At 65.4% G+C, this 454,875-nt stretch carries 396 protein-coding genes, 5 tRNA genes, 1 other RNA gene and 6 pseudogenes (2 of these 408 running past the window's edge); 224 read left to right on the forward strand and 184 right to left on the reverse strand.

What is annotated here, in order from left to right:
* From SK1NUM_RS01965 to SK1NUM_RS01995, 7 genes are all read left to right on the forward strand, one after another.
* Positions 1-2,064 carry the 3' portion of a TOMM precursor leader peptide-binding protein gene (locus SK1NUM_RS01965; RefSeq protein WP_212324664.1) on the forward strand. The gene continues 222 nt to the left of window position 1, outside the view, so the window shows 2,064 of its 2,286 coding nt (coding positions 223-2,286); the start codon falls outside the window, past its left edge; the stop codon is at positions 2,062-2,064.
* 11 nt (positions 2,065-2,075) lie between these two features.
* Positions 2,076-3,431, forward strand: coding sequence for a SagB family peptide dehydrogenase (locus SK1NUM_RS01970; RefSeq protein WP_212324672.1), 1,356 nt, complete (start codon positions 2,076-2,078; stop codon positions 3,429-3,431).
* A gap of 2 nt (positions 3,432-3,433) precedes the next feature.
* On the forward strand, positions 3,434-4,195 hold the full coding sequence (locus SK1NUM_RS01975; protein ID WP_212324674.1) for an HlyD family efflux transporter periplasmic adaptor subunit: 762 nt from the start codon (positions 3,434-3,436) through the stop codon (positions 4,193-4,195).
* Positions 4,196-4,249: 54 nt separating this feature from the next.
* A complete protein-coding gene (locus SK1NUM_RS01980) occupies positions 4,250-6,373 on the forward strand; it encodes an ATP-binding cassette domain-containing protein (RefSeq protein WP_223927915.1) in 2,124 nt (707 codons plus the stop codon).
* Entirely contained in the window at positions 6,370-9,327 is a 2,958-nt protein-coding gene (locus SK1NUM_RS01985; RefSeq protein WP_212324678.1) for an ATP-binding cassette domain-containing protein, read from the forward strand. Before SK1NUM_RS01980 ends, SK1NUM_RS01985 begins: the two co-directional genes overlap by 4 nt.
* Positions 9,328-9,910: 583 nt before the next feature.
* Positions 9,911-10,282 carry a hypothetical protein gene (locus tag SK1NUM_RS01990; RefSeq protein WP_212324680.1) on the forward strand — a complete coding sequence of 124 codons (372 nt, stop codon included), beginning with the start codon at positions 9,911-9,913 and terminating at the stop codon, positions 10,280-10,282.
* A 210-nt stretch (positions 10,283-10,492) separates the two neighbouring features.
* On the forward strand, positions 10,493-10,864 hold the full coding sequence (locus SK1NUM_RS01995) for a hypothetical protein (RefSeq protein WP_212324680.1): 372 nt from the start codon (positions 10,493-10,495) through the stop codon (positions 10,862-10,864).
* Between the two features lie 592 nt (positions 10,865-11,456).
* On the opposite strand, the gene SK1NUM_RS02000 is transcribed toward SK1NUM_RS01995, so the two are convergent.
* The 5 genes from SK1NUM_RS02000 to pta (SK1NUM_RS02020) form a co-directional block, all read right to left on the reverse strand.
* Complete coding sequence (locus SK1NUM_RS02000; RefSeq protein WP_212324682.1) at positions 11,457-13,922, reverse strand: helix-turn-helix domain-containing protein; 2,466 nt, start codon at positions 13,920-13,922, stop codon at positions 11,457-11,459.
* A gap of 662 nt (positions 13,923-14,584) precedes the next feature.
* Positions 14,585-15,340: a transposase family protein gene (locus tag SK1NUM_RS02005; protein ID WP_212321357.1), complete on the reverse strand. Its 756-nt coding sequence runs from the start codon at positions 15,338-15,340 to the stop codon at positions 14,585-14,587.
* Positions 15,341-16,764: 1,424 nt separating this feature from the next.
* The gene (locus tag SK1NUM_RS02010; RefSeq protein ID WP_212324684.1) at positions 16,765-17,745 is read right to left on the reverse strand and encodes a 5'-nucleotidase; all 981 of its coding nucleotides are present in this window, start codon (positions 17,743-17,745) and stop codon (positions 16,765-16,767) included.
* 188 nt (positions 17,746-17,933) lie between these two features.
* A complete protein-coding gene (locus SK1NUM_RS02015; RefSeq protein WP_212324686.1) occupies positions 17,934-19,118 on the reverse strand; it encodes an acetate/propionate family kinase in 1,185 nt (394 codons plus the stop codon).
* 41 nt (positions 19,119-19,159) lie between these two features.
* Positions 19,160-21,220 (reverse strand): phosphate acetyltransferase, encoded by a 2,061-nt coding sequence (gene pta / locus SK1NUM_RS02020; RefSeq protein ID WP_212324688.1) that lies wholly within the window; start codon positions 21,218-21,220, stop codon positions 19,160-19,162.
* Positions 21,221-21,376: 156 nt separating this feature from the next.
* On the opposite strand from pta (SK1NUM_RS02020), the gene aspA reads away from it, so the two are divergent.
* Positions 21,377-22,789 (forward strand): aspartate ammonia-lyase, encoded by a 1,413-nt coding sequence (aspA, locus tag SK1NUM_RS02025; protein ID WP_212324690.1) that lies wholly within the window; start codon positions 21,377-21,379, stop codon positions 22,787-22,789.
* Between the two features lie 28 nt (positions 22,790-22,817).
* On the opposite strand, the gene SK1NUM_RS02030 is transcribed toward aspA, so the two are convergent.
* From SK1NUM_RS02030 to SK1NUM_RS02045, 4 genes are all read right to left on the reverse strand, one after another.
* Complete coding sequence (locus tag SK1NUM_RS02030) at positions 22,818-23,480, reverse strand: ComEA family DNA-binding protein (protein WP_212324692.1); 663 nt, start codon at positions 23,478-23,480, stop codon at positions 22,818-22,820.
* A 145-nt stretch (positions 23,481-23,625) separates the two neighbouring features.
* Positions 23,626-24,003, reverse strand: a complete 378-nt coding sequence (locus SK1NUM_RS02035; protein WP_212324695.1) for a hypothetical protein — start codon at positions 24,001-24,003, stop codon at positions 23,626-23,628.
* A 361-nt stretch (positions 24,004-24,364) separates the two neighbouring features.
* Positions 24,365-25,153 (reverse strand): deoxyribonuclease IV, encoded by a 789-nt coding sequence (locus SK1NUM_RS02040; protein ID WP_212324697.1) that lies wholly within the window; start codon positions 25,151-25,153, stop codon positions 24,365-24,367.
* 78 nt (positions 25,154-25,231) lie between these two features.
* Positions 25,232-26,350 (reverse strand): ROK family transcriptional regulator, encoded by a 1,119-nt coding sequence (locus SK1NUM_RS02045; RefSeq protein WP_212324699.1) that lies wholly within the window; start codon positions 26,348-26,350, stop codon positions 25,232-25,234.
* 340 nt (positions 26,351-26,690) lie between these two features.
* On the opposite strand from SK1NUM_RS02045, the pseudogene SK1NUM_RS15140 reads away from it, so the two are divergent.
* The 7 genes and pseudogenes from SK1NUM_RS15140 to SK1NUM_RS02075 all read left to right on the forward strand — a co-directional run.
* Positions 26,691-26,993: pseudogene (locus tag SK1NUM_RS15140) on the forward strand (sugar ABC transporter substrate-binding protein); the annotation flags it as partial.
* Between the two features lie 145 nt (positions 26,994-27,138).
* Positions 27,139-27,834 (forward strand): annotated as a pseudogene (locus SK1NUM_RS15145) (extracellular solute-binding protein); the annotation flags it as partial.
* A 16-nt stretch (positions 27,835-27,850) separates the two neighbouring features.
* A complete protein-coding gene (locus SK1NUM_RS02055) occupies positions 27,851-28,747 on the forward strand; it encodes a carbohydrate ABC transporter permease (RefSeq protein WP_223927740.1) in 897 nt (298 codons plus the stop codon).
* Positions 28,737-29,582 carry a carbohydrate ABC transporter permease gene (locus SK1NUM_RS02060; RefSeq protein ID WP_212324703.1) on the forward strand — a complete coding sequence of 282 codons (846 nt, stop codon included), beginning with the start codon at positions 28,737-28,739 and terminating at the stop codon, positions 29,580-29,582. The genes SK1NUM_RS02055 and SK1NUM_RS02060 overlap by 11 nt, the downstream gene beginning before the upstream one ends.
* Positions 29,582-30,523, forward strand: coding sequence for an ROK family protein (locus tag SK1NUM_RS02065; RefSeq protein ID WP_212324705.1), 942 nt, complete (start codon positions 29,582-29,584; stop codon positions 30,521-30,523). Before SK1NUM_RS02060 ends, SK1NUM_RS02065 begins: the two co-directional genes overlap by 1 nt.
* Complete coding sequence (locus SK1NUM_RS02070; RefSeq protein ID WP_212324707.1) at positions 30,520-32,070, forward strand: M81 family metallopeptidase; 1,551 nt, start codon at positions 30,520-30,522, stop codon at positions 32,068-32,070. The genes SK1NUM_RS02065 and SK1NUM_RS02070 overlap by 4 nt, the downstream gene beginning before the upstream one ends.
* Positions 32,070-33,383: an alpha-L-fucosidase gene (locus SK1NUM_RS02075; protein ID WP_212324709.1), complete on the forward strand. Its 1,314-nt coding sequence runs from the start codon at positions 32,070-32,072 to the stop codon at positions 33,381-33,383. Before SK1NUM_RS02070 ends, SK1NUM_RS02075 begins: the two co-directional genes overlap by 1 nt.
* 102 nt (positions 33,384-33,485) lie before the next feature.
* Here SK1NUM_RS02075 and SK1NUM_RS02080 read toward each other — a convergent pair whose 3' ends face one another.
* The 3 genes from SK1NUM_RS02080 to SK1NUM_RS02090 form a co-directional block, all read right to left on the reverse strand.
* The gene (locus SK1NUM_RS02080) at positions 33,486-34,781 is read right to left on the reverse strand and encodes a thioester domain-containing protein (RefSeq protein WP_212324717.1); all 1,296 of its coding nucleotides are present in this window, start codon (positions 34,779-34,781) and stop codon (positions 33,486-33,488) included.
* A gap of 197 nt (positions 34,782-34,978) precedes the next feature.
* Positions 34,979-36,148 (reverse strand): thioester domain-containing protein, encoded by a 1,170-nt coding sequence (locus SK1NUM_RS02085; protein ID WP_212324719.1) that lies wholly within the window; start codon positions 36,146-36,148, stop codon positions 34,979-34,981.
* A 259-nt stretch (positions 36,149-36,407) separates the two neighbouring features.
* Entirely contained in the window at positions 36,408-38,303 is a 1,896-nt protein-coding gene (locus SK1NUM_RS02090; protein ID WP_212324721.1) for an alpha-glucosidase, read from the reverse strand.
* Between the two features lie 173 nt (positions 38,304-38,476).
* Here SK1NUM_RS02090 and SK1NUM_RS02095 point away from each other — a divergent pair, with 173 nt between their 5' ends.
* Positions 38,477-39,469: an LppM family (lipo)protein gene (locus SK1NUM_RS02095; protein ID WP_212324723.1), complete on the forward strand. Its 993-nt coding sequence runs from the start codon at positions 38,477-38,479 to the stop codon at positions 39,467-39,469.
* Positions 39,470-39,524: 55 nt separating this feature from the next.
* Here the strand turns inward: SK1NUM_RS02095 and SK1NUM_RS02100 are convergent, their stop codons facing one another.
* On the reverse strand, positions 39,525-40,118 hold the full coding sequence (locus tag SK1NUM_RS02100; RefSeq protein WP_212324725.1) for a hypothetical protein: 594 nt from the start codon (positions 40,116-40,118) through the stop codon (positions 39,525-39,527).
* Between the two features lie 92 nt (positions 40,119-40,210).
* On the opposite strand from SK1NUM_RS02100, the gene SK1NUM_RS02105 reads away from it, so the two are divergent.
* Positions 40,211-41,638, forward strand: coding sequence for a DUF1707 SHOCT-like domain-containing protein (locus SK1NUM_RS02105; protein WP_212324727.1), 1,428 nt, complete (start codon positions 40,211-40,213; stop codon positions 41,636-41,638).
* 558 nt (positions 41,639-42,196) lie between these two features.
* Here the strand turns inward: SK1NUM_RS02105 and SK1NUM_RS02110 are convergent.
* Both SK1NUM_RS02110 and SK1NUM_RS02115 read right to left on the reverse strand, forming a co-directional pair.
* Positions 42,197-43,639, reverse strand: a complete 1,443-nt coding sequence (locus SK1NUM_RS02110) for a sensor histidine kinase (protein ID WP_223927742.1) — start codon at positions 43,637-43,639, stop codon at positions 42,197-42,199.
* Positions 43,636-44,322 (reverse strand): response regulator transcription factor, encoded by a 687-nt coding sequence (locus SK1NUM_RS02115; RefSeq protein ID WP_212324729.1) that lies wholly within the window; start codon positions 44,320-44,322, stop codon positions 43,636-43,638. Before SK1NUM_RS02115 ends, SK1NUM_RS02110 begins: the two co-directional genes overlap by 4 nt.
* Before the next feature lie 349 nt (positions 44,323-44,671).
* On the opposite strand from SK1NUM_RS02115, the gene SK1NUM_RS02120 reads away from it, so the two are divergent.
* The 5 genes from SK1NUM_RS02120 (at position 44,672) to SK1NUM_RS02140 (ending at position 50,143) form a co-directional block, all read left to right on the forward strand.
* On the forward strand, positions 44,672-45,124 hold the full coding sequence (locus SK1NUM_RS02120; RefSeq protein WP_212324737.1) for a low molecular weight protein-tyrosine-phosphatase: 453 nt from the start codon (positions 44,672-44,674) through the stop codon (positions 45,122-45,124).
* A gap of 309 nt (positions 45,125-45,433) precedes the next feature.
* Entirely contained in the window at positions 45,434-46,426 is a 993-nt protein-coding gene (argF, locus tag SK1NUM_RS02125) for an ornithine carbamoyltransferase (protein ID WP_212324739.1), read from the forward strand.
* Positions 46,427-46,751: 325 nt separating this feature from the next.
* Positions 46,752-47,831, forward strand: coding sequence for a pyruvate dehydrogenase (acetyl-transferring) E1 component subunit alpha (pdhA, locus tag SK1NUM_RS02130; RefSeq protein WP_212324742.1), 1,080 nt, complete (start codon positions 46,752-46,754; stop codon positions 47,829-47,831).
* Entirely contained in the window at positions 47,807-48,805 is a 999-nt protein-coding gene (locus tag SK1NUM_RS02135; protein ID WP_212324744.1) for an alpha-ketoacid dehydrogenase subunit beta, read from the forward strand. The genes pdhA and SK1NUM_RS02135 overlap by 25 nt, the downstream gene beginning before the upstream one ends.
* A gap of 30 nt (positions 48,806-48,835) precedes the next feature.
* On the forward strand, positions 48,836-50,143 hold the full coding sequence (locus tag SK1NUM_RS02140) for a dihydrolipoamide acetyltransferase family protein (RefSeq protein WP_212327402.1): 1,308 nt from the start codon (positions 48,836-48,838) through the stop codon (positions 50,141-50,143).
* A gap of 84 nt (positions 50,144-50,227) precedes the next feature.
* Here the strand turns inward: SK1NUM_RS02140 and SK1NUM_RS02145 are convergent, their stop codons facing one another.
* Entirely contained in the window at positions 50,228-50,980 is a 753-nt protein-coding gene (locus SK1NUM_RS02145; protein ID WP_223927744.1) for a hypothetical protein, read from the reverse strand.
* Between SK1NUM_RS02145 and alr the strand changes: the two genes are divergently transcribed.
* Positions 50,979-52,163: an alanine racemase gene (gene alr / locus SK1NUM_RS02150; RefSeq protein WP_212324748.1), complete on the forward strand. Its 1,185-nt coding sequence runs from the start codon at positions 50,979-50,981 to the stop codon at positions 52,161-52,163. The two genes, SK1NUM_RS02145 and alr, sit on opposite strands and share 2 nt — an antisense overlap.
* A gap of 15 nt (positions 52,164-52,178) precedes the next feature.
* On the opposite strand, the gene SK1NUM_RS02155 is transcribed toward alr, so the two are convergent.
* Complete coding sequence (locus tag SK1NUM_RS02155; RefSeq protein ID WP_212324750.1) at positions 52,179-52,880, reverse strand: EcsC family protein; 702 nt, start codon at positions 52,878-52,880, stop codon at positions 52,179-52,181.
* Positions 52,881-53,006: 126 nt separating this feature from the next.
* Here SK1NUM_RS02155 and aat point away from each other — a divergent pair, with 126 nt between their 5' ends.
* Positions 53,007-53,708, forward strand: a complete 702-nt coding sequence (gene aat, locus SK1NUM_RS02160; protein ID WP_223927746.1) for a leucyl/phenylalanyl-tRNA--protein transferase — start codon at positions 53,007-53,009, stop codon at positions 53,706-53,708.
* A gap of 111 nt (positions 53,709-53,819) precedes the next feature.
* Here the strand turns inward: aat and SK1NUM_RS02165 are convergent, their stop codons facing one another.
* Positions 53,820-54,404 carry a WXG100 family type VII secretion target gene (locus tag SK1NUM_RS02165; protein ID WP_212324754.1) on the reverse strand — a complete coding sequence of 195 codons (585 nt, stop codon included), beginning with the start codon at positions 54,402-54,404 and terminating at the stop codon, positions 53,820-53,822.
* 108 nt (positions 54,405-54,512) lie between these two features.
* Between SK1NUM_RS02165 and pheA the strand changes: the two genes are divergently transcribed.
* Genes pheA through SK1NUM_RS02180 form a run of 3 tightly spaced genes read left to right on the forward strand, consistent with a single transcriptional unit; the run spans position 54,513 to position 57,470 of the window.
* The gene (pheA, locus tag SK1NUM_RS02170) at positions 54,513-55,412 is read left to right on the forward strand and encodes a prephenate dehydratase (protein ID WP_212324756.1); all 900 of its coding nucleotides are present in this window, start codon (positions 54,513-54,515) and stop codon (positions 55,410-55,412) included.
* A gap of 10 nt (positions 55,413-55,422) precedes the next feature.
* A complete protein-coding gene (gene serS, locus SK1NUM_RS02175; protein ID WP_212324758.1) occupies positions 55,423-56,691 on the forward strand; it encodes a serine--tRNA ligase in 1,269 nt (422 codons plus the stop codon).
* The gene (locus SK1NUM_RS02180) at positions 56,688-57,470 is read left to right on the forward strand and encodes an HAD family hydrolase (RefSeq protein ID WP_212324760.1); all 783 of its coding nucleotides are present in this window, start codon (positions 56,688-56,690) and stop codon (positions 57,468-57,470) included. Before serS ends, SK1NUM_RS02180 begins: the two co-directional genes overlap by 4 nt.
* Positions 57,471-57,585: 115 nt before the next feature.
* On the opposite strand, the gene SK1NUM_RS02185 is transcribed toward SK1NUM_RS02180, so the two are convergent.
* On the reverse strand, positions 57,586-58,137 hold the full coding sequence (locus SK1NUM_RS02185; RefSeq protein WP_212324762.1) for a WhiB family transcriptional regulator: 552 nt from the start codon (positions 58,135-58,137) through the stop codon (positions 57,586-57,588).
* An 859-nt stretch (positions 58,138-58,996) separates the two neighbouring features.
* Here SK1NUM_RS02185 and SK1NUM_RS02190 point away from each other — a divergent pair.
* From SK1NUM_RS02190 to SK1NUM_RS02205, 4 genes are all read left to right on the forward strand, one after another.
* On the forward strand, positions 58,997-59,281 hold the full coding sequence (locus SK1NUM_RS02190; RefSeq protein WP_212324764.1) for a WhiB family transcriptional regulator: 285 nt from the start codon (positions 58,997-58,999) through the stop codon (positions 59,279-59,281).
* Positions 59,282-59,386: 105 nt separating this feature from the next.
* Entirely contained in the window at positions 59,387-59,545 is a 159-nt protein-coding gene (locus SK1NUM_RS02195) for a DUF4177 domain-containing protein (protein WP_212324766.1), read from the forward strand.
* Complete coding sequence (locus tag SK1NUM_RS02200; RefSeq protein ID WP_212324768.1) at positions 59,545-60,006, forward strand: RidA family protein; 462 nt, start codon at positions 59,545-59,547, stop codon at positions 60,004-60,006. Before SK1NUM_RS02195 ends, SK1NUM_RS02200 begins: the two co-directional genes overlap by 1 nt.
* On the forward strand, positions 60,003-60,644 hold the full coding sequence (locus tag SK1NUM_RS02205; protein ID WP_212324777.1) for an NUDIX hydrolase: 642 nt from the start codon (positions 60,003-60,005) through the stop codon (positions 60,642-60,644). The genes SK1NUM_RS02200 and SK1NUM_RS02205 overlap by 4 nt, the downstream gene beginning before the upstream one ends.
* Before the next feature lie 39 nt (positions 60,645-60,683).
* Here the strand turns inward: SK1NUM_RS02205 and SK1NUM_RS02210 are convergent, their stop codons facing one another.
* Together SK1NUM_RS02210 and SK1NUM_RS02215 are read right to left on the reverse strand one after the other, a co-directional pair.
* Positions 60,684-61,139 carry a phage holin family protein gene (locus SK1NUM_RS02210; protein ID WP_212324778.1) on the reverse strand — a complete coding sequence of 152 codons (456 nt, stop codon included), beginning with the start codon at positions 61,137-61,139 and terminating at the stop codon, positions 60,684-60,686.
* A 57-nt stretch (positions 61,140-61,196) separates the two neighbouring features.
* Positions 61,197-61,961, reverse strand: a complete 765-nt coding sequence (locus tag SK1NUM_RS02215; protein ID WP_212324780.1) for a class I SAM-dependent methyltransferase — start codon at positions 61,959-61,961, stop codon at positions 61,197-61,199.
* Between the two features lie 95 nt (positions 61,962-62,056).
* On the opposite strand from SK1NUM_RS02215, the gene ssd reads away from it, so the two are divergent.
* From ssd to SK1NUM_RS02270, 11 genes are all read left to right on the forward strand, one after another.
* Positions 62,057-63,079 (forward strand): septum site-determining protein Ssd, encoded by a 1,023-nt coding sequence (gene ssd / locus SK1NUM_RS02220; RefSeq protein WP_212324782.1) that lies wholly within the window; start codon positions 62,057-62,059, stop codon positions 63,077-63,079.
* Complete coding sequence (locus tag SK1NUM_RS02225) at positions 63,079-64,215, forward strand: TadA family conjugal transfer-associated ATPase (RefSeq protein WP_212324788.1); 1,137 nt, start codon at positions 63,079-63,081, stop codon at positions 64,213-64,215. Before ssd ends, SK1NUM_RS02225 begins: the two co-directional genes overlap by 1 nt.
* Positions 64,212-65,237: a type II secretion system F family protein gene (locus SK1NUM_RS02230; RefSeq protein ID WP_212324790.1), complete on the forward strand. Its 1,026-nt coding sequence runs from the start codon at positions 64,212-64,214 to the stop codon at positions 65,235-65,237. Before SK1NUM_RS02225 ends, SK1NUM_RS02230 begins: the two co-directional genes overlap by 4 nt.
* Positions 65,234-65,845: a type II secretion system F family protein gene (locus SK1NUM_RS02235; RefSeq protein ID WP_212324792.1), complete on the forward strand. Its 612-nt coding sequence runs from the start codon at positions 65,234-65,236 to the stop codon at positions 65,843-65,845. Before SK1NUM_RS02230 ends, SK1NUM_RS02235 begins: the two co-directional genes overlap by 4 nt.
* A gap of 318 nt (positions 65,846-66,163) precedes the next feature.
* Positions 66,164-68,401 carry a DEAD/DEAH box helicase gene (locus tag SK1NUM_RS02240; protein WP_223927748.1) on the forward strand — a complete coding sequence of 746 codons (2,238 nt, stop codon included), beginning with the start codon at positions 66,164-66,166 and terminating at the stop codon, positions 68,399-68,401.
* A gap of 201 nt (positions 68,402-68,602) precedes the next feature.
* The gene (locus SK1NUM_RS02245; RefSeq protein WP_212324796.1) at positions 68,603-68,827 is read left to right on the forward strand and encodes a DUF4244 domain-containing protein; all 225 of its coding nucleotides are present in this window, start codon (positions 68,603-68,605) and stop codon (positions 68,825-68,827) included.
* 5 nt (positions 68,828-68,832) lie between these two features.
* Positions 68,833-69,327 (forward strand): TadE family type IV pilus minor pilin, encoded by a 495-nt coding sequence (locus SK1NUM_RS02250; protein ID WP_212324798.1) that lies wholly within the window; start codon positions 68,833-68,835, stop codon positions 69,325-69,327.
* Positions 69,324-69,704, forward strand: coding sequence for an Rv3654c family TadE-like protein (locus tag SK1NUM_RS02255; RefSeq protein ID WP_212324800.1), 381 nt, complete (start codon positions 69,324-69,326; stop codon positions 69,702-69,704). The genes SK1NUM_RS02250 and SK1NUM_RS02255 overlap by 4 nt, the downstream gene beginning before the upstream one ends.
* 83 nt (positions 69,705-69,787) lie before the next feature.
* Positions 69,788-71,254, forward strand: coding sequence for a DUF7059 domain-containing protein (locus SK1NUM_RS02260; RefSeq protein WP_212324802.1), 1,467 nt, complete (start codon positions 69,788-69,790; stop codon positions 71,252-71,254).
* A 127-nt stretch (positions 71,255-71,381) separates the two neighbouring features.
* Positions 71,382-72,881, forward strand: a complete 1,500-nt coding sequence (locus tag SK1NUM_RS02265; RefSeq protein ID WP_212324803.1) for a leucine-rich repeat protein — start codon at positions 71,382-71,384, stop codon at positions 72,879-72,881.
* Between the two features lie 183 nt (positions 72,882-73,064).
* Positions 73,065-74,021 carry a hypothetical protein gene (locus SK1NUM_RS02270; protein WP_212324805.1) on the forward strand — a complete coding sequence of 319 codons (957 nt, stop codon included), beginning with the start codon at positions 73,065-73,067 and terminating at the stop codon, positions 74,019-74,021.
* Positions 74,022-74,084: 63 nt separating this feature from the next.
* On the opposite strand, the gene SK1NUM_RS02275 is transcribed toward SK1NUM_RS02270, so the two are convergent.
* From SK1NUM_RS02275 to SK1NUM_RS02315, 9 genes are all read right to left on the reverse strand, one after another.
* Positions 74,085-74,477: a DUF1304 domain-containing protein gene (locus tag SK1NUM_RS02275; protein ID WP_212324807.1), complete on the reverse strand. Its 393-nt coding sequence runs from the start codon at positions 74,475-74,477 to the stop codon at positions 74,085-74,087.
* Positions 74,478-74,785: 308 nt separating this feature from the next.
* Complete coding sequence (locus SK1NUM_RS02280; RefSeq protein WP_212324815.1) at positions 74,786-75,826, reverse strand: serine hydrolase domain-containing protein; 1,041 nt, start codon at positions 75,824-75,826, stop codon at positions 74,786-74,788.
* Between the two features lie 439 nt (positions 75,827-76,265).
* A complete protein-coding gene (locus SK1NUM_RS02285) occupies positions 76,266-77,528 on the reverse strand; it encodes an ATP-binding protein (RefSeq protein WP_212324817.1) in 1,263 nt (420 codons plus the stop codon).
* A 243-nt stretch (positions 77,529-77,771) separates the two neighbouring features.
* Positions 77,772-79,964: a methylmalonyl-CoA mutase gene (scpA, locus tag SK1NUM_RS02290; RefSeq protein ID WP_212324819.1), complete on the reverse strand. Its 2,193-nt coding sequence runs from the start codon at positions 79,962-79,964 to the stop codon at positions 77,772-77,774.
* 3 nt (positions 79,965-79,967) lie between these two features.
* Positions 79,968-81,836, reverse strand: coding sequence for a methylmalonyl-CoA mutase small subunit (mutA, locus tag SK1NUM_RS02295; RefSeq protein ID WP_212324827.1), 1,869 nt, complete (start codon positions 81,834-81,836; stop codon positions 79,968-79,970).
* Positions 81,837-81,993: 157 nt separating this feature from the next.
* The gene (locus SK1NUM_RS02300) at positions 81,994-82,431 is read right to left on the reverse strand and encodes an SRPBCC family protein (RefSeq protein ID WP_212324829.1); all 438 of its coding nucleotides are present in this window, start codon (positions 82,429-82,431) and stop codon (positions 81,994-81,996) included.
* A complete protein-coding gene (locus SK1NUM_RS02305; RefSeq protein ID WP_212324831.1) occupies positions 82,428-83,261 on the reverse strand; it encodes a phosphoenolpyruvate hydrolase family protein in 834 nt (277 codons plus the stop codon). The genes SK1NUM_RS02300 and SK1NUM_RS02305 overlap by 4 nt, the downstream gene beginning before the upstream one ends.
* Before the next feature lie 10 nt (positions 83,262-83,271).
* Positions 83,272-84,537 (reverse strand): Tm-1-like ATP-binding domain-containing protein, encoded by a 1,266-nt coding sequence (locus tag SK1NUM_RS02310; RefSeq protein ID WP_212324840.1) that lies wholly within the window; start codon positions 84,535-84,537, stop codon positions 83,272-83,274.
* A gap of 156 nt (positions 84,538-84,693) precedes the next feature.
* Entirely contained in the window at positions 84,694-85,278 is a 585-nt protein-coding gene (locus SK1NUM_RS02315) for a histidine phosphatase family protein (protein WP_212324841.1), read from the reverse strand.
* A 159-nt stretch (positions 85,279-85,437) separates the two neighbouring features.
* Here SK1NUM_RS02315 and hpt point away from each other — a divergent pair, with 159 nt between their 5' ends.
* On the forward strand, positions 85,438-85,971 hold the full coding sequence (gene hpt, locus SK1NUM_RS02320; RefSeq protein WP_396020925.1) for a hypoxanthine phosphoribosyltransferase: 534 nt from the start codon (positions 85,438-85,440) through the stop codon (positions 85,969-85,971).
* On the opposite strand, the gene sigJ is transcribed toward hpt, so the two are convergent.
* Together sigJ and SK1NUM_RS02330 are read right to left on the reverse strand one after the other, a co-directional pair.
* Positions 85,962-86,813 (reverse strand): RNA polymerase sigma factor SigJ, encoded by an 852-nt coding sequence (gene sigJ, locus SK1NUM_RS02325; protein WP_212324843.1) that lies wholly within the window; start codon positions 86,811-86,813, stop codon positions 85,962-85,964. The genes hpt and sigJ overlap by 10 nt on opposite strands.
* Positions 86,810-87,829, reverse strand: coding sequence for an FAD-dependent oxidoreductase (locus SK1NUM_RS02330; RefSeq protein ID WP_212324850.1), 1,020 nt, complete (start codon positions 87,827-87,829; stop codon positions 86,810-86,812). Before SK1NUM_RS02330 ends, sigJ begins: the two co-directional genes overlap by 4 nt.
* 269 nt (positions 87,830-88,098) lie before the next feature.
* On the opposite strand from SK1NUM_RS02330, the gene ftsH reads away from it, so the two are divergent.
* The 10 genes from ftsH to SK1NUM_RS02375 all read left to right on the forward strand — a co-directional run bounded on the left by ftsH (position 88,099) and on the right by SK1NUM_RS02375 (position 98,402).
* A complete protein-coding gene (gene ftsH, locus SK1NUM_RS02335) occupies positions 88,099-90,129 on the forward strand; it encodes an ATP-dependent zinc metalloprotease FtsH (RefSeq protein ID WP_396020926.1) in 2,031 nt (676 codons plus the stop codon).
* Complete coding sequence (gene folE, locus SK1NUM_RS02340) at positions 90,126-90,692, forward strand: GTP cyclohydrolase I FolE (protein WP_212324859.1); 567 nt, start codon at positions 90,126-90,128, stop codon at positions 90,690-90,692. The genes ftsH and folE overlap by 4 nt, the downstream gene beginning before the upstream one ends.
* Positions 90,693-90,709: 17 nt before the next feature.
* On the forward strand, positions 90,710-91,501 hold the full coding sequence (folP, locus tag SK1NUM_RS02345; protein ID WP_212327406.1) for a dihydropteroate synthase: 792 nt from the start codon (positions 90,710-90,712) through the stop codon (positions 91,499-91,501).
* A 77-nt stretch (positions 91,502-91,578) separates the two neighbouring features.
* Positions 91,579-91,947 (forward strand): dihydroneopterin aldolase, encoded by a 369-nt coding sequence (gene folB, locus SK1NUM_RS02350; RefSeq protein WP_212324860.1) that lies wholly within the window; start codon positions 91,579-91,581, stop codon positions 91,945-91,947.
* The gene (gene folK / locus SK1NUM_RS02355) at positions 91,928-92,491 is read left to right on the forward strand and encodes a 2-amino-4-hydroxy-6-hydroxymethyldihydropteridine diphosphokinase (RefSeq protein ID WP_212324862.1); all 564 of its coding nucleotides are present in this window, start codon (positions 91,928-91,930) and stop codon (positions 92,489-92,491) included. The genes folB and folK overlap by 20 nt, the downstream gene beginning before the upstream one ends.
* Positions 92,488-92,985, forward strand: a complete 498-nt coding sequence (locus tag SK1NUM_RS02360; protein ID WP_212324864.1) for a DUF3180 domain-containing protein — start codon at positions 92,488-92,490, stop codon at positions 92,983-92,985. The genes folK and SK1NUM_RS02360 overlap by 4 nt, the downstream gene beginning before the upstream one ends.
* Before the next feature lie 152 nt (positions 92,986-93,137).
* Positions 93,138-93,800: a hypothetical protein gene (locus SK1NUM_RS02365; protein WP_212324865.1), complete on the forward strand. Its 663-nt coding sequence runs from the start codon at positions 93,138-93,140 to the stop codon at positions 93,798-93,800.
* 1,072 nt (positions 93,801-94,872) lie between these two features.
* Positions 94,873-95,208 (forward strand): histone-like nucleoid-structuring protein Lsr2, encoded by a 336-nt coding sequence (locus SK1NUM_RS02370; protein WP_212324867.1) that lies wholly within the window; start codon positions 94,873-94,875, stop codon positions 95,206-95,208.
* A 473-nt stretch (positions 95,209-95,681) separates the two neighbouring features.
* On the forward strand, positions 95,682-95,804 hold the full coding sequence (locus SK1NUM_RS15150) for a hypothetical protein (RefSeq protein WP_263407060.1): 123 nt from the start codon (positions 95,682-95,684) through the stop codon (positions 95,802-95,804).
* Positions 95,805-95,909: 105 nt separating this feature from the next.
* The gene (locus SK1NUM_RS02375; RefSeq protein WP_212324875.1) at positions 95,910-98,402 is read left to right on the forward strand and encodes an ATP-dependent Clp protease ATP-binding subunit; all 2,493 of its coding nucleotides are present in this window, start codon (positions 95,910-95,912) and stop codon (positions 98,400-98,402) included.
* An 89-nt stretch (positions 98,403-98,491) separates the two neighbouring features.
* Here the strand turns inward: SK1NUM_RS02375 and disA are convergent, their stop codons facing one another.
* Entirely contained in the window at positions 98,492-99,553 is a 1,062-nt protein-coding gene (disA, locus tag SK1NUM_RS02380; protein WP_212324877.1) for a DNA integrity scanning diadenylate cyclase DisA, read from the reverse strand.
* Positions 99,554-99,716: 163 nt separating this feature from the next.
* On the opposite strand from disA, the gene SK1NUM_RS02385 reads away from it, so the two are divergent.
* Positions 99,717-99,956 carry an addiction module protein gene (locus tag SK1NUM_RS02385; protein WP_212324879.1) on the forward strand — a complete coding sequence of 80 codons (240 nt, stop codon included), beginning with the start codon at positions 99,717-99,719 and terminating at the stop codon, positions 99,954-99,956.
* A 126-nt stretch (positions 99,957-100,082) separates the two neighbouring features.
* Here the strand turns inward: SK1NUM_RS02385 and radA are convergent, their stop codons facing one another.
* Complete coding sequence (radA, locus tag SK1NUM_RS02390) at positions 100,083-101,462, reverse strand: DNA repair protein RadA (protein ID WP_212324881.1); 1,380 nt, start codon at positions 101,460-101,462, stop codon at positions 100,083-100,085.
* A 52-nt stretch (positions 101,463-101,514) separates the two neighbouring features.
* The gene (locus SK1NUM_RS02395) at positions 101,515-102,153 is read right to left on the reverse strand and encodes a VOC family protein (protein ID WP_212324883.1); all 639 of its coding nucleotides are present in this window, start codon (positions 102,151-102,153) and stop codon (positions 101,515-101,517) included.
* A 184-nt stretch (positions 102,154-102,337) separates the two neighbouring features.
* Here SK1NUM_RS02395 and SK1NUM_RS02400 point away from each other — a divergent pair, with 184 nt between their 5' ends.
* The 10 genes from SK1NUM_RS02400 to SK1NUM_RS02445 all read left to right on the forward strand — a co-directional run bounded on the left by SK1NUM_RS02400 (position 102,338) and on the right by SK1NUM_RS02445 (position 111,766).
* Positions 102,338-103,144: a sugar phosphate isomerase/epimerase family protein gene (locus SK1NUM_RS02400; protein WP_212324885.1), complete on the forward strand. Its 807-nt coding sequence runs from the start codon at positions 102,338-102,340 to the stop codon at positions 103,142-103,144.
* A 1-nt stretch (position 103,145) separates the two neighbouring features.
* A complete protein-coding gene (locus SK1NUM_RS02405) occupies positions 103,146-104,054 on the forward strand; it encodes a proline dehydrogenase family protein (RefSeq protein ID WP_212324887.1) in 909 nt (302 codons plus the stop codon).
* A 57-nt stretch (positions 104,055-104,111) separates the two neighbouring features.
* Entirely contained in the window at positions 104,112-104,900 is a 789-nt protein-coding gene (locus SK1NUM_RS02410; RefSeq protein ID WP_317988071.1) for a CPBP family intramembrane glutamic endopeptidase, read from the forward strand.
* Between the two features lie 22 nt (positions 104,901-104,922).
* Positions 104,923-105,951, forward strand: coding sequence for an aspartate-semialdehyde dehydrogenase (locus SK1NUM_RS02415; RefSeq protein ID WP_212327416.1), 1,029 nt, complete (start codon positions 104,923-104,925; stop codon positions 105,949-105,951).
* Positions 105,948-106,730, forward strand: coding sequence for a pyrroline-5-carboxylate reductase (proC, locus tag SK1NUM_RS02420; protein WP_212324889.1), 783 nt, complete (start codon positions 105,948-105,950; stop codon positions 106,728-106,730). Before SK1NUM_RS02415 ends, proC begins: the two co-directional genes overlap by 4 nt.
* Positions 106,731-106,940: 210 nt before the next feature.
* Complete coding sequence (locus SK1NUM_RS02425; RefSeq protein WP_212324891.1) at positions 106,941-107,615, forward strand: DUF1707 SHOCT-like domain-containing protein; 675 nt, start codon at positions 106,941-106,943, stop codon at positions 107,613-107,615.
* Positions 107,616-107,767: 152 nt separating this feature from the next.
* Positions 107,768-107,869, forward strand: a complete 102-nt coding sequence (locus SK1NUM_RS02430) for a 30S ribosomal protein bS22 (RefSeq protein WP_042842924.1) — start codon at positions 107,768-107,770, stop codon at positions 107,867-107,869.
* Positions 107,870-107,922: 53 nt separating this feature from the next.
* Positions 107,923-109,503, forward strand: coding sequence for a bifunctional uroporphyrinogen-III C-methyltransferase/uroporphyrinogen-III synthase (locus tag SK1NUM_RS02435; RefSeq protein ID WP_212324893.1), 1,581 nt, complete (start codon positions 107,923-107,925; stop codon positions 109,501-109,503).
* Positions 109,503-110,159, forward strand: a complete 657-nt coding sequence (locus SK1NUM_RS02440; protein WP_212324895.1) for a histidine phosphatase family protein — start codon at positions 109,503-109,505, stop codon at positions 110,157-110,159. The genes SK1NUM_RS02435 and SK1NUM_RS02440 overlap by 1 nt, the downstream gene beginning before the upstream one ends.
* A gap of 152 nt (positions 110,160-110,311) precedes the next feature.
* Entirely contained in the window at positions 110,312-111,766 is a 1,455-nt protein-coding gene (locus SK1NUM_RS02445; protein ID WP_212324903.1) for a GerMN domain-containing protein, read from the forward strand.
* 61 nt (positions 111,767-111,827) lie between these two features.
* Here SK1NUM_RS02445 and SK1NUM_RS02450 read toward each other — a convergent pair whose 3' ends face one another.
* Entirely contained in the window at positions 111,828-112,586 is a 759-nt protein-coding gene (locus SK1NUM_RS02450; RefSeq protein ID WP_212324905.1) for an SDR family NAD(P)-dependent oxidoreductase, read from the reverse strand.
* 242 nt (positions 112,587-112,828) lie between these two features.
* Between SK1NUM_RS02450 and SK1NUM_RS02455 the strand changes: the two genes are divergently transcribed.
* Positions 112,829-114,238, forward strand: a complete 1,410-nt coding sequence (locus tag SK1NUM_RS02455; RefSeq protein WP_212324907.1) for a mycothione reductase — start codon at positions 112,829-112,831, stop codon at positions 114,236-114,238.
* A 103-nt stretch (positions 114,239-114,341) separates the two neighbouring features.
* Here the strand turns inward: SK1NUM_RS02455 and SK1NUM_RS02460 are convergent, their stop codons facing one another.
* Entirely contained in the window at positions 114,342-115,142 is an 801-nt protein-coding gene (locus tag SK1NUM_RS02460; RefSeq protein WP_212324909.1) for a hypothetical protein, read from the reverse strand.
* Between the two features lie 276 nt (positions 115,143-115,418).
* On the opposite strand from SK1NUM_RS02460, the gene SK1NUM_RS02465 reads away from it, so the two are divergent.
* Both SK1NUM_RS02465 and SK1NUM_RS02470 read left to right on the forward strand, forming a co-directional pair.
* Positions 115,419-117,086 (forward strand): DUF262 domain-containing protein, encoded by a 1,668-nt coding sequence (locus SK1NUM_RS02465; protein ID WP_212324928.1) that lies wholly within the window; start codon positions 115,419-115,421, stop codon positions 117,084-117,086.
* A complete protein-coding gene (locus SK1NUM_RS02470) occupies positions 117,080-118,291 on the forward strand; it encodes a type II toxin-antitoxin system HipA family toxin (RefSeq protein ID WP_212324930.1) in 1,212 nt (403 codons plus the stop codon). Before SK1NUM_RS02465 ends, SK1NUM_RS02470 begins: the two co-directional genes overlap by 7 nt.
* Positions 118,292-118,392: 101 nt before the next feature.
* Here SK1NUM_RS02470 and SK1NUM_RS02475 read toward each other — a convergent pair whose 3' ends face one another.
* Entirely contained in the window at positions 118,393-119,208 is an 816-nt protein-coding gene (locus tag SK1NUM_RS02475) for a hypothetical protein (RefSeq protein ID WP_212324932.1), read from the reverse strand.
* Complete coding sequence (locus SK1NUM_RS02480; RefSeq protein ID WP_212324940.1) at positions 119,205-119,927, reverse strand: ABC transporter ATP-binding protein; 723 nt, start codon at positions 119,925-119,927, stop codon at positions 119,205-119,207. The genes SK1NUM_RS02475 and SK1NUM_RS02480 overlap by 4 nt, the downstream gene beginning before the upstream one ends.
* Positions 119,928-120,057: 130 nt before the next feature.
* On the opposite strand from SK1NUM_RS02480, the gene SK1NUM_RS02485 reads away from it, so the two are divergent.
* Both SK1NUM_RS02485 and SK1NUM_RS02490 read left to right on the forward strand, forming a co-directional pair.
* A complete protein-coding gene (locus tag SK1NUM_RS02485; RefSeq protein WP_212324942.1) occupies positions 120,058-121,242 on the forward strand; it encodes a sensor histidine kinase in 1,185 nt (394 codons plus the stop codon).
* On the forward strand, positions 121,236-121,901 hold the full coding sequence (locus SK1NUM_RS02490; protein WP_317988072.1) for a response regulator transcription factor: 666 nt from the start codon (positions 121,236-121,238) through the stop codon (positions 121,899-121,901). Before SK1NUM_RS02485 ends, SK1NUM_RS02490 begins: the two co-directional genes overlap by 7 nt.
* 112 nt (positions 121,902-122,013) lie before the next feature.
* On the opposite strand, the gene SK1NUM_RS02495 is transcribed toward SK1NUM_RS02490, so the two are convergent.
* Both SK1NUM_RS02495 and SK1NUM_RS02500 read right to left on the reverse strand, forming a co-directional pair.
* Positions 122,014-122,805: a hypothetical protein gene (locus SK1NUM_RS02495; protein ID WP_212324943.1), complete on the reverse strand. Its 792-nt coding sequence runs from the start codon at positions 122,803-122,805 to the stop codon at positions 122,014-122,016.
* Positions 122,802-123,779: an ABC transporter ATP-binding protein gene (locus tag SK1NUM_RS02500; protein WP_212324950.1), complete on the reverse strand. Its 978-nt coding sequence runs from the start codon at positions 123,777-123,779 to the stop codon at positions 122,802-122,804. Before SK1NUM_RS02500 ends, SK1NUM_RS02495 begins: the two co-directional genes overlap by 4 nt.
* A gap of 542 nt (positions 123,780-124,321) precedes the next feature.
* On the opposite strand from SK1NUM_RS02500, the gene SK1NUM_RS02505 reads away from it, so the two are divergent.
* From SK1NUM_RS02505 to SK1NUM_RS02535, 7 genes are all read left to right on the forward strand, one after another.
* The gene (locus tag SK1NUM_RS02505; RefSeq protein ID WP_212324952.1) at positions 124,322-125,875 is read left to right on the forward strand and encodes an alpha/beta hydrolase; all 1,554 of its coding nucleotides are present in this window, start codon (positions 124,322-124,324) and stop codon (positions 125,873-125,875) included.
* A gap of 321 nt (positions 125,876-126,196) precedes the next feature.
* The gene (locus SK1NUM_RS02510) at positions 126,197-127,771 is read left to right on the forward strand and encodes an alpha/beta hydrolase (RefSeq protein WP_212324954.1); all 1,575 of its coding nucleotides are present in this window, start codon (positions 126,197-126,199) and stop codon (positions 127,769-127,771) included.
* 213 nt (positions 127,772-127,984) lie between these two features.
* On the forward strand, positions 127,985-128,500 hold the full coding sequence (locus SK1NUM_RS02515; protein WP_212324956.1) for an ATP-binding cassette domain-containing protein: 516 nt from the start codon (positions 127,985-127,987) through the stop codon (positions 128,498-128,500).
* Between the two features lie 50 nt (positions 128,501-128,550).
* Positions 128,551-129,954 (forward strand): ABC transporter permease, encoded by a 1,404-nt coding sequence (locus tag SK1NUM_RS02520; protein ID WP_212324958.1) that lies wholly within the window; start codon positions 128,551-128,553, stop codon positions 129,952-129,954.
* 489 nt (positions 129,955-130,443) lie between these two features.
* A complete protein-coding gene (locus tag SK1NUM_RS02525) occupies positions 130,444-132,051 on the forward strand; it encodes an alpha/beta hydrolase (protein WP_212324960.1) in 1,608 nt (535 codons plus the stop codon).
* A gap of 485 nt (positions 132,052-132,536) precedes the next feature.
* Positions 132,537-134,051 carry a serine hydrolase domain-containing protein gene (locus SK1NUM_RS02530; RefSeq protein ID WP_212324962.1) on the forward strand — a complete coding sequence of 505 codons (1,515 nt, stop codon included), beginning with the start codon at positions 132,537-132,539 and terminating at the stop codon, positions 134,049-134,051.
* A gap of 130 nt (positions 134,052-134,181) precedes the next feature.
* Complete coding sequence (locus SK1NUM_RS02535; protein ID WP_212324964.1) at positions 134,182-135,801, forward strand: alpha/beta hydrolase; 1,620 nt, start codon at positions 134,182-134,184, stop codon at positions 135,799-135,801.
* Between the two features lie 205 nt (positions 135,802-136,006).
* Here SK1NUM_RS02535 and pstB read toward each other — a convergent pair whose 3' ends face one another.
* The 4 genes from pstB to pstS are packed head-to-tail and all read right to left on the reverse strand — an operon-like array spanning position 136,007 to position 140,107.
* Entirely contained in the window at positions 136,007-136,783 is a 777-nt protein-coding gene (gene pstB, locus SK1NUM_RS02540) for a phosphate ABC transporter ATP-binding protein PstB (RefSeq protein WP_212324966.1), read from the reverse strand.
* 36 nt (positions 136,784-136,819) lie between these two features.
* Positions 136,820-137,983 (reverse strand): phosphate ABC transporter permease PstA, encoded by a 1,164-nt coding sequence (gene pstA / locus SK1NUM_RS15290; protein WP_317988073.1) that lies wholly within the window; start codon positions 137,981-137,983, stop codon positions 136,820-136,822.
* A complete protein-coding gene (gene pstC, locus SK1NUM_RS02550) occupies positions 137,983-138,966 on the reverse strand; it encodes a phosphate ABC transporter permease subunit PstC (protein WP_223927751.1) in 984 nt (327 codons plus the stop codon). The genes pstA and pstC overlap by 1 nt, the downstream gene beginning before the upstream one ends.
* A 46-nt stretch (positions 138,967-139,012) precedes the next feature.
* Positions 139,013-140,107: a phosphate ABC transporter substrate-binding protein PstS gene (gene pstS / locus SK1NUM_RS02555; protein WP_212324968.1), complete on the reverse strand. Its 1,095-nt coding sequence runs from the start codon at positions 140,105-140,107 to the stop codon at positions 139,013-139,015.
* A gap of 299 nt (positions 140,108-140,406) precedes the next feature.
* On the opposite strand from pstS, the gene SK1NUM_RS02560 reads away from it, so the two are divergent.
* Entirely contained in the window at positions 140,407-142,521 is a 2,115-nt protein-coding gene (locus SK1NUM_RS02560) for a ligand-binding sensor domain-containing protein (RefSeq protein ID WP_212324970.1), read from the forward strand.
* Positions 142,522-142,785: 264 nt separating this feature from the next.
* Here SK1NUM_RS02560 and SK1NUM_RS02565 read toward each other — a convergent pair whose 3' ends face one another.
* Genes SK1NUM_RS02565 through SK1NUM_RS02595 form a run of 7 tightly spaced genes read right to left on the reverse strand, consistent with a single transcriptional unit; the run spans position 142,786 to position 149,667 of the window.
* Positions 142,786-143,481 carry a hypothetical protein gene (locus SK1NUM_RS02565; protein ID WP_212324972.1) on the reverse strand — a complete coding sequence of 232 codons (696 nt, stop codon included), beginning with the start codon at positions 143,479-143,481 and terminating at the stop codon, positions 142,786-142,788.
* Between the two features lie 53 nt (positions 143,482-143,534).
* Positions 143,535-144,560, reverse strand: a complete 1,026-nt coding sequence (locus SK1NUM_RS02570) for a hydroxyacid dehydrogenase (protein WP_223927753.1) — start codon at positions 144,558-144,560, stop codon at positions 143,535-143,537.
* Positions 144,557-145,630, reverse strand: a complete 1,074-nt coding sequence (locus SK1NUM_RS02575; RefSeq protein ID WP_223927755.1) for a dihydrodipicolinate synthase family protein — start codon at positions 145,628-145,630, stop codon at positions 144,557-144,559. Before SK1NUM_RS02575 ends, SK1NUM_RS02570 begins: the two co-directional genes overlap by 4 nt.
* A gap of 1 nt (position 145,631) precedes the next feature.
* The gene (locus SK1NUM_RS02580; RefSeq protein WP_212324981.1) at positions 145,632-146,678 is read right to left on the reverse strand and encodes an NAD-dependent epimerase/dehydratase family protein; all 1,047 of its coding nucleotides are present in this window, start codon (positions 146,676-146,678) and stop codon (positions 145,632-145,634) included.
* Positions 146,679-146,686: 8 nt separating this feature from the next.
* Positions 146,687-147,541, reverse strand: coding sequence for a carbohydrate ABC transporter permease (locus SK1NUM_RS02585; RefSeq protein ID WP_212324983.1), 855 nt, complete (start codon positions 147,539-147,541; stop codon positions 146,687-146,689).
* Positions 147,538-148,425 (reverse strand): carbohydrate ABC transporter permease, encoded by an 888-nt coding sequence (locus SK1NUM_RS02590; protein WP_212324985.1) that lies wholly within the window; start codon positions 148,423-148,425, stop codon positions 147,538-147,540. Before SK1NUM_RS02590 ends, SK1NUM_RS02585 begins: the two co-directional genes overlap by 4 nt.
* Positions 148,426-148,437: 12 nt before the next feature.
* Positions 148,438-149,667, reverse strand: coding sequence for an ABC transporter substrate-binding protein (locus SK1NUM_RS02595; RefSeq protein WP_212324989.1), 1,230 nt, complete (start codon positions 149,665-149,667; stop codon positions 148,438-148,440).
* 224 nt (positions 149,668-149,891) lie between these two features.
* On the opposite strand from SK1NUM_RS02595, the gene SK1NUM_RS02600 reads away from it, so the two are divergent.
* Positions 149,892-151,019, forward strand: a complete 1,128-nt coding sequence (locus SK1NUM_RS02600) for an ROK family transcriptional regulator (protein ID WP_212324997.1) — start codon at positions 149,892-149,894, stop codon at positions 151,017-151,019.
* A 53-nt stretch (positions 151,020-151,072) separates the two neighbouring features.
* Positions 151,073-152,641 (forward strand): beta-N-acetylhexosaminidase, encoded by a 1,569-nt coding sequence (locus SK1NUM_RS02605; protein ID WP_212324999.1) that lies wholly within the window; start codon positions 151,073-151,075, stop codon positions 152,639-152,641.
* A 113-nt stretch (positions 152,642-152,754) separates the two neighbouring features.
* On the opposite strand, the gene SK1NUM_RS02610 is transcribed toward SK1NUM_RS02605, so the two are convergent.
* From SK1NUM_RS02610 to SK1NUM_RS15155, 5 genes are all read right to left on the reverse strand, one after another.
* On the reverse strand, positions 152,755-154,125 hold the full coding sequence (locus tag SK1NUM_RS02610; RefSeq protein WP_212325001.1) for a hypothetical protein: 1,371 nt from the start codon (positions 154,123-154,125) through the stop codon (positions 152,755-152,757).
* Between the two features lie 100 nt (positions 154,126-154,225).
* Positions 154,226-155,095 (reverse strand): NUDIX hydrolase, encoded by an 870-nt coding sequence (locus SK1NUM_RS02615; RefSeq protein WP_212325003.1) that lies wholly within the window; start codon positions 155,093-155,095, stop codon positions 154,226-154,228.
* Positions 155,092-157,164: an RNA degradosome polyphosphate kinase gene (locus SK1NUM_RS02620; RefSeq protein ID WP_212325005.1), complete on the reverse strand. Its 2,073-nt coding sequence runs from the start codon at positions 157,162-157,164 to the stop codon at positions 155,092-155,094. The genes SK1NUM_RS02615 and SK1NUM_RS02620 overlap by 4 nt, the downstream gene beginning before the upstream one ends.
* Before the next feature lie 3 nt (positions 157,165-157,167).
* Positions 157,168-157,977, reverse strand: coding sequence for a mycothiol synthase (gene mshD / locus SK1NUM_RS02625; RefSeq protein ID WP_212325006.1), 810 nt, complete (start codon positions 157,975-157,977; stop codon positions 157,168-157,170).
* Positions 157,970-158,626, reverse strand: coding sequence for a winged helix-turn-helix transcriptional regulator (locus SK1NUM_RS15155; protein ID WP_280526535.1), 657 nt, complete (start codon positions 158,624-158,626; stop codon positions 157,970-157,972). The genes mshD and SK1NUM_RS15155 overlap by 8 nt, the downstream gene beginning before the upstream one ends.
* A 95-nt stretch (positions 158,627-158,721) precedes the next feature.
* Between SK1NUM_RS15155 and SK1NUM_RS02635 the strand changes: the two genes are divergently transcribed.
* From SK1NUM_RS02635 to SK1NUM_RS02650, 4 genes are all read left to right on the forward strand, one after another.
* On the forward strand, positions 158,722-159,441 hold the full coding sequence (locus tag SK1NUM_RS02635) for an NADase-type glycan-binding domain-containing protein (protein WP_212325008.1): 720 nt from the start codon (positions 158,722-158,724) through the stop codon (positions 159,439-159,441).
* A gap of 13 nt (positions 159,442-159,454) precedes the next feature.
* Positions 159,455-159,835, forward strand: coding sequence for a cation:proton antiporter domain-containing protein (locus SK1NUM_RS02640; protein ID WP_212325010.1), 381 nt, complete (start codon positions 159,455-159,457; stop codon positions 159,833-159,835).
* Complete coding sequence (locus SK1NUM_RS02645; RefSeq protein WP_212325023.1) at positions 159,763-160,515, forward strand: cation:proton antiporter; 753 nt, start codon at positions 159,763-159,765, stop codon at positions 160,513-160,515. Before SK1NUM_RS02640 ends, SK1NUM_RS02645 begins: the two co-directional genes overlap by 73 nt.
* Before the next feature lie 212 nt (positions 160,516-160,727).
* Positions 160,728-162,296: a peptide MFS transporter gene (locus tag SK1NUM_RS02650; protein ID WP_212325025.1), complete on the forward strand. Its 1,569-nt coding sequence runs from the start codon at positions 160,728-160,730 to the stop codon at positions 162,294-162,296.
* An 82-nt stretch (positions 162,297-162,378) separates the two neighbouring features.
* On the opposite strand, the gene SK1NUM_RS02655 is transcribed toward SK1NUM_RS02650, so the two are convergent.
* The 5 genes from SK1NUM_RS02655 to dtd form a co-directional block, all read right to left on the reverse strand.
* The gene (locus tag SK1NUM_RS02655; protein WP_212325027.1) at positions 162,379-162,843 is read right to left on the reverse strand and encodes a DUF6301 family protein; all 465 of its coding nucleotides are present in this window, start codon (positions 162,841-162,843) and stop codon (positions 162,379-162,381) included.
* Positions 162,840-163,469 carry a hypothetical protein gene (locus SK1NUM_RS02660; RefSeq protein WP_212325029.1) on the reverse strand — a complete coding sequence of 210 codons (630 nt, stop codon included), beginning with the start codon at positions 163,467-163,469 and terminating at the stop codon, positions 162,840-162,842. Before SK1NUM_RS02660 ends, SK1NUM_RS02655 begins: the two co-directional genes overlap by 4 nt.
* Before the next feature lie 77 nt (positions 163,470-163,546).
* A complete protein-coding gene (locus SK1NUM_RS02665) occupies positions 163,547-163,747 on the reverse strand; it encodes a YbdD/YjiX family protein (protein WP_212325031.1) in 201 nt (66 codons plus the stop codon).
* Positions 163,747-165,858: a carbon starvation CstA family protein gene (locus tag SK1NUM_RS02670; RefSeq protein ID WP_223927917.1), complete on the reverse strand. Its 2,112-nt coding sequence runs from the start codon at positions 165,856-165,858 to the stop codon at positions 163,747-163,749. Before SK1NUM_RS02670 ends, SK1NUM_RS02665 begins: the two co-directional genes overlap by 1 nt.
* A gap of 300 nt (positions 165,859-166,158) precedes the next feature.
* Positions 166,159-166,596, reverse strand: a complete 438-nt coding sequence (gene dtd, locus SK1NUM_RS02675; RefSeq protein ID WP_212325042.1) for a D-aminoacyl-tRNA deacylase — start codon at positions 166,594-166,596, stop codon at positions 166,159-166,161.
* Between the two features lie 190 nt (positions 166,597-166,786).
* On the opposite strand from dtd, the gene SK1NUM_RS02680 reads away from it, so the two are divergent.
* Both SK1NUM_RS02680 and ygfZ read left to right on the forward strand, forming a co-directional pair.
* Positions 166,787-167,302: an FABP family protein gene (locus SK1NUM_RS02680; RefSeq protein ID WP_212325044.1), complete on the forward strand. Its 516-nt coding sequence runs from the start codon at positions 166,787-166,789 to the stop codon at positions 167,300-167,302.
* A complete protein-coding gene (gene ygfZ / locus SK1NUM_RS02685; RefSeq protein ID WP_212325046.1) occupies positions 167,299-168,234 on the forward strand; it encodes a CAF17-like 4Fe-4S cluster assembly/insertion protein YgfZ in 936 nt (311 codons plus the stop codon). Before SK1NUM_RS02680 ends, ygfZ begins: the two co-directional genes overlap by 4 nt.
* Before the next feature lie 79 nt (positions 168,235-168,313).
* Here the strand turns inward: ygfZ and tpx are convergent, their stop codons facing one another.
* The gene (gene tpx / locus SK1NUM_RS02690) at positions 168,314-168,808 is read right to left on the reverse strand and encodes a thiol peroxidase (RefSeq protein ID WP_212325048.1); all 495 of its coding nucleotides are present in this window, start codon (positions 168,806-168,808) and stop codon (positions 168,314-168,316) included.
* 95 nt (positions 168,809-168,903) lie between these two features.
* Here tpx and ppk2 point away from each other — a divergent pair, with 95 nt between their 5' ends.
* Entirely contained in the window at positions 168,904-169,839 is a 936-nt protein-coding gene (ppk2, locus tag SK1NUM_RS02695; RefSeq protein ID WP_212325050.1) for a polyphosphate kinase 2, read from the forward strand.
* A 194-nt stretch (positions 169,840-170,033) separates the two neighbouring features.
* On the opposite strand, the gene SK1NUM_RS02700 is transcribed toward ppk2, so the two are convergent.
* Entirely contained in the window at positions 170,034-170,666 is a 633-nt protein-coding gene (locus SK1NUM_RS02700) for a SatD family protein (RefSeq protein WP_212325052.1), read from the reverse strand.
* Between the two features lie 23 nt (positions 170,667-170,689).
* On the reverse strand, positions 170,690-171,595 hold the full coding sequence (locus SK1NUM_RS02705; protein WP_212325054.1) for a LysR substrate-binding domain-containing protein: 906 nt from the start codon (positions 171,593-171,595) through the stop codon (positions 170,690-170,692).
* A gap of 76 nt (positions 171,596-171,671) precedes the next feature.
* On the opposite strand from SK1NUM_RS02705, the gene SK1NUM_RS02710 reads away from it, so the two are divergent.
* Complete coding sequence (locus SK1NUM_RS02710) at positions 171,672-171,854, forward strand: hypothetical protein (RefSeq protein ID WP_212325056.1); 183 nt, start codon at positions 171,672-171,674, stop codon at positions 171,852-171,854.
* 103 nt (positions 171,855-171,957) lie between these two features.
* Here the strand turns inward: SK1NUM_RS02710 and SK1NUM_RS02715 are convergent, their stop codons facing one another.
* Positions 171,958-172,953, reverse strand: coding sequence for a substrate-binding domain-containing protein (locus SK1NUM_RS02715; RefSeq protein ID WP_212325058.1), 996 nt, complete (start codon positions 172,951-172,953; stop codon positions 171,958-171,960).
* A complete protein-coding gene (fucP, locus tag SK1NUM_RS02720) occupies positions 172,950-174,230 on the reverse strand; it encodes an L-fucose:H+ symporter permease (RefSeq protein ID WP_212325066.1) in 1,281 nt (426 codons plus the stop codon). The genes SK1NUM_RS02715 and fucP overlap by 4 nt, the downstream gene beginning before the upstream one ends.
* Before the next feature lie 99 nt (positions 174,231-174,329).
* Between fucP and SK1NUM_RS02725 the strand changes: the two genes are divergently transcribed.
* Both SK1NUM_RS02725 and SK1NUM_RS02730 read left to right on the forward strand, forming a co-directional pair.
* Complete coding sequence (locus SK1NUM_RS02725) at positions 174,330-174,752, forward strand: hypothetical protein (RefSeq protein WP_212325068.1); 423 nt, start codon at positions 174,330-174,332, stop codon at positions 174,750-174,752.
* A 188-nt stretch (positions 174,753-174,940) separates the two neighbouring features.
* A complete protein-coding gene (locus SK1NUM_RS02730) occupies positions 174,941-175,828 on the forward strand; it encodes a DUF4862 family protein (protein ID WP_212325070.1) in 888 nt (295 codons plus the stop codon).
* A 46-nt stretch (positions 175,829-175,874) separates the two neighbouring features.
* On the opposite strand, the gene SK1NUM_RS02735 is transcribed toward SK1NUM_RS02730, so the two are convergent.
* From SK1NUM_RS02735 to dhaK, 8 genes are all read right to left on the reverse strand, one after another.
* Entirely contained in the window at positions 175,875-177,164 is a 1,290-nt protein-coding gene (locus SK1NUM_RS02735) for an LssY C-terminal domain-containing protein (RefSeq protein WP_212325072.1), read from the reverse strand.
* A gap of 65 nt (positions 177,165-177,229) precedes the next feature.
* Complete coding sequence (gene typA, locus SK1NUM_RS02740; protein ID WP_212325082.1) at positions 177,230-179,080, reverse strand: translational GTPase TypA; 1,851 nt, start codon at positions 179,078-179,080, stop codon at positions 177,230-177,232.
* A gap of 146 nt (positions 179,081-179,226) precedes the next feature.
* Entirely contained in the window at positions 179,227-179,364 is a 138-nt protein-coding gene (locus tag SK1NUM_RS02745; protein ID WP_212325084.1) for a hypothetical protein, read from the reverse strand.
* A complete protein-coding gene (locus tag SK1NUM_RS02750; protein WP_212325086.1) occupies positions 179,361-179,960 on the reverse strand; it encodes a hypothetical protein in 600 nt (199 codons plus the stop codon). Before SK1NUM_RS02750 ends, SK1NUM_RS02745 begins: the two co-directional genes overlap by 4 nt.
* A gap of 180 nt (positions 179,961-180,140) precedes the next feature.
* Entirely contained in the window at positions 180,141-180,869 is a 729-nt protein-coding gene (locus tag SK1NUM_RS02755) for a hypothetical protein (protein ID WP_212325087.1), read from the reverse strand.
* Between the two features lie 30 nt (positions 180,870-180,899).
* Positions 180,900-183,311, reverse strand: coding sequence for a phosphoenolpyruvate--protein phosphotransferase (gene ptsP, locus SK1NUM_RS02760; protein WP_212325089.1), 2,412 nt, complete (start codon positions 183,309-183,311; stop codon positions 180,900-180,902).
* Between the two features lie 3 nt (positions 183,312-183,314).
* Positions 183,315-183,953: a dihydroxyacetone kinase subunit DhaL gene (dhaL, locus tag SK1NUM_RS02765; protein WP_396020927.1), complete on the reverse strand. Its 639-nt coding sequence runs from the start codon at positions 183,951-183,953 to the stop codon at positions 183,315-183,317.
* Positions 183,941-184,936 carry a dihydroxyacetone kinase subunit DhaK gene (gene dhaK, locus SK1NUM_RS02770; protein WP_212325091.1) on the reverse strand — a complete coding sequence of 332 codons (996 nt, stop codon included), beginning with the start codon at positions 184,934-184,936 and terminating at the stop codon, positions 183,941-183,943. The genes dhaL (SK1NUM_RS02765) and dhaK overlap by 13 nt, the downstream gene beginning before the upstream one ends.
* 212 nt (positions 184,937-185,148) lie before the next feature.
* On the opposite strand from dhaK, the gene SK1NUM_RS02775 reads away from it, so the two are divergent.
* The 3 genes from SK1NUM_RS02775 to SK1NUM_RS02785 all read left to right on the forward strand — a co-directional run bounded on the left by SK1NUM_RS02775 (position 185,149) and on the right by SK1NUM_RS02785 (position 188,256).
* Positions 185,149-186,444 (forward strand): adenylosuccinate synthase, encoded by a 1,296-nt coding sequence (locus SK1NUM_RS02775; RefSeq protein ID WP_212327434.1) that lies wholly within the window; start codon positions 185,149-185,151, stop codon positions 186,442-186,444.
* 155 nt (positions 186,445-186,599) lie between these two features.
* The gene (locus SK1NUM_RS02780; protein WP_212325093.1) at positions 186,600-187,871 is read left to right on the forward strand and encodes an ATP-binding protein; all 1,272 of its coding nucleotides are present in this window, start codon (positions 186,600-186,602) and stop codon (positions 187,869-187,871) included.
* A 10-nt stretch (positions 187,872-187,881) separates the two neighbouring features.
* Positions 187,882-188,256, forward strand: a complete 375-nt coding sequence (locus SK1NUM_RS02785) for a DUF488 domain-containing protein (protein WP_212325095.1) — start codon at positions 187,882-187,884, stop codon at positions 188,254-188,256.
* 91 nt (positions 188,257-188,347) lie between these two features.
* Here SK1NUM_RS02785 and SK1NUM_RS02790 read toward each other — a convergent pair whose 3' ends face one another.
* Entirely contained in the window at positions 188,348-188,854 is a 507-nt protein-coding gene (locus SK1NUM_RS02790) for an EXLDI protein (protein WP_212325097.1), read from the reverse strand.
* Positions 188,855-188,940: 86 nt separating this feature from the next.
* On the reverse strand, positions 188,941-190,683 hold the full coding sequence (locus SK1NUM_RS02795) for a WD40 repeat domain-containing protein (protein WP_212325099.1): 1,743 nt from the start codon (positions 190,681-190,683) through the stop codon (positions 188,941-188,943).
* Between the two features lie 438 nt (positions 190,684-191,121).
* Between SK1NUM_RS02795 and SK1NUM_RS02800 the strand changes: the two genes are divergently transcribed.
* Positions 191,122-191,949: a hypothetical protein gene (locus SK1NUM_RS02800; protein ID WP_212325101.1), complete on the forward strand. Its 828-nt coding sequence runs from the start codon at positions 191,122-191,124 to the stop codon at positions 191,947-191,949.
* On the opposite strand, the gene SK1NUM_RS02805 is transcribed toward SK1NUM_RS02800, so the two are convergent.
* Positions 191,906-192,667 (reverse strand): transposase family protein, encoded by a 762-nt coding sequence (locus tag SK1NUM_RS02805; RefSeq protein ID WP_212324267.1) that lies wholly within the window; start codon positions 192,665-192,667, stop codon positions 191,906-191,908. The genes SK1NUM_RS02800 and SK1NUM_RS02805 overlap by 44 nt on opposite strands.
* Before the next feature lie 176 nt (positions 192,668-192,843).
* Here SK1NUM_RS02805 and SK1NUM_RS15400 point away from each other — a divergent pair, with 176 nt between their 5' ends.
* Positions 192,844-193,074, forward strand: a complete 231-nt coding sequence (locus SK1NUM_RS15400) for a DUF3039 domain-containing protein (RefSeq protein WP_212325103.1) — start codon at positions 192,844-192,846, stop codon at positions 193,072-193,074.
* On the opposite strand, the gene SK1NUM_RS02815 is transcribed toward SK1NUM_RS15400, so the two are convergent.
* Positions 193,057-193,494 (reverse strand): helix-turn-helix domain-containing protein, encoded by a 438-nt coding sequence (locus SK1NUM_RS02815; protein ID WP_223927757.1) that lies wholly within the window; start codon positions 193,492-193,494, stop codon positions 193,057-193,059. The genes SK1NUM_RS15400 and SK1NUM_RS02815 overlap by 18 nt on opposite strands.
* Before the next feature lie 367 nt (positions 193,495-193,861).
* On the opposite strand from SK1NUM_RS02815, the gene SK1NUM_RS02820 reads away from it, so the two are divergent.
* The 3 genes from SK1NUM_RS02820 to purD all read left to right on the forward strand — a co-directional run bounded on the left by SK1NUM_RS02820 (position 193,862) and on the right by purD (position 196,187).
* Positions 193,862-194,641: a restriction endonuclease gene (locus tag SK1NUM_RS02820; RefSeq protein WP_212325105.1), complete on the forward strand. Its 780-nt coding sequence runs from the start codon at positions 193,862-193,864 to the stop codon at positions 194,639-194,641.
* A gap of 12 nt (positions 194,642-194,653) precedes the next feature.
* On the forward strand, positions 194,654-194,896 hold the full coding sequence (locus SK1NUM_RS02825) for a hypothetical protein (RefSeq protein WP_212325112.1): 243 nt from the start codon (positions 194,654-194,656) through the stop codon (positions 194,894-194,896).
* A 67-nt stretch (positions 194,897-194,963) separates the two neighbouring features.
* Positions 194,964-196,187 carry a phosphoribosylamine--glycine ligase gene (gene purD / locus SK1NUM_RS02830; RefSeq protein WP_212325114.1) on the forward strand — a complete coding sequence of 408 codons (1,224 nt, stop codon included), beginning with the start codon at positions 194,964-194,966 and terminating at the stop codon, positions 196,185-196,187.
* A gap of 106 nt (positions 196,188-196,293) precedes the next feature.
* On the opposite strand, the gene SK1NUM_RS02835 is transcribed toward purD, so the two are convergent.
* The 4 genes from SK1NUM_RS02835 to SK1NUM_RS02850 are packed head-to-tail and all read right to left on the reverse strand — an operon-like array spanning position 196,294 to position 199,584.
* The gene (locus tag SK1NUM_RS02835; RefSeq protein WP_212325116.1) at positions 196,294-197,514 is read right to left on the reverse strand and encodes an FtsX-like permease family protein; all 1,221 of its coding nucleotides are present in this window, start codon (positions 197,512-197,514) and stop codon (positions 196,294-196,296) included.
* Positions 197,511-198,176, reverse strand: coding sequence for an ATP-binding cassette domain-containing protein (locus SK1NUM_RS02840; RefSeq protein WP_212325124.1), 666 nt, complete (start codon positions 198,174-198,176; stop codon positions 197,511-197,513). Before SK1NUM_RS02840 ends, SK1NUM_RS02835 begins: the two co-directional genes overlap by 4 nt.
* Entirely contained in the window at positions 198,173-199,066 is an 894-nt protein-coding gene (locus tag SK1NUM_RS02845; RefSeq protein ID WP_212325127.1) for a hypothetical protein, read from the reverse strand. Before SK1NUM_RS02845 ends, SK1NUM_RS02840 begins: the two co-directional genes overlap by 4 nt.
* A gap of 5 nt (positions 199,067-199,071) precedes the next feature.
* Positions 199,072-199,584, reverse strand: a complete 513-nt coding sequence (locus tag SK1NUM_RS02850) for a hypothetical protein (RefSeq protein WP_212325129.1) — start codon at positions 199,582-199,584, stop codon at positions 199,072-199,074.
* A 626-nt stretch (positions 199,585-200,210) separates the two neighbouring features.
* On the opposite strand from SK1NUM_RS02850, the gene SK1NUM_RS02855 reads away from it, so the two are divergent.
* The 4 genes from SK1NUM_RS02855 to SK1NUM_RS02870 all read left to right on the forward strand — a co-directional run bounded on the left by SK1NUM_RS02855 (position 200,211) and on the right by SK1NUM_RS02870 (position 203,205).
* Positions 200,211-200,552 (forward strand): type II toxin-antitoxin system PemK/MazF family toxin, encoded by a 342-nt coding sequence (locus tag SK1NUM_RS02855; RefSeq protein ID WP_223927919.1) that lies wholly within the window; start codon positions 200,211-200,213, stop codon positions 200,550-200,552.
* Between the two features lie 26 nt (positions 200,553-200,578).
* Positions 200,579-202,009, forward strand: coding sequence for an adenylosuccinate lyase (purB, locus tag SK1NUM_RS02860; RefSeq protein ID WP_212325133.1), 1,431 nt, complete (start codon positions 200,579-200,581; stop codon positions 202,007-202,009).
* A 158-nt stretch (positions 202,010-202,167) separates the two neighbouring features.
* Positions 202,168-202,509 carry a hypothetical protein gene (locus SK1NUM_RS02865; RefSeq protein WP_212325135.1) on the forward strand — a complete coding sequence of 114 codons (342 nt, stop codon included), beginning with the start codon at positions 202,168-202,170 and terminating at the stop codon, positions 202,507-202,509.
* Positions 202,510-202,512: 3 nt separating this feature from the next.
* Positions 202,513-203,205 carry a nucleotidyl transferase AbiEii/AbiGii toxin family protein gene (locus tag SK1NUM_RS02870; RefSeq protein ID WP_212325137.1) on the forward strand — a complete coding sequence of 231 codons (693 nt, stop codon included), beginning with the start codon at positions 202,513-202,515 and terminating at the stop codon, positions 203,203-203,205.
* A gap of 201 nt (positions 203,206-203,406) precedes the next feature.
* Here SK1NUM_RS02870 and SK1NUM_RS02875 read toward each other — a convergent pair whose 3' ends face one another.
* The 6 genes from SK1NUM_RS02875 to SK1NUM_RS02900 all read right to left on the reverse strand — a co-directional run bounded on the left by SK1NUM_RS02875 (position 203,407) and on the right by SK1NUM_RS02900 (position 210,984).
* A complete protein-coding gene (locus SK1NUM_RS02875) occupies positions 203,407-204,513 on the reverse strand; it encodes an ABC transporter permease (protein WP_212325139.1) in 1,107 nt (368 codons plus the stop codon).
* The gene (locus tag SK1NUM_RS02880; RefSeq protein WP_212325141.1) at positions 204,510-205,391 is read right to left on the reverse strand and encodes an ABC transporter ATP-binding protein; all 882 of its coding nucleotides are present in this window, start codon (positions 205,389-205,391) and stop codon (positions 204,510-204,512) included. Before SK1NUM_RS02880 ends, SK1NUM_RS02875 begins: the two co-directional genes overlap by 4 nt.
* Before the next feature lie 242 nt (positions 205,392-205,633).
* Complete coding sequence (locus tag SK1NUM_RS02885) at positions 205,634-206,290, reverse strand: response regulator (RefSeq protein ID WP_212325143.1); 657 nt, start codon at positions 206,288-206,290, stop codon at positions 205,634-205,636.
* The gene (locus tag SK1NUM_RS02890; protein ID WP_212325146.1) at positions 206,287-207,513 is read right to left on the reverse strand and encodes a sensor histidine kinase; all 1,227 of its coding nucleotides are present in this window, start codon (positions 207,511-207,513) and stop codon (positions 206,287-206,289) included. The genes SK1NUM_RS02885 and SK1NUM_RS02890 overlap by 4 nt, the downstream gene beginning before the upstream one ends.
* An 88-nt stretch (positions 207,514-207,601) precedes the next feature.
* Complete coding sequence (locus tag SK1NUM_RS02895) at positions 207,602-209,080, reverse strand: DUF4832 domain-containing protein (protein ID WP_212325147.1); 1,479 nt, start codon at positions 209,078-209,080, stop codon at positions 207,602-207,604.
* Between the two features lie 386 nt (positions 209,081-209,466).
* Positions 209,467-210,984, reverse strand: a complete 1,518-nt coding sequence (locus tag SK1NUM_RS02900) for a DUF4832 domain-containing protein (protein ID WP_212325149.1) — start codon at positions 210,982-210,984, stop codon at positions 209,467-209,469.
* Between the two features lie 190 nt (positions 210,985-211,174).
* On the opposite strand from SK1NUM_RS02900, the gene SK1NUM_RS02905 reads away from it, so the two are divergent.
* From SK1NUM_RS02905 to SK1NUM_RS02920, 4 genes are read left to right on the forward strand one after another with little or no spacing between them, the layout of a single operon-like run.
* Positions 211,175-212,119, forward strand: coding sequence for a carbohydrate ABC transporter permease (locus SK1NUM_RS02905; protein ID WP_212325151.1), 945 nt, complete (start codon positions 211,175-211,177; stop codon positions 212,117-212,119).
* Positions 212,116-213,009, forward strand: a complete 894-nt coding sequence (locus SK1NUM_RS02910; protein WP_212325153.1) for a carbohydrate ABC transporter permease — start codon at positions 212,116-212,118, stop codon at positions 213,007-213,009. Before SK1NUM_RS02905 ends, SK1NUM_RS02910 begins: the two co-directional genes overlap by 4 nt.
* Positions 213,010-213,046: 37 nt before the next feature.
* On the forward strand, positions 213,047-214,393 hold the full coding sequence (locus SK1NUM_RS02915) for an ABC transporter substrate-binding protein (RefSeq protein WP_223927759.1): 1,347 nt from the start codon (positions 213,047-213,049) through the stop codon (positions 214,391-214,393).
* Between the two features lie 33 nt (positions 214,394-214,426).
* The gene (locus tag SK1NUM_RS02920; protein ID WP_212325160.1) at positions 214,427-215,890 is read left to right on the forward strand and encodes a glycoside hydrolase family 36 protein; all 1,464 of its coding nucleotides are present in this window, start codon (positions 214,427-214,429) and stop codon (positions 215,888-215,890) included.
* A gap of 2 nt (positions 215,891-215,892) precedes the next feature.
* Here the strand turns inward: SK1NUM_RS02920 and SK1NUM_RS02925 are convergent, their stop codons facing one another.
* Positions 215,893-218,217, reverse strand: coding sequence for an ROK family protein (locus SK1NUM_RS02925; protein WP_212325162.1), 2,325 nt, complete (start codon positions 218,215-218,217; stop codon positions 215,893-215,895).
* A gap of 117 nt (positions 218,218-218,334) precedes the next feature.
* On the reverse strand, positions 218,335-219,204 hold the full coding sequence (locus tag SK1NUM_RS02930) for an acyltransferase domain-containing protein (protein ID WP_212325164.1): 870 nt from the start codon (positions 219,202-219,204) through the stop codon (positions 218,335-218,337).
* A 63-nt stretch (positions 219,205-219,267) separates the two neighbouring features.
* Here SK1NUM_RS02930 and SK1NUM_RS02935 point away from each other — a divergent pair.
* Positions 219,268-220,113, forward strand: a pseudogene (locus tag SK1NUM_RS02935) (phosphoribosylaminoimidazolesuccinocarboxamide synthase); the annotation flags it as partial.
* A 4-nt stretch (positions 220,114-220,117) separates the two neighbouring features.
* Here the strand turns inward: SK1NUM_RS02935 and SK1NUM_RS02940 are convergent.
* Positions 220,118-220,984: a DUF2510 domain-containing protein gene (locus SK1NUM_RS02940; RefSeq protein ID WP_212325168.1), complete on the reverse strand. Its 867-nt coding sequence runs from the start codon at positions 220,982-220,984 to the stop codon at positions 220,118-220,120.
* 119 nt (positions 220,985-221,103) lie between these two features.
* On the opposite strand from SK1NUM_RS02940, the gene purS reads away from it, so the two are divergent.
* The 3 genes from purS (at position 221,104) to SK1NUM_RS02955 (ending at position 222,935) form a co-directional block, all read left to right on the forward strand.
* Positions 221,104-221,343 carry a phosphoribosylformylglycinamidine synthase subunit PurS gene (gene purS, locus SK1NUM_RS02945; RefSeq protein ID WP_212325170.1) on the forward strand — a complete coding sequence of 80 codons (240 nt, stop codon included), beginning with the start codon at positions 221,104-221,106 and terminating at the stop codon, positions 221,341-221,343.
* Positions 221,343-222,017, forward strand: a complete 675-nt coding sequence (gene purQ, locus SK1NUM_RS02950; protein WP_212325172.1) for a phosphoribosylformylglycinamidine synthase subunit PurQ — start codon at positions 221,343-221,345, stop codon at positions 222,015-222,017. Before purS ends, purQ begins: the two co-directional genes overlap by 1 nt.
* 99 nt (positions 222,018-222,116) lie before the next feature.
* The gene (locus tag SK1NUM_RS02955; RefSeq protein ID WP_212325180.1) at positions 222,117-222,935 is read left to right on the forward strand and encodes a Bax inhibitor-1/YccA family protein; all 819 of its coding nucleotides are present in this window, start codon (positions 222,117-222,119) and stop codon (positions 222,933-222,935) included.
* Here the strand turns inward: SK1NUM_RS02955 and SK1NUM_RS02960 are convergent.
* From SK1NUM_RS02960 to SK1NUM_RS03015, 12 genes are all read right to left on the reverse strand, one after another.
* On the reverse strand, positions 222,920-223,636 hold the full coding sequence (locus SK1NUM_RS02960) for an NUDIX hydrolase (protein WP_223927761.1): 717 nt from the start codon (positions 223,634-223,636) through the stop codon (positions 222,920-222,922). The two genes, SK1NUM_RS02955 and SK1NUM_RS02960, sit on opposite strands and share 16 nt — an antisense overlap.
* Before the next feature lie 29 nt (positions 223,637-223,665).
* Positions 223,666-225,429, reverse strand: a complete 1,764-nt coding sequence (gene pta, locus SK1NUM_RS02965) for a phosphate acetyltransferase (protein ID WP_212325182.1) — start codon at positions 225,427-225,429, stop codon at positions 223,666-223,668.
* A gap of 89 nt (positions 225,430-225,518) precedes the next feature.
* Complete coding sequence (locus SK1NUM_RS02970; RefSeq protein ID WP_212325184.1) at positions 225,519-226,337, reverse strand: hypothetical protein; 819 nt, start codon at positions 226,335-226,337, stop codon at positions 225,519-225,521.
* On the reverse strand, positions 226,334-226,981 hold the full coding sequence (locus SK1NUM_RS02975) for a cupin domain-containing protein (protein ID WP_212325186.1): 648 nt from the start codon (positions 226,979-226,981) through the stop codon (positions 226,334-226,336). The genes SK1NUM_RS02970 and SK1NUM_RS02975 overlap by 4 nt, the downstream gene beginning before the upstream one ends.
* Positions 226,982-227,071: 90 nt before the next feature.
* Positions 227,072-227,362 (reverse strand): propanediol utilization microcompartment protein PduA, encoded by a 291-nt coding sequence (pduA, locus tag SK1NUM_RS02980; RefSeq protein ID WP_212325188.1) that lies wholly within the window; start codon positions 227,360-227,362, stop codon positions 227,072-227,074.
* Positions 227,363-227,561: 199 nt separating this feature from the next.
* Positions 227,562-229,058: an aldehyde dehydrogenase family protein gene (locus tag SK1NUM_RS02985; protein ID WP_212325190.1), complete on the reverse strand. Its 1,497-nt coding sequence runs from the start codon at positions 229,056-229,058 to the stop codon at positions 227,562-227,564.
* A gap of 11 nt (positions 229,059-229,069) precedes the next feature.
* Positions 229,070-229,726 (reverse strand): ethanolamine utilization microcompartment protein EutL, encoded by a 657-nt coding sequence (gene eutL, locus SK1NUM_RS02990; RefSeq protein WP_212325192.1) that lies wholly within the window; start codon positions 229,724-229,726, stop codon positions 229,070-229,072.
* Positions 229,727-229,742: 16 nt separating this feature from the next.
* On the reverse strand, positions 229,743-230,669 hold the full coding sequence (gene eutC, locus SK1NUM_RS02995) for an ethanolamine ammonia-lyase subunit EutC (RefSeq protein WP_212325194.1): 927 nt from the start codon (positions 230,667-230,669) through the stop codon (positions 229,743-229,745).
* A gap of 5 nt (positions 230,670-230,674) precedes the next feature.
* Positions 230,675-232,042, reverse strand: a complete 1,368-nt coding sequence (locus SK1NUM_RS03000) for an ethanolamine ammonia-lyase subunit EutB (RefSeq protein ID WP_212327442.1) — start codon at positions 232,040-232,042, stop codon at positions 230,675-230,677.
* Between the two features lie 54 nt (positions 232,043-232,096).
* The gene (locus SK1NUM_RS03005) at positions 232,097-233,560 is read right to left on the reverse strand and encodes an ethanolamine ammonia-lyase reactivating factor EutA (protein ID WP_212325196.1); all 1,464 of its coding nucleotides are present in this window, start codon (positions 233,558-233,560) and stop codon (positions 232,097-232,099) included.
* A 5-nt stretch (positions 233,561-233,565) separates the two neighbouring features.
* On the reverse strand, positions 233,566-233,856 hold the full coding sequence (locus SK1NUM_RS03010; RefSeq protein WP_212325198.1) for a EutN/CcmL family microcompartment protein: 291 nt from the start codon (positions 233,854-233,856) through the stop codon (positions 233,566-233,568).
* Positions 233,857-233,859: 3 nt separating this feature from the next.
* The gene (locus tag SK1NUM_RS03015; RefSeq protein WP_212325205.1) at positions 233,860-235,044 is read right to left on the reverse strand and encodes an ethanolamine utilization protein EutH; all 1,185 of its coding nucleotides are present in this window, start codon (positions 235,042-235,044) and stop codon (positions 233,860-233,862) included.
* Positions 235,045-235,348: 304 nt separating this feature from the next.
* On the opposite strand from SK1NUM_RS03015, the gene SK1NUM_RS03020 reads away from it, so the two are divergent.
* The 3 genes from SK1NUM_RS03020 (at position 235,349) to SK1NUM_RS03030 (ending at position 238,963) form a co-directional block, all read left to right on the forward strand.
* Entirely contained in the window at positions 235,349-236,725 is a 1,377-nt protein-coding gene (locus tag SK1NUM_RS03020) for an aminotransferase-like domain-containing protein (protein WP_212325207.1), read from the forward strand.
* A 119-nt stretch (positions 236,726-236,844) separates the two neighbouring features.
* Positions 236,845-237,729: a KPN_02809 family neutral zinc metallopeptidase gene (gene ypfJ / locus SK1NUM_RS03025; RefSeq protein WP_212325209.1), complete on the forward strand. Its 885-nt coding sequence runs from the start codon at positions 236,845-236,847 to the stop codon at positions 237,727-237,729.
* A 7-nt stretch (positions 237,730-237,736) separates the two neighbouring features.
* Entirely contained in the window at positions 237,737-238,963 is a 1,227-nt protein-coding gene (locus SK1NUM_RS03030; RefSeq protein ID WP_212325211.1) for an acetyl-CoA hydrolase/transferase family protein, read from the forward strand.
* A gap of 47 nt (positions 238,964-239,010) precedes the next feature.
* Here the strand turns inward: SK1NUM_RS03030 and SK1NUM_RS03035 are convergent, their stop codons facing one another.
* The 3 genes from SK1NUM_RS03035 to SK1NUM_RS03045 all read right to left on the reverse strand — a co-directional run bounded on the left by SK1NUM_RS03035 (position 239,011) and on the right by SK1NUM_RS03045 (position 241,639).
* On the reverse strand, positions 239,011-239,991 hold the full coding sequence (locus SK1NUM_RS03035; protein WP_212325213.1) for a hypothetical protein: 981 nt from the start codon (positions 239,989-239,991) through the stop codon (positions 239,011-239,013).
* A gap of 205 nt (positions 239,992-240,196) precedes the next feature.
* The gene (msrA, locus tag SK1NUM_RS03040; protein ID WP_212325221.1) at positions 240,197-240,856 is read right to left on the reverse strand and encodes a peptide-methionine (S)-S-oxide reductase MsrA; all 660 of its coding nucleotides are present in this window, start codon (positions 240,854-240,856) and stop codon (positions 240,197-240,199) included.
* 96 nt (positions 240,857-240,952) lie between these two features.
* Positions 240,953-241,639, reverse strand: a complete 687-nt coding sequence (locus SK1NUM_RS03045) for a uracil-DNA glycosylase (RefSeq protein WP_212325224.1) — start codon at positions 241,637-241,639, stop codon at positions 240,953-240,955.
* Positions 241,640-241,860: 221 nt separating this feature from the next.
* Here SK1NUM_RS03045 and trhA point away from each other — a divergent pair, with 221 nt between their 5' ends.
* Positions 241,861-242,472 carry a PAQR family membrane homeostasis protein TrhA gene (gene trhA, locus SK1NUM_RS03050; RefSeq protein ID WP_223927921.1) on the forward strand — a complete coding sequence of 204 codons (612 nt, stop codon included), beginning with the start codon at positions 241,861-241,863 and terminating at the stop codon, positions 242,470-242,472.
* 64 nt (positions 242,473-242,536) lie between these two features.
* Here trhA and SK1NUM_RS03055 read toward each other — a convergent pair whose 3' ends face one another.
* On the reverse strand, positions 242,537-244,549 hold the full coding sequence (locus tag SK1NUM_RS03055; protein ID WP_212325226.1) for a thioredoxin domain-containing protein: 2,013 nt from the start codon (positions 244,547-244,549) through the stop codon (positions 242,537-242,539).
* Between the two features lie 206 nt (positions 244,550-244,755).
* On the opposite strand from SK1NUM_RS03055, the gene SK1NUM_RS03060 reads away from it, so the two are divergent.
* Positions 244,756-245,358, forward strand: a complete 603-nt coding sequence (locus SK1NUM_RS03060) for a rhomboid family intramembrane serine protease (RefSeq protein ID WP_212325228.1) — start codon at positions 244,756-244,758, stop codon at positions 245,356-245,358.
* Positions 245,359-245,370: 12 nt separating this feature from the next.
* Here SK1NUM_RS03060 and mca read toward each other — a convergent pair whose 3' ends face one another.
* Positions 245,371-246,282 carry a mycothiol conjugate amidase Mca gene (mca, locus tag SK1NUM_RS03065; protein ID WP_212325237.1) on the reverse strand — a complete coding sequence of 304 codons (912 nt, stop codon included), beginning with the start codon at positions 246,280-246,282 and terminating at the stop codon, positions 245,371-245,373.
* A gap of 74 nt (positions 246,283-246,356) precedes the next feature.
* On the opposite strand from mca, the gene greA reads away from it, so the two are divergent.
* Complete coding sequence (gene greA / locus SK1NUM_RS03070) at positions 246,357-246,854, forward strand: transcription elongation factor GreA (protein ID WP_212325239.1); 498 nt, start codon at positions 246,357-246,359, stop codon at positions 246,852-246,854.
* Between the two features lie 7 nt (positions 246,855-246,861).
* Here greA and SK1NUM_RS03075 read toward each other — a convergent pair whose 3' ends face one another.
* On the reverse strand, positions 246,862-247,335 hold the full coding sequence (locus SK1NUM_RS03075; protein ID WP_212325241.1) for a DUF2089 domain-containing protein: 474 nt from the start codon (positions 247,333-247,335) through the stop codon (positions 246,862-246,864).
* Positions 247,332-248,123: a hypothetical protein gene (locus SK1NUM_RS03080; RefSeq protein ID WP_212325243.1), complete on the reverse strand. Its 792-nt coding sequence runs from the start codon at positions 248,121-248,123 to the stop codon at positions 247,332-247,334. The genes SK1NUM_RS03075 and SK1NUM_RS03080 overlap by 4 nt, the downstream gene beginning before the upstream one ends.
* Before the next feature lie 177 nt (positions 248,124-248,300).
* Here SK1NUM_RS03080 and SK1NUM_RS03085 point away from each other — a divergent pair.
* The 4 genes from SK1NUM_RS03085 to SK1NUM_RS03100 all read left to right on the forward strand — a co-directional run bounded on the left by SK1NUM_RS03085 (position 248,301) and on the right by SK1NUM_RS03100 (position 249,806).
* Positions 248,301-248,376 (forward strand) — tRNA-Thr (locus SK1NUM_RS03085).
* A 304-nt stretch (positions 248,377-248,680) separates the two neighbouring features.
* Complete coding sequence (locus SK1NUM_RS03090; protein WP_212325251.1) at positions 248,681-248,989, forward strand: hypothetical protein; 309 nt, start codon at positions 248,681-248,683, stop codon at positions 248,987-248,989.
* A 196-nt stretch (positions 248,990-249,185) separates the two neighbouring features.
* Positions 249,186-249,434 (forward strand): hypothetical protein, encoded by a 249-nt coding sequence (locus SK1NUM_RS03095; protein WP_212325253.1) that lies wholly within the window; start codon positions 249,186-249,188, stop codon positions 249,432-249,434.
* Positions 249,435-249,467: 33 nt separating this feature from the next.
* Positions 249,468-249,806, forward strand: a complete 339-nt coding sequence (locus tag SK1NUM_RS03100) for a hypothetical protein (RefSeq protein WP_212325255.1) — start codon at positions 249,468-249,470, stop codon at positions 249,804-249,806.
* Positions 249,807-250,106: 300 nt separating this feature from the next.
* Here SK1NUM_RS03100 and SK1NUM_RS03105 read toward each other — a convergent pair whose 3' ends face one another.
* Positions 250,107-250,829: a glycoside hydrolase family 16 protein gene (locus SK1NUM_RS03105; protein WP_212325257.1), complete on the reverse strand. Its 723-nt coding sequence runs from the start codon at positions 250,827-250,829 to the stop codon at positions 250,107-250,109.
* A 461-nt stretch (positions 250,830-251,290) separates the two neighbouring features.
* Between SK1NUM_RS03105 and SK1NUM_RS03110 the strand changes: the two genes are divergently transcribed.
* Entirely contained in the window at positions 251,291-251,911 is a 621-nt protein-coding gene (locus tag SK1NUM_RS03110) for a DUF1707 SHOCT-like domain-containing protein (protein ID WP_212325259.1), read from the forward strand.
* Between the two features lie 150 nt (positions 251,912-252,061).
* Here the strand turns inward: SK1NUM_RS03110 and SK1NUM_RS03115 are convergent, their stop codons facing one another.
* Both SK1NUM_RS03115 and SK1NUM_RS03120 read right to left on the reverse strand, forming a co-directional pair.
* Positions 252,062-253,438, reverse strand: coding sequence for a hypothetical protein (locus SK1NUM_RS03115; protein WP_212325261.1), 1,377 nt, complete (start codon positions 253,436-253,438; stop codon positions 252,062-252,064).
* Between the two features lie 289 nt (positions 253,439-253,727).
* Entirely contained in the window at positions 253,728-254,744 is a 1,017-nt protein-coding gene (locus SK1NUM_RS03120) for a hypothetical protein (protein WP_212325264.1), read from the reverse strand.
* A 257-nt stretch (positions 254,745-255,001) separates the two neighbouring features.
* On the opposite strand from SK1NUM_RS03120, the gene dnaK reads away from it, so the two are divergent.
* From dnaK to SK1NUM_RS03140, 4 genes are read left to right on the forward strand one after another with little or no spacing between them, the layout of a single operon-like run.
* Complete coding sequence (gene dnaK / locus SK1NUM_RS03125; protein ID WP_212325266.1) at positions 255,002-256,852, forward strand: molecular chaperone DnaK; 1,851 nt, start codon at positions 255,002-255,004, stop codon at positions 256,850-256,852.
* Complete coding sequence (grpE, locus tag SK1NUM_RS03130) at positions 256,849-257,415, forward strand: nucleotide exchange factor GrpE (protein WP_212325267.1); 567 nt, start codon at positions 256,849-256,851, stop codon at positions 257,413-257,415. The genes dnaK and grpE overlap by 4 nt, the downstream gene beginning before the upstream one ends.
* Before the next feature lie 57 nt (positions 257,416-257,472).
* Positions 257,473-258,630, forward strand: coding sequence for a molecular chaperone DnaJ (gene dnaJ, locus SK1NUM_RS03135; protein ID WP_212325269.1), 1,158 nt, complete (start codon positions 257,473-257,475; stop codon positions 258,628-258,630).
* Between the two features lies 1 nt (position 258,631).
* The gene (locus SK1NUM_RS03140) at positions 258,632-259,051 is read left to right on the forward strand and encodes a heat shock protein transcriptional repressor HspR (RefSeq protein ID WP_212325277.1); all 420 of its coding nucleotides are present in this window, start codon (positions 258,632-258,634) and stop codon (positions 259,049-259,051) included.
* A gap of 56 nt (positions 259,052-259,107) precedes the next feature.
* Here the strand turns inward: SK1NUM_RS03140 and SK1NUM_RS03145 are convergent, their stop codons facing one another.
* Complete coding sequence (locus tag SK1NUM_RS03145) at positions 259,108-260,721, reverse strand: glycoside hydrolase family 13 protein (protein WP_212325279.1); 1,614 nt, start codon at positions 260,719-260,721, stop codon at positions 259,108-259,110.
* Positions 260,718-261,701 (reverse strand): LacI family DNA-binding transcriptional regulator, encoded by a 984-nt coding sequence (locus SK1NUM_RS03150; RefSeq protein WP_212325280.1) that lies wholly within the window; start codon positions 261,699-261,701, stop codon positions 260,718-260,720. The genes SK1NUM_RS03145 and SK1NUM_RS03150 overlap by 4 nt, the downstream gene beginning before the upstream one ends.
* Before the next feature lie 297 nt (positions 261,702-261,998).
* On the opposite strand from SK1NUM_RS03150, the gene SK1NUM_RS03155 reads away from it, so the two are divergent.
* From SK1NUM_RS03155 to purM, 6 genes and pseudogenes are all read left to right on the forward strand, one after another.
* Complete coding sequence (locus tag SK1NUM_RS03155; RefSeq protein WP_212325282.1) at positions 261,999-263,210, forward strand: sugar ABC transporter substrate-binding protein; 1,212 nt, start codon at positions 261,999-262,001, stop codon at positions 263,208-263,210.
* A 61-nt stretch (positions 263,211-263,271) separates the two neighbouring features.
* Entirely contained in the window at positions 263,272-264,843 is a 1,572-nt protein-coding gene (locus SK1NUM_RS03160) for an ABC transporter permease subunit (protein WP_212325284.1), read from the forward strand.
* Positions 264,843-265,709: a sugar ABC transporter permease gene (locus SK1NUM_RS03165; protein ID WP_212325285.1), complete on the forward strand. Its 867-nt coding sequence runs from the start codon at positions 264,843-264,845 to the stop codon at positions 265,707-265,709. The genes SK1NUM_RS03160 and SK1NUM_RS03165 overlap by 1 nt, the downstream gene beginning before the upstream one ends.
* A 21-nt stretch (positions 265,710-265,730) precedes the next feature.
* Complete coding sequence (locus SK1NUM_RS03170) at positions 265,731-267,053, forward strand: dipeptidase (RefSeq protein ID WP_212325287.1); 1,323 nt, start codon at positions 265,731-265,733, stop codon at positions 267,051-267,053.
* Between the two features lie 397 nt (positions 267,054-267,450).
* A pseudogene (purF, locus tag SK1NUM_RS03175) lies at positions 267,451-268,935 on the forward strand (amidophosphoribosyltransferase); the annotation flags it as partial.
* Between the two features lie 140 nt (positions 268,936-269,075).
* The gene (gene purM / locus SK1NUM_RS03180; RefSeq protein ID WP_212325289.1) at positions 269,076-270,116 is read left to right on the forward strand and encodes a phosphoribosylformylglycinamidine cyclo-ligase; all 1,041 of its coding nucleotides are present in this window, start codon (positions 269,076-269,078) and stop codon (positions 270,114-270,116) included.
* A gap of 9 nt (positions 270,117-270,125) precedes the next feature.
* Here the strand turns inward: purM and SK1NUM_RS03185 are convergent, their stop codons facing one another.
* A complete protein-coding gene (locus SK1NUM_RS03185; protein WP_212325291.1) occupies positions 270,126-271,706 on the reverse strand; it encodes an MFS transporter in 1,581 nt (526 codons plus the stop codon).
* A gap of 74 nt (positions 271,707-271,780) precedes the next feature.
* Here SK1NUM_RS03185 and SK1NUM_RS03190 point away from each other — a divergent pair, with 74 nt between their 5' ends.
* Positions 271,781-272,413, forward strand: a complete 633-nt coding sequence (locus tag SK1NUM_RS03190) for a TetR/AcrR family transcriptional regulator C-terminal domain-containing protein (protein WP_212325293.1) — start codon at positions 271,781-271,783, stop codon at positions 272,411-272,413.
* Positions 272,414-272,572: 159 nt separating this feature from the next.
* Here the strand turns inward: SK1NUM_RS03190 and SK1NUM_RS03195 are convergent, their stop codons facing one another.
* On the reverse strand, positions 272,573-274,780 hold the full coding sequence (locus SK1NUM_RS03195; protein WP_212325295.1) for an NADP-dependent isocitrate dehydrogenase: 2,208 nt from the start codon (positions 274,778-274,780) through the stop codon (positions 272,573-272,575).
* Positions 274,781-274,932: 152 nt separating this feature from the next.
* Between SK1NUM_RS03195 and SK1NUM_RS03200 the strand changes: the two genes are divergently transcribed.
* Complete coding sequence (locus tag SK1NUM_RS03200; protein WP_212325297.1) at positions 274,933-275,151, forward strand: DUF3073 domain-containing protein; 219 nt, start codon at positions 274,933-274,935, stop codon at positions 275,149-275,151.
* 12 nt (positions 275,152-275,163) lie between these two features.
* On the forward strand, positions 275,164-276,117 hold the full coding sequence (locus tag SK1NUM_RS03205) for an alpha/beta hydrolase (protein WP_223927765.1): 954 nt from the start codon (positions 275,164-275,166) through the stop codon (positions 276,115-276,117).
* Between the two features lie 80 nt (positions 276,118-276,197).
* Here the strand turns inward: SK1NUM_RS03205 and SK1NUM_RS03210 are convergent, their stop codons facing one another.
* Positions 276,198-277,211 (reverse strand): LLM class flavin-dependent oxidoreductase, encoded by a 1,014-nt coding sequence (locus SK1NUM_RS03210; protein WP_212325299.1) that lies wholly within the window; start codon positions 277,209-277,211, stop codon positions 276,198-276,200.
* A 604-nt stretch (positions 277,212-277,815) separates the two neighbouring features.
* Here SK1NUM_RS03210 and SK1NUM_RS03215 point away from each other — a divergent pair.
* The 3 genes from SK1NUM_RS03215 (at position 277,816) to SK1NUM_RS03225 (ending at position 282,263) form a co-directional block, all read left to right on the forward strand.
* Entirely contained in the window at positions 277,816-280,221 is a 2,406-nt protein-coding gene (locus tag SK1NUM_RS03215) for a DUF5979 domain-containing protein (RefSeq protein ID WP_212325300.1), read from the forward strand.
* 457 nt (positions 280,222-280,678) lie between these two features.
* The gene (locus SK1NUM_RS03220) at positions 280,679-281,134 is read left to right on the forward strand and encodes a hypothetical protein (RefSeq protein ID WP_212325303.1); all 456 of its coding nucleotides are present in this window, start codon (positions 280,679-280,681) and stop codon (positions 281,132-281,134) included.
* Between the two features lie 157 nt (positions 281,135-281,291).
* Positions 281,292-282,263, forward strand: a complete 972-nt coding sequence (locus SK1NUM_RS03225) for an Ig-like domain-containing protein (protein WP_212325305.1) — start codon at positions 281,292-281,294, stop codon at positions 282,261-282,263.
* On the opposite strand, the pseudogene SK1NUM_RS03230 reads toward SK1NUM_RS03225, so the two are convergent.
* Positions 282,162-283,716 (reverse strand): annotated as a pseudogene (locus SK1NUM_RS03230) (IS1634 family transposase). The gene SK1NUM_RS03225 and the pseudogene SK1NUM_RS03230 overlap by 102 nt on opposite strands.
* 24 nt (positions 283,717-283,740) lie before the next feature.
* Between SK1NUM_RS03230 and SK1NUM_RS03235 the strand changes: the two are divergent.
* The 4 genes from SK1NUM_RS03235 (at position 283,741) to SK1NUM_RS03250 (ending at position 285,080) form a co-directional block, all read left to right on the forward strand.
* On the forward strand, positions 283,741-284,541 hold the full coding sequence (locus SK1NUM_RS03235) for a DUF5979 domain-containing protein (RefSeq protein WP_212325314.1): 801 nt from the start codon (positions 283,741-283,743) through the stop codon (positions 284,539-284,541).
* A gap of 165 nt (positions 284,542-284,706) precedes the next feature.
* A tRNA-Glu gene (locus SK1NUM_RS03240) sits at positions 284,707-284,782 on the forward strand.
* A 122-nt stretch (positions 284,783-284,904) separates the two neighbouring features.
* A tRNA-Asp gene (locus SK1NUM_RS03245) sits at positions 284,905-284,978 on the forward strand.
* A 25-nt stretch (positions 284,979-285,003) separates the two neighbouring features.
* Positions 285,004-285,080 (forward strand) — tRNA-Phe (locus tag SK1NUM_RS03250).
* A gap of 86 nt (positions 285,081-285,166) precedes the next feature.
* Here the strand turns inward: SK1NUM_RS03250 and SK1NUM_RS03255 are convergent.
* Positions 285,167-285,856 carry a SanA/YdcF family protein gene (locus SK1NUM_RS03255; protein WP_212325316.1) on the reverse strand — a complete coding sequence of 230 codons (690 nt, stop codon included), beginning with the start codon at positions 285,854-285,856 and terminating at the stop codon, positions 285,167-285,169.
* Entirely contained in the window at positions 285,853-287,526 is a 1,674-nt protein-coding gene (pgi, locus tag SK1NUM_RS03260) for a glucose-6-phosphate isomerase (RefSeq protein WP_212325318.1), read from the reverse strand. The genes SK1NUM_RS03255 and pgi overlap by 4 nt, the downstream gene beginning before the upstream one ends.
* 444 nt (positions 287,527-287,970) lie before the next feature.
* Between pgi and SK1NUM_RS03265 the strand changes: the two genes are divergently transcribed.
* From SK1NUM_RS03265 to SK1NUM_RS03275, 3 genes are read left to right on the forward strand one after another with little or no spacing between them, the layout of a single operon-like run.
* Positions 287,971-288,393, forward strand: coding sequence for a hypothetical protein (locus tag SK1NUM_RS03265; protein WP_212325320.1), 423 nt, complete (start codon positions 287,971-287,973; stop codon positions 288,391-288,393).
* Positions 288,390-289,955 carry a glycosyltransferase family 2 protein gene (locus SK1NUM_RS03270; RefSeq protein WP_212325322.1) on the forward strand — a complete coding sequence of 522 codons (1,566 nt, stop codon included), beginning with the start codon at positions 288,390-288,392 and terminating at the stop codon, positions 289,953-289,955. Before SK1NUM_RS03265 ends, SK1NUM_RS03270 begins: the two co-directional genes overlap by 4 nt.
* On the forward strand, positions 289,946-291,532 hold the full coding sequence (locus SK1NUM_RS03275) for a glycosyltransferase family 39 protein (RefSeq protein WP_212325324.1): 1,587 nt from the start codon (positions 289,946-289,948) through the stop codon (positions 291,530-291,532). Before SK1NUM_RS03270 ends, SK1NUM_RS03275 begins: the two co-directional genes overlap by 10 nt.
* A gap of 93 nt (positions 291,533-291,625) precedes the next feature.
* On the opposite strand, the gene SK1NUM_RS03280 is transcribed toward SK1NUM_RS03275, so the two are convergent.
* Positions 291,626-292,678, reverse strand: a complete 1,053-nt coding sequence (locus SK1NUM_RS03280) for an SH3 domain-containing protein (RefSeq protein ID WP_212325326.1) — start codon at positions 292,676-292,678, stop codon at positions 291,626-291,628.
* 295 nt (positions 292,679-292,973) lie between these two features.
* Between SK1NUM_RS03280 and SK1NUM_RS03285 the strand changes: the two genes are divergently transcribed.
* Positions 292,974-294,254, forward strand: a complete 1,281-nt coding sequence (locus SK1NUM_RS03285) for a hypothetical protein (RefSeq protein ID WP_212325328.1) — start codon at positions 292,974-292,976, stop codon at positions 294,252-294,254.
* Positions 294,255-294,287: 33 nt separating this feature from the next.
* Here the strand turns inward: SK1NUM_RS03285 and SK1NUM_RS03290 are convergent, their stop codons facing one another.
* Positions 294,288-294,872, reverse strand: a complete 585-nt coding sequence (locus SK1NUM_RS03290) for a beta/alpha barrel domain-containing protein (RefSeq protein ID WP_212325330.1) — start codon at positions 294,870-294,872, stop codon at positions 294,288-294,290.
* A 692-nt stretch (positions 294,873-295,564) separates the two neighbouring features.
* Between SK1NUM_RS03290 and SK1NUM_RS03295 the strand changes: the two genes are divergently transcribed.
* The 4 genes from SK1NUM_RS03295 (at position 295,565) to SK1NUM_RS03310 (ending at position 298,800) form a co-directional block, all read left to right on the forward strand.
* Positions 295,565-296,143 carry a type II toxin-antitoxin system PemK/MazF family toxin gene (locus SK1NUM_RS03295; protein WP_212325332.1) on the forward strand — a complete coding sequence of 193 codons (579 nt, stop codon included), beginning with the start codon at positions 295,565-295,567 and terminating at the stop codon, positions 296,141-296,143.
* 93 nt (positions 296,144-296,236) lie between these two features.
* Positions 296,237-297,247 (forward strand): methionine ABC transporter ATP-binding protein, encoded by a 1,011-nt coding sequence (locus tag SK1NUM_RS03300; protein ID WP_212325334.1) that lies wholly within the window; start codon positions 296,237-296,239, stop codon positions 297,245-297,247.
* Positions 297,247-297,918 carry a methionine ABC transporter permease gene (locus SK1NUM_RS03305; protein ID WP_212325336.1) on the forward strand — a complete coding sequence of 224 codons (672 nt, stop codon included), beginning with the start codon at positions 297,247-297,249 and terminating at the stop codon, positions 297,916-297,918. The genes SK1NUM_RS03300 and SK1NUM_RS03305 overlap by 1 nt, the downstream gene beginning before the upstream one ends.
* A gap of 66 nt (positions 297,919-297,984) precedes the next feature.
* Positions 297,985-298,800 carry a MetQ/NlpA family ABC transporter substrate-binding protein gene (locus SK1NUM_RS03310; RefSeq protein ID WP_212325338.1) on the forward strand — a complete coding sequence of 272 codons (816 nt, stop codon included), beginning with the start codon at positions 297,985-297,987 and terminating at the stop codon, positions 298,798-298,800.
* Positions 298,801-298,834: 34 nt separating this feature from the next.
* Here the strand turns inward: SK1NUM_RS03310 and SK1NUM_RS03315 are convergent, their stop codons facing one another.
* Together SK1NUM_RS03315 and SK1NUM_RS03320 are read right to left on the reverse strand one after the other, a co-directional pair.
* Entirely contained in the window at positions 298,835-299,515 is a 681-nt protein-coding gene (locus SK1NUM_RS03315; RefSeq protein ID WP_212325340.1) for a hypothetical protein, read from the reverse strand.
* A 12-nt stretch (positions 299,516-299,527) separates the two neighbouring features.
* Entirely contained in the window at positions 299,528-300,736 is a 1,209-nt protein-coding gene (locus tag SK1NUM_RS03320) for a M20 metallopeptidase family protein (protein WP_212325342.1), read from the reverse strand.
* A gap of 184 nt (positions 300,737-300,920) precedes the next feature.
* On the opposite strand from SK1NUM_RS03320, the gene SK1NUM_RS03325 reads away from it, so the two are divergent.
* Positions 300,921-301,388, forward strand: coding sequence for a 2'-5' RNA ligase family protein (locus SK1NUM_RS03325; RefSeq protein ID WP_212325344.1), 468 nt, complete (start codon positions 300,921-300,923; stop codon positions 301,386-301,388).
* Positions 301,389-301,446: 58 nt separating this feature from the next.
* On the opposite strand, the gene SK1NUM_RS03330 is transcribed toward SK1NUM_RS03325, so the two are convergent.
* The 4 genes from SK1NUM_RS03330 to SK1NUM_RS03345 all read right to left on the reverse strand — a co-directional run bounded on the left by SK1NUM_RS03330 (position 301,447) and on the right by SK1NUM_RS03345 (position 306,541).
* The gene (locus SK1NUM_RS03330; RefSeq protein ID WP_212325346.1) at positions 301,447-302,958 is read right to left on the reverse strand and encodes an acetyl-CoA hydrolase/transferase family protein; all 1,512 of its coding nucleotides are present in this window, start codon (positions 302,956-302,958) and stop codon (positions 301,447-301,449) included.
* 106 nt (positions 302,959-303,064) lie between these two features.
* A complete protein-coding gene (gene serB, locus SK1NUM_RS03335; protein WP_212325348.1) occupies positions 303,065-303,898 on the reverse strand; it encodes a phosphoserine phosphatase SerB in 834 nt (277 codons plus the stop codon).
* Positions 303,899-304,025: 127 nt separating this feature from the next.
* A complete protein-coding gene (locus tag SK1NUM_RS03340; RefSeq protein WP_223927767.1) occupies positions 304,026-305,468 on the reverse strand; it encodes a S1C family serine protease in 1,443 nt (480 codons plus the stop codon).
* Positions 305,469-305,566: 98 nt separating this feature from the next.
* Positions 305,567-306,541 carry a class I SAM-dependent methyltransferase gene (locus tag SK1NUM_RS03345; RefSeq protein ID WP_212325350.1) on the reverse strand — a complete coding sequence of 325 codons (975 nt, stop codon included), beginning with the start codon at positions 306,539-306,541 and terminating at the stop codon, positions 305,567-305,569.
* Positions 306,542-306,733: 192 nt separating this feature from the next.
* Between SK1NUM_RS03345 and SK1NUM_RS03350 the strand changes: the two genes are divergently transcribed.
* Positions 306,734-307,066, forward strand: coding sequence for a hypothetical protein (locus SK1NUM_RS03350; protein WP_212325353.1), 333 nt, complete (start codon positions 306,734-306,736; stop codon positions 307,064-307,066).
* Positions 307,067-307,198: 132 nt separating this feature from the next.
* Here the strand turns inward: SK1NUM_RS03350 and SK1NUM_RS03355 are convergent, their stop codons facing one another.
* From SK1NUM_RS03355 to SK1NUM_RS03365, 3 genes are read right to left on the reverse strand one after another with little or no spacing between them, the layout of a single operon-like run.
* Complete coding sequence (locus SK1NUM_RS03355; RefSeq protein ID WP_223927769.1) at positions 307,199-307,972, reverse strand: PhnD/SsuA/transferrin family substrate-binding protein; 774 nt, start codon at positions 307,970-307,972, stop codon at positions 307,199-307,201.
* A 1-nt stretch (position 307,973) separates the two neighbouring features.
* Positions 307,974-308,456 (reverse strand): PAS domain-containing protein, encoded by a 483-nt coding sequence (locus SK1NUM_RS03360; protein ID WP_223927771.1) that lies wholly within the window; start codon positions 308,454-308,456, stop codon positions 307,974-307,976.
* Positions 308,453-308,821: a roadblock/LC7 domain-containing protein gene (locus SK1NUM_RS03365; RefSeq protein ID WP_212325355.1), complete on the reverse strand. Its 369-nt coding sequence runs from the start codon at positions 308,819-308,821 to the stop codon at positions 308,453-308,455. The genes SK1NUM_RS03360 and SK1NUM_RS03365 overlap by 4 nt, the downstream gene beginning before the upstream one ends.
* 718 nt (positions 308,822-309,539) lie before the next feature.
* Between SK1NUM_RS03365 and SK1NUM_RS03370 the strand changes: the two genes are divergently transcribed.
* Entirely contained in the window at positions 309,540-311,495 is a 1,956-nt protein-coding gene (locus tag SK1NUM_RS03370) for a VWA domain-containing protein (protein WP_212325357.1), read from the forward strand.
* An 80-nt stretch (positions 311,496-311,575) separates the two neighbouring features.
* Here the strand turns inward: SK1NUM_RS03370 and SK1NUM_RS03375 are convergent, their stop codons facing one another.
* The 3 genes from SK1NUM_RS03375 to SK1NUM_RS03385 all read right to left on the reverse strand — a co-directional run bounded on the left by SK1NUM_RS03375 (position 311,576) and on the right by SK1NUM_RS03385 (position 313,603).
* Positions 311,576-312,697 (reverse strand): serine/threonine-protein kinase, encoded by a 1,122-nt coding sequence (locus SK1NUM_RS03375; RefSeq protein WP_212325359.1) that lies wholly within the window; start codon positions 312,695-312,697, stop codon positions 311,576-311,578.
* Positions 312,690-313,118, reverse strand: coding sequence for a DNA-binding protein (locus SK1NUM_RS03380; protein WP_212325361.1), 429 nt, complete (start codon positions 313,116-313,118; stop codon positions 312,690-312,692). Before SK1NUM_RS03380 ends, SK1NUM_RS03375 begins: the two co-directional genes overlap by 8 nt.
* Positions 313,119-313,258: 140 nt before the next feature.
* Positions 313,259-313,603, reverse strand: coding sequence for a DUF6463 family protein (locus SK1NUM_RS03385; RefSeq protein WP_244980186.1), 345 nt, complete (start codon positions 313,601-313,603; stop codon positions 313,259-313,261).
* Between the two features lie 215 nt (positions 313,604-313,818).
* Here SK1NUM_RS03385 and SK1NUM_RS03390 point away from each other — a divergent pair, with 215 nt between their 5' ends.
* From SK1NUM_RS03390 to SK1NUM_RS03405, 4 genes are all read left to right on the forward strand, one after another.
* Complete coding sequence (locus tag SK1NUM_RS03390) at positions 313,819-314,487, forward strand: TetR/AcrR family transcriptional regulator (protein ID WP_212325365.1); 669 nt, start codon at positions 313,819-313,821, stop codon at positions 314,485-314,487.
* 303 nt (positions 314,488-314,790) lie between these two features.
* The gene (locus SK1NUM_RS03395) at positions 314,791-316,440 is read left to right on the forward strand and encodes an NAD-dependent malic enzyme (protein ID WP_212325367.1); all 1,650 of its coding nucleotides are present in this window, start codon (positions 314,791-314,793) and stop codon (positions 316,438-316,440) included.
* A gap of 114 nt (positions 316,441-316,554) precedes the next feature.
* A complete protein-coding gene (locus tag SK1NUM_RS03400; protein WP_212325369.1) occupies positions 316,555-317,874 on the forward strand; it encodes a chloride channel protein in 1,320 nt (439 codons plus the stop codon).
* Positions 317,875-317,990: 116 nt separating this feature from the next.
* On the forward strand, positions 317,991-319,310 hold the full coding sequence (locus SK1NUM_RS03405; protein WP_212325371.1) for a threonine/serine exporter family protein: 1,320 nt from the start codon (positions 317,991-317,993) through the stop codon (positions 319,308-319,310).
* Between the two features lie 28 nt (positions 319,311-319,338).
* Here the strand turns inward: SK1NUM_RS03405 and SK1NUM_RS03410 are convergent, their stop codons facing one another.
* The gene (locus SK1NUM_RS03410; RefSeq protein WP_212325373.1) at positions 319,339-319,962 is read right to left on the reverse strand and encodes an isochorismatase family protein; all 624 of its coding nucleotides are present in this window, start codon (positions 319,960-319,962) and stop codon (positions 319,339-319,341) included.
* 92 nt (positions 319,963-320,054) lie between these two features.
* Between SK1NUM_RS03410 and SK1NUM_RS03415 the strand changes: the two genes are divergently transcribed.
* Entirely contained in the window at positions 320,055-321,026 is a 972-nt protein-coding gene (locus SK1NUM_RS03415; protein ID WP_212325375.1) for a GlxA family transcriptional regulator, read from the forward strand.
* On the opposite strand, the gene SK1NUM_RS03420 is transcribed toward SK1NUM_RS03415, so the two are convergent.
* Together SK1NUM_RS03420 and SK1NUM_RS03425 are read right to left on the reverse strand one after the other, a co-directional pair.
* Positions 321,013-321,723, reverse strand: coding sequence for an HIRAN domain-containing protein (locus SK1NUM_RS03420; protein WP_212325377.1), 711 nt, complete (start codon positions 321,721-321,723; stop codon positions 321,013-321,015). The two genes, SK1NUM_RS03415 and SK1NUM_RS03420, sit on opposite strands and share 14 nt — an antisense overlap.
* On the reverse strand, positions 321,704-322,573 hold the full coding sequence (locus tag SK1NUM_RS03425) for a HipA domain-containing protein (protein WP_212325379.1): 870 nt from the start codon (positions 322,571-322,573) through the stop codon (positions 321,704-321,706). The genes SK1NUM_RS03420 and SK1NUM_RS03425 overlap by 20 nt, the downstream gene beginning before the upstream one ends.
* A 201-nt stretch (positions 322,574-322,774) precedes the next feature.
* Between SK1NUM_RS03425 and SK1NUM_RS03430 the strand changes: the two genes are divergently transcribed.
* On the forward strand, positions 322,775-323,413 hold the full coding sequence (locus SK1NUM_RS03430; protein WP_223927773.1) for a transposase family protein: 639 nt from the start codon (positions 322,775-322,777) through the stop codon (positions 323,411-323,413).
* Here SK1NUM_RS03430 and SK1NUM_RS03435 read toward each other — a convergent pair.
* From SK1NUM_RS03435 to SK1NUM_RS03470, 8 genes are all read right to left on the reverse strand, one after another.
* Positions 323,359-324,366, reverse strand: a complete 1,008-nt coding sequence (locus SK1NUM_RS03435; RefSeq protein ID WP_455550326.1) for an IS30 family transposase — start codon at positions 324,364-324,366, stop codon at positions 323,359-323,361. The two genes, SK1NUM_RS03430 and SK1NUM_RS03435, sit on opposite strands and share 55 nt — an antisense overlap.
* A 191-nt stretch (positions 324,367-324,557) precedes the next feature.
* A complete protein-coding gene (locus tag SK1NUM_RS03440; protein WP_317988074.1) occupies positions 324,558-325,598 on the reverse strand; it encodes an IS30 family transposase in 1,041 nt (346 codons plus the stop codon).
* 108 nt (positions 325,599-325,706) lie between these two features.
* A complete protein-coding gene (locus SK1NUM_RS03445) occupies positions 325,707-326,948 on the reverse strand; it encodes a multidrug effflux MFS transporter (RefSeq protein WP_212325383.1) in 1,242 nt (413 codons plus the stop codon).
* Positions 326,949-326,999: 51 nt separating this feature from the next.
* Entirely contained in the window at positions 327,000-327,392 is a 393-nt protein-coding gene (locus SK1NUM_RS03450) for a type II toxin-antitoxin system death-on-curing family toxin (RefSeq protein WP_212325385.1), read from the reverse strand.
* Positions 327,389-327,592, reverse strand: coding sequence for a CopG family transcriptional regulator (locus SK1NUM_RS03455; RefSeq protein ID WP_212325386.1), 204 nt, complete (start codon positions 327,590-327,592; stop codon positions 327,389-327,391). The genes SK1NUM_RS03450 and SK1NUM_RS03455 overlap by 4 nt, the downstream gene beginning before the upstream one ends.
* Before the next feature lie 243 nt (positions 327,593-327,835).
* Positions 327,836-328,555, reverse strand: a complete 720-nt coding sequence (locus SK1NUM_RS03460; protein ID WP_212325388.1) for a DUF4097 family beta strand repeat-containing protein — start codon at positions 328,553-328,555, stop codon at positions 327,836-327,838.
* 95 nt (positions 328,556-328,650) lie between these two features.
* Entirely contained in the window at positions 328,651-329,310 is a 660-nt protein-coding gene (locus SK1NUM_RS03465; protein WP_212325395.1) for a response regulator, read from the reverse strand.
* Positions 329,298-330,551: a sensor histidine kinase gene (locus SK1NUM_RS03470; RefSeq protein ID WP_212325397.1), complete on the reverse strand. Its 1,254-nt coding sequence runs from the start codon at positions 330,549-330,551 to the stop codon at positions 329,298-329,300. Before SK1NUM_RS03470 ends, SK1NUM_RS03465 begins: the two co-directional genes overlap by 13 nt.
* 277 nt (positions 330,552-330,828) lie before the next feature.
* On the opposite strand from SK1NUM_RS03470, the gene SK1NUM_RS03475 reads away from it, so the two are divergent.
* A complete protein-coding gene (locus SK1NUM_RS03475) occupies positions 330,829-331,350 on the forward strand; it encodes a mycothiol transferase (protein ID WP_212325399.1) in 522 nt (173 codons plus the stop codon).
* A 21-nt stretch (positions 331,351-331,371) separates the two neighbouring features.
* Here the strand turns inward: SK1NUM_RS03475 and SK1NUM_RS03480 are convergent, their stop codons facing one another.
* Positions 331,372-332,001, reverse strand: a complete 630-nt coding sequence (locus SK1NUM_RS03480) for a DUF417 family protein (RefSeq protein WP_212325401.1) — start codon at positions 331,999-332,001, stop codon at positions 331,372-331,374.
* 184 nt (positions 332,002-332,185) lie between these two features.
* Between SK1NUM_RS03480 and SK1NUM_RS03485 the strand changes: the two genes are divergently transcribed.
* Together SK1NUM_RS03485 and SK1NUM_RS03490 are read left to right on the forward strand one after the other, a co-directional pair.
* Entirely contained in the window at positions 332,186-333,562 is a 1,377-nt protein-coding gene (locus tag SK1NUM_RS03485) for a 3' terminal RNA ribose 2'-O-methyltransferase Hen1 (RefSeq protein ID WP_212325409.1), read from the forward strand.
* The gene (locus tag SK1NUM_RS03490; protein ID WP_212325412.1) at positions 333,555-336,056 is read left to right on the forward strand and encodes a polynucleotide kinase-phosphatase; all 2,502 of its coding nucleotides are present in this window, start codon (positions 333,555-333,557) and stop codon (positions 336,054-336,056) included. Before SK1NUM_RS03485 ends, SK1NUM_RS03490 begins: the two co-directional genes overlap by 8 nt.
* Before the next feature lie 105 nt (positions 336,057-336,161).
* Here SK1NUM_RS03490 and SK1NUM_RS03495 read toward each other — a convergent pair whose 3' ends face one another.
* Entirely contained in the window at positions 336,162-336,320 is a 159-nt protein-coding gene (locus SK1NUM_RS03495; protein ID WP_223928036.1) for a hypothetical protein, read from the reverse strand.
* On the opposite strand from SK1NUM_RS03495, the gene SK1NUM_RS15405 reads away from it, so the two are divergent.
* The 3 genes from SK1NUM_RS15405 to SK1NUM_RS03510 all read left to right on the forward strand — a co-directional run bounded on the left by SK1NUM_RS15405 (position 336,249) and on the right by SK1NUM_RS03510 (position 340,332).
* A complete protein-coding gene (locus SK1NUM_RS15405; protein WP_223927930.1) occupies positions 336,249-336,398 on the forward strand; it encodes a helix-turn-helix domain-containing protein in 150 nt (49 codons plus the stop codon). The genes SK1NUM_RS03495 and SK1NUM_RS15405 overlap by 72 nt on opposite strands.
* A 297-nt stretch (positions 336,399-336,695) precedes the next feature.
* Positions 336,696-337,859 (forward strand): L-rhamnose isomerase, encoded by a 1,164-nt coding sequence (gene rhaI / locus SK1NUM_RS03505; RefSeq protein ID WP_212325417.1) that lies wholly within the window; start codon positions 336,696-336,698, stop codon positions 337,857-337,859.
* Positions 337,852-340,332, forward strand: coding sequence for an FGGY-family carbohydrate kinase (locus SK1NUM_RS03510; RefSeq protein WP_212325421.1), 2,481 nt, complete (start codon positions 337,852-337,854; stop codon positions 340,330-340,332). The genes rhaI and SK1NUM_RS03510 overlap by 8 nt, the downstream gene beginning before the upstream one ends.
* Positions 340,333-340,370: 38 nt before the next feature.
* Here SK1NUM_RS03510 and SK1NUM_RS03515 read toward each other — a convergent pair whose 3' ends face one another.
* From SK1NUM_RS03515 to SK1NUM_RS03525, 3 genes are read right to left on the reverse strand one after another with little or no spacing between them, the layout of a single operon-like run.
* On the reverse strand, positions 340,371-341,213 hold the full coding sequence (locus tag SK1NUM_RS03515; RefSeq protein WP_280526536.1) for a uracil-DNA glycosylase: 843 nt from the start codon (positions 341,211-341,213) through the stop codon (positions 340,371-340,373).
* A gap of 40 nt (positions 341,214-341,253) precedes the next feature.
* Positions 341,254-341,664 (reverse strand): type II toxin-antitoxin system VapC family toxin, encoded by a 411-nt coding sequence (locus SK1NUM_RS03520; RefSeq protein ID WP_223927778.1) that lies wholly within the window; start codon positions 341,662-341,664, stop codon positions 341,254-341,256.
* Positions 341,657-341,911: a type II toxin-antitoxin system Phd/YefM family antitoxin gene (locus tag SK1NUM_RS03525; protein WP_212325427.1), complete on the reverse strand. Its 255-nt coding sequence runs from the start codon at positions 341,909-341,911 to the stop codon at positions 341,657-341,659. Before SK1NUM_RS03525 ends, SK1NUM_RS03520 begins: the two co-directional genes overlap by 8 nt.
* A gap of 160 nt (positions 341,912-342,071) precedes the next feature.
* On the opposite strand from SK1NUM_RS03525, the gene SK1NUM_RS03530 reads away from it, so the two are divergent.
* The 3 genes from SK1NUM_RS03530 to SK1NUM_RS03540 are packed head-to-tail and all read left to right on the forward strand — an operon-like array spanning position 342,072 to position 343,446.
* Positions 342,072-342,437, forward strand: coding sequence for a TMEM175 family protein (locus tag SK1NUM_RS03530; RefSeq protein ID WP_212325429.1), 366 nt, complete (start codon positions 342,072-342,074; stop codon positions 342,435-342,437).
* Positions 342,438-342,445: 8 nt separating this feature from the next.
* A complete protein-coding gene (locus SK1NUM_RS03535; protein WP_212325431.1) occupies positions 342,446-342,730 on the forward strand; it encodes a hypothetical protein in 285 nt (94 codons plus the stop codon).
* 59 nt (positions 342,731-342,789) lie between these two features.
* Complete coding sequence (locus tag SK1NUM_RS03540) at positions 342,790-343,446, forward strand: MBL fold metallo-hydrolase (protein WP_212325433.1); 657 nt, start codon at positions 342,790-342,792, stop codon at positions 343,444-343,446.
* A 12-nt stretch (positions 343,447-343,458) separates the two neighbouring features.
* Here the strand turns inward: SK1NUM_RS03540 and SK1NUM_RS03545 are convergent, their stop codons facing one another.
* On the reverse strand, positions 343,459-343,875 hold the full coding sequence (locus SK1NUM_RS03545; RefSeq protein ID WP_212327460.1) for a LuxR C-terminal-related transcriptional regulator: 417 nt from the start codon (positions 343,873-343,875) through the stop codon (positions 343,459-343,461).
* Entirely contained in the window at positions 343,830-345,011 is a 1,182-nt protein-coding gene (locus SK1NUM_RS03550; protein WP_212325435.1) for a sensor histidine kinase, read from the reverse strand. The genes SK1NUM_RS03545 and SK1NUM_RS03550 overlap by 46 nt, the downstream gene beginning before the upstream one ends.
* A gap of 147 nt (positions 345,012-345,158) precedes the next feature.
* Between SK1NUM_RS03550 and SK1NUM_RS15295 the strand changes: the two genes are divergently transcribed.
* Entirely contained in the window at positions 345,159-346,331 is a 1,173-nt protein-coding gene (locus SK1NUM_RS15295) for an ABC transporter ATP-binding protein (RefSeq protein ID WP_212325437.1), read from the forward strand.
* 165 nt (positions 346,332-346,496) lie between these two features.
* A complete protein-coding gene (locus SK1NUM_RS03560; RefSeq protein ID WP_212325439.1) occupies positions 346,497-347,390 on the forward strand; it encodes a hypothetical protein in 894 nt (297 codons plus the stop codon).
* Positions 347,391-347,471: 81 nt separating this feature from the next.
* Here the strand turns inward: SK1NUM_RS03560 and SK1NUM_RS03565 are convergent, their stop codons facing one another.
* The gene (locus tag SK1NUM_RS03565; protein ID WP_212325441.1) at positions 347,472-349,529 is read right to left on the reverse strand and encodes an MDR family MFS transporter; all 2,058 of its coding nucleotides are present in this window, start codon (positions 349,527-349,529) and stop codon (positions 347,472-347,474) included.
* Between the two features lie 105 nt (positions 349,530-349,634).
* On the opposite strand from SK1NUM_RS03565, the gene SK1NUM_RS03570 reads away from it, so the two are divergent.
* The gene (locus tag SK1NUM_RS03570; protein WP_212325443.1) at positions 349,635-350,318 is read left to right on the forward strand and encodes an NAD(P)H-binding protein; all 684 of its coding nucleotides are present in this window, start codon (positions 349,635-349,637) and stop codon (positions 350,316-350,318) included.
* Positions 350,319-350,389: 71 nt separating this feature from the next.
* On the opposite strand, the gene SK1NUM_RS03575 is transcribed toward SK1NUM_RS03570, so the two are convergent.
* From SK1NUM_RS03575 to SK1NUM_RS03585, 3 genes are all read right to left on the reverse strand, one after another.
* A tRNA-Ser gene (locus tag SK1NUM_RS03575) sits at positions 350,390-350,474 on the reverse strand.
* A 58-nt stretch (positions 350,475-350,532) separates the two neighbouring features.
* Positions 350,533-351,936 (reverse strand): glutamate decarboxylase, encoded by a 1,404-nt coding sequence (locus tag SK1NUM_RS03580; protein WP_212325445.1) that lies wholly within the window; start codon positions 351,934-351,936, stop codon positions 350,533-350,535.
* Positions 351,937-352,016: 80 nt separating this feature from the next.
* Positions 352,017-353,360, reverse strand: a complete 1,344-nt coding sequence (locus tag SK1NUM_RS03585; RefSeq protein ID WP_212325447.1) for a Na+/H+ antiporter family protein — start codon at positions 353,358-353,360, stop codon at positions 352,017-352,019.
* Positions 353,361-353,588: 228 nt separating this feature from the next.
* Between SK1NUM_RS03585 and ffs the strand changes: the two genes are divergently transcribed.
* Both ffs and SK1NUM_RS03595 read left to right on the forward strand, forming a co-directional pair.
* An RNA gene (ffs, locus tag SK1NUM_RS03590) (signal recognition particle sRNA small type) lies at positions 353,589-353,685 on the forward strand.
* A gap of 128 nt (positions 353,686-353,813) precedes the next feature.
* Entirely contained in the window at positions 353,814-355,472 is a 1,659-nt protein-coding gene (locus SK1NUM_RS03595; protein ID WP_212325449.1) for a M20/M25/M40 family metallo-hydrolase, read from the forward strand.
* A gap of 178 nt (positions 355,473-355,650) precedes the next feature.
* On the opposite strand, the gene SK1NUM_RS03600 is transcribed toward SK1NUM_RS03595, so the two are convergent.
* Genes SK1NUM_RS03600 through SK1NUM_RS03610 form a run of 3 tightly spaced genes read right to left on the reverse strand, consistent with a single transcriptional unit; the run spans position 355,651 to position 357,694 of the window.
* Entirely contained in the window at positions 355,651-356,412 is a 762-nt protein-coding gene (locus SK1NUM_RS03600) for an ABC transporter permease (RefSeq protein ID WP_212325451.1), read from the reverse strand.
* On the reverse strand, positions 356,409-357,131 hold the full coding sequence (locus SK1NUM_RS03605) for an ABC transporter ATP-binding protein (protein WP_212325453.1): 723 nt from the start codon (positions 357,129-357,131) through the stop codon (positions 356,409-356,411). The genes SK1NUM_RS03600 and SK1NUM_RS03605 overlap by 4 nt, the downstream gene beginning before the upstream one ends.
* Positions 357,128-357,694, reverse strand: coding sequence for a TetR/AcrR family transcriptional regulator (locus SK1NUM_RS03610; protein WP_212325455.1), 567 nt, complete (start codon positions 357,692-357,694; stop codon positions 357,128-357,130). The genes SK1NUM_RS03605 and SK1NUM_RS03610 overlap by 4 nt, the downstream gene beginning before the upstream one ends.
* A 109-nt stretch (positions 357,695-357,803) precedes the next feature.
* On the opposite strand from SK1NUM_RS03610, the gene SK1NUM_RS03615 reads away from it, so the two are divergent.
* From SK1NUM_RS03615 to SK1NUM_RS03630, 4 genes and pseudogenes are all read left to right on the forward strand, one after another.
* Positions 357,804-359,969, forward strand: a complete 2,166-nt coding sequence (locus SK1NUM_RS03615) for a DNA polymerase III subunit gamma and tau (RefSeq protein WP_396020918.1) — start codon at positions 357,804-357,806, stop codon at positions 359,967-359,969.
* A gap of 50 nt (positions 359,970-360,019) precedes the next feature.
* Entirely contained in the window at positions 360,020-360,325 is a 306-nt protein-coding gene (locus SK1NUM_RS03620; RefSeq protein WP_212325457.1) for a YbaB/EbfC family nucleoid-associated protein, read from the forward strand.
* A 1-nt stretch (position 360,326) separates the two neighbouring features.
* Positions 360,327-360,979: pseudogene (gene recR / locus SK1NUM_RS03625) on the forward strand (recombination mediator RecR).
* Between the two features lie 288 nt (positions 360,980-361,267).
* The gene (locus tag SK1NUM_RS03630; RefSeq protein WP_212325459.1) at positions 361,268-362,980 is read left to right on the forward strand and encodes a glycerol-3-phosphate dehydrogenase/oxidase; all 1,713 of its coding nucleotides are present in this window, start codon (positions 361,268-361,270) and stop codon (positions 362,978-362,980) included.
* Between the two features lie 63 nt (positions 362,981-363,043).
* On the opposite strand, the gene SK1NUM_RS03635 is transcribed toward SK1NUM_RS03630, so the two are convergent.
* Together SK1NUM_RS03635 and SK1NUM_RS03640 are read right to left on the reverse strand one after the other, a co-directional pair.
* Positions 363,044-363,694, reverse strand: a complete 651-nt coding sequence (locus SK1NUM_RS03635; protein WP_212325461.1) for a response regulator — start codon at positions 363,692-363,694, stop codon at positions 363,044-363,046.
* 10 nt (positions 363,695-363,704) lie between these two features.
* Positions 363,705-364,895 carry a sensor histidine kinase gene (locus SK1NUM_RS03640; protein WP_212325463.1) on the reverse strand — a complete coding sequence of 397 codons (1,191 nt, stop codon included), beginning with the start codon at positions 364,893-364,895 and terminating at the stop codon, positions 363,705-363,707.
* A 127-nt stretch (positions 364,896-365,022) separates the two neighbouring features.
* On the opposite strand from SK1NUM_RS03640, the gene SK1NUM_RS15165 reads away from it, so the two are divergent.
* Complete coding sequence (locus tag SK1NUM_RS15165; protein WP_263407062.1) at positions 365,023-365,148, forward strand: hypothetical protein; 126 nt, start codon at positions 365,023-365,025, stop codon at positions 365,146-365,148.
* Positions 365,149-365,162: 14 nt separating this feature from the next.
* Here the strand turns inward: SK1NUM_RS15165 and galE are convergent, their stop codons facing one another.
* The gene (galE, locus tag SK1NUM_RS03645; protein ID WP_212325465.1) at positions 365,163-366,152 is read right to left on the reverse strand and encodes a UDP-glucose 4-epimerase GalE; all 990 of its coding nucleotides are present in this window, start codon (positions 366,150-366,152) and stop codon (positions 365,163-365,165) included.
* A gap of 458 nt (positions 366,153-366,610) precedes the next feature.
* On the opposite strand from galE, the gene SK1NUM_RS03650 reads away from it, so the two are divergent.
* The 4 genes from SK1NUM_RS03650 to SK1NUM_RS03665 all read left to right on the forward strand — a co-directional run bounded on the left by SK1NUM_RS03650 (position 366,611) and on the right by SK1NUM_RS03665 (position 369,833).
* A complete protein-coding gene (locus SK1NUM_RS03650; RefSeq protein ID WP_212325467.1) occupies positions 366,611-366,835 on the forward strand; it encodes a circular bacteriocin, circularin A/uberolysin family in 225 nt (74 codons plus the stop codon).
* Positions 366,836-367,046: 211 nt separating this feature from the next.
* Positions 367,047-368,702 (forward strand): hypothetical protein, encoded by a 1,656-nt coding sequence (locus SK1NUM_RS03655; protein ID WP_212325469.1) that lies wholly within the window; start codon positions 367,047-367,049, stop codon positions 368,700-368,702.
* Positions 368,680-369,198, forward strand: coding sequence for a stage II sporulation protein M (locus SK1NUM_RS03660; RefSeq protein WP_212325471.1), 519 nt, complete (start codon positions 368,680-368,682; stop codon positions 369,196-369,198). The genes SK1NUM_RS03655 and SK1NUM_RS03660 overlap by 23 nt, the downstream gene beginning before the upstream one ends.
* Before the next feature lie 11 nt (positions 369,199-369,209).
* Positions 369,210-369,833 (forward strand): ABC transporter ATP-binding protein, encoded by a 624-nt coding sequence (locus SK1NUM_RS03665; protein ID WP_212325480.1) that lies wholly within the window; start codon positions 369,210-369,212, stop codon positions 369,831-369,833.
* 35 nt (positions 369,834-369,868) lie between these two features.
* On the opposite strand, the gene SK1NUM_RS03670 is transcribed toward SK1NUM_RS03665, so the two are convergent.
* Positions 369,869-370,471, reverse strand: a complete 603-nt coding sequence (locus tag SK1NUM_RS03670; RefSeq protein WP_212325482.1) for an MBL fold metallo-hydrolase — start codon at positions 370,469-370,471, stop codon at positions 369,869-369,871.
* Positions 370,472-370,803: 332 nt separating this feature from the next.
* Between SK1NUM_RS03670 and SK1NUM_RS03675 the strand changes: the two genes are divergently transcribed.
* Entirely contained in the window at positions 370,804-371,964 is a 1,161-nt protein-coding gene (locus SK1NUM_RS03675) for a hypothetical protein (protein WP_212325484.1), read from the forward strand.
* Positions 371,965-372,047: 83 nt separating this feature from the next.
* Here SK1NUM_RS03675 and SK1NUM_RS03680 read toward each other — a convergent pair whose 3' ends face one another.
* Entirely contained in the window at positions 372,048-372,650 is a 603-nt protein-coding gene (locus SK1NUM_RS03680) for a TetR/AcrR family transcriptional regulator (RefSeq protein ID WP_212325486.1), read from the reverse strand.
* Between the two features lie 108 nt (positions 372,651-372,758).
* Here SK1NUM_RS03680 and SK1NUM_RS03685 point away from each other — a divergent pair, with 108 nt between their 5' ends.
* The 10 genes from SK1NUM_RS03685 to SK1NUM_RS03730 all read left to right on the forward strand — a co-directional run bounded on the left by SK1NUM_RS03685 (position 372,759) and on the right by SK1NUM_RS03730 (position 397,234).
* Positions 372,759-375,407 (forward strand): MMPL family transporter, encoded by a 2,649-nt coding sequence (locus SK1NUM_RS03685; RefSeq protein ID WP_212325495.1) that lies wholly within the window; start codon positions 372,759-372,761, stop codon positions 375,405-375,407.
* A complete protein-coding gene (locus SK1NUM_RS03690) occupies positions 375,404-378,046 on the forward strand; it encodes a YhgE/Pip domain-containing protein (RefSeq protein WP_212325497.1) in 2,643 nt (880 codons plus the stop codon). Before SK1NUM_RS03685 ends, SK1NUM_RS03690 begins: the two co-directional genes overlap by 4 nt.
* A 260-nt stretch (positions 378,047-378,306) precedes the next feature.
* Entirely contained in the window at positions 378,307-379,071 is a 765-nt protein-coding gene (locus SK1NUM_RS03695) for an MIP/aquaporin family protein (RefSeq protein WP_212325499.1), read from the forward strand.
* Between the two features lie 48 nt (positions 379,072-379,119).
* Entirely contained in the window at positions 379,120-380,643 is a 1,524-nt protein-coding gene (gene glpK, locus SK1NUM_RS03700) for a glycerol kinase GlpK (RefSeq protein ID WP_212325501.1), read from the forward strand.
* Between the two features lie 761 nt (positions 380,644-381,404).
* Positions 381,405-381,608: an MbtH family protein gene (locus SK1NUM_RS03705; RefSeq protein ID WP_212325503.1), complete on the forward strand. Its 204-nt coding sequence runs from the start codon at positions 381,405-381,407 to the stop codon at positions 381,606-381,608.
* 273 nt (positions 381,609-381,881) lie between these two features.
* On the forward strand, positions 381,882-387,653 hold the full coding sequence (locus SK1NUM_RS03710; RefSeq protein WP_223927783.1) for a non-ribosomal peptide synthetase: 5,772 nt from the start codon (positions 381,882-381,884) through the stop codon (positions 387,651-387,653).
* Between the two features lie 33 nt (positions 387,654-387,686).
* The gene (locus tag SK1NUM_RS03715) at positions 387,687-393,254 is read left to right on the forward strand and encodes a non-ribosomal peptide synthetase/MFS transporter (protein WP_212325507.1); all 5,568 of its coding nucleotides are present in this window, start codon (positions 387,687-387,689) and stop codon (positions 393,252-393,254) included.
* Between the two features lie 80 nt (positions 393,255-393,334).
* Positions 393,335-394,282 (forward strand): CPBP family intramembrane glutamic endopeptidase, encoded by a 948-nt coding sequence (locus tag SK1NUM_RS03720; protein ID WP_212325509.1) that lies wholly within the window; start codon positions 393,335-393,337, stop codon positions 394,280-394,282.
* 19 nt (positions 394,283-394,301) lie between these two features.
* Entirely contained in the window at positions 394,302-395,636 is a 1,335-nt protein-coding gene (gene coaBC, locus SK1NUM_RS03725; protein ID WP_212325511.1) for a bifunctional phosphopantothenoylcysteine decarboxylase/phosphopantothenate--cysteine ligase CoaBC, read from the forward strand.
* A gap of 161 nt (positions 395,637-395,797) precedes the next feature.
* Positions 395,798-397,234 (forward strand): ATP-binding protein, encoded by a 1,437-nt coding sequence (locus SK1NUM_RS03730; RefSeq protein ID WP_212325513.1) that lies wholly within the window; start codon positions 395,798-395,800, stop codon positions 397,232-397,234.
* A gap of 156 nt (positions 397,235-397,390) precedes the next feature.
* On the opposite strand, the gene SK1NUM_RS03735 is transcribed toward SK1NUM_RS03730, so the two are convergent.
* From SK1NUM_RS03735 to SK1NUM_RS03750, 4 genes are read right to left on the reverse strand one after another with little or no spacing between them, the layout of a single operon-like run.
* A complete protein-coding gene (locus tag SK1NUM_RS03735; protein ID WP_212325515.1) occupies positions 397,391-398,584 on the reverse strand; it encodes a galactokinase family protein in 1,194 nt (397 codons plus the stop codon).
* The gene (locus SK1NUM_RS03740) at positions 398,581-399,405 is read right to left on the reverse strand and encodes a nucleotidyltransferase family protein (protein WP_212325517.1); all 825 of its coding nucleotides are present in this window, start codon (positions 399,403-399,405) and stop codon (positions 398,581-398,583) included. The genes SK1NUM_RS03735 and SK1NUM_RS03740 overlap by 4 nt, the downstream gene beginning before the upstream one ends.
* Positions 399,406-399,458: 53 nt before the next feature.
* Positions 399,459-400,178, reverse strand: coding sequence for a dihydroxyacetone kinase subunit DhaL (gene dhaL / locus SK1NUM_RS03745; RefSeq protein WP_223927785.1), 720 nt, complete (start codon positions 400,176-400,178; stop codon positions 399,459-399,461).
* Entirely contained in the window at positions 400,144-400,386 is a 243-nt protein-coding gene (locus tag SK1NUM_RS03750; RefSeq protein ID WP_212325519.1) for a PLD nuclease N-terminal domain-containing protein, read from the reverse strand. Before SK1NUM_RS03750 ends, dhaL (SK1NUM_RS03745) begins: the two co-directional genes overlap by 35 nt.
* Positions 400,387-400,454: 68 nt before the next feature.
* On the opposite strand from SK1NUM_RS03750, the gene SK1NUM_RS03755 reads away from it, so the two are divergent.
* The 8 genes from SK1NUM_RS03755 (at position 400,455) to SK1NUM_RS03790 (ending at position 410,402) form a co-directional block, all read left to right on the forward strand.
* Entirely contained in the window at positions 400,455-401,465 is a 1,011-nt protein-coding gene (locus SK1NUM_RS03755; RefSeq protein ID WP_223927787.1) for an AMP-binding protein, read from the forward strand.
* Positions 401,466-401,539: 74 nt separating this feature from the next.
* The gene (locus SK1NUM_RS03760) at positions 401,540-402,529 is read left to right on the forward strand and encodes a 1,4-dihydroxy-2-naphthoate polyprenyltransferase (RefSeq protein WP_212325521.1); all 990 of its coding nucleotides are present in this window, start codon (positions 401,540-401,542) and stop codon (positions 402,527-402,529) included.
* Entirely contained in the window at positions 402,526-403,473 is a 948-nt protein-coding gene (locus tag SK1NUM_RS03765) for an o-succinylbenzoate synthase (protein WP_212325523.1), read from the forward strand. The genes SK1NUM_RS03760 and SK1NUM_RS03765 overlap by 4 nt, the downstream gene beginning before the upstream one ends.
* Positions 403,470-405,014: a 2-succinyl-5-enolpyruvyl-6-hydroxy-3-cyclohexene-1-carboxylic-acid synthase gene (gene menD, locus SK1NUM_RS03770; protein WP_212325524.1), complete on the forward strand. Its 1,545-nt coding sequence runs from the start codon at positions 403,470-403,472 to the stop codon at positions 405,012-405,014. Before SK1NUM_RS03765 ends, menD begins: the two co-directional genes overlap by 4 nt.
* Before the next feature lie 46 nt (positions 405,015-405,060).
* Positions 405,061-405,516 (forward strand): hypothetical protein, encoded by a 456-nt coding sequence (locus SK1NUM_RS03775; RefSeq protein ID WP_223927789.1) that lies wholly within the window; start codon positions 405,061-405,063, stop codon positions 405,514-405,516.
* A gap of 257 nt (positions 405,517-405,773) precedes the next feature.
* Positions 405,774-407,255 (forward strand): Re/Si-specific NAD(P)(+) transhydrogenase subunit alpha, encoded by a 1,482-nt coding sequence (locus tag SK1NUM_RS03780; RefSeq protein WP_212325540.1) that lies wholly within the window; start codon positions 405,774-405,776, stop codon positions 407,253-407,255.
* Positions 407,256-407,258: 3 nt separating this feature from the next.
* Positions 407,259-408,644 carry an NAD(P)(+) transhydrogenase (Re/Si-specific) subunit beta gene (locus tag SK1NUM_RS03785; protein ID WP_212325542.1) on the forward strand — a complete coding sequence of 462 codons (1,386 nt, stop codon included), beginning with the start codon at positions 407,259-407,261 and terminating at the stop codon, positions 408,642-408,644.
* A 177-nt stretch (positions 408,645-408,821) separates the two neighbouring features.
* Positions 408,822-410,402: an ATP-binding cassette domain-containing protein gene (locus SK1NUM_RS03790; RefSeq protein ID WP_212325544.1), complete on the forward strand. Its 1,581-nt coding sequence runs from the start codon at positions 408,822-408,824 to the stop codon at positions 410,400-410,402.
* 75 nt (positions 410,403-410,477) lie between these two features.
* Here SK1NUM_RS03790 and SK1NUM_RS03795 read toward each other — a convergent pair whose 3' ends face one another.
* The 4 genes from SK1NUM_RS03795 to SK1NUM_RS03810 all read right to left on the reverse strand — a co-directional run bounded on the left by SK1NUM_RS03795 (position 410,478) and on the right by SK1NUM_RS03810 (position 414,759).
* Positions 410,478-411,692, reverse strand: a complete 1,215-nt coding sequence (locus tag SK1NUM_RS03795) for an alpha/beta hydrolase family protein (protein WP_212325546.1) — start codon at positions 411,690-411,692, stop codon at positions 410,478-410,480.
* Between the two features lie 76 nt (positions 411,693-411,768).
* Positions 411,769-413,439, reverse strand: a complete 1,671-nt coding sequence (locus SK1NUM_RS03800) for a TM0106 family RecB-like putative nuclease (RefSeq protein WP_212325548.1) — start codon at positions 413,437-413,439, stop codon at positions 411,769-411,771.
* Entirely contained in the window at positions 413,436-414,128 is a 693-nt protein-coding gene (locus SK1NUM_RS03805; RefSeq protein WP_212325550.1) for a demethylmenaquinone methyltransferase, read from the reverse strand. The genes SK1NUM_RS03800 and SK1NUM_RS03805 overlap by 4 nt, the downstream gene beginning before the upstream one ends.
* A 61-nt stretch (positions 414,129-414,189) precedes the next feature.
* The gene (locus SK1NUM_RS03810; protein ID WP_212325552.1) at positions 414,190-414,759 is read right to left on the reverse strand and encodes a maltokinase N-terminal cap-like domain-containing protein; all 570 of its coding nucleotides are present in this window, start codon (positions 414,757-414,759) and stop codon (positions 414,190-414,192) included.
* A gap of 234 nt (positions 414,760-414,993) precedes the next feature.
* On the opposite strand from SK1NUM_RS03810, the gene SK1NUM_RS03815 reads away from it, so the two are divergent.
* The 3 genes from SK1NUM_RS03815 (at position 414,994) to SK1NUM_RS03825 (ending at position 418,159) form a co-directional block, all read left to right on the forward strand.
* Entirely contained in the window at positions 414,994-415,644 is a 651-nt protein-coding gene (locus tag SK1NUM_RS03815) for an ABC transporter ATP-binding protein (RefSeq protein ID WP_212325561.1), read from the forward strand.
* Positions 415,641-417,245 (forward strand): DUF6297 family protein, encoded by a 1,605-nt coding sequence (locus tag SK1NUM_RS03820; protein ID WP_212325563.1) that lies wholly within the window; start codon positions 415,641-415,643, stop codon positions 417,243-417,245. The genes SK1NUM_RS03815 and SK1NUM_RS03820 overlap by 4 nt, the downstream gene beginning before the upstream one ends.
* 92 nt (positions 417,246-417,337) lie before the next feature.
* Positions 417,338-418,159 carry a hypothetical protein gene (locus SK1NUM_RS03825; protein ID WP_212325565.1) on the forward strand — a complete coding sequence of 274 codons (822 nt, stop codon included), beginning with the start codon at positions 417,338-417,340 and terminating at the stop codon, positions 418,157-418,159.
* Between the two features lie 145 nt (positions 418,160-418,304).
* Here SK1NUM_RS03825 and SK1NUM_RS03830 read toward each other — a convergent pair whose 3' ends face one another.
* A complete protein-coding gene (locus SK1NUM_RS03830; protein ID WP_212325566.1) occupies positions 418,305-418,571 on the reverse strand; it encodes a DUF1540 domain-containing protein in 267 nt (88 codons plus the stop codon).
* 393 nt (positions 418,572-418,964) lie between these two features.
* A complete protein-coding gene (locus SK1NUM_RS03835; protein ID WP_212325568.1) occupies positions 418,965-420,215 on the reverse strand; it encodes an isochorismate synthase in 1,251 nt (416 codons plus the stop codon).
* A 255-nt stretch (positions 420,216-420,470) separates the two neighbouring features.
* Here SK1NUM_RS03835 and SK1NUM_RS03840 point away from each other — a divergent pair, with 255 nt between their 5' ends.
* Genes SK1NUM_RS03840 through SK1NUM_RS03915 form a run of 16 tightly spaced genes read left to right on the forward strand, consistent with a single transcriptional unit; the run spans position 420,471 to position 438,096 of the window.
* Complete coding sequence (locus SK1NUM_RS03840) at positions 420,471-421,733, forward strand: geranylgeranyl reductase family protein (RefSeq protein WP_212325570.1); 1,263 nt, start codon at positions 420,471-420,473, stop codon at positions 421,731-421,733.
* A 33-nt stretch (positions 421,734-421,766) separates the two neighbouring features.
* Positions 421,767-422,126, forward strand: a complete 360-nt coding sequence (locus SK1NUM_RS03845; protein WP_212325572.1) for an NADH-quinone oxidoreductase subunit A — start codon at positions 421,767-421,769, stop codon at positions 422,124-422,126.
* A 28-nt stretch (positions 422,127-422,154) separates the two neighbouring features.
* Positions 422,155-422,709 (forward strand): NuoB/complex I 20 kDa subunit family protein, encoded by a 555-nt coding sequence (locus SK1NUM_RS03850; RefSeq protein ID WP_212325574.1) that lies wholly within the window; start codon positions 422,155-422,157, stop codon positions 422,707-422,709.
* A complete protein-coding gene (locus SK1NUM_RS03855) occupies positions 422,706-423,395 on the forward strand; it encodes an NADH-quinone oxidoreductase subunit C (protein WP_212325576.1) in 690 nt (229 codons plus the stop codon). The genes SK1NUM_RS03850 and SK1NUM_RS03855 overlap by 4 nt, the downstream gene beginning before the upstream one ends.
* Entirely contained in the window at positions 423,395-424,726 is a 1,332-nt protein-coding gene (locus tag SK1NUM_RS03860; protein WP_212325590.1) for an NADH-quinone oxidoreductase subunit D, read from the forward strand. Before SK1NUM_RS03855 ends, SK1NUM_RS03860 begins: the two co-directional genes overlap by 1 nt.
* Entirely contained in the window at positions 424,723-425,463 is a 741-nt protein-coding gene (gene nuoE, locus SK1NUM_RS03865; protein ID WP_212325599.1) for an NADH-quinone oxidoreductase subunit NuoE, read from the forward strand. The genes SK1NUM_RS03860 and nuoE overlap by 4 nt, the downstream gene beginning before the upstream one ends.
* On the forward strand, positions 425,460-426,773 hold the full coding sequence (gene nuoF, locus SK1NUM_RS03870; RefSeq protein ID WP_212325601.1) for an NADH-quinone oxidoreductase subunit NuoF: 1,314 nt from the start codon (positions 425,460-425,462) through the stop codon (positions 426,771-426,773). The genes nuoE and nuoF overlap by 4 nt, the downstream gene beginning before the upstream one ends.
* The gene (locus SK1NUM_RS03875; RefSeq protein ID WP_212325603.1) at positions 426,770-429,163 is read left to right on the forward strand and encodes an NADH-quinone oxidoreductase subunit G; all 2,394 of its coding nucleotides are present in this window, start codon (positions 426,770-426,772) and stop codon (positions 429,161-429,163) included. The genes nuoF and SK1NUM_RS03875 overlap by 4 nt, the downstream gene beginning before the upstream one ends.
* Positions 429,160-430,452 carry an NADH-quinone oxidoreductase subunit NuoH gene (gene nuoH / locus SK1NUM_RS03880; RefSeq protein WP_212325604.1) on the forward strand — a complete coding sequence of 431 codons (1,293 nt, stop codon included), beginning with the start codon at positions 429,160-429,162 and terminating at the stop codon, positions 430,450-430,452. The genes SK1NUM_RS03875 and nuoH overlap by 4 nt, the downstream gene beginning before the upstream one ends.
* On the forward strand, positions 430,452-431,006 hold the full coding sequence (gene nuoI / locus SK1NUM_RS03885) for an NADH-quinone oxidoreductase subunit NuoI (protein ID WP_212325606.1): 555 nt from the start codon (positions 430,452-430,454) through the stop codon (positions 431,004-431,006). Before nuoH ends, nuoI begins: the two co-directional genes overlap by 1 nt.
* On the forward strand, positions 431,003-431,821 hold the full coding sequence (locus tag SK1NUM_RS03890; RefSeq protein WP_212325607.1) for an NADH-quinone oxidoreductase subunit J: 819 nt from the start codon (positions 431,003-431,005) through the stop codon (positions 431,819-431,821). Before nuoI ends, SK1NUM_RS03890 begins: the two co-directional genes overlap by 4 nt.
* On the forward strand, positions 431,818-432,117 hold the full coding sequence (gene nuoK / locus SK1NUM_RS03895; protein WP_212325609.1) for an NADH-quinone oxidoreductase subunit NuoK: 300 nt from the start codon (positions 431,818-431,820) through the stop codon (positions 432,115-432,117). Before SK1NUM_RS03890 ends, nuoK begins: the two co-directional genes overlap by 4 nt.
* Positions 432,118-432,133: 16 nt before the next feature.
* Positions 432,134-434,032, forward strand: coding sequence for an NADH-quinone oxidoreductase subunit L (gene nuoL / locus SK1NUM_RS03900; protein ID WP_212327474.1), 1,899 nt, complete (start codon positions 432,134-432,136; stop codon positions 434,030-434,032).
* Between the two features lie 16 nt (positions 434,033-434,048).
* Positions 434,049-435,560, forward strand: coding sequence for an NADH-quinone oxidoreductase subunit M (locus SK1NUM_RS03905; RefSeq protein WP_212325616.1), 1,512 nt, complete (start codon positions 434,049-434,051; stop codon positions 435,558-435,560).
* Positions 435,560-437,131, forward strand: a complete 1,572-nt coding sequence (gene nuoN / locus SK1NUM_RS03910; RefSeq protein ID WP_212325618.1) for an NADH-quinone oxidoreductase subunit NuoN — start codon at positions 435,560-435,562, stop codon at positions 437,129-437,131. The genes SK1NUM_RS03905 and nuoN overlap by 1 nt, the downstream gene beginning before the upstream one ends.
* Positions 437,132-437,145: 14 nt before the next feature.
* The gene (locus SK1NUM_RS03915; protein ID WP_212325620.1) at positions 437,146-438,096 is read left to right on the forward strand and encodes a polyprenyl synthetase family protein; all 951 of its coding nucleotides are present in this window, start codon (positions 437,146-437,148) and stop codon (positions 438,094-438,096) included.
* Between the two features lie 73 nt (positions 438,097-438,169).
* On the opposite strand, the gene SK1NUM_RS03920 is transcribed toward SK1NUM_RS03915, so the two are convergent.
* On the reverse strand, positions 438,170-438,709 hold the full coding sequence (locus tag SK1NUM_RS03920) for a GTP-binding protein (protein ID WP_212325622.1): 540 nt from the start codon (positions 438,707-438,709) through the stop codon (positions 438,170-438,172).
* Positions 438,706-438,951 carry a type B 50S ribosomal protein L31 gene (locus SK1NUM_RS03925; protein ID WP_212327476.1) on the reverse strand — a complete coding sequence of 82 codons (246 nt, stop codon included), beginning with the start codon at positions 438,949-438,951 and terminating at the stop codon, positions 438,706-438,708. Before SK1NUM_RS03925 ends, SK1NUM_RS03920 begins: the two co-directional genes overlap by 4 nt.
* A gap of 78 nt (positions 438,952-439,029) precedes the next feature.
* Between SK1NUM_RS03925 and rpmB the strand changes: the two genes are divergently transcribed.
* The 5 genes from rpmB (at position 439,030) to SK1NUM_RS03950 (ending at position 445,059) form a co-directional block, all read left to right on the forward strand.
* Positions 439,030-439,266, forward strand: coding sequence for a 50S ribosomal protein L28 (gene rpmB, locus SK1NUM_RS03930; RefSeq protein ID WP_212325624.1), 237 nt, complete (start codon positions 439,030-439,032; stop codon positions 439,264-439,266).
* Positions 439,267-439,268: 2 nt separating this feature from the next.
* Positions 439,269-439,436, forward strand: coding sequence for a 50S ribosomal protein L33 (rpmG, locus tag SK1NUM_RS03935; protein WP_212325626.1), 168 nt, complete (start codon positions 439,269-439,271; stop codon positions 439,434-439,436).
* Positions 439,436-439,741 carry a 30S ribosomal protein S14 gene (rpsN, locus tag SK1NUM_RS03940; protein ID WP_212325628.1) on the forward strand — a complete coding sequence of 102 codons (306 nt, stop codon included), beginning with the start codon at positions 439,436-439,438 and terminating at the stop codon, positions 439,739-439,741. The genes rpmG and rpsN overlap by 1 nt, the downstream gene beginning before the upstream one ends.
* Before the next feature lie 198 nt (positions 439,742-439,939).
* Positions 439,940-442,453 (forward strand): Ig-like domain-containing protein, encoded by a 2,514-nt coding sequence (locus tag SK1NUM_RS03945; RefSeq protein WP_212325630.1) that lies wholly within the window; start codon positions 439,940-439,942, stop codon positions 442,451-442,453.
* Between the two features lie 275 nt (positions 442,454-442,728).
* On the forward strand, positions 442,729-445,059 hold the full coding sequence (locus tag SK1NUM_RS03950; protein WP_212325632.1) for a DUF5979 domain-containing protein: 2,331 nt from the start codon (positions 442,729-442,731) through the stop codon (positions 445,057-445,059).
* Positions 445,060-445,479: 420 nt separating this feature from the next.
* Here the strand turns inward: SK1NUM_RS03950 and SK1NUM_RS03955 are convergent, their stop codons facing one another.
* A complete protein-coding gene (locus SK1NUM_RS03955) occupies positions 445,480-445,827 on the reverse strand; it encodes a hypothetical protein (RefSeq protein ID WP_212325634.1) in 348 nt (115 codons plus the stop codon).
* A 570-nt stretch (positions 445,828-446,397) separates the two neighbouring features.
* Here SK1NUM_RS03955 and SK1NUM_RS03960 point away from each other — a divergent pair.
* Positions 446,398-446,592 carry a hypothetical protein gene (locus SK1NUM_RS03960; protein ID WP_212325636.1) on the forward strand — a complete coding sequence of 65 codons (195 nt, stop codon included), beginning with the start codon at positions 446,398-446,400 and terminating at the stop codon, positions 446,590-446,592.
* A 1,534-nt stretch (positions 446,593-448,126) separates the two neighbouring features.
* On the opposite strand, the gene SK1NUM_RS03965 is transcribed toward SK1NUM_RS03960, so the two are convergent.
* The 5 genes from SK1NUM_RS03965 to SK1NUM_RS03985 form a co-directional block, all read right to left on the reverse strand.
* Positions 448,127-448,546, reverse strand: a complete 420-nt coding sequence (locus SK1NUM_RS03965; RefSeq protein WP_212325638.1) for a hypothetical protein — start codon at positions 448,544-448,546, stop codon at positions 448,127-448,129.
* Positions 448,547-448,610: 64 nt separating this feature from the next.
* Positions 448,611-449,528 (reverse strand): DUF5682 family protein, encoded by a 918-nt coding sequence (locus tag SK1NUM_RS03970; RefSeq protein ID WP_212325640.1) that lies wholly within the window; start codon positions 449,526-449,528, stop codon positions 448,611-448,613.
* On the reverse strand, positions 449,465-449,800 hold the full coding sequence (locus SK1NUM_RS03975; RefSeq protein WP_212325642.1) for a hypothetical protein: 336 nt from the start codon (positions 449,798-449,800) through the stop codon (positions 449,465-449,467). The genes SK1NUM_RS03970 and SK1NUM_RS03975 overlap by 64 nt, the downstream gene beginning before the upstream one ends.
* Before the next feature lie 15 nt (positions 449,801-449,815).
* Positions 449,816-454,417: a hypothetical protein gene (locus tag SK1NUM_RS03980; RefSeq protein ID WP_212325644.1), complete on the reverse strand. Its 4,602-nt coding sequence runs from the start codon at positions 454,415-454,417 to the stop codon at positions 449,816-449,818.
* A 3-nt stretch (positions 454,418-454,420) separates the two neighbouring features.
* A protein-coding gene (locus SK1NUM_RS03985) for a DUF4132 domain-containing protein (RefSeq protein ID WP_212325646.1) crosses the window boundary here: on the reverse strand, positions 454,421-454,875 show its 3' portion. The gene runs 391 nt beyond the window's last position; only the last 455 of its 846 coding nucleotides appear in the window; its start codon lies beyond the right edge, outside the window — the gene reads right to left on this strand; its stop codon occupies positions 454,421-454,423.

The raw sequence follows: 454,875 nt of genomic DNA on the forward strand, positions 1-454,875 counted from the left end.
AAAGGTTATCTCAAAAAAGATGTGCTTGTCGGAGGGGCTTTCGGTTCTTATCTGGAGGGCCGAGGATTGGATCCATCTCGCACGATCGATGGGCTGGCATCTTGTCAAGTGCGGTTGCTGCCGTTGATTCTTCAGCGTCCTCGCGATGAGGTCCAACAGGCTTTGAATGCGATTACTTCGTACCTGCGGGATCAAGACATTGCTGTCGAGTGTCTGGATGAGGAAGCTGACATTGCAACTGTGGATCCAGCATGTTCGTTGGTCGTCGTAGCGGAGGACTATATTCATCCTCGGCTTGAAGAACTCAATAGGCAACTTCAGCACCGAGGTTCACCATGGTTGCTCGTCAAGCCTTGGGGGCAATCAATATGGCTTGGCCCGGCTATTTTTCCGGGAAGATCTGCGTGCTGGGCATGTCTCCAGGACAGACTCGTGGCGAATCGCCATGCTGAGCGGTTTCTTGCTGAAAGACTTCATCGGTTGCCTTCCATCAAGGCGTCAGGGCTCATGCTCGGCGCATGGCAGATAATTGATCAAGCAATTTTAACTCATCTTATTGCCTTAGTCAATGGTGATGATTCTCCCTTCATGAATGTGTTGCGATGCATGGACCTGAGTACTATGGCAGTCACAGACCATACGGTGATCCCACAGCCGCAGTGTGCAGTGTGTGGAACGCTGAAGTATCGGATGACCGCTGATATTAGAATCTCTCCCACGAACGCTTTGGAGGGTAAGGATGGTGGTTATCGGATATGTACCCCGGAGCAGACCGTTGAACGCCTGACCAAGCACATCAGTCCGATTGTGGGCGCTGTTTCGAAACTTGAGAGTCTCGGAGCAGATGCTGACGGTATTACTTTCTCTTTTGCTGCTGGCCACAACTATGCAACCAGCACTGACAGTCTTCGTTGGTTGGCGGAGAATATGCGGGGTCAGTCGGGAGGCAAGGGACGGACTCGTCAGCAGGCCCGAGCGAGTGCAGTGTGTGAGGCTATAGAACGCTTTTCCGGCGTATGGGATCCGACGGTTCCGTCGGTTCATTCTGCTTGGCGTGATCTAGATGCGCGTGCAGTCCACCCTCGTGACACATTGTTGTTCAGTGACAAACAGTATGATAATCGATCCGCGACCAAGGGAACGGATAATAAATTTCACCGGGTTCCCATGAGATTGGATGAGACTATTCCGATCGATTTCACCCCAGCTTGGTCTCTTACCAAGGGTGAGCAAATATTTGTCCCTGCGGGACTGGCCTGGTATGGATCTCCTGACCTCAAGACTCACCCCTACGCATATACTGACTCCAATGGTGCGGCAGCTGGTAATACGCTGGAGGAGGCGATTCTTCAAGGGTTATGCGAATTGTGTGAACGAGACGCAGTAGGGATATGGTGGTTTAATCGTGTGCAACGTCCAGGTGTTGATCTTGACTCCTTTGGCGATCCATATGTGGATAGCCTCAGAGAATTCTATGCGAAGAAGGGCAGGAACCTGTGGGTTGTGAGTTTGCAGAACGATCTTGAGATGCCTGTTTTTGCAGCCATGTCGAGGCGCGACCATGAAGCCCAGGATATCATGATTGGATTTGGTGCCCATCCTGATCCCAGTGTCGCGCTCTTCCGGGCGCTTACTGAGCTGAACCAGTTCCTCCCCTTCGTGTCAGAAAGGGATGCAAATGGTGAGACCATTTACCGGGCGAATGACGAGGCGACGATAGAATGGTGTAAGAACGCCACTATTGATTCTGAGCCCTGGCTTCTGCCAAACCCCAGTCATTCACTGATTAGGCTGAGTGATCTTCCTGCTCCGGATACTTATCGTATTGACAAACTGGTGATGAAACAGGTCGATATCCTTAAACGGGTTGGAATTGAAACAATCGTTATGAACCAATCGCGGCCTGAGATTGAGCTGTTTGTAACTAAGGTGTTTGCCCCAGGGCTTCGGCATTTCTGGCGTCGTTCGGCTCCGGGGCGCTTGTATGAAGTGCCGGTGAAATTGGGGTGGATAGATCGCCCACTCGCGGAAGAAGATATCAACCCGCGAAGTGTTTTCTTCTAAAGGAGACATCCATGCAAAAATTGCTAGTTGCTGAAGGTGTTGTATTTAGCTGCGATGGCGACACCTTGGTGGTTATCAATGAGGGTAACGAGGGTAGTAATGAGCATCGGATTCCATTGGGAAAAGAAGCTGCCCGTCGTGTCACACGATTGGTCGAACGGCCGTGCACAGTCGATGAACTTGTTGATGGGTTGTTGACTTCTCCTGACGGCATGCGACAGCTTGCCTTCCTCGCGGCAGGCGTTCGTGATCTGACTTCATCTGGTCTCATCAATCAGGTTGTGGAGATTGACGGGGCAGTGGCGGCCCGGTTGGTGAAGAAAGGGCGTCTTCCCTGGCGTCAGGATGATGTTCCTTCCGATGCGGTTGTGGCTCGTCACGTTGTTGCGACCTCTACGCAGGGGTGGGTGACGCTTGACAGCGGGTTGGCCTGTGGTCTTGTGAAAGTGGTCCCCTCTATTGCAGGTCTGGTATTGGCTGGGGAACAAATGGAGATTGGTGAAAAGCTGCGGCCACTGCGCGAGTTGCTGTGGCGTGCTGGCCTACTGACATCGCCGCTCATAGAGAAGAGCCTGGACCATTCGATGTGGAACCCAGTGGATCTTCTCATGATGGAGCGAGCCAGTGACTCTGCCGCGGATTTCCGGTATGGCGGTACTTACCGATATCTCGATGTGTACTCACCCCCGCCTCTGGTCGATCCAATCAGAGCAGATGAAATCATCAAGCTTCCGGAACCTGATCCAAATCGGTGGTTTCGCCATGATGAGCCATTCGGATTGATCACAGAACGGCGGCGTTCAACATTCATCTTCCAACGGGATTCAGTCCCAACACTGAACCAGTTGACAAATGTCCTACACCGGTCGGCGCGTATTCAGCAGCGGCTCACAGACGATAAAGGCATGGAGCTTTCGCGCAGACCGGTTGCGGGCGGAGGGGCTCTCCATGAGCTCGATCTCTATATCTTGGTAGATCATGTGAAGGGGCTTGCCCAAGGGCTTTGGCGATATAATCCAGCAGACAATGTCTTGGAAAAAGTCCATTGTCTCAAAGACTCCTCTGAGCTTACGGATGAAGTCATGCGTGCTACATGGAGTCGCGTCAGACCGCCAGCGACCATCGTTATGGTGGCGCGATTCGGACGGGTCATGTGGAAATACGAAGGTGTCGGCGCAGCCCTCGTCCTCAAAGATACTGGGGTTCTCATGCACGCTCTGCAACTTGCTGCAGTCGCAGAGGGCCTGGGGGCCTGCCCGCTGGGTAGTAATTTTGCATACACATTCGAGCAGATCACAGGGCTCGGTTTCCCCTCACATGGCCCTGTCGGGCAGCTGATATTAGGACTCGCAAAGGAGGAAGAATAGTTATGCTGTACCGATTCAAAGCCCTCGGTAAGCGGCGAGATCCTGACCAACTTGATACTCCCCTCACTCTGGCAAGCCCAAACGGTTGGATTGTGACACTAGTGATTGGGTTCTGCATGCTCGCTTTGATTGGGTGGGGGATTCTTGGGCGTATTCCTCAACAGGTCACCGCTTCAGGTCGGTTGCAGTATCCAGGCGGCTTAGTAACGGTGCAGTCAGATTCCAATGGGATTGTGAGCGGATTGGCGGACCTCGGTACGGTAATAACGCAGGGCGGTGTAATTGCTTCTCTTCATCAAGAATCAGGCGCCAGCGATACACAGATCGTCGGGGTGACTGGTGGGCGAATCGTGCAGCATCTAGTAGAACTGGGGACCGCGGTGACCACTGGAACCCCCATTGCAGTTGTCGAACCTGGAGCTACTGAGAATGCAATCCTGGAAGCGATAGTAGAGGTTCCAGCCGCGCAGGTCGAGGCGATTCAGCCTGGTCAAGATGTGAAGCTGACGGTGTCGGGGGTGGCAGCTACGAAATACGGACTGCTCCGCGGGCAAGTGCAGTCTCTTGCTCCCTTCCCCATGAACGCTGATGGTGCGCAGGTGGGCCCTACTCTGGTAGTAATCAGTTTGGAGCGTGCGGACACGGTGACTGGATATGCTTGGACGTCGCTTGAAGGACCAGATCGCCAGATCGAGTCGCAAACGCCGGTCGTCGCAGAGATCGATACTGACGATATCTCCCCAGTGAGTCTGTTGGGAAAGTGAATATAGATGAAAGCTTCCAGACGTCGTCCGGTACGCACCCCCTCGCTCATTCAGATGGAGACGGTAGAATGTGGTGCGGCTAGCCTCGGCATTCTTCTTCGTTCCCGTGGGCGTGTGGAGCCGCTCGAACGGCTTAGGATTGCCTGCAATGTTACGCGTGATGGTGCGAACGCTGCTGCCATCGTAACCGCAGCTGAATCCTACGGCCTCGTTGGCGGAGGAAAGGTCATGGATATCGAGGACCTGAGTGCAATTGATCATCCTGTGATCATTCACTGGGCTTTTCAGCATTTCATGGTTCTTGAGGGATTCCGGAGAACTCGCCGGGGGATTGTCGTTCATGTCAATGACCCAGCGAATGGTCACCGTGTGATGCCGCTAGATGAATTCGATGGCGGATTTACTGGTGTGGTCTTGGATCTCACGCCAGGTCCTAATTTTTCCAAAGGAGGAAAAGAGGTATCAATATTTACCGCTGTTGTGCGGCGTCTGCATGGCGCAGGAAGCGCGCTGACATTGACACTTATTGCCACTATGCTGGTGGCAGTTCCCGGAGTACTTGAACCCATAATTCAGCGCTGGTTCGTGAACGAATTTGGTGTCGAGCTGATTCCAGTCTTTTTCCCTGTTGTCTTGTTGATTCTATGCGCGGCAACTATAGGGGTGCTGACGGCGATTCAGCGTGAGCACCTCAAGCGTGTTGAGATTCATTTGGGAACGAGCAGCGCGACTCACTTCATGAAAGAGTTGTTGCGGCGCCCAGTGGTTTTCTTCCAACAGCGGCATTCAGCCGATCTCTCTGGGCGAGTCAATACCAATTTTCGGGTCAGCTCATCTATCACAAATAATGTCGTCATGACATTGGCCAGTACGACGCTCATTGTCGTCTATGGAGTCGCTCTCATCATACTCGATCCCTTACTCGCCGCCCTCGTTATGCTCGTATCGGCTTTCAATGTGATCGCTTTACGTAAGGTTCTCCGCGAACAGCGCGATGCTGCCAGTTCACTTCAGGCCAAGGATGCTGGTCTAGCAACTTCTACCATGCAAACTTTATCGACCATCGCATCGATCAAGGGGAACGGGATCGAGCAGATGGCTTTCGCCAAGTGGAGTGGTTATTGTGCTAAGGCGATCTCAGAAGGGCAGCGTCTTGGCCGAGGCCAGTCGCTGATCACCGTTTTGCCTGCTGCGCTGGCGGGCATGAATACTGCTCTGGTACTGGTCGTCGGCGGGCTCCGGGTAGCGAGTGGCATGTCCGGTGCAGGCCTGCTCGTTGCTTTCCAAGCTTTGCTCGCCTCCTTCACTCAACCCCTCGTTCAGCTGGTCACCCAGGCGAGCCAACTGCAGACCACTCAGGCGGACTTGGCCCGGTTGGAGGATGTTCTCAACTATGAGGGCATCCCTGCGGAGAACCAGACCCATACTTTCGCAGAGGTTCTCACAGGCAGGATGGATTTTGACCATGTGTCGTTCTCATTCGATGGTGAGACGAAATTCCTCTCTGACCTCAGTTTCTCTGTGAGACCGGGAATGTGCGTTGCGCTCGTCGGGGCATCAGGCTCTGGGAAGTCGACGGTGGGGCAGCTTGCGGCAGGGCTGCTGCAGCCGACATCCGGCCGGATTCTGCTGGATGGGCGTCCTCGTGACGATCACTCTCGGCAATCCATCTGCGCGGCTGTTTCCTATGTCGATCAGAATGTGAGTTTGTTTGAGGGCACCGTGAAAGACAATGTTACCTTGTGGGATGAAACCATCCCTGAACGGTCCGTAATCCAAGCCCTCGAAGACTCCGAAATTCTTACTGAGGTGATCCAAAGGGCCGGAGGTCTCAACGCATTCGTCGCGCAGGACGGCCGAAATTTCTCCGGTGGGCAGTGTCAACGTATCGAGCTAGCACGTGCGTTGGCGAACGAGCCTGCACTGTTGATCCTAGACGAGGCTACGAGTGCTACCGATACAGTGACCGAGCGAAGAATTATTGCCAATCTCCGTCGCCGGGGATGCGCAATGCTGGTGATCGCTCATCGTCTGTCTACAGTTCGTGATGCCGATCTCATCCTTGTATTTGACGATGGCAGACTTGTTGAGCAGGGAACCCATGAAGCCCTAGTCGCCCGTAATGGTACCTATGCCGGTCTCCGGTCCGGTAAATCCGACAAAACAAAGGTCGCATGATGACCGTAGATGACAGAAATATTCTACCCACAACGGTTTTTGTTAAAAATGCTCCCCGGAGGGCATTCATACCAGAGCAGGTGGATTGGGGTTCGGCGGGATCGTTTTATCCACTGGATGATCCATCGTGGGGAATTGAGGTTGCCGAGGGAGATGCAGACATTTTCGCGGTTACCGAGAATGGGTGGTATCCGCTTGGGTCGCTGTCGCCAGGCGCTGTTATTATCGGGTGTATTCCGATTCCAGGGTGGAAGCTCGGTGTGAAAAAATCAGCCGATGTTTCTTTACGGCCCTTTGAGATTAATGAGGAACAGAGAGCGCTGAAGCAGAGTGCTCTGCGGCGTGCTTCATTCTTGAAGGGGCTTGATATTACTTTGGCTGCGCTCAGCGTGGATGCCGTCGTCGCGCGAGCCTTGCCGCCTCGTGACTTTGATGTTTTGTCACCGGGTGAAGTTGATGTGCATCGGGAAGACATAATGCGGCCCATCAATTCCTGGGTCTGGATCGAGCATTCACCGGTTCTAGATGTGCACTGCCCAGTCACGGAAATAACGAATGGGGAAGGGGGCGGACCGCCTTTGTCTTGGTTTGGCATTGGTAAGCATGATTGGGTCCGCGCCACTGGATCGGCCACCGTTCGTGTTGCCACAACGGGAGAACTCTTTGATCGCGGATTGCTTGGCAGAGCCTGGGCGGAGCATTGTATTGCCCTTCTGCAGGCTTGTGCGCGGGGAGTGGCGCTTAGGCGGGAGGAGCAACGCGATCGTATTGATGCCGCTGCGCATCGGGAGAAAGAACAGCTGGAAGAGACGGGCCGTGCCAATCGCAGACTTTCCAGTGGAGGCGGGCATGAGCGTGAGCTGAGTGATTTGCTGGGACCATGGGGTACCGCCATCGCACGAGCCCTCTGGTCTGGCGGTAGACAGCAGCGGCTAGTGCCTCCAGCAGGCATCGTGCCGTCGCTGCGCACTGCTAAGTCCTTTGATGACCTCAGCGCGATCGGATGGGTACGATTGCGCCCACTTAAACTCGCAGATGGTTGGTGGCATACGCCTCACGCCACGCCTTTTGTCACGCGTTACGGACCCGAGAAAGTACCGTGCACGATTACTTTCAAGGGTAAGAGACCCTGGATTCAGCTATGGGAAGACGTCGAAGAACGTCCACTAGAGCGGGAGGACTTGGCAGCTCTTGATGCTGAAGCCAGAATCGCGGAGGCGCCTCTTCCGGCGCGAGTCACCACCTTGCGGGGACTCTTCAGATTTGCCTTGGCTGGTTCGGGGAAAGATGCGGCTAGCCTTGCGTTTTATGCAGCCCTTGTGATGGTACTCAGCGTAATAACCCCTGTTCTCTCAGGACTCGTGGTAGGGCGGCTGGTGCAGTTCGGTGAGAATTCTGTGATCCTGCAGATCGGGGCTGTCATGCTTCTGATTGTGCTTCTCACGGCTGGTTTGCAGACCATTCAGAATCATCTTGCTTTACGGATCAAAGGGCGGATGGCTCAGCGTTTGGGTTCGGGCATATGGGCGAAGCTCCTTGCACTTCCTTTGTCTTTTTTTGAGAGTCGATCGCCGTGGAGGCTCGGAACGGTGATCTTCAATATCCGGCAGGCTCAGGAAACAATCTCGGGCGCGGTGGTAACCGCGGTCATGGGGCTGATGATTGCGGTTGCTGATTTTTTTGTCTTGGCCGCTATGTCTCCTGCGATGGCTGCATTCGTGGGGGTAGCTCTACTCGCGGTTACAGTTATGCTTGCTCGTTTGATGTTTCAAGATATTGCTGCCCAACGTTCCTATCTGTTAGCACAGCAGGAGGTCAGCGGGTTGACCCTCAGTGTTCTGTCGAACATGTCCAAGCTTCGTGCCGCGGGCGGCGAACATCGTGTCCTGTCACGATGGGGGAGGCTTCAGCGCGAGGCATTGCGTCATCAGATGATGAGCCGCCGGGTAGAGACTTGGATTATGGTAATGGCGTCGGTTCTCATGCCTGTGGTCATTGCCATGGTCATCGCTGCTGGTAGTGCCACGGTTGAGGATAGGACGCGCGTTGTTACAGCGATCCTAGCAAGTCAGCTGCTTATTACCAACTTCATCCAGTTCATTTATGTTCTTCAAATGTTGGCGCCGGTTGTTCCTACGTTCGAGTTCCTCCGTCCGATTCTCAATGCTGACCCCGAGTCCGGTGAAGGCAGGGCACAGCCAGGGGAGCTGTCTGGTGAGATCCGTCTGCATGAGGTCAGTTTCCGTTATGGAGGAAATGGACCGTTGATTTTGGATCGAGTGAGCATTGCCATCCGTCGCGGGGAGTTCGTTGCCATCGTTGGTCCATCAGGTTCCGGGAAATCTACTTTGCTCAGAATGCTGATCGGATTCGACAGGCCGGATAGTGGTTCGGTCACCTATGATGGGCAAGACCTTGCGGAGCTCGACGTAGCGGCCGTAAGACGTCAGTGCGGAATCGTCTTGCAAAGCAATGGAACTGTTTCCGGATCGATCCGGGACAACATCGCTGGTTCTGGCTCATATGGCGAATCTGAGGTTTGGGAAGCCGCGGAGATGGCTGGCATGGCTGACGACATTCAGGCTATGCCTATGAAACTTAGCACCAACGTCGCTGATGGCTCAGCAGGTCTGTCAGGCGGCCAACGACAGCGTCTGATGATCGCGCGTGCGCTGATTTCGAGACCTCGGATCGTAATTTTTGACGAGGCAACCAGTGCATTGGACAACCTGACTCAGGCCAGAGTGACGGAGAGCATGCACAGGCTCAACGCCACACGAATCGTTGTGGCCCATCGGTTGTCAACGGTCCGGGACGCAGATCGAATCATAGTGATCGACCATGGCCATGTCGTTGAGTCTGGAACGTATGAAGAACTCCTGGAACTCAATGGGACTTTTGCTAACTTGGCTAAGACTCAGCAGGCGGAAAGAGATGTGGAGCCGCATGCGTAGCGGAATCCTACGCATGCGTGGCATCATCGGATAGCCTTGTGGTTCCGTGCAGGATGGTCCATCATTGATAAATGAGAGTTCTGGTTTCCAAGAACTAGTGGATTCAGGAGGATGCTCATGGGGAGATTTGAGACAGAACGTCAGAATTTCATCCGAGCATATACGCGCTTGCTCGTTTCGAGTTGGTCTGATGATCTCTACTTGCAAAGGCTTCTTGCCTCTCCGCGTGATGTCTTAGCTGAGGCAGGTCTTGAAATTCCGGCTTCAGTTGTCATTCGAGTCGAGAGACAGGCTGCCCCAGTTCCAGTCTCAAGCTCCTCGGAAGAAGCACTTAATGTTCAAGTGAATCTGTGGTTTATGGCTGAAGAGAGGGGCGAGCTGGTGCTCTATGTGCCTGATGCCCCAACAGTTACTACAGAGGACTTAGATCAGAGTGATCTTGCCGGCGTTTCGGGTGGCGAGGCTGCATGGTGCTGTTGTTGTCCATGTAGTACTTGTGCGTGAGTCCATAGTTCTTGGGGTGGATTCTTGATGTGAAGTGCGTCTCAGTGGAGAAGTAGTTTCGTTCAATTAAGGAGGAAGAATGTCAAAGAAGCAGGGACTTGAAGAGTTCACGGATGCCTACACTAAGTTGTTGGTTGCGGTGTGGACTGATGAGAAGGTTGCTGATCGTCTGAAGTCTGATCCTCATTCTGTGGCTGCTGATGCAGGTCTGGTTATTCCGCAGGATGTTGAAATCACTGTTACTCAGCCTACTGGTGAGCCGGCTGAGGATCCGAAGGCTGCGCTGAAGGCGTACTACGATGAGTTCCAGCAGGGACTGGCGGACAAGGCTGTTGTGCTTGCTGTTCAGGCTGCCCCCAAGCTCGACACGCAGAACCTGAATTCTGATGAGCTCGCTAGCGTTGCCGGCGGCCGTGTTTACTGCTCCAGCATCGTTTGCTGCTGCTGCTGAAAACACTGAATGGGTGGGCGGAGAAACCACCCGCTCCGCTCATCCATCTGATCGTGATCGGAAAAATCGAAAGAAAGATGTGCGATTTGGGTTTCATTTTTTGTCAATAAGTCGTGAAAGAAATGCAGAGCGACGACACTTATTGATGTTCTAGCTGGAATTCAGGCGCGTCTTAGTGGGGAAGTAGTTTCGTTCAATTAAGGAGGAAGAATGTCAAAGAAGCAGGGACTTGAAGAGTTCACGGATGCCTACACTAAGTTGTTGGTTGCGGTGTGGACTGATGAGAAGGTTGCTGATCGTCTGAAGTCTGATCCTCATTCTGTGGCTGCTGATGCAGGTCTGGTTATTCCGCAGGATGTTGAAATCACTGTTACTCAGCCTACTGGTGAGCCGGCTGAGGATCCGAAGGCTGCGCTGAAGGCGTACTACGATGAGTTCCAGCAGGGACTGGCAGACAAGGCTGTTGTGCTTGCTGTTCAGGCTGCCCCCAAGCTCGACACGCAGAACCTGAATTCTGATGAGCTCGCTAGCGTTGCCGGCGGCCGTGTTTACTGCTCCAGCATCGTTTGCTGCTGCTGCTGAAAACACTGAATGGGTGGGCGGAGAAACTCTCGCCCACCCATTCCAGTGTTTATTGATAGCGGGGTAACTAGAGCATTTCTGCTGCATGGAGCGCTAGTGATGTATGAAAGTTTTTGCTGTATGGTGTGAGGAACCCTCTGTATAATTTTGGCTGAGTATGTATATTTTCCTGAGTGAGTTTGTGCTGCGCCACTCAAATAATTAGTATGTTTTTGCTGCTGGGGTGGAATCAAGCCATGAAGCTTATTCAGAACTTTTGGCCATCCTTGCTGGTTGGGAGTTTTGGTTGACTGGGTGGTGGCTTTGAATAGGTTTCCATGAAATAGAGTTTTTATGAAAGTGTATTTTTGGGGTGGATTCTTGTGGGCGAGGCCCCTTCAAGAACCTCCGCGATGAATGCGTTCTCTAAACTCTCTACCGAAATTTAGAAGTCGGTATAATACAGACTTTTTGCCTCACATGTTAGAATAGATTCAGGTTTTTTACCACTGTCCACGAAACACCGGGCACTCCATGGCCTTCAGTTTTTCTTGATTGGATCTGGTTTGATGATTGTCCTAGACGTAGGGCATTGAATTAGCTTTGTTCGCCTTCAATCCTTGTCAGTCCGCTCCAAGGTAGTAGAACCCTGGTCCGATTCCGGATGGTTAGTTTTGACAATCCTGATCAAATCAGCACGATTGGAGATGCCAAGGCGGCGATAGATATTCCGCAAATGAGTATCCACTGTGCGTTTGCTCAAATACAGCGCACTGGCAGCTTGCGCGTTGGTGCATCCTGAGGCTATTTGTTCGGCGACTCGCTGTTCGCTGATGCTAAGTTTCTGTAGTCTATCGTCATCGTTTAGGCCGGTATCGCTGTGGCCGATGCATGAATCTGACGTATTATTTATAGAACTCCAGGTCTCCTCTGCTGCATAGATGTCATTTTGCAGACACTTTGCTATAGCTTCCTCGTGGCAAGCAACGAATATGGTTTGTAGTCGTTGCCTCCAATCTAAAATAAACGGATTGGTGAGTTTGGCTGAGGCTAAGATTCGACCAGTGGTGAAGTGTTTGTCGATGGCTTTTTGGACATTCCCTTTTCGATGATTCATGTTTGCAGAACAGTAAGTGGCGAATGCGCGGAGAATGGGGTGGATATCCTTAGTGAAGACCGGAATCAATCCCGAGGTGTCGTAACCTTTGTTGAGGTATTGCATGGCTAATTTGCAGAATTGATAAAGAGTGGGAGCATGCGTTAGTGCAGAATTTTTAGCCACGCGTGAAAGTAGTTCATTGGTTAGTGTAATGTTCCGGCGATGGAAAGCGACTAGCGATTGAACAATTAATACCCAAGTGTAGTCCATATCGCGGGGGTTGGCGAGCGCTCGTGCCCTCCAGCACCATATGGCAGCCTCATCTGTCATATTATTCATACATGTGGCCAGTCCAGCGAGACAACATGCTATGAGTGGCAGTCCTTCTGAGGATAACCCTTGCTGGGTGGCTAAATCGTGTAGATAGACGCTTGCAGAGCGTCGGGTGAAAGCGCGCAGACTGGCTATGCCTGCGCGGATAATTGAGGCTGATGGAAGATCACTGTGAGATATAGCTACAATACGTCGAAGTATATGCCAGCGGCGTGCAGGTGCACTACATGCGGTCGCTGGCGAAGATATGATCCATGAGAGCACTGCTTTAACTATTCGCGGATCATCTGGATCAAGTGTTTCGATAACCCTCTCGGCCAGGTGTGCCGATAGAGCCGGATATTCCAGTACTGCTAGAGGAGAAAAAACCTCGTAAGCTGTATCGGGCATAGTATTGGCGGTATCGAGTGCCTTTAGCGCCACTCCAAATGCATTCAAATCAGTGTCAGAGCATATGACGGCGATCCGGGCGGCCGCTTTTTCCACTGACCCGTCTTTGATAAATTGTGGCAGTGCTCGCATGATGCGTTTCTTTCCTTTGGTGTCAGCGGCATCGACTGCCTGTCGCAATAGGTCCGAAATTTCCAGCGTCAAGCAAGAGCTGGTATCTCCAGTAAATAGCTCGAGTAGCCCGAGATGGTTTACATCATCTGTCAGGCCACTGCCGAGTAGGGGTATGAGAACCTGTCTAGCGGCTTCAAATGCTTCGGTATCAATATGTGCTCGTAGCCGCTGCCACAAGGTAACCCTCAGTTCTGGGGGTACTGACTCCGATGAGATAGCCAAGACCATGCGTTGAGCGAAGTGAGTGTTCTGACTTGTGCTTCCCAGGCTTTGACGAACTTTGATGGTGGTCGTCGGGTCTCCTTGCAACGCGAGATATGAGAGGAAAATTGCCTGGTCATGGCTCTGAACGAACTCGGTACACACAACGTGTGTGATTGTGTCAACCAAAGAGTCAATAACCGTTGTTGTGGTAACTGTTTCGCCTTCCCTGGCATGGCATAGTGCTGTCAGGAACAGATGAACCAATGCGGGATGGCAGTCACATATGATTTCGATCATCGACCGGTAGGCATCTAACGTGTGTCCGGTCTGCGCCTGCAATGCGCGCCAGATCTCTTCGGAAGGCACCACGTGATGCATCAGTAGATGCGGCTTCAAATGGCTAAGGCACGCTACAAGATTGAACTCATCCTCGGGATTTTCTGTGATGACTACCACCTGCATACCTAGCTGTACTAGGTCATCGACATTAGACGCCAGGCTAGGCTTTGTGCGGAACATCCCATGATCGTAGATGCAAACAGCTGTGACTCCCAGCTTGACAATGTGGGAGGCCCACGAGTCGGCAGCGGAAGCTGTTATTTTCTCAAACCGGCCGTCGTGGTCGCAGATGACGGTAATCTCGCGCCTTTCGGAGTTGCCTATCAGGCAGGCTCGCTGTCCTGGATCAGGGGCGATCTCCATAGCAATTTCAGGCCAGTCCGGCATCTTCTGCGTGGCCGAAGCTGGAGCGATGCTTACCGCACCATCTTGATGGGTGTGTTTTTGAGGCGCGTCGCTTCCAACGATGGGTTGGTTCTCGGCATCATCAGATGTCGCCGAGTTAATACTGGTCTCCGATTTAGTTGAATTTTTAGCCATGCTGCACTCACTTCCTAAGTCACCGAGACGCGCCGGATGTGCGGCCATCCGAGTAATGATATTAGACCCAACTTGGGTCATTTGACTTCGATGCGACCTTGCTGGTTTAGAGCTGATCTGCTACTTCGTGTAGTCCATGATGCCTTGTCAAAGCATATTACAAGCAGCCGTGAGCATTTCTTGCAGCTTTGAAGTTGTCGAACATTTGACTAACTGGTCTTAAATCGCGCAGTGGTTTTTCCTAGATGTTAACTTAAGGGAACTAACTTATGGGTAACGGGAGTCTGGCCCTGTTGCTTCGATGCTTGGGTTGCCGTGCTGATAATTGAATTCCAGTATAAGTTCATGGATTCCGTGGTCGAGCATTGAATGCCTAGAGGGTTATTCAGGGGTGGCCTGCGGCGAGATGAAATTTCTTTTCAAGCTAAATTCTTCAAGGCGATGAATGGAGTGCTATGGGTTTTGTGGACACTGTTGAAAAATGGGATTTTTAGGCTGCTTGCTGGTTTTGACACCTATTCTTGGTGGACGTGGTTGGGGGTGCGGTATCCTAACGCCGAGTGGAGTCGCTTTGTGATTGCAGCAGTTACTCGATCCAGGCTGTCACATCCTTTATAGCATGTTTCCGTGTTGGGTAGATCTTCCGGTTCACTGAGGCTTATTCATAGACTGTAGGCGAAGATGAGTCCTGTGACGGCTTGTATTGTGGTTTCGAAGGTGTTGTAGGGGCGGCGGTAATCGGTGTGTAGAACACGCCAGGTTTTGACGTTCGCGATGACACGTTCGATGAGGTAGCGGACGCGGTTGATGGTCGTGTTGTTTCTTTTGTCGCTGTCGGTGAGTTCACCATGGGCGGGTTTCTTCGCGGGGGTGATCATCCCCAATCCGATGTAGCCTTTGTCTCCAATATGACTTTGACTGTCGAGGGCTGCGAGGAAGCCGGATTCCTTGATGGCCTTTGCATCATGCACACTACCCGGCAGGGGCGGGGAGATCCAGGCGAGCTGTCCGGCCAGGGTGCAGGCCACTTGCAGGTTCACCCCCGTCGTGTGGTGCTTGCCTGAGTACAGCTCGGGACGGTCGTGCCACGACCAGCAGGACACCAGAGTACCGTCGATGATGTACTGACGGTCCGGGTCGAGGTCCCCCACACTGGGCACCCAGTTCTGGAGGGCTTCGGCGATCAGGGGAGTGTAGACCGCCACCACTCGTGAGATGGTGGCTTGGGAGACTGTGTGGATGTCGGCCAGCAACTCCTGGGTGAGATTGTGCCGCAATATCAACACAGTGACCTGGATACAGCGGAACAAGCCCAGGACACGGGACCCTGCCGGGGGAAGGTTTCCGGAACGGGATGTGTGGATCAGTTCGCACAGGTTGAGGATCTGGTCACGGTCAAGGCTTGTGGTAGTATTCACGGCGGCGGCTTGTCTTTCATCTGAGGGTTTTCTTTCTGCATTTTGAATTATCTCAGATCGGGCAAGCCGCCCTCACATCCCCCTCGGGTAAAGTGTTAGCTGGGGAAAGCCAAAACACCCCTATGAATAAGCCTCACTACCTCCTTCTTGCAGGAGGGTGTTGAATGATTCTGCTGCGGCATTGTCGTAACACGATCCGGTTCCACCCAATCGAGGCCCGGATACCATATGCATCCATGACGTCCGCGCAATTCAGCCGAGACGTAAGCGTGAACCACGCACCGGAGTCAAAGACAGCCTCACCCACGATAGGGGGTTGATCTCTGACTGTCATGTTGTAAAGGCCTCGACCAACACATCGGGTGCGCATGCACCTCTGCGATCACCGTAGCCAATGAGGCTTATTCATGGGGGTGCTGAAAACAGCGAAACCCCTTGTCAGAAACCAGTTGCTAGCAGCTGTGAATAAGCTTCAATGATCTTCAGATGACGGGTCTATTACAGTCACCAGGCAGACGAACCCTTTCCACATCTAAGGATGAAGATTGATGTCGCCCACCCCGTTTCTGCTCTGGTTTGTTGGCGGTGACAGTCCTGCTTTGGCCAGATCCGGGCGGTGGTGAAGACCCCTGGGCTGGGATGGTGGTACGGGCCCGCTTCGTGGGGCCGGGTAGGCCAACTAGGCCAGACGTGGTGCATGGAGTTGGCGCACCAGATCTGGGCTTGCGTGGACCCCCTCGTTCGGCCAGGGCTGCGTGGATACGTCGACACACCTGTAGGTTTGCTCAGACTCGGTGGAAGAAGATCTGTGATCACACTAGTGAGTTCCCCCTGGCGTTTCTGTGTCTCGGATAAGCCCTGGCTCCGCCACCTCGTGGTAGCCAGAACGAGACACTCTGGCCCAACGGCACATCACATACACCAGATAGCCGCCTCCATCCGTGGAGGGATATAAACACATTCTTCGCTGCTACCCAGGGTTTCCTGCACGCATGAAGGCCACCACCTTCACCCCCGACCCCCCTGTCGTCGCTTCACCCAGCCTCGGCCTGTAAGCGCTTGATGTTCCGCCACCTGATCCGACGACACTTCTACCATACCTGGGTCGGGATGCTGCCTCCGCCACATTCTCACCCAGCTGACCCACAGTTCACCGGGACCAGATTATAAGATATTCGCCACCATTCGTGATCGGGCGAGACCCCTTCAAAAACCTCCGCAACGATGTGTTCTCTAAACTCTTTACTAAACTTTCGAAGCCGGCATAATACAGACTTTTTACCTCACATATTCAAACAAACCCAGGTTCTTCACCACAGCCCACGAAACATCGGGCACTCCAATGGTCTGTTTGTTGGTTTATCTGGTTCCAGATCTTTAACTCTATGGATTTTCCAGGGAACTTGATCCTCCTCAGCGGTCGTTCAGGCCGTGCAGTCGAGGATCTCCTCCGGGGCGGCCCGGCGGGCTCTGCGGGGTGCCTCGGAGAGCCGTTCCGGTTCCTCCGCGGACTCGTTGGCGACGCCGAAGGGAACGTGGACCGATGGGGTGCGCATGGCCAGATCGAGGTGGCGCAGCTGGTCGTCGAAGAAGATGTGGGGGCTCAGCGCCTCCAGGACGGGGGCCTTTGGCAGCCCGCCGAGGAAGAAGGCATCGTCCACCTTCAGGCCCCAGGCGCGGAGACTGTTGACGGCACGCTCATGGGCGGGCGCCGACCGGGCGGTCACCAGCGAGATACGCAGCCTCGGTTCGTAGCTGGGCCGTCTCGCCGCTAGCTCCGCCTCCGCCTCCTGGATCCGGTTCAGGCCGCCCAGGAACCTGGCGAGGGGACCCGGGGCCAGGGGAACGTCGGCCAGTTCCGCCTCCCGCAGCGCGTAGCGTCCCAGGCCCTCCTCCCGGAACACACGCTCCGACGAGTCGTCAGCCAGGACGCCGTCGAAGTCGAACGCGATCCGGATCTCCTGGCCCGGGTCGGGCCTGGAGCCGTCACGCAGCACCGTGCCTGCCGGATGCCCCTTCTCCAGGGCTTCGGCGACGTCGTCCTTGTTGGCCGACAGGAACAGCGACATTCCCAGCGCCGGCATGAACTCGAAGGCAGCCCGCCCCTCCCGGAAGGCCGCGCGGGTGATCGGAAGCCCTGCGGAGTCGATGGAGCGCATCACCCGCAGCCCCGACTCGGCGCTGTTGCGGGACAGCACGATCACATCCACCGCGTCCATCAGCACGTCGTTGAGGCTCAGGAGCCGGCGGATGAACGGCTGCGCCGGTCCGGGCTGCAGCGGCTGGTCGAGACGCTCCTCCTGGTAGGCGCGATACGCCGCGACCCCCTGCTCTCGGAAGACTCGGTCGGACTCAGCGAGGTCGAACAGCGCACTGCTCGCCACTCCGATGGTCAGCAGCGCCATGCCTGGACCTCCATTGCGAAAAGTTGGGGAAGCAACCGCAACGATACAGGCCTCCAGGACTCAAAGTTAGGAAACCGTCTCCAAAGGTAAAGCTTGGGTTGAGGGGTCGCAGACCATCGTGTTGGAACGACGAGAGCCGGGCCAGCCCGTGGGCCGGCCCGGCTCAGCCGGGCTCTTGGAGCGCTCGCTCAGGCGCCGATGATCCGCAGGGTGTCCTGGGCCATCGCCAGCTCCTCGTTGGTGGGGACCACGAGGATTGTGACGGGGGAGTCAGGGGTGGAGATCACCCGCGGCTCCTTGGAGCGCACAGCGTTCTTCTCCTCGTCGATGACCAGGCCGAGGTGACGCAGCCGCTTGGACGCCTCGGAACGCACCAGGGACGCGTTCTCGCCGATGCCGGCGGTGAACACCACCGCGTCGATCCCGCCCAGCACCGCGATGTAGGCGCCGATGTAGCTGATCAGGCGGTGGATGTAGACGTCCATCGCCAGCCGGGCGTCAGCGTTGCCGGCTTCGATCTGCGTCTCGACGTCACGCATGTCCGTGTATCCGCACATGCCGCCCATGCCCGACTGCTTGTTCAGTAGGGAGTCGATCTCGTCGATGGAGTAGCCCTTGTCGGAGAGGAACTTGAAGACGCCCGGATCGATGTCGCCGGAGCGGGTTCCCATCACGAGCCCCTGCAGCGGGGTCAGGCCCATCGACGTCTCCACCGCCTGGCCGCCGTCGACAGCCGAGATGGACGCGCCGTTGCCGAGGTGGCAGACGATGGTCTTCAGGTCCTCTACGGGGCGCCCCAGGACCTCCGCGGCCTTCTTCGACACATAGGAGTGGGAGGTGCCGTGGAAGCCGTAGCGGCGCAGCTCGTACTTCTGCGCGACCTCTTTGTCGATGGCGTAGGTGTAGGCCTCGGCGGGCAGTTTCGCGAAGAACGCGGTGTCGAAGATCGCGACGTGTGGGACGTCGGGCAGCAGCGCCATCGCGGCCTCGATGCCCGCGATCCCCGGCGGGTTGTGCAGCGGCGCCAGGGCCTGCAGCTCCACCAGCTTCGCGATCACCTCGTCGTTGATGAGGGTGGACTCCTGGAAGGCGGAGCCGCCGTGGACGGTGCGATGGCCGACAGCCCTCACGCCGTCCAGCGAGGGCCCGTACTTCCCGAAGGCGGCGACGACGGCGGCGAACGCGGCCGTGTGGTCGGGGAAGGGCTGCTCTTCGACGAACTCCTGGTCGCCGACCTCGTGCTTCAGCTTGCCCTGGTCCTGCCCGATCCGCTCAACGATGCCGACTGCGAGCGCGCTCTGCGTTCCCGGGTCGAACAGCTGATACTTCATGGACGAGGAGCCGCAGTTGAGCAGCAGGATGTGATTGGACACAGGACTTTCCTTGGGTTGGGGTCGATGGACAGTTCCAGGGTTCAGTCGCTCTGGGCCTGGATGGCGGTGATGGTGATCGTCGAGACGATGTCATCCACCAGCGCACCACGGGACAGGTCGTTGACGGGCTTGCGGAGCCCCTGGAGCACAGGGCCGATGGCGACGGCACCGGAAGTGCGCTGCACGGCCTTGTAGGTGTTGTTTCCGGTGTTCAGGTCCGGGAAGATGAAGACCGTGGCGCGGCCCGCCACCTCAGAGCCCGGCATCTTCTTCGCGGCCACCACCTCGTCGACGGCCGCGTCGAACTGGATGGGGCCCTCCACCTTGAGGCCGGGTGCCTTCTCGCGGGCGATCCGGGTGGCCTCGCGGACCTTGTCGACGTCGGCGCCGAAACCGGAGTCGCCCGTCGAGTAGGACAGCATCGCGACGCGCGGCTCGATGCCGAAGCTGGTGGCGGTCTGGGCCGACGAGATGGCGATGTCGGCGAGCTGCTCGGGTGTCGGATCCGGGTTGACGGCGCAGTCGGCGTAGACCACCACGCGGTTGCTCATTGCCATCAGGAAGGAACCGGAAACCACCGATACGCCCGGCTTGGTCTTCACGAACTCCAGCGATGGCCGGATCGTGTTGGCAGTGGTGTTAACCGCCCCCGAGACCATGCCGTCGGCCATGCCGAGATGCACCATCATCGTGCCGAAGTACGACAGGTCGGCGAGCTTCTGGCGGGCGTCTTCGATGGTGACGCCCTTGTGGGCGCGCAGTTTTGCGTACTCGGTGGCGAATCGCTCCAGCAGCTCCGGGTCCTTCGGGTCGACGACGGTGGCCTTGGTCAGGTTGAGGCCCAGCTCCGCGGCGCGGCGGGAGACCGCCCCCGCCTCGCCGAGGAGGATGATGTCGGCGACGTGACGCTGCAACACCACGTCGGCGGCGGCCAGTACCCGGTCGTCCGTGGACTCGGGCAGCACGATCCGCTTCGACTCCCGCCGGGCCATCTGCATCAGCTGGTGGTCGAACATGTTCGGGGTGCGGATCTCGGCGCGCGGCAGCTCTATGGCCGCCAGCAGCGCGTCCTCGTCGACGTGACGGTCGAACAGGGTGCGTGCCAGCTCCACCTTCCGCGGCGAGCTGGTGGCCACCCCGCTCACCTCGCGCAGCGCGATGGCCGTGGAGAAGGTGTCGTTGACGGTCGATCCGATGGGAAGGTCGACCTCGGAGTCGCTGAGCAGCTTCGCCACCGCATCCGGGATCTCGAATCCGCCGGTCAGCAGCAACGAAGCCAGCGGGCCGTAGGTGGCTGAGCGGTGCGCCATGATCAGCGCCGGCAGCAGGTCCAGGCGGTCGGCCGGGACGATGACAGTCGCCTCCTTCTGGAGGTAGGGCAGCAGGTTCGGCAGGGTCATGCCCGCCACGAGCGTCGTCAGCGACTCCCGGCTCAGGCCCTCCTGGCTGCCCCGCCACAGCGTCGCGTCAACGGCCTCGAAATGCTGGCCGACCGACGGGGCATCCAGCAGATCGTTCTGCTCAAGCACCGCGACGAAGACATCCCGTACCTTGCCCAGCGCGTCGGCGAGCTCGTCGGCGAGGAGCGGCTCGGCGCGGGTGGCGATGATGCCCACGACTGTGTTGTGACGGGCCTCGAAGGCCTCGATGGCCTCCTCCGCCATGCGCTGGACCTCCACGGTCGAGCGGTCCGCCGCGCGGCACACGTACAGCACCGGCGCGTTCAGGTTGGCGGCGATGACGGCGTTGTGGTCCAACTCGGTGCCGATGGTCAGATCGTCGAAGTCGGAGCCGAGGATCACGACCGCATCGAAACGCTCCGCCAGAGCCGAGTATTTCGTGACGATGGTGTCGATGGCCGCCTCGGGGTCGCTGGCCCAGTCGGCGTAGGTGACCCCGACGGTGTCCGCGACCTCCTGATGCCGCAGGGTCTTAGTTGCCAGCAGCGCCTCCGTGATGCCGTCGGCCTCCAGGGACTCCACCAGCGGCCGGAAGAAACCCACCGACCGGACTTGACGCGCGAGCAACTCCAGCACGCCTAGAGCGATGGCGCTCTTGCTGACCTGCCACTCCGATGAAGCAATGTAAACGCATCTGGTCACGAACCCCAGCCTAGCGGACTGCCGGCGTGCCGGCTGTCTCGTGAAGCAGGGAAGGACCGGGTTAATGCCCCACGGGAGGTCCGGGTCCGGTAGCGTTACCCCCGGCCTCCATGGCTGGGGGCGAACTGGCTTGGGAAGAGCTCCGAAAGGAAGGCAATGTCGCGCACCGAGACCGACCTGCTGGGCGACCGCGAGGTCCCTGATGATGCCTGGTATGGCATCCACACGCTGAGGGCAATGGAGAATTTCCCCATCTCCGGGGTGACCGTGAACTCAGTTCCTGAGCTGATCCGCGGCATGGTCCTGGTGAAGAAGGCGGCTGCACTCGCGAACCGGGAGCTCGGGGTGCTGCCGGGCTGGGTGGCGCGGGCCATTCTCCAGGCTTGCGACGAGGTGCTCAAGAAGGGACGGTGCATGGACCAGTTCCCGATCGACGTCTTCCAGGGCGGCGCCGGCACGTCGGTCAACATGAACACCAACGAGGTCCTGGCGAACCTGGCGCTGGAGCATCTCGGGTTCTCGAAGGGCCGCTACGACATCGTCGACCCCAATGACCACGTCAACCACAGCCAGTCCACCAACGACACCTTCCCGACGGGATTCCGGGTGGCTCTCGACCACGTGTTCGGGAAGCTGTCGGACGCGGTCGAGGAGCTGTCGGATGCCTTCTACGACAAGGGCGAGGAGTTCGAGCACATCCTCAAGCTCGGACGCACCCAGCTCCAGGACGCGGTGCCCATGACGCTCGGCCAGGAGTTCACAGCCTTCGCGGTGAACCTGGAGGAGGAACTGCGGCACCTTGAATACGCGCGCTCGCTGCTGCTGGAGGTGAACCTGGGGGCGACCGCCATCGGCACCGGGCTGAACGCGCCGCCCGGATACCGGGAACTAGCCGTCAAATACCTGGCGGAGGTCACGGAGAGGCCGTTCGTCACCGCCGCCGACCTGATCGAGGCGACCTCCGACACCGGCGCCTACGTGATGGCGCACGCGGCCTGCAAGCGCCTGGCCTCGAAGCTGTCGAAGATCTGCAACGACTTGCGCCTGCTCAGCTCCGGGCCGCGCGCCGGGCTGAACGAGATCAACCTGCCCGCGATGCAGGCTGGTAGCTCGATCATGCCCGCCAAGGTCAACCCCGTCATCCCGGAGGTCGTCAACCAGATCACCTTCAAGGTGCGCGGGAACGACTTCACCGTCGGGCTGGGAGCCGAGGCAGGGCAGCTGCAGCTGAATGCGATGGAGCCGGTGATCGCGCAGGCGCTGTTCGAGTCGATCCGCCTGCTGACCTCAGGCTGCGATGTGCTGCGGACCCGCTGCGTCAGCGGCATCACCGCCAACAAAGAGATCTGCGAGCGCTACGTCCGTGACTCGATCTCCGTGGTGACCCTCCTCAACGACTACATCGGGCACCGCGCCGGCGACGAGGTGGGGCAGGAAGCGGCCAAGTCGGGCAAGTCGGTGCGCGACATCGTCCTGGAACGCGGTCTCCTGGACGAGACCACCGTGGACCGGCTGCTGTCCTTCGAGAACCTGACCGGAAACGAGAAGATCAGCGAGGTCGCAGGATGACAGCGGGGAATCCTGGTGGATGCCCAGGTCAGAGGGCGATGAGACGGTCGCTGATCCTGTCGTAGGTGTCCACGTCAATGCCGACGCAGTTCGTCAGATCATCAGGATGCAGGAATTTTCCGAGTTCCTGGCGGGTGCTGATGATCTGGTCTGCTTGGGCTTGGGTGAGGTCCAGCATTTTCACGAAAGTTGTGGCTGGGACGCTATTGATGTCCACCAGACCGCCATCGTCGTATTGACGTGGGAGGTCAGGCCTGCCGATCCGGAGCTCGCGCGCCATCCGCGGGTCCTCTTGCGCCAGCTTCAGAGCATCGCTTCGCCTCTGCAGGGCAGCGCGTGCTTGGGCCAGGGCGGCCTCGTTCCGGTTGGCGGTCATGAGGGTAGGTCTTGGCTGCGCCTGCAGTTGTGTAGCACCATTTCCCCAGTCGAGCTGTTGTGCTGTCATCATCGTGTAAACCGTGGAGGCGATGAGGTTGGTGATCGCCAGCAGGGTGCCAGCGGTAGAGCCGCTGTCAGTGTCAGTTGAAACAAGCATGAATGTCGCAACCGTGGCTATGCCTGAGCCGGCGCACCAGGCCCAAGCGCGCTTGGTGCCCTGCTTGAGTGCGATGGCGAAGGGGCCAACCACAGCAAACAGCCCCGCGGACAGAACAGGAACCAGCCATAACCAAGCCGGTGGTTTGCTTCGCATCGTTGCACCTCTCCCGGAAACATACAGACCGCACCCAGCGGACAGTGCAGATCTTATCGTGCGCCCTCGTCGGATCCTTGGCCGGGGTCAGCTAAATAGGATGTTCTGAGGGGCAAGGGCTTACTGACCTGCGAGGACTTCTGTCCTATCTTGTGGAGCTCTTTACCTCGTCGGTGAATAGCAGATAGATGAGCCAGATCGTCAAGCCCACTTCAATGGTGAAGATTAATGTGTTGATTAGGGCGTACAACATAGTGATTCCCTCAATGTTGCTGGGATTTCCTAGCGGCACCACATTCAGGATCTCGAATGCCAGTATGATGATCAGGTTGGCGAAGCTGAATCCGAGCAGCTGGCCATATCCCCGCTTTTTGAAGAAGAAACGCAGGCCACAGGTAAACAGACCGAGTCCGAAGGCGAAGGGGAAGAAGCTGAGGTTGACGAACGGTGAGGACGAGGTGGCTCCGATGATCGTGAAGTAGATCACCTCGAAAAGCCGTCTCAAGCCTTCGGGGAGAGCCATCGCTCCAACGATGATTGCCAGGAGCGCTGCCGTGGTGGTCTTGGGCGAGTTTGAGGCCGAGGATGGTCCGTCATATGGATATGCGGTGTTGTGATATCCGTTCGGCTGGCCAGGTCCGGGTGCGAAGCCGGATTGCTGAGGGAATGACGGCGGGCCTTGGAGGCCATTTCCTGGTGCTGGCTGCCCAGGATTTCCCGGTGTGTAGTGAGTGCTCACTCACATTGCCTTTCTGGAGGTTTCCCTATCACGCCAGAGTGACAAGATAGCAATTAGTTTAACAGCTGAGGAGGTCATGCATGAGTAGTCGGTGGACAGCGGAATTCCTCGTCGGCATCAGGTTGCCTGCGGCTGTGAATAAGCCTTACGGGTTTTCACTGCCCAGCTGCTCTCTCAGCCAGGCGATCTCGGCCGCGTGGTTCTCCGGCGGAGTCTCCAGCATGACCGGAGCCTTCGCCTCGCGCAGCAGCGCCAACAGGACCTCCGGGTCGAGCTGGCCCTGGCCCAGCGGGGCGTGACGGTCACGCCCCGACCCCGCCATGTCGCGGGAGTCATTGCAGTGGACCAGGTCGATGCGCCCGGTGATGCCCAGGACCTCGGGGGCCACCGTTTCCAGGTCCAGCCCGGCGGCGTGCGCGTGGCAGGTGTCCAGGCACAGCCCAACGCCATCGAGGTTCCCGGAGCCGTCGAGGGTGTCCCAGAGCGCCCGGATGGACTCCAGGTATCGCATCATCGCCTTCTTGCCGCCCGCGGTGTTCTCGATCAGGATCGGCACCTTCAGATCCAGGCCGTCGACGCACTTGCGCCAGTTGTCGTAGCCCCGCTGCTGGTCCTCATCGGCGGTGACGTGCCCACCGTGGACGATCACGCCCCGCGCCCCGATCGCAGCCGCCTCATCGATGGTCTGTTGCAGCAGCTTGCGCGACGGGATCCGGATCCGGTTGTTCGTGGATGCGACATTGATGACGTAGGCGGCATGCACGTAGAGTCCGACCCCCGCGTCCTCGGCCTGCGCCTTCAGTGTGGCGGCGTCAGGAGCGGCGGGGCGTTTCCACGACTGCGGGTCGCCGAACATCACCTGGGCGATGTCCGCCCCGACGGCGCTCGCCTGCGAGATCGCAGCCGCCACGTCAACATGCGCACCAATCAGCATGGAACCAGCCTAGGAGATCCCACTGGCAGGGACCGGCTGACCCGCGACGCATCGCGGGGCGGTTTTGCCTGCGCCAGCTCAGGCCGCCGCATCTCGCGCGGCCGCGGCCGTCAGCTGGGCCATGCCACTCAGACCCGCGTCGGCTCCCAGCGATGCCGCCTCGATCCGCAGCGACTCGGTCATCAGCGGATGGCAGCCGTCGTAGATCCGGGCCCGCACGGCTGTGATGAAGTGCTGCGACGACGCCAGGCCGCCGGTCAGGAACAGCGCCTGCGGGTTGAAGAAGCTCACCACCGAACTCAGAACCTCACCCAGCAGCGACCCGGCGGTGCGGATCATCGTGGTGGCCTCCGGGTCGCCGTTGTGGGTCAGCGCCAGGACATCCGCGGTGGTCTCGACCCCGGCTCCCTGCTCCTGCAGCCCCGCGACGATGCCCGCCCCTGACGCCACCGTCTCCAGGCAGCCGATCTTCCCGCAGGTGCAGGGCCGCTCCCCGGCGGCATGGATCACCGTGTGGGTGACGTCCCCGGCGGCGAAGGTGGCCCCCCGGTACAGCTGCCCTGCGACGATGATGCCGGATCCGATGGCCGTGCCCGCCTTGATGGTGATGGAGTCGCCATCGGTCCCGAACTGGGCCCGGTGCTCCCCGAGCGCCATCGCGTTCGCGTCGTTCTCCACGATGGCTGGCACCCCGAAGAGCTCCGTGAGCGCCTCCCGCACCGGGAACCCGGCCCAGCCCGGCATCCGTGACGGCAGCCTCACCGTCCCCGGGTCCGGCTGCACTGGTCCCGGCAGCGCCAGGCCCACTCCCAGCAGTGGCCCCTTGGCGTCCTGCTCGCGCAGGAGGCCCGCTAGGGACTCCATCACCTTCTCTGGGCCGTCGGCCACCGCGACCGGTGCGGTCGCGGAGTGCAGCAGCCCTCCCGCCTGGTCGGCCACGCCGAGCCGGGCGTGGTGCCCGCCCAGGTCGGCGACGAGCAGGTGCCCGAGGGGCCGGTTCAGGCGCAGCCGCCGCCGCGGCCGCCCGCCGCCGGAGGAGACCATCCCGTCCTCAATGATGACGCCCTCCTCGATCAGCTGCCCGACCCAGGTGGATGCCGTCGACGGGGCGACGTTGAGCAGGCGTGCCAGATCAGCGCGTGACGTGGCTGATCCGTCGGCCAGCAGCTCTGGGATGCGCGGATGGGGGCGTGCCATGCCGACACTTTAACCGATTCCAAATTAACTGACTGCAATTGTAAAAAATTTTCCATATGCCCAGGACAGGCGGGAAAAGCAGGCCTTAGGTCACGGTTCTGCAACGGACCAGGGTCTCCGCTTGCGTTGGCCGATCGGCTTACCCTACGCTCACTTACGCCATTAAGGCGCACAACTTAGTTCGCTGACAAATTAAGTCAGAGGAGGAGCAATGAAGTTCAAGATCCGCAAGGCCATAGCGCTCGCGGCCGTTGCCGCGTTGGCGCTCACCGGCTGCTCCAGCAAGGGGGGCGGCAGCGACACCACCGGTGAGAACGGCAAGACGAGGATCGTCGTCGACATGTGGGCGGGCGGCCAGAAGGACACTGACGCCCTGAAGAAGCAGGTGGAGATCGCCCAGAAGGCCCTCCCCGACATCCAGATCGAGCTTCGCACCGCTCCCTGGGGTGACTTCTTCACCAAGCTCACCACCAACATGGGCACCGACAACATGGCCTGCGTCACCGGTATGAACTCCGGGAAGCTCACCGACTATAAGTCCGGTTTCGCGGAGCTCACCGAGGCCGACCTGGCTACCGCCGGCCTGAAGTCCTCCGACTTCGCGAAGGACGCGACGCAGATCCTGAGCAACGGCGGCACCATGTACGGCCTGCCCTTCGACATGGCCACCATGCTCGTCTACCACAACGCCGACATGATCAGCTCCACCGGCGCCCCCCCAGCCCAAGAACGGGTGGACCTTCGACGACTTCGAGGCCACCGCGGCGGCCGCCACCAAGGACGGCAAGCAGGGCTTCGGGATCGGCATGGGCGACTTCCAGTGGCAGGCCCTTCCCATCTCCAAGTCCGGCACCCAGCCGGTTACCGCCGACGGCAAGCTCGACATCGCGAACCCGGCCTTCGCCGAGGCCTCCACCTGGTACGCGGGCCTGGTCACCGAGAAGAAGGTCGCGCTTCCTGCCGCCTCGGCCTCCGAGGCGGGCTGGGGTGAGGACCAGTTCTCTAACGGCAACGCCGCGATGGCCGTCGATGGCACCTGGAGCGCCGTCAGCTACCTCAAGAACGACGCCGGCTTCAAGGTTGGCATGACGAACCTGCCCGCACCCGCCGGCGGTAAGGCGAAGGGCCTGATCCTCGGCTCCGGGTATGGCATCGCCAAGAGCTGCAAGGACAAGGAGTCCGCGCTGAAGGTGATGGGCGCCCTACTCAGCAAGGAGGCCCAGGACTACGTGGCCAGCTCCGGGCGTTCCTACCCGGCCCGCGCCGAGTCCCAGCCGCTGTACTTCGAGTCCATCGATGAGCAGTACCGCGACGTCGTCAAGCAGGCCTTCGACGCCGCCTTCGCCAACGTCGAGGGCCAGAACGTGTCCCCGAACTGGTCCAAGGTCAACTCCTACATCCAGCCTGAGCTGGTCAACGTCTACACCGGCGCCAAGCCGATGTCCGAGGTGCTGACCTCTGCCCAGCAGCAGTTCCAGCAGTGACGGGGAACGGAAGCTGATGTCCTCCTCCAAAGGGGCCCTGAGTAGGGCCGAGTCCCGCCAGGCGCTGGGTTTCGTGAGCCCGGCCCTGGTGGGCCTCGGCCTGTTCACACTCTTCCCGGTGGGACTGTCCATCGTGATGAGCCTGTTCAACTGGCCCACCTTCGGAACGCGCACCTTCAACGGCTTCGGGAACTACCTGAAGCTGTTCACCGTCAGCCCCGACTTCTGGCCCGCCATGCGCAATACGTTCGTATTCGCCATTGCCTATGTGCCCATCAACATCGCCTGCTCGCTCGGGCTTGCGGTGGCGCTCAGCTCCCGCATCCGGGGGCGTGGCGCGCTGCGGGTGCTGTTCTTCATCCCCGTCGTCACCCCGATGGTGGCGAATATCCTGGTCTGGAAGATGCTGCTGCAGCCGCAGGGCGCTCTCAACGGCGCCAGCCAGGCCTGGCTCGGGATCAACCTGCCCCACTTCCTCGCCGACCCCTTCTGGGCGATGACGATGGTTGTGGTCATGTCGGTGTGGCAGGGCCTCGGGTACAACATGCTGATCTTCTCGGCGGTGCTGGAGCAGCTCCCGGAGAGCGTCATCGAGGCCGCCCGCATCGACGGCGCGACGGGCCTGAGGCTGTTCTTCCGCGTGACGCTGCCGATGATCTCCCCAGCGCTGTTCTTCGCGACGGTGATGACGATGATTGGATCGCTGCAGGTCTTCGCCCAGCCGCAGCTGCTGACCGGCGGCGGCCCCGGCAACGCGACCCAGCCCATCGTCCAGTTCATCTACAACAACGGTTTCAAGTTCCAGGACCTCGGCCTGGCCGCTGCCGCCGCCTGGATCCTGTTCGCGGTGATCATCGTCCTGACCGCCTTGCAGTTCAAGGCCCAGAAGAAGTGGGTGCACTATGAGCACTGAGCGCACGGCCGGCGGTCGGGTACGCCTGGTGCTGGCGCACGTCAGCATCTACCTCGCCGCCCTGGTCTTCGCCTCGCCGCTGATCTACGCGGTGTTCTCGGCCATGAAGCCGAACAACGAGATGTTCTCCAGCCCGCCGCGGCTGGTCGGGTCGCAGCTCAAGTGGACCAACTTCATCGAGGTGTTCACCTACGGCCCGTTCATCACCTACCTGCTGAACTCGCTCTTCGTCGCGGTCACCGGCACCCTGCTGGTGCTGGCCATCTCCTCCACCGCCGCCTTCGCGTTCGCGCGCCTGAGGTGGAAGGGTCGCGAGGCGGTGTTCCTGCTGTTCCTCGCCACCCTGATGGTGCCCGCCGAGGTGGTGATGATCCCGATGTACACCCTGATGGACTGGTTCGGCTGGATCAACTCCTACCAGGCGCTCATCATCCCGTTCGCGTTCAGCGCCTTCGGCACCTTCCTGCTGCGGCAGTTCTACCGGGGCATCCCCTACGAGCTGGACGAGGCCGCCCGCGTCGATGGCGCCGGCTCGGTGCGCATCTACTGGAGTGTCATCCTGCCGCTGTCCCGCTCCGCGCTGGCGGTGCTGGCCGTGTTCACCTTCCTCGGCTTCTGGAACTCCTACCTGTGGCCGCTGATCGTCACCGTCGACTACTCCACCCTCGGGACCCTGCCCGTCGGCCTGGCGACCTTCTCTAGCCAGCAGGGCACCCGCTGGGACCTGCAGATGGCGGCTGCCGTGATCTCGATGCTGCCCACCACCATCCTGGTGATCGCGCTGCAGAAACACCTGGTCAAGGGCATCGCGATGGCCGGGCTGGGTGGTCGCTGATGCTGGACATCCCCTGGGACGGCGGACCCCGCCGCGACCTCGTGGTGGCCGGCGTCGACATCGGCGGCACCAAGGTCACCGCGGTGCTGGCCGGCGCCGACGGCGTCATCCTGGCCTCCGGCACCACTGCTTCGGGGCAGGGCGGCCAGGCCCTGATCGAGGCCGCTGCTGGCCTGATAGCCCGCCTGGAGTCGGAGTCCGGGCTGCGGGCGGTGTCGGTGGGCGCCGGGGCGGCGGGCGTGATCGACCCCAGGACCGGCGAGGTGCTCGCCGCGTCCGGCAACTTCCCCGACTGGGAGGGCCGCCGTCCCGCCGAGGCCATCGCCGAGCGGATCGGCCGGCCGGTGAGGCTGATGAACGACGTCAACGCGTTCCTGTGCGGGGAGGCCCGCTGGGGTGCGCTGCGCGGGGTCCGCGACGGCCTGGCCATCATGCTCGGCACCGGCGTCGGGGGTGCGCTCCTCATCGGCGGCCAGCCACACCAAGGGCCACGAGGCGGGGCGGGGGAGATCGGCCACACCCCCGGCTATTCCAGCCACCGCTGCACCTGCGGCGGCGTGGGACACCTGGAGACCCTCGCCGCTGGCCGCGCCCTGGGTCAGCGCTACAGCGAACTCACCGGCCAGCCCGGGACCACGGGCGCCGACGTGGCCGCCGCGGCCAGGACCGGTGACGCGGCCGCCGTCAAGGTCTTCACCGACGCCGCCCGTGGCCTGGCGCAAGGCATTGTCGTCGCAACCACCCTGCTGGACCTGACCGACGTCGTCGTCGGGGGTGGGGTCGCGGGCGCGTGGGATGTCCTCGGACCCCTGGTCGCCGCCGCCCTGGCCGCCGACCCGCCAGTCACCGTCCCGGTTCCCGGCGTGCATCGCGCCACCCTGGCCAGCCCTGCCCTCGGGGCAGCCGCCCTAGCCCTCGACCTGAAGGAAACCGTCTCATGACCACAGCCGCCGACATCTGGTGCCCGCCCCTGCCGCCCGTCGCCGACGGGGGACTCGCCCGGCCGAGGATCGCCATAGCGGGCATGTCGATCGAGTCCAGCACCTTCTCCCCGCATCTCAGCGGCGACGAGGCCTTCACCCGCCGCGAGGGCAGCGACCTGCTGGCCTACTACCCATTCCTGGCTGAGGGCCGGGAGCTGCGGGAGGCCGTCGAATGGGTGCCGCTGCACCACGGACGCTCCCTGCCGGGCGGGGCGGTGAGGCCCGAGACCTACCAGAGCATCAAGGAACGCATCCTGGAGCTGGCGGCGTCCGAGGGGCCGTTCGACGGCCTGTTGCTCGACATCCACGGTGCGATGAGCGTCGTCGGGATGCGCGACGCCGAGGGCGACCTGGCGGCGGCGCTGCGCCAGGTGACCGGCCCCGGCTGCCTGGTCTCGGCCACCCTCGACCTGCACGGCAACGTCTCCGCCAGGCTCGTCGAGCAGGTGGACCTGATCACCTGCTACCGCATGGCGCCGCACGAGGACGTCATGAACACCAAGGAACGCGCCGCCTGGAACCTGATCGCCCGGCTGCGCTCCGCGGTCGGATCCGACGTGGCGGCCCGGCGTCCCTGGAAGGCTTTCGTCCCTGTCCCGCTGCTGTTGCCTGGGGAGAAGACCTCCACCCGTGTCGAACCCGCTGCCTCCATCTACGCCCGCGTGCCCGAGATCGAGGCCCGCGACGGGGTGATCGACGCGGCCCTCTGGGTGGGCTACGCCTGGGCTGACGAACCGCGATGCCAGGCCTCCGTCGTCGTCACCGGCGACGACAGGGACGCCGTGACCGCTGGGGCCGCGGAGCTGGCCGAGGCCTGGTGGGCGGCCCGCGACGACTTCTGCTTCGTCGGCCCCGCCGACACCCTCGAGGCCGCGCTGGAGACTGCGCTGGCCGACGACGCGCCCCGGCCGTTCGTCATCTCCGACTCGGGCGACAATCCGACCGCCGGCGGCGCTGGGGACGTGTCCTGGACCGTCCGGGAACTACTGGCCGACCCGCGCCTGGCCGACGGGTCGCGGACGGTGCTCCACGCCTCCACCTTCGATGCCGCGGCCGTCGCGGAGTGCTTCGAGGCCGGGGTCGGCGCGACGGTGGACGTGCGCGTCGGCGGCAACGTGGACCAGGTGGCGCCGCCCGCCAAGGTGCGTGGTGAGGTGTTCTCCCTCACCGAGGGCGACCCCGTCGCGGGCCGGCAGGCCGTGGTGCGCTGCGGCAGCGTGTACGTGATCATCACGGAGCGGCGCAAGCCGTTCCACCGCCTGGCCGACTTCCGCGTCCTCGGGCTCGAACCCGAGGACGCCGACATCGTGCTGGTGAAGATCGGCTACCTGGAACCTGAGCTGTTCAACCTCGCCAAAGCGTGGGTCATGGCCCTGACCCCCGGCGGCGTCGACCAGGACCTGCTGCGGCTGGGGCACCGCAACCTGGTGCCCGGCACCTGGCCCTTCGACCGCTCCAACCCCACTCCCGACCTGACGCCGTCGGTGACCCGCCGGGAGGGCTGATGCTGAACTTCGACGAACGCACCGGGCCAGCGCTCGGGGTGACTTACCCTGACGTCACCGTCCCGGACTGGTATCGCGACGCCAAGCTGGGCGTCTTCATCCACTGGGGCATCTTCTCCCTGCCCGCCTGGGCGGAACCCCACGACGGCAGGGTGCCGGTGGAGGACGGCTACGCGCGGCACCGCTACGCCGAGTGGTACGGCAACACCGTGCGCATCCCCGGCTCGCCCTGCCACACCCAGCACGTCGAGCGCTTCGGCCAGGGAACCACCTACGAGGACCTCGCGGACCGGTGGCGTCCCGACGGCTTCGACGCCGGCGCGATGATCGAGGCGGTGCTGCGTTCCGGGGCCCGCTACGTGGTGCCGGTGACGAAGCACCACGACGGCTTCTGCCTGTGGGACACCGCCACCACTGGATTCAACGCCGCCCGGCGGGGTCCGCGGCGCGACCTGATCCGGCAGCTCGCCGACGCCACCCGCGCCGCCGGGGCACGATTCGGGGTGTATTTCTCCGGTGCGCTCGACTGGCACGTCTCGGACTTCCCGCCCATTCAGTCCGACCGTGAGCTGTTCCTGCTGCGCCGCAACGACGAGGCGTTCGCACGCTACGCGGCGGCGCAGCTCATCGAGCTCATCGACCGGTTCGAGCCGTCGGTGCTGTGGAACGACATCGAATGGCCCGACGGCGGCAAGGGAACCGACGACTTCGGGGTGGCGGCGCTGTGGCGGCGCTACCTGTCCAAGGTTCCCGACGGGGTCGTCAACGACCGCTGGGGGGTGCCCGCGCATGGGCACCTGACCCGCGAGTACAGTGACGTCGAGGGCGTGCAGGCTAAGGTGTGGGAGTCCACGCGCGGGCTGGGCTTGTCGTTCGGATACAACGCCGAGGAGGACGCAAGCCACTCCCTGGACGCCGCCGAGCTGATCCGCTACTTCGTCGATGTCGTCGCCAAGAACGGCAACCTGCTCATCAACGTTGGGCCGCGCGCGAACGGGTCGGTCCCGGAGCTCCAGCAGCAGGCCCTGGACGGCCTGGGTGCCTGGCTCAAGATCAATGGTGCGGCGGTCTTCGGGACGCGGCCGTGGCTGCGCTCCGGTGACGGCGACGTGCGCTACACGCACGCCAAGGACACGCTCTACCTGCACTGCCTAGCCCCCGGGGCCGGGGAGCTGAGGCTGCCCGCCGAGCGCGCGGCGGCGGAGTCCGTGACGTGGCTGGGTGGGGGAGCGACGCCGGTTCGCGACGGGGTGGCCGCCATCCCGGAGCGGCTTCGCGCCCAGCCGGTGGCTGTCGCGGCCGTCCCGGGGTGAGCCCGGGGCCTGGAACGTCACAGCGGCACCTTCCGAGTCAGCTGAATCTTGAGACAAAGCCAAAGGGGCCGGACATATTGTCCGGCCCCTTTGTTGTGGGCATCAGTTGCTGCCGGTCCTCGGCAGGCCCGGTTTCTTGGGGGGAATGCTCGGCTGGGGGGCCGGGACACTCCCCGAGGGAGTCGGTGCCGGAATGGTCACCGACGGGGTCGGGCTGGGGGTGACCGAGGGCGTGGGGGTCGGTGTTACTGATGGGGTTGGGCTCGGGGTGACTGAGGGGGTTGGGCTCGGGGTGACTGAGGGCGTTGGGCTGGGGGTGACCGAAGGGGTGGGAGTCGGCGTCACCGACGGGGTCGGGCTCGGCGTCACTGAGGGCGTGGGGCTGGGTGTGACCGAAGGGGTGGGAGTCGGCTGTGGCGCCGGCTTGGGGGCCCAGCTGACCTCGCCCTGGCCCGTCACCGTGACCTGCTGGGTCTTGACGATGATGTTCGTCTGCCAGCGTCCGTTCTTGGCCACCAGCAGCTGACCCGCATGGGCATTCCCGGTGAGGCTCGCGGTCACGGTTGCCTTCCCCGCGGGGGCGTCGGCGGGGACCTTCAGGAAGAGATCCACACCGGTCGGGACGGCGGAGAGATCCACCTCGTTGCCCTGGGCATCCACCAGCGGGTAGGGGAGCTTGGCGACGGTGACGGTGGGCTGCGTGGCGGTCAGCCGGATCGGGCCCACCAGCTCGCCACTCGTGCCCGGCGCGGTGGGGGCCACGACCTGCACGCTCGGGCCAGAGGTCTCTGCCAGACCGGTGTTCGCCGATCCCAGCAGGTAGTCATACACCTTCTTGACGCGCTGCGCCCGTTCGGAGGTGGTGTCGTGGCGAGCACCCTCCCAGTCGTGGAGCCCGTTGAAGGCAAAGTTGTCCGTCAGGTGCCAGATGGCTGCCTGGGCGGCGGTGATCGCCTCCCGGTCGGTCAGGCCGGAGGCACCCGCGGCCGAGGCGATCTGGGTGAGATCCACCTGCGGGTAGCTACGCTGGACGATCCAGTTCACCTTCTCCCGGATCTGATGGCTCTTGCCGAACTCGTTTTTACCGGGGAAGGCCGACCAGCCAGTCTGCGTCATCTCGCCGCCCCACTCGGAGTGGACGTCGAGCTCGATGCAGTAGGCCAGGATCTTGCCGCCGTTGGCGTCGGTGTGGATCGTCAGCAGCTGCGTCCCCAGCGGGCCGTCCCGGTACAGGTCGTGTCCGTAGACGAGTTCGGAGTCCTGCCCGAGCTTCGGATAGCCCGGCTGGTACTCATCGGCGCGGGCGGCTGGCGAGCCAATCGCCAGAATGCTGGCGATCAGCGTAGTGATGATGGCTAGGAACCCTTTGGTGAGTCTCTGCGGCGAGAGCGTACCCATGGTTTCCTGCCCCCCTTTCTGAACCTGGCGCTCATGTGATTGAAAGCGCAAAAATTTAACTTTTGGAAAGTTATCGTATGGCTCAGGAAATGTCACTTTGGCAATGGGAAACGAGCAAACTGGCCGAAAGATAATCGTGATGGCATACGAAAAGGGGCCGGGCAGCAGCCCGGCCCCTTTCCCTTGGGGATGCTATATCAGTTGTTACCAGTCCGCGGCAGGCCCGGCTTGTCGCCAGGATCCTTGCTCGGTGCAGGAGCGGTGACGGTCTTGGTCGGCGTTGGAGCGGTCACGGTGACCGTCGGCGTCGGCTTCGGGGTTTCCTTCGGGGTGTCATCGCCCGCAGGCTTCCACTCCAGCTTGGCCGCGGCCTCAGCGGTCACCTTCTGCTCGTTGCCGCCGATGATGATCGTCTGGCTGCGCACATTCTGGTCACCGGGGACCAGCAGCTTGCCGGCATACTGGCTGCCGGTGGCGGTGGCCTTGAACTCCTGCTCGCCCGACTTCACGTCCGAGGGGACATCCAGGTACAGGTCCTGGTTGGTGGGGACGGCGTTGAGATCAACCTTGGTGCCCTCCTTGGTCACCAGCGAGTACTTGACCTCGCTGGTCACCTTGACGGTGGCCTGGCTGGACTCGAAGCGCACCGGGCCGACCTTCTCGCCGGCCTTGAAGGTGCCGGACTGGCCCTTGATCTCCAGGGTGGGCTTGTCGTTGCTCTCCTTCTGGCCGACGTTCTTGTCGCCGGTCAGGAAGTCGTAGAGCTTCTGGATCCGCATAGCCGCTTCGCCAGTGATCTCCTGCCCTGCGGCGCCGGAGAGTTTGTTCTGCCTGGAGGAGGAGTACTGGAACTCATTGGTGAAGTGCCAGATGGCCGACTGGGTAGCGGTGATGGTCTCTTCCTGGGTCAGGCCCTGCACGCCGGAGACATTGATGACCTGCTGAAGGTCGACCTGGGGGAAGCTGTGCTGAGCGATCCAAGCAACCTTTTCGCGGGCGCTCTGGTCTTTCTTGAAGTGGTTCGTCTCAGCGCCTGGGAAACCGCCCCAGCCTGTGACCTTCAAATCGATGCCGAACTTGATATCGACGTCGAGTTCGACGCAGTAAGCCTTGATGTCGCCCTTTCCGCTCTCGCTGGCGTGAACCCCGAACAGCTGAGTGGGCACTATGCCGCCGTCCTTGGCCTTCACGTCATAGCCGCGGACGCTGTCCTCGGGCATCCCGAGCTTCGGGAAGCCTGCCGGGTAACCATTTTCGGGGTCATCCGCGTGAGCGGCCTGAGCGCCAAAGGTAAGGGATGCTGCGAGTACCGCAGCGACTGATGCCAGGAACTTTCGCGCCCTGGCTCGCGATGAAGCAGCTTTCATTAACTTCCTCAATTCTTTAGGATTCCACGACCCACAGGGGGTTGCTAGCTGCCCGCTCAAACGGGGTGCTCTGCGAACTATAACCCATGTGGGTGCACTTTTGGCAGGGGGTCTGGAAGTAAGGCGGTCCAGGGGGTGTTTCCCCTAGTCAGAGCTCACTTGCTTTGGTTAATTGAAAATTCCACTACCGTTTGCCGGGGGTGGTTCAGGTGTGATATTGGGGCTGCGGGGAAGAGGTGATGCTCGCCTGAGGGGTCGTTCACGACACCTTGCAGACGAGTGCCTCGTAAGGTTCCATGACGGCAGAGCGCTCCTTGGTGGTCCCGACCACGATTGTTAGGGGAAGCTCACGGTTGCGCCGCCGCAGCGGACGGCCTGACAGGTTCACCTCGATGAACCAGCGCTCGCCGTCTTGCTCCCGGAACCAGGCGAAGTAGTTCTTCACCTTCTGGTCGATGAAGCGGATGGACCCCATGCTCAACGCCGGGTGTGAGTGGCGAAGCTGGATCAGGTCGCGGTAGTAGCGCAGCACCGAGTCCGGGTTGTGCTCCTGCGCGGCGACGGAGTACCCCACCGAGTCATCGTAGGCCTTGATCCAGGGCGTGCCTTTGGTGAAGCCCCAGTTCTCGCTCCGGTTCCAGCGCATCGGGACCCGGGCGTGGTCGCGGGAACCCGCCAGGACCTTCTTCCAGGCCCCTGGGCCCTCGGCCTTGAGGATATTCAGCGACTCCACGTCGCGCAGCGCCGTCTCGTCGGGGAAGGCCTGGTTGATGGCCCCGATCTCCTGGCCCTGGAAGATGAACGGGGTGCCGCGCATGGTCAGCAGGATCGTTGCCAGGGTCTTGCCCAGCTGGGTCCGGAACCGGGGGTCGGGATTGACTTTGGAGATCATCCGCGGGTTGTCGTGGTTTTCGAAGAACAGCGACATCCAGTCATCGGAGCTGAGCCGCGACTGGTAGTCGATGTAGTAGCGCTTCAGGAAGTTCAGGTCGTAGGCGTAGTCGTCCCAGCGCACGTGCCCCGAAGTCTCGAGGTGATCGAAGCTGAAGATCAGGTCCATCTCACTGCGCTGCGGGCTGGTCAGCAGTCGTCCCACCTCGACGCCCGCCCCGGGGGTCTCGCCGATCATGACGGGGGAGGCATCGGCTCCCACGGCCTCCTGCCCCGGCTCCACGCCGCTGCGGGTGAATCCTTCGCGCCGCAGCTCCGCCAGGTACTCGTGCAGGTGCGGGCCGTGGAAGTAGTGCTCGATGCCCGTGAACCCCAGCAGCTTGCCGACGATGGCGTTGCCGTTGGGCAGGCCCTCGCGCTTGGAGATGTAGTTGATGACGTCCAGGCGGAAGCCGTCGATTCCCTCTGCCAGCCAGAACTTCACGATGTCAGCTACCTCGCGGCGCACAGCCGGGTTCTGCCAGTTGAGGTCCAGCTGCTCGGGGGTGAACAGGTGCAGCACCCACTTGTCGCCGATGCGGCGCCAGGCTGGGCCTGAGAAGAAGGATGTCCAGTTGTTGGGCAGGGTCTCGGCGTCGCCGTCGCGCAGGAAATAGTAGTCGCCGTGCTCGCCCTCAGGATTGGCCAGGGCGTCCTGGAACCAGGGGTGCTCGTCGGAGGTGTGGTTGGCCACCAGGTCGAGGATGATGCGCATCCCGCGCTCGTGGCAGGCCGCGATTAGACGCCGCAGATCGTCGACGGTGCCCATCTCGGTCATGATGGAGCGGTAGTCGGAGATGTCGTAGCCCATGTCCTTGTTCGGGGACGCGAAGATGGGGGAGAGCCACACGCAGTCGATGCCGAGGTCCTCTAGGTAGGGCAGCTTCTCCAGGATGCCGGGCAGGTCGCCGATGCCGTCGTCGTTGCTGTCCGCGAAGGAGCGTGGGTAGACCTGATAGAACACCGCCCGCTTCCACCAGGTCACGGGGGTGGGGCCGTCGAGGACCGGTGGAGCATCCGGACTGTTGTTCATAAGCTCCACCAGGCTGTCGACGAAGTCCTTCCCGAAGAACCAACCGAAGTATTTCAGCCGTAGCCGGAAGACCAGGGGGTTGCGTATCCAGAAGGCGCTGATCCCGGTCTGCAGTAGTAGTTTTTCGATGATGTCACGTCCTAGCGGGTCCGCGTATACGTCTGCGATGGTGGAGTTGCGATCGATGTTCACAGGCCCATCCTTATCGTTTCTAGTCGCGAGGTGGAAGCGATCTCATATGAAATGAGTGAAGAACCAGGGGATCCCAGGTGCGGCGGGGCGGGTTGCGTCGGTATCGCATCCCGGTGCAGTGGGATCGGGATGCCCAGGTGCGGTGGGGGGCGGGTGATTGCTAGGTTCTTGCCATGAAACTACGTGGGATGGGCATCGTTGCCCTCATACTGCCACTCGTCTTGGTCCTCAGCTCCTGCGTCCGGATGCGCCAGGAGATCAACATCAGCAGTCCCGACAAGATCGAGATGAAGATCGACTTCGGGGTGTTGAAGGACCAGGCCAGCATGGCAGGCATCGATGACGCCGAGGGCGCCTGCAAACAGGGGATGAGCTCGACTGGTGTCTCCGGGGACTTCAAACAGGAGAGCTACCAGGACGACCGGTACATCGGCTGCAAGATGTCCGGGACCATGGCTCCCTCCAGCACGAAATTCCTCAGCTATGACGAGGCGTCCAAGCGATGGACCTTCCACATCAGCGGAAGCAGCCTCGGGGAGGGCACCAGCAGCCAGGTCGGGACGCTCAGTGAGAGCATGTTCACTGACTTCGAGGTCAAGGTGACTTTCCCCGGCAAGGTGCTTACCGCCAGCGGCGACGGCCAGATCTCGGGCAACACCGTCACCTGGAGCAGCGCGAAGGACCTGCTCTCCAGCGACGGGCTGATGGCAACCGCCGAGAACGATCCCGACCTGACGTGGCTGTGGATCACGATGGCGGTGGTCGTGGTGGCTGGCGTGGTGGTCACCTTCCTCCTGATCAGAAGGGGCAGGACCCGCCCTGCCGGGCCGCCAGCCGGCCCCGGTGCCCCGTGGAATGGCCCCGGTCAGCCAGGTCCGCAGGTCGGATTCCAGAATCAGCCCCAGCCACCTGGGTATCAGCAGCCCGGATACCAGCCGGGTCAGTCTGGCTATCCACAGGGCAACCCGCAGGGTCAGTCTGGCTACTCGCAGGGTCAGCCTGGATCGCAACCTCAGCCGGGTCAGCCTGGCTATCCGCAGAACAGTCCGCAGGGTCAGCCCGGCTACTCGCAGGGTCAGCCTGGATCGCAACCTCAGCCGGGTCAGCCTGGCTATCCGCAGCCTGGCCCGCAGGGCCGGAGCCCGTGGCAGCGTCCTGGTAGCTGACCTGCTCCGGTGGGCCGGACAGATCCCGGCCCACCGGCCCCATGGGCGGGCTCCCTCAGCCGGGGAAGGGGCCCACGGGCTCGGGGATGAGCTTCTCCGCGAGAGCCGGGGGCAGGGGTAGTAGCTCCGGCTGGTTCAGCTCCTCCGGCATGATCCAGGGGGTCTTGCCAGTGCGGGGCTGGGTGGTGCGCCGCAGGCGCTCGCTGTCGCTGACCAGCCAGTTCGTCCAGGCCCGCTCCAGCAGGTGAGCCAGCTCCAGGGTGCGTTCCACCGGGGCCTCCGGCCAGTCGTCCGGCAGCAGGGGTACTGCCGGAAAGGCTGGCTCAACCAGTTTCTGGCCTTTGCGGGAGGCCGCGTAGGACCGCACCGCGGACACGATCGCCAGCTGATGGGCGCGGGTGGCGTCGATGAACTCCTCCAGCAGCGAGGCCGGATGCCCGCCGCTGACCGGCAGGCCCGCGAGGTCGCTGCCGGGTGTGGCGACGACGATGCGGTCGCAGGTCAGGGAATGCACCTTCCGCCGGGCATTCTCGTCGGCCAGGTCCACCACGACGGCGTTGGTGCTGGAGGCCTCGGTGGGGTCTGTGCGGCTGATCAGCCAGACCGCCAGGGCATCTGAGCGCCGGTCCACTGCGGCGAATCCGAGCATGTTCCCTCCTCAGGTCGCTGGCGGCGCAGATCTGCGTCGTTGGACGGGACATAACAATGGCCCTTGACTGGGGTCTCTGACAAACTGGCACTGTGACCTCAAACCCCCTGACCTCGGAGGACCTGTTCCGCTGCCGTCGTGTCCTGGACGAGGCGCTGGCCGCCGACAAGCTGGATTCTGAACAGTACCGGAAGCGAATCCGGGAGCTGGTGGCTGCCACGACCATGGAGGAACTGAACGCGGTGACCCGTGACCTGGTGCCTCAGCCTGGACACACCCCGAGCCCTGGGGAGTCGCAGGCCGGCGACGAGGGCCACGTGATCCCTGTGATCTTGTCGTCGGCCTCGCCGGGACCGCAGGAGCCGGTCTCCCGGGCAGTCCAGCTTCCCGGGCCTGCTGATCCTGCTTCCTCCGCACCCGAGACACCGTCCGAGGAAGAGCCGGTCACCCGGATGGTCCCGCTGGCCACGTCCATCGAGCCGGATCTCGAGCCATCCCCGCCCAGTCCTGAGACGCCAGATGAGGAGCCCATGACCCGGGTCGTCCGGGTGCCCAGGCCCATCGAGCCGGTCCAGCTGGTCCAGGCGGAGCCGGAGTCACCGGCCGGGGCTGAGGCCACCGAGCCCACCACTCAGCTTCCAGACATGTTCCCCGGCGAGCCGGACTATGAGGGGTATGCGCCGAGTCCTGACGAGGACCTCTCATCCGGCTTTGACGATTTCGACGACTCGGACGCCCCCACCCAGGTGCTGCAGGGCATCAGGGAGGCCTTCTCCCAGGACGATGAGCCGGCTACGGCACCCCCCGAGCCACCGCAGCCAGTGCTTCCCTACTCGCAGAATCCCGTGTTCACCCCGGCTGATCCGGCAGCCGGGTATACCGCCGCCGAGCCATCGCAGCCGGAGACAGAGCCGTCCCCGGCCACCCTAGCCGCCATGCCCCCGCCCGCCGACCCGTCGGTCACAGTGCCGCCGCCCCAGGCCTCCTGGTCGATGCCAGGGCAGGACGCGCTCGCGTCGATGCCACCCCCAGACCCGATGTCGGCGATGCCATCCCAGAGCGCCATGCCGCCGGCCGGCCCCCACGCAGTCGCGCCATACTTCGGAGCTCCCCAGGACTTTAGGGCTCCTCAGGCCGCCCCGGCATATTCCCCTTATTCCGACGCCCCAGCGTCGGCTCCCTACCAGCAGCCTGTGCCGCTCTACCAGCCTCCGGCCCAGCCTTACCAGCCACCAGCGCCGTCGTACCAGGAGGCACCCGCCCCGCAGCGGCGAATCAGCCCCGGCACCTGGATCGCTGTCACCTTGATGGTGCTGGCCCTCCTGGCATTCATCTCCTACCTGCTGATCTCCCGGGCCGGCAGCCATGCCGCCCCCTCGCCGTCCGTGCAGGCGCAAAGCTCTGGCGCCCTGATGGCCTCACAGCCCACGCCCACGGCTGCCTCGCCGTCGCAGGCTGCCGCCTCGCCGTCGCTTCCGGAGGGCAGCATGCGGCTCGTCGATCACGGCGGTCGCGCATAACTGAGTGACGCGGTGCCTGCCGCCTCGCCCCGTCCGCACCCCCCGGTGCAGGTGAATTACACCAGTGTAGTTTTACCCAGTTGTGGAAAAGTCAGTGGACAACTGGTGGAAGAAGGGTGAACAAACCTGGCATGCCAGGCCTCTGGAGGCCGCCGCGTTCCCGCGTTCATGAGGGCCGAAGGCCGATCGGCCGACTGTCGGCGGAACTGCGCGTTCTATGCGTCCTAGTGGGCCTGTCGGTCGATCGGGGGACGGTTATCGCCAGCCGGCGTGGCCCAGGTCCGTGAGCGGGGATCCGCAGCCGTGAGTTACACCTGCGTAGTTCTTCCCAGGGTGTGGAAAAGTCTGTGGAATCCCTGGGGTGTGGTGGTGTCGCACCCCCATCCTTCCGCCGGCTGATGAGCACCGCCCGGCCGGAATCGCCGAGTAGATCGAGTAGAGGCAGACACCCTGGGACCCACGGTCCGGTAGGCAGCGATGATTGGCTGCCAGACCAGCCATGGGTTACCCCACCGGGCCGTCTTCTCGTCGTGGCCATGCTGGGCGTTGCACGCCCCGTTACGGCGACAGGGGAAACTCTGGGGCATTCAGCACGGGCAGCCGCATGGTGAACTTGGCTCCCGCCCCCGGCTGGTTCCCCGCCCGGACCGAGCCACGGTGCGCCTCCAGGGTGTGGGTGACGATCGCGAGGCCAAGGCCGGTGCCTGGGGTGTTGCGGGCTCGGTCTGAGCGGTAGAACCGGTCGAAGATGTGGGGCAGGTCCTCGTCGGCGATGCCCGGTCCCGAGTCGATGATCGTCAGGACGCCGTCGCTGGTGAGTTCCACCCAGATGTCGCCGTCGCTTGGCGAGAACTTCACCGCGTTGTCCAGCAGGTTCGTAATGGCGCGTTCCAGCGTGGAGGCATCACCCAGGATGGGCACCTGCTCCAGACGCGTGTGGAAGGAGATGTTCGGGCCACGCCGGGCGGCGCGGGCCAGTGCCGCCTCCACCACTTCCGACATGTCGAGGCGTTCGGGCTCGCGCTGGAGATGGTCGTCACGGGTGAGGGCCACCAGGTCTCCGACGAGGGCTGAGAACTCGCCGAGCTGGGCGGACACGTCGTCGAGGATCTCGGACCGGGAGCCCTCCGGCAGCATGCCCGACTTGTCGTCGGCCACCAACAGCTCGATGTTGGTACGCATCGATGTCAGGGGAGTGCGCAGTTCGTGGCCTGCGTCGGCGATCAGCTGGCGCTGCTGTTCCCGCGAGGTTTGCAGGGTCTTGAGCATCAGGTTGAAGCTCTGCGTTAGCTCCCCCAGATCGTCGCGGCCATAGATGCGGATCGGGTTCAGCTGGTCGGTCTGGGTGACGTTCTTGACCGCGGTAGACAGCCGCCGCACCGGCGCCAGGGCCGTCTGCGCCACCCACAGAGCGGTGAAGGTCGTGGTCAGGATCCCGACCAGGCCGGAGAGGGCAATCACCCTCCACAGTGAGCTCAGCGTCGTGCTCAGCGAGGTCAGGGGACGTGCGTAGAGCACTGCGTAGCTCTGCTGCTGCCCAGTGCGGTCCCTGGCTCTCACCGGCACCGAGACCAGGCGGTACTCCTGGCCGTCCCCCAGCCTCACGGAGCGGACCCGGTGCCCCTGCTGCATGCGGGCGACGGCGATGTCGCCAGCTTCCGGCTCCAGGGGAAGGGTCTGCCGGCCTGCCTGGCTGATCTCACCCGTTGCGGTGGTGAGGGCAAGCAACTCTTGCGAGGTGCCAAACCCAGGGCTGAGGTTCCCGAGGTTCCGGATGTCGGGGCGGATCAGCTCGGCGGTGTTGTTGGCGGCGGTCAGCATCTCTTGGTCCAGCTGATAGAGCAGCGAGTACTGCGTGGATGCGTAAGCCGTCGAACCGACCAGGAGCACCGCGGTCGCGACGGAGATGCCGGTGAGCGAGGCCAGCCGGGACCGCAATGACTGGCCGGTGATGAGCCTTTCGATGCCCCGGCGGAGCCGGATCCAGAACGAACCGATCACGGCGCGGTTTCGCGCAGCACATAGCCGACGCCACGGACCGTGTGGATCAGGCGTGGCAGGCCACCCACCTCGGTCTTGCGGCGCAGGTAGCCGATGTAGACCTCAAGGGAGTTCGCGGTGGCCGGGAACTCGAACCCCCACACCTCGTTGAGGAGAGTGTTGCGCTCCATCACGCGGCGGGGATTCTCCATGAACGCCTGGAGGAGGGCGAACTCGGTACGGGTCAGGGAGATGTGCTGTCCCGCCCGGGTCACCTCGCGGTGCTGCGGGTCCAGCATCACGTCGCCGAAGGTGAGCACCCTGGAATCGGTCTCCGGGACCTGTTTCGAGCGCCGGGTCAGCGCTCGCAGGCGCGCCAGCAGCTCGTCGAGGGCGAAGGGCTTGACCATGTAGTCGTCGGCGCCGGCGTCGAGGCCGTCGACGCGGTCACCGACGGCGTCGCGGGCCGTGAGGATCAGGATGGGGACGTCGTTCCCGGACTGGCGCAGCATGCGGGTGGCTTCCAGTCCGTCGAGGCGGGGCATCATCACGTCCATGACCACCGCGTCTGGGGTGTGGCCGGCCAGCTTCGCCAGCGCCTCCACACCGTCCGCCGCAGTCGTCACGTCGTCGCCGGAATACTTCAGGGACCGGGCCAGCGAGTCGCGCACGGCCTGGTCGTCGTCCACCACCAGGATCTGCATGGGATAAGCCTGCCATCAAAACGTTGAAACCCCGAGAACAACGCCGCCACAGCCCGATACTGGGCATCCTGCGCGCAGGATCCCTTGGTTGAGGCCGGCAAATCGAGCATTCTGCTCGCTCTGGGCGCATCCGCGCGTGGGAACCTGCTGATCCGGCTGAAGGAGGTTCTGCTCTGGTGTCGTGTGGCGCTGGTTCGCCGGTGTTTTCTTCCCCCGGATGCGGTGCCTCGCTTCGTTCACCTTCATCACGGGCGAGCCGGTAGCGTTTCGCTCGGTTGCTTTGGCACACATCTGCCCCGGAACCGCCTCCCACTGACAAATTCCCACCACACGACACTAGGGTTTTCCCATGGCGAAGGTCGTGTTTGTGTGCTGGGGCAACATCTGCCGTTCCCCGATGGCGGAGCGGGTCGCCCGCGCGATGGCTGCTGAGCTGGGGATTGATGTGGAGACTGACAGCGTCGGGATCTCGTCCGAGGAGTCGGGCAACCCGATCGACCACCGGGCGGCCGCGGTGCTCCGCCAGAGCGGATACGACCCCACCGGCCATCGGGCGCGCCGGGTCACCCTCGCCGACCTAGCTGGGATGGACCTGGTGGTGGCGGCCGAGAACTTCCACATCTCCCGCCTCGAACTGCTCTACCCCGGCGGCAACTACGCCCTCCTCAACGACTTCAACCCGGCGATGCCCAAGGGGCAGGACCTCCAGGACCCCTGGTACGGCCCAGCCTCCGGCTTCGACGACACCCTCGCCGACATCGAGGCGGCAATGCCTGGCATCCTCGCCGCCGTCGCGGGCTGAGAAGGGCGGGACGTAGGAACCTTTTTCTCTCAGGTTCCGAAGGCAGGCTCCGGAGTTCTCCGTGGGAATACGGCCTCCTGCCTGCGCATTGGGTCGTCACAGCGCTCTCCCCGGTGTGGGCCTGGTCGGGACGGTGTGGCTGTGGGTGCCGGTGCGGGGATCAGGCGAAGACCGATCCCGGCCGGGAGGGATATTCCTCTGGCCTGGTCTGCCTGTGCTGGGCGCTGCCCTTGGTGGGGAAGCGGAAATACCCGCCGCCGGTGATACGCCGGGGTTGTAAGCTTCATTTTTCTAGTAGGAGGAACCGCGATGCTGAAAGGTCGCAGCTTTACCAAGGAGACGGATCTCACGCCCGTCGAATGGACCTACCTGCTCGAATTGTCCGAGCAGCTGAAGGCCGAGCGACGTTCAGGCCGTGAGACTCAGCGCCTGGTGGGCAAGAAGGTGGCCCTGCTGTTCGAGAAATCCTCCACTCGCACCCGCTGCGCCTTCGAGGTGGCGCTGATGGAGCAGGGCGGGCATTCGACCTACCTGAACTCGTCGGACTCCCAGATCATGCACAAGGAGTCGGCCAAGGACACGGCTCGCGTGCTGGGCCGCTGGTACGACGGCATCGAGTACCGCGGCTTCGAGCAAGGGGCCGTGGAGATCCTGGCAGCCAACGCGGGGATCCCTGTCTACAACGGTCTGACTGACTCCTGGCATCCCACGCAGATGCTCGCCGACCAGCTCACCATGCTGGAGTACTCGGGCAAGCCGCTGTCCGAAACGTCCTGGGCCTTCGTCGGGGATGTGCGCAACAATATGGGCAACTCCAACCTGATCTCGGCTGCCATGGTCGGCGCCGACATCCGGCTGATCGCGCCCAGGCAGCTCCAGACCAGCGGCGAGGTGCGCGCCCAGGCGGAGTCCATAGCGGCTGAGACCGGCGCCCGGATCACCATCACCGACGACATCGCCGAAGGTGTGGCGGGAGTCGACTTCCTCCATACGGACGTGTGGTTGTCGCTCGGTGAGCCCAAGGAGCTGTGGGCCGAGCGTATTGCCCTGCTGAAGCCCTACCAGGTCAATGCGGCGATGATCGCGGCTACCGGAAATCCGCAGGTCAGGTTCATGCATTGCCTGCCCGCCTTCCACGACCGCGACACCGCCCTCGGCGAGGAGATCTACCAGGAGACCGGGCTGGATGCCCTGGAGGTCACCGACGAGGTGTTCGAGTCGGAGGCAAGCATCGTCTTCGACCAGGCCGAGAACCGGATGCACACCATCAAGGCCCTGCTGGTCGCTACCCTGGCCGGCTGAGTCCCCGCCTCGCCGCCACCACGTCACACCGAGAAAGGACGCTGCTTGCGGGGATGGCTCCCGGGCAGGTGCTTGCCGAGGATCGCGAGGATGCCGGCTGCTCCACGCCCGCATCCCGTGTGGCTCTCTTCCTGCCCGGCGGGGAGGGGTGGCGTCCGCCGGTGTGCTGCTACGAGAGGCCAGGAAAGATGAAGGACTGGTGCGGATCCTGCTGATGATGGCTGGTCTCCACAACTCCTGATCTCCGATTTGTGGGTTTCGTGACCTTCGGATGAAACCTACGCCGCCGTAGGCTACGGTAGCGTAGGTTTCATGGGAGGAACCGATGGATAACGACATGGTGCAGTTGCTGACTCCTGACGGGCAACGGGTGGAACGCCCCGGGTTCTCCTTCGTGGGCAGCGATGACGACCTGGCCCAGTACCTGGAGGACATGGTTCTGGCCAGGCGTTTTGATGCCGAGGCGACGGCGCTGCAACGGCATGGGGAGCTGGGGTTGTGGCCGCCCCTGCTGGGGCAGGAGGCCGCGCAGGTGGGTTCTGCCCGCGCTCTTGGCGTGCGCGACGTGGTCTTCCCGACCTACCGGGAACACGCCGTCGCCCTGACCCTCGGGCTACCGTACCGGCAGCTGCTGGCGCTGTTCCGAGGCTCCGACGCCGGCGACTGGGAGCACCTCGACCGGTTCCGCAATTACCAGATCATCATCGGCTCCCAGGCCCTGCACGCCGTCGGCTATGCCATGGGGCTGCAGCTCGACGGGCTCGTCGGCAACGCGGAGGGTGGCAATGCGGCAGCCATCGCCTATCACGGCGACGGAGCCAGCTCCCAGGGCGATGTCAACGAGGCCTACGTGTTCGCGGCCAGCCACAACGCCCCCGTCGTCTTCTTCTGCCAGAACAACCAGTGGGCCATCTCCGAGCCGGCCGCGGTGCAGTCGCGGATCCCGCTGTTCCAGCGTGCCCGGGGCTTCGGATTCCCCGGCATCCGGGTGGACGGCAACGACATCCTTGCCGTCCATGCCGTCACCTCCTGGGCACTGGAACGCGCCCATCGTGGCGACGGGCCGGCGCTCGTCGAGGCCTTCACCTACCGGATGGGCGCGCACACCACCTCCGACGACCCCACCAAGTATCGTGCCAGCGAGGAGACCGCGGCCTGGGCCGGTCGCGACCCCATCAGCCGCCTGACCACGTACCTGAGGCGCCAGGGTGTGATCGACGACGCTTGGAGCGCTGCCCTCGACGAACGAGCCCGTGACTTTGGCGCCGAGGTCCGCGCCACCATCCCGCAGCTGCGCGACCTGACCATGGACGAGCTGTTCGGCAACGTCTATGCCGAGAGCACTGCCGCCCTGGAGGCGCAGCGCCGCGAATACGCCAAATGGGCGGGGGAGGAGCAGCCGTGAACCAGCGCCTGACCATCGCGAAGGCCATCAACCTGGGGCTCCGGCGTGCCCTGGAAACGGATCCGAAGGTCCTGCTCATGGGGGAGGACGTCGGGCGGCTCGGCGGGGTGTTCCGGGTCACGGAGGGACTCCACGACGCCTTCGGCCCGTCCCGGGTGATCGACTCGCCCTTGGCCGAGTCGGGGATCGTGGGCACCGCCGTCGGCCTGGTGATGCGCGGCTACCGGCCTGTTGTGGAGATTCAGTTCGACGGCTTCGTCTTCCCGGCCTTCGACCAGATCGTGACGCAGGTCGCGAGGCTGCGCGCCCGAACCGGCGGCCGCCAGGCAGTGCCGATGGTGGTGCGGATCCCCTACGGCGGCGGGATCGGGGCGGTTGAGCACCACTCCGAGTCGCCGGAGGCCTATTTCTGCCACACCCCCGGGCTGAAGGTGGTCTCGCCCGCCACGCCGCGTGACGCCTACTGGATGATCCAGCAGGCCATCGCCTCCCCGGACCCTGTGATCTTCCTCGAACCCAAGCGCCGCTACCACAGCAGGGGCGACGCCGACTTAGGCCAGCAGCCCATCCCCATGCACCAGGCCGAGATCGTACGGCAGGGCAGTGACGTCACTCTCCTGGCCTGGGGGCCGATGGTGCAGACCTGCCTGGATGCCGCTGGCGCTGCGGAGAAGGAGGGCACGTCGGTTGAGGTGGCCGACCTGCGGACGCTGTCGCCTGTCGACTGGGCGACGCTTACCGCATCCGTGCGGCGCACCCGCCGTGCCGTCGTGGTGCATGAGGCGTCCCGTACGCTGGGGCTCGGCGCCGAGATCGCCGCCCGCCTCCACGAGGAGCTGTTCTACGACATGGAGGCCCCTGTGCTGCGCGTCACCGGCTACGACATCCCCTATCCGCCCGCCCGTGTGGAGCGGGAGTTCCTGCCGTCGGCGGATCGCATCCTCGACGCCGTCGACCGTTCCCTGGCCTTCTGAGGGAGATGAAATATGAAACGCCAATTCCTGTTGCCCGACCCAGGGGAGGGGCTCCTCGAGGCTGAGATCGTCTCCTGGCGGGTCGAGGCCGGCCAGGAGGTCGAGGTCAATGACGTGCTCGTTGAGATCGAGACCGCGAAGTCGCTCGTGGAGTTGCCGTCGCCGTTCGCCGGTACCGTCAGCAGCCTGCTGGTGCCCGAGGGCGCCACGGTCGAGGTGGGCACCGCGATCGTCGAGATCGACGACGGCGCCGAGGGCGAGGAGCCGAACCTCGTCGGGTACGGGCCGCGCGACGAGCCCGTGGCATCGCGTCGCCGCCGCCGGGCTGCTGCGGAGCCAGAGCCAGCCCCGGAGGTGTCCGCTGAGCCGCCGGGCCCCCGCGCCAAGCCACCCGTGCGCAAATACGCCCGCGACCTCGGCGTCGACCTGAGCGGCGTGGCGGGGAGTGGGCCCGACGGCGTCATCACCCGTGCCGACGTCGAGGCCGCCTCAACCGCCGGGCGTCCTAGTCCCATGGTTGGCGACGAACCCAGGCAGGCCGCAGCCCAGGAGGATTGCGGCGGTGAGGCCACCGGCGCACAGCCAGCGGGTGACCCCGGGACGGGCGGAGTCCGTGGGCCTGGGGGCGCAGGGGATCACCGCATCCCCATCAAGGGGGTGCGCAAGGCCACGGCCGAGGCGATGGTGCGCTCCGTCACCACCCACGTCCACGTCACCGAGTGGCTGACTTGTGACGTCACGGGAACGATGGAGCTCGTCGAGACGCTGAAAGGCCGGCGGGAGTTCGCGGGTCAGCGGGTCTCGTCGCTGCTGGTCTACGCGAAGGCGGTGTGCCTGGCGCTGGGACGCAATCCCGGCCTCAATGCGTCCTGGGACGGCCAGGCGGGTGAGATTATCCACCACGGCGATGTGAACCTCGGCATCGCCACCGCCACTCCCCGGGGTCTGATGGTGCCCAACATCAAAGCCGCTCAGGGACTGAGCCTCCTGGAGCTGTGCCAGGCCATCGGCCACCTTGTGGCGGTCTCCCGCGAGGGGAGGCTGCAGCCCCCAGACTACGCGGGCGGCACATTCACCATCACCAACGTCGGCGTTTTCGGCGTCGATGCGGGTACCCCCATCATCAACGGCGACGAGTCGGCGATCCTGTGCATGGGCGCCATCCAGCGCCGTCCCTGGGTGGTCGGGACGGGCGCGGAGGAGCGGGTGGTGCCGCGCTGGGTGACCACCCTGGCCCTGTCCTTCGACCACCGCATCATCGACGGCGAGGAGGCCTCCCGTTTCCTCCACGACGTGGCTGAGATCCTCGCCGACCCGGCCCTGGCGCTGCTGTTCTAGCCGCACCTCTTCACGGGTCGGGAAAGCCAAAGGGCCGGGATCCGCATTTGACGGCAGACCCGGCCCTTGTGAAGGGTAAAGGGATTACTCCTGGTCGGACTTCTTGACCACGGAGGCCAGAGCTTCCAACAGGGCGCGGATCAGGATCAGCGCAATCAGCCCGGCCCCGACCGGGGCGAACAGGCCCCAAAGGATCTGGCCGACGGCGACACTGCTTCCGCCGCCGGAGAATACGTATCCCTGGGGAGCGGTGAGCTCCTTGAAAATCGTGAAGACAACGATCACCCCCACGGCGATGGTGGAGGCCATGTAGACGCTGCCAAGGCCGCCCTTCAGGAGGCTGCCCTTGAATCCGAAGTCAAAGATGGCGCCAAAACCTGAGGCGGGCTGCTTCGGGGCCCACTGCTGCTGGCCGCCGTAGGAGGGTTGCTGCTGGCCGCCCCACTGCTGTGGCTGCTGGGATTGCTGTGCTTGCTGGGCAGAACCCCAGGCGGCCTGCTGGTTCCAGTCCTGGGTGGGCTGCTGAGCAGTCTGCTCCTGCCCGGGGGTGCCCCACTCGGGGGCGGACGGGACGGATTGCTGGGGCTGGGCGTTCCAGTCCTGTGACGGGGCGATGGTGGTCTGTTCCTGGGCGGGGGCACCCCAGTCCTGTGCAGGCTGGACGCTGGTCTGTTCCTGAGCCTGGGTTCCCCACTCCTGCGAAGGTGCGCTCCAGTCCTGGGCCGACTGCTGACTCCAGTCGTGTGACTGCTGGGGCTGGGCGTTCCAATCCTGGGCGTTTGACTGCTGGGGCTGGGCGTTCCAATCCTGGGCGCCGGTCCACTGGTTGTTCGACATGAACGCCATTCTGCCACTCGAACCTGACATCGCCACCCCGCGGTCCCGCCAAGTGCGCCAGAATGGCCTCATGTGTCCTTCCCAGCTCAACGTAGACCTGGCCGCTATCGATGCGAATCTCGCCCTAGCCGGCAAACTCAACCCCGGACGTGCTGTCCTGCTGCCCGTCAAGGCAGACGCCTACGGGCACGGGATCGTCCCCGTCGCCCGGCACGTCGAGGCCGTGGGCTCAGCCCAGTGGCTCGGCGTCGCCGAAGTCTCTGAGGCAGAGCAGCTCCGCGCCGGGGGAGTTGGACTGCCGGTCCTGAAATTCTCGCCCTGCTTCCCGGACGAGCTGGACCGGGCCATCGCCGCCCGGCTGACCCTCTGCGTCGGCGACAGCGCCGGGATCACCGCCGCCCAGGAGGCCGCTGAACGCGCCGGCACAAGGCATCCCGTGCACCTGAAGGTCGACACCGGCATGCGGCGCGTCGGGGCTGAACCAGCCGGCGCAGTGGCCCTGGCCCGGCAGATCGCAGACAGTCCCAGCCTGATCCTCCAGGGCGTCTTCACCCACCTGCCGATCAGCGACACCCCCGAGGGCAACGACTACACCAGGGACCAGCTCGCCCGCTTCCTGGCCACAGTGGATGCGATCCGCGACGCCGTCGGGGAGATTCCCCTCGTGCACGCCGGCAACTCGGGGGCGGTGCTCGGCCACGACCTGGCCGGCACCAACCTGATCCGTCCCGGGATCATCTCCTACGGCTGCCGCGCCGACGCCGCCACACCCTGGGAGGGCCTGACGCCAGTCGCGAGGTGGACGTCGCGGATCTCGTTCCTCAAACGCGTCCCGGCAGGCGAGACCGTCGGCTACGGCCGCACCTGGACCGCTCCCCGCGACACCTGGATCGCGACCGTGCCCGTCGGCTACGGCGACGGCTACTCCCGGCTGTTCAGCAATCGCGGCCGGATGCTGGCCGGCGGTCGCTCCCACCCGATAGCGGGCCGGGTGTGCATGGACCAGACGATGATCGATCTCGGCCCTGGGGACCCCAAAGTCGCTGTCGGCGACGAGGTGGTGCTGCTCGGACGGCAAGGTGGCGAGCAGATCACCGTCGAGGAGCTCGCCGGGCTGATGGGCACCATCACCTACGAGCTGATGTGCCTGATCACCGCCAGGGTGCCGCGCATCTACGCGTGATCTGCGGCAGGCGGGTCAGGACTCCTCCACCACGACCACATACGCCGTCGCACGGGGGCGCCTGGAGATGAACTGCTCCTGGGCGTGCTGGATGATCGAGTGCGTCGACCAGCCGTCTACCACGGCGCCAACCCCGCCGCCGACCAGTGGTATCCGCTTGGCCAGGAACACCCCCAGGCGTTTGCCGCTGACGTGGTTCATGGAATGCTCGAACAGCGCCCGGGCGACCCGTGCGTCAAGCCGCGGGTCGAAGGCCGGGGCGGTGGCGACCGCGGTCGCCGAGCTGGGCAGATCGCCTGACGCGATCAGCGCCGCCGATCCGCGCGGGCCGAGCATCACCATCAGGATGGCGGTGCGGACCCGGGGATCGTTCAGCTCGTAGCCGCGCAGGTGCGCGATCGCGGCGACGGCGCGCGCCTGGATGAAGGCCGCGGCCGCCATGTTCGCGGGGATCGTGACCAGTGAGACGAGGAAACCTCCCCAGTTCGTCGCGAAGCCTTGCCCGCTGGCCATGGCGATGTGCTGGTTCGCCAGCCAGCGGATGGCCTCCTCGGGGTCGCGGCGCTGGCGCAGCAGGCCGCTGGCCGCAGCGCGGGCGCCGGTGAGTTTCCCACGTCCCTCGATGGCCAGGTCCAGTAACCGGTGGAAGGCGTCCGAGGTCATGCCTTCGGCCGTGGCGATCACCTTGTTGCCACCGGGGTTGTTGTCCTCGCTCATGCTGCCACCGTCCTTCCGCACCGGAACGCATTATGTCAATTGTGAAAGCCTCCGTCCCGGATGCCAAGGAAAACCTCAACGGTTTTGAGACGACAAGGCGAGCCGGGATCCTGCAAGACTGGGCCCGTGCTCGACAACGTCTTCGGATCGCCTGACGCCTGGCCGGACTCCGACCTGATCGGTTACAGCGAGGAGTTCGACCCGGCGCTGGCGCTGGTCGCCTACCGGTGCGGGGTGTTCCCCATGCCGGTGGAGCAGTGGATGGGCTGGTGGTCGCCGCTGCGGCGCGCCGTGCTGCCATCCGGCGGGCTGCGGGTCACGCGGTCGCTGCGCAAGATGGCGGCCCGCTACACGACCACCGTTGATCGTGCCTTCCCTGACGTGCTTGCCGCCTGCGCGGACCCGGGACGCCCCGACGGGTGGATCGATGACCGCATCGCCTTTGCGTACACCGCTCTGCATCAGGCCGGCTATGTGCACAGCGTCGAGACCTGGGATGCGCAGGGCAGGCTCGTCGGGGGGCTCTACGGGGTGCACCAGGCCGGGATGTTCGCGGGGGAGTCGATGTTTCACCACCCCGAGCTCGGCCGTGACGCATCCAAGGTGGCGCTGCTGCGGCTCGTCGCGGAGCTGGCCCGCGCCCGGGTCGGCCTGCTGGACGTGCAGTGGCTGACCCCGCACCTGGCGAGCCTGGGGGTGGTCGAGTTGCCCCGCCGCGACTACCTGGCGCAGCTGGACCTCGCGCTGGACGCGGAACACCGCAACACCTGGCCGAGCGCTGAGCGCTGGGACTCTCAGCGGCTTCTGGCCTCCCAGCAGCACTCCTAGCCTCGCAATTTCCACTCGTGGCTACGGTGTCGGCGGAACTGTGAACATGCAGCAGCCGGGGTTAGTCATCCGGATTGCTCCCCCACGCTGTCAGCGGAGCCGTGGACGCCTTCAGCTGGCGGCCGGCGCGGTGGGAAGCCACAGCTGCGCCGAGCGGGACTTTCTCATGGCCTGTGGCAGGTTGTCCATGATCTCCTGCTGGCGGCGGTTCGCCTCGTCCCAAGAGCTCTGTGCCGCGTCCCAGGCGCGCCGGGAGGCGTCGCTCCACTCCGCGATCGATCCCGCGACCTCGTCGCACAGCGCCGCCAGGAGGGTGTTCAACTCAGCGTTGGCCTCGGCCAGCCGTGCGAGGCCCTCGGGCAGGGCGGCTGTGCTGTCAAGCGGTGGTGGCTCGGGTTTTGCCCTGCGGGCCCGCGGCTCCACCTGGCGGATCCGGCCGGCAGAGGCTGGCACCTCGACCTGCCCGGTCAGACTGGCGTGGATCATGTCAAGGCCCTGCTTGACCCGCTCGAACTCGGAGTCGAAGTGGCTGTAGTCGCGCTGGAAGGCAGTGAACTCGTGCATGTTCCAGCGGGCTGCCAGCGCTGGGAGCTGCTTCTGCAGCCGGGCTTGGAGGTCGTGGATCTGCTGGTGCTTGACCTCGATTTGGGCAGCGGCTTCCGCCACCACGGGGTTTTCCACGTGCTCGCGAGCCATGACAGCCTCTTCCGTCGGGTGCTTTCAAAACGACTTTATGCCCGCAAGGGGTCATGACCGGGGAGATCGCACCCCCGGCAAGTCGCGTGGCGACGCTAACCTGTGACGGTGCTCGGATATTTCGGACCCGCGGGGACGTTCACACACCAGGCTATGCTCAGCATCACAGACGCCGATGGCGTCGCCTTCTCCAGTGTAGGTGAGGCCCTCGACGCGGTGCGGCAGGGCCAGGTGACGGGGGCTGTGGTGCCCATCGAGAACTCCGTGGAGGGAGGGGTATCCGCCACCCTCGACAAACTCGTCGACGGCGACCCGCTGATGATCACCGGCGAGGTGGTCATCCCCGTCGAGTTCGGGTTGTACGTGCGGCCCGGCACCAGTCTCGGCGACGTCGCGTCAGTTCTCACTCACGGCCATGCCGCGGCCCAGTGCCGCGACTGGCTGGCCACCATGATCCCCAGCGCCCAGGTGACCGAGGCGGGGTCGACGGCGGGGGCGGCGAAGGAGGTCTCGGATCCCGCGTCCCGCTACGACGCCGCCATCTGCGCGCGCGTCGCAGGCCAGCTCTACGAGCTGGAGGAGCTGGCCTACTCCATTGAGGACAATCCTGGGGCGGTGACCCGGTTCGTCGTGGCCTCGCGGCCAGGGCGGCTGCCGGAACGCACCGGAGCCGACAAGACCACCCTGGTGGCCTACCTGCACCAGGACCATCCCGGGGCGCTGCTGGAGATCCTCCAGCAGTTCGCGGTGCGCGGTGTGAACCTGTGCCGGATCGAGTCGCGCCCCACGAAGACCCTCCTCGGCAGCTACTGCTTCGCCATCGACGCGGAGGGGCATCTGGCCGACCGGCGGCTGACCGAGACCCTCCTCGGCCTGCACCGCATCTGCCGTGACGTGATCTTCCTTGGCTCCTATCCGCGCGCCGACGCCCAGCCCCCTGACGTGCGGCGCGGTTTCGACGACGAGTCCTTCGAGGAGGCCCAGGCCTGGCTGGAGCGACTCGCGTAGAGTTCACCCCATGATCGATCCCAAGCTACTTCGCACCGACCCTGACCTCGTACGGCGTTCGCAGGAGGCCCGCGGGGACTCCGTCGGACTCGTCGACGAGCTGGTGGCGGCCGACGAGGCGCGTCGCTCCGGGATCGCCACCTTCGAGAGGCTCCGGGCCGAGCAGAAGGATCTCGGCAGGCTGATCCCGCGGGCGCAGGGCGATGAGAAGGCTGGGCTGCTGGCCCGCACCAAGCAGCTGGCGGCGGAGGTGAAGGCCGCACAGGAGGCGTCGGAGGCCGCTGGGGAGCGTTTCAACGAGCTGGTGATGCAGCTGGGCAACATCGTCATCGACGGTGTGCCGCGCGGCGGTGAGGACGAAGGAATCGTCATCGAGACCGTCGGGACGCCCCGCGACTTCGCCGCCGAGGGCTTCGCACCGAGGGATCACCTGGAGCTGGGAGAGGCCCTGGGTGCCATCGACATGGAACGCGGCACGAAGATCTCCGGGTCCCGGTTCTACGTGCTGACCGGGATCGGCGCGCAGCTGGAGCTGGCACTGCTGAACCTGGCCATGACCAAGGCCGCGCAGTGGGGCTTCACCCCGGTGATCCCGCCCGCGCTCGTCAAACCCGAGGCGATGGCGGGCACCGGCTTCCTCGGTCAGGCTGCGAAGGACGTCTATCACCTGCCCGCCGACGACCTCTACCTGGTCGGCACTTCTGAGGTCGCGCTGGCCGCCTTCCACAGCGATGAGATCCTCGACGCCGCCTCGCTGCCGCGCCAGTACGCGGCGTTCAGCCCATGCTTCCGCCGCGAGGCCGGGTCCTACGGCAAGGACACCCGCGGCATCTTCCGCGTCCACTGGTTCGACAAGGTGGAGATGTTCGTTCACTGCCTGCCCGGGGACGCCGAACAATGGCACCAGAGGCTGCTGGGCTTCGAGAAGGAGTTCCTGAACGCGCTGGAGATCCCGTTCCAGGTGCTGGACGTCGCGTCCGGGGACCTGGGGCTCAGCGCCGCCCGCAAGTACGACTGCTACGCCTGGCTGCCGACCCAGCAGCGCTACCGCGAGGTGACCTCCACGTCGAACTGCACCCAGTTCCAGGCCCGCCGCCTGGGCATCCGGTACCGGGTGGAGGGCGGCGGCACCGAGCACGTCGCCACCCTCAACGGCACGCTGTGCGCCATGACCCGCATCATCATCATGCTGCTGGAGAATCACCAGCTCGCCGATGGGACGGTGCGCGTGCCCGAGGCGCTGCGCCCGTACCTCGGCGGCCTGGAGCGCCTCGGATGACCTTCACCCCCAAGCTGGTCGCCCTCGACATCGACGGCACCATCGTCGACGGCAACGGCGTGCTTCCCGGCGATGTGCGTGATGCGGTCAGGCGTGTCGTCGCGGCGAGGGTCCCCGTGGTGCTGTCGACGGGCCGGTCCTGGGCAGGCGCGCAGGTGATCTTCGACGAACTTGGCCTGCCTCCCGGGCCGTCGGTGTGTGCGAACGGTGCGATGATCGTGAACTACCCGCCCGTCGAGGTGGTGCATGAGAGCCGCTTCGACCCGGCCGACTCGATCGCCAGGGTGGCCCGTCTCGCCCCGAACGCCGCGGTCGCCGTCACCGACGGGATGCGGTGGCGCATCTCGAAGCCGTTCCCGGACGGTGAGCTGGCGGGGGACATCGTCGTCGAGTCCCTGGAGGAACTGGCCTCGCGGCCGGTCTCCCGGATCGTGGTGCGGGACCCGGAGTCTGACGACGATGTCTTCAACGAGATGGTTGAGGCGCTGGGGCTGCGGGGAGTCTCCTACTACATCGGCTGGTCGGCGTGGGTCGACATCGTCCCCGAGGGTGTCGACAAGGCGCAGGGCCTGGAGCGTGTGTGCCGGGAGCTCGGAGTGCGGGCAGCCGATGTGCTCGCCATGGGCGACGGGTACAACGATATGGAGATGATCCGCTGGGCCGGGCGTGGCGTCGCGTTGGGTGACTCCCCGGAACCGGTGCGGGCAGCCGCCGATCACGTGACGGGCGACTTCCGCTCCGGCGGTGCCATCCAGGAGCTGAGCCGCTGGTTCCAGTAGCCGCCAGAACCTGGTAGTCCCCGCTGGCGGGGCCGGGCGCTCCACGTCCCCGGCCTGGGAGACCCTCGGCCGGCAGTCCCGCTGGGGCCTCTGCCGGCCGAGGTCTGGCCTGGAGTCAGGCGACGGAGGCCTCGGGCTGCAGGACCTCGGCTGCGGCCTCCATGACCTCTTTCCTGCTGGGCTTCCTCTTCTTGATGGGCTTCACCGTGTCCTGTCCTGAGGCGTCGGCGCGCCTGAGGTGGCGTTTCACAGTGGAGACAGAGCAGCCTACGCGGGCCGCGATGGTGGACAACGACTGGTTCGGGTTGGCCTGGCGTAGCCTGTGGATCTCGGCGTGGTCGAAGTTGCGGCCTGAGGAGACCCCGGCGAAGATGTCCAGGTCCTCAGGGGTGACGGTGACGTCAAGGCGGCTGCGGATCTCTCGCCGCTGGGACTCCGTGGTACCTGCCACGAAACCGGCGACGTCGTGCGAGACGACGGCCTCGGCGAGGCATTCGGCGCGTAGCGGGCACTCACCGCAGAGGCTTGCGGCACGAGCCATGAGCGCTGCCTGCGCGCGGAGATCGGCAGCGGTCCCGACGCTGGCTGCTTCGTCTTCCAGCAGCGGGTCCTGGAACAGCGAGGCGAACTTTACGCATGGGGTGGCGTCGTCGAGCGCGATGGTCACAGTTGATCCTCCTTGCCCCTGGGGGTCGGGGCTGTTCAATTCCTGCTACACCAGGGTGACGGATCGCGGGGAGGGGAATAAGGGATTTCGGTAGGGGGAACTACCCGACTTCTCTGGGTATCCGGCTTGCCCTCATCTGAGTATGGATACTTAGGAAACTGGCGCTGTCGGATTCGTTCTGGCTAGGCGCTAATAGAGGATTCTTGTCAGCCCTTCGGGTGAAATACCTAGTCAGAGCCGTGGGGTCGGTCTCTCGTGGGGCTCACTGCGCGTGTGGTGGGGGTGTATGGGTACTCAGTCCGCGCTGGGCGGTGTGCCGTCGCTCGTCGAGGAATGCCCCTAGGGGGAGTGTTCCTGGAGGGGGTGGATCCTCCCGGGAGTCATCCCCGAGCGGTGGGTTGTGCGTCACGACCTCGGGCGGCGCCTTGGCGTGGCCCAGACGCGTCGTCCTGTGAGGTGGCTGCGCTGTGGTGACATCTGGCCGGCTCGTGATTTGCAGGGCTCTCCCATTGAATTTGTAATTACGAATTGCAGAAGCCGTTCCCATTCCAAAGCATATTAACGAAAGTAATCATCATGAGGTATCGGGTATCTCGTGGCCTGTTTTATCCCTCCTTGTCAGGGTGAACATCAAAATTTATTTGTCATCCGATTGGCTGGCCTCTGCGGGCCTCCACGTGCGGGAAGACGCCGGTTTCCGGGGCTGGGAGCACGGAAAATCGTGGTTTCTGGCCGGTCGTCGGGTCCCTGGCGACTCTCAGACGGGGCAATTGCGTGCTTTCTAGCGTTTTTGCTTTCTGAAGGGATGCGCTAGCGTCATATCTGCATTTTAGGAATCGGTGCGCGAGGGAGGGCATGGATGTCGCTGGGCGAAGCAAGCGAATGGACACTGCACGCCAAGTGCCGGAATATGGCGGACGCTCTCTTCCCCGAGGGGAAAGACCAGAAGAAGGTTCGTGGTATCTGCATGAGTTGCCCAGTGCGGCTGGAATGCCTTGCCGAAGCGCTCGACAATCGCGTCGAATGGGGAATCTGGGGGGGAATGACCGAGCGGGAGCGCAGGCAGCTGCTCCGCTCCCGCCCTGACATCACCTCGTGGCGGGAGGTGCTGCTGACCTACGGCCGCATGAAGGAGGCGAGCTAGGGAGGTCCTGGCCGCGGGGCTGTACCGTTCGCGCCACGCTGCCTGCGATGTCCTGGCTGGAAGTTGGCCTGGCATGGCCAGCGCAGTTGATGGCAGGCTTGGGTCATGACCAAATGGGAGTATCTGACCGCACCTATCCTCAGCCACGTATCGCAACAGATCCTGAACAACTTCGGATCAGAGGGCTGGGAACTCGTCACCGTCGCCCCCGGGCCGACCCCTGAGACGATGGTCGGGTACTTCAAGCGTCCGGTGGCCGGCTGATGAGCACGCCCACGCAGCGCCTCGCTGACCTCGGACTGTCCCTGCCCCCCGTCGCCAAGCCCCTAGCGGCCTACACTCCCGCCCTGAAGGTCGGGGACCAGGTGTGGGTCTCCGGGCAGCTGCCGCTACGCGACGGGGAGCTCGTCGCCACGGGCCGTCTCGGCGACGCCGTCGAACTCGCCGAGGGTGCCGAGGCCGCCAAGGTCGCGGCCCTGAACGCGCTGGCCGCTGTCGCCGACCAGGCCGGCGGCCTCGACAACGTGGCCCGTGTCCTCAAGGCCGTGGTGTTCGTCGCCTCCACCACCGGCTTCACCGCCCAGCCGCAGGTCGCAAATGGCGCCTCCGAGTTGCTCGGCGCGATCTTCGGCACCCCGCATGTGCGCAGTGCCGTCGGCGTGGCCGTCCTGCCCATCGACGCCCCTGTCGAGGTGGAACTGGTGGCGGAGCTCGTCGCCAGGTGACAGCGGCCGGCCAGGGGGACCGCCTGGCAGGCCTGAGTGCGGCTCTGCGTGACGGGACGGCCGGGCCGCTCGGCCAGTTCGGCCGGGCACCCGCCGATGCCCGCCAGGCTGCCGTGCTGATTCTGCTCACCGACGAGACCGACCCTGCGGTCCTGTTCACCGAACGGGCCGAGGGGCTACGGTCGCACGCTGGGCAGATCTCCTTCCCCGGCGGTGGTGCCGAACCCGGTGAGACCCCCGCCGGGACTGCGCTGCGCGAGGCGCAGGAGGAGGTCGGTCTGGAGGCTGGGCTCGTCACCGTCCTCGGGCAGCTCCCAGCAGCGTGGGTACCGGTCAGCGGCTACGAGGTCACTCCCGTTGTCGCGACGTGGCCCGAGGCGCTACCCCTTGCCCCGGTGGACCGCCGGGAGGTCGCGGATGTGCTCCAGCTGAGGGTCTCCCAGCTCAGCGCCCCGGAGAGCCGGGTCACGGCCGTCCTGCCCAGCGGCTACAGCGGTCCGGGCTTCCAGGTCGCGGACTGGTTCATCTGGGGCATGACCGCCCACCTTCTTGACGTCACCCTGCGGGTGGCGGGCTGGGAGCGGTCCTGGGACCAGGGCCGGCAGATACCGGTGCCCGGCAGGTTCCTACGGGACTGAGGACCGGCGATGTCGCTCGTGGCCTCTCGCATGTTCCAGTCAGCTGTTTAGTGGCGAAGGCCTTGCGGGCTCCTCCCGGACCACGACCTCCGCAGACTGGCCGGCGGCGGCGTCGGTGAGCGCGATGAACGTGGCCCTGGCCTCCTCGATCGTGGCCACCGGTTTCCTGACCTGCTTGAAATGCCGGCGCGCTATGAGGATCAGCAGGGCGGCGATCCCGATCGACAGCAGCGCCGCCAGCAGGAACCCCAGCGTCAGGGCGCCGATGGTGCCGATGCCTGTCAGCAACAGCAGCCAGCTGATGACGAGCGCCAGCACGATCACCAGCATCCAGATCGAGTGCAGCAGGAATGCCGCTGCGGCCGCGACTAGCCCCGAGCCGATGCCGGCGTGCTTCGCGGCTGGTACGAGCTCAGCTTTGGCCAGCTCCGACTCGCGGGCGACGAAGTCCATCAGGCCGTCGCGGAGTAACTGGAATGGAGTGGGACGGGCCATCGTGTTCCTTTCGCATCCAGCCGGCTGCGGTGGCAACCGGTGCATCTAACCCTACGGCTACCGCGGAGGCGTGGCGACCTGCATGTCGATCTGGATCCCGCTTTCGGGCATCGAGACTGGTTCCGTCAGCTCGTCATGGTTCACCCACGCCCGCCAGGCCAGCAACTGGAATGGCAGCCGGAGGTTCTCGCCGGGCCTGACGGCGTGCTCGAATAGGTCCCTTATCTCGTCGGCCAGGCGTTTGCGCTGGTGCTCTGAGAGTTTGCGCGACAACGGCTGGTTGGCCACGAGCTGCTGCAGGTCATCGAGGCTCACGGTCTGCCAGATCCGGAACGCCCGGTGCTCCACCTCGGGGAAATATTTGGAGTCGTCGACGGCGGCCAGGGACTTGTGGCCGTAGTCGCCGCGCATCGCCATCGGGTCGTAGTGGCGAAGCAGTGCGGTCAGGCGGCGCACCCACGGCACCGAGTCGTCGCGGATGATGTAGGAGGCGGAGAAGCAGCCGCCGGGACGCAGCACCCGCGCGATCTCGGACAAGGTCTGGCCGGGGTCGAAAAGGTGGAAGGACTGGTGGGAGAAAACCACGTCGAACTGGCAGGGATCGATCGGGATGGCCTCGGGGCGCGCCCAGAAGGAGCTGATCTCGGGCACGGCGAGCAGACGGCGCATGTCACGGTCGGTGTCGGCCATCGCGAAGACAGTGTGTCCCGCCTCCTCCAGGCGCTGGGGCAGCAGGCTGCCCCCGAAGGTCAATCCCCGCACCCCTGGCCAGACAGCAAGCCAGGTCAGTGCTTCGGGCGGCAGGGGATTGGTCTTGGTCATCTCTTCCTGGGGTGTCGCGGTGCTGTTGAAAACAGGTTATCCACACCTTCTGACAAGAATGGCGATTCGTCTCGGAGGTTTCTCAAAGTGAGAATGTGAATACTTCGGAGAGTACCGGTCCATTGCTCGCAACGCGGGAAGCCGCGCTCGCAGATTCCGTGCTCGCCACCGCATTGGCGCTCGGGATCGATCTTGAGGTGATCCCGGACCGGGAGGACCTCAGGCACAGGTGGCGCACCGCCTCGCTCCGGCTGGTCGGAACGGACATGGCGTCGCGCGCCGCGACGCTCGGGGCGGTGCCGGGAGTCTGGGTGGTCGGCTTCGAGTCCGATGACTTGCTGCAGGCCTCCGCCGAGCTCGGGGCGCCCGCACTGCGGCTACCCGGCGAGTCGCAGCGGCTGGCGGAGGTGCTCGCCAGTGACTTGCCGGGGCAGGAGGCAGCACAGCTGCTGGCGGTCTCCGGGGTCTCAGGGGGGCTGGGTGTCAGCTCACTCGTGGTGGCGCTCGCCATGCGGGCCGCCGAATCGGGCTTGCGCCCGGCTGTGGTGGAACTGGCGCGCTGCGGCGGAGGGCTGGACCTGCTGTTCGGAGCGGAAACCCAGCCCGGCATGACGTGGGAGGAGCTGCGTCACGCCGTCGGGGAGGTCGGTGACCTGACCCCGCACCTGGTCTTAGCGGAACGGGTTTCCGTGCTGGCGTTGGGCAGGCCTCATGGGTATCCGCCGGACGAGGCTGCGCTGTCGGCGGTGCTGAGGTCGCTGGAGCGCAGCCACGACATCGTGGTCGTGGACATGGGAGACGGCACCCGACTGGCGGAGCTGGGGCGTCGCGTGGTCTCGTTGCTGGTGGTTGGGGCGGATGTGCGTTCGGTGGCTGCTGCGAGGATGCAGGCCCGGCGGCTGGACCTGGCTGGGGCCTTGCTGGTGGTGCGGGCTGGGAGGGGTCGCGGGCTGCCTCCCGAGGCGGTTGCTGACGCGCTGGGGCTGCCGCTGGCCGGGGTGATACGCGACGACCCGCGGGTCCCGCAGCTCGCTGCCCAGGGGGCCAGCGTCGGATCGCGGCCGGCAGCGCGGCTGCGCCGGGACGCAATGCGGCTGTTCGAGGAGGTGAGGCGCTGATGCTTGAGGAACTGCAGGCCAGGCTGGGCAGGCTCGGCCGCCCCCATACCGCGGCAGATGTCGCGACCGCGATGCGGGGGATGGGGCTGGTGGTCTCCGACACCGCGCTCAGAGAGGCGATGGACCAGCTGCGCCGCAACTCCGTCGGGGCCGGGCCGCTGGAGGAGCTGCTGCGGGAGCCGGGGGTGTCCGATGTGCTGGTCAACGGCCCGGATGCGGTGTTCGTCGACCGGGGTTCCGGGCTGGAGCCCGCGGATGTGCGGTTCGTCCATGATGAGGCGGTCCGCAGACTCGCCATCCGGCTGGCAGCCACTGCGGGCCGCCGCCTGGACGACGCCCAGCCCTTTGTCGACGGGCGGCTGCCGGGCGGGGTGCGGCTGCATGCGGTGCTGGCGCCGCTGGCTAGTCCGGGAACGTGTATCTCGCTGCGGGTCCCGGCCTCACGCACCTTGACTCTGGAGGAGCTGCACACGGCCGGGTCGCTCACCGCGGAGGCCCTTGAGTTGTGCCGCCTCGTGATTGCCCGCAAGGTGCCGTTCCTGATCTCCGGTGGCACCGGCACCGGCAAGACCACCCTGCTGGCGGCGCTGCTGGCAGAGGTGCCCGCCGCAGAACGCATCGTCGTGGTGGAGGACGCCCGGGAACTGACACCCCGGCATCCGCACTGCGTTCGTATGGAGGGCCGGCCGCCCAACAATGAGGGCAAAGGCGCCATCACACTCACCACCCTGGTGCGGCAGGCTCTTAGGATGCGGCCGGACCGGGTGGTGCTGGGCGAGGTGCGCGGTGCGGAACTTACCGACCTGCTCTCAGCCCTCAACACCGGGCACGAGGGTGGCTGCGGCACCGTCCACGCCAATTCCATCACCGATGTGCCGGCTCGCCTGGAGGCCCTGGCCGCGCTCGGAGGCCTGGGCCGCGAAGCCTGCCATGCGCAGCTCGCGGCAGCTCTGCGGCTGGTGCTGCATCTGCGCCGCGGCTCCGATGGGAAACGCTGGCTGGCGGAGGTGGGGGCTTTTCAGCGGGGCGCAGACGGGATGGTCGGGATAGTGCCTGCTTTGGGGTTCAGCGAGGGCGAGACCACCTGGGGGTCGGGTGCGGAGCTGGTACGTGACTGGCTGGGGTGGTTCAGATGATGAGCGTGCTGCTCCTGGCGTTGGCAGCTGTGCTGCTCGTCGGCAGGGAACAGACCCTGGAACGGCTGGGGTTCCCGGCCCGTCGTACACCAGCACGCGGCAAGGCAGCTGCGCTCAGTGCGGCGTCCCACCGCGCAAACGTGGGCGCTGGATCCAGGAAACGGGATGTGGGGGCTGGGGCCGCCGACAGCCCGGTGCCGTGGCGTAGTCCTGGGGCCGACGGCCTGGAAACGGATTCATCCCAGGCTGGCGGGATCGTGACGGAGACCTCTCAGAGCAGGGAGGAGCTGCACGGTGAGGAATCCTGCAGGGACCTTTTAGGTCCGGTCTCACACCACAAGACCCAGGTGCGGCGTCGCAGCCTCCTGCTGGCTGGAGGGTGTGGCCTGGTGATCGTGGCCGTGGTGCTCGGCGTGAAGGTGGCGGGCTGGGGTCTTGTGCTGGCCATCGCGGTGGGCACCGCTGTGTGGGTGCTGCGGCGTGGCGCGGTGGAACGCTCCCGGCGCTCCTGTGCCGATGAGACCACCCGGGTGACGGTGGGGCTTGCCATGCTGTTGCGCGCCGGGCAGATCCCGACGACAGCACTGAGTGAGGCCGCCTCCGACTGTCCGGCGCTGGCTCCCGTCGCAGCCGTGGCTCGGCTGGGAGGCGACGTGCCCAGGGCACTGCGCGAGGCCGCCAGGACGCCCGGCCGGGAGGGCCTGGCGCGGGTCGCCGGGGCATGGCGGGTGGCGGAACGCACCGGCGCCCCCATCGCCTCGGTGCTGCTGCAGGTCGCGGAGGGGCTGCGCTCGGAGCGGGAGCTGTCCGGGGTGGTCGAGGCCGAGCTGGCGATGGCGCGTGGCAGCGCCCGGATCATGGCGTTCCTGCCCTTCGGCGCGCTGCTGCTGGGGTCCTTCGTCGGGGCGAACCCTCTTGGTTTCCTGCTGGAGCATCCGCTCGGAATGGTGCTGGCGCTTGCCGGGGTGAGCCTGGCCGCCGCCGGGGTGGTGTGGACTGAGAAACTGGCGGTCCGGGCATGAGTACCGCAGCGCTGATCGGTTTTCTCGTGGCCGCAGCTGTCTTGGTCCTGTGGGCCCCACCGCCCCTCAGCCGTCTCGACCCGGCCTCGTCGCCGCTACCCGGCTGGGTGGTGAAGGCCTGGCAGTGGGTGCTGCGGCAGCGCAGCGGCCGCAGGAAAGCGGACCAGGCTGTCGTGCGGGAACTCCCCGAGGCCCTGGATCTGCTCGCCATCTGCCTGGAGGCAGGCGCCCCCATGAGCCAGGCCATCGCCACGGTGGCTGGCGTCAGCCCTCCTGCGACAGGCGAGATCCTGCGCGCCGTCGATGCGCAGCTGCGGGTTGGCAGAGACCCACAGGAGGCGTGGGGCAGTCTCGCTGACCACCCCGATTGGGGGCCGCCGGCCCGCGACGCCGCCCGCTCGGCCCGCTCTGGCACCAGCTTGGTCGAAAGCCTCCGCGTCCACGCCGACGAGGCACGGCGCCGTCGTCGTGAGCAGGAGACCAAACGGGCCAGGTCGGTGGGGGTGAAATCGGTGCAGCCGCTCGCGGTGTGCTTCTTGCCGGCCTTCGTGCTCATAGGGGTGGTGCCGTTGGTGGCGTCGCTGCTGGGAACGTTCGTGGGTCGCTGATGAGCCCAGGCCGGCGCTGCCGCGCACCACCACTCTCTGGCCCTGCGGGTCGTCACTTCGCCGGGTGTCCTTTTCCCTGTGGCAGCCCCTGGGCTGAAATCCGCCTCGTGCACGGCACCACCCGGTGCCGTTTCGCCTAGCCCACCTCGTGGAGCGCGCGGCAGCCGCGTGCCTTGTCACCGCGTGACAAGGTGCTGTTTCGTTGGTTGTCTTGGCTTCGTTTGGTTGTCTTGGCGAAATCTTCGCCCCGGATTCTCCGCTCGCCGATGGACTTCCAGCGCGATGCGGCCGGATCTGGCAGGTGGCAGAGTTGGGCGGGTGAGCTGGGAATGGGTGACCGGTGCGCAGGAAGCAGTGGTGGTGCGCCACCGGCCAGCCTCCTCGGGTACGCAGGGTGACTGGCCCGGGTGGCTCGATGCCGGGCTCATCGGTGGGTTTCGTGCCGCCGGGATCGAGCGGCCATGGCAGCACCAGGTGGAGTTCGCGGAACTGGCCCATGCCGGCCGTCATGCCGCCATCTGCACCCCCACCGGCTCCGGGAAGACTCTGGCCTACCTGATGCCGGTGTTCACAGCGCTGCAGGGCGGCAGGCAGGGACGTGGAAGGGGATTCGCGTTGCGCCGCCCCACCGCCCTCTACCTGGCTCCTACCAAGGCGCTGGCCCACGACCAGGCCCGGGCTGCCGGGGAGCTGGCACCTGGCTCGGTGCGGATCGGGGCCCTCGATGGCGACTCCGACGATGCCGAGCGACGTTTCGCTCGCGAACACGCCGGCCTGGTGCTCACCAACCCGGACATGCTGCATTTCTCCGTGCTCCCGAACCATCGCCACTGGTCGGCGCTGCTGGGCGGGCTGCGATACATCGTCGTCGACGAGGCCCACCGGTATCAGGGGGTTTTCGGGGCGCATGTTGCGCAGGTGCTCAGGAGACTGCGGCGGGTCGCCGCCAGCTACGGGGCTGAGCCGACGGTACTGCTCAGCTCCGCGACCGCACCGAACGCCGCTGAGTTCGGAGGCACCCTGATCGGTGAGGAGCAGGTGGATGTGGTCGCGTCCTCGACCGCCCCGGCAGCCGCCCGGACTGCCGTGCTGTGGCAGCCGGCGACCAACCTCAACCGCGACACAGCCCGTCTACTCGCGGGCCTGGCCGGCGATGGAACCCAGACGCTGGCCTTCGTCGCATCCCGGGCCGGTGCGGAGCTCGTCAGCCTGGCCGCGGCAGAACTCGCCACCGATCCCGCCCGGATCGCGTCCTACCGGGGCGGCTACTTGGCGATGGAACGCCGCGACCTGGAGGCGGCACTGCAGTCCGGGGAGCTCCTTGGGCTGGCCACCACGAACGCGCTGGAGCTCGGCATTGACGTCTCTGGCATCGACGCGGTGCTCGTGGCCGGGTTCCCGGGGAAGCTGTCGTCGTTCTGGCAGCAGGCGGGCCGGGCCGGTCGCGCGGGGCGGGAGGCCCTGGTGGTGTTGCTCGCCCGGGAGAATCCGCTCGATGCCTACCTGCTGCAACATCCCGAGCTGATCTTCGACGCTCCCGTCGAGGCGGCTGTCTGCCACCCGCAGAACCTACACGTCCTCGGACCGCACCTGGCCGCTGCCGCCCAGGAGCAGCCGCTCACGCCCGCGGATGAGCGCTGGTTCGGTCCGATGACGCTGCCGCTGGCCAGGCACCTTGCTGCCGGGAAGGTGCTGCGGGACCGCGGCGGCACCTGGTTCTGGACCCGTCCCGACCGGGCCGCCGACCACATCAGCCTGCGCTCCACCGCCCCCAGGCCCGTCGAGATCATCGAACGCTCCACCGGGCAGGTGATCGGGGTGGTGGACCCCGATGCCGCGGACCGCACCGTCCACCAGGGCGCCGTCTACCTGCACCAAGGACAGTCATTCATGGTGACGGAACTCGACATCGACGAACGCCGCGCGATGGTGGTGGCGGTCCACAACTCCTGGTACACCCAGGCGGAGACCAGCCAGGACATCGTGGTGCTGCGGGAGACCGGCTCGCGGCCGCTGGGACAAACACGCATCCACTTCGGCGACGTGCGGCTCAGCTGGCAGGTCACCGGATACCTCAGACGCGACGAGACCACCCACGAGGTCCTCGACTCGACGCCGCTCGACTGCCCCGAGCACACCCTGGCCACGCAGGCCGTGTGGTGGAGCGTCCCTGAGTCCCTGGAGCGGGAACTCGGCTGGGGGACGCTTCAGTTGGGGGCAGCTGCGCATGCCGCCGAACACACCGCCATCTCCCTGCTGCCCGCGTTCGCGCCCTGCGATCGCTGGGATATCGGCGGCATCTCCACGGCCCGGCACCCCGACACGGGACTGGCAACGGTCTTCGTCCATGATGGCCTGGCTGGGGGAGCGGGTTTCGCCGCCCACGCCTACGAGGTTGCCGGACGGTGGCTGGCCGCGACGCTGGAGCGGCTGCGCACCTGCTGTTGCGAGTCGGGATGCCCCGCCTGCGTCGTCTCGCCGAAATGCGGCAACGCCAACCAGGTGCTGGACAAGGCCGCAGCCAGGGAACTGCTGGAGCGTGTCCTCAACGGCTAATGGAAGAGACTCCCCGCGTTCACAGAGGCAGTTCATATGGGCCAGGTGTTGTCACATGACGGGGCGGTGTTGTCACCACAGAGCACAGGTGTTGTCGCCTGTCCTCAGGCATGTGGAAACGGACAGCCTGCAGGGTGCGCTGCCCATGGTGAAGGTGTCACCGGGTGGAAGGCCATCTGGGAACATCCGAAAGGGGAAGTCATGTCCGAGTCCGCCAAGACCGTCGCCTGCGTCGAGAAGAAGAGCCCTTCACGTCGTCGTTTCGCCGAGCGGGGCCTGACCACTGTCGAGTACGCCATTGGTTTGCTCGGCGCTGCGGCCGCAGCGATGCTGCTGCTCCGTGTCTTCAACGACAACTCGCTGTTCGACATGATCATGAAGTGGGTCACCGACCTCTTCGTGAACGCCGCCCAGCACGACGCCTGATCACCATGCGTGGGGCGGAAGCCACCGCCCCACGCCTCCGGGCGGAGGTGCCGGGGGCGCGGGGCGAGGAATCGCGTGCGGCCATCGTCTCCGTCGCGCAGCCTCCGGCGCCCCGGCGGCGCAAACCGGGCCACGTCAGCTGGTTTGGCCGGCGCAGGGCCCGGCGGGGGCAGCGGGGGATGGTGACGGTGGAGCTGGCCATCGGGCTCATCACCATCGTGATGCTGCTGTCGGTCCTGGTCGGGATCATCCTGCTGGGCGTGACCCAGTCGGGAATCCAGACTGTCACCTCGGACCTGGCCAAGCACCTGGCCCGGGGCGACGACGCGACAGCGCAGAAGACGAGGGAGAAGGCACCCACTGGAGCACGCATCGAGATCGAACGTACGAATGCCGGGGTGCGGGTCACCACTCGCCTGGAGGTGTCCATCCTCAAGCTTGGGGCCGTACCACTTGAGTCAACGGCCTGGGCCCACTGGGAGCCGGGGGTTGGGCCATGAAGGAGACGCGCCGCGCTCCCGGCGGTCATGATGAAAGGGGAGTGGGCACGGTGCTGGTGGCGGGGATCTGCCTCGGGCTGGTGATGGTGGCCGCCACTGTGGCGCTTATCGTGGGGTGGCTGGCCCGGGCTGAGCAGGCCCAGAGCAGCGCCGACCTGACAGCCCTGGCCGCTGCCGCAGCGGAGGCTGACGGCGGTGACGCCTGCGCGGAGGCCGAGAAGGTGGCTGACGAGAACGGCGGACGCCTGACCGGATGCGAGGTGCGGGGCGAGCGGCCCCGGTTCGTCGTCGAGGTGACGGTGGCTCTGCCGCTGCTGGAGGGACGCGGTTTCAACCCAGGCGAGGTGGAGCGGAGCGCAACGGCGGGAACGGTATGAGACCGCCAGTCCACACGGGGTGTTCCGGGGCTCCACCTGGCGCTCCCCGGCGAGCTAACGCCACGCGACACTAGGGTGTCCACATGGACATTATCCGGTTGCGTGGGCGGCTGAACGAGATCGGCTACTCCACTGACGCCGTGCTGGAACGGATTGGCGAAGTGGGGCAGGCTGGGCTGCAACGGAACTGCACCCTGCCCGCTGACGTCGCCCTGGCTAGGGCTGATGATCCTCTCGCGACCCTGATCCGGTTGTTCCTGCTCCGTCAGGAGGTGCCGGCCGCGGTGGTGGGCAGAGCATTCAGGGACTGCCTCAGCGACGTGCTGGCGGAGGAGATCGTCGCGTTCGACGGGCAATCGGCCAGGGCAGTCGTCGAGTTGCGGCCCTATGCGTCACCCGATGACGGCGCCAGCGGCTGGCTGGTCAGTGACCTCACTCCCGGACTCGACGGCCTGGTGGAGCCGATTCGCCTGGACTACGTGCTGGGGGCTTCACCCGCGTCCCTGACACTGGCTGAGATCACCATGCGGCAGCCCATCGGCCGTGCTCTTGACCTCGGCACGGGGTGCGGGGTGCAGAGCTATCACCTGTCCCGCCATGCTGACGAGGTGGTGGCGACCGACCTCAACCCGCGGGCCCTGCATCTCGCGAGGATCGGTGCTGCCCTGAGCGGGATGGGCATCGACTTCCGCGAGGGGTCGCTGTTCGAGCCGGTGGCGGGTGAGCAGTTCGACCTGATCGTCTCCAACCCGCCCTACGTGATGAGCCCGCCTGGCGGGGAATGCCTCACCTACCGCGAGTCCGCATTCACAGCGGATGGTCTCGTCGAGGCGGTCGTCCGCGACGCCCCCAGCCACCTGACCCCCGGCGGCAGCCTTCAGCTGCTGACGAACTGGGCCATCACCGGCGTCCCTTGGGAGGAGAGGCTCGCTTCGTGGGTGGCAGGCTCAGGGTGCGACCTGTTCGCCATCGAACGCGAGCGCCTCGACCGGTTCGCCTACATCGAGATGTGGCTCGCCGACGCTGGCCTGTCAGGACGTCCTGAATGGGAGCCCACCTACCGGCGGTGGCTGGACTACTTCAGCCGCCTGGGCATCGACGAGGTCGGCATGGGGTGGATCCTGCTCACCAAAGCGGGCCGTGAGGTGCCCGAGGTGCGCTGCGAGTCATGGCCGCATGCCGTCGCCCAGCCGGTGGGATCTGTGTTCGCCGCCCATGCCGGGGCCATTGACGCTGCCCATCTTCCCACCGCGGACCTGCTCTCCCTCACGCCTCACCTGGCCGGTGTGGTAGCCGAGACCACCGGGCAACCTGGCGCTGCGGACCCCGAGTACCTGGTGCTGCGGCAGCGTACCGGGCTGCTGCGCGGCATGCACCTGACCACCGTGACGGGTGCGGTCCTGGGAGCCCTCGACGGCGACCTCACCGTCGGCCAGACCATCTCCGCCGTCGCCCACCTGCTCGGTAGGCCGGCGGAGGAGATCGCAGCCGAGGCGATCCCCGCTGTCCGCCAGGCTCTGGCTGAGCAATATCTCGTCCAGGCCGCCTGAATAACCTTTATTGCTCAGGGGATGACCGGACAGCATCCGTCATGGCATGCTGTGCCCGAACTTGGAGATTCCGTGGACACATCGTTTTCCATGGGCGGAATCTCCTGGATGTGAAAGGCAAAACCACATGTCTCGTCTGTTCTTCCGGCATGGGCTTGTGATGGCCCTCACGGCCGGGCTGGGACTCACTTTCCAGGCCCTGCCGGCCCAGGCGGCCCCCGTTGATGTCGTGGTGGACGCGGTCACCTACCGGGTCGACCCGGATGCGCCCGGACAGGGGGCGACGCTGGTCGGTTTCGACCGGAACAAGATCGCCCGCACCCTCACCATCCCCGCGGCCGTCGACCACGAGGGCACAACCTATCAAGTCAAACGTATTGGGGAGGAGGGGCTGCGCTCCGCCCGGCTGAATACAGTCGTATTGCCTGATGGGCTGGAGGAGATCGGAAAGGCCGCCTTCTACGGCAACTCCATCGGTGAAATCGTCATTCCGGACTCCGTCACCAGCATCGGCGAGCAGGCCTTCATGAACAACCACATGAAGAGCATCACCTTGCCGAGGAAACTCACCGAGATCAAGGCCTCCACGTTCGTCAACAACAACTTCACCTCGATCAACCTTCCGGAGGGTCTGGCGACCATCGGCCCGGCGGCCTTCGCGTCGTGCCGGCTGACGTCGCTGGTGCTGCCCGAGTCGGTCACCTCCATCGGTGCCTCGGCCTTCGAAGCCAACGCCCTGACCAGCGTGACTATCCCGGGCGGCCTGACGTCGCTGGCCCCCGGGCTGTTCTCCAACAACAAACTGACCTCGGTGACCATCCCAGAGACGGTGACATCACTCGGCGCCGAGGTTTTCTCGGGCAACAAGCTCACCTCGCTGACCCTGCCCAGCTCCATCACCACCATTCCGGAGCGAGCTTTCCACAGCAACGAGCTGAAGTCCGTGAAACTGCCCGAGAGCCTCACCGAGATCCAGGAGGCTGCCTTCGAGTACAACGACCTCACATCGCTGACCATCCCAGCCAAGGTCACCACCATCGCGAAGCGGGCCTTCGGCAGCAACGCCCTCACCTCGGTGACGATGCAGGGTCCCGCCCCCACCATCCACGCGCCCGGACGCTGGAGCCCCAACACCGGATCCTTTGGCGACCCGCGGGGACTCACCCTCAGCTACTACTGCCACTTCGGCGCCGACCAGGTGACGGATGGCTACGCCAAGCCCGTCTGGAACGGCTACACCATGGCCGACCAGTGCCTGGTCGTCACGGACAAGGGCGACAGCGTCACGGAGCCGGCCAAGCCGTCCTTCGACCTCACCGCCGACGAGGACGGCGACGGCTTCACCAACGGCGAGGAGATCGAGGCCGGGACCGACCCGCTCGACCCGGACAGCCACCCGGCCCCGCCCTCGCCTGCTCCGGTCCCGACTGCCACTCCGACGGCTGCTCCGGGTCCAGCTGATAACCCAACGCCCGCTCCCTCCGCTACAGCCCCAGCCACCTCCACCGCCCCGGCTCCTGACCCGGCGGCCTCAGCCTCGACGGTTGTGACTCCGGGCGCTACGGCCCCGCAGCCGGCAAACCCAGTCCGCCCGGGGCTTCCCCGGACGGGCGGGGCCATCAGCTGACCGGACTGAGTCACCGGACCACGTGGCCGGACTGAAGAGGTGCCCAGTCGGGGAGTGATCCCTGGCTGGGCACTTCGCATGGGGTGCACGAACCCCCCGGGCAGGGGCCTGCCGCCCCCGCCGATGTTTTGTCGGTGGCGTCTGCGAGACTACGGCTGGCTTTGAAATGGATGGTAGGCAAAAATGAATCGGCTGCTCCGGGATCGTGACGTTCGCAGGCTGGCCTGTATCTTGGTGGGCTGCGCTGTGGCGTGGCAGTTGTGGCGATGGACGCCGATGCTGCGTCCATGGGTCACGACCTGGTTAACCGAAGGTGAAGAGCCACCGCCGGGCAAGTCCTCCGGAGCCGCGGCGGATCCTTGGGCGGCTTTCACCCCGCAGACGCTGCTGCCGTTGGTGCTCTACGTGGCCGGGGCGGTGGTTGTCCTACTGCTGGTGAGCAGGATCCGGCACCGGCCGGGTTTCCGGTGGACGACGGTTGGGTCGCTGCAGGTACTGTCGCTGCTGATCGGGTTCGCGGTCAGTGGCTGGCAACAGGTTCTGGGGCTTGAAAACGTCCAGGGAGTCGACCACTGGTTCGCCAACCCGCGCGATGTCGGCCTGGAATGGCTTGCGGCACCGTTGTCGAGCTGCCTGCTGACTGGGGGATACGGCAGGCGCCTGGGCACCTCACGACGACGGTCGCGGGCTGGGCTGACGGACCGGCAGATCTGGCTGGCGGTGCTGGTTCCCGCAGCCCTGGTGGCCGGCGTGGTGGCCTGTGCTGTGCCGTTCCTGAGCGGGGTGATGCTGGTGCCGGTGGTTCCGATGCTTGCGCTGTACTGCGTGGGCATGTGGTTCCTGCTGCACGCGGTCCGCGGCCTGCCCGGTCTGAGAGCCGACTTGCTGGTGCTGATCAACTGCCTGGTCCCGGTCCTCGCCGCGGCGCACGTCGTCGCTCCCCTGCTGCTGGACGGGGTTCCTGGCCTCAATTGGCTGACGCAGCTGCCCTGGTATGCCTTCGGTGCGTCTTCCCAACTGTTCTCTGGCGTCGGCATCACCCTGAATGGAGGTCACTACGGCCTGCTGCCGATCGCAGAGTCCCTGATCGTGCTGTTCATCTATCTGAGGCGGCTCAGAGCCGCTGCGAACCGGCGGTGAGCCTAGAGATCCCTATCGGATGGGGCCGCTTATGGCTGCTTTCGGCCAGCGTGTGCCGGTTCCTCAACCGGTGATCAGGCCGATGGCCAGGGCGATCACGCCGAGGGCGGGGATCACCCCCTGTTTGAGCGCCGCGGATGCCTTGTCGGGGCTGCTCAAGAGCAGGACGAGACTGGCCGCGACCATCGACCCGGCCCCGGTGAACACCAGCGTCGAGCCCACCACTGGCTGCCCAGCGATGTGGAGCACGATCCCGAGAAAGACAGCCACGGCCAGGAAGAGGTTGTAGAACCCCTGGTTGAAGGCGATTTCCCTCGTCGCTGCTGCTTGCTCGGCGGTTCCGGTGCCGAAGACGGCCCGTGCGCGTTCCCCCGTCCAGGCGATCGACTCCAGGTAGAAGATGAAAACGTGCACGAGCGCGGCGATACCCGCTAGTGCCAGCCCGGTGATGATCATGAGTTCCCCCTGCAAAGGATGATGTCGTGACGAACTATAACCCGACCTGACCCAGGCGGGGTGCCCGGCATTTGCGGATTTGCTGAGACTTTCCGTGGCTCTGCTGTATCTCTTCCCATGGAGGGTCGCGACGGCCTATCCCTGGGCTGCCTCTCCGATTGGCCGAGTCACGAGGCGAGCGTGTTGGAGGCCGCTGTTTGCTGGGACCGTCACCGGGGCTTCAAGGACTACCCGCTGGCGCTCGCGGCCCGGTGTGGACAGCGGGGAGCAGCCACATAAATAACCCTTTTCCGCGGATTTCGCCAGAGTCAGCTGAGCTGGCGCAGTAGTCTGACGAGCTCAATGAGCGAGTAGAAGCTGGTTTGCATCGCCTTTGAGGACCCGAAGTTGATGACGATCTCTGCGTCGTGTGCCGGATCATGCCACAGGTGTGCCGCGGTCAATCCCAGATGCCCCACAGGGCATGGCCAGTCCCGCAGCCAGGGGGCGAATTCGTTGAATTTCACATTCATGGTCCCGGCCCCATAGTGCAAGCCGGCGCGGTACTTGTGGCGGGATACGGTCAGCCATGCCCACGACTCCACACTGATGAGGCGGCCTGTGTGAAGCGCGTGAATGAAAGTCAGGTAGTCAGCCAGCGTGGCTGCAAGACCGCCACCGGCCCAGTCAAGGGTGAGTGACTCCGCGTCGTCTACTCGGGTCTTGCCGAGGTATAGAGGTGCAATCCTGTCTTCTCCAGTGGTGGGTTTGGTGCGCAACGGCATGAAACTACGGCTCATTCCCAATGGCTCAAAGATTCGCTCATGCACGAGACGGGAATAGTCCATGCCGGTGATAGCCTCAAGTACGAGCCCCAAGACGGTGAACCCGGTGTCACTGTAGAAGAATTTCTCTCCAGGAGCCCCGACTGGCCTTTGATGTTCCCGGGAGTGGGCGAGCAGGCTGCTTGGGGTCCATTGCCGGTGAAGATCCGTCACGGCAAGTTCAGCGATTGTCGGCCCCTTGGTGCGTCCATTGAGGTAGTCATTCGCTCCGGAAGTGTGGGCCAGGAGATGTTCAATGGTGGCCTCATTCAGCCTGTCATCCATGAAAATACCCTGCAGTACCTCTGGTTTCAGCACGGAGGAGATGTGGGTGCTGAGAGTCAGTGCCTGCTGCTTGATCAGCTGCATGGCGATCGCTGCGGGTGCCAGCTTCCCGACGCTGGCGGAGTGGAACGGTAGGTCCTCCGGCCCGTAGCGGTAATCCACTCCAAGGCGTGGTGCGCGCACGGCAACCTGTGGCTGCCACTTGCGCGCTTGCTTGTCCAAATGTTTTGTCAGCTTGGCGTTGAAATCGTCTACATCCATCGCAATCCTCCTGGTAATGAAGTAAATCGCAGCGCCGTGCGGCGATAGATAAAAATTCATGCAGAGTGCTGCGAGTTTTGTGAATGACGCAGTGAGGTTTTCAGGCGGCTGGATCGGCTGAACCCGCGGCGGCATATTTTGTGGGTGAAATTTCCATTGTGCGAGGAGCGGGTAATCCAGAGATCCAATATAATGGAATTTTCAACATCAAGAATAGCCCAGGTCCCTCACCTCGGATAGTGGGAGCCAGTCCTCCGTTGATCTGACTTGATTTTTTTGAAGGATTGTGTATATTACCGAGGGTGAATTGAACGGATGGCTTTATTATCTGGCGGACAGCTGGGGGTGGGACACCAGGCCGGGTCGAGGTTGCCCAGCCCTTCCTGGCTCCAAGGCCCTGTGGTCATCAGGAAATGACGTGAATGGAGCCGAGGATTCTTTACGTCCACAAAGCCGACATCGGCAGGCCCCAGAGTTCTTCTCCAAAACTCACAGGCATGTCTATAGGCGCTAGGACGACGGCTTTGATCATGCGATCCTTCAATCTGTCTCTGAGGAAGCGCAAGCTATTGAAGTGAGACCCCTTGAGTGTCCTGCTGGCCTTGACCTCAATGCCTATGATGCGGCCGTCGTCGAGCTCAAGGATGAAGTCGATCTCCCTGCCATTCCGGTCCCGGTAATGATAAAGGTGGTAATGGTTCTCGCCCCATTCACCTTGGGCGTGAAGTTCCGTGGTCACCACACCCTCGGTCAACTGACCCAGCAGCTGAAGGCCGTGGGGCAGGGATGACAATGATTCCTTGGTGGCTCCGCAGAGCCAAACAGCCAGCCCTGGGTCAACCACTGAGGCTTTGCGGCGGCCGGTTTCCCGGTTGGTCAGGTTTGGTGTCCAGGGACGGAGTTCTTGGACAAGGTACAAGCGCGTCAAGGCGTCGAGATAGTTGGCGATGCTCGGAGCCGGGATGGCTGCCTCCTGTCCAAACCGTGCCTTGACTATCTCACCAGACTGGTTGGCTGCTATTAGCCGCAGCAAGGTGAGCAGGCGTTCCGGGCTGAGTTTCTCACCGCCATCCAAGGCGTCCACGCGTGTCAGTTTCTCCACATAGCTGCGGTACCAGCTGGAACGAAGTCGGGATGTCAGGTTCTGGGCTGCTGGCAGACCCCCATGAATGATCAAGTCGATGAGGGTCTGATGGGTTAATGGCTCGTGCGCCGTAGTGACGGCATTGGGTGTTTCAGCAGCCAGGAGGCGATCGACAAAAGTGCCACGATCAGTGGTTCCCCGTAACTCGGCTTGGGTGAAGGGAAGCAGATTGATGGTCATGGACCGGCCCGCCAGTGAATCCTTCTCGCCGCGCATCCGGGCCAGATCAGAGGATCCCGTCAGGATGAAACGGCTGGGACGGCGGTCTTTGTCAACGGAGGCCTTGATCGAGAGCGTCAGCGATGGAACACGCTGTACCTCGTCGATCACCAGGGTCTGGTCGGCAGCCTGATCCACGAATCCTCGCGGATCATTGCGGGCGAACATGAGAACGTCAGGCTCGTCAAGGGAGACGATCTTGGCTTGTGTCCCGTCGGTCAACATCTGGGCGAGGGTCGATTTGCCAGTTTGCCTGGCGCCCTCGACCGTCAGGACCGGGGTGGCCGTCAGCAACTCACGTGCCCATGGTTCCACTGCTCGTCTGACAAGCCCTTCCATGGTGGGAAGTATACGTCGTACAACAGTTTCCTCTTCGGTTTGCTTATATCTAGATCTTCGTTTCGCTGCTCTCCATCCCTTCGTTTCGCTGAATTCCCGGAAGTCAGACATAGCCCTTCAGCTGTTGGCCGGAACTGAACTGCGCATTCGCACCCCTGTCGGTTTGCAGGTTCTCTGGAGCGTCGGAGGTCGGGAATGACATGTGGCCCGTCCCTTTTCGGGGACGGGCCACATACCTTGGGGTCAGTTGTCGCCGTGGAGGCGCTTGTCCAGGGTCTGGAGCAGATCGACGGCGCACTCCGGGATGTTCGTGCCGGGCGGGTAGATGGCGTCTGCGCCGTTTGCGCGGAGCTCATCGAAGTCCTGGCTCGGGATCACACCGCCGACGACCACCATGATGTCCTGGCGGCCCAGCTTGTCGAGTTCCTTGCGCAGCTCGGGCACCAGGGTGAGGTGACCGGCCGCGAGGGAGGAGGCGCCCACGACGTGCACGTCGGACTCGACGGCCTGCCGTGCGACCTCCTCGGGGGTCTGGAACAGCGGGCCGACGTCGACGTCCATGCCGAGGTCGGCGTAGGCCGTCGCGATCACCTTCTGGCCGCGGTCGTGGCCGTCCTGGCCCATCTTGGCGATCAGGATACGGGGACGGCGTCCCTCCTCTTTCTCGAACTCCTCGACGAGCTTGCGTGCCTTCTCAACGGCCTGTGAGGATCCGGATTCCTTGTTGTACACACCGGAGATGGTACGGATCTGTGCGGTGTAGCGTCCGAAAACCTTCTCCAGGGCGCTGGAGATCTCGCCGACGGAGGCCTTCGCGCGGGCCGCGTCGATGGAGACCTTCAGCAGGTTGCGGTCCGGGTCGGTCGGGTCCGGGTTCGCGGCGGCCCAGGAGATGCGCTCCAGCATCTCCTGGGTGACGGCCTCGTCGCGTTCGGCGCGCAGCCGCTCCAGCTTCGCGATCTGCTGTTCGCGGACCGCCCGGTTGTCGACCTTCAGCACCTCCAGCTCATCCTCCTGGTCGACGGTGAACTTGTTGACGCCGATCACAGGCTGGCGGCCCGAGTCGATGCGGGCCTGGGTGCGGGCCGCGGCCTCCTCGATGCGCATCTTCGGGATGCCCTGCTCGATGGCCTTGGCCATGCCGCCCGCCTGCTCGACCTCCTGGATCCTCTCCCAGCCCTTCCGGGCCAGCTGCTCGGTGAGCTTCTCGACGTAGGCCGATCCAGCCCACGGATCCACCGTCTTCGTGGTGCCCGACTCCTGCTGGATGAACAGCTGGGTGTTGCGGGCGATCCGGGCGGAGAAGTCCGTCGGTAGGGCGATGGCCTCGTCGAGGGCGTTGGTGTGCAGCGACTGCGTGTGCCCCTGCGTCGCGCCCATCGCCTCGATGCAGGTGCGCACCACGTTGTTGTAGACGTCCTGCGCGGTCAGCGACCACCCGGAGGTCTGCGAATGCGTGCGCAGGCTCATCGACTTCGGGTTCTTCGGGTTGAAGCTGCGCACCAGCCGCGCCCACAGCATGCGGGCGGCCCGCATCTTCGCGACCTCCATGAAGAAGTTCATGCCGATCGCCCAGAAGAACGACAGCCGCGGCGCGAAGGCGTCGACCGTCAGACCCACCGACTCGCCGGCGCGGATGTACTCGACGCCGTCGGCCAGGGTGTAGGCCATCTCGATGTCCGCGGTGGCCCCCGCCTCCTGCATGTGGTAGCCGGAGATGGAGATGGAGTTGAACCGCGGCATGTTCGCGCTGGTGTAGGCGAAGATGTCGGCGATGATCTTCATCGACGGCAGCGGCGGGTAGATGTACGTGTTGCGGACCATGAACTCCTTCAGAATGTCATTCTGAATGGTCCCGGCCAGCTGCTCGGGCTTGACGCCCTGCTCCTCGGCGGCGATGACGTACAGCGCCAGCACCGGCAGCACCGCGCCATTCATGGTCATCGACACCGACATCTGGTCCAAGGGGATGCCGTCGAACAGCTGCCGCATGTCCAGGATCGAGTCGACGGCCACGCCCGCCATGCCGACGTCGCCGGCCACCCGCGGGTGATCGGAGTCGTAGCCGCGGTGGGTGGCCAGGTCGAATGCGATCGACAGGCCCTTCTGCCCGGCCGCCAGGTTACGGCGGTAGAAGGCGTTCGACTCCTCAGCGGTGGAGAAGCCCGCGTACTGGCGGATGGTCCACGGCTGGTTCACGTACATCGTCGCGTACGGGCCGCGCAGATAGGGGGCAATGCCCGGCCGGGTGGCCAGGAAGTCCAGGCCCTGGAGGTCACCGTCACCGAACAGCGGCGGTACCAGGATGTGCTCCGGGGTCTGCCAGCCGGCCGAGTGGCCGACCTGGTGGAAGTGATCGTCGAACTGCCTCTTAGCGTCATTGGGAACGCCGTCGCCGTGCAGCGCGACCGAGCCGAAACGGGGGATCGTGGTCATTGCTCAGGCCTCCAGCTTGTCCAGGGTGGAGGTGAGCAGCTCCACCACGTTCATTCCGTCGAAGACATTGCCGTCGATGACGGCGGTCACCTCCGCCTCGTCAGCGCCCAGCTCCTTGTACTGCCCGGCGAGCCGCACCTCCTGGGCTCCCGCCTCCTTCAGCGCCTTCGCGACGGCCAGGCCATGGGCGGCGTAGACCTTCGCGCTGGAGCACAGCACCGCGATGTCTGTATCAGCATCCTTCATGGCCTGGACGAACACTTCGGGGTCGGTGCCCTCCGCGAGGACGGTGTTGATGCCGCCCACGTGGTAGAGATTCGACGTGAAGCCCTCGCGCCCGCCGAAATCGCGGCGGGTCCCGAGGCAGGCCAGCAGCACCGTCGGGGGTTTCGTGGCGGCCGCGGAGCGGTCACGCAGGTCCTCGAAGACCTGGCTGTCGCGCACGAACGGGATGCCGCCGAGCTCCGGAGCCTTGGGACGGGGCTTGCGCTCCAAGGACTTCTCGACGTGGTTCGGGAACATCGAGACGCCCGTCAGCGGCAGCTTGCGAGTGGCGAGCAGCTTGGCGCGGGCCTCGTTGATCTCCTTGAGCTGGGCGGCCACGGTGCCATCGGCGATGGCGGCCGCCATGCCCTTCTCGTCGAGCTGACCGAACAGCTCCCAGGCCTTCTCGCAGAGCTGCTGGGTCATGGACTCGACGAACCATGCTCCGCCGGCCGGGTCGTTGACGCGGCCGATGTTCGATTCCTCGGCCAGCACCACCTGGGTGTTGCGGGCGATGCGGCGGGTCAGGACGTCGGGAAGACCAATCACGGTGTCGAGCGGCAACACGGTGATGAACTCGGCCTGGCCGACGGCCGCCGCGAAGGCCGAGATGGTGCCGCGCAGCACGTTGACGTAGGCGTCGTCGCGGGTGATCTCGCGCAGCGACGTGACGGCGTGCTGCACCGCGCCGCGTTTCTCCGGGCTCACCCCGAGCACCTCACCGACCCGGTTCCACAGGGTGCGCAGCGCGCGCAGCCGGGAGATGGTGATGAACTGGTTGGTGTTCGCGGAGACCCGGAACAGGATGCTGTCGAAGGCCTCATCGGCGCTCAGCCCGAGATCGGTCAGGGCGCGCACGTACTCGATGCCCGTGGCCAGCGCGTAGGCCAGCTGGGCGACGTCACCGGCGCCCATGGAATCGTAACGGGAGGCGTCCACGACGATGGGACGCACACCCGGGAACGGCTTTGCGAGCTCCACGGCCCTCGCGATCACCGAGAGGTCGGGGGTGGTTCCGTTGATGGCGGCGAAGCCGATCGGGTCGACGCCGAGGCTGCCGCGGATGTTCTCCTTGCCGGAAGCGGCGAAAGCCGCGGCCAGGGCCTCGGCGGCCGCCAGCTCATCGGTGTTGGAGGAAACATGTGTGGGGGCGAGGTCGAACAGGACATCGCTCAGGACCTCTGCCAGCTTGTCGGCGGGCACCGCGTCGGGGTCAACGCGCACCCAGACCGCGGATGTGCCGCGCTCCAGGTCGGTGTCGACGGCCTTGCGGGCCTCGGCCGGGTCGGGTTCCTCAATGAGCTGAGCACTGAACCAGCCCTCATCCATCTCTCCTGCGCGGACCGTGGTGCCGCGCGTGAATGGGGCCACTCCGGGGAAACCAAGCTCCTTGACGCCATCGTCAATGGTGTACAGCGGCTTGGTCACAAGCCCATCGACGGTGTGGCTCGTCAGGCGCTTGTATGCCTGCTCAATGTTGAGTTCCTTGCCCTCGGGGCGCTTCCGGTTGAGTACCTTCAGTACCTCCTTCTCCCAGTCAGCAAGGCTGGGAGTGGCGAAGTCCGCGGCGAGACTGATCTCGGCCGCGCTCGTTGATTCTGCGCTCATCGCTCTCCGTCCAAATCCTTCCGGCAGACCATTGCGGGGATATGGCCCGCCCAGTTTCGGGACTGGTAGTCCTCGACATGCCAACACTAGCCCAGCCCAGGGCGGCGACGCCCATCGGGGGTGGATTGGTCCGACCGAATCTTCTGGTGGAGAACCGTCAGCCGAAGTACTCGCGTAGCCCGCCTAGCGCGGGCGCGAACACCTCCCCGGCGAAGAATCCTTTCCAGTGCCCTCGCTCATCAGGGGCGCAGTCGAAGTCGGCCCACCACTCCACCAGGGCATGGCCTGCATCGCTGACCGGAGTCACCTTCACCGTGGCTAGATACCCCGTGACGGGAAACGGTGCCGGTTCGCAGAATTCATAGGAGTAGCTGCGGTCAATGTCGGACAGGGCGCGCAGGCGTTCCCGGATCCGGGAGTCTCCCATCTGGAAGCTGCGCACCGCCCCGATGGTCAGGCCGCTCAGACCGTCCTCGATATGGCTCTCGGAGACCGCGCCGCTGAACCACGTCGCCAGGCCGTTGAAGTCCCGGAGCGCCGCCCACACCCGGTCCGCGGGGTGCTGAAGGACCGTGCTGCAGTAGGAGGTCGTCACCGCGGCGCCTTGAAGGTGATGGCCTTGAACTCCTCCGTCTGGGCGCGGATGCCGACCTCGGTGGGGAAGCGCTCGATGGAGCTGGCGCCGTAGAAGCCGACGATGCCGTCGGTGTGGTCGAGGATGTACTGGGCGTCAGCCGGGTTGGCTATCGGGCCGCCATGGCACAGGCACAGGATCCCGGGATTGACGCTCTTGGCGGCGTCCGCCAGCGACTGCACCTTGACGGTAGCCTCCTCCAGCGTCAGGGCGGTCTTTGCCCCGATGGTCCCGGACGTGGTCAGCCCCATGTGGGGCACCAGGATGTCAGCCCCGGCGCGGGCCATATCTCTCGCCTGCTCCTCGTCGAACACGTAGGGCGAGGTGAGCAGGTCCAGCTCGTGGGCCATGCGGATCATGTCGATCTCCGGCCCGTAGCCCATCCCGGTCTCCTCCAGGTTCGCCCGGAACACCCCGTCGATCAGGCCGACGGTCGGGAAGTTCTGGACGCCGGCGAAGCCGATCTCCTTGACCTGGCGCAGGAAATAGCCCATCACACGGAATGGGTCTGTGCCGTTGACCCCTGCCAGCACCGGCGTGTGCCCAACTACCGGCAGCACCTCATTCGCCATCTCCATGACGATCGCGTTGGCGTCGCCATAGGCCAGCAGTCCCGACAGGGAGCCGCGCCCAGCCATCCGGAACCGGCCTGAGTTGTAGATCACCAGCAGGTCGATGCCGCCGGCCTCGGCGGATTTCGCGGTGATGCCGGTGCCCGCCCCGCCGCCGATGATCGGGCGGCCCTCGGCTACCTGGGTGCGGAACCGGTCGAGGATTTCCTTGCGAGACATTGTTTCTCCTTCATTCCGAGTGGTCATGCATTCCAGCGGTGTGTGGGATCGCCGGTGATGTGGTGATGGCTGTGTGCAGGGCCTGCGCCATGGCGGCGCCGAACCCCGGGTCGTTGATGGCCTGGTCCAGTTCATGGACGACGACGCCGCTGCCCGCCAGACCGGAACGCAGCGCCTCGAACAGTGCCGCATCGGCCTCGGCATCCCGGAACGAGCCACCGTCAACATCGATAGCGCTGACCCCCCGCAGCGGGATGAACAACTCGGCCGGCCCGGTGGCGGTGGCCAGTTTCGCCGCGATCCGGCGGCCCAGCTCCGCCATCTCCTGCCTCGTGGTGCGCATCAGCGTCACGGACGGGTTATGGACGAACAGGGTGCGGTCCGCGAACTGGGGCGGGACGGTCTCGGCCGGTCCGAAGTTGACCATGTCCAGGGCTCCCAGGCTCACCACTTGGGGCAGCCCGGCGCGCCCGGCCCGTTCCAGCCGTTCCGGCCCCGCCGATAGCACCCCGCCCACGAGGTCGTCGGCCAGCTCGGTGGTGGTCAGGTCGCACACCCCGGCCAGGGCCCCCGACTCGACGAGCTTCTCCAGCGCCCTGCCGCCCGTCCCGGTGGCGTGGAACACCAGCACCTCGTAGCCCAGCTCCGTCAGCCTCTCGCGTGCCTCGTCCGCCGCGGGGGTGGTCACCCCGAACATGGTGATGCCGACCAGCGGCCGGTGCGGCTCCGGCGCCGCGGCCAGCCTGGCCTCGTGGGCCTTCGCCATCCCGGCGATCGCGGCGGCGGCATTGCCGAACACCTGCGCTGAGACCGAGTTGATGCCGGCCACATCGACGACCGAGTACATGAGCGTTGCATCCGCCTCGCCGACGTAGGGTCCCACGTCGCCGGAAGCCATCGTCGAGACCAGCAGCTTCGGGAACCCCACCGGCAACGCCTGGATGGCGCCCGCCGCGACGGAGGAGCCGCCCGACCCGCCGAGCGCGAGCAGGCCGTGGATGCGGCCGGCCGCCGCCAAGTCGCGTATCACGCGGGCCACCCCGGTGCGCATCACCTGCATCATCTCGCCCCGGTTGCGGCGCTCCCTCAGGCCGTCCGCGTCTGCGCCGGCCGCGGCGATCACCTCATCGGAGGTGACGTCGGCGAGATCGCTGGTGGAGAACGACCCGGCGTCCACCAGCAGGCACTGCGTCCCCAGCTCGACCAGCCGCTCCGCCAGCCAGGTGTATTCGGCGCCCTTGGTGTCCAATGTCCCGACCAGTGCGACAACGGCCATGCGATCTCACCTCTTCGTGCTGCGGCCAGGTGCCCCGGCGGTGGCGTGCTCCGCCGGCGAGACCATAGCCTTTCAGGACCTTAACTTTAGTCCAGTGGCGAACTGGCCGCCCTGGAGGATGGCCATGGTGGGACGGCGTGCGTCAGCGACGGGATCTCAGGGACGCTCCCCCCAGCTCTCGATGCGCCAGCCGTCGTGGCTTGAGCCGTTCAGCACGATCCACTGGGTGTTGTTCAACGGGGCCGCGTTCTCCAGTCCGAAACCAGGGTCCTGCGCCAGGGTCCACACCCGCAGCGCCGCCCCATGGCTCACGACCGCGGCGCATCCATGCCCTGCGGACTCGACCTGTGAAATAGCGGATGTGAAACGCTCCATGAACTGCCGCGCGGTCTCGCCGCCCTCCAGGCCGGAGTCCATGTTGCTCGGAGACCAGGCCTGCAGCTCCGCGACGTAGGTGCGCCAGTCGCAGTTGAGCTCCTCGACTCCCGCGGAGATCTCCCGAACCCCCTCCAGCACCTGGACCTCAAGGCCCAGGGACTCGGCGAGCGGCGCAGCCGTCTGTTGTGCCCGGGCCAGGTTGGAGGCGTACACCGCCTCGATGGGCTCGCCGGCCAGTTTTCCCGGCAGTGAGGCCGCCTGGGTCAGGCCGTTGTTGGTCAATCGGTAGCCCGGGTAGGCGGTGTCCAGCCGGTGGTCGACATTCGCCTGGGTTTCGCCGTGACGGATCAGGAGGAGTCGCATGGCTTGATCGTAAGCGGACAGCGACGGTTTTCGGGGACTATTTACCTGTGAAATTTTTACCTGTGAAGTTGTGCTGAGGTCGCTGGGCCGCCCGGCGTGGGAGGAACCTCACCTGCCCGCCGAGGCTCTAGTGTGAGCAAAGTGGATGCAGCTGATGTGATGCCTGACCTGTCCGAAGTCCTCTACACCAGCGACCAGATCGCGGCCCGCCTGGCCGAGGTCGCTGCCCAGATCGACGCCGACTACGCCGGCCGGGACATCCTGATCGTCGGGGTGCTCAACGGGGCCATCATGGTCGTCTCCGACTTGCAGCGTGCCATGAGGTCGCACGTGGAGATGGACTGGATGGCGATCTCCTCCTACGGCTCCGGCACCCAGTCCAGCGGCGTGGTGCGCATCCTGAAGGACCTCGGCGTTAGCATCGAGGGACGCCACGTCCTGGTCGTCGAGGACATCATCGACACCGGCCTGACCCTCAGCTACCTGATCTCGAACCTGGCCAGCCGCAAGCCCGCCAGCCTTGAGATCATGGCCATGTTCCGCAAGCCGGGTGCCGCGCAGATGGACGTGCCGGTCAAGTACGTGGGCTTCGACATCCCCAACGAGTTCGTCGTCGGCTACGGCCTCGACTACGCGAGCCGCTACCGCAACCTCCGTGACCTGGCGGTCCTGGCCCCCCACGTCTACTCCTGAGGGCGGCCGAGGGCGGTTAGTTTCTCCGGATTCCGCACGATGTAGAAGGCCGAGATTCCGTCCCCGGCGGCCATCGGCCATCCGACGTGATCGATTCGCCCGTCCACCCGGGCGACCCACGCGGGGGTCGAGTTGAGGTTGGCGGGTTCGAAGCTGGTCGTTCCCGTCATCTTGCTGGCCAGACCCAGGAAGAAACGAGCCACCTTGTCGGCTCCGACGACGGGCCGCAGAGCCACCGTGGCCCGGCCACCGCCATCGGAAACCACGGTCACATCCTCTGCCAGGAGATTCTTCAAGGAATCGAGATCACCCGCCCGGCAGGCGGTCAGGAACACCTCGGTCAGCCGGCGGTGTTTCCCGGCGTCCACGTCGAAACGAGAACGCCCTGCCTCGATGTGATGCCGGGCACGACTCGCCAGCTGCCGTACGGAGGACGGGGAGCGTCCCAAGAACTCCGCGACCTCCTCGTGGGAGAAACCGAAGACGTCGTGCAGGACGAAGGCGGTGCGTTCCAGCGGTGACAACGACTGCAACACCAGTGCCAGCGCCAGCGACACCTCTTCCGCCGCCAACAGTTCCGAATCGGTCGCGTCACCCTCCGGTACGGGTTCCGGCAGGAACCGACCTGGGTAGTCGCGTCTCCTCAGGACATCGAGAGCCAGGTTCGTGGCGATTCGGGCCAGATAGGCCCTGGGCCGGGCTATCCCCGTCTCCTCCGTCGCGCGGTGCCAGCGCAGCCACGTCTCCTGGGCGATGTCCTCGGCCTCGGCGAGGGAACCGGTGATGTCGTAGGCGATGCGCAGCACCAGCCCACGATGTTGCAGGTATTCGTCCGTGCTCACCGTTGCCTCCCGAGCCAACGGTAACCCGCTGCCGAGCGGCGGGGCGCGTCGATCGCCAGGCGACAGATCCTCTCCTTGAAGAAAGCCCCTCCCCGTCCGGTCAGGCGCCGACCGGTGGGGGCGTCGCAACGGTCCACGAATTCGATCAGGCCGTTCCTGCGTCCGAGACTGACGCAGCGGAACGAGAAACCGAAATCGAAATCGGCGGCCGCTTCTCCCGCCAGCACCCGGTGGACGTTGTCGGCGACATGGGCGCCCATCGGAAGGGCGGTCGCGCACCCCATCCGCAGGTGGGGCAGCTGCGGCGAGACGACGGCATCGCCCAGTCCCCAGATCCCGGGGGCCGCCTGAAGGGTCCTGTCCACGACAAGCCTGCCCCGTCCATCCACGGGCATCCCGGACCGGGAGGCGAGGTCCGGTGCGGACAGCCCGGTGCAGTCGACCGCCAGGTCGGCCGGGCCGTCGTTCCAGACCACCCCGAGCCGGGGAAGCTGGTTCGCGAGCCATTTCCTGTTTCCCTCCGAGCCGCCGGGAAACAGTCCGGCGGGATCGGTCAGGGACACCTGAAGGTGCGGCGCCGCCTCGGCGATCTCCGTAGCGATCTCGACTCCACTCAGGCCGGCGCCGTCCACCCGGACCCGTGCTCCGGCGGGGAGCGCGGAAAGGGCCGTGCGCAGGGCATCGGCCCCTGCCAGGGTTGCGGGGCCGTCGCCAGTGCTGCCGGTGGCGATCACGACATGAGACGCCTCCAGTTCCGTTCCGTCCGCCAGGGCCACCCCACCTGCCGAGACCCGGACCGCCCGTTGTGTGCTCAGCCCGACCTCAGGAAACAGCATCTCGTCGAGCGGGCGCGTCACTCTGTACCCGGTGGCGGCGCGCTGGTGTAGCCGGATCCTGTTGACGAATGTGGGGCCGTCATTGACGAGATGGACCCTGCGGCCTCTGGCGGCGAGCCTGTTCGCGGCCATGACTCCGCCGTATCCGCCGCCGATGATGATTGCTTCGATTGTGTTCATGCTCACGGGACGTGACCGGGAACCGAAATGTGACATCTCCGTTCCTCCGGTGGCCAATGTTCGCAGGCTGGTGCTCCCGTGCGTTGGTCGCAGCCGTGATCCCCGTGACATGCTCCTCGCCGGATGGCCCCTCCGGTTTCCAGCCGCGTTGAGCGGGGGTTCGTGTCCTTCAGGTCAGCTGGACGACGCCGGCCGCCGAGAAATGACATTCTGTCCTCTTGGCGGGCGCTGGTAGCCTTCCAGTGCTTACGTCCATCTTCTTCTAGGGAATCCCGCAGTTGCAGAAAATCATGAAAAGCCCGATGGGCTGGCTGACCTGGATCGTCATCGCCATCATCCTCGGATCACTGGCCATGCAACTCATCTCCGGATGGTTCGGCTTCCGGGACGTCCCGATGAGCCAGGTCATCAGCGTTCTACAGGGCGATGAGAAGCTGAAGGAAGTCACCGTCATCGACGGTGAGCAGGTCATCCAGATCACCACGGACGCCGGGCAGCGCATACAGTCCAACTGGGTGGGGCGCCAGGTCGACAGCTTCGTCGAGATCCTCCAGCAGCGTTCCGCCGCCGGGACGCTCGACCACTGGGTGGCCCGCAACCCCACCCCGGGAATCCTGTCCACCCTGCTGTACACGGGCCTGCCGTTCCTGCTGCTGGGCATCGGTTTCTTCGTGGTGATGCGGATGGTCAACGGCGGCGGCTCCGGCGGCCCCCTCAGCTTCGGCAAGTCGAAGGCGAAACTCGCCAGCAAGGACATGCCCAAAACCACCTTTGCCGACGTTGCGGGCGTCGACGAGGCCGTCGAGGAGCTGCAGGAGATCAAGGAGTTCCTGGCGGAGCCGGCGAAATTCCAGAAGCTCGGCGCGAAGATCCCCAAGGGTGTGCTGCTCTACGGCCCGCCCGGCACCGGCAAGACCCTTCTCGCACGCGCCGTCGCGGGGGAGGCCGGGGTGCCGTTCTTCTCCATCTCCGGCTCCGACTTCGTCGAGATGTTCGTCGGCGTCGGCGCCTCCCGGGTCCGGGACCTGTTCGAGCAGGCAAAGGAGGCGGCCCCCGCCATCGTGTTCATCGACGAGATCGACGCCGTCGGCCGGCACCGCGGCGCCGGTATGGGCGGCGGTCACGACGAGCGGGAGCAGACCCTGAATCAGCTGCTCGTCGAGATGGACGGCTTCGACGTGCGCGGTGGCGTGATCTTGATCGCCGCGACGAACCGTCCCGACGTGCTGGACCCGGCGCTGCTGCGGCCGGGCCGCTTCGACCGCCAGATTTCCGTCGAGGCCCCCGATCTGACGGGACGCTCCCACATCCTCCAGGTGCATGCCGTCGGCAAGCCCCTCGCCGAGAACGTCGACCTCGACTCCATCGCCCGGCGCACCCCCGGCTTCTCCGGCGCCGACCTGGCCAACGTCCTCAACGAGGCAGCTCTCCTGGCGGCGCGCATGAACCTGAACGTGATCGGCCAGCCGCAGCTCGACGAGGCCATCGACCGGGTCATCGCCGGTCCGCAGAAACGCACCCGCCTGATGAATGATCGCGAGCGCCTCATCACCGCCTACCACGAGGGCGGGCATGCGCTGGTCGCTGCCGCGATGCCCGGCAACGACCCCGTCCAGAAGGTCACGATCCTTCCGCGCGGCCGGGCTCTCGGCTACACGATGGTGATGCCTGACGACGACAAGTACTCGCACACCCGCGGCGAGCTGCTCGACCAGATGGCCTACATGATGGGCGGCCGGGCCGCGGAGGAGATGATCTTCCACGACCCCACCACCGGCGCACAGAACGACATCGAGAAGGCCACCAAGGTGGCGCGCGCCATGGTCACCCAGTACGGCATGAGCGAGCGGGTCGGCGCCGTCCAGCTCGGGGGCGACGACTCCGAGCCGTTCATGGGGATGCGCGGCTCGCAGCCGTCGAAGGACTTCTCGGAGGCCTCCGCCGCGATCATCGATGAGGAGGTGGCCAAGCTCATCAACGCCGCCCACCAGGAGGCCTACGACGTGCTGACCGAGAACCGTGAGGTGCTCGACGAGCTGGTCCGGCAGCTGTTCGCGAAGGAGACCCTCAACAAGGCCGAGGTCGCGGAGGTGTTCAAGAACCTGAAGCGCCGCGACAAGCGGCCGGCCTGGACTGGATCGGACCTGCGCATCCCGTCCACCATCCCGCCCGTCGAGGTGCCTGCCGCATCCGTGACCCCCGAGGCGCAGGAGACGCCCTCCAGGCAGCTCGGCGCTGGCCCCTCCCAGGGCGAGACACCAGGCTCGTGGGCGCCTCCCGCCCCCGAGGATCGCAGGTGAGCCACGTCGACCGGCCCCGGATCGAGGCTGCGGTCCGGGAGATCCTCTTTGCCATCGGCGAGGACCCGGACCGCGACGGGCTGGCCGGGACGCCCGGCCGGGTGGCACGCGCCTACGAGGAGCTGTTCTCGGGGCTGGCGCAGGACCCCGCTGAGCTGCTGGCGACCACCTTCGACATCGACCATGAGGAGCTGATCCTCGTGCGCGACATCGAGTTGAAGAGCTGCTGCGAGCACCACCTGCTGCCTTTCGTCGGGGTCGCTCACGTCGGCTACATCCCTGGGAGGGGGCAGGTGACGGGGCTGTCGAAGCTGGCGCGGCTGGTCGACGTCTACGCCCGCCGTCCGCAGGTGCAGGAGCGCCTGACCACGCAGGTCGCCGACGCTCTCGTCACCCACCTGGCAGCGCAGGGCGTGATCGTGGTGATCGAGGCCGAGCACATGTGCATGACGATGCGGGGAACCCACAAGCCGGGAAGCAAGACCATCACCAGCGCCGTGCGGGGGCATCTGCGCAATGCCGCCACCCGGGCTGAGGCCATGAGCCTGATCCTGGCGAGGTGACGTCCGTGACTATCGTGATGGGCATCGTCAACGTCACCCCCGACTCGTTCTCCGACGGGGGACAGCACGCCACGACGGCTGCCGCGGTGGCCCACGGCCGCCTGCTGGCCTCCCAGGGTGCTGGCATCATCGACGTCGGCGGCGAGTCCACCCGTCCCGGTGCCGCGCGCGTGCCGGAGAGCGAGGAGCTGGAGCGCGTCGTCCCCGTGGTCGCGGCCCTGGCGGCTGACGGCATCACCTGCTCCGTGGACACGATGCGCGTCACTGTCGCCGAGGCCGCCGTCGCGGCGGGCGCCCAGATCGTCAATGACGTCTCCGGCGGGCTTGCTGATCCCGACATGCTGAGGACGGTCGCTGCTATGGGCGCCGACTACATTGCGATGCACTGGCGCGCCCACTCCGACGTCATGCAGCTGCACGCCGGCTACACCGACGTGGTGACCGAGGTGGCCGCGGAGCTGGCGGCTCGCCGTGATGCGGCCATGGCCGCGGGCATCGCGAGCGAGCGCATCATCCTGGATCCGGGCATCGGTTTCTCGAAGGAATCGGAGCACAACTGGCAGCTGCTGCGTGCCCTGGAGGTCTTCCAAGGCCTGGGGCACCGTCTTCTGGTGGGGGCCAGCCGCAAGCGTTTCCTGGGGGAGCTGCTCGACGGTAGGCCGGCGGTGGGCCGTGACGCCGCGACCGCGGCAGTCACCACCTGGTGCGCGCTGCATGGCGTCTGGGCGGTACGCACCCACGAGGTGCCCGCGCAGTGCGATGCGGTCAGGGTTGGACGCCAGCTTACGCCCGAATCCCTGGGATCATAACCAGGCAGTTCCCGCCGTAGGAGTGGCGCCCAGGACCCGGTATCCTCGGGTCAATGCGGTCGTGAGGAGGTGAAGGCGTGGATGCCATCAACATCACTGGTCTGGTAGCGACCGGTTTCCATGGCGTGTTCCCCGAGGAACGGGTCGAGGGTCAGCGTTTCGTTGTGGATGCCGAGCTCCTGCTGCCACTGGACACCCAGTCCGATGACCTGGCGAATACGGTGAACTACGCCGAGATCGCCGGCATGATCCGCACGGAGGTCGAGGGTGAGCCCTGTCAGTTGATCGAGACCCTAGCCGGGAGGATCGCCGATCGATGTCTCTCCCATCCACTGGTCCAGCAGGTTCGTGTGACGGTGCACAAACCGCAGGCTCCCGTGCCTCATGAAATATCAGATCTGTCAGTCACCATCACCAGGAGCAGCCATGAGCAACGGTCCTTTTGACATAGATGTCGACACCTTGGGAAACATGCGTCCCATCTCTAAGGTGGTTTTCTCCCTCGGGTCCAATATGGGTGATTCGCCGGCTCTTCTCGCCGAGGCCGTTGAGCTGCTCGCCGACACCCCCGACCTGATCATGGTCGATGTCTCTCCCGTCTATCAGACGCCATTCGCAGGAGAGGGACCAGAACAGGATGATTACCTCAACCTCGTGGTGGTGGCGGAGTCCACGCTGGAGCCGATGACCCTGCTGGACCGGGTTCTGGCCATTGAGGAGAGCCTTGGGCGGAAACGCGTGATCCCCAAGGGGCCGCGGACCATTGACATCGATATCGTCATGGTGGGTAAGCGAGTCAGTGAGGAGGATATCGAACTGCCTCATCCGCGAGCCTACGAGAGGGCGTTCGTGCTCGTCCCCTGGCTTGACGTCGACCCGGCGGCAGAGATCGCGGGGGCCGGGCCCATCGCGGAGCTGGTCAAACACGTCGACAAGACAGGCGTGGTCCGGCGTGACGACATCGTGATCGCAAACCCGGGGAAACGTTGACCCGACGTCCTGGGCTGGCCCCCACGACGGGACGCCAGATCGTTGTCGCCGCGCTCGCGGGGGCCGTGGTCGGCTGGATGATCCTGGGTGTCTTCGACCTCTTGAACGTCTTTCCGCCAGTGGTGCCGTGGACCGTCCCGGCTCTCCTGCTGCTCTTGGCGGCCTCGGCCTTCATCTACGCCCGCGCCCTGCCGAAGCGGCTGGAGCAGCGCCGCGTGCCCTCCGAGGAGGCGGTGCGGGCGATGGTGATGGCGAAATCCCTCATCATGACGGGAGCGCTGCTGGCCGGAGGGCACGCGGTCTATGTGGGGCGGTGGCTGTCGCTGATGGCCGCCGAGTTGCCGGCGGCGCGTGTCTGGAATGGCACGGCCACGATAGTCACCGCGGCGATCTGCGTGCTGGCCGGGTGGCTGTTGGAACGTGCCTGCATGATCGACGGCGACGGCGATGACACCGAGCCGGGTGAGGAGCGGGAAGCCCCCGAGGCGGCATGATCCCATTCCCAGGCCGGCGGCTCGGCAGGCACGAGACACGGCACTGGCGTGGCGGATGGGCTCCTCTCGTTCACAAGATCTCTTACGTCCAAAACTTCGATTTTCGGCGTTTTGCTGCAAAAACGCCGGTTTAGCTGGTTTAATCTGTCGACATGTCAGGTCGTCACGTTGCGAAGTCTTCCTCCGAGCGTTCCATCGCCATTGGCATCCTCTCCATAGGGTCCCTGGCGGTTCTCGGATCGCTGTTGGGCGGTATCTGGGTAGTTCGCGCCGGTGCCGTCGTAGCCGTGGTGATGGCGGTGGTCGCCGTCTCTGTGGCCTGGATGGAGTTGAAACGCGAACGCGAGGAGCATCGAGAGGAGATTAAGCGGCAGGTCGCCATCCGCGTCGAGCAGGCCGAGCGCCATCACGCGGAGTCCATCGCGATGATTGACCGCTTCAATGAGCGCGCGCAGAACCTCAAGTCGATGATCGCGAAGCTGCGTCGTCAGCTTGGCGCTGCCAACTCGGAGCTCAGCACCATGCGGGGTAACTCCGCGTGGCTGCGTGGTGAGGTCGCCGAGCGGCAGTCCCGCATCGACGCGCTGGAGGCGAAGATCGCAGAGCTTGAGGAGCGTCTCGTCGCCGAGGAAGAGGCCAGGCAGGAAATCGAGCAGGAGATCGAGGAGTCCAGCAACATTGTGGAGCTGCCTCGTTACGCCAAGGGCGAGGAAGCCATCGAGCTGTGGATCAGCGACGACGAGCACCCCACCATGGTGGACCTCGCAAAGCTCAACATGGCGCACTACGACGAGCCAGTGCGCAAGGAAGCCTGACAGACCTCCACAGCCCCAGACTGGGGCGAACACCCTGTACGTCCAGATCCCCGGTTGCAGAGCCCGAAAGGGCCGCCGCAGCCGGGGATCTGGCTTTGCCTCCTTATTATCCGCATTGCTTTCGCCCTGGGTCTTTGCCAGCCGTCCGGATGCCATGGCGGCAGCTGTGGGTGAGACGACATCTCCGGGGCATTCCCTGATGCCTGGTGGGCCGCTGGTGGCCCTGTAGCGCCCCACATCGCTTTTCCTCACAAACCCGTGACGTTTCGGGCACAGGGGCTGGGAGGCTTCTTTCCGGGTTTCCTGGGCGGTTGTGACGCCGGGGCTGGGCGGACAGCGCTGAGGGCCTGTCTGCGGCCTCCAGCCTGCCTAGGGCTTAACCGACCCCCAAGGTCCTTTGAATGTGCATCAAGCCCGTCTGTAGGCTCCAGGCTGCCTTTCTACGGCCTGGGGCCCGTAGACCTGCGTCTCAGGTGCGGCTGGCGTCCTGTAACGCAGCACAATCGGTCCAGATCACCGGCGCATGGCCTCTCTGGACAGCTTCCTCACATGTGGCGTCTGTGGAGTCGATGACCCCCAGCGTGCCATCGAGAATGAGAACTCTGTCCTGGTATCACTGGGCCTAAATCAATGTGGCAAAGCATGCCAAAGAGGACGATGCCAGGGTCTGGCGGCTGGCGTATCAATGCCGCGGGCTGCTCGATGACAAGAGGAATGATCACTTTGCCCGTGGACTTGCAAACCGGCTCGGCGTTCCCTAAAAGCAGTTGCTGAGTGGCAGCTGAGTGCACCGGAGATCCTCTCCTCACATCGATGAAGCCATCCTCTTGAATGGGCGTGTCGTCCAAACGGCCAATCTTTCTTGTCGTCCAAAAGGCTAACAAGCCTGTCCATGAAGGGTGTTCAGCCTTATCTGTAAGGGCTCATGCGCAGGAAGCGATATTGCGTCGATGCGGAATCGGCATTGATCGCGGTTCATATTCATCTTTGCTGATCTCCAGTTTGATGTATTGTTGCTCACGTCCCAGTCAAGCAACAGACTTGTGTAAGTTTTAGATGAACAGGAGTTCCCATGGCTCGTGAGGTCCAGATCTTCCTCAAGGACGATATCGACGGTTCCGTCGCGGACCGCAATGTCACTTTCGCTCTCGATGGCACCGAGTACGAAATCGACTTGAGCGAAGCCAACATCGACAAGCTGGTCAAGGGCCTTGAGCCCTGGATCACCGCTGCCCGTCGCGTGCGCAACAGCTCTCGCACGGCTGCTAAGGGCCGCGGCCGCCGTCGCGCCAACGAAGGCCCCTCAACCAATGATGTGCGCGTGTGGGCGCGTGAGCAGGGTCACGAGGTCAGTGACCGAGGCCGTATTCCCACCGCAATCATGGCTGCTTATGAGGCTGCCCACTGATTTGCGTCATCGGCTCTGATTGGGGGATGGGTCGAATAGACAACTGCCGTGCCAGTTGGAACGAAGCCTGGAAGGGCGGGAGCTACAGCTCCCGCCCTCTTCGGTGTTTAAGAGATTCCGGCTCAGGGGCCGCTGTCCTGGAGAATCCTGGTAGGAGCGGCGGTCAAATGAACTGTCTCCTGGGACCACCTGGTTTTGCCGGACGCTCCGAGCGCGTAACCACTATGGGCCTTCCCCACTCGATGCGGTGGTGAGGCGGAAGCCGCCGCAGAACCCTACCCCCTTATTGGCTTAATCCCTGAGGGATGCTTTATCTTTATCGCTGGCTTTTAATGCCTGTTGATGTGTGGGACGAGCCAGCCTGGGTGGTCTACCGGTATCCGATCTCTGAAAGGCCTGAGGATGCTCGGTCATGGCCGTCAGGATTGCAGAGCTGTCACACCGGCGAATAGGAGATGGCGCAGACTGGCTGATTGCCAGTGCCACTCCTGCGCAAGGCGGCTGCCCGTCTCGCTGGATGGCCCGGCTCTTCCGGCCCAGGCCTGGCTGAGAGTCCCCGGCGCGACGTCCTGGCCTGGGTCCTGGGCAGGGCGTGACGTGGCTCGCCGCCCGGGATTGTGGGAAGGGACTTGGGTAAGCCTCTAAGCTGGTATGAGCGGAGTCGACGCAATGTTGTCGTGCACCGCAGGAGGAGATAAAGAATGTTCGAACGCTTCACTGATCGCGCCCGCCGCGTCATCGTGCTGGCGCAGGATGAGGCCAAGCTGTTAAACCACAACTACATCGGAACGGAACACCTGCTGCTCGGCCTCATCCATGAGGGCGAGGGTGTGGCTGCCAAGGCGCTGGAACAGATGGGAATCTCCCTACAGGCCGCGCGTGAGCAGGTGGTCGAGATCATGGGCCAGGGCCAGCAGGTGCCTTCCGGTCACATCCCGTTCTCGCCGCGCGCCAAACGCGTGCTGGAGCTTTCACTGCGGGAGGCCCTGCAGATGAACCACAACTACATCGGCACCGAGCACATCCTGCTCGGGCTGGTGCGGGAGGGCGAGGGGGTGGCCGCCCAGGTACTCCTGAAGCTCGGTGCCGACCTCGGCCGAGTGCGCTCCACCGTCATCCAGCTGCTTGCCGGGTACCAGGGCAAGGAGGCGTCCATGGCGGGCGCCCCGGAGGCCGGGCCGGAGAAGTCCAGCTCCCAGGTGCTCGACCAGTTCGGCCGTAACCTCACCCAGGCTGCTCGCGAGAACCGCCTGGACCCGGTGATCGGCCGCGTCAGCGAGATCGAGCGGGTCATGACGGTGCTCAGCCGCCGTACCAAGAACAACCCGGTGCTGATCGGCGAGCCGGGTGTCGGCAAGACCGCCGTCGTCGAGGGCCTGAGCCAGGCCATCGTCCGCGGCGACGTCCCGGAGACCCTGCGCGACAAGCAGATCTACACCCTCGACCTGGGGGCGCTGGTGGCAGGTTCCCGGTACCGCGGTGACTTCGAGGAGCGCCTGAAGAAGGTCCTCAAGGAGATCAAGACCCGCGGTGACATCATGCTCTTCATCGACGAGATCCACACCCTCGTCGGTGCCGGCGCAGCCGAGGGGGCCATCGACGCTGCCAGTATCCTCAAGCCCATGCTGGCCCGCGGCGAGCTGCAGACTATCGGCGCCACCACCCTCGACGAGTACCGCAAGCACATCGAGAAGGACGCCGCCCTGGAGCGCCGGTTCCAGCCGATCCAGGTGGCAGAGCCCTCCGTGGCGCTCACCATCGACATCCTCAAGGGTCTGCGCGACCGCTATGAGGCGCACCACCGGATCACCATCACTGACGAGGCCCTCGCGGCCGCGGCGACGATGGCAGACCGCTACATCCAGGACCGGTTCCTGCCCGACAAGGCCATCGACCTGATCGACGAGGCTGGGGCCCGGCTGCGCATCCAGCGGATGACCGCGCCACCGGACCTGCGGGAGTTCGACGAGCAGATCGCCAAGCTGAAGGTGGAGAAGGACGCCGCCATCGACGCCCAGGATTTCGAGACCGCTGCTCGCTTGCGTGATGACGTCACCCGCATCCAGGCACAGCGCGCGGAGAAGGAGGAGGCCTGGAAGCAGGGCGACTCCGACATCCCCGCCGTGGTAGGCGAGGAGGAGATCGCGGTCGTGCTCTCCGGCAGCACCGGCATCCCGGTGTTCAAGCTGACGGAGGAGGAGTCGGCGCGCCTGCTGCGCATGGAGCAGGAGCTTGGGAAGCGCTACATCGGGCAGGAAGACGCCGTCAAGGCCCTCGCCCGCTCGATCCGCCGCACCCGCGCCGGCCTGAAGGATCCGAAGCGCCCCTCCGGCTCCTTCATCTTCGCCGGGCCCTCGGGCGTCGGCAAGACGGAGCTCACCAAGGCGCTCACCGAGTTCCTGTTCGGGGACGAGGACGCGCTGATCACCCTCGACATGAGCGAGTACTCCGAGAAGCACACCGCTTCTAGGATGTTCGGCTCCCCGCCCGGGTACGTCGGGTACGAGGAGGGTGGCCAGCTCACCGAGAAGGTGCGCCGCAAGCCGTTCTCCGTCGTGCTCTTCGACGAGATCGAGAAGGCGCACCCCGACATCTTCAACTCGCTGCTGCAGATCCTCGACGAGGGACGTCTCACCGACGCCCAGGGCCGGGTGGTGGACTTCAAGAACACCGTCATCGTGATGACCACCAACCTGGGGTCGCGTGACATCAGCAAGGGCGTCAACCTCGGCTTCTCGCGGGCCGGGGACGAGGCCTCCAGCTACGAGAAGATGAAGGCGAAGGTCTCCGACGAGCTAAAGCAGCACTTCCGTCCTGAGTTCCTGAACCGCGTCGACGAGATCGTCGTGTTCCACCAGCTCACGCAGTCCGACATCGAGCAGATCGTGGACCTGATGGTGGCGCAGATCGAGACCCGCCTGGCGGACCGGGACATGGGCATCGAGCTGACCCCGGCTGCGAAGACCCTCATCGCCAAGCGCGGCTTCGACCCGGTGCTCGGAGCCCGGCCGTTGCGTCGCGCTATCCAGCGCGACATTGAGGACGTGCTCGCCGAGAAAATCCTCTTCGGTGAGCTGGCCGCAGGTCAGATCGTCCAGGTCGACGCCGCCGAGGAGGGTGCTGAGCTGCCGTTCAAGTTCACAGGGGTCGCGAAGACTCCCGCTGAGCTTCCGGCAACCGATCCCGTCGAGTGACCGGTCGCTGAGCGATCAGGCCCCGGCCTCCATCTTGGAGGCCGGGGCCTTTGCCTTTTCACGGTGTTGCGTGGTCTGTCCTGGGGTTGTCAGACGGGGGCCTGCGGGCGGGCGTAGGCGGCCTCGGTGATGCGCAGTAGGGCGTCACGGATCAGGCGTGCCCGTGCCGCACCGATGCCGTCTATCTGCTGTAGCTCCGAGACGGAGACGCTGAACAGCTCCTGCAGCGAGAACCGGTCGATCAGTTTCGTGACCAGGCCTTCCGGCAGGCGTCCCACGGAGATCAGCAGGCGTGCGCCGCGGCTGTGGACGGGGGCCTCAAGGTAGGGCGAGTCCCCGAACCCGATGCGTTCCGCCACGAGCTGGGAGCTGAGCAGCTCCTCGGCAGAGAGGCTGTGCAGCGGTTCCAGGGTGAAGTCGGCCGGGGTGGGGAGGTTGTGGGAGTAGTCGGTCGCCAGCTGGCCGTCCAGGCCGGTGAACTCGCCCACCAGCTCCGCGTGCTGCAGGGCGATGAGACGCCCCTCGACGCCGAGGGTGTCGATGTGGAACTGGGTTTCGGCTGACAGGCGCCTGGTCATCTCGAAACGCTGGGCGACGAGCACCAGGCTCCGGATCGTGACCTGCTCGCCGACCTCCAGGGCGTTGAACTGGTGGAGGATATCGCCCAAGCGGTCGACGAAACGCGCCAGCGTTGCCAGGGTCTGGTTGGCGCGGCTGATCATCTGGCCCGAGGTCTCCACCGGGTGCCGGTCGCCGTCCATGAAGAGCGAGATCGTGGACATCGACGCCGACACCGTCACAACCGGGACGCCGGAGGCCTGGGCGGTGCGGTCCGCTGAGCGGTGCCGGGTGCCGGTCTCGGCGGTGGGTAGGTCACCTGCCGGGACGAGGTGTACGCCGGCGGCGATGATGCGGCTGAGGTCGTTGGAGAGGATGATGGCGCCGTCGAGCTTTGCCAGCTCCCGCAGCGCCTGGGGCGTGAAATCTACGTTGAGCTGGAATCCGCCGGTGGAGACCTGCTGCACCTTCGCGTTGTTGCCAAGCACGACCAGTGCTCCTGTGCGGCCGTGCAGGATGCGGTCCAGGCCGGCGCGCAGTGGAGTGCCCGGCGCGAGGCGTCGCTGATACTGGCGGAGCCGGTCCCGCTTCATTTCCCTCCTGAGCGCTAGGTTTCGGAGCAAGTTTAGGTGCACCCGTGACAGTCGATAGGCCGTGGGGTCAGGCGCGCCTGAGACGTCGATTGTCTTCCGGTGCTTGGATGATGTTGTCAGATTCGTCCTGCCCGTCTAGTGTCCTGTTGGGTAGACTCGGGTCATGGCATCGGATACTGCAACTTTGATTCGAGACGCTCTTGCGCTCGATGTTGATCAGCGTGCGGTGGTCGCTAACGCGTTGCTCGGTAGCATCCACGGCGCCGGTGATGGGGCGAGTGAGGTTGATGATGCGTGGCGTGTCGAAGTGTCTAAGCGACTCGATGAGATGCGTTCTGGTGCGGTTGAGCTGATGGATGCTGAGGAGTTCTTCGCGCAGGTGCGTGCTTCCCTCACCGCATGAGGCTGGTTCAGCAGGTACACCCTGAGGCGGCCGCCGAGTTCAGAGCTGCCGTGGATTGGTATGAGAAACAAGAACCTGGGATTGGTCTGAGGTTCATTGACCGTACCTTGCAGGCCCGAGAAGATATCACCCAGTGGCCGGGCGCCGCAGGTCGAGGATGCCCAGCGCGTCGGCCAGGGTGTCGACCTCTACGACCTTCAGGCCGGCCAGCTTAGGCACCCTCACCGTGACATCCCGCGACCCGCGGGGCACCAGCGCCAGATCGAAGCCGAGCCGGGCTGCCTCCGCCAGGCGGCGCTCAGTGCCCGGGACGCGCCGCAGGTCCCCGGCCAGGCCCACCTCGCCGAGCGCCAGGAGGCGCTGCGGATGCTGCCGGTCCAGTGCAGCCGAGGCCACTGCGACCGCCACCGCCAGGTCGACCGACGGATCCGTCACCTTGGCTCCGCCGACGGTGGACGCATAGACATCTGACTGGCTGAGCGGCAGCCGGGCCTTGCGTTCCAGCACCGCCAGGACCATGGCGATGCGGGACGCGTCGAGGCCGTGGGTGGCGCGTTTCGGTGAGTTCCCAGGGGCCGGGGCGACGAGCGCCTGCACCTCCGCCAGCAGCGGGCGGCGGCCCTGGAGGGTCACGGTGACGCACGTGCCGGGCACGGGGGTGGAATGGACGGTGGTGAACAGGCCGGAGGGATCCGGCACCTCGACGATGCCGCTTTCGCTCATCTCGAAGCAGCCCACCTCGTCGGCCGGGCCGAAGCGGTTTTTCGTGGCCCGCACCATGCGGAAGCCGGAGTGGCGGTCTCCCTCGAAGCTGAGCACGACGTCGACCAGATGCTCCATGGTCCGCGGCCCGGCGATGGAGCCGTCCTTCGTCACGTGCCCGACGATCAGCACCGCCAGGTTCCGGTTTTTCGCGACCCGGGCCAGCGCGCCGGTCACCTCCCGGACCTGCGCCGGCCCGCCGGGGGTGCCGTCGGCTCCGGACGCGGAGATCGTCTGGACCGAGTCGACGATCAGCAGCGACGGTGAGATCTCCTCCACGTGCCCCAGTACGGTCGCGAGGTCGTTCTCGCTGGCCAGGAACAGGTCATCGTGGACGGCACCGGTGCGTGCGGCACGCAGTTTCACCTGTGACGCCGACTCCTCCCCGGAGATGTACAGGGTGGTCTCGCCCGTGCCCGCCCACTTTGCCGCGACGTCGATCAGGAGCGTCGACTTGCCCACCCCCGGCTCACCGGCCAGCAGCACGACCGCCCCGGGTACCAGGCCGTCGCCCAGCACCCGGTCCAGCTCCTCGATGCCGGTGCGTTTGCGGCGGGCATCATCGGTGGGGACCTGCGAGATGCGCTGGGCTGACCGCGACGGGGTGGCGGCTGTCACCTTCGCCAGCTTCGGGGCACCCCGCTCCACGACACTGCCCCACGCCTGGCATTCGCCACAGCGGCCCACCCAGCGGGCTGTGGTCCAGCCGCACTCGGTGCACTGGAAGGAATCCTGTTTGGCCATGCCGCGGAGTCTATGGGGCAGTGCCGACAAAACCAGCGCACCGGGCTCAGCGTCAGATGACGACGGTGCCCTTTTCCGGCGACTCGAACGTCACCTGGGTGATGCCCGGATGGCCGTTGGGGGCGATCAGCTGCAGCTGCACCCCGTCGAGCCGGTCCGCGACAGGGACCCCCAGCCACTCGGACAGGCGCTCCGCGGAGCCGGAGATCTGGATCTGCGCCAGGCGCAAGTCGGAGACCAGGGCGGTGGGGCGCAGCAGCGCCTCCGAGATCCACTGCAGGAAGAACGGGAGTTGTGGGTCCGCCATCAGGCCCTTCATCCCCAGCTGGCACCACTCCAGGTGCCGGCCGTCGGGAAACTGCCGGGAACCGGGAGCGGCGGGGCGTTCCAGCCGCGTCTCGAAGGGCGTGATGTCATCGACGCTGACAGCCCAGCCCAGCCAGCCACCGCCCATCTCGGAGCGGGCACGCACCGCCTGCCCGAAGGGGGCCTTCTCGGCGGCGGGATGGTCGAGGACCTCGACGACCTCGAGATAGCGGGCATCCGCGAGCGGAATGATGTGGTTCCGGGTCCCGAAACGCGGGTGGAAACCACCCTCCCTGAAGCTGGTCCCCAGTCTTTCTGCCAGGTGGGCGGCATCGGCGTTGATGCCCTGCGGTCCACTGGCGAAGATGATGTGGTCGACATGCATGCCCTCATTCTGCCTTTCCGGTATGCCGTGTCCCAATCGGGGGCGCGTCCCGCCGGGGGAAGGGCTGTTGAGGGGAATAGGCCGGTGCGGGCCGCCTCAGTGATCAGCACTGGCCGTCCTACCGGCCGGCCTTTTCGCACCGCCGGGCCGCGGTGCTTACGCGGTGGGCGCTAGGGTTGGGGCCGTGCCTGATCCTGCGATCCTGCTCTCCACCACCTCGGTCTACCCCGACACCACGGCCAGCGCCTTCGACTACGCAGCTGAACTGGGGTTCGACGGGGTGGAGCTGATGGTCGGCGTCGACCAGGTCAGCCTCGACATCGAGGCGATCATGGCGCTCAGCGACCGCTACGGGGTCCCGGTGCGGTCCCTCCACGCCCCGACGCTGCTGATCACGCAGCGAGCCTGGGGCAGCGACCCATGGGAGAAGCTGAGGCGCTCCGCCGAGGCAGCGAAACGCCTGGGCGCCGACGTCGTCGTGGTGCATCCGCCCTTCCGGTGGCAGCGCAGCTATGGCAACGGGTTCGTCAGGGGCATCCGCGACCTGAACCGCACCTCGGGGGTGACGTTCGCCGTCGAGAACATGTACCCGTGGCGCACCCCGGCGGGGTCGCTGGCGGCCTACTCGCCCGGCTGGGATCCAACCGGCCTCGACTACGACCACCTCACCCTCGACCTCAGCCACGCCTCCACAGCCCAGCTAAGGTCCCTCGACCTGGTGGAGCTGTGGGGCGATCGCCTGACCCACGTCCACCTGACCGACGGGAAGGGCTCGTTCAAGGACGACCACCTGCTTCCCGGTGAGGGCGACCAGGAGGCCTGGGCGGTGGTGCGGGAGCTGGCGCGTCGCGGCTACGAGGGACACATCGTGCTGGAGGCCTCCACCACGAGGGCGAGGACCGGCGGAGAGCGGGCCGCGCTGCTGGGGGAGGTGCTCGACGGCATCAGGGAGAACCTGATTGCCGGCAGCCAGGCGCTGGGGAGGAGCTGAGATGCGGCGTTCAGGAGACTGGGTGCGCTGGCTCGTCCACGGGTCCTGGGTGGCGCGCCGCGCTGCCGACGACCAGTCGGTCTGGGAGCTGGCGAACAACTACGTGGCCGGCAAGGAGGTGGGCGACGCCGTCGCCGTTGCCTCCAGGCTGCGCCGGCAGGGCCTGGAGGTGGGGTTCTCGCACCTGTCGAGTCACAACCTGGAGGAGGACACGCTTGCCGTCTTCGACGAGCTCCTGGAGCAGCTTGACGCCGCGGCACCGGGCACTGAGATCGCGGTCAAACCGTCGTCGCTGAGGCTTCGGGAATCGGCCGTGCAGGCGAGGGAGGCGCTGCGGGAGCTGTGCGGCGTGGCGCAGCGGCGTGGCGCGCACGTGACCCTGGAGATGCAGTGGCCCGCCGACTACGACGACGTGATGGAGCTCTACCGGGCAGTCCGGAAGGACTATCCACAGCTTGGGATCACGCTGCCGGCGAATCTGCTGCGGGTGGAGACCGAGTGCAGACGGCTTGGCGCAGAGGCGGCGCGGGTGCGGTTGTGCGTCGGCTCCTACCCGGCGGGGCAGGCGATAGGGCACGTGACCGAACAGGACAAGGCCCTGGCGCTGGTGCGGTGCCTGCGGATCCTGATGGAGTCCCCGGCCTATCCGATGCTCGCCACCCACGACCCCCGGATCATCGAGATCGCGCAGGAGCTGGCGCTGCGCAATGGCCGTGGGCCGGAGTCGTATGAGTTCCAGATGTTCTATGGGGTGCGCCCACTGGAGCAGCGGCGGCTCGCGGACATCGGGCTGCGGTGCCGCACCTACGTTCCCTTCGGCCCGGGCTGGTACGGCTACCTCGCGTTGCGTATGGCCGCCCGGCCGCGCATCCTGCTGAGCTACGCGCGAGCGCTCTTGGACAAGCGCTGACCCGGCTGCTCAGGGCTTCCGGGATAGACCTGCGGCACGCGTCACTAGACTCACCCCGTGAGCGATGCCGGGATTCAGCTGCCTGCGGGGGAGACCGCGCGACGACTTCGTATCGAGATGCTCGTGGTACTGGGGCTTTCGCTGGGCCGGTCGGCGGTCTATTCGGTGTTGTCGCTGGCCGACAAACTCACCAAGGAGGTGCCGCTGGCGCAGCAGACGACGTCTATCAACACCTCAGCCACCCCGGAACGTCCCTGGCTGGACCTGGCGTACCAGCTGGCGAACCTGGTCTTCCCGCTGATGCCGGTGGCGCTGGTGTTCTACCTGATGTGGGTCTGGCAGCGACCCCATGGCGGTCCGTTCCGCCGCATGGGGTTCGACCTGCGGCGTCCCGGCTTTGACCTGGGCGTCGGCTCCCTGGTGTTCGCCGGCATCGGGGCCGGCGGCATCCTGCTGTATCTGGCGGCCCGCGAGCTGGGATTCAACACCACCGTGGCCGCCGCGAACCTGGCTGAGGCCTGGTGGACCATCCCGGTCCTAGTCCTGCGGGCCGTCATGAACGGCGTGCTGGAGGAGGTCGTGATGGTGGGCTATCTGTTCACCCGCTGGCGTCAGGCCGGCGGCAGGACCGCCACGGTGCTCGTCGGCAGCGCCCTGATCCGGGGCGCCTACCACCTCTATCAGGGCTTCGGCGGGTTCGCCGGCAACCTCATCATGGGGCTGCTGTTCGGGTGGCTCTATCTGCGGACCAAACGGGTGATGCCTCTGGTGGTGGTGCACAGCCTCCTGGACATCGCCGCCTTCGTCGGATACGCCCTTCTCAAACCGCATCTGTCCTGGCTGTAGCGATCCATCACGCGACACTAGGATTGGCTTCATGCGAGTTGGAGTTTTTGGAGCCACCGGGCAGGTCGGCGGCGTGATGCGCAGGCTGCTTGCTGAGCGTAACTATCCCGTCGACGAGATCCGCTACTTCGCCTCTGAACGTTCCGCGGGCAAGAGGCTGCCGTGGGGTGAGAACGAGGTGGTCGTCGAGGACATCGCTAAGGCCGACTTCCACGGCCTCGACGTGGCCCTGTTCTCCGCGGGCGGCGGCACCTCCAAGACCTGGGCTTCCAAGGTCGCCGAGGCCGGCGCCACCGTCGTCGACAACTCGTCGGCCTGGCGCATGGATCAGCGCGTCCCGCTCATCGTCTCCGAGGTCAACCCGGAGGACGCCGGCAGGGCGGAGATCGGCATCATCGCCAACCCCAACTGCACGACCATGGCCGCCATGCCCGTGCTCAAGCCCCTGCACGACACGGCGGGGCTGGAGGCCTTGCAGATCACCACCTTCCAGGCCGTCTCGGGCTCCGGCATCGCGGGGGTGCGCGCCCTCGCGGAGCAGATCGGGCAGATCGACGACCCGCAGGAGCTCGCCCACGACGGATCCGTCTTCCAGCCCGCGGACCTGGGCCCCTACGTCAAACCCATCGCCTACAACGCCCTGCCGCTGGCGGGCTCCATCGTCGACGACGGCGAGGGTGAGACCGACGAGGAGAAGAAGCTGCGCAACGAGTCGCGGAAGATCCTCCACATCCCGGGGTTGCTGGTGGCCGGCACCTGCGTCCGGGTCCCCGTCTTCTCCGGGCACTCCCTGAGCATCCACGCCCGGTTCTCCAGGCCGATCACCCCCGGCGAGGCACGCGCCGCACTGGACGGCGCCCCTGGGGTCGAGCTGTCCGACATCCCCACCCCCCTGGAGGCGGCCGGCAAGGATCCCAGCTATGTGGGTCGCATCCGGCAGGACCAGAGCGTCGAGGGCGGGACCGGGCTGGTGCTGTTCGTCAGCAACGACAACCTCCGCAAGGGTGCCGCGCTGAACGCTATCCAGATCGCGGAGCTGCTGGTCCAATGATCGCCGTCATCGGGGCCGGGGCCATAGGCGAGGCGCTTATGGCCGGATGGATCGCTGCGGGAACCCTGCCGGAGGAGATCGTCGCCGTCGACCGCGACGCCGAGCGCGCCGCGGCGCTTCTCGACCGGCACCAGGTGCGCTCCGTCAGCCTCGCGGAGGCCGCTGCTGCCGACGTCGTGGTGGTGGCTGTCAAGCCTCACTGCGTGGCGGAGGCACTGGCTGATCTCGCGCCCCACCTGTCCCCGGAGACGCTCATCGTCTCCGTCGCCGCCGGTGTGACGCTGGCCCGGCTTGCCGAGTCGCTGCCCGCGGGGCAGCCGGTGGTCCGGGTCATGCCGAACACTCCGGCCCTGGTGGGCAGGGGAGTGGCGGGGGTCGCATCCGGCCCGGCCGTTTCCCCGGGCCAGACCGCCCAGGTGGTCGGCATGATGGAGGCCGTCGGGATCTGCGTTGAGCTGCCCGAAAGCCAATTCGACGCCTTGACGGCCATCTCCGGTTCCGGCCCGGCCTACCTGTTCCTGGTGGCGGAGGCGATGATCGAGGCCGGGGTGCATCAGGGCCTTGGCCGGGACGTCGCCACGAAGCTGGTGAACGGCACTTTCGCTGGCGCAGCCGCCATGCTGGGCGAGGTGGACGTTTCAGCCACCGAGCTGCGCGAGCGCGTCACCTCGCCGGCCGGGACGACGGCCGCCGCCCTGCGGGTCCTTGACGAGCGTGGTGTGCGAGCGGCCTTCCTAGCTGCCGTCGAAGCCTGCGCCCAGCGCAGCTCCGAGCTCTAGCGCCTCCTGTGGACAGGTTTCTCGCGAGCCGGCCCAGAGGCTCACCTATCGTCTCGTTGAGGCTACCTGGATGCCGCTGACCTGAACATCGCTCCTCATCGTTGGGTCTCATTAGTTCTGGAAACCAGACTTTCGAGAAATGAAAAATTGATCAGTTTTTAACTGTGCATTTTCGCCAAGAAAACCGTGATATCCGGCACAATATTCCTTGTGTATTTGGACATCTCACACCTGCCCGAGCCTGGACTGCGTGTCACGGGAGTTCAACGCGAACGCGCCGCGACGATTCTCCGGGAGGCGGCCGCGGACGGGCGGATCCCGTTCGAGGAACTGGAGGTGCGGATGCCTGGCACGCTGGAGGCCGTCGTGCGCGCCGACCTCTACCGCGTGCTGGTCGACCTGGTGCCGGATGCTGAACTACCCCGGCTGGTAGCTGCCCCGATCCCCGACTCCAGAGAGCCCGGCATGCGCTGGGAGGACCCGCTGCTGATCCACACCGACTGGAAGGGCTACCGGAGGTGCGCTCCCTGGGACGTGCCGCCGTTCATCGAGCTGATCGGCGGCAGTCTGGGGAAGTTCTACCTGAACTTCGTGGGAACCAATCCGCTAGCGCCCGTGATCGATCTGGTGATTTCAGGTACCGCTGGCGTCACCCTGGTGGTACCCAAGGAGTGGGGGGCTGATCTCCAGCAGCTCAGCATCCAGCGCGGTGTGATAGGGGCGGAGATCACCTCGAAGGTCCCGACCCGCCTCCCCGCAGGCCAGGCCAGGCTGGTGGTCCGGGGCACCACGACAGGCAAGGTCCAGGTCAGGAACCCAACTGCCTGGGATAACCGGATTCAACACAGCCACGAGCGCAGAGAGGCCAGGAAATCCCGCCAGTAGGGACCAGCTGAGGTGATCCGCATGGATCTACCGGCTCTGGCCGCCGACAGTTGGCGCCGTGGTGGCGTGGCGCGATACCATGGGGAATCTGCCGGGATCGCCCCGGCAGATTCCCTGTACCCCGAACCGGGTCGGTTACCGAAAGGCGAGAAGTGGGCTCTGTCATCAAGAAGCGCCGCAAGCGCATGGCCAAGAAAAAGCATCGCAAGCTGCTGAAGCGCACCCGCATTCAGCGCCGCCGCGCCGGAAAGTGAGCTGATTCCCGCCCGTCTCAGGCGGTGCGGGCCAACCCTGCAGGAGTCTGTGCGTGATCCACACCGAGGTAGCGGAGCCGACGGGGACGCCCATGGGTGCTGTCACGTTCGTCGGTTTTGGCCCCGGAGATCCCGGGCTCATCACCTACGCAGGCAGCCGTGAGGTGGTCCAGGCCGATCTTCTGGTCGTGGACTCCCCTGTGATGGTCGAGGAACTTGCCTCGGTGGGTATTGAGCCGCTCGGGGAAGTGGTGGAGGCCGAGGCCGACGAGGTGGCCCAGATGGTCACTGCCGTCGCTGGCGGCCGTTCCGTGGTGCGGCTGGTCGAGGGTGATTTCTTCACGGAGCCGCGTCGTGCTGACGTGCTGCGGCGGCTGCTGGACGAGAAACGGATCCGCACCCACCTGATTCCCGGAATCACCACCTGGGACGCGGCCTTGACCTACGGCGCTGTCGTCCCCACCCAGGTGATGGCTTTTTGTGACGCCTCCGTGGAGGTGCCTGGCGATGACAGCTGGCCCACGAGCGGGACGGTAATCATCCGGGCGACGGACGCCACGATCGCCGAGGTGGTTGCCAAGGCGTGCGAGGTCTATGGTCGGGACACGGAGGTGCTGGAGCTCACGAGGCTCGGCAGCACCTCCCAGCAGACCCGCCTGTCAACGTGGGCGGCGATCGGAGCCGAGCCATGCGGCGGGTCGCGGTTCCTGCTGATCGGGCCCGGTGTCGGCGACAGCGCGCGGTCCCGCGTCGACTGGTTCGGGTCCAAGCCGTTGTTCGACTGGAGTGTCCTGGTCCCACGCACCAAGGACGAGGTGACGGAGCTGACCGATCACCTGACGCGGTTCGGAGCCTCCACCGAGGTGGTGGCCACCATGTCCATCGAGCCGCCCCGCACGGAGCAGGCCATGGAAAAAGCGGTCCGCGGCATTGTCGACGGGCGTTTCCTGTGGGTGCTGTTCACCTCTCAGCATGCCGTACGGGCCATCGTCGAGCGCTTGGCGGAGTACGGCCTGGACTCAAGGGCGCTGTCCGGCATCCACCTGGCCGCGGTGGGACGCGGCACGGTGGACGCTCTGGCACGCGTGGGCCTCACCCCCGACCTGGTGCCGTCCGGGGGAGACACCGCGCATCACCTGGCGCTGGAGTTCCCGGCCTATGACGAGCTCATCGACCCGATGGCTCGGGTCCTGGTGCCCACCGCCGACGTGTCGGTGGCGGACCTGGTGCAGGGCCTGACGAACCTCGGCTGGGAGGTCGACGAGGTCATCGCCTACCGCACCGTCCGGGCCGCTCCGCCGCCCACTGAGATCCGCGAACGCATCAAGACAGGCATGTTCGACGCCGTGGTGTTCACGTCGTCATCGGCCGTGCGGAACATGATCGGCATCGCGGGCAAGCCGCACGCGGCCTCGATCATCGCGGCCATCGGCCAGGCGACTGCAGCGACCTGCGTCATGCACGGCCTTAGGGTGGATGTCGTGGCTGACTCGCCCAACTTCGAGTCGGTGGCAGAGGGCCTGGCCCGGTTCGCGGACGCCCGCCGCGCGGACCGCCTGCGACAGGGACTGCCCGACACGAAACCCTCCCAGCGCCGCCGTCGCCGGCGCAAGGACGCCATCAGGAGGTCGTGATGCAGCAGCCGACCGTGGTCCACGTGATGCGTCACGGGCAGGTCCACAACCCCGACGGGGTGTTGTACGGCAGGCTGCCCGGTTTCGGCCTGTCCGGGCTGGGGCATCAGATGGCGGCCCGGCTCGCCGGGCACTGGGACGGGGTGCCGCTGACGCATCTTCGCTGCTCGCCGCTGCAGAGGGCACAGGAGACCCTCGCGCCGACCGCCGCGTTGTTCCCGCAGCTTGAGGTGGTGACCGACGAGCGTCTCACCGAGGCGGGCAACCTCTTCGAGGGGAAGGTCTTCGGCCCTGACAACAGGGCGCTGCGTGACGTGCGCATGCTCCCGCATGTCCTGAACCCGCTGCGCCCCAGCTGGGGTGAGCCCTACCGTGACATCGCGGTGCGGATGCGCGCCGCCCTGCAGGATGCCGCCGTCGCGGCGGGCCCGGGTGGGCAGGCCCTGGTGGTCAGTCACCAGCTGCCCATTGAGATCGCCCGCCGGGACGCCGAGCACAGGTTCTTCGCGCATGACCCGCGGCGCCGGCGCTGCACCCTCGCGTCTGTGACGTCGTTCACCTTCCGTGACGGTTTCATCACGGCTGTTGACTACGCCGAGCCCGCGCAGGATCTGCTGCCCACGAAACGGGGGCGGCGGTTTCGGGTCGGGACGTAAGTAGGACGTGAGGTTTGACGCCCTCCCTTGCCACCCCTAGGGGGACGGAGTGCACAATGGTGCCCTGCTTGACGCTGAATTTTCTGGAGGGAGCCTCAGTGAGGGAAGCTCGCACCGCCTGCCTTGCCTGTCGCGGGGGGAAGTGACGCTCGTTGTCCGACACCTCCACGTGGCTGATTGACCTGTTCGAGGAGCAGGGGGCGACGATGCACCGGCTCGCTGTGATGCTTGGTGCTGAGTCGGAGTCGGGCCACATCCTGCGCACCTCGATGCTGGGGCTGGCGAAGCGCTCTAACCGGATCGTCGACCCGTCGGCCCGCGTCGAGTACCTGGCCGAACAGGTGGTGCACCAGGCGCGTTCCGCGCGTGGCCAGGGCCATTCGCTGGACCTGCCGGAGGTCGCTGACCCACGGCAGGAGCAGATCCGCCGCGCTGTTGCAGCCCTGCCCACTCGGCTGGGTGAGATCCTGGTGGTGTCGCACTATCTGTCGGTGTTTGGACCGGAGCTGGCCGGCGTCATGCGGATGACGGTACGGGGCTGTAACCAACGGCTTGAGGAGGCGCTGGACGCGCTGCGCCGGGCGGTGGGGGAACCGGGGCCGGTCAGTCTGCCGGGGGTGATCGAGTCGCTGTCACAGGAGCTGACGGCGGCGTTGCGTTCCTCCGCGCGGCTGGTTCAGGCGCCCGGCACCGAGATGCTGGAGGCGGAGCTGCGGTCGCTCAAGGGGGCGTGGGTCCCCAGGGTTCCGCTGCTGCTGGTCGTGGTCATGGTGCTGCTGTCATTGCTGCTGACGATCTGGTTGTGGGGGTCCCTGCCGGCGGGGCGGACGCAACGAACCGACGTGCTGCCGACGGCGACCACAACGTCGCAGTCGGTGGCGCCGCTGTCGCGGGCCCTGCCGTCGCAGGTGCAGGGGGTGCCGGTGTACTACGTCGGACGGCAGGACGGGAAGCTGCACCGGGAGTTCCGTAACCTGGCGGTGTCGGGGGACCTGGCGTCGACGGTGGTCAACGCGATCCTGACCGTGGCGCCCCTCGATCCTGACTACAGTTCCGGCTGGAATCCTGGACGGGTGCTCGGCGTGAGCCTTGAGGGATCGTCGCTGACCATCAACCTCTCACCGGATGCCTTCCCCAGCGACGAGAGCGGGGAGGCGGTGCTGCAGGCCATCGACCAGGTTGTCCACGCCGTCACTGAGGTCCTCGGCAACCCGAACCTGGAAGTGCATTTCACCTCCAACGGCGACTCCCCGCCAGAGGCTTTCAGGGGCGGGCATCGCGACCGAGGGCAGGAGACCCTGGCGAAGCTATGGGTGGACACTCCCGGGAACGGCTCCACGGTGAGCGCCGGCACCGTGGTGTTCTCCGGGGTGGCGCAGCAGGGCACCGGGCAGCCCCGGGTGCTGGTCACTGACGCCAGTGAGACGCTGCTGACCTCGCAGTACGCGCAGACCGAGATCGACACGGACGCGGCGGGCTGGCACGGGTGGTCGGTGTCGCTGAGTCTTGACCCGGGGGACTACCTGGTCCGGGTGGAGACCACCTGGACCGATGATGCGGGCAATTCCCAGGTGTCCCAGGAGAGCCGGACCATCACCGTCCAATAGGCGCAAAACAATTTAGAGCCGGGTAGGGATGCCTCGGGGGGATCCCGGCCCCGGTGTGGCCTTAATGCGAGGCGATCCAGCCCGCCATCTGCGACACCCAGGTCGCGGGCACCAGGCGGGTGGCCTCGGCCATGATCGTATTGCCCACGCCGTCGACGACATAGGGACGGTGGCGGCGCAGTGCCTTGAACGAGGTCGCGACGACCTGCTCGACGCTGCGCCGATGGCCCATCACCTGGTCGTTCCCGGCGGCGCTGAAGAAACCGGTGTCGGTGGGGCCGGGACACACGGCCAGCACCCGCACACCGGTGTCGTGCAGCTCGGCCCACAGCCCGATGGACAGGCGTAGCACGTAGGACTTCGTCGCGGCGTAGGTCGTGAAACCGGGGATCGGCTGGAAGGCTGCAGTGCTGGCGATGTTGATGACCGCCCCGCGGTCCCGCTGCTTCATGCCCGGCAGGACGGTGCGGGTCAGGTCGGTGAGGGCGACCACGTTCAGCTCGACCTCCGCCGAGATCCTTTCCTGCGGCAGGTCGGTGAAGTCGCCGATCGAGCCGAAGCCCGCATTGTTGACCAGGGTGTGGATCTCCCGCGACGCCAGGTCGGCGGCGAGCACAGCCCGCGCGCCGCGGTTGACCAGGTCGCAGGGCCAGGTCTCCACTTGGATGCGGTACCTGGCGCGCAGCTCATCGGCGAGCGTCTCCAGCTTGTCGGCGCTGCGGGCCACCAGGATCAGGTTCGCCCCCTGCCGCGCGAGCTCCTTCGCGAATCCGGCTCCGAGCCCCCCGGAGGCTCCCGTCACAACTGCCCAACCTGTCATGGCAGAAGTCTAGGGCCAAGGTGAGGGGTCGCCGGTAGGGGCGTTGGTGAAGTGAGCGACGTCAGGTGCCGTTCTGGGGAGACCCTCGGCAAGAAACGCCCCGGGAAGAGGGCACACTGGGCCGAGCGGTGACGGTGATCCGGGGCGCATGGACGTCCCATCAGCTGGCTTCCTGCAGGTGAAGCCGCTAGGAATTAAGCGCTGTGCGGGATGGATGCGGCGGGGCGTGACAAGATGGGCGCATGCAGCATTTCGATATCGCCGTCATCGGGTCCGGGTCGGGCAACTCCATCATTAATGAGCGGTTCTCGCACCTCGACGTCGCCCTGATCGAGGACAATCCCGTGTTCGGAGGCACCTGCCTGAACCGTGGCTGCATCCCCACCAAGATGTTCGTGGTCGCCGCTGAAAGCGCCATGGCCCCGCGGCAGGCAGCCCGGCTCGGCGTCGACCTGGACTTCAAGGGGGCTGACTGGCCCGCCATCCGCGACCGCGTCTTCGGCCGCATCGACCCGATCTCGGCTGCCGGGCGGGAGTGGCGCCGCAACGGGCCGGGGGTGACGCTGTTCGAGGGTCACGCCAGTTTCGTCGACGCCCACACGCTGCTGGTCGGCGACGTGCAGATCAGCGCCGACCAGATCGTCATCGCGACGGGGTCGCGGCCCCGGCCGCTTTCCATCGAGGTGCCAGAAGAGCTGCGTTCCAGGTTCTACACCTCCGACGACGTGATGCGTATAGCTGAGCTGCCGCGGCGGCTCATTGTGCTCGGCGGTGGTTTCGTCGCCTGTGAGTTCGCCCAGATCTTCGCGGGCCTCGGGTCGCAGGTGACGCAGATCAACCGCTCCGAGGTGCTGCTGCGGGGCGAGGACCACGAGGTGTCCGAGGCGTTCAAGGAGGAGCAGGCCAAGCTCGTCAACCTGATCCTCAACCAGAAGATCTCCGCCTCCGAGACCGGCCCTGACGGGGAGGTGCTGGTCATCACCACCGACCGCAACGGCGTCGAGTACGAGTACCTGGCCGACGCGGTGCTGGTGGCGACGGGACGGGTCCGCAACTCCGACTCCCTCAACCTGGCCGCGGCCGGCGTGGAGGTTGGGCCGGGCGGCCAGATCCGCGTCGACAAACATCAGCGCACCAGCCAGCCGAACATCTGGGCGCTCGGGGACGTGTCGTCGAACTATCTCCTCAAGCATGTCGCGAACGCCGAGGCCCGCACCGTCGCCGCGAATCTCCTGGCCGGGGATGGGGAACTGGTCGCCACCGACCACCGCTACGTGCCGCACGCCGTGTTCACGGACCCGCAGATCGCTTCCGTCGGCGCCACCGAGCAGCAGCTTCGTGAGTGGGGGACGCCGTATGTGGTGGCCTGCCAGCGCTACGCGGACGTCGCCTACGGGTGGGCGCTGGAGGACGAGGGTCACTTCGTGAAGCTGCTGGCCGACCCCCGTACCTGGCATCTGCTGGGCGCTCACATCATCGGTCCGCAGGCTGCCACCCTGATCCAGCCGATGATCCAGGCCATGAGCCTCGGCAACACGGTCCAGGAGCTGGCCCGCGGCCAGTACTGGATTCACCCGGCCCTGCCCGAGGTCCTGGAGAATGCTCTGCTGGGCCTGCTGAAGGAGGCTGCCCCGAAGGAGCTCGAAAACTAGGCGTTAGGCGCAAAACCAGCCTACGGTCCGGTAGGTAGCAGATCCTGGCAGGCAGACCAGCCATATGTTGCTACGTACCGGACCGTAGGTCTTTTGTTTCCGGTCAGCCGGCGTCGCGATGCAGTGCGCGCCAGATGCCGATGACGGCGGGGACGGCGAGCCACAGCACCGCCGATGTCGCGGTTCTGCCCCAGTTGACTGCTGCGCCAGGGTCTGCGACGGCGGCATTCAAGGCGACCTTCAGGTTGAGCCACTGGGCTATGTCGGAGATGATGCCGTTGAAATTCAGCAATGTGTTCAGGAAAGCCGGGACCATCATCCACATGACGATGGCCGCTGAGCCGTTCATGACGGCGATGCCCAGCAGGAAGGCCGAGATAGCCAATACCGGGTTCGGCAGCAGTGGCCCGAACACGTCCCAGGCCGTCACCGACCAGCTGATGTCCACGTTTTCACGTGGGGAGAGCAGGCCTGCGACGAGCGTCCCCAGGCCGAGGCACAATACCCAGAGGGCCAGCGCGTAGGTCAGGGCGACGACGAGCTGAGCGGACAGCACCCAGCCGCGCCGGGGCGTCAGCGTGAATGTCGTCATGATGCTGCGGTTGGTCCACTCGCTGGTGGTCAACGTGACCAGGAAGCAGCCGAGCAGCGTCATGAGAGGATCGACGATGATTCTTCCCAGCTGCGCCCAGGTGAGGGGTGCGGCGCCGGACGTCGTCAGCATGAAATAGACATAGAAACCGGTTGCCGCTGCTATGGCGGCGACGGCGAGCAGCGCGAGGAACCAGCGGTTCGCCCTGATGGACACTGATTTGCGGAACTCGCAGGCCAGGACCCGGCTGAATCTCAGAGGCGGGATGGCCGAGCGGGGTCCGGCCAGCGGGGGTGTCGCGGCGGCGGTCATGCGTCATCCACCTCGGTGAGGGAGCCGTGGCTCGTGGTCAGGTTCTGGAAAGTGACCATGGCTTCATGCCACCGGAGCCGGCTGGGTCGCTGCCAGGGGTAAAGGTCCGTGGTTTCCTAGCCGAAAGATGCGTCCGCTGAGCCGAGAGACATCACAGCCAGAGTTCTAGGGTCGCGGTCTGAAAAGACCGCGGATTGATTTCCCCGGTGCTCGTAGTCAGCGGAGGATCCAGTGCGGCATGCCAGAATGGGCGCAGTGCCTCGTGAGGGAGGGGATATGTCGCTAGACGAGCAGCCTCGGGCTGATCTGCTGGCCGAACCAACCGCCCGTACCTATCCACTGGCCCAGCTGGTTGGCATGGTGCGCGAGGGGGTCGTTCGGGTGCCGCATTTCCAGCGTGGCTTGCGCTGGAAGAAGGCGGATGCCGTGGCGCTGATTGACAGCGTGCTGCGGGGATTTCCCATCGGCAGCCTCCTGCTGTGGCAGCGCAAAGCACCCGCGGAGACGGTCCGGCTGGGTGAGGTGACTGTGGAAGCCCCCGAGCGGACCGACGCCCGCTACGTGGTGGACGGGCAGCAGCGGGTGACGATCTTCCTGAACGTCTTCGACCCAAAGCATGGCCTTGATGGTGAGTTCGCGCTGGTCTACGACCTCAGGCAACAACCCCCGAGGGTTCGCGCCCGCACCCGGAACGACTCCGGCGATCATGCCATCCCCCTACCGGTGCTCTTCGAACTGCCTAGGCTGCTGCGCTGGGTCGGTGAGCATCCGAACTACGTCGACCGGATCGACGAGATCAACACCGCCACCCAGCGGCTGCGTGAGTTTCACGTGCCGGTCTATGAGGTGCGCTCCGAGGACGATGGGGTGCTGCGCGAGATCTACGACCGCATGAACAACGCGGGCAAGCGCCTGACCCGGGCCGAGGCATTCAAGGGGTTGTTCGCGCCGGGGGAGAGCGACTCCACTGCGACCACCTTCGAGACCATCCAGGACGATATCCGCGTCCGCCTCAACTGGGGCCAGATTGACCACGACACCATCCTGCATGCATTCCTGGCCAGAAGAGCATCCGATGTCTACCGAGATATCCATCTGGAGTTCCGTGATGACCGCAGGAAGGGTCTAGATTTCCCTGACGAGAATCAGGAGCAGGCCCATCAGGAGGCGCTGAATTCCCTGGAGCTTGCCATCGAATTCCTGTGTAATATCGCGGGGGTTCCGCATTTCACGTTCCTGGCCTACCGGCATCTCCTCGTGGTCCTAGCCCGGTTCTTCGCCCACTTCCCGGAGCCATCGCCACGGAATATAAACCTCTTGAAGCGTTGGTATTGGAGAGCTGCTTTAGCGGGTCCCGGAGTGATGAGAGGTGGGACCACCGGAGCTGTCCGAACCCTAGCCTCGTGTATCCACCCGCGAGAGGAGAGCCATTCGATACAGCAGCTTCTAGACATATTGCCAAGCGGGCCAGGGCAACGTCTACATGTGAATGATTTTGGCTCAAACCGTGCTTCCGGGCACATCATGCTGTGCGCACTGTGGAACCATAAGCCGCTGTCGCCAGACACCGGCGAACCGTTCACCCGTGCGGATCTGGCTCTTGAAATCGGCGGGGGGCCAACACCGAGCCCAGTGTGTCCAGAGGTTTTCTCGCGGATCAGGTTGTCTGGCAACACCAAGAGCTCGCTGGGAAACCGAGTCATTATGCCCGGTATCCCACTGGAGAATGTGCGGGATGTCTCAGCGTGGGACGCGGTGGTACGCGATTCGCATTTCTTCGGCTTGGGTGGTTTTCCCGAGAGACTCGTTCAGGAACGCGAACAGGTGTTGCAAGGTTATATCGATAAATTCCTTCAGGAGCGCACGGGGCAGGGGTTTGATGATTCCGCGCCTCTGGCTTCTTTCGACTTCGATGATGACTCTTCGCAGGATGATGCATGGTGACCGAGGGATTCCGGGTCCTGCTTGGCGGCAAGACTGTTGCGCATCTGTATGCCCGCGGAGACTACACCTGGCTGGAATGGCAGCAGGGCTACTGGGATGACCCCGATCGCCCCATGCTCGGGCTGCGTTTTGAGGACAACCCAGAGGAACGAGTGGCGGCGGCTCTGCGGCTGCCGCCCTGGTTCTCCAATCTGCTTCCCGAGGGCAGACTGAGGCAGTGGGTCGCCTTGGACGCGGGCATCAATGAGCAGCGGGAGATGCGGCTTCTGGTCCGGCTCGGGCTCGGGCTTCCTGGGGCGGTGATCGTCGAACCTGTTGAGGGTGAGGCTGATCCCGCCTGGCGGCCAGAACAGGTGCAGTTCCCCGCTGTGCGGCGTCACGATGGACAGGTTCTGCGTTTCAGCCTGGCCGGCGTCGCGCTCAAGTTCTCCCTGCTTCAATCCGGTGACCGGCTGACGCTGCCTGCGGGTAATCAGGAGGGTGACTGGATCGTCAAGATGCCCGACGCGGTCTACCCGGAGGTACCCGCCAACGAGTTCGCGATGATGTCCCTCGCCCAGCGTTGTGGCATCGACGTCCCAGAGATAAAAATGTGGCATCGCGACGAGCTGCCCACATTGCCGGAGATGGCTTGGCCCCAAGGGCAGGAATGGGCGTATGCGATCAGGCGCTTCGACCGGGAGGGCAACAGCCGGATCCATATCGAGGACCTGGCACAGGTGCGGGGTTTCTACCCGGACAGGAAATATGACGGCTCATTCGAGACCGCAGCCGCGCTCATGTATCGCGGCCGGGATGAGGTCTCCTATCTGGAATTCATCCGGCGGCTGTTCTTCAGTTTCGCCATCGGCAATGGCGATATGCATCTGAAAAACACCTCACTGATCTACCGCGACCCCCGTCGCCCTGTGATCTCGCCCGCCTACGATCTGGTCTCAACGGCTCCCTATCGTGAGGACGCTGAGGATCTCGGCCTCACGCTGGGCAGATCCAGGCGGTTTGACGAGGTGACACCGCAGTCATTCGAGCTGCTGGCCCGGAAAATTGGTGCGCCAGTCGAAAGCACCATGCAGACCGTCGCCGAAGTGGCCGGACAGCTGGCTGGCTCTTGGCCTGGGGTGTCGCAGCTGATGGACAAACTGCCCCACCACCGGGAATGGCTTGACCTGAGACTTCCCGAGATCAGCCGTCGTTTCGCGAATTGATCAAGACCTACGGCCCAGTAGGTAGCAGATTCTGGTTGGCAGACCAGCCATATGTTGCTACCTACCGGACCGTAGGTCTTTGGGTTTGGTGATGTTTCGGGTCAGCTGGCCTCGCGGTGTAGTGTGCGCCAGATGCCAATGACTGCGGGGATGCCGAGCCACACCACCGCCGATGTCGCGACATGGGCCCAGTTGGCGCCTGTATTCGGGTCTGCGACCGCGGTCCCCAGGGCGGTATTCAGGTGGAACCACTGGCCCACGTCCTTGAGCAGGAACAGCAACAGGGTCGCGAGCCAGTCAAGCACCACCCATGCGACGACGACCGCTGGGGTATTCATGATGGCTATGCCCAGCAGGAACCCCGAAAGGGGGAATCCCACGTTCGCCAGCAGCACCCCGAGTACGTCCCAGGCCGTCGCCGACCAGCTGATGTCCACGTTCTGGCTTGGGGAGAGGAGGCCTGCGACGAGGGCCGCCAGGCCGAGGCACAATGCCCAGAAGGCCGCGATGTAGGTCAGAGCGACGATGAGCTGAGCTGACAGCACCCAGCCGCGGCGGGGCGTCAGCGTGTATGTCGTCATGATGCTGCGGTTGGTCCAGTCGGTGGTGACCATCAGGATCAGGAAAAGGCTGAACAGAATTGTGGAGATCTCGGCGATGCCCAGGAAGGAATCGGTGGTGGAATGTGCCAGCTGTATCCAGGTGAAGTGCTGTGTGGTATCGAAATCCGTCAGCAGAAGAGAGAGATAGAGAATGGCTGCTGTTGCTATGGTTCCGGCGATGGCCGCTGCGAGGGTCCAGCGGCTTGCTCTGGTCGATACCGACTTGCGGAACTCATAGGCCAGGACCCGGCTGAAGCTGATAGGAGCGATGGCTGAGCGAGACCCGGTCAGCAGGGGGGTTGCGGCGGCGGTCATGACAGGGCTCCTTCGCGGGAGGTGGATTCGGTGAGGTCGAGGAACAGCTCCTCAAGGTCGTCGGTGGTCTTCAGCAGCTCTTCCTGGGTGCCGGAGGCGACGATGCGTCCCTGGCCGATCATCACGATTTCGTCGGCGATTTGCTGGACCTCGTGCAGCAGGTGGGAGCTGAGAAGTACGGTGCCGCCGTGGTCGGCGAACTCCCGCAGCAGGCGTCGCATCCACCGGATGCCGGCGGGATCGAGTCCGTTGGCCGGCTCGTCGAGGATCAGGACCGACGGCGACCCGAGCAGCGCGTGTGCGATCCCCAGGCGCTGCCGCATGCCTAGGGAGTAGGCTTTGAGGCGGCGTTTGGATTCCTTCTCGGTGAGGCCGACCATGTGTAGGACCTCGTTGACTCTGGTTTTGGGTAGGCCGAGGACGGTGGCTCCTAGGGCGAGGGTTTCGTATCCGGTGCGGCCGGGGTGTTGGGCGGAGGCGTCGAGCATTGTGCCGACCTCGAAGGCCGGGTTCTTCAGTGTGCGGTACGGCTTTCCGTTGATGGTGGCTGCGCCGCTCGTGGGCACGGCCAGGCCGACGAGGCAGCGCATGCTGGTGGACTTGCCCGCCCCGTTGGGGCCGAGGAAGCCACTGATGGTTCCGGGCGCGACGTCAAAGCTGATGCCGTCGACTGCGGTGAAGGTGCCGTAGCTCTTAGTCAGGTTCTGGAAGGTGATCATGGCTCCATGCCACTGGAGCCAGCTGGTTTGCTGCCAGGGGTGAAGGTATGAGGTTTCCTAGCCGAAAGATGCGTTCGCTTAGCCGAAGGAGCTGCCGGGACGCCGCCGGGGGCGGTCTAGGGTCGTGGACGTGCGGAAACTCAATCTCAGGGCGAACTGGCCCTACCTGGTGGTCGGGCTCTTCATGATTATGAACCTCTCCACCGCGGACAAGAACTTCCTGTTGGACCGCCTGGGAGCCTGGGGAACGGTCCTGCAGCTGGCGGTTGGATCGGCGGCATTGCTCGCGATGCGGCTGAGGCACCGGCATCCCCTGGCACTCAGCCTGGCGCTCAGCGCCTTGTCCGTTCCCTTCTCTGAGCTCCTCACGCTCTGCATGGTCTGGGCCTATCTGCACCTGTGCAAGCGACGGAAGATCCGCCTGACATTGCTCGGCGGGGTTGTGATGTATGCGGCCTTGATCCTGAACCCCTTGTATGCCGGCCTCGGACAGGGGCGGGACCAGCCTGGAATCGCCGTCCCCGACGATGTGTCCTCCAACATTCGGGAATGGGCTCAGCTGTTCACAACTCTGACGCCCCTGGCCGCAGCGCTTGTGGTGATGCTCATCGCGACACTCGGCAGCTTCCTGGGGACCAGGCAAGAGGCGAAGATGGAGCGGATCGCGGCGCTGGAACGCGAACGTGAGCTGCTGGCCCAGGCTGCGCGCGCGGAGGAGCGCGCCGAGCTGGCCCGGGAGATGCACGATGTGCTTGCCCACAAGATCTCCCTCATCGCCATGCATGCCGGGGCGCTGGCCTACCGCGATGACCTGGGCGCCGAGGAAACCCGGCCCGTCGTCGGCACCATCCAGCAGAGCGCGACCCAGGCCCTTGAGGAACTGCGCACCATCCTCGGACGCCTGCGCCAGATCGACGCCGAGGGCGCGCCAGCGCGCCCGCAGCCGACCTTGGCCGGGCTTGACGCCCTGCTCGCCGAGCATCGAGTGGTGGGACGCCAGATCGAAGCCGACGTGCGGATCGACAGCGAACCCCACGACGTGCTGAGCCGGCACGCCTACCGGATCGTCCAGGAGTGCCTGACCAACGCGGCCCGCCACGCGCCGGGGGCTGTGGTGCAGCTCGCCATCGCAGGATCGCCGCAGGATGGCCTGAACATCCGGGCGGCCAACCAGCTCAGCCTCATCACGGTGGACTCCCCAGGCTCCGGACTGGGTTTGGTCGGCCTGGAGGAGCGGGCAGAGCTGCTGGGTGGCAGGATGAGCGCGGGGCCCAAGGGAGGCGATTTCGTGGTGGAGGTGTGGTTGCCGTGGTGAACCGGCGCGTGCTGGTGGTCGACGATGATGCCCTGGTCAGGGCCGGGCTCAAGCTGTTGCTCAGCAAAGCGGACTCCGGCATCGAGGTGGTGGGGGAGGGCACCGACGGCTCCGACGCCGTCGCGCTGGTCGCCGAGCACACCCCCGACGTGGTACTGATGGACATCCGCATGCCGCAGGTCGACGGGATCACCGCCACCCGGCAGGTCCTGGCACAGCCCGAACCACCCAAGGTCGTGATGCTCACCACCTTCGACGCCGACGAGCTGGTCCTGGAGGCGCTGCGCGCCGGGGCCCACGGTTTCCTGCTGAAGGACACGTCGCCGGAGGAGATGATCCGCGCCATCCACCGCGCCGCCGAGGGGGAGCGGTCGCTGTCGCCGTCGGTGATCGGAGCAGTGATCGCGGCCGCGACGTCGGCGGGCGTCGACGACCGCACCCAGCGCGCCCGGACCGACCTGGAGGTCCTCAGCAAGCGTGAGCTGGAGGTCGCCGTCGAGGTCGGCCGGGGCCTGAGCAACGCGGAGATCGCGACGAAGCTCTACCACTCGCTGGCGACGGTGAAAGCCACGCTAACCAGGGTCCTGACCAAACTCGGCTGCACCAACCGCACCCAGGTCGCGATCCTGGTCCACGATGCCCGTCTGCTCGACTCCTAACCTGCCGGTTTGCTGGCCTTAATCCGCGTTCGCTGGCCTTAATCGCGTTTGCCTGTGCTGTGAGGCCAGCAAATGGCAACAAGGCCAGCAAACCGGGGATAGGGCCAGCGTCTCAGAGATCACGGGACCGGAAGGCCGAGACCGCCAGCAGCAGGGGGACGACCATCCAGCCCAGCACGACGCCCGCCGCCGCGACGGGGTGGGTGAACTCTTTTCCGCCCGGGGTGGCGATGCCCGAGATCGTGTGCAGCGCGGGGGTGAGGAGCAGCCACTGCGCGGCCCGGTCGAGCGCACTGGGCAGGATCGAGCTGAGGGTGGGCAGGCACATGACGGCGAAGACCCCCAGGAAGGCCATCAGGCCGCTCCGGGTCAGGTAGGCCATGGCGACAGCCAGGACGGTGTGGACCGGAATCATGAGCATGGTTCCCAGTAGGGCCTGCAGCGTGCCGCCGTCGAAAGCTGGCAGCGGCGCCCCGGCAGCGGTGAGGGTGACCATGCCAGCGCCATAAGCCAGCAGCGTCGCGAGAACCGAGATCACGCACGAGAGCCCTCCCGCCACGATCAGCTTCGCCAGGACCACCCGGTGCCGCACCGGAGTCAGCCGCGCGGTGACCTCGACGAGATTGCTGGAGTTCTCATTCGACACGAACAGGATCGCCGTCACGAGGCACACGATGTTGGCCACGTCCACGCCCATCAGCGACACCTCCACGCGCTGACGCTCCTGGAGTGCCGCCAGGGATTGGCTCATCGTGAGTGGCACGGTGGCGACGAACATCGCACTCCCCAGGGCCGCGCCGAGCAAGGCCACCACCAGCAGCGCCCGTCCCGTCCGCCACGACCGGGCTTTGGCGAACTCTCCAGCCGCAGCCGACGAGAGGCCAGCGCGGTGCACTCCCGTCATGGCTTGTCCTCCGTCCTGTCCGCCGCGGTCCTGTCCGCCGCGTGGGTGATCTGGAGAAAGGCATCCTCCAGCGTCGCCGCCTCGCTGTGCAGCTCGATCAGCGGAATGGCCGCCTCCAGGGCGAGGCATCCGATCCTCTCCGCCGCCAGGCCCGTCACGAGCATGCCGTCCGGCAGAGGACGGACCTGCCCTGACTCGGCGGCGAGGACGTCTCGCAGGCGATCATCGTCACCGCTGCGGACCCGCACCTGGTGATCGACTGCCTGGGCGGTCAGTTCGTCGAGGGTGACGTCTCTGACCAGGCGTCCTTTGTCGATGATGATCACCCGGTCGGCTGTTCGCTGCATCTCGTCCATCAGGTGGCTTGAGACGAACACCGTCCGTCCCTGTGCCGCGAGTGACCTCAGCATGTCACGCATCCACAAGATGCCCTCCGTGTCGAGGCCATTGACGGGCTCGTCGAAGATGAGGATGCCTGGGTCGGCCAGCAGTGCCCCGGCGAGCGCGAGCCGTTGCCGCATGCCCAGCGAGTAGCCGCTCACCCTGCGGTCGGCGGCCTGTGACAGGCCGACCAGCTCAAGCTTTCGTCCCACCGTCTCAAGCGGGATTCCGGCGGTCCTGGCCTGCCAGGCCAAGTGTTCAGCGCCCGTGCGGAAACCTTGCACAGCGTGGGGGTCGAGAAGGCCGCCTATGCTGGCCGCCGGGTTCGGCAGGGACCGGAACGGGCGTCCCCCGATCAGGGCGCTGCCGCGGGTCGGGTGCACCAGGCCGAGGATCATCTTCATCGTCGTGGACTTGCCCGCCCCGTTGGGGCCCAGGAAACCCGTGACGAGACCAGGACGGACTGTGAACGAGAGGTCGTCCACGACAGCCCGTCCGCCATACTCCTTGGTCAGTCCGTTGACCTCGATCGTCGACCCGGCGGAGGCCGTGAGGCGACCCGGTCTGGACTGCCGCGTGGTCTGCGATGACATACCAGAAGGCTAGCTGTGTTTCCGCACGGAATCTGGCGAACTGGGGTATTCGGCATCCCCTGCCCGTTTGCTGGCCTTAATCGCGTTTGCCTGTGCTGTGACGCCAGCAAATGGCAACAAGGCCAGCAAACCGGGGATAGGGCCAGTTCTGGAGGCAGTCGCGCGTATGGTGTCGCGGTGGCATAAGCTTTCGTGGCAGCCTGGTCTCGGCAGGTTGCGCTGGTGGCTGTGGGCGCGCCTGATCCCGTGTGGCGTCTTCGCCAGGCTGGTGTTGTTCATCGCGATTCCCAAAAGGTGAGTGGCCCATATGGCTTCAGCTCGACCCTTAGGGGTGAGTCATCTCTACCTTTGTTTGTCCCGCTAGCAGGGTGGATGCGGGCGCCTGGGTGCGGGATGCTGGGGGTTCCCATACACCTGCACGGTCCGGTAATAGGGCCATGCAGATAAAGAAAAATAAAGAAAGGAGCGGTATGAGAACAGCGAGGACGAGGGAGAAGATGGGGCCGGGTTCAGCCCGTTGGAGAGGCCAGAGGCGGCGTTCCATGGCCGCGCTGGTGGTGGGGTGTGCGCTGCTGGCGGGTCCGGTGGCGTCGGCCCTGCCGGCCTATGCGGTGCCCCAGAAATCCGGCACCAATACCCCTGCCCCGGATGAGCCAGGGGCAATACCGAAGGGGCTGGAGTCTTTTTATAGCCAGGAGGTGTCGTGGTATCCGTGCGGCGACACCGGAGGCATACAGAAAACCGACGAGCAGGGCAAGTTCTCGTGCGCGACGGTGACGGTGCCGATGGATTACAGCCAGCCCGACGGCAAGACCATCCAGGTGGCGGTGAAGAAACGCGCCGCGGATGGCGAGCCCCGTGGTTCGTTGTTTATCAATCCAGGCGGGCCGGGTGGCTCCGGCATCGGCTTGGTTGAGGCGGTGGGTAAGAGTTTCTCGAAGGACTTGCTGGCCGGCTACGACGTGGTCGGTTTCGACCCACGCGGTGTCGGCTCCTCCACCCCCATCACATGCCAGGACGCCAAGCCGGCCGAGGAGGCCAGCGCGGAGCACCCCCAGGAGGAGAGCTCCTTTGAGAACTGGGCCCAGGGCTATATGGACGAGGTATCCAAGTTGGAGAAGCAGTGCCGCGAGTACTCCGAGCCGGGTCTGCTGGATCACGTGGGCACCGCTTTGGTGGCGCGGGACCTTGACGTCCTCCGGGCGGTCTCGGGAGAGAAGACCTTGAATTATCTCGGCATGTCCTATGGCACTGAGCTGGGCTACACCTATGCGGAGCTTTTCCCCCACAACACCGGCCGGCTGGTGCTCGATGGTGCCATGGACTCCACCTCAACCAACCACAGACTGACCGTGGAAACAGCTGAAGGGTATGAGAAAGCCCTCCACCGCTACGTCCAGGCCTGTCTGGAAGGAAAAGCCGGCGACAATTGCCCCCTGACCGGCAGCGTCGAGGACGGGGTGCAGCAGATCCGTGACCTCATTACCTCCGCCGACGCATCACCGCTGAAAACCTCCGACCCCGATGTGAAGATCACCGGAGCCCAGCTCACCGGGGCTATCCGGAGATACCTGAGTGGCGGCGCTTGGCCGCAGCTGACCGCGGCCCTGGCTCCTGCCATCGGTCAGAATGACGCCTCTGGCTTCGCCGAGGCCGTCAAGCAGGCTTCGGCTGGTGTAAGCATGGCGGCCTGGACGGCTGTCATGTGTCAGGACCGTCCCGCACAAGGCAACATGGATGCCTGGAAGGCACAATATGAGGAGACCCAGAAGGTTGCTCCCACCTTCGCAGGCGGCGCCAGCTTCGACATGACCTGCGCCGCGTGGGGTCACTACTCTAAGACCGACCCCATCCCGCAGGACGTCCACGCCAAGGGCGCGGCCCCGATCCTGGTGGTGGGGACCGCCGGTGATCCAGCCACTCCGTACCACTGGGCCCAGGCGCTAGCCAGGCAGCTCGACTCCGCCCAGCTGATCACCTGGGACGGTAATGCCCATGTCGCCTACATGCGCGGCAACAAGTGCATCACCACAGCCGTCGACGGCTTCCTCCTGGGCGGCCAGCTGCCACAGAACAACCTCGTGTGCACCACCTGAAGGAAGCCGAGTGAGTTCAGCGATGCCAGTCAGCTTGAGCGTCGCTGAGTTACGCCATGGTGTGGCCTTGCCGAACTCCGGTGGGGCCACACTGTGTCGTATGTGTGTCGTCGTATGCGTCCGACGGCATGGGACCTTCGTCGATGCGTGTTCCTCCAAAGGTCGTAATTGAGGTTCCGTCCTGCGTTCGTAGCGGTGGTGAGGCCTGTGCCGGGATGCTGGTCACATCCTCGGGCAACTGGGTCCTGGGAACCGCAAGAAAGGGAAACGATGATGAAAGCTGGTTCAGGTCTAATCCGTATGGGAAGACGAAGGCGGTCTGTGGCTGCGGCTGTGGTGGGGTGTGCGCTGTTGGCAGCGGGGCCGGTGGCGTCGGCCCTGCCCACGCATGGTTCTCCTGCTGATCCAGGCCATCAACCTGTGGTGCCGGAGGTTTTGGAGTCCTTCTACGGCCAGGAGATCTCCTGGTATCCGTGTGGCGATACCGGCGGTATGGAGAAGACCGAGGAGCAGGGCAAGTTTTCCTGCGCGATGGTGACGGTGCCGATGGACTACAACCAGCCCGACGGTGAGACCATCCAGATCGCGGTGAAGAAACGTGCCGCCGATGGTGAGTCTCAAGGTTCACTGTTCATCAATCCCGGTGGCCCGGGTGGTTTCGGGGTTCACCAGGTTGAGGGTGTGGAGAAGAAGTACTCGAAGGAGTTGCTGGCTGGGTACGACATCGTTGGATTCGATCCCCGCGGCGTCCGCGATCCCCGCGGTATCAGCCCCTCCACTTCCGTCGACTGCGGGGATGCCGAGTCTCCCTTCGAATGGCTCATCAGCCCAGGCCAGCCGCGGGAGGGGCAGTCTTTCGAGGACTGGGCTCAGAGCTATATGGGCAAGGTATCCACGTTGGAGAAGCAGTGCCGGGAACATTCTGAGCCGGGTCTGCTGGATCATGTGAATACGGTTTCAGTGGCGAAAGACCTTGATGTGCTTCGTGCCGTATCGGGGGAGAAATCCCTGAACTATCTTGGCTTCTCTTATGGCACTGAACTTGGTTACACCTACGCGGAGCTCTTCCCGGAGCATGTTGGCCGGATGGTGCTCGATGGTGCTGTGGACTCCACTGTCTCCCATGTGGAATTCGGCCAGGAAGGGATAGAGGGTTACGAGAAGGCGCTCCGCAGCTATGTGCAGGCCTGTCTGGACGGCCAGACTGGTGACTGCCCCTTGGCTGGTGACGTTGAGGAGGGGGTGCAGCAGATTCGTGCCCTGATCGCTTCTGCTGATGCATCACCGATGAAAACCTCCGACCCCGAGGCGAAAGTCACTGGAGCCCAGCTTGCCCAAATCATTCAGATATCTTTTCTGCAGTCTGGGTACTGGCAGCAGTTAACCGCGGCCCTCACGCCTGCAATCACCCAGAATGATGCCTCCGGCTTCGCTGAGGTTATCAAGCAGATGGGATGGTTCAAACCCTCCAATGCAGCCACGCTGCTGGCTGTTCTGTGTCAGGACCGCCCCTCACAAGGGAACATGGAAGCGTGGAAGGCCCAGTACGAGCAGACTCAGGAGCTGTCTCCGACCTTCGGCGCCAGGACAATCAACTTCGACATGACCTGCGCCGCCTGGGGACATTACTCCGCTTCTGATCCGATCCCGCAGGACGTTCATGCCGAGGGAGCTCCGCCGATTCTGGTGGTCGGCGCCACCGGCGATCCGGCCACTCCATATCACTGGTCTGAGGCTCTGGCGGAGCAGCTCGACTCCGGCCACCTGCTGACGTGGGAGGGCAACGCCCATGGTGCTTACGGGCACGAAGATGCTGGGTATTGCCTCACCACAGCCGTCGACGGTTTCCTCCTGGACGGCCAGCTGCCACAAGACAATCTGACCTGCACCAGCTGAATCTGGGCGTCTGTCCCTTATCGAGTCGTGTTGTCTCCGCCTGCTCGCGCGGAGACAACACGACTTTTATGCCTGTTTTATGGCTGGACGCGATCTAGGGCCTGCCGGAGCCACAGCGTCAACGGAGTCACAGTGTCATAGGTAGGGATAGCCATAACGAGGACGATGGTTAGCTCCACAGACACAGGCGGGCCGCGCTGATGTTATAAAACCATGAAGTTTTCACGGGCATCTCAGCAAGTCATCCACCCCGATGCTCCCGGCAGCCCTGCGATCTCGGTGCGGGCACTGACCCGCATCTACGACGTCCCTGGGCGCAAGGATGCCCAGGTGGTCGCCCTGGACGGGGTTGATGCCGACCTGCCGCAGGGCAGTTTCACCGCGGTGGTGGGGGCCTCGGGATCGGGTAAGTCGACGCTGCTGCACACCATGGCGGGACTGGACGAGCCCACCGGCGCCCTCGACCTGAGCGCCGGGCAGGTGGTCCTGGACTGGCTGCGCCGCCTGGCCGAGCAGGGCGCGACCGTCGTCATGGTCACCCACGACGTCGAGGCCGCCGCCCAGGCTGACGCCGTCGCGGTCATGAGCTCAGGGCACCTGGCCGCCTGGTCCGAGACCCGCGACGCCGCTCACATCGCCGAGCTGGTCCACTCCGCCCGAATGCCTGCTCGCACGCCCGGCCACGTGCCCGCGAGCCAGGCCCCGGCGCCGGCCCTCAGCGCCTGCTGACTGGCCGCTCATCCCAAGAAGACGCGCAGATAGGAAAGAAGACCGATCCCATGGCCGCACTCATCTGGAAGGACCTGCGCCACCACGCCCGCCAGTGGCTGTGGTCGCTGCTGGTGACCACCACCGGAGGCGCCTTCATCGACGTCATCATCGTCTCCTGGTACAGCGCCCTGCAATGGTCCGCCACCCAGGCCGACGCCTCGAAGTACAGCTCGATGACCAGCATCCTGGGCTCCAACTTGGTCAGCTACGCGGGCCTGTCCATCGCCGTCATCGTCTCCTCGACGCTGGCGCTGACGGTGACCGCGCAGTCCCGATCCCACGCCCTATGGAAGATCATCGGCATTCCCAGCCGGCGCATCCGGCGCGTCATCCTGGCCCAGATCGGCGCCGTCGGCATGCTCGGCGGCCTCATCGGCGGGATCCTGGCCCTGCCGGTCACCGGCTGGTACCTGCTCACGTGGCACGAGTTCCACGTCTACCCCGCTGACATGCCCGTGGTCATGCCGGCCTTCGCCGTGCCCCTGACCATCGCGATCACCACCGCCTTCAGCATCCTGGGCGGCCTGGGTGCTGCGCGGCGCGCCGCCTCCACCCCGGAGATGCAGGCCCTGCGCGAGGCCGCCTCACCCGCTGCCCGGACCCGCATCTGGCAGTGGATCGTCGCAGGTGTGTTCCTGTTCGGCGTGACCGTGACCCTGATCATCGCAGTGGTCAACCCCAGCGAGCTCACCAGCACCGAGGGGGCGGACCCGCAGACCGCCGCAGAGATGGCCGGGCGCACGAACGACGACTTGATGGGGCTGGGCGGCGCTCTGGTGCTGATGCTGATGATCGCTGCCCTGTGCGTGCCCAACTGGACGATCCGCCCCCTCCTGACGGCATGGACCGCCCTCATTCCCGGGCGCAGCCCCGCCTGGTTCGCCGCCCGGGCCAACGCCCGCCACCGCTCCACCATGAGCCTGACGACGATCGTCCCCTTCGGCATCGCCGTCGGCATGACCGGGGTGGTCTACGCGATCGTGGGGGCGACCCGGGCCTCCGGTGCCGACGGCGGCGTCAGCGGGTTCCTGGCCATCGCCGTGCCCATCTTCATCATCTCGGGTGCGGGAGGTGTCGCCAACATCGCGATGGTCGGCTCCACCTGGCGGCAGGAGGGAGCCCTGCTGGGCGTTATCGGGGCCCGGCGCTCCACGCTCATGGCCACCACGATCCTGGAGGGCGCCATCTACGCCATCACCGGCATCCTGTTCGGGCTGATCGCCACCATCCTGAGTGCTGCCGGGTCGGCCGTATTCTCCGGGGGAGGGATGCGCGTCTTCCTCGCGGCCCTGCCGTGGAGCACGCTCGCGCCGGTGGTCGCGGTGGTGCTCGTGCTCGCCGTGGCTACTACCTGGCTGCCTGCCCAGTTTGATCGCCGCCCCATGATGGACCGGCTCCGCCAGCCCGTGTGAGCCGGGAGTACGGGGTTGGCTCGCTTTCGCCACGGCCGGTGGCCGCCAGTGTGTGGGCTGGGTGTCTCTTCTGGCGGTCGAGTCGTGTCGTTCTGGGAGGTTCTGCCCTGATAGTGATGTGGTTGATGGCCGTGCCGGTGCGATGGCGTCACTGTGGGGGTTGTCCCTGTTCTTACCCCGACTTCCCGCCAAGGTGATTGAAACAGGGAGCACGTCTGTCGGAGGGTGAGGAGATGAGGATCCTGAGTCCCTTGGGTATCTCCAGACTGGGAGCGCTTCCATGAGGTGGTGTCTTCAGCTGGTCGTCTCGCGCTGGCGTGAAGCCTGCGGGAACACAGACAGCCACCTGAGGGGTGCCTATTTCAGCCCTTAAGGGAGGGTTTTCCCTACCTGGGGCGTGGTGCCAGCAGGATCGATACGGACGTCTGGTTCCGGGATGGTGGAAGTCCCAGGCAAGCGGGGACTGTACGAGAAAGGAAATCAATGGTTATGAGGAGAACTGATCTCATTCGTTCAAGGAGGCAGCGGAGGCGGTCCCTGGCTGCGGTGCTGGTGGGGGGTGCGCTGCTGATGGGTCCGGCGATATCGGTTCTGCCGGCGTATGCGACACCGCAGAAGGACGGCACCAGCACCTCCACTCCTACCCCAGACGGTTCAGGGAGCAATCCGACGGTGCCTAAAGGGTTGGAGGCGTTCTATAACCAGGAAGTGTCGTGGTATCCATGCGGCGATACCGGGGGCATGGAGAAGACCGAGGCGCAGGGCAAATTCTCCTGCGCCATGGTGACCGTCCCAATGGACTACAACAACCCAGACGGCACAACGATCCAGATCGCAATGAAGAAACGCGCCGCTGATGGCGAATCTCGTGGTTCGCTGTTCATCAACCCCGGCGGCCCGGGCGGCTCCGGCATCCAGTTGGTTGAGGCGGTGGATAAGAATTTCTCGAAGGAGTTGCTGGCCGGGTATGACGTGGTTGGCTTCGACCCGCGCGGGGTGGGCTCGTCCACCCCTATCGACTGCGGGGATGCTCAGCTAACCGCTACGGATAAGCCGCAGCCTGGTGAGTTCTTCGAGACGTGGGCTGCGAATTATCTTACGCAGGTCCGTGAGTTCCGGGAGCAGTGCGAGGCGCACTCCGAACCGGGCTTGCTGGATCATGTGGGTACGGTCTCGGTGGCAAAAGACCTCGATGTCCTCCGCGCGGTTTCGGGACAGAAGGCTCTGGATTATCTTGGTATGTCCTATGGCACTGAGCTGGGTTATACCTATGCCGAGCTCTTCCCCAAGAATGCGGGGCGGTTGGTGCTTGACGGTGCGGTGGATTCCACCTTGTCCCATGCGGAATTCTCTTTGGGCCACATCGAGGGATATGAGAACGCCCTGCACAGTTATGTGCAGGCCTGTCTGGAAGGGAAAGCTGGCGACAGTTGTCCGCTGACTGGTGGTGTGGAGCAGGGGGTGCAGCAGATTCGTGACCTCATCGCCTCCGCCGACGCATCACCGCTGAAAACCTCCGACCCCGACGTGACCATCAATGGCTCCCAGCTCACCCAGTCCATCCAGATATACCTGAGAGGGGGCGCTTGGCCCCAGTTGACCGCGGTCCTGACCCCTGCCATCACCCAGGGCGATGCGTCCGGTTTCGCTGAGGTCGTCAAGCAGGCCTCGGCAGAGGGGAGCATGGCAGCGAACACGGCTGTCTACTGTCAAGACCGTCCCTCGCAGGGCGGGGCGGATACCTGGAGGGCCCAGTATGAGAAGGTCCAGGAGGTTGCTCCCACCTTCGCGGGCGCTGCCAGCCTCGATATCACCTGTGCGGCCTGGGGTCACTACTCCGAGACCGACCCTCTCCCGCAGGACGTCCACGCCAAGGGCGCGGCCCCGATCCTCGTGGTCGGCACCACCGGCGACGCTGCCACTCCCTACAAGTGGTCCCAGGCTCTGGCTGAGCAGCTCGACTCCGCACAGCTGATCACCTGGGAAGGCAACGCCCACGTCGCCTACCCGCGCGGCAACAAGTGCATCACCACAGCCGTCGACGGCTTCCTCCTCGACGGCCAGCTGCCACAAGACAACCTCGTGTGCACCAACTAACCCCCCAACCTATGGGTGGCCCTGCCGAGCCCCGGCAGGGCCACACCCGCAATCGCTGGGGCCAACTACCGTGAGAAGACCAAGCCCCTCGATCCCACAACAAACTGCTGCCAGGCATCCAAAGACCAGCTCTCCGCGCCGCTGAAACGCACTACCACACCGGCCCAGGCTGCCAAACCCGCCGATGAAACAAGGAAAGTGGGGGACCCAACCCCCCATTGATTGACACCGTCTATTTTGTGTGGTTGGCTGAACCACAGAAGTTGAAGACAAAGGAATCAACGCCTCGGATGCCGACCAGGGCTTCTGGCCTGAGCGCATCAGACCTTGGCGGGCAAGTCGCCGGCCACGGCTGAAGCGTTCCACTGATCCGATGCGGACCTCAAACCGGACGCCGTTTCCATCAGCCATCGGAATGCAGCGTCTTTGTCGTCTCAACTTTCCTCAGACTAGGCAGCACCCATCCCAGGGTTGAAGGAGACTCCATGACGAAAATTACGAAACGAGGAGTGGCGCTGCTCGTCGCGGTTGCGGCAGCGGTCCTCGCGGTGGTGGCCGGTCCGCGCACCCCGCACATCGACGGAAACACCTCCGGTGATGCCGACCTGGCGGCCCGGGTGCGTTCCCTACTGCCCGACGACGCGGGGCTAGAGGCGCTGCACGTCTCGGTCATCTCGCCCGAGGGGGTGAGGCATGCGGGGCTGGGCTCCTCCGATGGTGTCGTGCCCGACGAGCACAGCCGCTTCGGCCTGGGGTCGGTGACCAAGACCTTCAACGGCCAGCTGCTCGCTGTGGCCATCGCCCGCGGCGAAGTGGCCGAGTCCGACACCCTGGCCACACACATCCCCGAATTGGAGGGTAGCCAGGCCGGGACCGTGACCCTGCTGGAGTTGGCCACTCACACCTCGGGCCTGCCCCGCGAGGCTCGCTCGGATTGGGTGTGGCCGTGGGTCTCCGGCAGCGAGTTGGCGTCGTCCGGCGACCGGGCGCCCCAGGGCGAACAGGAATTCCTGCGGCAGGCCGGGACGCTGGCCTTGAGCACCCGAGGCACATTCAGCTACTCCAACCTGGGCGCTGACCTGCTCGGAATCGCCCTGGCGCGCGCCGCCGGGGCTGCCTCCTGGCAGGACTATGCGACGGCCCGGCTCCTTCAGCCCCTGGGCATGAACGACACCGTGTTCACCTCGGTCGACGACGCCGTCACCGTCCCCGAGCGCGCCATCAAAGGCAAGTGGGAGAACGGGCGTACGGTGATGCCCGGCACGCCCGGCCAGTACGACCTCCCCGCAGGGCATTCGACCTGGACCACGGGCGCCGACATGGCCCGCTACGCCCAGGCGGTGATGGACGGCACCGCTCCAGGTGGGACGACCGCCTGGCAACCCCGCCAGAGCATCAATGACACATACCAGATCGGCTACCTGTGGTTCAGGTGGCGCCTGGACGATGACCGTTCAGCGATCTTCCACGAAGGCGGCCTCGCCTGGTACGGCACCGTCGTGGTCATGGATCCGGCCTCAGGCCGGGCGGTGGTCGTCATGGCCAACACCGCGCTGGCCCAGCTTGACTCCCTGGCCCAGGCGCTCCTCGACGACAGCCAGGAACCCGTCCCCTCGCAGGCCAGCCTCAGAGGAGGCGTCGACAAATTCATCTTCCCCTTCCCGCTGGTGCTTGCAGCGGTGCTGGTGGCCGTCTCACTGTGGGCCGCGTGGCGGGCAGAGCGGCTGGGATCCCGGCTGGCGACGGTGATCCGGGCAGTGGACGTGCTGGCGTGGGCGGCCCTGGCCGCGGCGCTGGGTCCGTGGTCGTCGATTCCGGGCTGGACCTACGCCCTGATGCTCCTGCCCGGTGCCTACGCGATAGTCCGCATGGCCTTGCGATGGCGTGAGCTTCCCTGGCAGCCCGGTCCCGGCAAGCTGCGCTGGTGGCTGTGGGCGCGCCTGGTTCCGTGCGTGGCCTTCGCGGTCCTAGTCCTGCTCGTCGTCATGCCCAAGGGATGAGCGGTCCGTGGCGCGTTCGGCCAGGGTCGATACGGGCGTCTGGTTCCGGGATGGTGACAACACCCAAGCAGCTGGGCGATCCGGCTAGGAGATCGTCCAGGCGAGAAAAAGAGAAAGGAAACCAATGACAATGAGGAAAACTGATTCGGGTTCGGCTCATTCCGGTTGGCGGAGGAAACGGTCCCTGGCTGCTGCCCTGGTGGGGGGTGCGCTGCTGGCGGGTCCGGCGATATCGGCTCTGCCTGCCTATGCCGTGCCGCAGGGATCCGGCTCTCATACCTCTGCCCCGGACGACCCGGGGAATAGCCCGGCGGTGCCGAAGGGGCTGGAGTCTTTTTATAGCCAGGAGGTCTCGTGGTATCCGTGCGGGGATACCGGGGGCATGGAGAAGACCGAGGAGCAGGGCAAATTTTCCTGCGGCATGGTGACGGTACCGATGGATTACAACAACCCGGACGGCACAACGATCCAGATTGCTGTGAAGAAGCGGGCGGCGGATGGCGAGTCTCGGGGTTCACTGTTCATCAATCCGGGCGGGCCGGGCGGGTCCGGTGTCCAAACAGTTGAGGGGGCGGAGCAGAGTTTCTCGAAGGAGTTGCTGGCCGGCTACGACGTGGTCGGTTTCGATCCGCGGGGTGTGGGCTCGTCTACCGCCATCAAGTGCGGAGATGCCACTCTGGGCATGGAGGCCAGCAAGGAGAAGCCGCAGCCGGGGGAGGCCTTTGAGACGTGGGCTGCGAACTACCTTACGAAAGTCCGTGAAGCCCGGGAGCAGTGCGAGGCCCACTCCGAGCCCGGCCTGCTGGATCACGTGAACACCGTCTCGGTGGCGAAGGACTTGGATGTGCTGAGAGCGATATCAGGGGAGAAGTCCCTGAATTACCTCGGCTTTTCCTATGGCACTGAACTGGGCTACACCTATGCCGAGCTCTTCCCGAAGAATGCCGGTCGACTGGTGCTTGACGGTGCGGTGGATTCCACCATCTCTCACCAGGATTTCGACCTCGACAGGGCTGAGGCCTTCGAGAATGCCCTGCACAGCTATGTGCAGGCCTGTCTGGAAGGAAAAGCTGGCGACAATTGCCCGCTGACCGGTGACGTGGAGCATGGGGTGCAGCAGATTCGTGACCTGATTGCCTCCGCCGATGCATCACCGCTGAAAACCTCCGACCCCGATGTGAAGATCACCGGAGCCCAACTCGCCCAGGCCATCCAGCTGCCTTTCCTGCAGTACGGGCTCTGGCCACAGCTGACCGCGGTCCTGGCTCCTGCCATCAGCCAGGGTGATGCCTCCGGCTTTGCCGAGGCCTTCAAGCAGATCTCGAATGGTTTAAGCACGGCAGCTTACCTAGGTGTTCAGTGCCAGGATCGTCCCGCACAGGCCGATGTGGACGTCTGGAGGGCTCAGTATGAGGAGGCCCAGGAGATCACTCCCACCTTTGCTAGCGCTGCCAGCCTCGATGTCATCTGTACCGCGTGGGGTCACTACTCCGAGACCGATCCTCTCCCGCAGAACGTCCACGCCGAGGGTGCGGCTCCGATTCTGGTGGTGGGCACCACCGGTGATCCCGCCACTCCCTACAAGTGGGCTGAGGCTCTGGCCGAACAGCTCGACTCCGGGCAGCTGCTGACCTGGCAGGGCAATGCCCACTGCGCCTACGGACGCGGCAGCTCCTGCATCACCAAGGCTGTTGACGGCTTCCTCCTCGACGGCCAGCTGCCTGAGGACAACCTGACCTGCACCAGCTAACACCTCAATATCCCTGAGAGTCGTGTTGCCCCGCATAGCCGTGCGGGGCAACATATTTTTACCCACGGATGGTGGCCCGCAGCCGTATAGACATGCCGTCACCACCGGGCTGTGTCCTCTTCCTCCCCGGACCTCCGCAGTCCGGTGAACACGTTCTAAGCTCCCGTCCTCATAGCGTTCGCCGTCGCCCCCGCGGAAGATGTGGTCATCCGAAGCGGCCGGTGATGTAGTCCTCGGTGGCTTTCTTCTCCGGGTTGTGGAAGATGCGTTCCGTCGGGCCGATCTCGACCAGGTGGCCCGGTTCGCCCTGCGCCTTCAGGTTGAAGAAGGCCGTCTCGTCGGAGACCCGGGCGGCCTGCTGCATGTTGTGGGTGACGATCACGACGGTGTAGTGCTCTTTGAGCTCGTGGATGAGATCCTCCACGGCCAGGGTGGAGATCGGGTCCAGAGCCGAGCAGGGCTCGTCCATCAGCAGGACATCGGGCTGCACCGCGATCGCGCGGGCGATGCAGAGCCGCTGCTGCTGCCCGCCCGATAGGCCGACCCCGGCCTTCTCCAGGCGGTCCTTGACCTCGTTCCACAGGTTCGCGCCACGCAGCGCCTTCTCGACGGCCTCGTCGAGGACCGTGCGGTTCTTCTCCCCGTTCAGGCGCAGCCCCGAGGCGACGTTCTCGTAGATCGACATCGACGGGAATGGGTTGGGCCGCTGGAACACCATGCCGACCACCCGGCGTACCGCCACCGGGTCGACGTCTGGTCCGTACAGGTCGGTGCCGTCCAGCAGCACCTCGCCGGTGCAGTGGGCACCCGGGATGACCTCGTGCATCCGGTTCAAGGTGCGCAGCACCGTCGACTTCCCACAGCCCGATGGGCCGATGAAGGCCGTCACGCTACGTGGCTCGACCACCAGGCTCACGCTGGAGACGGCGTGGAACTTGCCGTAGTAGATGTTGAGGTCCTTCACCTCGATGCGCTTCGACATGACTCCAGTATCTCCTTCCACGTCGACTGCGTACGCTCATTTGAGCCGGTTGCGGCTGGCGATGCGCTTGGCGATCAGGTTCAGCGCCATCACGATCAGCACCAGCGTCAGGGCGGCGGCCCACACCCGGTCCGCACCCGGCTGCCCCTCCGGGGTGGCTATGCCGGAGTTGATCATGGTGGGCAGGGCGCCCATCGAGGTGCCGAATGGGTTCAGGAACAGGTTCTGGGTGTAGCCGATCAGGATCAGCAGCGGTGCCGTCTCACCCATCACGCGGGCGATGCCTAGCACCACCCCGGTGAGGATGCCGCTATAGGAGGTCGGCACCACGATCCGCAGGATCGTCTTCCACTTCGGCACCCCGAGTGCGTAGGAGGCCTCCCGCAGCGAGTCCGGGACCAGCTTCAGCATCTCCTCCGTGGACCGCAGCACCATCGGCAGCATCAGCAGCGCCAGCGCCAGCACCGTTGCGAATGCCGACGGCCGCTGCCCGAGGGTGGTGATCAGCAGGGCATAGATGAACAGGGCCGCGACGATCGACGGCACCCCCGTGAGGACGTCGACCATGAACGAGACCACCCGGGCTGTCTTCGTTCCCCGGCCGTACTCGACGAGGAAGATTGCGCCCAGCATCCCGACCGGGACCGCGATCACCGCCGTCAGCAACCCCAGCATCAGGGTGCCGTAGATCGCCTGCAACGCCCCGCCCCGGGTGTCGGTGGCCTGTGCCGACCCCAGCGGCGTCGTCCACCACTGCAGCGACGGGGCACGTGCATCCCCCGAGCCCGGGTCGGTGATCATGACGATGTTGTAGGGCCGGCCGGGGTCGGGGGAGGCAGGGGCTGAGGTCTGGGTGCGGTAGGTGTTCACCCTCTCACCGACCGCGGCGTACCGCCCGCCCGGGATGTAGCGCCACTCGACGGCATCGTCAGCGGGTGCGGTGTTCACGTCCCCGCCGCAGACCTCGGATGCGACCCGCACCCGCTCCGACCTGTCCATGCAGATCACGTGATAGTCGGCGCCGACGCTGTACAGCAGCGGGGCGCCTTTGACGGCCACCGAGATCAGGATCCACAGCAGCGGGATGGTGGCTGCTGCGACACAGAGCCACACGAACGCCGTCGCCAGGTTGTTCTTGACCGCGCGCATCCCGGAAGGACGCTGTAGGTTCAGGGCACCGCGGCCAGCCAGGGGAGCCATCAGGACTTCGCCTTCCCGCGCTCGGCGACGACGCGTGCCAGGGCGTTGACCGCGAACGTCAGGACGAACAGGACCAGGCCCGCGGAGATGTAGATGCCGGCCTTGTAGGTGGTGTCGAACTCGGCGGCATTGCGGGCGATGATGGACGCGAAGGTCTCCCCGCCGTTGAACACTGAGACGTCGAACGAGCTGGCGGACAGGATCAGCATCACCGCGATCGTCTCGCCCAGCGCACGGCCCAGTCCCAGCATGGCGGCCGCCGTCGCCCCCGAGCGTCCGTAGGGCAGCACCGTCATCCGGATGACCTCCCAGCGGGTGGCGCCGAGCGCCAGGGCTGCCTCGATCTGCTCCCGTGGGGTTTGCGCGAATACGTCCCGGGTGACGGCCGTGATGATCGGCAGGACCATCAGGGCCAGCACCAGCGACGCCGTGAACACCGTGCCCGGGGAGGCCACCTCGGTGCTGCTGAACAGCGGGAACCAGCCCAGGTGTTCCTGAAGCCAGGCTGCGACGGGCTGCAGGGCTGGGCCTAGCACCTTGATGCCCCACAGGCCGAAGATCACCGACGGGACCGCCGCCAGCAGGTCGACGACGAACCCGATCCACCGGGAGATAAGGCCCCCCACGTACTGGGTCAGCAGCAGCGCGATCCCGACCGCGACCGGGACCGCGATCACCAGCGCGATCAGCGACGACAGCACTGTCGTCCACAGCAGCGCAGCGACCCCGAAGTGCGGGGGGCGGGCGGAGGAGTCGAAGGTCGTCGAGGTGAAGAAGTTCGCGGTGTTGTCGTGCAGCGGCTGCCAGGCGCTGCTGAGCAGGAATACCCCGATGATCAGCACCACCACGATGATGATGGCGCTGGATAGGCGTGCGGAGCCGCCGAACAGCAGGTCGCCGAGATGGGTTCTCCTGCCCGGGCGGGGATCGCGGCTGCCTCCAGCCGGGGAGCCGGTGGCTTCTGAGACGTCGGGTGTGGTCATCGTGTTACCCCCGGTCGATGGGCTATGGGGTGCTTGCGTGGCTGGTTCATTGGATTGCGGAGACGACTCCGTTCACCCGCTCCCGTAACTCGCCGGGCAGGGGAGCGTACCCAAGCCCCTCCAGAGAGGCCTGCATCTCCTCGGACGCGAACATGCCAAGGAAGTCCCTGACCAGCCCGGGACTGGGGCCGCCCGCGGAGCAGACAATCTCGTAGGTGGCCATGACCAGCGGGTAGGCGTTGCCGTCCGGGGAGTAGTCGAAGCCGAGGCGCAGGCCACCGTCGTCCTCCTCCACCGCGGCTGCTGCCACGGTCCGGCTGGCGGTCTGCCCCGAGAGCTCCACGCCATTGACCCGGGCCACTTTCAGGTCGCGTTCCAGCGCGGCTCCCCACTCCAGGTAGGTGATGGAGTTGGGCGTGCCCGATATGGCGTCGGCGACCCCGGCGGTCTTCTCCTTGCCCTCACCCCGGGAGGCGGGCCATTTCTTCGCCGAGTCGTGCGCCCAGATGTCGGTGGCGGCGGCGTTCAGGTATCGCGTGAAGTTCTCGGTGGTGCCTGACTCGTCGGCGCGGTAGAACACCGCGATCCTCGCATCGGGCAGGGCCGTCCCGGGATTCGCCGCCGCGATGGCCGGGTCGTCCCAGCGGGTGATGTCCCCGTCGAAGATCCTCGCGATCAGCTCACCGGTGAGGTTCAGGTCCGTGACCCCGTCGACGTTGTGGGCGACGGCTATGGGGCTGAAGACCAACGGCAGGCTCCAGGCGGCGTTGCCCTGGCAGCGTCTGGCGGCCCTGTCGGTCTCGATCACCCCGTCCCGCTCCATGCGGTGGAGAGGGGAGTCGGACCCGGCCAGAGCGGTGCCGCCCCCGAGAAAGGCCTTGACCCCCGCACCGGAGCCCGAGGTGGTGTAGTCGATGGTGGCGCCGGGACAGGCCGCGGTGTAGTCCTGGATCAGCTTCTCCATCGCGGTTCGCTGCGAACTCGCGCCCTCCGCCTTGAGCGCCCCGCCCGGGCAGCCGGGCCGGTGGGTACCGGCGGTCCCGGGAACGGGCTGGACGGCGACGCTGCCACTCCAGCAGCCAGCCAGCAGGGCGCTACAGCCCAGCGCCGCGGTCAGGCGCAGCCTCAGGTGAAACCTCACAGTCGCCGAATCTAGGGACACAAGGTGACGTATCACCTACACCCGGGTTAACAACAGATGAACGGTGGGGGGCGTCTCCTCGCGGCTGGGCCGGGCCGCGGCTGAGCTGTTGTGCCGGTTTGCCCGGGGTCACCCGACTATGCCATCCGACTATACAGTCCGGCCTCGCCGTCGAGTCGCCGCTTCGTCATGAAATTATCCCAGTTTCCTGGTGAAACTTGGCCGAAAGTCCGCGATACAGTGCCGGAAAGTTATCACACCTGGCTATGATAATTGCACGTCACGAAGGAGCGTGAGGAATGAAACCTACACGAGAAACCAGGGCTAGAGGTCTCGCCCGGATGGCGACCTCCCTGGCCCTCAGCCTGGCAGTTGTGCTGTCGTTCGGTGGGTCCGCCGCGGCAGACGACGCCAAGGAAGAAGCACTTCCGGCCACCCCGCCAGCGCCGCCGAGCGTGCCCAGCTACGGCACCACGGTCAAGGCCGATGGCACGCCGGTTGCCGTCGTCGTCAGCGGCGGCGCTGGCGGCAAGCTCAGCATCGTCAACCTGAACACCGGCGAGTCCACCGCCAAAGACTTCGACGATGGGGGAGCCGATGCGCAACCCTGGGGCTTTGCCACCCTCAAGGACAAGACAGTCCTCATAGGGGCTGGCAAGGGACTTTATCGTTATAACCCCGCTGATGACTCGGTCGAGGTGCTCAGCAAGGCGGGCGTCCCGGGGTATGAGCAGGTTGCGGGCCGGGCGGACTTCATATGGGATATCGCGGTTGACGAGAACGATACGGCTTATATCGCGACCCAGGTCTCCCCGGAACGTGGGGAGGGCGGCAATGTGCTGACCTGGAGTGCGTCCGGCGGCTGGGGCGTCCTCAAGGGTGGCGACCCTGTTGAGGCGGGGCAGCAGCATGTCCGCAGCATCGCTTACGAGAACGGCAAGCTGTACACCACTGTCGGAGCCGGAGATCCGAAGGTCTACCAGGTCGACGCGAAGACCGGGGAGAAGAAGGTCATGCCGCTGCCGAAGGAGGCCCTCCAGGACGCCTCCCTCATGTACCGGCTTGAGGTGAAGGCCGGGAAGCTCTACGTCGGATACGGCAATGACACAGGCACCCTCGTCCTCGACATCGCCAGCGGTGCCACCAAGCCGTTGCCTGGTAACGTGGCCAGCCATATCGTTACCCGCCCAGATGAGCCCAAGAAGGTCTACTACTGGAGTAAGCCCGAGGGTCAGACCGCTCAGCTTACGGAGTACGATCCCGATAGCGGCCAGGCGGCCGCGCTGTTCAGCTATGGCAGTCTGCTCAGCCGGATGAGCCCCAATGCCTGGGCCACCCACGACGCGTTCGTCTCCATCGAGATGAACGGTGGGCGGATGACCACCTACAACGCCAGCACCGGGGAGGCGAACCTCCTTGAAGGCAAGATCACGCCGTCCGCGCGCGCCATCCAGTCGATGGTGGCGGCCGACAACGGCAAGCTGTTCGCGTCGTGGTACATGGCGACGAACAAGATGCTCAGCGCCACCCCTGGGGCGAACGTTGGCGATACGAAGTACAACCTGGTGGACTCCCCCGTCGGACAGGGTGAGGGCCTGGCGGTCAATGGCGAGACCCTGGTGTACGGGTTGTACTCCGGAGCCAAGATTGGTGCGCGCTCCACAGCGGACGATGCCGCTCAAGCGGGAGATCCCCAGCAGGTCGGCGGGGCGCAGGACCGCCCGTATGCGATCACGCACACCACCGATAACATCTTCGCCGTCGGCACCGTGCCCTCGGATGGAAAACTCGGCGGAGCCCTGTCTCTCTACGACGCCAAGAGCAACAAGATTCAGAAGGTCTACAACTTCAGCGAACTGAAGTACGCCAGCGGCGTCCCGACGGATCGTCTCGCCGAGCAGTCCCCGATTTCGATGGCCTACCGGGACGGCAAGCTCTACATCGGCACCACCGTCCGCGGCGGACACACCGCCCGCGCCAAGGATGGGCAGGGCAACCTGCAGGAGGCCCAGCTCGTCGAGTTCGACGTTGCTAAGGGTGTGGTGACGCGCGTTATCAACCCCTTCGAGAACGAGAAGCAGAACGCCATCACCGCGCTGACCTTTGGTGACGACGGACAGCTCTACGGAACGACCGGAAGCTACGTGTTCAAGGTCAACACCGGTTCCTTCGAGGTCACCAAGAACCGCCTGGCCGAGGGCGGGGAGATCAACCGGAGCTGGCTGGTGCAGCGCGACGGCAAGCTGTTCGGCGTCCTGCAGGGTCAGCTGTACGCGATCCAGGCGAGCGACCTCACCGGGCAGGTCATCGCCAGCAGCGAGAAGGGTGCGGTCAGCGCTCTGACGCTGTCGAAGGACGGCTACCTGTACTACGCACGCGGAACGACAATCTACCGGAACAGCTACCTCCGGTAAGTTCACCCAGACCACCCCGGCACCTGACTCGTTGCCGACGTCCGTGGTCCCAACGCTGGGTGACGTGCCCGGCACCACGGACTAGCCGGGGTACAAGAAGACATGCCGGGCAGGAGGGGTGCCTGCCCGGCATGTCGAGTATGAGAGCCCCGGAGGCCACAGCCTCCGGGGCTCTTTCCTGTCCTTTTCCTTGCGCCCAAGTCCACGACGTGTCCCACGTCCAAGGCCCTGTCCCTGGCCGTGGTCTCCAGGAGGTCCCAGACACTACGCGCCCTGCCCGCGCCCCCTCAGGCCGCGCAGTCTCCCGAGCCCCCACAGCAGGTAGGCCAGGACCAGGAAGCCAGCGCTCAGCATCCCTATCCATGACCACCAGCTGGGGAGCGCGGGGTCCAGGAAGGCATACCTGGGATGGTTGCGCTGCGCGTCCCAGGCGTAGACGAACAGATAGGGAGCCAGCGTCAGCGTCCAGGTGAGCGGAACCCACCAGGCCAGCCGGGACTGGTTGCGGCCCACCAGCACCCAGTCGGCGACGGCCAGTACCGGCAGCACCAGGTGGGGGATGAAGCTGACCGGTTCGCTGAGGTCGCCCGCCATGATGAATCCGAAGACCAGACCCGTCAGCAGCGCCGCGCACGCCGTCAGGCCGCGCAGCCACCCCTGGTTCCCCTCCAGTCGCTGGCGGACAGGACGGTCCCGCAGGAGCAGCGGCCGCAGGACGCCCGCCAGCGCCACCAGGAAGACGAGAATGTTTGAGATCGTCGTGAAGTAGAGGGCCTGGTTGATCACCTCCGGCAGTGAGCGGAGGGGGCCGAACATCAGGACCAGGCCGGTGCCTGAGATCAGGGTGAGGACCAGCCGCCACGACACCGTCAGCACCAGCGTGGTGTGACTGGCTGGCGGCAGCAGGTCGTTCTGGCCTGGTGTTCTTAGCTGGGGAAGCTGAACGGGGTCTGGGGTCATGCACGCATGATCCCACCTCAGGGGGACGCCGGCCGTGCAGGAGCTGAGAATTCTCAGGCTATGAACCGCAGCTGGTGGGGTTCGACGGCGTGGGCCAGGGGAGAGCCACGCAGCCAGGCCTGGATCTCTTCAGCGACGATCCGGCCCTGCCGGAGCCTCCCCTCATACGTGCCCGCGGCGCGGTGCGGGGTAGTCAGCACGTTCGGCAGGCTGCGGAAGTCGCTGCCCGGCGGCAGGGGCTCCTCGTCGAACACGTCGATGGCGGCATCCAGGCGTCCCGAACGCACCTCGGACAGCAGCGCCGCCTCGTCCACCAGCCACGACCGCGCCGTGTTGACCAGGCCCGCCCCGTCAGGCATCAGCGCCAGCTCCCGGGCGCCGATCAGGTGCCGGGTCTCGGGCAGCGACGGGGCATGCAACGCCACGATCCGTGCCCGGCTGAGGCCCTCGTCGAGGGACACCAGCTCGGCGCCGAGCCGTTCGGCGTCCTCGCAGGTCAGGGTCGGGTCCACCAGCAGCGGGCGTGCCCACAGCGCGGAGAGCAGCGACAGGTAGGCCCGGCCGGTCCGGGAGGCGCCGATCACGGTTACCACCGACCCGCTGAGCTCACGCTGCGGGCCAAATACGTCCGTATTGGAACAGTCGTCGCCCCTACGCATCGCATGGTCCATGCGGTGGACCCGGTGCAGCAGCGCCAGGGTGAAGGTCAGCGACACCTCCGCGACCGCGGGTGCCATGGCCTGCCCGGCCTGGGTGACGTGGATGCCCCGGGCGAACACCTCGTCGGTGATGAACGGCCGGACGCTGGCTCCGGTGTGCGCCACCAGGGCGAGCGACGGCATCCGGTCCAGCAGCTCCGCATCCAGCCGGGGGAAACCCCAGCTCGTGACGAGGACCTGCACCTTGCTGAGGTCGTCGACCGCGGAAAGGTCCTCGACGTGCAGCGGCGCGGCCTCTCCCAGGGCCGCCGCGGCGGTGCGCAGCAGCTGCTGGGAGGCCGCATCGAAGAATTCCAGGTGCAGCGCGTCGGGCACGACGATGAGCAGCGCAGGTGTGGTCATCAGTGTTGGCGTGGTCATGTCAGCCATCCCTCCAGGTTCTCGGCGATGAACTTCTCGTCACACAGGTGTGGGTAGGTGCGACGTACACGGGTGATCTCGGCAGCCTGCCGGGGCGACAGCGTGGCGGCTGGGTCCAGGCACCAGGTGCCGGCCAGCAGGCCCTGCTGGCGCAGCAGCTCGTGGACGCCGGGGATGACGCCCTGGAAGTTGTTGGCCGGGTCGAAGAGGGCCTGGTTGATGTCCAGCAGATCGGTGCTGATCCGGTTCAGCTCGGTGCGGGCGCGATCGTCCCCAGCGGCAGCCCGGTGAGCGAGCCCCAGCATCCGGACCGCCGCCCTGGTGCCAATCGCCCACTGGCCCAGCAGCCCGCCGACGAAACGCAGCGTGACCGGTCCGTCGGGCCCGGGAAGGTGATACTCACTGAGCAGGTCCGGGATGATCGCGTCGTCGTTGCCGGTGTAGAGCGCGATCTGGTGGGCGCGGCCGGACTCCGCGACGCCCCGCATGAGTTCGAGGGTGCGGTAGCGGTCGAAGGGCGCTGCCTTGATGGCCACTACGGCCTCGATCTGACAGAACTCCCGCCAGAAGTGCCGGTCGAGCACCGGGCCGCCGATCGCGGGCTGCAGATAGAAACCGATGATCGGCATGACCTGGGCGATGGCGCGGGCCCGGTCGAGGAGCCGTCCTGGGGTCGGGTCGTCGATCTGGGGGCTGACCAGGACCGCGTCGTAGCCGAGGAGGCAGGCTGTCTCGGCTTCGCGGACGGCCTGCCGGGTGGGTCCTGCGACCCCTGCGATGCGCACCACGCCACTCGCGGCATGGGTATTGAGCTCCTCGGCGGTCAGGGCGAGGACCGGCTCGAACAGGGAGTGGACGGCGTCGCGGATCTCGAACTGAGTGGCGTGGACGCCGATGGCGATTCCCCCAGCCCCGGCGTCGAGGTAGTAGCGGGTCAGCGCCCGCTGGCGGGCGATGTCGATGGTCAGCCGCTCGGTCAGCGCCAGCGGATGGGCAGGGATCACGGTCCCGAGCGCCAGCGTGCGCGCCGCGCTCGTGGGCATCGAGAGCCTGGCGGGAGTACGCCGCATGTCAGAACTTCCCGTCCCGTACCGCCCACTTCGTGGGTTTGCCGAGCACCGGCAGCCCGTCGCGGATCCAGGCGGCCTGCCACTCGATGAGCTGGCTGGCAGTCACCTCGGGGCGGCCGAAGAGCTCCAGGCAGCGTGTCGCGTCGCTGAGCAGCGCTGTCGCCTCCGGGGAGCCGGTGAAGCGGGCCTCGCACCCGAACAGCTCCGCAAACCGGTGTGCCACCTGCCGGACCTCCAGGAGCTCCGGACCGGTCACATTGAGCGTGAACACCTCGGGGCTGGCATGTCCGAGGCTGCGGAGCACCACCTCGTTCGCGTAGCCCTGCCAGACCACGTTGACGTATCCGGTGGCGAGCGGGACCGGCTTCCCGGCGACGACGCAGGATGCGATGTCGGCGAGCACCCCGTAGCGCAGGTCGATGGCGTAGTTGAGACGGATCACGCTGAGCGGGGTGCCCCAAGACCGGGCCGCGAACTCGAACACCCGCTCCCTTCCGAGACAGGACTGCGCATATTCCCCGACGGGAGCGGGAGGCGTCGTCTCGGTGGCACCGCCGCTCTCCGGGGTGACGAAGGGGTAGACGTTGCCCGTCGACAGCGTCGCCACCCGGGAGCCGCGGTAGCGGCGCGCCACCCGGCCTGGCAGCGCGGTGTTGACCTCCCACGCCCACGCCTGATTGTGCCCGGCCCCGAACTTCGCGCCGACCAGGTGGATCACCTCGGCGGCGTCAGGCAGCGCGGACAGGTCGTCCTCCTCGATCAGGTCGAGGGGGAGCACCATCACCCCCGAGCCGGCCAGGCTCCGGCGCAGTTCCTGGCTGGGGAACCGGGAGACCGCATATACCGCGTCGCCGCTGCGGCCCGCGGCGTCCAGGCCGGCCCGGGCGAGCCCCGCCAGCGAGGGCCCCATCTTGCCGCCCGCACCCAGGATGACCAGGTCTCCCGACCGGGACCGCAGGTCCTTGACCAGGGCTGGGGACGGGGCGGCCAGCGCCTGTTCCAGGGTCACCTCGTCTGTGAACCCGTGTGGTGTGGTGGGGGGTCTCATCTCGTCTTTCATCCCTTGAATCCGCTGTTGACGTAGCCTTCTTGGACGTAGCGCTGCGCCACCAGATAGGCCAGGAAGATGGGCAGCAGGGCCACAGTCGAGCCTGCGAACATGACGCTGAGCGGTACGTCCTGCCGCTGCAGCGAGGCAATCCCGACCGTCAGGGTCCACATCTCGCTGCGCCTGCCCACGACCAACGGCCACAGGAAGTCGTTCCAGTGCCACAGGAAGACGAAGATCCCGAGCGTGGCCAGGACGGGCCGGCACAGGGGCAGCACGATGCGCCAGAACACCATGAACTCGCTGGCGCCATCGACGCGAGCAGCCTCGAACAGCTCGTCCGGGAGGCCACGGATGAACTGGCGCATCAGGAAGACGGCCTGGGTGTTCGCGAGCGTCGGCAGGATCAGCCCCCAGTAGGTGTTTACCCCCTTCAGGCCGGCGATCAGCATGAACGTGGGGATCAGAGTGACGTGGAAGGGCACCATCAGCATCGACAGGAAGGACCAGAAGATCGTCTCCCGGCCCGGGAAACGCTTCTTGGCGAAGGCATAACCGGCCAGGGAGGAGACGAACAGCACCGCCGCCACCGAGACCAGTGAGTAGACCAGGGTGTTGAGCAGCCATATGGGTAGGTCCTGGTCGGAAAGCACCTGCCGGTAGGAGTCGAGGGAGATGCCGCTGAAGGGCCATAGCGCACCGGGAAGTTCGATGGTGGTGTTTGGCTTCAGGCTGAGCACCACCATCGCATAGAACGGGAACAGGCACGCGGCAGCGACCAGCGAAAGCCCCACCCAGCGGATCATGATGCCCGGGCCGCCAGGCTGCAGGGTCCGGTAGGGACGGCGTCCGCGGCTCCTCATGACCGCCGCCCCAGGAAGAGACGCTGGATCAGTGCGACCACCAGGGTCATGACGAACAGGGCGACCCCGGCCGCGGCGGCGTAGCCGTAGTCGGAATACCGGAAGCCCTGGTCGTACAGGAGGAAGACCATCGAGTAGCTGGCGTTCGCCGGACCGCCGCTGGTCATGACGTAGATCACGTCGAAGACCTGGAACGCGAAGGTGACCTCGATGACGGCCAGGAAGAACAGGGCCGGCCTGATGGTCGGCAGGAGGATGTGACGGAAACGGCTCCACGCCCCGGCGCCGTCCATCAGCGCCGCCTCCTCCAGGTCCAGTGGGACCTCCTGCAACGCGGCGACCAGAATCAGCATGCCGTACCCGAACCGCGACCAGACGCCGACCACGATGACGGCGGGCATCACCAGGACGGTGCTTGCCAGCCAGGAGCCCCCGAGCCCGAAGGGCGCCATCAGGTCCGACCATGGCCCTTCCGTGGAGAAGATCCACTTGAGCACCGAGCCGACCAGCGCCAGCGACGTGATGAACGGCAGGAAGAAGACCGAGCGGAAGAATCGCGACCCCCTGAACCCCCGGCGCACCCCCAGGGCCAGCAGCGTCGACAGGCATAGTGAGATGGGCGCCGAGAACACGACGAAGACCAGGGTCACCGACAGCGCCTGCCAGAAGGCGGGATCGCGTGCCAGCCGGGTGAAGTTGCTGAACCCGGCCCAGCTGAGCGGGCCTCCCACCCCGGACTTGAACAGGCTCAGCGCCAGCCCGGCCAGGGCAGGGCCGAACCGGAACACCAGGAACAGCGCCAGCGCCGGCAGGACGAACAGCAGGCCGATGCGCGCATCTGTCCTGGCTAGTGGGGTGTGCTTGGCGGGAAGGTCGGGTCGCAAGCTACCGAAACCTCATCTGATGAGCGGTTTTGCGGCCTCGGCAGCAGCGTCGAGGGCCTGCTGCGGTGTCTTCTGCCCCATCAGGGCCGCCTGGATTTCCGGGGAAAGAACCCCCATGACCTGACGAGCAGCCCGATGTGGCTCCCCGAACTTCACGTTGGGCAGGGTCTGCTCGACCTTCTCCTGGACCGGGTCGCCCGCATACAGCAGGTGCGAGTTCTTCACCGGGGAGAAGTAGCCACCGGCCTTGAGATAGTCGACGGAGTTCACGGGATCGGTGACGAAGGCGGCGAACCGGCCGGCGGCGTCCTTGTGCTTGGCGTCCTTGAGCACCGCCAGCGAGCCGACCGTGCCGTAGGCGACGGACTGCTCGCCTTTGAGCGGGGGCAGGACGATGAGGTCCTCCGGTGGCACATACTTGGCGAGATCGCTGGCGGGGATCGACCAGGTGCAGCCGGTGCGGCCGGCGACGAAGGCGGTCTGCTCGGTGTTGACGGCAGTGGTCAGGGAGTCGGCTTCAAGGGCGTTCGCCTCCGCGAGTCCGGTGAGGAACTCAAGGGCCCTGACTCCCTGCGGGGAGTTGAAAGCCGGCTGCCCGTTCGCGTCGAAAACGGATCCGCCGGCCTGCCACAGCAGAGGGTAGAAGGACATGTTCAGGGTCTGGCTGGGGTCGGCGGAGTAGGTGATGGCATACATGTCCTTGGCTGTGAACTCCGGTGCCATCTGGGTCACGTCGTCCCAGGTGCTCGGGTACGTGGTGACTCCGGCGGTCTTGAAGGCCTCGGCGTTGCAGACCAGAGGGTTCGAGCTGGTCAGCAGCGGAGCCCCCAGCATCCTGCCCTCGACGGTGACAGCCTGCCTGACGTTGGGAAGCAGATCGTTCTTCCGGGTCTCACTGAGCTGGGTGTCCACCGGCTCTATGGCGTCCGCGTAGGTGGAGAGCTGGTCGGGGACGAGATAGACCAGGTCAGGCCCGCTGTGCGACGCGATGGCCGTCTGGATGGACTCGTCCCGTTTGGGCCAGGGGAAGAATTTGACATCGACCTTGACGCCCGGGTTCGCCTGGCTGAACTTGGTGGTCAGATTCTCCCAGAGCTCCTTGTGCTTGGCCTCGTCGTTGATGGCCTGATACATCCAGACGGTGACCGACTGCTCACCGGAATCGGTGTCGCTGCTGCCACATCCGGTCATGGCGATCAGCGTGGCCATGGCGAATGCCGCCGCCTGCATGAACTTCTTCATGGCCTGTGACCCCTTGGTTGACCTCGGTTGCTGTAAGGGGATTCCGCGGACAGGGGGAGGGGTGGCCGCGGAATCCAGAATTATCATAGCCAGGTGTGAAAAGTGTGGGGCAAGTATCTCTGAAAAAAGTTGAAAATTCTGTTATACAGGTGTGATAATGTTGTGGGCGACATGTGCGTTCCCGCGCCGGTGCGGAGATATTGAGAAGCCTGAAAGGAGCAGCGATGCAGTCTTCGACTGCGGTCAGGGCTGCCACATGGCTGCGCGACACCCAGCCAGCCGGGATCACCACTCTGGCCCGCGACCTCAGCCTTTCCCGCACCTCGGTGGAGAATGCCCTCGCTGTCTTGGAAGGCCACGACCTGGTCGTCGGTGTGCCAGGCAGGCCCCATGGGGCTGGCCGTCCGGCCCGTCATTTCGCGTTCCACGCGGCCAGCGGCCTGGTGGCGGGCATCGACATCGGCGTCTATAGCCTGCGCGTGGTGGTGGCTGATCTCGCGGGAACCACCATGGTCGCCTCCACCAGCGAGGGCGTTGACCCGTCGCTCGGCCCGGCGGAGCAACTCGACGTGGTCATCAGGCAGCTGCGCGATACCCTCGCCGGCCTCGACCCCAGGCAGCTGCGCGCGATCGGGATCTCGCTTCCCGGCATCGTCGATGGCGCGGGAAACGTGGTCGCCTCCGTGATCTTCCCGACCTGGGTGGGGTTCGACCTGGTCGGTGAGCTGGGAGACAGGTTCGGCTGTCCCGTCGTCATCGACAACGGGGTCCGGTTGGCGACGGTCGCTGAGCATCACATGGGCTCTGGGCGGCGTTTCGACGACGTGCTGTACCTCTCGGTGGGGGCACGGGTCGCCGCCGGCCTCATCCTCGGTGGGCAGCCGCGGCGGGGCGCCCACAACGTGGCGGGAGACATCGGGAGGGTCGCCTTCCGCGGGATCAACGAGCGCACCGGGCAGATCCGCTGGCGCTGCGCCAACACCGCCAAGAAGGTCTTCGAGCTGGCCCGTGGCCATGATGCCCAAGCCATGAGGGAGCTGAGTGAATTCATCGACGAGCTGGGGCGGGGGATCGCGACGGTGGTGATGGCCATCGACCCCGCGGTCGTGGTCATCGGCGGTGGCATGTCCCTGGCCGACGAGGAGCTGCTCGATCCGCTCCGGGAGTCGATGCAACGGCACATCGGCCTTCCACTGGGGCTGCCCGTCATCGCTTCCCGGCTGGGCGCTGAGGCCGCGGTGCACGGTGCCCTGATCTTCGCCTTCACGCAGTGCGCCGGGCAGATCTACAAGGTTGGCCCCCTGCCACCTCCGACGATCACGCCGATGACTGAGCGCCGGTTGCCCCAGTGACTTCTGCGCCATAGTCTTCTGCCAATCCATCAGACCGTCCCGAAGGAGTGTTCATGCCGGTCCTGATACCGCTTCCATCTGCCGTCGAGTGGGGTGTGGGGGAGTACCTGCTGACGGAGCGGACCACCATAGGCTGCCGCGCCGGTGCGAGCCCTCAGGAGGCAGAGGCCGCCAGTGCGGTGCGCCTGGTGCTGGCCGAGACCACCGGTCTGCCGCTGCCCGCCGCCGATGACCCCGGCATCCTCGTGAGCCTCGATCCCGGCCTGCCGGCAGAGGGGTATCGCCTTGAGGTGCGCCCTGACGGGGTGAGCATCACCGCCGCCGACCGGCGGGGGGCGCTCTGGGCGGCCCAGACCCTGCTGCAGCTGGGTCCCGACGACGTCTACGCCGTCCCGCTGGGCAAGAGCGTCCCGCTGGCCGCCGCCCGCATCGAGGATGCCCCCCGGTTCGCCAGGCGCGGCGCAATGCTCGACTCGTCACGGCACTTCCTGCAGGTCGCCGAGGTGCTTGACTTCATCGACTGGATGGCCCGGCACAAGCTCAACGTCTTCCACTGGCACCTGACTGACGACCAGGGCTGGCGGGTCGCGTCGGACCGCTATCCGCTGCTGGCCGAGAAAGCCAGCTGGCGGTCCAAGACCTCGAACCGGGTGTGGGGTGACGACGGCACCCCGCACGGCGGCTACTACACCCTGCAGCAGATCGCCGCGGTCGCTGAGTATGCCCGGCAGCGGGGCATCGAGACCGTCCCCGAGATTGATTTCCCCGGTCACGCCACCGCGGTGCTGGCCGCCTATCCGCAGTTTGCCACCGACCCGAGCGGCCTGGACGGGGTGGCCCACTACCCGACGATCTTCGACAACGTCCTCAACTTCTCCCCGGAGTCCCTGGAGTTCGTCCATGAGATCTGGTCCGAGGTGATCGAAGCGACGGGCGCCCGCTACGTCCACATCGGCGGCGACGAGGTGCCGACGGTGCACTGGGAGGCCTCCGAGGAGGTCGCGCAGCGGGCGAGGGAGTTCGGCGTCGACGATCCGGGCTCGATCCAGCGCTGGTTTACGCTGCACATGCGGGACTGGCTGAACGAGCGCGGCGTGACCCCGATCGGCTGGGACGAGGTCGTCGACCCCGGTCCGGTCGCCGGCATGGTCTGCCAGTCCTGGCGCGGCGCGGAGCAGGGGGTGAAGGCGGCGACGCAGGGCATGGACGTGATCATGAGCCCCTGCAGCCACACCTACTTCGACTTCTACCAGTCCGATGCGCGGGAGGAACCCTACGGGCAGGGTGACGTGACGACGCTGGAGAAGGCCTACAGCTTCGATCCCCTGGAGGGCATCACACCGGAGGCCGCGGACCACATCCTGGGCACCCAGTTCCAGCTGTGGTCGGAGTTCCTGCCCAGCTACCGGGCAGTGCAGTATGCGGCGTGGCCGCGGGGCTGTGCGCTGGCGGAGGTCGCCTGGTCGTCGCCTCAGGGGCGGGACTTCGCGGAGTTCTCAGAGCGCATCGCCGGGCACCTGAGGCGCTTCGAGGCGGCGGGCGTCAACTACCGTCCGCTGTCCGGCCCGCATCCCTGGCAGGAGGGCGGCACCGGCTGGCGCCGCCGTCCACCGGAGGACTAAACGCGGCGAGCAGCCTGGAGGTCTCGTCCCTGGTGATGGGCCTTCAGATGAACCGGTGGCTGGGCCGTCTCAGACGGCCCAGCCACCGGGTGTGAATCGCGCCAAAGAGGCTGTTATGGGGCCACGTGCAGCACCACGGGCCAGTTGGTGCCCTGGCCCTGCTGCGAGTAGTCGTAGAAGTTCGTGTTCAACCACTTGCCGCCCTGCAGGTGCTGGGCCTGCGACTCGGTGAAGGCCGCCGGCCAGGTGAAGCCGTAGGCCGAACCGTTCTTATGGGCCGCGAACTTCCAGCGGCTGCTGCCCTCCGGCTTCAGCTCCAGGTCATAGGTGCCACCGGCCTTGAGAGTCACATCCTTGTCCAGTTCCACGTCACGCCAGACGAAATTGACGATGTTGTAACTGCTGACGGAGAACGTCTTGTAATCGGGGGTGGGCTGGCTGATCTGTCCTGCTGCCAGCTCGGTGCTCCCCTCCAATAGCCGCCACCGCAGATTGCCGGCCGCGGTTGCCACGGCCGCCACGGACAGGCCGCTGATCTTCTTGTCGGCGGAGGGCTTGAACTGCTCGCGGACGGGCTTGTCGCTGGTCGCCTCGTAGGTCCTTGGCTTCGGACTGTCAACGCTGCCGCTCTCCATATCAGACATGCCCTGGGTGGCGCCGTCGGCTGTCGTCAGCTGCATGATGGGAACCATCAGGTTGGGGCCGGAACCCTCAGAAGTGAGGTTCTTCCACTGCCAGGTGTCCTTCGAGCCCTTGGCGCGGAGGCCCAGGAGCGTTGACCAGTCCGTGAAGTTGAGCCAACGGCACGGCCGCCCCAGCTCCCTCTTGACGCCGGTATTGTTGCTGCTGATGAAGTTTGCCTCCGGGTTGGAGTCGGTGTTCTCCATCACCACGTGGTATAGCTCGCCCTTGACGAGCGGAACCGGGCTGGATTCGAAGGCGATCTCAGGGAACTGGGAAGTTCGTTGCTGTGGCAAACCGGGAACGTAGGTTCCTGTTGCCAGAGGCTTGCCATTGAAATCGGGGAGGTGATTCTCGCTGCCATCGTCCGGCAGCACGGTGATCTTGATGCGGCCGCCATTTCCCTGGGCGTAGCCGCTGCCGCCGGATTCAAAGTACAGCCGCAGCTTTTGCAGATTGCCGGCTATGAGGGCCCGGAACCGGTTGGAGATGCTGTGCTCGTACTTGTCCTTGGGCGGCACTCCGATGATCGTGTTGCTCAGAGAGGTCAAGGTGCACACCCCTGGTCCGTAGAGGCGGCCGAACTCGGTGGAGTCCAGGCGCAGCCCGCCCTCGACCGGCTTCACTAGCCGGGAGCCACTGCCTCCGGCTTCGGGGGATGAGGGAGCCGTCGGGGACGGAGAGGGGGTTGAGTCGGCGTGGGCCAGCGTGCTGGAGATTCCCAGCGTCGCTGCGACCGACAGGCCCAGCGCGCCGAACGAGCGGCGCGACAGGCGGGGTTGATGCGGGAAGAAGCTGTTCAATGCAGTACTCGTTTCCCTCGTTGCCTGGCACCCGATCCTATCGACCCATAGCTGTGATACTGTGTCATCCGAATGGCCGAATTCTCGTTGGCGGAATCGCTCAGGCCGTCGGTTTGAACGTCTCCATCGTGACCAGGCCGTCGGGGCCAAAGTGCAGGGCCCGCACCTCCGAGACCACCATCGGCTTCTCCTTGACGCCAAGGCCCGCGTACATCTCCGGCAGCACCGGGCGGTGGCCACACACCGCGGTCGGGCAGTCGAGGCCTTTCAGCAGCTCCGCCATGAGCTTGCGGACCGCCTTCGGGTTCTTCGCCGCCGACTCCTCAGTGAGCTGGTCATAGGTCTCGATTGTGAGCTTGCTGGCCTTCGCGTAGGGCCCCAGGGTCTTCTTGCAGCGAGCCGCCGCGGAGCTGACCAGGCGTTCGACCCCGAAGGCCGCTAGCACGTCCACGAGACGTTTGGCCTGGCCCCGGCCCCGGCCGGACAGGCTCCGCTTCTGGTCCTCCCCGGACCAGTGCTTGCGCTGCATCGCCTTGGCATGCCGGACGATCAACAGCGCGTTGGTCGGCGGGGCCGCGACGGCCGCCTCGATCACGGCGCGCTCATCGGGGTAGGTGAGCTTCTCGAGGGCGGCCTCGACGGGTAGCCACTTGACCGCCGACACCTCGTCGTCGGGACGGCGGGGACGCTGCGAGACGACCTCGGAGCGCCAGTAGTGGACGGCCTTCGGCCCCTTGGAGACCTTGTAGCGCACGCTCGGCAGCCGTAGGTCCAGGCGGGACGCCACCCCGGTCTCCTCCCGGATCTCGCGGACGGCGGTCTCTGGCAGCAGCTCGTCGGTCTCCCGCTTGCCTTTGGGCAGCGACCAGTCGTCGTAGCGGTCGCGGTGGATGAGCAGCACCTGCAGGCCACTGGTGTGCTGGCGCAGCACCACCCCGCCCGCAGAGACGATCTTCGGCTTCTTGCTCATCGGTGCCGCCTGCCCCGGGTGAGCCGGATCAGTTCCTCCTGCAGGTCGGTGAGCGGTTTCCCTCCGGAATCGGTGGTGTGGGCGCTCCAGATGCGGTCCCTCAGCTCCCAGTGGACGGTGCCGTCGTCGAAGGCGCGGTCGAAGAGCTCCCTGATCTGGTCGATGTGCTCCGGGTTCGACAGCCCGACGATGGCCTCGACCCGCCGGTCCAGATTGCGGTGCATCAGGTCCGCCGACCCGATCCCGACGTTCGGTTTCCCGCCCGCCTCGAACCAGTAGACGCGGGAGTGTTCCAGGAAACGTCCCAGGACGGAACGTACCCGGATGTTCTCGCTGAGCCCCTCCACCCCGGGCCGGATGGTGCAGATGCCGCGCACCCATACGTCGACTCTCACGCCCGCCTGGGAGGCGCGGTAGAGCGCGTCGATGACGGCCTCGTCGACGATCGAGTTCACCTTGATCCGGATCCCGGAGGGCCGCCCGGCTGCGTGATGCGCGATCTCGCCCTCGATGCGTTCCAGCAGGCCGCTGCGGATCCCGTGCGGGGCCACGAGCAGCCGCCGGTACTCGGTCTGGTGGGTGATCCCCGACAGGTGGTTGAACAGCCGCGCCACGTCGTCGGTGATCACGGGATTGGCGGTCAGCAGCCCCATGTCCTCGTAGTTGCGGGCGGTCTTGGGATGGTAGTTGCCGGTGCCGATGTGCGCGTAGCGGCGCAGCCCGCCCGACTCCTCCCGCACCACCAGCGACAGCTTGCAGTGGGTCTTCAGCCCGACCATGCCGTAGACGACATGCACGCCCGCCTGCTCCAGCTGCCGGGCCCAGGAGATGTTGTTCTGCTCGTCGAAGCGCGCTTTGATCTCGACGACCGCCAGCACCTGCTTGCCGACCTGCGCGGCCTCGATGAGCGCGTCGACGATGGGGGAGTCGCCGGAGGTGCGGTAGAGGGTTTGCTTGATGGCCAGCACCGCCGGGTCGGCGGCAGCCTGCTCGATGAAGCGCTGCACACTGGTGGCGAATGAGTCGTAGGGGTGCTGCACCAGCACGTCGCGGCGTTTCAACGCCTTGAACATGTCGGCGGGCAGCGCTGACTCCACCTCCGCGAGATCCGGGTGGGTGATCGGCAGGAAGCCTGGGTATTTGAGGTCCTCGCGGTTCGAGTCGCCGAGCGCGAACAGGCCCGTCAGGTCGAGGGGAGCGGGCAGGTGGAAGACCTCGTCCTGGGCGACGTCGAGCTCGCCGATGATGGTGGCGAGCATCGTCTCGTCGATGTCGTCCTCGACCTCCAGCCGGACGGGGGGACGTCCCACCTTGCTGCGCAGCAGCTCCTTCTCCAGGGCATACAGGAGGTTCTCGGCGTCGTCCTCCTCCACCTCGATGTCCTCGTTGCGGGTGACCCGGAACGTGGCGTGGTCCAGCACCTCCATGCCTGCGAACAGCTGTCTCAGATGCCGGGAGATGATCTCCTCCAGAGGGACAAAACGTCCCTCCGCGAGCTTGACGAAACGCGACAGGTTGGTGGGCACCTTCACCCGGGCGAACTGCCTGGCGCCCGTCGCCGGGTTGCGCAGCAGCACCGCCAGGTTCACCGACAGTCCCGAGATGTAGGGGAACGGATGCGACGGATCGACCGCGAGGGGCGTCAGGACCGGGAAGATCCGCTCCCCGAACAGGGTGCGCATCCGGTCCTTCTCAGCAGCGTTCAGCTCATCCCAGGTGAGGATCTCGATGCCCTCGTCCCGCAGCTGGGGGCGGATCTCCTCCTGGAACAGCCTGGACTGCTCGGCGACGAGCTCCGCGGTACGGCGCAGGATCGAGGCGTGCAGCTCACCTGGCCGGGCACCGGTGATGGTGGTCACCGCCACTCCCGCCTGGATGCGGCGTTTCAGCCCCGCGACCCGCACCATGAAGAACTCGTCGAGGTTGTTGGAGAAGATCGCCAGGAACTTCACACGCTCCAGCAGCGGGATGCGCTGGGAGTCGCGGGCCAGGTCCAGCACCCGGTCGTTGAAATCTAGCCAGGCCAGCTCCCGGTCCAGGTAGCGGTTTTCGGGCAGGTTGTCGGCCATGACTCACGCTCCTGCCCGGTAGCTGGTGTCGGCGGTCAGGACGCGGAAGCCGGCGGCTTTGTATAGCGCCACCACCCGCTCCTCGGCGGCCTCCACGTACAATTCGACACGCTCGCAGCCGGCATCCCGCAGATACGCCAGGCCTGCCTCCAGCAGCGCCCGCCCCAGCCCGCCGCCGCCATGGCCGGGCTGCACCGCCAGGACGTAGACCTCCCCCAGGGTCGCGTCGTGGCGTTTCGTCCAATGGAAGCCGGTGGTCTGACCGTCGCGGTGAGCCACCAGCAGGCCAGCGGGGTCGAACCATGGTTGCCTGGTCAGCGCGTAGAAGTCGTCGATGCTCAGACGGCCCTGCTCGGGATGGTGTGCAAACGCGGCCCGGTTCACCGCCATCACCCCCTCCGCGTCGGCTGGCTGGAAAGGAAGAATGTGGTAGCCAGCCGGTGCCGGGACGGGGACGCCCACAGCCAGCGACCGGCCCATCCGCAGCAGTTCGCGCACGGGCTGGAGCCCCAGCTTCGCCGCCACGGCACGGGCCGCAGGCAGGGTGCGGAAGGCCCAGACCGAGTGCTCCGGACGGGCCGCGACGGCGTCGGAGACCAGCGCCGTTCCAGTTCCCCTGCCACGGGCGTCAGGGGCGACGGCCACCAGGATCGCGCCGTCGTGGTCGTCGAGGATCGCGACGCCATTGTCCCGGGTGAGCACCTCGCCCCGCCGGGCGCCGTCGAGCACCAGGCGGGCAGAGTCGTTGAGGGGGCTGAAACCGTCGTGCGCCTCGCAGGCTGCCGCGATCTCGCGGGGGGTGAGTTCAGGCATCGTGATCCTCCCAACGTGCCGTGAACCGGTAACCGACGTTGCGTACGGTTCCGATGAAATGGTCGAGCTGGCCGAGCTTCGCCCGCAGCCGCCGGATGTGGACGTCGATGGTGCGGGTGCCACCGAAATAGTCGTAGCCCCAGACCTTGCTGAGCAGCACCTCACGGCTCAGCACCTTGCCCTGGTGCTGCACGAGGTAGCGCAGCAGCTCGAACTCGGTGTAGGTCAGGTCTAGCGGCTCTCCCGAGATGGTTGCGTAGTAGGCGTCCTCGTCGATGCGGATGGGCCCGGCGCTCAGGATGTGCGGCAGGTCGCCTGAGTTCAGCAGCAGCCGCAGCCGCGCCTCCACCTCGGCCGCCTCGCAGCCGTCGGACACGAAATCCGAGAATCCCCAGTCGCGGCTGAGCAGTCCGAGAGATGGGCCGGGGGCGAGAAGCAGCATGGGAATCCCGGGGCGGGTCTGGCGGATGATCCTGGTCGCGGTGCGTGCCCAGGGCAGGTCGCTGCGGCCGTCGACGAGCACGACGTCGACGGCGTCGATCCGCCGCAGGGCCTCCTCCGCGCTCGCGGCGGTGCTGAGGTCATGGTTCAGCAGCGACAGGAAGTCGGGGACCGGGCTGGCGGGGGAGACCAGAAGAATCGAGCTCACCGTCACCTCCCAGTCTTGTGCGAGTCCCTATCGTATCCGGGGGAACGGCATGGCGTTGCCGTGGCCAGCCTGAGGGATCGGCGTAGCATGACCCCATGCCAAAGAGCCTGCCCGATGAGTACTTCCGGCAGAGCACCACAGAGTCCTCGGACGTGCGTTCGGCTTCGTCAGGTGGTGGTGCATCGCTCTCGTCGAAGAGCCGGGGTCCCAAGTCCTCGGGGATTCCCCTGTGGCTGGCGTTGACCAGCTGCCTGGTCGCGGCTTTGGTCGGTTTGGCCGGCGTCCAGGTGGTGAAGTGGCAGGAGGCTGCCAGTCCCTCGACGACCCCGACGCCGAGCCTGGCGGCCAGTGGCGGCCTGGACTTGACGCCCTACGACGGCCAGGTCAGGCCGGTCATGGCCACTGATGCGAAGGGGCAGTGTTCGCAGGGGGGAACGGGACTGGCGATCACGCTCCTGGACTCCCGGCCTGACACGATCTGGCGTTGCCAGGGAGCCGGGGTGGGGGAGACGGTGAACTTCTTGTTCCCCGCGGACACGGAGCTGGTGGGGGTGCGAATCGTCAATGGCGATGTCACCGGGCAGGCCTATCTCGCAGGGCGTCGGATCATGGAGGTGCGCTGGACCTTCGCGGATGGCTCCTGGGCGGTGCAGCCGCTCGAGGCCAATCACCCGGCGGACCAGGAGGTGCGGTTCCCGCCTGTGACGACCAGCAGCGTCCTGCTGACGGTGCTCTCCAGTACCGAGCCCGGGGAATCCGGAACCGACAACAACGCCATCGCCATCTCACGGGTGGAGTTTCTGGGGCGTGGCTGAGGATTGACGCTCCATGACATCGCTTGTTGTTCTCACACTGGGACTGCTGACGATCGCAGCCGCCAATGCGGTCAGCCCCAGGTTGCGTGTCCCACCCGCTCTGCTTCTTGTGGCTGTAGGGGTTCTGGCGGGCCTCTCGGGGCTGGTGCCCAGCCTGGCCCTGGACCCTGAGGTGGAGCTTGCTGTGCTGCTGCCTGCGCTGCTCTATGCAGCTGCGGCATCCATGCCAGCTACCGTGTTCCGACGCGAGTTCACGACGGTGAAGTCGTTGTCGCTGGTCCTGGTCGTCGTGACGGCCTTGGTTCTCGGTTTGCTGTTCTGGTGGCTGATCCCAGGGCTCGGATTCGGTTGGGGGTCGCGCTGGGAGCGGCGCTTGCCCCCACGGACTCGGTGACACCCGGGATTGCCCGGGCCGCAGGGCTGCGTGGACGGGTGCTCTCGGTGGTGGGATTCGTGACGTTGCTGTTCGTGCGTATCAACTTCATGCAGCCAGTGCTGCGGAGCATGGACCGGCGGCTTCACCGCGACGTCCAGCGTCGCGTCAGAGTCGAGACCAGGAGACAGAGCCTGCCGGGGGATAAGGTTCATCCCAGGTGGGAATCGAGGTTGCGCCGCTGGTTCGCGGACATCGCCTATCAGTCGGCTGAGCCGCTTGGCCGGAACTCAGGGTTCTTGATCGCGTGGGCTGGGGTTCGCGGAGCCCTGTCCCTAGCAGCCGTCCACACTCTCCCCGAGACCATGCCGCACCGGGGGATGGCGACCCTGGTGGCCTTCACGATCGTGCTTTTATCGCTGCTGGTGCAAGGACTCACCCTGCCCTTGGCCGCCAGGCGGCTTGCGGCGCCTCGCGACCTTGAGGCTCAGCAACAGCAGGCGCAACGCCTGGTCGCCTACCTGGAGGAGGCCGCGTCTGAGCCTGCCGCGGCTCATCCCGGCCAGGCGACGGCCCGCACTGACCCGCGGTATGCCGCCCTCGCGCGAGCCCGGGATGAGGGTGGCTTCGATATCGAGGTGCTCGATGCTGCGCTGCGCCGCCTGGACGCGGGAGAACTGGCTGAGGCGGCTGGGCACTGACCTGAGGCCGGCTCTATGACCGGACGGCCGTCTCCACTCAGATGCCTGCTAACCCAGGACAGACAGCCCGTGTGGGAGTGTCCATGAATGCACTATCGCAGTGGCGGCCTCCTACACGATGTAAAATCAGCGCCTTACAAACGATTTCAGGTTCAGTTTTATCCTATGGCCTGCGTCGATACCGAATCCGTATACAGGAAGAGGAATTCACAATGACATCACATCCTCCCAGCGCTCTGGACAGTGCTGTCGTCGAGCCCGGGAGCTCCCGCTGGAAGCCGGATACCCTCCGCAGCGGGCCCTCGAAGGAGGACCGTGGCCTGCTTGGTCACCCCAGAGGCCTGCCCTGGATGCTTAACGTTGAGTTGTGGGAGCGTTTCTCGTACTACGGGATGCGCGCCATCCTGTTGTATTTCATCACCGATACCGTGGCCAACGGCGGTATGGGATTCGACAACAACACAGGCCAGGTCATCCTGGCGGCCTATGGTGCCGCCGTATACCTGCTGACGATCCCCGGCGGGATCTTCGCCGACCGGATCATTGGGCCATGGCCATCAGTGCTCTACGGCGGCGTCGTCATTATGGCGGGCCATCTGTGCCTGGCCGGCCCCACCGGCGCGCTGTCGTGGATCGGCATCGTCCTGGTCGCGGTCGGCACTGGTTTCATCAAGCCGAATCTCTCAACGATCGTCGGCGGGCTGTATGACGACAAGGACCTGCGGCGTGACGCCGGTTTCCAGCTGTTCTACATGTCGATTAACATCGGCTCCTTCTTCTCCCCGCTGGTCACCGGTGGCCTGCGGGCTGCCTACGGTTACCACGCGGGCTTCGTCGCGGCGGCGGTCGGCATGGCCCTTGCCCTCGTGGCTTTCTTCTACGGGCGGAGCAAGCTTTCAAACTTCGCCTTCAACATCCCCAACCCGGTGCGGGGCGCGGAGCGCCGGAGGCTGTTCTTGATCTCGGTGGCCGTCGTTGCAGGCTGTGGTCTTCTCTTTGGGATCCTCTACCTGCTCACCGGGATGTCCTCAGCGGTCGCCTACACACTGTTCATCATCGCTACGGGTGCGTCGATCGCCTACTTCGTCATCATGCTCTGCTCGCCCAGGGTCACCGCTGTGGAGCGCAAGCACCTGCGGGCCTACATCGCGCTGTGGATCGGCGCTGTGCTGTTCTGGATGATCTTCGAGCAGGCCTCGGGCAAGATGGCCACGTTCGCCAAGTACAACACGGACGGCGCCACCCCGTTCTTCGGGTGGGCCTTCAGCCCCGAGGCCTACCAGTCCGTGAACCCGGCCACCGTCATCATCCTGGCCCCGGTCATGGGCTGGATCTTCACCAAGCGCGCGGGCAAGTTCCCCTCCACCGTGGTGAAGTTCGCGACCGCCGTGCTCATCATCGGGCTGTCCGCCATCCTGCTTGGTTTCGGATTCCAGTCCTGGCCGGGCGGCGCGACTCTCGCGCCGTGGTGGTTCCTGGTGATGGTCTTCGTCGTCCAGACCGTCGGTGAGCTGTGCCTGTCCCCGGTGGGCCTGGCCACCACCACCGCGCTGGCGCCCAAGAACTTCGCATCCCAGGCGATGGCGTTGTGGGGGTTGGCCGCGGCTACTGGCCAGAGCATCGCAGCCGTCATCATCGAAGGCACCAGCGAAGTCAGCGACGCCGTCTACTACTACGGGTTGGGCATTCTCACGGTCATCGTTGCCGTTGGCCTGTTCGCGGTCGCCCCGTGGACGCAGCGGCAGATGGCAGACGTCGGCGTGACCGCTGAGAGCAAGTAGCCACGTTAGGCCTGGGGTATCCCACGCCACAGCGCCGGGCGTGGGATACCGGGGGGGGGATTGCTCGGCGCGAGATGGCGTCTCAGAGGTGTCGTAGCGCTTCGGCGTAGCCGGGCGAGAGCAGACTCATCCCGACCACCAGGCGCTGGTGCGCGACCTCCAGCCGGCAGCCGTTGCTCAGATCCCAGCGGGCTTTGCTGGCGACGTCGGAGCGGCTCAGGGCTGGTTTGCCCCACAGCTTGGTTCCGGCGAAGACGTAGCTGGTGTAGGCGTCGTTGATGAAGGTGTCCCATTCCGGTGAGGGATCCGGCTGCGTGTCGGTCAGGCACAGGCTGATCAGGTCTAGCCCGTCCTGCTCATTCGTCATGATGACGGCCAGGGCTGGCTGGTTGACGGGCAGGCCGGTGCGGTAACGGCCGTCCTGCCTGCTGAATCCCGCCTCGGCTAGGAGCACATCCAGGACGGGCGGCCTGAGGGGCCACTGCTGTTTTGTCCAGTAGCGGGCCAGGGCTATGAAGTAGTTGGGGGTGACTGCATTCCAGGTCATGGGGCCTCTGGGATGGGCAGGTCGAGGGTGGTGTCGAGTCGGAAGCTGTTGATGGTGATCTCGTCGGCGGATACCCCCTTGACCACCTGGTAGCGGACCTCGGCGGTGCCTGCCGTGATCGCGTCCGCGACCGGATTGCCGGAGGGGGCCTGGGCCAGGAAGTCACGTAGCCCGGTCTCGTAGCGGTCGTCGAGACGCACCAGGTGGTTCAGGTACTGGGATGTCCCCTGCTCGTAGAGCCTGCCGGCGAGGAGAATCATCCTCAGCTCGTCACCGGGCCCCTGGCCCTCGTAGAAGGTGATGCGAGGTGGGTCGCCAGCGACGGTGGCGCGGTACTGCTGCTCCCAGGGCAGATAGCTGGCCCGGCCGACGATGACCTGTTCCCGCCGGCTGGCGATGAGGTCGTCCATCACCTGTTGCCCGATCTGATGGCTGGCCTTCCTCATGCCGTAGCTGGACTTGTGGGCCGCGACCGCTGCCGCGCGCAGGTCGTCGGCCTGCTCCCCGGTCAGGCGGCCGGAGGCCGCGAGCCAGCGGATGACATCCTCGACGTCCTCCGCGGCGGGATCGTCCAGGAGCCTCCCCGCGGAGTCGTTGCCAGTACCCCGGCCCTTCCCTCCAGCCATGGCCCCCAGTCTGCCACCTGGACAGAATCGCTGGGGGCGTCAAGGACCCAAGCCCTCGACGCCCCCAGCGGACCAGGTCAGCAGCAGCGGCTCGATATCTGACGGCCCTGGCGGTCGTATTCGGCGCGCCAGAACTCGCGCTCGGTGAGTGGCTCTCCACAGCCGTGGCGCCGGTGGTGGGCCAGGTACTGCTGGTACTTGTTGGCCCCCACGACCCCATTGACGAACCACGTGACGCGGCGCCAGATGGTCGTGAGCCTCGCCCGGACGGTGTGCATCAGTGGCTGCCACCCCGCAGGTCGGCCTCGGGATGCTCTGTGTAGTAGTCGTTCCACTGCTTGACCAGCTCCTTCTCGGACGCGGTGGCCGACATGCCCGCGGGAGCGTAGATCTCCGACTGCACCGGCGGGTCTTCCGTGTCGGCTCCGCCGCCGGCCAGGACAGCCCGGATCGCCTGCCACACGCACATGGCGATCACGACCAGGGCGCAGGCCAGGAAGATCACCGACAGCGTCGTCTGCACAGCGGTGTTGCGGACCACAGCCTCCATCGCCGCGGTCCCCTTCACCCCGCCCAGCTCGGTGAGCCCATCCCTGAGGGCATCCGCGTACCGGTTGTGGTTCGCCCAGTAGCCGACCTTCGGGTCGGGGCTGAAGATCTTCAGGAACGACCCGGTGATGGTGACCACAGCTGTAAAGGCCAGCGGCACCGCGATGATCAGCAGCGTCCATGTGCGTCCGCGCCGGGCGAAGATCGTCAGGCACACCGCCAGCGCGATGGCGGCCAGCAGCTGGTTCGCGACCCCGAACAGCGGGAAGAACGTGTTGATGCCGCCGAGTGGGTCGGTGACGCCGAGCAGCAGGATTGAACCCCAGCCTGCGACCATCAGGCCGGTCGTCAGGTAGCTGCCGGGTTTCCAGTTCGCCTCGCGGAACCTCGGGTGGAGGTTGCCTAGCGCGTCCGAGAGCATGAACCGGGCCACGCGGGTCCCGGCGTCCACCGAGGTGAGGATGAACAGGGCCTCGAACATGATCGCGAAGTGGTACCAGAAGCTCATCATCGCCGGGCCGCCGAACCATTGGTGCATGATGCCGGCCAGGCCCACCGCCAGCGTCGGCGCGCCGCCCGTGCGGGAGACGACGGAGTGCTCCCCGACCTGCTGGGCCACGCTGGTCAGCTGGTCTGGGGTCAGGTGCACGCCGGTCAGCCCCAGGTTGTTGACGAATGCCACTGCGCCCTCGACCGTCCCGCCGGTCGCGGCGAGGGAGGAGTTCATCGCGTAGTAGATGCCCTGGTCCACCGACAGCGCTGCGACGAGCGCCATGATCGCGACGAACGACTCCATCAGCATGCCGCCGTAGCCGATGAACCTGGTCTGGCGTTCCTTCTCGATCAGTTTGGGCGTGGTCCCGGACGAGATCATCGCATGAAAACCCGAGAGGGCACCGCAGGCGATGGTCACGAACAGGAACGGGAAGAGTGAGCCGCTGAACACCGGGCCGTCGGGACGGGACGCCCAGACGGTGACGGCTGGGACGTGGATGTCAGGACGCACCACGACGATGGCGATGGCCAGCATCGCGATGGTCCCGACCTTCATGAAGGTCGACAGGTAGTCGCGCGGCGCGAGCAGGAGCCACACCGGCAGCACCGCGGCGATGAAACCGTAGATGATGATGGCCCAGGCGAGCGTCAGGCGGTCCAGGTGGAACAGGGCCTGGCCCCAGTCGGTGTTCGCCACCCAGCCACCGCCGATGATCGCGGCCAGCAGCAGCACGACGCCGATCAGAGACACCTCAGCGACCTTGCCCGGCCGGATGTACCGCAGGTAGACGCCCATGAATAACGCGATCGGGATGGTCATGCCGACGCTGAACACGCCCCAGGTGCTCTCGCCGAGCGAGTTGACCACCACGAGCGCCAGGATCGCGATGATGATGAGCATGATCACCATGGTCGCGATCAGGGCGGCGGCCCCGCCGAAGCGGCCGAGCTCGTCCTTGGCCATCTGCCCGAGCGAGCGGCCGCCGCGGCGCATGGAGCAGAACAGCACCACATAGTCCTGGACCGCCCCGGCGAAGACCACCCCGACGATGATCCAGATCGTCCCGGGCAGATAGCCCATCTGCGCGGACAGCACCGGGCCGACCAGCGGGCCGGCCCCGGCGATCGCCGCGAAATGGTGCCCGTAGAGGATCCGCCGGTCGGTCGGGACGAAGTCGTGCCCGTCATGGTGGTATTCGCCTGGGGTGGCGCGGCGGTCGTCGGGTTTGGTGAGCCATTTCTCAATGACCTGGGCATAGAACCGGTTGGCGATGAAATAGGAACACACCGCAGCGAATACAAACCAGATTCCGTTGATCGTCTCGCCCCTGATCAGGGCGATCATCACCCACGATGCGCCTCCGAGGAGGGCTATCGCGGTCCAGATCGCGATTTTCACCGGAGTGAGGCGCTGCTCACGCTCCACGGTCTCCTCGGGCAGTGCGACGGGAGGAGTCTTGTCCGGCTGATCAGTCAGCACTGGTGAAGTTGTCACTGCCGTATTCCTTCACAATCGTCTTTGATGTCGACCGTCTTTGATGTTGATTCCCAGATCCCGCCCCTATCAGCGAGATCCCGGAAAGCAGGTTTTCCGCCAGGAACCTGAGTTTTATGACCGTAGCACTTGGAGACCGGCCGAAACAGGTCATTCCCAGTGATCTGTGTCTATCAGAATGGTCACAGGGCCGTCATTGACGGATGTGACCTGCATGTCTGCTCCGAAACGGCCGCGCCCGACGGTCGCTCCCAGGCGTTCCAGCTCGGTGGCCAGCGCCTCCACGAGAGGCTCGGAGACCACGCCCGGGGCGGCTTTCGACCAGCCGGGCCGGCGGCCCTTGCGGGTGCTGGCGAACAACGTGAACTGGCTGACCACCAGGATCGGGGCATCGACATCGCTGGCGGAGACCTCGTCGCGTAGGATCCGCAGGCCCCAGATCTTCGCGGCCAGGGACGTGGCCGCGGCAGCGTCGTCGTCGTGGCCGACGCCGACCAGCACCAGCAGTCCGGGGCGGGGGAGTTCACCCACCACCTCGCCGCCGACTGAGACGCTCGCGGACAGGACCCGGGTGATGACAGCACGCATGGATGTTGTCTACCACGCTTGCTTGGTGTTTGGCCCACGCGCTGGTTCCCGACCTGGCGAGGTGGTGCCGGGTAGGGTTGCGGTCTGTGGGAACAATCGCTGCGTGGGTGCTGGTGGTGGCTGCGGCCGGGATCGCGGTCGCCTCGCTGGCGCTCGCCGCCGTCAAGGCGCTGCGGAGAAAGGACTGAGGATGGAAGGCTTCCAGAACATCGACATCGAGGTGCCGGAGGGCCTGAGCCCGGAACTCATCGCCCTGGGCTGGCTGGTCGGCGTGTGGGAGGGGACCGGAAACGGCACCGACCATGAGGGAAACGACTTCACCTACGAACAGCGGATCGAGTTCACCCACAACGGCGGCGACTACCTGTTCTACGTCTCCCAGGTCTTCGGCATGGGGGAGGACGGCAAGTTCGACCAGCCGCTCGGCATGGAGACCGGCTTCTGGCGGCCGAAGCCCGACGCTTCCCTGGAGGTGACGCTCACGAGCTCCGACGGCTGGACCGAGGTGCTGGTCGGCAAGATCCAAGTCACTCGTATTGACCTGCTGACCGACGCCGTCGTGCGCACCGAGAGCGCCGCCGTCAGCCACACGTCGGGACAGCGCCTGTATGGCAAGGTCGAGGGCGACCTGATGTATGCCCTTGACCGCTCCACCGCCGACCACGAGCTGCGACCCCACATGTGGGCTCGCCTGGCGAAGCAGTGACCAGAGTTCTCGTCGAGGACGGGGTGGACGCCGGCCTCGTGTGGCATCACGGCAACCCCGTCGCCGAGGCGCGGGCCATCGAGGCTGGGTCCGCGGTGGTCGACCTGCTGAACCGGGAGGTCGTCGAGATCTCCGGTCCCGACCGGCTGGGCTGGATGCACTCGCTGACCTCGCAGCACCTTGAGTCGCTGGAGCCAGGGGAGTCTTTCGAGGCGCTGGTGCTCTCGCCGAACGGGCACATCGAGCATGTGCTGGCTGGCCTGGATGACGGCGAGCGCATGCTCGCCTGGACCGAACCCGGCCGGGGAGCGGCCCTGGTGGACTTCCTGGAGCGGATGAGGTTCATGATGCGGGTGGAGGTCGGGCTCCGCGACGACCTGCGCCTGGCGTGGGCCGGCGACGGGGTGACGATCCCCGCCGGCTGGGCTGCCCGGCCCGCGCTCGGGGGACGCGAGGTGTTCCGGCCCGCTGACGCCCCCCTGCCTGAGGGTGTGCCAGCTGGGGTGTGGGCTTTCGACGCGCACCGCATCGCCTCTGGGACGCCGAGGATCTTCGCCGACACCGATGCCCGCACCATCCCGAATGAGATCGGGCTGTTCGGGACCCACCTCGACAAGGGCTGCTATCGCGGTCAGGAGACCGTGGCCCGCGTTCACAACCTGGGCCGCCCGCCCCGTCGGCTGACGCTGCTGCACCTCGACGGCTCCGCTGAGGCGTTGCCCGCTCCCGGGGCCGCCTTGGAGCTGAACGGTAGGCAGGTGGGTTTCGCCGGATCGTCGGCCCGCCACCACGAGCTGGGGCCAATTGCCCTCGGCCTCGTCAAACGGGCCATCCCCGTCGATGCGACCCTCACCGCCGACGGGATCGCGGCTGCGCAGGAGACCCTGGTGGACCCGGAGGTCGGCCTGCACTTCCGGGCCAGGCTGCGCTGATTCTCACGATTGTCATAGACAACCAGGCGGCGTTCCTTGGATGGGGACGCCGCCTGGTGGGTTGTTGAACCGGGTCTGGTCAGAGGGCCGCGATGGCGGCCTCGTAGTCGGGTTCCTGCTTGATCTCGGGAACCAGCTGGCTGTGGATCACGTTGCCCTGCTCGTCGAGGACGACGACGGCGCGGGCCAGGAGACCCTCAAGCGGGCCGGTGACCATCGTGACCCCGTAGTCCTCGCCGAAGGTGGTGCGGAAGTCGGAAGCGGTGGTCACGTTGTCGATTCCCTCGGCCCCGCAGAAGCGTGCCTGCGCGAACGGCAGGTCGCGGGAGACGCACAGCACCTTGGTGTTGGCCAGTCCGGCGGCGCGCTCGTTGAAGGTGCGCACGCTCATGGCGCACACGCCTGTGTCGACGGAGGGGAAGATGTTGAGGATCAGCCTGGAGCCGGCGAAGTCGGCGAGCGAGACGGGAGACAGGTCATTGCCCACCAGCTTGAAGCCCGGTGCCTTGGAGCCGGCCGCGGGCAGTGAGCCGTGGGTGCGGACGGGGGTTCCGTCCAGGGTGATATCAGTCATGGGTAAATCATCGCCCATTGTGGGTGGCGATGAAAGAAACCGGACGGCGTGGCCGGCATCTACCAGCGCATGTGACGACGTGACAAGCTTGGGGTATGAACCAGAACCTGCGTGAATTCATCGACATGGTGCGCGACCAGGGGTACACCGTCGGCGATGTTCACGGCGAGGACCAATATCTCATCGACCCGATGGGTGATGCCGTTGAGACATGGCGCGACAAATACCCTTATGACGCTCTTCTCAGCCGCAATGAATATGAGTCGGAGAAGCGGCAGCTGCAGATCGAGTTATTGAAGTTCCAGTATTCGGCGCAGGACAACGGCACCAAGCACATCATCGTGTTCGAGGGCCGTGACGCAGCGGGCAAGGGAGGTGCCATCAAACGCTTCACCGAGCATCTCAACCCGCGCGGGGCGCGGGTCGTGGCGCTGACCAAACCGACGGAGAAGGAACGCGGGCAGTGGTATTTCCAGCGCTATATCGAGCATCTCCCGACGGCGGGGGAGATCGTGCTGTTCGACCGCTCCTGGTACAACCGCGCTGGAGTGGAGCGGGTGATGGGGTTCTGCACCGATGAGGAGTACCGCACCTTCATGAGGCAGGCGCCGGTGTTCGAGCAGATGCTCATCGAGTCCGGGATCACGGTGACGAAACTGTGGTTCTCCGTCACCCAGCGGGAACAGCGCACCCGGTTCGCGATCCGGCAGCTCGACCCTGTGCGACGCTGGAAGCTCTCGCCCATGGACCTGGAGTCCCTCGACCGCTGGGAGGACTACACCCAGGCCAAGAGCGCCATGCTGAAGCAGACCGACACCGAGATCGCGCCGTGGTACCGCATCAAGTCCAACGACAAGAAACGCGCACGCCTGAACGCGATGCGCCTGTTCCTGGACCTCCACGAGTACGACGGCAAGGACCCCTCGGTCATCAAACCCACCGACCCGCTCATCGTGCAGCGGGGCCGCAAGAGGTGGGCGAAGAAGAACGCCGACGGCGAGATCGTCCAGTCCGACGAGAACGAGGACTGACGGGCCGGCCATCCCACGACGTTGAAAAATTCCGCATCGGATGTAGGAATTTTCCTACATTCGATGTAGAAAAATTCCGATCAGGGGGGTGTTGAGCCATGGCTGCCTAGCATCCAGGGCAATCGAGCAGGCGTTCGGGTCCCGGGCGCCGCGTCCGAGGCTGGAAAACACCGGCGGACTAACGCCACGTGACGCTAGGGCAGCGCGACCACCGAGTCGACCAGCGTGGACAGGGGGCGCAGGCCGTGGTCGTTGATGCGCTGGGAGTTGGCCGACGGGGTGATGCCCTCCAGCTTCGCGGCTGCGGCGTTGTCCAGGCCGGCCCTCAGATGCACCCAGCTCCGGCGGCTCCCCGGGCTGAGCCCTGCCAGCTGGGCATCAATGACCCGGAGTGTGGGATCGGCCAGGGGATTCGCCCCGGCCCGGGCATCGACCAGCGCGGTGCGGGAGGTGCGATTCCCCGGCTGCCGGGACAGCGACTCCGCGCGTTCGATGGCCTCCCGGGCCCCCCACCATGCCGAGCCGTCCTGGATGCCGCGCTTCGGGTCGATGACCTGGACCTCCCCGCCGCCCAGGCCGCAGCGCACCTCCGCGACCCCCAGCAGCTCGTCGCGTAGCCTCAGCATCGCTGCGATCGCCTGCCCAAGGGTGGCGTAGATCCCCTGGATCTCATCGCCCACCGTCACCCGCAGCGGGTCCAGGGGCGGATGGTTCTCGTTGCAGACCTCGATGGCCTTCAGCAGGGCCTCGTGAACGCGTGCGCGCTCAGAGACACGGGACCGCACCACGTCACCCAGTAACGCCACGCATTCAGCAATGTTCTTCATACAGATTACCTTAAGTTATTCTCTTAATCTGTGGCCGCTGGGGTGCGTGGCAGTCGCCGCGATGTGGCCAATTGCAGGATGTGGTCGCGGAACAGTTCCGCTGATGGCAACAAACGACGGCCTGCCGCCCAGCTGAGACCGATCTCACGGAAGGCGTCATCCTCTGCCAGTACCTGCAAACTTACCCCCGCAACACTACGCCCTGGCCCCAAAGCCACCCCGAGCCCGGCCGCGACGTAGCCATAGAGCGTCGGCAGGTCATCGGCGACGAGCGCCACCTCGGCCTCGACGCCGCGGCGGGCCAGCAGGCCATCTGTCACGGTGCGCAGCTGCGACGTCGGGCGCATCGCTATCAGGCGTTCCCCGCCCAGCTGGGCTATGGGGATGGGGCCGGGGGCGGCGGCGAGTGGATGCCCGTCGGCCAGCAGCAGGCGGATCGGCTCGCGCATCAGGCCCCGCCAGTGATGCGCACGGCTGGGCGGCCTGAGCGTCGTCAGCTCCAGGTCAACTTCGGAGCCCGTCCCCGTGGCCGGGATCGTCTCGTCCTGCCTGGCGCTCAGGTCCAGCTGCACGTCTGGATGCTTCTTCAGGAATCCCGCAGCGAGCTCCGGCATGAGCCAGGAGCCCAGCGACGACGGGAAGGCGACGGTCACCATGCCGGACTCCGGATCCATCAGCTGTGCCACCGCTGCCAGGCCATCGTCGAGCTGGTGGAGCATGGCATCGACGTGATGTTTGAACGTTGCCCCGGCGTGCGTGAGGCGCAGGGTGCGTCCCTCGCGGCGCAGGAGAGGGGCCCCAACCTCGTCGGAGAGCCTCGTCAGGGCCCGGGAGACTCCAGGCTGCGAGGTCCATTCCAGCTCGCTGACCTCGGTGACGGTCGCGCCGTCGGCCACGAGCTGGAACCAGCGAAGGACGTTCGTATCCATATTTATAACCTACATGCATGGATTATCTTACAAACAGGTATTGGACGCATGGAATCTCTGGGCGCAGCATGGAGGCATGAACATTCGGAACCTCATCAACCGCTTCCTCGATTCCGAGTTCGGCGCCTATCCCGCCACCCGTGGCGCTGTGGTCGTGGTGCCGACCCTGACTGCCCGTCCCGCCATCATCCGTACCCCCGAGGCCACTGACCAGACTGAGGTGACCTGGCCTGGCCGCGATTGGGCCCCTGCCCAGTAAAAGACCCGGCCCGTCTGTGGCGGGGTCTGCCAGCAATCATCCTTCGGATCTGGGCTGCGAGCGCTGACCTGCTGCTCGCAGCCCAGTCCTGTCGGCGGGTTTCCTATCCGCCCCAGCAGGTGCGCACGCCGTACTCCACGTTCTTCGACGTGACTCCCGGCGCGGGTGAGCCGCTGACCAGCTCAGTCCCGGTGGCCAGATAGCCTGAGGGTTCCCGGCCCTCCCTGACCTTCGCGACGATCGCCTCAACGCCTTCCCGGGCCATGTTCTGCGGGAACTGCATCGCGGTGGCATCGATGTCGCCGGGCCGCACGGCATTCTTCATGGTCTCGCAGCCGCCGTCGATCGTGACCACGACCACTTTCGCCAGGTCCTTGCCCGCCGCTTTCAGCGCCTCGACGGCTCCCAGCGCAGCCGGCTCATTGACCGCATAGACCACGTTGATCTCCGGGCTCCTGCCGAGGGCCTCGGCCATGGCCTGCTGGGCCGTGGCCTGGTCACCTTGGGTGTCAGCCTGGCCAGCCACCCAGGATGAGTCGGAAGGCATCCCGAATCCGTCACGGAACCCGGTGCCCCGGTTCTCGCCCGACGCGATGCCGGGCGCCAGGTTCAGCATCATGACCTGCGGTGCCAGGCCGAGTTCGTCGATCTTCGCCCGCGCGTACTGTCCGACCAGTTCCCCGGCCCGTGTGTTGTCGGTGCCGAAGTAGGCGTTCGTGGTCTCCTGGGGATCCATCGGGGTGTCGAGGGCGATCACGGTGATGCCTTTGTCGCGAGCAGTCTGGATGTCGGCGTCCAGGGCCTTGGAGTCCGTCGGGGCGATGAGGATCCCGTTGACCCCCTTGGCGACCATGTCGTTGAGGGCGGCGCGCTGTGACTCGACGTCAACGTCGCTGTCACCCGTTGCCGTGGTGAGTGTGGCGCCGGCCTTGTGGGCTGTGTCCTCGGCCACCTTGCGCAACGTCACCCAGTACGGGTTGGTTTCCTGCTTCGTGATGAGTCCTATGCTGACCGGCGGCCGGTTGTCGGCGCAGGCGCCCAGGGCGAGAGTGATGACGACGACCAGGGCGGCAGCCAGCCATCGCGAGGGGGTTCTCATGATGCTTCCTTCCTGGTGTAGAACAGGTCGTAGGCGGCGTAGGCGCACACGAAAGCCAGGCACACGGCAGGCACGATGAAACCGGCCGCGGAGCCCGCGACGTCCATCACCCGGGCTTGGACCATCGGGATCAGGGCGCCGCCGAGGATGGCCATCACCAGGCCGGCGGAGCCGAACTTCGCGTCATCGCCCAGCCCCTTCAGCGCCAGGCCGTAGATGGTGGGGAACATCAGCGACAGCGCCGCCGAGATGCACACCACCGCGATCAGTCCGGCGATGTTCAGCACGAAGACCGAGGTCAGGCAGCAGGCCACCCCGAAGACCGCCATGATCAGCAGGAGCAGCGCGGGACGCACCACGCCGAGGACGAAGACCATCACGAACCGAGCTACCAGGAACAGCAGCAGGCTGCCCTGCAGCCACCAGCCCGCGGCCTCGGGGGAGAAGCCGACCACGTCCTGGGCGTAGATGATGGTGTAGGTCCAGGCGCAGGTCTGAGCAGCCACGTTGAAGAACTGCGCGATGACGCCGTAGCGGTAGAGCTTGTTCGCCCACAGGCGCCCGAACCTGCCGCCCCCATTCGCGGGAGCAGGGGTCTGCGGGGGGAGTGGGAGCTTGCGGAACGCGATCAGCAGCCAGATGATCACCAGGGCAGTCGCGATGCCGAGGTAGGGGCCGAGCACCAGGTTCAGGTCGGCCTCCTGCGCGGCGAGGGCGTCCTGCTCGGTCATGATGGACTTCGCGGTCTCCGGCGTCAGGTGCGGCAGGATCAGCACCGCGCCCATCAGGACACCCAGGTTGGCGCCGATCGGGTTGAATGCCTGGGCCAGGTTTAGGCGACGGGTGGATGTGGCCTCGTCGCCCATCGCGATCACGAGCGGGTTCGCGGAGGTTTCCAGGATGGAAAGCCCCGAGGCCAGGGTGAACAGGGCCAGCAGGAACAGTCCATAGGCAAGGGTCTTTGCCGCGGGAATGAAGAGAAAACCACCTGCTGCCGCGAGACCCAGGCCGGTCAGGAGGCCCGCTTTGAAGCCGAACCGCTGGTTGATCATGGCGGCTGGGATCGCCAGCAGGAAATAGGCGCCGTAATAGGCGAACTGCACCAGCGATGACTCCAGGTTCGTCATGGTGAAGATGCTCCGGAAGACGCCGACCAGCACGTCGGTGAGATTGGCCGACGTGCCCCATGCGGCGAAGCACAGCAGGAGCAACAGGAAGGGGACGCGCAACTCCTTCGCTACCAGCGGAGAACGTTGCTGGGGTGGTGGGGCGGTCATGTGACCTCCTTTTCCTGGGCTTCCTCGCCCTCTAGCGTCTCGTCAGTCTAACTCCGTGGCGCAGCATTGTGGTCGGTGATTTGTGGAAGATTTGGATGCATGCACGCATACTCATGGGCTGTGGTGGTGCTGGGGTTCCTGTTTGCCACCTTGGCGGGCACCCCGGTGGTGCGGGGAATGTTCCGCTTGGTCGACTGGCAGACGCGCCGCGAGGCCATGCGCCGCGAGGCCATCGAGATCGGGGAGGGCGGCCCGGAGCTGATCGATCTCAGGCTGGTCAAAGCCGGGAAGGAGCTGCCAGGGGGCCGCTGGATCGGTCTCCTTGAGCGTGCGGCGGCCTATGCCTGCATCGTCGCCGGGTTCGCGGGAGGCATCGCCGTGGTGATGGTGGTCAAGGGTTTCGGACGCTACCCGGAGTTGCGCACTCCCGATACGGCCAAGAGCGAGCGTTTCATCATCGGCACCCTCGCGAGCCTGCTGTGGGCCGCGCTGTGGGCAGGCATTACGCTGCTATTGCGCTGAGGACTTCGCCAGGCTGGGTCCCCGAAAGAAGTATCAGGTTCTGGCTGGAAGTGGACAAACAATCTGACCGGACTGGTTCCCGGCGCATCCCTCTCTTTAAAACGACAGAATTGCAGACGTCCTGCCGGTATTACATTCAATCGGAATTGTGCTGTACCCTTCGGCTGTTGGTCATCAGGGGGGAAACAATGCCAGAGGTCATCGTTGGCGCTCATGCCGCAATGCCAGCCGAACGGGCTGATCAGGAACGTTTCTACGCGCAGCTTGCTGAACGCAACCTGGCCACCGCGCTTGAGATTCCCTTCTCGGACTCCATCCATGAGGATATGGATTGGTTCGCCGCGCAGATTCGTGGCCGTTTCCGCAACTGCGTCGTCACGGGTATTCCGGGCACGGTGAGACGTCTTGAGAAGGAGCCTGCCTTCGGGTTGGCATCTACCGATGACGCGGCCAGGAAGGCTGCTGTCGCATGGACTGCCGAGGTGAGGAAAGCCGCCGAGGAGCTGAACCAGTTAACCGGGGAACAGTCCGTTTCATTCGTCCATATTCATTCGGCACCCGGTGTCAGGGCATCGGCTGAGGCTTTTCAACGCTCTCTGGCCGACGTGGCGGCGGACACCCGGTTCTCCGCGGAAGTGGTGATTGAGCACTGCGACGCCTATTCGCCCATCTTTCCCGGGGACAAACGTTTCCTCAGCCTCATCACGGAACTCGCTGTCGCCGATGAATTCGGATTCGCGGTCAACTGGGGAAGGTCCGCGCTTGAATGGCAGAATCCCGACCGCCCCCGCCAGCACGTTGAGATCCTCGCCGAGGCCGGGCGGCTTCGCGGGCTGATCTTCTCTGGGGTCGCTGCCGTGAACACCCAGTGGGGGAGGGCCTGGGCCGATCTTCAGCTACCCCTGTCTACCGACGAGCCTGCCTCGCTGATGACGCCGCAGCGGGTGGCCGAATGTCTGGCAGCTTCCGGAGACCAGCCCGCCTACGTCGGGGCGAAGGTCAAGGCTCCGGCCGGCGCTGACGTAGAGACCCGGCTGGGAATCATCTCGGCCGTGGCGCATCTGCTCAACAGTTGACCGGGGTAAGAGACGCTCTGCTCTCCCTGTGCTCCGTTTTCCACGGCTATTTCCGCACCCAGGCTCGTACCGAGGAGGCCGAGACTGCCAGCACCAAGAGAACCGTCATCGCGGTGGTCAGCAGGCCTATGAAGCTGTTGTAGTCGAGCACCAGGAGACTGAGGATCGCGTTCAGCGATGACGTGGTCATGACACAGACCCAGGCCCAGCGGAACCGTGCCACCGTCAGCACCCACAAGGTGACCTCGAACAAGGAGCCCACCAGTATCGATATCGCCGACACCTCCGGGTCGGCGGCCGACTCGGTGATGTTGATGATGAGGCTGATCAGCGCGAACAGGCCGCCGAACAACAGTGGGGTGGGCGGGATGTGGTGCCGGGCCACGGTGTTGTCCTCCTGAAACATCTCCGGCTCAGGATTCCGGCAGGCCGCCTCCGACACATCGACGACGGGCAGGTGGCCGTCCGTCTGGATGGCGTCTCCGCCGCCATTGCGGGAATGGTAGGCGGTGGAGAACTTGTCGATGACCCGCACCTCGATGTCGTGGTCCGCGTAGCGCAGCGTGTTGATGATGAAGTCGCGCTCGGCGTCGGTGTCCGCGTCGATCTTGTGGGTGATCTGGCCGGTGAACATCGACAGGCCGACGCTTCGGTCATAGGTGCCGGCCGCCAGGAAATCCACATGCTGTCCGCCCGGCAGATGCCAGCCCTCGGGGGCCGGCCAGAAGCGGACGTGGTGACGTTTGGAGGCATTCCCCTCGACCTCCTGCTGGTAGGCGAAGGCATGCTTGCGGCGGAACAGGTAGAGGTTCGACACGGGGGCGGCCGGGTAGGAGCGCCTGAACAGCGAGGAGACGATGATGCCCCAGGCGGAACGCAGCGTGATCTCGTCGGCGAGTGTCCAGCCCGCGGCCTGCATCGCGGCGTGGATGTCCTTCTCCTTGCCGTCGAAGGCCAGATTGACGGGGTCGCCGAGGATGCCGTCGCCCGTCCTGGTGCGTCCGATGAAGTAGTCGGGCACATACCAGAGCGTGAAGAGCTGATGGATCCTGGGAATCGCCAGGTAGGTTGTGACCAGCCAGAAAACCGCGAAATGAAGCCCCCAGAGCCGGTCCCCCGGGAGGGCATGCAGCAGCATGATGATGGCGAGCCAGGCCACCAGCGCCAGCGCCAGCAGGACGAAGAAGGCGGCGACCACATCCCAGACGGGGGTGCGCTTGCGCCCGCTCACCTTGGGTTTGCGCGAGACGTAGACGGGGGGCCTGGCGGGAATCGGGTACCGGCTGCGACTGCGTGGGGCAGCCGGAGCCCTGCCTGAAGAGTCGTTCCCCGTCATCCGTGTCTTCCTGATCAGAGGCCATGCGTTGCATACGTTACCCGCAGAGACTCTCCAGGCGGTGCTCAGCCTCGCTTCAGGCGGACCCTGTCCTTCTGCCCCAGCACAACCTTGCGGATCCGCACCACCGCCGGGGTCACCTCCAGGCACTCGTCGGCGGCGCAGAACTCCAGCTGCTGCTCCATCGACATCAGGCGGGGCGGGATCAGGCGTTCCAGCTCCTCGCCGGTGGAGGAGCGGACGTTGGTGAGTTTCTTCTCCTTGGTGGGGTTGACATCCATGTCCTCGGGCCGGGGATTCTCGCCGACCACCATGCCTTCGTACACTTCGGCTCCCGGACCCACGAACATCGTGCCCCGCTCCTGCAGGTTGAACAGCGCATAGGACGTGACGGCCCCGGTCCGGTCAGCCACCAGCGATCCCGTGGGGCGGGTGCGGAAATCACCCGCCCAGGGTTCGTAGCCCTCCGCGACGTGGTTCATGATCCCGGTGCCGCGGGTCTCCGTCAGGAACTCGGTGCGGAACCCGATCAGGCCACGCGCCGGCACCAGGAACTCCATCCGTACCCAGCCGGTGCCGTGGTTGACCATCTGCTCCATGCGCCCGCGCCGCAACCCCATCAGCTGGGTGATCACACCGACGAACTCGTCGGGGGCGTCGATGGTGAGGCGTTCGATCGGCTCGTGGACCTTCCCGTCGACCACCCGTGTCATCACCTGCGGCTTGCCAACGGTCAGTTCGAAGCCTTCGCGGCGCATCATTTCCACCAGCACCGCCAGCTGCAGCTCACCGCGGCCCTGCACCTCCCAGGTGTCGGGACGGTCCGTCGGCTTCACCCGGATGGAGACGTTGCCGATCAGCTCCTGATCCAGTCGCGCCTTCACCAGCCGCGCCGTCAGCTGCTTGCCCGACTTCCCCGCCAGGGGCGAGGTGTTGATGCCGATCGTCATGGAGATCGACGGCTCGTCCACGTGGATCAGCGGCAGCGGCTTCGGATCGTTAGGGTCGGAGAGGGTCTCGCCGATCGTGATCTCCGGGATGCCCGCGATGGCGACGATGTCGCCCGGTCCGGCCTGTTCCGCCGGGACCCGGTCCAGGGCTTCAGTCATCAGCAGCTCGGTGAGCTTCACGTTCTGCACGCTGCCGTCGTGCCGGCACCACGCGACCTGCTGGCCCCGCCTCAGCTTGCCCGCGACGACGCGGCACAGCGCCAGCCGCCCCAGGTAGGGGGAGGCATCCAGGTTTGTCACGTGAGCCTGGAGGGTCGCGCCCTCCTCGTAGCTGGGGGCGGGCACGTTCTCCAGGATGGTCTCGAACAGCGGCTCTAGGTTCTCCGAGTCCGGCATTCCGCCGTCCGCGGGCTGGGCCAGGGAAGCACGCCCGGCCTTCGCGGAGGCGTAGACGATGGGGAAGTCCAGGGCGTCGGCCGCGTCGTCGTCGAGAAGGTCCATGAATAGGTCGTAGGTCTCCTCCACTACCGCGGAGATGCGGGCGTCGGAACGGTCCACCTTGTTGACCACCACGATCAGCGGCAGCTTCTTTGCCAGGGCCTTGCGCAGCACGAACCGGGTCTGCGGCAGCGGCCCCTCGGAGGCATCCACCAGCAGCACCACCCCGTCGACCATCTCCAGGCCACGTTCCACCTCACCGCCGAAGTCGGCGTGGCCGGGCGTGTCGATGATGTTGATGGTCACCTCCCGCCCGTCGGCCATCTGGTGCCGCACGGCGGTGTTCTTCGCCAGGATGGTGATGCCCTTCTCTCGTTCCAGGTCCATGGAGTCCATGACACGCTTGTTGACGTCGGAACCCTCCCGGAAAGCGCCCGACTGCCACAGCATGGCGTCAACGAGCGTCGTCTTCCCGTGGTCGACGTGAGCGACGATCGCGACGTTGCGCAGGTCTTGGCGGATAGGCATGCAGGCTCCTCGGTTCGGTGGCTGGACCGCGGGAAAGTGTACGCCCAGGACCCCCGGTTCTCGTCGCACTGCCGCCCTGAGAGGACACAATCGCCCCGTGCCGGCGGTCGCGACGGAGCCGCTGGCACGGGGCGTGTGATAGCTGGTCAGCTCTTGAGCTTCTCAGCCTGGGCTTTGAAGACCTCCACTGCCAGGGCCGGGTCGGGGTCCTGGCCGTTGAACGACGCCGACTGGGCCATGATGGTGGTGCTCTCCGCGGTGCCGATCACCACGTAGGTCTTCATATCGGTCTCTTTGCCATTGGTGGTGAATTGCTGCTCGCTCTTGACCGCAACGAGATCGGAGGCGCCATCGATGTCGGGTGCCTGGTCCATGGAGAGGTCTGCTTCAGCGGCGACCCGTTCACGGTCCCGGTGACGGAGGTGCACTTCTGCGCGTAAGCCTTGTACTTGCCAGGGGCGGCTGTGTCGGTGCTCAGCAGGACGGTGGCAACTCCAGAGTCGTTGCTCCCGGCAGAGCCGGCCACGAGCTGTGTGAGGCCCGTGCTGGCGCAGTCGGCGGGCTCGATCTGAGCATCGACGTTCTGCAGGATCTTGTCCATGTCCGGGAGCTGGGGCAGCCTCTGGAAGGTCACTCCTGCCGCCTGGCCGGTCAGGATCTTGGACTCCAGGTCGGAATCGGAACTGGAGTTGTTCGCCGATGGTGCGGCCGAGGTGGCGTCAGGGGCCTTTGTCTGCGTGGCGGCCTGCGACGCTGCCGGCGATGTCTGCTGATCGGCTGCAGAGGAGGGTGATGCTGGATTGCTGTTCGAGCATGCACTCACTCCGAGGGCCGTGACGGCCAGTAGCGCGATTGCAGTGGCGGAAACACGTCGGAACATGACGCTCCTTAACAAGTTCTCGGGGGTATTCAGGCTGTGAGATCCAGTCAGCGGCGATGCGAGGGTCCGCGTCGTCCCCGCCGAGAAAATCTCCTAGTCATCATTGCATCCCGATGGCTCACCCCGGTCGCAGCGTCACGGCCCGGGGAATCGCTCCCGGGGCCGTGACGGGGCTGGGCGTCAGCCCTTGAGCTTTGCGACCTGGGCCTTGAAAAGCTTCATGGTGGTCTCCATGGATGCCTCCTTGCCGGCGGCATTGCCCTCATAGGTCGTGGTCGTGTAGGCCACGACATTGACGCCGCCCACGTTGCCCGTGATCAGGTAGGAGTTGTGGCCTGCGTCCCCCTCGCTGTAGGGGATGCCGTGGTTGGTCACTGTCGCGACGACGTCGGTGGCGCCTTTGATGACGGGGATCTGCTGTATCTGGACATCCAGCAGGATCGGCTCCCCGTTGACGGTTCCGTCGACCCGGGCGCACTTCTTTGCGTACTGCTGATGCTGCTGGGGAGAGGACGTGCCCGTGCCCAGCGCGACCGTCGCGATCTCGTGCCCGGTCGATGCCTGAGAACCCACGACAAGCTGCTCGATGCCGGTCGCATCGCATTCGGCGGGGTCGAGCTGGTACTCCTCGCTGTCGTGGTACAGCGTTTCCAACTCCGTCAGCGGTCCCTTGACATTGGCGCCCAGCTGCTCGAGCGAGAACCCGGCGACCTCGCCGGTCAGGAGCTTGGAGGCCAGGTCGGGATCGGGTGCGCTCGACGTGGTGGAGCCCACATCTTGGGGCAGCAACGCTTGGGAGTCAGCGGAGCTGGAGGACGGCGTGGCCGGGGTGGTGCTTGAGCAGGCGCTCAGTCCGAGGGCGAGAGCGACCAGCGATGTGGCTACGAAGGTAGAGACTGGCTTAGGCATTCGCACTCCTTAGATTTGCACTTGCAAACATTATTGCATGGCGGTGGGCCTCCTTGGCAAGAAGATGCTGCATGCCGCCTTCCTCGCCGCCTCTGGGCCGCTGGCCGCCACCGCAGCCCTGGCTGCCCGCTGGCACTCGTCAAGGGTGACCTGAGACAGTGCGCGGCGCACCGGTTCCAGGGCGCGCAGCGACATGGACAGCGACGTCACGCCGAGACCCACCAGCACGGGAGCCATCTCGGGGTCGGCCGCCGCCTCGCCACAGACTCCCACCGGCTTGCCGGCCTTCCGGCCCGCATCACCCACCAGATCCAGTAGCCGCAGCACCGCGGGCTGCCAGAGGTCTTGCAGGGCCCCCAGGCCGACCGCCTGCCGGTCAGCGGCCATCGTGTACTGGGCCAGGTCGTTGGTACCGATGCTGACGAAGTCCACCTCGGCGAGGATCTCCGCGGCCTGGAGAGCGGCCGACGGGGTCTCCACCATCACCCCGGCCCGCCCGAGGCCGGCGGACCTGGCCAGCGAGGCGAACTCGGCGGCCTCACCGGGGGTGGAGATCATCGGGGCCATCACCCAGGTCTCGGCATTGCTAGCCTCGGCGGCTCGTGCGATCGCCTCCAGCTGGCGTGCCAGCACGGCGGGGGAGTGGATCGTGGTCCGGTAACCGCGTATGCCAAGCGCCGGATTGTCCTCGCCGGGAATGGTCAGGAAGGGCATGGGCTTGTCGCTTCCGGCATCCAGGGTGCGCACCACCACCTCCCTGCCAGCGAAGGGCGTCAGGACATCCCAGTAGGTGGCGAACTGCTGCTCGGGGTCCGGCTCAGCCTCGGCATCGAAGAAGCTGAGCTCCGTGCGGAACAGGCCGATGCCCTCCGCGCGGGCAGCTGCCGCAGCCTGAGAATCGGCGGCGGACCCCACATTGGCCAGCAGCGGCACCGGGACTCCATCCCGGGTCGATCCCGGCCCGCCCAGCGCCTCGAGCGGTGCCGGGGAGGTGCGGGCTCCCGCGCGCTGCGACTCACTGGGGGAGACCACGACCTCGCCCGAGGAGCCGTCCACCAGCACCTCCGCGCCGTCGGGGATGCCCAGGGCATCGGCGAAACCGACCACGGCGGGGATGCCCAGGCTGCGTGCCAGGACGGACGTATGGGAGGTCGGGCCGCCACCGGCGGTGACGATCCCAAGGCAGTGGTGGCCGGTCAGGGTGGCGGCCTCGGCGGGCGCCAGGTCATGGGCGACCAATACGAATGGCTTGTCGGACTTCGGCACTCCGGGCATGGGACGGTCCAGCAGGTGGCAGATCACGCGGTCGCGGATGTCGGTGATGTCGGTGACGCGCTCAGCGATGATCCCGCCAGTCGCGGCCAGCCGGTCCACGATGCCGTTCGCCGCTCCCCAGATGGCTGTCGCCGCTCCTGCCCCGAGCGCGTCGATCAGGGCCTCCGCCGATCCTCGCAGCTCGGGATCCCGGGCCAGGACCGCAGTGGCTCGCAGGATCTGCCCAGCCTCGGTCCCGGCAGCGTCGGCTCGCCTCTCGTAGTCCGCCGCAACGTCCTCCAGGGCTGTGGCCAGCCTGGTTTTCTCAGCGGCAAGACGCCTAGGCTTCAGAGGCGTCTCAGCAGGAGGCTCCGTCATGGGGGCAGCCATCACCCGGGCGATGCCGACCACGCGGCCAGGGCTGACTCCCTGCTGGCCGGTGACCACGACCGGCGAGGCAGCCGTCCCGCCACGTTCCCCGAAGCCGTTCTCGACGAGCGCCACCAGGGCCGCCACCACGTCGCCGGCCTGCGGCCCGCGCGCCCCGATCCACACCTCGTCCCCTTGCCGGGCGTTCAGCGTCGCCAACGCGATCGACGACGTCGCCGATCCCTCCAGGTCGTGGCACCGCAGCCGCACCTCGGCATCGAAACGCCCCGCTTCCGACACCAGCAGGGCCGCGGGACGGGCATGCAGCCCGGCCGGATTCGGCAATGTCGCCCGGGCCTCCGCCTCGGCCGTCCAGGCAGCATGGGGATCCCCTGAGGGGGTGTTGTCTGCCTCCACACCGAGGGCGACCCGTTTCGGGGTGAGTGCCGCGCGGGCGTCGCCGGCCACTTCCTCCAGGGTGCCACCCAGCGCCGCGCGCACCGTGGCCGCCAGCAGCCCCTCCACGAACGGCGCCTCGACCAGGATGGCACTCACGTCCCCGGCCAGGTCAAGGGCGAACTCCGCGCTCAGCACCGCGGAGCCGAGATCCATCAGGACCACGACGCCCGCGCCTCGGTCCGCGGACCGGATGGCGTCGGCCACCCCAATGGCGTCTGTGCCGAGCCGCCCGTCCTGGGTGCCGGCCGCGATCCTGATCTCGGGCAGGGGGCTGCCGTGCAGCATCTGCAGCGACAACTCGACCGCGGCCTCGGCCAGCGCCTGGGAGTGGGAGACGGCGACGATCCCGACCAGAGCCATCGATCAGCCCTCCCGGAGTGCGGTCGCGAGCGCCTCGAACAGGTAGGTGGCGGAGGTTGCCCCAGGATCCTGGTGCCCTGCGGAACGCTCTCCCAGATAGGAGGCGCGACCCTTCCGTGCGACCAGCGGGATGCCCTCGTCGCGGCCCTGCCGGGCCGCTGCGGCAGCCGCCTCGGCCGCTGCCAGGGGGCCGTCGTCCACGGCGGCCTCGAAGGCATCGGCGGCTGGGGTCAGCGCATCCACCATCGTCTTCTCCCCGACGGCCGTCCTGCTGCGTGCCGTTACGCCGTCGCAGCCAGCCTTCAGGGCCGCGGCGAAGGTTGGTAGCGAGGCATCCTTGACCTCTCCGAGCGCCATCCCCAGCTTCATGAAGAAGGTGCCGTACAACGGCCCGGAGGATCCGCCAACGGTGCCCACGAGAGTCATGCCCGCGGACTTGAACATCGCCCCGAGCGGCGGCGTCCCAGCGCCGTGCAGTTTCTTCACCACCGCCTTCATGCCGCGGGCCATGTTGGTGCCGTGGTCGGCGTCGCCGATAGCCGAGTCCAGGTCGGTCAGGAACGTCTTGTTGGCGTCGATGATGTCGGCAAAACCCCTCAGCCAGGCCACGCACTGGGCGTGGGTGATCATCACATCCCCCACCGCAGCCCCGCCGTCTTCACCGGTGCATCCCACAGAGCCAGCAGCTCTGGGTCGGCCTTCAGGAGGGTGACGGAGCAGCCCGCCATGTCGAGGCTGGTGATGTAGTTGCCGACCAGGTTGCGCGCCACCCGCACGCCGGCGGCGTCGAGCAGGGCCTTGACCTCGCCATACATCAGGTACAGCTCGATGAGGGGAGTGCCGCCCATACCGTTGACCATGACGATCACCTCCGAACCGGTGAAGTCGTGGTCGGCGAGGATGGGGCCCACCAGCCGGCCCGCGATGTCCTGGGCGCCGGCCAGCGGCTCACGGTGCCGGCCCGGCTCGCCGTGGATGCCGATGCCGATCTCCATCTGGTCGGTGGGCAGGTCGAAGGTCGGCCTGCCCGCGGCGGGAACGGTGCAGGAGGTCAGCGCCATACCCATGGAGCGGCCGTGCTCGTTGACCCTGTTCGCGACGGCGGCCACCGCATCCAGGTCGCGTCCCTCCTCGGCGGCGGCACCCACGATCTTCTCCAGCAGCACCGTCAGGCCGACGCCCCGGCGTCCCGCGGTGTACAGCGAGTCCTCGACGGCAACGTCGTCGGCGACCACCACCGTCGCCACGCGCACGCCAGCGTCGGCGGCCAGCTCCGCCGCCATCTCGAAGTTCATGACATCGCCCGTGTAGTTCTTCACGATGTGCAGCACCCCCGCACCCGCCTCAGCGCCGGTGGTGGCGGCCAGCATCTGGTCGGGGGTAGGGGAGGTGAACATCTCGCCTACGCAAGCCGCATCCAGCATCCCGGTCCCGACGAAACCGCCATGCAGTGGCTCATGGCCGGAGCCACCCCCGGAGATCACCGCGACCTTCCCGGGGCGGGTGGGCTCGGCGCGGAAGATCACGCGGTTGTCATGGTCGACGCGGACATTCTGGTCGGCGGCCCCAATGCCCTTGAGAGCCTCCGCTATCACGTCGTCGGGTGAGTTGATCAGTTTCTTCATCGCGGTGCTCCTGCTTCGTCGCTGCCGGATCCAACCGGGCCTAATAGATGCTCGCGCGAAACCGCATGAGGTTCAAGCGGGGGCGCGTCCACTGAACGGCTGTTTCGCCTGTTTTGACGTGAGCAGCGGCCATCCCCGACTGGGGTTCCCCGGAGGACATGGGTAGGATGCCGAGGTAAGGCCCCGGCTTTGCTGGGGCTTGTTTCGTGTTCTTGGAGGAACCAATGCCTGGTGTTGTCGTGGTCGGTGCCCAGTGGGGCGACGAGGGCAAGGGCAAGGCCACCGACCAGCTCGGTGACCGCGTCGATCTGTGTGTCCGCTACTCGGGCGGCAACAACGCGGGCCACACTCTCGTGGTCGGCGGGGAGACCTTCGTGATGCACCTGCTGCCCTCCGGGATCCTCAACCCGGGCACCACCACCGTGATCGGCAACGGCGTGGTCGTGGACCTGGACGTGCTGGCCGAGGAGCTGCAGATGCTCTCATCGCGGGGCATCGAGGTGCCTCACCCCCTGATCAGCGCCAACGCCCACATCATCACCGAATACCACAAGGTGCTGGACAAGGTTACCGAACGTTTCCTGGGGAAGCGGCGCATCGGCACCACCGGGCGTGGAGTCGGCCCCGCCTACTCCGACAAGGTCAACCGGATGGGGGTGCGCATCCAGGACATTTTCGACGAGCCGATCCTCAGGCAGAAGGTGGAGGCCGCCCTCGACCAGAAGAACCAGCTGCTGGTGAAGGTCTACAACCGCCGCCCCATCGAGGCAGATGAGATCGTGGCGGCGCTCCTGGCGCACGCCGACGCCATCCGTCCCCACGTCATCGACTCGGGCCGGTACATCAACGATGCGCTCGACCGCGGTGAGGTGGTGCTGTTCGAGGGCGCCCAGGCCCATCACCTGGACGTCGACCACGGCACCTACCCGTACGTGACGTCGTCGAACCCGATCGCGGCGGGCGCCTGCACCGGGGCGGGCGTCGGCCCCACCCGCATCGACCGGGCCATCGGCATCGCGAAGGCCTACACCACCCGGGTTGGCGAGGGGCCGTTCCCCACCGAGCTGCGCGACGAGAACGGCGAGCGGCTCCGCCGCGACGGCGGTGAGTTCGGAGCCACGACGGGACGGCCGCGCCGCTGCGGTTGGTTCGATGCCCTCGTGGTGGAGCAAGCGGCGAAGATCAATGGCTTCACCGACATCTTCCTGACCAAGCTGGATGTCCTGTCCGGCTGGGAGACGATCCCGGTGTGCGTGGGCTACGACGTCGGCGGGGTCCGGCACGACGTGATGCCGGTCACCCAGTCGGACGTCCACCACGCCGCGCCGGTTTACGAGGAGCTGCCCGGCTGGGCGGAGGATATCTCCACCTGCCGCACCTTCGACGAGCTGCCCGCGAACTGCCAGGCCTATGTGAGGCGCCTGGAGGAGCTGATCGGATGCCGGATTTCGGGCATCGGCGTCGGTCCGGGACGCGAACAGACGATCGTGATCAACGACCTGCTCTGATCGGCCGCGGCCTGGGTTGCCGCCGCCTCAGCTCCGCGGCGCACCCTTCTCCGCAGGCGCGGCATCTGAGCCCCGGTATGTCGGCTTTTGGGTCGATTTCCAGCGGCTTTCACTGAAAATCGCCCATCTACCCAAAAGTTAGGTGAAGATGGGCCATGGCCTCTGTGGAATCTGGCAGGAAAAACGCTGAACAGGGCTGGTCCGGACAGTCATCGGGCATCGGCCCAGGCAAAGCGCGGCCTGACGCCCTGCGCCTTGCCCGGGAGCTACTCCAGGATTCGGAGGGCGACTCCGATGACGAACTCCTGCGGCGTCTGGAGGCAGTGGGCGACGACGGGATGCTCACCAACGCGGCGTCCCTGCTGCTCGTCGGCAATGGCCGCCCGGTCCTTGAATACCGCCTCAAAGGCGGCCATCAGGAGCTGAGACCGGACGGGGAGCTCTCCGTGCTAGAACAGCTGTCGCTGGTCCTTGATGCTGTGCGCCGGAACAATCCCGAGGTCCAGATGCCGGAGTGGGCCGATCAGGAGACGGCCCCCGCCCTGAGCGAGTCGGCGGCGCGGGAGGCCGTCGTGAACGGGGTGGCCCACCGTGACTGGCGCGGTCCGCGTCTGGTGGAGGTCGAGCAGGAACATCGCTTCGGGGCGCTGCGGGTCAGGAGCCCCGGCGGATTCATCGGTGGCTTCGATGAATACGATGTCTTCTCCCGGCAGCCATTCCCCCGCAACCGGGCTCTGATGAGGCTGCTGGCTGGTCTTGGCCTGGCGGAGAACCGGGGCTCGGGTATCGGACGGATGGTGACGGGCCTGGTCAGAGGCGGCCAGCCCGCACCAACCTTCCGGGAGGTTGAGGGAGCCAGCGTCGAGGTGACGCTGGGGGGAGGACGTCCCCCTGATCCCGCCTGGCAGCTCTGGTTGGCAAAGATCAAGGGTCCCCAGGAGCTGACGGACCACCGGGTGCTGTTGCTGCTGCGCTGGGTGGCCGATCACCGCTGGGTCGACGTCCGCACCGCCTCCCGGATCGCGCACACAACGGAGGCCGAGGCGCGATCCCTGCTCAGGACCCTGGAGGATTCCAGGGTCCTGGGGGCGAGGCTGCTCGTGCCCATCGCCGGGGTGCCGTCGAAGGCCTCCCGGGCACTGACCTTCTCCGCGACCGCCAGGGACTCCCTGGCGGAGCTGTACGACTGGGCGAAGCTCGCGATGCCGGGCCGGGATCGCGAGGCCGTAGCCCGCAGCTACGTCCAGGCGCGGGGACGGTTGTCCACGACAGAGCTGGGATCGATCATCGGCCTGTCGTCGGCCGGGACGGCCCCGCTGATACGCAAACTCGAGAGGGTCGGGGTGATGCGTCCGGCATGGGCCAACCGCAAGGGCCGTGGATTCCATTACGTCCTGACGGAGCCGTCGAGGGAGAAGTCGGCGTAGGGTCTTGAGGATGGGAACCAAGACGACGTGGCGTATCAAACGTATCTACGAAGAACCCTCACCCGAGGACGGCTACCGCGTGCTCGTGGACCGGCTCTGGCCGCGTGGGATCTCGAAGGAAGCGGCACACCTCGATGAATGGTGCAAGGACGTCGCGCCCAGCACCGAGACGCGACGCGAGTTCGGGCACGATCCGGCCCGGTTCGAGGAGTTCAAGACCCGCTACCGCGCGGAGCTGACCGCCTCCGGGGCCGCCGAGGCGCTGGCCGGGCGGCTGGCCGGGCAGAGCGTCGTGACGCTGCTGTACGCGGCGCACGATGTCAAGGACAACCAGGCGGTGGTCCTGCAAGAGGTCCTGGAGAACCAGCCCGGCGGCAGGGCCTGAGCCAAAGCCCCCTCAAAGGGCAGTTTCATGCGCGTTCATGCGCGGCGGACGGGGTGACCAGGATGGCTCCCGGTGAACCCGCCCGGAATGATCAGATGTCCAGCTCCTCAAGGGCGGGATGTTTCATGGCGGCCTCCACCCGGTCGGCCAGCTCTGGATCCTGCCTGCGCAGGTCGTCCAGCGTCGGGAAGACGTCGAGGGTTTTCTCGGTCCGGAACCAGAACTCCGAGTTCCAAGTGCGGGGGTCCTCCCACAGACGGTCGCTGTCCTTGCCCCAGGTCTTGGGGTGGGAGTGTTTCCTCTGGTGTAGGGCGAACTGTCCTCTCTTGGTGGCGTAGACCGTCTGGATGTGAAGCCTGCCCTCCACCTCGCGCTCCAGGCGCAGCAGTCTCCTGCCGCTGAAGCGGACTTTCCGGTGGGAGCCATCCTCGTCGATCGTGAGGTCGACGGTCTCCATGCCCTCCTTGCTGAGTTCGGCCTTCGCAAGATAGTCGCGCAGGGCGGCGGTGATTGCGCGTGAGAGGCCGCCAGCCTCCTGGGCCGCTCGGTCGAAGAGCTCTTGGGCGCTTTCTGAGACATAGATGGTTCGCTGTGGCATAAAGCAAGTATACGTACACCTATACATATAGGCGAGGGTTTACATCAGAGAACCCCGGTTGATGGGGGCTTCATATCTGAAGCGTCTCAGATCCCAGCTGGAAGCTGCAGCAGCGCCCAGCCGTCGTCGAGGCTGACCGCCAGCTCACCGTAGCGCAGCGACACGATGGTCTCGGTGTAGTCCAGGGCGTGCAGCGCGTAGGTCGGTTTGCCCGTGGCGATGTCCCAGATCCTGATAGAACGGTCCATCCCCGAGGTGACCAGGCGGGTGCGGCCCTCCCGGTTCGTCCCCGCCAGGACGGTGTCGCAGAGGTTCTCCTCGCCACTGCTGAGCCGTCCCAGCCGCTGGCCCGTCCCCGGGTCCCAGACGCGGACGATGTAGTCGTCTCCGGTGGTCACCAGCCGGGGTTCCCCGTTCGCGGCGGAGAAGGAGGCCACGCAGGTCATCGGGCATGCCGGTCCTTTGAGCGGCCGCCCGATCTGCCGTCCCGCATCGGGATCCCAGATCCGGATGGCGCCCTCGTCTCCGACGGAGGCCAGCCAGGCGTCCCCGTGCCGGGTGGTGAAGATGCACATGTCCCGGACCGGCCCGGCGTGCCCGGTCAGTGACCTGCCGACCTGGGTGCCCGCGTCCGGGTCCCAGAGCCGGATGCTGCCGTCGCTGCTGGCGGTGGCCAGCCGTGTCTCGCCGAACGGTGTGGTCCAGCTCAGGATGTCGTTGATGCGGGCGGCGTGCCCGGTGAGGGGGGCGCCGACGAGCTGGCCCGACTCGAGATCCCAGATGCGGAGGTTCTCCTGCTCTGCGACGGCCAGCATCTCGGCGCCCCGGGCGTCTGCGAAATGGGCGCTGCAGGTCTCAGCCCAGAACTGGCCAGGATATGCGCATAGTGCCCCGACCCACTGCCCGGTGCCGGTCTCCCAGATCTGGAGGATGTCGTCGTAGGGGTGCCGGATGGTGCCCACCCGCGAGGAGCCGTCGCCTGCCGTGAACCAGGTGACCACCTGCATCTCGTCCAGCTGCTCGACGAACCGCGCTGCCGGGCGCGACTTCGAAGCCGGATCCCAGATCCGGATGGTGTGGTCGCGGGATGCGGAGGCCAGCAGCGGACGTCCGGCCGGGCCGTAGAAGGAGGCGACGGCGGTCACCTGGAAGCCATGGCCGCGCAGCGGCACCCCCACGTCCTCGCCGGTCGCGCGGTCCGTGATCCTGATGTTGTTCTCGTCCGGGGACGCCGCGAGCGAGCGTCCGTAGGAGTCCGTGAACGTGGCCTCCCGTTTGGGTGATGCCCCGGAGGGCGGCGGGTCGAGGGGCTCCTGGACCTCCTCACCCGTGCCGGGATCCCACATCCGCACGGTGGTGTCATCGCTGTATGTGACGAGCAAGGTGCGGCCGTCGAGGGCGTTGCGGCGGGTGATGTCCGTGACGTCGCCGGTGTGGCCCGTCAGCGTCAGGTGCGGGGTCTGAGGGCGGCGTACCGCTTGCCGGACCGACCAGGTGGAGTCGTCGACGGCGCTCGGCGGGATGGAGGTGAACCAGGCGGTCGCGAGCTGCCGGATGCCCTGGCGGTCCTGCGGGCTTGCGTCGCGCAGCAGGTGGTTGGCGGCCAGCAGTCCCGCGACCCGCGGCGGCAGCGTGTACCGCCCGAAGGCCTCCTGCATGATCCGCTGGGTCAGTTCCCGGGAGTTGATGCGGTCTAGGACGAGCTCGTTCTCAGCCAGCTCCTGCAACCATGCCTGCACTCCCGAATGCGCGGGGAGTGTTGCCTCCTCGTCAAGCGGGACGTCAATGTGCGTGGCGGGGGTGGCAGCGGATTGCGGGTGGATGCTCATCTGGCTCCTTGTACCTCTGCGCGCCAATAAATAAAATAAGGTTCTTTCAGAATTCTAGGCGAACCGGGCCAGACCCACGGGTATTCCCCTGTCGGGCGATTGGCCGACAGCCCTCGACGTTCCTTTGTCTTGATTCATGATTGCCGCAGTCGCTGTGCCGGTCTCCGGCGGCAGCTGGCTGCTGGCGCGCCAGGTCCTGGGACGAAACAGTCGGCTCGCCGGGCAGGTGGCGTGGGGGCGCGGGACCCCGGCGAGGTGCTTCGAGGGCCGGGTGCATGGTGCCTCAGCTGTGAATGGCACGATTCAGGGCGGCGAAGGAGCCCGGCGCCTTGGCCGGATGGTTGGGAGATGGCGCGGTTTAAGTTGGCTCCGCCAAAGCAGTGGTGTACCCATGGCCCTTGGAAGTCTTTGTCAGTCCCGAGCATCATGATGTGACACATGGCTGAGCGAATTTCTCCTGAAGGGATGCGAGCGCCCCGTCCAACCATTCGGGTGCTCCGTATGCTGCCGCGTGAATCTTTCCCAGATGGCTATGGCGTTGCGGCCATTCGTAGCAAGCAATGGGATCAGGTGAATATCTCAAAGATCGTCCATCCGCTTATTCAGGATGCGCAGCGCCGATTTAGTGAGGGGTCCCCAGACCTGCACCGAGCGGCAACGCAAGCTGCGGGCCGCCCAGTCTGGGAAGTGCGATCACGCGTTGGAGCTGCATGGCGTGGAGCTGTTCTCCTTGACGAATACGGAGATCCTTGGCTGGTGTGGGCTGCTGAGCATGATATTTTTCATGCGAAAGTCGCCCAGGTTATGCGTGATCCAAGTGCTTGGCTGCCGATACTCGCGGAGTACCGGTTACGCGAACGTGATGAGGCAGAAGAAAAGCTGCTTGGCTGGAGAAGAACTGCTGTCAGGCTATTCCTGCTGGCGGTGGGTGAGGCAATACGATCGGCCCGCATCTGTCCCATCTCCATTCCTCGTCTGCTGGGTGCCAACGGTGATATTACGGGGACCGTTGAGTTGATTCCTGACCCTCCAGCAGAGCCGCTTGAGGATGGAAGTGTTCTGGCGGTTGTTGTGGTTGATATCAGTAAAGATTCCGATGAACTGCTTCGTTTGGTGCTGCCAGTACTCCAGCCGGACGTTGCCAGGATAGATGCCACGTACACCCGGGAAGGCAGCCTGGAGCAGTGGATTACGATCACGCAGGCGAAACTAGGAGGCTTAGTCAGAATGTGTTTCTGTAGAATTCGAGTGCGGCTACTGTGGTGATTGTTTCTGGGAATGTTGTGAAGGGTCTGCGGTAGTCGGTGTGGAGAATTCTCCAGGTTTTGAGGTTGGCGATGACTCGTTCGATCATGTAGCGTATCGCGTTTACTGACTTGTTGAACCTTTTTTCTTCTTCTGTGTGTTGTTGTTTCGGTTGGGTTCGGATGGGGGTGATCATGCCGAGTCCGATGTATCCTTTGTCGCCGATGAGTTGCCCGGTGGTGATGTGGTCGAGTAGGCCGGTTTCTTTGAGTGCGTGTGCGTCATGGGTGCGGCCGGGCATCGGGTCGGAGATGAAGGCGAGCCGTCCTGTCAGGTCGCATGCAACCTGGACGTTGACGCCGGTGGTTTTGTGTTTGCCGGAGTACAGTTCTGGCATGGTGCGCCATGACCAGGTCGGCAGTAGGGTGCCATCGACGATGAGTGGTTCGCTGACATCGAGGTCGTCGACCGTGGGGGTGCAGTCCTGCAGGGCCTGTCCCAGGATGGGCATCCAGGATGCGATGGTTCGAGAGATCGTTTTCTGGGAGACGTGGAACTGGTCGGCAATCGATGCTTGTGTGCGGTTGGATCGCAGATAGATCAAGGCCACAACAACACACTTGTACAGTCCTAGTGTGGGTTTCCGTCCTGCTCGGGAGGCTGGTGCCTCGCGGAGGTCATGGATGCGTGCGACAAGGTCGGTGATCTGTTCGCTGCTAAGACCTGTGCTAGAGTACATGGGAAGGCTCAACTTTCGATTGACTGTGTTGGTACTATCAATTATTCAGGAAGTTGAGCCTTCCTCGCGCATACCGACACGCACAACACGTCAATTAACTATTGCAGCCACCGATTCTGACTAAGCCTCTAGCTCAGCTAGCGGCTCTTCATCTGATTGATGAGATAGAAGCAGAGGTGCTGGGTGCCGGCGTCGGATGTCAGGTTAACGAAGAACTTCATTACGTCGGTTCTTCTTATCTGGCGGATGCCCTGGTCTTCGGTAAATCAGTTCGAGCTGTCTGTGGCCGGTGGTTTGTTCCCACCAAAGACGCGCATGCGTCGTTGCCGCTGTGCGCGTCCTGTGAGCGCAAACTACCTGTTGCACAGCAGGTAGCCGGTCTCATCCAGTTATTCCAGCGCCGATAGTGCCTCGTGGTCATCGGCGGTCAGAGGTGCAACGCGATTGAGTGCATTCTGGCGGGCATGCTCCTGTGTGCCGAGCAGCTGCGCGATGTGAGCATTGCCCTCCTCGTGGCGTTTGACGTAATCGATCAGGTCAGACAGTGCGATGCGACGGTTGGAGCCGACCCGGCGAAAAGTGAGCAGTCCGCGATCCATGATCTTCAGCAGATGCGGGCGGCTGATCTGTAACAGTATGGCGGCTTCGTTGGGGGTCAGTTCTTTGTCGGCTTCAAACAGCGTCACATCGACTCCACGGAGCATAGCCGCCACCATGTTCTCCAGCAGGAGAGCAGCCGGTGACCCCTGCGGCAGGGTTGAAGCAAACGCAGAGATGCGTGCTAGCTCGTCTGCGGAGACGTTAGCCGCTTGTGCGACCGTTGCCACGATGAGGCCTCCTCGTTCGGAATCTAAGTGTAATAAATGTAACGTCTAGTAAGTTTAACGTGTTGTGTGGTGTTGATTCAACCGGTGCAGTACCTGCCTCAGAGGGACACGTCCGAAGGGCCAGGAGGCCCAGCGGCGCCTTGCAGCGGGAGTGGTGTCGTTGCTTCATCCTCTAGGGCTGAGGGTTGGGGTGTCTGGCGGTGAGGTATTTCCGGGGGCGACCAGAGCTGGCCGCCCAGCGTGATGGCCTCTGAGCTCCGCTTGCCTAGTGTGGAAGATCCGTCTTTGGATTTCCGTCACCCAAAGACGGGGGTAGTAGGTTTCAGGCCAAACACATCATTGATATCGAGTACGGATCGGATCCCCAGTGAGCGCAGCGAACCTGCCGAAATATAACGAATTCCTGTGGCCGACCCTTTGTGCGCTCCGCGAACTCGGCGGGTCGGCGGTAATTGAGGAACTCAATGCGAAGGTGATTTCCAGCGGCGGATACTCCGATGAGCAGCAGGCGGTGCTTCTCGGCGACGGGCCGAGAACAGTGATCGAGTACCGGCTTGGCTGGACCAGGACATACCTCAAGGGCATGGGGCTTGCAGTCAATTCAGAGCGCGGCGTGTGGAGCCTCACCGAGGAAGGCCGGACTGTGACGGAGCCGCAGCTGGAACCCTTGAGACAGGCCTATCTGGCTCGCCTGGACCGAGCGCGCAAAGCCTCGAAATCACTGGGCAGCTCCGGGCATGCCAGCGCCGATGAACCGGAGACCGACGAGCCATCCTGGCGGGAGCAGCTCCTGGACGAAGTGATGAGGCTGAGCCCTGCCAATTTCGAGAAACTCGCCCAGCGTCTTCTCCGTGAAGAGGGCTTCATCAATACCCAGGTGACCGGGCGTTCCGGTGACGGCGGAATTGACGGCCAAGGTGTCTACCGGCTCTCGCTGTTGTCTTTTCAGGTGTTCTTCCAGTGCAAGCGCTATGCCGGAAGCGTCGGTTCCGGGGCAGTGCGTGATTTCCGTGGGGCGATGGCCGGACGGGGCGATAAGGGCCTGCTGATCACCACAGGCACATTCACCAGCAGCGCCCGGGAAGAAGCCACCCGCGACGGAGCACCTCCCATTGATTTAGAGGTCCCGCCGGTGGGGATCGGCTGACTCGCGACGCCCATGCACCATCCTGGCTGCGTTGTTCGTCGTCGACGCACGATCCAGTGCGCCTTCCTCCTTCGCCTTGCCAGCACGGCACCTGGACGTCGCTCACTTCACCACCGCCCCCACCGGCGGGAACCTCTGAACGACGGCTACCGGCTGTGTGATCTTCTCAAGGAGCGGCGTCTCGGTGTGAACGTGCAGGCCAGGACCGTCGAGGACGCGTCGGTCGACACGAGGTTCTTCCGTGAGGGATTCTGAGCCGCTACTGGCCGCATCCAGGCGTGCGAGGCCGGTTCTGTCAGGAGCGTCCGGCTAGAGTCTTTCCGTGACCACTGTTCTGCTTCTTGGCTTCGGCGGGCGTGAACATGCCCTGGGCCGGGCCCTGGCTGCCTCCGCTGAGACCCTGCACGTCGCGCCTGGGAATCCGGGGCTGGCCGGCCTGGGCACCTTGCACGATATCGATGCCTGCGACCCTGAGGCGGTCGTCGCCCTGGCCCGGCAGGCCGGAGCTGACCTGGTGGTGGTCGGTCCCGAGGCGCCCCTCGTCGCAGGGGTCGCGGATGCGGTACGCGAGGCTGGGATCGACTGCTTCGGTCCGTCCGCCGCGGCCGCCCGGCTGGAGGGGTCGAAGGCCTTCGCCAAGGACGTGATGCGCGCCGCCGGAGTGCCGACCGCCGACGCGCGGGTGTGCGAGACCCCGGAGCAGGCCGCCGCGGCGCTCGATGCCTTCGGCCCGCCGTACGTCGTCAAGAACGACGGGCTGGCTGCTGGCAAGGGGGTGGTCGTCACCACCGACCGCGACGCCGCCCTGGCCCATGCCGCCGCCTGCGGGCGGGTGGTGGTCGAGGAGTTCCTGGACGGGCCGGAGGTCTCGCTGTTCGCGGTCTGCGACGGCACCACTGCCGTGCCGCTGTTGCCCGCGCAGGACTTCAAACGTGTCGGCGACGGCGACGCCGGCCCCAACACCGGCGGCATGGGTGCCTACTGCCCGCTGCCCTGGGCGCCAGACGACCTGGCGGCGGAGGTCATGGCTCAGGTGGTGGACCCCACCCTGGCTGAGATGCGGCGCCGCGGCACCCCCTTCACCGGCCTGCTGTACGCGGGGCTGGCCCTGACCAGCCGAGGAATGCGTGTCGTGGAGTTCAACGCTCGTTTCGGCGACCCCGAGACCCAAGCGGTCCTGGCCCTCCTCGCGACACCGCTCGCCCCCGTGCTGCTGGCTGCAGCCCGCGGTGAACTCGCTGAGCTGCCGCCCCTCGCGTGGCGTGACGGGGCCGCCGTTGTGGTGGTCGAGGCCGCCAGCGGCTATCCCGGTACGCCCGTATTGGGAGGGTCTGTTGAGCTGCCCGCCGACGTCAGTGACGCCTGGACCATCCAGGCCGGTACGGGGCTTGCTGACGGTCAGCTGGTGGCCTCCGGCGGCCGGGTGCTGGGCGTCGTCGGGCTGGGTGAGGACCTGGAGGCCGCGCGGGAGCGGGCGTACGCCCACCTGTCCCAGGTGCGGTTCCCCGACGGCTTCCACCGCACCGACATCGGCGTTCCCCACTGATATTCCCGGGCTCCCTAAGCGCAACGGGCTGATCTTGCCAATGAGGGTTATTCAGCGGAATCATCTTCGCACTCCACTGAATAACCCTCCAGCATGGATAAGCACGTCATTTTTCTCTCAGGAGCTCATCAGGGGCGCTAAACGCTATTCTCCTCCCCTGTAGTAGACCGCCGATCACCATGAAAGCCGATACGATCCCGCCTAGCTGCAGTACAAAACTGATGGAAGGTAAGGGGACCGATGACTTCAGCACAGCGCTGAGGAAATCCTGCCCCGAGGCGAGGTGAGAAGATAGCTGACTGAGTGTGATGCCGCCCAGCAGCCCGATCGCCACGCAGCTCAAAGCCAAACACAAGAGCTCCAGTATTATTAAAATAAGAATCCTGCGGCTGCTCCAGCCGATGGCACGTAGCAGACCCATTGCTGATCTTCGCTGACGGAGCCATACGGCGCCTAGAAAATAGCCGAAAACGGCACTTGCAAGTGCTAGAATGGGAAGGCTATATCGGTCTGCATCCCGAAGTGTGCCGACAATACCGACGGCATCCGAGAGGTCATTGGCGCTACCGGTCACTGAGAATCCGAGGTCGCTTAGTTGCTTTTGCGTCGTCTGCGCGTTTTGGGCCGAATCCACTTTTACGTAAGCGAAAGTGAAGCTCTGAGGGGGCTGCGTCCCATAGAGTTGAATCAGTTGGCTATCGGTGACATACGATGGTTGGGGCCCATCCCGTCCTGGGACGGAATTATCGTATGTCGCAACTACCTTCAGCGGAAGAGTTGCGTATGTTCCCCGGTTATTACCCTGGACCACGGTGTAGCCGAACTCAATCTCTCGGCCTACTAGTTTGTCTAGTGAACCCCCTGAAACCTCATGCGGCAGAATAATCTGCCCATCATGTAAACCCTCTTCGGGGAGCTGTCCGGCAACGATCCTGGGGGTACGGCTTTCTATGTAGGTAGTGGCCCATACTACGTCGGGAGCGACCTTTGAGTCAGGCCAGTCCTCTGAGTTAGCAAGATCCAGGTCGTGCTGAAACCATGGATGTACAGAATCGACGTGTTCTAAGGCTGAAACCTCGGCTAAAGTGTCTCTGGTGATCTCCCTGTTGGCGTGTGCTGAGAGTGTGTTGAGCTCTATAAGAGAAAGGTTAGATTTTGAGTCAACACTTGTGGCGTAGGCGGCGACGATTCCGGAAACGAGTGTTTGGATTGTGACCGTAACACAAATAATCAGAGACAGCAGCACAATGATGGCGCGATTCATCCTTAGCAGCAATCGAAAATCTGCCGAAGCCAAGATCACGAGGTTGCGGAAACTTGTTTTCATGTCTCCTCTATCCTCCCAGCGCTAAAACGGAACCGGTAATTTTCGATGCCATCGAGGCGACGGTCATGGCTTGCGATTACGACCGCCACGCCAGCCTTTTGAGCATCCAGGATCACCTTTTTAACTTCTGCAGTCAGGGTATCGTCTAATGCAGAGGTCGGCTCATCCATAAGAAGTAGTGATGGGGAGTTCACCAGTGCCCTGCAGATACTTGCCCGCTGCAACTCGCCACCAGACAGCTTGCTCGCCCTTTGTTTCAATACAGGATGCAACTTAAACTTCTCAACGATTTCCTCATAGCCATCGTTCTGCGTGTGCTGTGCGATGCGGAGATTATCCAGAAGGGTCAGATGGCTCAATAGATTTCCTTCTTGAAATACGATTCCGATCTGTTCACCGCGGAGATGGTCGCGGGCCGGCCATGAGTTAGCCTGGATTCCCCTTATCATGATCGTGCCGCTATCAGGAATCAGCAAAAGGCCTAGTAGACGCAGTAATGTGGACTTTCCGCTGCCAGAGTCCCCAGATAACCGGACGATTTCACCAGGTTCGATAGCGATTTCAGGGCAAGATAGCTCGAAGGTTCCGCCAGAACGTAGCTTAAAGGCTTTACGTAGGTCCGCGCAAGCAAGTACAGTGGCGCAATGTGCAGCATGAGTCATCTTACAACTCCCATAATCCATGCAAAGTGCGTGTTGATCAGACTGCATTCATTTTCGGAATCACCATCCACTGAGAAAAATATCTTGGATGATGCGCAGCCCTGCATCGCATAGGCGATACGTCGCCCATCATCACCGGAACTGCCAGGAGTGCCATTAAGTGCGATGTTGCTTAATAGAAACTGCTGAATGTACTGATAATCTCCCTTGGCCCAAGTGGCTAGCTTAGGACGTAAATTAGGAAAGAAAGATGATGATAGCTCTTCTTTGTTGGAGAAGAGGTGGCTGAGTCCAAGCGCGCTGGTGGCAGAGCGCTGCAGCTGCTCGTTGTCTCCTGGGTCAAAATCAGCCAATTCTCTCAAGGGCACCTCCGGATCGAGAAGGTGCGATGCCTCTGCAACCGCCAAATATTTTGGCAAGGCATCCGGCTCAATAGTAGCGGGCAGCGAACTCATCGCTTGCCTGGCAAGTACACGGCCCTCTTCGGCGCGGGAATCATGTAGATAGTAGAGCGTCTCAAAAGCGAGGAGCCTAGTTTCTTCTGGTTTATCTTTCGCTGAAGCAAACTGATAGATGCGATCCCTTGAGAGCTGTTTTCGGAGGTCTTCCAGACGTGGTTCTGCTAGTTTCGCTACAATAAGACTTGCCTGAATCCGCGACTCGTCTGTGTTTTTGTCGCCGAGCTCGGGAAGTTTGGCGAGGCCATCATCGGAGATTAGGTTGGATAGATCGCTCAAAAGGTCGGGAGACACTAACGCATTGCGCTGAGCTTCGTGAGTTTTGGACAGCTGCCACATTACTGTGCTCACGGCTGTAACGGTGATCAAACCAATGATGATAAGGACCACCGTTACAGCCGTGATTCGAAAGTGTGGTGCTTTGCGATGCATGAGGCTCAGAGGCGAGTTGAGGCTATTCTCACATTGCCGTCATAGAGGGCTTTTCCAGTCACATCCATGCCGACATAAGCTCCACCCCATCCGCCGCAAACGGTGCCACTGAGATACGATCCCTTGGCTCCGTTGTCATTGGTCCACACTAGGGTGTTTTCCCCTGCTCGACTGCTTTCAATGCTTACGCCCTTGATGCTTATGCTTCCAAAACCGATCTGATAGAAACTAGTGGTGTTCTCAATCCACTCGGGAGAAGCATTCATTACTGCCGATGATGTGAAATCACCACAGCCAGTCCATGTGTAACTCTGGATCCAAGCATTCGCTGTCAGATTTGTCCCATCTGGGAACGTTGCTGACCCGCTGTTGGCAGTTTCAGCGCTAGCTCCTTTGCTTTGCTCTGGACTTGTCTTGTCATGGGGTGCATCGTCGTCTGCTAATGCTGCTCCTCCAGGGAGGAGTGCTGAGAACACTGCTGCCATGGCAATGACTCGTGTTGCGAAGTTTTTAGACATCAGAACCTCCTCAAATAGAGTATGAAGTAGCATCGGAGTTTGAAGGAAGTGACCCGGTAGCTGGACAAAACCCGTTGTCAACTCCGAAGAGCGCTACTTGATGATCGAGATTTTACCTAACGTATCACGCGTCTGGTGAGCGAGTCAAGCAATAACCGAACTAAAATCTGTTTGCTCCGTCCTGGGGCTACTGCCGTGTCTCAGTATGAAACACCGTTTTAGGTAGTCAGACAAGGTTATAGCGCTCTCATTTTAGTAGTGAAATATCGGCGTAGCTTGCCCTGACTGAGGCTGGTGTAATTAGCAGTTGGTTCTGTGCGTCTTCTTGGCGCAGTGATGCCGCAAAGTTGTATCTATGGGGTTGTGGCTAGGTGTTTTGCTTCGTTTGGGTGTCTGAATCGTCCTGCTGCTGTGTCGATTCCAGAACATGTCTTTGAGCAGGCAGAGAGGGTTGCCAGAAGCCGCGGGTGGACGCGTTCGTACCTGTACACAGAAGCGGTTCGTGCGTTCATGGAGCAGCTGGAGGACGACCCCGTCACCTCCGCGCTTGATGCGCTGGCAGATGAACTGGCGGTTGAGCCGGTTGCATCTAGCGGACGTGCCCTCATTGATTCTGGTGCTTGGCAGTGGTGAGGCGCAGTGAGGTCTGGTGGGTGGATTTCGGTGAGCCGCTGGGCTCCGAGCCGGGCTATCGGCGTCCCGCTCTGGTGGTGTCCTCGGACCGCTTCAACCGGTCCCGCATCGCGACGGTTGTGGTCTTGCCCGTCACCAGCAACCTGAGGCTCGCCTCTGGCCCTGGCAACGTTGAACTTGAGCGAGGGGAGGCAGGGCTGTCGAAAGCGTCGGTGATAAACGTCTCTCAGGTGGTTGTTGTTGATCGCAGTCGCTTCGATCAGCGGATCGGGAGCTTGCCGACCGGTGTCATGGTGCGCGTGGATGCTGGGTTGCGGCTCGCCTTCGCGCTATGACGCGGCCGGGCGGATAGAGTGCCGCCATGAGCGTCCCCAATGTGCTGGCCACCCGTTACGCCTCCGAGCAGCTGCGCGCGATCTGGGCGCCCGAGGCGAAGGTCGTCGCCGAGCGGCGGCTGTGGCTGGCTGTGCTGCGCGCCCAGCGTGACCTGGGTGTCGACTTCGGGGGCGCTGACCCCGGCGAGGTAATCGCCGCTTACGAGGCTGTCACCGGCCAGGTCGACCTTGAGTCCATAGCGGCCCGGGAACGCGTCACCCGGCACGACGTCAAGGCCCGGATAGAGGAGTTCAATGCCCTCGCAGGGTATGAGCACATCCACAAGGGCATGACCTCCCGCGACCTGACGGAGAACATCGAGCAGTACCAGGTCCTGTCCTCGCTGCGCCTGATCCGCGACCGCGTCGTTGCCGCCCTCGCGCACCTCGCCCGGCTCGCCGTCACCTGGGCCGGCCAGCCGCTGACCGGCCGCTCCCACAACGTCGCCGCGCAGATCACCACCCTCGGCAAACGCTTCGCCACCGCCGCCGACGAGCTGCTGGTGGCGTATCGCCGCCTTGAGGAGCTGATCGCCCGCTACCCGGCGCGCGGCATCAAGGGGCCGGTCGGCACCGCTCAGGACATGCTCGACCTGCTCGGCGGCGACGCCGGGAAACTGGCCGAGCTGGAGCGGCGCGTCACCGCCGAGCTGGGTTTCGAGGCCGTCCTGACCTCGACGGGACAGGTGTATCCCCGCAGCCTCGACTACGACGTCGTGACCGCGCTGGCGCAGACCGCCGCCGCCCCGTCGAATCTCGCTACCACAATCCGCCTGATGGCCGGGCTGGAGCTGGTCACCGAGGGGTTCAAGGAGGGTCAGGTCGGGTCGTCGGCCATGCCCCACAAGATGAACACCCGCTCCTGTGAGCGCGTCAACGGGCTGGCAGTGATCCTGCGCGGCTATGTATCGATGGTCGGTGAGCTGGCCGGCGACCAGTGGAACGAAGGTGACGTCTCCTGTTCGGTGGTGCGGCGGGTGGCGCTGCCCGACGCGTTCTTCGCCCTCGACGGGCTGTTCGAGACTTTCCTGACGGTCCTCGCGGACTTCGGGGCCTTCCCGGAGGTGATCGCCGCCGAACTGGACCGTTACCTGCCGTTCCTGACCACGACGAAGGTGCTGATGGCGGCGGTGCGCAAGGGAGTGGGCCGCGAGGAGGCCCACGAGGCCATCAAGGAACACGCCGTCGCTGTCGCGTTGGAGATGCGGCAGGGACTGAAGGTCAATGACCTCCTGGACCGGCTGGCCGCCGATCCGCGCCTCCAACTGACCCGCGGCGAACTGGACGCGCTCGTCACCAACCCCCTCGACCTGACGGGCACCGCCGGGGCGCAGGTCGCGCAGGTCGCCGAGGCTGTCGCCCAAGTGACGGCACAGCATCCGGAGGCGGCCGCCTACCGCCCGGGCGCCGTCTTGTAGAAGTAAGCTCAAGGGGTGCGAAGTGCAGTTGTATGCACTAAGTAGGACGCAGAAAAGCTCGGTGCGTGAATCTGTCGCCACGACAAGGTGTTGATACCGGATGGTTGCCGGCTAAATCCCCCGGTAGGATTAAAGAAGGTCAGAGGATGGAGACCAGCATGAATGCGTCAGCCCCCCGGAGTTTCGCGGACCTGATCCCGTATTCGACGCCAGAATCGCTTGATGACCTGCATGGGCCGACATCAGGTGTGATCCGCGTGTCATCGCACATCAACACAGCACCGGAACCGACATACAACCTAGATAAGGCAAGTGGGCTGTGGACGGCCTATAGCGCAATCGTGCGTGATGGGTATCCAGAAGAACAGGCTGCTCTGCTGGACCGGGCGACGCTGATACGGCTGTGGCCAGACCTGAACCTGCCGAAGCGGTGCCGTGATCTGTGGACCGCGAAGTTCGCTGAATTGCGTGAGCTACCGTTGCGCACCGTGGCCGTGTAGCCAGTGAGGGAGATTCATAAGCGGCTTGTCCGCAGTGGGCTCGTCATTATCGAGCAATATGGGTTTGTTCTAGCTGGCGGTTATGCATTGTCAGCGAATGGGTTCGGTGACCGTCCATCCATGGATGTCGACTTTTTCACCAAGGATCTCTCGCCAGAGAATTTCGCACAGGCTGTTGATGAACTGACCATTGCCTATGAGGGTCAAGGCCTGATCGTGAATGTCTTGAACCGTACACCTCTCTTCGTGAATTTTGATGTGCTTGACCCTATAACAGGGGAGTCCAGCGAGCTTCAACTTGGTTGGGATTACCGGGAGTTCCCGCCGGTATGTCTGGACATCGGTCCTGTCCTGGATGAGCGTGATGCGGTAGCGAACAAGATGACGGCATTGTATTCCCGAGGTGAGGTCCGCGACTTCATTGACATCTACGCTGTGATCACCTCGGGCAGATTCACTCAAGAGGATGTTCTCGCCTTGGCCGATTCCCGTGAGTCGTTGCCCATAGACCGGGGGATGCTTGCTCAGCGGTTCAAAATGCTGAGTGGCCCGGAGTATGCCGGCATGTACGACTTGGAGCAATTCGCCAACTACGGCATCGACGCCGACACGCATGCCGCCATTGTTGAGCGATTCGCGCAATGGGCGGCAGACATCGACCTCTGCCAGCGGGGTGGTGAACAGTGGTTGAGATGACCGGAAAGGCAGAAGCAGCCCCAGTGTATCTACGGCGAGGAGTCCGTGGACTTTGCGACCCGAGTTAGCCTTAATCTTTTATGGGATGTCTGGATGGGGTTTGGAGTGCTATGGGTTTTGGCGGCTGGGGTGCGCGCAAACCTATAGCACTCCAGACAGCGTGTGGGCCGGGTCATGACCCGGCCCACATTTGTGTTGTGATCAGTCGGTGGCGGTGAGAGCTTCCTTCCACTTTATCGGTTTGCCGGTGCGCAGCAGGCCGCGTTCGTAGATACGGGCTGCGAACCAGGTGATCAGCGCAGAGGTCGCGATGAGGATCACGATGGAGAGGAACGGCTCCCAGGCCGCTCCCTGTTCCCGGAACACCCGGAGCGGCACCGCCACCGGGGCAGAGAACGGGATATAGCTCATGATCTGCATCGCCAGCGGGTTGCTGCCGAAGGAGGCGACGCCGAAGTAAGGCAGCATCACAATCCACATGATGGGCTGGATCGTGTTGCTCAGGTCCTCAGAGCGGGAGACCAGGGCAGCGGCAGCCGCGAACAATGCCGCGATCATCACGAAGCCGAACAGGAACAGCACGATGAACCACAAGATGGGTAACGTTAGCTGCCCCAGCGGTATCGACTCGCCGTTGATGGCGGCTCCCAGGAATACGGTTCCAGCGATGGCCGCGATCTGCGTCAGGGCCGCTGCGGAGTTCCCGAGGATCTTCCCGGTCAGCAAAGCCTTCGAGGAGATGCTGGCCAGCAGGATCTCCACGATCCGGGTCTGTTTCTCCTCCACCACGGACTGAGCGATGCTCATCCCAGTGAGCGCAGCCATCATCCATACCAAGCCAAAACCAATGTTCAGGAAAGATTGGAGCCCGGGATTGGGGGCGTCCGGGTCCAGCAGCTCCACGCTCGGTGACACCGAGAGTTTCATGGTGAGAGTCTCTGGCGGGTCGCTGAGAGCGATCAGCTTCAGGCCGGTCGGATTTCCCGCGTCGGGAACGACTGCGGCCTTCACCTCTTCAGAGGACACCAGTTTCCGGGCGGCAGCCTCATCGACAACCTCTGTGACGTTGATGTCGGACAGCCGTGACAGCGTCGGAGCCAGCTCCGCGGTGGTTGCGACGGTAGTGGTACCGCTTATCAGTTTTCCGAGCCGCGGTATAAAAACCATCAGACCGAGGAAAACCACTAGCGTGATGGCTGTCGAGATCAGGAAGGACTTGGACAGGAAGCGCGTGATGATCTCGCGCTTGGCGACGATACCGATGGTGGTCCAGAACGGGGGGCGGGTGCTGGTGGAAGGGGTGCTCACTTTGCCATCTCCTTGTAGATCTCGTGCAGGTTGCGGGTGACGCGCCCGAACTTCGTGACGGTGCTGCGGGCCATGGCCTCGCTGAGGATGCGGTTTGCGGTGGACTCGGCGTAGGTCTGGAAACGGACATAGCCGCCGTCGAACTCGACCACCTGCACCCCGGCGTCGCGTACCCAGCCGGTGTCGCCGTTCATCTGGAGCTCCCAGTCGTTGCTGGTGTCCAATGCCAGGAGTTCCGCGCGGGTGCCGTTGGCCCGGACCTCGCCGTCCGAGATGATCACCAGTTCGTCACAGAGCCGCTCCACCACGTCCAGCTGATGCGACGAGAACAGCACGGGGGCGCCGGTGTCCGCGATGTCGCGTAGCACCTGGACGGTGAGGTCGACGGCGTCAGGATCCAGGCCCGAGAAGGGCTCGTCCAGGATCAGGGCCGCGGGGCGGTGGACTAGGGCGGCGGCGATCTGGGCCCGTTGCTGGTTGCCGAGGGACAACGACTCCAGGGTGTCGGTGGGTTTGCCTTGCAGGTTGAGGCGCCCCAGCAGTTCCAGGCTGTACCGCTTGGCCTCATCCGCGGGCACGCCGTGCAGCTGGGCCAGGTAGACCAGCTGGTCGATCACCTTCATCTTCGGATAGAGGCCGCGTTCCTCGGGCATGTAGCCGATGCTGGCGCGCTGGTCCGCGGTGATGGGCTCTCCGTCGAGGAGCACCTGGCCCTCGGTGGCCGCCAGCACCCCGAGGATGATACGCATCGTCGTGGTCTTGCCAGCCCCATTGCCGCCGACGAACCCGGTCATGAGCCCAGGTTTGATGTCAAAGGAGACGTCTTTGAGGACATGTTTGTCTCCGAAGAACCGGTGAACATTCCGTACGCTGATCATGGCCTCAACGCTATGGTGAAACCCCTAGTCAGCGCTTCCCGCGGGAGAGGGAAAACCGGTTGTCCCCCGGACGGGGGAGACGGCTCGCGACGGGGGAGACGGGTTCTGTGGTCACTGCCCCGGGTGCCCGTTTGCTGGTCTTCCTCCTGATGTGCTGGCCTTATTCAGGTTTGCTGGCGTCACAGCACAGGCAAACGCACACAAGGCCAGCAAACGTGGGTTAGGGCCAGCAAAAAAGCCCATTAGGCCGAGCTGGGGGAGACCAGGCCGTGTTCATAGGCCCAGATGACGGCGCTGATGCGGTCGCGCAACCCCAGCTTGGACAGGATGTTCGAGACATGGGTCTTGACGGTCTCCGGACTGACGAAAAGCTCGGCTGCGATCTCGGCGTTGGTCAGCCCGCGGGCCAGGCACAGCAGGGTGGTCTGTTCGCGCTCGGTCAGCACGTCGACGCTCACCTGCGCGGCATGCTGAGGCTGGGTCGCGGTGAAGCGGGCGATGACCCGCCGGGTCACCTGTGGTGCGAGGAGGCCATCGCCCCGTCCGAGGATCTGGACGGCCTCGATCAGCTCCTCGGCCTCCGCGGTCTTCAGCACGAAGCCAGCGGCCCCCGCCTGGAGGGTCTCGAACAGGAAGTCGTCGCGGTCGAAGGTGGTCAGGATCAGTATCGCCGAGCGGCACCCCTTGGCCGTCAGCTGGCGGGTGGCCTCGATACCGTCCAGCTGCGGCATCTGCACGTCCATGCAGATCACGTCGGGCTGCAGGTCGAGGGCCAGCGCGATGCCCTCAGTGCCGTCGGCAGCCTCGCCCACCACCTCGATGCCCGGCTCGGTCTCCAGGATGGTCTTGAAACCGGTCCTGATGAGCGCCTGGTCATCCACCAGCAGTACCCGGATCATGCGCCCACCTCGGCTGGGACCTCGGCGCGCACGCGGAAGCCACCACGTGGCTTCGATCCGGTCTCCAGGGTGCCGCCGACGGCCGTCACCCGCTCGCGCATGCCGATCAGGCCGGTTCCGGTCCCGGGCAGGCCGGTGCGCATCCCGATGCCGTCGTCGGCGACCTCCAGCTCAACGGTCTTGCTCCGCCCGCGCAGCCGCACCTCCACCCTCGCCGACGGGCCTGCGTGCTTGGCGGCGTTCGTGAGGGCCTCCTGGGCGACGCGGTACAGGGTCAGCTCGATGGCTGGGGTGAGTGGCGGCAGCTCCCCAATACGGTCGTAATTGACTTTCAGTCCGGTCTGCTGGGAGGAGGTCACCAGCTTGCTCAGCTCATTCAGGGTCGGCAGGCTCTCGTAGTTGGCCTCGCCGGAGCGCAGCATCAGCACCACCGAGCGCAGGTCCCGCACCGCCAGGCGTGCTCCCGCCTCGACCTCCTTCAGGGACGCCCTCGCGCGTTCCTGGTCGGTGTCCAGGAGCCGGCGGGCGGCTGCGGCCTGCACGGACATGGTCGTCACGTGGTGGGCGACGACGTCATGCAGCTCGCGGGCGATCCGCAGCCGCTCCTCTTCGATGGCTTTGGATACCAGGTCGGCCTGAAGCTCCCTGACGCTCGTATTGGCTCGTTCCAGCTCCAGCTGCTCCATCGCCTGCTGCCAGCCCCGGTCGCCAAAGACCCAGGCTGTGGCGAAGAAGAGGACATTGTGAAGCCAGGTCCCGCTGAGAGTAGCCAGCACCGCTTCCAGGGTGGGGCCGTCCGGCTGGCCCGCCTGCAGCCTCAACAGGAGGTCTAGGGTGTCCAGTGCCACCCCGAGGGCCATGGCGATGCTGATTGCGATCCGGGCTACCAGCGCCTTCGCGCGGTGCGCCGACCAGGCTCCTATGGAGAAGAAAGCCAAGCACAGTGAGACCTGGGAAGCGTAGAGATCCAGGCCGGTGGAGTGGATCAGGACGAGGTAGATCCCACACACGGCAATCCCGGAGGTCAGGGGGAAGCGGCGCCGCCAGATCAGGGGAAGTGTCATCAGGACACAGCCCAGGAACTGCAGCCACACCGAGGTTTTGAAGATCGATGTCCCGGCGACGACAGGCAGCCAGGCCATGACACAGCTAAGTACCATCAGACAGGCTGTGGTCAGGGCATCCGTGCGCAGCCAGTTCTCCGGCAGGGGACGAGCATCCATGCTCTGGAATAGTAGTGGAGTGACATGAAGAGGTGCCGTCCCGGGAGAACTTCCCGGGACGGCATCGTGAGATCCTGCTTGAGGGATCCTACCTGGGGGAAGGCGAGAGTCGGCCGGTGTTCGGCAGGCTGACCAGTGAACTCGTCGACTCCGTGGAGCCGCTCAGGGCGGGAGCCGTCTTGGTGGTTCCTAGGGTGAGGTAGCCGGGGTAGGTGGTGTCTTGTGTGGTGTTGGCGAATTTGATGGGGGCGCCGCCTTGCATGGTGTTGGGGATTCGTACTGCGACTGTTCCTTCGGCTGTGGGGAGGGTGGTGGTGAGTTCGGTGGTCTGGCCTGGGAGGAGGCTCGGCAGGTTTGCATCGACTTTCTGTGTTGCTACTGCTGTGCCGTTGGCGTCCAGGATGGAGAATTCTACGGGCCAGTTGTAGTAGAAGGGTGCGACGCCGCGGTTGGTGATTTTTAGTGAGACTGTGGTTGTGCTGTTGGTGTTTTGGATCCGGGATTCGGTGGCGGCGAAGTCATAACCAAGCGAAGCATGCGCCGCCAGGGCATTGTTCAGCTCAGTGCCCGTATAACCGGTCGTGTAGGCCTGCTGGTTCATCAGCCAGGTCACGTGGGATGACTTCACTGCCTCGTTGAAGTCCTCCGCGACGGTGTCCTTGCAGCTGCCGGGCCCCTCGAAGACACACTGCTGGATCGGCGGCTGGATCTCCCCACCGATGGACTCGGTCTTCCACCGGTCGCCCAGGCCGTTCTTGTTCATCTGGCTGAGGAAGTGCCAGTCGACGGTGGGCAGCGTCGAGACGGCGAAGGAGTCGTCGTGGAAGCCGACTGCGATGTCCTCCAGTCCATCGCGTGGGTTGCGGTTCTCCAGCCTGGTGGTGTTGAACGCCGCATCCCAGGCCCGGTAGACGCTCAGCTCGACGTCGCGGCTGGGCATCCAGTTGGCGCCGTCCGGGTTGCCGGCGGCCGCGTCGGCGATGCCATTCATCGGGTAGGTGTGCTGCTCGCCCCAGAACCCGATCAGCCCGGTGGTGATGAACCCGATGCGCGGATCGCCGTCATACTTCTTGCCAAGCGCAGCGACGAAATCCTTCATCAGGGCCTGCACCCGCTGGTCGTTGTAATCGGGGGAGAAACTAATGCCTTTATTATCGAAAAAATCATAACGACGGGACTGGTCGATACCGCCGGGACCGAGGAGATAGTCCGGCACCCCGGTCTTCTCGCCGGGATAGTCCAGGTAGAAGCGGAACGCGGCCTGGTGCCCGCGCGACTTGATGGCCTCCAGCTCGGTCTCGAACTGGGACCAGTCATAGTTCTTCTCACCTTTGACCACCGCATTCAGCGGCAGGTAGAACCACTCCATCGTGTAGGGAAAATTGGTGGCATTGTGGTCGAGCTGCTGGCCGAAGGGCATGAACCCCTTGAGGGGATTGTCCGTCCGGGCAGCCGTCGTCTCAAGCGGCTGCCAGGCCGCCTGCTCCTCGGCGTGCGCGGGGGCCAGCGTGGTTGTGAGGGAAAGAGCCGTGACCGCAGCCACGGCGATGGTGCGAAGTCTCATCATTGGCTCTCCTATCCGTGGGTTTTCAACGTCGTCCTCGGCGTGGGATTTCTCAGAGCGTACCTGGCCAGCGGGTCACACTCCGCGGTCTTACGCAATGCACTGATTTAATATGAAAAAGGGTGCTGCGATATGGCGGCGCCCAGGGGATGGCACGAAGCCGGAGGGGCCTGCCGCCGGGGTTCGCTGTACTTCAGGCCAGCTGCCCTGAGGCCGCGGTCGCGCAGCCGGTTCTCAGACCCGTGTCCTGCGAGACCACCCCCGTGTGGCGGCGGAACCTCCACGTCAGCCGGGCCATGAATATGGCGCCTGGGCGTCAGTGCGAAGAACGCGAAGAAGAGGTGCGCCGCCCTATTCCTGGGACGACGCACCTTGTCATTTTGTTGTATTCACTGTCGCCCCTGCGCTGACGGGTGCAGCAGGTCGGGCAACCCGGTGTTCGGTAGGCCGATGGCTGAATTCGGGTCTCGTGACGGTGGGGCCGACGATGCCGATGAGGTCGCGGCTGGTGTCGGGCTCGTCTTGGTGGTTCCTAGGGTGAGGTAGCCGGGGTGGGTGGTGTCTTGTGTGGTGTTGGCGAATTTGATGGGGGCGCCGCCTTGCATGGCGTTGGGGATCCGCACTGCGACTGTTCCTTCGGCCGTGGGGAGGGCGGCGGTCAGCTCGGCGGTCTGGCCGGGCAGAAGACTGGGCAGGTTTGCATCGACTTTCTGTGTTGCTACTGCTGTGCCGTTGGCGTCCAGGATGGAGAATTCTACGGGCCAGTTGTAGTAGAAGGGTGCGACGCCGCGGTTGGTGATTTTCAGTGAGACTGTGGTTGTGCCGTTGGTGTTTTGGATCCGGGATTCGGTGGCGGCGAAGTCATAACCAAGCGAAGCATGCGCCGCCTTCGCCTTTTCCAGTGCGGCTCCGGTATACCCGGGATCCCAGGCCCGGCGAACCATCAGCCATGATGCGTGGGTGCCCTGGAGGGCCTCGTCGAAGTTCTCAGCCTGCTTGCCTTCCTCGCAGGGTACCGACTCGTCGAAGACGCACATCTGGACCGGGGGCTGGATCTCGCCGCCGATGGCCTCCGTCTGCCAGCGGTTGCTGAGCCCCGCCTCCTGCATGTAGCTCAGGAAGTGCCACGCGGCGGTGGGCAGCGTCGAATAGGCGAAGGAGTCGTCGTGGAACCCCACGTTCATGTCGCTCAGGTCCTTGGCGGGGCTGCGGTTCAGCAGCTTCGTCGCGTTGAAGGCCTGGTCCCAGGCCCGGTAGACGCTCAGCTCGACGTCACGGGGTGGCATCCAGTTCTCGCCGTTGGGGTTGTCGGCGCTCACCCTGCCATTCATGGGCGTGGTGTGCTGCTCGCCCCAGAATCCGATCAGCCCGGTGGTGATGAACCCGATGCGCGGATCGCCGTCATACTTCTTGCCGAGCGCGGCGACGAAGTTCTTCATCAGCGACTGTATCCGCGGATCACTGTAGTCGGGTGAAAAGCTGACATTGTTGTTGTTATACGCGGTGTACTTCCGCGATTGGTCGATCCCGCCGGGGCCGAGGAGATAGTCGGGCACCCCCGTCTGCCTGCCCGGATGGTCCAGGTAGAAGCGGAACGCGGCCTGGTGCCCGCGCGACGAGATGGCCTCCAGCTCGGTCTCGAACTGGCTCCAGTCGTAGCTTCCCTCGCCTGTGACCACCGCCTTGAGCGGCAGGTAGAAGAATTCCATCGTGTGGGAGAACTCGCTCTTGTGGTTGCCAGCCTGGTACTCAAACGGTATGAAGCCCTTGAGGGGATTGTCGGCGCGGGCGGCTGTCGTCTCAAGCGGCTGCCATCCCGTCTGGTCATCGGCGTGGGCCGGCGCCAGCGTCGCAGTCAGTGTCAGGGCCGCGATGGCGGCCGTGGTAGCGATACGAAGTTTCAGCATGGCTCTCCTTGCCTAGGAGGGCCGGCTCTGGAAGAGCCGGTGTTGATTCTCACGCTACGACGCCATCGGGTCTGTCCTGCCAGGTCCCTTTACCACATATCATTACGCAACCCGTTGACTTAGTTATGGAAAGACTGCTTCAATATACGCGCTACCTTCGGGAGTCGGTCCAGAGTCGGAAAGGACCCGAATGAACTCAACACCGTCAGCGTCCGCTGCACCCCGGGTGAGAAGACGCACTTCTCCAGCGACCCGAGGTCATGGCCTTGCCGCCATCATCCTGCTCGCCCCAGCCCTCCTGGGTTTCCTGGTCTTCTGGATCTACCCGGCGGTCCGCGGCTTTGGCTACTCGGTCACCGACTACAACCTCCTCAGCCAGGGCAAGTTCGTCGGCGGCGCCAACTTCGAGGCGGTCCTGAAGGACGGCCAGGTCTGGAGGTCCCTGCAGATCACGGTGGTCTTCGCGGTGGGGAGCGTCGTGATCTCACTGGTCCTGGCGATGCTGCTGGCGGCTCTCATGCAGCGCCTGCGCACCAAGACCTGGGTGCGCGCCGGCCTGCTCCTGCCGTGGCTCGTGCCCAACGTGGCGATCGCCCTCATCTGGGCCTGGCTGCTCGACGCCAACGTCGGCTATCTCAAGGGCGTGCTGGACGCCATAGGCAAGGCCACCAGCATGGACTTCCTGGTCAACTTCACCTTCTACAACAGCGATGCGGCACTTGGCATCATCATCCTGATCGGCATCTGGTCAGGCGTCGGGTACACGGCGTTGCTGCTGTTCGCCGGCATGATGCAGGTGCCGACGGAGTACTACGAAGCTGGGGCCATCGACGGAGCCAGCGAGACCACCATGTTCTTCAAGATCACGCTGCCGCTAATCCGGCCCGTCATCGCCCTGGTGGTGATCGTCTCGCTGATCGGGTCTTTCCAGGTGTTCGACCTGGTCCAGGTCGGTTACGGGAACAAGCCCATCCCCGAGGTGCGGGTCATCTACTACTACATCTACCAGCAGGCGTTCAATTTCATGAAGATGGGTTATGCCTCGGCGATCGCCCTCGTCCTCGCCGTGATCCTCGCGGTCCTCACTCTGATACAACTGCGCCTGCTGCGCGCCAACCGATCGGATCTGTCATGAACGCCCGCCACCACAGGACCCTGCGGCCCGGACGGGCGTTCGCGTGGCTGATGCTGGTCATCGCCCTGGCCGGCACGGTCTTCCCGTTCTACTGGATGGTGCGCACCGCCCTGACGCCGGCGGCGGAGCTGGTGGCCGACTCCGGTCAGCTGTGGCCCTCGCACCCCACCCTCATCAACTTTGAACGGGTGCTGGGGCTGGTGTCCCGCCAGGAGGCGATCGCGGCCGGCGGCAGCGGGGCCACCATCAACTTTCCGCTTTATACCCTCAACTCGATCATCTACGCCGGCGGGATCGCCGTCATCCAGACCCTGGCCTGCGCCGGGGCGGCCTATGCCTTCGCGCGGCTGCAGTTCTGGGGCCGCGACGTCCTGTTCCTGATCATCATCGGCGGGCTCATGATCCCCGGCATCTTTACCCTGCTTCCCAACTTCACCCTGATCCGCGACCTTGGGATGATGAACACGATGGGCGGCATGATGCTGCCGTCGATGCTCATGACGCCGTTCGCGATCTTCTTCCTGCGCCAGTTCTTCCTATCTATGCCGCAGGAGGTGGAGGAAGCCGCCATGCTCGACGGCCTGGGTCCGCTGGCGCGTTTCGCCCGGATCGCGATCCCCATGAACCTCGGGCCGATCGCCACCATGATCCTGATCACCTTCGTCGGGATGTGGAAGGATTATCTCTGGCCGCTGGTGGTTGGGCGTGAGGAACACACCCGGCTGCTGACCGTCGCGCTTGGGGTGTTCCAGCAGCAGTCGCCCAACACCGCCCCCGACTGGACCGGGCTGATGGCCGGCTCGACGCTGTCCGTGCTGCCTGCCCTGCTCATCCTCGTCTTCCTGGGCAAGCAGCTCGTCCAGTCACTCAGCTTCTCGGGGAACAAGTAGTTCCCCGGGATCGGCACTAGGAAACAAAGGAGTTCTGATGTCACTTCGGAAGATCACCGCCGCATTCGGGGCCATCGCCCTCACCCTGGCGATGGGGGCGTGCGGCGGGAACTCTGGCAGCGGCTCTGACGGTGAGTCCGTCACCCTCCAGTACTGGCTGTGGGATGACAACCAGCTTCCGCTCTACCAGCAGTGCGCGGATGCGTTCACCGCGAAGAACCCGAACATCAAGATCGAGATCACCCAGACCGCCTGGGGCCAGTACTGGCAGAACCTGACCACGCAGATCGCCTCGGGGTCCGCCCCAGACGTGTTCACCGACGACGTCTCCCACTACCCGCAGTTCGTGGAGAACCAGCAGATCTTGGACCTGACCGACCGGATCGAGAAGGCCGGCATCGACTTCAGCCAGTACGCCGAGGGCTTCCCGGAGCGCTGGGTCCTCGACGGCAAACGCTACGGAATCCCCAAGGACTGGGACGCGGTCGGCCTGCTGTACAACGTCGAGATGGCCGAGGCCGCCGGATTCACCGCTGAGAAGATGAACAGCCTGACCTGGAACCCCGAGGACGGCGGCACCCTCGGCGAGTTCATCCGCGCCACGACCGTCGACACCAGTGGCCGCAACGCCAACGACCCCGCCTTCGACAAGAACAACGTCAAGACCTACGGCTACTACCCCGAGTGGGCCGATGGCGCGGTCGGCCAGAACGGCTGGGGCAACTTCGCCTATTCCAACGGGTTCACCTACTCCGATCAGAAGGACGGTATCCCGGCGCAGTTCAACTACGCCAAACCCCAGATGGTGCAGACGGCCAGCTGGCTGCAGAAGCTGATCCAGGACGGGCTAGCCCCGCGATTCGACCAGCAGTCGTCACTGGGCACCGACGCTGTCATGAAGAACGGCACCGTGGCCTCCACCATCCAGGGGTCCTGGACCATGGCCTCCTACCTCGACCCCTCGTCGCCGGTGAAGTTCGGCTACGCCAAGCTGCCCACCGGGCCTGCCGGTCGTTTCACCGCCACCAACGGGCTCTCCGACGCGATCTGGTCGGGCACCAAACACCCGGAGCAGGCCTTCGAGTGGGTCAAATACCTCGGCTCGGCTGAGTGCCAGGACCAGGTCGCCAAGGGCGCCCGCGTCTTCCCTGCGCTCAAGTCCTCCACCGAGATCGCCATGCAGGCCTACAAGGAGAAGGGCTACGACCCCGCCCCGTTCGTCGACATGGTCTCCGCAGGTCAGACCTACCCCGTGCCGCTGTTCAACAAGGGCAATGAGCTGGACGAGATCATCCAGGACGCCATGTGGAAGATCGCCGACGGCGCCGATCCGCAGACGACTCTGACCAAGGCCAACGAGGACGCCGAGGCGCTCTACAAGTGACGACGACGGATAACGGATAGGTGAGGATTCCCGGTGAGTGACCCCATGCCGGCTGACAGCTGCCCATCGCCCGAGGTGAGGGAGACCTACTTCGACGCGCCGCGGGTGGCGCTGCTGCACGGCATGGGGCCCGGGGCCCAGGCCTATCGCTCGGGGCACAACTCGTGGTCCCCGGCCGGGTGGCGGGACCTGGTGGAGAGCCCGCTGCGGATCGCGAACCCGGTGCGCCGCAACACCGCCGACGACCCCCGCTGGGACGACCCCGTCCGCCACCACTCGTCCTGGCTGCTGGCCCTTGCCGACGGGGAACGGTCCCTGCTGCTGGGCGCGCTCGAGGGCGACACCCCCCGCCTGCACGCCGACCTCGACGTGCTCAGCGGCTGGACCGAGACCGGGCGGCCCGGCCGCTGGGTGCTGCTGGAAGGGCCAGAGCTTCAGGTCTTCGAGCGCTACCGGGCGCTGCTGCAGGACCACTATGGGGCCCGCGACCGCGACCCCGGCACCGTCTGGTCGTCGTGGTATTCCCTCTACGAGGACATCTCCCGCCAGGCCTTTGACAGCATCCTGCCGGAGCTGCCCGGCCTTGGTTTTGACACCTTCCAGGTCGACGACGGGTGGCAGCGCGTCGTCGGCGACTGGGAGCCGAACGACAAGTTTCCCGCGGGCATGGCGGAGATCGTGAGGACCTGCCGCGGCCTCGGCTTGTGTGCCGGGCTGTGGCTTGCCCCGTTCATCGTCTTGCCGGGCTCTGAGGCTTTCCGGGCGCACCGGCAGATGCTGCTCACCGACGCCTCCGGTGACCTCGTGACCGCGGGCGAGAACTGGGGAGTCAGCTATTTCACTTACGACTACACCCGAGCCGATGCCCGCGAGCGGCTGGCTGAGCTCATCCACACCGCCGTCGAGGACTGGGGATACAGCTACCTGAAGCTGGACTTCCTGCAAGCCGCGGCCGTGCCCGGCCGGCACGCGTCGCCGGCAGACCGGGAGGCCGTCTACCGCGCGGCGATCCACGTCATCCGCGACACCGCGGGCGAGGAGACCTTCCTGCTCGGCTCGGGGGCGCCGCTGTTCGCCTCGCTGGGGATCCTTGATGCGGTGCGCACCGGCCCGGACGTGGCCCCGATGTGGACCAACTACGCCACGGACGACCCCTCCGATGCGCTGGCCCTCAACGCGCTGCGCAACGGTGTGGAGCGGCTGTGGCTGCGTGGCCTGATCGGCCTCGACCCTGACGTCGTCTTCGCGCGGCATGCGCGTAACCTGCTCAGCGACCAGCAGCTGCAGTGGCTGAGGGATGCTGCGACCCTGTCGGGCTTCCGCGCCCTGTCCGACCCGCCCAGCTGGCTCACCGACGCCGAACGCGACGACCTGCGCCGCTACCTGGGACCCCTACCCGGGACCCGGCGTCTTGGGCGCCACCGGTTCCTGATCGGTGACCGCGAGGTCGACTTCGCGCCGGCGCTCCGAGGCGCCGCCAGCCGCTACGCGCTGTGACCTCAGTCGCGCTGGTTGTTGCGGAAGTAGTTGACCAGGTCCGGGGGCAGGACGGGGACCATCTTCGGGAGCGATCCCTCACGCAGACTTTCGGTGGCCTGGACCCCACACGCCACGGCATACCAGGCGCTCAGCGGCGACGTGTCGGTGGGTGCACCCGTGCGCACGAACCGTAGGAACTCCGCCACCGTCAGCGCGTCGGCGTCATCATGCCCGTCCCGGTCGCCCTCGATCGGGAACTGCTCGTCGCCGTCGGCGTTGTAGAAGCTACGCCGGTTCCACAGCCGGATCACGCCGCCGTCGCCATCGCCGAAGTTCTCAAGCCGTCCCCGCGACCCGATGACGGTGTAGTTACGCCAGTAGTCGGGGGAAAAGTGGCACTGCTGGTAGGAGGCCAGCACCCCGGAGCGCATCCGCATCATCAGCATCGACAGGTCCTCCACGTCGATCGTGGGATTGAGACCGGTCAGCGACTCGGGGGGCCAGTTGTCCAGCGAGAACCAGTCCTGCATTAGGGCCTGGCCCTGGCCGGTACGTGACTGCAGCTTCCCGTAGATCATCAGGGAACCCATGCCGACCACGTCCTCTGCCTCTGAGCCGGCCAGCCAGTGCATCACGTCGATGTCGTGCGCGGCCTTCTGGAGCAGCAGCCCATTGGAATGGCTGCGGTCGGCGTGCCAGTCCTTGAAGTAGTAGTCCCCGCCGTTGCCGACGAAGTGACGGCACCAGATACTCTGCACCTCGCCGATGGCGTCGTCCTGGATGAGCTGGCGCAGCTGCCTGACGAACGACATGTGCCGCATGTTGTGCCCGACGTATAGGCGGGTGTGGCTGTCACGGGCGGCGTGGAGGATGCTCGCGCTGCCCTCGATCGTGATGGCGATCGGTTTCTCCAGGTAGACGGGGATGCCTGCCTCGAGCAGCTCCACGGCGGCTGCCTCGTGGGTGTCGTCCGGTGACGTCACGAACGCGGCCCCGAGCCCGGTCTCGATGAGCTCACGTACGGTGCGCACCACGGGGCAGTCCTCGGGCTGCTTGCCCAGCAGCTGCTGCACCCGCGTGGCCGCGACCGGATCGGGGTCGCAGGCTCCGACGATCACCGCCTTGTTCTGGGCAGACTCGGCATGCCGGACCAGCTGGGACCGCATCCCAAGGCCGATCACCCCGATACGCAGGGGTTCCGAGATCACGACGGCGTGCCGGTGGGCCTCGGCCTTGCGCTGATCGTTGAATACCTGGTGCGTGCTGATGACCTTATCCAGCCCGGTGGCCGCCACAGGGTGCCCGGTCCGGGCGTGCAGGAAATGCGTCTCGGCGTCACGCAGCGCCAGCGACAGGGCACCGACCGATGAGGCGGCCCCGCCCAGCTGGTCGTCCTCCATGGTCAGCTTGGGTGCGGTGGGCAGCCGCATCTCCTTGAGATACTCCCACACCTGGGCCGCCGAGGCCTTGTCCCTGAGGTCGGTCGTCGAGATCACCACCACCGTCGGGTCGATCACAGAGCTGACCGCTCCGATGGTGGTGGCCGCCCGCAGCGCCCAGTCCAGCTGGTCCGGACCGGTGTCCAGCCGGGCCCGCAGCTCCCCGTCGAAGCTGTCATTGACCTCACCGGCGTGCCAGTGGTGGCCGTGGTGGACATCCCCGCCAAGGATCAGTCCGGTGCGGAAACCCGCGAAGACCTGGACGTGCAGCAGAGGGTCTGCCACGCTGATGCGGCCGCTGGCGACACGGACGGTGAACTCGCCGTAGGCGGCGCTGTTGATGTCGTTGTCGATGCGGAAGGGGATGCCGGTGCGCTCGCTCAGCTCCCTGGCCAGGGGAAGATCCTGCCACTGGGGAACGGAGTAGCTGCGCAGGATGACTCCCTGGCCGTCGACGATGCCCGTGGTCGATGCGAACCCGCACACCGCTTTGCCGTGGTCTGCCTCCAGGCTCCTGACCACGTCCAGGACGTGGTCACACAGCTCTTCCAGCCGCTCCTGACGGGAACGCTGGACGAGGGGCGTGATGGAGGTGTGGATCACCTTCCCCGAGATGGTCGCAGCGGTGATCGATGTCTCGTCGCGTTGGATGTCCAGGGCGACCACGAAGCCGTGCCGGGGTCTGAACGAGTAGCAGGCGGCGGGCCGGCCGGCCCCGGAGCTGGTGGAGCTCTGTATTACCAGCCTCTCGGTCTCCAGATCGGCGACGATGATGCTGGCCGTCGGGCGGGAAATGTTGGCGTCCTTCGCGAGTTGCGCCAGGGTGGCCTCGCCGCGGGCGCGCAGCGAGTGGATGAGACGTCGGGCACGCTCTGCTCTCGCCAGCGAGTTGGCATCTTGGTCCATGTGAAAGTCCTCCGGCGGCGGGTTGTCACCCTTATGGTACGTGGTTTCTATAGAAAAGAAACCCTCTTGCTCAAATAGGCCTGGGTGACATGGCTCAGCTGGCCCGGCGGCGCTGTCTCAGGTCACCAGCCGTCCACTTGCCACTCTCAGCTCCTCCAGCGGGCGAGAAAGCGCGGCGCGGCGCAGGCTGGAGTCCCGCGGCAGCGCGGAGAGATCCAGCGGCTGCAGGCGCGGCTCCTTCTGGAAGATGAAGAAGAGTGCGTCGTGCAGGCCGGGCTCGCTGCCGCCGAGCAGCCTGAAGCGACGCGCGAACCGCGCCAGGTTGGACTCCGGCTCCAGGCAGGCCATCAAGTCCGGGTCCAGCATCCAGGAGTGCAGGACAAAGTCTGTGACCGGGTACTCCGGATAGGTTCGCGGCACCAGGTACCGGGCTGCGGCGAGCGATTCGTCGACCAGGGACGGGGTGAGAGGGCCGCTCTCCGGGATGTGAATCCCGCAGGCGTACTCGCCGGCCGCCTCCGCCTGCTCCAGGGTGAACTGCAGGCGTCCCAGCCACAGGTGACGCCCGGTGAAGTTCGCCACACACCAGGTCTGTGAGCACAAGCCGAAGAAGCCGAAGATCTCCCGGAAGACGTGCACCTGCTGGCCGAGATCCGCCAGCGAACGCCAGGCGGCCTCACTGGCAATGCCCCTGGCGACGTACGCCTCATGCACCGGGGCCGAGACGGCAACCAGCGCGAGCAGCGTCACCAGGCCCTCCTCGAAGGAGGCGAGGCCGCCGTCGTCGCGCACCGGCAGGTCTTCACTGAAGAAATCCCCGATGCGGGCATGGAGTTTCCCGGCCAGGTCCACGACCCTGGAGAACCGTTCCGGTGCATCTGCCAGGGAGGCGATGAGCGCCCGGCAGTCGGCGGCATCGGCATCCCGGAAACCCAGCCTGGTGAGGTCGGCGCGTGCGAGTGCATCAAGCACCTCTGGCGGTTTCACGGCATTCATCTTAGGGAATCCAGCGATGGTGGCTACGCGGCTCCTGGGCTCTAAGCTGGCGTGGTGAGCCAGTTCGAGTCGCTTGGTCTGCCGTTGCTCCATGCCGGGAAGGTGCGCGAGATGTATGCGCTGCCGGACGGCGATGTGCTGATGGTGGCCACTGACAACATCTCCGCCTTCGACCATGTGCTGCCCACCCTCATCCCTGGCAAAGGGGCGGTCCTGACACAGCTGTCGCTGTGGTGGTTCGAGCAGCTGCGTGGCGTCGTGCCCAATCACGTGGTCTCCACCAAGGTGCCGCAGGAGGCCGAGGGGCGGGCCATCGTCGTCGAGAGACTGGACATGGTGCCTGTGGAATGCGTGGCCCGCGGCTATCTGACCGGGTCCGGCTGGGCTGAGTACCAGCAGTCGCGGACGGTGTGCGGGGTGCCGCTGCCTGGCGGCCTGCGCGACGGCGACAAACTGCCCGGGCCGATCTTCACCCCCGCGATCAAGGCGGACCTGGGGGAGCACGACGAGAACGTCGACTTCGAGACCATCGCCCGGCTGCACGGCACTGGCCTGGCTGGCCGGCTGCGAGAGCTGACCCTGGAGATCTACACCCGGGCGGAGCGGATCGCGGCCGAGCGGGGCATCATCCTGGCCGACACCAAGCTTGAGTTCGGGCGGCGCGCCGACGGCACCCTCGTCCTGGCCGATGAGGTGCTCACCCCGGACTCCTCGCGGTTCTGGGATGCGCGGCTGTGGGTTCCCGGGGAGTCGCTGCCCAGCTTCGACAAGCAGTATGTGCGTGACTGGCTGGCCAAGGATTCCGGGTGGGACCGCAAGTCGGCGCCCCCGGAGCTGCCTGACGACGTGGTCGCCGCCACCTGTGCCCGTTACGCCGAGGCCTACGAGCGCCTGACCGGTCTGTCTATCCGACCTTGATCTGGGGGCGGAGCGTGTCCATCAGCGTCTTCGTCCCGGTGTCGGAGTCAGCGGCGCCGAGGGTGTAGACGGCCAGCCCCTTGGGATTCCCGAGATCCATGACCACACTGTCCGTCAGGGATCCCCCGCCTGGGCATTTCGGGTTGACCGCATGGATCCGCACCCAGTGCCCCTGGTGCCCGTCGATGGTGACCGGCTCGGACTTCAGGATCTCGTGCGACTCGTAACCCGGGAACAGGGCGCTGGTCAGATGGCATTCGATGACCTGCCTGGCCGTGGTCGCAGGATCGGTGAAACCCGCGTCCCTGGGAGCCAGGCCAAGATCGAGGGTCTCGACCCAGAGCGCCGAGCCCGGTACAGGGGTGCTGAGAGCCGCGTGGTCGGTCAGAACGTAGGAACTCTGGGAATAGGGACTCCAGCCCTCCGGCACCGGGACGCTGATGCCCCCTCCGGTCAGCCTCGAGGGGTCTGACTGCTGGGCGCGGGTTCCAGAGACCCTCGGGCACTCGACCGTGTCGCCGCCCTGGGAACTCGTCTCGGTGGGCGGTGATGGGGTGGGGGAGTCGGTGACTCTCTCATCCCAGATGCTTCCCGTCGGTCGTGCCGTCTGGGTGTCTGCGGCTATGGGGTTCAGGCCCCGGCCGAACACGGTCCAGGCCAGCAGGGCCACTGCGACCAGACCGGCCCCAGCCAGCACCCAGGCAGCCCACCTGGCTTTTCCTTGCGATGCGCTGGCTTCATGCCGGGAACCGGTGGCCTGCTGTGAGACCGGCGGTCCTTGCCATGAGCGGCCATCCCAATAGCGGAACTGCCCCGGATGTTCAGGATCGGGATACCAACCAGGCTGCGACATGGCAGAAGTGTAGGGGAGCAGGAGGTGAGGGAATCCAGCCGCGATCACAACACCTGGGCACACCGGCCTCAGCGGCGCAGCTCCCGCCGGAATCGCTCATTGTCGATATGGTTTATGCCATGCCACGTGTCGTCGTAAACGTCATGCCCAAGCCCGAGATCCTCGACCCCCAGGGCAAAGCCGTCACCGGTGCCCTCAAACGTCTTGGATTCGACGGGATGACGGTTCGCCAGGGTAAGCGTTTTGAGGTCGAGGTGGATGAAGAGGTCACACCAGAGGTCCTCGCGCGCATCTCCGAGGCAGCGGAGAAACTCCTCGCCAACACCGTCATCGAGGCCTATGAAGTGGTGGCTGGCTGATGGTCCGCATCGGTGTGGTCACCTTCCCGGGGTCGCTCGATGACCACGATGCGTTGCGCGCCGTCCGCCTGAGTGGCGCCGAGGCCGTCGCGCTGTGGCACGGGTCGGACTCCATCGACGGCGTGGATGCTGTCATCCTCCCAGGCGGCTTCTCCTACGGCGACTATCTGCGCTGTGGCGCGATCGCCCGCTTCAGCCCCGTTATGGAGACCGTCATCGACGCCGCAGGCAAGGGCCTGCCTGTGCTGGGCATCTGCAATGGCTTCCAGCTGCTGTGTGAGGCTCACCTCCTCGACGGCGCCATGATCCGCAGCACTGGCCAGCACTTCATCTGCCGCGACGAGAGGCTGCGCGTCGAATCCGTGGACACCACCTGGACCTGTGGCTTCACCAGGGGTGAGGAGATCGTCATCGCCTTGAAGAACGGTGAGGGTAACTACCAGGCCGCCCCCGACACCCTGCGGCGCCTCGAGGACAATGCCCAGGTGGTTTTCCGCTACCTTGACAACCCCAACGGGTCGGCCAATGACATTGCGGGCATCACCAACGAACGGGGAAACGTCGTCGGACTGATGCCCCATCCCGAACACAATGTCGAGGCCCTGACTGGGGCGTCGCTGGACGGCCTCCGGTTCTTCGAGTCGCTGATCCAGTTCCTCATGGCGCGGGTGTGACCTGAGTGCTCAGCCCCTAGTGGATACCCCTTTGCGGGTTTGACTGTGCGACCGCATACACTGGAATGCAACAGTCATCGCGATTCTGAAGGAACCCACATGGCGAACCCCGTATTCAGTCGCAGCTCGGCTTTCAACCAGCCGCCTGCCTATCAGCAGCCCTACGGCTATCAGCCGCAGCCTGGCTATCAGCCGCAGCCGGGCTACCCGGGCGGCTACATGCAACAGCAGCCCCAGCCGACTCTTGGTGGGGTCATGACCATGGACGACGTCCTGGCGAAGACCGCCATCACCCTGCTGGTGGTGTTCGCGGCCGCTGGAGCCACCTTCATGCTGGTGCCGACCACTCTTCTACTCCCGGTGCTGATCGCCGGTGGCCTCGGATCTTTCATCGTCTCCCTGGTCGTGTCGGCCCGCCGACAGGTCCCAGTGGCGGGTGTCCTGATCTATTCGGCGCTTGAGGGCCTGTTCATCGGAGCCTTCTCGAAGTATTTCGAGATCCAGTGGCCCGGCATCGTCGTCTCCGCGGTGCTGGCGACGTTCGTCACCGCCGCGGCGACCCTGGCTGCCTACAAGTTCTTCAACATCCGTGTCACCGCGAAGTTCCGCAAGATGGTCACCATCGCCACCCTCGCGTTCGCCGGGGTGATGCTGGTGAACTTCGTGCTCTACCTGGTCGGGTTCAACACCGGCCTGCGTTCGGTGGGTAGCAACGCCGGTCTGCTGGCCATCGGGGTCTCGATCCTGGCGGTGTGCCTCGCCGTGTTCAACCTGGTGATGGATTTCGACTATGTCGAGCGTGGTATCGCATCGCAGGCTCCGGCCCAGGAGTCGTGGCGGGCAGCCTTCGGCCTCACCGTCACCCTGGTGTGGCTCTACGTCGAGATCCTGCGGATCTTGTCCTACTTCAGGGATTGACCCTCATCGGGTTGCCTGGACCCCGGTGATAGGCGGCTCGGCAGGTGCTGGTTCAGCACTTGCCGGGCCGTTCGGGTCCAGGGCAGCCTTTGCCAATCCCCAATCGACACCCAGCCGGCACGCGCTGTCGACCCTCCGCGGTCGAGGACGCGAGGCCGGCTGGGTGTTTCGCATTGTGCGGCGTAGATGATCCGTAGCGCGTGATAGTCCTCCAAGCGCCCGCCCGGAGCCCGTCCGATCCAGTGGTCGGACTGGAGGGACAGGAGCCGTCCGGGGACGATCTCCTGGCCTGTCTCCTCGTATACCTCACGCAGCAGCCCGGCTTCCGGGGCCTCACCGGCTTCCAGGCCACCGCCCGGCAGCGCCCAGATTCCCGGCGCCCCGGTGAGCTTGGACAGGACGGTGCCCAGCAGCCCCCGGTCCGACAACACGACCCCATAGGCGCCGACCCGCTGATGAACAAACGGGATCTCCCCAGCCCCAGGCTCCTCGTGCACGACTCGCCGGACGGGCGGTGGGGTATCGGCCGGGGTGACGGCGCGGACCGTGAACTCCACCACGACCTCACCGCCGGCGCACTCCGACCTCAGGGGCCTCTCAGCCACCCAGCCAGCGCGATACAGGGCGACGTCGGGATGCATCCCGTGCTCGAGGACGAGCTCGGTCACTCGTCCCTGCGCCGTCCAGCCGACCAAACGCAACGTGGCATCCTGTCTGGTGCTGGCCCGTGCTACTGGGCCTCTCGCCCAGCCTGGATGGCCGTGATCAAGACGGTGTTGACGATGTCCTCGACCAGGGCGCCGCGCGACAGGTCGTTGACGGGCTTGTTCAGGCCCTGCAGCACCGGTCCGATCGCCAGGGCGCCTGCTGTGCGCTGCACCGCCTTATAGCCGGCGTTACCGGCCGACAGGTCGGGGAAGATCAGCACGTTCGCACGGCCCGCGACAGGGGAATCCGGTGCTTTGGAGCGGGCAACCGTCTCGTCCACCGCGGCGTCGAACTGGATCGGGCCGTCCGCGCACACATCCGGTGCCTTCTCGTGCAGCAGGGCGGTGGCCTCCTTCACCAAGTCCACGTCTGCTCCCGTCCCCGAGCTCCCGGTGGAATAGGAGAGCAGCGCCACGCGGGGGTCGAGCCCGAACTGCTTGGCGGTGATCGCGGATGCCGCAGCGATGTCCGCGAGCTGCTCGGCCGTCGGGTTCGGGTTCACCGCGCAGTCGCCGAAGCCCAGGACCCGGTCCGGCAGGCACATAAAGAAGAGCGACGACACCAAGGCGGCGCCCGGCTTGGTCTTGATGACCTCGAAGGCGGGGCGGATCGTGTGGGCAGTCGTGTTGACGGCACCGGAGACCATGCCGTCCGCCAGGCCGTCGCGCACCAGCATCGTTCCGAAGTAGGAGACATCTCCCACCTTCTCGAACGCCTGCTCCCGGGTGATTCCCTTCTTGGCGCGCAACTCGGCGTACTCGTCCGCGAACCGGTCCCGCAGGGGATCGTTCACCGGGTCGATGATGTGGGCGCCGGAGATGTCGACACCTGCAGAGGATGCCACCTGGCGTACGGCATCAGGTGTGCCCAGCAGGGTGAGCTCGGCCCCGCCGATCCGCAGCACCTCGGCCGCAGCCTTGACGATGCGAGGCTCGGTGCCCTCCGGCAGCACAATGTGCTTGTGCACCGCGCGCGCCTCCTCCTGCAGCCTGCGCTGGAACAGCAGCGGGGTGACAGGACGCTCGGCATGGGCTCGCCGTGCCTGCTCCAGGACGGCCTCGTCCTTCTTGGCGGTGCCCAGCTGGACCAGCGGGACACCGGGTACGAAACGCTCCCAGGCCCGTGTGATGGAATCCGGCACCGTGTCGCCGGAGACCAGGATCGCGGCGGGATGGGGGAACTTCCCAGCCGCTAGGGCGACGATCAGGCCGATCAGGATGTCCATCCGCTCGACCGGAACCACCAGGCAGGTGTCGCTGGACAGGCGTTTCAGCACCTCACCGGCGCTTTCATCGGCGCCCACATGCACGGGGGTCGCGGCGCAGTTGCTGAACTCGCCGCTGAGCAGGCGGTAGGAGGAGGCCTCCGACGCTCCGGCCCAGCCGCCGTCCGCAAGCCGGGCTCCGACGACCGTCGCGTGGTACTGGTGTGCTGCGATCCGGGCTACCTGGTCCAGGGAGTCGTTCGTATCGGATGTCACCAGGACCATGCCTGCGCCCAGCTCTGCCGCCAGTCGCGCCTGGAGCGCGAACGCCAGCGGCTGCAGCGCTGCCGGCAGCTGGGCGGAGGTCACCACGACCTCCTGTGTGATCTTCTCCACCGCGTCGATGGCGGCGGACAGCGCCCGCTCTGGATCCTTGGCGACCTTCACAGGATCGACGGCGAAGAATGGGCCGAGATCGATGTGGATGGCACGGCCTCCCAGCTCCTCGAGGAGGCGGCGGCATGTTCCCTCGACGCTGGTTCCGGGCTGGGCTGGGGCGAGATGCAGGATGGTTCGGTTCATATCAGCGGCCCAGCACTCGATTCGAGACGACGTCAGAGCCCTCTGCTGCGCTCCGGGGTGTCACTTTTTTCGGCATTTGCATGTCCTTCTCACTTGGACTTCTTGGTCTGCGCTAGGCGCAGTTGCAGGAAATAGAACGCACTGGAAAGCCGGTTGAGTGCGTGGTTCAGGGAAACCGCGAAGGGATCGTCTTGGGACGGTAGCGCCGTCAGCGCCTCGATCTCCAGTTCACGGCATGAGGTGCGGCACAGGTTGAGCCAGTGCGACAGCACCGGGGAGCTGCCATCGAGTGTCTCGTGGGGAACTCCAAGAACTGACTGCGGGTCATGGGTAGCTTTGTGGATGGACTTCTCATCCCAGCCAGGCAGGGACAGCGGAGCCACGACCCGTTGGTGGTACTCCGCGCTCGTGAGTTCCCGGCAGTAGGAGGCCAGGACGGCCAGCGCCTCGGCCAGCCAGTCCGGGCCCATGGTCTGGGCCTGGCACTCTGCCATGAGCACCAGGGCGTGCAGGCTGTCGAACTTTCCCCGCAGCCGGATCCGGGGATGGGTCTTGACAACGAAGATCTCGTCGTTGAGCTGGGTCATGTTGTCGCCCTTGCGGGAGAGCTGCTCCCCGCAGCTGCCACAACGCGGATGCTCAGGCCGGTTGACGGGGAACACCGACTCCTGCTGCCACGACGGGTTGTCGCCACTGCGTTCAGGGGTTTCCGGCTGGCTTTCCCCGTCCCCAGGGACGTCCCGGGGGGCGTCCTGGGGCGCATCGGGGTAGGCCAGTTGCAGCTGCCACTGCTTGACGAAATCCTGGGCGGAGGGTGTGAACCGCGCACCCGCGGGCACCTTGACCGTGGCGCCGAGACTCGGCCGGCGCAGCTGGTCGCGGAGTTCCGCCTCGGTGACGATGGTCACAGTCCTGACTCCCAGTCGGCTGGGAAGGTGACATAGACGAACCGGGTCCAGCTCGGGGTGCCGAAGGTGATCGAGGAGCCCTTGGGGACATACATGACGTCTCCCTGCTTGGCGATCTTCGTCCCCTCGGGGGTGCCGATGTGCAGCTCACCCTCCAGCACGATCTGGATCTCGTCATAGCTGAGGGTCCACGGGAAGGTTCCCTCGGTCAAGGTCATGTAGCCCGCCGCCATCGGCGAGCCATCCTCAGAGGTCACGACATCCCCGGTGCGCACCTGCTGGCCAGGGGGAGGGCCGGGATAGGGGAACGGCTCGGTGGTCGCCTCCGCGGCCCGGCAGAGCTTAACGGGGTGCACGTGGGAAGCGGCGGTCCCCTCTTCGCCGGCCAGCATCGAGGCGACGAGCGTGCGGATGCGCTGCGTGAGCTCGTCATCTTGCGAGTCTGCCGCGTGAGCCGGGCTCGCTGCCGCAGGGACGGCCGGGCTGGCGGCTGCGGGCCGTGCCGCGGGCTCCAGCTTGACGCCCAGCTCTGCGGCGAGGTCCCGCGCCAGGGGTGTGACCAGTGCGCCCTCGGGCACGCTGAGCCTTCCGGCGGCCGCGGCCTGGTTGACCTGCTCCGCGGAAATGACGGTGCGTTTGGACATGATGCTCCTTTGAGTGGATCAGGGCGGGTAGCCCAACCCTGGGTGCTGGTCGGGAAACCCCGGCCAGCACCCAGGCCCGGTGATACGGGATCAGCCCTTGGTCTTGGGCAGGATGAGCTCGACCTCGTTGTGAGGACGGGGGATCACGTGCACGCTCACCAGCTCGCCTACGCGCGCGGCAGCGGAGGCACCGGCATCAGTGGCCGCCTTCACGGCGCCAACGTCACCGCGAACCATCACGGTCACGAGGCCGGAGCCGATCTGCTCCTTGCCGATCAGGTTCACGTTCGCGGCCTTGACCATCGCGTCGGCCGCTTCGATGGCGCCCACGAGGCCCTTGGTCTCGACCATGCCGAGAGCGGTCATAGTTACATCAGCCATGGAAGTGCTCCTTCTAGTTGTGGTCTTTGGCTGTTTGTCGGTTTTCTCCCGGGTGTCCTCTGTCTTCGCGGCAGACCGGGAATCTGACGCCGGAGCCTTCTGCTCCGGGGTCTTGCTGGTTTGCTGAGCGTTTCCCTCCTTTGTCGATGCTTCAGCTTGGTCGCTGGTAGCGGTCACGCCTCAACTCCTTCCAGGGAATTCAGTTGTTGCGCATCTCGGCCAGCACCTGGGCGACGATCCTGTTGATCGCATCCTGCCCAGGGTCGTTAGTGGAGGCCGAGGCCGGAGCTGGGGTGGAAGCGTCGCCGCCGACCCCACCCCGCAGCTTGGCGACCTCAGGGGCCTCACGAAGATGGTAGGCGACGCGCTTGACGTTGAGGACGTGCTTGAGGGTGATGTTGTCACCCACGGCAGCTCCGCCGACACCTCCGGGAGCCAGCGTCAGGGATGGCGCCAGGCCAGTGGTGAAGCCGACTCCGCCCAGGGATCCCCAGGTGTTCACCAGGACCCGGAACGCGGGCTTCTCGATCCCGAAGGCCAGGATCGCCTCCTCGTCCCGCGAGTGGATGGACACGCTGTGGCCGTCGCCACCGAACTTCAGCATCTCGATGGCGCGTTCGCAGCCCTCGCGCCACCCGTCCACGACCATGAAGCCGAGCACCGTGGTGAGCTTCTCACGCGACAGCGGATGCTTGGGACCGATGCCCTCGAGATCGGCGACGAGGATGCGTGCCGACTCCGGCACCGGGATGCCCACCTTCTCGCCGATGTACTGCGGGGTCCGGCCCACGAGGCTCGCCACCATCAGGCCGTTCGGGCGGAACATCACCGAGGCCAGCTTGTCGGCCTCTTCCTTGGTGAGCCAGTGGGCGCCGTGGGCTTGCATTTCGGCCTTCAGGCGTTCCGCGATCGGCGCATCGGCGATGACTGCCTGCTCGGTGGCGCAGATGGTGGAGCAGTCGAAGGACTTCGATTCCACGATCATCCTGGCAGCCTTGGCGATGTGGGCGGTCCGGTCCACGTAGGCCGGCACGTTGCCGGGGCCGACGCCGAGGGCCGGTTTGCCCTTGCTGTGAGCAGCCTTGACCATCCCGGGACCGCCAGTGGCTAGGATCATCGAGGTGGCGTAGTGGCTCATCAGCTCCGTGGTGCCCTCGATGGTCGGGTGCTCCAGGCAGGAGACCAGGCCAGGAGGCATGCCGGCCTTCTCGCCGGCTTCCACGATCACCCGGACCGCCTCGGCGGTGCAGTTGGCGGCTGACGGGTGCGGGGCCACGATGACCGCGTTACGGGCCTTGACCGAGATCAGGCTCTTGAAGATCGCCGTCGAGGTCGGGTTCGTGGACGGCGTCAGCGCCACGATCACGCCGACGGGTGCGCCGATCTCGATGATCTTGCGCTCCTTGTCGTGGCTGAGCACGCCGCAGGTGGGGGTGTCCTTGATGTACTCCCACACGTGCTTGGAAGCGAACTCGTTCTTCAGCTTCTTGTGCAGCGGATAGCCGAAGCCGGTCTCGTCGTGAGCCATCTGCCCGAGCCGGGCGGCCTCGGACATCGCCGCCTCCACCATCGCCTCGCAGATCCGGTCGACCTCCTCCTGGGAGGCGAACTGGAAGCTGCGCATCGCCTCACGTGCGCGAGTGCACAGGTCGCGGGCCTTCTGGATGGAGGCCAGATCCTTGTCGATATTCGTCACTGGGTTCTCCTTCAGTATTTGCGTGGTGTGCTTGCGATGTCGAGCACCGTGTCCTGGAAGGCTGCGCAGGCGGCACGGCACGCGCTCTGGGTGCCGGTGAGCAGGCCTCCAGCGAAGTTGGTCTCCGACGGCGGCTCGTAGAACACCTTCATCTCCACCCCGGCTGCCTTCATGGCGGCGTCGAGGCCGATGGTGGCCTCCAGCGGGGGAGCGATGAGGTAGGCCAGTGGCTCTCCGCGGCGGATCCCGGCGGCCTCGCTGAGATAGCTGCCCGTGCTGCTGATCAGGTGCGGGAAGAAGGTCAGGTCGCCCTCCTCGTTGGCCGTGTAGAAGCAGGCCTCCTCTTCGGCGTAGGCGATACAGGCGTCCAGGCCGGAGCGGGCCTCCGCGGGGGTCGGCCCGGCCAGGATGCCGATGATCTCACCGGACAGCGGGCCTGAGGGATAGCCAGAGCCTGCGTAGAAGCTCTTCGCGTAGACCACCTCGACTTCGGCGAACTTGGTTGCCTCGTCGAGGGAGACGTACAGGGCGTCATCGATGTCACAGGTGATGACGGCCAGGGAACGCTGATGGTCTTTCAGATTGAGGTGTTTCGCATAGCCGCGATCCACGTTGGAAATGATGCGTGCTGCCAGGATCTTTGGTCTGACAGGTTCAAGAATGGCCATGGTTGCTCCTCCTTCCTCAGGCCTCGCTGCTCAGCGACTTGAGTTTCACGCCGGAAGCGCTGTGCTGGATCATCCGCTTGACGACCTCGACCACGTAGGCGCCGGCCTCCAGCGGGTTGGTGCCGCCGTGGGTGGTGATCATGCAGATCAGGTCGCGGTCGGCATCGCTCTTGCCGGGCTGCGGATCGAAGCCCATGTAGACGCTCATGGCATCGGCGATGCCCAGGCCGGGACGCTCGCCGATCAGCAGCAGCACCACCTTGGCCTGGACGATGGTGTTCACGTCGTTCATGATGCCGACGCGGCAGTTCTCGATCAGGAAGGGTGTGCCGAGGGTCAGGCCAGCTGAGCTGAGGCCCTGCTCGATGACCGGGTAGATGTCTCCCAGGTTGTGAGAGATCGCCGCGGCCGACAGGCCGTCGCCCACGCAGATCTGGACATCAGGTTTTTTTACGCATCGCTCCTGGATGAGGGCCTTCGCCTCGTCAGTGAGCTTTCTCCCGAGGTCAGGGCGCAACAGGTACTCAGCGCGGTCAGCGGCTTGGCTGTGCACGGTGAACAGCTTCTGCTGCTCCTTGGTGGAGTCGTCGATCACGCCGTAGATCGCGTCCTGGGTCACCGCGTGGTCCGCCTGGAACAGCAGGAGCGATGAGGTCTTGGGACGTGCCCCCGCGCGGCCGATGCCGATGCGGGCGGTGGTCGTGGCACGCAGGTTGCGCAGCCCGTCCTCGTCGTAGGGATTCTCCACCATGAGCTTGTAGCGCTCATCGTCACGGGTGGGATCCGGCAGGTCGATCACCAGGTCATTGGTGCCGGCCGGCGCCTTGACCTCGCTGTTGCCGCTGGGAGCGGCGACCGGAGCAGCCTCGGGTGGGGGAGCGATGCCGTCGCGCTTCAGCTCCGCGATCACGCGGGCGACGATCTCTTCGAGTTTCTCGTCCATGTCTGTCACCTCTTAAGGAAGAACGAAGGGTCCCCGGCCAGATCGGTGAGCTGCCCGTTCTTCCACAGCCCGATCTCCTCGAGCCACGCCTCGAACTCAGGCAGTGGGCGCAGGCCCAGTGCCTGGCGGAGCGCCGGGGCGTCGTGGTAGCTCGTGGACTGGTAGGACAGCATGGTGTCGTCACCCTGGGGGACACCCATGATGAAGCTGCCGCCAGCGGAGGCGAACAGCACCGCGAGGTTCTCCAGATCGTTCTGGGTCGCCTTGGCGTGGTTGGTGTAGCAGACGTCGCATCCCATGGAGATGCCAGTCAGCTTGCCCATGAAGTGGTCCTCCAGACCGGCGCGCGTGATCTGCGTGGCATCGTAGAGGTACTCCGGGCCGATGAAGCCGACGACGGTGTTGACCTGGAAGGGATCCCACCGCTTGCACATCGAGTAGATGCGGGCCTCAAGGGTCAGCTGGTCGGCGCCGTTGTGGGCATCGGCGGAGAGTGCCGACCCCTGGCCCGTCTCGAAGTACATCCGGTTGGGACCCGCGGTCCAGCCATACTTGGTCGTCAGCTCGTAGGCCTCGTCGATCAGGCCGACGCTGACGCCGAAGCTCTCCATGGCCTTCTCGGAGCCAGCCAGCGACTGGAACATCAGGCCGAGGGGGGCGCCGCGCTTGAGGCACTCCATCTGGGTGGTCACGTGCGCCAGGATGCAGTTCTGGGTCGGGATCTCCCAGCGGTCGATGATCTCCTTGGTCATCTCCAGCAGGCGGCTGACGCTGCTCACGGAGTCGTCCGACGGGTTGATGCCGATCACCGAGTCGCCCGAACCGTAGGACAGGCCCTCGTAGGTGGTGGCGCGGATGGCGTCCACCGAGTCCGTCGGGTGGTTCGGCTGGTTACGGGAGGCCAGCGTCCCGCGCAAGCCGATCGTATTGTTGCAGTGCTTGACGACCTCGATCTTCTTGCCGCCCAGCACCAGGTCGAGGTTGCTCATCAGCTTCGCGACAGCTGAGACCATCTCGCCGGTCAGCGCATTGCTGACCCGCCGGATCATGGCGTTGGTGGTGTTGTTGCTGAGAATCCACTCGCGGAACTCACCAACAGTCCATCCCTTGATCTCCTCGTAGATGGTCTCGTTCACCGCGTCGTCGATAACCCTGGTGACTTCGTCCTCGTCATAGGGCACCACAGGGTTCTCCCGGAGCACACTGAGCGGCACCTCCGCCAGCACGTGCCGGGCAGCCACCCGTTCTGCGGCGGTCTTGGCTGCGATGCCTGCCTGCTGATCGCCTGATTTCTCTTCGTTCGCCTTGGCGAGCAGATCCTTGATATCGCGGAACTCATAGGTCTCGCCGAACAGCTTCGTACGCAGTAGCATCAAGCCACCTCCTTCACACCGTTTCGCATTATTGCTTCCTTCACCTTTCGGGTCCTACTGGTAGAAAACGAGGGTCTTTACGGAGACCGGCACCACCCGGCCATCGAAAAGCGGCTCACCGATGTCGATGAAATCACCTTCACCGAGACCAATTTGGTCGACGACGATGACCGGCAGCTCAGGGCTGCGGGCTTTGATGGTCTGCCCGAGCACCTGGCCGTAGTCTTCCTCCGTGACCAATACCAACGGCTTGCCGGGCGGCAGGTAGTCGCTGGCGAAGTCGGCCATCCCCGTGGCGATGGCGATGACCTGCGCATACTCCATGTGCTCGGGCAGGTCGAGGGTGATCACGAAATTGCCTTGCTCGGCTTCTCCCCGGTCCCAGCGCCGCACGGCCTGGGTGACGGCCCGCCGCACCGCCTCGGGGTCGCGGTAGCCGGGCACCGCCTCGGCCAGGCGTGGCTCGATGACGGGGAGGTTCTTGAGCGGCAGGTATTCGCGCTGCGACCAGATGGTGGAGCCGGACAGGGTCACCTGCTGGCTGGCAGCACCCAGCACGGTGGCGCGCAGGGTCTGGGCGGGTTCCTCGATGCGCAACTGCTGCCAACGGGGATTCTCGCGCAGCGACTGGGCGAACAGGGGCCCGACGTCTCCGTAGCGGGCGATCTCCTGGATGGTGCCGCACGGCAGATCCGCGTAGTAGGCGGCGCCGACGCCACCGGAGACGAAATAGGCTGCCACCGGGCCATCCAGGTTCATGGGCGGGGTCAGGGCCAGCTTCTCCCAGAGCGGGGAGGACTGGCCCAGCACTAGGTCGACCACGACGTCGGCCATCGCGTCGGTGAACTTCCGGAGCTCGGCCACCGGCGCCGGTTTCCCGACCTGCAGCTGCGTCAGCCCCAGCGACTCGACGACCACCTGGCCCCCCGGCTTGAGATGCTCCAGGATCCCGGTGTCGGGGTTGACGATGGCCTGCCTGCCGCCGACCATCACGGCCGCGGAGGCCACATGCTTGCCGGCGCGGAAGACCGCGGCGTTCGCCGACCCGCCCCCGACGTCGACGTTCACGATGGTGGCGTAGTGCTCGGCTGACCATTCGCTGGCTCCCGAGCCGCGGCCGGCTATCTGGGATTCGAGGTTCGGGCCGGCGACGGTGACGACGAAGTCTCCCGCCAGGTCAGACAGGCCCTGCAGGATGGCCTCCGCATTCTTGGTCCGCGCTGTCTCGCCCGTGATGATCACCGCCCCGGTCTCCACCTGCGAGGCGTCAATGCCAGCGCGTTCATACTCGAGGCGGATCATGCTGAGCAGTTCCCCCACATTGATTTCGTCGGGTGCGAGCAGTGGAGTCAGACGAGGTTCGCTCTGGTACAGGACCGTGCGGGCATCGACATCCAACCGGGGGACTAGGCCGGCGCGGGCCTGGTTGCTCACTGAGAACTGGGACAACACCAGCTGGCTGGTGGTGGTTCCGATGTCGATCCCGACACTGAGCAGGTCCCTCGTATTGGCATCCATAAGGCTCAATGCTTCCTGAAGGTGATGTCCCCATCAACCTCAAGAGAATCGAGGATGGCCATGATCGCCGCATCCACTGGCGCATCGTCGTTCTCGACGGCGCGCCGTGCAGCGCTTCCCTCGGCGACCAGAACGACCTCACCCGCACCCGCGCCGACGATGTCCACCGCCACGAACGGATCGCCGTAGAGCTCGTTGCCCGGGGTGGCTGCCCTGAGGATCAGGAGCTTGGAACCCCGGGTGCTGTCCGGCTTGATGGTCGAGACGGCAGAGCCGATGACGCGCGCAATCCGCATTCCTCAGGCCCCCTCGGCGGCCGTCTCGGACTCGGTGTGCGCCACCGGTTTTCCGTCACTCTTGGGAAGCGACTTGCCGAACACCAGCAGGGCCAGGCCGATAGCGCAGATGCCGGCGACCAGCTTGCCGACGATCATCGGTGCGATCATGTCGCGGGCCACACCTGCGACATATCCCAGGTGATCGCCGAAGGCGAAGGCCGCGCCGACCGCGAAGGCGGCGTTGAGCACCTTGCCGCGGGGGTCCATGTCCTTCATGATCTGGAACATCGGGATGTTGTTGGCCAGGGTGGCAATCATGCCGCCGGCAGCGGAGTCATTGATGCCGATCAGCTTGCCCAGAGAGCCCAGCGGCTTGCTGGCCAGCTTGACGATGAGGTACACGGCCGGGAAGGCGCCCAGCAGCATCATGGCGATCTTGGCGATGTCGATGACGTTCTTCTCAATCAGCAGCATCTGGCTGCCGTCTTCAAGCGTCGTCATCCGGTGGCCGAGTTCCCAGCCCTCGGGCATGATGTGGACCTTGGTCGTGTACTCGAAGACAGCGATCATCAGGCCCAGGGTGATCAGAGCTACCAGGAACTTGCCGAACCACTCGAACCCCTTGGTCATTGCGTCGGGGAACCGCCACAGCCCGAAGGCGATCAGCAGGGCGGCGAGCACGATGGGGATCAGGTTGACCAGAACCAGGCCGATGGGGAAGCCGGCGGCCAGGCCAGCGGCCAGGACGCCGATCGGGATACAGCAGATGCCGGCCAGGATGCCCTTCGCGAGGTAACCGCGGTCTTCCTTGTCGATGATTCCCAGTGCTACCGGGATGGTGAAGACCACCGTCGCGCCCATCATGGACCCGAGAATCAGGCCGGACAGCTGGGCGGCCTGTGTGTTGGTAGTCATCTCCTGGGCCAGGGGCCAGCCACCCATGTCACAGGCGAGGAGTGTGCCGGCGAACATCGCCGGGTCTGCTCCGAGAAGCGAGTAGACCGGGCCGACGACCGGGGTCAGCAGCTTGCCGAGGATGGGTGCCAGGCACATGATTCCCAGCATCGCCAGAGCCAGCGGGCCCATGGCGTTGAAGCCTTCCTCGAACTCCTTGCCCAGACCGAATTTGTTCCCGATGATCCGGTCTATGGCGCCGAGAACCATGCAAATCATCAGGATCCAAACGATGATCTCATTTATGCCCACTGCGACTCCCGTGTCTGATTTGTGTTTGTCCAGATCCCTAGCGAAACCTCGCCCACAAGTATCCACGGTCGGACAGTGCATCGCCACCACGCAGCCGCAGCCTCCGGTTCAACCGTGGGCAGGGAATATGTTGCCGAGCCTATAGCTCACTGCCCAGACCACTTTGCGCGCAGAGTGAAAACCACTTTGTCTCCGGGTATTTGACCTTGTCAAGAAGATTTCCTGGCTTGAAGATTCATCTAATTTCTTGCCGGGCGGGCTTGATGGGGCTGTGAAACCGGCGTTGCCAGGTAGCCTGGCCTGCATGGTACGGACCGCTCTCCCCATCCAGCAGCGCCTGGTCCTCGATCCGGAGGTCACGCCGGTCTCTCGCCGTATCGTCGTGGCGGTCATGCGGGGGATCGAGGAGGGCAAGTTGGCCGACGGTGATCCGTTACCCTCCTCCAGGAGATTCGCCGAGGGCCATGGTGTTTCGCGCTCCTGCGTCGTTGAGGCCTACGAGACCCTGGGTGGGCTGGGGCTCGTCTCCTCCTCGCAGGGCAGCGGCACCCGCATCAGCAAGGGTGCCCGGGAGCTTCTCCAGGACCGTCCGGTCGCGGCCGGGATGCGGTCCGGCAAGAAACCGCGGCAGCTCGCCGGGACGGTCAACCTGACCGTGCCTGGGGGTGCGGACAATTCTGTGATCAACCTGCGGGACTGGAACCGGGCCTGGCGGGAGGCCACCAACCCGTTCGAGGCCCAGAACGGCATCAGTGCCCTGGGCGAGGCGCTGAGCGACCACCTGCGCTCCTTCCGTGGCATGGTGCTCGACCCCGGGCAGATCATCTTCCGCCCATGCATCGGGAGCGTCCTCGCGGACATCGTCCACGGCCTGGAGCTGCGCGGCTGCGGGGTTGCGATCGAGGACCCCGGCTATCCCCGGGTGCAGCGGCATCTGATCAACGAGGGCTGCCGGGTCCACTGCATCCCAGTGGACGAGGAGGGCCTACGGATCGACATGCTGACCGGGGCCGACAAGGTGGTGCATGTCACCCCGGCGCGGCAGTGGCCCACTGGCGTCGCGATGAGTGCCCGGCGCCGGCGTGAGCTGCTGGAGTGGTCGGCGCGCACAGGCGGGGTCATCATCGAGAACGACCTCGACGCGGAGTTCACCTACGGGCATGCGCCGCAGCCGACCCTGTTCTCCATGGCAGAGGGGAGTGCGCGCGTGGTCTATGTCGGCTCCTCCTCAAAGCTCATCACCCCAGAGCTCGGGCTGGTGTGGCTGATCGTCGATGAGGGGTTCCGCAAGAGGGCCGCCGACGTGGCGGTCGTCTCGGACTTCTCGGCCCGGGCATTGGCCCATTACATGGCCTCCGGCGCCATGTACCGGCACCGCAACAGGGCCCTGGCGCTGTTCGGTGAGCGCCGGGCCGCGCTCCTGGCCGCGCTCGACAAATCGGTGCCCGACGTGCAGATCTTTGGCGACCCGAGCGGCACGGAGCTGGTGCTGCGGCTGCCTGAGAAGGTCAATGAGCTGGTGGTCCAGATGCGCCTGGAGGACGCCGGATACCAGGTGTCGACGCTGGGGGACTTCGCGATGCGCGACCATCCCCCCGCGTTGCTGCTGCAATACGGGGATCTTGCCCCGGTGCAGGCCCGCGACTTCGCCGAGAGCCTGCGTGCGGTGCTCGCTTCGTGAGGTGCGGGTGTCCCTTTCAATCTGCGGTGGGACGTTCAATCTGCAGCGGGACGGCCGGTTCGCCACCAGTGGTTTTCCCTGCCCGGTTAGGCTAATGCGGTCAGGAGGAGGTAGAGCACATGGACTATCGCGACAGTGTGGATCTGTCCGACTCGCATATCCAGCGCGGGTCAGGCGGTGGCGGGCGAGGCGGTCGGATGGCCCTTGGCGGCGGTGTGGGCGGCGTCGTGCTGATGCTCCTGGTCGTGTTCGTCGGGCCGAGCTTGGGAATCAACGTCTCCGATCTGCTCGGTTCCGGCGGCTCCCAGAACACCCAGGGGGCGGCGGGGCAGGGCGACAGTCTTGAGCATTGCAGGCAGAAGGACGTCAACGTCAACACCAACCGCGAGTGTCGCTGGGCGCTCTACGACAAGGTGGTCCAGGATTACTGGTCAAAGGCCAAGTCCAACTACAGCTACGGGACGATGAAGCTCTTCTCCGGCACGACCAGCACCGCCTGCGGTGTCGGGCAGACGGAGATGGGACCGTTCTACTGCTCCGGTGACTCGACGGTCTACATCGACGACTCGTACGTCGGGCAGCTTCTCAAACAGCTGGGCGCCTCGGGTGGGGACGCCGCGGAACTCTACATCGTCGCCCATGAGTACGGGCATCACATCCAGAACCTCGACGGGACGATGCGTTCCGTCAGGCGTGGCACCGGAGCCGATTCGCAGCAGGTACGTCTTGAGCTCCAGGCCGACTGCTACTCCGGTGTGGTGTTCAACCAGATCATGAAGGACTCCAGCTCACCCATCAAGACGGTCAGCAAAGATGATCTGCTCCGTATCGCGGATGCGGCCCGTTCCGTCGGCGACGACCACATCCAGAAACAGCAGGGCGGCTTCGTGAACCCGGAGTCGTGGACCCACGGCAGCTCCGAGCAGCGGCAACGCTGGCTGAGCACCGGGTTTGACAGCGGTGACCCCGCCTCTTGTAACACCTTCGACACCCAGGACCTGTGAGGCTGAATTGAGAATCGTCGCCCCGGAGCGGCTGGCTGCTGAACTCCCCGAACTTCCCGCGACCCCCCGCATCATCACCCAGGGCAGCTTCGGCACCCCCCGCGCCCTGCTCGGGTTGCTAGACGAGGCCATCCCCGAGTACCGGCTGTTCATCGTCAACGGGCTCGGCAGGCTGCCGGACCGCGAGGGGGTGCGTATCGAGACCACCTTCGTGGGCTCCGGGCTGCGTGGCAATCCCCGTGTCGACTACTACCCGGCCCGCCTGTCCGCCACCCCCCAGCTGTTCCATGGCGCACTGCCCCCGGACGTTGTCGCGGTGCAGGTGTCGCGGGTCGTGGACGGGAAGGTCAGCCTCGGCATCGAGGTGCAGGTGCTGCCCGGTGCGATCGAGGCTGCCAGGGAACGCGGCGCCCTCCTGGTCGCCCAGATCAACGAGAACATGCCGTTCATCCACGGCGATGGGGTGCTGTCGACCGACGACATCGACCTGGCCATCGAGGCCGCGGAACCGGTACCGGTGGCGCCTAAGGTCCGGATTGACGACGAGTCGCTGGCGGTTGGGGAGCAGCTGGCGGCGATGGTGCCCGACGGCGCCACGCTCCAGCTCGGTATCGGTGCCCTGCCGGAGGCGGTGACGAGGGCGCTGCGCAACGGCCGGGGGCTGCGGGTGTGGACCGAGCTGATGGCCGATGGGTTCTATGGGCTGCTGCAGGCCGGCGCCCTCGACGAGAACCAGCCCATCACCGCCACCTTCGCCTACGGATCCGAGGAGCTCTATGCCTGGGCTGACGACAACCCGAGGCTGCGGCTGCTGCGCTGTGAGACCACGAACAACCCTGGCAACATCGCTGCCCAGCCGGCCGTGACCAGCATCAACACCGCCCTGCAGGCGGATCTTTTCGGGGCTGTCAACGCCACCCGCGTCAACGACCGCATCATCTCCGGCACCGGCGGGCAGGCGGACTTCATCGTCGGGGCCCTGCACTCCCCGGGCGGGCAGGCCATCATCGCGTTGAAGTCGTGGCATCCAAAGGCCGACCGCTCCACCATCGTGCCGAAGCTCACAGAGCCCACCACGTCGCTGCAGCCGGCGTGGATCGTCACGGAGCAGGGCCGGGCACGCATCTTCGGGGCCTCGCAGCGCGACCAGGCACTCGGGCTCATCGAGGCCGCGCATCCCAGGGCCCGCGAGTCGCTGCGTGCCGAGGCGGAGCGGATGGGCCTGCTCGGATAACCGGCCGCTGGGACTGTTCGACCCTGATCAGTGCGCTGGTTTGTGGGTTAGCGCAGCTGGTCCTCGGTGTACTCGCCACCCCCCAGATCCATGAAGTGGGTCCTGCCACCGCAGTCGAGGCGGATGATGGGGCTGTCGCGTTTGTACCGGTTGTCCACCTCGACCTTGCACTCTGTCTTTGCGTCGGTGCTGAAACGCTGAACCGCACGTGCCAATACCAGCGTATTGATCTGCGTCGGGTCGAAGGGAGTCAGCGACGACGCCTCGTTGCGTCGGGTCGAGTAGACGGGCAATGCCGCGGAGCGGATGCGCCGCTCGGTCACGCCGCTGCTTGGCGGTAGGTCGGCCCAGTAGCCGGCGCCAGGGCCGAAGCCGATCTGCGTCACAGCCCGGCTCCCGCCGATCACCGCGGCCAGGCCGTCGTTCAGGTCCGCCACCGACGTGAACCCCAGATTGCGCACGGCCGTGCCGTCCCGCTCGAAGAACACGGTCTTCGTCTCGGGGGTGGTTGTGACGCTCATGTAGACCCCGCGGTGCCGGTATTCGACGATCTGCAGGATCTTGTCGGTTCCCGTGGCACCCATCCGGGTGGCGGTGTCGAACAGGTCGCTGATATTGCCCAGCGGATAGTCAGTCGGGCGGAATGTGGGCTGCTCAAGATATTCGAGGTCGGAGTCCACCGGTGTTATCTGGTTGGTGCGCCAGCGCAGGGTGACCGGTTTCTGCTGTGCGTCCAGGACCGTGAGGGTCACCTCGGTGGCTGAGATGTCCAATTTCAGCGCGGGGCGGTTGTTGGTGATCTCCATCATGCGCTGCACGACCTGTTTCGCCCCACCGTGGATGAGATCCTGGGTGATGCTCATCGGGACGGGGAAGGCGATCGAGGGGGACGGGCTGGCGCTGGACTCCGGACTGGCGCCGCCGGAGGGGCCGGCAGAGGGTGTCACCGTCGGCTCCGGTGCTGGGGTGGAGGAGCATCCAGCGAGCAGCACAACCATCGCGAAGACGATGGCGCGGCGCAAATTCACCGGTCCAGTCTAGTTTGCGGGCTGTTGCAGGCTGTACTACCTATCTCCGAACCTCGTCATCCTTTTGGATGAAGATAATTCCCGGGCCTGGGCCTACAGCGCGAAGGCCATCCCTGAGCAGCGCATGCGCAGCAGGCTCAGCCGGGTTCGATGGCCGTTGTCCTGGGACCCGATCCTGTGGGGTATCTCTTGACCCCACCCGCCGTCATCGTTCGCCGCACCTGACCCCGGTGGCGTGATGGGGGCAGTAGCCTCCCGGATTCTTGTGGAGGTATTGCTGGTGTTCCTCCTCGGCGTAGTAGAAGGTGGCGTCGCCGGTGATCTCGGTGGTGATCTCCCCGAACCCGGCTTCGGTCATCCGGGCCTGGAAGGCATCGCGGGAAGCGACGGCAGCCGTGTGCTGTTCCAGGCTGGCTGGGAAGATGGCAGAGCGGTACTGGGTGCCGATGTCATTGCCCTGCCGGAAGCCCTGCGTCGGGTCGTGGTTCTCCCAGAAGATCCTCAGCAGGTCCTCGTAGCTGACGCGCGACGGGTCGAAGACCACCTGCACGGTCTCCGTGTGGCCGGTGCGCCCAGTGCAGGTCTCGCGATATGTGGGGTTCGGTGTGAAGCCGCCCATGAAGCCGACCGCGGTGTTGACCACGCCGCCGGTGGTCCAGAACAGCCGCTCCTCCCCCCAGTAGCAGCCCATGGCGAAGTGTGCGACCTCACAGCCCGCCGGGACCTCGTCCAGGCGCAGCCCGAGCACGGCATGCTGAGGGATGGGGTCGAGGACCGGGGTGCTGCGTCCGGGAAGGGCGTCGCCGGCTGCCACAGGCTGGGGGTTCTTGCGGCTGCTCAGCCACCCAAGGACGTCGATCTCCATGCCGGCCATTGTAAATGCCGCTCACGGCATCCTCTGGCCGGCTGTGCGGCGTCCGGGCTTGGCGCTGGTCGTTGCCGGTCGTTGTGGGAGTCGCGTCTAGCCGGCGGGGGTGTTGAGGTCCCAGTTGACCGGGCTGGCACCCTGCTGGATGAGCGCCTCGTTCGCGCGGCTGAACGGACGTGAGCCGAAGAAGCCGTTGCGTGCCGACAGGGGCGACGGGTGGGCGCTGGCGATGATCGGGGTCTGGCCGAGCAGGGAACGGGTGGACTGCGCGTCGCGGCCCCAGAGGATCGCCACCAGCGGTCCGCCGCGCTCCGCGAGAGCGCTGATGGCGGCGGTCGTGACGGCCTCCCAGCCCTTGCCGCGATGCGATCCCGCCTTGCCTGGCGAGACGGTCAGGACCCGGTTCAACAGCAGGACACCCTGTTCGAACCAGGCCGTGAGGTCGCCATGAGGCGCGGGCGCGATGCCGAGGTCGTCGCTCAGCTCCTGGTAGATGTTCTGCAGGCTGCGGGGGATGGGGCGCACATCGGGTGCGACGGAGAACGACAACCCGACCGCATGCCCTGGCGTGGGATATGGGTCCTGGCCGACGATCAACACCCGCACGCCGGCCAATGGGCGACTGAAGGCGCGCAACACATTGTCGCCTGCCGGCAGATAGCTGCGTCCTTCGGCGATCTCCTGGCGCAGGAAGTCACCCATGGTATGGATCTGGGGCTCGACGTCAGCCAGTGCCTCGGCCCAGTCGGGGGCTATGAGTTCATTGAGGGGGCGTGCCATGGCGTCACTCTAGCCACCAGCTCGGACAGATACCGATGAAGAGGTTTGAATTCACCTGGCCGCGCGGTAACCTCCGAAGGCGTAAGTTACGGAAGCGTAGGTTTGTGATGGTTGCTGTTTCCGGGAAGCCCAGCGGGACTTTCGCCGCCCCCTCGCCTGGGGATGAGGGCACTGTGACTCGTCCCGTCCCAGAGTCCGGGAAACAGCCCGTCAAACCCCTGATGCGCGGCTGGCTGCACCTGGGTTTCGCGCCTGCCCTGCTGGTCGTGGGCCTAGTGCTGACGGCCTTCGCCCCGACCCTGCCCGGTCGCATCGGCTGCGCCGTGTGGACCCTCAGCGGGGTGCAGCTTTTTGGCACCTCGGCCGCCTACCACCGGGGCAACTGGGACGAGCCGGTCATGGCGGTGTTCCGCCGGCTCGACCACTCGAACATCTTCGTCTTCATAGCGGGCACCTACACCCCGCTGACCCTCACCCTGTTGGAGGGCACGTCCCGCTGGGCTCTCCTCGCGCTGATCTGGGGCATCGCGGTGGTGGGGATCGTGTTCCGCATCTGCTGGCTCGGCGCGCCGCGCTGGCTCTACACACTGCTCTATGTCGCCATGGGCTGGGCGGCCCTCGGGTGGCTGGGTGAGTTCTGGGCCTCCGGTGGGCCGGCCGTCGTGCTGCTCATGCTGGCAGGTGGTCTGGTCTATTCGCTGGGGGCTCTGGCCTACGGCACCCGCCGCCCGCGTCTCAACCCGCGCCTCTTCGGATTCCATGAGGTCTTCCACGCCTGCACGATCGCAGCCGCCATCTGTCATGGGGTCGCGATCGGGCTTGCGGTGTTCTGACCATCGCGTCACCGCTCGTCGCATGCGGCGATGCTGCGCCGCGTGTTCTCACGACCCGGCACGGTCATACCCGGTGCCACAGCGGGGTCTTCAACTCGGTGTAGTCGGTGACCGGATCGAAGCAGCGATCTCCCCGGCACACGTACACCGCTCGCTTCTCCCGGCCCTCCAGCCAAGAGCCGAAGCCGCCGGTGCCCGCCGGGGCGGTCAGGATCACCGACCCCGCCGGGGCTAGCCGCCAGGCCGCGCGGGCCAGCTCGTCGAAGGGATCCCCTGAGGACACGACGACCATCGCAGGCCGCAGCCCTCGCCGCGCCTCGTCGGCGACCATCAGGTCCTCCAGGGCCGACCCCGCGAACCTCGGATTCTCCGCCACCGTCGCCCAGGTGGTGGCGGCCGCGGCGTCGGCGCGCGCCAGCAGGCCGGGGCGTTCGGCCATCAGCCCCACCCGGCGTAGCGCCCGCACGAGTGCGCTCGTCCCCGATGGGGTGACGTTGTCGGTCAGGGATCGCGAACGCACGAACAGCTCGCCCGCCTCCGCGTCGAAGAACCCACCGTCCTCGGCGCTGAAAAGCTCCAGCGCCCCGTCGCATAGCGTCTCGGCGCGACGCAGCCAGGCAGCGTCCCCCGTGGCTCCGGCCAGGACGGTGAAGGCATCGGCGAGAGTGCCGTGGTCCTCGGCCGTGGCGGCCTGCGGATTGACCTGTCCTGCCAGTGAGGAGTGCCGCAGCTCCCCGCCAGCCAGGTGGGCCTCTGCCAGGTAGCGGGCGGTGTCCAGCGCCAGGTCCAGCCAGTGCGGTTCATTCCAGATGAGGGCGCCTGTGACCAACGACGAGATCGCCAGCGCATTCCACGCCGTCACGACGAGGCGGTCCGTGGCGGGCCGGAACCGGTGCCCCCGCTCCGTGAGCAGCCTCGCTGAGACCTCGGCGAGGCGGTCGAGATCAGGACGGCCGCGCAGCTGCAGCGTCGACAGGCCCTCCCCGAAGGTGCCGCCCGCGGTGACGTGGAAGACCTGGGTGGCCCAGTCGCCGTCCTCATCGCCTAGGGCGTCGAACAGCAGCTCCGGGGTCCAGAGGTAGTGGATGCCCTCGAAGACGGCGCCCCGGATGTCGCAGGAGTCAGCGTCCAGGCCTGCCATGAAAGCGCCGTTCTCGTCGCGCAGCTCGCGCTCCAGGAAACCCGCGATGCCGTAGGCCGTGCGCTCCAGCAGGGCGCGCAGCCCCTCGTCGTGGTCGGCTGTGCGCCGCCACCCCCGGATGTAGGTGCCCAGCAACAGGGCGTTGTCGTCCAGCATCTTCTCGAAGTGGGGGATCACCCAGCCCGGATCGGTCGCGTAGCGGTGAAAGCCGCCGCCGACCTGGTCGTGGATGCCACCGCGCGCCATCGCCTCCAGGCTGCGCTGCGCCAGCTCCAGGCTTTGCGCGTCACCGCGCACCAGCAGAGCGTCGAGGACCGTCGCGGACGGGAATTTCGGGGCGGTGCCGAAGCCGGCGTGGATCAGGTCGAAGTCGGCGCCGATCGTGTCGATGGCGGCATGCACCTCAGGCGCCGTGTCGGCCAGGGGAGCGGCGGACAGCGCAGCCAGGTGGCCAGCGACCACGTCAGCCCCCGCGACCAGCGTCTGCCGGTCCGACTCCCACGTCTCGGCAAGGGCCTGCAGCACCTGACGGAACGACGGCCGGCCCGGTTGCGGCTCGGGCGGGAAATAGGTGCCGGTGAAGAATGGGCGGCCGTCGGGTGTGAGGAAGGCCGTCAGTGGCCAGCCACCCGCTCCTTCATTCATGAGCTGCGTGGCCGTCATGAAGACCTGGTCCAGCACCGGCTGCTGCTCCCGGTCCACCTTGACGGGGACGAAGTGCGTGTTGATGAACTCCGCGGTCTCTGGGTTTTCGAACGACTCATGGCTCATCACGTGACACCAGTGACATGACGCGTAGCCGATGCTCAGCAGGACTGGGCGGTCCAGCTCGGCGGCATGCGCCAGGGCCTCGGAACCCCAGGGCCACCAGTCCACCGGCTGGTGGGCGTACTGGAGGAGATGATCACTGGGGGAGTCAGCCAGTCGGTTAGCCATGACGGCCAAGCTTAGAGGCTCCGTGACCATGCTCTTGTCCTTGGGCACCTGGCTGCTGGGAGATCCGGGGCGTCGATGACGTGGGCCAGGGACCCCGGGCGCGGGGGCTGACAGCCTATGGCGAATATCAACGCGGAACCATAACGTTCAAGGACCCAGGCGCGGGGCCTACGGGGAGCTCTTGTGTTCGCTGGGACACTGGGGGTATGAGCACCCAGACTTTTGCCGATCGTCGTTCCCTCGAAGGCTTCAAGCCTGGACTCGTGGTCGTCGGCGGGCTGCTCGCCCTCATGTGGGTGCTGGAGATCATCGACAGCGCGTCGTTCCACGCCCTCGACCAGTTCGGGATCGTTGCCCGCCAGCTTGGATCGATACCGCACGTCCTCACCGCGCCTTGGCTCCACTCCGGCTATCCACACCTGATCAGCAACTCGGTGCCGTTCCTGATCCTTGGCCTGCTCACGTGGCTGGCAGGGCCGGGACGCTGGCTTGCGGTCACGCTCACCAGCATTGCGACCTCGGGCCTGGTCGTGTGGCTGATTGCCTCGCCCCACACCATCACGCTGGGTGCCTCGGGCCTGGTGTTCGGGTATCTCGCCTACCTGCTGGTGCGTGGTTTCTTCACGCACAACATCTGGGAGATTGTGCTGTCAGTTGCGGTGTTCTTCTTCTACGGCTCCACCCTGCTGGGTATCCTGCCCACCGACCCAGGGGTGTCCTGGCAAGGGCATCTGGGCGGTGCCATCGGCGGCGTGCTGGCAGCCAAATTCCTTCACAGCAAGGATCCCGCGGTCAGACGAGTCGTGTGATGCCCTGGTGCGTCAGATAACGAACTCCGGTACCAGGGGCACATCCCTCAGACCGGTGAACAGGTCGTCTTCTGGGATCATCGTCGGCACCTTCGAGATCACCAGCTGGTAGTCCTCGGTTGGCCAGCCTGCCTGCTGGATGGCCAGCGGCACGGCGAACCATGGACCGTTGGGGTCGATCTGCGTGGCGTGTGCCCGTAGGGCCTCGTCGCGCACTCCGAAGTACTGGGCGCAGTTGACGAAGGTGGTCAGGCGGCCGTCCGAGAAGGGGTCCTCGTCGTTGGTTGGGGCTGGTGTCGTGGGGGAGAGACCCTGTTCGTGCATCAGCGCTTCCAACGCCGCGAACCGGCGCCGGTGGAAGCTCATGTGGTAATAGAGCTTCGCGGCCTGCCAGGCCGGACCGTGCTTAGGCCACAGCGATGGATCGGCCGCCGCCTTGAAGGCCTCTACGGTGATCCGGTGGCACTGGACATGGTCGGGGTGTGGGTATCCGCCGCGTTCGTCGTAGGTGGTGACGACATGCGGGCGGAAGTCGCGGATCACCTTGACCAGCCGTCCGGCTGCCTCGGCGACGTCCTGCAGCGCGAAGCAGCCCTCGGGAAGCGGCGGTAGGGGATCGCCCTCGGGTAGGCCGGAATCGGTGAATCCGAGCCATACCTGCTTGATGCCCAGGATCTCGCCGGCGCGGGCCATCTCGGCGGCCCGTATCCTGGGAAGATCGGCCATGATCTCGGGGTCGCCGGCCAGGGCCGGGTTCAGGATGTCGCCGCGTTCGCCGCCGGTACAGGTCGCGACCATGACCTCGACGCCTTCAGCCACATACTTGGCGGTGGTGGCGGCGCCCTTGCTCGACTCGTCGTCGGGATGGGCGTGCACGTGCAAGAGGCGCAATGGGCCCTTGGGGTACGAGGTCATGGAAGACATTCTTGCGGGTGGCTACCGGAGCTGCCGAATCTGGTTCAGGTTGGATTGAAAAAAGCCGGTGATAGCATGTCGGGATGTCCGAAACCAATTCCGAAACGGTGTGGCTCACACAGGAGGCTTACGACAAGCTGGAGGCCGAGCTCACCCAGCTCAAGACCGTGGGCCGCCCTGAGGTGACAGCTAGGATCGCCGCCGCCCGCGAGGAAGGTGACCTCTCCGAGAACGGTGGTTATCACGCCGCTCGTGAGGAGCAGGGACAGATGGAGGGGCGCATCCGGCAGCTGGAGCATCTGCTGCGGCGTGCCCAGGTGGGCGAGGCCCAGGGCGATCCCGACGAGGTCAGCCCCGGCCGCATCGTCACCGTCGCCTTCTTCGGCGACGATGACGACACCGACACCTTCCTGCTCGGGTCGAGGGAGATCCTCGGCACCGACGCCTCAATCGACCAGGCCGTCTCCCCACAGTCCCCGCTGGGAGCTGCTGTGCTCGGGCACCGCGTAGGCGACGAGGTCAGCTACGCGGCACCCAATGGCCGCACCATCTCGGTGACCATCAAGAAGGTCACCTCCTAAAAGAGGCTCAGCCCAGTCCTGCGATCAGTTGAGCCGCAACCTCGGTACTGATCTCACCAGCCGCCACTCGCGCCAGGATCTGCTCCTGCGGGGTGGCGGTTGTCGTGTTGTTGTCTTGGTTATCTTGCCCGGCGGGGGCATCCTCTCCCGGAGGGGTGTCCTGGTCGGTGGGGCTTTCAGGAGAGGGCTCAGCAGGCTGGGCCTCGGGGTTCATTCCCAGTTTGACCAGCAGCGCGTCGAAGCGGGCGCGGGCCGTCGGGTATGACACCTGGAGGTGCTTCTCCACCTCACGCAGGTTCCCGCGGGAGGTCAGGAATACGCGCAGCAGCTCATGCTCGGCAGTATCAAGACGATCGTATGGTGAGGATGCGAACTCGCCCGCAAGCTCCGACCCGCAGTGCATGCAGCCTTTGCGGATGATGATCAGGTCGTCCCCACAGACGGGGCACTCGGCGGGCGCGTGGTACAGGGCGGAGGTCATGCGACCACCTCGCTCTTGACCGTGGCGAGTCCCATGACGACGGTCAGGTCGCACCTGGCGGAACCGTTCCCGAAGACCACCTCGTCGGCGCCCCCATTGTCCTCCGGCCAGCGCACATGCCCGAACTTCGCGTCGGCATGCACCATGACGCTGGAACCGGGCTTGAGGATCAGGGTCAGGGAGCCGGACTCGACCTTCAGCCTGGAGCGGCCCAGGCTGATTGGGCCCTCGACGGTGACGCCGCCAGCCTGGCTCAGTAGGTCGGCGACCTCGGTGACGTCGCTCAGGTGGCAGCCGCCGGCAGTCACTCTGATCCTGCCCAGCCGGGGGACCCCGGTGCTGCGCACCCCGCCTGTTGTCGCTTCGACGTCGACGACTAGCTTCGGGTTCACCTTTATGAGCAGTTCCTTGCCGAGGCCGATGTCGCGAAGGTCTTCGAGGCTCCGGGGTGGGCGGATGAGGGAGAAACCGTTGAAGCTGGGGCCGAACTCGCCGGTGGAGCTGACCTCCATCGTCTCGCCGTTGCGGCGCAGCACATGCGGGCCTTCCACCGACAGGGTAGAGACCGATGGGTCGCCCTCAATGCGTACGCGGCGCCCGACGGCCGTGATGGCCACCCGGGTCAGGCCGCCCGGTTTGCCCTTGGGGGCTTCTTCTTGTCTCGGACCGGAGCCGGATTCGCTTCCGGTGTCTGTCTTGAGGGCGGATATACGCCGGTTCGCCTCGGCCGTGTCGATGCGCCCGGCTGCTAGGTCATCCAGTATGGAACTCAAATCAGGGTTGGTCATGCGGCAATGGTAACTAAACCTTTCCATTATCTAAAGGGGTTTTTAGATTTAGGTAAGATCTGGGGTGAGGTTCAGGGTGAACCCTGAGGGGAAGTCGCGCGACGGAGAGCCAAGCGCCCCATCGCGGACGGCAGATTTCGTAGCAGTCGGCTGGGGCGGCTATAGTTTGTTGGCGCTGCCGCCCTAGCTCAGTAGGCAGAGCGACGCTCTCGTAAAGCGTAGGTCACGGGTTCGATTCCCGTGGGCGGCTCCAAGGGTCAGTGCTTGTCCGGGAGGCCAGGTGGAATCTCTGGGACACTGTGCGGTCAAACGGAGAAGACGCCCAGAGTGTCTCGCCTACCGCTTTGACTAGGCAAAGCGCTGTCTGGGCCAGGGTGGGTCGTACCGAAACCGTACCGGGCGGAGCGCGGGGCCATAGAATCCTTCTTTGGAAGCTTGGGAGGGATCAGCATGCTCGGCGTTAGCGCCTGCTGGACGATGCCAAGCCGACTGGGGCGGCTGCCTTGCTGCAACTGCGACTTTGAGAGTCTCCTGGATGCCCTGGCGCTGGGTTGCCCTTGGCCACCAAGCTCTACGCGCAAAAGGACACGCATCAAGAGCAAACCGAAGCGACTAACGAGAATGTGCGGCGCGCTACCGCCTGGGAGTTGCATCGGCTGCAAGTAAAGGAGTGCGACATGACGGTAGGCAATTGCTCAATCAGTGACATGTCCAGCAAACTGAAGGATGCCGCGGGCGACGCGGCCACCGCCAATGCCGCGTTGCTTGATGCGATTTTCGGGTTTCCGGATGGAGTGCCAAGCCTTGGTTTGGGCTCGATAGAGATCATTCTGCCTTTGGCAGAACCGACCTCCGAAGGAGAATGAAATAGCAATCGATAGTTAACTATTGACCACCCTGATTCCCGACTTGCGTATCATACGAATGGTCGACTATTTTTTCCTCGTCGAGGCTCACGGTAGAGCCTCTTGGGAGCGTGGCAGAGTCCGCGCGAGGGAGGGAAGAAGGGTGTCCCAAGAATCGCACCCAAATATTCAGCAGCCGGCAGGAATGGGCGTTCCGATGCCGCCGACTGCAAAGCCTGTCAAGAAGCCGTGGTGGAAGTCCTCGGTGTTCATCGGCGTGGTCGCCTTGCTGATTGGCTTTGGGCTTGGCTCCGCATCGCGTGGGAACTCGTCGACAGCTTCGTCGCAGTCCACGGTCACGGTCACGGCATCAGCAGAGCCTGATCCCCTGGACAGCGGTCCCGTGGAGGGTGAGCCGTCGACCAATACTCAGAACGCTGACTCAGGCAAGTTCGCGATCGGCTAGCCGTACAAACTCAAGGATGGCGGAAGTCTCACGGTGGGCACACCGGAGCCATACAAGCCAACCTCGACTGCGGCGGGAACCGAAGGGGCGGACGCCTTCGTCCTCTTCCCGGTCTCGTTCACCAACGGCGGGAGTGAGCCAGTCAATCCGTTCTTGATCCGCTTCCAAGGGACCTCCGGGAACAGCGAGGCGCAGAAAGTAATCGACAGTGGCGGCTCCTGTGACTTTCCGACCGCCGACATTGCGCCGGGAAAGACGCTTGACTGGAAGGTCTGCTTCGGTATCAAACCTGGCCAGACTTTCACCCTGCAGTGGAGCTACGGGTTCACTGAAAAAGGCTATGTTGATGTAGACCTTCCGCAAACCTCCTAGTCAAAGCAACAAAAAGCCCCCGGCCTTTTCGGCCGGGGGCGTTTTTCATGCTATTGGGTCATTATCTGGGCATGCTGAATCCCTGGGTGGTGTTGGGGAGCTTCAAGGGTGGCGGCTGGTCTACGCAGCCACGCTTTGGCGGTGATTACCCTGAATGTGCGCCTCTACTCGCTGGGCGGCGGGGGCTGACTTTAGGACGTCCTGGACGAATTACCATACGAATGTATTGTGAATTTCCTAGTGGGTGAATGGGTCGCAATTTTGATGCTATGGGACTGAGGTTGTGATTTAGCCTTCGCCTCAGAGGGGTGCTTTGGGAGCGGTGAGTGGCCGGAAGAGGATGGCCTGCCCCCATTCGAGGTTGTCATGCCAGTCGTCACGGATCGCGGGGTTGACTCCGCACTGGACGACGAAGTGCATAGGTACGTCGTGCGGGGCGTGGTCGGTGACGAGCTCTCGGCGCAGCCTTCCATCCACCAGCCACCGCACCCCGGTGGTGGTGATCTCGATGCGGTAGCGGTGCCACTTTGTCACGTCTATGGCGATGTCCTCTGGGTCGTGGGCGGGCTGGCCGGTGGCTGGGTCGGGCCAGTGCAGATTGGTCATGGTTGATCCGGTGCCCACCCGCCCCTCGACGAAGTTGATCTCGCCGAGTGGCCACTCCTGGTCGTCCTCGGGCCAGAGCATGGCGACGAGCTCCACCCGGTCGGACGCTGGGGCGCGCAACTCCATCTCCCACGTCCCGAGGCCGGGGGCGTTGTGCAGCCCAGCCCACGACCCGCACAGCAGCGAGTTGTGGAGGGCCTGGTCGTGTGGCACCCCGGCCTCCCGGTAGAGCTGGTAAGCGGCGCGGTCGAGCCGCAGAGTGAGGGCGAAGGTCCTGCCGTCAGGCAGCAGCCGGGTCATCGCCGGGTCGAAGCGGCCGAGCGTGCCATGCTCAGGGCGTTGCACACTCCATCCACCGTAGGTGCGGTACCGCTGGATTTCCGCAAGTGAGTCATCAAGAAGCGATTGCATGCACATGATTGCCTCCCGTTCGTGAAGTCGTATTCGTCCTTAGCAATCCTGTTGTAAAGGATCGGCCGGACGCAGCACACCATGCACCGTCCCTGGCCGGGAGCGCGTCGGCGCACCACCAGAGCGCCTCCTGGCTGGAGCTTTACCATGACGGCACCTGACCAGCCACCTACCGGCGATCTTTGATCCAGTGTCCCCAATGCGAGGGCCTGCCCCCATCCTGCCCGCTGTGGCAAATGCCGCTGCTGGGTCTGCCCTGCCGGCGGCCAAGACCCGGTGCCGCGTGTCGTAGGTCTGCCCGGGCGCTTCCTTCTTGGAGTGGCGCCTGGGCTGAAGCCCGCCTCACGCAAGCCTGCCCCTGCCGGTGAACTGTCGACCTCGACACCAGGACAGAATCGCTGAGAAACACATTCTCAAAGCCCTGCTGCCATGGTGGCGCAGCGGCTGTGCGTCGTAGAATTTATCCCATGTCAGATAGCCTTCCCGAACAGCCAGCCCAGGTGCGGATGCGCATCGGTGACGCCGAACGTGACAGTGTGCTTGAAGTCCTCCGGGATGCCTACGCGGCAGGCCAGCTCGACAATGAGGAGTTCAACGACCGGCAGCAGATATGCCTCAAGGCGCGATACAGCGACGATTTGTCTGGTCTCGTCGAAGACCTGCCTATCGGCGCAGGGGCGGGCCCCAACTCCATAGCTCCTGTGAGCGCTCCAGTGGCTCCGGTGTTTGCTCGCAGCGACGAGGAGATTACCGAGTTCGCCTTCATGAGTGGCAAAGTGATTCATCTGGACCGCGGTAGGCCCACGCTCGTCAGCAAGGCATTCTGGGGCGGTAACGAAATCTACGTTGAAAACGCCATGGGCCCCGGGGTGGAGGTCGAGCTGACTCTGAGCTCGATCATGGGAGGGCACGTGGTTTATGTGCCGCCTGGCGTCAGGGTCATCGACCAGAGCACCAGTATCATGGCTGGGGTCGCCATCAGTAGGAAGGCCCATGGAGATGGGTCGAACGGCACCGTGATCATCAGGGGCTTCAACTTCTGGGGCGGCACCACTGTGAAGTTGCAAAAACCGCAAAATAGCCAATAGACGGCGGTACCATCACATCTTCGCTCATCGTCGTGGTGGATGATGGTGAGCCCACCCAGGTTTTTGCAGCGGAATCCGTGATGCTTGAGAAGACAGACGAGGGGCCCAGCCGGATCGCTGGGCCCCTCAGAGTTGCCGGGTACTGTGCCGTCAGCTGCCGGTCTTCGGTAGACCGGGTTTCGACGTGATGGACCTCGGCTCGGTCGCAGCGGCGGGTGCCGGCGTAGTCGCAGTGGTGGGTGCTGGCGTGGGCTGCGCTGGGGTGGCGGGCTGACTCGGCGTCGGCCATGATGGTGGCGGGTTGTCACGCAGCTGGGCGACGGTGATTGAGCCGCCCGGCTCCTGCTTGGCGACGTCCACATTGATGAAGTTGAATGTCTGCCAGTCGTTGCTGATCAGCTTGGCCCTGGACAGCCCAGCGCCGGGGAAGTAGCCGCCGCCGTCCTTCATCTCCAGCAGCGGATCATCGACGCGCATGCCGATGACGGGGTAGTAGTCGACGCCGACCTGCAGCAGCAGCTGTGCCTTGTCGCGATCGTCGGCCTTCGCCTGGTCGTCGACCACCAGGCGCGCCTGAACCTGGGCGTGCACGGCCAGGATGTCCTTGGTGTCATAGGTCATCTCTCCGCCCCAGCCGTGGAACAACATGTCGGGATCCTGCAGCATCTGGATGCTGCCGTTCTGGCCGTCGCGCAGGTTGGCTTCCTTCACGTCTTTGCCGCGCAGGCTCCACGGGTAGAGCATCCCCTCGATCTTGCGGAGCTCTATCGTCTCCCACCGGTTGGTGGAGCGGTGCAGGACGTTCAGTTTGATCTGGCTGAGCTCGACGCGGGTGTTCGTGGCGGCGTTGGCTCTGCCGGGCGTGATGTACATCCACGGGTTGACAGCCTGCCAGTACTTGTCGCTGATCAGGTCGCGATGGACGAGCTGGTCTTGCCAGTAGCCGGGGGCGTTGGTTCCGCGCGCCTCGTTTCCCATGACGACGTGGCCGGGACCTGTGTAGCGGCCTCCCTGGTCGTCTTCGTTGCGCCGCAAGTCGACGTCGTTCATCTTCTCCATGTCGTCGATCATGGTCTGCACCTCGTCGGCCGTGGCCTTGTCGGGCGACGTCGTCACTGGTGCATCGGGCGTCGGGGGAGTCAGGTCTCCTTGCACCGACAGCACGGTGACGGGGTCGCTGTAGGCGGTGACCTCGGCGCCGGTCTGTGGGTCGCGGGCACGCTCGGCATAGACCAGCTGGTGGCCGAAGTCCTCCGGTACGGGCGTGTAGAACGCCGACCCGCTGTCGGGGATCGGCTGTCCGTCCCGGAGCCGGAAGACCTCGATGGTCTGGGCATTCCCGTAATCACCGGCGACCCGCTCGACGGAGCGGCCCACGCGGATCGTCTTCCCGTCCTCGGCGAACTTCGGGGCGGTGACGATACCCGGGGGAGCGGGAGGCTCATCAGCGTGTACGGGGAAAGCAGTGAAGGCCAGGAGCAATGCTGAGAGCGCTCCCAGTCCTGTGCGTAATGTCGAAAGCTTCATTCCGGCTCCTTAGCTGCTAGTCGGCTCTGACTCTGGTGCTCTACCCCCAGTGGCGGGCCTGACTCTAGGAGTCCCTGGAGGCCGCGTCAAGAGGCTGCGCTGAGGACGTCAGCGATCATTGTGGGGTGGCGCCCTGAAGATGGCCGACCGGGGTGCCCCGTGGTGGACAGACATTGGTGTCAGGAGACGACGAAGGGGAGCAACCCGGTGGTTGCTCCCCTTCCAAAGGTGAGGTGCTCAGCGGAGGATGCCGTCTAGCGACGGGTTGCCCTTCGCCGTCACCCTGCCCTCACTTCTTGGCGGGCTGACCCGGCAGCCAGGACGGCGGCGGGTTGTTGCGCAGCTGGTCAGCCGTGATGGAGACAGCGTTGCCATGCTTACCTTCATGCACGACGCCAGGGGCATCGACGGTGGTGAAGCTGAACGTTTGCCAGTCATTGGTGACCAGCTTCGCCCTGGAGAGGCCAACGCCGGGGAAGTAGGCGCCGCTGCCATCCTTTGTCTGCAGCAGCGGATCTGTCACGCGTGTGCCGACCTGGGGGTAGTAGTCGGTGCCGACCTGCACCAGCAGCTGCGCCTTGCTCCGGTCGTCGGGCTTTGCCTGGTCATTGACCACCAGGCGTGCCTGAACCTGGGTCTGCACGGCCAGGATGTCCTTGGTGTCAAACTTCATTTCTCCACCCCAGCCATGGAACAGCAACTGGGGATCCTGCATCACCTGGATGCTGCCGTTCTCGCCGTCGCGCACGTCGGGCTTCTTGACAGAGTTCCCCGCCAGGCTTGGCTTGTAGAGGTCGCCCTCAACCTTGCTGACCTTGATCGTCTCCCACTGGTTGGTGGAGCGGCGCAGGACGTTCAGCTTGATCTGGCTGAGCTCGACGCGGGTGTTGGTGGCGGCATTGTCCTTGCTGGGGGTGATGTACATCCACGGGTTAATGGCCTCCCAGTACTTGTCACCGGCCAGGTCTGGGCGCTTCAGGTTGTCGGACCAGTAACTGGGGGCGCTGCTGCCCCGCGCATCATTACCCATCAAAACTCGTCCGGGCCCTGTGAGGCGGCCGGCCGGGTTCTTGGCTCCATAACTCAGATCTATGTCGTTCTTCTTCGTCATGTCGTCGAGCATGGTCTGCAGCTCTTCGGCTGTGGCCTTGTTGGACGCGCCCGCTGCAGGCTGAGTGGCCTCGGCCTGGGGGGTGGCGTCCTGCGGAGGGGTGCTTGCATCATCCGCGTGGGCTGGGAAGGCCGTAAATGCCACCAATAGGGCTGAGACCGCTCCCACTCCTGTGCGTAGCTTTGAACGTTTCAACGTGAGCTCCTTAACTAATGCCAGCTCTAGGCTTTGGTTTACCCTCCCCCGGGACAACTCGACTCTAAGGGGATTCTCAGGAAGGACACAAGGGTTTGCGACTCGGGGTTATCCCTGAAGTAACCCGGGTTGAGTCGGTGCGGCTCAACCCGACTTGCCGACCTGCTTGTCCTGTGGCATAGTTGAGCCTGCCCCGCTCAAGGGGATCAGGATTGACAAGCACGCGGTAACCGCACAATGAATCAGGAGATACCCCTATGGCACGTGCAGTAGGCATCGACCTCGGCACCACCAACTCAGTCGTCGCCGTCCTGGAAGGTGGCGAGCCCACCGTCATCCCCAACGCGGAGGGTGCTCGTACCACGCCTTCCGTGGTGGCCTTCACTCCCTCCGGCGAGGTCCTCGTCGGCGAGGTGGCGAAGCGTCAGGCCGTCACCAACCCCGACCGCACCATCCGCTCCGTCAAGCGGCACATGGGAACCGACTGGAAGGTGGACATCGACGGCAAGGACTACCGTCCGCAGCAGATCTCAGCCTTCGTGCTGCAGAAGCTGAAGCGCGACGCCGAGGCATACCTGGGTGAGGCGGTCACCAACGCCGTCATCACCGTCCCCGCCTACTTCTCCGACGCCGAGCGCCAGGCCACCAAGGAGGCCGGTGAGATCGCGGGCCTGGCCGTCGACCGCATCATCAACGAGCCCACCGCCGCGGCCCTCGCCTATGGCCTGGACAAGGGCGACAAAGAGCAGACCGTCCTGGTCTTCGACCTCGGTGGCGGCACCTTCGACGTCTCCCTCCTCGACATCGCCGACGGCGTCTTCGAGGTCAAGGCCACCAACGGTGACAACCGACTTGGTGGCGATGACTGGGACGCTAAGATCGTCGAGTGGCTGGTGGCGCAGTTCAAGAACAAGCACGGCGTCGATCTCTCGCAGGACAAGATGGCCCGCCAGCGTCTCCAGGAGGCTGCCGAGCGCGCCAAGATCGAGCTGTCGTCGGCTTCTGAGACCACCATCAACCTGCCGTACATCACCGCCTCCGCGGCCGGCCCGCTGCACCTTGACGAGAAGCTGACCCGCGCTGAGTTCCAGCGGATGACCCAGGACCTCCTGGACCGTTGCCGGAAGCCGTTCAACACCGTCATCAAGGACGCCAACACCAGCGTCGACAAGATCGACCAGGTGCTGCTTGTCGGCGGCTCCACCCGCATGCCCGCTGTCGCCGATCTCGTCCGTGAGCTGACCGGTGGCAAAGAGCCCAACAAGGGCGTCAACCCCGACGAGGTCGTGGCGCTGGGCGCTTCCCTGCAGGCCGGTGTGCTGAAGGGCGAGGTCAAGGATGTGCTGCTGCTTGACGTCACCCCCCTGAGCCTCGGCATCGAGACCAAGGGCGGTGTGATGACCAAGATCATCGAGCGCAACACCACCATCCCGACCAAGCGCTCCGAGGTGTTCACCACCGCCGAGGACAACCAGCCCGCGGTGATGATCCAGGTCTATCAGGGTGAGCGCGAGTTCGCCCGCGACAACAAGTCGCTGGGCAACTTCGAGCTGACGGGCCTGCTGCCGGCCCCGCGTTCGGTTCCGCAGATCGAGGTCACCTTCGACATCGACGCTAACGGCATCGTCCACGTCCACGCGAAGGACCTGGCCACGAGCAAGGAGCAGTCGATGACCGTCACCGGTGGCTCCGCGCTGGCCAAGGAGGACATCGACCGCATGGTCCGCGAGGCCGAGAGCCACGCCGAGGAGGACCGCAAGCGCCGTGAGACCGTCGAGATGCGCAACGAGGGCGACGCCCTGGTGTTCCGCACCGAGAAGCTGCTCAGCGAGAACGCCGAGAGCATCGGCGACGACGTCAAGGCCCCGGTTGTCGAGGCCGTCGACAAGCTGAAGGAGGCCCTGAAGGGTGAGGACAACGATGCGGTGAAGTCCGCCATCGAGGACCTCAACACCAAGGCCGCCGCGATGGGCCAGGCCATGTACGCCGCAGCCCAGGCCAAGGCCCAGTCCGAGCAGCAGTCCGGCGGTGAGTCGGAGGCAGCCAGCGGTGAGGCTCAGGATGATGTCGTCGATGCCGAGATCGTGGATGACGAGGACTCCAAGTGAGCGAGGACCCCACCCCCGATGAGGTCGTGGAGGAGGCCGAGGCGGTTGTCGAGTCAGCCGCCTCGGCCCTCGCCGACGGTGAGCCTGCCGCGGCCGAGGCCAAGGAAAGCAAAGAGGTGAGTGAAGAGACACCCGACTGGAAGATCGTCGCAGCTGAGCGGACCGCCGATCTGCAGCGTCTCCAGGCTGAATACGTCAACTACAAGAAGCGTGTGGACCGCGACCGGGCGCTGGCCCGGCAGCTGGGAATCGAGGCCGTCGTGGCCGACCTGATGCCGGTGCTCGACGCGATTCAGCTGGCCAAGTCCCATGGGGACCTGGACGGCGGCTTCAAAATGGTGGCCGACGAGCTGGAGAAGGTGGCAGCCAGGCATGGTCTGGTCGCCTTCGGTGACGTCGGCGACCGTTTCGACCCAACCCGTCACGAGGCCCTGATGGAGGTGCCCCTGGAAGAGGAGGTCACCGTCACGACGGTCTCGCAGGTCATTCAGCCGGGATACCAGCTGCGTGACCGTGTGATCCGGCCGGCGCGCGTCGCTGTCGCCAATCCGAAGCAGGGCTGAGCCCACGGATGGGGCCGGGGCAGTGGCGCCGGCCCCCTGCACATTGAGAGGCGATGAGTGAGCACCAAGGACTGGATAGAGAAGGACTACTACAAGGTTCTCGGCGTGGACAAGAAAGCCAGCGCCGAGGAGATCAAGAAGGCTTTCCGGAAGATCGCCCGGGACAACCATCCGGACGCCAACCCGGGGGACAAGGCCGCTGAGGCACGCTTCAAGGAGGCCTCCGAGGCCAACAACGTGCTCTCCAACCCGGAGAAACGCAAGGAATACGACGAGGCACGCAGTCTGTTCGGTGGTGCCGGGACGCGTTTCGGACGCAGCAGCACAGGCGAGGGCACAGCTGGTTTCGAGGACCTGTTCCGCAACGCGGGAGGGGCCCAGGGCGGCTTCGGAGACCTGTTTGGCAACCTCTTCGGCGGGGGCTCCTCAGGAGGGTCACGGCGTTCCTCCCAGCGTGGGCCGAGACGTGGCGCCGACATTGAGGGGGAGGCGAATCTCACCTTCGAGCAGGCTGTCGAGGGCAGCACCGTCGGGATGCGTACCGTCTCCGACGAGGCCTGCTCCGCCTGCCGTGGGACTGGGGCCAAGCCTGGGACGCTGCCGAAGGTGTGTCCCGGGTGTGACGGCTCTGGGATGCGCAGCTCCACCGCAGGCGGGGTGTTCTCGATGAGTGAGCCCTGCACCGACTGCCGTGGCCGCGGGCTGCTGGTTGACGAACCCTGCCCGGCATGTGATGGGACCGGTCGCGGCAAGTCCACGAACACCGTGAACGTCCGTATTCCCGCCGGGGTCACCGACGGGCAGCGGATCCGCATCAAGGGCAAGGGCGTGGCCGGCCAGAACGGTGGAGCTGCCGGTGATCTCTACGTCACCGTGCACGTCGCACCCCACAAGCTGTTCGGCCAGCAGGGCAACAACCTGACCATCACCGTACCTGTGACCTTCGCGGAGGCGTCGCTGGGAGCTGACATCCAGATCCCGACGCTCCAGGGCCCCAAGGTGAAGCTACGCGTGCCGCCGAACACACCCAACGGACGCACTCTCCGGGTGCGTGGGAAAGGCGTCAGGAGGAAGGACGGCACCGTCGGTGACCTGCTCGTCACCATCCAGGTGAAGGTTCCGGAGCACCTCAGTGATGCAGCCAAGAACGCGCTGCAGGAGTACGCCGAGAAGGCAGGCCAGGAAGACCCGCGGGCTGCGCTGTTTGGAGGCTGACATGGCTCAGAACCTGCCCCAGGCGTTCGACCCCGAGGCGCCGGTCTTCCCGGTCTCGGTGGCGGCGCAGCTGGCCGACATGCACCCGCAGACCCTGCGCGGCTATGACCGGCTGGGGCTCGTCGTCCCGAAACGGTCGCGTGGGAGAGGGCGGCGCTACTCCCTGAAGGATGTCGCGAAACTCCGTCACATCCAGCATCTCAGCCAGGGTGAGGGCATCAACCTGGAGGGGATCCGGCGCATCCTGGCCCTGGAGGAGCAGATCGACTCGCTGAGCGGCCAGGTGGAGCGCCTGTCGGATGCCCTGCAGCGTCTCGGCGAGACCCAGGAGGCCGCCCGCATCTTCACGGCTGAACCTTCAGGTGCGGTTCACTACGGGCGGTTCCGGGTGAAGCCCCGTCTGGCGCTGCCATACCGCTGATGACAACAGGCCCGGCTCAGGTTTTCACCTGAGCCGGGCCTTTCGCGTCCCACGTCTCAGCGACGGAGCCAGACCGCGGCATCAGCCGGGAGCACATCGGCGACGTCAGTGCTCGCCAGCAGCACTTCGCCATCCGGAAGCGGGACCGGGACTCCTGCCACGTTGACCAGCACCCGCACCGGTCCGTTGTCGAAGGCGACGACGTCCTTGCCCGCATTCACCCAGGCCAGCTCGCCTGCGCCCAGTCTGGATTCGCGGCGCAGCCGCAGGGCGTCGTGGTACATCGTCCAGGTCGACCCCGGCACCCCGACCTGCTGGTCGGCGGCCAGGGCCGCGTAGGAGTCTGGCTGGGGCAGCCAGGTCTGCCCGTTCGGGGAGAAACCCGCGCCGGGCGCATCCGCCACCCACGGCATGGGGATGCGGCAGCCGTCCCGTCCCACCTCCTGATGCCCCGAGCGGAACCAGATCGGGTCCTGGCGCAGGTGGTCCGGGACGGCGGTGTGCTCCGGCAGCCCCAGCTCCTCGCCCTGATACAGGTATGCCGACCCGGGCAGCGCCAGCATCATGAGCGTCGCCGCGCGGGCTCGCCGCAACCCCAGGGCAGCATCGGGCTGCGGGTCGGTGGCGGCGATGCCCCCGGTGTCGGAGGGATCCTCGCGGGCCAGGCGGGTGGCGTGGCGCACCACGTCGTGGTTGCTCAGTACCCAGGTGGTAGGTGCGCCGACGGCAGCGTTGGCGGCCATCGTCTCTGTGATCACCTTGCGGTAACTGGCTGCGTCCCACGCCGAGGTCAGGAAGTCGAAGTTGAACGCCTGGTGCATCTCATCGGACCGGACGTAACGGGCCAGGCGTTCCGGATCCGGGACCCAGGCCTCGGCCACCAGGACCCGGTCGCCGTCGTACTCCTCCAGCACCTTGCGCCAGCGGCGGTAGATGTCGTGCACACCATCCTGGTCCCACATCGGTCCCAGGTTGAAGTAGCTCCTGTCGATCGTCGCGTCCTCATCAGGCAGGCCGTTGGCCTTGATCAGCGAGTGTGCGACGTCCACCCGGAAGCCGTCCACCCCCAGGTCGAGCCAGTGCCGCAGGATGTCGTCGAAGCCCTCCCGGACGGCCTCGGTGTTCCAGTCGAGGTCAGGCTGGTGGGTGTCGAACAGGTGCAGGTACCACTGCTCAGGAGTTCCGTCCGGACGCTGCAGCCGCGACCACCCCTCGCCGCCGAACAGCGACCGCCAGTTGTTCGGCGGCAGCTCACCGCTGGGGCCACTGCCGTCGCGGATCAGGTAGCGCTGCCGCTCCGGGGCGCCGGGTTCGGCCGCGATCGCGGCCTGGAACCATTCGTGGGCGTCCGAGGTGTGGTTCGGCACCAGGTCGATGACCACCCGCAGGCCCAGCGCGTGGGCCTCCTCGATCAGCCGGTGGGCGTCGGCAGTGGCCCCGAACAGCGGATCGACCTGACGGTAGTCGGCGACGTCGTAGCCGGCGTCGGCCATGGGGGAGCGGTAGAACGGGCTCAGCCACACCGCGTCCACGCCCAGTTCCTTGAGGTAGGGCAGTTTCGAGATCACGCCCGGCAGGTCCCCGTAGCCGTCGCCGTCGCTGTCGGCGAAGGAGCGGGGATATATCTGGTAGATGACGGCGGAGCGCCACCACTCGTGGTTGTCTGTCATGTTCTGGGTCCTGTCGATTGACGGATGATCAGGTCGGGCCGGAAAACCAGTTCCGTACCGTCGGGGGTGTTGCCGTCCATTGCCCGCACCAGCCCCGAGACGGCCGCCTCGCACATGGCCTGGACGGGCTGGCGCACGGTGGTCAGCGGGGGATCGGTGAACGCCATCAGCGGGGAGTCGTCGAAGCCGATGACCGACAGGTCGCCGGGGACCCTCATGCCGCGGGAGTGGGCCTCGCGGATGACGCCGAGTGCCATCAGGTCGGAGCCGCAGATGATGGCGGTGTGTCCAGCATCCAGGAGTTTACCCGCCGCCACCCGTCCGCCCTCCGCGGTGAAGATCGTCCGCTCGATGCTGTCCTGGCTGAATCCCAGGCCCAGGAAGGCCGACGACTTGCGCTGGGTGGGCAGGAAACGGGCCGGGCCGACTGCCAGTCCGATGCGTTCATGCCCCAGCGACCTCAGGTGCGTGACGGACGCGGTGACGGCCTCCGCGTCGGAGCAGTTCACGAATACGGAGTCCAGCTGGGTGGTGTGACCGTTGATGAACACCGTCGGCACACCCGCCTCTGCCAGCCGCAGATACGGTGCGAGGTCGGCCTCGGTGTCGGCTGCGGCGCCGGAGATGGAGATCACTCCGTCCACCCCCAGGTCCAGGAGGGTAATGATGCAGGTGGCCTCATTGGTGCCTGACGGCCCGGCGGCCGTGATCACCGTGCGGTGACCGGTCTGGAAAATCGCATCCAGGCGCTCTGCGAAGGCAGGGAAGGAGGGATTTGACAGCTCTGGGACGACTAACCCGATCACTCCGCTGCGTTGCTGCAATTTTTCACGACTGTAGCCGAGATCGGTCATCGCCTGCAGCACAGCCTGGCGGGTGTCCTCCCGGATCCCGGGTTTGCCGTTGAGCACCCGGGAGACCGTTGAGATGGAGACTCCGGCGCTTTCGGCCAGGTCTGACATACGCGGACGTGTGCTCATCCATACCTCCATTGGCTAAGCCTTGACATTCCCTGGGCCCGCGACGTCCATGTGTCACGCTGACGTGGGATCCTCGTTGAAACACAGCCCAGAGTGTCTTCCTGCCGAGGCCTTGCCAGTGTGGTGCTTGGGCTTCGCTTCCCTGACCGGTGTCCCCTGCCGGCAGAACCTTGAAAGAACGTTATCAAATTGTGCCCAGAAAATTTCTAAAATTTGCTGAAAACATGCAGCGTTTTTGTTAGCGTTTCGGCAGCAGACAGGGCCGGCACCGAAGCCGGCCTGGAACAGGAGAACCACATGCGTAAGAGCCTGCTTGCTCTCGCAGCCACTGGACTGGCTTTCGCCCTGACGGCTTGCGGTTCGCCGAGCAGTGGCAACAACACCTCCGCCGGCTCCTCCGACTCAGCGAAGGCCTCCGGGACCCTCACCCTCTGGGCTGACGAGACCCGCATCGAGGGCTTCAACGCCATTGGCGAGTCCTTCCAGAAGGCCACTGGGGTCAAACTGGAGGTGGTGCAGAAACCGACCGAAGACGTCCGGACGGATTTCATCGCCCAGGCTCCCTCCGGGGCCGGCCCCGATCTGATTGTCGGTGCGAATGACTGGGTCGGCAGCCTCGTCAAGAACGGCGTTGTTGCGCCCGTTGAGCTCGGCGACAAGGCGGACGGTTTCTCCGATGCGGCCAGGAAGGCCTTCACCAGCGAAGGGACCCTCTACGGCGTTCCCTACGCGGTCGAGAACATTGCCCTGGTGCGCAACAATGCCCTCGCCAAGGAGACCCCGGCCACCTTCGACGAGCTCATCGCCCAGGGCAAGCAGCTCACCCCGGATCACCCCGTGCTGATCCAGCAGGGCGACAAGGGCGACGCCTACCACCTGTACCCGGTGCAGAGCTCCTTCGGTGCCCCGCTGTTCAAGCCCGACACCACTGAGATCGGCATGAAGGGCGAGGCGGGCGAGAAGTTCGCCGCCTACATCAAGAAGCTCACCAACGAGGGCGTGCTGTCCGAGTCCATCGGTGGGGATCAGGCCAAGCAGGCCTTCCTCGACGGCAAGTCCCCCTACATCATCACCGGGCCCTGGTGGACCGGCGAGTTCACCAAGGCCGGGCTCGACATCTCGGTGCTGCCCGTGCCCTCCGCGGGCGGTCAGCCGTCCGCCCCGTTCGTCGGGGTGCAGGGCGTCTACCTGTCGTCGTACTCCAAGAACGCGCTGCTGGCCAACCAGTTCCTCGACTACATGGCCGGTGACGAGGCGCAGAAGATCCTGCAGGAAAAGGGTGGGCGCCTGCCCGCGCTGAAGTCCGCCGCGGCGGCCGTCACCGACCCGGTCCTCAAGGGCTTCGAGGCCGCCGGTGAGAGCGGCCAGTCCCTGCCCGCCATCACCGGCATGGACGCGGTCTGGAGCCACTGGGGTTCCGCTGAACTCAGCATCCTCCGCGGGGAGGATCCCGTGACCACCTGGCAGCAGATGATCGCCAACGTCGAGGACGCGCTCGCCAAGGGCTGATCGGTGTTCCGTGCGGGGGGCTGCCCGGGCCCCCGCACGGTTCCCGGTTCGGAAAAGAGACATGACAGAGAAAACCGACTCTGCAGAGCCGCGGTTGTCCCACGCCCGCGACTACACACGCCCCGGCTTCTACGCGAAGCTGGTTCTGATGGCCCTGATCAACGCCTTCGGGCTGTACGGCATCATGGTTTCGGTTCCCCGGCAGCAATGGCTCGTGCTGGGGTTCCTCGCTGTGACGCTTCTCGTCGCCGACTACGTCTACTTCTCCAAGCGGGCGATCCCCGCGAAGTACCTGCTGCCCGGCCTGGTTTTCCTGCTCGTCTACCAGGTTTACGTGATGGGTTCCACCGCCTGGGTGGCGTTCACCAACTACGGCGACGGCCACAACGACTCCAAGCAAGCTGCCATCACCCAGATCCTCAAGGCCTCTGACCGCAGGGTCGAGGGCACCTCAACCTATCCCGTGACCGTCGTCGAGAAGGACGGCGAACTGGGATTCGCGGTGGTGCGCGACGGCCACGCCGAGGCCGGAACCCAGAACACTCCTCTCGCTGAGGTGCAGGGAGCGGTTGTCGCCGGCACCAGGGTGACGGAGGTGCCCGGGTGGAATGTGCTGTCGCCGGCCGACGTGCAGGCACGGCAGAAGGATGTGCTGGAGTTGCGCGTCAACCTCAGTGACGACCCCACCCAGGGCTGGTTGCGCACCGACAACGCGTCCTTCGCCTATGTCGCGAAGTCGGCGTTGACCTACGACGCCGCGGCCGATACCTTCACCGATCCCGAAGGGAAGGTCTACCACGCCGACGAGTCCGTGGGAGCCTTCGTCGCCAGCGACGGGTCGCAGCTTACCCCGGGCTGGCGGGTGTTCGTCGGGACCAAGAACTTCACCGAGGTCTTCAACGACTCGCGGCTGACAGGACCATTCCTCAGCATCATGGCCTGGACCTTCGCCTTCGCGATCCTGTCCGTGCTCACCACATTCGCGCTCGGGCTTGCCCTCGCCGTGATCTACAACGACAAACGAGTCAGGGGACGCACCTTCTACCGCGCGATCTTCCTGCTGCCCTACGCCTTCCCCGCGTTCCTGGCGGCGCTGACCTGGAAGGGCATGCTCAACCGGGAGTTCGGGATCATCAACCAGCTCCTGGGTGGGGCCGACATCGCGTGGCTGTCCGACGGGAACCTGGCGAAACTCGCAATCCTGGGGGTCAACCTGTGGCTCGGATTCCCGTACATGTTCCTGGTCAGCACCGGTGCCCTGCAGGCCATCCCGGGTGAGCTGACCGAAGCGGCCATCATGGACGGGGCGGGAGCGTGGCGGAGGTTCCGCAGCGTCACGCTGCCGATTCTCATGGTCTCCCTCGCGCCGCTGCTGATAGCCAGTTTCGCGTTCAACTTCAACAACTTCTCGTTGATCTACATGCTCACCGGCGGCGGCCCGAACTATTCCGGTGCCCCGGTGCTGATCGGTGAGACCGACATCCTGATCTCGATGGTCTACTCCATCGCCTTCGAGTCGGGAGGCAAGCAGTACGGCCTGGCCTCGGCGTTGTCCCTGCTCATCTTCGTGGTGGTCGGGGTAATCGCCTGGCTCGGATTCCGGCAGACCCGCAAGCTCGAGGAGATCATGTGATGAACGACAACGTCACCCTCAAGGGCGCCCGCTGGTGGAAGGAAGTGGGCTGGAAACACATCCTCGCGGTGATCCTGATGCTCTACTGCATCTTCCCACTGCTCTACGTGCTGTCGGCCTCGCTCAACCCCGGGGGCACGATCAGCGGTTCCAGCGAACTGTTCCGCAACGTCTCACTGGAGAACTACGCCACACTGTTCGGCACCAACTTCCCGCGCTGGATGTTGCAGTCGTTCGTGGTCAGCACCGCGACCGCGATCGGGACGGTACTGATGGCCGCGTCGGCGGCCTACGCGTTCAGCCGCTACCGGTTCACGGGACGCCGAGGCGGCCTCACGACCCTGATGCTCATCCAGATGTTCCCGCAGATGCTGGCCTTCGTCGCGATCTTCCTGCTGCTGCTGATGCTGCGCGACGTCTACCCGGTGCTGGGACTCAACTCGGCTCTCGGGCTGATCGCCGTCTACCTGGGCGGGGCGCTGGGTGGCAACACGTTCCTGATCTACGGGTTCTTCAACACCATCCCGAGAGAGCTGGACGAGGCGGCCCGGATTGACGGCGCCACCCACGCCCAGATCTTCTGGGGGGTCATCATGCGGCTAGTCACCCCGATCCTCGTGGTCGTGGGCCTGCTGTCGTTCGTTAGCAGCTATGGCGAGTTCATCCTGGCCAGGATCGTGCTGCAGCGGCCCGAGGACTACACCCTGGCTGTCGGCATGTATGTGTGGGCTTCCGATGAACGCAACGCACCGTGGTCGCTGTTCGCGGCGGGGGCGGTGGTGGCGGCTATCCCGATCATCCTGCTGTTCATGTACCTGCAGAGGTACATCGTCGCCGGACTGACTGCGGGTGCCGTCAAGGGATGAGTACCCAATAGAGTGAGCTCCATGACCAATCTCGCCTGGAACATCGAGAGGGTGCTGCCCTCTGCCATCGCTGATCTGCACAAGCTCATCTCCATCCCGTCCATCTCGTCGATGCCGGAACACGACGGCGACGTTACGGCCTGCCGGGACACTGTGGCAGGCCTGTTCCGGGACCTCGGTGCGGCGGAGGTCAAGTTCCTCGACGGCGGCGGCAAGCCGGCCGTATGGGCGCATTTCCCCGGACCGGAGGGGACGCCGACGGTGCTGCTGTACGCCCACTACGACGTCCAGCCCATCGGCGATGCCGCTGCCTGGACCTCGCCGGCTTTCGAGCCGACGGAACGTGACGGCCGGCTGTATGCCCGGGGCTCGGCTGATGACAAGGGCGGCATCGCCGTCCACCTGGCGGCGTTGCGCGTCTTCGACGGCAAACCGCCCGTCGGGGTGAAGGTGTTCATCGAGGGTGAGGAGGAGGTCGGTTCGCCGACCATGCCGACGCTGCTCGACCGCTATCGCGACGAGCTGTCCGCCGACGTCTATGTCGTCACCGACTCCGTCAACTGGGAGGTCGGGAAACCGTCGTTCACCACGTCGCTCAGGGGGGTCGCCGACTGCAAGGTCACCGTATCCACCCTAGAACAGGGCTTGCACTCCGGCCAGTTTGGGGGAGTGGTGCCGGATGCGCTGACCGCGCTCTGCCGCCTGCTGGCCACTCTCCACGACGAGGCGGGGAACGTCGCCATCGAGGGGCTTCACCAGGGAACGGCACCCGACCTGGACTATCCCCTGGACCGGCTCAAGGAAGAGACGGGACTGCTGGATGGCGTCTCGCAGATCGGCGACGGCCCGGTCGTCCAGCGCATGTGGTTCAAGCCCGCTTGCTCTGTGCTTGCCATTGACGCCACTCCCGTAGCGCAGGCCTCGAACACCCTGATCCCCTCAGCCCGGGCGAAGGTCAGCGTCCGGCTCGCGCCCGGGCAGGACCCGGTCGCGGCGTCCGATGCGCTGGAGGCTCACCTGCTGAAGCACGCCCCCTGGGGAGCGCGGGTGGAGGTGTCGCGGGGCCAGATGGGCGCGCCCAGCGCCATCTCTCTTGGGGACCGCGCCGAGGCGGCGAAGGCGGCGTTCCGCGAGGCTTTCGGCGTCGATCCGGTGGAGATGGGCTGTGGCGGCTCCATCCCGATCGTCGCTGAGTTCGCAGACCGCAATCCGGATGCGATGGTGCTCGTGACCGCTGTCACCGACCCGAACTCCCGGATGCACGGCATCGACGAGTCCCTGGACCTGGGCGACCTGGCCAAAGCAGCCCTGGCGGAGACGCTATTCCTGCACAACCTGGCCTGACACTCGACAGACCGCTCCAGACGCGACATTGGCGTCCGACCTCCAGACCCGCCGTTCCAATCCAGGTATCCGCTGACGAACAGGCAGGCGGAGGTCGTTGGGCACTTGAAGGTGCAAGCCGGAACGGGCGATGGATCGTGCAAGGTAGGGCACAGATGTATTCTGAAAGATGAGTTGACCCTCTTGTAGGGCCGCCGGGGATAGGGCCGGAACCGCCGACAGGTGTTCACCCTAGAGGGAAGCCCCCCGGGGCGCTGCAAGAGGATCAGCTTTTCTTCCAGAGGTGAGTGATTGGCACGGTGGTCTGCGCTGGGTGGGCCCTTGATCCCGTGCCCGGAGATCTTGTCGTCGTGGTGTTCAACGGTGGTGATCTGCAGGTAGGCGATAGGCTGAGGCCGTGCTCCGACCTGATGGCCGACTCTCGCTCGATCTCGACCCCATCGACCACGGACCGAAGGATGCCTGCGGCGTCTTCGGGGTGTTCGCTCCATCCGAGGACGTGGCCCAGCTGACCTTCTATGGACTCTTCGCGCTGCAGCATCGCGGGCAGGAGTCCGCCGGCATCGCCGTTTCCACCGGGGAGAGGATCACCGTCTTCAAGGACATGGGGCTGGTCTCCCAGGTGTTCGACGAGGTGACCCTCACCTCCTTGCGCGGCCGCCTCGGCATCGGCCACACCCGCTACTCCACCACCGGAGCGTCCGTGTGGCACAACGCCCAGCCGACATTCCGGGCCACGCACAGCGGAGGACTAGCGCTGGCCCACAACGGCAACCTCACCAACACCCACGAACTTGAGCGGTGGCTTGGCGAACTCGACCCCGGCCTGCGGGTGCCCGAGAAGAAGACCATGGACTCCACCAACGACACCTCCCTGGTGACCGCCCTGATGTCAGCTTTCGGCGATGACCCCATCGAGCAGGTCGCCATGAAGGTGCTGCCCCGGCTCCAGGGGGCCTTCTGCCTGACCTTCATGAACGAGACGACGCTGTTCGCAGCCCGCGACCCGCAGGGTGTCAGGCCGCTCGTCCTAGGGCGGCTCGCCAGTGGCTGGGTGGTCGCCTCGGAGACCGCCGCCCTTGACATCGTCGGCGCCAGTTTCGTGCGTGAGATCGAGCCCGGCGAGTTCATCGCCATCGACGGCGCCGGGCTGCGCAGCCAGCGATTCGCCGACGCCAAGCCCAAGGGCTGCCTCTTCGAATATGTCTACCTGGCCCGGCCCGACACCACCATCGCAGGTCGCAGCGTCCACGCCACCCGCGTGGAGATCGGCCGGATCCTGGCTCGCGAACACCCCGTCGACGCGGACCTGGTCATCCCCACCCCCGACTCCGGGACCCCGTCCGCTGTCGGCTACGCGGAGGCCTCCGGCATCCCATTCGGCCTCGGCCTGGTCAAGAACGCCTATGTGGGCCGCACCTTCATCCAGCCCAGCCAGACCATCCGCCAGCTCGGCATCCGGCTGAAGCTGAACCCGCTCAAGGAGGTCATAGCGGGCAAGCGGCTCGTGGTGGTCGACGACTCCATCGTCCGCGGCAACACCCAGCGCGCCCTGGTGCGTATGCTCCGCGAGGCCGGAGCGAGGGAGGTTCACGTGCGCATCTCCTCCCCACCGGTCGAGTGGCCGTGTTTCTACGGCATCGACTTCGCCACCCGCGCGGAGCTGATCGCACCCGGCTTGGCCGTCGGCGAGATCTGCCGGTCGCTGGGAGCTGACTCCCTGGGCTACATCTCCCTCGACGCCCTGACCGAGGCCACCGGACGTCCTGCCGCCAGCCTGTGCCGTGCCTGCTTCGACGGCCGCTACCCGATCAAGGTCCCTGAGGGCCGAGCCGAGCTTCTGGGAGACTCTGCAGGCTGCGACGATGACCAGGCGAGTGATGCCCAAGCGCCGGCGTGCCGAGGCGGTAGGGGAGAGCGCCCCGGAGGGTGTTCCAGCGGCGGTCAATCCGGCCGGGACCATGACCGGGCGTCGCGAGCCGGCCGGTCCCTGCCGGCGGGATCTGTCAATCTGGAGGAGAAATGAACAAGTCTGCGTATGCCGCCGCTGGAGTCGACATCGAGGCCGGCGACCGGGCCGTCGAACTCATGAAAGCCTCCGTTGCCCGCACCCACCGGCCCGAGGTGCTAGGCGGCCTGGGGGGATTCGCCGGGTTCTTCGACGCCTCAGCTCTGAAAGGCTATGCCCACCCGGTGCTGGCCACCTCCACCGACGGTGTGGGCACCAAGGTCGCCATCGCACAGGCCCTCGACCGCCACGACACCATCGGCTCTGACCTGGTCGGCATGCTCGTCGACGACCTCGTGGTCACGGGCGCGGAGCCGTTGTTCGTCACCGACTACATCGCCTGCGGCAAGGTGGTTCCCGAGCGGATCGCGGCTATCGTCTCCGGTATCGCGGACGCCTGCGTTGCCGCTGGCTGCTCCCTCGTCGGCGGGGAGACCGCCGAGCACCCGGGCCTGCTGGGCCCCGACGAGTACGACGTCGCGGGTGCCACCACCGGCGTCGTCGAGAGGGACGGGATCCTGGGGGCTCACCGGGTCGAGGTGGGCGACGCCGTCGTGGCCATGGCATCGTCGGGCCTGCACTCCAACGGCTATTCGCTGGTGCGCCGCGTGCTCCTGGAACAGGCCGGATGGTCCCTGGACCGTCACGTCGATGAGCTGGGCCGCACCCTCGGCGAGGAGCTCCTGGAACCCACCAAGGTCTATGCCCTCGACGTCCTGGCGCTGATCCGCGAGGTCCAGTGCCATGCCCTCAGCCATATCACCGGCGGCGGACTGGCCAACAACCTGGCCCGGGTGATCCCAGGTGGCATGCAGGCCCGCCTGAGCCGCTCTTCGTGGACGCCCCCGGCGATCTTCACGTTGGTGCAGGAGACCGGGGGCATCTCCGGCGCCGACCTCGAAGCTACGCTCAACATGGGCGTCGGCATGGTGGTGGTGCTGCCCCAGGAGCAGGCCGACGCCGCCTTGCGGGTGCTGGCCGGGCGCGGCGTCGCGGGCTGGGTCCTGGGGGAGATCGTTACCGCCGACGGCCCCGGCTCAGCTCTGCTGACCTGAGTCCGCGGTTCATGGGGTGCGGTCGGCTGCCGGTTCGTTCTTCTCGCTCTCCGACCCCCCGGTCTCGTCTTCGGGTTCTCCAGTCTCGTCTTCCGGCTGCCCCGGGCCGACCCGGCCTAGGCGCGTGGCGATCAGGACTGCCACGAAGAGCGCGACGCCCGCAGCGACCAGTCCAGTTTGCCGTGAGGCGGTGGCGAAGGCCTCCAGGGCGTCGTGTTGGAGCGCGGGGTCGGCCGTCTCGCCGAGGGTCTCGGAGAGTGAGCCACCGGGCGCATCGGGCGCAACCGTCCGGAGAGCGTGTGTGTACGAGAGATTGAGGACCGCCCCGACGACGGCGATCCCCAAGGCGGTGCCCACCTCCTGGACGGTGTCGTTCATGGACGAGATGAGGCCAGAGCGGGTGCGGGGACCACTGCTCATCAGCACGTCCTGCGCTGGCACCATGACAAAACCCATGCCCAGCCCGATCAGAATCAGGCAGGCCAGGACCGGCAGGTAGCCGTCGAGGTTTTGCATCAGCCCGTACGCAGCGCCTGCCGCAGCCACCAGGACCATACCCCCGGTCATCGTTGCCCGGGACGTGATGCGCGCTGCCAGTACTGGGGCCAGGGCGGAGGACACCACCGCCGCCGCTGCCATCGGCAGGATGGCCAACCCGGCCAGGAAAGTGCCGTACCCCAGGGAGAGCTGTAGCTTCTGGGTGATCACGAATTGCAGTCCTGCCATGGTGAACATCACCCCGGCTGCCGCGATCGAAGCCCCCTGGAAGCTGCGGGTACGGGCGACCGCGACGTCGAACATGCCGTCTGGGTGGCGGATGCTGTGCAGCCAGAACCACACGAGCACGATGCCTCCGGCGATGATCGAGCCCAGCGTGGGGACCGTCCACAGTCCGTTTTCGGAGGAGGAGATGATGCCATAGGTGATGCCCAGCAGCCCGGCTGAGGACAGGAGCGCGGCGGGAAGATCCACGCGCCGCGGGTGGGGATCACGCGACTCGGGCACCAGGATCATGGAGGCGAGGAAAGCCGCCAGGGCCACAGCCACGTTCAGCCAGAAGATCGCTCGCCAGTCGAAGACTTGGAGGGCAGCGCCTCCCACGAGGGGACCCACGATGACACCCAGCGAGGAGGTTCCGCCCCAGATGCCGATGGCCTGCGCTCTGGACGACGGGGGGAACACCTGGGTGAGGATGGACAGGGTGCCGGGCATGAACATCGCCCCTCCCAGCCCCATCGCCGCCCGGGCCGCGATCACGAGATCCATGTGCTGGCCCATCGCCCCCACGGCGGACGCGGTCGCGAACACAACCAGTCCCGCCAGGAACACCCGCCGCCGGCCCAGCCGGTCCGAGAGCGCCCCCGCGGTCAGGACCACACCGGCCAGGGCCAGTGAGTAGGCGTCCACGACCCACTGCAGCTGCTGGGGCGATGCCTCCAGCTCCGCCTGGAGGTGCGGCAGCGCCAGATACAGCCCGGACAAGTCGACCTGCACGATGAACGTGGCCAGCCCCAGGGCGGCCAGGATCAACCAGCGCCGTGGATGTCCGGTCTCGGGGTCCCAGCCGGGGCCCTGTGCGGAGAGTGACATGCGAAACTCCTCAAACATACTTTGTAAGTTATGGAATGATCTAAAACATACAACGTATAACTAGGAGGGACAACATGGGACGTCAACCGGGCCACGCGGCGGGACTCAGCGCGGGGCAGCTCGCGGCGCAGGCCCTCGCCATCGTCGATCAGGAGGGCCTGCAGGCCCTGACCCTGCGTAAGCTCGCGCGGTGGGTGGGCGTGGAGCCGATGTCCATCTATCACTACTTCCCCAACAAGGACGCGCTCCTAGACGGGGTGTGGGACGAGGTGCTGAGCGAGGCTGCCCTGCCCGCCGACGAGCCGGCGGTCACTTGGCAGGACTACATCCGCGGCCTCGCCGGCGAGCTACGCGTCGTGCTCCTGCGGCATCCCAATGCGCTGCCCATCATGCTGGGCCGCTCAGCGCGCACAACCGCGTCCCTCGACGTCGTGAACAGCATCCTCGCCTCCCTCACCAGCAAGGGCCTGCCACTGCCGGTGGCTGTGGACGTGGTGAACAGCATCACCGCCTTCGTCATGGCCCACACTCTCAACGAGCATGCCCTGGCCCCCACCGCGCCGGAGGCCATTGACCCGCAGCGTCACCCCGTCCTCGCAGCCGTGGTCGACCAGGGCATTGGTGCCGGGGCCGGTGACGATGCCCGTCGCTTCGCCCTGGCCATCGACGCCTTCATCGCGGGTTTCACACCCCAGCCCAGCCGGTAGGCAGACCGCAGACGGCTTCGGCAGTGAGCTGCGGTGGCCTTTGGGCGGAGCCGGGTCTCGCTGCTTCAGCAAGCGCGAATCTCACTGGGCGAGGACCGTCAAGATCATCTCGCTGTGATCATCCCGGGGCCACGGCCGGGGCTTCCCGCCGCTGGCTCTCTAGATCCCGTCGATCACCGCGTTGAAGGTGGCGGACGGCCGCATCACCGCCGTCGCCAGGGCGTCATCCGGCAGGTAGTAGCCGCCCAGGTCGACGGGGGATCCCTGCACCGCGATCAGCTCCGAGGTGATGGTCTCCTCCGCGTCGGCCAGGGTCCTTGCTATGGGGGCGAAGGCCCTGGCCAGGTCTGGGTCGTCGTGCTGCGCTGCCAGCTCCTCTGCCCAGAACCGGGCCAGCCAGTAGTGCGACCCGCGGTTGTCGGTGCCGCCGAGCTGCCGGGTCGGTGACTTGTCCTCGGCCAGGAAGCGCCCGTTCGCGCGGTCCAGGGCCGTGGCCAGCACGGCAGCCCTCGGATTGCCCCTTCCCGCCAGGTGCTCCAGCGAGGCGGCCAGTGCCAGGAACTCACCGAGCGAATCCCAGCGCAGGTAGTTCTCTGCCACGAGCTGCTGCACGTGCTTGGGCGCGGAGCCGCCCGCGCCGGTCTCGAACAGGCTCCCGCCCGCCATCAGCGGCACCACCGACAGCATCTTGGCCGACGTCCCCAGCTCCAGGATGGGGAACAGGTCGGTCAGGTAGTCGCGCAGGACATTGCCAGTGACCGAGATGGTGTTCTCACCCCGCCGGACGCGCTCGACGGTGAAGCGGGCCGCCTCACCGGGGGAGAGGATCCGAATGTCCAGACCGTCTGTGTCCTGCTCGGCCAGGTAGGCCTGCACCTTCAGGCGCAGGTTCTGGTCGTGGGCGCGGGTCTCCTCCAGCCAGAAGACCGCCGGCCAGCCTGTCGCCCGCGCCCGGTTCACAGCGAGTTTCACCCAGTCGCGGATGGCGGCGTCCTTGGTCTGGCAGGCGCGCCAGATGTCGCCTGCGGCTACGTCATGGCTCAGCAGCACGTCGCCCGCGGAGTTCAGGACCTCGACACGGCCGTCGGCCTCGATCAGGAAGGTCTTGTCGTGGGAGCCGTACTCCTCGGCCTGCTGCGCCATCAGCCCGACGTTGGGGACGGTGCCCATGGTGCGGGGATCGTAGGCGCCGTTCGCCCGGCAGTCGTCGATGATCACCTGGTAGACCCCGGCGTAGGAGGAGTCGGGCAGCACGGCGAGGGTGTCGGCCTCGGCTCCGTCAGGTCCCCACATGTGGCCGGAATTGCGGATCATGGCGGGCATGGAGGCATCGACGATGACGTCGGAGGGAACATGCAGGTTGGTGATGCCCCGGCTGGAGTCGACCATGGCCAGCGCCGGCCCGCCGGCCAGGGCGGCTTCGATCTCAGCGCGAATGGCGGCACCGTCGCTGAGCTGCTCCAAGCCGGTGAAGATCGTGGCCAGGCCGTCGTCGGGGGAGAGCCCTGCCGCGGCCAGGACGCCGCCATGGCGTTCGAGGACGGGCGCGATGAAGGTCTTGACGACATGCCCGAAGATGACCGGGTCCGAGACCTTCATCATCGTCGCCTTTAGGTGGACGGAGAATAGCAGGCCTTCCCGCCTCGCTGCCGCGACCTGCTCAGCCAGGAAAGCGTCCAGGGCCGCGGCGCGCATGACGGTGGCATCCACGACCTCCCCAGGCAGCACCCTCACGCGGTCCCTCAGGACCGTCATAGTGTCATCCGGTGCGACGTGCCGGATAGTGAGAGTGTCCTCGGCCGCCAGAACGACCGACCGTTCGTTGTGGTGGAAGTCGTCTGAGGTCATGGTTGCGACCCGGGTCCTTGAGTCCGGCGACCAGGCTCCCATCCGGTGCGGGTTGCTTCTCGCGTAGCCTTTGACGGATGCAGGCGCGCGGCGGTCGGAGTTGCCCTGGCGTAGTACGGGGTTTACGGCAGAGCCTGTGACCTGGTCGTACCGGTGGCGTGTCCTCTGCTCCGCGGGACTGGCGGGTTCTTCCGGGTAGCCGGGAATGCCGAATCCCTTGGCCTGGAGCTCTGCGATGGCGGCTTTTAGCTGCGGCACCGAGGCGGAGATGTTCGGCAGCTTGATGATGTTGGCCTCAGGGTCTTGGGTCAGCTCGCCGAGCTCCTCAAGCGCGTCTGAAAACCGCTTATTCCCGGGTAGTTGGTCGGAGAAGCGGGCCAGGATCCGGGCTGCCAGGGAGATGTCGCGGGTCTCGACCTCGACGCCGGCCAGGCGCCCGTAGGCCTGGAGCACGGGAAGCAGGGAGTAGGTGGCAAGCCGAGGTGCCTCGTCCGTGAGGGTGTAGATGATCTTTCCCATCAGGTCTCCTCAGAGCTCGTGGCCATGGTTCAGCCAGCCTACCCGGGCGGTAGCTTTGAGCATGTTGACTTACTCCGGTAGTCTCGGAGGCACGAAGTTACTGACAGATTCCGCGGCAAGTCCGCGATGATTGAACGAGGGGGTCGACCCATATGGGGCGCGGCCGGGCAAAGGCGAAGCAGACGAAGGTGGCCCGCGAGTTGAAGTACCGCTCGGTGGACACCAATTTCGCGTCCTTGGAGCGAGAGCTCCGAGGCGAGAAGTATGAGTCCCAGGAGACCACCGACATCCCTGACGCGTACGCAGACCTCGCGGAGCAGTACAACACCGATGACGACTACAACGATGAGGGCGACTACCCGCGTCGCTGAAATCGGCTGGCTGTGACCTGGGTTTCGGATGTCCAGCTGCCGGGCTACCAGCAGCTGGACATCCCGCTGCCCGAGGCCGGGGTGTACCCAGGCGAACCGGAGCATGAGGTCGTCGCGACGCTGGTCCGTCGCTCCGAACCGACATCACGGAGCGCGGTGCTGTATGTCCACGGCTGGAGCGACTACTTCTTCCAAACCCACCTGGCCGATGCCTTCGCGGGGTGGGGGTATGACTTCTACGCACTCGATCTGCGCCGCTACGGCAGGTCGCTGCGGCAAGGGCAGCTGGCTGGTTACACCGCGGACTTCACCGAGTATTACCAGGAACTGGACGCCGCCGTCGAGGTAATCCGTGCCGAGGGATATGAGAGCCTGGTCCTCATGGGCCATTCGACCGGCGGACTGGCAGTGTCGCTGTACGTCCACGCCCGTCCAGGGGTGGCGGACGTCGTCGTGCTGAACTCGCCGTGGCTGGAGCTGCAGAGCCTCCAGGCCTGGCGTCCAGCGCTGGCAGCGGCCTTCAGTGCGGTGGGGACGTTGTCTCCCACCCGCGCCGTGGTCCTGCCCGACCCAGGCTTCTACCTTCGTTCCATCTCCGCCGACGAGGATGGCCAGTGGGACTACAACCCCAACCTCAAGGGAGATCCTGCGTTCCTGCCGCGGGTCGGGTGGCTGTCGGCGGTGATGCGCGGCCATGCCGCGGTGGCAGCGGGCCTCGGCATCGACGTGCCGGTCTTGATGCTCATCAGCACCCGCAGCGACTTCTCCCGTACCTGGAACGACGACATGCACCGCGCAGACCTCGTCCTCGACGTCGATGCCCTCGCGGCACGCGCACCGCAGCTCGGCCGCCACGTCACCCTGATCCGCATCGAGCGCGGCAAGCATGATCTGGTGCTGTCGGAGGAAGAGCCGCGCGAACGCTTCCTCGACGAGGTCCGCCGCTGGCTGGACGCCTACGCCTGACCGTATTCGCCAGGCTGCGATCGGCCGCATTGAGCTGGGGCCTGCTCAGTCAGCAGGCCCCAGCGTCTGGCTGCCCGGTCTCACTTCCAGCCCAGGGCGCGGGCCAGGGCAACGAAGTTCTCGAACAGGTGTGTGTTGTACTCGACACCAAGCTGGCTGGGCAGCGCGAACAGCACATAGTCGGCCTCTGATGCCGCTTCGTCTGCGGACAGGCGGTCGGCGACGTGGTCCAGCGATCCTGCGATCGTCGGTCCGGAGACGGCCTTCGCATTGTCCAGGATGCCGCGGCCATCGCCTCGCTCATCCTGGGCGGCGAAATAGCGGCGGTCGTCGTCATTGGTGATGAGGAACACCGGCCGGGTCACCGCAGCCAGCCCCCCGGTCGTGCGACCGGAGGCAGCATAGCGGTCCCGGTAGCGCCTGATCTGTTCGGCCTGCTGGACGTGGAAGGGCCGTCCGTCATCGCCCAGGAGCAACGTCGAGCTGAGCAGGTGGTAGCCCTCCTCCGCGGCCCACTCACCCGTCGCGATGGTGCCCGCGCCCCACCAGATGCGCCCGTCAAGCCCTGGTGACTGGGGCTCGACCACGAGGTCGGCCGGCCCGTCGAGCGTCGCGGCGCGCTGCGAATGCGCCATCGGGACCCCAGAGACAGCCTGCCGGAACCGCTCGGCCCGCCCGCGGGCGACCTCGTCCCAGCGCTCACCGGGCTGCTTGTCCAGGCCGAAGGCGGCCTGGCCATCGATTGCCGGCTCTGGCGATCCCCGGCTCACGCCCAGCTGCACGCGGCCCTCGCTGATGAGGTCGGCTGAGGCGATGTTCTCGGCCATGACGAGGGGGTTCTCGTAGCGCATATCGACGACGCCGGTGCCGAGGTCGATCGTCGATGTGCGGGCTCCGGCGGCGGCGAGCAGCGCCGTCGGTGCTCCGAGGGACCGGTCGAAGTGGTGGACGCGGAACCAGGCACCATCCATCCCGGCCTGTTCGGCGGCCACGGCCAGCTCGATGCTCTGGCGCAGCGAGTCGCCTGCGGTGCGGACCCGGGCGCCCGGCACATCGCGGTAGTGCCCGAAGGACAGGAAACCAATCTTCTTCATGGTTCAACTAACGCGGTTGGGGGACTGGGTATTCCCGCATCCTGGGCGGGCAGATCCGCGGCAGGCGTCCCAATGCCTGGGAATAGCGGTCCCATGGGGTACGCCGTGCCTGGAGCCGGTCTGTCTGGGCTGGTCGGCTCTCTTCATGAGCGGCTAGGCGGAGCGTGTTCCGCGGGAGGCGTGCGATCGGAGCCAGGCAGGTTTTCTGCTGGGGATACCTCCAGTCCCCGGATTCGCCGGCCAGCTTGACTGCCGAGAACACCCTGGCCGTGGTAGTGATTATTCATCTCCTTGAATTGATTACCGGCCCCGGGGTGAAGGGGTGCGGTGGACGATGCGGCTGTGTGTATGGCTCACTGCCTTACTGTTCTGTTTGCTGTTCCCGCGGATTTCCAGGGGGAGTGTACTCAGGACCCATGGTGTTAACTCCTGAATCCCAGTTGGCCTGAGAGAAGTCCTGAGCTGGTGTCTCTGTGATATGTCTTTGGTGCATTCATGTAGGTGAATGAACCAAAGTTCATTCCTTCGCCTTTTCCCGTCGAGAATGGAATCTTTGCCGCCGGTCATCTATCTTGAGTCGCGAAAACGAAAGCTGGGGGGTTCTATGCCTGTTGTACGTCTAGCGTCTCGGTGGTGCGTCGCTGTTGTCGTCGCCCTGTCGTCTTGGTTGTTCTACGGAAATGCTGAGGCCCGGGCCGAGGAAAACACCAACATCGTCTTCAATCCCATCACGCTCACCCATGTGCTGGAGGACGGCACTCCGGTCCCCTCGCCGGGACGGCAGCTCATCACCGGCGACTACTTCTATCTGGATATCTCCTTCGACGCCACCGCCGCCGATCCCCAGCCTGGCCAGACATTCACGATCCAGCTTCCGGCTGCCTTCATCAATCGTGATGGCGGCAACTGGCAGCGGACTGTGATCAAGCCCTTGACGGTTGGTGGAGTCCAGGTGGGGGACTGCAAGATCGAAGAACGCGCGATCACCTGCACCTTCAATGAGGAGATCCGTGGCAGGACGGACCTCAAGGGCAGCCTCAGGGCTCAGCTCGTCGCCCGGAACGCCGCTACCGGCACCAGCAGCACCGTGGTCATCAACGGGAAGGATTATGTCGTCGCCCATCCGTGGGGTGAGGACATCATCACGGCTCCGGCCAGGCCCTTCACCCCCAGCAACCAGACAACCAAAGGCTCCACTGGCGTCGGTGTGAACTCCAAGGCCATCAACTGGCGAATCAATTTCGGCGGCGCCTGGTTGCAGAAGTACTATCCGAATGGTGGGCCGATCACCATCAAAGATCTGATCCAGGCCGGAATGGAAATCCCTGCGGACAAAACTATCCAAGTGGTTGAGACCTACGGCGATCCCGTCACTGGAAGGCCGCTTGACCGCGTCGTCGCTAAGGGAGATGGCACAGGTGAGGTGGACGGATTCAAGGTCGTTCCCTCCTACGATGGCAAAGAGGTTACCTTCGCGTTGACCGGCCCATTCTCGTTCGAGAGGAACTACCGGGTTGAATTCACCACCCCGTTTACCGGCGACACGACGATCATCCCGGGGTATGAATATCGCAATTCCGCTACCTATGTGGAGGTCCCCGGCCAGAAGGCGAATGGGTCTCGCAGCTATTTTGAGTCCTTCAAAGCCATCGTCAATTATCGAGAGGGTTTCGGCGGTTTCGAGGTGAGCAAGACCATGTCCGGTGATGTCCTGCCGGTGCGAAACCAGAAGTTCGATGTCGCCGTCGCCTACACGCTGCCTGACGGCAAGACTGCAGCCGACTACCCAGGATGGGACGCACCTGCGGAGAATCCCACGAAACTGACGGTGACCGCCGGGTCGACGACGCCTTTCTTCCCCACATTCCCAGCCGGCACCCTCGTCACGCTCACTGAGGATGTCGCCTCCGCCAGCCCATCTTCCCCAGGCATCGCCTGGGGTCAGCCGGTCTTCTCCTCCAAGGACAAGCGGGTAGCGATCAGCGCGGACGGCCAGCAGGCCAGTTTCACGATCGTCGACCAGGCTGCGATGCCAGTCTCCCTGAACAACACGGCAGTTGAGGGCGGTAGCTTTGCCGTCAGGAAGGTGGTCACCGGTGATGACGCCGCCGCCTTCCGTGACACCAGATTCGACTTCACCTATGAATGCACTGACGGCACAAAGGGAAGCCTCCAGGCATCCGAGGCAGACGGACTGGTTCCCTCCGGCGTCTCGTTGCGTGACGGGGTGCGCTGCACAATCCAGGAGCAGCCGACGCAGCATGCCCAGCACAACCTTGAGACTCCCGCAGCTCAGGAGGTGACCATCGCCGCCGGTGTCACCGCGGAGGCAGAATTCATCAACGAGTTCACCCGCAAGACGGGCCAGCTGGCCATCGCCAAGGTTGTTGCCGGCAACGGCTCCAGCGGTGCTGATGCCTTTGCCGTCACATATTCGTGCGACTCAGATGGGTGGAGCTCTGCTGGTGATGCGGTCCCCCGGGAGGGCAAGGTGCAGGTCACAGCGACCGCGCCAACCGAGATCGGCCGCTTCGCACCCGGCACCACGTGCAAGGTGACCGGTGAGGATCCCGCCGATCGTACTGGCTACCAGCTTGACGTCAGCCTTGGCGAGACAGTCAGCATCCAGGAAGGCGCCACTCAGATCATCACGGTGACCAACACCTACACCAAACTCCCTGATCCGACGCCGACGTTGTCTCCGGCTCCTACGCCTGATCCCACATCGACGCCGTCCCCGTCTCCCACGCTGACGCCGATTCCCACGCCGCCGCCGACGCTGACCCCATCACCTACCCTCACGCCTACGTCTGTGCCCACACCGTCACTGACGCAGACGCCGTCTCCCACACTGCCGGTGCCGACACCCGCTCCAGTGCCGTCTGCGACGTCCCTGCCGTCGCAGTCTGCTCCGACGCTGGTGCCCACGAGTGATCCGACGGCATCGCCCAGCCAGGCAGGCGGTTCCCCCAGGTTCCTCAAGCCCGGCCTGCCGAAGACCGGAGGATGACACAGGCTGGTTCCTGACCAGGCACGGGCTGCCACGAAGTCCTTGGGACGAGTTCTCTGACTCGTCCCAAGGACTTCGCGCTTTCTCGTGATTGAGAGTTTCCTGTGAGAATCTCAATCACCGGGATTGACTGCTTTCCCAGCCCGGAGCGTGGGTACTGAACTGCATTTCAGAACGCTTATCGAAGAGTGCGACATTAACTATAGATGCTCCTAATTAAATAATGGCTAGAAAGCGATGTTATAGCCCCGTTAAAACAAAACCTGCTGTCCTGAATAAGCCAAACCCCCGCCGCATGGGCCTGAAAATCAGATAAACATTTAGATTTTGTTAAATGTGAGCTATAGCCTCTCCGTGGTCTTCCCCTGAGGTGAGATGGCCTATCGGCCAAGCGGCCGGTAATGCTTCCCCAGAAGGTTTTTTCGCATCCTGGCGATGAAGCCAGGAAAAGCTATTCATGATCTATAAGCCATCGGTGCTCAGGCGTGCCGCGGCAGGCCTCGCCATGGTGATGCTGGCCGCCTCGGCGCTGTTTGCCGCGTCGGACTCACCGGCCCATGCTAAGGAGAGCCAGAACATCAAATTCACCTCCGCCACACTCGCCCATGTGACGGAAACGGGTGACCAGGTTCCGGCGCCTGGGCGGCAGCTGACCGTAGACGACTACTTCTACCTGGGCGTGGAGTATGACGCCACCAAGGCCAGCCCAAAGCAGGGGGCTCGTTCACCAACGGGCTGCCGGACACCTTCGACAGCCGCGACTTCGGCAACGCCCAGCGCAACGCCGTCAAGCCGCTGGAATACCGCTCCCCGGATGGTTCGGTCGTCACGGCTGCTGACTGCCGGTAGCCCTCGCTCTGGGCCTGAGGAGGACCGCCTCCTTGGGCCCAGAGCCATGTTCCAGCCGGGATGATGATGGCCGGTGACTTTTCGGGAAGCCATACTCCGCAGTTAACTAAAAGTGGTAGCCAAGCGGCCGTAAGTTACTGTCTGAGGCTATCTTCGCCGTGCAAACGCATCGGTGGCCTGGGCTGCGGCTCAGGCCCGTTGAAAGACCTCGGGAGGGGCTGATGAGACTATTCTCGAATGTGTCCGCACGGCGTGTGGGCGCGGTGGCGACGGCGCTGCTGATGGCTGTCGCTGGTTTTGTTGTGGACGGAGGTGCTCCGGCCGCGGCTGATGTGAATGGCGGTATTGCCTTTGCCGATGCCACGCTGAAACACACCTACTCCGACGGGAGGCCGCTGAAGCGCGACAATGTGTGGGTCCATGACTATCTGGAATTCAGCGTCAACTATGACGCCACCAAAGCCAATCCCCAGCCCGGAGACTCCTTCACGGTAACCCTGCCGAAAGCCCTGAAACTGCGCGATGTGGACGTCAAGAAGCCGCTGCTCAATGGCGAGGGAACCGCGGCCGGTGAATGCGCACTGGCGAATCCCGCAGAGGGTCCCCGGATCACCTGCGTGTTCAATGACGCCATCAAGGACAAGGTCGATGTCAAAGGCACCCTCAAGGCAAACTTGTACATCGCTGACACCACCACCGAGAACTCCGTCGGCATTGATTTCAACGGCAAGGTGACCCCCGTCCCGCTGCCCTATGGGAAGCCGATCATCAAACGTCCCGCCAGCCGTTGGCAGGCCCGCAAAGAGCCCGCGAAATACTCCGAGGGTGTCTCCTCGACCTCGACGGCGATCAACTGGATTATCAACGTCCCAGGCGACTGGGCGAATGCGAACTACGCGGCCGGCAAGCCAGTCGAGATCGCCGACAACCTCACCCCCGGAGTCCTGTTCGTCAGCCCCAAGAAGAGTGCCTCCAGCCTGCTGGAGTATTGTCCGGACCCAAGCGATCCGCGGGGATACGCGACGCGCACCGTCGCCGACTCCGCAGGTAAAAGCGTGGACGGTTTCGCCTCTGACCTGAGTTGTCGCAGTTTAGTGACCCAGGATTTTCTCGATTATTGCTGTGGTGTCGGGGGTTATGTGGGGTTGGGCGGTGATGGTTTGACCGGCGATTTGGATGGTGACTTGGCGTAGGGGTCGTAGGGTTCGAATCAGTCGTTTGATGCTGATGCCGGTGGTGGTTTGGAGCTGGCGGGCGATGGCAAGAGCGGTGAACACGATGGTGAGGTGGGCTTCGATCGCTTCGGCTTGGTGGTGGAAGATTGGCCTGGCTTTGAGGTCGTGTTTGGACATCCGGAATGATTGTTCGATGTTCCATAGGTCGTGGTAGGCGTCGATCACTTCCTGTCCTGGCATGGCGGTTATGGGAATGTTGGTGACGTAGCCTTTCAACCCGACCAGTTGTTTCGCTCGGGTCAGCGCTTCCTCGTTGAGGACAGCGGTGCCTTTGCTGGTGGTCACGAACCGTGGGTTGCGGGCGGTCTTCTCGCCGGCCACGACGGCCCGGGCCTTGTTCTCCTGCGCGGTGAGGGTTCTACGGTCGTGGAGTGCACGTTTGTGGCTGTAGTGCCATACAGCCCGCCACGAATGCGGATACCGGATTGGATCCCAAACCGGTTCGGCCCGTTCCGTAATGGGGTTGGCTGTCTGGGCCCTGGTGGTTTTATCCCTAGGGGTGATCGTGTCGATCAGTTGTCCGTCAGTGAACGCGTCCCCTATGCCAGCGGAAATGTTTGGCGAGGTCACCCGGGGCTTTGACCGGGCGGGACCCGACAATGAACCCCAATCCCGCCTCGTGAAGTGTTTGGAGGTTGGTCATCGACAGCATGCCGGCGTCGGCGACCACCACCACTTCGCCGAGCTGGTGTCGGGTCGTGAACTGGTTGATGATCGGGATGATGGTGTGGGTTTCGGTTTTGTTGCCTTCCCAGGAGCCGATCTCCAGCGGGAACCCATGGCGGTCTACGAGAAGCCCGACGATGATTTGCGGATCGACGCGGCGTTCCTTGCTGTATCCGACCTTGCGGAGCTTGTCTTCGTGCTCGACCTCGAAATGCAGGGTCGTCACGTCATACATCACTAGTGTCACGTCTCCGTCTCTGGTGGCGTGGCCGTAACAAGCCGCAGCCAACTGGTCTCGGTAACCCCGCCTTGCGATCCTGGCCAGACAGCGGTGCATCGTCGCCCGGTGCACCGGAACAATCCCGAGCTCGGTCAAGACCCGGGCACTGTCCAGCATCGATGTCGGCTCGACCAGGCGGGCCAGCACGAGCTGGAAGAACGCCTCATCACCGACCACGTCGAAACCCAACGCCTTCCAAGTAGCCCAGACCACCTCAACCAGCAAAGCGGAACTGCTCCCAGTGACCACCGCAGGCTGCGTGGGTGTCGCTGCGCTGAAGTCCAGCATCTGCTGATCTGGTGGGACCAGCTTGGCCCGGCCAGCGGCCATCAACACAGCCAGCCCGGCCTCGTCATGGGCAGACCCGAGATGCTCGATGATCCGGTTTTTGCGGCCTTCCTTGACCACGATCTGCACAGCTGTCGCCCCGGAAGCGGTCTTCACCTTCCGCAGAAACGGGCTCACCTACCAGATCCTACCCCCCGATTAGTGACCCACACGACACACCCAAAACGCCCTGACAAGCACCAACACAATCCACAGACACCAACCCAACCTCAACTGCGACAAGTCAGGTATGACCTGAAGGTCGAGCGGGACCACAACGTCACCATCACGGGCACCGGGAAATGGCGGGCGGGCTGCGAGTACCACTTCCGCCTGCAGACCACCTTTGCCGGTGGCAAGACCATCGACAAGGCCACGACTTACGAGAACTCCGCCACCTTCGTCGGGCTGGACAAGACGGTCAGCGGATCCCGGAAATTCATGGAGTCGTTCAGCGGCACCGTCCAGTACCGCGACGGATTCGGCGGCTTCAAGGTGAGCAAGTCGGTGGCGGGTGATGACGCCGATCTGGTGGCGGACAAGACCTACACCTTCGACTACACATGCACCGATGGGCAGTCCGGGGCTGTGGAGGCCTCCGCCAAGGGCGGCGCGGTCATTGTGGACAAGCAGTTCCGTGAGGGCACCACCTGCACCGTCGCTGAGTCCGGCCAGCAGCGTGAGGGCTACGTATGGTCCGGTGAGGCCTCGAAAGACGTGACCATCGTCGCAGGCCAGGCGACAGAGGTCGCATTCGTAAACACCTATGCCAAGGCCAGTGACCCGCAGACCACGCCGACCCCTTCGCCAACGCCGGCCCCTTCGCCGACGCCCTCGGTGGCCGCCCCGAGTCCGTCAGCCATTCCGACTCCGTCAGCGGCCACCCCGCCGGCATCGGATCCTGCTGACCCGGCGCCCAGCGGGAAACCGGTGAGGCCAACCCTACCGAAGACCGGCCGCTGATACGGCGCTGATACCTTCAGCAGGCATGACCACTGACCGTGGGCCCGGCGACACCGGGTCCACGGTTTCTTGCTTTCCGCGCCGGCTTCTCCTGAGCGCCCATCCCGATTGCGGGGCCGTCGGAGTTGCCTGGCTGGTGGATCGCCACTATTCTTCTCAGGTCCGGTCCCCATCGTCTAGCGGCCTAGGACTCCGCCCTTTCACGGCGGCAACACGGGTTCGAATCCCGTTGGGGATGCCAGGGAGACTTCTTGCGGAGTACCCCTGAACGGGTGGCCAAGCGGTCGGAATCCCCGATTTCCCAAAACCGGGGAGTACCGCTAGAGTTACCCGGGCTGGCAGAAAACCAGTAGGCCATAAATTGGCCCCGTGGCGCAGTTGGTTAGCGCGCCGCCCTGTCACGGCGGAGGTCGCGGGTTCGAGTCCCGTCGGGGTCGCTGGGTGAGCTATAGGCCACCCACCGGCCAGGTAGCTCAGTTGGTAGTAGCGTTCGCCTGAAAAGTGAAAGGTCGCCGGTTCGACCCCGGCCCTGGCCACCAGATATGACTCCGCCCCGCGATAATGCGGGGTTTTTCAGTATCAAGCGAACCAATTCGCGAGGCTCAGTCGGTTGTGGAGGGGATTCTCAGGCCCTTCGAAGTGCATCCTGGATGGCGCTGCTCGGTGGTGACTGTGTCGCTTTCGCCCCGCGCAGCAGGTCGAGTTGCATCTTCACGTACGCCGGGAACTCGCGCAGCTCCCCCTGGAGGTAACGATCCGGCCAGTTCTGCTGGGCCGTAACATCCCCCACCCCGATTGCGTCGACCCCCAGCGACCGGCAGGTGGTGATAGTGCGTGGCAGGTGGTATGCCTGCGAGACCACCGTCATCTCCCGCACCCCGAACACGTCGCGGGCCCGAATGCAGGAGTCGTAGGTGTCGTAGCCCGCGACGTCCTGCACGATCCTGCCCGCGGGGATGCCCCGGGCGATGAGGTAGTCCTCCATCACCTGGGTCTCGTAGTTGCTCTCCGCGGTGTTGGCCCCCGTGACGAGGATCACCTTGCCCCTGCCCGAGTTGAACAGATCGACGGCGACATTCAGGCGGGCCGCCAAGAATCCCGACGGACGCCCGGGGTCTGCCTTCGCCCCCAGCACCATGATCACGTCCCGGGCCGGGACGTGATCGCCCGCCCTGTAGATCCGGTCGGCGCTGCCCGAGGCCACCATGATGACCCCCGACAGGACCGGGCCGAGCGTGACGGCCAGGGCCACGGCCGCCGCCACCTCCAGACGGCGGTGACGTGGGCCGCCCGCCCTCTTCTCGAGTGGGCTCATCGCCGGTTTTCCAAGTACCAGGACACCAGCGCCCGGGTGGAACCGTCCTGCCTGGCCAGGGCGTGGGCGTCGCCGAAGACCGCGGGGGCGATCTCCAAGGCCAGTTTCTTGCCGAGTTCGACGCCCCACTGGTCGAAGGAGTCGATGCCCCATACGATTCCCTGCACGAACGTGATGTGCTCGTAGAGGGCGATCAGCTGTCCCACCACCGACGGCGTCAGCGCAGGAGCCAGGATCGACGTGGTGGGCCGGTTGCCGGAGAACACCCGGGCCGGGACGATGTCCTCCGGGGTGCCCTCAGCTCGCACCTCCTCCTCGGACTTCCCAAACGCCAGGGCCGCGGTCTGCGCGAAGAAATTGGCCAGGAACATCCCGTGGACGTCCACGTCGCCGTCCTTGACCGCATGCGGCGGGTTGGCCACGGCGATGAAGTCGGCGGGGATCAGCTGGGTGCCCTGGTGGATCAGCTGGTAGAAGGCGTGCTGGCCGTTGGTTCCAGGCTCTCCCCAGAACACCTCGCCCGTCTCGCATGTCACAGGCGAGGCATCCCAGCGCACCGACTTGCCGTTCGATTCCATCGTCAGCTGCTGCAGGTAGGCCGCGAAGCGGTGCAGGTACTGCGCATAGGGCAATACCGCATGGCTGGTGGCACCCAGGAAATTGACGTACCAGATGTTCAGCAACCCCATCAGCAGTGGGACGTTGCGCGATGGCTCCGCGGTGCGGAAATGCTCGTCGATGGTGTGGAAGCCATTCAGGAACTCACGGAACCTCTCAGGACCGATGGCGATGACCACGGGCAGGCCGACGGCCGAGTCCACCGAGTAACGGCCGCCCACCCAGTTCCAGAAACCGAAGGCGTTGACCGGGTCGATGCCGAACTCCGCCACCCTGTCCAGGGCTGTGGAGACGGCGACGAAATGCTTCGCAACGGCCTCGTTGCGCGCCTCGGAGGTGTCTGCGATGGCGCCCTTGGCGACCAAGGCGTCCAGCAGCCAGGTGCGCGCCATGCGGGCGTTGGTGAGGGTCTCCAGAGTGGTGAAGGTCTTGGAAGCGACGATGAACAGCGTGGTCTCCGGATCCAGGTCCGCTGTCTTGAGGTAGCAGTCCGTCGGATCGATGTTCGAAATGAACCGGCATTCGAGGCCGGCCTGCCTGTACGGCAACAAAGCCTCGTAGACCATCACCGGTCCGAGGTCGGAGCCACCGATGCCGATGTTGACCACGGTCCTGATCTGCTTGCCGGTGACCCCGGTCCACTCGCCGGAGCGCACCTTGTCCGCGAAGGCGAACATCTTGTCAAGGACCGCGTGGACGTCGGCGACGACATCCTGGCCGTCGACCACCAGCTCCGCGTCGCGAGGCAGCCGCAGCGCGGTATGCAACACCGCACGGTCCTCGGTGGCGTTGATGTGCTCGCCTCTGAACATCGCGTCCCTGCGACCTGCCACGTCCGTCTGCTCCGCGAGGCGCAGCAGGGCCGTGATGACGTCGTCGTTGATCAGGTTCTTCGACAGGTCCACGTGCAGATCCCCAGCGGAGTGCGTGAAACGAGAGGCCCGGTCCGGGTCATCGGCGAAGGCGTCGCGGAGCCCCAGGTCGGCAGTGTCAGCGAGCTCATCCAGCTCTTCCCAGGCAGTGGTGGTGGTGGCGTCAACCGGCTTGATCATGCCCCCAAGAGTAGACGGCGACGTGTTCAGAACGTCACCGCGAGCGCGGGACAAGCGCGGAGGGCCCCGGCGTGCTGGCGCATCGATATCTGTGCGCCCGGGATCCTCTAACCTTTGGCTGAAGGCCGGGATCGGTCGTTAACCAGCTTGTGCAGCGTGGCTGCTTTCTTTCGACCGGCTGAACGTGAAATATGTCTCTACGAGGCAATTCCATCGCGCTGGGAGGTTTTCGCTATGAGCGAACCCGACACGACGATAACAATGAGACAGGTCCTGGGGAGGGTGCCCTCTCCATCCCGTCTGCTGCGAGGAATCAGGGCGCATGTGGTGTTCCTTTTTCTGTGCGGGGTGCTCCTTGCCGTAGTGATTCCTCAGTCTCCCCGGCTTCCCGGTCTGTGGATTGGATGGTTGTTATCGCTTTGTGCGGCTGGGGTTTTGCTTTGTATGCGACAGGCCCAGCCTGGGATTGACGATCGTGAGGTCGACATGATCCTCGCCGTCACTGCTTTGGGCGCGGGGATCTGGACGCTGCGCCAATGGCCTGGCGTTGGCAGCCCTGTGGCGGTCACCGCGGCATGGCTTCTCTGCTTGGCTGCTTGCTTGCTGATGCTGAGCGGAACCAGGGCCATGATGTGGGTCTGGCCTGCCGCCCTTCCCGCATTGATGTGGCTGTTGCCTCCGCCGGGCAACCTGATCACCATGGCCGCTGTCGTCGTCCTGTGGGCCGGTGCCGTCGCGCTGGTGGTGACCCGCCGGGGCTGGGCGCCTGAGGGTCAGCTGGGGCCTATCCCTGCCTCTCACTACGTCACAGTTGGCGTGGCGCTGGTTCTCGTTGCCGTCCTCTCAAGGATCGGAGTGGTGTCATGACTGCGACAATGCCCAGACGCGCCCTCGGCCAGGGCGCGCTCCTTCCGCCCGGAGAAGCCCCTGCGCCTTTCCCCGATTCAGAATTCGTAGCTCCCGACCAGGCGCTTGATGTGGCCTGCCATGCCTTGGAGTACCGTTCCCCCAAGTACTCAGCCCATGCGGTGCTGGCCCGTTGGCAGCGGGTGCTTCTGGTCATCTGCTTTCTTGTTCTCCTGGCCGGCCTGATTGTTGCCCCGGGAATCACCGGTGTCCTGTTGATCGGGCTGTTGACCTGCTCATACCTCTGGGCGCTGGTTTTCCGCCTTCTGATATTCAAACGCGGAGCCAGGGGAGGGCAGCTGATAAAGATCAGCGACGAGGAGGCACGGTCATTTCCGGAGAGCGAGCTTCCGACCTACACGGTGCTGGTCCCGGTTTTCAGAGAGCCACTCATCGGAGAGCTGGTGGAGGCCCTGGAGCGTATCGACTATCCCCGGGACAAATTGGACATCAGGCTTCTGCTGGAGTCCGGTGACACTGAGACGATCGACGCGGCCAGCAGACTGAGGCCCCGAGCGCACCTGACGGTCGTCCAGGTGCCGAAGGCCGATCCGCAGACGAAACCGAAGGCGTGCAACTTTGGCCTCCTCACGTCGCGAGGAGAGCTGTGCACCATCTACGACGCCGAGGACCAGCCCGACCCGCTCCAGCTGCGCAAAGCCGTCATCGCACTGCACCGCCTGGGCCCTGCCTATGCCTGCGTCCAGGCCCGCCTGGGCTTCTACAACTCACGCCAGAACCTGCTCACCCGCTGGTTCACGCTCGACTACGGCACCTGGTTCAGCAACATCCTGCCGGGCCTGGTGGACATCTGTGCCCCTATCCCCCTGGGGGGAACCTCGAACCATTTCCGGGTCGCCGCGCTCAAGGTCGTGGGTGCATGGGATCCGTGGAACGTCACCGAGGACGCCGACCTGGGACTCAGGCTGCGGCGGGCCGGATATCAGGTCAGCGTGCTCGACTCCACGACCCTGGAGGAGGCCAACCCCGACCCCATCAACTGGATCCGGCAGCGTAGCCGCTGGTACAAGGGATACCTGCAGACCTTCTTGGTGCACATGCGGTCACCTCGGCTGATCACCGACCAGCTCGGCTGGCGATCGGTCGTGGACATGGCGGTCTTCGTCGCCGGCACTCCGCTGCTCAGCGCGCTGAATGGGGTGTTCTGGATCCTCACCATGATCTGGTTCACCTCCCACTCCGAGCTGGTGGCGGGGCTGTTCCCACCCGGTATCTACCACCTAGGCCTGCTCTGCCTGGTCCTGGGCAATCTCTGCATCATGTACATGAACCTGTACACCGCGCGCACCATGGAGCGGCCCGACCTCCTCGTGGCGGCCCTGCTGGCGCCCGCCTACTGGGTGCTGATGTGGGTCGCCGCGGTGAAGGCCATCGTCCAGCTGGTCCGCAACCCCTCCTACTGGGAGAAGACCGCCCACGGTCTCCACCCCGAGGCCACCCCGCAGGTGGCTTCCAGCGCACCTGTCCCCACCGTCCCCAGGCAGGAGCAGGCATGGCAGTGAGGAGGCAGCGTTCGTGGATCTCCGACGACGGGATGGTCGCCCTCCTCACCGGTGCCCTGTACCTGGGATTCGGGATCTGGCTCACCAGCCAGGACCTCATCTTCCCGGACGCGATGAGCCGGGTGGCCAACGGCTATTACGTGGTCTTCAGCCGCGACCCGCACCTGGCCGCCATCGGCTTCGTCTGGAACCCCCTGCCGTCGCTCTCGACGATTCCGCTGCTGCTGCTCTCGCCGCTGGTGCCGGTGCTGGCATCCAAGGCATTTGCGGGAACCATTGTCTCTGTGTTCTGCGGGGCTCTCGCGATGGTGCTCTTCCGCAGGTTCCTGGCGCTGTTCGGGATGAACCGTGCGGGAGCGCTGATCCTCACAGGGATCCTCGCCGTCCAGCCGCTGGTGCTGATATCCGCGGCATGTGGGGCCAGCGAGTCCATGCTCCTGGCCACCGCCCTGTATGCGGCGTTGAACCTGGCCCGCTGGCTCAAGGAGGATGACCCGTGGCACCTGGTGCACGCTGGGCTCGGTCTCGGGTTGGCGTACCTGGTGCGGTACGAGGCGGTTGCGGCGGCGCTTGCCGCCAGCATCATCGTCCTTGGCATCAGCCTCTGGCGGACCCGGGGCGGCCGCCGCCGCAAAACCGTGGCCCTCCTCGACCTCTTCCTGGTGGGCAGTCCCTTCGCGGCGGCCTTTATCGTGTGGGCGACGGTTTCACAGCTGGTCGGGCAGTCATGGTTCCAGACCTACACATCCCCGTACGGCAACAGCGCCCAGGTCAACAATGACCGCACGTCCATAGACTCCTTCACCGGTGGAGGGCTTGACGGAATCCTGGGCTACCTGAGCAGCCAGCTGTTCGCCGTGGCGCCCTTTGCCATCCTGTTCATAGTCATTGCCGTGGTGATAGCCGTGCGGCGCAGGGAGCCCGGGATCCTCGGCCCGGCCGCCATTCTCGGCGGAATCCTCGCCTTCGATGAATGGGCCTTCATCAACGGGGCGTCCTTTGGATGGCTCCGGTTCCAGATCATGGCCATTCCCTGGGGACTCCTGATGGCCGGCTACATCCTGGGGTCTATCAGGCGGGGGACGGGAAGGCTTGCGTTCCGCAAGTCAGTGGCCGTGGTGGTGCTGATCTCCACTATCGCTCCGCTGCCACTGGCCTGGTGGGCCTCACTCAACCCGCGCCTGGCGCGGGAGGAGAATCTGGCATTCGAGGTGTCGCAGGCACGCCAGTACGCCACGCAGGCGCAGGTAGCGGCATACCTCGACTCACTGAGCCTGCCCAATGGCAGCGTCATCACGGATGTCGCCTACTCCTTCCCGATCGTCCTGGCCAGCCGCAACCCGCACCAGTTCGTCATCACGCCCGACCGGGACTTCCAAGAGAAACTGACCGATCCGGTGGGCGGCAAGGTGCGCTACACCCTCGTAACCGATCCCCAGTACTCCCTGGCCGACGCCATTTCGGCACAGTTCCCGGGCATACACGACACTGGCGGGGGCGTGGCGACCCTGGAGCGTGAGTGGATCGACGGCCGCGGCACCATATGGCGACTCTACGCGTTCAACGGTGCGCATTGAGACGCTGACAATAGACGCAGCCCAGGGCGTTAGGGCCCTGGGCGCAGGGGAGGATACTCCGCGACGCGTAGCCCGCGGGTTCCCCGCGTGGGGTCAGCCGACCACGGAGATGTGGACGTGGTCGTAGTGGTTTGCGGTGGCGGAGCCGCGGTCCGACATGGAACGCCATCCCTCCGATGAACGTTGGGTGGTCCAGATCTTCTGGGCATGGATCACCTCCATGACACCGAGTTCGCTGGCATGCTCACGCAGCCACCGGGCGATCTCCCAGGCTCGGTCCCCGGAGACCATCACGTCGATGGCCCGTCCCTGCCCGTGATACCCGGACTCGTTGCGGTAGCCGCCGTAGGTCTTTACATCCGGGAAGGTGGCGCAGACCTTGCGCAGCACGGAGACCGACTTTGCGGTCAGCCCCGACTCGATGCTCTTCGCCGACGACGAGGAGCAGGTCCCTGAGCTCTCGGACTGCGCCGACGAGGAGGAACTCGGCGAGGACGACGTCGGCGAAGCGGAAGGGGTCTCCGGCTTCTCATCAGAGAGCAGGTCGGACTTCACCCAGCCCGCCCGGCCCTTGTAGGAAACCTGCTGCCAGCCGTTGGTGGAGACATCCGTCACAGTCAGCGCGATGCCGGCATCAAGCGTGGTCCGCACGTCATAGCTCGACCCGGGGCCGGTGCGGACATTCGCAGACGAGACGATGTACTTCTCTCCCACCTTGTTTCCCAGCTCCGATGGGTCGAAGGTATCGGTGGGCGTTGGGGTTGCGCTCTCGGAGGTGCTCTCCGGCGTGGGAGTCGCCTCAGCCGAGGTTGCCTCGGTACTGGGCGCGGTCGGCAGGGGTGCGGGGGCGCTGGCGTCTGTCTCACTCGATTCCGATGGCGAGGGCAGGGGAGTGCGCTCGTTGCCGCGGCTGACGCCCAGGTTGACGTCGCTGTAGGTCGGGTCTGCCACCTGGTCAGAGTTTCCTTTGCTCGAGATGGCGAAGGAACCTGCGATGACTAGGCCTGAAAGTGCTATGGGAGCTATGAACTTGCCGAAGAGGCGTGGTCGCTTGGCCCCCCGTCGTGGGGAAGAAACGGCGGAAGGGGTGATGTCGAGGATGTAGTCTTCATCCCCGTCCTGGAAGGCGCGTCGTGCCTTTGCCATGGGTCCCCTCATTTCTTAGAATTTCCTGAACTTCTCTCAGGATAGGTGGTGGTTGCGGATTGCACAAACCTCGTGGCAATAATGTCTGAGCGTCAGACGTATCATCTCATACGGCAGGCGCCAGCGGTCGCGACCTTCCCCGGCGGGCCGGGAGGTCTTCACAGGCGCAGGAAATGTGATCCTGGACCCTGTCCTGTCGTAAGTTCGTGGTGTGGAGACCGAAGAAGGCGGGCGCCATGACACCTCAAGGTTCTTCCCGGTAGTCTGCGAAGGACCCACCGTAAAAGGAAGCTGAATGACTTCACCGATCGTGCGGGCGAGCCGACTGGCCATGAGTCTTCTCTTGGCCATCTTGCCGGTCCTGCTCCGTCCAGGCGCTGAGGCCTGGGCGGACCCAGTCCCTACCCAGATCCAGGCTGCCGTCGAGGCGAACATGACAGGCCAGGTCAACGCCACGGGGGTCCTGAGCGACGCTGCGGGCCAGGGGGTTGGTAACGGGCAGCTGACGGTCTCTGTCGGCGGCCAGGCGGTGCATACCGCCAACACCGGCGCAGACGGTGCCTTCTCCATGCAGTTCAACCTGCCCGCGGACAAGATCGTGGGGCCCCAGGACCTCGTGATCTCCTATGCGGGTGACGGCGCCCATGGCGCGTCGTCGCACACTTCCCGGATCGAGTTTCCGGCGCAGGGGAGCACCGCTGTCACCTTGGAGATCGGCTCCACGAATGTGAATCCAGGGGATGTGGTGAATGTCTCAGGGAACGTCAAGACGGCAACCGGTGGCGCTGTGGCGGGAGCCACCGTGACCTTCGCTTTCGAGGGAACGCAGCTCCCGGAGTCCACCGTCGTGACGGATGCGGGCGGGAACTTCAGCACTCACGCGGAGATCCCGGGCACGGCTGCGATCGGTTCCGGCAAGCTGGTCGCGACCTTCGCGGGCGGTGGCAACCTGTCAGCCGGGTCGGCGGAGCATGTCTTCACCGTCGACGAGCCGGCGGCGGAGAGGAGTCCCACGTTCACTCCCGCCGAGACGCCGACAGGGGCCTCCGCGCCCGCGGCTGCCTCCTCGATGACGGCGTCGCCGACAGCCACCCCGTCGTCGACGGCCACCGCGACTGAGGGTGGCCGGAAGGACTTCCCGGTCATATGGTTCCTGGCCGGAGCCGTCGTCTTCCTGGCCGCTGGGGCGCTGACCCTGCTCGGGCTCGTGGTCCGCGCCCGGCGCCGCGAGGCAGATGAGGGCACGCTCGGCTTGATCGGCGACGCGTCGGAGGACTCGCAGGAGTTCGAGCTGAACCTTGAGGAGCCCAGGCCAGCTGAGGCCGGGCCCACCGAGAAGTTCACCCCCGGCCCCACCGAGGTGATCACTCCCAGGCGGGCGCCTGACCCTGTTCAGGAGCCCCAGGCCATGCCGCCTGCCTGGTTCCGTGAGGGGCCAGAATCCGCGCCGGTCGCGCAGCGTGCCCACCGGGCCGCGAGCGAGAGCACCCCAGGTGAGGACTGGGATGACTTCACCGAGGCGGAGATCACCCAGGTCCGCCCGCGGCACAGCCCCAGGCCGCGTCGCGGCATGTGATGCGCCTGTGTGCTATGAACCGGGTGATACCTCTTAACCCCGGAGATTGCGGCAGCGGTCACGCAGGGCCGCCAGGTCGCCCCCGGTGAGGGCGTCGCCGAGCAGGTGCCTGCCTATGCAGACGGCGGATGCGCCGGCCTGCAACCATTGCTTCGCCGTGAAGGCGATCAGGCCGTCACGCGGCACCACCCGCTCGATCAGCCCGAGGCTGCGCAGGTGCTCTGCCATCGCGGGGCCGACCACTTCAGCCGGACGCAGCTGCACCCCGGTGACCGGCAGTCCCAGCGCTGAAACCACCTCGCCGGGCGTCATGGCCGAGCCATAGCAGGCCACCCCAGCAGCCCTGGCCGACGCCGCCAGGTCCGCACCGGTGAAGTCGGGCAGGAGGAAATCAGCGCCCAGGGACGCGGGCTCGGCAGAGGTGTCTATGGGTCCGTGAACACCGATCCTGATCCGTGTCCCGTAGAGCGCGGCGAGCTCCTCAAGAGCGGGCAGCCCGGCAGGTAGGGAGAGATTCGGTACGCCTTCCTGGGCCAGTACCTCGATGACCCCGATGAGATCGTCCAGGGAGGCTTCGTCCAGCAGTGCGACGACACCGGTCAGGGGAGCATCAGACATGGGGCAATCATGCCATTGCGGGGTGTTCACCGGGCGTGGCGTCCTTAGACGCTGGTCAGCGGGTAATTTTAACGCGACGCGGAAGCTCCGGACGGGGCTCCGGATAGGAATGTCCTGGTGGTGTCCCACGGGGTCGCGGAGCCTGTCCTGGAGCCTCTCGCGCGAGTGGGTTCTGACTACTCACGAAGGGCAACACGACCCCCTTGCTGAAAGTCGATCACTCTTCAGGCAGGCCAAAGGGCTGGCAAGGGGGATTAGTCGTGGTTAACGGTTCGGGTGAGAATCGATTATTCGCTGTTAACACGAGCGCCAATTAGCTTCCCTGTGGGGAGCGAGTGCGCTAGTGTAGTTCTCGCCGGAACGCAGGACACGTAGCCTGTTCCCCCCATCTGGGCAGCGGACCGCGTAGCCGGCTCCCGGTTCGCCGGGACCCAAGGACGCCCGCGCCCGCCCGAACCCCCCCCATCGGACGGGCGCGGGCCTCTAGTTTTCACCAGACTTTCGCAACCCCCGCTCGTGTCGCATGATGGAAGTTCGTCCACGGAGGCGGCCGATGGGGTAGGCGGCGCGCCAAGGTAACCAGCTGAAACGTCACCAGGACGTAGCCTGAAGCCAGGCGGACTACAGCCCAGGCACCGCATCCCGGAGGTGAAAACCAGCGGACCTCCGGTCCGCGCCACTAGTGTGAGTCCATGAGCAACTGGCTGGGCGACCTGCTATCCCGGATCCTTCGCGACCTCGTCGCCCAATTCAGGTCTGACGTGAAACGATCGCACCGGGCCAGCGGCACGAGGCGGCGCGGTGCGGGGGCATCCGGCAACAGGGCAGGACAAAGCGGCAACAGCTCTCAGCGGGCTGGCGACCCAGCCCGCGGCGGATACCCCGGCGACTTCAAGGGAACACCCCGGATCACCTACTCCCCGGCCCCGGGGAATGAGGCCGACCCAGGCGAGGTGGTGTGGACCTGGGTGCCCTACGAGGAGGACCACAGGGAGGGCAAGGACCGGCCCGTGCTGATCATCGGCCGTGACGGCAACTGGCTGCTCGGCCTGCAGCTCACCTCAAAGGACCACGACCGTGACGCCGCGCAGGAGGCACGCAGCGGACGGCTCTGGATGGACATCGGCACGGGGGAGTGGGATCCGCAGCGACGTCCCAGCGAGGTGCGCCTGAACCGGATCATCCGCGTCGATCCTGGCGGTGTCCGCCGGATCGGGGCGGTCCTCGACCGCGATATCTTCGACGCCGTCGCCAGCGCAGTTCGTCCGTGAGAACCGCCGACAGGCGGGAATTTACGTGGGATCATTCGGGTTGACCCATTGGAGGCTCGATAAGGGAGTCTGTGACCCAATCCAGGAGGGTTCTTGATAACCGTCACCGACCTGCGCAAGGTGTACAAGCAGTCCGGCCGTGAGGTACGTGCCCTCGACGGCGTCTCACTGACGGTGCCTGAGGGCAGTGTCCACGGCATCATCGGCCACTCCGGCGCCGGGAAGTCCACCCTGGTGCGCTGCCTGGCGATGCTGGATCGTCCCACCTCGGGACGCATCGAGATCGGCGGGGTGGACCTGACCAGCGTCCACTCGGCTGCGCTGCGCAACGCACGCCGCCGCCTCGGGCTGGTGTTCCAGCACGCCAACCTGTTCGACTCCCGCACCGTGTGGCGCAACATCACCTACCCGCTCGAGATCCAGGGAACCCCCAGCCAGAAAAGCCGCGAGCGGGCCCATGAGCTCCTGGAACTCGTCGGGCTGGCGGACTCCGCCAACGCCTACCCGGCGCAGCTCTCGGGCGGGCAGCGGCAGCGGGTGGGCATCGCGCGGGCATTGGCGACCAGCCCCGCCGTGCTGCTGTGCGATGAGCCGACCTCCGCCCTCGACCCGCGCACCACCGACGAGATCCTCGACCTGATCACCGGGCTGCGCTCCCAGCTGGGATTGGCCGTGCTGGTGATCACTCATGAGATGCATGTGGTCAAACGCGTCTGCGACTCGGTCTCGCTCCTGGAGGCGGGACGGATCATCGAGTCCGGTCCCCTCACCGACGTGATCCGCAGCCTCGATGGCTCTTTGTCGCAGGCGCTGTTCGGCATCCCGCCACACGACCCCAGCGCCGAGGAGGGCGGGAACCTGGTCGACGTGCTGGCCTCCGGCAGCACCGCCGACCGCCCGGTGGTGGCGCTCACATCGCAGCATTTCGGGGTGACGATGCCCATCGTCGCGGGCAGCGTCGAACACCTGGCGGGGATCACGTTCAGCCACCTCAGGCTGCGCGTCCCAGACGGCACCGACCCAGATGCCGTCGTCGGGTATCTGCAAGAACTCGGGGCCGATGCCCAGCGGACCCCCGAGACCGCACTGAATGGAGCCAGCTGATGCCTCTGCTTGAACTGAGCTTCAACGAGATCCTCCAGGCTCTCGATCCCGCGATCAAGGAGACCTTGATCATGGTTGGCATGTCGAGCGTCGCAACCGTGCTCCTGGGGTTGCCGCTCGGGGTGGTGCTGTTCACCACGCAACGCGGCGGGATCATCGCGAACCCGGTGCTCTCGGTCGCGCTCTCGACCATCGCGAACATCACCCGGTCCATCCCCTACGCCATCTTGATGCTGAGCCTGATCCCGTTCACCCGCTGGCTCGTCGGCTCCTCGATCGGTCCGCAGGCAGCCTGCGTCTCCCTGACGATCGGGGCCGTGCCGTTCTTCGCCCGGCTGGTGGAGTCGGCGCTGCGCGACGTCCACTCAGGCAAGGTGGACGCAGCCCATGCCATGGGCTCCACCCGGATGCAGACCATCACCAAGGTGCTGCTCCCAGAGGCTGCGCCATCGCTGGTGGCGGCTGTCACGACGACGGTGGTCACCCTGGTCGGCTACTCCGCCATGGCGGGGCTGATCGGCGGCGGCGGCCTGGGGCGCCTGGCGTACAACTACGGCTATCAGCGCTTCGAGCCAACCGTTCAACTGGTCACCATCGCGATTCTCGTGGGAATGGTTCAGCTCATCCAGGTGTTGGGAGATGTAGTGATCCGTTACGTCGACCATCGCTGATGGGGCTTCGGCGTACCACGACAACGGTGGCCAACTCGTGGTTGGCCCAGAAAGGACGCACCCAGAATGCGTAGATACCTCTCCCTGCTGGCGGGCTTGTTGGCCGCCACCCTGGCGCTGACGGCCTGCGGCTCCAGCGGCTCAGGCGACTCCGGCACCACGAAGGTGACGGTCGGCGCCAGTCCCGTGCCACACGCGAAGATCCTCCAGTACGTCCGCGACAATCTCGCCAAGGACGCCGGCATCGAACTGGAGATCAAGGAGTTCGACGACTACGTGCTCCCCAACTCCGCGCTGAATGACGGCTCGCTGGACGCCAACTACTACCAGCACCTGCCCTACCTGGAGAACGAGATGTCCCAGAAGGGCTACAAGTTCACCCACGGCGCGGGCATCCACATCGAGCCTCTCTCCGTTTTCTCCCGTAAGTACAGCGACCTGGCCTCCGTGCCTGATGGCGCCACCATCGCCATCACCAGCGACGTGTCCAACCAGTACCGTGCCCTGAAGCTGCTGGAGAAGGCCGGCCTGCTGCAGAACCTCACCAAGGACGCCACCGTCCTGTCGCTGACCGCTGAGCAGAACCCACGTGGCTTCAAGTTCGAGGAGAACCAGCCCGAGGTCATCGTTCAGTTGCTGGATGACTCCGCCATCGACCTGGCCTTCATCAACTCGAACTTCATCCTGAGCGCAGGCCTGAACACCAGCGGTGCACTGCTGGTCGAGGAGGTCGAGGACAACCCCTACGCCAACCTGCTCGTGTGGCGCGAGGACAACACCAATCCCGGAGTCCAGAAACTCGACGAACTGCTGCACAGCCAGCAGGTCAAGGACTTCATCAAGACCACCTGGCCGGAGGGCGAGGTGATCGCAGCCAAGTGATCGCGGACCGCCCCGCGCTTCCGCCCGGCTCCGGTCAGCGGAAGCGCGGTAGGCGGCCGTAGAAGATGTTTCCCGGAGTCTGATAGGTCTCCTGGGACGAGGCCCGGTGAGCTTTGCAGTACCTGAGGTAGCGGGTCGTGTCGGGCCAGAACACGAACACGGTTCCCAGCAGCGCCAAGGCAGCCCCGGGCAGCGCCCACAGATCAAACAGCAGCATCGCGACCACCGTCAGAGCCAGCGCCGTGATCGCGATGGGCCGCGACCAGCTCCAGCCGATCCAGGCCTGATACCCCGCGACGGCGCAGGCCCCCGCCACCAGCACGACGACGAGCGCCAGCACCCCTTCCAAGGTCAGCGACAGCCACTTCCCGGGATCAGGGCTCACCCACTGGACCAGATTCGCCGATGCCGGGTACGAGCTGGGGTGCACGGCGAGCCACCAGTGCCGCCCATAGACGACTGCGATGGCCGCGGCGGCCAGGCAGAAGAGCACCAGTGCCACCAGCGTGCTCCACGGCCTGGGTGGTTCTCCTGTGCGCTTGGACAGGGGGACCTCCTGGCGCAGCACCGGCAGCGGCGGCAGCGTCGCGATCTCCTTGACAGCGGGCGTGACGCCGGGCTGAAGCCCTGGGGCAGGACTAGATGGCGCTGGGCCCCCAGAAACGGGCGTTCCTGGCGGTGTGGCCTGTGGAGGGGGTATCGGATGGGTGGTCATCGTCCTCCAAGACTACTGGGCTGAGAGCGTAAGACGCCTGTGCGCCAGCTCCGCCAGGAGAGCGGAGCCGTCGGCGATCACGGAGTCATCGAAACGGCAGTAGGCCGAGTGGTTCATCGGGGCGGTCGCCGGGTCCAGCTCGGGCAGGCAGGCCGACAGGCCGATGAAGCAGCCGGGAGTCACCTCCAGGATGCGGGAGAAGTCCTCGGCAGCAGCCAGCGGATTGCTCCAGCGGGCATGCCGGTCCTCGCCGAACACCTCAGCCACCACCTCGGCGACATGGTCCGCAGCAGCGTCGTCGTTGACGGTGACGGGATACTGCTCGACCACCTCGATCTCCACGCTGACGCCGTGGACCCGGGCAATGCCCTCCAGCAGCTCCGGCCAGAGCTGCATCAGGCGTGACCGGGATGCTTCGGAGAAGGTGCGCATCGTGGCGTCGAAGAAGGCGTCCTCCGGAATCACATTGGCCGCCGTGCCCGCCTGTACCCGGCCCACGCTGACCACCACAGGGTCGAAGATGCTGAACCGGCGCGTGACCATGGCGTGGGTGGCGGTGATCATCTCCGCCAGCGCGGGGACGGGGTCGGCGGCCAGTTGCGGAGCGGAGCCGTGACCCCCACGTCCCACCACCCGGGCCTTGATCACATCGGCCCCGGCCATCACCGGGCCGGGTTTGGTGGAGAAGGTGCCCAGCGGATCCAGCCCCGCCCACACATGGATGGCCCAGGCAGCATCGGGACGCCGCCCGGCAGCGTCCAGCAGGCCCTCGCCAATCATGTGGCCACAGCCGTCGAAACCCTCCTCGCCCGGCTGGAACTGGAGGATCACATCCCCAGCCAGCTCATCGCGATGGGCTGCGAGCGCCTTAGCGGCTCCGACCAGCAATGACATGTGCAGATCGTGTCCGCAGGCATGCATGTTGCCGTTCTCCGATGCGAACGGCTCACCAGACAGCTCCCTGACCGGCAGGCCGTCCATGTCGCCGCGAAGTAGCACGACGGGTCTTTCATTGTCGCCAGGGGCCGTGCCGCGCAGCACCGCGACGATGCTGCTCAGTGATTTGCCCAGCGTGATCTCCAACGGCAGGCCGTCGAGGGCCTTTAGCACCCGAGCCTGGGTCAGGGGCAGGTCGAGCCCAACCTCAGGAATCTGGTGGAGTTCGCGGCGCAGGGCCACGAGCTCGGTGCTCAACTGGTTGCAGTACTCCCGGATACTCACGAGCACCAAGTCTTTCACGCCTCAGGCGAGGCCGCGGGCAGGGACCGTATCGCGACTCGCTCCGCTCAATTCGTCGCAAATACTGAGAAACTCATAAGATGTTCTCATGCAAGCCGTCTCTAAGCCTCACCTGGTGCGTCGGCAGTCAGCGCTGATGTTGAAATGCTCAGACACGGAGCCGGTTGTGCAGAGCCTGAGAGAACGTCTGGACCCATCAGCGGCAGACGGAGTGTCCGCTCATCTCAACCTGCTGTACCCGTTCACCACGAACCTTTCGATGGGAGACGACGACGCCCTGATCGAGGTGCTGCGCGACTTCGGGCGCTTCCACATCGACTTCACCCGCACCGGCTGGTTCGGGACCGACTCGGTGTACCTGGTGCCCGACAACACGACGGTGCTGACGAACCTCGTCACCAGGATCCGTGAGGTGTTCCCGGAATATCCGGCCTTCGGCGCCGTCCCCGAGCGTGCCGTCCCGCACGTGACCATCGGCAAGCGTGCCCCAGCCTCGGAGCTGCGGGCCGCGGAGGCCGAAGTGCTTGCGAAGCTCCCGGTCCGCCAGGTCTGCACCACCGTCGAGCTGTGGAGTGGTCCCCCGCCCGGCACAGGCCGCTGGCAGCGGCATCGCACCTACCAGCTGGGGGAGTGAATAGCAGGTCCCCGTCCCTGTGCTGGGACGGGGACCTGCTGTCTGGCTGGGCAGGGTGTCACTTCATGGAGCCGGTCTCCAGGAAACGGACATGCCAGCTGAGGGCGCTGGACAGGTCATGCGGGGTGTGCTGCCCATTGGCCTTCGTGGCGGCCAGTTTCACGTACTCGCGCAGCGGTTCCTTGTAATCCGGGTGTGCGCAGTTCTCGATGATCGCCTGGGCGCGCTGCCTGGGTGCCAGGCCGCGCAGGTCGGCCAGTCCCTGCTCCGTGATGATCAGGTCTACGTCGTGTTCGGTGTGGTCCACATGGCTGACCATCGGGGTGATGGCCGAGATCGCCCCGCCCTTCGCCGTCGACGGAGTCACGAAGGCGGAGAAGAAGCCGTTGCGGGTGAAGTCGCCCGAGCCGCCGATGCCGTTCTGCATCCGGGAGCCCATGATGTGGGTGGAGTTGACGTTGCCGTAGATGTCGGCCTCGATCATGCCATTGCAGGCGATGACACCCATGCGGCGGATTGGCTCCGGATGGTTGGAGACGTCCTGCGGGCGCAGAATGATCTTCTTGGTGTAGTCGGCAGCGTTCTCGTTCATCTTGTGTGCGGCCTCGGGGGACAGCGAGAACGCCGTGGCGGAGGCCACCAGGAGCTTGCCGGAGTCCAGCAGGTCGACCATGCCGTCCTGGATCACCTCGGTGTATGAGGTCAGGTTCTCGAACGGACCCTCCAGTAGGCCGGCGAGCACCGCGTTAGCGATGTTCCCGACCCCTGACTGCAGCGGGAGCAGGTTCTCGGGCAGGCGGCCGTGCTTGACCTCGTCGGCCAGGAAGTCCAGGAAATAGCCGGCGATGGCGCGGGAGTCGTCGTCGAGCGGTTTGAACGGGGTGTTCCGGTCGGCCGCGTCGGTGGCGATGACGGCCACCACCTTCTCCGGGTCCACCAGCATGGTCTTGCCGCCAATGCGGTCGCCCGGGGCTGTGATGGGCAGGGGTACCCGGCTCGGGGGCAGCGCGCCGATGGGGTAGTAGATGTCGTGCATGCCGTAGAGGTCTTCCGACTGCCACGAGTTGACCTCGATGATCACCTTGTCAGCCTGGTCGACGTAGGTGCGGTTCATGCCCACCGACGATGACGGCACGATCTCGCCGTAGGTCGTGATGGCGGTGGCCTCGATCACGGCCAGGTTGAGCTTGCCCAGGAAGCCCTGGGTCACCTGGTTCCCGACATGCGACAGGTGGATGTCGGTGTAGTAGGAGTCGCCCTTGTTGATGGCGGTGCGCATCGCAGGGTCGGACTGGTAGGGCTGCCGGTAGGCGACGCCGCCTGTGGCAGCCAGCGCTCCGTCCAGTTCGGGGGCGGTGGAGGCGCCGGTCCAGACGCCGACCCGGAACTCCTCTCCCTTCTCGTGGGCAGCGGTGATGCGCTCGGCGAGCGCACCGGGGAAGGCTTTGGGATAGCCAGCGCCGGTGAAGCCGGAGAAGCCGATATTCCAGCCATTCTCCACCAGGGCTGCGGCATCCGCCGCAGACATCACCTTGGAACGGAACCTCTCGTTCCGAATCCGATCTGACATATTCCCTCCTTGGAAGAACCTGCATGTGGTGGTTGTAAGCGTATCGGCTCACTGCCCAGGGAACGCATGGGGGTGTCGCCATTCCCGCGTGGCCAGGGAATGCCGTTCAGGACCCAGGACCCGCTAGGACCAGGTCGGTCAGGGCATCGAGCCGGGGGAAGGCGATGACTGCGTCTGCCCGGGTCGCCGTCGCGGGTTTCGCGCAGTAGGCGACGCTGAGCCCGGCGGCAGCGAGCATCCCCAGGTCGTTGGCGCCGTCACCCACTGCCACGGCGTATTCGAGTGGGACGCCGGAGTCCTGCGCGAACTGGGTGAGGTCGCGGGCTTTCTGGGCCCGGTCCACGACGGTGCCGGTCACCTGGCCCGTCAGATGGCCGTTGCGTACCTCCAGGTGGTTGGCGTTGAAGAAGTCGAGGCACAGTTCCTCTGCCAGCGGGCCCACCAGGGCGCTGAACCCGCCCGAGGTGACGCCCACCCGCACCCCCGCCTCGTGGAGGGCCGCGATCAGCTCCCGGGCCCCCGGGGAGAGGGTCATGCAGGGAAGCACGTCGCCGAAGACACCGGCTGGCAGGCCCCTCAGCGTGGCCACTCGCTCCCGTAGCGAGCTCTCGAAGTCGAGCTCACCGCGCATGGCGCGTTCGGTGATGGACGCGACAAGGCCGCCGGTCCCCGCGTGGGAGGCCAGGAGGTCGATGGCCTCTGTCGTGGTCAGGGTCGAGTCCACATCCATCATCACCAGACGCGCCGGCTCCGTGGCCAGGGGCCCTGTCACCACCCCACCCGAGGCCACTTCAACAAGACTCAGCCGCATCTGCTCCGGGTCGTCAGTATCGACGAGGTGACTGGCGGCGTACCCGAATGGCCGCGGCTGCCAGCCGGCCTCAACATCAAAGGGGAGAGCGACCGGAGCCGGATTCAAGGCGGTGAGGCGGGCACGCATGGCGTCGAGGCTATCCAGAAAACCTACCCCGGGAAAACAAGCCTCGAGAAAACGATCTGGGCCCTCCCGGAGTGGGGCGGGAGGGCCCAGACGATCTCTCAACAGGTATGGCCTCCAGGCCACGGGCTCAGCGGCTGGCAGCAGCCAGGGTGGCTTTCAGCTCGATGGTCTCACCGTCCCGGAGGACCTTCAGCGTCACCTCCTTGCCCACCTCGTGGGTGCGTATCTGCGCCACCAGGGACTCAGTCCCCACCACCGGGGTGCCGTCGATGGCGGTGATGAGGTCGCCGGTGCGCAAACCGGCTTTCTCGGCGGGGGATCCCTGGGTGACCTCATCCACCTTGGCCCCGAGCTGGGTCCCGGAGGAGCCGTCGCTGGCGCGGACCCCTATCTGGGCGTGCTTGACGGTTCCGTTTGCGATGAGCTGCTCAACCACGGACTTCGCCTGAGCTGACGGGATGGCGAAACCGATGCCGATGTTGCCGGACTGGCCGGAGGAGTTGCCCGAGGCCAGGGACGCGATCGAGGAGGTGATACCGACCAGCGCACCCGACGAGTCCACCAGGGCCCCGCCCGAGTTGCCGGGGTTGATTGCCGCGTTGGTCTGGATGGCGGAGGTGACCACCACATCGCTGCCCTGGTTATTCGCGGTGTTCTCCGAGGATACGGCCTGCGTGGTGACGGGCCGGTTCAGGGCCGAGACGATGCCGGTGGTGACGGTGTCGGATAGCCCCAGGGGGTTGCCGACAGCCATCACGGGCTGCCCCACCTTGAGGCCGGAGGAATCACCCCAGGACGCGACCGTCAGATCCGACGGCGGGTTCTCAAGCTTCAGCACCGCCAGGTCCGTGGAGGGATCGGTGCCGACGACGCTGGCTGCGTAGCTCTTGTCACCTATCGTGACGTTGATCTGGGCACCCTGGCCGGCGCTGGAGACCACGTGATTGTTGGTGACGATGTGCCCCTGGGAGTCGATGACCACACCCGACCCCTGGCCCTGGCCGCTGCTGCCGGCCACCTTGATGGCAACCACAGCGTTCTTGACGGCGGCCGCCGTGGCCGTCCAGTCGGGGCTGTTCGCGGACGACTGGGCCACCTGGGTGGTGGTCGCCGTGGAGACGGCGGAGGAGGCATTCGAGCCGCTGCCCAGGTAGTGGTTTGCGGCGACCGCGCTGACTCCACCAACTCCGGCCGACAGCAGGGCGACGGCAACCAGCCCCGCCAGGGTCTTCCGGCTCTTCCTGGGGCGCGTCGTCGTGGCCGCCTGAGCTGGGGCGGGGTATGGACCTGCGGCCGGGACCGCGCCAGGGGATACCGGGCTCGTGCCGTGAGACGGCCCGTTGGGGGTCTGTGCGCTCTGGCCTTGCCCAGTGGGAGTCTGGGGCATCTGGCTGCCCTGGCCGGCCTGGTAAGCGGGGCTTTGGGGGCTGGGGTGGCCGTCTTGGTGGGGCTGCTGTTGGTGGTTGTGCGATTGATAGGTGTTCTGCTGGTAGCCGGGCGCATTGTGGAAGGGATTCCCGGGCAGGCCGTCCTGGGTGAAGGCCGGGCGGTTGTTTTCCTGGTTCGTCATCGGAATCTCCATTCGTTCGCGTTGTGGCTACGGGAGATACGAAACTCCGGGAGTCTGTGAGCTACCTGTGAGTTTTTTGCGTGCTTCCTGTGGACAGGTCACGGAATTGTAAACGTCAGTTGATAGCTTCTGTCCTGAGCTACGACCCTGGTCCGACCAACCCGTTCAGCCAGCTCACGGCGCCACGGCAGATGCGAGTTGAAGACGCACCAGAACTGCCCGCCGGGACGCAGCACCCGGGCGATCTGGTCGAACATCCGCAGGGTTGGCCCGGACTCCTTCGCGTGACCCTGGTGGAACGGGGGATTGGCGGCGATGACGTCGAAGCTGTGGGCAGGGAAATCACTGAGGCCGTCAGCCCAGCGGACCTCGATGTCGAGGCCGTTTGCCTCAGCGGTGGCGCGGGTGGCGGTCACGGCCGACCAGGAGACATCGGTCGCTGTGGTCTCCAGGCCGTGCCGGGCGAGGAAGGCGGCGATCACCCCGTTTCCGCATCCGAGGTCCAGGGCTCGCCGGCCCTCGGGCTGCAGGTGGTCTAGGAGAAGCCGGGTGCCGTCGTCGATGCGGTTGCCGTTGAATGTGGCGCCGTGGGCGACGAGCACCAGGTCAAGGTCGGCGTGCCGGCGGTTCTTCGGCCACTCGGAGGTGAGCTGGTTCGGTCCCCAGCCCCGCAGGACCCGGCATTTGGAACGTCCCAGGCTGGCATTCACGGCCGTGAAATGACGGGCCAGCACCTGGTTCATGGAGCGGTTCATGTGCTTGACCCGGGCACCGCTGAGGAACAGCACATCCGAGGCGCCCTGGACGCTGGCGCACTGCTCATCCAGTGCCGCGAGGGATTTCGGCAGATGTCCCCAGGCGAGCGTCACGCCTCTCAGCTCGCCGGGGTGGGCAACGAGCAGGCCAGGATCGATCTCGGCCACGGCCTGTGCGTCACGCAGGTCGTCGCACCACACCCGGACGTCGCCGCTGCGTTCCCTGGCTGCGGTGACGAGACCGGGGGCGTCGATGACGGCGATTGCCTCGGCCCGCTCGGGGGACTCGTCCAGGATCAGTGGATCGACGGGGTGCATGCAGGAATCGTCTCACGGTGACGCCGCAGCCGCAGTGACCGAAAGGCCACGGAAGGGCATTTCGCTGTTGCTGTTCGGCACCATCTCATGTTCTTCCGGAAAGATGACAGATGCCTGACAGGCTTTCAGGCATGAATACCCTTATCCCAGCAGCGGACCGCGAAGAAACGGATTCCCCATGCCTCAGGCCTGTTGACCGCCGGCCTGTCCCTGATACCCGCAGAAGCCATTGCCAGGCTGCCATTGCGGGGCATCGGCATTGATGATCTGAACTCGCTGGCCCGGCTGTATCTCATGAGCCACCCTTCCGGCATTGGGGCTGATGATCTCGGCGCCCGGTCGGAGATCCTGGCCGCCTTCGCCGGTGAATACGGATTTCTCCGCTCCGACGCGAGCCTCTTGAGCGAGATTGATGGCCAGCCCGTGGGCGCTGTTATGACAGTGAATCCATCTGGGACGGCGGACTCCACGGCCCTTTCATCACCGACGTGTTCGCCGGTCCGGCGCACTGTGGTCTTGGCATAGTGGTCTTGGCATAGGAAAAGCTTTGCTGGCTGCCGCTTCTGATGACCCTTGCTGCGACGGAGCCTGAGAGCTGCTCACCTCCAAGAGAAAGAGGCAGCACCCATAGATGCTGCCTCTCGCGTTTCCGGGCCTTCAGTCCGACCGGCTCGGTGAGTCCTCCTGAGCCAGGGCGTCCATGAGGTCGATCATGAACTCTGTGTCCTCCTGAGCCAGGCGTTCCCAGCCGTTGGGGGCTCCCAGGGCAGTGAGCAGCTCTGTGTTGGCGGGGTCGGCGCTCATCTGCTCCAGGCCTTTCCAGACCGGTTCAACCAGGTGAGCTATGCCGGGGCTGACGAGCAGACTGCTGCGCACCACATAGATCCGGCTGCGGATCAGCTCGCGGAGCTGCATCTTCACTATCGAGGACAACTCCTCATAGGCATCCTGCGGGAAGAATCCGACCTGCACCTGCCCCTGAATGACCGCTTTGGCGACCAGCACCGGATTGGGGCGCAGTGACACATCGACATCCCGGTAGGCCAGGTTCGCAGGCTCCAGGAGGATGCGGCAGATTCGTTCGACGTCGGGGGCATCCGTGGCTGCCGCGGTTAACGGAGTGCTCAGGTCGGTCACCTGCTGGATATCGCTGTCAGCGGAGACCGCGACTGTTGCCTCTTTCGCCATACCGCTTGCCCAGGCGACAGGAAGATATCCTTTGTCTCTGACGAGATGAGCCGTGTCTGCCGCATTTGCGTAGACCAAATCAGCTCTACCCTCCGCGAAGGCAGAATGCAGATCAGCGAAATCCGTGTAAGACGTGGGATGAAAAGCCTCACCCGTGATCCGCTGCAGTTTGGTGTTGAAAATGAACCAGTCCGTGACATTCTGAATGTTCACATCAGGACTGATGGCGAAGTGCAAGGTCATTTCAGCGACCCTCGGCCTTCACCATTTCGGCGTAGAGCTTTTCCATCTCTGCCACCTTGTCGCGCGATGGCTCCCGGCGCACTGAGGTGTGTCCGAGAATCTGGCCATTGCGCACCTTCGGAATCACCGTGGCGTATACCCAGTAGTAGCCGCCGTCGGCCCGGAGGTTCTTCACGTAACCGCTCCAGCGCTTACCCTGCTGCACAGTGGACCACAGATCCTGATAGGCGGCGCGTGGCATGTCTGGATGGCGCAGGATCGCGTGCGGCGCCCCGATCAGCTCCTCCTTGGTGAAACCCGACATGATGACGAACGCCTCATTGCACGTGGTGATCATGCCGTCACGATCGGTCTGTGACACGATCAGCTCACCGGTCGGGAAACGAGTCTCCACGTCGGTGACCACCACCTGACGACTGCTGCCGTCGTAGTAGGTCCATTGCGCTGCCCGTCCCGGGCCGGTCATATCCCCCAGCTTTTTCATGCGAGTTCGCGAGCGAGGTCCTTGGCCGTCGCCTTCATCTCGAAGAGGATCATGCCGAGCTTGGCGTAGCCGTTCGAGATGCCGATCAGGACGGCCTCGTGTCCGGCTGCGATGTGCACGATGTAGCCGTCGCTGCCCTTGACCAGCACCTGCTCCAGCTCACCACGCTTCAGCTCGCTGACGGTGCGGGTTCCGGTCGCCAGCGCGGCGGCGCCCATGGCCGCGACGCGGTCCTCGTCAGTGCCCCCAGCCAGCGCCGAGGCGATGGGCAGGCCGTCGAGAGTCACGAGAAGCGCGCCCTCCAGGTCGGGGGTGAGAGCGACGAGCCTTTGCAGGTGTTGTTGGATCTGTTCAATCCTGGACATGGTCTTCCTTTGGTTTTGCGGTCCGGTGCTGGTCTCCAGCGCCCTGAGCGGTACGGTCATATTAGAAGTTTGGCGATAGAAGTGGATGGTTGTCAAAAGTTTAAAGCTCCGCTTTAGCCATACCTCCTAAAGTGACTATCCTTCTTGAGTGAATGTTGTTCGCTTCACGTGCTCTGAGTATGCCGAAAAAAAGGCCTTGATGGGGTGGGTGGTTTCGTGCATGGGGTTTGCGCGATCTGATTGAACCAGGCGGCGTCAGGCTCGTCCAGGGGCATCAGGCACTGGACGCCCGCCATTGTGGATGCCTGGGCCAGCGTGGTGACGCCAGGCGGCCAGGCCTGTGCAGGGTCAGGGCGGGCTTTGTCACTCCAAGACTTGGCCGCTTCTGAGATGCCAGATCCGTGCAGGGCCGGGCCGGCTCGGCACGGGGACTTGTCACGGGGTCGGGAGACCTGAGCTAGAACTAGTGTCGCGTGGCGTTAGTTCGCCGGTGTTTTTCTTCTCCTGGTTGCGGTGCCTCGCCTCATTCACCTCTTACATCACGGTACGCCCGGTAGCGTTTCACTCGGGTTGCCTTGGCACACCATCCGCCCCGGAACAACCTCCCAACTGAACTTCCACCACGCGACACTGGGTCGTGCCCGCGGGGTCGAGTCGGCGGTTGACATTTGCAAACGCGAAGCATAAATTCGCATTTGCGAAGATTGGAGGTAAGCCGATGACCCGATCCCGCCATCTGGCAGCAGCCTGCGGGGTGCTGCTGCTGGTTTCCATGTACGGACTTGCCCAGCCTGCCGCACAAGCAGATGACTCTGCCCCCAAGGTCTTGCTGATGCTGGACTCCTCCGGATCTATGAAAGAAGCCGACCCCTCCGGCGGCGCCAAGATGGACGCGGCAAAGAAATCGCTGATCCGTGCCCTCGATTCCATACCCTCGAACGCAGAGGTCGGCCTGCGGGTCTACGGTGCGGATGCCGACGGCAACGGAGCCTCGGGGTCCTGCTCGGACTCTCGCCAGGCGCATCCCGTGGGTGCCCTGGACAAGGCCGGCCTGACCAGCGCCATCAACCAGTTCCAGCCTCGCGGCGATAGCCCCATCGCCTACTCGCTGAAGGAGGGGGCCAAAGACCTGGGGGACGGCGGAAAGCGCCATGTCATCCTCGTCTCCGATGGCGAAGAGACCTGCTCGCCCGATCCCTGCCAGGAGATCCGCTCACTGATCGCCGGCGGCGTCAGTCTGCAGATCGACACCGTCGGATTCGCAGTCCAGGACAAAGCGCGCGAGCAGCTTTCCTGTATCGCAGAGGCCGGCGGAGGCACCTACTACGAGGCCAAGGACGCGACGGCCCTCGAATCGAGCCTGCAGCGTCTCGGGGCGCGTACCTCGCGTGAATTCACCGTCTCGGGCACACCGGTCCAGGGCACCGCGATCCCTGCTGGCGCTCCGCTGCTGACCCCCGGGCAGTACACAGACACCTCGGTTGCGTCCACATCTGAGGAAACCGAGAAGTATTACAGGGTGAAGCGGACCCAGCCCGGGTCCACGATACGTGTCAACATCCTGGCCCGTATGCCTGGTGCGAACACCAAGGAGTCGAACGAGCGCGCCGGCTGGGTGTGGAGCCTGAAGACTTTCGATGACGACTCTTGTGATAACCAGACCAGCTCCGGCCAGGACGGCTACAACACCGGGGTGGTGGTCGGGCAGACCTTGCTCTCCATGGGTCGGGATCCAAAACCAGGTGCCGCCACGCCGCCGAGTGGCTCAGAGAAATGCGCCGAGGCGAAGGAACTCTATTTCAATGTGAAACGCATCAAGGGCACTGGTGGTGAGACGCCGATTGAGATCCGGGTTATCGAGGAGGCTCCCATGGAGAACGCCGGTCAGCTGCCCGCCGGGGTGGTGGATACGCCCTCGGCCAGTGACAGCGGAGCGGCCTCTCCCGCCTCTGGTGATCCCACATCGGTGGTTGGCGGCGCGAGTTTCAATGACGCCTTGGAGGTGGGGTCTGGAACCTATAGCACCGAGGTGGTACCCGGCGAGATGGTCTTTTTCAAGACCCCCATAAAGTATGGCCAGAACGGTGTTTTCTCCCTCGACGGCTTGGAGGTCCTGCCCGAGGTGATCCAGGGGGCCACCCCCTCTGACGACGCCGTCGTCTCTCCCGCGGTCTATGCGCCCGACCTGAGCCGGATGGATTCCCACACCCCTACTGGTCTGCATTTCTCGATGAGCAAGACCGGGGCGCGTTCAAGCGGCGCTCCGCACATCGACCTGACGCCTGAGGTGCGGTACCGGAATCGCTGGGACTCGCCCAAGATGTACTACGGGCGAAGCCTTGGCTTCTCGATGGAGGGGTATTACTACTATGCGCTTGCCCTGGGCCAGGCGGACTTCCTGAAGGGTCAGCCCACGAAGATCCAGTTCTCGCTCAAGGTCTCAGGTGAGGTCTCAGATGTCCCAGGTGAGACCTCAGATGTCGCAGGTGAGACCTCGGATCAGGAGGGAGACGCGCAGCCCACCTGGGCCTACACCAGCGGATTCGACAGCCCTGACCAGGCAGCCGCGTCCGCGGACCCCGGCAAACTGCTCATGCTCGCTGGGGGTGGAGTCCTGGTGATCCTCGGTGGTGGCGGTATCGCCTATGTGCTGCTGCGCCGCCCGGCTGAGTAGACGCCTGCCTGACGGGTGGTCCCGGGCGCTGGCCCGGGACCACCCGTTTCTGTGGGTTTCAGGTGCGCCGGTGGGGGTCCTCAGGGGATGATCCACAGCACTAGCAGGACCACTCCGCCGGCGAGCAGCGCCAGGGAGCCGCCGAGCAGCCACCAGTCGATTTTCCTGCGTTTGTGGGTTTGCGGGACCGCGGCCAGCGGCAGCGGGCCTGGGGGCATCTGCACCGGCGAAGCTGAAGGCTGGGTCACCGGTGTGGGCATTGATGGTGTGGGAGAGGGTCTGGGGGCGTGGCCGGGGGGCGTCTGGAACTGCCGGGAGGCTGTCATCGGTGAAGCCAGCGGGGTTGTCGGGGTATCGGCGGGGCGCGGAATCGGCGGGCTGGCAGGCAGGGGAGCGAGCTGCTGGAACACCTCGACCTCCTCAGCCGCGCCGTCCTGCCAGGCCAGGTCCGCGGTGCTCAGGCGCCTCAGCGCGGTGGCCAGATCGGGACGGGTGTCGGGGCGGGGATTGGTCAGGTCGCGGATCAGCGACCAGAGGTTGCCTGGGATCCCCTCGGGCGGAGGGGCACTGGTGTCGATGTCCCGGGGCCGCAACCCGGTCAGCATCGTTGCCCCCACCATGCCGACGGCGAACAGATCGACCGCGGGGCTCGCCTCCCCGAGATTCATCAGTTCCGGGGCTAGGTACCCCGGCGTGCCATGGACCATGCCGGTTTCCGTGAGGCGCGGGCCCTCAAGGTCGATGGCGATCCCGAAATCCGACAGGTAGGCGTGAGGACGGCCCTTGCCTGTGGCGTCCAGGAGGATGTTTGCCGGTTTAACGTCGCGATGCACCAGGTGCGCGGCGTGGACCGCCTGGAGGCCGGCCAGGAGCTGGCGCATGATCTCGGCGGCAAACCGGGGCGGTAGGGGGCCGTGGTCGCCGATCAGCGTCGCCAGGGAGCCGCCAGAGACAATCCGCATGGTGAAGAGCACCCGGTTGTCCTCGCCGATCCAGCCGAGCGGCGCGATGACGTTTGGGTGGTCCACCCGCAGCGCCTGCTCCCGGACGAAACGCAGCAGCGCCGACGCATCGGACTGGCGCAGCACCTTGGCGGCGACAAACCGGTTCAGCTTCAGGTCGCGGGCACGCCACACCGCGCCCATGCCACCTTCGCCAATCGGGTCGATGAGCTCGTACCGGCCGCCGAAAACCTCACCCATCGCCGGCGGCGATCCTCAGCAGTCGGGATAGTTCAGGCGCGGTGGTGAGTCCCGCGAGTCGCAGCAGTTCCTCCTTCGGTGCGGCGTTGCGCAGTTCCCTGGATGCGGGGTGCATGGACGTGGAGATGGTGGGCGTGGTTTCCTTGATTGCGGTCAGGCGTTCCGCGCGTTGCGTTGCCGTCAGCCGCGATGCCTGGCGAGCGAGGTCGATGAGGGCCTGTAGGCGTCCTAACACGGCCGGGTTCCCGATCTTGGCGCGCTGTCCTGACAACAACTGCGACATCATCGGCGCCGACAGCCCCAGGACCTCGGCGAGCCCTGCCTGCGTCAGGCTCAGGTCGCGCCGGATGCGTCCCGCGATGTCAGCAAGCGGTTCACCGTAAATCTGCCTTTGTCGCGCGAGGTTCTCCTCAGTCGCCATCGTGCCTCCTTCGTCGACATCCTACGGGGCAAGGACGTTATTGGCACGACTTCTGGGAGGTCGGATGTCAGACAGGGGATATCGACGTTCTGGCTACGCCTGCCCCCACAAGGCATCGAATATCTTTGGATATAGTCCGGTCAGCCGCGGCGAAAATGCCGGATGAGGGACACCGCGACGGGGAACAACAACAGCCAGAAACCCGATGCCGGCATGAGAACCACCCCCGCTACGGTCAGCAGGCCGAAGAACACCGTGAAGGAGACCGGGATTCCCACGCCCGCGCTCTCCAGCCGCGCCGCAAGCAGGCCGAGCGCGATCAGGACAAAGCCGGTCACCAGGAACCAGAAGAACAGACCATTGACAGGTGAATTGTCCCAGACCCCGATCAGGCCCGCATTCACGGCCTCGCCCAGGACGTTCCACCCGACGACGAGGCCGAAGGTGTTGTGGATGATGCCGATGATGATGAGGCTCCAGCCCACCAGGGGAAAAGTTTTTGATCGCATACTAAAAAATAACACAGCCGGGGACTCGTGCGTAAGTTGGGCAGCGAGATGCGGTGCCGGGAGAGGCTCTCCAGGCCGCCGACTGAGGCAGTGCCAGGTCGTGCTGTGCGTGGGGTGGGCGAAGTGAGGTGTCGTATCCGGTGCTGGGAAATGTCGACGAAGCCACGTCGTGCGGCACTAGAGTTCTCCTCATGGGGCGGCCACCTAAATTCACCGAGGACGCGCTGCTGGATGCTGCGCTGACGATTGTTGCCCAGGACGGGGCGGCTGCTACGACCGCCGCCATTGCGACTGCTGCGGGGGCGAAGCCCGGGTCGCTGTACTACCGGTTCCCGAACCGCGAGGTGCTGCTGCTGACGTTGTGGGTGCGCAGCATCAGGCGTTTTCAGGCTGTCTTCCTCGCGGCTGCCCGCTCATCCGCTGACCCTGATGAGGCACTCGTCGCGGCCGCCGTCACCATACCGCGCTACTGCCGGGAGCACCCCGGCGAGGCGCAGGCCCTGAGACTGTTCAGATATAAGGAGGTCCTGCGCCGGCTGGACGCGGGGGAGGGGGAACTGACGGTCTGTCCCGCAGAGCTGCGGGAGGCCGTCCGGGGGCTCAACGACGAGGTCTACAAGATGTTCAGCGAACTGACCTGGCGCCGGTTCGGGACCCTCGACAGGCTGGAGCTGGTGCGGCTGGCCGTTCATCAGACCGCGTACGGTCTGGTGAGGCCCTTCCTCGGTCCGGGGAGCGAGCCGATGCCCTGCTGGCTTGACGACATGGTGGCGGCTATGGTGCCACATGCCCTGGCGGTGGGGGACCGGCCGGGAGGGCTCCTGGAAGATCCTGTCTCACCGCCCCCTCACGCCAGGTGACCGCGCGGTAAGAACCGGCTGGTCGCACAGGCCTGCCAGCCTGGTTGCGGGGTGCCATCGGCGCGCGATCCACAGCCGGCTCACGGCGCGGTTTCCTCCCGATGCTCTGCGGGATGGCACCTGGACGCCGTCCCCCCGGCACCTGAGGCCATATCAACTGCACCCGGCAATACGTGCGTATCTATGCCCTACTGAGCGGCTTGGGAACCGGCTGCGCACAGCTGACTCGCATAGGATCAGCGGTGGGGACTGCCGCCACGAGACAGGTGTCCCCGGAAAGCGCTGTCACAGGAAGAGGTTCTGATGCCCGCTCGCCCAGCTGCCCTGACCAACCCACTCACCAACCGCGGCACCGCATTCACCCTGGAGGAGCGAGCCAAGCTCGGGCTGACGGGCCGGCTGCCCTCAGCTGTCGAGACCCTCGACCAGCAAGTTGCTCGCTGCTACCGGCAGCTGAAGAGCCTCACCACCGACCTGCACAGGTACATCTACCTCGACCAGCTGCACAGCCGCAACGAGGTGCTCTACTACCGTCTCCTCACCGACCACCTGCCGGAGATGCTGCCCATCGTCTACGACCCCACCGTCGGGGAGGCCATCAAGATGTGGTCGCGCGACTACCGGCGTTCCCGCGCCGTCTACCTGTCGATCGACCGGATCGAGGACATCGAGGCCTCCTTCGCGACCCTTGATATGGGACCGGAGGACGTCGACCTGCTGGTCGTCTCGGATGCCGAGGAGATCCTGGGGATCGGCGACTGGGGGGTCAACGGCACCGACATCAGCGTGGGCAAGCTCGCTGTCTACACCGCTGCCGCTGGCATCCATCCGGAGCGGGCCATTGCAGTCAACCTCGACTGCGGCACCAACAACGAACTCCTGCTCAACGATCCTGATTACCTCGGCAACCGGCATTCCCGCATCCGCGGTGAGAGGTACGACGAGTTCATCGCCGAGTATCTGCGCGTCGCCGCCAAGCTCTACCCGAAGGCACTGCTCCACTTCGAGGACTTCGGACCGTCCAATGCCCGCCGCATCCTGGTGGAGAACCGCGACAAGTACCGGATCTTCAACGACGACATGCAGGGCACTGGGGCCATCGTCATGGCCGCCGTCGTCTCAGGACTGAAGGTGACCGGACAGACGTTCGCCGACCAGCGGCTCGTCGTCTACGGCGCCGGAACCGCGGGCACCGGCATGGCCGACCAGATCCACGCCGCCATGGTGCGGGACGGGCTCAGCGAGGACGAGGCGCGCCGGCGGGTGTGGCTGATCGACCGCAATGGCCTAGTGACCGATGACATGCCGGGCCTGCCCGGGTACCAGGCTGCCTACGCGCGCCCTGCCGCCGAGGTCGTGGACTGGGAGCGGCACGGCGGCACGATCGGGCTGTTGGAGACTGTGAAGCAGGTGAAGCCGACGATTCTGATCGGCACCTCCACCGACCACGGAGCCTTCACCCGGGAGGTCATCGAGACCATGTCCGCCGGTGTGGAGCGGCCCATCGTGTTGCCGCTGTCGAACCCCACCGAGCGCATCGAGGCCATGCCCAGCGACGTCATCGCGTGGTCGAAGGGCCGCGCGCTGGTGGCCGTCGGCATCCCCGTCGACCCGTTTACCTACGACGGCACGACCTACACCATCGGGCAGGGCAACAATGCGCTGCTGTACCCCGGACTCGGGCTGGGGGTCATTGTCTCCGGCGCCAGCACCGTCACCGACGGCATGCTGCTGGCCGCTGCCCAGGCGGTCGCGGGACAGGTCGATCCCACCGAGCTCGGTGCCGCGCTGCTGCCGCCGGTGGAGAACCTGCGGGCCTCGTCGGCGACCGTCGCGGTCGCGGTGGCCAGGCAGGCGGCCGCCGACGGGGTGGCGACCGTGGAGCCCGACGACCTCATCCAGGCGGTGCAGGACGCCATGTGGCAGCCGGTCTACCAGGCCCTCCCGGGGTGAGCAGGAAGCCGGCCAGGGTTGCTGGCCTGATTCTCTGCCCCAGGCGCGGCAGCCGCTGATCAGGTTGCCGCGGTGCCCGAGCGGGAAACGGATCGTGTTGGATATCGTGCGGTGGTGCCCTTGCCATCTGAGCCAGCCCCCCGGCCCCACCCCGGGATGACCGCCTGGGAACGGCGCGGCCGGGTCGTGACAGCCGTTGTCCTGGCGGGCGTCGCGGCGGGGCTCATCGGCATCGCCATGGCGATGCTGCTGGAGGTTTTCGAGTCGCTGTTCTATGGGGTCAGCGAGGGCAGTCTTCCGCAGCGGGTGGCTGCGGCCCCGTCCTGGCGGCGTGTCCTGGCCCCTGCCGCCGGCGGGGCTGTGGCGGGGGCACTGTGGTGGTGGCTGCGCGCCACCGGCGGGGTCACTGGCGTGGAGGATGCCCTGAGGGACCCCGCCGGCAGGACCGCGTCCCGGATGGGGATCCTGCGGCCCTTCGCCGACGCCGTCGTCCAGGTCCTAACCGTGGGGTCGGGGAACTCGGTGGGGCGTGAGGGCGCGCCGCGGCTGGCGGCCGGCGCGGTGGCAGCCCGCCTAGGCAGCTGGCTGCGTCTCGATGCGGCCACGGCACTCATGCTCATCGCGGCTGCGGCCGGTGCCGGTCTGGGGGCGATGTACAACACACCCCTGGGTGGGGCGGCCTATGCCGTCGAGATCGTCATGATCCCAGGCATGCGCCGCCGTGGTGTGCTGCTGGCGGTGCCGGTCAGCTGTGTGGCGACGGTGGTCTCCTGGCTGCATTCCGGCGGCCAGCCGGCCTTCCAGGTGACGATGGAGACACCGGCGACGGCCACGATCCTGGGGCTGGTCCTGCTGGTCCCGGTCGCCGCGGGCCTGGGGGTGGGTGCCCGGATGCTGTGGGCGTGGGTCAAAAGACATCGCCTGGGCAACGGCTGGACCCTGCCAGTGGCGATCGGGGGAGCCGGCCTCGCGACGGGCCTGGTGTCGCTGTGGCTGGTCATGGTGCCGGGCAATGGCCGGGACGCCATGGCGTTCGCCCTCGCATCTGATGCCCAAGGGACGGCGCTGGCCATGCTGCTGGGGGTCGTCGTCCTCAAACCGGCCCTCACCGCCCTGACGCTGGGCGCGGGAGCCACAGGAGGTCTCCTTGCGCCGTCTTTCGGTCTAGGCGCGAGCGCTGGCGCTGCCTTGGCGGGTGGAGCGCAGCTGATGGGGTTCGACGTCAACGTGACGGTCTTGGCATTCGTGGGAGCGGCAGTGGTGCTTGCGGTCACACAGAAGGCCCCTGTCTTCGGTGCTGTCTTCGTCTGGGAGCTGGTCCGTCCTGAGGCCTGGGCGCTGGGGGCGGTGTGCCTGGCCGTCGTGGCGGCTCTCCTCCTGGCCCGGGGTTCCTGGCTGGATGCGCTGCCCCGGCTGCTGCGCCGCCAGTCGTGAGCGCGTGCACCACTCTGGGAGGGAGTCCCTCTTGTGGGCGGGCGGCGACTACGATGCATTCGTACCCGCTTCGGGTGCCACCGAGGCGGCTTCAGCTGCAGCAGAAAGCAGGACCGATGCCCGATCGCCCTAGCGCACAACGGCCTCCCTCGCAGCCAGGTGAGAGCCGTGGCAAGCCAGCCGGTGTCGCAGCAATGCTGTCTGGAGACAACCCGACGCCGCCGCCTGCTGACATCATCGTCGAGGCCGCTTCAGTGCTCCATGCTCATGGACACACCACCAGTGCCACGATGCGCGCCGTTGCCAGATTGAATGAGATCCTGGGCACCCGGTACAAGGTGGACATTACGTGGACCCTGGTGGTGTTGTTCACCCCCGAAGGTGAGACAGTGCGGACGCACGCTGCCATGCCCTCCACAGTGCACATGGGCAGGGTGGCTCCCCTGGTGTCGACGATCTTCGCCGACAAGCCACCGACTGCGGAGCAGCTGTGGTCGGCGGTCACATCGGCGCGCACCGTCCCCCTCAGGCCGACGTGGCTGTTCGCGCTTGCAGCGGGCTTGGGCGCTGTCTGCCTGGCGCTGATCTTCGGCTCCCAGCGCCCGGGCGCATTGGCCCTCATCTTCGTCGCCGCTGCTGTAGGGGCGGTGACCCGGAGACTGCTCGCAGGACACACCACCTTCGTGACGCAGACCCTGGCCGCTGCCCTCATCGCGGGGATTGCCGGATCATTGTCGGTGTACCTGGACCTGACCAGCGCCGCCCGGCTCGTGGCCGTCTGCCCCGCGATGGTGCTGGTTCCCGGCCCGGCTTTGGTCAATGCCTGCCTCGACTTCGCAGACCGGCGGCACCGGCTCGGCATGGCCAGGCTCTGTGATGCGTCGGTGACGATCCTGATGATCTGCCTGGGGCTGCTCGTTGGCCTGTTTCTCGGCGGGACCACTCTTCCCGTCACGGCTCCGGGGGTGTCCGTCCCATGGTGGCTCGATGTTGCCGCCGCCGGTCTGGTCGCCTGTTGTTTCCCCGTCTTCTTCTCCATGCCCCACCGGTCCATCGGTTGGGCAGCGCTGGCAGGGGCGATCGGGCACGGAGCGAGGTGGCTGTGCATCGCCGGGCTGGGCTGGAGCATACCCGCGGCCGCCCTGGTGGATTGCCTCCTGGTGGCGGCAATCCTGGCCCCGGTCTGCTTCCACAAGCACCTTCCCTTTGCGGGCGTCGGGTTCGCCGCTGTGGTGGCTCTCGTGCCTGGGGTGTTCCTGTTTCGCGCTTTCTCGGGGATCTTCCAGATTGCGGCCGGTGACACCAGTCTCGTTACCCTGGGGGCGACAGCCCAAGACGCTGCCTCAGCGCTGCTGATCATCCTGGCGATGGCCATCGGGATCGCCCTGCCCCACGAGTTCTGGCTACGCCGGATGCATCGCGACCGGAAAATCTGAGACGGCTTGTCGAAGAGATCTTAAATGTTTATGGGTAGGCTGCGTTGCCTTGCAACGCAGAGACCACTAGATTGCTTTTCGGTAAAAGATTGCCGCTTTGTATTGTGCGCAGCCAGTCTTTAGTTGTGGCGACTGCTGCGAAGTTGGACTGCAACAACACCATCAGTGTTTCGTGGATTTGCCGGGCTGAAATAGCGCCAGCCTCATTAGCCAGGTGGATAGAACCGGTGGCGTCGGACAACACCTCGACGGCAAACCCGAGTCGTTCCGCATCGGCGGCCGTAGCTATCACGCAGTTGTTGCTCATGTAGCCCACCAGGGTGACAACTTTGACATCCTGTGTCCGGAGCCAGTCGGTCAGAGTCGTGCCAGCGAATATGCTGGCATATTGTTTAGTCACCCAATGCCATGAAGACGAGCTGCATGCCTTGAGTGCGGGATGCAGTCGCTGTCCTTGTGATCCAGCAGCGAAAGCGGCCGCGTTTTTTGGGTTCTCGTGCTGCACTATGACGGTCGGCAATCGGTCTTGTGCTGCCTCGACTGCCTCGATGATGTGCGCCAGTGATTGCTCTCGTGATGGATAGTGAATGGCCAGCGGGCCATCAAAGTATTCGTTCTGTACATCGATCACGATTAAGGCTCGTTCTTTCATGGTTATTCCTTTCCTGAGGCGTTAACCATTCTCGATGCGGTCATAGTGCTATCGTGAGTGGCTGATAGGAAGACTTTCGATGGGATTAGGCCATGCATATCGCGATCCATGCCTTCGAGGGCATCACTATGTTCCACCTGGCCGCTCCGCTGCTGGTCTTTAACGAGGTGACCCGGCGAGGTCTAGCCGACGACTGGAGCACCGTAGTGTGGAGCGACGATTCAGAGCCAATCGTTAGCGCTGAGGGTCTACGGGTCAGCAATGTCGTTTCCCTTCAGGATGTGGAGCCAGCCGACGTGCTGGTTTTTCCATCCTGGCGAACTGACGGGATGGTCCCCAGCGATGAGCTGATACGGCTGATCAATGACGCCCATACGCGTGGTGCGACCGTTGTTGGGCTTTGCTTGGGTGCGTTTCCGGTAGCAGCCAGCGGGATTGTGGACCGTAGGAGTGTTGTCACGCACTGGGCTGCGGCTGCACGACTCAGAGAACTATGTCCGAGAGTGAAGGTCTGTGACACTGCGCTCTATCTGGACCATGGTGACGTCTTGACCTCTGCCGGTACTGCTTCTGCCCTTGACGCCTGTCTACACCTGGTGAGGAACCGGCTCGGGGCCGCGGCAGCAGCAGAAGTTGCCCGGCACCTCGTTGTGGCTCCACACCGCGAAGGCGATCAAGCCCAGTACATTGAGCGACCGGTCCCAGCGGAAAGAACTGGGCCGATATCAGAAGTTATGACGTGGGTGCTGACGAACCTAGACCATCCGCTGACCGTCCCTGAACTTGCTGCTCGTGCTGCTATGAGCGTCCGGAACTTCAGTCGTAGATTCCGTGAGATGACGGGACTGCCTCCGGCGCGGTGGGTACAGGCTCGCCGACTCGATGAGGCCCGCCGACTGCTGGAGGTCACGTCTTGGTCGGTGGAGAAAGTGGGCCGTTCCTGTGGCTTTGCCAGCGTCGTGACGTTCCGTCAGGGTTTCATGGCTGCCTACTCGACTACGCCGACATCATATCGGCGTCGTTTTACCGCCGAGCCATCGCGCGAGGAAATTAAACAACAGTAGCCTCAAGCTTGCAAAGCACCGCCAGATGGGGTGGGGCGTCGTGGTTGACCTGATCAACGTAGATGCTCACTGATCCCTCTTGGCGGAGGCGGTGTGCATCGTCGACCAGCCAGTCTGGCAGATAGCCGACCGGGTGTCCGTCTGCATTGAGTAGTATGGCGCGTTCATTGACCGGGTTGTGTGGCTCGTCTTTCAATGCCAGTTCCTGTCCTGGACGGAGGGCACCAAGCAGCTCCAGTCCTGGAATGACATGACGCATGCCGGAGATGAAGAATCGTCCTTCGCAACGACCCTCGCGAAGATTGAAATCCTCGACGAGCTGGTAAAAGTCAGTAGCCCGGCCTCCTCCGGTGCGGGCCATGATCTCGACTGGCAAGGCGTCTGGGTCGAGTCCTAGCCAGCCGACATACTGGTCGTAGCTTGGGCGCCGACGGTTCATGACTCGGTTGGCAAAGAAGGCTGGCAGCACCTCTGATACATAGGTCTGGGAAGGGTCTGGATACTGCGAGACGTAGGTGAAACCGTCGATATCGACTGCCTCCGGGGTGTACCTGAAGCAGTACCGGCCATCGGCCAAGGCTTCGAGCCAGCCGACATGGCTGTACCGGCCAGTTTTTGGATCCTTCCAGATCAGGCGCAGCCTACGGTCCTTCGTGGTGGCTACAGGCGAGTGGGCTTCAGCGAGCGCTGAGTGCATCGAGCAGCCTCCTTCGGTTCATCTCAACGATCTTGCAGGCAAGGCTACCTCGCTTGGCTGACAGGATCTCTGCTGGGAAGGCTCTTGCTGCCTCAACGACGTCTTCAAGGCAGAAATCGAGGAGGCGGCAGCGGAAGTACTCTCGGCTGGCTTGGGAAGCAAGACGTAGCGCCTTGATAGCGAGCTCGATAAGGCGGGGTTTGCCGGCAAAGTACTTATTCCGGCCTTTCATAAGCCATTTCTTCAATTGTTCAGTGTCCTCTAATAATTCCTGTACGCGGTTATCTGGTTCAGCGAATCCGAGGGCGTTTCCATGATCGAAGGTTGGTGTCAATACGCTCGAATCGTGGTCAGGTGACTTCAGAATACCCCAATTCGTATGGTGATGGTCGCAGCCGGAAACCAGTGCATCAAGCATTAAATAGCTAGCTAACACGTCAAATGCAGTCCAGCGGGTATAAGGAGGTGGCCCAGTCATTTCCCTTAGAGCAATTTGAATATTTTCTACCGTGTATAACTTATATTCGCGTTCCGTGGAGCTGTCATATCCCTTGATGGCTTTAGCCAGTAGCTCGTTGCCATGTTCAAGCTCTTGTCCATTTTTTAGGAAGGTGTGAATTAGAACGCCTCTTTTATTGTCTCGCAGCGCAAGAGACGTACATACAGAGGGCAAGCCGAGGTTTTGTGCAACGACATGCACAAGGCATTCTGCCCAGTCTTCTCCGCGGGTGAAGCCATCTTTGTTGCGTGCCTGCTTCCAGAGCCATCGCTCGTCTTTTTCTTGGCTACGGAGCCAAAACTTTTCCTTCGTTCCCATTTGCTCGTCGCCGTCTATGTTGAACGAGCTCACGTCGACGGGGACCCAGTCGTAGGGCGGACAGCCTTGGCAGTGAAATGACATTTTCAAACCTTCCAGGAGGCTTATTCATAGGGGTGTTTTGGCTTTCCCCAGCTAACACTTTACCCGAGGGGGATGTGAGGGCGGCTTGCCCGATCTGAGATAATTCAAAATGCAGAAAGAAAACCCTCAGATGAAAGACAAGCCGCCGCCGTGAATACTACCACAAGCCTTGACCGTGACCAGATCCTCAACCTGTGCGAACTGATCCACACATCCCGTTCCGGAAACCTTCCCCCGGCAGGGTCCCGTGTCCTGGGCTTGTTCCGCTGTATCCAGGTCACTGTGTTGATATTGCGGCACAATCTCACCCAGGAGTTGCTGGCCGACATCCACACAGTCTCCCAAGCCACCATCTCACGAGTGGTGGCGGTCTACACTCCCCTGATCGCCGAAGCCCTCCAGAACTGGGTGCCCAGTGTGGGGGACCTCGACCCGGACCGTCAGTACATCATCGACGGTACTCTGGTGTCCTGCTGGTCGTGGCACGACCGTCCCGAGCTGTACTCAGGCAAGCACCACACGACGGGGGTGAACCTGCAAGTGGCCTGCACCCTGGCCGGACAGCTCGCCTGGATCTCCCCGCCCCTGCCGGGTAGTGTGCATGATGCAAAGGCCATCAAGGAATCCGGCTTCCTCGCAGCCCTCGACAGTCAAAGTCATATTGGAGACAAAGGCTACATCGGATTGGGGATGATCACCCCCGCGAAGAAACCCGCCCATGGTGAACGGCGGTGTCAAGTGGTGGAAGCAACGAGTAGTTTCTGGAAAGCTTCTCGTGGGGTGAGGTAGCCGAGGGTGGCTCGGGGGCGTTCGTTCAGTTCTTCGGCGATGGCTGTGAGATAGGGCTGGTGTTGGGGGATGGGAGTGCCTTTGGGTAGGTAGTCACGGATGAGTCGGTTGGTGTTCTCATTGCTGCCGCGTTCCCAGGGAGAGTGGGGATGGGCGAAGTACACCGGCATCTGGGTGGCCATGGTGAACGCGGCGTGCCGGGCCATCTCAGAGCCCTGATCCCAGGTCAGGGTGCCCTTCATCAATTCGGGCAGCCCAGTGATGTGGTCGATCAGGGCGTCACACACCCCGTCTGCGTTCTTGCCCTTCGGCAGGGCGAGGATCGTGACGAACCGGGTGGTTCGTTCGACGAGGGTGATCGCGGCTGTTCTGCCGTAGGCGCCGATGATCAAGTCTCCTTCCCAATGACCGGGAACCTTCCGTCCTGTAACCTCCTGAGGCCGCTGATCGATACTGACCATTCCCACAATCGGGGATTTCCGCTCACCCAAACGACGCCGGGACTGACGGCTAGTGCGTTTCGACCCGAGCATGACACCGTGCTCCCGCAGCGTCTTCTTCGGCATCGCATAAATCCAGGTGTAGATCGCTTCATGAGACACGCTCGCTCCTTGGGCCGTGGGGGAACCCTGACACGGTTCAAGCCTGTCACCCCCAGCCTCAGCACGTAATCTTCCCGCGATCTGACGTGGTGTACGAGACCTCCGAAGATCAGCAATCACCCGCTGCTTCAACACCAGATCAGCATCAATCTTGCGGGGCTTGGGCCGGGCACGCCGCCGCTGCGCAGCTACATCAGCAGCCACACACTTGTACCCCGTCTCACCCTGATTCCGGGCCACTTCCCGCGAAACCACCGACACATCCCTACCAATCCGCCGAGCAATCTCACGTAACCCACACCCCTCCGCCAAGCCCCTCGCGATCCCAGCCCGATCCGTCACCGTCAACAACCGCCGCACCAACAACCCCTCCTTAACAAGCACTGTTGCTACGACCCTATGACACCACCAACTCACCGACAGCGACAAAAGAAACAACACGACCATCAACCGCGTCCGCTACCTCATCGAACGTGTCATCGCGAACGTCAAAACCTGGCGTGTTCTACACACCGATTACCGCCGCCCCTACAACGGCGGTGTCAAGTGGTGGAAGCAACGAGTAGTTTCTGGAAGACTTCTCGTGGGGTGAGGTAGCCGAGGGTGGCTCGGGGGCGTTCGTTCAGTTCTTCGGCGATGGCTGTGAGATAGGGCTGGTGTTGGGGGATGGGAGTGCCTTTGGGTAGGTAGTCACGGATGAGTCGGTTGGTGTTCTCATTGCTGCCGCGTTCCCAGGGAGAGTGGGGATGGGCGAAGTACACCGGCATCTGGGTGGCCATGGTGAACGCGGCGTGCCGGGCCATCTCAGAGCCCTGATCCCAGGTCAGGGTGCCCTTCATCAATTCGGGCAGCCCAGTGATGTGGTCGATCAGGGCGTCACACACCCCGTCTGCGTTCTTGCCCTTCGGCAGGGCGAGGATCGTGACGAACCGGGTGGTTCGTTCGACGAGGGTGATCGCGGCTGTTCTGCCGTAGGCGCCGATGATCAAGTCTCCTTCCCAATGACCGGGAACCTTCCGTCCTGTAACCTCCTGAGGCCGCTGATCGATACTGACCATTCCCACAATCGGGGATTTCCGCTCACCCAAACGACGCCGGGACTGACGGCTAGTGCGTTTCGACCCGAGCATGACACCGTGCTCCCGCAGCGTCTTCTTCGGCATCGCATAAATCCAGGTGTAGATCGCTTCATGAGACACGCTCGCTCCTTGGGCCGTGGGGGAACCCTGACACGGTTCAAGCCTGTCACCCCCAGCCTCAGCACGTAATCTTCCCGCGATCTGACGTGGTGTACGAGACCTCCGAAGATCAGCAATCACCCGCTGCTTCAACACCAGATCAGCATCAATCTTGCGGGGCTTGGGCCGGGCACGCCGCCGCTGCGCAGCTACATCAGCAGCCACACACTTGTACCCCGTCTCACCCTGATTCCGGGCCACTTCCCGCGAAACCACCGACACATCCCTACCAATCCGCCGAGCAATCTCACGTAACCCACACCCCTCCGCCAAGCCCCTCGCGATCCCAGCCCGATCCGTCACCGTCAACAACCGCCGCACCAACAACCCCTCCTTAACAAGCACTGTTGCTACGACCCTATGACACCACCAACACCTTCGAAACCACAATACAAGCCGTCACAGGACTCATCTTCGCCTACAGTCTATGAATAAGCCTCCAGGTCATCAGAGTCAACTGGAACTTCCACGGTCTTGCAGCCCCAGCAGCGCGACCGCATTCGCTGCGACTGCGACGATCACGATCACCACCCCGAAGGCCGCCCCCGATTCCTCGCCGCTCAGCCCCACGAGCGGACTCGCCAGCCCGCCGGCGGCGAACTGGATGAAACCCAGCAGAGCTGACCCTGTCCCTGCCCGGTGGCCGGTGCGTTCCAGAGCCAGGGCCGGCAGATTCCCGAAACACAGGCCCAGGCAGGCCACATGCGCCAAGGCGAGTGCGATCACCGCGACCAGGAGCGGCGTGGACCGGGTCGGTGAGCCCAGCCAGGCCAGGCAGACCCCGGCGAACACCAGGTCAACCACCAGCTGGGCCGTCAAACCGATGCGGACCTGCCTGGCAGGCGGGACCCGCCGCACCAGGGAGCCTGCGATCCCAACGGACACCGTCACCGTCAGCCCACAGGCGCCGAACACCAGGGTGTAGGGCCCTGTCGCCATGCCCAGGACGTTCTTCAGGATGAATGGCGCCGCTGACAGGAAACACATCAGCAGGGCGAAGACGAGGGCATTGACACTCACCAGGCGCACGAAGATCCCATCGCGCATCAGCTCTCGGGTACCCCGTGCCAGCTCCTTCAGCCCGCCGGAGGAACGGTCTTGCGATGGGAGAGACTCGGGCACCCAGGCAAGCACCATCAGCAGCATCACCAGGGTGAACCCCGCGACCACCGCCATGATCCCGCGCCAGCCGATGAAATCCATCAGCACCCCGCCCAGGATCGGCGCCACGACGGGGGCGACGCCCTGGATCGCCATCACGACGCTAAGCGCCTGGGTGGCGGTGGCACCCCGGGCGCGGTCGGAGATGACGGCGCGTCCCAGCACCATGCCCGCCGCGCCGCCTAGGCCCTGGAGGAACCGGGCGGCCAGCAACGTCACTAGCCCAGGGGCCACCACCGTGCCAATGCCAGCTGCCAAAGCCAGCAGCGTTCCCCACACCAGCAGCGGACGCCGGCCAAAACGATCTGAGAGCATCCCGATCAGCAGCTGCCCAGCGGCGATGCCGACCAGGAACGTCGTCATGGTCAGCTGGATGCCCGATGCGCTCGCCTTCAGGTCGGTGGCCATCTGCGCGAAGGCGGGAAGGTACGTGTCGGTGGCCAGCGGGCCCACAGCAGCCAAGGCTGCCAAGGCCACCAGCAATGTGACGGGGAAAACAGAACGCAGGGAAGTCTCACCTGCGGAATCACTCATGGCCGCCAGCTTAGAGGCCCAGGCTGGTTGCGGTGTCCTGGCCATCTTGGGTCAGCGACTGGACCTCTGCGCCGGGTCGGGGTATCGCCAGTCGGCGAGGGCGGCTGCGATCCTAGCCCGGTTCAGACCGGTGCTGGCTATCGCCATCACCAGGTCGAAGGCCTCGTCGTCAGGGGCGTCGAGAGTGATGTTGTTCAGTCCGAGGAACACCACAGTTGCCAGCCAGCCCAGGCGTTTATTGCCGTCGACCAGGCCGTGATTCTGGATGCTGGCCTCCAGCAGGACGGCTGCCTTCTCGGTCAGGCTGGGGTATGCCTCGTGACCCCACACTACGGTCTGTGGACGATGAACCGCAGACTCCAGCAGCCCCACATCACGAACTGGGCCGACACCCAGGTCGTCAGCCAGGGCTAGGAGATCCTCAAGGGTGAGGTAGCTGGTCACCGTCCGAGACGATCCAGCAAGGAGGCATAGCGTGAGCGGGCTTGGGCTGACAACCTGTCGACAGCCTGCTCATGCCCTTGCCGGGCGGCGGCCTCGCGGATTGCCCGGATGGTGGCCTCCTGACGGCTGACCCCCTGAGAGTCGGCGAGGTCGGCCAGGATCTGCTCATCAGCGGGGGTGAGCCGGAGAGTCATTGCCATGAAGGTGATGATACCAAGATGGTATCGCTCACGACTCTTGGCAGCGTCATCGTGGAGCGTCCTGGGAGCCTGCGCGTGAGTGTGTGAGCTTGGCAGTGGTTAATACCGATTTCGTGGCCGGCTGCTGGATTCATCAGGTGATCACAGCATGGGCGAATGAGCCGGTCTCTGGGGCGAGCTCACGAGTGTTTCGTATAGCTCGCCCCAGAGACTTTCACGACGACGCCGATCGCAGGTGGGCGTTCAGGACTTGGTGGTCAGTTTGGCATCGCCTGCGCTCATGCGAATGTCGACCTGGCTTTTGGTGCCCTGCGAGTCGGTGGTCAGCTGGTTGTCGAAGTGACCTGCACTGACATTTGAGTTCACGCTGTAGTTGCCGGCGGGGAGGGCTAGTTCGAGACTGCCGGCGGACGAGTCGATCTTCAGCTTCTCGGGCACTTGGCTGAGGCTGCCTTTGATATTGCCGGCGGACATGTGCAGGTCGGCCTGTTTGGTGCCGTCCAGATTCATGGTGAGGTTGCCGGCAGAGAGCCGGGCCGTGATGCTGCTGGCTGTACCGCTGAGTGTCGCGTCCCCTGCGCTCATGTCCATGTTGAGGGCGCCGAAGCGGGCATCGGCGTTCAGGTTTCCCGCGCTCAGCTTGAGGTCAGCGTCTAGGTTCTGCTGGCAGGCGGCCTCGGGAATGGAGAGCGTCACCTTCTCGTTCTCCTGGGAGAACAGTCCGAACAGGTTGATCTGGACAGGCCAGAATGGTGAATTGCGACTGACCTTGACGGTGTCGCCGTCGCGTTCCAGATTCCATTTCTCGGACACCTTTTGCTGGGTCAGCGTGAAGTCGCTGGTCCCGCTGCAATTGATGGTGACATCCCCGACGGGAGCGTCCAGTTTCACGTGGGTGATGCCCTCGCTGGACAGGTGCTCGGGGTCGTAGTCACGCACCTGTGAGGATCTGATGGCGCTCATGATCGCCGATAACACCAATCCCAGAATAACGATTCCTCCGAGCACGGTGAGCAATCGACTGAGCGGGGACCGGCGGTCGGTCCTGTGTGATGCGGTCATGGCTTGTTCCTTTCGTCGGCGACGTGCGCCAGGGCGGCTAGCACGCGGCGGTTGCTGTTCTCGTCGACATGGAGGTCGAGTTTGTGGAAGATGGCCGAGACGTGTTTCTCGATGCTGGCTGCGGAGAGGTACAGCATCTCGGCGATGGCCTGGTTGGAGCGCCCCTCGGCTATCAGGGCCAGCACCTGGCGTTCACGCTCACTCAGGGCGGCCAGGCGGCTGTCGTGGGAGCGCCTGGTGAGGAGCTGCGCCACCACCTCCGGGTCGAGCACCACGCCGCCGGAGGCGATGCGTTCGAGCGCGTCCAGGAATTCGACGACGTCGGTCACCCGGTCCTTGAGGAGGTAGCCGAGCGCGCCGCCGTTGGAGGCGATGAGCTCACCGGCGTAGCGTTCCTCGACGTACTGGGACAGCACGAGCACGGGCAGCTCGGGATACTGTTCGCGGACCTGGAGCGCGGCGCGGATCCCCTCGTCGGTGAACGTCGGCGGCAGCCGGACGTCGAGGATGCAGAAGTCCGGCGCATCCACGACCAGGGTGGCATGAAGGTCGGTGGCGTCGGGCAGGGCCGCGACCACCTCGTGGCCGACCTCGGTGAGTAGCCTGATGAGTCCCTCCCGCAGCAGGACGGAGTCCTCGCAGATCAGGATGCGCATGGGATGCTCACCTCCAGGGTGGTGGGGCCGCCTGCCGGGCTTGCCAGGCGGAGTGTGCCGCCGGCGGCGCGTACCCGCTGGGTGATTCCGTCGAGCCCGCCGCCGGGCTGCACCTCGGCGCCTCCCACGCCGTTGTCCTCCACGCGGACCCACAGCCTTGCCTCCGGTGTGCCGGCGTCGTGGAGCCGTCCCAGCACCTGGCATTCGCTGGCGTGGGAGTGCTTGGCGGCGTTGGTGAGGGCCTCGGCGATGATGAAATAGGCGGCAGCCTCCACCTCGCGGTAGCGGGAGTTATCGATGAGAGCGCGGTCAGCTAGTCGCATATCCAGCTGCACTGGCACATGACTGCGAGCGGCCAGCGCCGAGAGCGCGGCGTCGAGCCCGCGATCAGCCAGCACCGAGGCGTGAATGCCGCGGGCGAGCTGCCTGAGCTCGGTGATGGCTGCCTTCGTTGATGTGTGGGCCTCGGTGACGAGTTCGCGGGCGCTCGCCGGATCGGTCTCGATCTTGTGCTGGGCCAGGCCGAGCGTCATTCCGATGGAGACCAGCCGGGGCTGGACGCCGTCGTGGAGGTCGCGTTCGAGGCGGGTGCGCTCCAGGCTGGCGGCCCGGACGGCGCCTTCGCGCTGCTGACTGCTGGCCTCGGCCGCCGCGGTCAGCTCCTTCCGGCTGGGGCGGCCCACCAGGTTCACCGCGATCACGGTATGGGCGTATGCCGCCAGTGGGGTGAGGAGTAGCGCGGCGACCCCTCCCAGGATGAACAGCACGCCAACTCCCAGGCCCGCCTGATCAAATTCCATGGCGCCCTGCATGATCAGTGTGATGCAGGCCGGGATGCTGACCACCACGAGAAGGCCAAAGACAGAAGCCAGCATGAATGAGCTGAACGGGCGCCAGAACTGCGGCGAGATGACCTGCCGCAGCAGCCACCGCAGTGTTGCCCAGACTCCCTTGCCGGACCGAGGCGCCAGCCGCATCTTCATCCGGGGCAGGCCGTAGAGAGTCTGCACCCGAACAGTCTCGAAATAGGCTGCGCCGATCGCGATACAGGCCAGCAGCGCGAAAAACACAAGCCCGAGCCCGAAGACAGGCAGGGTCACGATGCTGACGACGAGCAACACCGTGACCAGCGCCATGGTGATGTTGCCGACCACACCCATCAGGGCGAGGTGGCTGACCGTGAACAGTAGAGTCCCGGCGCCCCGTCTGGTCGGCCTGGGTGCCGGGGAAGAATCCGTCATGCCCTATACGCTAGTGGGAGACTCAGAGCGGTCCCAGGGGGCTACCCAGAACCTTGATTCGGGTTATCCATAAACCCCGCAGCACCTGGATGTGGCTTGCCTCATCGTGGCCTCTCCGGGCGTTGGCGTGGACTCTCACGGGCTTTCCGCAACAACGCCTGGCAGGTCGCCGAAGCGTGCTGCTGCGTCGTGACTCACGACGAGCCGTCCGGTGTGGGCGGCGATGATAGGTCGTGCGCACTGCGGAGTCTTCCGGCAGCCTGGCAATATCGAGGGTATGGATGCAACTGCTCTTCTCATGGACGCTGCGCACCGGCCCGTCGAGACGGCCCGAGCTGTGCTCGATGGGATCTCCGACGAGGCCCTCCACGCCATGCCCGGTGGGCACGGGAACTCGATTGCCTGGCTGATCTGGCACGCGGCCCGGCAGTGGGACTACCAGCTGGCCGAGCTTGCGGGTGAAGACCAGGTCTGGGTCACAGGGGAGTGGGGCGGCAGACTCGGCATCGACCGGGGCGCGAAGGAGATCGGCTTCGGCGACTCCCCGGACGACGTCGCCCGGCTTCGGGTGAAGGCCCCGGCGGCACTGCTCGACTACCTGACCGCCGTCACCGAGGCCTTCACCCGGTACGCTGGGAGCCTGTCAGCCGCCAGCCTCGATGACGTCGTCGACACCCGCTGGGATCCGCCGGTGACCCGTGGAGTCCGGCTCATCAGTGTCATCGACGATGCCGTCACCCACCTGGGTCAGGCTGCCTACGCCCGGGGCCTGGTCGAGAACTGGCGCATCGGGTACTGAACCGGGACGCACGCCGGTGGCTCAGTTCGCGCTCAGTTGCCTGCGCTTCAGGAAGGCGCGCGCGGAGTCGACCAGCAGGACGAAACCTGCACCCAGCTGGATGCAGTCCTTGATCACCAGCCGTCCGCGGCCGTTCAGGTAGGGGAAACCGAGGTCGGCGTCAGCGATGCCGTCCTTGGGGGCCGCAACCCACACCTCCGGGGTGGTGACCAGGAAGGACAGGGTCACGATGGTGAAGCCGATCACCCCGATGGCCCCCAGCATCCCCAGGGTCGGGTGCAGGTAGTGCGCCAGGATCAGCACACCGATCAGGCAGATGGTGACGCCGATGAAGATCCCCACCGTATAGGTGCCGTTAGCCTCATGCCAGGAGCGGTTGGCCTCGATGAGCGCGCCCTCGGCGTTCATGTGGGATTTGTAGTTCCCAGGGTCGCCGATCATCCATCTCATGAACGGCGAGTTCGCAATGAACGGCACGATCCCGTCAGCCTCGTACTTGAACCACTTCAGACCGCCGATCCACAGGAAAACGACGGCCACACCGAGGCGGAGCATCAGCAGGGCGAATCGGTCGAGCCTGGTTATCGCCTCGGCCAGCCGGGTGAGGACAGAGCTGGAAGCCGGCTTGGCGCTGGACTGGTTGTCGGACATTCGGGCGCCTTTCATAGAGAAGCCAATGGGTAAGGGTAACCTGTGGGCCACGAGATGGGCGGTTCCGACTTTCCCGCTGGCATCGGGCTGCGACACCGGTGTGCCGTGCAACGGCTCAGTTGATGGGGTCCCTGGCCACCCGGTGCTGGTTCCGGCGGGACAGGCCTGATGAAACAATGAAGCGGTGCTTCTGACTCTCACCTCGACGGCTCACGACGCCGATGACCTCGGCTACCTGCTGCACAAACACCCTGACCGGGTGCAGCAGCGCGACCTGCCGGGTGGCGTCGCCACTGTGTTCTACCCCGAATCGGGGCCCGGGCGCTGCACAGTCGCGCTGCTGGTCGAGGTCGACCCCGTGGCCCTGGTGCGTGGCACCCACAAGGACTCCTTCGCCCTCGGCCAGTACGTCAACGACCGGCCTTATGCTGCGGCGTCATTGCTGGCGGTCGCACTCGGACGACTGTTCGGAACTGCAATGAATGGGCGTTGCGACGCTTGTCCCGACCTGGTCGGGGTGCCGCTGCCTCTCAGCGTCCGGATTTCCGCGCTGCGGACCTCACCCGAGCTGGCGCGACGCCTGTTCGCACCCCTGGGATGGCAGGTCGAGACTGAGGAGGTCCCCCTGGCTGAAGGGTTCGACTGGGGGACAGCCCCGCACATCGGCCTAACCCTGACCGGTGAGCAGCGCCTGGCCGATGCGCTGAGCCATCTCTACGTCCTGCTGCCCGCCCTGGATGGCGTCAAGCACTACTGGGTCAGCCGTGACGAGGTGGACAAACTGCTGCGCCGTGGCGAGCGCTGGCTGGCCGCCCACCCCGAACGCGACCTGATCACCCGCCGCTACCTCGTGGCCCGGGACCTGAGCGAGGATGCTCTCGCCCGTCTCGACGCCCTGGATGATGCTGCTCCCGGGGCGGCAGCACCGGAGGAGATTGTCCCGGCTGATGACGCTCGCCCGCTGCGGCTGGACCGCCGCGACGCGGTGTTGACCGTGCTGCGTGAGGTGGGCGCGCACCGCGTCGTCGATCTCGGCTGCGGCGAAGGTTTCTACCTGCGGGCGCTGCTCGACGACCCCGCGTTCACCGAGATCCTGGGCGTCGACGTGTCCGCGCGCGAGCTGGAACGTGCGGAGCAGCGCCTGGCTCGGCTACCCGACCGGCAGCGGGAACGGATCCGGCTCCGCCAGTCATCGGCCACCTACCGCGACGACGAGCTGACGGGCTTTGACGCCATGCTGCTGGTCGAGGTGATCGAGCACCTCGACCCAGACCGGCTGGGTGCCCTGGAGGTCAACGTCTTCGGGCATGCAAGGTCGCGTCACGTCGTTGTGACAACACCCAACGCCGAGTACAACGCGCGCTACGAGATCCCCGAGGGGCAGTTCCGCCATCCGGACCACCGGTTCGAGTTCACGCGCGGCCAGTTCCGGCAGTGGGCTGAGCGCGTCGCCGGGGAATACGGCTACCGGGTGGAGACCCGGCCGGCCGGGCCATCCGACCCGGAGCTCGGCTCACCCACCCAGCTGGCGCTGCTCACCCTGGAGGTCCCGCATGACTGAACCCATCAAACTGCCGGTTCCGGAGCTATCGCTGGTGGTGCTCGTCGGCGTCTCCGGGTCGGGGAAGTCCACCTTCGCCGACCGCGTCTTCGAGCCTTTCGAGGTGGTCAGCTCCGACTTCTGCCGCGGCCTGGTCTCCGGCGACGAGAACGACCAGTCGGCCTCAGCGGACGCCTTCGACGTGCTGAACCACATCGTCGGCAAGCGTCTGGACCGCGGCCTGCTGACCGTCGTCGACGCCACCAACGTGACACGCGAGGCCCGCGCCGAGCTGGTGAGACTGGCCCGCGACCACGATGTGCTGCCCGTGGCGATCGTCCTCGACATCGACGCCAAGGAAGCCATCGCCCGGAACCGCGCCCGGCCCGGCCGCGGCTTCGGCAACGGTCCGATCCAGCGACAGGCCCAGGCCCTGCGCCGCTCGCTGCGCGGCCTCGGACGGGAGGGCTTCCGCAAGGTGCACCGTCTGGGCAGCCCCGCCGACGTGGATGCCGCGGTCATCGTCCGCGAGCGCCTCCTCAACGACCGCCGCGACCTTCACGGTCCCTTCGACATCATCGGCGACGTTCATGGCTGCCTCGACGAGCTGGTGGAGCTTCTTGGTGAACTCGGCTACACCATCACCCGCGATGACCAGGGCCGCCCCGTTGACGCGGCCCACCCGGAGGGACGCACCGCGTTCTTCGTCGGTGACCTCATCGACCGTGGCCCCTCATCGTTGGGTGTGTTGCGGCTGGCGATGGGCATGGCCGCGGCAGGTCACGCCATCGCGGTGCCCGGCAATCACGAGGCCAAGCTGATCCGCGCCCTCGACGGCAAGAACGTCCAGGTGGGACATGGCTTGGAGACCACGCTCGCGGAGCTGGATGCGGAGACTCCCGAGTTCCGCAGGCAGGTGCGCGACTGGTGCTATGACCTGGTCGCCCACCTCGTGCTGGATGACGGACGACTCGTCGTTGCCCACGCTGGCCTGAAGGAGGCCTACCACGGGCGGGCGTCGGGCCGGGTGCGGTCCTTCGCGTTGTACGGCGACACCACCGGAGAGAGCGACGAGTACGGCCTGCCGGTGCGCTATCCGTGGGCCGAGGACTACCGTGGCCGGGCGATGGTGGTCTACGGACACACCCCCACACCGACCCTCGACTGGGTCAACAACACGCTGTGCCTGGACACAGGATGCGTGTTCGGCGGGAGGCTGTCGGCGCTGCGCTACCCGGAACGGGAGACCGTCCAGGTGCCTGCGCGACGGGTCTACTACGAACCCGCTAGGCCCCTCGTCGCCCCAGGACGTCCCAGCGACGAGCTGCGCATCAGCGACGTCACCGGGCGCAGGACCGTCGAGACCTCGGAGCTGGGGCGGCTGACCATCCCGGCGGAGAGCGCGGCGGGTGCTCTGGAGGTGATGAGCCGGTTCGCGCTGCACCCGGGCCTCCTGCCGTACCTGCCGCCGACCATGTCGCCGGTGGCCACGTCGTCGCGTCCTGACTACCTCGAACATCCCGACGAGGCCTTCTCGCAGTACGCCGACTGGGGCGTCGGGGAGGTGATCTGCGAGGAGAAACACATGGGGTCGCGGGCCGTGGTGTATCTGCGGGGCGACGGTGCCGTCTACACCCGCACCGGGCGGGCCTTCTTCGGTGCGGAGCTGTCCCGCGAGTTCCTGGGCCGGGTGCGGCGCGCTGCCGAGACGACGGGGCTATTCGACGAGCTGGGCAGCGACTGGCTGCTGCTGGACGCGGAACTCCTTCCGTGGTCGTTGAAAGCCGGAGAGCTGCTGCGCAGCCAGTACGCACCCGTTAGCGCGGCGGGCCGGCTGGCGCTGCCCCCGACGGTCGAGGTGCTGGGCCAGGCGGCCGCGCGAGGCCTCGACGTCGCCAAGCTGCTGGAGCGCAGCCGCACCCGGCTGCAGAACATCGACGCCTACGACCAGGCCTGGCGGCGCTACGCCTGGCCAACGTCCGGACTCGACGGAGTGCAGCTCGCCCCCTTCCAGGTGCTGGCCGCGGAGGGGACATCGTTCGCCGGCCGGGATCACCTGTGGCATCTGGGCGTCGCTGACCGGCTCGTCGAGGCCGATCCCGGACTGTTCCGCACGACGCGGCGGCTGGTGGTTGACACCGCCGGCGAAGCCAGCCGCACCGAGGGCGTGCGCTGGTGGGAGGAACTGACGGCCGGCGGCGGCGAAGGCATGGTGGTCAAGCCCCTCGCCAACCTGACCCGCACCGGCCGCGGCTCCCTGGCCCAGCCCGGGTTGAAGGTGCGGGGCCGCGAGTACCTGCGCATCATCTACGGCCCCGACTACACATCGCCCGAGAACCTGACCCGGCTGCGGAATCGCAACCTGGGGCGCAAACGTTCCCTGGCGCTACGGGAATACGCGCTGGGACTGGAATCGGTCTCCCGGCTGGTCGCAGGTGAGCCGCTGTGGCGCATCCATGAGGCCGTCTTCGCAGTCCTGGCCCTGGAGTCTGAACCCGTCGATCCGAGGCTGTAGCTGCCGCAGGTAAAGACCAGCAGAATTGTCGGTGCCGATAATCCGGCCCGATGATGTGTCTGACCTGAGACGTTCCAAAATTGTGGCCATTAGCGACATTGACGACTACCACTGCCAGGAGGAGCCATGACTAGGACCAACTACGCCGTCGCCCCGGGGGAGTATCTGGAAGAGTGGATCCTTGAGCAGGGCCTGTCCCAGCAGCAGGTCGCCGGCCTCCTGGGATGCAGCCGTAAGCAGGTCAACGAGATCGTGAATGGACACGCCCCCCATCACAGGCGGCACTGCTTCCCGGCTGGAGAGCGTGGTCGGCATCCCCGCCGACTCGTGGCTTCGCTATGAGACCGCATATCGGACAGACCTGGAGCGCATCGCTGGCTAGGAGGACCTTTCGGCACATATCGATCGCATCGATCCGAACGCTCTGGTCTATTCCACAAGCTCGGAGCGACGATAGCGACGCGATAATCTTTGGTTCATTGAGTCGGCTGGTGGGTCTGGGCCCCCGGAAGTCACACTGATCGATCTGGGTTCGTGATTCCGGTCTTTCTCTTGTCGCTCTGACTACGCGAGTTGTATGGTTCTAGGCGCTGTTTGAAGTTTCAGCATTTTCGCAACACCAGCCCGCAAGGAGGCGGAATGTTCGACGAGACCACCAGCGCCGTCCTCGCGCGGCAGGAGATCGAGGTCCCATCCTGGGCCTATGGGAACTCCGGGACACGTTTCCGTGTCTTCGGGTCTCCCGGCGCGCCCCGCACTATCCACGAGAAACTGGCCGACGCCGCCCAGGTGCACCGTTTCACCGGACTGGCGCCCATCGTCGCCCTGCACTACCCGTGGGACAAGGTCAGCGACTGGCCGGGATTGGTGCAGGAGGCCCACGACCTGGGAGTCCGGATCGGCACGATCAATTCCAACACCTTCCAGGACGAGACCTACAAACTGGGCAGCCTCGCCCACCACGACCCCGCCGTCCGGTCCAAGGCCGTTGAGCATCACCTGGAATGCATCGAGGTGATGAACCAGACCGGCTCCAGCGACCTGAAGATCTGGCTCGCTGACGGCACCAACTACCCCGGCCAGGGTGACCTGCGCCGCCGCCAGGACTGGCTGGCCGAGTCCCTGGCGCAGATCTACGCCGCGCTCAGCCCACAGCAGCGGCTCGTCCTGGAGTATAAGTTCTTCGAGCCGGCGTTCTACCACACCGACGTGCCCGACTGGGGCACCTCCTACGCGCAGGTCGCAGCGCTGGGGGAGCGCGCCTTCGTCTGCCTCGACACCGGGCACCACGCCCCAGGGACCAACATCGAGTTCATCGTCGCGCAGCTGCTGCGCCTCGGACGGCTCGGCTCCTTCGACTTCAACTCCCGGTTCTACGCCGACGACGACCTCATCGTCGGTGCAGCCGACCCCTTCCAGCTGTTCCGGATCCTCTACGAGGTACGGCGCGGCGGCGGTTTCGAGCCGGACTCACCTGTGGCATTCATGCTGGACCAGTGCCACAACATCGAGGACAAGATCCCCGGGCAGATCCGGTCGGTGCTGAACGTCCAGGAGATGACGGCCCGCGCCCTGCTGGTGGATCTCGACGCGCTGCAGCAGGCGCAGCAGGCAGGCGATGTGCTGGGCGCGAACGCCATCTTCATGGACGCGTTCTACACCGACGTCCGCCCGGCCCTGGCGGCCTGGCGCGAGGAACGTGGCCTGCCCGCCGACCCAGCGCAGGCCTTCCTGGACAGCGGCTACCTGGCCCGTATCGCTGGAGAGCGGGTCGGCGGCGTGCAGTCCAGCTGGGGTGCGTGACGTGGACTGCGTGGTCGCGGTCGACCTGGGAGCCACCAGCGGCCGTGTGATCCTGGCTACCTTCGACGGAAAACTGGAGCTACGCGAGATCCATCGGTTCAGCACCGCTGCACAGTCCACCGAGATGGGGCTCCGGCTGGATGCGATGACGCTGTTTGGCCGGATCCAGGCGGGCATCGCCCATGCCATAGCGGCCGCACCCGGCCCCGTCAGGGCTGTCGGCGTCGACTCCTGGGCGGTGGACTACGGACTCCTGGCGGGTGATGAGCTGCTGGACCAGCCCTACAACTATCGCGACCCCCGCTGCGAGGACGGCCGCCGAGCCGTTCTTGAGAAGATCTCCCCGGCCGAACTATACGCTCGTACTGGAATCCAGGACCAGCCCTTCAACACCGTCAACCAGCTGGTCCACGACCTTGCCTCGGGCCGGCTCGGCGAGGCGAGCCGGTTCCTGTTGCTGCCCGACCTGATCGGCTACTGGCTGACTGGACAGCAGGTCGCTGAGCGCACCAACGCCTCCACCACCGCCCTCCTGAGTCCCGTAACTGGCGACTGGGATTGGGAGCTGATCGACTGGCTGGGGCTGCCCCGCCGGATCTTCCCCGAGGTGATCGAACCGGGGACGGTGGTCGGTCCCATCCGGTCGGGCGCAGCCGTCGGTATTCCGCTGGTGGCTGTCGGCTCCCATGACACCGCGTCGGCTGTGGCCGGTGCCCCCCTGCGAGGCCCCGACGATGTCTATCTATCGTCGGGGACCTGGTCACTGCTGGGCATGGAACTGCCGGCCCCGATCCTGACCGAGACCTCCCGCCAGGCGAATTTCACCAACGAGGCCGGCCTGGACGGCAGCGTCCGCTACCTGAAGAACATCACGGGGCTGTGGCTGCTGTCTGAGTCCATCCGCACCTGGGGGAGACAGGGGCACGACCACGCCATTCCGGAACTCATCGCTGCCGCCCGTGGGGTGCAGGACGCGCCGGTCTTCGACGCCATGGACCCGGGCCTCGTCGCACCCGGCGACATGCCGGCCCGGCTGAAGGCACTCACCGGCGATCCCCGGCTAGACGATCCCGCGGTGCTGACCCGTTCGGTCCTGGAATCCCTGGCTGTGGCATACGATCGTACTGTCCGTGAGCTGGCGTCGCTCACGGACAGAAATCCTGCCCAGATCGTGATCGTCGGCGGCGGCTCCGCCAATACGCTCCTATGCCGGCTTGCCGCAGATCACACCGGCCTGCCCATACTCGCCGGACCCAAAGAGGCCACCGCCATCGGCAACGCCCTGGTCCAGGCACGCGCCGTCGGCCTGATCACCGGGTCCTTGAGTGATGCGAGGCAAACCGTCATGGAATCCTGCGAGATCACCGAGTACCAGCCCGCGCCCACACCCCCTGCTGGGCTGTTGGAGGCCATCTGCGACCTGTCCAACGAGTTCGGGGCCGATCCCAGATTCACCCGCGCAGGTGGCGGGAACTCGTCAGCCACGTCGGATGGGGTGTTGTGGATCAAACCGAGCGGGGTCTCGATGGCGACGCTCACCCCTAAGGATCTGGTGCCGTTGCGTATCGACGTACTGACAGCGGCCCTCGATGAGCCCGACCCAGCCCCGGAGCTGGGTGACCCCGTCCAGCACCTGGCGCAGCTGGCCCGCCTCGACGAAGGGTCACGCCGGCCAAGCGTCGAGATCCTGTTCCACGCACTCATCGACGACCCCTATGTGCTGCACACCCACCCGCTCCTGATCAATGCGGTCACCTGCAACGAGGATGGAGAGACGCTAACCCGGGAACTGTTCGGTGACGAGGTGCTATGGGTGCCCTACGTTGATCCGGGGCTGCCGCTGGCCCGCGAGATCGCGTCACGGCGCCGGGAGTATGTGGAACGTACCGGCCGGTCTGCCCCGAAGGTCATATTTCTGATGAATCACGGGCTGATCGTGGCGGGAGCCTCGCCCGAGGCGATCCGCGCGACCAGCTACCGGGTCGTGGGACGGATCCAGCAGGCCCTGGATGAGGCGGCGACTGGGCTGTCCGCCATGGCCGAGGTCTTCCGGAACGCCGTGGAGGCTGCGGTGGTGGTTTTCGAGGACAGCAGGGTGGCGGTGGAGTTTCCCCTCACCCGGGAGGGGGCGCGGTTCCTGGAGCAGGGCCCGCTGATCCCGGACCAGATCGTCTACGCCGGGGCGTTCCCGGTGGTGATCGACCAGGAGAGCGATATCGCTGAGGAGGTCGCGAGATACCGGGACCGGCATGGCGCCGATCCGAAGGTCGCGGTCTTCCCAGGATGTGGGGTCGCCGCGGTGGGCGGGAACCAGGAGCAGGCCTGCACCGCCCTGGCGGTCTACATCGATGCCCTCATCGTGGCGCAGGCGGCCTCGAAGCTGGGCCGGGTCCGGGCCCTCGACGAGCGGGAACGGCGGTTCATCGAGACCTGGGAGGCCGAGGCCTACCGGCAGAAGATGCTCCACAGCTGACCAAGCTCGGGGTGCTCGGGCAGGTGAATGATCACGAGTTAGCCGCGGGAATCGATGAGGTCCCGGACCTGCGCCAGGACGTCGTCGAGCATCTGCTCGGTCAGGCGGCCGGTGAAGGTGTTCTGCTGGCTGACGTGGTAGCAGCCGACCAGGGTCACCGCGCGCCCTGATGCTTCCAGGCTGGCTGTGGCACCGTGGCCGAACCGGGGTTTGGGACGCGGCACCCTCCAGCCGAGGCGGCGGGCTGCCGCCAGGGCTGCGTCCCAGCCGATTCCCCCGAGCGCCATGATCGCTCGGATATCCGGCGACAGCTCCAGCTCACGGTCCAGCCAGGGAGAACAGGTGGTCTTCTCCACGGTGGCTGGCTTGTTCTGGGGTGGGGCGCAGTGCACGGCGGCGGTGATCCTCAGATTTGCCAGGTGCAGCCCATCCCCTGCGGCGGCGCTGGCAGGCTGGCTGGCGAACCCGGTCCGGTGGAGTGCGGCGAACAGCCAGTCCCCGGAACGGTCACCGGTGAAGACGCGCCCGGTGCGGTTACCGCCATTCGCGGCTGGGGCGAGTCCGACGATCAGGGCCCTCGCCTGGGGGTCGCCGAATGACGGTACCGGCCGGCCCCAATACGGTTCATGCCTGAATGAGGCCCGGCGGTTCGTCGTCGCTACCGACTCGCGCCAGTCCACCAGCCGTGGGCAGGCCCGGCACACCGAGACGGCGGCATCCAGCCCGGTGAGATCTGTTGCTGCCACCGCTAGCCGGGTGACATCTTCTGCGGTTTGGGCGACGGGGGTTGCCGCGGTAGCCGGGTCCCCAGGCCAGCCGCTCCCCGGCGGAACAGGCGACGCAAAAGCATCGCCTGTTAGCGGGTGTGGATCGGTCGGCACCACCCCAGGGTAACGAGGTGCCGGCAAGCCGTGTGCCCGGTCAGGTGATCGACACGATCTCGACCATTTCCTCAAGCCCGGTGAAATCTGCGGCATTTCTTGTAATGAGTGGGAGCTTCTCTGCGATTGCCACGGAGGTGATCAGCAGATCAGCGAAACGACGTCTCGGCTGTCTCCCCATCGCCAGAACCGCTGAGTAGACACGGCCGTAAGCGCGGGCGGCCTCGGTGGTGAAAGGAATTGGGTCGAAGACGGCTTCTGCACGTTGAAGCCTGTCCTGGCGGCGTGCGCGTTCGCCCGGGTCATTGCAAGCTGCTGGCCCGGCGGCGAGTTCGGCCATTGTAATCACTGATACCGCCACCTGTTCGGGAAGTAGTTCTGCGGGAATGTGCTCCAGATCGATCACCACTGATGTGTCGAGCAAACCCGCAGCGAGCCGCTGCCTAGGCACGAGGCACGCAGGTCTGGTCGATCGCCTCGTCCAGGTCGGCCTGGAACTTCTCATGGTCCAGAGGAGGTGCGTTTCTGAAGACTTCAGTCACGGCGTGAGCATCCACGAGCCTTTGACGGCGCATAGGACGAAGTTCTCCGACAGGCTGGCTGTGCCGGGTCACGATGAAGCTCTGCCCCTCGTCCAAGGCACGCATGATCCGGCCGCTGTCATTGCGAAGTTCTCGTTGGCTAATGACCTCACTCATGAGCCAATTGTAGCACATTGTGCTACAACATGTCCGGGATCCTCAATGACGTTATTCTCTCGCGATATCTTGAAGCGAGATGGCTGGCAGGCTAGTCGTAGGGTAGAGCTGTGATGCCATATTTAAGTGGTATCGGGAAAGATCTTGAAAGGATTTTGAGGTGCCCAGAGAACGCCTGTCTGCCTTTGTTGATGCTGTTATCGCGATCGTGATGACGATTCTGGTATTAGAATTGAAAAAGCCCTCCGAAGTCACCTGGGAGGCGTTGTGGGAGCTGCGTTCTCATTTTTTCGCCTATGCGGTGTCTTTCCTCTGGCTGGGGGCAATGTGGATTAATAATCATAGCGAATGGTATAACGTCAAACGGGTGAGCCAGAAAACAGTCTGGTTGACTGTTCTCATGTTGTTCTCAGCTTCTTTCTTCCCTTGCTTCACAGATCTGGAAGGTTATTCAGGAGCCATCTCTTCGCGGCATCTCCCCTTGTCAACCGCAGGTTGGTGGAAGCTTGACCGCTTTGCTGAATAAACTTCCTGGTGTCAACGAATTTCTTCAACTCCACGGCGCAGATTCTTTATGGTGGAGTTGTGCTATTGATCACCCTGATGAATTTCCTCATGTATGCCTCACTTCGTGAAGACAATCAGGATGTGAAGTCCTTCTCCAGTAGAATGTCGCGGCGTAACCGGTGGATGATGCTTGATATCGTGATCAAGTTGGTTGGGTTAACCCTGACCATTGTCGTCTTTCCGCCCGCGATGCTACTTTCGGTGCTTGTGACGCTGCTTTTGATAGTTGTCCCGCAGCAGTTCAGGGCATGACTGCTGTTGTGTGAGGTTTGAGCACTGCTGGTTATATGGTGGCGACTAGTTTTGGGGGTATGAGTGAGATGAGGATTACCAAGCTGCATCATGCGTCGCTGCTGGTGGAGACCGTCCAGGCCCGGGTGCTCATCGACCCGGGGAGCCTTGGGCCCCGGCCTGATCTTGACGGGCTTGACGCCATCCTGGTCACCCACGACCACTACGACCATGCGGAACCGCAGGTCCTGGCTGAGGCCGCTCACCGTGGGATAGCCATCTGGGCGCCGTCAGATGCGATCGTTCGCCTGGAGGTCCAGGGGGAGAGCGTGCACGAGGCGCAGGCCGGTGATGCCTTCACGATCGGCGACCTTGACGTCCTGGTCGCAGGTGACCGGCATGCGGAGGTGCATCCCGATGTTCTAGGACCGCTGAACCGGGCCTATCTGCTGGGTGGACGGCTCTTCATCACCGGCGACGAGCACGCGATCCCGCCGGGGCCTGTGGAAGTCCTGGCTACTCCGGTGGACGCTCCTTGGCTGCGTGCCACTGACCTGATCCGCTACGTCCGGCAGGTACAGCCCCGGCGGGTGCTCGGTGTACACGACGGCCTGATCAATCCAGAGGTGCTCAACCCCGATGGTCTCACGGTCGTCGACGCTGTCCTGCAGTCCCTACTGCGTGAGGGCGCCGAGACGGTCGACCGGTTGCCGGTCGGCGACAGCATGACGTTGTGACCACGCCACCCCTCAGTCTTTGGGGATTCCGCCGCCGTCGCGGATCCGCATTGCTGCTGCCACCCGGTTGTCGACTTCCAGTTTCAGGAAGATCCGGGTGATGTTGGCTTTCACCGTCGCCAGACTCATGTAGAGCTCGTGGGCTATGTCCTGGTTCGACTTGCCCTCCGCGAGCAGGCGGGCGACGTCGCGTTCCCGGGTGGTCAGGGAGTCCAGGTTCTGCTTGGCGGCCGTATCCACCCGCTCCTGAGCGGTGGCGGCCGCGATGACCTGCCCCGCGACCTGTGGCGACAGCACCGGCTCCCCTGCGGCGGCGCGGCGGATGGCGTCCAGCATCTCGGCGGGAGAGGTGTCCTTGAGGAGGAAACCACGTGCCCCGGCCTTCAGAGCACGCAACACGTAGTCATCGGTGTTGAAGGTGGTGAGCATGATGATCGCTGGTGGATTGGGCTGGGACAGCAGCCGTCCCGCTCGCTAGCCGACCAGCGGCCGCCGATCAGCTCCATCCGCTCCGCCAATCCAACCAGTCCCAGCCGGGAGCCCGGGCCACGGGGCGTGCCAGTGAGGGGATTGGTGACCCGGATGAGCAGTCCCTCGCCGCGCGATCCCGTCACTCGCACCTCGACGGGGGCGCCGGGCGCATGCTTGCGGGCGTTGGTCAGGCTCTCCTGCACGATGTGGAAGCCGTGGCGGCCGACCTGGCTGGGCACCTCGGCCAGATCCGCCTGGACGTCGAGGCCGATGTGTTGTCCGGCCTGCCGCGCCTCCGCGACCAGTATCGGCACCTGCTCGATTCCCGGCTGGGGTGGGGCTGGGGCGGAACCGGAGTCCCGCAGGGTGCCGAGCACCAGGCGCAGTTCGTTGAGAGAGCGTTTTGCGTTGTCGTTGATGAGCTGGGCGGCCTCGCGGATCTCGGTGGGGGTCATGTTGTCGCGGTAGGCGAGCGCCCCGGAGGCCATCGCTACCAGTGAGATGCGGTGGGCCACCACGTCATGCATCTCGCGGGCGATGCGCTCGCGTTCGGCCAGCCGCACCTGCTCCAGGCGGGCCTCGTCAGCCCGCCGGGCGGCCTCCTCCCGTGCCGCCTCCGCGGCCAGGGTCTTCTGCCGCTGCTGGATTCCATGGCCGACGGCGGTTGCGGTGACGATGCCCAGCGCCAGGAACGTGGCCTGCACGATGACCGGCTGATTCCAGTTCCCCCTGAAGCCCTCCACCGCGCAAGCCAGCATCGCTGCCGTCCCGGAGAGCAGGGCCTGCGGCAGAGGACGCCACCTGGCGAGATAGGCCGTCAGGATCACCAGGGCCGGGTTCAGCTCAGGCCCCATGGTCCGCAGCACCACCGCGGCCACCAGCAGTTTTGCCAGGTGGCGGCTCTGGCGTCCTGCGATCAAGGCCAGGGACAAGACGTCGCAGGCCGGCGGTAGGAGCATGGCGGCATCCCAGCCCCGCCGCAGCGTAGACCACAGCAGCGGAGAGACGTAGTAGAGCTGCATCAGTCCGGTGAGCGGCCACACGGTGAGCGACCGCCCTCGTCGGAAGGGGGCACCGGAGGGATGGTGATTCACCCGTCCAGCAAAGCATGAATGACGCTGCTGAATGGCTGTCGCCGGTCCTTTACTGACCTTCGGCTACCTCAGATCCAGTCCATGGTCGAGGCAGCTCCAGCCCCTGGCAGCTGGAGGCGGCCTAGCCGGCTTGGGTGGGCTGGAGTCATGATCACGATCACAGAACTGACCAAGCGGTACGGCAGGGGGACACGCCAGGTCGTTGCCGTCGACCGCATCTCATTCGATGTCGCTCCGGGCACCGTCACCGGTTTTCTCGGGCCGAACGGGGCCGGGAAGTCCACCACCCTGCGGATCCTGTGTGGACTGGCGGACGCCACCAGCGGCTCGGCGCTCATCGGCGGCGTCTCATACCGCCAGCTCCCCAACCCTGGTCACACCGTCGGCGCGCTACTCGACGCCTCCGCCACCCATCCTGGCCGCACCGGGACCGAGACACTGCGCCTGGCCGCGATGTCCATGGGGGCCGACCGTGACCGGGTCACCGAGCTGCTCGACCTGGTCGGCCTGACCCGGCCCGAGGTCAGCCGTCGTGTCGGCACCTACTCGCTGGGCATGCGACAGCGGCTCGGCATCGCGCTGGCGCTGCTCGGTGACCCGGAGGTCCTAGTGCTCGACGAGCCCGCCAACGGACTCGACCCGCAGGGCATCGTGTGGCTGCGTCACCTGGTGGCCGCTATCGCCCTGACACTGGCCTTCGCCGCCGGTGGAGCCATGACCCGCGTCCAGGGGTTTTCCGGCGTCGCCGCCCTGGCTGTCGCACCCGCCGGGACTCTGCTGACGGTGGTGGCGATCCTGGCCACCACCAGCGAATACGCCAACCGCAGCGTGATGGGTACCTACCTCCTGGAACCTCATCGCGGACGTGTGCTGGCGGCCCGGGCGCTGGCGCTGGTCGTCGTCACGCTCGTTTCCTATGGGCTCATCTACCTGGCCGCGGTGCCGGTGAACTTCATCGCGGCCGCGTTCAAGAACACCACTCCCGACTGGTCGGTGGACGGTGTGCTGCTGACCGGTGTCGTGCTCGTCGCAGTGCTCTACGTGCTGGAGGCCTACGCCATGGGCCTGCTGTTGCTCAATGGTCCCACTGCCATCGTCATGATCCTGGTGCAGCCCATGGTCTTCAACATGATCCGCACCGCGCTGCCCCAGCATGCCGGGGCGCTGGCCTGGGTCGATCCGACTACCCCGTCGGCGATGCTCCGGCAGGGCAGCTACACTCCGGTGGAATGGGCGACGACCGGCACGGGGGTCGCGATCTGGCTGGTCGTCCCCGCCATCGCAGGGGTGTTGCGGGTGCTGCGTAAGGAGGTCAGTTAATGAGGGTCACTCGTGTAGGGATTCCCACGGGTGGGGCGGCGGATTCGTTGGAACCCTGACCGGTGGCGGCACCGTCGGTGACGGATAGCTGCCGACGCTTTACTGCAGGTGTGGAAAGGCTCTCAGACTATGGTGCTGTGAACTTTCGTTAGGCAGAATTGGTCAATGCCGTTCATGAGAAAGCGGGGGCTATCGCTGGAGGACCAGGTCCTGGAGCTGGCCGTCCAGGAATTCCGGGCCCGCGGCTTTGAATCCCGGGTCGAGGGAACAGGTGATGACACGGCGCTCACCCTGCTCGATCCCGCTGGGCAGGAAAGCCACACGTTCATGCTCAAGAACACCTTCGACATGGCCCGCCGCACCCCTCCTGACGAATGGCCCCAGCTGGTGGCATACCGCATCGGCTCCGTCAGCGATGCGCTGTCAGCGCCCGAACCATCGGATCTGACGCCCGAGCAGCTGAGAGCTCAGATCAGGACTCGCCTGTACCCGCCTGAGGCGGGTCGCAGCTCGTATGAGCGGGTCATCGCCGAGGGCCTGGCCCTCGCGTTGACTCTCGACTTCCCGACGACCGTCGTGACCCTGACCGACCAGAACATCGAGGGCATCGCGCTCCCGCTCGACGAGCTGTATGCCGTCGGGCAGGCCAACACCGATTGCGAACCCATCGACGACCGGTTCGACCTGTCCGAGAATGTCTCAGCATTCACGGGGGAGTCGTTGTTCGTCGCCTCTCGTGCCGCCAACTGGGCCAGCCTGGTGCCGGAGGTCGTCGGACCGGCTCCGCTGGGTGTGGCCTTCGGGGTGCCCAGCCGGGAGGTCGTGTTCTACTCGGTCCTGCGTCACGCGGACTGGGCGGACCAGATCAGGGAACTGGCCTACCGGTTGAGCGACTACATCTCCGACCCCCGGTACACCCATCCCGGCGGGGTGGTCAGCGACAGCATCTATTACGCCTCGCCAGAGGGCGCAATCAGTCAGTTGGCCTTCTTCGCGAACCCGCAGGAGCTGGTGATGATTCCCGATCCGGGGTTTGAGCGGCGTTTCGTGAGCAGCTGAGGGACTCCGCGGCTACCTCGCTCCTGGCCCTGTGAGACCTCCTGGGAAAACGCCGAGTCGTGGGTTTGGCGCGGATCGTGCTCAGCCCGGTTTCGTCGTCATCCGGCGGGTGGCGATGTCGGCCACCAGTGCGCTGTCCAGCATCATCAGGGCACGCCGCATGCTGACGCCGTCGATGCCCTCGACCGTGTCGATGCGTGGCTTGGTCGGAGTCCCCGTGGGGCGCTGCGCCACCAGCGTCGCGACGGCGTCCAGTCGGTCTGTGATGTCTCGGCTGAGCATGTGCCTGGCGCGGCCTCGCTGCGACAGTTCGACGGCGAATGCTTCGTGCTCGTCGATGACCTTGGGGTCCTCGCTCAGCAGCATGGTGCCGGTGGAGCGCAGCAGCTGCAGCCCACGGGCCAGGTCGCCGCCGCCGAACTCGGCGACGGCGTCACGCAGGATCGGGTTCTTGTCCCCGACCTCCTCCGCCAGCAGCACCAGATGTGCTCCCATGATGCGCTCCTTGTGGCGGGTGTGTTCGTCCTCGCAGCTGAGGTGGTGGCGTTCCTGGTCGGGGCTAGACATGGCGGTGGCGTCGAGCAGTTCTCCGGGCCGGTCGTCGAGGGTCTCCCGCAGCCGCAGCGGCTTGATGCACAACGTCGCAGCCAGCGACAGCGTCGTCAGCAACGGCAGCAGCAGGAACACCGACGACATCGCATCGGCCAGGGCGGAGCGCAGCACATCGGCCAGCGGCGCCGGCAGACCCGCCAGCGACTCCGGTGTCAGCACGACGTTCGGATCCAGGCCCTCCGGTGGCGTCAGCGCCCGCAGTTCAGGAGTCAGACGGTTGTCGATTCCGCCCATCAGGTGGGTGGTCATGATCGTCCCGGCGATGGCGGTGCCCAGCGTCGAGCCGATGTTGCGGAAGAACTGCAGGCCTGATGTGGCGACCCCGAGGTCACGGCGCTGCACGGCGTTCTGGATGGCGAGCACATACAGCTGGAAGCTCATGCCGTAGCCAAGCCCGTAGATGGCCGTGGTCAGCAACGCCTCCAGCGAGGTGGACGAGGAGCTGAGGCGCATCACCAGGATGGCGCCCACCACTTGAATGGCGCTGCCTGCCGCCACGAATTCCTTGTAGTGACCGGTGCGGGTGACGAGGTTGCCTATGACGATGCCGGTGGAGAACAGCACCACATTCATCGGGATCAGGATCAGCCCAGACTCGGTGGCGCTGACACCCAGCACACCCTGCGCGTAGACCGGCACGTAGATCATCACCACGAACATCGACATATTCATGAAGAAGGCCCCGCTGCTGGCGGTGACGAAGACGCTGTTGCGCAGCAGGCGCAGCGGGATGATCGGCTCGGTGGCACGCCGCTCCACCAGCACGAAGGCGATGGTGAAAGCCGCGCCGATGGCTAGCAGCACCAGCACCTCCGGCCGTAGCCAGCCAAGGGATCCCCCGAGTGAGATCCCGAGCAGGCCTGATGTGACGGCCACCGTCATCGTCGAGATCCCGGCGTGGTCGATCGTGCCGTTCACGTCGGCCTCGGGCACCTTGAGGTGTCGCAGGATGATGATCAGCGCGGTCAGGCCGACCGGCATGGAGATGTAGAACAGCCACCGCCAGCTGTAGGCGTCGGTGATCCAGCCACCGATCAGCGGTCCTGCGGCCTGTGAGGCTCCCATCACCGCACCCATGTAACCCTGGTATTTGCCACGCTGCCTGGGCGGGATGATGGCCCCAAGAATGGTCTGCGACAGCGGCAGCAGGATACCCATCCCGGCTCCCTGGATGGCGCGGGAGAAGATCAGGAAGGGGAAGTTCATCGCCATGCCGGACAGCGCGGACCCGGCGAGGAACAGTCCCAGCCCGAGGATGTAGAAGCGCCGGCGCCCGAAGATGTCGGACAGCTTCCCGCTGACCGGCGTGATGACCGCCGAGACCAGCATCACGATCGTCGAGAGCCAGGAATACCAGGCCAGACCGCCGAGGTCCGCGACGATCCGTGGGATGGCGGGGGAGACGATGGTCTGGCTGATCGACGCGGTGAACATCCCCACCACAAGTCCCGCATATGCCCATCTGACGGCGTGGAAGTCGAAACTGGCTGATGGATTCCCGGTTACCTGGCCCACGCCTTCGCTCATGAGGCCGAAGGTACACCTCACCTGGCGGCGTGATCTGGAAGGCCGGGCTGTTGAATCAGGGCAATAGCCTGGGGTGGGCATGAAGTTTTGAGGAAGGAGCCTTTGATGTCGCGCATCGTCATCGTCGGTGGCCATGGGAAGGTCGCCCTGCTGCTCGCGCCGCTTCTTACGGGGCGTGGCGACCAGGTGGTCTCCCTGATCCGCGACCCAGCCCAGAGCGGCGACGTCACCGCTGCGGGAGCCGAGCCCCTGGTGTTGAGCGTTGAGGAGGCCGGGCTGGGGGATCTCACCCAGGCCTTCGAGGGCGCTGATGCTGTGGTGTGGTCGGCGGGTGCTGGCGGCAAGGGCGGACCGGAGCGGACCGACGCCATCGACCGGGTCGCCGCCATTCGCAGCATGGAGGCGGCAGCGGCCGCGGGGGCCCGGCGCTATGTGATGGTCTCGTTCATCGGCTCCCATGGGGAGATCGCCGAGGATCACCCGCTTCTCGCCTACGCGCTGGCCAAACTCGCTGCCGATCGCCACCTCCAGACCACGGACTTGGACTGGACGATCCTCGGTCCCGGTCTCCTCACTCTCGACGAGCCCACCGGGAGGATCACGCTGGGGCGTTCAGTGGATGGGATGGGCGCGAACTACCCGACTTCTCGCGCCAATGTCGCCGCGGTGATAGCAGCCGCCCTCAGCGATGACAGGACCATCGGCAAGGTCATCCCCTTCTGCGACGGCGACGTGCCCATCGCCGAGGCCCTGGCTGATGTGCCGGCCGAGTTCGCCGACCTTTCCTGAGACGAAGAGACTGAGATCTGCAAGAAAAACTTGGGCTCCCGGCTTTGCTGCCGGGAGCCCAAGTTACTCAGCGGAGGATACGAGATTCGAACTCGTGAGGGCGTGAACCCAACCCGCTTTCCAAGCGAGCGCCATAGGCCTCTAGGCGAATCCTCCGCCGGGAACCATACCCGAGGTCGCGGGCTGGGGCAAACCTGGTGGTATCCCGTGGTTGTCAGTGGTGGAAGCCGGATTGCCTGGCGGCTGAGGGCATGGGGGCGGTCAGGGCGTTGAGATAGCCGACCTCGGTACGCAGGTCCTCCAGGAAGGCTTGCGCGAGGTCGTGGCTGAACCCGTTGCGGACCACGACGCGCTGCACCAGGACGTCAGCCAGGTCATCGGGCAGGGGATAGGTGGGCACCAGCCAGCCTTTCATGCGTAGCCGGTCAGAGAGGTCGTGCAGTTCCCAGCAGCGTCCCGGGCGCTGGGCGAGGCGCCAGGCGAAGACGGGAATGCCGGTGCCGTCGCTGCACAGCTCGAAGTCATCCATCGCTCCGATCTGGTCCGCCAGGAACGTCGCCACCGCCTGCGACGTCTCGTGCACCCGCCGGTACCCGTCGGCCCCCAGCCGTAGGAACAGGTAGTACTGGAGCAGCACCTGCGACCCAGGCCGGGAGAAATTCAACGCGAAGGTCGGCATATCTCCGCCCAGGTAGCTGACGCGGAACACCAGGTCCTCGGGCAGGTCATCGGTGGTGCGCCACACCGCCCAGCCCAGCCCGGGGTAGACCAGTCCATATTTGTGCCCCGACGTGTTGATGGACGCCACCCGCTCCAGCCGGAAGTCCCAGACCAGGTCCGGTTGCAGGAACGGCGCCACCATCGCGCCCGACGCCCCGTCGACGTGGATCTTGACGTCGAGCCCGGTCGTGGCCTGGATGCGGTCCAGGGCGGCCGCTATCTCGGCCACCGGCTCGTAGCGTCCCGTGTAGGTGACCCCCAGGATCGCCACCACGCCGATGGTGTTCTCGTCGACGTAGTTCTCCAGGCTGTGCCCGTCGAGCACTGGGTGTTCCTCACTGACCGGCACGTAGCGCGCTTCGACGTCCCAGTAGTTGCAGAACTTCTCCCAGCACACCTGCACCGCGCTGGACATCACCAGGTTCGGGCGGTCTGTGGGTTTCTCAGCCGCGCGGCGGGCCTGCTGCCAGCGGCGCTTCAGGGCTAGCCCACCGAGCATCGCCGCCTCCGACGATCCGATCGTCGAGGTGCCGATCGCATGTTCCGGGTCGGGGGCATGCCACAGATCGGCGAGCATCTGCCAGCACCGGGTCTCGATCTCGGCGGTGCGCGGGTACTCGTCCTTGTCGATCATGTTCTTGTCCGCCGACTCGACGAGGAGCCGGCTCGCGTGATCGTCCATCCAGGTGCCGACGAAGGTGGCCAGGTTGAGACGGGCGTTGCCGTCGAGCATCGCCTCGTCGTGGACGATCTGGTACGCGGTCTCCGGCAGCGACTCGCCTTGTGGAAGCCGTGTTCTCGGTAGCTCGGTGGCCTCACCGGGGCGGGCGAAGAGCGGATTCAGCTTTACCTGGCTGGGAGCGTTGGACGGTGTTGGGCGGGGGCGTGGCGGTCTCATAGCTACCTCGATTCGCTGGGCGAGGGTGTTAAGTCGATCTTGCCTCAAGAGACCGGGAATGTCCCGGGAACCGGGGAACTTCAGAGCACCATGGCCGCCACCCAGCCTGCGGCCAGCAGCGGCAGGTTGAAGTGCAGGAAGGTGGGGATGACGGTGTCGCGCATGTGGTCGTGCTGGCCGTCGGCATTGAGGCCGGCGGTGGGGCCGAGGGTGGAGTCGGAGGCGGGGGAGCCCGCGTCGCCCAGGGCGCCTGCCGTGCCGATGATCGAGACGGTCGCTAGGGTTGAGAAACCCAGCGCACCGCACAACGGGACGTAGATGGCCGTGATGATCGGCAGGGTGGAGAACGACGACCCGATGCCCATCGTCACGAGCAGCCCGACGAAGAGCATCGCGAAGGCGGCCATGGCTTTGTTGTCGCCGAACAGCCCGGCGGTTGCCTGGACGAGCGGGTCGACCTGCCCGGATGCCTTCATCACTGACGCGAACCCCTGTGCCGTGATCATGATGAAACCGATCAGAGCCATCATGCGCATGCCCGAGGTGAACACCTCGTCAGCCTCCAGGCGCCGCACCACCCCTGTTGCGATGAAGATGAAAAGACCCACCAGGGCGCCGACGAGCAGCGGATCCGCCTTGGAGCCGCTGACGGTCAGCCAGGACTGGATGGCGAAGCTGCCGAGGATCGCGACCACCGCGACGATCACTTTCGGACGGCTGATCTCCGCTGGCGCGCTCACATCGATCTTCGCGCCGGGGTCGTAGTCGCGTGGTGCCCGGTAGGTCACCAGGACCGCGATCAGCAGGCCCGCAACCATGCCGAGGGCTGGGATGCCCATCGCTGCCATCACGTTGACGCCCTGGACGTCGAGTCCCGCATTGGCGATGTTGCCCAGCAGGATGTCCTCCAGGAAGATCTTCCCGAAACCGAGCGGCAGGTACATGTAGGTGGTCACCAGGCCGAAGGTGAGGACGCAGGCCACAGCGCGGCGATCGAGCCGCAGCTTGGTCATGATCACCAGCAGCGGCGGGATCAGCAGCGGAATGAACGCGATGTGGACGGGGATCAGGTTCTGGCTCATCACAGCCATCGCGGCCAGGCCACCCAGCATGCCCCACTTCACCCAGAAGGTGGTCCTCTGCCCGGCGTCCTGGCCATCGAGACGGCGGATGAGGACGTCGGCCAGCAACTGCGTCAGGCCGGAATGGGCGACGGCCATCGCGAAAGCGCCGAGCAGCGCGTACGACAGGGCGATTCGCGCACCTCCCGCCAGGCCTTCCTGGAAGGCCACCATCGTCGCCTCCAGTCCGATCCCCGAGAGCAGGCCACCCACCACAGCGCCCAGGAACAGCGACAAGACGACATGCACCCGGAGGGTCGCGAGTATCAGCATCACCAGGACGGCGGCCACCACGGCATTCATTCGGGTCCTCTCCAATCGACGGCAGGAGCCTAGCGCTGTGCGTCGTAATTTAGCCGGTGTTTTCCCTCCGGATCCGCGGTGCCTGGGCTGAGGCTCATCTCGCCCACGGTGCGGCCCGGTGGTGTTTCGCTCGGTTGTCTTGGTGCATCATCCGCCCTGGTGGAGCTGTCCTTGCTCTAGGGCATCTGAGCGAGACGACACCTAGCGTGGATCTCATGTACACTCGTCAGCGGTTCCTCGCGTGGCGGTACCTCGCCCAATTCCCCCAGGGCCGGAAGGCAGCAAGGGTAAGTGAGCTCTTCCGGGTGCGCGAGGGGCCTTTTTCTTTTCTCGGGTCATTGCCCCTAGGGGCGCTTCCCTAGGGGATTGTGGGTGGTGGAAAGACCTTGGGCGGATGACGTGCTAGACAATGTCTAGCAGTATGGGGACGCTTTCAACCCCCAAGGAGCGTCCATGCTGATTTTCAGAAGACTTGCCCCTCTGCTTCCGCTGATAGGTGTTGTGCTGGCGGTCTTGGTTACCGCCGGCATCATGGCCGTGCCCCGGCCGGTGGCGTGTGATGCCGACCCGCGGGAGTTCTCCGCCGAGCGTGCCATGAGCCATATTGAGACCCTGGCCGACGAACCCCACAGCCTCCTGGATCGCGAGGCGCACGCCAGGGCCCGCGATGACGTCATTGCGATGTTCACGGAGCTGGGCTACCAGCCCGAGATCCATGCCCATCCGATGAAACTCCAGCAATTCCCCGGCGTCGAGAAGCTTGACGGGGTGAACGCCGAATCGATCGTGGTGCGGATTCCTGGGACTTCGGATCGCACCCTCATGATGATGGCCCACTATGACTCCGCCTTCTCCAGCGAATCTACTGCCACTCTGGAGCCTGGGACCTCTCATGGGGCGGCCGACGATGGTTACGGTGTCGCCACCATCGTCGAGACCCTGCGGGCGCTGCGGGCCGAGGGGCGTCAGCTGGCCAACAGCCTGCTGGTCGTCATCACTGATGCGGAGGAAGCCGGCATGGTCGGCGCTACCAACGAGTTTGAATATCACAGCGCCGACTACAACAACGTGGAGCTAGTCATCAACATCGAGGCGCGCGGCATGAACGGCCCTGCTCTGATGTTCGAGACCAGCCGGGACAATGCCGCACTGCTCGACCTGTTTCTAAGGTACGCCCCGGATCCGGTCACTACATCGATGCTGCCTTCGGTCTACCGAATGATGCCGAACGGAACCGACCTGTCCATCCCATTAAGCCACGGATTCACCGGCCTGAATATCGCTGCCATCGGGGAAGGCGACCACTATCACCATGCCACCGACTCTCCAGAGTTCGTCGACCTGGGTTCTCTTCAGCATTACGGCAACCAGGTACTTGCGGTGAGCCGTGCCTGGCTTTTCGACGCCAACGCTCCTCAGCTTGAGGCTGACTCCGATGCCGATTTCTTCCCGGTCTGGCGAGGTGTGGTGGTGCGCTATCCGACGCAGGTTGGGATCGGTATCGGCGTCGCGGCCGTAGCGCTGGCCGTCGCAGCCATCGTCCTGCGGACCCGGTCCGAACACTGGCGCCGGGTGCTGGGAACGGTTTGGGGACTGGTGTGGCGCAGCACGGTAATCGGCGCCGCGGCGTGGCTGGTGCAGCAGGGGGTCTCTGCGCTCGGCTGGGGTCCTCCCGCTGGGGGGTTGGGGCCGAACCCGCTGCTGGACTGGGAGTTCTGGGGAATTGCGATCGCCGGTATTGGCTGGCTTGCCTGGTTCCTGGTCCAGCGCTGGCGGGCTGGGCTGAAGGATGAGACGACGGCGGCGGTGCTGTCGCTGCTAGCCATTGGCGCAGTGGTCTTCATGATCGTGATGCCGGGTGGGGCCTACACGGTCACTCTCACGCTCGCTGTGACGGCACTCACCGTGCTGCTGCCGATGCCCTGGCGCCTGCCTGCCGCGGCTCTCAGCGCACTGGCTGTCGGGGTGCTGTTTAGTATGCCGATCATGCTGGTGCACATGTCCATGAGCATGAACCAGCTGGCGGTCCCTGTGCTGTTCAGCATCATCCCGGTGGGGGCATTGACGCTGCTGGTTCTGCAATCCATTCCAGAGCGGGCCAGCGCGCGATAGTCGTCTTGGGCAAGGCCCCACAGATCCCGACGTTTCCCTATCGGCGGGATCTGCACCGGCCCGGCCGCCACCTGGCCTGGACTACGATGCGGTGTTCCCCGGATGCGGAATACAATCGTATTTCCAAGCAGGAGGGCTCGTTCTTCCGAGCAGAAGTGGGGAATTTTTCTACTATGGGTCAGCGATCTCCCAGTTGCAGGTGCTCCCAGGAGCGTGCGGTGAGGAATGCTCCAGCGATCCCCACTGCCAGTGGTAGCGCCAGGGCGAGTGGATCTGTCCCGCTGCCCGGAGTGGCCCAGAGGACCGGCACCGCCCATGGGATGAAATTTCCTATCCCGAATCCGGACGCGAGGTTCGTGACGACGACCACGCCCAGGGTGCCAGCGATCCCCGTCAGATAGCCGCGCCCCAGGGTGGCGAACCAGGCCACCGGCAGCGCGCTGACGCCGAGGAGGACCCCAGACAGGGTGATGACCCCCACGCTAGCCGCAGCCCCAGCCGGGGCCAGTCCGAGGCAGATCCCCGCCAGGCCAGTCAGCAGACCGGACGCGACAGCCAGCAGCGACGCCCAGGCCGCCGCGGCCAGGACCTTCGCCAGAGCGATCGCCGAGCGGCTGACGGGCAGCGCGAACAGGCCGACGACGGTGCCGTCGGTGAATTCACGGCCAACGAGCCAGGCCATGACGATCCCGGCCGCGAGCAATGACGTGACGCCGGTGCTGACTGCGGCGAGCGCCGTCAGTCCGGTCCAGCCGCCGGTGGTCATGAGGCTGGCTGCCTTTGAGCCCATCTGGCTGCCGGGAGCCAGCGTGGCCGCCGCATAGCCGCCTGCGACGGTGAGCGTGACCAGAAGCAGGGCTGCTGTCGTCGCCACCCGTGTCACGGTGGCCTGCATGAGTTTGCGGGTCTCAATGGCTAGTACCTGGCGTGGGATGATCATCGCGTCTGCTTCTCTGCGGCCAGGACTGTTTCGAAGAACCGGGCCTCAAGATCCGGGCCATCGGGCCTCAGGGAGTCGACGACATGCCCGGCATGCAGCACATCGACGCGGTGCGCGATGCGCGCGAGCTCGTCGAAATGATGGCTCGTCACCAGCACGGCGGTGCCGTCATGGGTCAGGTCCGTGATGAGGCCGCGCAGCCCGGCGATCGCCAGGGGGTCCAGCGCGTTTGTCGGCTCGTCGAGGATCAGCAGCCGGGGACGGTGGGCCATGGCCGCCACCAGTCCCACCTTCTGGCGGGTACCCAGGGACAGGCGTCGCGCCGGGACGTCCAGCCAGTCGGTCAGGCCGAGGCGGCCGGCGAGCTCAGCGATGCCGGATGCGAGGGCGGCGGGGTCGTGACCGTGCAGGATGGCGGAGGCGATGATGTTCTGCCGGGCCGTCAGCTCAGGGTAGGAGAACGGGGTCTCGACCAGGTGCCCGACGCTACGCCAGATGTCGTGGCTGGCGCTCGGGGTCTTCCTCCCCAGGACCTCGACCGTCCCGGAATCGGGGCGCAGCATTCCCAGGGCGATGCGCAGGGCGGTCGTCTTGCCTGCCCCGTTGAGGCCAGCCAGGGCATGGCACTCCCCGAGATGCACGACGAGGTCCAGGCCGCTCAGGACCCTCCGGGCTCGCAGGGAGCGGGTGACTGCCCGGAGCGCCAGCGCGACGCTCATCCCGCACCCCCCGCCAGGCCTGACAACCCTCTCCGCAGGGCCTGGGCGGCCGATTCGCGGGCTGGTTCCGAGGCCCAGGCCAGGAGCAGTGCCGTGGCGGCCCCGATCACAGCTCCCGCGGCCGCACGGGCGTCGGCGGGGTCAGTGCCTTGGGCGGTCAGCTCCTGGCAGATCGCGTCCTGTGTGGCCTGTCCGGACGCCCAGGCCGCCGATCTCAGCGCGCCGGTGGTGGCGATCAGCTCGATGCGCCTGCGGAACCCATCCGAGGCCAGCTCGGCGCTGGCCTCGTCGCCGGCCAAGGCGGTGAGCAGTCCCCGGGTCGCGCGTTCCAGGGGTGGGAGGTCAGTGGGCTGCGCCGCGACAGCGGTTGCGATGACAGGGTCGAACAGATCACCCACGACCACGGACTCCTTGGTGGGGAAAAGCCGAAAGAAGGTCATGTGGGAGACCCCCGCGGCTGCCGCGATCTGCGCGACCGAGGTCTGCGCATAGCCGTGTTCCTGGAAGAGTCTCAGGGCGGTGTCCTGAAGCCTGGCCCGGTTGTGGGCTGCAGCGGTTCGCATGCGTCGATGTTAGCAAATAACTGTTATTGAGTAACAGTGATGGTTGTGAGGACTGACCGGACCGCCGGCTGGCGTACAAGAGTCGGTGGCCTCCAATACAGTTGGTCGCGTGGATGACGAGTACGACGGCGAACCCGAAGACGAGTACGCGCCCCTAGACGAGGGATATTTCGGCGAGCCCTCCTACGAGCAGGAGGGTCCTGGGCTCTTTGATGAGCCCAGGGAACCTGCCCCCGCGCCCGGGGCGCCATCGCGCTCGGCCGTGGATGCCCAGGAGACGCGTCCCGAGCTGGCCTCTCCGCCGCTGGCTCTCTACCGCCGCTACCGTCCGGATGCGTTTTCCGAGGTGATCGGCCAGGACCACGTCACCGTGCCGCTGATGCGGGCGCTCGACAACAATCGCGTCAACCATGCCTACCTGTTCTCCGGGCCGCGTGGCTGCGGCAAGACCACCTCCGCGCGTATCCTGGCGCGCTGCCTCAACTGCGAGCAGGGCCCCACTTCGACGCCCTGCGGGACCTGTCGTTCCTGTCAGGACCTGGCCCGGGGCGGACCGGGCAGCATCGACGTGATCGAGATCGACGCCGCCAGCCACGGCGGTGTCGAGGACGCCCGAGACCTGAGGGAACGCGCCTTCTTCGCCCCGGTGCACAGCCGCTACAAGATCTACATCGTCGACGAGGCCCACATGGTCACCACCGCGGGTTTCAACGCGCTGCTGAAACTCGTCGAGGAACCCCCGCCGCACGCGAAATTCGTCTTCGCCACTACGGAACCGGAGAAGGTCATCGGCACCATCCGGTCGCGCACCCACCACTACCCGTTCCGCCTGGTGCCGCCGCGTCTGCTTGGTGAATACCTGTCCGAGATCTGCTCCACGGAGGGAGTGGTGGTGGAGCCGTCGGCCCTCCCGCTGGTAGTGCGCGCGGGGGGTGGGTCGGTGCGGGATTCCCTGTCGGTGCTGGACCAGCTGCTCGGCGGCGCCGGTCCGGAGGGTGTCTCCCACGACCAGGCGGCGGCGCTGCTCGGATTCACCCCGGATGCGCTGCTCGACGAGATCGTCGACGCCTTTGCGGCAGGCGATGCCGCGGGTGTGTTCCGCAGCATCGACAAGATCATCGAGATCGGCCAGGATCCGCGTCGTTTCGCCGAGGACCTGCTACGCCGGCTGAGGGACTTGGTGATCCTCGCCGCCGTGCCGCAGGCCGCCGAGAACGGCATGCTGGAGGTCTCTGCAGACCAGGCGCAGCGCCTCGCCACGCAAGTCGCGGGCATGGGCGCGGGCGAGCTGACCCGAGCCGCCGAGGTCATCGCCGACGGCCTTACCGCTATGCGCGGCACCACCGCACCCCGCCTCCACCTGGAGCTGATGTGCGCAAGGGTCCTGCTGCCCGGCGCCGACACCGATGAGCGCGGCCTCCATGCCCGGATGGACCGGCTGGAGCGACGGGTCGGGATGATCGGCGACGGCGTCGGGCAGCAGCCGGCCCGGCAGGAGCCTGTTCCGCCGGCCCAGCCGGCAGTCGCGCGGCAGCCGGCCCCTGGTCAGCGTCAGGGTGGGCAGACACCCCCGTCTGAGCCCGAACCGCAGCAGCAAGCACCGTCCCCAGCTGGGCCAGCCCAGCCTGCGCAGCAGCAACCCGGACGGCCTCGCCGCCGCCCGGCAGGGGCCCCGCCACGTGGCCCGCAGGCCTCAGCCCCCCAGCAGCCGCGTCCCGCTGCGCCGGAACCATCCGTCCCCAGCCAGGCAGGCCGGGTCCTGGCGGCAGCAGAACTGCGGCAGGTCTGGCCCAATGTCCTGGAGGCGGTGAAGCGGCATCGCCGCTTCGCCCACATGATGCTGAGTAAGCACGCACAGGTGTTGGACGTCACCGACGGACAGCTGCTGCTCGGCTTCAGCGATGCCGGGGCGCGGGAGAACTTTGCCTCATCCGGGGTCAACGACCTGCTGGTCAAATCGATTATCGAGGTCATCGGCATCGAGGTGCGCGTCCAGGCCGTGATGTCCGGTGCCAACGAACGTCCCGCCCAGTCCGAGCAGCAACCAGCGGCCGCCGCTCCTGTTCAGCAGCCAGGCCAGCAGCAGGAACCACCTCCGGAGCCTAGGCAACCCTGCCGCCGCCCCGAGCCGACCCCACCCTCACCCCCGGAACGTGAGACGGAACCCGAGGTGGCCGAGGACGACCAGAACCTGGAGAACGCCGACGAGCTGGCCGCCAAGCTGCTGGCTGCTGAGCTGGGGGCTGAGATCATCGAGGAAGAACCGCTCGCCTGACCGGGGGTGTCACAGACGGCACCTATCATTGAGCGCGACGAAAGGACATCATGATCGAAGGACTCGACATGAATGCGCTGCTGGCCCAGGCTCAGCAGATGCAGGAACAGATGATCGCTGCCCGTGACGGCCTGGCCGGTAAGGAGTTCGAGGGCACCGCGGGAGGAGATCTCGTTACGGTGAAGCTCAATGGCCTGGGTGAGATGCTGGACGTGACCATCGCGCCAGCCGCCTGCGACCCGGAGGACACCGAGAGCCTGTCCGCGATGATCGTCGCTGCCTTCCGGACCGCCCGCCAGCAGGTCGAGGCCGCGGCCGAGGCCGTTGCGCCGCAAATGCCGGGGATGGGTTTCTGAGTTGTATGAAGGCCCCATACAGGAGCTGATCGACGAGCTGAGTCGCCTGCCAGGCATCGGCCCGCGGGGGGCGCAGCGTATCGCCTTCCACCTGCTCGACGCCCCCGAGGAGGAGGTCTTCCAGCTGGCGGACGTGCTGCGGCGCGTCAAGGAGGCGGCGCGGTTCTGTGAGGTGTGTTTCAACGTCTCGCAGGAGACCAGGTGCCGGGTTTGCCGTGATCCGCGCCGTGACAGGTCGCTGCTGTGCGTGGTGGAGGAGTCGAAGGACGTCGTGGCCATCGAGCGTACCGGCGAGTTCCGCGGCACCTACCACGTGCTGGGCGGCTCGATCTCGCCGATCGATGGGCGTGGCCCCGGTGACTTGCACACCCGGGAGCTGTTCCAGCGTCTTGCCGACGGGACCGTCACCGAGGTGATCCTCGCCACCGACCCCGACACCGAGGGCGAGGCGACGGCCTCCTACCTGGGGCGGATGCTCCGTGACTTTGGCGTGCGCGTCACCCGTCCCGCTTCCGGCCTGCCGGTCGGCGGCGACATCGAGTACGCCGACCAGGTGACCCTCGGCCGCGCCTTCGAGGGGCGGCGCTCCATGTTTGGCGAGGAGCCCGCTCAGATGGGGCCGGACCAGCCGGCGTCATCGTCAACGCCCGCTGAGGCCGTGAAGCCCAACGCTCCAGGTGATCAGGAGGTCCCCGAGTCTCAGGACGCGGACCGCGAGCCAGACCGGCCTGCGTCCGCCTTCGCGTCGGTGGTGCGGTAATCCCTGCCTCTGCTGTCCGCTGCTGATCTGCACATGGGGCCAGGGGCAACGGATTTCGGTGAGGGCGGCTTCAGACGCACGCCCACCCGTCACGCCGAGCGGCGGCTGCACTGATGTGCACGCAGCTTGTGAACATGTGTGCAACTGGCAAAGCTATCTATAAAAGAGCGAAGGAGCCCAGAATGACCATCCTGTCTCAGGAACAGCGTGCCGCCTCCCTTGAGGCCATGACCTCTCAGAAGTTCGACGTGCTCGTCATCGGAGGCGGGGTCACCGGGGCGGGGATTGCCCTCGACGCCGCGTCGCGTGGCCTGAGCATCGCCGTCATCGAGGGCCAGGATTGGGCGTCCGGCACCTCATCGCGTTCGTCGCGGCTGGTGCATGGCGGGCTCCGCTACCTCTATAACCTCGACTTCAAGCTGGTCGCCGAGGCACTCAGGGAACGCGGCCGGCTGCTGACCACGATTGCCCCGCACCTGGTTGAGGCCCAGCCTTTCCTGTGGCCGCTCAAGACCCCCGTCATCGAGCGCGCCTACTCCGCAGTCGGCGTCGGCATGTACGACGCCCTCGCGCGCATCGGCTCCAAGGGTCGCAAGACGGTGCCGATTCAGCGGCACCTCTCGAAGGCCGGGGCCATGCGGCGGTTCCCGCAGATCAAGAGCGACGCCCTCATCGGCGCCATCGAGTTCTACGACGCCCGGGTCGATGACGCCCGTCTGGTGATCACGCTGATCCGCACCGCCATGAAGTACGGGGCCGCCGCCGCCAGCCGCGTCAAGGTGACCGAGATCCTCAAGGACGGCCGTGGACGTGCTAGCGGGGTGAAGGCTGTGGATCTGGAGAACGGCAGCGAGTTCACCATCGAGGCGGATCGGATCATCAACGCCACCGGCGTGTGGACGGAGGAGACCCAGGACCTTGCGGGCGGTACCGGTGGCCTCAAGGTGCTGGCCAGCAAAGGCATCCACATCGTCGTCCCGCGGGAACGCCTCAAGGCAGGCACGGGCCTGTTCCTGCGCACCGAGAAGTCGGTGCTGTTCATCATCCCGTGGCAGCACTACTGGGTGATCGGCACCACCGACACCGCCTGGCACGAACAGCTCAAGCACCCCGTGCCCACTGCTGAGGACATCGACTACGTGCTGGCCCATGCCAACGAGGTGCTCGACCCGCCGCTGACCCGCGACGACATCATCGGCACCTACGCCGGCCTGCGGCCGCTGCTCCAGCCGAAGGTGCTGGACGAGTCGAAGTCCACGAAGGTCTCACGCGAGCACACCGTCAGCGAGGTGATTCCTGGCATGGTGGCCATCGCGGGCGGAAAGCTCACCACCTACCGGGTGATGGCGGAGGACGCCGTCGATTTCGCGCTGGGCAAGGCGCTGGCGAAGTCGCGGCCGTCGGTGACGGCGCAGCTTCCGCTGCTGGGGGCTGAGGGATTCGAGGCGGCCGCCAACCAGGCCCGCCGGCTGGGTGCCAAGTACGGTTTCGACGCCGCCCGGCTGCAGCACCTGGTGCATCGCTACGGCTCCGAGCTGCCCGATCTGTTCGCCACGATCGACGCCGACCCGTCCCTTGGAGAGCCCCTTGAGGCGGCTCCGCAGTTCCTGCGCGCCGAGGTGTACCGCGCCTGCGCTGTCGAGGGTGCCATGCACCTGGAGGACATCTTCGTCTCCCGCGTCCGGCTCAACTCCGAGGCCCGCGACCGCGGTGCCGCCGCCGTCGACGAGGTGGCGGACATCGCGGCCGCGGTGCTCGGCTGGGACGAGGAGCGCCTGGAGCGGGAGAAGACCAACTACCGGGAGCGCATCGCCGCCGAGCTGGCCGCGGAGGAGCAGCTCACCGACGCCGCCGCCTCAGCCGCTCGCATGGAGGCTCCCGACATCGTCGGCTGAATGCCGAAAAGTATTCGACGGTTCAGCCGCGCCTGCTCCGCTGGACCGTCGAATATCCCGGAGTCAGTCGAGTAACCCGCACTCGTGGGCGATCAGCACCAAGCCGACGCGGTCGCGCGCCTGGAGTTTTGCCAGCAGCCGGCCGATGTGGGTTTTGACGGTGCCCTCGGCCATGTAGAGGCGGGATCCTATCTCGGCGTTGTTGGCGCCGCGCGCCACCTCCATCAGCACCTCGCGTTCCCGGTCGGTCAGGCCGGTGAGGCGGGAGTCGTCGCGGGGCTTGCCGACCGGCAGCTTCGGTGCGACATGGTCGAGCAGACGGCGGGTTGCCGTCGGTGCGACCACCGCGCCACCCCGGGCGACGGTGCGGATCGCACCCAGTAGGTCGTCGGGCAGGGCATCCTTCAGCAGGAAACCGGAGGCGCCGTTGCGCAGCGCGGCGAAGACATACTCGTCGAGGTCGAAGGTGGTGAGCACCAGGACCTTGGTGTCGCCTCCTAGCTCGGTGATCTGGCGGGTGGCCTCGGTGCCATCCATAACCGGCATCCGGATGTCCATCAGCACGACATCCACCGGCTGAGTCTTCACCACCGTCACCGCGTCCGCCCCGTTCGACACCTCACCGACGGTCTCCATGTCGTCGGCGGAGTCGATCAGCATGCGGAATCCGCTGCGTACCAGCGACTGGTCGTCAGCCAGCAGCACCTTGATCATCCAATCCTCCTCACTTCAGCCAGCCCCTTCCCAGCTGGGAGGGCAAGGGCAGGCGAGCCCTCACCTCGTAGCCTCCACCGGTACGCGGACCTGCCTTGAAGGTACCGCCCATCGCCGCGACGCGCTCGCGCATCCCCCTGATGCCGGCGCCGTGTCCCTCGGACGCGGAGTGGACGCCGACGCCGTCGTCCGTGACACGGATGTCGATGGCCTCGGGTGCGCAGCTGATGGTCGCAGTGGCTTGGGCCGTGGGGCCGGCATGCTTGAGGAAGTTCGTCACCGACTCCTGCACCACGCGAAACGTCGTGAGTCCCAGAGAGTCGGGTACCGCAGGTAGCTCCTCCGGCATCTCAAGGGTGATGCGGGGGCCAGCCTTGGCCACCATCTCGGGGATCTGAGGCAGTGATGGCGAGGGTCCGAAGGTGGCGTCTGACTCGCCCCGCAGCAGGGAGACGATCCGCCGCATCTCTCCGATCGAGTTACGGCCGGTGCGGGCTATCACATCCAACGCCTCGACGGTGGCCTCAGGTTTCTTGGAGGCCAGGGCCTTCGCGCCCTCAGCCTGGACGACGATCACCGACAACGAGTGCGCCACCACGTCGTGTAGCTCACGCGCCACCTCGGCCCGGGCCCTGCCGTCGGCCAGCTCTGTGGCCTCCTGGGTGCTGCGGGTCCCTGCCAGGAAACGCTCCTCCGCGAGAGCCTCATCGAGTTCCGTCAGACGGCTCTGGGCTGCATACCGCCTCCCGAGCAGGTAGGCGTTGACGATCAGGGACAGGCACAGCGCGCTCAGCAACCCGACCGCCATGAACCGTAGCTCGGCAGGAATCTTTGCCATCCACGACAGTGGGCCAACGACGGAGGCTGCGACCCCGATGGGTACCACCACCAGGCTCGCAGCGCCGCTTAGATGCCTGGCCGCGGAGAACACGACCACCAGGACCACGAGGACAGCGGGGGTGGGGGAGGAGACCTGGACCACCATGCCGGTGCCCGCCGCCGCGCACACGGCCACGGCTAGTAGTGGATTGACGCGCCGGAACGCCAGGGAGACCACCATCAGCGTGGACCAGCCGATCGCTGCCGCATTCTCGGAGAGCCCCAGCAGAACCAGGGGAGCCACCAGCAGCAGGAACGCCCCCAGCGCCGCCGCCGCGTCAATCAGCAGGCGACGGTGTGTCTCGGAGAGGTCTGCCATCATGTTCGGCAAGCCTATTCAGTAGATGTCAGGGGCGGCGTCGGACCTTGGTCGCTGATCACCCCGGGCCGACCCCACTCCGGTCTTGAAACCAGCTACGGACATTTCGTTGGAAGGTAGGTTTGTCATCATGATCCGCAAACTGTTCTGGACCATCCTCCTGTTAGCCGGCGTCTGCATGGTCACGAGCCTGCTGGACCGGCGCCGTGCCGAGCAGCGCCGCCAGCTCTGGGCCGAGGCCACTGATCCCAGTTAGTACCCCAGCTTTTCTTAGTACCCCAGCTTTTCCTTGCGCACGGGAAGCCAAGCGATGGCGTCGCGCACGGCATCGGTCTCGGTCAGCTCCGCCTGCCAGCCGAGGACATCCCTGGCCTTGGTGGAGACCGTGTAGACACCCGCGACATCGCCGGGCCGGGGATCACCGAACTGGACCTTCAGGGGGTCTCCGGTGATCTTCTCGAAAGACGCGGCCAGCTCCTTGACCGTCACCCCATTGCCGGTTCCGATGTTGAACACCTGATAGGGCTGGTTCGCGGTCGCCTCGTCGAAGTGCTCCAGCGCGGCGACGTGCGCCTGGGCGAGGTCCCAGACGTGGATGAAGTCGCGGATGCCAGAGCCGTCGCGGGTCGGCCAGTCCACACCCGTCACGGTAAAGGTCTCCTTGTTGGACCAGGCCTCGAGAAGCTTGGCCAGCACGTGGGACGGCTTCTCCAGCTGCTGGCCGCTGCGCAGCTTGGGATCGGTACCGATGGGGTTGAAGTAGCGCAGGGACGCGACCCGCACGTCGCTGGCCTTGGTGAAGTCTTCAAGGATCAGCTCCACCATGAACTTGGTCCGCGCGTAGGGGGAGCCGGGTTGCAGCGGCGAGTCCTCGGTGACGATGAAGTTCTCGTCGGGCGCATAGATGGAGGCCGAGGAGCTGAACAGGAACCGCTCGATGCCGTTGCGCTGGAGAGCCGCCAGGAGGGTGATGGTCTTGGAGACGTTGTTCTCGTAGTAGGCGAGGGGCTCGGCGACGGACTCTGGGACGATGATCTTCGCGGCGCAGTGCACTACGGCGTCGACCTGCTGCTCGCTGAACAGACGGTCCAGGAGCTCGTCATCGGCGATGTCTCCCTCGTAGAGGGGCCGGTCTCCGACGAACTCACGGCGGCCCGTGGAGAAATTATCGAGGATCACGACGCTGTGGCCCGCGTCCTCGCAGGCTGAGGCGACGGTGCTTCCGATGTAGCCGGCCCCGCCGGTGATCAATACCTTCATTGCTGCTCCTCCATATCAGTATGAGGCTTATTCACGGACGGTCGACGACGTCGCGGAACCCCTTGTCAGCGGCGGGTTGCCATGAGCTATGAATAAGCTTTCAGTAGGTTCTCCACCCTATCGGTATCAGATGCGCTGGGCATGGGATGCCCGCAACGGGTGACCGTGTTCAGGATGGTTGCTTTGCCGGCGAGTGGTGGGTCGGTCCTGCTGCCACGACTGGCGATGTTGATCATCGCAAACCATCTCCTTTAAGGTGAACTCCCTTGTAAGAGCGGATTTAAGAGTGTTGAGTGCCCCTGGTGTGGTTGAGGTTCGAGGGGGCGAAAGATCATATCACTATGGCAGGGGTTGGTTGAGTAAACATATTACTTTCGTTACTGTTTCCTGGAGAGGGTGAGGGTAATATCCATCGCGGGCGCCGGTGCTCGCGGCTCTATTACAAGGAGGAAGTAGAGATGGAACTGGAAATCGCTCATGTTCTCGGAGTATCAGAATATGCTGCACAGCAGATCTACAACATCACAATGAATGTTGGCAGCCTGCTTTCTATTGCGACGGCAATTGCAACAATTGTCTCCATGGGGTGGGCTGGGATTTCGGCAGTGAGGTGGAGTGCCTTCTTTGCTACAGTGAAATCTATCGCTAAACGACGGGGAGCTGTGGCGGCGATTTCCTACTAGTGGTAGATTGCTGTTGGGGGCAAGCTTCTAGAAGCTTGCCCCCAACAGCAAGAATTAGATTCCGATTCTAATGTAGAAATGTGTGCCGGGAATGTAAAACAATATCTTTAGGAATCTATTCATGAGAGGCTTTCGGTTCGGTAAATAGTCTTGTCAGTGCAGATTTGCCTGTGGCCGTGAAAAATTTCTTTAGTGCTGAGCGGAGTGGGCTGTGAAGATAGGCTGGCGATTCAGGGCGGCTTTTCTATTGGCTAAGAATGAGGATCTTGTCTCGTCGCAAATAGCTGCCAGGATATTGCGTTTTGATAATGTTAGATTCTATTTAGTTTTGCTGGTCTTCAGGTGGGGGGTTCAGTTTGCTGTATCCATGCTTGCTCTGCTGGCGGTGGTTCGTGGAGCTGGGGTGATCTCCGGCGTTTTCCTGTCGCTTATCGGGGTTGTGGGCGTGGCGTTCGCGCCAGTCTTTGAAGACTTCGTGAAGACTTTCAGAAAAATGAAGGGTAATTATGTTTCGCGGTTGGCTAAGGATTCTCGCCGTGCCCGGATCATGATTTTGGATGCAGCCTATTGGTTTTGGATGTTCAAGCGCCTCGGCATTATGGTAAGTGCTCTCTCTTTCATGGTGGTTCAAGGAGAGATGCGTGCCGTCGTCATTTCCCTGCTCGTGGTTCTCGTCTCCTATGTTCTTTTCCTGAGTCGTGCGCTTTTCAAGGCCCGAGTGAATGCTGCTTCCGGCATGGTTTCCTATCTGGCCATAGGGGGAATCGTGTTCCTGATCTCAGTATGGCTATGCTCGGGAATCAAAGCCGTGTTGGGTGAAGCTGGTGCCGCCTACGCCTCAGGCGAAGGTGAACTCTTGCTCAAAACGGCTCCAAATGTCTTGTTCTCTGACTTGTCCGACACCTTGAAGACTGCCTATTCCAGTGCAGGACTGATTCCGCTACTCGCCTTGGCATTCCTCTTACTCGTGGGGTTGATGATTATTGTTCGTCGCTCAAGGGTGGGGAATCTGGTGGACTCTGGGTACAGAAGTGAGTACATTGCCGCCTCGGGTGTACGGGGTGATGCTGATGGGTATTGCGGCTTCATTTTCGCTCAACTCAGTCGGCAGTCTCCCCGATTCGGGGCCACCGAGTTGAATTTCTTGATTCCCTTTGAGGTCTGGCTTCTGCTGGGCATCAGCGTCTCGCTGGGGAGAGGAGCCCCGCACCCCGGATCCCTGCTTGTGCTGGCCGTGGTGGAGGTCTACATCATCATGCTGGCCTTGCACAGGGCCGTCGTATCACACTACCCAGATACATTCGAGCTGGGAAGCTTACTGGGAGCGATGCGGCTGTTTCGCCGCCTGCCCCGTCGAAGCAGAGCTCAATACTACCGGGACCTGGAAGCCAGCTTGAAGCACATCACACTTCTTCCCAGCGTGTTGGTGGTTGGAGTCATGCTGGGTTTCCTGGCAGTTCTGGCCTGGGTTCATTGGGGCGTGTGGAGTGCTGTCGTGGTGTTGGCTGCGGGAATTGTACAGGGTGTTGTCTTGTGGCCCTTCCTGGCGCGGATCTGCCTCGGGGCTCCCGTTGATGCATTTGAGGTGGTTCTTCACAACACCTCAATGCTGCGCCGGGATGACTCAATTTCCGATCTGTCCTCACTCGCCGGATACCGGGCGCTTAGGACTCTCCGGATGGTTCCTCTTTTCGTCGTGCAGACGGTCTTGGTTTTCGTGGTGACTCTACTGCCGATTGTGGGTTTGGTACAAGGAGATGGGTGGTGGGGGATTGGGGTAGCCGCTTTGATTTCCCTGGCGGTGGGGTGTGTGCTGGCATCCCGAAAATATGGAGGATGTGAAAATGAGTTTCCTTCGAGGCCGTGAGGTTCATCTGTCGGTAATTCTTATTATTGCTCTCCTTGGTGTTCTTTCTGGCTGGGCAATCGGGTGCAATATTCCGATGCGCCCTGAGAATAATATGCCTGCTTTCTGGGGGCTTTTGCTGAATAATGTCAAGGTTGGTGGAATGGTAATTGTTGCCGGTCTTCTTACCTTGGGTGTTGGTGCTTTATTTTTGGTTGGATTTAATATGATGATTTTGGGTGCCTCGACGGCGGGAGTTTATGCAACTAGTGGAATCGGTCCCATTCTTTCTGGAGTGCTTCCCCATGCCCCATGCGAAATTGTTGCAATGGTAATGTGTGCTTTGGTTGGCTTTGAAGGTTGGCGTGTGATTGCAATTTTCAAGGAGCGTCTTGTGTCAGGGGAATGTGTGAAGTTCAATGTAAAAAGTACTGCGTTCTTGGTTTTAGGTGCGATTGTGATGTATGTGCTTGCTGCTTTGCTGGAGTCCGGAATATCTCACGCTCAGACTGGTTGAAGGGGTGGCTCATGGGTGCTTTGATGATAGAAGGTTTGAGCTTCGGCTATGACGATGCATTGCTCTTTGAAGACCTCGATTTGTCCTTCCCGGAAGGTGGGCTCACCGGAATCGTGGGGAAGAATGGCACTGGGAAGTCGACACTGTGTGACATTGTGGCGGGGATCCATACCGCTGAGGTTCAGGTTTGTGAGTGGCGGGGGCAGTCTCTTCAGCTGGCAGATTTCGCGCAACTCGTGGCGTATGCTTCGCAGGAGCCGGAATTCTTCCCCGCGCTTACCGGGATCGAAAATCTAGAACTCCTGGGACTGCTTCTCGAACAGCCTGATGGATATGTTGCGAGGACCGCGGAACTAGCCGGGCTGCTGGGGATTTCCACGGAAGACCTCAGGCGGAAGCAGAGTGGAAACTATTCTGGTGGGATGCGTGAAAAGCTGTGGCTTGCAGCTCAGCTGGGCACCGACCGCGAGTTCTTGATCCTGGATGAGCCATTCGAAAGCCTGGATTCAGATTCGGTAGACGTGCTTGTAGGCATCCTGAATGAGGACCATAGGTCTGGGATACTGATCAGTCACGTCGTTCCAGCCTCGCTTGAGCTGGTCGATGTCATTGAGCTCGTCGGAGCTGAGGAGTAGGGGCTCACCGCTTCGCATGCTCATGGCAGGCTTAGTTACCAGCCACGCGCCACCCATTCGTCCAGGTGCGGGCGTTCCCTCCCGATCGTTGTCGAGGGGCCATGGCCGGTGTTGACGACGGTGTCGCCGGGAAGGGTGAACAGCCGCTCGCGGATGGAAACGATGATCTGGTTGAAGTCCGAGTACTCCCAGCGGGTGGCTCCCGGGCCGCCCTCGAACAGGGTGTCGCCTGTGAAGACCACGCCGTCGGTGACAAAGCACGTCGCGCCCGGGGTGTGTCCTGGCGTCGTGATTGCCCGTAGCGTGGCGCTTGCGATGGTGAACTCGTCGCCGTCGCTGAGTGGCTGGAACGCCTCGTGTGGGTGGGTCTCCCGCCACAGGAACTCGTCGGCCGGGCTGAGGTAGATGGGCGGGGTGTTCATCAGGGCTGCGAAGGCCGGGGCCGCCGTCACGTGGTCCCAGTGGCCGTGCGTCAGCAACAGCGCCCTCACCTTCCGGTCGCCGACCGCGAGTGCCAGGCGGTCGGGCTGGTGAGCCGGATCGATGACGATCACCTCCCTGCTGTCGCCGACGATCCAGGCGTTGTTCTTGAAGTCCGGCTGTCCGGGGGCCTCGGTGATCAGCTTCTCGATGTTCATGTCCCCAGTCTGCCCCGCACCTGAGTCACAGGGAACGTGCGGCGGTCCCCAGCCTCCGGTCTCGTTGAGCTGGCTCCGTACCTGAGTCCACCCGTGCACGAAACGCCGCGAAGTGCTGGAAGGCGGTGCGCAGCCGCCGCTGGATCGGGGACGCGCGGCGTTTCGCGCACGCTGGCCAGGCTCTCGGGAAGGGGGTGTGGCTAGGGGCTTTCGGCCGTGGCGGAGGATCTTCCACCCTGGGAGCGGTGGCCCTTGTAGTCCGATCGGCGGAGGTTGGCCGGCGTGGATGTCGCTCGTCTAGCGCCAGGCGTCCCGCAAGTATGGTCAGGGCCATGAGCCGAGAAGAAGCGATCAGGATCCTCTCGACGCATCCTGCGGTGGTGGAGGTGCTGGATGCGTCGCCACCCGATTTCCCGGATACCGGCATGGTGGTGCTGCGCCTCGACGATGGGCGGATGCTCGGGATCGACCCCGACCTCACCGAGCCGGCACATGCCGACGAGTCCGAGGGCGACCGGGTGGCCCGGGTACACCGCGCGGTGGACGCCATGCGCTCCCCAGGCGAGGTGGGTGTGGACCTCGACGGCGTGGTCCCGCTGGTGCGCAGCGCCGACTACTTCGCGCCCCGGGGAGAACTGGTGCCGGCGACGGTGGGGTGGCTCACCGACTTCATCGGCTTCGGGCTGGCCGTCGACGAGCCCACCACCCTCCGTGTGGTCCCCGAATCCGACCTGCCGGGCGACAGGACGGCAGAGTACGACATCGACCTCCAGGCCAAGGCCATCGGGAACCTGCGCTCCATGGAGGAGACCATGGCCTTCGCCGAGGTCGGCCTCGGTCCCGACGTGCTGGCCCTGACCGCCCCGCCCGGCAACGAGGCGTCCTGGTTTGCCGATGCCGCCGCGATGGAGGAGCTCCTGACCAGGCTGGGGGAGCGAACCAACACCGCCTGGGCGGTGATTCCGGCCCGCCGCAATGACATCTTCCTCGTCAACGTCGCCACCGACCGCTGGGGCGATCTCCTCGATGAGCTGGAGGAGGCGGTCGAAGCTCACGACAGTGTCCAGCCGCTGCCCCACGTCGTCGCGAACCGGCACTGGCAGCTGAGCCTGCCGCCCAAGACCTCCCAGCTTGGGCAGCGCCTCCACAGGCTGCGGCTACGGGTCGAGGGTCGCGTCTACAACACCCTCAAAGAGGTGGTCCAGCAGGACTCCGAGCATCTCGTCGCCGACTACGAGGACCTGTACACCTCTGATGAGGAGCTCTTCTCGATGTCCTTCGTCCCGGAGAGCGCGCCCAGCGTCAGCATTCCCCGGGTGGACGTGGCCGCCTTCGAGTGTGGCCACCTGATCCTCGACGTCCCCTGCAGCGAGATCACCAGGCAGCTTCCGCACCTCATCCAGCCGCATCCCGGCACCCATCCACAGCGCCTGGTCGTCTCGCATCCCTCGGACGACGACTACGCCACACTGAAATCACTGGCCATTCGCTGAGAGGGCCCGCTCAGGGCAAGTCCGCCCAGGACAGCGGCTTCAGGGCAATGGCGAGGCGAGCCGATCGGGTCCGTCCTGGAGCCTCAGCGCCCATCGCCCGCCGACCGTATGAGGGCGATCGCGAGGGGAGTGAGCAGGGGACGGATGTTGGCTCTGCCGTAGCCGTTCGTCTCATAGGCGTACAGCGCCTCGAAAACGTCGATGATCTGTTCTGTCGGCAGCGCGAACTCGATGTCCAGGCGCGCCGCCAGGACCTCCACGAAGTCGATCAGGGCCGGACGGGTCTCGTTGTGGAGCTCCTTGAGCCGGTTCATCAGCTCCGGGATGCGCAGTGCCCGCAGGCGGATCTCCAGCAGGGTGATCATCATTTCCCGATGAGGCGCAAGGACGCCCAGCAGACGCGTTAGCGTGACGTCAGCGGCTGACTCGACGTCCACCTCGGCCGGCAGCTTCGCGATGGTGTCAGCCAGCCGCGACATGATGTTGTCGCGGTAGTGCTCGATGATGGCCAGGCACAGGTCGTCCTTCGAGGAAAAGTTGGAGTAGAAGGCGCCCCGGGTGAATCCGGCGGCCTCACACAGCTGTTCCACGCTGGTGGCGTCGATGCCGCGGGCGGAGAACTGGGTGATGGCGGCCTCTACCAGGCGGCTCACCGTGGCCTCCCGGCGCGGGGTCAGGGCGGTCATGGCCGTCAGTGTAGCGGTCTGGTGCATGGTTTGACAGGGTGCGAAATCCGGGGTTTCCCGGTCCGATACATCGTTGTATGCTGACCCTGCATTCAAGACTGTATCGAAATGGGGAAGATGTCTGCTCAGCTCTATGCCCTTGGACGCTGGTGCTTCCGGCATGCCAAGCTCGTCCTCGCAGCCTGGCTGGTCGTGGTCCTAGCCATCGGCGGCGCCGCACTCGCCTTCCGGGGCAGTTTTGCGGACGTGTTCAAAATCCCCGGCTCCCCGTCGCAGGTGGCCCTCGACAAGCTGGGCATGACCTTCCCGCAGGGTGCCATGACCCAGGCCACGGCCATCTTCGTCGCCCCCGAGGGCGGCCGGGTGGATGACTTCCGTGACGTCATCGAGGAGACGATCACCGAGCTGCAGGACCTCGACTTCGTGAACTCCGTCACCTCGCCCTGGAATGAGCGGATCACAGGCATGGTCTCCGATGATGGCCGGGCCGCCATCGTCACGATCCTGGTCGACGTCAAGGGCAATCCGACGGATGACCAGCGCGCCCAGCTCACCGCAGTCGCCGACCGGATGGCCCAGCAGCTGCCTCAGGGCGCCACCGTCGACATGGGAGGGCAAGCCTTCAACACCGAGCTGCCGAGGCTCAGCATCGTGGAGATCGCCGGTCTGGGCGTGGCGCTGGTGGTCCTGACGCTGGTGCTGGGGTCCCTGGTGGCGGCCGGACTTCCACTGCTCACCGCCGTCACCGGGGTCGCGATAACGATGGCCATCATGATGCTTATCACCCGGCTGGCCACCATCAACTCGACCACGCCTATGCTGGCCGTGATGCTGGGACTTGCGGTCGGCATCGATTACGCGCTGTTCATCCTCTCCCGGCACCGCAACCAGCTGCGGGACGGGACCCCCGTCGAGGAGTCCACGGCGCGCGCAGTCGGCACCGCGGGATCAGCGGTCGTGTTCGCCGGGCTGACGGTGTTCATCGCCCTGCTCGGCCTCAGCATTTCCGGCATCCCCTTCCTCACGGTGATGGGTGTGTTCGCGGCCCTGGCCATCGTGCTGGCGGTGGTCATCGCCCTGACGATGCTGCCCGCGCTGATGGGCCTGCTGGGAGACCGGCTGCGGCCCCGCCCCCGCACGGCCCGGCGTCCCCGCAAGGGCGGGGTGTTCGCCTGGTGGGGGCGCGTTGCGACCAGCCATCCCATCGTGGTGATAGTGGTCGTGGTGGCTTCCCTCGGTGTTCTGACCGTGCCGGGCCTGGGGTTGAGGACCGCCCTGCCGAACTCCGGGCAGCACACGGCCGGAACCCCGAGCCGCGTCACCTACGACCTGATCTCCCAGCACTTCGGGGTGGGGCGCAACGGGCCACTGGTGCTGACCGCCGATGTCATCTCGAGCAAGGATCCCCTCAAGCTGGTCGCCGACCTCAAGGAGGAGGTGCTGGCGATCGACGGGGTAGCTGCCGTCCCGCTGGCCACGCCCAACCAGAACGCCGAGGTCGCGATGCTCCAGGTGATTCCCACCACCGGCCCCGACGACCCCGCCACCGCCAGTCTCGTGCAGGCCCTCAGAGACCGGCATGACCAGTGGCTGGAACGCTACGGCGTGGAGACGGCCGTCACGGGGACGACCGCGCTCCAGATCGACGTCAACGCCCGCCTCGCTGGGGCGCTACTGCCCTTCGGAGCGCTCGTGGTCGGGTTGTCGCTGGTGCTGTTGGCCGCCGTCTTCCGGTCGGTGTGGGTGCCGGTCAAGGCCACGCTCGGCTTCCTGCTGTCGGTCGGCGGAGCCTTCGGCGCCACCGCGCTGGTGTTCAACGAGGGACACCTCAAGGAGTTCGTGAACCTGGAACGCGGGATGCCCGTGATCTCCTTCCTCCCGATCCTGCTGATGGGCATCCTGTTCGGCCTGGCCATGGACTACGAGGTGTTCCTCGTCTCCCGGATCCGGGAGGAGTACGTCCACGGCAAGAGCCCCGTCGATGCGATCCGTGACGGCATGGTGGCCTCAGGTCCGGTCGTCGTCGCCGCGGCCGTGATCATGTTCGCGGTCTTCGCGTTCTTCGTGCCCGAGGGCATCGGCTCCATCAAGCAGATCGCCTTCGCGCTGGCCGTCGGGGTGGCCATCGACGCCTTCTGCGTGCGGATGACGCTGGTCCCTGCGGTGATGGCCCTCCTGGGGGAGCGGGCCTGGTGGCTGCCGCGCTGGCTGGACAAGGCACTGCCCACCTTCGACGTGGAGGGTGAGGTCCTCACCGAGAAGCTGAAGCTGGACCAGTGGCCCGGCACCGATCATGTGCTCTATGCCGAGGACATCGCCGTCGAGGAGCTGGTGCCTGACACCAGCCTGGCGCTGGAGGCCGGCAACGTGATCGGTATCGCGGGTCCCGTTTCGTCCCGCACCGGCCTGGCCCTGGCGCTCACAGGCAGGCTCGGCGTCACATCGGGACGCGCCCGGGTGGCGGGGGAGCTACTGCCCGGCGCCGCCAGCGCGGTACACCGCCGCACCAGATACTCCGACCTGTCCCAGGACCCTGCGGCCCTGACTTCGCTGCGCCCGGCCGCAGGCAGCGTCGCGTTCGTCGACTCGGTTGAGAGCGTCGATGCCGGCGACGAACGCCTGGCCGCTCTGATCGAGCGGTTCCGCAGCGACGGTAGCGCAGCCCTGGTGCTGTGTGCCAGCAGTGAATCCATCTTCGAATCCCTCCCGCTCGACGGCGTGTTCGTCGTCGACCAGCCTGTCAGGAGCACTCGATGAGACCTGAAAGCATTCATTCCGGACATCGCCTCGGCTGGCCGGGGCTCGCCGTACTCTTCCTGGTGCCGTTGCTTGCCGTCGGCATGCTGCTGGGACTGGTGCGGGACAGAAACAACCAGGGGATCCACGCCGCCGTGGTCAACCACGACAAGGCCGTGACCGTGAACGGCCAGGTCCTGCCGCTGGGACGGCAGCTGGCCTCCGAGATGGTTGCCCGGGAGGGAACCAACATCTCGTGGACCATCGCCGACGAGGAGGACGCCGCGGCAGGGTTGCGTGAGGGCCGCTACTCGGCGGTCGTGACCATCCCGGAGGGCTTCTCCGAGGCCGCGACCTCCTTCAGTAGCAACGACGCAGACATCGCCAAACAGGCGACCGTCGACGTGAGCGTCTCCGAGAACTCGCCCCTCGCCGATGCGGCCCTGGCCCATGAGATCGCGGGCCTGGCCACCGACACCATCAACTCCACCCTGACCAAGGGCTACCTGGAGAACATCTACGTGGGCTTCAACAGGGTGGGCGAGCAGTTCAAGACGGTCGTCGACGGCGCAGGCAAGCTCAATCAGGCCGGCTCCCAGCTCGCCGACGGCGCATCCAGCGCCGCGGAGAACTCCGGGAAACTGGTGGACGGGCTGGGGCAGCTGTCGACGCAGGGACAGAAGCTGGGCAGCGCCGCCAACACGCTGGCCGACGGGTCACAGCGCCTCGCGAACGGAGCGGGAACCCTGGCCAATGGCTCCCGCACCCTGGCCGGCGGCACCCAGACCTTCGCCGAGGGAATTGCCCAGCTGAACGCGCAGGCCCCGAAACTCGTGGACGGGGTGAACAAGCTCACCGATGGGGCAACCCCACTGCTGAAGGGGATTCCCGGGTACACCTCGGGCACAGTCAGCGTCCTGGACGGGGTCAGTGAGCTGCGCGGTGGCCTGGCCCAGCTCGAGAGCAGCCTGAATGCTCAGCTCGATCCCGAGGCCATGAAGGAGGCCCAGGCCGCGCTCGGAGAGCTCGTCCCGATCCTGCGGGAGGCCCAGAGCGCCCTCAAGCAGTACGTCCCTGGGGCGGGTGACATCACCATCGAAGAGGTGCGCTCCAAGCTCGAGGCGTTCGACGCCCAGCTCAACAAGCTCGACTCCACCTTGGCGGGCTACGCCTCCGGCGAGACGCCCCCGCCGTCGGAGCTCAAGGAGTTCTCGCAGCGGCTGGTCGGCAACTGGAAATGCCCGGTGGAGGATCCCCAGACCTGCAAGCTGCTGCGCGAGGCCTACCAACAGGGGGTCGGGGACGCCATGACCCAGGGCTTCCAGCAAGGCGCCAAGGCAGCCCTCGGCGTGCTGCAGCGAACCGACCCGAAGTCGGGCAAGACGTTGCTGGAGACCGCCCGTGGCTTCTCCCGGATGGGCCTTGGCATGACGGAGTCGATCATCAAGCTGCGTACCTCCCTGTCCCGCGTCGTCCCCGCCGGGACCGATCCCCTGACTGCGCTGGAGAAGCTGCCGTCCCAGCTCAGCGAGCAGGCCGGGAAGCTCAGCGGCGGCGTCCAGAAACTCCGCCAGGGGGCTGACACTATCCTCACCAAGGCCGAGCCGCTTCGCACGAATGCCCAGCAGCTCAACTCCGGTTCCACGCAGCTGCTGGGTGGGCTGCAGCAGCTCAAGACCCAGACCGCTGGGTTGCCCGCCGCCACGGCCCGTCTGGCTGAGGGGTCGTCGCGGCTCGTCGCCGGCTCGTCGCAGCTGGCGGACGCCTCCGGCCGGCTGTCCTCGGGTGCGGGGGAGCTGTCCTCGGGAGCCGGGCAGCTGGCGGACGGCACCGGCAGGTATGTGCAGGGTGTCGGTCAGGCAGCCGACGGTGCGGGGCAACTCGCCCAGGGTCTGCTGCGGCTGGGCTCCGGGGCCAGGGAACTCTCCCAGGGCCTCGGAACCTTCCACGACCAGCTCTCCCAGGCCCAGAGCCAGCTTCCCAACTACAGCGACTCCGACCGCGACAAGCTGTCCCAGGTGGTGACCTCGCCGGTGGCCAAGGATTCCAGGGTCTATGAGACGGCGATGGTGCCGCTGGCGGCACTGCTGGCGGTCGCCGCCCTGTGGCTTGGCTCCCTGCTGTCCTGGAGCTTCGCCCGTCCCGTCCCATCCGACCTGGTCGCGTCCTCCCGCTCCAGCATGGCGTTGTGGCTGCGTACCTTCTGGCCGGTGGCCTCACTCGGGGCGGTGCAGGGCCTGCTGTTCGGCTGGGCGGTGGGCATGGCGCTCAGCCTCCCGTTGGGGAACACCATCGGCGCGGCAGCGCTGCTGGCCGTGGTCGGGGTGAGTTTCGCCGCCGGCAACCATGCGCTGACCGGCTGGCTCGGCAACGTGGGACGTGGCATCTCGGTGCTGGCGCTGGTGGCCACCGTCGCCCTCGGCTTGACGTCGGCCGTGCCCGGCTGGGTCGGGAGCATTGCGGGGATCTCACCCTTGCAGAACGGCCTGCTGCTGGTGCGCACCTTCCTGGCCGGCGGCTCCGGCCTGGTGGCGCTCGCCGGGGCAGCCCTGTTGTTCGGGGTGATCGCCCTCAACCTGTCCTACCTGGCCATCGCATCCAGGCGCAGCCTGACCCCGGACCAGTTCCGCAGCCGCATCGTCAAACCGCTCGCCGGCTGAGTCGTTCCCGGGTCCCGCACGGCCCGCCCATCCGGGCAGCCGTGCGGGGCCGCCGGAGGCGCGCATCAAGGCGCGCGCATTTTGCTTACAGAATCGCGCATGAAAGTGCGCAGGTCTTGCGTTTTACCTAGTGAGAGCGGTTGGATTTGTCTGTCCGACTGACTCGGACAAGGGCGAGGCACCCGCTTCGCCCATTCCCCCGCAACACGGGCGCCGCCTCGGCGCCGCCCATGACAAAGCAGTCAGAACTGGAGTAGAGAATGTTCGCCTTCTTCCTCTCGGAAGCAGTCGGTTCGATGCTGTTGATCCTGCTGGGCTGCGGCGTGGTCGCCAATACCGCGCTGGCCAAGTCCAAGGGACACGGAACCGGCTTCCTCTTCGTGAACTGGGGGTGGGGCCTGGCCGTCTTCGTGGGCGTGCTGGTCTCCGCCAAATCCGGTGGTCACCTAAACCCGGCCGTTACCATCGGCCTGGTCATCAACGACATCGCCCAGGGCAAGACCCCCATGGACGCCAGCACGGTGATGGCCTACCTCGGCGGCCAGTTCGTCGGCTCGCTGCTGGGCGCCTTCCTCTGCTGGGTGGCCTACAAGCAGCACTTCGACGAGGAGACCGACCAGGCCGCCCAGCTCGGCGTCTTCGCCACCGGGCCCGCCATCCGCAACCCCCTGTTCAACCTCCTGACCGAGATCATCGCCACCTTCGTGCTGGTCTTCGTGGTCATCGCCGCTGGTCTCTACACCACCAACGCCAAGGGAGATGCCGTCAACCTCGGCTGGCTTGGCGCGCTGGGCGTCGCCCTGCTGATCGTCGTGATCGGCACCGGTCTCGGCGGTCCCACCGGCTATGCCATCAACCCCACCAGGGATTTGTGTCCCCGCATCATGCATGCGATCCTTCCCATCAAGGGCAAGGGCGGCTCCGACTGGGGCTATGCCTGGATCCCGGTTGTGGGTCCCCTCATCGGTGGCGTGCTTGCGGGTCTGCTGGCCACCCCGTTGCTGGCGGCACCGCTGCTTCCCTGACCAACTCAGCCTCGAGTGATCCCGGGCATCTCACGAAGGAGTGACCACATGACAGAAACCAAGTACGTGCTCGCCATCGACCAGGGAACCACCTCGTCGCGTGCGATCATCTTCGATCACGGCGGCCACATCGTCGCGGTCGGGCAGAAAGAACACGAGCAGATCTTCCCCCGCGCCGGCTGGGTGGAGCACGATGCCGTGGAGATCTGGGACAACGTCCGTGAGGTCGTCGCTCAGGCTCTCGCCAAGGCGCAGCTCAACAAGAAGGACCTGTCGGCTGTCGGCATCACCAACCAGCGTGAGACCACCCTGGTCTGGGACAGGAACACCGGCGAGCCGGTCTACAACGCCATCGTCTGGCAGGACACCCGCACTCAGAAGATCGTCGAGGAGCTCGGCGGCGAGGCTGGCGCGGACAAGTACAAGGCCGCCGTTGGCCTGCCCCTGGCCACCTACTTCTCCGGTCCCAAGGTCAAATGGATCCTCGACAACGTCGAGGGCGCCCGGGAACGCGCCGAGGCCGGTGACCTGGTGATGGGCACCATGGACACCTGGGTGCTGTGGAACCTCACGGGCGGGGTCAACGGCGGCGTGCACGTCACCGATGTCACCAACGCGTCCCGCACCATGCTGATGGACCTGAAGACCCTCGACTGGGATCCCGCCATCGCCGCGGATATGACCATCCCGATGTCCATGCTGCCGAAGATCAAGTCATCGGCGGAGGTCTACGGCGTAGGCCGTGAGCAGGGTCTCCTGGCAGGCATCCCGATAGCCGGCATCCTCGGCGACCAGCAGGCCGCCACCTTCGGACAGGCCTGCTTCGAGCGGGGAATGGCGAAGAACACCTACGGCACCGGCTGTTTCATGTTGATGAACACCGGCGAGGAGATCGTCCCCTCCAAGAACGGGCTGCTGACCACGCTGTGCTACAAGATCGGCGACACCAAGCCCGTCTACGCGCTGGAGGGATCCATCGCGGTGACGGGGTCGCTGGTGCAGTGGCTGCGCGACAACCTGCGGATGTTCGACTCGGCACCTGAGGTCGAGGCCCTGGCGGCCACCGTTGAGGACAACGGCGGCGCCTACATCGTGCCGGCATTCTCGGGCCTGTTCGCCCCGTACTGGCGGGCTGACGCCCGCGGTGCGCTGGTGGGCCTGACCCGCTACGTCAACCGCGGGCACATTGCCCGTGCGGTCCTGGAGGCCACCGCCTTCCAGACCCGCGAGGTGCTGGACGCGATGGAGGCTGACTCGGGTGTGAAGCTGACGGAGCTGAAGGTCGATGGCGGCATGACCGCCAACGAGACCCTGATGCAGTTCCAGGCCGACCAGCTCGGGGTGGACGTGGTGCGTCCCGTGGTCGCGGAGACCACGGCGCTCGGGGCCGCCTATGCCGCCGGCATCGCTGTTGGGTACTGGAGCGGGGAGCAGGACGTCATCGACAACTGGGCGGAGGACAAGCGCTGGGCCCCGGAGATGGACCAGGCTGAGCGTGATCGCCTGTACCGCAACTGGAAGAAGGCCGTCACCAAGACCTTCGACTGGGTGGATGACGACGTGACCGAGTGAGTCGAGTACAGTGAGTCAGGTGAACTGACTCGTCAAGGTGGGCCGCCGATCTGATCTGCGGCCCACCTTTCGTCAGTGGGGGGGATCCCGCCCATAGTATGGTGCCGGAACTGGCGGCATCCAGGTGCCATCATGGTGGGTGGTGGAACGGGGACGCGCAGGCGCACACCGGCGACGAGCGATGAGGCCCGCAAAGGATGAAGGCCTGCCAGGCCAGTTGGTCCCTGAATCTGCCGAAGACCAGTGGTAACTTTCCGCCACAGGTTTTGCTAGAAAGTTAGCGTTGTGTTGCCTATTGTCCCGGTGCACAATAGGCAAGGTGTTTCCTTGGCAGATTCCAGCATAGTTTCCCCCAATGCTGACAAAATGCCTTTGACAAGGAGTTTTGCTGTCAGGTGAAAATCTGACGGGGTCTGTCTTTTATTTGGCATATCGGTTCCACGGCAAGACGATGGTTGATATGCTTCCCTCGTGAGAGATGCTGTTTTCCCGGTGAAAAGACAATCCTATGCTTGACGATCGTCCTGAGGTCTGGTGGGCTTTCTGGTATGGCGGGGCGTGTGGCGGATGCCGCCGACCTCGGTTAGCTGCCTGTCCTTGTCGTCGTGATGAACCGTGCGGTGCCGCCGGCTGACGCCGGGCACTGCTGGGATCAATGTTGACGTGGGTGGGTTTTCCCTTCGCCTGGCGCCCGGCTGCTGGTGCGGGAAAGCCGCATTCTAGACCGAATTGTTGAACCATATTCCTAATGAAGGAACATTATGAATCCATTTGATGACACATCTGCTGATTTCCTGATCCTTGTTAATTTAGAGAATCAGCATTCCTTATGGCCTGTGTTCGCTGATATCCCGCATGGCTGGAGACAGGTTGCAGGTCCGCTCCCACACGGGGAGGCGATGGCCTGGGTCGATGAAAACTGGACTGATATGCGACCCGCCTCGCTCATAGCCGCGATGGATTAGGGCAGCTGGGCGCTGTTGCCCGGTCGTCTACGTCTTATTACCGTTTTATGAACTGCATCAGTGGATTGTGGGGGCGCCGTAATAATGCAGGTTCCCCTCCCTGGTGAGGTGGCTGTTGCGCTATCTCACGCCCGAAGGCCTCTTCCGGCTGAAGCGCCGGATCTTCTCTGTGGCTTTTCAGCACGCCGGTGACGACCAATCGGATCACCTGTCAGTCGTGTCTGAGACGTGCCCCACCTGCTGATCGGACCAATGCCTGAGGAAATGATCACCATGACCCTGACTCATTCATCCAGTGCCTCGCGGCGACTCGGTGTGGGTTCCGCTGCCGGGAGCCGCAAGGAATGCCTCAGCCGGGCTTCGAGGGAGTCGCTCGACTTCTGGCGTGAGGCGCTGGACGGCATTCCCGCCGCCATCGACCTACCGGCCACGCACCCCCGGGGTGCGGAACGCACCGGGCGGCGTGGACAAGTGCCCGTCGAGATCAGCGCCGACCTGCATTCCCGGCTCGATGCGCTCGCCCAGCGGGCCGGCACCTGCCTGTTCACGGTGCTCCAGGCCGGGCTCTGTGCCCTGCTGCACCGTCTCGGCGCCGGCGATGACATCCCGGTGGGCGTGATACCCCCTGGTGGCGATCCGGGCTCTTTGCGCGACGCGGTCGTCCTGCGTGCGGATCTCTCCGGCAATCCGGCTTTCGAAGAGCTGCTGCGCAGAGTGGGGGAGGCCGGCCAGGCCGCCTTCAGGCACCAGGAGGTCCTGCTTGACGCCGTCGTGGAGGAGCTTCAGCCCGCCCGGGTCCCGGGCTGCCACCCGCTCTTCCAGGTCGCACTGGCCCTGACGGCCGCCGGTGCTCTGGGCGCTGGTAGCAACGGATCCGTCTCCGCCACCCCCGCCGAGGCCGGTCCGCCTAGCGTCGACCTTGCCCTGACGTTCACAGAGCACCTCTCGGCAGGCGTCCCGGCCGGCCTGACCGGTGTCCTCGAGTTCGCCGCTGACCTGTGGACGGACACGGAGGCGGCCGCGATCGGCCGCCGGCTGGTGCGGCTGCTCGGCGACGTCGCCACCGATCCGGGGCTGCGGCTCTCGGACATGATCGTCCTGCTGCCTGAGGAGATGGCAACGGCACGCGAGTCCGGGCCTATGGGCCCTGCCCCCGCAACGCTCCCGGAGCTGTTCCGCGCCCAGGTGGCCAGCGGCCCGCGGCGCATAGCGGTGGAATGTGGTGACGAGTCGATCTCCTTCGTGGAGCTGGACCGCCTCTCGGACCGGTGGGCGGCGCTTCTCGCCGAGACCGGGATCGAGCCGGAGGACGTCGTGGCCTGCTGCCTGGAGCGATCGGTCCTGTCCATCGTGATGTTGCTCGCGGTGATGAAGGCCGGGGCCATCTGGCAGCCGATCGATCCCAGCTACCCGGATGGGCGGATCTCCTTCCTGGTGGCTGACTCCGGGGCCCGGCTCGTGGTGTGCGCGACCCAGGATGCTGGGCGCTTCACGGTGCCGGTCCTGCTCGTCGACGACGCGGACATCGAGCAGCGGCTCGTCGCCGCGCCGCCAGCCCCCAGCGTCTTGCAGGATGTCCGCCGCGGTGCCTACCTGATCCACACCTCCGGCTCCACCGGGCGGCCCAAGGGGGTGCTGGTCACACATGAGGGCCTGGCGGCCCTGGGAGCCGAACACCGGGAGCGCCTTGGTGTTGGGCCAGGCAGCGTCTCGCTCCAGTTCAGCTCACATAGTTTCGACGGATCAGTCTGCGAGATGACCCAGTGCCTGCTCGCGGGGGCGACCATGCTCATGGTGCCCGAGCGGGCCCGCTCCCTCGACGGTGACTTCCTCGAGCTCCTGTCGCGGGTCAGCCATGCGATCCTCACCCCGTCCACCGTGATGGCGATCGGGACGGAGCACCTCCCCGACGGGCTGGGACTCGTGGTGGCCGGCGAGGTCTTTAACCCGCAGCTCGCCAGTGAGGCCGCTGATCGGCTGCGTCTGTTCAACGGGTACGGGCCCACGGAGACCACGATCTACGTCACCCATCGCCGGGTCACTCCGGAGGACCAGGACCCGGTCCCGATCGGGCGGCCCTCTCTCGGGAAGGTGGTCTGCGTCCTCGACCAGTGGTTTCGCCCAGTTCCGGACGGCAGCGTCGGCGAGCTCTACGTAGGCGGGCCGTCCTTGGCCCGGGGCTACCTGGGACGTCCCGGAATGACCGCGTCCCGTTTCATCGCGGACCCCGCCGGAGGTGGCGGCCGGCTGTACCGCACAGGCGATCTCGTCCGCCGCGGAGCTGACGGTGAGCTGCGCTTCGTCGGACGTGCCGACGACCAGGTGGAGATCCGGGGCTTCCGCGTCGAACTGGATGAGGTCGTCTCGGCGCTGCTGGCGGTTCCCGGGGTGAGCGCGGCTGTCGCCCGGCCGCACCGCACCGCCGTGGGCGACAGCCTGCTGGCCTGGGTCACCCCGGCCAACATCGATCCCGGTGAGGTCCGCGCCGCTGTCTCCCGGCAGCTTCCCGCCTACATGGTGCCCTCCGCGATCATCCCGCTCGGCGAGTTCCCCCTAACGTCGAGCGGCAAAGTAGACGCCGCGGCCCTGCCCATTCGTGGCCTCACCCCAGCTGACCAGGACGGTCAGGCCCGCACGCCTGCCCAGGAACAGGTGTGCGCCGCCTTCGCGGAGGCCCTGGGGCTGCCGGACGTGGGTGTGGACGCCGACTTCTTCGCGTCGGGTGGGCATTCGCTGCTGGCGGCCAGGGTCGTCTCGCTACTGGGTGGTGCTGCCTCCGGGGTACGGCTGCGTGACGTCTTCGAGGCGCGTACGCCGCGCGAACTCGCGGGTCGGCTGCGTCACGACGAGGCCGCGCCGGTCCCCGTCCGCAGTGTGACGCGCGTCGAGCCCCGGCCCGCCCGGGTGCGGGCCTCGTTCGCGCAACAGCGGCTGTGGACGGTGAACCAGCTGGACGGCCCCTCAGCGGCCTACAACATTCCGCTGGCCGTCCGGGCAACCGGCCCGCTCGACGTGTCGGCCCTGGGTCTCGCGTTGCAGGACGTGGTCCGGCGCCATGAGGCATTGCGTACGGTGCTGGTGTCCGTCGACGGCGAACCACTGCAGGTGGTGCGTGACGTTCCCGTGGCCGAGATGCTCATGACGACCCTCGACGCGCGGTGGCTCCCGGCCCAGGAGCAGGAGGAACTCGTCCACCGCCAGGCTGCGCACGTCTTCGACCTGGAACACGACCTGCCGGTCCGGCTGTGGGTGATCAGAACCGACGGGGACCAGCACACCCTGCTGCTCGTGCTGCACCACGTCGCGGGTGATGGCGCCTCGATGATCCCGCTCCTGCGCGACCTCGGGGCCGCCTACGAGGCGCGCGCCGCCGGGGCCGCCCCGTCGTGGCAGCCCCTGCCCGTGCAGTACGCCGACTACTCCCTGTGGCAGGCCGCCCAGGTCGGGCAGGGGGAGCTCGATTCCCAGACCGAGTGGTGGCGCCAGTACCTCGCCGGCATCCCCGCCCAAGTCCCGCTGCCGGCGGACGGCCAGCGGGACCTGAGCGGTGGCCGGCCCGCCGGGACGCAGACCTGCCGGATCCCGGCTGATGTCCACGAGGGCCTCACACGGCTGGCGGCGGCGCACGACGCGTCGGTCTTCATGGTCTGCCATGCGGCCGTCGCCGCGCTGCTCAACCGGCTGGGGGCCGGCGATGACATCCCCCTCGGCCTGGTGAACGCCGGACGTGATGATGCCGCGCTCACGGAGCTGGTCGGGTTCTTCGTCAACACGCTCGTGGCGCGCCACGACCTATCCGGGGGGCCGACCCCCTCAGAGCTGGTGGCGGCCTCCCGGGAGGCTGTGATGGGGGCTCTGGAGCATGCGGCAGTGCCCTTCGACGCCGTGGTCGACGCGGTCGCGCCGTCTCGCACGCCAGGGGTGCACCCGCTGTTCCAGGTGATGGTGAACCACCTCGTCGAACAGGCGGGGGCGACAGCCAGGCTGAGGCTGCCCGGGGTGCGCATCGAGGACCTCCCGCTGGCCGCGACCAGCGCCAAGGTCGACCTCACCTTCAACATGGGCGAGCACCACGATGCCGGGGGGAGGCCGCAGGGGATCGACATCTCCCTGGACTATGCAGCGGACCTCTTCAGCGACTCCTCCGCCCGGACCTTGCTGCGCAGGTTCCTGCAGGTGCTGCGGTTCTTCGCCGAGCAGCCCGGATCCCCCATCGGTCGGGCCGACGTGCTCACCCCCGGGGAACACGCGGAGGCGACGTTGCGCGGGGGAGCCGCGCCGCAGCCGATGACCTTCCCTGAGCTGTTCGAACGGGCGGTGGACGCGCACCCGGACTCTCCGGCGATCCGGTTCGAGAACCAGGAGCTGACCTATCGCCAGCTCGACGAGCGAGCCAATCGCCTGGCCCACTGGCTCATCGCGCGCGGTGCCGGACCGGAGACCACCATCGGGGTGGCCGGTCACAAAAGGATCGAGACGGTGGCCGCCATCCTCGCCGTCGAGAAGGCCGGCGCGGCCTACGTCTCGATCGACCCCGCCTACCCGGATGATCGGATCCGGTACATGCTCGCCGACGCGGAGCCGCTGCTCGTGCTCACCCCGCTCGCCGGTGCCGGGAGGTTCGGGGAGCTGGCCGTGAGCTGGGACGATGAGCGCATCGCCGCCGAGATCGCGGCGATGCCAGCGAACCGCGTGACCGACGCCGACCGGATCGCGCCGCTGAATCCCCGGCACCCAAGCTATGTGATCTACACCTCCGGTTCGACCGGCAGACCGAAAGGGGTCGTGGTCACCCACAACGGCCTGGCCGCACTGGCCGCGGCCCAGTGGGAGCGCCTGGACCTCGGCCCCGGCGCCGGGGTGATGCAGTTCATGTCCCTCGGCTTCGACGCCTCGGTGCTGGAGCTGGCCCTCGGCCTGTTCACCGGCAGCGTGCTAGTCGTGGTCCCCGAGCGCCTGCGCAGCATGTCGGCTGAACTGGGGACGTACCTGGCCGAACACGGCGTCACTGTCGGCGCGTTGACGCCAACGGCCCTCGACGCCATGCCTCCCGGAGCCTTCCCGGACGGCATGACCCTGCTCTGCGGCGGCGAGCCGCTTCCCGTCAGCGTCGCGGAACGCTACACCCACCAGGGACACCGGGTCGACAACAAGTACGGGCCGACGGAGGCGACGGTCGACACGGCATGGCACAGCTTCCGGCAGGACACCGGGCAGATCGTCCCGATCGGCCGGGTGATCACGGGTGTGGAGGCCCGAGTCCTCGACCCCTGGCTGCAGCCGGTGCCCGATGGTGTTCCCGGGGAGCTCTACATCGCCGGCGTAGGCCTGGCGCGCGGCTATCTGCGCCATCCCGGCCTGACCGCGTCGAGGTTCGTGGCCGCCACCTGGGGCGAGCCCGGGGCGTTGATGTACCGCACGGGCGATGTCGTGGTACGCCGCCCCGACGGCGTGCTGGAGTTCGTGGGCCGCTCGGACCGCCAGGTGAAGGTGCGCGGTTTCCGGATCGAGCTGGGCGAGGTGGAGGCTGCGCTGCGATGCCTGCCCGGTGTGAGCTCGGCGGCCGCGCTGCTGTACCCCAAGACCGATGAGGACGTGCGTCTCGTCGGCTACGTGGCGACAAGCAGGCCCGCCGGCTTCGACGCCGCCAGAGCACGAGAGTCCCTGGCGCAGTTGTTGCCCGCCCACGAGGTGCCCGCGGCGATCGTCGCGCTGGAGGTCCTGCCCACCACCGTCAACGGCAAACTCGATGCCGGGTCGCTGCCCATTCCGGTGTGGGGAGGTGGCACCGGCCGGGTCGAACTTGAGGAGGGGGTCGAGACCTTCCTGGCGGAGCTGTGGGCCGAGGTCCTCGGTGAGACAGCGCTTCCGGGGGCGCTCGACAACTTTTTCGAGGTGGGAGGCAACTCGCTGCTGGCTGCGAAGATCACCGCGCGGGTCGCCGACCGGCTGGAGGTGGAGTTGCCGCTGCGCACCATCTTCGACAGGCCTGTGCTCCGTGACCAGGCCGCCGTCCTGGAGGAGATCCTCTTGGCTGACATCTAGCCCGCCCCTGCCCATCCTGCCGAAAGAATGAAGATGTCCATCATCGAAGAGTCTCCTGATATCAAAGAACGCAAGCGGGTGTTGCTCGCCCAGCGGCTCCGCAAGGCGAAGACCACACCGAGTGGACCCCAGCCCCGCCCCGAGGGAGCGGCGGTCTCGTTGACCCCGGCGCAGCGGGGACTGTGGGTGAAACAGCGCATGGACCCCGGATCCGCCGCCTATTCCGTGGGGTTCGGGTTGCGGTTGCGGGGCGTGCTCGCTGTAGGCGCGGTCGAGGTAGCCGTGCGGGCGGTCACTGAGCGGTACGACATCCTCAGTGCCGTCTTTCCCGCCGATCCCGGCGGAGAGCCCATCGTGGTGCTGCGACCGGGACTCGACCCGCACATCGAGCATCTCGACCTCTCGGCCGCGGCTGACCCGCGGGCTGCGGCCGAGGAGGCCTTCAGCGACCTGCTGGCGCGCCCGTTCGACCTTGAAATCGGGCCGGTCGCCCGGTGGCTGGTGGTCCGGCTCGGTGAGGACGACGCCGCCGTGATAGCAACGTTCCACCACATCGTGCTCGACGGCTGGTCGAACAGGCTGCTGCAGGACGACCTGAGACAGGCCCTGGACCAGGCGCAGCGAGGCGTACCAGTAGACCTCGGGCTGCGTCCGCTGCAGTATGAGGACATCGCCGTCTGGGAGAGCCAGCCGGAGCGCGTCGCGCTGCGTGAGCGTGGGGTGCGGACCTGGGCTGAGGTGCTCTCGGACCGGCAGAACCTGGAACTCGACATCGCCGCCTCGCGACCCGCGGTGGCCTCCAGCCGGGGCCGCACCCACAGGTTCCAGTTGCCGGTTTCCGTCATGGACCAGCTCAGGGCGCTCGCCGCGTCTCAGGGGGCGACGCTGTACATGGCGATGCTCGCCTTGTACCAGCTGCTCCTGGCCCGGCACAGCCAGCAGCGCCGGTTCGTCATCGGCACGGCCGTCGCCAACCGCGACCAGCTGGGGGCAGAGAAGATCGTCGGCACCTTCGTCAATATGGTGCCGATGCCCGCGACCCTCGACGGCGATCCCACGTTCCGTGACCTCCTGGGGCGCGCCAGGGCTGTGGCGGTCGACGCCTTCAGCAGGCAGCACGTCCCGTTCGACGACATCCTGCGCGAGCTGGATGTCACCCGCGACACCGGCATCTCGCCCATCTTCCAGGTCTCGCTGGCCGTCGACGAGCTGGGGTCGGCCGTGAGGGACCGGAACCAGCAGGTGACCGGTCTCCGGCTGGAGGAGCTGGGGGTTGAGTCGTCGGTGACCCACTACGACCTGGGTCTCCACCTCCGCGCGCACGACGGCGGCTACGCCGCCTCCCTGACCTACCGGACCGACCTGCTGACACAGCAGGCGGTGGAGGCCCTGGCAGGGCGGCTGGAGAGGTTGCTGGCCTCTGTGGTCGCCGCCCCGGATGCCCCCGTCAGGACACATGACCTATTCACCAGCAAGGAGCGCGGGCTACTGGGATCGTGGTCGCTCGGCGCAGTCGGGACGGGGGAGCCCGACTCGACCCTGGTGGACATCACCGCCCAGTTCGCCTCGCGGTCCCCCGGCTCACCGGCAGTCGTCGACGGTGACAGGAGCATCACGTCGGCGGAGCTGCACCGGTGCGCCGACGACCTGGCCTTCAGGCTTAGTGGCCTGGGAGTCGGCCCCGAGACGCGGGTCGCCGTGGCCCTGAGCGACTCGATCGAGGCCGCCTGCGTCATCCTCGGGGTGCTGCGGGCCGGCGGCGCCTACCTGCCCCTGGACCCGTCCCTGCCCAGGGACCGCCTGGAGTTCATCCTGGCCGACTCCCGCAGCGTGCTGTGCATCCACGACGACTCCCTCGACGTCGGCGGGGTGCGGTCCATGCCGTATGCCGCCCTGGCCGACTCGAAGCCGGCGATGGCCGTCACGAAACCCGGCCCGGACAATCTCGCCTACGTCATCTACACCTCCGGGACCACGGGCAGGCCGAAGGGCGTCGAGGTGACACACCGGGAGATCTCCCGCTATCTGCGGGACATATCACGTGAGCTGGAGATTGTGCCCGGCGCCAGCTATGCACTGCTGCAGTCGCTGGCCTTCGACTTCAGCCTCCTGATGTTCTACCTTCCCCTGGTCAATGGCGGGACACTGCACGTCACCGACGGCCGGATCACCGGGGATCAGCTGGCGGGATTCCTGGAACGCCACCGCGTCGACTATCTCAAGATGACCCCCTCCCACCTGGCGGCGATGACCTCCGAGGTGGGGGTCGAACGGGTCCTGCCCCGCCGGGGGCTCGTGCTGGCGGGCGAGGGCTCCCCATCCGACTGGGCATCCGAGGTCGCCTCCCGCGCGGGCTGTCGGATCGTCAACTCCTATGGGCCGACGGAGACGGTTGTCGCCTGCTCCGTGGCCCCGGTCGTGGCTGATGAGGCCGTGCTGGAGCCGGTGTGGCCGGTCGGCAGGCCCCTGCCCGGGGTGCGTTGCTACGTCCTCGACGAGGCGTTGCGGCCGGTGCTGCCCGGCGTACGTGGCGAACTGTACGTTGCCGGGCGTCTCGCCCGCGGCTACCTCTCACGCCCGGGGCTGACCTCGGCGCGGTTCACAGCTGACCCCTTCCACGGCGTCGGCGAGCGCATGTACCGCACCGGGGACGTGGTCTCGTGGCGTCCGGACGGGTCCTTGGCCTTCCATGGCCGCACCGATGACCAGATCAAGATCCGCGGCTACCGCGTGGAGCTCGGCGAGGTCGAGGCGGCGCTGGAGCGGGTGGACGGTGTGGCCCAGTGCGTCGTGGACCTGCGCGGCGAGGCCGGCAGGGAGCATCTGGTCGGCTGGATCCGGTGGGAGGCCGGCGCGGACCCGCTGCCCGACTCCGAGCTGCGGGCTGAACTAGGCAGGGAGCTGCCCGAGTACATGGTGCCGCGCGTCTACGCGGCCGTTAGCCAGTTCCCCATGAAGGGGCATGGCAAGATCGACCGCCGGGCCCTGGCAGAGCCCGATCGCGCCCCGGCCGCCGGGCACGTCGCGCCGCGGAACCCCACGGAGCAGATCATCGCGGATGTCTTCTCCCAGCTGCTGGAGGTCGATTCCCCCAGCATCGTCGCCGACTTCTTCGACCTGGGTGGCGACTCGCTGATGGCCACGAAGGTTGCTGCCCGCATGAAGCCGCTCCTCGGCGAGGGGGCATCGGTCGGGGTCATGGACGTCATCGCGCATCCGACGATCGAGGGGCTCGCGGCGCTGGTGATGGAGCGGCTCGCCTCCGGGCGTGGGGACTGCGTCCTGTACGAGCTCACGCCTCCCACCGACCCGGCGGCCAGGACGATGTCCATCGTCGCGGTGCCCTACGGCGGGGCCAACGCCAGCGTCTACTCCGACCTGGCCAAGGCCCTCCCAGCATCGGTGTCGCTCTACTCCGTCGAGCCGCCCGGGCATGACCCGATGCTCGCAGACCAGGAAGTGCTGCCTGTGACGCAGCTGGCGGCGAAGGTCGCCGACGAGATTGTGGAGCGCGTCGAGGGGCCCCTGGTGCTGTACGGGCACTGCGTCCCCGGAAGTGCCGTCACCACGGCGGTGGCTGAGGAGCTGACGCGGCGGGGCCGTGAGATCGCGGCGGTCTACCTCGGTGGTGCCTTCCCGACCGCGCGTCCCACGGGCAGGGTCATGTCGGCCCTGGCGCGGCTGGCCGCCCGCGACCGGCTCACCGGCGACCGCAACCTCGCGAACTGGCTGGCGGGCATGGGAGCGGACCTGGCCCGCATGGATGCCGGCCATGCCGCGCACATGGTCAAGGCGATGCGTCAGGACGGCCGCTACGCCGAGGACTATTTCACCGAGATGTACGAGCGGGGACCGGTGCGTTTCGACGCCCCCGTTATCAGCGTTATCGGGGAGTCCGACCAGGCGACGCGGTTCTGGGAGGAGCGCAGCAATGAGTGGATGGTCTATACCGACCGGGTTGCGTCGGTGCTGATCCAGGATGCTGGCCACTACTTCCTCAACTACCGTGCTGACGAGCTGGCTGAGATCATCACGACGACCCACCTGCGGATGCGAGAGGGTGCCGAGTCCCAGATGACGCGCCAGGAACGCGGCGTGGACGCCACGTGGTGGCTTCACGACAGCCGCGAGAGCGCAGAGACGGTCAGGCCGGGCCGCCAGCCGCGTACGCACTCGCTGCTCAGCGGCCGCATCGACTCCGATCGCGCTCTTCCCGGACTCGGCAAGTTCGGTCTGATCGCCTTCGGGCAGATGCTCTCGTTCACCGGTTCGACACTGACCGGGTTCGCTCTTCCGCTCTGGGTGTACACGCAGACCGGCGACCTGCTGCTGTTCGGCCTGACCGGGGTCCTCAGCGCGCTGCCGAACATCATCGTCTCGCCGTTTGCCGGCGCCATCGTCGACCGGTTCGACCGCCGCAAGCTGATGATCGGTGCGGACTGCGCCTGCATGGCGATGCTGTCGGTCCTTCTGCTGCTGGTGTTCAGCGGGCAGATGCAGCTGTGGAACATGATGCTGGTCTTCGGGCTGGTGGCGTGTGCCGTCACCTTCCAACGCGTGGCGTTCCAGTCCGCCGTCCCGCAGATCGTCCCCAAGCGCTACCTGGGACACGCGAACGGGATGATGCAGTCGGCGATCGGCGCCGCGAACTTCATCGCTCCGCTGTTCGGGGTGGCTCTGCTCGCGTTCTTCGGGTTGCAGGGGATCCTGCTATTCGACATCGTCTCCTATGTCTTCGCCATAGGCATCGTCCTGGCTATCAGGTTCCCGGCGGCCACGCCGGATGTCAACGAGTCCCTGTGGGACGAGGTGTGCGGCGGTTTCCGGTTCTCCATGCGGAACAGGTCCTTCAGGGCCATGCTGGTCTATTTCGCCATGATCAATCTCTTCCTAACCCCGATCCTTTCGCTGGTGAATCCGATGGTGCTGAGCTTCGCCACCCTGCAGGAGGTTGGGATTGCGGCCGGGGTGGCAGGAGCCGGTGGTGTCCTGGGCGGCCTGGTCATGAGCATCTGGGGTGGGCCTCGCGTCAGGCGGATGGACACCATCCGCTGGTTGACGGTCGTCATGGGCTGCTGCGCGCTCGTCGCGGCGTGGCGGCCCAACCTGGTCCTGATCTGTGCCGGGACCTTCATGATCTCCGCGAGCATCATCCTGGGCAACGGGATCGTCATGACGATCATCCAGACCAAGGTGCCCGCCCGGATGCAGGGGCGGGTCATAGCCATCGACACGATGATCTCGACTGTGACCGCTCCGATCGGCTTCGGGGTGCTCGCCCCCCAGGGAACCGCTTTGATGGAGTGGCTGATGCGGGAGTTCCCCACCTTCGAGTCCGTGACCCATGCCGTCCTCGGTGAGGGTGGGGGACGCGCTATCGCCCTGGTGTACGTGCTGTGCGGTCTCGTCTCGATTCTGCTGGTGCTGGTGACGCTGCGGTGGCGGACGCTGACCCATTTCGACGACGACGTGCCCGATGCGCGGCCGGACGACCTGATTGGTCTGGCGCAGACCCGGGCGCGGCGTGACGGGGGCCGTAGCGTTGTGCGCCAGCTGGAGGAGTCGGGCGATCTGGACCTCGAGGCCCAGCTGAGCCATTGACAAACTGGAGGGTCAGCTGAGTCGTTGGCAAAAGTGCATTGACCTCTGCTATAACGTTGAGGCATGCATGAGATCGCACGATGAATGAGCTGCTGCGGCGTAACGACGGTCTGGCCGCTGACGGCCCACTGAGGCCGGCCGGCGGCTCGCCCTGGAGGGTTGTCGGTTTCGCTGGGTTGAGGCTTGCCGGGATCTTCCTGGGCATACCGGTGGGCACAGCCCTGCTGTCGCTGCTGGCCATGCCTTTCCTGGGTACGCGCAGGGTGGTCTTCGCCATGAATTCGGCGGGCGGCGTCTTCACGCTTCTCTCCTCAGTGGTGGTCTACCTCCTGCTGGTGATCCTCCTGGAGGGCCGCCGGAGACCCTACGAGCTCGCGTTGCGCCGGAGCTGGGGGTTGCTGGCCGGCCTGGGGATGGGCGCCGCCCTGCTGCTGGTGTGCTATGCCGTGGTGGCCTTGCCCGGGGGATACCAGATCGGCGTGGTCTCCCACATCCAGTACGGGGAGCTGATCAGAAAGGTCTTTGCCGCGGGTATCATCGCCGGTGTCTCGGAGGAGCTGATCTACCGGGGCGGGCTGTACCGTTGCATCGAGGATGTCCTCGGGACGTGGGGCGGGATCCTCGTCTCGGGCCTGGCCTTCGGCCTGGTGCATCTCCGCAATCCGAACGGGAGCCTGTGGGCCGCTGCCGCCATCGCGCTGGAGGCCGGGCTGCTGTTCGGTGTCCTGTATGCGCTGACCCGCTCGCTGTGGGTGTGTATCGGCTTCCACGCGGCATGGAACATCACGCAGGGACCGCTGATGGGGGTGCCGATCTCCGGCACCAGCGCCGGTCCCTCTGTGCTGCAGACGACGACGACCGGCCCGGACTGGCTGACCGGTGGCTCCTTCGGGCTCGAGGCCAGCGTGACCACGGTGCTTCTTCTCACCCTGCTGTCGGTGGTCCTCGGGGTGCGCCTGGCGCGCCACGGCCCCGTCGTCAAACCCCTCTGGAAGCGCCGGGCCGGGCGGCCAAGGTCCGTGAGCTGAGGCGTGGAATCATGGCCTCATGCCAGATACACCCGATTCCCCAGATACACCTGATCCCACTGCGCTCAGGCCGCGACGCATCGTCGTCGGGGTGGCAGGCTCCATCGCGGCATACAAGGCGCCTTTCGTCATCCGCGCGCTGCGGGACGCCGGACATGAGGTCAAGGTGGTGCCCACCGAGGCGGCGCTGCGGTTCATCGGCGCGCCCGCCCTGGCGGCGGTCTCCGGGGCACCGGTCTCCTCTGGGGTGTTCGACGACCCGGCGGCTGTCGAGCATGTGGCGACGGGGGAGTGGGCCGAACTGGTCGTGGTCGCCCCAGCCTCGGCGGACCTGCTGGCCCGGGTCGCCGCTGGCCGGGCCGACGACCTGCTCACCGCGACGATCCTGACCACCACGGCCCCGGTCCTGCTCGCGCCGGCCATGCATCCCCAGATGTGGCTGAACCCGGCCACGCAGGAGAACGTGGCCACGTTGCGGCGCCGGGGATTGACGGTGCTGTCACCTGATTCGGGACGCCTGACCGGCCAGGATTCCGGGGTGGGCCGGCTGCCCGATCCCGACCGGATCGTCACGGAGGCCTTGGCTGTGCTGGAGTCCGCCGACGCCGAGGGCCTGCCCACCGGACTGGAGGGTAGGCGCGTGGTGGTCTCGGCGGGTGGCACCCGTGAGCCCATCGACCCCGTCCGTTTCCTCGGCAATCGCTCCTCCGGCCGGCAGGGCTGTGCCATAGCGCGGGCCGTTGCGGCCCGCGGCGCTCGCGTTTCTCTCGTGTCGGCACACGTGGAGCCTGGTCTCCTGACCCAGCTGCCGCAGGCCATCGAGGTGGTGCCGGTGAACACGGCCCTGGAGCTAAACGATGTCGTGCGGCACCTGTGCACCGACGCCGATGCCGTGTTCATGGCCGCTGCGGTCGCCGACTACCGGCCCGCCGCCGTGGCCACCACCAAGATCAAGAAGCACAGCCTGGACAACGGGGACGATGGGCTGGACGACGAGACAGGCATCGTTCCGGCGCCGGTGATCAGCCTGGTGGAGAACCCCGACATTCTCGCGGGGCTGGTCTCCGACCCGCCCCGGAGCGATGGTGGCCGGACCGTCGTGGTCGGTTTCGCGGCGGAGACGGGCGACGAGGACGGGGACGTCCTCAGCCACGGGGTCGCGAAGGCCTGGCGCAAGGGGGCCGACCTGCTGGCGGTCAACGCCGTCGGCCCGGCCCTCGGATTCGGTGACGTGCCCAACGCCGTGGTCGTCCTGGATGCCCAGGGCCGTGAGGTGGCCCGGGCCTCGGGCAGCAAGGACGAGGTGGCCCGGGCGCTGGCCGATCTCGTCGCCGAGCGCCTCAAGTCCGCCTGAGAAGGGGTTACGGCCCGGTAGGTAGCGGCACATGGCTGGTCTGCCTGCCAGGATCTGCTGGCTACCGGATCGCAGGTCTGCCTATGTGAAGCGCATCTCCAGCCGAACTTCCCACTTATCTTTTCAGGGTGTTATGTTAAGTGGGAAGTTGAGAGGGAGCTATGGACGAACAGAGCCTTCAAGAACTCGTGGAACGGCTCCGTCTTGTGGGGACGGACCAGCAGCAAGTGGAGGTGAAGAGTGCCGTCGGCAAATCGGTGCTGGAGACCCTCAGTGCCTTCTCCAACGGTGCGGGTGGCATCGTCTTGATCGGGTTGGCCGAACGGGAGGGTTTCTCTCCGGTGCCGGGTTTCGATGCTGTTGCCCAGCGAGACGCGTTGCTTTCGCGATGCGCCGAGATGACACCCACGGTGCGGCCCGACGTCCTGCTGATGCCCTTCGAGGGGAATGTCGTGCTGGTGGCGACGGTGCCCGAGATGCTGCCGCGTGACAAACCCTGCTACGTGACTGCGAGGGGACGCTACCAGGGCAGCTATCTAAGGACCGGCGACGGTGATGTGAAGCTGCAGCACTACGAGATCGATCGGCTGGTTGAGGAGCATGCCCAGCCGGTGTGGGACGAGGAACCCATTCCTGCAGCCCGGCTGGAGGATCTGAACACAGAGGCACTCGCCTCCTACTGTGCGGGTCAGCGTCAGGACCGTCCCCGGACCTTCGTGCAGGGCGATGAGGTGGCCCTGCGGCGGCTCAGGATTATGCGCGATGCCCACCCCACCCTCGCGGCTCTTCTCGCGCTGGGTGAATATCCCCAGGAGTTCTTCCCGCGGCTCACCATCACTTTCGCGGTTTTCCCCGGAGCTACGAAGGGCGAGATTGGGACAGGGACGCGGCTGCTGGACAGCGCCACACTCAACGGGTCAATTCCAGAGCTCGTCGAGGAAGGGGTCTCACTAGTCAGGAAGAACATGCGTCAGGGAGCTCTCCTTGATGAGGTCTACCGCCGCGAACTGCCTGACTATCCATTGGTGGCAGTGCGAGAGGCCCTGGTTAATGCGCTCATGCACCGGGACTATTCGCCGATGGCGCGCGGCACCCAGGTGCAGCTCAACATGTATGTGGACCGGTTGGAGGTGGTCAGCCCAGGAGGGCTGTATGGGGCGGTGACCCTGCGCACGCTGGGGACGGCTGGGGTCAGCTCGACCCGCAACCAGCGCCTTGCCACGCTGCTGGAGCATGTGCGGTTCCCAGGCGGCGGGTTCGTCGCTGAGAACCGGGGCACTGGTTTTGCCGTGATTGCGGCGGAACTGGAGAAAGCCCTGATGCCCCCAGCCGAGGTCCGCGATGATCTGGTCAGCTTCACCATCATCTTCCGCCGGCGCCGGATGGTCCAGGGCAAGCAACGGAGCACGGCTCGATCAGGTATCGAGAGGGCTCTGCGGGAGAGGACGTCGGCGACGACGACGGAGCTGATGGAGGCGACGGGTTTTAGCCGCACCGCCGTCCAGAAGGCTCTCAATCAGCTCGTTGCCGAGGGGGTCATCGAGGCCCTGGAACCCCCGAGGAGTCCGCGCCGCCGCTACCGGGTCGGTAGGCAGTGATTCAGGGCAATTCAATCTGATCTGACGGTCACGGCCCGGTAGGTGCGGCACATGGCTGGTCTGCCTGCCAGGATCTGCTGGCTACGGGCCTTGGGTGGGTTTCTCATCGAGGGCCTGGCCCGGCAGCACGGGTTCTAGCCCTTCCAGCCCGCGGCCTCAGAGGCGGTGGGCTGGGGCGCCTGGCCTGGTGACCAGGACTGATGCCCGGGGCGCCAGTGCCGGGAACTCCGCGGTGTAGCGTTCCAGCCAGGCGGCGGCGAAGCCGGCGGCGTCGGACGACGGGACCAGCGCCCACACCGAACCGCCGAAGCCCGCGCCGAAGCTGGAGGCTCCCCTCGCGCCCAGTTCGCGGGCCAGGGCCTGCATCCGGATGGTCTCAGGCACCTGATTGCCCAGCCTGGTCTCGGCGTTGCGCTGGGAGCGGTCCGCGAGCTGTCCGAAGCCGTCGAGATTGCCGTCTGCCAGTGCCTCGACAGCGGCCGGGATCAGCTCCTGCGACTCGGTCAGGAAAGCCTTCAGACGCCTGGACAGGTCCGGGTCGTGAGCCACCACCGCATGCAGTCCCTCCAGGGCGTCGTCGTCGCTGGCCAGGACGTCGCCGATAGTCAGGTCCTCAGAGCCGGTCGCCGAATTCCACGCCGCCACGATCTCGCGGGTCCTCAGCGACGCCACGTTGTAGAGCTCCAGGGCCGAGCCGGTCTTCTCCGCCAGCACACCCGAGACCCCGACCACGAAGCTCCAGTCCGGGGGGAGGGGGACGGACTCGCCCTCCCGGATCGGGCAGAACCGGAACCGGGTCAGGTGGCCTTCCCGGCAGCACAGCATCGCGGTGTGGTCCTCGGAGCCGCCGAAGGTCCCGACGCCCCGCACTCCTGTGAGGGTTCCGAAGCTCATCCCGTTCTCAAAGCAGGCGAGATACCCAGCCAGGTCGATCTGGCTGCCGATGTTCTCCTGCCACTGCGGATATTCCCGGAAACCATTGTGGTCGATCAGGCACAGCGCCAGCGCGACGACCAGCGCTGAACTCGACGACATCCCCGAGGCCAGCGGCAGGGTCGAGTCGATCACCAGGCGGGCGGGACGCAGCTCACCGAAGTTCAGTGCCAGGCGGTCGATCACCGCCTGCAGATAGCCACCCCAGTGACCTGCCGGCGGCGAGTCAGGACTGTTGGGGGCAAGGCTCAGCTCCTCACCGGGTGAGGCCGTGGTGGTGGCGCAGATGCCGGAGTCGCTGTCCTGCAGCTCGACGGTGACTCCCTGCGTCACGGCCGCCAGCAGCGAGTTCCCGCCGGCGTAGTCGGTGTGCTTGCCGAGGACCTCCAGCCTCCCGGGGACGAACCAGGCGGTCACAGACTCACCTCACGGGCGCGCAGGGCCTCCACCACCGAGGCGATGTCTCCGCGGTTCGACATGTCAAGCACCCCGAAGCCGGCGCGGACGACGTGATACGGGTCGCCGCCAGCGATGGCGTGGCGCACCGCGTCGGTGATCTCGTACTCGCCACGCGCCGACTTCGGGATCGCGCGGGCAGCCGGGAAGATCGCGGGAGTGCACAGCCAGCAGTTCATGGAGATCACAGCCTCAGAACCCAGACGGCGGACTGTGGCCTCGTCGGGTTTCTCGACCAGCTCAGCCAGGTTGCCGCTGGCGTCGGCGGTGGCGAGCGCGAACGCTGCGATCCGGTCGGCGGGGATGTTGGAGCTGGCCAGCATTCCCTCACGGGTGAAGCCGACCAGCGCCGAGCCGGGCACCTCCCTCAGCAGGGCCAGCGCCTCGGTGGGGTAGTAGTTGTCGGAATTGATCACCAGCACCCGGTCATCGCCAGCGAACTCCTCCGCAGCCAGCACGGCGTTCGCGGTGCCGAGGGGCTCGGCCTGCACCGCGTAGGAGATCCTCACACGCCGCTTTGCAACGCCGTCGTAGTAGTCGCGGATCAGGTCATGCTCAGGGCCGATCACCAGGCAGACCTCGGTGAAGCCGGCATCCGCCAGAGCGGAGATCACATAGTCCAGAAACGGACGTCCGTCGAGGGAGATCATCGCCTTGACCCCGGCGTCAGCAGCCTTGCTCTGCTCAGCGGTCAGGGCGACGCCGCTGGCGGCTTTGCGCATACGCGACCCGAGCCCGCGAGCGAGGATGACGGCCTTGTGAGGTGCGGTAGTGGAAACCATGGCGTGCAGCCTATTGAAGCCGCGCCCGATGATCACACCGGGGCAGGAAATGATCAGATCAGGTGCCGGGACGCGCTGTCGAGGATCATCGCCATCGACACGGCACCCGGGTCGAGGTGCCCGACGGACCGCTCCCCGAAGTGCGCGGCCCGGCCCCGGCGGGCCCGCATGCCACGGGTGGCCTCCGCGCCCGCCTGGGCTGCTGCCGCGGCCCGTGTCAGGGTGGTGGCGGCGTCCTCGTCGCGTTCCATGGCGGCGTGCTCCAGGACCTGGATGGCAGGGCACAGGGCATCGAGCATCGTCTTGTCGCCCGCCTTTGCTCTGCCCCGTGAGGCGATCCCGTCGCGGCCGGCCTTGAGGGCCTGCCAGATGCTGGAGACCGTGTGCGGCGACTGCCAGAGCTGCCCGACGCGCAGGAAGAAAGTTCCGTACAGCGGACCGGACGCGCCGCCGACGGAGCTCACCAGGGCCATGCCCACCTGGTTCAGGTACTGGCGGGTGGTGGTCCCAGGGGCAGGGGCAATCGTGGCCGCGGTCGCCAGGCCGCGAGCCATGTTCGTGCCGTGATCACCATCACCGATGGCGGCATCCAGTCCGTCGAGTTCGTCGATGCGGGCCTCGAACTCGGCGGCTGTCGACTTCAGCCAGGTGCTCACGGCATCGGGAGCGGCAAACATAGATGTCCTTTCGGTCCAGGATCGGGGCGCGATGACGTGCTTGGGCGAGACTTCCAGGCGGTCACCGTAGGCCTCGCAGGAAGTCCTCGTCATCATCAGGCCCAAGCTGGCGTGGCCGCGGACGAGAGGTGGGCCGTCCCGCGAAGAGCCAGGCAAACGGCCCTATCACCGGGACACAGACCACCACGAACAACCACAGCCACCTGGGCATGGCGCGTACGCGGGTCCCCTTGGTCTGGGCCAGTTCGACGACGCAGTAGATGGTCAGCATCACAATCGCGATGATCGACAGCACCCTGAGCACGCTGCAATTCTAACTCCCGGAGGCGGTGTTATGGTCAGGCGATTTACTGTGGCGCACAGGTGGTGGGTATGAGCTTGGAGGTGGCGCGGATGCTGGCGGGTGAGTCCGCGTTGTGGCTGGCGGACGGTCCGGCGCCCCGGTTGCCGGAGGGCGTGGGAGCGGTCGTGCAGACCTCCGGGACCACCGGGACCGCCCGCCGGGTCGTGCTCTCCCGGGCAGCGCTGCGGGCTGCCGCCGAGGCCGCGCGGGAACGTGCCGGATGCGACCTGACCTGGCATCTCGCGCTGCCCGGACGCTATGTTGCCGGGCTGATGGTGCAGGTGCGCTCGGCGCTGGCGGGACGCCGGTCGCCGGTCGTTGCGGCCAGCCTCGACGGCCTGCGCCCGACCGGTGAGGGCGACGCCATCAGCCTGGTTCCGACCCAGCTGCACCGGGCCCTGGAGAACCCAGCCACGACCAGTCTGCTGCGGGCCTTCGACCTGATCCTCCTTGGCGGCGCGCCTCTCAGCCCGGAGTTGCGGGAACGCGCCGGGGCCGCGGGGCTGGCCGTCGTCGAGAGCTACGGCATGTCGGAGACCTGCGGGGGTGTGCTGTGGGACGGTGAGCCGCTGCCGGGGGTCGGGGTCGGGCTCCGGGACGGGCGCGTGGTGATCTTAGGCCCGACGCTCTTCGACAGTTACCTGGATGATCCCACCGCCACGGCTGAGGTCTTGGCCGGCGGAATGCTGCTCACCCGCGACCGCGGACGCTGGGAGGCCGGCAGGCTCGTCGTGACGGGACGCGTCGATGATGTGATCCTCTCCGGCGGGGTGAACGTTGACCTCGCCGAGGTGAGAGCCGCCGCTGCCCGCCTCGACCCGGAGACCGCGGTGCTGGCCGTCCCCGACGGGGAATGGGGGCAGCGGGTGGTGCTGTTCGCCCCCCGGGGCGACCTGGGAACCTGGCGCGACGCGCTGTCGCGGTCGCTGCCCAGGACCTGGCTGCCCAGGCAGCTCGTGGTCACCTCGATCCCCCGCACCCCGGGCGGCAAACCCGACCATGCGGCGCTGAATGACCTTGTTCCGCGCGTCTGCCATTAGCATTGCTGCAATCATGAACTCAGAGATTCCGCCGACAGGGGCGCCGGCCAAGCCAGTGACATCTAGGTGCGATCATGGCCAGGCCTGAGAAGGAGGGTGCACCGGGCGCTGCGCCGGAGCCGGGCGAGGCCGGGAAGCAGGGCTGTCGTGAGCCATCCGATTCCCGCCAGCACACCCGCCTCGCCGACTGGGTGGCTGGTGCCCGGCCCCGGACTCTCCCCGCCGCCGCGGCCCCCATTCTGGCGGGGGTGGCCGCGGGTTTCGAGTCCGTTCCCTCGCCGCCTCTTTGGCGGCTGGTGCTGCTTCCCCTGCTCTGTCTCGGGGTTGCACTGGCGCTGCAGGTAGGGGTCAACTACGCCAACGACTACTCCGACGGCATCCGCGGCACCGACGATGTGCGCGTGGGGCCCGTGCGCCTCACGGCTTCGGGGCTGGCCCGCCCCAGGAGCGTGAAGCGGGCCGCCTTCCTGTGCTTCGGGGCCGCTGCGGTGCTGGGCGGCGTGATCGTCGTCATCACCGGGCACTGGTGGCTGCTGCTGGTGGGGGCAGCCAGCATCCTCGCGGCCTGGTACTACACGGGAGGCCCTCGTCCCTACGGCTATCGCGGCCTCGGGGAGGTCATGGTGTTCCTGTTCTTCGGGCTGGTCGCCACCGTCGGCACCACCTTCGTTACCTTCGGGTCGGCGCCACCGGCCTCGTGGGTGGCGGCGACCGGGATCGGGGCGCTGGCCAGCGCCCTGCTGGTGGTCAACAACCTCCGTGACCTGGCCACCGACAGCGCGTCGGGCAAACGCACCCTCGCCACCCGCCTCGGCGATGCAGGCACCAGGGCGTTCTTCGTGGTGCTGCTGGTCGTCGGCGCGGTCTCGGTGCTGGGTGTGATGGCTCTGACCACTCCCTGGGCGGCGCTGGGGCTGCTGGGGTTCGTCCTGCTGTTCGGTCCGGCCGCGCGCCTCCTGGCAGGCGCCACCGGACGCGACCTGATCTCGATGCTCCAGGCCACCTCCGTCACGGAGCTGGTGATGGCCCTCGGCCTGCTGGTGGGCGTGGTGGTCGGCCGGTGATCGTCTTCGACATCCCGCTGAGGGTGCCGTTCCGGGGGGTCCGCCGCCGGCAGGGGATCCTGTTCCAGGGTGAGGCGGGCTGGGCTGAGTGGAGCCCGTTTCGTGAATATGCCGACGAGGAGGCCGCCGCCTGGTTGCGGGCCGCCGTTGCCGTGGCCCGTGAGGGCCATCCGGCGCCGCTGCGCGGCCGCGTCGCGGTCAACGGCATCATCCCGGCCATCGCGCCCGGCGAGGTGGCCGGCCGGGTCCTGGAGTCTGGATGCCGGACGTTGAAGGTCAAGGTCGCGGCCCCCGGCCAGAGCCTCGATGACGACGTCGCCCGGGTGGCCGCCGCCCGGGCCGCTCTGCCTGAGGGAGCCATCCGCGTCGATGCGAACGGGGCCTGGCCGGTGGACGAGGCCGAGACCGCGATCCGGGAGCTCGCACAGTTTGGCCTCGAATACGTGGAGCAACCCTGCGCCAGCGTGGAGGAGCTCGCCGCACTTCACCGCCGCCTGGACTCCCTGGTGGCGATCGCAGCCGATGAATCCATCCGCCGGGCTGCCGATCCCATGCGGGTACGCCGGCTCGCCGCAGCGGATGTCGTCGTGCTCAAGACCCAGCCAATCGGCGGTGCGCAGGCCTGCCTCGGCCTGGCGGACCGGCTGGGGTTGCCCGTGGTGGTCTCCAGTGCCGTCGAGACCTCCGTCGGGCTGGAGGCAGGGCTCCGGCTGGCCGCCGCCCTGCCGGAGCTGCCCTTCGCCTGCGGCCTAGAGACTGGGCGGCTGCTGTCCCGTGACGTCACCGCGCAGCCGCTGCTGCCCGTGGGGGGCGACCTGGAGGTGCGCTCCATCGTCGTCGGCTCCGGGGCGCTTTCGGCCTGCCGGGCCGATGCCGCCACCGAGCGGTGGTGGCTGGACAGGCTGCACCGGGTCGCCGCGATCGCCGGGGTGGGGATGCCATGAGCTCACCGCTGCTGGGGAAGGTGATCGTCGAGGCCCTGCTGGCCTGCGGGGTCCGCGATGTGCTGCTTGCACCCGGCTCCCGCAACGCGCCTCTGTCCCTGGCCCTCCACGCGGCCGAGGCCGCTGGCCTGATCAGGCTGTACGTCAGGATCGACGAGCGTGTCGCGACCTTCACCGCCCTCGGCCTGGCGAAGGCCTCGGGGAATGTCGTGGCGGTGGTCACCACCTCGGGGACGGCCGTGGGAAACCTGGTGCCCGCGGCTATGGAGGCCCGCGCGGCGGGCGTCCCCCTGCTGCTACTGACCGCAGACCGGCCCGCCACCCTGGTCGGCACGGGGGCGAACCAGACCTGCGACCAGCTGGGGATCCTCGGTCCCGCCGCCGTCGGCGTGCTGCGGCTCGCTTCCGGGACCGGCGGGGAGACGGCCTGGCGGGCGGCCATCGCCCGCGCCTGTGCCCTGGCCGCCGGGACCCGGACCCGCCGTCCCGGGCCCGTGCAGGTCAACGTGGAGTTCGATGTCCCGCTCGTCGATGCCGCCGTCGGCGCCCCTGCCCCGCAGCTGGTGCGTCCGGTGGTTGCGCCGAGCAGCGGAGCCGAGGTGTACGAGGCGACAGGTATGGCCCGCACCGTGGTGCTCGCCGGTGACGCTTCCCCCGCGGTGGGGGCAGAGGCGCGCGCCGCGGCCGAGGCCGCGGGCGTGCCCCTCTTGGCCGAGCCCTCCAGCAATGCTCGTGCCGGGAAGGCCATCGCCCGCTACCGGGAGCTGCTGCCCGTCCTGGCGGATGAGATCGAGCGTGTCGTGGTGTTCGGCCATCCGACGCTGTCCCGGCCGGTCTCAGGGCTGCTGTCCCGGCAGGACGTCGAGCTGATCGTGGTCGCCTCGCATGCTGACTGGGCCGACCCCGGTCATGCCGCCGCCCGGGTGGTCGACAGCGTCCTGCTGCCTCCCGGGGACCCGGCCTGGCTGGAACGCTGGCAGCAGCCGGCACCGGCGCTGCCGCCGCAGCTGACGGGCGAGTCGGTGGCGGCCGAGGTGGTCGCAGCCATGCGGCCTGGTGAGAATCTCGTGTTCGGCGCCAGCTCCAGCGTCCGTTACGCGGACGTAGCCCCGGTCAATCCGACCCCCGGCACCTGCTGGGCAAACCGCGGGCTAGCCGGGATAGACGGCACGGTCTCCACCGCCACCGGGATCGCCCTGGCGACCGGGGCCCCGACGACGGTGCTGCTGGGCGACCTCACCTTCCAGCACGATCTCGGCGCGCTGATCTTTCCGCGCCACGAACCTGAGGTGTGTCTACGTGTCATCCTTTTGGATGACCAAGGGGGTACAATCTTCGCGTCACTGGAGCCCGGACAACCCGTTTTCGCGGCTGCCTTCGATCGTGTCTTCCGGGTTTCACAAGGGGTTGAACTAGGTTCAGTGGCCCGTTCGATGGGGTGGCGGACGGCAGAAGTTACCTGCATACAATCTCTACGTCAGATACTTGCCAAACCAAGCTCTGGCCGAGAGTTACTGCATATTGATACTGGTCGGGACTAGCCTTCAGGAGTGGCGAATGAATACTCATTCAAGGAGGGAAAACGAAGTGCGTCAGTTTCACAAACCCGTACGACGGCCCAGCGACATCCTTGAAGAGTTCGAGGGTTCCGGGGATCCTGCAGACGCGAGCAGTACAGCTCACGACACCGCAGCGGTGCTCGTGCACCTAGTGGGGGATAAGGCAGTTCCCGCGGTGCGCACTCGGCTGGTGGAGTACATAGCCGCCGAGGGTATTGAAGACCTTTTGGAGCTCTGGTCCCAGGCTGCTGCGGTGACGCTGCCTGGGGCTCTGTGGAGGTTGCGGCAGATAGAGCGGCAACTCCCCGAGGGTCCTGTTGCCGAAGAGGTCCGCAGCGTTCTAGCTGGAGAGTATGAGGGGGATTTCGGCGACTTGTGCGCCCGGGCTGCCATCATTGGCCGACGGCTTGGCCCGCGCTGGGATCAGCGCGCCGCGGACCTGGAGGGATGTGCCCGGTCCTGGTACGCCGGGACCCTCTGGTGATCTTAGAAGCTCACGCTATGATTGGTCATGCCGGATCGCGGTAACCCCGGGCTCCACCTTTAGCCGCTGCGAGCGGCCTTTCGCCGAGAGGCGTTCCCGGTCCGGTCCAGACTCTGGGGCGGTTGGCCTGAAAGGCCAGCCGCCCTATGTGATTTCAGCCCCAGCAATTCGTCGGCGGGGATCCGCCACGCTGGCCGGGAATCTCTTATGGGAATCCGGATGCGTGTCCCCTGCGGTGGGCGATAGCGTTGGCGCCCATGGACGTTGGTGTACCTCGGGAGACGGGTGACATGCGTGTCGCGGCCACTCCGAAAACCGTTTCCCAATTGCGGAAACTCGGCTATCACGTGTTTGTGGAGTCAGGAGCCGGTCTCGGAGCCTCATTCAATGACGACGCCTACCGTGAGGTCGGGGGAGTGATCGTCGGAAATGCCTGGAATCGTGATGTCGTGCTCACCATCGGATCGCCTTCCGACACACAGCTGCTGGAGATGCGCCGGGGTGCCACGCTGATCTCCATTCTCCGCCCCCAGCAGGACCCGAGTCTGACGAGGCGGATCGCTGCCCAGGACATCAGCGCCCTCAGCATGGACATGGTGCCACCAGTCTCGCGTGCGCAGGCCCTCGATGCCCTCAGCTCGCTGGCGGGCGTCTCCGGCTACCGGGCCGTCGTGGAGGCCGCCCACGCCTTCGGGCGGCAACTCACAGGCCAGGCCACCGCTGCGGGCAAGGAACCGCCCGCAACCGTCCTCGTGATCGGCGCGGGTGTGGCCGGGTTCGCCGCCATCCGGGCAGCCACATCGCTGGGTGCCGTGGTGCGGGCCACTGACCCGCGCCCCGAGGCCGCCGGGCAGGTCAGCTCCCTGGGCGCCACCTTCCTGCGGGCTGGCCAGCCCGGCCATGTGGCGCAGGATGCCGAGCTGTACGCGGCCCAGGTGCGCGAGGCCGACATCATCATCGCCACAGCAGCCATCCCGGGCGAGCTATCGCCCAAGGTGATAACAGCCCAGATGGTCAGGTCGATGAGACCGGGCTCGGTGATCGTCGACCTGGCGGTCTCCGCCGGCGGCAACTGCGAGCTCACCCGCCCCGGCGAGAGCCATGTCACCGGCAATGGGGTCACCATCATCGGGTACAGCGACCTGTCGTCCCGTCTTCCCGGCCAGTCGTCGCAGCTCTACGGTACCCATCTTGTGAATCTGCTTAAGCTCATGACCCCGCAGCGGGACGGGAAGCTCGTTATCGACGTCGATGACGAGGTGATCCGCACCATGACCGTCGTCCACGCCGGGGAGGTGACTTTCCCGCCGCCCCCTGTCCAGGCAGCCACGCTGAGCGGCCCGGAGCCCGCCGCGGAAGATAGGTCCATGGCTGTGTCCGCAAAGCCATCGCGGCCCTGGTGGCTGCCGGTGGCCTGGGCTGGGCTTGGCGCGGTGGCGCTGATCGCGCTGCTGACGGTGGCACCATCGCAGTTCGTGGGCCTGGCGGCCATCCTCACCCTGGCCGCCGCCGCCGGGTACTACGTGTCCTGGAACCTCACTCATGCCCTCCGTGCTCCGCAGCTCAGCCTCGCCAACGCTGTGTGCGGGGTCATCCTCGCCGCCGCCATGACGCAACTGGCGCACGGCGACTGGCTGGTCAAGTCCATCGCCTTCGTGGCCGTGGCACTCGCCTCCGCCGCCGTCTCCGGCGGCTTCACGGTGACCCACCGCATGCTCACCTTGTTCCGGAGGAGTTGAGCCGTGCTGGGTAACTTCGTGCAGGCCACCCACATCGCGGCGGGGTTGATGTTCATCCTTGCGCTGGCGGGGCTTCGCAGACGCGAGACCGCCAGGAGGAGCACTGCCTTCGGCATCCTCGGCATGGTCTTTGCGCTGGTCGCGACGGGCGTCGCCATCACCCACGACGGCCTCGCCGCCGGCAGCGCTCAGTGGGATTCCGTGGCCCTGCTGTGCGCCGCGGTCCTCACCGGCGCCGTCATCGGCGGCTGGAAGGGTCGCAGGGCTGAGATGGCCGCGGTGCCGGGGCTGGTCGCGCTGTTCCAGAGCCTCTCCGGCGCCACCGCGATGCTGGTTTCCCTCAACGCGCACCTCGTGCCCGCGCAGTCTGGTGCGCTGTATTCCGCTGAGGTGGTGCTGGGGCTCTTAACCGGGGCGCTGGTCTTTGGTGGTTCGCTGGTGGCCTGGGCTAGACAGGACGATCGTATTGCCGCCAGGGTGCTGGCGCCTCCTGGCGGGTTCTGGACCGGCCTGGCGGTGGCTGCCGTCGTGGTGGGACTCGGCTGGTGGTATGTGGTGACGCCCTCGCTGATCCCCTTGCTGCTGTTGGTGTTGTCCTCGCTGGCCCTGGGATATCACCTGGCGGCCGTTCCCCGCGGTGCTGACGTGCCGGTGGCCGTCGCGGTGCTCGGCTCCTGCTCCGGGTGGGCGGTGGTTCTCGCTGGGCTCCTGCTAGACCAGAGCGTCCTCGTCATCGCGGGTGCCCTGGCCGGGGTCTTCGGCGCGGTCCTGGCCTATGACATGTGCCGGTCCATGAGCCGACCGCCCGGCGCTGCGCTCCTGGGCGCCTTCAAGAATACGAACGTATTGGACTCTGGGGTGGGGGAGGAACCCCGGGTGGTGAATCCCGCGGACGTGGCCACGATGCTCGCCGGCGCCCGGTCGGTGCTGATCGTGCCCGGCCACGATATGGCCGCGGCGCAGGCCCAGCGCCCAATTGCAGAGATCTCATCGCGGCTGCGGGAGCGTGGCATCAGGGTCAGATTCGCGATCCATCCGGTGGCCGGCCGGTTCCCTGGGCATCTGAATGTGCTCCTGGCCGAGGCTGGGGTGCCCTATGACAGCGTCCTGGAGGTGGACGAGGCCAACGAATGCTTCACGGACACGGACGTGGTGCTGGTCGCTGGGGCCAGCGACACGGTCAACCCGGCGGCCGGCGAGCCGGGCTTCCCAGCCGCGGGGATGCCCGTTCTGAGAGTCTGGGAGGCAGGCCAGGTGGTCGTCTTCACGCGCTCCCTGGAGGCCGGCAGGAACCCACTGCTCCATGGCGACAACTCGGTGATGTGCCCCGGCGATGTGAGGACATCGCTGCACAGCGTCCTGGCCAGGCTCGCGGAACCCGCCAGATGAACCCATAGGACCATAGACAAGGAACTTCACTGGCCGGTTTCCCCGGAATCGGCTAGTCTCGGCCACGCCCCCACGTTAAGGAGAACTCCGTTGACTGATCGCGTCGGCATCTGACCCGCGCTGACGCCGTGGAGCTCTGCTCCGGCTCAGCGCATCCTGCTGACCGATCGGAGTTCCATGCCCTCACACGTTTCTCTTTCCCACGTCCATTTCACCTGGCCGGATGGCGAACCCTGCCTGACTGACGTCACTGCCTCCTTCACACAGGGGGTCACCGGCGTCGTCGGACGCAACGGGTCAGGCAAGACGACGCTGCTGCGGCTCATCACCGGTGAACTCGCCCCCACCGCGGGGACCATCATCCGGGACGGCGCTGTGGATCTGCTGCCCCAGCACCTGACACTGGCGACCGGCGGTCAGGTCGCTGACTTGCTCGGGATCCGGGCCCAGCTCACCGCGCTGCGGGCCATCGCCGGGGGTGACGCCGATCCCCGGCACTTCGACGTGGTCGGAGACGCGTGGGACATCGAGGCCCGCGCGGGGGAGGAGCTCGCCGCCGCGGGGCTCAGCCTCGGGCTGGACCGTAGCGTCGGTTCCCTCTCGGGCGGCGAGGCGATGCTCGTCGCGCTGATCGGACTGCAGGTCAGGCGCTGCGGCATCGCCGTCCTCGACGAGCCCACCAACAACCTCGACCGCCACGGTCGCGCACGCGTCTACGACCTGCTCGCCCGGTGGCGTGGCGCCGTCATCGTTGCCAGCCACGACCCTCAGCTGCTGCGCCGTGCTGACGCGATCGCCGAGGTGCGCGATGGTGTCATCCAGCTGACCGGTGGGAACTGGGACGTCCACCAGGCGGCGGTCTCTGCGGGGCGGCAGGCCGCGGAACGGGAACTGCGCGAGGCGGAGCAGCAGCTGCGCCGGGCGCGGCGCCAGCGCATCGCGACCCTGGAGAAGGCCTCCCGGCAGCAGCGGGTATCCAGGGATGCCAAGCGGCGCGGGGTGGAGAAGGCCCAGCGCGACTACTTCACCAACCGCGCCGAGGGATCCAGCGGGCGGGCGCGGGAACTGGCCGACCAGCGGGTCGGGCAGGCGCAAGACGCCGTCGAGCAGGCGGAGTCCCGGCTGCGGGAGGGCGACGCCGTGGCCATCGACCTGCCGCAGCTGCGACTGCCTGCCTCGCGGCGCCTGGTGGAGGTGAACTCCGCTGAGCCGCCCCTGGTGCTGCAGGGACCCGAGAGGGTGGCGCTCACCGGACGCAACGGCGCGGGCAAGACCCGGCTGCTGGATGCGCTGCTGACGGGTGGCGCCACGGGACGGGTGCTGACCCATAGGGTCGGCTATCTGCCACAGCGGCTGGCCCTGCTGCCGGGTGAAGCCTCGGTGCTGGAAGCCGTGAACGGCGCTGCACCGTCGGCTAGCCGGGCGCAGCTGCGCTCCCGGCTAGCCCGGTTCGGCCTGCGTGACCTCGCGGTCACCCGCCGCGTGGCGGCCCTGTCGGGCGGCGAGCGTTTCCGCGCTACCCTCGCAGCCCTGCTGCTGGCCGACCCGCCACCGGAGCTGCTGATCCTCGACGAGCCCACCAATAACCTCGACCTCGCAACCGTCGATCTCCTCGTCGCCGCCCTCGATGCCTATCGCGGCGCGCTGATCGTCGTCAGCCACGACGACGATTTCCTGGCGCGTCTTGCCATAGACCGCATCTGGGAGGTCGCCGATGGTGCTGTGCGGGAGCGGTTCACAGGTCACCAGATGCCGTGATCCCATCGCTTCTCACACCCGGATCCGTGAGGGACCGGAACGCTGCGTGGTGGTCCCCATCCTGGCCTGGCGGGCTCAGGGCATCGGGGGCGCCGGGAAACGCGTGCCCAGCCAGTCGAAGATGACGGCCTGGGCCAGGCGCAGGTTGTTCAGCTGGCAGTGCGCCTCGCAGCCATCGGCGGCGGTGAAGACGCGGGAGGTCACCGACACCCCGCGCTCCGTGAGGCTGTGCTCCAGGAAGTCGAGCTGCCGGCGTAGCTCCGGGCCCTCACCGGTGCTGTAGAGGAAGAGCGAGGGACATGTGATGCGGCTGTGATCGACGGGCTGTGCCCGTTGGAGCACCTCCTTGACGGCGCTGACGAAATCCGCGGTACCGAACTGCCAGGCGTAACGCCGCAGGTTCACCTCCGCGGCCTCGTTCACACGGCCTGTGAGCGTGAGCATCCACTTCAGGAAAGGCCCCGGGACCCGCAGGGCCGCCCCGAACTCCCTGCGGAAGACCTCGGCGACGTCGTAGATGGGAGTGGCCGCCACCCAGGCATCGATGCGGGGATCCGTAGCGGCGGCCTGGCAGGAGAAATATCCGCCGCCGGAGACGCCATATGCCGCGACGTGGGTCGTGGCCGGGATCTCCGCGTACAAGTGGTCGATGACGGCGGAGACGGGGCGCTGCATGCCAGTGGTGAACGTCAGGCCACGGGCGGGGGTGTGGCCCTGTCCGGGAAGGTCCACCATGATCGCGTTGTAGCCGTGCTGCCAGGCTGCCAGGCCCACGAACGCGAACAGATCCTCCCGGCTGGTGTCCCCGCCGCCGATCATGGTGATGGCCGGCCGTGGCTTATCGTCCAGCTTCAGGAGATACCCGGGCAGTGAACTGTTCTCGAACGGCACCTCGATGGCCGTGACCGGAGCCCGCCACCAGCGCATCGCGGTGGCGAAGGCATCCTCCATGCGCCGCCAGCGCTCGGTAAATTCCGGTGCGGCGGGATCGGTGAACTGCAGGACGGCGCGGTTGGCGTAGCAGTCGGTCAGGGCCCACTGCCGGGCCTCCTCAGCACAGCCTGCGGCGCTGGCGGTGTGATGCTGGGCACGGTCGGCGAGGGCGCCGAACTCACGCCGCCAGTCGGAGGCCCTCGCGTTGCGGATCCGGCTGGCCGCGGCAAAGAGCGGTCCGTGGGCGCCGAACAGGCTAGAGATGCCCAGCAGGTAGCTGAAGATGAAATCCATGTCCGCACTGCGGAAACGCACGCGTGTCTTCTGCCTGGCCATGATCTCGTCAGAGGAGCGCACGATGCATAACTGTACTCACCACTGTAGCCACCGGCTGGGGACTCCGCTGCCGCGTATCGCGGTGCCCTGGCGTGTTTCAGGAGTCGAACTGCTCCAGCCATTCCCGGACATGCCAGGTCGCGAGGACATCGTCCTCGTTGTATTCGAGGACGCGTTTGCGGGCCGCCTTCCGGTCCTTGGCGGTGGGGCCGTCGACGGCCGTGGCGAACCAGGTCTGCGAGTTCAGGCCACCTGGCTCCTCATCGCGCCACGAGAAGCCTGCTCCCTTGCTGGCCACCACCTTCAGGCCGAGCCCGTCCACGGCGACGAAGTTGTCGCGGATCACCTGGAACAGGTCGACGAAATGCTCCTTCACCAGGTCGCAGGCCGCCAGCAGGTCCGGGTGTTCGCTCCGCTGCGCCAGGCGGCGCAGGTGCACTACCTCGTAGTCGGAGTAGTGGTACACCAGCAGGCTGGGATGCCTGGTGGCCAGGCGCACCAGCCAGCGGGCGAAACTGGCCGCCACCTCCACCTCGGCGCTGGGGGAGAGATAGCTGAAGGAGCTGAAGTGGTGGTATTTCTGCGTCCCCGCGCCGCGGTTGGTCAGGAGGGCCCCCCACAGGTAGGTGCGGTCACCCTCATCGGTCTCGATGTCAAGATCCACCTCGACCGGGGCCCTTTGCACCTCGACCGGATCCACAGACACCTTCTCCAGGGCGACTCCGCGTTTCAGCATCCGGGCGCGCCGGGCGGCGGTCCGGAGCCGGGCCTCGGCGCGGTCGCGGTGCGCGGTCAGGGGCAGGTAGTCGGGCAGTAGGGCCTCGACGTCAGCATCGGCCAGCTGCGATACCGTCGTGATCCCGAGCCCCATCAGGGCCTGGAGCTCACGGACGTCCAGGGGGGTCTTGGAGATGCGCAGGGAGATGTCGTCGTCATCCATGCGCGGACGGCAGGTCTCCCACCAGGCACACCATTCGCATTCCGGCACCCGGATGGGGCGCACGACCGGGGGAGTGGTCGTCTCTGGTGTGCGTTTCATCGCCTCCTGGGCGACGTACACCCGGAAGCCGTGCTCGTGGTCGTAGCGTTCCAGGGCCGAGCGGAGCCGGTGGCCGCTGGGTGCGGTGCGGGAGAAGGTGCGCAGGAACCGCAGTTCGAGGGGCACCCAGACGATCATCCCGTTCTGCCGGTCGTCGAACCCGATCAGGCCGGCCAGCGCCGTGGCGGCCGAGCGGCCACAGGCCTGGAGCAGCCGCCAGTGATGGGCCAGCTCCAGCAGCGCCCCTTGCCGGTAGGCGCGGAATCGGAATCCCGGGAGCGGGTCCAGGATCGTGGGGCAGGAGAACGCGGAGGTGCGCAATTCCTTGGCGTTGCGCTGTCTCTCCAGCAGCCGGTAGGGCTTGACACGTACCGGCCAATATCCGGGACGGCCGTCGAGCCGGTCGTCGCCTCGCACCAGGGCGTCAGGATGCCCAGTGCGATGTCCCTGCTCGTCGTGGGCCAGGGAGCCGCCGACGATCATGGGAGCTCCGGCGTCCATCGCCGCCAGGGTCTTCGCAGGGTCGTGCCCTGAGGCGCGCAGGTCCACCACGTCACCGCACCGGCACAGTGCGTTCAGCGTCGATTCGCGGAACTCGGAGCCGCCCGCGAACGCTTCCAAGAGCGACTCGTCGAGGGGATCGTCCGGTTTCGGTGTGCCGGGATCGAATGCGTTGAAGGTTTTGACAGGGCAGCTGCGCGCTGCGTATGGGTCCAGCTGGAATGTCATTTCCAAGCCCGGTGCAGAGCAACGATGCCGCCCGTCAGGTTCTTCCACTCGACGTCCTGCCAGCCGCAGTCCGCGATCAGGTCCGCCAGCCTTTCCTGCGCGGGCCATGCGAGGATTGACTCGGCGAGATAGCCGTAGGCCACGGGATTGCTGGAGATCCTGGCGGCGAGGGGGAGCAGGCGCAGGACCCCCTTGGCGTAGGCGGCCCGCAGCGCTGGGCTGACCGGGGTGGAGAATTCCGCGATGACCAGCCGTCCGCCCGGCTTGGTCACCCGGAGCAGCTCCCGCAGCGCGGCAGCGGTGTCCTCCACATTGCGCAGTCCATAGCTGATCGTCACCGCGTCGAACACGCAGTCGGCATACGGCAGGGCCAGGGCATCGCCGCGCACGAAGGCCAGCCCCGGCTGCTGGCGCTTGCCCACTGTGAGCATGCCCATGGACAGGTCGGTGGGGAACACGTGCGCCCCAGCTTCCTGGAAAGGCAGCGACGACGTGCCCGTGCCCGCAGCGAGGTCCAGGATGCGTTCCCCAGGGCGGGCATCAACCGCGGCGATGGTCTCCCGGCGCCAGCTCCGGTCCTGGCCGAACGACAGCAGCGAGTTCAGCAGGTCGTATCGTGCGGCGACCCCGTCGAACATGGCCGAGACCTCGGCACGTTTCTTGTCGAGATCGGCACGGGTTGGCTGCATGCGCCACACCTTATCGCTCGTGGCTGACAAGGCGGGAAAGGGTTGGTGCCTGCGGGAACTTTCAGTGCAGGACGGCCAACAGGTCGACGCGATCGATGTCGTGGTACCGCCACTGGCCCATCAGCTGGCCGACGACGTCTTTGATGGGTTCCCGGACGAGTTTGTGCACCACATGCGGGTAGCCTGACGTCTCGCCTGTCACCAGGCCGCTGCCGAACACCTTGATGTTTTTCGGCATCGGGTCGCTCTGCCCAGCCGCGATGATGTCGGCGTCGGAGTCCTTCTCGCGGATCACCCGCACGAGCTCGTCCAGGTAGACCGGATCGGTCTGGGCGTCGTAGCCGTAGCGGACCCCCAGTTCCGAATGCTGGAGTGTGCCGATCAGCGCGCCGCCGTCGAGCGGGTGTGGCCGCCAGGTGACGGGGATGTGGTAGACGGCGTCGGCGGAGCGCACCAGCATGCCGTCGAGGCCCACCTCGCCCTCGGGATCGACGAACCGGAACCTGGCAACGAGCTCCAGATCTTCGGCGTCCCCGTCGAACCACCACTGACTGGGCAGCCAGGCTGAGAGCAACTCTAGCTTGCCGGGATGCATTGTGGCCTCGGGATACACGATGGAAACGCCGCTCATGAATTACCTCCATTGGTACTTTCCTGCATCCTACACATAAAACGCGAATAGGGACAGCAGGGTGCTGAGGTGTCGCATCATTGCGGGCGAGCCTGGTGGATCTCCCGCCGGGCCAGCCACTGGAACACAGCGCCGGAGAGATCGTGAACGGAATGTGCCTGCGGTGGGCTCCGCGTGCATGGCGGGGCGCACCGGGCGAGACCATGGACACGACGCCGGTGAGGATGCGCCACAATGGTCGCTGTGGCGAAGAAGGACATCGTTCTCAAGGTTGAAAAACTGAAGAAGGCCTACGGGCCTGTGACCATCGTGGAGGGCTTCGACCTCAAGGTGGCGGCCGGGGAGGCGGTGGCGCTGATCGGCCGCAACGGCGCCGGCAAGTCGACGGTGCTGCGGTGCCTGGTGGGCGCGGATCGCCCTGACGAGGGCAACATCGAGGTGCTCGGTGTGAAGATGAGGGAGACCAGCCCGGAGATCCGCCGTGACGTCGCCACCGTCATCGACGACCTCGACTTCTTCCCCGACCTGTCCGTGGTGGAGCACCTCGACCTGCTGGCCAGGGCCCACGGCATCGCCGACCCCGACGACCTGGTGGACGAGATCCTCGAGGAGGTGCAGCTCGTCGCCCAGGCGGGGCAGCTGCCTTCGACGCTGTCCTCCGGCCAGCGGCGGCGCCTCGCCCTCGCCACCGCCTTTGTCAGGCCCCGGCGGCTCCTGATCCTCGACGAACCCGAGCAGCGCCTTGACGTGGAGGGCGTCGAATGGCTCGGCAACCGTCTCAAGGAGGAGCTGAGGGACGGCCTGGCGATCGTGCTGGCCAGCCACGAGCCTAGCCTCCTGGCTGCCATCGGCGCTCGTGAGGTGAGGCTGGGGGAGCGCCGATGAGCGACCGTTTCGGGGTCATTGGCCAGGTCGACGAGAGACAGTTGCGCCTCCTGGTGCGTGACTGGCGGCGGGGCCGGGCGGACCGCAACCTGTTCCAGGCCATCCAGGACGCCTACGTCGCGGTGTTCGCCTTGGTCGTGATCGGCGCCATGCTGATCAGCTCCATCCTGCAGGCCCAGCGCAGCGTCTCCAGCTGTTCGTCTGAGTCCTGCCTGGCCGCGCGGGGCCTGCTGCCCTGGGCCGCTGTCGCGGGTTTCCTGGCGCTGGCCCTGGTGGCGGCTCGCATGTTCGGCCCGGTGGTGGCCTCGGCTGCCGAGGGTTTCTGGATCATGGACGGCAATGTCGACCGGCGCAGGGTGCTGACCGGCCGGCTCGTGGCGTCGGTGATCGTCGCCCTCCTGGCCGGAGGGGGGCTCGGCGCGCTGATCGCGGCTCTGGTGGGTGGCACCGGCACCGACGTCATCACCTGGGGGCTCGCCGCTGGCTTCGGTTGCTTCGGGCTGGTGGCGTTCGCGGCGGCGGAGCAAGGCGTGGAGCGGCGGTGGATCACGACAGTGCTGCTGTGGCTGATCGGTTTCGCGGCCTTTGGGGCGTTGGTCTTCCTGGTGGCGATCTCGGCGGGGTTCATACCGGTGGGGTCGGCCTCCGTCCTGAGTGTTGACTTCGCCTGGGCGGTTGCCGGAGGTGGCCTGCTGCTGGGCCTGGCATCCATCGTGCCGGCCTGGGTCAGGCTCCGGGACATGCGCCGCCAGCGGCTCACCGCGGGCTCGTCGCTGCTGGCGGGCATGCAGGGGGCTGCCTTTGCCCTGGATTTCGCGCTGGTCCGCGACATCCTCGTCGAGGACCAGGCCCGCCGGCGGGGATACGTCCGGCCGACGCGCGGTTCGGGAAGCGGGGCCATGGCCATCGTGCTGCGCGACCTGCAGCGGCTGTGGCGCACGCCCCGGCCCCTGGTCTTCTGGGCTGCCTCCATGGCGGTCCCGTATGCCGTCCATGCCCTCGGCATCGAGGGCCTGAACCCGTCGATCTCGGCCCTGGTCCTGATGGCGGCATTGATCGGTTTCTGCAATACGCTGCGGGTCCTGACCCGCACCAAGGGACTGCAGCGCTGCTTCCCCCTCTCACCGGGGGAGATCCGGCAGGCCGCCATGACGATACCGGCCCTGCTGGCGCTGATCTGGGCGGTCGCGACGATGCCCGCTTTCGGGGGAATCTTCGGCGGCGGGCTCGACTTGGCCACTGGCTTCTCGTCGTCCCTCATCACCGCCTTCGCCGGGCTGCTGGCCGCCTTCCGGTGGGTGAGCGCGAAACCGCCGAACTACGGCGGCCCCATGGTCTCGGTCGGCATCGGTGCCATGCCTCCGGGCATGATGTTCTCCTTCATCCGCGGCATCGACATCGTCGCGCTGATCACCCTGCCCCTCATCATCGGCTGGCCCGCCTGGGTCTCGCTGGGCATCGCGGTGGTGACCTGGTTGTTCCTGCGTTCGGGCATCGACCAGCAGAGCCTGATGGATCAGCGCGAGGAGCAGCAACGCCTGCTGGACGAGCAGAAGGCGGCCCGATCCGGGCAGAAGATCAAGGTGCAGCGGCGGCGCTGAGCGTCCCGGTGGGTCCGTGCAGGAGCAGTGGTCAGACCACCTGATTTTCCATAAGCTAGGCTTACCTTACTCGAGCTGGAAGGCGGGCACGCATGGCCACTTCACCAGAGGTTTCCCAGGGGGTGGGTGCAGAGCACGCGCGTTCCCTGGCCAGGCGAATGCTGAGGGGCGGTGCAGCCTGCACGCTGGTCGCCTGGCGGGCGGGCAGCCAGTACGACTTCGTGGCCCACGGCCTCACCAGGCAGGGCGACATCGTGGTGGCGATCAGGCCGGACGAGGACTGTCTGCTGTCCACGCTGCCCGCCGGGGTGGGAACCGTGGTCCGCATGGACCTGATACGCCACAGCCAGGATGTGATCCTGTCGGTCATCGCAGCCTCCGCGCATCTGCTGGGCGAGCTCGTCCTGCTGCCCGCTACCGCCGTGGCGCGCCTGCTGGACGAGGAGCAGCTGCCTGAGCGGATTGCGGAGCTGGCGCGGATCAGCGGCACCCGGGTCGGGCTAGTGGTCACGGACCGGGTCCTGGTGCACGACCACAGTGGGGTCACCGCCATCGCCTGGGAGGAGATGCAGGAATCCCTCTGCCAGGCCACAGAGCCATGGTTCGATGATTTCGAGGCCCACGACGTCGTGGCCTCGCAGGGCTGCCCGGCCCTGCGGCAGCTGTGCCGGGCCGTGACCAGTGGCGAGCTCCCAGGACACGCCAGCATCCAGCCAAGCTCCCACGGGCTATGCCAGCACGTGATCGACAAGGTCTTCTGCATCGACGTGGACTGCTCTGGCGTCACGCTGATGCACATCGGGGAGCACGAGACCGCGACAGTATTCGCGGATTTCGAGGACCACCCGGAGACGCTGCCGCAGCTGTCAGCCGAGATCGGCCGCCTCGTGGCAGGGCCACACGGGCGTATCTGACAGTCGCCCGCCAACACACACCGCGAAGGATGGCGTGAGTTTCATCGCCGGTGTCCCTGGACAGTACTTGGGCCCCGCGGGGTGCGGGGCCCAAGTCAATTGCTCTGCTTCAGACGGGGCTGGCCCTGTGGGCCTGTTGCGTTCCTCAGCGGGGTTCGTAGGAGGCGCAGACCCCGTCGGTCACGGTGACGCCGGCGGCGGTGCACAGCAGGTCTTTGTTGTGGGCGCATTCGAGGCGCTGGCAGGCACCAACACGTCCGTCGGCGGTGGGCAGGCCACCGCGGGCGTCGAGGGTGATGAAGGTGGTGCAGGCCGAGGTGCCGTCAACGGTGATCGCGAAGGCGGTGCAGCCGTTGTTGTTGAAGGCACAGGTGGTGGTGTTGCAGGACTTGATGGGGGTGATGGCTGGCATTTCTAGGACCTTTCGTCTGCTGTGCATCTGACGCCAATTACGTTACGTACTGATGTGGCCAGTCGCAAGCAAGATAAACCTTTGCTGACTTGGGTAAATGCATGTATTGCGTGCGAAAATGCCCCGGTTTTACCTGCGTTATCCCTTTCGTAAATAAAAGGCTTGCGAAATGATTCCGGGAGATGCCAGAAAGGGTCGCGGTCCAGCCCCTGGCCAGAGCCGGGAAATGAAGACAGCCTTGCCTGCCCAGGGGGCGTGGCACCCAGGTGTCGTGCTGGCAAGGCTTCGATAAGAATGCGCGAGCTGACGCCGCTCAGTGCCGGTGATGCTTCTGCAGAAGAGGTAGGGCGCCCGGGCGTGTCCCAGCTCCATCGGGACCCCTGCTGGTGCCTCTCAGGCCAGGCCGAGTGCCTGGAGCATGGGTGCGAACTTGGCCTCGGTCTCGGCCAGCTCGGCCTCGGGATCGGAGTTAGAGATGATCCCGGCGCCCGCGAACAGGCGGATTTCGTCCGACTGTGCGGGGTGGATGAAGCCGCCTCGCAGGGCGATAGCCCATTCCCCGTCGCCGTCAGAGTCCACCCAGCCGATGGGTCCGGCATAGCGTCCCCGGTCCATGGACTCCAGCTCTGCGATCATCTCTCCCGCCAGGAAGGTGGGGGTCCCGCAGACCGCTGCCGACGGGTGCAGTGCGGCTGCCAGGGCCAGTGAGCTGATGCCGGGCTCCACCACGCCGGTGATGTCGGTGGCCAGGTGCATGACATTCGGGAGCGCCAGCACCGAGGGTGCCTCGGGCACGTTCATCGCAGCGCAGTAGGGCTCCAGGGCCTCGGCCACCGAGCTCACGGCGAAGTCATGTTCCGAGATGTCCTTCCCAGAGCTGGCCAGCTCGCTGGCCCGGCCCAGGGGGTCGGTGTGCTCGGGGTCGAGGGATACCGTCCCGGCCAGCACCCGCGAGGTGACCAGGGTCCGGTGCCGGCGGACGAGCAGCTCCGGGGTGGCGCCGACCATCCCGTCCACGAGGTAGCCCCAGGCCATTGAATAGGTCTTGAGCAGTTGTCGCAGGATGTGGCGCGGGTCGATGGGGCCCTCAGCCCTGGCCCGCAGGGAGCGTGCCAGCACCACCTTGCTGACCTCGCCGGCCTGGATGCGCTCCACGACCTCGGCGACGATCTGCGCCCACTGGGGCCCGGACAGCCCGTCGGGCACCAGGTTGATCGCCCCGGGGGGTGTCACCGGATCGCCGGGACCGGGCAGGTCGAGGCTGAGCCGGCCCTCGCTGATCCGGGTCATCCAGGCCTGCCCGTCGCGCCTGCCGATGATGGTCTCCGGCACGATGAGCACCGAGCGTGCGCGGGAGCGATCCGGGTCGAAGGCGAAGGAGCCGACTGCCAGGGGACCCGTACCCCAGGCCCCGGGCAGCTCCGAGTCGTGGTCGATGTGGGCGCTGACCTCGTTCCACCAGACGTCCGCGGCATCCGGGAAATCCGTCTCGAAACGGGAGACCTCGCCCAGCGTCACGAATCCCTCGCCCCGGCGCAGGAATGCTGTGGCCCGTTCCGGGGTCAGGAATCGCGACAGGTCCCCCGGGTCGTCGATGGCGACGGTCGTGGCGCGCAGCCGTTTCGTCGCGAAATCAAGGCTCACCCGGGGAACGATAGCTGAGGCGGGCTGGGGGAGGCCAGGCAGGCGGTGGAGCACGATTGCGACACCTAGTCGGCTAGAAGGGAATAACGCACGCTTTTTGTTGCTAAAAGATTGAGCATAATGCCTAGTCAGAGGCGAATTTGAATAGCTGGTGGGCTGGTTGGTGAGAAAGGTTGGCACGCCATAGACTGAGGCTCAAAATCCGGCTCACAGTGACAGGATCCGGGTTGTTGTTCGCAAGACGAGGAGAGTCGAATGCCGAAGGCGGAAGCCGACGTCATTGTCGTCGGCGCGGGCCCCGGCGGATCTGCGGCCGCGGCCAATCTCGCGAGGCGGGGACTGGGTGTCCTGCTGCTTGAGAAAACCCATTTCCCGCGGGAGAAGGTTTGCGGTGACGGGTTCACCCCGCGCACCACCCGGGCGCTGGTGCGGCTGGGAATCGACACCTCGCAGGAGGCTGGCTGGCTGCACAACAGGGGGCTACGGGTCTACGGCGGTCGCGTGGAGCCCTTCCAGCTCGATTGGCCCAGCCTCGCCGACTTCCCGTCCTACGGGCTGGTCCGCCGCCGCGCCGACTTCGACGACCTGATGGCCCAACACGCCGTCGGGTTCGGGGCCGAGCTGGTGCAGGGCGCCAACGTCACCGAGGCCATCCTCGACGAGCGCACGGGCCGCATCACCGGGGTCCGCACCCGCGGCGGCGACGAGTACCGCGCCCCGCTGGTGGTCGCCGCCGACGGCAACTCGTCGCGCCTGGCGGTCTCGATGGGGCTCAACAAACGCGCCGATCGCCCGATGGGGGTGGCCTACCGCACCTACTACCGGTCCCCGCGCAGCGACGACGACTACCTCGAGTCGTGGCTGGAGCTGTGGGATGGCAAGCCCCGCGAGTCCACCCTCATGCCCGGTTACGGCTGGATCTTCGGGATGGGGGACGGCACGTGCAACGTCGGCCTTGGGGTGCTCAACACCTCCAAGTCGTTCCAGAAGACGGACTACCGGGAGCTGATGAAGCGTTGGCTCGACAACACCCCCGAACAGTGGGGGTTCCGGGAGGAGAACCGGCTCGGGAAGATCCAGGGGGCCGCGCTTCCCATGGCCTTTAACCGCCAGCCCGTCTACGGGCGCGGCCTGCTGCTGGTCGGCGACGCGGGCGGCATGGTCAACCCGTTCAACGGCGAGGGCATCGCCTACGCGATGGAGTCCGCGGAACTGGCCGCCGACGCCATCGCCGAAGCCCATGCCCGCGGAGTCGGCACGGAGTCGGCCGAGCGGGCGTTGCACGGCTACCGCGCCCAGCTGAAGGCCCGGCTGGGTGGCTACTACCGGCTCGGCACCATTTTCGTGAAACTGATCGGCGACCCGCGGGTGATGAGCATCTGCACCACCTATGGGCTGCCCCGCAAAACCCTGATGCGCTTCGTCATGAAGCTGCTGGCGAACCTGACCGACAGCCATGACGGAGACGCCATGGATCACATCATCAACGCCCTGTGCAAGGCGGCGCCGTCGGCGTGAGACGGCAAGGCAGGCGGAAGGGAAGGAACTGCAGTGAACCTCTATATCCCCATCGCCGGGATGGCGGTGCTGGCCACGGTGTTCGTGGTGATCTCCATGACCCTGAGCATCTTCGTGGGGCCCAGCCGCAAGAACCGCGCCAAATACGACTCCTACGAGTGCGGCATCCAGCCCACCCCGCAGCCCGTCGGCGGGGGCCGGTTCCCCGTGAAGTACTACGTGATCGCGATGCTGTTCATCGTCTTCGACATCGAGATCGTCTTCCTCTACCCGTGGGCCGTCACCTATCACCAGCTGGGCACCTTCGGGATCATCGCCATCCTCAGCTTCATCGTGACGGTGCTGGTGGCCTACTTCTACGTCAAACGGCGCGGTGGCCTGGACTGGGACTGAGCTGGACCGGGACTGATTAGGAGAATTCATGGGTATCGAGGAGAAACTGCCCTCCGGCATCCTGCTGACCACCGTCGAGGGCATCTTCGGCTGGGTGCGCCAGGCGTCCTTCTGGCCCGTGACGATGGGCCTGGCATGCTGCGCGATCGAGATGATGTCCTACGGCACTCCCCGGTTCGACGCGGGACGCTGGGGCCAGGAGGTCTTCCGGGCCTCGCCCCGCCAGGCCGACCTGATGATCGTCTCCGGCCGCCTGTCGCAGAAGATGGCGCCCATCGTGCGGCAGGTCTACGACCAGATGCCGAACCCCAAGTGGGTGATCTCCATGGGGGCGTGCGCCTCGTCGGGTGGGATGTTCAACAACTACGCCATCGTCCAGGGCTGCGACCACATCGTGCCCGTCGACATGTACATTCCCGGCTGCCCGCCGCGTCCCGACATGCTGATCGACGCCATGTTCAAGCTCCGCAAGGAGGTCGCCAAGCGCCCGATCGGCCCGAATGAGGCCGCCGCGATCGCGGCCCGCGAGGAGGCGGCCATGAACGCGCCCGCCACCCACGAGCTGAAGGGACTCATGCGATGACCGAGACCCCGGGCGAGATCACCCGGCAGGATCAGACCGCCCCGCAGGCACCCGTCTTCGAGACCAGGACCGGCATGTGGAGCCGGGGCTCGGGGGACACCTCCGGGTACGGCAGGATCCAGCGGCAGATCGCCATGCCCGGCCTCACCCAGGGACCCTTCGGCGAGCCCTTCGACGCCATCGCCGCCCGGGCGGCCGAGCTCGTCCCCGCCCTGGACGGCGGCCTGGTCCTGTTCGACCGCGGTGAGCTGACGATCTTCGTGCCCCGTGAGCACCTCCAGGAGACGGTCCAGGCCTTCCGTGACGACGCGCACCTGCGCTTCGAGATCTGCGTGTCGGTCAGCGGCGTGCACTATCCGCAGCAGGCCGGCGCGGAGCTGCACGTCGTCTACCACTTGCTGTCCATCACCCACAACCGGCGCGTCCGGCTCGAGGTGACCGCCCCGGAGGCCGACCCGCATGTCCCGTCGGTCGTGGCCACCTACCCGATGGCCGACTGGCACGAGCGCGAGACCTGGGACATGTTCGGCATCCTGTTCGACGGCCACCCGGCGCTAACCCGGATCCTCATGCCCGACGACTGGGTCGGGCACCCACAGCGCAAGGACTACCCGCTGGGCGGCATCGACATTCAGTACAAGGGCGCGACAGTGCCCGCCCCCGATCACCGGAGGACGTACAGCTGATGAGCAACGACATCTTTGCCACTGAAGAGCCCCAGGCCGACCGGGTCTATCTCGCCCAGGGCGGTGACTGGTCGCAGATCGCTGCCGAGCAGGCCGAACGGGGCGACGAGACGATCGTGGTCAACATGGGCCCGCAGCATCCATCCACCCATGGCGTGCTGAGGCTCATCCTGGAGATGGACGGCGAGACCGTCACCCACATCCGTCCTGCCATCGGCTTCCTCCACACCGGCATTGAGAAGAACATGGAGTACAAGACGTGGACCCAGGGGGTCGCGTTCTGCACCCGCATGGACTATGTGGCGCCGCTGTTCAACGAGGCCGTCTACTGCCTGGCCGTCGAGAAGCTGCTCGGCATCACCGACGACGTCCCGGAGCGTGCCTCGATTCTCCGGGTGCTGGTGATGGAGCTGAACCGCATCGCCTCCCACCTGGTGGCGATGGGCACGGGCGGCATGGAGATCGGCGCCCTGACGGTGATGACCATCGCCTTCCGGGAACGCGAGATGATCCTCGACTTCCTGGAGGGCCTGACCGGGCTGCGCATGAACCACGCGTTCATCCGCCCGGGCGGTGTCGCCAATGACCTCCACGAGGGCGGGCTGGAGCATCTGCGCACCACCATCGCGTGGCTGAGGAAGCACCTGCCCGAGTACGCGGTCTTCTGCAACGAGAACCCGATCTTCAAGCTGCGCATGCAGAACATCGCGAAGATGGACCTGACTGCCTGCATGATGATGGGCGTCACCGGCCCGATCCTGCGCTCCACCGGCTACGAGTGGGACCTGCGCAGGGCACAGCCCTACTGCGGGTACGAGACCTACGACTTCGACGTCATCACCTGGGACACCCAGGACGCCTACGGCCGGTTCCGCATCCGCCTGGCGGAGACCTGGGAGTCGCTGAAGATCGTGGAGCAGTGCCTGGAGCGGCTGGAACGCACCCAGGGGCAGCCGGTCATGGTGGGTGACGCGAAGATCGCCTGGCCCGCGTCGCTGGCTCTTGGCCCCGACGGCCAGGGCAACAGCCACGAGCACGTCAAGCACATCATGGGCGAGTCGATGGAGGCCCTGATCCACCACTTCAAGATCGTCACCGAGGGTTTCAAGGTGCCGGTCGGGCAGGTGTACCAGGCCATCGAGTCGCCGAAGGGCGAGCTCGGCTGCACCCTCGTCTCCGATGGCGGCACCCGTCCCTACCGGGCCCATTTCCGCGACCCGGGGTTCAACCACCTGCAGTCCGTGCCCCTGATGTGTGAGGGCGCGATGATCTCCGACGTCGTGGTGGCCGTCGCCAGCATCGACCCTGTTCTTGGAGGTGTGGACCGATGAGTGGTCACTTCACCAGCGACTTCCCCGAGTCCGGCTCGGTGGACTATTCCGACCAGTCCACCAATCTCGACGAGACCGCCATCGCCGAGCTGAACGAGCTGGCCGGCCGCTATCCGCAGGCACGCTCCGCGCTGCTGCCGATGCTGCACCTGGTGCAGTCCTACGACGGCCGGATCAGCCCGCGGGGCATCGAGCTGTGCGCCGAGATCCTCGGGATCACCACAGCACAGGTCTCGGGGGTGGCCACCTTCTACACCATGTTCAAGCGCCGGCCCGCCGGGCACCATCACCTCGGGGTCTGCACCACGGCCCTGTGCGCGGTGATGGGCGGCGACATCCTCCTCGACCGCGCCAAGGAGAGGCTGGGCATCGACGAGGGTCAGACCACGCCGTGCGGCCGGGTGTCCCTGGAGCGTCTCGAATGCAACGCCGCCTGCGACTACGCGCCCGTCGCGATGGTCAACTGGGAGTTCTTCGACGACATGACCCCCGAGAAGCTCGATGAGCTGATCGACGCGCTGATGAACGGGGACGAGGTGGTCTCGCCGCGCGGCGCGACCATCACGTCGTGGCAGAAGGCCGAGCGGGTGCTCGCCGGTTTCCCCGACGGCCGCGCCGACGAGGGGCCCTCGGCCGGTCACGCCTCCACCCTCGGTAGGCGGATCGCCGCCGAGAACGGCTGGAGCGCACCGGACCCCGGCAACCTGTCCGATGTGCCCGGGGAGGAGCCAAAGTGAGTGACCTACTCGCCCCAGTCTTGAGCGACCAGTGGGGCCAGGAGAAGTCCTGGAAGCTCTCCCGCTACGAGGCGACCGGCGGCTACCGGGCGCTGCGCAAGGCGCTCGGCATGACCCAGGCGGACGTGATCAGCCTGGTCAAGGACGCGGGCCTGCGCGGGCGGGGCGGCGCGGGCTTCCCGACGGGCATGAAGTGGAGCTTCGTGCCCCAGGACAACCCCAACCCGAAGTACCTCGTGGTCAACGCCGACGAGTCGGAGCCCGGCACCTGCAAGGACATGCCGCTGCTGATGGCCTCCCCGCACACCCTCGTCGAGGGGGTGCTGATCTCGGCCTACGCGATTGGCTCCAACCAGGCATTCATCTACTGCCGCGGCGAGGTGCTGCACGTGATCCGGCGGCTTCAGCAGGCCGTCCGGGAGGCCTACGAGGCCGGTTACGCGGGCAAGAACGTGATGGGGCTCGGCTACGACATCGACGTGATCGTCCACGCCGGCGCGGGAGCCTACATCTGTGGTGAGGAGACGGCGCTGCTCGACTCCTTGGAGGGCCGCCGCGGCCAGCCGCGCCTGCGCCCGCCGTTCCCGGCCGTCGCAGGCTTGTACGCCTCTCCGACGGTGATCAACAACGTCGAGTCGATCTCGTCGGTGCCATCGATCGTCAACAACGGGGCCGCCTGGTTCCAGGCGATGGGCACCGAGAAGTCGAAGGGCATGACGATCTACTCGCTGTCCGGGCACGTCGCGCGCCCGGGACAGTTTGAGGCCCCCATGGGCATCACGCTGCGGCAGCTGCTGGCGTTGTCGGGCGGGATCCGCGCCGGGCACCAGCTGAAGTTCTTCACCCCGGGCGGCTCGTCCACCCCGATCCTGACGCCCGAGCACCTGGACCTGCCGCTCGACTACGAGGGCATGGCCTCGGCCGGGACGATGCTCGGCACCAAGGCGCTGCAGGTCTTCGACGAGACCACCTCCGTGGTGCGCACCACCCTGCGGTGGGTGGAGTTCTACAAGCACGAGTCCTGCGGCAAGTGCACGCCATGCCGGGAGGGGTCGTGGTGGCTGGTGCAGCTGCTCATGAAGTTCGAGGCAGGCACAGCTGAGGAGGGGGACGTCGAGAAGCTGCTGGACGTCTGCGAGAACATCGGCGGCCGCTCCTTCTGCGCCCTGGCGGATGGGGCGGTGGCCTGCGCGACCAGTGCGGTGCGCAACTTCCGCGACGAGTTCGAGCAGGGCTATCACACGCCGGCCTGGGAGCTCTTCCCATACGAGCGTAGTGCTGTGTTCGCCACGGAAGGAGGTCCCCGGTGAGTCAGCCGACCGACACGGCCAGCAAGGTGGCGCCCACACCGGACCTGGTCACCCTGACGATCGATGACGTTCCCGTCAGCGTGCCGAAGGGCACTCTGATCATCCGGGCAGCCGAGATGATCGGCACCGCGATCCCACGTTTCTGCGACCATCCTCTCCTCGACCCGGTGGGGGCCTGCCGCCAGTGCCTCGTCGAGATCCCCGACGCCGGCAACGGGCGTGGCTTCCCCAAGCCCCAGGCGTCCTGCACCATGCCGGTGGCCGAGGGCATGGTGGTGCGCACGCAGGTCAGCTCGCCGGTGGCCAGGAAAGCGCAGGAGGGCATCCTCGAGTTCCTGCTGATCAATCATCCGCTCGACTGCCCCATCTGCGACAAGGGCGGTGAATGCCCCCTCCAGAACCAGGCCCTCAGCAACGGGCGTGGCGAGTCGCGGTACGAGGGGGTCAAGCGCACCTACCCGAAGCCGGTCAACATCTCCGCGCAGATCCTGCTGGACCGGGAGCGCTGCGTGCTCTGCGCCCGCTGCACCCGGTTCTCGGAGCAGATCTCCGGCGACCCGTTCATCGCGCTGGTGGAGCGTGGCGCGCTGCAGCAGGTTGGGTTCTACGAGCAGGACCCCTACGACTCCTATTTCTCCGGCAATGTGGTGCAGATCTGTCCAGTGGGTGCGCTGACCTCGGCGGCCTACCGTTTCCAGGCGCGCCCGTTCGACCTGAAGTCGACCACCACCTCCTGCGACCACTGCGCCGGAGGCTGCGAGATCCGGGCCGACCACCGCCATCACCAGGTCAAGCGCCACCAGGCGGGCGACGCCCCCGAGGTGAACGAGGAGTGGCTGTGCGACAAGGGACGGTTCGGGTTCGTCTCGGGACGCGGCGAGGACCGGCTGACCCGCCCGCTGGTGCGCCGCAACGGCATCCTGCAGGTCGCGAGCTGGCCTGAGGCCATCGACGCTGCCGTCGCCGGGCTGCGGGCCGCGGGCCCCGCGGCCGGGGTGCTGACGGGCGGCCGGCTGACTGTTGAGAACGCCTACGCCTACTCGCGGTTCGCGCGCACGGTGCTGGGAACCAACAACATCGACTTCCGCTCCCGCGCGGCCTCCACGGAGGAGGCCCAGTTCCTGGCCTCCCGGGTCGCGGGGCGGGGCATGGACGTCACCTACGCGGACCTTGAGGCCGCCCGGCGCGTGGTGCTGGTCAGCTACGAGCCCGAGGACGAGACCTCGGTGGTGTTCCTGCGGCTCCGGAAGGCGGTCCGCAAGAGGGGGCTGAAGGTCACGACCTTGGCGCCGTTCGCCTCCCGGGGCACGAGGAAGCTCTCCGCAGAGCTAATCCCCGTCGCCCCCGGTGCGGAGGCGCAGACCCTGGAGGCCATGGAGCTGGAGGAGGGCACCATCATCCTCGTGGGTGAGCGGGCCGCCTGCCAGCCGGGCCTGCTCTCGGCGGTCTCCTCCAAGGCTGTTCTCAGCGGGGCGCGCCTGGCCTGGATGCCGCGCCGCGCCGGCGATATGGGAGCCATCGCAACGGGCTGCCTTCCCGGGCTGCTGCCCGGCGGGCGTCCCGTCGCCTCCGCTGAGGCCCGGGTCGATATGGCTGCGGCCTGGGGAGCCGAGACGCTTCCGACCGAGCCCGGGCTGAGCACCGCCGAACAGTTCGCCGCGGCCCGCGAGGGCTACCTGAAGGCCTTCCTCGTCGCGGGCGTCGACCCCTACGACATGCCGGAGGCTGACGCCGCCTTGCATGCGCTGCGGAAGTCTTTCGTGGTGCACGTCTCCACCCGCGCCAATGCCGTGACGGAAGTCGCCGACGTGGTCTTCCCCGCCTGCCTGATGGAGGAACAGGCCGGGCACTTCCTCAACTGGGAGCAGCGGGTCCGGCCTGTCGCCCTGGTCAACGAGGGCACGAGGCACCCCATGAGCGACCTGCGGATCCTGGCCGCCCTGGCTGATGCCTTCGGGTGCAACCTCGGATTCCGGAGCCAGGCCGCCGCGTGGGCTGACTTCCAGGAGCTCGGGCCCTGGGAGGGCGAGCGCATCGGGGTGCCGCGCAAGCTTGATGCCGGGGTCGCGCAGGGCGGCATCGTCGTCGCATCCTGGCGTGAGGCCCTTGATGCCACCAGCGGCATCGACTACGAGGTGGCGTTGCGCCGGACCGCCCGCCCGGCTGTCGCGCGGATGTCGCAGGCGACGGCCGCCGCCCTGAGGGTCGGTGGGATGTGCCGGGTGGAGGCGCCCGGTTCCTCGCAGCTGCTGCCCGTCGAGATCACCGAGATGGTGGACGGTGTGGTCTGGGTGCCGATGAATCCCGGCGAGCCCGGCCGGCTCGGAGTGACGCCTGGTTCCATCGTGAACGTGCTGCCGGTGAGCACCGATGAAGGAGATCAGGCATGAACGACGTGTTCTTCCAGGACCCCTGGTGGCTGATCGTGATCAAGGTCCTGGCCCTGTTCGTGATCCTGCTGCTGTGGACCATCTTCAACGTCTGGTATGAGCGGCGCCTGGTCGGCAAGATGCAGCACCGTCTCGGCCCCATCATGAATGGCCCCTTCGGTCTGGCTCAGGCGCTCGCTGACGGCGCGAAGCTGCTGGTCAAGGAGGACTTCCGCCCGCAGCACACCGACAAGTGGGTGTTCAACTTGGCTCCGGTCCTCACGGGGATGGCGGCCTTCACCACGTGGACGGTGATACCGTTCGGCGGGCAGGTGGAGATCTTCGGGGTCTCGACGCGCCTCCAGGTCACGGACCTGCCGGTGGCTGTGCTGTTCGTGATGGCCATCGCGTCCATCGGCATCTACGGCATCGTGCTGGCGGGCTGGGCCTCGAACTCTACCTATGCCTTCCTGGGCGCCATGCGCAGCTCCGCTCAGATGATCTCCTACGAGATCGCGATGGGCCTGTCGATCGTCGGGGTGTTCCTCATGACGGGGACCATGTCCACCTACGGCATCGTCGAGGCGCAGCAGGCGCCGGTCATCTTCCAGGTGCCGTTCACAGACATGCAGTTCAACATCGGGCTGATGGGCTGGTATGCGCTGCTGCTGGCGCCGTCGTTCGTGATCTACGGGATCGCGATGGTGGGGGAGACCAACCGCGCCCCCTTCGACCTGCCCGAGTGCGAGTCTGAGCTGGTCTCCGGCTACCTGACGGAGTACTCCGGGTTCCGCTACGCCATGTTCTTCCTGGCCGAGTACATCAACATGGCGACGGTCTCCGCGGTGTGCACGACGTTGTTCCTGGGCGGCTACCTGCCGTTCTGGCCGCTGAACTTGATCGAGCCTTTGAACAACGCCTGGCTCGGCCCGCTCTGGTTTGTTATCAAGGTGCAGCTGCTGTTCTCCGTGTTCGTGTGGCTGCGTGGCACCCTGCCGCGTTTCCGCTACGACCAGTTCATGGACCTGGGGTGGAAGCGGCTGATCCCCATCTCCCTGCTGTGGATCGTGATGGTGGCGGTCGCGCCGATGTACACCGTCGCGCTGGCGATCGTCCTCGTCGCGATCCTGATCGTCTTTGCGTCGCGCAGGAAGCAGCAGGAGCGGGTGCCGCCAGTCGATCCAGACGAGGTCTTCGACGCCTTCGCGGGCGGTTACCCGGTCCCACCGCGGCCTGGGCAGGTGCTGCCCGAGCTGGCCCGGGTGATCAGGTCCGAGCCCGCCCAGCCGACCGAGAGCGAGGAGAGGTAATGGGCATCTTCGATCCGTGGGCCGGATTCGGCATCACGCTTCACACCATCTTCCGCAAGACCTTCACCCAGGGTTACCCGCAGAAGGGCAGGGAGAAGGTGACGCTGCCGCGTTTCCATGGCCGTCACCAGCTCAACCGCTGGCCCGACGGCCTGGAAAAGTGCGTCGGCTGTGAGCTGTGCGCCTGGGCGTGTCCCGCCGACGCCATCTACGTGGAGGGCGCCGACAACACCGACGAGCAGCGTTTCTCCCCGGGGGAGAGGTTCGGGCACGTTTACCAGATCAACTATCTGCGCTGCATCTTCTGCGGGATGTGCATCGAGGCGTGCCCGACGCGTGCGCTCACGATGACCAACGAGTTCAAGCTCGCCGACAAGACGCGAGGGAAGCTGATCTATGAGAAGCAGGACCTGCTGGCGCCGCTGGTGACGGGCATGGAGCAGCCTCCGCATCCCCGGCGCCTCGGCGATGACGAGACGGACTATTTCCTGGGGCTGCCGCCCACCGGTCAGCCGGACACGCGGACGGCGCCTGAGCAAGGAGCGGTGAAATGATCCCCCTGCCCCCGCTGACGGGTGAGCTCGTCGCCTTCGTGGTGTGCGCCCCGGTCATGGTGCTGCTCGCGGTCGGCATCGTCGTGGCCCGCAAGCCTGTGCACTCGGCCATCTGCATGGCCGGGGTGATGGTCGGGCTCGCGATCCTCTACGCCGCGCAGGATGCGCCGTTCCTGTTCGTGGTGCAGATCATCGTCTACACGGGCGCCATCTTGATGCTGTTCCTGTTCGTCGTGATGCTGATCGGCGTCGACAGCCGCGACTCCGTGGCGGAGACCCTGAGGGGGCAGCGAGTGGCCGGTGTCCTCGCGGTGCTCGGGCTGGCGGGCCTGCTGGTGTTCGCCGCCGGGCAGGCGGTCTTCGTGGGCGGCCCGGCCGGGCTGCAGCAGGCCAACGCCGCCGAGGGCGGCAACCCGCAGGGAGTGGCCGCGCTGCTGTTCTCCCGCTATGTCGTGCTGCTGGAGGCGACCTCGGCGCTGCTCATCACCGCCGCGGTGGGGGCGATGGTGCTCGCCCACGGTGACCGGCTCCGTGAGCCCCGGCGCCAGGCCGAGCACATGGCGGCGCGTGTCGAACGGTATGCCGTCGACGGTGTGCATCCGGGACCGGACCCGAACTCCGGCGTCTACGCCCGCACCAACGCCATCCACGCGCCCGCCCTGCTGCCTGACGGGACGGTGGCTAAGACCTCGGTGAGCCGGACCCTGACGACGCGGGGCGCGGTGGTGGCCGTCGACGAGCTGCGCGCCCCGACGTCCACCGCCTTCGGCGACATCAGACAGGTCGCCGCTGAACTGGAAGGAGAGGCCAAGTGAGCACCGAAGCCTACCTGGTGCTGGCGGCGATGCTGTTCGCCGTCGGCGCACTCGGATTCCTGCTGCGCCGCAACGCGCTCATCGCCTTCATGAGCGTGGAGCTGATGCTGAACTCCGCGAACCTCGTGTTCGTGACCTTCGCCCGTCAGCACGGCGGGCTCGATGGGCAAGTGGCCTCGTTCTTCGTCATGGTGGTCGCCGCCGCAGAGGTCGTGGTCGGCCTGGCCATCATCGTCGCCGTCTATCGGGCCCGTCGCTCGGCTTCAGTCGACGACGCGAACCTACTGAAGCTCTGAAGGGGTTGCCGTGCTGTTGGAAACCGTCGCGACGATACCCGCCACGGGGCTGTTCAGCTTCGCCTGGCTTCTGATCGCCATCCCCCTGGCTGGCGCGGCCCTGCTGCTGGTCCTGGGACGCCACTGCGATGCCTGGGGGCACTGGCTGGCCACCGCCTGCTGCCTGGCCCCATTCATCATCGGGGTGCTGCTGTTCAGCTCGATGTTGAGCGCCGACGAGGGGCAGCGTGCCGTCAATCTATATCTCTATGACTGGATCAGCGCCGGCTCGTGGAATCTTGGCTTCGGGCTGCTGATCGACCAGCTCTCGATCCTGTTCGTGTTGCTGATCACGGGTGTCGGGTCGCTGATCCACATCTACTCGATCGGCTATATGGCTCACGACGAGCGGCGCCGCAGGTTCTTCGCGTACCTGAACCTGTTCATCGCGGCGATGCTCACGCTGGTGCTGGCCGACAGCTACCTGGTGCTGTTCCTCGGCTGGGAGGGTGTCGGCCTGGCCTCCTACCTGCTGATCTCCTTCTGGCAGCACAAGTCCTCCGCGGCCGCCGCCGGGCGCAAGGCGTTCGTCGTCAACCGGGTCGGCGATCTGGGGATGGCAATGGCCATCTTCACGATGCTGTCGCTGTTCGGCAGCACCGCCTTCTCGGCCGTGAGCCTGGGGGCTCCGCGGCTGGACGCCGGCACGGCCACACTGCTGGGCTGCCTGCTGCTGGTGGGGGCCTGCGGCAAGTCGGCGCAGGTGCCGTTGCAGTCGTGGCTGCTGGACGCCATGGAGGGTCCCACGCCGGTGTCGGCCCTGATCCACGCGGCCACGATGGTCACGGCGGGTGTCTACCTGGTGGTCCGCAGCCATCCGATCTACCAGGTCAGCGAGGCCGCAACCCTCGCCGTCGCGATCGTGGGCGTCGTGACGCTGCTGGCGGGCGCCTGGATCGGCACCGCCAAGGACGACATCAAGAAGGTCCTCGCGGGCTCCACGATGTCGCAGATCGGGTACATGATGCTGGCTGCCGGTCTTGGACCCGCTGGGGCCGCCTTCGCGATCTTCCACCTGATCACCCACGGCTTCTTCAAGGCGAACATGTTCCTCGGCGCCGGGTCCGTGATGCACGGCATGAATGACGACGTGAACATGCGGCACTTCGGCGCCCTGGCGAGAGCCATGCGGTGGACTTTCCTGACCTTCGCCATGGGTTATCTGGCCATCATCGGGTTTCCGTTCACGGCCGGTTTCTACTCGAAGGACCACATCATCGAGGCGGCCTTCGAACACAACATCATCCTCGGGGTGCTGGCGATCCTCGGCGCCGGGATCACCGCGTACTACATGACGCGGCTGATGATGATGACCTTCTTCGGCCGCAGGCGCTGGCAGGAGAACGTCCATCCGCATGAGTCCCCGGCCGTGATGACCGTGCCGCTGGTGATCCTCGCCGTCGCGTCCCTGGCCGCGGGCCTGCTGATGAACAACTGGATCCAGGACTGGCTGGCCCCGGCCACCGGGTCGCATCCTCATGAGACCAGTCTGCTGGCATTCACCTGGATCGGTCTGATCACCCTCGTCGTCGTGGCCGCCGGCGTCGCCCTCGGCTGGTGGCTGCACAGCGGCGCGATCCCGGCTCAGCCTCCCAGGACCCGCAACCCGCTGGTGCTCGCCGGCCGCAACGACCTGTACGGGGACGCAGTGAACACCTACGCGGTGGTGGGCCCGGTCAAGGGGGTCGCCACGGTGCTCAGCCTCGCGGACCAGGGCGTGGTGGACGGGATCGTCCGGGGCTCCGGTCACGGGGCGGTGGGCCTGGCGGGCCTGCTGCGGCGGGCGCAGAACGGCTACTCCCGCACCTACGCCCTGACCCTGGTGATCGGCGTGGTGATCCTGGGTGCAGTCGTGGTTCTCGGGCAGCTGGTCTGAGGAAGGAAGAACGCACGTGATCAACTCGATTCCCCTGCTGAGCATCCTCGCGTTGCTACCGCTGGCCGGCAGTCTGGTCTTGGCCTGCATGCGCGGTGCGGCCGCCCGCGTCACCGGGCTGGGTTTTGCCCTCGCCACCACCGCCGCCGGCGTCTTCGTCTTCGTCCTGGGGCGTGGGATGCCGTTGGTGGAGGAGGTGCCGTGGATCAGGATGATCGGGGCCTTCTACGCTCTCGAGCTGGAGCCGATGAGCGCCATCATGGTGCTGCTCACCGTGATCCTGACGCCGCTCGTGCTGATCGCCGAGTGGCGGGTCGGTGAGGCTGAGGGCTCCCGGTGGCCGACGCGCACCTTCTTCGCCCTGGCGCTTGCCCTGGAGGGGCTCTCCCTCCTGGTGTTCATGTCCAGTGACCTGCTGCTGTTCTACGTGCTGTTCGAGGCCACGCTGATCCCGATGTACTTCATGATTTCGGGGTTCGGAGGACCGGAGCGGGCTGCGGCCGCGGTGAAGTTCCTGCTGTTCTCGCTGGCCGGTGGCCTGGTGATGCTGGTCGGTGTCGCCGGCCTGTACGCCGTCTCCACAGCGGCCGGCGAACCGAGCCTGCTGATCCGCGACCTGGCAGCCCTCGATCTGGGGAGCGACCTCGGACGCTGGTTGTTCGCCGCGTTCTTCTTCGCCTTCGCCGTGAAGGCGCCGATGGCGGGGCTGCACACCTGGCTGCCTGACACCGCGGAGCAGGCCACCTCCGGGTCGTCGACGATGCTCGTCGGCATCCTCGACAAGATCGGCACCTTCGGGATGATCAAGATCTGCCTGGTGATCTTTCCGGAGGCTTCCCAGTGGGCCACGCCCCTGATCCTGGTGTGGGCGATCGTCTCGATGATTTACGGTGCCCTGATGGCGCTGGCCAGCCCCGACCTGCTGCGCTTCGTGTCCTACACATCCGTCAGCCACTTCGGGTTCATGGTGTTCGGCATCTTCGCGCTCACCACGCAGTCACTCGCCGGCTCGGTCTTCTACATGCTCAACCACGGCTTCTCCACCGCCGCGCTGTTCTTGGTCGTCGGTTTCCTCGTGAGACGCCGCGGCACCGCGGCCATCGAGGCCTATGGGGGAGTGCAGAAGACCGCCCCGGTGCTGGCTGGGTTCCTGCTGATGTCGGGCCTGTCGGCGCTGGCGCTGCCCGGCATGTCCAGTTTCGTCTCCGAGTTCCTGGTGATGGCGGGGTCCTGGCAGCGCTACCCGGTGCACACCGCGGTGCTCACCATCGGGATGGTGCTGGCCGCCTCCTATGTGCTCACCGTCTACAAGCGGACGATGACCGGTCCGGTCCGTGACGACGTGAGCAGGCACGTCAGCTCAGACCTTAGCCTGCGGGAACGCCTTGCCGTGGTGCCGCTGCTGGTGCTGCTGATCCTCTTCGGGTTCTTCCCGAAGCCGCTGCTGCAGGTGGCGGATGAGGCGGCCCGGAACGTGATGCAGACCGTCGGCGCGACCGATCCCGCCCCCACGATCCAGGAGAACTGATGAGCCTGCTTGAGATCAAAGTCCCGGACATGGAGTGGCTGCTTGAGGCCCCGCTGATCACGTTGCTGGTCGGCGCCACCCTGGGGGTGCTCTTCGAGGCCGTGATCCCCCGCGGGTACCGCTATCACACGCAGTCGGGGCTGGCGGCGCTGGTGACTGTGACGGCGCTGGGACTGACCCTCTACAACTGGGCAGGCGGGCAGTTCAAGATCATCGCTCCCGGCAGTATCGCCCTGGATGGTCCCGCGTATTTCTTCTGGTCGCTGCTGCTGCTGGCCGGACTGGGCGCGGTGGCGCTGTTCGCCGAACGGACCGTCGCGGGTGGGGTCTCAGCCTTCGCCGCCTCTGCAGCCACCGTCCCCGGGTCGCCGCTGGAGCGGGAGGCGGAGCGTCAGGAACACGAGCACACCGAGATCTTCCCGCTTCTGTTGTTCTCCCTGTTCGGGATGCTGCTGTTCGCGGCCGCGAACGACCTGCTGACGTTGTTCGTCGCCCTGGAGATCTTCTCGCTGCCGCTCTACCTGCTTTGCGGGATGGCGCGGCGGCGGCGCTGGCTGAGCCAGGAGGCGGCGCTGAAGTACTTCCTGCTCGGGGCTTTCAGCTCCGCGTTCTTCCTGTTCGGCGTGGCCCTGCTGTACGGGTACGCGGCGTCCTTCAGCTACGCCGGGGTGGCGCAGGCCATCGTCGAGGACCAGGCGCCGCGGGTGCTGCTGCTGGCGGGACTGGTGATGGTTGCCGTTGGCTTGCTGTTCAAGGTCGGCGCCGTGCCGTTCCACGCCTGGACTCCCGATGTCTACACCGGCGCGCCGACTCCTGTCACCGGTTTCATGGCGATCGCCACCAAGACGGCGGCCGTCGCCGCGCTGCTGCGGGTGTTCTACGTCGCCCTCGGCGGGGCGCGCTGGGATTGGCAGCCGGTCATCGCAGCTGTCGCGGTGGCGACGATGGTGGTCGGCGCGGTGGTGGGCCTGGTGCAGCAGGACATCAAACGCCTACTGGCCTACTCGTCCATCGCGCATGCCGGATTCATCCTGACCGGTCTCGTCGCGGCCGTCGGTGCGACCAGCCAGGGCGGTGTCTCCTCGGTGGGGTCCATTGCTTTCTATCTGCTGGCCTACGGGTTCGCGACCCTGGGCGGGTTCGGCATCATCACGATGGTGCGGCGTGCCGGGGGAGAGGCCAACGGGATCGCCGCCTGGCAGGGGTTGGGCAGGACCAACCCGCTCATCGCCGGGATCATGACGCTGTTCCTGCTCAGTTTCGCCGGCATCCCGCTGACGGCGGGGTTCGTCGGCAAACTGGTGGTCTTCGCTGCGGCCTGGCGGGGCGGCTATGGCTGGCTGGTGCTGGTCGCGGTGATCGCCAGCCTCGTTGCGGCCTTCTTCTACCTGAGGGTCGTGGTGGCCATGTGGTTCAAGGGCGCTGAGCGTGGCGAGCGGGGCACGGTGGCCGAGGCCTCGGGCTGGACCTGGGCTGTTGTCGCGGTGGCCGCTGTGGCGACGGTCGTCCTTGGGTTGGTTCCGGGTAGCATTCTTGATCTGGCGGCTGGTGCCGCACAGTTCATCCGCTGATCTCTGGAGTCACCTTGGCGCTCGACATCGAAGCCCTCTCGGTCCGTTTCGAGGAGCAGCTGCGGCGGGTCGCCGTGGCTGATTCCCCGTTCGTCACCGAGGTTGCCGGTCATCTCATAGCTGCTGGAGGCAAACGTTTCCGGCCCCAGCTGGTCTACCTGGCGTCGGAGTTCGGCGGCGGGGCAACCGAGGAGGACCTGTTGCGGGCCGCTCTCGTGATGGAGCTGACCCACGTGGCGAGCCTCTACCACGACGACGTCATGGATGAGGCCGAGCTGCGGCGGTCCGCGCCGTCCGCGAACTCCCGGTGGGGCAACTCCATCGCCATCCTGACCGGCGACTACCTGTTCGCGAAGGCGTCGATCCTGGTGGCCGATCTCGGCACCGACTTCGTGCGCCTCCAGGCACAGACCTTCACCCGGCTCGTGCAGGGGCAGATCGCGGAGACCCTCGGGCCTGCGCAGGGGGAGCCGCCGCTGCAGCACTACCTGCAGGTGATAGCCGACAAGACCGGGTCGCTGATCGCCGCCTCGGCGCTGTTCGGGGCGATGGTGGCGGGCGCCTCCCAGGAGATCCAGGACGCCCTGGCCGCCTACGGCGAGGAGGTCGGGCTGGTGTTCCAGCTGAGCGACGACATCATCGACATCACCAGCGACGTCACGGGCAAGACCCCCGGCACCGACCTGCGCGAGGGAGTGCCGACCCTGCCGACGCTGCTGCTGGCCGACTCCCAGGACCCTGCTGACCAACCCCTCAAGGATCTCCTGGCCGGCGATCTGAGCGACGACGCTGCCCTTGTGGAGGCGCTGACTGCGCTGCGTTCCCACCCGGTCATCGAGCGGTCGCGGGCCCAAGTGCGCCACCATGCCAGTCTCGCCAGGCAGCACCTGGGCCCGCTGCCCGACGGCGAGGCGAAGCAGCTGCTGCTCCAGGTCTGTGACGATCTGGTGGAGCGCTCAGCCTGACCGGCGCGGCGACGAGCTGTGGCATCAGCGGCCCCGGCCCCGGTAATTGGCGCCTCCCCTAGACGGCAGGCGCTCACCCCAGCCAGCGGTCCAGGCCGTCGTCGCAATCCCAGTGGCTCAGATCCGCGGCCTCGTGGTCGGTCAGAAGGATGTCGCGGAAGGCCCGTTCCACCCGGCCGCGGTCGGCGAGGAGGTCGTCGCCGAAGACGTCCTCGACCAGTCTCGTCTCGTCGGCGATGGTGAGCACCGCCGCTAGCCGGGCGTCGAGCTCGTGGTGCTTGATCGCCTCCCAGAGGGGCCATGTGATGGCCTCCGGAGCGGCTGTCAGGGGCAGCGAGACCACGACATGGGTCCAGGCCCGTTCACGAAGGACGCTGGTCAGCGTGGGGACGAGATCCTCGCGGGTTGCGCAGGAGATGCACCCGTGTTCCAGGCGTATCCATGATTGGTCGATCAGACCGCCGGCATCCCAGCAGCGGCGGCTCAGGTCTCCGCCCGGCGACAGGTCGTGCTGGATGACGAGGGCATCGGGCAGATCAACCAGGAGCGCGCTGGTGGCGGCAGCTCGGGCGACCTCATCCCACGCGGCGACCAGGGCGATGCGGGTGCTCACCGGATTCCGTAGCGCTGTTGGAACTTCTCGACGCGCCCGGTGACGCTGATACGGCGGGCCTTTCCCGTGTAGAAGGGGTGGCTGTCCGCGCTGATCTCCACGTCGACCAGGGGGTAGGTGTTGCCGTCGCTCCACTCGATGGTCTGCCGGGAGGTCACGGTGGAGCGGATCAGGTAGGTGGCCTGGGTTGAGATGTCGCGGAAGACGACGGGGTGGTAGTCGGGGTGGATGCCTGGCTTCATCATGGACCTCTCCAGCTTGCGGATAGAATGCGAACCATTATCATTATCGTTCATTCGTCATGCAACTCAAGGAGAACAATGTCGCGACACTGTCAGGTGACCGGGGCGGTCCCCGGCTTCGGGCGCAACGTCCCCTGGTCCAAGAAGAAGACCTCCCGCCGCTTCGACGTCAACGTGCAGACGAAGCGCTACTGGGTCCCGTCGCTTGGGCGCAACGTGAAGCTGAGGGTCTCGGCCAGGGGAATCAAGGTGATCGATGCCCGCGGAATCGACGCGGTGGTCGCTGACCTCATTGCCAAGGGAAGGAAGTTCTGAGGATGGCAAAGAAGAATGACCTGCGTCCGCTGGTGCGGCTTCGCTCCACCGCGGGAACCGGATACACCTATGTGACCCGGAAGAACCGCCGGAATGATCCCGACCGGATTAGCCTGCGGAAATACGACCCGGTCATCCGGAGTCATGTGGAATTCAAAGAGGCCCGCTGATGGCGAAGCGCTCGAAGATAGTGCAGAACCAGCGACGCACTCGGGTCGTTGTCCAGCAGGCTGCGAAACGTGCGGCACTGAAGGCGGTGATCGCAGATCCGGATGCCAGCCCCGACGAGCGGTTTGTCGCTGTGAGAAGGCTTTCCTCACTCAAGCGTGATGGATCGCTGGTGCGGCTACGAAACCGCGATGCCGTCGATGGCCGCCCTCGTGGTTTCCTGCGCGTGGCGGGTATCTCCAGGGTGCGTTTCCGCTCCATGGCACATCGCGGTGAGCTTCCGGGGATTGTCAAGTCGAGCTGGTGACTGCTGAAGGCCGCTGGCTGAAAGTTGAAGGGGTGATTATCTTCGATTGACCGAAAGGTGATGTCTCTCGTCTCTTTATGTTAACGTTCGTCAGCCTTACGGACGACAAGGTGGTTCGTAAGGCTGCAGACGGCATACGTGTGATTGAGAGGAAATTACGTGTTGAAGAGGATGAGGCCTCGCAGCGAGCGGAGGTCGATGGCACTCCTGCTCGCCTTTCTGATCGGCCTTGCCGGCCTGGTCATTGCGAGTCCGGCGGCGCGGGCGGCCGAGGTGGACGCCATCGACAGGTCGAGCATCCGGCTCTCGAAACTCAATGAGGGGGAGGCGGCCCTTTACCTGTGGAGCGGCGTCCGGATCGACGCCAACTGGAGAATTCCCGACCAGAGCGGGAAAGCGGGGGACACCTTCAAACTTCCGCTGCCCAAGGAGCTCGGGGGTTCCGTCGGGAGCTTCGAGCTCAAGGGTGGTGAGGGCGACTCACTGACGTACGGCACCTGCGCTGTGGAGTACACACAGGTCATCTGCACCTTCAACGCGAATGTCGAGAACAAGAACAACGTCGGCGGTTCGCTGTGGGTCAGTTCGCAGGTGAACACCCTGATCGAGGTCGACAAGATCACCTTCCCCCTCAGCAGTGGACCGCTCCAGGTGCCGCTCCCCAACGGGCAGAAGAACATCGGCTACAGCCCTCATGTGCCGAGCGACATCAAGAAGTCTGGTTGGTTCACCGGCCCTGACAAGAACGTGATCCGCTGGAACATCGTGGTTCCCGGCGCCAAGGTTGCGGACCGCTCCCGCATGGTCATCACCGACACCTACGGGGTGGCGGGTAGCAACCTGACCGTGGTCAAGGAGTATCCGAAGGTGTTCTGGATCCCCAACACCCCGAAGTGCTGGAACGAGAGTCACTCGTCCGACTGCTATCACAAGATCGACTCTTCAAGTACTCCGTCGCTCGACGTCACCGTTGACGACACCAAGGATGTCGCCACGGCGACCATCGACAACAAGGGTCAGAACTTCCAGGCCGATCGGCTGTACATGTTCGCGCTGGAGCTGAGGACGGACGGCCCGATTCCCGCGGGCGCCCAGTACACCAACAAGGCCACCGTGGACGCCGAGCAGCGCACCGCCAAGGCGGTCAAGAGCGTCTCGGGTGGCGGCACCGGCTCGGGTGATGCCGTCGGGCACATCAACATCAAGAAGGCTGTCTCCGGCGCTCAGGTCTCCGGCGACACCACCTACCCGGTGAAGTGGTCCTATGAGTACAAGGGCCAGACCCGCAGCGGAGAGCTGGCGCTCAGGGCTGACGGCACCCCGGAGACCCTGAACAACGTGCCGAATGGCGCGGTTGTGACCCTAACCGAACAGGTTCCCTCCGGCGGCGACATCGACTACGGCGACCCGGCATTCTCGGGTGAGGGAGTCAAGGACGGAGTCCCGGATGCGAACAGCGCACAGGTCACCGTGGCCGGTCTGAAGACCGTCGAGGTGAACCTCACCAACCAGGCCAACCCCAGGCTGGCCACCGTCGAGGTCACTCCTGGCGTCTGCACGCCTGGCTCCAGTGAGCCTGCCAAGCCGACGGTCAATGTCGGCAGCACCGAGGGCATCACCTACTCCGAGCCGAAGATCACCACCTCCGGAGACCAGGTGACCGTCGAGGTCACCGCCACCCCCGCCTCCGGCAAGGAGATCGACGACCAGCACCTGCCCGAGGGCTGGAAGGCAAACGGCGATGGGACCTACACGTTCACCAAGACGGTCACCCAGCCGCAGTGCGTCAAGACCGTCAGTCCCGTGATCCCGGAGGTCAACCCCGGGGTGTGCCCGGCCGATGCCACCACGCCCACCCAGCCCACGGTGACCGGTATCGCGGACACCGACGAGATCGACTACAGCGAGCCGGTCATCGCCGCCAGCGGCGACCAGGTGAGTGTCACCGTGACGGCCAAGCCGAAGGCCGGCTACCAGTTCGACACCGCGAAGCTTCCTGAGGGCTGGAGCGTTGTGGACGGGGTGGCCACCTTCACCAAGACCGTCACCCAGCCGAAGTGTGAGCTGCCGGTGGCGCCCACCATCGACCTCGGCTCCTGCACCCCAGGCTCCCTAACCCCGTCCGAGCCCACCGCCACGGTCGCTGAAACGCCAGGCATCAGCTACAGCAAGCCGGAGGTCAAGGTGGTCGACGGCAAAGTGACCGTCACCACCACCGCCACTGCCGAGGCTGGGCACCAATTCGGCGGGACGATGCCCGAGGGCTGGACCCGGGTCGATGCGACCACCGCGACCTACACCGTCACCAAGGACCAGCCGGTCTGCCAGGCAACCGAGGTGCCGCCGGTCTCCCCGAAGGTCGAGCCGGGCGTGTGCGTCCCGGGAACTGACAAGCCCGCCCAGCCCACGGTGGAGCTGCCCACGACCCCGCACCTGACCTACGGTGAGCCCAAGATCGAGGTGTCGGGCAAGAAGGTCACCGTCACCGTCACTGCGACCCCTGAGCAGGGCTACGCCGTCAAGAAGGCGGATCTGCCCGAGGGGTGGAAGTTGAACGACGACGGCACTGCCACCTACACCAGCGAGTCCGATCTTCCGGACTGCGCGACGCCAGCTCCGTCGCCCACGCCCACGCCTACGGCCACCCCGACCCCGGCCGCGCCGACTCCGGTGACGCCGCTGAGGCCGGCTCTGCCCAAGACCGGCTCCTGAGCCTGGTGCGTGACTGCCAGCTGGGTCCTGATCCCTCCAGGGGTCAGGACCCAGCGTCCTTTCATCAGCTCCTTTGTCAGCTGTGGAGCCATGACGGGATTTATCGGGCCGGATCCCGTGCTGTTTCTTCCTGATGCCCTCCGGCTGGTGACCAGGCCCGGGAAGAAATGCACGTCTATTATCGGCTAATCTAATCCCGCATGCGTCTTCGTTGCATTGGCGCATTGCCTGCTGAACAAAGAATCAGTGAACAAGAAAAAATGGGGGGATACGTCGTGAGACGACAACTGAATGCGACGAGGAGGCAGCGGTTCAGCGCGCTGTTCCTCGCCGTCCTGGTCATCCTGGGCGGAGCGCTGCAAAGCGCTGGAACAGCCCACGCTGATGAGATCAACCCGATTGTCCAGGGAAGCGTGAAGCTGACGGACAAGACATCCGCGTCCGGTCCCACCTATGTCTGGAATGATGTCCAGATCAGCGGTGAGTGGAGGATCCCGGACCAGAGCGGCAAGGAGGGCGACACCTTCCGGATCGGCCTGCCGGCCGCTTTCAAAGGGGTCAATGGCAGCTTTGAGCTTCAGGGCTCCGGCCAGGACCCCTTGAGCTACGGTACCTGTGTGGTCTCGGCGTCAGAGGTCGTCTGCACTCTCAACGCCAATGTCGTCGGCAAGAACAACGTTGGCGGCACCTTCTTCGTGAACACCCAGGTGGCCTCCACCTACACCGGAAACAACGTCACGCTGACCATCAATGGAAACGCCTCCATCGTGGTCGGCCTGCCGAATGGCCAGACCGATATCGGATACTCTCCGCAGATACCGCGGGACATCGCGAAGATCGGGTATTTCAGCGGTGACCCCTACGACACCCTGGTGTGGAAGATCCGTATTCCTGGTCAGGAGCTGAGTGGGAACACCTTGACAATCGATGATCCTTTCACGGTTCCCGGATCCAGCCTGACCGTCAAACCCGGAACTCTCGACTTCTACCGGATTCCCAACAACAATCCGCTCTGCTGGAACGAGCCCGACCGCGCTGAATGCCAGACCATGCTCTACAGCAACGATGGTGGCAGCTATCCAGACGTCACCGCTCAGATCGAGGATTCCAGCAGGATCCATCTTGTCTACAACAAGACATCGGCTTTTTCGGCGGATGATCTTTACATCCTGGAGTTCCGGCTTGCGGTCGGCGAACAGATCCTCGTGGGTGCCAAGTACCCGAACAACGTGACCATCAACGGCAATTCCTATGAGGGCGTGGCCGTCCGTGATGCCTCCGGCGGTGGCACTGGCTCCGGGGACACCGTCGGGCACCTGAACCTGCGCAAGAGCATCGAGAACAACGCCGGCAATGCCGTTTCGCAGGAGGCCACATTCCCGGTTGCCTACAGCTATCAGCTCGGCGGGCAGGCCAAGACCGGAACCCTTGAGGTGAAGGCCGACGGCTCTCTGGCGTCTCTGTACAACATCCCGAATGGCACCGTGGTCACCCTGACTGAGCAGGTGCCGGCCGTCACGGGGGTGGACTTCGGTGATCCCACATTCTCCGGGACCGGAGTCACTGATGGCGTGCCGGACGCCAACAGCGCCCAGGTCACGGTGGAGGGCACCAAGACCCTCGACATCACGCTGACCAACAGGGTCAATCCGAAACTTGGCGCCGTCCAGGTGACCCCCGGCGTCTGCGCCCCGGGCGCTAGTGAACCATCAGAGCCGACGGTTGTGGCCGGGCCGACCGATGGCATCTCCTACTCCCAGCCGAAAATCGTCAAGAATGGGGACCAGGTGACTGTGACCGTGGTCGCCACCCCCGAGACCGGCAAGGAGATCGATGACCAGAATGTGCCAGCCGGGTGGGCCCCGAATGGCGACGGCACCTTCACCTACACGACCACCATCACCCAGCCGTCCTGCACCCAGGTCGTGGCGCCGGCGGTTCCGGATGTGACCCCAGGCGTCTGCCCGGTGGACTCCACCACCCCGGCGCAGCCAGTGGTCACTGGCGTCACGGACACCGATGAGATCGACTACAGCGAGCCCACGTTCGTGACGAATGGCAGCCAGGTAACCGTCACGGTGACCGCGACCCCCAAGGCCGGGCACCGGTTTGACACCGCGAACCTGCCTTCCGGCTGGACGGTCGTCGACGGGGTCGTGACCTACTCCACAACCATCACGCAGCCCCAGTGCGCCGTCCCGGTGGTTCCCACCATCGACGCCGGCACCTGTCCCGCTGACTCTTCGACCCCGACCGCGCCCACCGCGATGATCGCCGCGGTGGATGGGCTTGAGTTCACCGGCCCGGAGATCAAGGTCGCAGACGGCAAGGTGACCGTGACCGCCACGGCCACTGCCAAGACCGGCTATCAGATCGGTGGGCCGTTGCCTGAGGGGTGGACCCGGGTGGACGAGAGCCACGCCACCTTCTCGGCTGTCCGGGACCAGCCGGCGTGCAAGACTCCGGCGCCCTCGCCTGAGCCAACAGCCACCATCACGCCGACGCCGGCTTCCAACGTCTCCCCGACGCCGGCTCCCAGCGTCACCGTGACGCCGGCGGCCAGCCCGGTGCCGGTCAGGCCGAGTCTGCCCAGGACCGGCTCCTGAGCGGCTGAAGCGCTCGTAGGAAGCTGGGCCCCGACTCGAATGAGCCGGGGCCCAGTTATTTTGTCCCCGTCGTGAGGTCTTGTGAGGTATGGGGACAGCCGGGCGGGGTCTGCCCGGCACCCAGCATCTGATCGTTTTGTGGCGCGGGCACTCCAGCAGGTGGCACGCCATCCTCGGCGAACCGGTCAACGGTGACTGAGGCTAGTAAGCGTCCCTGGCTGGCAATGGCTGTTTTTCACAGGACAGCAGAAAATCCCTGAAGCCTGAGTGGTTATGAACAGAGTTAATGCGCATTTCCCATACCGCTCAGGGCGACTTTCAGGCTGACTATTCTGATTTTGCTAGCCGAAAGTCCAACCGCAAGGGGTGTCGGTTATGCCTAGAGAGATAACTTCTGTTAGGTTTCACGGTGTTCAAAGTTCACCCTCTGACAGGGGGTGAGGATGAGTTGAAGTTTGGGGGAAGTGCGTCGTGGCTGGTGTGAGTGCGTGCCTGATGGCGTTTTTGATTGGCTTTCAGGGTGCGATTCAGGTTCTTGGCGGTCAGGTGGCAGCCATCGCGGACAATGCTCCCGATCACCCAGTCCAGGAATATGTGAATCTGCTGCCCCACTGGGAACCAGATGTTCTTGAAACCTGTCTGGTTTTTCAGGGGGAAATCGCTAACCCCGGGTATCGGGTTGTCTTGGGGGAAATGGCGGATATCCGGCCCCATCGTGATGGTTTCGACATCGAGGACCGCAATGATGGAGAGGGTACCCAGGGACATACTTCAACCGAGGCTGCGATCTCCCCGCTGGCTATGAATGAATTGCCTGGCGGGCGTGAGGGAAAGGGGAGAGACGCTCTATCCATGGAATTCCTTCCCAGCCGCCTAGTATGTCCCGATATACCTTTTATGCAGGCGTGTAAAGAGGTTTCCGGTCTTCGCCTCCCTGGATCCTACGATTCCGGGTCTACCGGCGAATCGTCTGATCTCCAGGCTTGTGCCGGTTATCAGCCGGCTGGGGTCGTCACAATGCAGGATTATCCTGAGGATAGGCGGCCGTCGCATCTTGTGGGAGTCACTAAGGGAAAGATGCCCGCCCCGAGCGATGCCAGGGCATATCTCGTGCCGGGGAAAGAGAACGCATTGGAATCTGACGCATGCCGTCTTCCGTCGTCATGGCATCGGGCTGCTGGCGTGTCCGCTGATGCAGGAAACTGGAGGGCGGAGGTCGTAGCGGCCCTGAGGGAGAATCACCAGGCCATTGACCATGCCAGACCTTCCGCTGGGACCTGCTCAGGGCGGCGGGTGAGCGGTCAGGAAGCTGGCTGGCCGGGAAATTCCGCATATAGCATGTCTGCGACGTTTTCCCTGACCCCTGTGGCCGGCCGGCAGGAGCGGCCCAACCTCACTCCGGCAAGGGCGGAGGCTGATGAGCAGGAGAATCCCGGCATGGTGGCAGGGCTTTTCTGCCTTGTGGCGGTGGCGGCGGTGATTGCCGGGCGGTATGCCGGATATCCGGCGCCGAGGCGTCACGGCCGGAAATGACCAGGCCAGCATCATCTTTATTGCTGCTGAACACGCCATGTAGGCATCGAATCGCAGGACGTTAATCAGATGTCCTGAGAGCCACGTGAGAAGAGGCCCTCTTCATGTAAGGGCCTGCCTCTGAGCCAGTCCGGGATGAGGACTCTCCGGGCCTGGGGAAAGATGCCAGGCTGATGAAGGTCGCCTCAAGACTCATCGGGTTTGTCAAAGGGCTTTCCGCAGGTTTCCTTGAAGTCTTGGATCTAGCAACTGCCTCGCGGATTCCGCTAGAGCATCCGGTGGCCGGTGTCTTGAAAAGGGTGCTCGCGGAAGATTTGGTCAGGAAAGCTTTATTTATCAAGGGCTGGATCACCGTCTCTTGGGTGATTATTGAGCGACGATGGACGTTCCATAGGACGGCTGAGAGTTGCTGGTGTTTCATGAGATGACCGGCTTTTATGCAGGTTCCGAGGCGCAGGTCAGGAAATCTCTCTACCTGGTACCGACAGCTGCTGATTTGATATCTGTGCTGACCGGCCTGACCGGGGACTGGGGGTGGATTCTTCCGAGTCCTATGCGAAGAGGTCAGTTTCGCCTTGCTTTCCGTAGAATGGGGGAGATGACAGCGTCGCGTGTAATTCCTGGTCAAGGCTTTCTAGCCTTCCGAGGGAAGCCCTGTCGAAGATGGCTGCCGCCAGGCTGATTCTCCTTATTCCGTGACGGCGTCAGGTGGGATTGAGTAGTTCTATAGGCATGAGGGATGAATGGTCTGCGCTCACTGCGATGGCCAGCGCCGCACCGCGCCGTCCCATCGGGGAGCAGGCCGGCTCTACCCGGAGGAGCCCGTCCCCTCCCCTCCTGGAATGGCCACCAAGGGGTAACGAAAGGTCATCTTTTCGGACGACAGAATTTCTTGATAGCTTCAGCCCGCTGCTATTTCGTGCACCACGAGTTCAGGGGGAACAACCCGGTATGGGAAGACACATCGGCTTTCAGAGCGAGCATGGCCGCCATGGGGGTGGTGGTTCTGCTCGTCGTGCCGGTTGTCGTGATGGGGGCACTGGTTCCTGCATGGGGATCAGCCGCCGTCCGGGTGTGGGGCGAATGGCTGCGCAGGCCGATCCCGGCCAGTCAGGAGCCGATCCCGGCCATGCCTCATCAGTGCTGGCGCCTTCGGCGGTGCCGGCGCTGAGAGGTGTGGCCGCATCGGGTTCCCGGCGTATGTGACGCGGGGGGTGCGTCCTTGCGGAGGGGTTTTGGCTGGATGAGCCTGGCCCCTCCGCATCTCATCAGTACTGGCTCAACCGGAGCCATGCCCAGGCCAAGACGTCTGGATCCTGCTGCCAGATGCCGTCGAAACGACGCTGGCCCTGGCTACTGGCATTCATCAGGCTATTTAGTAGTTCGGCGGCGAATGGTGCACTTGCGGTTTTGAGCCATGCCACGTCCTTGGGTAGCAATGGTGAGGATAGGACCGCTGGGCCGGCATCCAGGACTCTTTCACACCAACGTCTCGTGACCTCGGTGACCTGAGGTGCTTTATGCCCCCAGTCCGCTACGTCCGTGACGGTGGGGGAACAGCTGGCGCGGGCAGGTTCCTGGCCCATGCCCGCGTCACCTGGTCCAGTCCAGGCCACCAAATCCCTCCCAGGGAGCCTGGAATCTGGATCAGGCCTCCTGCGCTTATCAGGCCCAGCAGCTGGCCTTGTCCAGCAAGGCACGTGACGGTGGTGCTGGTAGCGGCGCCGAACAGTTGCGTCGCCAGCCCCGCTCCGAGTGTCCTGGCTGCGGGCAACAGGTCCAACCGCCGGCCTGAGACGACCAGCCCATGCCGGTCACCGCCCTTGATCTTTCCGGTGATCATCTCGAATCCCTCAGGCGCGCTCTCCCAGCCGCTCCAGAGGGCCTGCATCGCGGCGCGGACCTTTTCTCCACCGCCCAGCCGGCCGTCAGGGCGTGCCGTCGCATGCGCCACCAGCAGCCGGTGCCGCGACAGCGCGAAGAGGGAATCGCTGATCCCGCCCCAGCCGTCGCCCGCCTCATAACAGGCCGGGGGCTGCCCCCTGCATCAGGGGAGAGCCATTGCGGGCCAGCTGTCGCAGGGCATGCCCCTGACCCAGTGCGTGGCTGCTGCCCTGGGCTGCGAAGGTGGCCAGGGTCCTGGCGTCTGCCGGATCATCGGAGCCCAGGATTCCATGCAGCTCCCGTACCGCGGCGGCCGTGAACTCGTTGCACAGCCCGGCGGCGCGGACCCGCTGGGTCGGTGGAAGCAGTGATGCCCCGGGAATCCGGGCCGAAGCCACATCCGACAGTGTCACCGGCAAATCGACGGCTCCGCCGAGGCCAACCCGGCTAGCCAGCGGGGCAGCAACCTGGAAAGCTCGCTCCGCGGCTGTCTGCGTCCCGCAGGCCGCGGCTTCCTTCAGCAGGGCCGCAGCCTCGCCCGGGTTCCCGGCCTGCCTGGTCAGCAGTACGGTCTCCGCAATCTGCCTGGCGGTTAGGCTGCGTGACGCAGCCAGCTCGATGCTGGCGTCCGTGGCAGCGCTCCAGCAGAACCGCCAGCTCACCCCTACTGGCTCAGCTCCGCGCCATAGGCTCTGCCCAATGGGGGTGGCGTAGGTGATGCCACCTATGAGCAGGCGCATTAGCAACACATGGCGCTGCAGGTCAAGGGTATTGCGCAGCGGTTCGACAGACAGCTGTCTCTCCTGCCCGAGTGGCAGTTTCAGAGCCTCCACCTCGGTCAGGATGTTCTCACGCAAGTCCGATACGAGCGTACCGGGTGCTGTCTTGCCGGAGCGTTGGCCGATCAGCACCTGCTCTAGTGCGCCAGCCGCCGCCCGGCCTCGTCCCAGCAACTCGCCCTGGGCCAATACGGTCGTAATCGCCTCGATCAGCTCGCGACGTGCCGGTGCAGCCAGCCCACGGAGAGTGGCCAGGTCCAGGGCGCCCTGCACAGCCTTGCTAGCCTCACCGGAAAGGCCCCGGAGATGGCGACGGCCTCGGCGAGCGTGATGACGCACCGCTCCACCAGCGAGACATCGCCCACGAACTTCCTGCTGATCTCCAGCCGCTCGTCGCCGCACACGAACGCCACTACCGCCGACAGCGTCAGCCGCCACCCCGGTGGGCGCGGGCCTGGTTCTGCGGCGAGTTTTGCCAGCTCACTGGCGTAGCGCACCTCCGGGGGTGGCACCTGCTGGTTCACGTGCCGGGGTTTCTTGGCCATCTGCATCCTTCCTGGTCAGCGCCTCCGGTAGCGCTCGGTGCGTAGCTCCTGGTAGCCGGGGACATCGCCATCGTGGTACCGCTGCCACGCGTCGGTGAAGAGCTGCCGGTAGGGCACGTAGGGAACGACGATGTCCAGGCGGGGGCGGACCCGTGCCCCGTCGAGCAGGTCGTAGAAGGGAGCCTTCCAGACTTCCATCGGCAGATGTGGGCTGGCAGCCTCCTGCCAGCCGCCGGGCAGGAAGTAACTGCGTCCTGCGCGGCTCCTCATAGCCTCGACGATGAGGCCGCGCTCCAGCAGCGGAGCTGCGAACCGGGTCCGGTCGGTCTTTTCCCAGCCGTTCCAGGCATCAATGTTCTTGTCGGTGGGGTTGTGGACGGCCAGCAGCTGTAGCCAGTACCGGGCCGAATCCCCGGGCAGGTCTAGCTTCCCAGCCACCTGGGCCAGGATTTCCGGGGCGCTGACAGCTGGGTTCTGGGGCCAGCCCGCGTAGCCGCTGCGCACATCCTCTTGAAGGGCGTCGAATTCCCCGCTCAGCACCGCGACTCGCCGCAGAAGCGGATCGTATGCCTCCAGCTCTTCAGGAAAGCTGGAGACCAGTTTGCCCTCGGCCTCCCAATCCGTGACCTTGCCGGGGTCCCAGGACAGCTCGTCCCAGTTCTTTTTGGCCACGATGGTCCACGCACCCACTGTCGAGGTCTCCCCCTGTGGGGTGCCGTCCGTGCGGTGGGGCAGCCCCAGCAGGGACCGCACCTGACCAGAGAAGTCGATGATGCTGTGGTCCATGGTGCCCCGGCTGAAGCTTTCCCTGATGGCGTCGTAACGGTCCGCCAGCCAGCTCGCCTGCGGGTCGTCGCGTCTCACCTTGGTGGTGGCCCACAGCCAGGAGGCCAGGGAGTCGCTATCCGGGTACTGGTCCATCAGTTTCCGGAGCTGATAGGCGCCACGCCAGCGGAACTCTTTGTCAGCTGCGGCCAGCAGGCCGCCAGACAGTTTCGCCTGGGTCTCCTCTTCAGGCCTGGACTCCCAGAAGGCCGCCATGGCGTCGATGTCCAGGCCCTCCGTGGCCACACGCATGGGGTCGGTTGCGCCGGCTGACAACAGCCCAACCAGGGTTGGGATGCCCAGGGTCATCAGGAAATCCCGGGCCTCCGCGGCCTCGGTTGTTTTCAAGCCGAGTAGTTTCCGCACGGGTGGTGGCAGGAAGTTCTTCCTGCTGTCGTGAACGTTCGGCAGACCCGCCAGCAGGATGGCTGCGGCTGCGGGAGGCCAGCCGAGTTCCTCGGCCAGCCGGTTGGCCCGGTCTTGGTTCCAGGGCGGTGGGCCATCGGCGAGCAGTTTCTCGAAGGCCGCCACGAGACCATCGGGGGAGAGCCCTGCGGAACGCTGCTCGATGGTGGTGACCTCGCCCATGACACTCTCCGGCACTCCACCGCCGGGGGAGAAAACCAGCATCCGCTGAGTATCCCCGTCTGGTGCCAGGCAGTCGCCGATGGCGATTCCCGGACCCGTTGGGGTGTCGATCAGCTCCTCCGGTCCCTGTGCATGGCCGTCACTGGAGAATTCGCTTCTCCAGTGACGGCGGAGAGCGTTGTTGTTCCAGGAGACCCTGAAGCTGAAGACGCAGCCGGTGGGGGTGTAGAGGCCCGCGTCCAGTACCGAGGCCACGGTGGCCGCTGCGCCCCCGATCTCGTCGTGGCCGCGCAGTGGGGCGGCGGCGCAGGCCAGCAGAACCTCAGGACGGGTCAGGGGGAGGATCAGGGTCATGATGACGTCCTCCACCAGCGTCTGCTCGCCTGAGAGCCGCCTGGCTAGGGCATGCACGACCGGCCGGTCTGTGGTGTCACGCACGTCGCCCGCGAACCAGCGCATGACGGAGTCAGAAGGACGCCATGAGCTGAAATGTTGTCCTTCGTCATCTGGTTCGTCATCCGGCCTGGTGGAGGCGGCTGCTGCCAGGCAACCGGCAACAAGTCGTTTGATATAGGACGCGACCCAGATCACGGAATTGGCCAGCTCTGCGTCGCTGGTCCCTATGAGTTTCTCCACCGCTGCCTGGGCAGAAGCTGCGTGGTTAGAGCCGTCATCCCCAGGAAGAACCTCCAGCAGCTCTTTCACCTGCCCGGCCGTCACGGTCCGCAGCCGCGCACTGGCGGCCTCATCACGCACCCGGAACTGGTTCCAGCCCTGGGTGGGGACGCGGTGCAGCAGGTGCACGCGGCCGGCCGGATCGTTGAGTGTCAGTAGCTGCTCTTGGCTGGAATCCCGGTACAGCTCGCCTTCGGAGCCGATGAGCCAGTGACCCCCACCGGGCCGGGCACAGCGGCCGCTGTAGGGGATCCGTAGATGTTCCGGTGCCTCAAAGGAGTAGCCGTTGATACCGAGATGAAGCGTGCGGTCATCTAGCTCCAGCACCACCCAGCCGTGGATACCGTCCATGGTGGACAGTGGCGACTGGGCGTTGCTAGTTCCGACGGGGAACCACGCCAGGGATTTGTCGTGGAGTGTCCAGCCATTGCGTCTATGCGGTGTGATCATTTCCGCTAGTGCGGTGGGCATCGATGTCCTGCCCTTGGCTCCAGAGGCCGGGTCTATCTCAAAGATGCCCTGATCGGTGACAGCCCAGTAGCTGCTGCCATCACTGAGTATCCTGCCCATGTGCTGGAAGGGGGACGTCTGATCGCCGGCGCGTGCCAGGTGATCTGCGATCAGCCGGCCGTGGGGCACTGGACAGCTGAGCCGGAACCGATGGCTGGGCCGTCGCATCATCGAGGCATGGTGCCGTGTCGTGGGGTCGCTGGACCAGGGGAGCTCCTCCCTCAAGAAGCCGTCAAGGCGGCGGCACAGGCAGGCTGTGTCGCCATCGACCAGCATGTACTCCCATCGTTCCGGATATATGCCTCCCGGAATGGTGAATGTGACATCAGCGACACGCTGGTCACCCTCCACCCAGATAACCCGGCCGTCTCCTGAGACGCCCATAGCGGGCCACGACTCGTGAACCTCCAGCTCATGGTCCGGGCCGAATTCCCTGGCTGCCTCCTCTAGGACCGGCCAGGTGTACTCGGTGATCAGGCCGTCACGCAGGGCTATCGCCAGCAGCTTGGCCGCATCCAGTGATGCGACGAGGGTCTCCAGTTGCCGGGGATAGTGCCGGGCCCCCTCAGACGTGAGGAGCGCAGCTAGGCGCTGGAGTTCTGCGGCCACCTGGACAGGAGTGGGATTCTCCGGCAGGCGAGGCTCCAGCCACAGGCCGAGCAGCTTACGGGTGCCTGCATGGGAGACCAGGAGCGGCAGCTGGCCGTCGTTCACGACGGAACCTAAGCCTTTGGCGGCCAGCTGGGCATGTTCACTGTCTGCCAGGAACGTCAGGTCGGGGCAGTCTGCCTGGTGTGCCCATGACCTGAACTCCAGCTTGTCTTGGTCTTTGGCATATTTGAAGATGACCTTGGCTCCCGCCTCCAGGAGCGCGTCGAGGAGCTCTGGCTCCAGCCCCGATGGCGAATCCAGCGTGATGGTTCTTCCCCGTAGCCCCGGCAGGCAGCGGATGAGCTGGCTGAGCTTGCGTGGATAGTCGTAGTCCCTTGTCCACCAGTAGGAGCTCCTGAATCTCTGGGCGCAGCATTCCACCCAGCTAGCAGCATCTACCTTGCCGGTCCGCAGATCCTGGGTGATGCCGACGTCCTTCAGGAAGCTCACCCAAGTATCGGAGGTCACCGTCTCAGGCAGTAGCCCCAGCAATACGTCTCGTACCGCGGGATCGGTTCGGACCAGCTGCTTCAGGGTCCTGGCATAGCCTTTCCAGAAGGATTCCGGTGCCCGGGTCAGAGCGGGGGACCGGAGGAGGTCCGTCAGCAACCGGGATTCCACTTCCAGCTGTGTGGCGTGCGTTGCCTTGATGAGCCGGCGCAGGTCGGCGGCCAGGTTCGCGTAGGGTGGCAGGCCGCCTTTGATGCGATCGGTGTTGAGTTTGAGGAAAAGCTCCAGGGCGTCTCCGGGGCTGTGGCGCTCGAGGAGGGCTTTTGACTCATGGCTGAGTTCCCTCACGTTGATGGCTCCGGCGAATGAGAATTCGAGAAGGACCTGACGGTGACGCTCCTCGTCAATGGGCACGTTGTGGACTCGTTCGGCCTCCCGGGCCTTGGAGAAGAGCTGTGCTGCGTTCTTCCGGTCGCCGACAGCCAGGAAGACACGAGCGCCCTCTTCTAGGAATGTGGGGAGGAGATGCGGGGCTGAGTCACTGAGCGTCTTTGCCAGGGAGTCGAGGAGAACCTTCGTGTTCCCCGGTTTACTCCGCGCCATCCTGGCTGCTCTTCTCAGATCAGGCACCAGGTTGAGGGCATGCCGGGCATTAGCAGGGTCGTTGATGATTACCCAAGCGGGGAAACCGATGGCACGGTTACGCACATAGCCCACCGGCTGGCTGCTTGTAGGAACGAAACCCAGAACCCCAAGGCTGATGTCCTCAGCTGAGGACAGGTTCTCACGCACCAGCCGTACCACAGTGCGACCTTTCAGGGCAGGATGGCTGTAGTGACGTGCCTGGAGGGCGACGCAGCCCTCGGTGGGAGCTATCGCAATGCCGTCAAGTCCGACGACCTGGGAGTCTGGGATCATCTTCTACTCCTTGTCGGTGGTCACCTTGCGGCCCGCATAGATGTGTGCCGCCATACGAACCCCCTCCGAATACGCCAACGGACCCACCGTTGCCACCGGCACGATCTCATCGTTGCGTAGCCAGTGCAGGTTGCCCGTGACCGTCGCGGAATCGGGGGTGCCCTCGCCGATCCAGTACCGGGCCGTGACTGGTCTGCCGTCCTCGAAGCACAGGCAGATGGCGTAACCCCCCGATACCTTTGCGCCTGTGGAAATCGCCCGGCTCTCGGCGAACCGTAGCTGATCGAACTCGCCCCTTGCGTAGCTAGCGATCTCCTTCGTCTCGGGATCCAGGGCGCTAGGCAGACGATGCACCTCACGGAACAGCTGGTCGAAACGTTGTCTGATACCCAACTCGACGGCGAATGCGCGCAGCTCATCGAGATCAGTCAGCAGAGCCGGGTGGGGTATTAGCACCT

Source organism: Arachnia rubra (assembly GCF_019973735.1).
Taxonomy (GTDB): Bacteria; Actinomycetota; Actinomycetes; order Propionibacteriales; family Propionibacteriaceae; genus Arachnia; species Arachnia rubra.

What these genes read in the sequence shown, in the direction of transcription:
- SK1NUM_RS01970 (WP_212324672.1), top strand. Translation starts at nt 2,076, where the DNA reads ATGCAAAAATTGCTAGTTGCTGAAGGTGTTGTATTTAGCTGCGATGGC.
- SK1NUM_RS01975 (WP_212324674.1), top strand. Translation starts at nt 3,434, where the DNA reads ATGCTGTACCGATTCAAAGCCCTCGGTAAGCGGCGAGATCCTGACCAA.
- SK1NUM_RS01980 (WP_223927915.1), top strand. Translation starts at nt 4,250, where the DNA reads ATGGAGACGGTAGAATGTGGTGCGGCTAGCCTCGGCATTCTTCTTCGT.
- SK1NUM_RS01985 (WP_212324678.1), top strand. Translation starts at nt 6,370, where the DNA reads ATGATGACCGTAGATGACAGAAATATTCTACCCACAACGGTTTTTGTT.
- SK1NUM_RS01990 (WP_212324680.1), top strand. Translation starts at nt 9,911, where the DNA reads ATGTCAAAGAAGCAGGGACTTGAAGAGTTCACGGATGCCTACACTAAG.
- SK1NUM_RS01995 (WP_212324680.1), top strand. Translation starts at nt 10,493, where the DNA reads ATGTCAAAGAAGCAGGGACTTGAAGAGTTCACGGATGCCTACACTAAG.
- SK1NUM_RS02000 (WP_212324682.1), bottom strand. Translation starts at nt 13,922, where the DNA reads ATGGCTAAAAATTCAACTAAATCGGAGACCAGTATTAACTCGGCGACA.
- SK1NUM_RS02010 (WP_212324684.1), bottom strand. Translation starts at nt 17,745, where the DNA reads ATGGCGCTGCTGACCATCGGAGTGGCGAGCAGTGCGCTGTTCGACCTC.
- aspA (WP_212324690.1), top strand. Translation starts at nt 21,377, where the DNA reads ATGTCGCGCACCGAGACCGACCTGCTGGGCGACCGCGAGGTCCCTGAT.
- SK1NUM_RS02030 (WP_212324692.1), bottom strand. Translation starts at nt 23,480, where the DNA reads ATGCGAAGCAAACCACCGGCTTGGTTATGGCTGGTTCCTGTTCTGTCC.
- SK1NUM_RS02035 (WP_212324695.1), bottom strand. Translation starts at nt 24,003, where the DNA reads ATGGCTCTCCCCGAAGGCTTGAGACGGCTTTTCGAGGTGATCTACTTC.
- SK1NUM_RS02040 (WP_212324697.1), bottom strand. Translation starts at nt 25,153, where the DNA reads ATGCTGATTGGTGCGCATGTTGACGTGGCGGCTGCGATCTCGCAGGCG.
- SK1NUM_RS02045 (WP_212324699.1), bottom strand. Translation starts at nt 26,350, where the DNA reads ATGGCACGCCCCCATCCGCGCATCCCAGAGCTGCTGGCCGACGGATCA.
- SK1NUM_RS02055 (WP_223927740.1), top strand. Translation starts at nt 27,851, where the DNA reads ATGTCCTCCTCCAAAGGGGCCCTGAGTAGGGCCGAGTCCCGCCAGGCG.
- SK1NUM_RS02060 (WP_212324703.1), top strand. Translation starts at nt 28,737, where the DNA reads ATGAGCACTGAGCGCACGGCCGGCGGTCGGGTACGCCTGGTGCTGGCG.
- SK1NUM_RS02065 (WP_212324705.1), top strand. Translation starts at nt 29,582, where the DNA reads ATGCTGGACATCCCCTGGGACGGCGGACCCCGCCGCGACCTCGTGGTG.
- SK1NUM_RS02070 (WP_212324707.1), top strand. Translation starts at nt 30,520, where the DNA reads ATGACCACAGCCGCCGACATCTGGTGCCCGCCCCTGCCGCCCGTCGCC.
- SK1NUM_RS02075 (WP_212324709.1), top strand. Translation starts at nt 32,070, where the DNA reads ATGCTGAACTTCGACGAACGCACCGGGCCAGCGCTCGGGGTGACTTAC.
- SK1NUM_RS02080 (WP_212324717.1), bottom strand. Translation starts at nt 34,781, where the DNA reads ATGGGTACGCTCTCGCCGCAGAGACTCACCAAAGGGTTCCTAGCCATC.
- SK1NUM_RS02085 (WP_212324719.1), bottom strand. Translation starts at nt 36,148, where the DNA reads ATGAAAGCTGCTTCATCGCGAGCCAGGGCGCGAAAGTTCCTGGCATCA.
- SK1NUM_RS02095 (WP_212324723.1), top strand. Translation starts at nt 38,477, where the DNA reads ATGAAACTACGTGGGATGGGCATCGTTGCCCTCATACTGCCACTCGTC.
- SK1NUM_RS02100 (WP_212324725.1), bottom strand. Translation starts at nt 40,118, where the DNA reads ATGCTCGGATTCGCCGCAGTGGACCGGCGCTCAGATGCCCTGGCGGTC.
- SK1NUM_RS02115 (WP_212324729.1), bottom strand. Translation starts at nt 44,322, where the DNA reads ATGCAGATCCTGGTGGTGGACGACGACCAGGCCGTGCGCGACTCGCTG.
- SK1NUM_RS02120 (WP_212324737.1), top strand. Translation starts at nt 44,672, where the DNA reads ATGGCGAAGGTCGTGTTTGTGTGCTGGGGCAACATCTGCCGTTCCCCG.
- argF (WP_212324739.1), top strand. Translation starts at nt 45,434, where the DNA reads ATGCTGAAAGGTCGCAGCTTTACCAAGGAGACGGATCTCACGCCCGTC.
- pdhA (WP_212324742.1), top strand. Translation starts at nt 46,752, where the DNA reads ATGGATAACGACATGGTGCAGTTGCTGACTCCTGACGGGCAACGGGTG.
- SK1NUM_RS02135 (WP_212324744.1), top strand. Translation starts at nt 47,807, where the DNA reads ATGGGCGGGGGAGGAGCAGCCGTGAACCAGCGCCTGACCATCGCGAAG.
- alr (WP_212324748.1), top strand. Translation starts at nt 50,979, where the DNA reads ATGAACGCCATTCTGCCACTCGAACCTGACATCGCCACCCCGCGGTCC.
- SK1NUM_RS02145 (WP_223927744.1), bottom strand. Translation starts at nt 50,980, where the DNA reads ATGTCGAACAACCAGTGGACCGGCGCCCAGGATTGGAACGCCCAGCCC.
- SK1NUM_RS02155 (WP_212324750.1), bottom strand. Translation starts at nt 52,880, where the DNA reads ATGAGCGAGGACAACAACCCCGGTGGCAACAAGGTGATCGCCACGGCC.
- SK1NUM_RS02165 (WP_212324754.1), bottom strand. Translation starts at nt 54,404, where the DNA reads ATGGCTCGCGAGCACGTGGAAAACCCCGTGGTGGCGGAAGCCGCTGCC.
- serS (WP_212324758.1), top strand. Translation starts at nt 55,423, where the DNA reads ATGATCGATCCCAAGCTACTTCGCACCGACCCTGACCTCGTACGGCGT.
- SK1NUM_RS02180 (WP_212324760.1), top strand. Translation starts at nt 56,688, where the DNA reads ATGACCTTCACCCCCAAGCTGGTCGCCCTCGACATCGACGGCACCATC.
- SK1NUM_RS02190 (WP_212324764.1), top strand. Translation starts at nt 58,997, where the DNA reads ATGTCGCTGGGCGAAGCAAGCGAATGGACACTGCACGCCAAGTGCCGG.
- SK1NUM_RS02195 (WP_212324766.1), top strand. Translation starts at nt 59,387, where the DNA reads ATGACCAAATGGGAGTATCTGACCGCACCTATCCTCAGCCACGTATCG.
- SK1NUM_RS02200 (WP_212324768.1), top strand. Translation starts at nt 59,545, where the DNA reads ATGAGCACGCCCACGCAGCGCCTCGCTGACCTCGGACTGTCCCTGCCC.
- SK1NUM_RS02210 (WP_212324778.1), bottom strand. Translation starts at nt 61,139, where the DNA reads ATGGCCCGTCCCACTCCATTCCAGTTACTCCGCGACGGCCTGATGGAC.
- SK1NUM_RS02215 (WP_212324780.1), bottom strand. Translation starts at nt 61,961, where the DNA reads ATGACCAAGACCAATCCCCTGCCGCCCGAAGCACTGACCTGGCTTGCT.
- SK1NUM_RS02225 (WP_212324788.1), top strand. Translation starts at nt 63,079, where the DNA reads ATGCTTGAGGAACTGCAGGCCAGGCTGGGCAGGCTCGGCCGCCCCCAT.
- SK1NUM_RS02230 (WP_212324790.1), top strand. Translation starts at nt 64,212, where the DNA reads ATGATGAGCGTGCTGCTCCTGGCGTTGGCAGCTGTGCTGCTCGTCGGC.
- SK1NUM_RS02235 (WP_212324792.1), top strand. Translation starts at nt 65,234, where the DNA reads ATGAGTACCGCAGCGCTGATCGGTTTTCTCGTGGCCGCAGCTGTCTTG.
- SK1NUM_RS02245 (WP_212324796.1), top strand. Translation starts at nt 68,603, where the DNA reads ATGTCCGAGTCCGCCAAGACCGTCGCCTGCGTCGAGAAGAAGAGCCCT.
- SK1NUM_RS02250 (WP_212324798.1), top strand. Translation starts at nt 68,833, where the DNA reads ATGCGTGGGGCGGAAGCCACCGCCCCACGCCTCCGGGCGGAGGTGCCG.
- SK1NUM_RS02255 (WP_212324800.1), top strand. Translation starts at nt 69,324, where the DNA reads ATGAAGGAGACGCGCCGCGCTCCCGGCGGTCATGATGAAAGGGGAGTG.
- SK1NUM_RS02260 (WP_212324802.1), top strand. Translation starts at nt 69,788, where the DNA reads ATGGACATTATCCGGTTGCGTGGGCGGCTGAACGAGATCGGCTACTCC.
- SK1NUM_RS02265 (WP_212324803.1), top strand. Translation starts at nt 71,382, where the DNA reads ATGTCTCGTCTGTTCTTCCGGCATGGGCTTGTGATGGCCCTCACGGCC.
- SK1NUM_RS02270 (WP_212324805.1), top strand. Translation starts at nt 73,065, where the DNA reads ATGAATCGGCTGCTCCGGGATCGTGACGTTCGCAGGCTGGCCTGTATC.
- SK1NUM_RS02275 (WP_212324807.1), bottom strand. Translation starts at nt 74,477, where the DNA reads ATGATCATCACCGGGCTGGCACTAGCGGGTATCGCCGCGCTCGTGCAC.
- SK1NUM_RS02280 (WP_212324815.1), bottom strand. Translation starts at nt 75,826, where the DNA reads ATGGATGTAGACGATTTCAACGCCAAGCTGACAAAACATTTGGACAAG.
- SK1NUM_RS02285 (WP_212324817.1), bottom strand. Translation starts at nt 77,528, where the DNA reads ATGGAAGGGCTTGTCAGACGAGCAGTGGAACCATGGGCACGTGAGTTG.
- scpA (WP_212324819.1), bottom strand. Translation starts at nt 79,964, where the DNA reads ATGACCACGATCCCCCGTTTCGGCTCGGTCGCGCTGCACGGCGACGGC.
- mutA (WP_212324827.1), bottom strand. Translation starts at nt 81,836, where the DNA reads ATGAGCGCAGAATCAACGAGCGCGGCCGAGATCAGTCTCGCCGCGGAC.
- SK1NUM_RS02305 (WP_212324831.1), bottom strand. Translation starts at nt 83,261, where the DNA reads ATGTCTCGCAAGGAAATCCTCGACCGGTTCCGCACCCAGGTAGCCGAG.
- SK1NUM_RS02310 (WP_212324840.1), bottom strand. Translation starts at nt 84,537, where the DNA reads ATGGCCGTTGTCGCACTGGTCGGGACATTGGACACCAAGGGCGCCGAA.
- SK1NUM_RS02315 (WP_212324841.1), bottom strand. Translation starts at nt 85,278, where the DNA reads ATGCGACTCCTCCTGATCCGTCACGGCGAAACCCAGGCGAATGTCGAC.
- hpt (WP_396020925.1), top strand. Translation starts at nt 85,438, where the DNA reads ATGCCTGACCTGTCCGAAGTCCTCTACACCAGCGACCAGATCGCGGCC.
- SK1NUM_RS02330 (WP_212324850.1), bottom strand. Translation starts at nt 87,829, where the DNA reads ATGAACACAATCGAAGCAATCATCATCGGCGGCGGATACGGCGGAGTC.
- folP (WP_212327406.1), top strand. Translation starts at nt 90,710, where the DNA reads ATGGGCATCGTCAACGTCACCCCCGACTCGTTCTCCGACGGGGGACAG.
- folK (WP_212324862.1), top strand. Translation starts at nt 91,928, where the DNA reads ATGAGCAACGGTCCTTTTGACATAGATGTCGACACCTTGGGAAACATG.
- SK1NUM_RS02365 (WP_212324865.1), top strand. Translation starts at nt 93,138, where the DNA reads ATGTCAGGTCGTCACGTTGCGAAGTCTTCCTCCGAGCGTTCCATCGCC.
- SK1NUM_RS02370 (WP_212324867.1), top strand. Translation starts at nt 94,873, where the DNA reads ATGGCTCGTGAGGTCCAGATCTTCCTCAAGGACGATATCGACGGTTCC.
- SK1NUM_RS02375 (WP_212324875.1), top strand. Translation starts at nt 95,910, where the DNA reads ATGTTCGAACGCTTCACTGATCGCGCCCGCCGCGTCATCGTGCTGGCG.
- disA (WP_212324877.1), bottom strand. Translation starts at nt 99,553, where the DNA reads ATGAAGCGGGACCGGCTCCGCCAGTATCAGCGACGCCTCGCGCCGGGC.
- SK1NUM_RS02385 (WP_212324879.1), top strand. Translation starts at nt 99,717, where the DNA reads ATGGCATCGGATACTGCAACTTTGATTCGAGACGCTCTTGCGCTCGAT.
- radA (WP_212324881.1), bottom strand. Translation starts at nt 101,462, where the DNA reads ATGGCCAAACAGGATTCCTTCCAGTGCACCGAGTGCGGCTGGACCACA.
- SK1NUM_RS02395 (WP_212324883.1), bottom strand. Translation starts at nt 102,153, where the DNA reads ATGCATGTCGACCACATCATCTTCGCCAGTGGACCGCAGGGCATCAAC.
- SK1NUM_RS02405 (WP_212324887.1), top strand. Translation starts at nt 103,146, where the DNA reads ATGCGGCGTTCAGGAGACTGGGTGCGCTGGCTCGTCCACGGGTCCTGG.
- proC (WP_212324889.1), top strand. Translation starts at nt 105,948, where the DNA reads ATGATCGCCGTCATCGGGGCCGGGGCCATAGGCGAGGCGCTTATGGCC.
- SK1NUM_RS02440 (WP_212324895.1), top strand. Translation starts at nt 109,503, where the DNA reads ATGCAGCAGCCGACCGTGGTCCACGTGATGCGTCACGGGCAGGTCCAC.
- SK1NUM_RS02450 (WP_212324905.1), bottom strand. Translation starts at nt 112,586, where the DNA reads ATGACAGGTTGGGCAGTTGTGACGGGAGCCTCCGGGGGGCTCGGAGCC.
- SK1NUM_RS02455 (WP_212324907.1), top strand. Translation starts at nt 112,829, where the DNA reads ATGCAGCATTTCGATATCGCCGTCATCGGGTCCGGGTCGGGCAACTCC.
- SK1NUM_RS02460 (WP_212324909.1), bottom strand. Translation starts at nt 115,142, where the DNA reads ATGACCGCCGCCGCGACACCCCCGCTGGCCGGACCCCGCTCGGCCATC.
- SK1NUM_RS02465 (WP_212324928.1), top strand. Translation starts at nt 115,419, where the DNA reads ATGTCGCTAGACGAGCAGCCTCGGGCTGATCTGCTGGCCGAACCAACC.
- SK1NUM_RS02470 (WP_212324930.1), top strand. Translation starts at nt 117,080, where the DNA reads ATGGTGACCGAGGGATTCCGGGTCCTGCTTGGCGGCAAGACTGTTGCG.
- SK1NUM_RS02475 (WP_212324932.1), bottom strand. Translation starts at nt 119,208, where the DNA reads ATGACCGCCGCCGCAACCCCCCTGCTGACCGGGTCTCGCTCAGCCATC.
- SK1NUM_RS02480 (WP_212324940.1), bottom strand. Translation starts at nt 119,927, where the DNA reads ATGATCACCTTCCAGAACCTGACTAAGAGCTACGGCACCTTCACCGCA.
- SK1NUM_RS02495 (WP_212324943.1), bottom strand. Translation starts at nt 122,805, where the DNA reads ATGACGGGAGTGCACCGCGCTGGCCTCTCGTCGGCTGCGGCTGGAGAG.
- SK1NUM_RS02500 (WP_212324950.1), bottom strand. Translation starts at nt 123,779, where the DNA reads ATGTCATCGCAGACCACGCGGCAGTCCAGACCGGGTCGCCTCACGGCC.
- SK1NUM_RS02505 (WP_212324952.1), top strand. Translation starts at nt 124,322, where the DNA reads ATGGCCGCGCTGGTGGTGGGGTGTGCGCTGCTGGCGGGTCCGGTGGCG.
- SK1NUM_RS02515 (WP_212324956.1), top strand. Translation starts at nt 127,985, where the DNA reads ATGAAGTTTTCACGGGCATCTCAGCAAGTCATCCACCCCGATGCTCCC.
- SK1NUM_RS02520 (WP_212324958.1), top strand. Translation starts at nt 128,551, where the DNA reads ATGGCCGCACTCATCTGGAAGGACCTGCGCCACCACGCCCGCCAGTGG.
- SK1NUM_RS02525 (WP_212324960.1), top strand. Translation starts at nt 130,444, where the DNA reads ATGAGGAGAACTGATCTCATTCGTTCAAGGAGGCAGCGGAGGCGGTCC.
- SK1NUM_RS02530 (WP_212324962.1), top strand. Translation starts at nt 132,537, where the DNA reads ATGACGAAAATTACGAAACGAGGAGTGGCGCTGCTCGTCGCGGTTGCG.
- SK1NUM_RS02535 (WP_212324964.1), top strand. Translation starts at nt 134,182, where the DNA reads ATGAGGAAAACTGATTCGGGTTCGGCTCATTCCGGTTGGCGGAGGAAA.
- pstB (WP_212324966.1), bottom strand. Translation starts at nt 136,783, where the DNA reads ATGTCGAAGCGCATCGAGGTGAAGGACCTCAACATCTACTACGGCAAG.
- pstA (WP_317988073.1), bottom strand. Translation starts at nt 137,983, where the DNA reads ATGGCTCCCCTGGCTGGCCGCGGTGCCCTGAACCTACAGCGTCCTTCC.
- pstC (WP_223927751.1), bottom strand. Translation starts at nt 138,966, where the DNA reads ATGACCACACCCGACGTCTCAGAAGCCACCGGCTCCCCGGCTGGAGGC.
- SK1NUM_RS02560 (WP_212324970.1), top strand. Translation starts at nt 140,407, where the DNA reads ATGAAACCTACACGAGAAACCAGGGCTAGAGGTCTCGCCCGGATGGCG.
- SK1NUM_RS02565 (WP_212324972.1), bottom strand. Translation starts at nt 143,481, where the DNA reads ATGACCCCAGACCCCGTTCAGCTTCCCCAGCTAAGAACACCAGGCCAG.
- SK1NUM_RS02570 (WP_223927753.1), bottom strand. Translation starts at nt 144,560, where the DNA reads ATGACCACGCCAACACTGATGACCACACCTGCGCTGCTCATCGTCGTG.
- SK1NUM_RS02575 (WP_223927755.1), bottom strand. Translation starts at nt 145,630, where the DNA reads ATGCGGCGTACTCCCGCCAGGCTCTCGATGCCCACGAGCGCGGCGCGC.
- SK1NUM_RS02580 (WP_212324981.1), bottom strand. Translation starts at nt 146,678, where the DNA reads ATGAGACCCCCCACCACACCACACGGGTTCACAGACGAGGTGACCCTG.
- SK1NUM_RS02585 (WP_212324983.1), bottom strand. Translation starts at nt 147,541, where the DNA reads ATGAGGAGCCGCGGACGCCGTCCCTACCGGACCCTGCAGCCTGGCGGC.
- SK1NUM_RS02595 (WP_212324989.1), bottom strand. Translation starts at nt 149,667, where the DNA reads ATGAAGAAGTTCATGCAGGCGGCGGCATTCGCCATGGCCACGCTGATC.
- SK1NUM_RS02600 (WP_212324997.1), top strand. Translation starts at nt 149,892, where the DNA reads ATGCAGTCTTCGACTGCGGTCAGGGCTGCCACATGGCTGCGCGACACC.
- SK1NUM_RS02605 (WP_212324999.1), top strand. Translation starts at nt 151,073, where the DNA reads ATGCCGGTCCTGATACCGCTTCCATCTGCCGTCGAGTGGGGTGTGGGG.
- SK1NUM_RS02615 (WP_212325003.1), bottom strand. Translation starts at nt 155,095, where the DNA reads ATGAGCAAGAAGCCGAAGATCGTCTCTGCGGGCGGGGTGGTGCTGCGC.
- SK1NUM_RS02620 (WP_212325005.1), bottom strand. Translation starts at nt 157,164, where the DNA reads ATGGCCGACAACCTGCCCGAAAACCGCTACCTGGACCGGGAGCTGGCC.
- mshD (WP_212325006.1), bottom strand. Translation starts at nt 157,977, where the DNA reads ATGCCTGAACTCACCCCCCGCGAGATCGCGGCAGCCTGCGAGGCGCAC.
- SK1NUM_RS02635 (WP_212325008.1), top strand. Translation starts at nt 158,722, where the DNA reads ATGCCAAAGAGCCTGCCCGATGAGTACTTCCGGCAGAGCACCACAGAG.
- SK1NUM_RS02640 (WP_212325010.1), top strand. Translation starts at nt 159,455, where the DNA reads ATGACATCGCTTGTTGTTCTCACACTGGGACTGCTGACGATCGCAGCC.
- SK1NUM_RS02650 (WP_212325025.1), top strand. Translation starts at nt 160,728, where the DNA reads ATGACATCACATCCTCCCAGCGCTCTGGACAGTGCTGTCGTCGAGCCC.
- SK1NUM_RS02655 (WP_212325027.1), bottom strand. Translation starts at nt 162,843, where the DNA reads ATGACCTGGAATGCAGTCACCCCCAACTACTTCATAGCCCTGGCCCGC.
- SK1NUM_RS02660 (WP_212325029.1), bottom strand. Translation starts at nt 163,469, where the DNA reads ATGGCTGGAGGGAAGGGCCGGGGTACTGGCAACGACTCCGCGGGGAGG.
- SK1NUM_RS02665 (WP_212325031.1), bottom strand. Translation starts at nt 163,747, where the DNA reads ATGCACACCGTCCGGGCGAGGCTCACGACCATCTGGCGCCGCGTCACG.
- SK1NUM_RS02670 (WP_223927917.1), bottom strand. Translation starts at nt 165,858, where the DNA reads ATGATCGCCCTGATCAGGGGCGAGACGATCAACGGAATCTGGTTTGTA.
- dtd (WP_212325042.1), bottom strand. Translation starts at nt 166,596, where the DNA reads ATGCGTGCTGTCATCACCCGGGTCCTGTCCGCGAGCGTCTCAGTCGGC.
- SK1NUM_RS02680 (WP_212325044.1), top strand. Translation starts at nt 166,787, where the DNA reads ATGGAAGGCTTCCAGAACATCGACATCGAGGTGCCGGAGGGCCTGAGC.
- tpx (WP_212325048.1), bottom strand. Translation starts at nt 168,808, where the DNA reads ATGACTGATATCACCCTGGACGGAACCCCCGTCCGCACCCACGGCTCA.
- ppk2 (WP_212325050.1), top strand. Translation starts at nt 168,904, where the DNA reads ATGAACCAGAACCTGCGTGAATTCATCGACATGGTGCGCGACCAGGGG.
- SK1NUM_RS02700 (WP_212325052.1), bottom strand. Translation starts at nt 170,666, where the DNA reads ATGAAGAACATTGCTGAATGCGTGGCGTTACTGGGTGACGTGGTGCGG.
- SK1NUM_RS02705 (WP_212325054.1), bottom strand. Translation starts at nt 171,595, where the DNA reads ATGGATACGAACGTCCTTCGCTGGTTCCAGCTCGTGGCCGACGGCGCG.
- SK1NUM_RS02710 (WP_212325056.1), top strand. Translation starts at nt 171,672, where the DNA reads ATGAACATTCGGAACCTCATCAACCGCTTCCTCGATTCCGAGTTCGGC.
- SK1NUM_RS02715 (WP_212325058.1), bottom strand. Translation starts at nt 172,953, where the DNA reads ATGAGAACCCCCTCGCGATGGCTGGCTGCCGCCCTGGTCGTCGTCATC.
- fucP (WP_212325066.1), bottom strand. Translation starts at nt 174,230, where the DNA reads ATGACCGCCCCACCACCCCAGCAACGTTCTCCGCTGGTAGCGAAGGAG.
- SK1NUM_RS02725 (WP_212325068.1), top strand. Translation starts at nt 174,330, where the DNA reads ATGCACGCATACTCATGGGCTGTGGTGGTGCTGGGGTTCCTGTTTGCC.
- SK1NUM_RS02730 (WP_212325070.1), top strand. Translation starts at nt 174,941, where the DNA reads ATGCCAGAGGTCATCGTTGGCGCTCATGCCGCAATGCCAGCCGAACGG.
- SK1NUM_RS02735 (WP_212325072.1), bottom strand. Translation starts at nt 177,164, where the DNA reads ATGACGGGGAACGACTCTTCAGGCAGGGCTCCGGCTGCCCCACGCAGT.
- typA (WP_212325082.1), bottom strand. Translation starts at nt 179,080, where the DNA reads ATGCCTATCCGCCAAGACCTGCGCAACGTCGCGATCGTCGCTCACGTC.
- SK1NUM_RS02745 (WP_212325084.1), bottom strand. Translation starts at nt 179,364, where the DNA reads ATGAAGACCTACGTGGTGATCGGCACCGCGGAGAGCACCACCATCATG.
- SK1NUM_RS02750 (WP_212325086.1), bottom strand. Translation starts at nt 179,960, where the DNA reads ATGTTCCGACGTGTTTCCGCCACTGCAATCGCGCTACTGGCCGTCACG.
- SK1NUM_RS02755 (WP_212325087.1), bottom strand. Translation starts at nt 180,869, where the DNA reads ATGCCTAAGCCAGTCTCTACCTTCGTAGCCACATCGCTGGTCGCTCTC.
- ptsP (WP_212325089.1), bottom strand. Translation starts at nt 183,311, where the DNA reads ATGGCTCTGGTCGGGATCGTCGCCGTCTCCCACTCCCAGGCGCTGGCC.
- dhaK (WP_212325091.1), bottom strand. Translation starts at nt 184,936, where the DNA reads ATGAAGAAACTGATCAACTCACCCGACGACGTGATAGCGGAGGCTCTC.
- SK1NUM_RS02780 (WP_212325093.1), top strand. Translation starts at nt 186,600, where the DNA reads ATGGCCTCTGTGGAATCTGGCAGGAAAAACGCTGAACAGGGCTGGTCC.
- SK1NUM_RS02785 (WP_212325095.1), top strand. Translation starts at nt 187,882, where the DNA reads ATGGGAACCAAGACGACGTGGCGTATCAAACGTATCTACGAAGAACCC.
- SK1NUM_RS02790 (WP_212325097.1), bottom strand. Translation starts at nt 188,854, where the DNA reads ATGCCACAGCGAACCATCTATGTCTCAGAAAGCGCCCAAGAGCTCTTC.
- SK1NUM_RS02795 (WP_212325099.1), bottom strand. Translation starts at nt 190,683, where the DNA reads ATGAGCATCCACCCGCAATCCGCTGCCACCCCCGCCACGCACATTGAC.
- SK1NUM_RS02800 (WP_212325101.1), top strand. Translation starts at nt 191,122, where the DNA reads ATGGCTGAGCGAATTTCTCCTGAAGGGATGCGAGCGCCCCGTCCAACC.
- SK1NUM_RS02805 (WP_212324267.1), bottom strand. Translation starts at nt 192,667, where the DNA reads ATGTACTCTAGCACAGGTCTTAGCAGCGAACAGATCACCGACCTTGTC.
- SK1NUM_RS02825 (WP_212325112.1), top strand. Translation starts at nt 194,654, where the DNA reads ATGCACCATCCTGGCTGCGTTGTTCGTCGTCGACGCACGATCCAGTGC.
- SK1NUM_RS02835 (WP_212325116.1), bottom strand. Translation starts at nt 197,514, where the DNA reads ATGAAAACAAGTTTCCGCAACCTCGTGATCTTGGCTTCGGCAGATTTT.
- SK1NUM_RS02840 (WP_212325124.1), bottom strand. Translation starts at nt 198,176, where the DNA reads ATGACTCATGCTGCACATTGCGCCACTGTACTTGCTTGCGCGGACCTA.
- SK1NUM_RS02845 (WP_212325127.1), bottom strand. Translation starts at nt 199,066, where the DNA reads ATGCATCGCAAAGCACCACACTTTCGAATCACGGCTGTAACGGTGGTC.
- SK1NUM_RS02850 (WP_212325129.1), bottom strand. Translation starts at nt 199,584, where the DNA reads ATGTCTAAAAACTTCGCAACACGAGTCATTGCCATGGCAGCAGTGTTC.
- purB (WP_212325133.1), top strand. Translation starts at nt 200,579, where the DNA reads ATGAGCGTCCCCAATGTGCTGGCCACCCGTTACGCCTCCGAGCAGCTG.
- SK1NUM_RS02865 (WP_212325135.1), top strand. Translation starts at nt 202,168, where the DNA reads ATGAATGCGTCAGCCCCCCGGAGTTTCGCGGACCTGATCCCGTATTCG.
- SK1NUM_RS02880 (WP_212325141.1), bottom strand. Translation starts at nt 205,391, where the DNA reads ATGATCAGCGTACGGAATGTTCACCGGTTCTTCGGAGACAAACATGTC.
- SK1NUM_RS02885 (WP_212325143.1), bottom strand. Translation starts at nt 206,290, where the DNA reads ATGATCCGGGTACTGCTGGTGGATGACCAGGCGCTCATCAGGACCGGT.
- SK1NUM_RS02890 (WP_212325146.1), bottom strand. Translation starts at nt 207,513, where the DNA reads ATGGATGCTCGTCCCCTGCCGGAGAACTGGCTGCGCACGGATGCCCTG.
- SK1NUM_RS02895 (WP_212325147.1), bottom strand. Translation starts at nt 209,080, where the DNA reads ATGATGAGACTTCGCACCATCGCCGTGGCTGCGGTCACGGCTCTTTCC.
- SK1NUM_RS02900 (WP_212325149.1), bottom strand. Translation starts at nt 210,984, where the DNA reads ATGCTGAAACTTCGTATCGCTACCACGGCCGCCATCGCGGCCCTGACA.
- SK1NUM_RS02905 (WP_212325151.1), top strand. Translation starts at nt 211,175, where the DNA reads ATGAACTCAACACCGTCAGCGTCCGCTGCACCCCGGGTGAGAAGACGC.
- SK1NUM_RS02910 (WP_212325153.1), top strand. Translation starts at nt 212,116, where the DNA reads ATGAACGCCCGCCACCACAGGACCCTGCGGCCCGGACGGGCGTTCGCG.
- SK1NUM_RS02915 (WP_223927759.1), top strand. Translation starts at nt 213,047, where the DNA reads ATGTCACTTCGGAAGATCACCGCCGCATTCGGGGCCATCGCCCTCACC.
- SK1NUM_RS02925 (WP_212325162.1), bottom strand. Translation starts at nt 218,217, where the DNA reads ATGGACCAAGATGCCAACTCGCTGGCGAGAGCAGAGCGTGCCCGACGT.
- SK1NUM_RS02940 (WP_212325168.1), bottom strand. Translation starts at nt 220,984, where the DNA reads ATGTCGCAGCCTGGTTGGTATCCCGATCCTGAACATCCGGGGCAGTTC.
- purS (WP_212325170.1), top strand. Translation starts at nt 221,104, where the DNA reads ATGCCACGTGTCGTCGTAAACGTCATGCCCAAGCCCGAGATCCTCGAC.
- purQ (WP_212325172.1), top strand. Translation starts at nt 221,343, where the DNA reads ATGGTCCGCATCGGTGTGGTCACCTTCCCGGGGTCGCTCGATGACCAC.
- SK1NUM_RS02955 (WP_212325180.1), top strand. Translation starts at nt 222,117, where the DNA reads ATGGCGAACCCCGTATTCAGTCGCAGCTCGGCTTTCAACCAGCCGCCT.
- pta (WP_212325182.1), bottom strand. Translation starts at nt 225,429, where the DNA reads ATGAACCGAACCATCCTGCATCTCGCCCCAGCCCAGCCCGGAACCAGC.
- SK1NUM_RS02975 (WP_212325186.1), bottom strand. Translation starts at nt 226,981, where the DNA reads ATGTCCAAACGCACCGTCATTTCCGCGGAGCAGGTCAACCAGGCCGCG.
- pduA (WP_212325188.1), bottom strand. Translation starts at nt 227,362, where the DNA reads ATGGCTGATGTAACTATGACCGCTCTCGGCATGGTCGAGACCAAGGGC.
- eutL (WP_212325192.1), bottom strand. Translation starts at nt 229,726, where the DNA reads ATGGCCATTCTTGAACCTGTCAGACCAAAGATCCTGGCAGCACGCATC.
- eutC (WP_212325194.1), bottom strand. Translation starts at nt 230,669, where the DNA reads ATGGACGAGAAACTCGAAGAGATCGTCGCCCGCGTGATCGCGGAGCTG.
- SK1NUM_RS03000 (WP_212327442.1), bottom strand. Translation starts at nt 232,042, where the DNA reads ATGCTACTGCGTACGAAGCTGTTCGGCGAGACCTATGAGTTCCGCGAT.
- SK1NUM_RS03005 (WP_212325196.1), bottom strand. Translation starts at nt 233,560, where the DNA reads ATGGATGCCAATACGAGGGACCTGCTCAGTGTCGGGATCGACATCGGA.
- SK1NUM_RS03010 (WP_212325198.1), bottom strand. Translation starts at nt 233,856, where the DNA reads ATGCGGATTGCGCGCGTCATCGGCTCTGCCGTCTCGACCATCAAGCCG.
- SK1NUM_RS03020 (WP_212325207.1), top strand. Translation starts at nt 235,349, where the DNA reads ATGGTACGGACCGCTCTCCCCATCCAGCAGCGCCTGGTCCTCGATCCG.
- ypfJ (WP_212325209.1), top strand. Translation starts at nt 236,845, where the DNA reads ATGGACTATCGCGACAGTGTGGATCTGTCCGACTCGCATATCCAGCGC.
- msrA (WP_212325221.1), bottom strand. Translation starts at nt 240,856, where the DNA reads ATGGAGATCGACGTCCTTGGGTGGCTGAGCAGCCGCAAGAACCCCCAG.
- SK1NUM_RS03045 (WP_212325224.1), bottom strand. Translation starts at nt 241,639, where the DNA reads ATGGCACGCCCCCTCAATGAACTCATAGCCCCCGACTGGGCCGAGGCA.
- trhA (WP_223927921.1), top strand. Translation starts at nt 241,861, where the DNA reads ATGCGCGGCTGGCTGCACCTGGGTTTCGCGCCTGCCCTGCTGGTCGTG.
- SK1NUM_RS03055 (WP_212325226.1), bottom strand. Translation starts at nt 244,549, where the DNA reads ATGGCTAACCGACTGGCTGACTCCCCCAGTGATCATCTCCTCCAGTAC.
- SK1NUM_RS03060 (WP_212325228.1), top strand. Translation starts at nt 244,756, where the DNA reads ATGAGCACCCAGACTTTTGCCGATCGTCGTTCCCTCGAAGGCTTCAAG.
- mca (WP_212325237.1), bottom strand. Translation starts at nt 246,282, where the DNA reads ATGTCTTCCATGACCTCGTACCCCAAGGGCCCATTGCGCCTCTTGCAC.
- greA (WP_212325239.1), top strand. Translation starts at nt 246,357, where the DNA reads ATGTCCGAAACCAATTCCGAAACGGTGTGGCTCACACAGGAGGCTTAC.
- SK1NUM_RS03075 (WP_212325241.1), bottom strand. Translation starts at nt 247,335, where the DNA reads ATGACCTCCGCCCTGTACCACGCGCCCGCCGAGTGCCCCGTCTGTGGG.
- SK1NUM_RS03080 (WP_212325243.1), bottom strand. Translation starts at nt 248,123, where the DNA reads ATGACCAACCCTGATTTGAGTTCCATACTGGATGACCTAGCAGCCGGG.
- SK1NUM_RS03095 (WP_212325253.1), top strand. Translation starts at nt 249,186, where the DNA reads ATGCCGCCGACTGCAAAGCCTGTCAAGAAGCCGTGGTGGAAGTCCTCG.
- SK1NUM_RS03105 (WP_212325257.1), bottom strand. Translation starts at nt 250,829, where the DNA reads ATGTGCATGCAATCGCTTCTTGATGACTCACTTGCGGAAATCCAGCGG.
- SK1NUM_RS03110 (WP_212325259.1), top strand. Translation starts at nt 251,291, where the DNA reads ATGTCAGATAGCCTTCCCGAACAGCCAGCCCAGGTGCGGATGCGCATC.
- SK1NUM_RS03115 (WP_212325261.1), bottom strand. Translation starts at nt 253,438, where the DNA reads ATGAAGCTTTCGACATTACGCACAGGACTGGGAGCGCTCTCAGCATTG.
- dnaK (WP_212325266.1), top strand. Translation starts at nt 255,002, where the DNA reads ATGGCACGTGCAGTAGGCATCGACCTCGGCACCACCAACTCAGTCGTC.
- SK1NUM_RS03140 (WP_212325277.1), top strand. Translation starts at nt 258,632, where the DNA reads ATGGCTCAGAACCTGCCCCAGGCGTTCGACCCCGAGGCGCCGGTCTTC.
- SK1NUM_RS03145 (WP_212325279.1), bottom strand. Translation starts at nt 260,721, where the DNA reads ATGACAGACAACCACGAGTGGTGGCGCTCCGCCGTCATCTACCAGATA.
- SK1NUM_RS03150 (WP_212325280.1), bottom strand. Translation starts at nt 261,701, where the DNA reads ATGAGCACACGTCCGCGTATGTCAGACCTGGCCGAAAGCGCCGGAGTC.
- SK1NUM_RS03155 (WP_212325282.1), top strand. Translation starts at nt 261,999, where the DNA reads ATGCGTAAGAGCCTGCTTGCTCTCGCAGCCACTGGACTGGCTTTCGCC.
- SK1NUM_RS03160 (WP_212325284.1), top strand. Translation starts at nt 263,272, where the DNA reads ATGACAGAGAAAACCGACTCTGCAGAGCCGCGGTTGTCCCACGCCCGC.
- SK1NUM_RS03165 (WP_212325285.1), top strand. Translation starts at nt 264,843, where the DNA reads ATGAACGACAACGTCACCCTCAAGGGCGCCCGCTGGTGGAAGGAAGTG.
- SK1NUM_RS03170 (WP_212325287.1), top strand. Translation starts at nt 265,731, where the DNA reads ATGACCAATCTCGCCTGGAACATCGAGAGGGTGCTGCCCTCTGCCATC.
- purM (WP_212325289.1), top strand. Translation starts at nt 269,076, where the DNA reads ATGAACAAGTCTGCGTATGCCGCCGCTGGAGTCGACATCGAGGCCGGC.
- SK1NUM_RS03185 (WP_212325291.1), bottom strand. Translation starts at nt 271,706, where the DNA reads ATGTCACTCTCCGCACAGGGCCCCGGCTGGGACCCCGAGACCGGACAT.
- SK1NUM_RS03190 (WP_212325293.1), top strand. Translation starts at nt 271,781, where the DNA reads ATGGGACGTCAACCGGGCCACGCGGCGGGACTCAGCGCGGGGCAGCTC.
- SK1NUM_RS03195 (WP_212325295.1), bottom strand. Translation starts at nt 274,780, where the DNA reads ATGGGAAAGATCATCTACACCCTCACGGACGAGGCACCTCGGCTTGCC.
- SK1NUM_RS03200 (WP_212325297.1), top strand. Translation starts at nt 274,933, where the DNA reads ATGGGGCGCGGCCGGGCAAAGGCGAAGCAGACGAAGGTGGCCCGCGAG.
- SK1NUM_RS03210 (WP_212325299.1), bottom strand. Translation starts at nt 277,211, where the DNA reads ATGAAGAAGATTGGTTTCCTGTCCTTCGGGCACTACCGCGATGTGCCG.
- SK1NUM_RS03215 (WP_212325300.1), top strand. Translation starts at nt 277,816, where the DNA reads ATGCCTGTTGTACGTCTAGCGTCTCGGTGGTGCGTCGCTGTTGTCGTC.
- SK1NUM_RS03220 (WP_212325303.1), top strand. Translation starts at nt 280,679, where the DNA reads ATGATCTATAAGCCATCGGTGCTCAGGCGTGCCGCGGCAGGCCTCGCC.
- SK1NUM_RS03225 (WP_212325305.1), top strand. Translation starts at nt 281,292, where the DNA reads ATGAGACTATTCTCGAATGTGTCCGCACGGCGTGTGGGCGCGGTGGCG.
- SK1NUM_RS03255 (WP_212325316.1), bottom strand. Translation starts at nt 285,856, where the DNA reads ATGAGCCCACTCGAGAAGAGGGCGGGCGGCCCACGTCACCGCCGTCTG.
- pgi (WP_212325318.1), bottom strand. Translation starts at nt 287,526, where the DNA reads ATGATCAAGCCGGTTGACGCCACCACCACCACTGCCTGGGAAGAGCTG.
- SK1NUM_RS03265 (WP_212325320.1), top strand. Translation starts at nt 287,971, where the DNA reads ATGCGACAGGCCCAGCCTGGGATTGACGATCGTGAGGTCGACATGATC.
- SK1NUM_RS03270 (WP_212325322.1), top strand. Translation starts at nt 288,390, where the DNA reads ATGACTGCGACAATGCCCAGACGCGCCCTCGGCCAGGGCGCGCTCCTT.
- SK1NUM_RS03275 (WP_212325324.1), top strand. Translation starts at nt 289,946, where the DNA reads ATGGCAGTGAGGAGGCAGCGTTCGTGGATCTCCGACGACGGGATGGTC.
- SK1NUM_RS03280 (WP_212325326.1), bottom strand. Translation starts at nt 292,678, where the DNA reads ATGGCAAAGGCACGACGCGCCTTCCAGGACGGGGATGAAGACTACATC.
- SK1NUM_RS03285 (WP_212325328.1), top strand. Translation starts at nt 292,974, where the DNA reads ATGACTTCACCGATCGTGCGGGCGAGCCGACTGGCCATGAGTCTTCTC.
- SK1NUM_RS03290 (WP_212325330.1), bottom strand. Translation starts at nt 294,872, where the DNA reads ATGTCTGATGCTCCCCTGACCGGTGTCGTCGCACTGCTGGACGAAGCC.
- SK1NUM_RS03295 (WP_212325332.1), top strand. Translation starts at nt 295,565, where the DNA reads ATGAGCAACTGGCTGGGCGACCTGCTATCCCGGATCCTTCGCGACCTC.
- SK1NUM_RS03305 (WP_212325336.1), top strand. Translation starts at nt 297,247, where the DNA reads ATGCCTCTGCTTGAACTGAGCTTCAACGAGATCCTCCAGGCTCTCGAT.
- SK1NUM_RS03310 (WP_212325338.1), top strand. Translation starts at nt 297,985, where the DNA reads ATGCGTAGATACCTCTCCCTGCTGGCGGGCTTGTTGGCCGCCACCCTG.
- SK1NUM_RS03315 (WP_212325340.1), bottom strand. Translation starts at nt 299,515, where the DNA reads ATGACCACCCATCCGATACCCCCTCCACAGGCCACACCGCCAGGAACG.
- SK1NUM_RS03330 (WP_212325346.1), bottom strand. Translation starts at nt 302,958, where the DNA reads ATGTCAGATCGGATTCGGAACGAGAGGTTCCGTTCCAAGGTGATGTCT.
- serB (WP_212325348.1), bottom strand. Translation starts at nt 303,898, where the DNA reads ATGCGTGCCCGCCTCACCGCCTTGAATCCGGCTCCGGTCGCTCTCCCC.
- SK1NUM_RS03340 (WP_223927767.1), bottom strand. Translation starts at nt 305,468, where the DNA reads ATGACGAACCAGGAAAACAACCGCCCGGCCTTCACCCAGGACGGCCTG.
- SK1NUM_RS03345 (WP_212325350.1), bottom strand. Translation starts at nt 306,541, where the DNA reads ATGCACCCCGTCGATCCACTGATCCTGGACGAGTCCCCCGAGCGGGCC.
- SK1NUM_RS03355 (WP_223927769.1), bottom strand. Translation starts at nt 307,972, where the DNA reads ATGACCTTGCACTTCGCCATCAGTCCTGATGTGAACATTCAGAATGTC.
- SK1NUM_RS03360 (WP_223927771.1), bottom strand. Translation starts at nt 308,456, where the DNA reads ATGAAAAAGCTGGGGGATATGACCGGCCCGGGACGGGCAGCGCAATGG.
- SK1NUM_RS03365 (WP_212325355.1), bottom strand. Translation starts at nt 308,821, where the DNA reads ATGTCCAGGATTGAACAGATCCAACAACACCTGCAAAGGCTCGTCGCT.
- SK1NUM_RS03370 (WP_212325357.1), top strand. Translation starts at nt 309,540, where the DNA reads ATGACCCGATCCCGCCATCTGGCAGCAGCCTGCGGGGTGCTGCTGCTG.
- SK1NUM_RS03375 (WP_212325359.1), bottom strand. Translation starts at nt 312,697, where the DNA reads ATGGGTGAGGTTTTCGGCGGCCGGTACGAGCTCATCGACCCGATTGGC.
- SK1NUM_RS03380 (WP_212325361.1), bottom strand. Translation starts at nt 313,118, where the DNA reads ATGGCGACTGAGGAGAACCTCGCGCGACAAAGGCAGATTTACGGTGAA.
- SK1NUM_RS03390 (WP_212325365.1), top strand. Translation starts at nt 313,819, where the DNA reads ATGGGGCGGCCACCTAAATTCACCGAGGACGCGCTGCTGGATGCTGCG.
- SK1NUM_RS03395 (WP_212325367.1), top strand. Translation starts at nt 314,791, where the DNA reads ATGCCCGCTCGCCCAGCTGCCCTGACCAACCCACTCACCAACCGCGGC.
- SK1NUM_RS03405 (WP_212325371.1), top strand. Translation starts at nt 317,991, where the DNA reads ATGCCCGATCGCCCTAGCGCACAACGGCCTCCCTCGCAGCCAGGTGAG.
- SK1NUM_RS03410 (WP_212325373.1), bottom strand. Translation starts at nt 319,962, where the DNA reads ATGAAAGAACGAGCCTTAATCGTGATCGATGTACAGAACGAATACTTT.
- SK1NUM_RS03415 (WP_212325375.1), top strand. Translation starts at nt 320,055, where the DNA reads ATGCATATCGCGATCCATGCCTTCGAGGGCATCACTATGTTCCACCTG.
- SK1NUM_RS03420 (WP_212325377.1), bottom strand. Translation starts at nt 321,723, where the DNA reads ATGCACTCAGCGCTCGCTGAAGCCCACTCGCCTGTAGCCACCACGAAG.
- SK1NUM_RS03445 (WP_212325383.1), bottom strand. Translation starts at nt 326,948, where the DNA reads ATGAGTGATTCCGCAGGTGAGACTTCCCTGCGTTCTGTTTTCCCCGTC.
- SK1NUM_RS03455 (WP_212325386.1), bottom strand. Translation starts at nt 327,592, where the DNA reads ATGGCAATGACTCTCCGGCTCACCCCCGCTGATGAGCAGATCCTGGCC.
- SK1NUM_RS03460 (WP_212325388.1), bottom strand. Translation starts at nt 328,555, where the DNA reads ATGAGCGCCATCAGATCCTCACAGGTGCGTGACTACGACCCCGAGCAC.
- SK1NUM_RS03465 (WP_212325395.1), bottom strand. Translation starts at nt 329,310, where the DNA reads ATGCGCATCCTGATCTGCGAGGACTCCGTCCTGCTGCGGGAGGGACTC.
- SK1NUM_RS03470 (WP_212325397.1), bottom strand. Translation starts at nt 330,551, where the DNA reads ATGACGGATTCTTCCCCGGCACCCAGGCCGACCAGACGGGGCGCCGGG.
- SK1NUM_RS03475 (WP_212325399.1), top strand. Translation starts at nt 330,829, where the DNA reads ATGGATGCAACTGCTCTTCTCATGGACGCTGCGCACCGGCCCGTCGAG.
- SK1NUM_RS03480 (WP_212325401.1), bottom strand. Translation starts at nt 332,001, where the DNA reads ATGTCCGACAACCAGTCCAGCGCCAAGCCGGCTTCCAGCTCTGTCCTC.
- SK1NUM_RS03490 (WP_212325412.1), top strand. Translation starts at nt 333,555, where the DNA reads ATGACTGAACCCATCAAACTGCCGGTTCCGGAGCTATCGCTGGTGGTG.
- rhaI (WP_212325417.1), top strand. Translation starts at nt 336,696, where the DNA reads ATGTTCGACGAGACCACCAGCGCCGTCCTCGCGCGGCAGGAGATCGAG.
- SK1NUM_RS03525 (WP_212325427.1), bottom strand. Translation starts at nt 341,911, where the DNA reads ATGAGTGAGGTCATTAGCCAACGAGAACTTCGCAATGACAGCGGCCGG.
- SK1NUM_RS03540 (WP_212325433.1), top strand. Translation starts at nt 342,790, where the DNA reads ATGAGTGAGATGAGGATTACCAAGCTGCATCATGCGTCGCTGCTGGTG.
- SK1NUM_RS03545 (WP_212327460.1), bottom strand. Translation starts at nt 343,875, where the DNA reads ATGCTCACCACCTTCAACACCGATGACTACGTGTTGCGTGCTCTGAAG.
- SK1NUM_RS15295 (WP_212325437.1), top strand. Translation starts at nt 345,159, where the DNA reads ATGATCACGATCACAGAACTGACCAAGCGGTACGGCAGGGGGACACGC.
- SK1NUM_RS03560 (WP_212325439.1), top strand. Translation starts at nt 346,497, where the DNA reads ATGCCGTTCATGAGAAAGCGGGGGCTATCGCTGGAGGACCAGGTCCTG.
- SK1NUM_RS03565 (WP_212325441.1), bottom strand. Translation starts at nt 349,529, where the DNA reads ATGAGCGAAGGCGTGGGCCAGGTAACCGGGAATCCATCAGCCAGTTTC.
- SK1NUM_RS03570 (WP_212325443.1), top strand. Translation starts at nt 349,635, where the DNA reads ATGTCGCGCATCGTCATCGTCGGTGGCCATGGGAAGGTCGCCCTGCTG.
- SK1NUM_RS03580 (WP_212325445.1), bottom strand. Translation starts at nt 351,936, where the DNA reads ATGAGACCGCCACGCCCCCGCCCAACACCGTCCAACGCTCCCAGCCAG.
- SK1NUM_RS03585 (WP_212325447.1), bottom strand. Translation starts at nt 353,360, where the DNA reads ATGAATGCCGTGGTGGCCGCCGTCCTGGTGATGCTGATACTCGCGACC.
- SK1NUM_RS03595 (WP_212325449.1), top strand. Translation starts at nt 353,814, where the DNA reads ATGCTGATTTTCAGAAGACTTGCCCCTCTGCTTCCGCTGATAGGTGTT.
- SK1NUM_RS03600 (WP_212325451.1), bottom strand. Translation starts at nt 356,412, where the DNA reads ATGATCATCCCACGCCAGGTACTAGCCATTGAGACCCGCAAACTCATG.
- SK1NUM_RS03605 (WP_212325453.1), bottom strand. Translation starts at nt 357,131, where the DNA reads ATGAGCGTCGCGCTGGCGCTCCGGGCAGTCACCCGCTCCCTGCGAGCC.
- SK1NUM_RS03610 (WP_212325455.1), bottom strand. Translation starts at nt 357,694, where the DNA reads ATGCGAACCGCTGCAGCCCACAACCGGGCCAGGCTTCAGGACACCGCC.
- SK1NUM_RS03620 (WP_212325457.1), top strand. Translation starts at nt 360,020, where the DNA reads ATGATCGAAGGACTCGACATGAATGCGCTGCTGGCCCAGGCTCAGCAG.
- SK1NUM_RS03630 (WP_212325459.1), top strand. Translation starts at nt 361,268, where the DNA reads ATGACCATCCTGTCTCAGGAACAGCGTGCCGCCTCCCTTGAGGCCATG.
- SK1NUM_RS03635 (WP_212325461.1), bottom strand. Translation starts at nt 363,694, where the DNA reads ATGATCAAGGTGCTGCTGGCTGACGACCAGTCGCTGGTACGCAGCGGA.
- SK1NUM_RS03640 (WP_212325463.1), bottom strand. Translation starts at nt 364,895, where the DNA reads ATGATGGCAGACCTCTCCGAGACACACCGTCGCCTGCTGATTGACGCG.
- SK1NUM_RS15165 (WP_263407062.1), top strand. Translation starts at nt 365,023, where the DNA reads ATGATCCGCAAACTGTTCTGGACCATCCTCCTGTTAGCCGGCGTCTGC.
- galE (WP_212325465.1), bottom strand. Translation starts at nt 366,152, where the DNA reads ATGAAGGTATTGATCACCGGCGGGGCCGGCTACATCGGAAGCACCGTC.
- SK1NUM_RS03650 (WP_212325467.1), top strand. Translation starts at nt 366,611, where the DNA reads ATGGAACTGGAAATCGCTCATGTTCTCGGAGTATCAGAATATGCTGCA.
- SK1NUM_RS03660 (WP_212325471.1), top strand. Translation starts at nt 368,680, where the DNA reads ATGAGTTTCCTTCGAGGCCGTGAGGTTCATCTGTCGGTAATTCTTATT.
- SK1NUM_RS03665 (WP_212325480.1), top strand. Translation starts at nt 369,210, where the DNA reads ATGGGTGCTTTGATGATAGAAGGTTTGAGCTTCGGCTATGACGATGCA.
- SK1NUM_RS03670 (WP_212325482.1), bottom strand. Translation starts at nt 370,471, where the DNA reads ATGAACATCGAGAAGCTGATCACCGAGGCCCCCGGACAGCCGGACTTC.
- SK1NUM_RS03675 (WP_212325484.1), top strand. Translation starts at nt 370,804, where the DNA reads ATGAGCCGAGAAGAAGCGATCAGGATCCTCTCGACGCATCCTGCGGTG.
- SK1NUM_RS03680 (WP_212325486.1), bottom strand. Translation starts at nt 372,650, where the DNA reads ATGACCGCCCTGACCCCGCGCCGGGAGGCCACGGTGAGCCGCCTGGTA.
- SK1NUM_RS03685 (WP_212325495.1), top strand. Translation starts at nt 372,759, where the DNA reads ATGGGGAAGATGTCTGCTCAGCTCTATGCCCTTGGACGCTGGTGCTTC.
- SK1NUM_RS03690 (WP_212325497.1), top strand. Translation starts at nt 375,404, where the DNA reads ATGAGACCTGAAAGCATTCATTCCGGACATCGCCTCGGCTGGCCGGGG.
- SK1NUM_RS03695 (WP_212325499.1), top strand. Translation starts at nt 378,307, where the DNA reads ATGTTCGCCTTCTTCCTCTCGGAAGCAGTCGGTTCGATGCTGTTGATC.
- glpK (WP_212325501.1), top strand. Translation starts at nt 379,120, where the DNA reads ATGACAGAAACCAAGTACGTGCTCGCCATCGACCAGGGAACCACCTCG.
- SK1NUM_RS03705 (WP_212325503.1), top strand. Translation starts at nt 381,405, where the DNA reads ATGAATCCATTTGATGACACATCTGCTGATTTCCTGATCCTTGTTAAT.
- SK1NUM_RS03710 (WP_223927783.1), top strand. Translation starts at nt 381,882, where the DNA reads ATGACCCTGACTCATTCATCCAGTGCCTCGCGGCGACTCGGTGTGGGT.
- SK1NUM_RS03715 (WP_212325507.1), top strand. Translation starts at nt 387,687, where the DNA reads ATGTCCATCATCGAAGAGTCTCCTGATATCAAAGAACGCAAGCGGGTG.
- SK1NUM_RS03720 (WP_212325509.1), top strand. Translation starts at nt 393,335, where the DNA reads ATGAATGAGCTGCTGCGGCGTAACGACGGTCTGGCCGCTGACGGCCCA.
- coaBC (WP_212325511.1), top strand. Translation starts at nt 394,302, where the DNA reads ATGCCAGATACACCCGATTCCCCAGATACACCTGATCCCACTGCGCTC.
- SK1NUM_RS03730 (WP_212325513.1), top strand. Translation starts at nt 395,798, where the DNA reads ATGGACGAACAGAGCCTTCAAGAACTCGTGGAACGGCTCCGTCTTGTG.
- SK1NUM_RS03740 (WP_212325517.1), bottom strand. Translation starts at nt 399,405, where the DNA reads ATGGTTTCCACTACCGCACCTCACAAGGCCGTCATCCTCGCTCGCGGG.
- dhaL (WP_223927785.1), bottom strand. Translation starts at nt 400,178, where the DNA reads ATGATGACGAGGACTTCCTGCGAGGCCTACGGTGACCGCCTGGAAGTC.
- SK1NUM_RS03755 (WP_223927787.1), top strand. Translation starts at nt 400,455, where the DNA reads ATGAGCTTGGAGGTGGCGCGGATGCTGGCGGGTGAGTCCGCGTTGTGG.
- SK1NUM_RS03760 (WP_212325521.1), top strand. Translation starts at nt 401,540, where the DNA reads ATGGCCAGGCCTGAGAAGGAGGGTGCACCGGGCGCTGCGCCGGAGCCG.
- menD (WP_212325524.1), top strand. Translation starts at nt 403,470, where the DNA reads ATGAGCTCACCGCTGCTGGGGAAGGTGATCGTCGAGGCCCTGCTGGCC.
- SK1NUM_RS03780 (WP_212325540.1), top strand. Translation starts at nt 405,774, where the DNA reads ATGGACGTTGGTGTACCTCGGGAGACGGGTGACATGCGTGTCGCGGCC.
- SK1NUM_RS03790 (WP_212325544.1), top strand. Translation starts at nt 408,822, where the DNA reads ATGCCCTCACACGTTTCTCTTTCCCACGTCCATTTCACCTGGCCGGAT.
- SK1NUM_RS03800 (WP_212325548.1), bottom strand. Translation starts at nt 413,439, where the DNA reads ATGACATTCCAGCTGGACCCATACGCAGCGCGCAGCTGCCCTGTCAAA.
- SK1NUM_RS03805 (WP_212325550.1), bottom strand. Translation starts at nt 414,128, where the DNA reads ATGCAGCCAACCCGTGCCGATCTCGACAAGAAACGTGCCGAGGTCTCG.
- SK1NUM_RS03810 (WP_212325552.1), bottom strand. Translation starts at nt 414,759, where the DNA reads ATGAGCGGCGTTTCCATCGTGTATCCCGAGGCCACAATGCATCCCGGC.
- SK1NUM_RS03815 (WP_212325561.1), top strand. Translation starts at nt 414,994, where the DNA reads ATGGTCGCTGTGGCGAAGAAGGACATCGTTCTCAAGGTTGAAAAACTG.
- SK1NUM_RS03820 (WP_212325563.1), top strand. Translation starts at nt 415,641, where the DNA reads ATGAGCGACCGTTTCGGGGTCATTGGCCAGGTCGACGAGAGACAGTTG.
- SK1NUM_RS03825 (WP_212325565.1), top strand. Translation starts at nt 417,338, where the DNA reads ATGGCCACTTCACCAGAGGTTTCCCAGGGGGTGGGTGCAGAGCACGCG.
- SK1NUM_RS03830 (WP_212325566.1), bottom strand. Translation starts at nt 418,571, where the DNA reads ATGCCAGCCATCACCCCCATCAAGTCCTGCAACACCACCACCTGTGCC.
- SK1NUM_RS03840 (WP_212325570.1), top strand. Translation starts at nt 420,471, where the DNA reads ATGCCGAAGGCGGAAGCCGACGTCATTGTCGTCGGCGCGGGCCCCGGC.
- SK1NUM_RS03850 (WP_212325574.1), top strand. Translation starts at nt 422,155, where the DNA reads ATGGGTATCGAGGAGAAACTGCCCTCCGGCATCCTGCTGACCACCGTC.
- SK1NUM_RS03855 (WP_212325576.1), top strand. Translation starts at nt 422,706, where the DNA reads ATGACCGAGACCCCGGGCGAGATCACCCGGCAGGATCAGACCGCCCCG.
- SK1NUM_RS03860 (WP_212325590.1), top strand. Translation starts at nt 423,395, where the DNA reads ATGAGCAACGACATCTTTGCCACTGAAGAGCCCCAGGCCGACCGGGTC.
- nuoE (WP_212325599.1), top strand. Translation starts at nt 424,723, where the DNA reads ATGAGTGGTCACTTCACCAGCGACTTCCCCGAGTCCGGCTCGGTGGAC.
- nuoH (WP_212325604.1), top strand. Translation starts at nt 429,160, where the DNA reads ATGAACGACGTGTTCTTCCAGGACCCCTGGTGGCTGATCGTGATCAAG.
- nuoI (WP_212325606.1), top strand. Translation starts at nt 430,452, where the DNA reads ATGGGCATCTTCGATCCGTGGGCCGGATTCGGCATCACGCTTCACACC.
- SK1NUM_RS03890 (WP_212325607.1), top strand. Translation starts at nt 431,003, where the DNA reads ATGATCCCCCTGCCCCCGCTGACGGGTGAGCTCGTCGCCTTCGTGGTG.
- nuoN (WP_212325618.1), top strand. Translation starts at nt 435,560, where the DNA reads ATGAGCCTGCTTGAGATCAAAGTCCCGGACATGGAGTGGCTGCTTGAG.
- SK1NUM_RS03925 (WP_212327476.1), bottom strand. Translation starts at nt 438,951, where the DNA reads ATGAAGCCAGGCATCCACCCCGACTACCACCCCGTCGTCTTCCGCGAC.
- rpmB (WP_212325624.1), top strand. Translation starts at nt 439,030, where the DNA reads ATGTCGCGACACTGTCAGGTGACCGGGGCGGTCCCCGGCTTCGGGCGC.
- rpmG (WP_212325626.1), top strand. Translation starts at nt 439,269, where the DNA reads ATGGCAAAGAAGAATGACCTGCGTCCGCTGGTGCGGCTTCGCTCCACC.
- rpsN (WP_212325628.1), top strand. Translation starts at nt 439,436, where the DNA reads ATGGCGAAGCGCTCGAAGATAGTGCAGAACCAGCGACGCACTCGGGTC.
- SK1NUM_RS03945 (WP_212325630.1), top strand. Translation starts at nt 439,940, where the DNA reads ATGGCACTCCTGCTCGCCTTTCTGATCGGCCTTGCCGGCCTGGTCATT.
- SK1NUM_RS03955 (WP_212325634.1), bottom strand. Translation starts at nt 445,827, where the DNA reads ATGTCCCTGGGTACCCTCTCCATCATTGCGGTCCTCGATGTCGAAACC.
- SK1NUM_RS03960 (WP_212325636.1), top strand. Translation starts at nt 446,398, where the DNA reads ATGTCTGCGACGTTTTCCCTGACCCCTGTGGCCGGCCGGCAGGAGCGG.
- SK1NUM_RS03975 (WP_212325642.1), bottom strand. Translation starts at nt 449,800, where the DNA reads ATGGCCAAGAAACCCCGGCACGTGAACCAGCAGGTGCCACCCCCGGAG.
- SK1NUM_RS03980 (WP_212325644.1), bottom strand. Translation starts at nt 454,417, where the DNA reads ATGATCCCAGACTCCCAGGTCGTCGGACTTGACGGCATTGCGATAGCT.